We start from the raw sequence: 371871 nt of genomic DNA, 5'->3' as shown, positions 1-371871 counted from the left end.
GATGAGATTTCCCAATTAGTAAGACCCCTTGAAGACGACGAGGTTGATAGGTTCGGGGTGGAAGCACAGTAATGTGTGGAGCTGACGAATACTAATAGGTCGAGGGCTTATCCTAATGAATATTGAAGAAGCGTTTTAATCACTTTGCGAATCAGTTTTCAGGGTGCAAAACTTCTGAAGTTGTCAAGTACAATGAATGAAGTGCACATAGCACTTGGCGGTGCTAGCCTGATTATAAGCTTAAGGTACATTGATGCCGATAAGCCTAGAGTTTGGTAACGATGGCGGAGGGGTTCCACGCGTACCCATCCCGAACACGAACGTTAAGTCCTCCAGCGCCGATGGTACTTGGACCGCAGGGTCCCGGGAGAGTAGGACGTTGCCAAGCTCCCTGAACTTCAGGTTGAGGTGTCATATCATCTAAATAAATTCTATGAACTTATTATTCCCTGATAGCTCAGTTGGTAGAGCACTCGACTGTTAATCGAGTTGTCACAGGTTCGAGTCCTGTTCGGGGAGCCATTATGGAGAGATGTCCGAGTTGGTCGAAGGAGCACGATTGGAAATCGTGTAGGCGTCACAAGCGTCTCGAGGGTTCGAATCCCTCTTTCTCCGCCAGCATGGAATTTATAATATGGAACAAAATGTGTTTTATGTAATAGTTTCATATTAGAGATATGATGACGCGGGGTGGAGCAGTCCGGTAGCTCGTCGGGCTCATAACCCGAAGGTCGTAGGTTCAAATCCTGCCCCCGCAACCAAATAAAATTATCATTATCGTGGAGCTGTGGTGTAGAGGCCTAACATGCCTGCCTGTCACGCAGGAGACCGCGGGTTCGAATCCCGTCAGCTCCGCCATTCATCTTCAATTTTAATATGTGGCCCGTTGGTCAAGGGGTTAAGACACCTCCCTTTCACGGAGGTAACAGGGGTTCGAATCCCCTACGGGTCACCACATTTGGACACTTAGCTCAGCTGGGAGAGCACTATCTTGACAGGGTAGGGGTCAGCGGTTCAAACCCGTTAGTGTCCACCATAGAAGCTGAAAACAAAGTAATAAATAATATGGACGCTTAGCTCAGCTGGGAGAGCATCTGCCTTACAAGCAGAGGGTCGGCGGTTCGATCCCGTCAGCGTCCACCATAAATACCGCGGGGTGGAGCAGTCCGGTAGCTCGTCGGGCTCATAACCCGAAGGTCGTAGGTTCAAATCCTGCCCCCGCAACCAAATAAAATTATCATTATCGTGGAGCTGTGGTGTAGAGGCCTAACATGCCTGCCTGTCACGCAGGAGACCGCGGGTTCGAATCCCGTCAGCTCCGCCATTCATCTTCAATTTTAATATGCGGCCCGTTGGTCAAGGGGTTAAGACACCTCCCTTTCACGGAGGTAACAGGGGTTCGAATCCCCTACGGGTCACCATATTAGAGCCATTAGCTCAGTTGGTAGAGCACCTGACTTTTAATCAGGGTGTCGTAGGTTCGAGTCCTACATGGCTCACCAGTTTCTTACATGATAGTCTGTACATCTGTGCAGGCTTTTTTTGTTTAATATTAGTGAAATTGTAAACAGAGTTATTAATAATAATCACATATCAATTCCATATGTGGAATTTAAGTATATAAAATAAGGATATGAGTATAGAATAGCTTTCTCTAATTATTCGAAGCCGAGTTTGTCGTTCTCAATTTTATTTCATTAATTTTGAGTTAACCATAATGTTGTTAAAGAGGAACGGTGCCTGACTAAGCGGCACTAAGTAGCTCCAATAGCTCCAATACACTTCAGAACAGTTAGTATGTTGAAGATAGTTATGCATTAATATGTTTGCAAACTTTCAGAATATTTTACCACTATATTTATTTTAAAAAAAGTTTGCAATTCAATATTGAACATGATATATTAATAAATGTCCTCGCAAGACGACATCGGCGAAAGAAAGAGCATGATGAAGAATGCGAGAGATATTTGAAGATATGCGGACATAGCTCAGTGGTAGAGTATCGCCTTGCCAAGGCGAGGGTCGCGGGTTCGAATCCCGTTGTCCGCTCCAGAATATGCGCCCTTAGCTCAGCTGGATAGAGCGTTTGACTACGAATCAAAAGGTCAGGAGTTCGAATCTCTTAGGGCGCGCCATTTATTTTTAAGCCGGTGTGGCGGAATTGGCAGACGCGCGCGACTCAAAATCGTGAGGGAAACCGTGAAGGTTCGAGTCCTTTCACCGGCACCACTAATATGTTCGGGATGTAGCTCAGCTTGGTAGAGCACTTGGTTTGGGACCAAGGGGTCGCATGTTCAAATCGTGTCATCCCGACCAGTATTATGAGAAACCGTTGGTTAATAGCCAGCGGTTTTTGTTATTTTACTTATAATTATATTGAAATCGTATAGATTTCCCCTTTCTTTGGAAACACTAGATAAAAAGAAGCATGAAGGGGATTTAGCTATGGCTGATGGAGATCGCATTGTTTCCCGGTTTTCATTTCGCATGAGACAGTTGAAGAAGAAGTTAAAGCGATGGAGAAGGCCGTTGTGGGCATTAGGGGCGATTCTATTCGTTGTTGGGTTATTGACAATAGGTACGATGTTGAGCGAAAAAGTGAAACAGTGGAGCCTATTATCAGGTGAATCTGTTTCTACACTCGGATCGCTAGCAGATACAAATATAAACAATACTGTGGTTGGTTCCAGTAGTTCCTCTACGACTGATTTACGCAAAGAGCAAATAGCTCAGCTTTTTGGAACATCGAAAAGCAAGCTTACTGTCATTCATCGGAAACAGTATATATGCGGTACTGAAGATAAGTACCTAGGCCAGCAGTCTCGTGAGGCTGTTGTTCAACTGTTAGATAAGAACAGCCATTGGGAACCGACGATTGACAAGGAAAAGCAAGTTATTTTAATTGAGCGAATTGATGATTTGTCTGAAACATGTAAACGTTCGGCTCAAATGGGAATGGATACGGAAGGTAACTTGTCATTATATGATGGTGCTCCAAGTGATGAACGCGTCATCAGAACCTTTTTCCAAATTGATATCGAGTCCATGGAGAGCTCTTTACCTCCCCAGGTGCTGCAGCAGATTAAAAATGGGATTCGCATTAGTGATAGGGAAGAATACATTAGTGTCTTATCTACATTTAGCGACTTTGCGGTAGAAGATACCAGGAAAGTAATGAAACCAACCTTATCGCCCTAACGTATTAAATGAATATGGTAGTATAAGTAGGACGCCGTAACCGACGTCCTTCTTTTTTTGGCGTAAACAATCCTCGAGGGTATTTTAGATAATAAAGAAAACGGATAATGCCTGAGAAGTTAACAAACGATAAAGAAAAGACGTCGGTTATGGATCACATATATAGAAAGGGGTATGGTATGCCATGGAACTTTTACTTATGTTACTTATCATCTTGGTATCCACCAAGCTGGCTGGCGACTTAACTGTACGTTTGGGACAACCAAGTGTACTTGGTAAATTGCTTGTCGGTATTCTTATTGGTCCAGCCGTTCTTGGATGGGTTACTAATGGCGATCTTATTAAGCAAATGGCCGAGATCGGCGTTATTTTGCTGATGTTTATCGCGGGATTGGAAACAGATCTGGAGCAATTAAAACGCAACTGGAAATCAGCGTTTGCTGTAGCGATTGGCGGCGTTATTTTGCCGTTTATTGGAGGTTATTTAGGAGCGATATCGTTTGGTTTGGATAATACGCAAGCGATGTTTATCGGTCTATTGCTTTGTGCGACGTCCGTTAGTATTTCCGTTCAAACATTGAAGGATATGAATAAACTTAGCTCACGTGAAGGTACGACCATATTAGGTGCTGCAGTGGTTGACGACGTACTTGTCGTTGTTCTGCTTGCCTTTATGCTCAGCTTCTTGGGTGAAGGTACAGATACTTCCCTAGGTTTGATGATCGGTAAAAAGGTACTATTCTTCGTAGGTGCTTTTGTTCTAGGTGTGTTTGCAGTACCGAAAGTTATGAAGTGGCTATCGCCGCTTAGGGTATCAGAAGCCGTCATTAGTGCAGCACTTATTATTTGCTTCTTCTTCTCATACATGGCAGATTTCTTAGGAGTTGCTAATATTATCGGGGCGTTTGCAGCTGGTATTGCAATTTCTCAAACGAAATTCAAGCATGAAGTTGAGCATCGCTTGGAGCCGATTGCATATGCAATTTTCGTTCCAATATTCTTTGTAAGCGTAGGTTTGAATGTTACATTTGAAGGCCTAGGCGAGCATATGTGGTTTATTATTGTCTTTACTATTATTGCAATCATTACGAAATTGGTTGGCTGCGGACTTGGTGCTCGCTTGACAGGATTTGATCGTAAAGGGGCCATCGGAATTGGTGCCGGAATGATTTCTCGTGGTGAAGTAGCCCTTATTATTGCAACGACGGGGCTGGCAGGTAACTTGTTTGATATTGAATATTTCACACCAATTGTCATTGTTGTTATTTTGACAACGTTGGTAACTCCACCATTCTTGAAGATAGCATTTAAAGACAAGCCTTCTAAGCATGAAGATGTGGTGGAAGTTTCCTAGTTCTTATCTCATTTTAACTTCCGTTTCAGCAATAATTGCATAACGACTTAAGGTGCATTCTCTCCCTTACGATCTGTGTTATAATAGGTTGAACACATATGTTCGCTATATGATACAGATGTCGATAAGGGAGAGATTTTTTTGCGTATTTTAGGGATTGACCCCGGTATCGCCATCGTTGGATTCGGATTCATAGATAAGATCGGAAGCCGTCTAACGCCGGTGCAATATGGCTCTATCCAGACAGAGTCCACAACTGCTCCAGAAATACGGCTCCTTCAAGTATACGAAGCGACAGAGAAGCTCCTTGATCAGTACAAGCCTGATGCTATGGGGATCGAGAAGTTGTTCTTTAATCGCAATGTAACGACCGCATTTACAGTTGGCCAAGCTCGAGGGGTTATTATACTAGCGGCTGCCAAGCGAGGGATCCCAATTGCAGAATATACACCTATGCAGGTGAAGCAGGCTGTAGTTGGTTATGGTGGAGCTGAGAAGAAGCAGGTACAGGAGATGGTGCGGCTGCTACTCAAGCTAAAGACGGTACCGAAGCCTGACGATGTGGCGGATGCTCTAGCGGTGGCTATTTGCCATGCTCACTCTAGCGGTCTCTATCAACAATTGAATGGAGCAGGATTGAAATGATAGATTATGTGCGCGGCCCAGTGGCCCATATGGAATCAGATTATGTAGTTATCGATGTAAACGGTATTGGCTATCGTGTACTGTGCCCGAATCCCTATTTATTTGGGAAAACGGATGGCGAAGTAACGGTTTACACACATCATCATGTACGTGAAGATGCTATGCTTCTATTTGGTTTCTCGTCTAGGGAAGAACAGCGTTTGTTCCGTAAGTTAATTGAAGTAAATGGTGTAGGCCCCAAAGTAGCAATAGGCATATTGGCAGGCAGTCGTCCTGAGGCACTTGTAATGGCTATTCAACAAGAAAATGTAACTTTCTTGACGAAGCTGCCGGGCATAGGGAAGAAGACGGCTCAACGAATTGTGCTTGACTTGAAGGACAAACTTGATCATATTGGTCTAGACTTTACGTCTGGGCAAGGACTATTTGAGGATGCGCCAGTTATCATGGATGGAGATGTGCATCCATCATGGGGCGAGGCTCGTGAGGCATTAAAAGCACTAGGATATAGAGACGTAGAGCTTGATCGAGCATGGGAGCAGCTGAAGCATCGAATTCATGCTGATGAAGCGGTAGATGCGTTAATGAAAAAAGCACTTAAAGAATTGTTAGTTATGTAATAAAGCTGGTTAATGGCAGGAAAGGCGGTACATGATGGACGATCGTATTATTTCGGCCAACTTTATGATGGAAGATCAAGCGGTTGAGCTTAGCCTTAGACCGCGATATTTAGCAGAATATATCGGACAGAGCCAAGTAAAGGAAAATCTTAAAATATATATCGAAGCAGCTAAAATGCGCAAGGAAGCTTTGGATCATGTATTGCTGTATGGACCTCCTGGACTTGGTAAGACGACGCTGTCAACGATTATTGCAAATGAGCTTGGTGTGAACATACGAACGACTTCAGGACCAGCGATTGAACGCCCAGGAGACTTGGCGGCTATTCTCACGAATTTGCAAGAAGGCGACGTACTCTTTATTGACGAAATTCATCGTCTGCATCGCACGGTTGAAGAGGTTCTCTATCCCGCGATGGAAGATTACGCACTTGATATTATTATAGGCAAAGGACCTAGCGCGCGTTCGGTTCGCTTGGATTTGCCGAAGTTTACACTTATCGGTGCCACTACCCGCGCTGGTTTATTGTCAGCGCCACTGCGTGATCGGTTTGGTGTCGTAAGTCGACTAGAGTATTACACGAAAGATGAACTTAGCTTCATTATCTCAAGAGCCGCAGATATTCTTGGTGTTGATATCGTGGGACAAGCTGCTGATGAGCTTGCTGTCCGTTCTAGGGGGACACCGCGTATTGCGAATCGTTTATTGAAGCGGGTACGAGATTTCGCTCAGGTAAAAGGTGATGGCATGATCACCGAGTCACTTGCTTGCGAGGCGTTAGAAATGATTCAGGTAGATCCAGTAGGCTTGGATCAGATTGATCATAAGATGCTGCGTTCCATGATTATGCAGTTCCGTGGTGGACCTGTGGGTCTGGATACAATCGCAGCAACGATTGGGGAAGAAAGTCAAACGATCGAAGATGTATATGAGCCTTATTTGCTTCAGATCGGATTTTTGCAGCGGACACCAAGAGGGCGAATAGCGACGCCACAGGCGTATGCGCACCTTGGTATACCAATGCCGGACAATCGATCTTAATCGATTAGAAGGACTGTAATAGTAAGATTGAAATAAAAAGTTAAAAGTCATGGGAGACTTGGGGAAGGATGATTAGCTAGCATGAAAGTACGGAAGAAGCTTGCACGTACTGCTGTAGCGGCAGTTGTTGCAAGTGCATTGCTATGGAATGGAGTGGCTGTCCCTGGGTTAGAGACAGGGGCTAGCTATGCAGCAGGAGCAAAAGCAACGGATAGAAACAAGGTGGCAGTTGAGCAACCTGTTCTAGATGATAAGAAGCAGCAGGATGAAACCATTCGTGTAGCACTGTTTGCGAACTTGGGAAGCAAGTCTCCTGGCAGGACAGATGCTGTGACATTAACAACGACGACCAACTTAACCGCGTCCGTACGTGGTGCGGCATCAACAAGCAGCCTAAATACGTCATCAGCAAAATTTGCACTGGATCAGTATCGAGTCAAAGTGATGGAGACGAAAGATCTCGGGGCAGCAGAACGTGCGCTGGCCAAAGTTAAGCAAAGCAACAAGGCCTATATGCTAGAGTTTAAACGCCAAGGCGTCAATCATTACGCTGTATATGCTGGCGAGTATGCTTCTGAAGCAGAGGCTGCTAAAGCGACTGCTCGTTTGCAAGCGGATGCAAGCCTTAAGGCATTGCTGCAAGGAAATGTTCCTAGTACAGTTGGTCCTAACTATGTACAAACGGGTACGTATGCTACGCTTGAACAAGCAGCAGCGGTACAGCAAAAGCTGCTGGATCAGCAAATCGATGCTTACGTAACGACCATTCAAAGTGCAGGTACCATGCATACTGCTGTATGGGCGGGACAAACGGCAACAGAAGCTCAATTATCCAGCATCAAGGCTAAAATAGAACAGCAGCTTTCTATAAAAGCAACGATTGCTCAGTCCAATGCTGCACTTATTCACGCAACTGAGGTTAATGGGAAACAATCGATACAACGTTCCCATGTATACGGGGATGGCAAATGGATCATCAAGCCTGCTAACGGAGGCACAACCAAAGTTACAGAGCGTTACGGACGTACATACCGCGGGCTAATGGAAATTAGCAAGCATAAAAACGAACTTGCATTGGTAAATGAGCTACCGTTAGAGCAATATCTTGTATCGGTGGTAGGTGGTGAAGTATATCACACTTGGCCAGCCGAGGCTTTGAAGGCACAAGCTGTAGCAGCACGTACTTTTGCGCTCTATCAGAATGGCAAGTTCGAAATTGCGAACGTGGTAGATACTACTTTAAGCCAAGCTTACTATGGCATTGATAAAGAAAAGCCATCGATTCAGGCAGCAGTAGAAGCAACTGCAGGAGAAGTGCTTATGCACAATGGCAAGCTGATTGAAGCAATCTTCAATTCTAATGCAGGTGGAATGACTGCCCATCCATCCGAAGTATGGGGCGGCAGCTACGGTTATTTCCATGCAGTAGAGAGTCCCGACCATGTTGCGCAAAAGGGCTTGAAGTCATGGTACTACGTAGCAATGCCAGATGGAAAAGTTGGTTATGTACGAGAAGATACCGTGAGCAAGCTTCCACAGAAGGATCTAGGCAGCTTAGAAGTAGCAGTAGCAGTGGAGAATGGGACGAATGTTCGTCCGAACCCAACGATTCAATCTAGTGTGAAGCCAGTTGCTACGATTAATAAAGGAACCCAACTTGTTATATTGGATACGGTTGCTGAGTCCAACGAATATACTTGGGTACGAGGTCCATATACGAGCGCTCAACTTACAGAGATGATTCGTAAAGTTTCTAAGGTTACTTGGAAAGGTCCTTTAACTGAATTAGAAGTCGTGAAGCGGGGGCCATCAGGACGAGCTGTAGAAGTTCATGCTAATGGTGTTCCGATTGAAGTGAAGTATCCTGATCAATTCCGTACTGTGTTCGGCGGGCTTCCGAGTACACTCTTCGATATTGAAATGACTAGTGTGTTTAAAGTAGCGGGAGCTGACGGCAAAGCTTCAACTGTACATGGAATCAATGGCCAATACGCAGTGAGTGGAACGGGAGAAGGGGCTATGCCTTTATCCAAGAACACAATCGTATTGGATGGTGGCGGTAAAGCATCGGTTATTTCTGAAGAACCGTTGTTCTTCTTCCATGGAAAAGGTTTTGGTCATGGTGTAGGAATGTCCCAATGGGGTTCTAAAGGGCTTGCCGATAAAGGGTATGACTATGAGCAAATTCTGAAATACTACTATAATAATGTTGAGTTAGTGACACGATAGGACGGACAATTATGAATGTGGACTTATTTGATTTTCATTTGCCAGAACATTTAATCGCACAAACGCCGCTGCTTGATCGTACAGCTTCTAGGCTCCTAACATTGAATCGCAATGGCTGTGAGTTGGAGCATCATTCATTTTCAGAGATTACACAGTATTTGAAGCCAGGTGATTTGTTTGTGCTTAATAATACGCGTGTTATCCCTGCTCGCTTATTTGGAGTAAAGCCAGATACGGGCGCTAAGGTTGAAGTGCTGCTTTTGAAGCAAGAGCAAGATAACTGCTGGGAAGCGCTTGTAAAGCCTGCGAAGCGAATGAAGCTGGGTGCGGTGGTACAATTCGGTGATGAACTGAAAGCTGTCGTTACTGAAGAGCGTGACATGGGAGCGCGTGTACTGCGTTTTGAGTTTGAAGGTATTTTCCAAGAAATTTTAGATCGGTTGGGGGAAATGCCCCTGCCACCATATATTAAAGAGCAGCTCTCAGACAGAGAGCGATATCAGACGGTATATGCCAAGCACGAAGGTTCGGCAGCAGCACCAACAGCAGGACTTCATTTTACAACGGATTTGTTAAATGAGATCCAGAAGCAAGGTGTGCGAATTGCTTATGTCACGCTTCATGTAGGGCTAGGTACATTCCGTCCAATGTCTGCTGAACGTACAGAAGATCACGTGATGCATGCAGAATATTATGAGCTCTCCGAAGAAACAGCTGCGCTCATACGTGAAACGAAGCAGCAAGGTGGACGTGTTGTAGCTGTAGGTACGACATCAGCTCGTACATTGGAGACAGCTGCACAGCAGCATTTGAATCAAGAGCTGCAAGCTTGCAGCGGGTGGACCGACATTTTCATTTATCCAGGATATGAGTTCCAATTCGTTGATGCATTATTAACAAACTTCCATTTGCCGAAGTCTACACTTGTTATGTTGGTAAGTGCCTTGGCAGGAAGAGAATGCATTCTAAAAGCTTATGAGGAAGCGGTTAAAGAGGAATATCGATTCTTCAGCTTTGGCGACGCAATGTTCATTTATAAGTAAGTTAGAATCGTTGAAATTTGATAATAGTTAGGATGATCAAAGCTAATGGCAGCTGTTACTTATGAATTAATAAAAACATGTAAGCAAACTGGGGCGCGTCTTGGGCGTGTTCATACGCCTCACGGTTCATTCGAGACGCCGATATTTATGCCAGTAGGAACACTTGCAACGGTAAAAACAATGAGCCCAGAGGAATTAAAAGAGATGGAGGCGCGTATTATTTTAAGTAATACGTACCATCTATGGTTGCGACCGGGTCATGAGATTATTCGTGAGGCAGGCGGTCTGCACAAGTTTATGAACTGGGATCGTGCGATCTTAACGGACAGCGGCGGCTTCCAAGTATTTAGTTTGAGTGATATGCGTAAAATTGAAGAAGAGGGAGTGCATTTCCGTTCTCACTTGAACGGGGACAAGCTGTTCCTTTCTCCAGAAAAGGCAATGGAAATTCAAAATGCGCTTGGTCCAGATATCATGATGGCATTCGACGAGTGTGCACCATATCCAGCGGATCATGCTTATGTTAAACATTCATTGGAGCGTACGACTCGTTGGGCAGAGCGTTGTCTTGAAAGTCATGCTAGACCTCATGATCAAGCCTTGTTTGCTATTGTTCAAGGTGGTATGTATGCGGACTTGCGTAAGCAGAGCGCGTTGGATTTGACTTCTATGGATTTCCCGGGGTATGCTATTGGTGGACTGAGTGTTGGGGAGCCTAAACATTTGATGTATGAGGCGCTTGATACGACAATGCCATTGCTGCCAACGAACAAGCCTCGCTATTTGATGGGGGTAGGCTCACCAGATGCGCTTATTGAAGGTGCGATGCGTGGAGTAGATATGTTTGACTGCGTATTGCCTACTCGTATTGCGCGTAATGGTACAACCATGACAAGTCAAGGAAGACTCGTTGTTCGTAATGCGAAGTATCAGCGCGACTTCGGACCACTTGATCCGAATTGCAGCTGCTATACGTGTAAGAACTATTCAAGAGCATATTTGCGTCACTTGATTAAGTCTGATGAGACATTTGGTCTTCGCTTGACGACTTATCACAATTTGCATTTCCTATTGAATATGATGGCTCAAGTAAGAGAAGCAATTCGCGAAGATCGACTAAGAGATTTCCGTGATGAGTTCTTTGAAAATTATGGCATGGCCAATAATGAGAGCGGCTTCTAATTGATTGCGTGGAAGGTCCTGGTTGCTGATGCAGTGATCAGGGGTCCGTACATAGATTTAAAATGAAAAGGGGATTTTATCATGAATGAACTTCTTTTAGCTGCAGCTCCTGCTGCTGGCGGTTCTATTTGGGGAATGGTGCTTTCATTCGGTGCTATGTTCGCAGTGTTTTATTTCTTGTTGATTCGTCCGCAACAGAAAAAGCAAAAAACGCGTAATGCGATGCTTGGCGCATTGAAAAAAGGCGATAAAATTGTAACAATCGGTGGCCTTCACGGACATATCCTCGAAATCACTGACGATATTGTTGTGATTCGTGTAAATGATGTTACGAAGATGACATTTGATCGCAATGCAATCAGCCATATTATCTCTACTGGTTCTACTGAAGAAGCTGCTAAAGCTTAGTAGATGAAAAAAAGAACCTTCTAACCACTAAACAGTGGAATAGAAGGTTCTTTTTATTATTATAATTAATCAGCGAATGAGCGACTAGTTTGTTGCTCCACGCTTATCGTAGCTTTGGAGCGGAATGTGGAAATACCCGCGAGCTTTAATCCAATCCAGCTGCACGCTGCTGCAAGTGCAATACCTGCGAACATGTCCGATACCCAGTGGATACCGAGATAGAAAATGGAGAAAATAATAATAATTGCACTTGGACAAGCAATCCATATCCACCTGCGAAGACCTGAGCGCCATGCTATCATTGCAACTGTAGCCGAGATTGAAGTGTGCAGACTCGGGAAGCAGTTATCCAGCCCTGAAAATGCTCGATAGTTCTCCTCGAACGTCGGGAAAGTATCCAGCATAAGAAAAGACACGCCCGAAGGTGCATAAGACCATACTTCATCAACTGGAACCCAAAAATAAAAAGGCAATGCAATAATATAGTTAAATGTGATGGCGTAACAAATAGCGACCGCGAACGAAGTAAGTCCATTAGCGGCATATACCCCGATAGAAGCGATGATGATCGCTTGGAATATGACCAAATAGAAAAAAGCAAATATAGGTGTAAGCGCCGGGTGTGCTACCAACTGCTGCAAATGATAGACCAACTGGCCCTCTATTTGATAAATAAAGGGGGTGAAGTCCCACGAAATAGACATCATTGCTTCTAGATCTAACTGATACTTATTAACGACAAGAAGGAGCATAAATGAAACAAAGGCGATAAGAAATGGCTTAGAATGAATGATAAGTTTAATAAATGAACGAATGATGTAGAGCGGCTGCTTGCCAGATCCAATCCAAGCAAGCAATAGAATGAATACAACGGACCAGATAGCGACCGTCTGCATCGATTCAAAAAGTACCATAGTATCCCCCTAATTCTAGTACGAAATAATGTATGAGCCTCCCATAGTATATCATACCGAGAATAGGAACACACCAAGTACAAAACCCATTACTTGGATTTACTTCCTTTGCTTACATTAACCCCGAATATACCACCAAGAGCGGATAAACCAAAAGCTGCTGCTAACGCAATCCATTTGATAGCATCCCATTGCATATCCAAGGCCAAAAAACCAATGACAAATACGAGCAGCGCGTACAGTATGCCTGTAAGTCCACCGTAGTACCAGCCTTTTCTTCCACTGCGTTTTCCAGACGTCCAACCACCTATAAGTAACGCAAAGCCGTGTACGAAGTAACTGTACTTGGTAAGATTATCTTCTTGAGTTGAAGTGGCCACTAACAAAATTGAAAGGGCTAACGCCCCAATGGCCAGCCATAGAAATGCATAGCCAATCCCAGCCATTAACGGATGGCTTAACTTACCTGAGCTAAAGCGCTGCATAGCATTCATAAAAATCCTCCCTCTGACATTCTGTTTGTATCATCGTATGGGCAAGCTATAGGAAATAGTACAAAGATATAGCCATCACATCGGATGAATTACTACTACATAGAAATGGGGAATGCTTGGATGGAAAATATGGAGGGAACTTGGCAGGTGACAGCTGCGGTAATCGTATTTTTGTTAACCTACTCTATTATCATTACGGAAAAGATGAACCGCGCCGTCATTGCATTATTAGGTGCAGTTGTGATGATGATTTTACAAATTGTTCCGCCTCAGCTTGCCTTTACGAAGCATGTAGAATGGAACACCATATTCTTGCTTATCGGTATGATGATTCTCGTAAGCATTGCGAACAAGAGCGGAATATTTCAATATGTAGCCGTGAAGGCAGCGCAGCAAGCAAAAGGTAGACCTATGCGTATTCTAATCATTATGTCTTCGTTAACGGCATTAGGGTCGGCATTCTTAGATAATGTAACGACGGTTCTGTTAATGGTACCTATTACATTTTCTATCACACGTATTTTGCAAATCAACCCGGTTCCTTATCTAATAGCCGAAATTATTAGTGCCAATATTGGCGGAACAGCAACAATGATTGGAGATCCACCCAACATTATGATTGGATCAGCTAATAAACATTTAACATTTAATATGTTTTTGCAATATTTAGCACCTGTCACGTTGGTCATTATGGTGGTCGTTCTGCTCGCGCTTGTATTCATTTATCGCAAGCAGTTGCAAGTGGGTTCGAAGCAGCAGGAAGCGCTGATGGAACTATCCGCAGAGGATTATATTACCGATAAACGGCTCGTTATTAAATCTGTGGCTGTTCTTATCATGACCATCATCGGATTTGCCTTGCATGCAGTTGTACACATTGAGCCATCTGTCATTGCTTTAGCTGGGGCAGCCATATTGCTAAGTACGCAAACGGAACGGGAAATTGAAGAAGCATTCCGTCATGTGGAATGGGTGACGATATTTTTCTTTATTGGCTTATTTATTCTTGTTGGAGGTTTGGTGGAAGTCGGTATCATTGAACAGCTTGCGAGGCTTACTTTGGATGTAACGAAAGGAGATATGTTGAACACAACGATGTTTGTGTTATGGGTATCAGGAATTGCTTCAGCCACGATTGATAATATCCCGTTTGTAGCTACGATGATCCCTCTGATTCAAGATGTCGGTGTACAAATGGGAGTGACTGACCCAAATGAAACGAATGTATTGTGGTGGGCATTGGCATTAGGTGCTTGTTTAGGCGGGAATGGAACGGTGCTAGGTGCATCTGCAAACGTAATTGTGTCAGGTATGGCGAAGCGGGAGGGCAGAGGATTTAGTTATTGGGAGTTTTTAAAAATAGGAGCGCCGATTACTTTGTTGTCTCTTCTCATTGCAACCATGTATTTGCTTCTGCTTGTCGGCTAGAACATGTGCCAAAATGGATTGGTAAACTTCTCAAGAACTTGATTCGTATGTTAAGGGGGGGCTACGGTGAGAATACCAGTTGAAGCAGCTCTCTCCTTTCTGGACATCGGATTAAGGCTGTGAGGAGGTCATCGCAGTGGTATTTGGTACACTTGTTTTCCGTACGATATTGATGTATTTTGCTGTGTTTAGTGTTATGCGATTAATGGGGAAGCGGGAAATTGGAAAGCTGTCTATTTTCGACTTAGTTATCTCGATTATGATTGCTGAAATTGCTGTATTCGGTATTGAGGATGCCCATAAACCATTATGGGAGTGTTTAGTACCAATGGCTGTGCTTGTCTTGATCCAAATCGCATTAGCGATACTGGCTATGAAAAACAGACGGATACGTCGCTTCTTTGATGGGAATCCAAGCTTTATTATTAATCAAGGGCAGCTTAATCGCGAGGAAATGCGCAAACAGCGCTATAATTTGGACGATTTAATGCTTCAACTCAGAGAGCAGGGGATAGACAGTGTGCAAGAAGTGCAGTTTGCCATTTTGGAGCCAACAGGTAAATTAACCGTATTCTTAAAAGAACATGCTGGAAATAGCGACGGTGAGCAAATTGTAAGCTCTACAGAGGATGCAGAGAGCGCCGCTCATTCGACTACGCAGCCAAGTACCAGCATGTCTCAAAAAAATACGGACAATGAAATGAGCACTGAAATTGCATATAACACCAATACAAGTAATGGTAGCCGTATGGCTAAGGAAGATCTTCCTGTGCTGGAACATCCAGATCGTATTAAATTTACATCGCTTCCTTTACCGCTTATTATGGATGGGCGTGTTATGGACTCCAATCTGGAAAAGATCGAGAAGACACGATTCTGGTTAAAAAATCAAATCCAGCAAAAAGGAGCTCATGAATTTAAAGATGTATTCTTTTGTTCCATCGATCATCGTGGGCGCATTTTTGTGGACAAAATGGACCCAAAACCTTCTCGTTAAAGTAACTCATACAAGACCCGTCACCGTTAGGTACGGCTGGATAGAAAGCGTCCAATAAGGGGGAGACGGGTTATATCGTTTCGATCGATTAGTTTCATCATAATAAGTAGTACAACGTATAGGCATAGCCCTACAAGGCACGCTGCACTTAAGCGAACAAACACAGAGTTAGTTAATGGGAAATGCTGATACGTTGCTTGAATTGCGCCGGCGATAATGATCATGGCAATTCCGACTTTTGCAAAGTCAATCCACGGAATTTTTATTTTAAACGTTCGGATAAGGCTCCATCCGTGGAGCAAGGTAACGATCATAATATTAACATTAATAGCGATGACAGCGCCCTGAATTCCAAGGTGGGGCATTGAAGCGAGCTGGATAATGAGCCCTAACTTCACAATCGCACCTATAAATGTGTTCATCAATGCCGTTCCAGGGCGATCAAGCGCTTGTAATGCAGCCTGCAGCGGGGCCTGTAAGTATATAAAAATGGCTACTGGAGCCATCCACTGCAGCATGGGAGCTATTGAGATGTCATCATAGAGCACACTGCAAAGCGGCAATGCCAGTATATACATAACAACGGCAAAGGGAGCTCCGCTCACTAAAGCTAAGCGGATAGCTTGATGCATACGCATATGAATGGTGGCCATATCTTTTCGCCCATAAGCCTCGGATAAAGAGGGGACCAATGAAACGGATAAAGAATAGGTCAATGCGCCTGGCAGCAGCAAAATAGGAATGATCATCCCTTGTAATGCGCCATATTGGGCCGTAGCCACCGCTGTTACGATGCCGGCAGCAGCAAGACTGCGTGCTATCGTAATGGATTCCAGCAAGTAGGATAAAGAACCAATCAGCTTTCCTCCTGTTACAGGAAGGGCAATTCGTAATAGGCTGCGCCAAGCGGGACGTTCTTGTTCTATAAGTTCTGAAGCGGGAACGTTGTTAGCCATAGCGTCGATATGTTCGTCCTTTTTCTTATGGTGACGTCTCCACTGCAGGATTAGTACTAACAAGCCACTCAGTTCGCCTACAACGACTCCAAGCATGGCACCAGCAGCAGCCCACTCTAATCCATATGGCATGAGTAAATAAGCACCACCAATAACCGTAACAATGCGAACAACGGTTTCGGTTACTTGAGAAGCAGCCGTCGGTATCATATTCTGTTTGCCCTGGAAGTAGCCTCTCAGTACAGAGGCAACAGCAATAATGATAATATTTGGTGTCATAAAGAGGAAGGTGTAATAGACTCGATCATCTGTCAGCACATTTGTTGTAATCCACGACGCTAGCAGCAAACAGGTGACAGTTAAGACGACTGCAACAGAGCTTGTCATCCATAATGCTGCACGTACAATGCTGCGGACACGCTGTTGATTCCCTACTGAATCTGCTTCAGCTACCAATTTTGCAACCGCAAGTGGAACACCACCTGTTATAATGGTTAACATAACGAGGAGAAATGGGTACCCAAGCTGATAGAGGCCAACCCCCTCTGCCCCAATAATACGTGGTAGTGTAATGCGGGGGATAAAGCCAAATATTCGATTTAATAAACCTGCTGCAAATAAGATGAGTGTTCCTTGTATGAAGGTTTGCTTTTTCATTTACGATCCCTCGCTTAAGGGCAGACTTGTACAACACATTCGTTGTATTCATGTGTATGCAGTTGTCCGATTGGACATGTACAGGCTTTTTTGTTTCAATTAACGATGGCAAGCAGGAACATGACAGGTTTAGCGCGAATTTACAATGACAGTGGCGAATTGGAGAAGGAAAAGGAGAGGCTTTCGTTATGGATCAAGTTTTGGAAGGGCGGATCAGTAGCATCTTGGATCAAGATATCGAGCTTCTCTGTCAGAGCAAAGCAGAAGAATTTCATTTGCTAGGCTATGAGTATGTGACTGATAAGGACATATGGGAATGTGTGAGCGCGCGATACAAGAAAGAAGCATCAGAGCCTGCGCTTCATCGTATTGTGAACGATATATTGTCGCTTAGGACGACACAGTTTATGAACTATGTGACGATGGCTGCCTATAAAGGGTCTCCCTTTTAATAAGGTGAGGCTTTTTTTGCGGCGACTAAGGCGATGAAGGAAAAATTGACTCGTTTTTTGACCGTCGATATAATAGGAATATTGAACATGAAAGGGGAATGGGGACGATATGAAAAGGGTGATGACGTTCTTGTTCATCGTGGTCGTATCGCTTGGTGTTATTATTTGGACGAGCCCTACGATCCTCAACAAGATTCACCTTGGTCTAGATTTGAAGGGCGGCTTCGAAATTCTATATGAAGCTTCACCTCTTGAACCAGGTGGGAAGGTAACTCCAGATGCGCTCGTACAGACCGCTAAAAGTTTGGAGAAACGTATTAATTCAACAGGAACAAGTGAGCCTGAGATAACAACGGAAGGCTCAAACCGAATTCGCGTTAAATTGGCAGACGTTCAGGACGAGGAAACCGTTCGTAAGAAACTGAAAAGTCCAGCTGTCCTTACGTTCCGCAGCTCCGATGGATGTAAAAGCCCAACGGATTTTTGTAAAGTTGAATTAAAGGGAACGGACTTTGTTGAAGGCGGCGCTTCGGTCATTTCTGATGATTTGAGAAGACCTGTTGTCGCAATTAAACTAAAAGATGGTCAGAAGTTCGGAGAAATTACGACAAGACTGTCTAAGCTAAATAATCCTGATCCGGCTCAAGCACGTAATCATTTAGCTATCTTCATGGATGACAAAATGATCTCTGCACCAAGAGTGGATTTCCCAATTACGGGAACAGAAGCTACGATTACTGGACAGGGTAGCCAAGAAGAAGCAAGTGAGCTTAAAGACACGATTAACCTAGGCTCCTTGCCGCTTAAGCTGACAGAGAAGTACACGCAGAGTGTATCAGCTTCCCTAGGCCAGCTTTCACTGAATCAAACGATTAAAGCCGGAGTCATTGGTACCGTATTGGTATTGGTCTTTATGTTAATTTACTACCGTATGCCTGGTATTATTGCTAGCTTCTCCTTGATTCTATTTATTTGGCTTCATTTCGTTGTATTTTGGCTGTCAGACACGACGCTTACCTTGCCAGGTATTGCGGCGTTTGTACTAGGTCTTGGTATGGCTGTGGATGCGAATATTATTACGTACGAGCGTATTCGGGAAGAAATGCGTGCAGGGAAATCCGTTTCTTCTGCAGTAAAAGCGGGTTCCAAGAGCTCGTTCCGTACGATTCTTGACGCTAACGTCACAACGATCATCGCTGGTGGTGTTATGTACGCTTTGGGCGAAAGCCAAGTTAAAGGCTTCGCATTCATCATGATGCTCACGGTCGTTATTAGTATTTTCACAAACGTATTCCTCTCTCGCATATTCTTGCAACTGCTTGTGAGAAGCAATAAGCTCAACAAGCCGTCTTACTTTGGTGTGAAGGAGAGTGAAATCCGTGAACTTTAAGACTAATTACAATTTCGATTTTATGAAGGTAAGTAAGTTCTTCTTCATTTTTTCGATCGTCATTACACTTCTTGGTGTTGGAACATTAGCGTTCCGCGGATTGAACTACGGGGTTGACTTTAGCTCTGGTACAAATGTCGACATCACCTTGAAGAAACCAATAAGTAAGCAGCAAATGGAACAAGCTTTAGCCGGTTATAAACTCGAGAAGCCTCCTGTAATTACAGAGGGCAGTGAGCGTATGGCAATCCGATTCACAGAGGTACTTACAGACACAGAGGAATCACAACTGAAGAAAGATATTGAGAAACTCTCTCCTGGATCCTCGATTGAAGTGAATATCGTAGATGTAGAAATTGCTCGTGAACTTCAGCGAAATGCGATTTACTCCGTACTGATTGCTTCTATCGGTATTATCATTTACGTGAGTATTCGCTTTGAATGGAGATTCGCGATTGCGGCGATCGTTGCTTTGTTGCACGACGCGTTTATGGTTATCAGTGTGTTCTCCATTTTCAATTTGGAGGTTAACCTTCCGTTTATTATTGCGGTATTAACGATTATCGGTTTCTCGATCAATGATACTATCGTTATCTTTGACCGTATCCGGGAGAACCTTCGTTTTGCGAAGCTTCGTAATCGCAGTGATCTAGATAAATTGGTTAATTCAAGTGTTAACCAGACGCTTACACGAACGATTAACACCATGCTTACCGTTCTAGTCACGGCATTATGTCTACTCATCTTTGGTAGTGAGTCTATCCGTATGTTCTCGTTGGCAATCGTAATCGGTTTGGCATTCGGTGCATACTCTTCGATCTTTATTGCTAGCCCTTTGTGGGTCGTGCTTCGCGAACGTGCAGGCGATAAAAAGCCTAACAATCGCAAGCCGCAAGAAGTATAATCAACATATGTGTAGTATTGGTGCTTGATGCACACACTGAGCACAGGTAAGATGTTGTGTCGGTATGTTCATTATAGCTTCCATCTGTAGCTGAGCCGCGTCTTCCTAGACGCGGCTCAGATGTGTTAAATGAGGAGCGTGTTAGCTTCAAAGTTAACGCCAAATGAATGTTAAAGGAGAATGGTATGCTTCAATCACGAACTCGTTGGCGCTGTGCAGAAGTGTCAGAACATAAAGCGGAACAGCTAGCTGCAGAAGCAGGTATTTCTCCGCTTCTAGCCAAGCTGCTAATCGTTCGAGGCATCGAAGATGGAGACGGTGTTCAACGTTTCCTATATGACGATTTGGAGGCTGTTCATGATCCTTATCTGTTAGCCGGAATGAAGGAAGCTGTAGAGCGTATTCATCGAGCGGTAGAACAGAAGGAGCATATTCGAATATACGGGGACTATGATGCAGATGGTGTTTCCAGTACATCGCTAATGGTTTTCGTTATGAGAGAGTTAGGGGCTCATTTTGATTATTATATCCCGCATCGGGCGAATGAAGGCTATGGTTTGAACAATGCTGCACTTGATCTAGCTAAAGATCAAGGTGTTAGCTTAATCATAACAGTCGATACTGGGATCAGTGCTGTTGAACAGATTGCTTATGCGAAGCAGCTTGGGATTGATGTCGTTGTCACCGATCATCATGAACCGCCAGCTTTATTGCCAGAAGCCTATACATTAGTCAATCCGAAGCTTCCAACTTGTTCGTATCCATTCAAAGGATTGGCGGGTGTCGGCGTTGCATTTAAGCTTGCGCATGCTTTATTAGGCAAAGTGCCAGCGCATTTGCTCGAAATTGCTGCCATTGGTACAGTTGCAGACTTGATGCCATTGGTAGGAGAAAACCGTGTAATCGTCCGTGAAGCTTTAAAACGAATGAAACGAACAAGCTACCCAGGCATCCAAGCGTTGTTGGACATTGGAGGCGTAGATTGCAATCAGCTTGTGGCTACCAATATTGCGTTCTCGATGGCGCCGCGCATTAATGCTAGCGGACGTTTAGCGCATGCTGAGTTGGCAGTTAAACTGCTCATTGCGGATGATTTGGCGGAAGCCAAAATATTGGCAGAAGAGCTAGACAGTCTGAACAAGGAACGTCAAAAGATTGTTGACTTAACTGTCAAAGAAGCTGAAAAACAAATGGCCGCTAAAATGGAGGCAAATGGGGGGGAAGTTCCTTCTGTCATCGTATTGGCTAACGAAGAATGGAATGTCGGTGTTATTGGGATCGTAGCATCTAAACTGGTAGATCGTTATTATCGCCCTACTTTTATTTTAGGGATTGATTCCGAAAAAGGACTCTGTAAAGGTTCAGCCCGTTCCATTGACGGTTTTGATTTGTATGGAGCAATGACAGCCTGTGCGGATCTCTTTGAACATTATGGCGGGCATCATGCAGCTGCAGGAATGACGATTGCGTTTGATAAGCTTGAAGAGCTGGAACAAAAAATGCAGCTCATTGCGGAATCACAGCTAACACCTGAACATTTTGTGCCTTGTACGGATGTTGATGCGGTATGTACGCTGAAAGAGGTACCGCTTCAGGTTATAGATGAACTAAGCCATTTAGAGCCATTTGGTATGGGAAACCCGCAGCCTCGAATCGTTATTCGCGATGCTTCTATACAAGATAAGCGAACAATGGGAAAAGAAGGCCAACATTTGAAGTTGATGTTATCGCAAGACCGTGCTACATTGGATGCGGTGGCTTTTCAGCGGGGAGAGCTAGCAGATATCATCTCACCGCTTGCTCAAGTGGATGTTTTGGGTGAGTTGTCAGTTAATGAGTGGAACGGTTCGCGCCGCCCACAGTTAATGCTTAAAGATATTCGTATTAATCATGTCCAGCTTATTGATCTTCGAGGTACAAAGGAGTCTGTCGTGGCAGCGGTTGAACTGGCGCGCAAGCTTGAATCTTTAGGGCGAGGCCCTGTTGCATGGTTGACCACTCCTGAAGAGGCGACGGTGTATGCAGGTGAGACCTTTGTAAGATGGACTAGCATGGCAGATGGGCAACCTACTGATGATGCAAAAATACAAGATCTTATTATTAGCTCGATACCTGATCATCCATCGGTTTGGGAACAATGGGCAAATCGTTTCTCGCATGTGGAACGAATTCATGTTATATTGAATCGTCGACCTAGTGAAAAGGAAGTCAGACCACCTGCTCGTGAACGGATTATTCCTGCCTTTGCAGCATGCAAACAGTTGGGAACATGGCTTAATGATGATGGAACACGAGTTTCGTTAGCTCGCAAGTCAGGACTATCTCCACGTGAGTGGGAATACTTGATGGACGTATTCGCAGAATTAGGTTTCGTTACGTTTAGTGAGCATGCAGCTGGCGGCACTTATGAAATTGTGGAGAAGCCGCAGAAGGCGTCATTGGAATCATCCGAGCATTACAAGCGATGGGATACGATAAGTCGCTGGGAGTCATTGTGGAATGAAGCAGCCTCTGAGCAGTTGGCAGAACGGCTTTTGTCACTTTGGGACAACAAGAAGTCTCAACAGGTGTCAACTGCGTGAAATAGATAGGGTTATATGAAATCCCTCTTCGATAGCTGAGGTTATTGCTATTATGATTATGAACATTTGTTAATCAGCTTGCTGATTAATCGTCAAGGAGGAACTCTCGTGGATTTCAAAGAGTATATTCGTGTTATTCCGGACTTTCCAGAGCCGGGCATTCGCTTCAAAGACATTACAACATTGCTAAAAGACGGTGATGTTTATCGTGAGGCGATTGAATCCATTCAAAAAATGGTAGAAGATAAAGAGATCGATTTGATCGCTGGTCCAGAAGCTCGCGGTTTCGTAATCGGTGCTCCACTTGCTCTAATGATGGGTAAAGGCTTCGTACCGATCCGTAAAAGCGGCAAACTTCCAGGTAACACGGTGGAAGCGGACTATGGCAAGGAATACGGAAAAGACAAGCTTGCGATTCACCGCGACTCGATTCAACCAGGTCAAAAAGTATTGATTGCTGATGACCTATTGGCGACAGGCGGAACAATTGCGGCTACAATCGAAATGATTGAGCAATTGGGCGGAGTAGTTGTTGGTGCAGCATTCCTTATCGAGCTTGGCTATTTGGATGGCCGTGAAAAGCTTAAAGGTGTAGATGTACACTCTCTTGTTACTTATTAATCGTAATCAACGTTTGGCTTCGCCTTACGTCATATGATGTGTAATAAACAAAAGAACCTTCAATCCACGAAGAAGTGGGTCGAAGGTTCTTTTGGATTTCGTAAAGATTAATGTGAAGCTGGCTCCTTGTCGTTCGAAAGTCCAAGCTTTTCAATAATGATGAAGAATAGGTTCAACACGATTGCGAGTACAGTCGCCAACGCCATTCCTTTAAGCTCCACAGCTCCAATTTTCAATGATACATGGCTAATTCCGATGACAATAACAAGCGTTGTGAGCAGCATGTCTTTTGGATTACCGAGGTTTACTTTGGATTCAATCAAAATTCGGAAGCCAGATGCAGCAATGATACCGAACAATAGCAGTGATACACCGCCCATAACTGCGGGTGGAATGTTGGCGATGACTGCTGATACTTTTCCGAAGAATGACATTACTATCGCAATAATGGCCGCGCCCCCAATAACATAGACAGAATATACACGTGTCAAGGCCATTACGCCGATATTTTCACCGTAAGTCGTATTTGGTGTTGACCCCAAAAATCCAGAAAAAATAGTGGAGATACCGTTACCAAGTAAAGAGCGATGAAGTCCTGGCTTCTTGGATAGGTCACTGCCGACAATGTTGCTTGTAACCATAAGGTGACCGACATGTTCTACGATGACGACAAGTGCCGCAGGCAATACGATAAGGATTGCTGTCATATTAAATTCAGGGTACGTAAATGTTGGCATTTTGAAGAAGGGTGCATTTGCAACACTATCCATATTTACTACGCCCATAAAGTAAGCAGCCACATAACCAGTAACAATTCCGATTAGAACTGGAATAATTTTTAGGAAGCCGCGAAACATTACTGTTCCAATTACCGTAACACCTAACGTAAGAAGTGCTAGTTGCACGTTCGCAGGATTAATGACTCCGTCTTGGCCAGGAATGAAGTCAGCCATATCTGCTGCAACAGGGATAAGTTCCAAACCAATAACCGCTACGATAGCTCCCATGGCTGCGGGTGGGAATAATACATCCAGCCAGCGTGTGCCGATCCATTTTACAATTAGAGCGACAACAACGAATACAAGGCCGCATACGATAAAGGCACCAAGTGCTTGTGGGTAGTTCTCAGCTTTTCCAGCTAATACAACGGTTACTGGAGAAATAAAGGCAAAGCTAGAGCCAAGATAAGCGGGAATAAGTCCTCGGCATAGAATAAGGTAAAGCAATGTGCCCAGACCGTTCATAAGTAAAACAATACCTGGATCAACTTTGAAAATGTTTGGAACGAGTACGGTCGATCCGAACATGGCGAACAAATGCTGTAAACTAAGCATAAGTCCCGGTAATAATGGTGGTTTATCCAACACTTGGATTTCGCGTTGCAATGCCTATGCACTCCTTTAATATCGTTCATTTCTTGATAAATTCTAACTATATAATTTACATCGCAGTGGGCGTAGAAAGCAAGTATATTTTGCAAGTTCATGTCAAAAAATATAACACCCACTTCTATTTTTCCATATACTAACTCAGATTTCGACATTGTTTGACAAAAAGGATGATTTTCAACTGTGGTTGACCATTGACGCCACTACGGTTCAAAGGCATAATTATAGGATAATCTGTAAACAGGGCTGGGTTAACCAAGTTTTCCCGGATAGAAAGGAATCGAGACGAGTCCTATGGGCATCGACCATTTAATTAATAAGGCTTCTGCCTATATGAAAGAACCGGATTTGAAACGGATTCGTGAAGCGTATGAATTTGCGGATCAGGCACATTACGGGCAGGTGCGTAAATCAGGAGAACCTTATATTTTACATCCGATAGCTGTAGCGGAAATTGTCGTAGGCATGCAGATGGATCCTACCTCTGTTGTGGCTGCGCTGCTTCATGATGTCGTTGAGGATACTTCTGTATCCCTTGATGAAATACGCGAACAGTTTGGCGAGACTTGTGCGATGCTCGTTGATGGTCTGACAAAGTTAGAGCGGATCCAATTCCGTTCTAAAGAAGAGCAGCAAAACGAGAATTATCGCAAAATGTTCGTCGCGATGGCCAATGACATCCGAGTGATTGTAATTAAACTAGCAGACCGTCTTCATAATATGCGAACGTTGAAGTTCCAATCTGAAGAGAGTCAGCGACGTATTGCTTATGAGACCATGGAGATTTTTTGCCCGATTGCACATCGTCTTGGTATTTCCGCTATTAAGTGGGAGATGGAGGACATTGCTCTTCGCTACTTAAATCCGCAGCAGTATTATCGCATTGCTAACCTAATGCATAAGAAGCGTGCTGAACGCGAGCAGTACATCGAAGATGTTATCGTGCGGATTAATGAAAAGCTGAATGAGATGGGAATCGAAGCGGATCTGTCTGGACGACCGAAGCACATATATAGTGTGTATAAGAAAATGTCGATGAGAAACAAGCAATTCAATGAAATTTATGATTTGCTTGCGATTCGAATCTTAGTTGACAATATTAAGGATTGCTACGCGACACTGGGCATTATCCATACTCTATGGAAGCCTATGCCTGGCAGGTTCAAAGATTATATTGCTATGCCGAAGGCGAATATGTATCAATCCCTGCATACAACGGTAGTTGGCCCAACTGGGGAGCCGACTGAAGTTCAAATCCGTACATGGGACATGCATCGTACAGCTGAATACGGTATCGCTGCTCACTGGGCTTATAAAGAAGGAAGCGGAAGCAATGCTGCACTTTCTGTCGGGGGCAGCTTTGAGGAGAAGATGACGTTCCTGCGTGAAATCCTCGATCTCCAACAGGAGACAAAGGATGCAAGCGAATTTGTGGAAACATTGAAGATGGACTTCTTCTCTGACCTAGTATTCGTATTCACGCCTAAAGGCGAAGTCATTGAGCTGCCTAGTGGTTCTGTACCGCTTGATTTTGCTTACCGCATTCATACGGAGGTAGGTAACCGTACGATTGGTGCTAAGGTAAATGGGCGTATCGTTCCACTTGACCATCAGCTGAAGACGGGCGATATTATTGAAATTTTGACTTCCAAACACTCTTATGGACCAAGTGCGGACTGGATTAAGATTGCACAATCGTCTCATGCACGGACGAAGATTAAGCAATGGTTCAAGAAAGAGAAGCGGGAAGAAAATGTACAAAAGGGCCGCGATCTCATTGAGCGTGAGCTGAAGCGAATGTCATTGGATTCCCAAGTGTGGATGAGCGAAGATAAGTTGTTGGAAGCAGCTAAAAAGTTTAATTTCAACGACACGGAAGATATGTTGTCTGCTGTAGGCTTTAGCGGCTTGACGGCTGCACAAGTATGTACGAAGATCACTGAGAAGCTGCGTAAAGAAGCAGAAGAAGCAGCCCAAATTGAATTGGGCAAAGACGTGAAAGAAGTGAGGCGGGAATCCGAGCGGAAGCCGAGACCGACGAACGGGGTTCGCGTCAAAGGCGTTGACAATATGTTGATTCGCTTTGCACGCTGCTGCAATCCTGTTCCTGGAGATGACATCGTCGGCTATGTTACACGTGGTCGTGGCGTATCGGTTCACCGAACAGACTGTTTAAACCTTCGCAAAGAGATGGAAGGGGAAGAAGCAGCTCGTATTATCGCAGTGGAATGGGAAGAATCCATTGAGGCGAATTACAGCGTCGATATCGAAATTACCGGTATGGATCGTCGTGGCTTCTTGAACGAAGTGCTGCAAATCGTTTCTGAAAGCAAGACAAACATTGCAGCTGTATCGGGTCGTTCGGATAAGAACAAGCTGGCTATGATTCATATGACGGTATTGATTCGCAACACGGAGCATTTACAGTCCGTTGTAGAGAAGATTAAGCGTGTAAAAGACGTCTATACCGTGCAGCGGATCATGAACTAGAACGAGTCTGTTACGCTCAGTCGAACGCTTGATTCATATAAGAAAGTTACGTTCATTCAAATTATTGAGCTGGGCCGCCCCAATTGGGGTGGCTCTATCTATATATACGGAGGGATAAGGCTGATGAGAGTTGTTGTACAGCGTTCGAAGGAAGCGAAAGTAGTGGTGGACGAGCAGGTGGTTGGCCAAATTGACCGTGGACTGATGCTACTAGTAGGAGTAACCCATGAGGATACAGAGCAGGATGTGAATTGGTTGGCTGATAAAATAGCAGGACTGCGAATTTTTGAAGATGAAGCGGAAAAAATGAATTTATCTGTGCAGGATATTCAAGGTTCTATATTGTCTGTGTCACAGTTTACCTTATATGGAGATTGCCGCAGCGGTAAGCGTCCGAGTTTTACTTCGGCAGCGCGTCCTGAAAAGGCAGAGTTATTGTATGAACAGTTCAATCAGCGGCTGCGCAGCCATGGGCTCCAAGTAGAAACCGGAGTATTTGGTGCCAATATGGATGTAACGTTTACGAACTGGGGGCCAGTCACTCTTCTACTTGATAGCCCAACTCGTTCCTAAGCATGTATAGCAGAGTCGTTCAATTACGCATACTAACTTCTAGTTACATCATAAATATAGGAGCGGATTGGATGCGACACTCATTACAGCAATTAGCGATTCAGTATAGTCAGGCAATGACTGCAGGCGGGCTGCTTAAAGAGCAGGTCAATCAATTAGTAGATGCTGATCCGATGGCGGTTCAATCTAGAAGGGAACAGCCTAATCATCGGCGTTAACAAATAAGTAGCAGTCAAAGTGAAAAGTGATAAGCTTGATTTGATTGTGTTATATCGTCGTTTCAGCTTTGTTATCTTATGGGTATTAGAGAATAAGCAACGTGCAGAAATATTGCCCGCTATTCGAATACAAAGAGGTGACAGAAGATGAAACATATACAAGCTTATACGCGAACAGAGAATGAAGCAGAATCGCTGCGTATTCCTCTCATAAGTTTAGGGATACAACAACAGCACATTGAGATTGGTCGCCTTGAAGAGCCATTTGGACAAGGACAGCTGCTGTTGGCACCTATTTCTTCTAATCCGGGTGGAGTCAACTATGCAGGAGGCAATGCGATGCATCCTGCAGGATCGGGTGTAGGTGTTGTTATCAACAAGGATGATGGGGCTGAACAAGCTGAACAGAGTGATGGACAGGTGCCTGGAATTGTTGAGGATGAACGTTTTTCAGAAGAACGTGAGCAAGCACCTAATGATTTAAGCTATGTCATTTCCATCAAGCTGGATTCAAACCATTATATCGAAGCGCTCAAGCTTCTTCGTCGTCAAGGTGCATATGTGGAGTAGCATTTCTTAGTAGAGGGCTCGATTATCATTACTACTTGTGATACAATACGGTTCGAATATAAAATACGCGCTCATTTGATGAGCGCGTATTTTATTGTGCATTATTGTTATTAATAGTAGTCAGAGTTGAGCTTCTGCCCTACAGACTGCTTACCTTTTATTTTTGCAAAAGTTACATCTTTTGTACAGGCAACAACAATCAGGAGGATTACATGCGCGTATGGTTAAGTGCGAACGAGGCGGCTTTTGAGCGCTCGCTCGTCCATCTAATACAGTTATATGTGGAGCAGCCGCAAGTGGATTATTCGCTGTCTGCAGATGAGGAGCAACTTGTCGGCATCGTAGAGAAGGACGCTTATGAAATGGGTATTATGCTATCCATACATGATGATGCAGGTGAGTTAGAAATTGGCGAATCGATTAAGGAGACTCGTTATCTGCAGTTGAAGGGGAAAATGGTCACCCGAGATGCAGATGGGCAGCTTCAAATTTATACGACGAATCATGAACGTTGTGTCGAAGCAGGTTCAAGCTATGAGCAATATCGCAAACAGGTGAAAAACGGTTTAAGTCACGCCATGCTTGCATTGATGACAGAGTGGAGCGGTTTGGAGCAGCCGTGGGGTATATTGACGGGTGTTCGCCCAACAAAGCTGAGACATGATGCTCGTCGCCGTGGTCTTTCTAGTGAGGAAGCACGGCAGATGCTTAAGGAAGACTATTTAATTACAGATGAAAAAATTGCACTGATGGAACGAATTGTTGACCGTCAGTTAACAGCGTTGCCTGATCTGGATCAATTGCAAAAGGAATTGAGCATTTACATCGGCATTCCTTTTTGCCCAACAAAATGTGCTTATTGTACGTTCCCTGCTTATGACATTAATGGACGTCAAGGCTCTGTTGATTCTTTTCTTGGCGGCTTGCATTACGAGATTCGAGAGGTCGGCCGTTTCCTGAAAGAGCGAGGCGTCCGGATTACAACGATTTATTTTGGCGGGGGCACACCAACCAGCATTACTGCTGAAGAGATGGATATGCTCTACGAAGAAGTGTATGAGTCGTTCCCTAATGTGGGGCAAGTTCGTGAAATTACGGTGGAGGCAGGCCGTCCAGATACGATTACGCCAGAGAAGCTGTCTGTACTTGATAAATGGGGCATTGATCGGATTAGCATCAATCCACAGTCCTACACACAGGAGACGCTCGATATTATAGGCCGTCATCACAGTGTCGAAGAGACAATTGATAAATATCAGCTTGCTAGGGAAATGGGCATGAATAACATCAATATGGATCTCATTATCGGTTTGCCTGGTGAAGGGCTGCCTGAATTCCAACATACGTTAAGTGAAACGCAGAAGCTTATGCCAGAATCACTTACCGTGCATACATTGTCGTTCAAGCGCGCGTCTGAGATGACAAAGCATCGCGGTGAGGAGAAATTCAAAGTAGCAGGACGGGAAGAGATCGGTGCAATGATGCAGGCGGCGAGCGACTGGACAGATGATCACGGCTACGAGCCTTATTACTTGTATCGACAAAAAAATATTTTGGGGAATCTCGAAAACGTCGGTTATGCTTTACCTGGAATGGAGAGTTTGTATAACATTTTGATTATCGAAGAAATTCAATCGATAGTAGGCTTAGGCTGCGGAGCAACAACAAAGTGGGTACATCCTGTTACTGGGGAGATTACACGTTATGCGAACCCGAAAGAGCCGAAAGTGTACAATGATAACTATATAGAAGTTACTCAGAAGAAGATCGACATGATGAAAGATATGTTCTAAAAGCGCTTTCTAAATTGTAATATGTTTGTAATCATTGTTTCATGTTCCTTTAATGTAGCGGGCCTATACTAAACACATGACCCCCTTTTAAGAATATATCTTATTGATAACCTGCACATTGGTGCAGGTTTTTTTCTTGTTCCTTTATTTCCACGCTCAGAAGCTTGACTTTCATCGTATCGGTTATTACAATGTTCTTTATATATCGAAGTGTAGTGCATCTGTGTAATACACTTATAGTTGAGATTCAATGACGGGAACAAGTAATTCGGCACCCTCGTTATCAGAGAGAGACCCCTTGGCTGGAAGGGTCTTGGCGCAGGACGAATGAATGACACCCCCGAGAACCGACGGCGAAACGCATTTCTGTTATGAGTATGTTGCTCGTAGTAGGTGATGTCAGCGGTAGCCGTTAGGCGTGGAGCGGACGTTATACGCGAATGAAGCGGAATTAGCTGACAGGATCATGGTTCAGAACATGATCAAGCTTTCCGGAATGTGGGTGGCACCACGGGTGAATGGACACAACCAATCTCTCGTCCCTATGCGTTGTTTTGATGCAGCGCGGGACGGGAGTTTTTTTATGCATATAGGAGGGTGAGAAGTATGGCATTCCAGAAGCCGACAGGTACACAGGACTTACTTCCTGGTACGGTAGAGATTTGGCAAAGTGTCGAAGAAACGGTTCGTGACTTGTGCCGTCGCTTCAATTACAAAGAGATTCGTACACCGATTTTTGAGCAAACAGAATTGTTTAAACGCGGAGTTGGTGATACGACAGACATCGTAGAAAAAGAGATGTACACATTTGTAGACAAGGGCAATCGCAGCATGACGCTCCGTCCAGAAAATACAGCAGGTGTCGTTCGTGCTTATGTAGAGAACAAATTGTATGGTGAGCCAGACCTAACGAAGCTTTACTACATTGCACCAATGTTCCGTTATGAGCGTCCGCAAGCAGGACGTTATCGTCAATTTCATCAGTTCGGTGTAGAGGCGTTCGGTGCTGTAGATTCTAGCTTGGATGCTGAAATTATTGCACTTGGCTACCAGTTTATGAAAGAAGTCGGCTTGAGCGGTGTAAAAGTAGAAATCAACTCGGTCGGTAATGCAGCAAGCCGTGCTGCTTATCGTCAAAAATTACTTGATTTCTTGATGCCAATGAAAGAAACATTGTGTAAAGACTGCCAGTCCCGTATGGAGCGTAATCCGCTGCGGGTACTTGACTGCAAAGTTGACCAAGACAAGTTCAAAGGTGCTCCATCTATTCTTGACAGTTTGGATGAAGAATGTGCGACACACTTCACGAAAGTGAAGGGGCACTTGGATGCAATGGGCATTGATTATGAAGTGAATCATCGTATGGTGCGTGGACTCGACTACTACACGCACACAGCGTTCGAATATAAGGCGCAAGGTATCGGTGCAATCGATACGGTTGGTGGCGGTGGGCGCTACAACGGTCTAGTTGCAGATATTGGCGGACCTGAACAGCCTGGTATCGGCTTCGGTATTGGAATGGAGCGTATCGTCTTATTGCTGGAGAAGCAAGAAGTAGCGATTAAGCAAGCTCCTCCACTAGATGTGTATTTGGTTGCTTTAGGTGAAAAGGCAGAGCAGGAGACGACGAAGCTGCTTCATACTTTGCGTGTCAATGGCTTGTCTGGTGAAAAAGACTATCAAGGCCGTAAGATGAAGGCGATGATGAAGTCTGCTGACCGAATGAAGGCGCGTTATGCTGCTATTTTGGGCGATGACGAGCTTGAGCGCGGTGAAATTGCATTAAAAGATTTGCAAACTGGCGAGCAGCAGTTCGTGAAGATTGAACAGCTAGTCGACGTACTGAAATCAACGAAGTAATGAAGGGCATGAAAGTACATGAAGTACTGAAGTATGCGCTATAACAAGTGATATCAACAGCTTTACATTATATAATTTGAGGTGGCTATTATGTTAGGTAAAACGCATCAATGCGGTACATTAACAACTGCAAACATTGGTGAAACAGTTACATTGAACGGTTGGGTACAACGCCGTCGTGACTTGGGTGGAGTATTGTTCGTAGATTTGCGTGACCGCAGCGGTCTTGTACAAATCGTATTTAACCCAGATTTCTCTAAAGAAGCGCTTGAGATCGGTGATAAAGTGCGTAACGAGTACGTTCTTGCTGTTCGCGGTGAAGTCGTTCAACGTGATGCAGAAACGGTAAACTCGAACTTGCCTACAGGTCAAGTAGAAGTACGTGTTACAGAGATTGAAGTATTGAACGCAGCGAAAAATCCTCCATTCTTTATTGAAGATGGGATTGAGATCGATGAGTCTTTGCGCTTGAAGTATCGTTATTTGGATCTTCGCCGTCCGGAGATGCAGAAGACGCTTAAGATGCGTTCTAAAGCAGCTAAGATTTTCCGTGATTTCCTTGACGAGCAAGAGTTCATCGAAGTTGAGACACCAATCTTAACGAAGAGTACGCCAGAAGGTGCGCGTGACTACTTGGTACCAAGCCGTGTGCATCCAGGTGAATTCTATGCTTTGCCGCAATCGCCGCAAATTTTTAAACAGCTATTGATGGTATCTGGACTTGAGCGTTACTACCAAATTGCACGTTGCTTCCGCGACGAAGACTTGCGTGCTGACCGTCAGCCAGAGTTCACGCAAGTGGATATCGAGACTTCGTTCTTGACGCAAGATCAGCTTCTTGAAATGATGGAGAACCTTATGGTTCGCTTGTTCAAAGAAACAGTTGGTGCGGACATCCCAACACCATTCCAGCGTATTACGTATAAGGATGCTATGGATAAGTACGGCTCTGACAAGCCAGACCTTCGTTTTGGCCTAGAGTTGGTTGATGTAGCGGATATCGTTGCTGAGTCCGGTGTTAAAGTATTTGCTTCCGTCATTGAAAAGGGTGGCGCAGTGAAATGTTTGAACGCGAAAGGCTGCGGCACATGGAGCCGTAAAGAGATCGACGATCTTGGACCATACGCAGCACGCTACGGAGCGAAAGGTTTGGCTTGGATTCAAGTGAAAGACGGAGAATTCAAAGGACCAATCGTGAAATTCTTCAACGAGCAGGAAATCGAAGCGCTTCGCGAGCGTCTTGGAGCAGAAGAAGGCGACTTGTTGCTCTTCTCTGCAGATACGAAGAAAGTAGTAGCTGACGTGCTTGGCAACTTGCGTCTGCATATCGGTCGTCGTCTTGGTCTTATCGACGACAGCAAATACAAGTTTGCTTGGGTTGTGGACTTCCCATTGCTTGGCTACGATGAAGAAGCGAAACGCTATGTAGCAGAGCATCATCCATTCACACGTCCAATCGAAGAAGACGTTCCATTCTTCGATACAGACCCAGGTCAAATTCGTGCACAAGCTTATGACCTTGTATTGAACGGGTACGAAGTTGGTGGCGGTTCGATGCGTATTTACAAGCGTGAAGTGCAAGAGAAGATGTTCCAAGCACTTGGATTCTCTCCTGAAGAGGCACAAGAGCAATTCGGCTTCTTGCTGAACGCGTTCGAATATGGTACACCTCCACATGGCGGTGTTGCATTCGGCTTCGACCGTCTTGTTATGCTATTGGCTGGCGCTACGAACTTGCGTGAGACGATTGCATTCCCTAAAACGGCAAGTGCAACTGACTTGATGGTTAATGCACCGAGCGAAGTTGACTTTGCGCAATTGCACCAGTTGAGCATCAAGACTACAGTGAAGAAGAAAGAAAAGGCAGCCGAAGAGCAAGCTGCAGCTGCTTCTGAAACGGAGTAGTTTTAAAAAATTGCTATTGTAATGAATTGCATCGGTGTGAGCTAGTGATAATCTAAGCTAGTACGATTAACAAAGCTTCGCACCATGTATACAGATATAACTCAATCTCCCTCTATGCGGCCTTATGGTTTGGCTGTTTGAGGGAGATTGTTATGTGTTTAAAGCGAATGAAAACATGTGAATGATGAGTAGATAGAGGAGGTATTTCTTATGCTGAATGCTTTTTCACGTACGGAATTGGCTATCGGTCCTGAAGGTATCGAAAAGATGAAGAACAGCACGGTAGCTGTTCTAGGTATTGGCGGCGTAGGTTCCATTGCTGCGGAAGCGCTAGCGCGTACAGGGGTTGGCCGCATTATTATGATCGATAAAGATGTTGTAGATATTACGAACCTGAATCGCCAAATTCATGCTTTAACGACGACTGTAGGTCAGAAAAAAGCTGAGCTCATGCGCGACCGCATTAAACTGATTAATCCAGACTGTGACGCAATTGCATTGAACATGTTCTATACGGAAGAGACGTATGAGGAGCTGTTTAAATACGAGTTGGATTATGTTGTTGATGCATCTGATACGATTGTATACAAAATTCACTTGATCAAAGAATGCTTGCAACGTAAAATCCCACTTATTTCAAGCATGGGTGCTGCGAATAAGATGGATCCATCACGCTTCCAAGTTACGGATATCTCCAAGACGACGGTTGATCCAATTGCACGTGTTATTCGTCAGAAACTTCGCAAAGAAGGAATCAAAAAAGGGGTGAAGGTCGTCTTCTCAACGGAAGAGCCAATGAAACCTCGTGTAGATGTTACGGAGAAAATTGTTCCTGAAAACGCACCTGACCGTCGTAAAGTAAAACAGCCACCGGCAAGCAATGCGTTTGTACCTCCTGTAGCAGGATTAATTATGGTAAGTGAAGTTATTAAGGATTTGCTAAAAACAGTAGAGTATCCTTCATAGATGTAAGCATTTATAAAAGTTCGAAGATTCCCTTTCTGGTACTCGGTGTTGTCCATTTTGGTCAATGCTTAACAGAAAGGGATTTTTATTTAATAATTACAAAAATAAGAACATGCATTCTTATTGAGTAGAGTACATGATATATCTATGATAAAATACAAGTTAAGAATTTGAAACGGAGAAGAGGGACAACGTGGATTTATTCAGCATGCATGAAGAACAACAACCGACTATGCGCCTATTAGCGGATAGGATGCGGCCGCGGACGCTGGATGAATACGTAGGACAGGAACATATTATCGGCCCTAATCGCTTGCTGCGACGCGCGATTGAAGCGGATCGAGTTTCGTCCATCCTATTGTATGGACCGCCGGGATGCGGTAAGACGACACTTGCCAACATTATAGCAGAGAGGACGCAAGGTGAATTTGTGCGTTTGAATGCGGTAGATGCTTCGGTTAAAGATGTTCGAGCAGTTATTGAGAAGGCAGAGAGCAACAAAACGTTATACGGTACAAAGACGACTTTATTTTTAGATGAAGTGCATCGCTTTAATCGTTCTCAACAAGATGCATTGCTTCCCGCCGTGGAGAAGGGAACGATTATTTTTATTGGGGCGACAACAGAGAATCCATTTCATCATGTGAATGGAGCTTTAATCAGCCGATCTACGCTGTTCCAGCTTCGACCGCTGCAAGCGGAGCACTGTATTATTGCCATGAAGCACGCGATGCAGGATCGTGAACGCGGTCTAGGCTTTATGCCCTTGGAAGTCGATGCGGATGCGCTTCAGCATATTGCCTCTATGGCGAATGGTGACATTCGTCGCGCATTGAATGCTCTGGATCTGGCAGCAATGACGACGACACCGCAGTCAGATGGGACTGTTCACGTTGATTTGCAAGTGGCAGAGGAGTCTGTCCGCCAACCGATCGTGCAAGCAGATGAATCTACGCAGTATGATGTATTGTCGGCTTTTCATAAAAGCATACGTGGTTCAAGTGATGCAGCATTGTTCTGGTTCATGTACGCAGTAGATAAGCTTGGTATGGACCCGATGACGTTTCTAAGAAGACTAACTGTGGCTTGCAGTGAGGATATTGGCTTGGCCAATCCGCAAGCAATGGTTCAGGCAGTAAGTGCGTTGGAGGCTTATCATCGTATTGGTTGGCCGGAATCGAAGTATATTATTGCCCAGGCAATATTATTTGCTGTCGAAAGTCCGAAGTCGAACTCGATACCTGTCGCCCTGCAGCGAATTAGCATGGCAATGGACGAAGTAAAGTCAGCCGATGTGCCCCTTCATTTGCGAGATACTCATTACAAAGGTGCAGACAAATTAGGGCACAAAGGTTATATGTATCCGCATGATTACCCTGGGCATTACGTAGAACAGCAATATTTGCCTGACTCGATTCGAAATCGTATCTTTTTCAGTGCTACTGAGCAAGGTACAGAAGCGAAGATGAAAATAAACCAGCAGCTGCGCAGAAATAAGTAATTTAATAAGTAATAATAAATCTAGATGAATCGCAGGTCACAAGTTGATAATTGGATTACTTATACCTTGATATGTAATTTATTCAATGAGGCTGTAAATATAAATTAATCTGCAGTAGCATCTAACCAAGGAGCGTTGTTCGGATGATAAAGGCAATGGGGATAGCAGCGGCAGTTGGAGGCATGATTGGTGCATTGCTGCGGTATGGCATAAGTTTGCTCCATCCATTTGATAGCACGATCAGTTTTCCATATGCCACATTATTTATTAACGTCATCGGGGCAGCGTTTCTTGGTTGGTTCACTGCTAATGTAGGATGCAAGCAGAAACTGTCTCCATATTGGAGAACATTTATTGGTCCTGGATTAACAGGGGCGTTCACGACATACTCCACATTCGCGCTCGAAACGGTCCAACTCATTCAAATGAATCGGTTGCTTACAGCTGTAATCTATCAGGTGCTGACGATTGTGCTTGGAATTGGAGCCGCAGCAGCAGGATATCGTTATGGAATGCAGAATAGATCAGGGGAGGTACAAGAATGAGTTTGCTATGGGTAGCCTTTGGCGGGGCAGCAGGCGCATGGCTGCGGTATACGGTCGGTGCTTGGCTTGGACAGCGCTTCTCCCAGGCAATATCTTGGCCTACATGGATTATTAACGTGACAGGTTCATTTTTGTTAGGATTCATTATGGGCTGCGCATCGATATTACCTGGATTTCTGGTTCAACTATTGGCGATAGGATTCTGTGGAGCATTCACAACCTTTTCTACTTTCGGAGTAGAAGCGCTTACACTATGGCTTAATCGAAATTACTTTAATTTCTTGATGTATATCCTTATTACAGCAATAGCAACAACTGTTGTTGCTGCAATAGGGCTTGCTGCTGGGAAAGCAATATTGTAGTGTACTGTACTTGAATAAATCACGGATAGGGATTGTTTCTTACTTGCCGAATGGGTTTATTTTATTTACTTAAAAGGGCAGATAAAACTTTTTCTGTTGTAATTGAATAAATGAACAGATGATTGTTTAACTTATATTTATAAATGTATAAATTTTCGTTGTCCAAGTATGCGGATATGTTCAGACAACATCGGACACCCTATAAATAAACCTGCTGTATCTATAAGTCGTTGTCGTAGTTTGCAGTTGGGGATCAATTGAGGCACAATACATATATGATCAGAATAGGAGTCGTGAACGATGGAACTATTGCAGGAGAAGGCCTGGGGGCCTGAAGTGTTGGAACGTGTGTCACAAACGTTTAAAGCGTTGGGTGACCCAACTAGAATTCGTATTCTTACGCTGCTCGCAAACGAAGAGTGTGCGGTCAATCAAATTGCGGATGCTTTACAATTATCTCAATCAGCGGTGTCTCACCAACTTAAAACGCTGCGTGCTTACCGCTTCGTGAGATATCGGAGAGAAGGACAAAATATGCTTTATTCCTGTGATGATGAACATATTATCGGGCTATTGCAGGAAGCAATTCGTTACGCTTCAGAAGAGTAACAGTCTTAGGTACGAGTCATCACAATTTATTGGGATAGGACGCGGCGTAAAGTGAATATATATGTGTTAATTCACTTGCAGGAGGTGTTGCGAGCCTACTTTTTGAATGGTAAAGCTTGTGTAATTCGATTTGACGCTTGTGCCAGATGATTTATAATGTTAGGTGCGATGCAGTGTTCATTTCAATTTAGAGGAGGTGCACCTGTCCACGTCATGGGAGGTGGATAGGAAAGTCTATTGAGTAGTGACCCGTTACCCATAATATGGGGTTTGTTGTTAGTCATGTTGCTGGTATTGTTGAACGGCTTCTTCGTTGCTGCGGAATTTGCGATGGTTAAAGTACGGGGAAGTCGGATCGATGCGCTCGCGCAGGGAGGAAATGCAAGGGCGAAACTTGCCCGGCATTTGACTGACAACCTGAATGCGTATTTATCGGCTTGTCAGTTAGGCATTACGATTGCTTCGCTTGGTCTAGGTTGGATTGGGGAGCATACAGTAGCAAGATTGCTGTATGAGCCGCTAAGTTCAATCGGAGCAACTCCATTTGTCATACACGCGATTGCGACGGCGATTGCCTTTATGCTTATTACGATTGTTCATATCGTATTGGGTGAGGTGGCGCCGAAGTCCCTCGCTGTTCGTAATGCGGAGAAGGTGACTTTATGGGCTGCAATGCCGCTAACGGTATTCTATAAGTTGATGTACCCCTTCATCTGGATGTTAAATGGAATCTCGAGCCGTCTGCTTCGTCTTGTTGGGGTAGAGCTTGCATCCGAGCATAATTCCGCTCATACGGAGGAGGAAATACGCATTTTAGTCAAAGAGAGTCATAAGAGTGGGCTTATTGACAATACAGAGCTTGCTTTAATGGACAATATCTTTGAATTCTCCGAGACGCACGCACGGGAAATTATGATTCCGAGAACGGATATGGTCTGTTTGTATACAGGTGATTCGTTCGAGCAGAATAAAGACACAGCCTTCCAAGAAATGCATACCCGGTATCCAGTATGCGATCCTGATAAGGATAACATTATAGGTTTTGTTCATTTAAAGGACTTGGTCAAAGTTTCGGATGATGTTGATGATATCCATCAAGTGATTCGCCCCATATTAAGTGTTCCTGAGTCGATGTCAATTAGTGCGCTTATGAAGATGATGCAGAAGAACCGCATGCAAATTGCTGTCTTAATTGATGAGTATGGCGGTACCGCGGGACTAGTTACGCTTGAAGACATTATGGAGGAGATTGTAGGCGAAATTCAAGATGAGTTCGACGAAGAATTACCTCAAATTGTGAAGCGTGATGAGCATGTATTTTCGGTTGACGGCATGATGTTGATTGATGCTGTGAAAGCTTACTTCAATGTCGACATTGCCTCAGATGATTTTGATACAATCGGAGGCTGGGCTTATGCTCAAGTAGATGCCCCGAAAAAAGGTCAGGTTATTATGTCAGATGGGGGATGGGAGTTTGTTATTGAGGAAACGTACCATCTCCGTATTACGAGGCTTCTCATAAGGAGGGTGATAGCACCCGAACAATCTTTGGAGTCCGTTTCAACAGCATGATGATAGATTTGTTTGAAATGAAGATAGATGAATAGTGAACTTATAATAATTATTAGCACTATTAGCATTGGTTTATACGATAGGAAAGCGGCATTCTCCTCTGCGTTATGCAGAAAAGAATGCCGCTTTTTTATTTTGTTTCTAGCTATGCTATTAAATAAGGCATCAACGATACAGCTACCGTTAATATGCTTTTATGCTTGTGCTTGAGAAGCTTCCAACTTGTGAATGCGGTCAATCGTACCGCCGCCTAAACAAGTCTCGCCATCATAGAAGACAACAGCTTGTCCAGGTGTAATAGCGCGCTGGTGTACAGCAAACTCAATATGGACACTGCCGTTTGCTTGCTTGGTCAAGGTAACCTCTTGATCAGGCTGACGGTAGCGGAATTTAGCTGTGCAGCGTACAGGGTGTTCAGGTATGTCGCCTGCAATCCAATTGACGCCAGTTGCAACTAATCCAGTGGAATACAAGCTATGGTGGTTGTCCCCTTGAATGACATAAAGAATATTTTTCTCAAGATCCTTATCTGCTACGAACCAAGGCTCTCCATTCCCAGAACCGCCAATTCCTAGTCCTTGTCGCTGTCCGAGTGTGTAGTACATAAGGCCATCATGGCGACCTTTCACTTCACCGCTGCGAATATCGACCATATTGCCTGGCTGTGCCGGCAAGAACTGGCTTAAGAACTGCTTGAAGTTACGTTCGCCGATGAAGCATACGCCAGTACTATCTTTTTTCTTTGCCGTAGCAAGGCCGTGTTCTTCAGCAATGCGACGAACTTCTGGCTTAGGCAGATGTCCGATAGGGAACATAGCACGGGCCAATTGCGATTGGTTCAGCGCATTTAAGAAATACGTTTGATCTTTGTTATTGTCTACTCCGCGCAGCAATTTGTATTGGCCATCTTCCTGTACAACGCGAGCATAGTGACCTGTCGCAACATAATCTGCGCCAAGATCAAGCGCTTTTTGTAGGAACTCTCCGAATTTGATTTCACGGTTGCACATTACATCTGGGTTAGGCGTGCGACCGCGGCGGTACTCATCTAAGAAATAGGAGAATACTTTATCGTAATATTCTTTCTCAAAGTTAACCGTATAGTATGGAATGCCAATATGGTCACAGACGCGACGAACGTCCTCTGCATCATCTTCTGCTGTACAATTTCCGAACTCGTCTGTGTCGTCCCAGTTTTTCATAAATATACCGATGACATCATAACCTTGCTGCTTCAGGAGCAAGGCGGTCACCGATGAATCAACGCCGCCGGACATCCCGACGACGACACGTGTAGAAGCATTAGCTGCATCCATCGAACAATCACCGTCTTTGCTTTCAATTTGTAAGTAAAAAATATATACACGTATTGTAACACATTGTCCTTTTATCGCGAAATGGTGCTGATTAGCGGCATTTCTAAAAAAATAGTCGTTTCATACACATTTTCTGTATATGTAAAATTTTTTCATAATAGCTTGTATATATTTGACCACAGCACACCCAGTTGTGTTACCATATACATGGTGACGTTATAGGAATACAATGATTTAAACGTCATGAAATGGTCAATGAATAAGTATATGAATAGTTACAAATCCAGTGATGGGGTGCTACGATGAAAATTTCTACCAAAGGCCGCTATGGCTTAACAATTATGATGGAATTGGCTAAAAGCTATGGCGAAGGGCCAACATCCTTGAAAAGTATAGCTGACAAAAATCAACTATCTGAACATTATTTAGAGCAATTAATTGCTCCACTGCGCAACGCAGGATTGGTCAAAAGTATTCGTGGTGCGTATGGAGGATACATACTTGCACGAGAGCCTGAAACATTGAGTGCAGGCGAGATCATTCGTGTGTTGGAAGGTCCAATTTCACCAGTGGACTTTACGGAAGAAGACGATCCAGCAAAACGTGATTTATGGATGCGAATTCGAGACAGTATTGCACAAGTGATGGATACGACGATGCTGGCTGACTTGATTAACTTCAAAGGTGAAGGTAATCAAGACAACTATATGTTCTATATTTAAGGGACATTTGGAGTGAACGAACAAATGGAGCGAATCTATTTAGATCATGCAGCTACGACACCGCTGCATCCTGATGCAAGTGATGTGATGATGCGCTTGGCGCATATTTATGGAAACCCTTCCAGTGTACATGCATCAGGAAGAGAAGCAAGAGCAATTATTAATCAAGCTCGGGATCGGTTTGCGGCTATGCTTGGCTGCTCGGCTCAAGAGCTTATTTTTACGAGTGGCGGCAGCGAGAGCAACAATACAGCTATATTTGGCGCTGCATGGGCGGCATGGTTCAAAGCCAAACGTGACGGTAGTTCAATTATGCCGCATATTATTACGACGACGATTGAGCATCATGCTGTGCTGCATCCGATCGAACAGCTGGAGCGTCTAGGCTTCTCGGTTACTAGAGTAGAGCCCGATCATGAAGGCCAAATCAGCAGAGATGCGGTTGCTGCCGCGATTGAACCGCATACTTGCTTAATAAGCGTTATGCTCGGAAATAATGAAGTTGGCACGCTTCAGCCTATCGGAGCCATTGGTCAACTTGCACGTGAGCGTGGCATTGTCATGCATACAGATGCGGTGCAGGCGCTGGGGACTATGGAGCTTAACTTGCATGAGCTGCCAATAGACTTCGCTAGCTTTTCTGCACATAAGGTAAATGGTCCAAAAGGGATTGGGTTGTTGTACGCTCGTCAAGGCGTCCAGTGGGAGCCGTTAATTCATGGAGGAAGCCAGGAACGTAAACGTCGTGCAGGAACTGAAAATGTAGCTGCCATTGCAGGGTTTGTTGAAGCTGTTCAGCGTTCATACAGTCAATTGTCGGACAAGCGTGAAGAACTTATTGCGATCCGGGATATGTTTTGGGAGGAGCTTAAACAGTACTTCCAAGATCGAGTCGTGTTAAATGGTCATCCTACAGAACGTTTGCCTCATGTTCTAAATGTAAGTTTGTTGGATATCCCTACTGAGACGATGTTAATGAATTTGGACATGGCAGGCGTAATGGCTGCCAGCGGCTCAGCTTGTACATCTGGCTCCTTGGAAGTATCACATGTGCTGCAAGCAATGAAACTTGAGCCTGAGCGAATGAAGACGGCTGTGCGGTTTAGCTTTGGATTGGGCAATACTAAAGAGCAAGCGCACGAAGCCGTTGAGCGAATAAAGGGAATTGCGGAACGTCTGCGCAGCAGAACGAACCGATAAGCTGTTCCTCAAGCGGATGTGTGTTTCAAGTTCACACGCGAGTTTGTCAAGCACGGCATCTCGCTGGAGGAGGAGCATTGTGAAGTTGCTGGAGCTCATTGGCTTGCCGATCTATGATATTACGACAGGACAAAGAGTATCTAAAGTCAAAGATATATGGATATCGGCACAATGGAAGCTGACTCATCTGGAATTGGAAGAGGGCGGCATGTTCCGCCGTCATGCTGCTGTTATTCATTGGGAGCAGCTTGCGGCTTGTGGTGAAGATGCCGTGTTTATTCCGAGTGCATCTGTCATTGAGCGTGGAGAAGAGATAGTGGAGCAGCAAGAGTGGTCATTTTTATACGGTTCAAGGCGATTGAAGGACATTCCATTGCTAACGCTAGAGGGAACGCAGATAGGCTGGGTTGCTGATGTTTATTTTCAGGCAGATATGGGCAATACGATAATAGGACTGGAAATTACAGACGGATTAATATCCGACCTTCTGGAAGGAAGGCAGCGCATTGATGGAACAAGCCGGATGCAGATAGGAGAACATGCGATTCTGCTTCATGACCTCAAGCCAGAGCACCAATAGAGTGGCTGTAATCCCTAATGCGCAATATTATAGGGACGGAATGGTGAACATATGCTGCAATGCCCGAACTGCAACTCGAAAGACATCGGCAAAATAGGTGCTCACCAATTTTACTGCTGGGGATGCTTTATTGAACTAACAGTGAATGGTGAGAAAATGTCGGTCTATCAAGTAGAGGAAGATGGAACACTCAGCTCACTGGATGATCTCTTTTTCGGTGATGAATGGACAGATAATGCGTATACAGGGGCACCAGCCTCTACATAAGCTAACAAGCAAGACCTGATTGCTCTTATGCAGTCAGGTCTTTTGTTGTTTAATTTTGTAATTTCAGGTGTGACATAATACATATTGTGATCTTCATTATGCATGCATACTATATATAGTGTGCATAAGAAGGGGCGGGATATAGATGACCACTTTATTTACTTCTAAAAAAGAGTCGTTTTCAGCGGGAACTGTACACCAATCTAAGTCAGTTCATCGCTTTCAGACAGCTCATAAAATAGCAAACCAGCAACAACTAGATCAGAAAAAGTTGATTACAGCCTTGGATGATATCGTAGATGGTTCTGATCAAGACTTGATGCAAGAAAATGCGAACGTCGACGGACGCTCACCAATGGGGATTATGGGGAAAATGGCCAGTGAAAGCGCGCGTTGGTATGCGATGCATCACCTGCTTACGGCTGAGACCAGAGAAGCAATGGAAAGTAATCTGCTGTATCCACATGATCTAGATTATTATGCAACAGGAACGACGACCTGCTGTCAAATTCCGCTCGGACAAATGCTGCGTGGTGGATTTAACACAGGACATGGACATATGCGTGAACCTAAGGATATTAAAAGCGCGATGGCACTGGCTTCCATCATTATGCAGGCGAATCAGAATCAGCAGCATGGCGGTCAAGCTTATCCGATGTTCGATTATGATTTGGCTCCTTATGTAGAGAAGACCTATAATCGTCATGTCATTTTGCTAGAACAGTTACCTCTTACTGATCCGGGGCAAGTTGGGTCGCTTGCGTGGCAGTGGACAGAACGAGATGTTTACCAAGCTTGTGAAGCCTTCATTCACAATTCAAACTCGATGCATTCACGCGGCGGCGGACAAGTTCCTTTCATTTCAATTAATTACGGAACGGACACGTCTGCCTTTGGACGATTGCTAGTCAAGCAGTTGCTGCTGGCTACTCAGGCAGGTCTTGGCAATGGAGAGACGCCAATTTTCCCAATTCAAATATTTAAGTTAAAGTCCGGAATCAGTTTCGACGTTGGTGATCCGAATCGGGATTTGTATGAATTAGCACTGGAGACAACGGCTAAGCGACTGTTTCCGAACTTTGCATTTTTAGATTCACCATTTAACGCTCAATATGATGACGGTACACCAGAATCTGAAGCTTGCTATATGGGATGTCGAACTAGGGTAATGGGAAATGTGAACGGAAAAGAGACTGCATTAGGCCGTGGTAACTTATCTTTTACTTCGTTAAATCTCGTTCGGCTTAGTTTGCTTTCGGATAATGTGGAGCACTTTTTCTCGATGCTGGACAAGTTGATAGGTATCGCGGAGCGGCAGCTGATAGAGCGTCTTCAATTCCAAAGTAAGAAGCGTGCTAAAGATTTTAGCTTTCTTATGCGACAGGGAGTTTGGCGCGGAAGTGAGCAGTTAGCGCCAGAGGATGAATTGGTGGATGTGTTGAAGCAAGGAACGCTGGGCGTTGGCTTTATTGGTCTTGCAGAGGCATTGACGCAATTAGTAGGCAGTCATCATGGTCAGTCGGAATCATCTCATGAGCTGGGGCTGCAAATTATTCGCCATATGCGTAAGCGGATGGATGAGACGGCAGAGCGAACGGGCTTGAATTTTTCTCTTATTGCTACTCCAGCAGAAGGTCTCTCAGGAAAGTTTGTGAAGAAAGACCGTATTGATTTTGGGATTATCCCTGGAGTGACAGATAGACAGTACTATACAAATTCGTATCATGTACCCGTTTATTACAACTTGAAGGCATTTGATAAAATTCGCATAGAGGGACCTTTCCATGAATTGTGCAATGGCGGACATATTACCTATGTCGAGTTGGATGGTGCGGTAGCGGGCAATATAATGGCGCTCGACCGGCTTGTGCGGGCGATGGCAGAGCACCATATCGGCTATGGCTCTATTAATCATCCTGTGGATCGCTGTCGCAGTTGCGGATATCAAGCGATCATTCATAGTGAATGTCCGGTTTGTGGAGCGCCAGAGGCAAATATCGAGCGAATACGGCGGATTACAGGCTATTTGGTTGGGAATATGAGCAAATGGAATCGGGCGAAGCAAGCGGAGGAGCAGGAGCGGGTGAAGCATCAATGAGCTTGCGCGTATTGTCATTTGTACATGATAGTGTTGTAGACGGTGAAGGATTACGCTCGGTTATCTTTTTGAGTGGATGTCCACATCGCTGTGTTGGATGCCATAATCCGCAGTCATGGAATATGCAGGCTGGCGAAGTGCTTAGTGTAGAGGAAGCAGCAGCTGAACTCCTGTCCAATCCGCTTAGCGATATCACTTTATCTGGCGGAGAGCCGTTTCTGCAGGCGCGTGAAGTAAAAAGATTAGCACGAATTCTCCGTGAGGCGGGACGTAACATTTGGGCGTATACGGGATATACGTTGGAATATATAAAGCAAAGTGGAACCAAAGATATGAATGAGCTGTTGACCTATATCGATGTGCTGGTAGATGGGCAGTTCTTACAAGAGCGAAGACGACCGGAATTGCGTTTTCGCGGCAGCGACAATCAACGAATTTGGAAGTTGTCCAATGGAAATCCTGACGGATTATTTTTGGTGTAGTTGACATATACTCTACTGTGAATGCATGTCCCGATGGAGTGTGAGAAGCAGTGGAGCGTTTGTTAAAAAATAAATTGTTCGTATACGGCATTTATATGCTTCTCGGTTTGCTTATTTTGTATATGCTGTATTTGCTACGACCAGTTATAGGACATTTGTATACGTTTTTTAAGGCAATCTTTGCTCCTTTCTTTATTGCTATGATCATTGCTTATGTACTTAATCCGATCGTTTCGTTGTTAAATGATCGCAAAGTACCGCGTACGATTGCGGTGCTGCTCATCTATGCGGTATTTATTTTCTCTGTTGTCGTTATTCTTATGAATGCAATTCCGATGTTGTTGGCGCAGCTTGAAGGGCTGAATCAGCAGATGCCGCAGTTAAATGCGAAGGCAGAGCGATTTATGAGTGGACTTAGTCAGTCTTCCTTAATGCCTCCAACGCTGAGGACGGGTATGAATGAATGGATGTTTATGCTGGAACAGCGGATGAGCAAAGGCATTACTCATTTTATAGACAATATTGGTGCAACGATTAATATGCTGTTTGTTGCATTAATCGTCCCGTTCCTTATTTTTTACATTTTGAAAGACTTCGAGGTGTTCGAACGAACGGTAGTGGCTTATGTGCCTAGAAGCCATCGCAAGCATTTTGTCATGATGTTCAAAGATATTGATGCTGCACTCGGAAGCTATATTCGTGGTCAATTTCTCGTGTGTGTCATAATCGGGATGCTGGCCTATATCGGCTATTGGATGATTGGTATGCCTTATGCGCTGCTTTTGGCTTTAATGGTGGCGATATTTAATATTATTCCGTATTTAGGTCCTTATTTTGGAGCGGCTCCTGCTCTGATTGTTGCCTCAACTATTTCATTTAAGATGATGCTGATGGTTATTGTCGTAAATACGGCTTGTCAAATATTAGAGGGAAACGTGATCTCTCCACAGGTCGTAGGCAGAACGCTGCATATGCATCCGTTGTCCATCATTTTCGCTTTGCTCGTAGGTGGCGAAATCGCTGGGGTCGTCGGTTTAATATTGGCAGTACCTGTCTTCGCAGCGTTGAAGGTTGTGCTCCAACATGTATTTACTTATTTCGTAAGGCGTAGGACGTTGTAACGCTCAATTACTACTTCTTACTACTTGCATAGCGTACAGGCTTCAAATATGAAGGGGAAAAAGCTGTTCGTATTGTCGAGCAGCTTTTTTTGCTGTGAGTTGCCGATCATTCATTTTGATTGCTTTTGGGTGGGTAAGGGGATAGAAATGCTCGTCCTGACAGCGATGTGACAAATTGACACCAATTTTTTGATGAAAAAGCACAACAAAATGAAATTTAATTCGTCTATATAAGTTACAAGAAATATTTGTAAATGTGCGAGGAGTGAAATATGTAGTGAAATTATTAAGATCATGCTTCGTGTACGCAGTATCTGCTTTGATGGTATTGCAGCCACTTGCTGCTTCTGCCGCATCAAATGAGCAGACAAACGCCAATGCGGAACAGCTGCCGTCCAATAATTCCTCTATGAATACATCCCCAGAAATTGCTTCAGTAGGACCAGTGGCAAATAGTTGGAAGGCGGTACGTTTAGTCAACATGGCTCCAGCGAGAGCTGCACAACAGGTGAGTACGCGGCCAGTACTTCAGCTTACTTTCGATCAGGCGATTGTAAAGGGGAATGGCGAGCTGGCGATTCGAACTTTGATGGGAGATGATGTAGAAAGAATTCCTGTCAGTGATGCTCGCGTTAAAATAACGAACAACAATCGATCTGTCGAATGGCATGTGGGGACAACATTAAATCCAGATACAGAATATACAGTATGGATGGATTATGGTACTTTCCGCAGCAACGTCGGTGACTTTGTAGGAATCTATGATCGAGATTGGGTGTTTAGGACACAAGCTGGCAGTGATACTTCTCCGCCTGTACTTAGCCAAGCTGCAATGAGAGACAATGTCGTAACTCTCGTCTTTTCAGAAAGGCTTAAGCCTGTAACTTTAGCAGCCTTACAGCAATTCCATGTATATCGTAATAATCAACCTCTAGGTTTAAGCAGCCTCTCTTCCAATTCTAACATCGTGACCATCCAACTTAAGCAGCAAGCACATTATAATGATAGCATTACGTTAAGTTATAATTCTGGCCAAGCGCCGTTAGAGGATATAGTAGGAAATCGCCTCGCGCCATTAGTAAACGTACCTGTTTTGTATGGTGCGCATACACCTGGGCAGCCTGGCAAGCCTGATGCCCCTGGCAAGCCAGGAGTACCGGGAACACCAGAGCAGCCCGGTAAGCCAGGGAATCCGGGTCAACCCGGGAAGCCCGGTGTCCCAGGCGGGCCGACTGTTCCAGGCAAACCACCCGCTAATCCAGGAAGTCCAGGTGGGCCAGGCGGAGTACCGGGTACGCCAAGTAACCCGGGTAACCCAAGTACACCTGGTCAGCCAAACACACCAGGGGCAGGTAATCGTCCAGCGCATATTACGGATACACCCTACGAGTGGTTGCTGGAACATGGTATTTATACGCTGAATCAGAACTCAGCCGCTAAACAACCGGCACAGTCTCCGTCTCATATTAGTGTAATGCCGAGCAACCGCTATGCACTCAACAAGGATCATTTCGCTTCCGCATTTGATTATGCAGCAAAGAACAGCGCTGCTAAACACGTTATATATGAAGTCCCAGTTACAGAGAACAGTGGACTCATCGTCATTCCGCTGCAAGTTCTAGAAACGTCAGCCAAGCAAGCTAGCGGGGTAAAGTTTTCACTTAAATACAAAGATACGGTTTATACACTTCCGCTAAATAATCTGAATTACACTGGTATTCGAACTGAATGGGCAAATGACTCTTCGATATGGGTGGCTATTCATGTGGAAGAAGACCCAACTTTAACTAAGTTGACTCAGAAGCTTAGTCAGCTCAGTGCACGCCAGCTTATCAGTCCTCATAAGTTTTCATTGTACTCCTTTGTAGATGGAAAGGCGCCGCGTAATATTGCAGCAGATGTGCAGCATGCGTACCGACTAACATCTGTCTACCATCCCAAATATTTATCCGCGATCCAGTACGACTCCAGTGTTGATCGCATTTTATATACAGCAAATACAATCAAAGTAGAGCGTGGAATTACAATGGTGAAGTTCGCTGGTAAGTCCAATATTAGCGCTGCATTAGCAGAGCGCAATAAGTCCTTCCATGATGCGCGCTCACATTGGGCGCGTGCGTCCATTGAGACACTTGCCTCGAAGTTTATCATTGAAGGAACATCAAATGACCGCTTCTCTCCAGAGCAAAAGCTGACACGCGCACAATTTGCCGTGCTGCTCGCTCGTTCTTTTGGATTGAAGCCTGATCATTCTGGGGCAACGCAATTCCGTGATATTAGTGATTCACATCCGATGGCAGGCATGATAGGGGCAGCTTCTAGAGCAGGCATTATTAGCGGCTATAGCGATGGCACGTTCCGTCCAAGTCAGACGATTACTCGTGAACAAATGGCGATGATGCTTGTGCGTGTCATGAATGCCGCCGGACAACCGCTGACAGAAGGCGGTACAGCTGTTGAGAAGTTCTCGGATCGGAACCATATAAGCTCCTATGCGAAGCGGGATGTGGCCAAGGCGGTTGATGCGGGACTGATATCGGGGCTTAACGCTAAAACATTTGCACCGCAAGGTCATGCTACTCGTGCGCAAGGTGCGGTTATGCTGCAACGCGTGCTTCAAGAGGTCGGTTATTTAACGAGTTCTTCTCCTGGAGGAAGTCGCTAATAACGGGGTTTGACAACGTTCCTTTAGCTAATTATACTAAATAATTAACAATACTTTTATTGGTCAAAATATTGGTCAAAACGTAGATGAAACCGAGTAAGCTGCAGCCCTTGGTCCAGAGAGAAGATTCCTTATATGGCAAAGTACGCTGTATAGAGGCTGTAAGAATCTTCACCATGAAGTGCCGCTGAACGCTAGTTACGGAGTGTGAATGAACTTCACCGGGTCGAACCCGTTATCAACGACGAGGAGATCGCTTTATGTTTAGTCTTGCATCGTGCTTATTCTATGCAGCTTTAGCTGTGTGTCTAGCATGCAAGCCAAGCGATAACCAGGGTGGTACCGCGATATTTAATCGTCCCTGCATGTCAGGGGCGATTTTTATTTTTTTACACAACTATATGGAACATAACGTCATAGGAGGAATCCTTCATGAAAGCAAGTGACATTCGTGCTAAATGGCTTCAATTTTTCGAGAGTAAAGGACATCACATCGAACCGAGCGCATCGCTCGTACCGCATAACGATCCATCCTTATTGTGGATTAATGCGGGTATGGCACCGCTTAAGCCGTATTTCGACGGACGTGTCATTCCTGACAATCCACGTATTACGAACTCGCAAAAGTGTATTCGTACAAATGACATCGAAAACGTAGGTAAAACACGTCGTCACCATACGTTTTTTGAAATGCTCGGCAACTTCTCTATCGGAGACTACTTCAAGGAAGAAGCAATCGAGTGGGCTTGGGAGTTCTTGACTGATAAGAAATGGATTGGACTTGAAGCTGAGCGTCTATATGTCACCGTATATCCGGAAGACGAGGAAGCATACAAGCTATGGAACGAGAAGATTGGTGTTCCAGCTGATCACATTATCAAAACAGAAGATAACTTCTGGGATATCGGCGAAGGGCCTTGCGGACCATGTACGGAAATTTTCTATGACCGTGGCGAGAAGTACGGAGATCCTAACGATCCAGAAAACTACCCGAGTGGTGAAAATGAACGCTATCTAGAAGTATGGAATGTGGTGTTCACTCAATTCAACCATAACAAGGATGGCAGCTACACGCCGCTTCCGAATAAAAATATCGATACAGGCGCAGGTTTGGAGCGATTCGCTTCCATTTTGCAAGATGTAGATTCGAACTTCGATACGGATTTGTTCATGCCAATTATTGAAGAGACGAGCCGTATTGCAGGCGTGAAATATAAAGAAAATCCAGAATTGGATGTTGCGTTCAAAGTAATTGCTGACCACATTCGTACTGTTGTATTTACAGCTGGTGATGGCGTATTGCCATCTAATGAAGGCCGCGGCTATGTTGTTCGTCGTTTGCTTCGCCGTGCTGTACGCTACGGGAAAATGCTCGGTATGGACCGTCCGTTCATGGTCGAGCTTGTTAAGACGGTTGGCGATGTAATGGGCACTTACTACCCAGAAGTAGTAGAAAAGCGCGAGTTCATTGAGAAGGTAATCAAGAATGAAGAAGAGCGTTTCCATGAAACGCTTGCTGACGGTCTTGCGATTCTTTCTGAAATGGCAGCAACTGCGAAGAAAGAAGGCCATACGCAAATTAGCGGACCTGATGCGTTCAAATTGTATGACACATATGGATTCCCGTTTGATTTGACGGAAGAATATGCGGCAGAGCATGGCTTGACTGTTGATCGTGAAGGATTCGATACAGCGATGGAAGAGCAGCGTGAACGCGCACGTTCCACACGTCAAGTGGCAGAGAGCATGAATGTACAGGGCGGGCCGCTCGCTGACCTTACGACTAAAAGCGAATTCGTTGGTTATGATGAGTATGTAACATCTTCCACGGTGTTAGCGATTATCGCTGATAGTGAGCTAGTTAAGGAAGCGGCTGCAGGTCAAACTTGCCAAGTTATCCTTGATCGTACTCCGTTCTATGCGGAGAGCGGTGGACAAGTAAGTGATACGGGCGTACTGACAGGTTCAGGTCTCGTTGCGCGTGTTGAAAATATGAAAAAAGCACCGCATGGCCAGCATGTTCATATCGTAACAGTAGAAGAAGGCGTGCTCCGTGAGGGGATGACGATTGAAGCGGCTGTAGCTCGTGCAGAACGCGAAGACATCATCAAGAACCATACAGCTACACACTTGCTTCATCAAGCGTTGAAGGACGTACTTGGCGAGCATGTTAACCAAGCAGGTTCTTTGGTGCAAACAGAGCGTCTTCGTTTCGACTTCACGAACTTGGGCAGCATCAAGCCTGAAGAGTTGGCAGATATCGAACGCCGTGTGAACGAACAGATTTGGAAGGGTACTGCGCTTAAGATTGAGTTGAAATCGATTGATGAAGCGAAAGCAATGGGCGCTATGGCGCTGTTCGGCGAGAAATACGGTGACGTTGTTCGCGTCGTACAAGTTGGTCAATACAGCATTGAGCTGTGTGGTGGCTGTCACGTAAACAATACGTCTGAGATTGGCTTGTTCAAAATCGTAAGCGAGAGCGGAATTGGATCTGGCGTACGAAGAATTGAAGCCGTTACGGGTCGTAATGCGTATCAATATATGGAGGCGCAATTGGATGTGTTGAAGCAAGCGGCGAGCCTGCTCAAGTCCAATGTTTCAGATGTGCCTAAACGTGTAGAAGCGATGTTCGTACGCGAAAAAGAATTAGCACGTGAAAATGAATCGCTACTAGCGAAGCTCTCCAGTATGGAAGCAGGGCAATTGACTGATCAAGTACGCACAGTTGCAGGGGTACAAGTGTTAACGGCACAAGTGAATGCTGGAAGCATGGATGCATTGCGTACGACAGCTGATGAGCTGAAAACGAAGTTGGATCAAGCGGTTATCGTACTTGGTGCTGCAAGTGAAGGCAAAGTTAACTTTGTTGTATCCGTTGCTCCTGAACTAGTTAAACAGGGCTTCCACGCGGGTAAAATGATTAAAGAGATTGCTGCTGCAGCTGGCGGCGGCGGCGGCGGTCGTCCAGATATGGCACAGGCCGGAGGCAAGAATGCCGAGAAGCTGAGCGAAGCGCTTGCGCTCGTTGAGCAGTTGGTAAATCAGCAGGCAGGTGCTTAACGCACCTGTCTGAAATGATGGAAAAGGTATAATTTCTTGTTTTGCCGGGTATGTGTTATGATAAGAATAAAGCGAGGTGTCGACGATGAATTCTATGGATAAGACAATGAAGTTCAATGTGAAGCCAGAAGAGCAAGAGGCATCTAGTCAGGAAATTTTGTTGTCAGTGTATGATGCATTGATTGAAAAAGAATACAATCCAATCAATCAAATCGTCGGTTACCTGCTCTCGGGAGACCCCGCTTACATTCCGCGTCATAACAACGCTCGAAGCATGGTGGGTAAGAAAGAACGCGATGAACTTATCGAAGAGTTAGTTCGTTTCTACCTGAAACACCATCGCTAATTTATCGTGTGTTGGATATACGGCGCACGAACTTGCCATAAGCGGCGGTAGGAGAAGACGATGAAACTGATTGGATTGGATTATGGGGACCGCAAGATCGGTGTCGCAGTGAGCGATGCAATGGGCTGGACCGCACAAGGTGTCGAAGTTATTGTACGCCGCGGCCCAGAGGATGACTTGCGTCGTTTGGAAGCACTCGTGCGTGAGCACGGGGTTGAAGAAATTGTTCTCGGACTTCCGAAGAACATGAACGGCACGATCGGCCCACGCGGCGAAATCAGTATTGCTTTCGCCGAGACATTGAAAGAATCGTTGGGACTGCCCGTTCACCTGTGGGATGAGCGCTTGAGCACCGTTTCTGCTGAGCGGACATTGCTTGAGGCTGACGTTAGTCGCAAGAAACGAAGACAGGTCGTTGACAAAATAGCGGCCACTATAATTTTGCAGAATTATCTCGACTATCAATCTAGAAGGTGAGGGGTTTGAACATGACGAACGATAAACAACAACATGAAGAGCCAGAAATTATCTACATTCCTGATGATGAGGGTAATGAAGAAGAGTTCGAAGTCATCATGAAGTTTGAAGTAGATGGGTCCGACAATAAATACATGATGGTCGTTCCTGTTGAACCTAGTGATGAAGAGGATTCTGAAGAAGTATACGCATTCCGCTATGAAGAAGACGGAGACGACCTGAAGCTGTTCGTTATCGAAGATGAAGAAGAGTGGAATATCGTTGAAGAGACATTCAATACGCTAGTGGATTCAGAGGAGATTTAAGACGTGAGTGAACAGAAACTTCAATTTATCGATCGTATTTCATCGACGTTCGGTACGTCGTTGGAAATGACAGATGAACAAGGTACAAGTCGCATCTTCGACTTGCTTGCGGAATTTCAAATAGAAGCTAAGGCTTATGCTGTCGTTGTTCAAGAAGAAGACGGCGAAATAGATGTACTTCGCATCACGGATAACGCTCAAGGTGTACCTCAGCTTGAGACGATTGAAGAAGATGAAGAGTGGGAGAATGTAATGGAGCTTTACGATGAAGTTGCATTCTCAGATGAGCTTGAAGACGAGAAGTAAGCCTTGATTGTAGATAGTAATCGCACATTGTAATAGTTTGAAAAAGGGCGGGCATACCGCTCTTTTTTCCATGTGGGAGAGTGAAGATATGAAATCAGGACTGAAAATAGTATCTATTCTTTTTCTAGCTGTATTGATTTTAGCGGCTGGCGGAGGTTGGTATGTATGGAGCAGTCTACAGCCAGTGTCGGCGAAAAACGAAGAAGTGCATGTGAAGATTGAAAGTGGCACTGGGCCGTCTACAATTGCACAGCAATTAGAAGAGCAAGGACTTATTAAAAATGCTACCTTTTTTAAAACGTATTTGAAATGGAACGGAGAAGGCAGCAAATTTAAGGCAGGAGAATATGCGTTTAAACCTGGAATGACGTATGAAGAAATTATTGCGAAGCTGAATGGTGGAGAAGTCGTTAAGCAGGAAGGTGTACGCTTTACGATTCCCGAAGGCTTCACAATTGAACAAATGGCGGACAAGCTAGCGAAAGAAGGCATCGTTAAGAAGGACGAATTTTTAACGGCGGCTGCAGAGACAGCGAAGCTGCTGCAAAAAGAAAATTCCACTCCATTCCTCATCCCGCAGGATACGAGCCTTAAACATCCGTTGGAAGGTTATTTATTCCCAGAGACATATGAATTGAAAATTGGCAGCACAGCTCAAGATATCGTCAATCGTATGTTGTTGGAGACGGAGAATCGCTTAACGCAAATTCCGAACTGGGAGCAGCAGTTAAAGGAGCGCGGATTAACGGTTCATGAGTTGTTCACAGTAGCCTCATTAGTAGAGCGTGAAGTTGTTGTTGATGAGGAACGTGCCTTAGTTGCTGGTGTTATCTATAACCGAATTGATGATAAAATGCGTCTTCAAATTGATGCGACCGTCCAATATGCATTGGATAAGCCTAAAGAACGCTTACTCTATAAAGACTTAGAAATCGATAGTCCTTACAACACGTACAAAGTGGACAAGCTTCCACCAGGTCCGATCGCAAGCCCGAGCCTTGCGTCGCTTACTGCGGCATTGGCGCCAGAAGCTTCGGAGTATTTGTTCTATGTGACGAAAAAAGATGGAACTTCGACTCATCTATTTGCCAAAACGTATGAGGATCATCAGAAAAACATTGAAAAAAGTAAAAAGCAATGATCGATAGAAAGCTACCAACCACTGCAATGATTTAGAAAGAATCAAACGTTAAGTATCTAATCGGCTCCCCATTTTAAAAATGCAATGCTATTATGCATGGAATGAGGGGCCGAATTACGGTTATATAGAGAGACATGCTTATGTAATGAGAGGAAAGTGGTGTGAGGATGAGTAAGAAGCCGGAGCTGCTTGTAACAGCAGGCAGTATTACTGAAGTGCAACGTTTACTCCAAGCCGGGGCTAGTGCGGTTCTCGTAGGAGAACCCAAATATGGCCTGCGATTACCAGGGACGATGACCGTTGAGCTTATTGAGGAAGCAATGCCAATCGTGCGCGAGCATCATGCGAAGCTCTATGTGGCAGTTAATCAACTGTTACATAATGATACGATGAAAGAACTGCCTAACTACTTGGCACAATTGGAATGTGCTGGTGTAGATGCAATCGTGTATGGAGATCCTGCGATACTGATGATCGCTAAGGACTCTGCGCCGAATACAAAGCTGTTCTGGAACGCCGAGATGACGTCGACGAACTTTGTAACAGCTCGCTACTGGCAAAAACGCGGCGCAAGTCGCATGGTATTGGCGCGCGAGTTAAATATGGAGCAAGTGCAAGAGATGAAGCGTGAGCTTCCAGATATGGAAGTGGAAGTGCAAGTGCATGGGATGACGAATATATATCATTCCAAGCGTCATCTTCTTCAGCACTACATGCGTCATATTGGCAAAGAGGCTCACCTTGAAGAAGTCGGCATTGAACGAAAGTTATTTTTAATCGAACAGGAACGTCAGGATGAGAAATACCCTGTTTATGAGGATGAACATGGTACTTATGTAATGAGCTCAGATGACGTATGTATTATAGAGGACTTGAAGCTGTTGCTTGAAGCAGGGCTCGATTCATTCAAGATTGAAACACTATTGAAGCCGCTGCATTACAATGAAACGGTCGTTCGTGTATATCGCGAAGCGATTGATAGATATGCAGAGGATCCACAAAGCTACCAATTCAACGAGCAGTGGCTGGAGCGTATCCGAGAGGTGCAAGACCCTGAACGTGAACTATCATTCGGATTTTTCTATAAAGAGCAAATGTACTAAGGAAGGGAGAGCTAAAGGGTATGACAACTACAATGAAGCATGAGCGGAAATACTTTGGCAAGCGTAACCGGCTGGATAAGCCGGAATTGCTAGCTCCCGCAGGCAACCTTGAGAAGCTTAAGTTTGCGATTCATTATGGAGCGGATGCGGTTTACATCGGAGGTCAAAAATATGGTTTGCGTTCAAACGCAGACAATTTTAGCTTCGAGGAAATGCGTGAAGGTGTAGAATTTGCCAATAAATATGGGGCGAAAGTATTCGTTGCGACAAATATTTACGCGCACAATGAGGATATTGAAGGCTTGGAGGACTATCTCCGCAAGCTGGAGGAAGTCGGAATCAGTGCCATTATCGTAGCTGACCCGGCTATTATTGAAACGTCTCAACGCGTAGCGCCTAAGCTTGAGGTGCATGTGTCTACACAGCAATCCGTATCCAACTGGCAAACGGTACAATTCTGGAAAAATGAAGGGGCTCCTCGCGTAGTACTTGCTCGTGAGACGAGCATGGAAGAGATTGCAGAAATTAAGCAGCATGTGGATGTGGAGATCGAGGCGTTTATTCACGGCGCAATGTGTTCCTCCTATTCGGGTCGCTGCGTTTTGTCTAATCACTTTACCGACCGTGATTCCAACCGAGGTGGATGCTGTCAATCTTGTCGCTGGAGGTATGACCTATTCGAGGATGATCGTGCTGATGCAGAGGATATGGAACAGAAGCCTGCATTGGAACCATTCAAGGTAGGAATTACGCAGCTACCATTGTTCCAAGAGGAGCAAAATCCGTTTACGATGAGCTCTAAGGATTTGTGCATGATTGATCATTTGCCTGATCTTGTAGACTCCGGTGTTGATAGCTTCAAGGTCGAAGGACGAATGAAGTCCATTCACTATGTGGCAACGGTTACTAACGTTTATCGTCAAGCAATCGATTCCTATATGGCGGACCCTGAACAGTATCAGTTGAAGCCAGAATGGGTTGAAGAGATGAATAAGGCGGCGAACCGTCCAGTCAATACAGGCTTCTTCTACGAAGAGCCTGATCATGAAGATCATATTTATGAGCCCGAAGAGAAGGCTGTGCCGTATGACTTTGCAGGACTTGTAATCGACTATGATCCCGAGACTCAGCTGGCTACTGTTCAGCAGCGCAATCACTTTAAGCCAGGTACAGAAGTAGAGTTCTTTGGTCCTAAAGGATTCTTCTTCAAGCAGACGATTGAGGCGATCTACGATGAAAAAGGAAATTCACTGGATGCAGCTCGTCATCCATTGCAATATGTCAAAGTGAAGGTCGATCAACCAGTGAAGTACTTTGATATGATGCGCAAAAAGAATCGTTAACAACAAACTGCTGACAGCTCTGCAATAAACTGTTGAACAGAATGATTGAGTTATCAGTAACCATATATTTTTCACCCTTAATCACAGGAATAGGCCCTTGCTTACGAGCAAGGGTTTATTTATTTTTAGGTAAGAAACGACTTTGTGGTGCTGTTTCGGAATGAATTGACATCATTTTTATTAAAAGATCGATTTACTATGAAGGATTTACCAAGCCGGACAACGAACTACATACGACATACGACTTAATACCTAGATTTGCCTATCTGCTTAGGAAGAGGAAGGGGTATAGCGATGCGCTTGAAACGAAAAAAAGATACGAGTCCGTCGTTAATCATGCAGAATAAGGGGGATATTCTGAAATTGAAAGCGCTTAGCTCTGTGGGGATCAAGTTATTCATTATCTTTTTAGTAAGTGTAACGCTGTTAGTAGTGAGTATAGGGTTATTTTCTTATGATCGCTCAAGAACGATTGTAGAGGAACAGTTGTCGTTGTCTCAGCAGCAAACGTTGATTCAAGCGGGGGAAAAGCTTGATTTATTGTTCAACAACAGTGTAAAGCTGTCGAATCAGGTACTCTTTGATAAGCAGCTGCATACGAACTTGTCGAATGTGTATCGTGGAGATAAGAGCAATTCATTCGAACTCTTTGAGCAAACGAAACAAATTGAATCCGAGCTGAAAGGCTACGTATTTGGGAATAACACGCTATTTTCGATGTTCTTTATTCCGCTCGAGAATAACGGTACTCCTATATTTACATCAGGCACACCTTCCGATGCCTTATCTACAGCAAGGGAAAAGGATTGGTTTAAGGAAGCAGTTAACAAGAAGGGTCAGCCGGTATGGATTCCGTCGAGTGCCAAAGGAGTTGCTGAACAAAGTCCGAAGCCTATCTTTTCGATGGCTCGCCTTGTAAATGATTTGAAAACAAATGAACCACAATTTGTTATGGTAATGGAAATATACGTACAATCTTTGGCTGATCATTTGAAGTGGGACCAGAGCCAAGGCGGGTTTATCCAAATTGTAGACACAAAGGGTAAGCTTGTGCTGGATAATGATTTAAGCAAATTAGGACAAGCTCCTGCTATCCAGCTGACACCACAAGATCAAGCGAACTCAGGGAAACAGATTGTGGACAGTGCTGAGCAGGGGGAACTGTTAGGGTCTTATTTTGTTTCACGTGAGACAGGATGGATATTAAATGGATTTACCCCTGTACAATCGATTGTGAAAGAGACCAATTCGATTCGTAATGTTACGTGGATCTCAGTTGGAGTTGGAATCATTGTTGCAGCTTTACTGGGATATTACGTAATGAGAATGGTAGGTAAGCCGCTCAAGCGTCTGCGCGATCTGATGATGGAAGGTGCTGAGGGCAAGCTAGGTCTTCATATGGAGCATCGCTCCAGTGACGAGATCGGACAGCTAAGCACAAGCTTCAATACGATGATGGAGCGCATCAAGGATCTCGTTCAACGTACGGATGAGTCTGCTCAAGCTGTGCTGCTTACTGCCGGGCAGTTGAGTGAAGCTTCGCGCAGTACTGCATCTTCTGCTAAGGAAATTGCGCTGGCTACTGAGGAAATAGCAAAAGGAGCAGCGAGTCTGGCTGTGGAAGCTGAGCGTAGCAATGACTGCAGTGAGCAAACGACGAACAAAATGCAGCAAGTCGTTGAAATGAACGTAGAAATGTTTCATGCGGCGACTGAAGTACAGCAGCAGAGTCAGAGGGGTACTAGCTATATGAATGAATTGAGTACAAAAACCGCTGCTACCGAGCAAATCGTTCGTTCCTTAGTAGCAAAGGTTGATGCACTCAAAGACAGTACACAGTCTGTTCGTCAAATTCTTGATCTGCTCAATCAAATGACGAAACAAACCAACATACTGTCGCTTAATGCAGCGATTGAAGCTGCAAGAGCTGGTGCGGCAGGGAAGGGCTTTATGGTCGTAGCAGATGAGATACGCAATCTTGCGGATCAATCCAAGCAATCCATTGAAGTTGTTGGTCAGATTACAGCAAGCATTCAACGTGAAGTGGATGAAACGGTAACGATGTTAGGAGAGGCTTACCCGATATTCCGTGAGCAGCTTGGGGCAGTGAAGGAAGCGGATATGATCTTCCATGGGGTAGAATCTCAAATGATTGCCCTATTTGAAAGACTAGATTCTGCAACTTCGGCTGTGAATGAGTTGGATGAATCTCAGCGGATAATGACGGAGGCAATGTCTAATGTCAGTGCGGTAGCGGAACAGTCTTCGGCGACGTCCGAAGAGGTGGCTTCACTTAGCAATGAACAGATGCTTGTATCCAACCGTTTGGTGGAGCTTTCAACTGAATTGGAGCAAGTGTCCAATGATTTGCAGGAGAGATTGAAGCAGTTTAGTATCGTTCAACAGTAACATGCTACACTTTGTACCGATTTGAATGAATCGAACTTATAGAGACTGTCCAAAGTCATTGAGAAATGGCAGATGGGCAGTCTCTTTTTGATGGGAGTGTCGTGAAGTAACGAAAATAGGCAGCAAGGATGAAGCCGGGCTGTTTGAGAAGTATTTTAGTAAGAAATACTAGTTACTAGTGAATAAATAAGCCGGTAGTTGCTTGATTGGAATAATGGGATTGAACCCATATTATTTAACCTGCATTATAAGGGTGAAAAAAATGGATCAGATGGTCGTATGAAAAAGCAAACGGAAAGTCAGCTGCACAGGGAAAGATGGAGCCGTATTCAAATAACGGGACTGGTACTTAGCTGTATCTTGTTGTTGTATGGAGTACGATTAGCCTACCTCCAGTTAATAGGGGGGAAGATGGATAGTCGTGAACGATCTGTTGTGAGTCGTTCTATCGTTCAACGGGAAAAAGGCATCGCACTGGATGATGGTCGTGGTCGAATTGTAGACAGCAAAGGTCGGATGTTGACAGGGAAACATGAAGATGTGTTAGTGCTCTTTCCTGTTAATCGTCAATCACTTGATCGTAAAGCAATCCGAACCATATCTGTTTGGTTGAATATGAAGGAAGAGAAGCTTGTTGAACAATGGACACAGGCAAAGGAGCCGTTTATTGCAAGTGTTAGCAATCCGAACAAGGTAGGCAGTGATTCAAACAAGGTGGAAACACCATTGTTATTGAGTTCCTCACAGATAAAAGATGTACAGCTGCAAAAATGGAATGGTGTTCGAATTCTCCCTTATGCGGAGCCTTATCCATATCGAACGGCGACTCCTCATTGGATCGGTTACACGAGCCTGCTGACTTCGGATGAGCATGTAAAGTCAGTAAATAGTACTGAAACAATGAGAACTGGGGCCGCTGGATTGGAACAGTCATTTCAACCGTTATTGAAAAGTATTGGTGCACACACCTATGTACATTATACGGATGCTTTGCAAACCCCATTGAAAGGGCTTGATGTTAGGCTGAGCCGTCCGCATAATCCGTATTATCCGCTAATGCTGCATACGACAGCTGATATGAAGCTTCATACTGCAATCGATGGGATTATGCGTGAAAAAGGAATTCATCGTGGAGCGGTCGTTGTATTGGATGTGCAAGCGCGTGATATTGTAGCGATGGTCTCTTTGCCACGATACGATCCACAGCATATTGAACCGGAGCACACGGATTGGAACAATCAGGCGGTAACTGCGCTGCCCCCAGGTTCCGTGTTTAAGCTTGTTACCGCAGCTGCTGCGATTGAAACGGGCAAGGTATCTCCAAAAGAGAAGTTTCTATGTACAGGACAATATGGGCGTTATGGTTTATCTTGTTGGCACAAAGAAGGGCATGGCGAATTAACATTAGAGCAGGCTTTTGAACAGTCATGTAATGTCGTATTTGCTCAATTAGGGGAACGGCTCAGCGCTGTACAGATTCAGCAATATGCTGACAAGCTTGGCTTTACAGGCAAGGCAGGGTTAATATCTTCGGATGGGCTAGGCCATAAAGCACTTGCGCATGCTCCACAGGAGCAGGAAGGGCGTGTATTCAGTTATACAAATGGTGATGAACAGCGTACTGGAGCTGCAACTATAGATGGTGGTGTACGAGCGCAAAGTGCTATCGGGCAGCGTGATGTGAGAGTTACTCCACTTGCTGCAGCGAATGCAATCGTTACCCTGCTTCAGCATGGTCGAACAGGTCATCCTCGTCTTGTTGCAAAAGCAACAGATGCCAGAGGTCATACAATAATGGAATTTAAGGCTGAAGCTAAAGGTGAGCAAATGTTGCTGCCTAGAACGACGAGGTTGTTACAGCAATGGATGAGAGGAACTGTTGAAGATGGAACAGGTCAGCAACTGCTTAACCGTATGTGGAAGCTGGCGGGGAAGAGCGGTACAGCTCAAAGCGAAGCATATGGAACGAACAAGCTGCATAGTTGGTTTGTCGGTTACGGCCCGATTCATAAACCTCGATATGCGGTAGCGGTTGTGTCCGAAAATGAAATCAGTAAAGCCTCACAACCACATATTGCGACTTCTGTATTTGGTGAAGTGATGGATTTACTGGCTGCTTATGAATCGGTAAATCAGAAATAAAGGCGTATCCTTAAAGGGTACGCCTCTTTGAGATGCTGCATAGTTTCGATGTTATCCTAGCATGAGAGTTGGAAATTGACTTGATTTAAAGGGCTGCCATAATGACCACGAGTCAGTATCTGGATGTAACTAGAGTGATTGCAAAATGGAGCAATTTCATTAAACCATATACTGGAAGATATAAATAGCTTGCCTAAAAAGTAGTTTTAGCATATATTAATACCTAGAAAACCGATGTATAGATTTTCGATGTATAGAAACTCGATGCATATGGAGGGATATAGGATGAAAATTAAGAAAGAGCTAATGAAAGGGAGTACGGTCATTCTTATAATGACCTTGCTTAATCGTAAGGACATGTATGGGTATGAAATGACGAAGGAGATCGAACTGCGTTCAGAGGGAGTCTTCACGTTTAAGGAAGGTACGTTGTATCCTATTTTACATACGCTTGAGGTTGACCGATTAGTGGAGTCTTATTGGAGTGAAGAGGGCGGGCGCAAGCGCAAGTACTACAAGTTAACAGAGGAAGGACGATTACAACTTGTCGATAAGAAGCAGGAGTGGAAGCTGTTCCGTTCGACGGTCGACCGTGTAATTGGGGAGGGCAGTTTATGAATGGCGGAGTTAAGGGCTTTGCTGAGCATCCAGATATCGTTCAGTATTTAGATCGTGTGTGTGGACAAGTGAAGGCAAAAGCTATGCATGAAGACATACGAAATGAATTATTAGGTCATCTGGAAGATTTAGCAGAAGAACGAAAATACCATGATAACACATCTCTAGAAGAAACCGTATCGGACGTTCTCAAGCAGATGGGTAGTCCTGAGGAAGTAGGTAAAGGCCTACATACTGCACATAAGCCTAAGCCGGAATGGAGCGTTATTGCACTGGTAGCAGGTATGGTCGGTATCGCACTGATTATCCTTTTAAATCTATCCGTAGACTTTCCAATTAAAGAAGACTTACTATACGGATTCATAGGAATCTCTGTTATGATCGCGGTATATTTTGCCGATTATCGAAAGTTACTGCGTTTCTCGTGGCAGCTATATGTTATAACATTAGCCTTATTGGTCGTGGCTCATCTTATTAGTCTATATTTGGGATATATAGCGCCGGATTATGCCACAACTGAGTCTCAAATGAACGATTTCAACAGGATTTACGCTCAATTATTTTATTTATCGCCGTACTTATTCCTTATTTCTTTTGCTGGTATTTTTCAGTTAAAGAGGCATGATATGCAGGTTAAAGGAATGGAGATTCGTTCTACGAATGTAAAGATGATAGTAAGCATCTTATTGCCTATAATTGTGTACTCTCACTACGCTTCATTGATCACTTTCTTTAGCTACTGTATAGGATTGGTTGTTCTGTTGTTGATAGCAGGATATAGAAAACTGCTTCTTTCTGTTAGCTTGTCTGGGGCGTTGTTAATGGGACTAATCTTATATATTGGAAGTACACCAAAAGGTTCCCATTGGATAGGGATACAAGGTATGTTACAACACAATTTATATTACTTTACAGACGGTTTAAATCGAGGTGCTGGTTCCATCAGTGAACGTTCATTCCGATTGCTTGAATCAGCCGGGATGTGGGGTCAAGGATTTGGATTAAATGATATCAATACAATGATGTATCCTCATAATATCGAGTTTCAATTTACTTATGCAGTCCACAGCCTTGGTTGGGTGTTTGGTATTATTTCCATTCTATTCGTACTATTTTTTATAAAAAGAGTATTGCGTATGGGGATCATGCTTAAGGATGGATATGCTAGAGGGTTAGTTATTGGGTTGACCACAGTGCTAGTTTTGCAATATGTATGGAATATATTGATGTGTCTAAACATATTTCCAGAAGGTGCACCTCAATTGCCATTAATGAATTGGAGCTCATTGACTGTCATCTTTGATTTTGCTGTGGTCGGGCTTATGCTAAGCGCATATCGGAGAAAAGATATGTATAGTCATCGTCAACTGTCAGGGTCGATTGAATAGATAAATAGTTGATTGAACAGATGTCACAAATTATAGCGCATTTCAATTTCCGAATATGCTGATTCTGTTATGTATGAGCTTGTATGGAAGGTGTAAGGAGCGAACATATAGTATGACTAGAAAAGTAAAATTATCAGCAGCAACAGCACTTATTATGGTTGTAATTGCTATCATTGCATTTAGCATCATGAACGTAAAAGGTAGTCAAAGTAAGCCGCTTGAACCGTTCGAGTGGACGGAGAAACCTATCGTGGGTAAAGCACTTTTTAAAAATAACATCAAGGTTATAAATGATGGGGTGACCAAAAAGGTGTATTTCACCGCCCCGAAAGATGTAACTGCAACACTTCATAACGGTGATTTCAACTTTACATTGAAGCCGGGATTCGATAGCATCTATCGGGTGGGGTCGAGAGAAGGCGAGGAAGATATATTTATTACTTTTAAGCCCAATAATCAAGTTCTTGTTGAGGAGTACACGATCTTTTTGAATTCTAAGTCTGAATCCTTAGGAGGACAGTTCGAGACAGTCATTGATGATGCGGTCATCAAGCATAGTTTTATGAAAAATAATGAATTAATCCATACGGCAGGAACACTTACAGAAGTTATGGCAGCTGCCAAGTCCCTGTAATTGCATAAACATAAAGAACCCCTGTATTTTCTATAATACAGGGGTTCACGATACTTGAACCACACACCTGTGTGGTTCTTTTTAGTTATACGATGGTAAAAGCGATGCTAAACAAACTACTTATCACTTTATTACTGTTATTCAACCTACGGCAGCAATCTTATTCCTTATGCTTTATAATGCTCATCTGCAGTTGCATTTGTATGACTTGGAGTGCTCGATTCGGCACTAGGCTCTACGTTAGGAACGAGAGGATTCGAATCGAATTCATCGACAGGCATGCGAATCCATCGTTGGAAGTATCCTTGATCATATAGAGCTTTGAGCAAGATGAGTAGAATCGGCGCCAGGATTAACCCAGCAATACCAAATAGAGACAACGATACAATCATAAACGATAGCATTGTGAATGCAGATACACCGAGTGTATTTCCCGTAATTTTTGGTTCAAGGAACTGTCGTGTAGCCATCGTAACAACGAGCACCACAGTTAGCCATATTGCCATTGTCGTATTGCCAACAATGAACATATAAATAATCCAAGGAACGAAGATGACAGGTACACCTAGTAAAGGCAAAATATCAAATAATGCGGATAACAAGGCAATAGTGAATGCGTGCCCTACATCGAGTAATGTTAATGAAATGAAAACGAGTGTAAATGTAATCGATATAAGTTTGAGTTGGGCTTTGAGATAAGCTCCGATACCGCGAAATACATTTTCTTTAAGGAACACAAATGCTTTTTTGAACGTTCTAGGTGTTTTATCTTGCGTAATTTTTCTCCAAGATTCAATTTCGGTACTTAGGAAATAGGCAAGAACGACGGCGATTCCAAAGTTCATCACAAATGTAGAGAAGGAAGCCACGTGGGTAACAAGCCAATTTAGGAAGCTCGTCATCCATTTTGCTGCTTTGGAAGCAAAGTCTTGGAAATACGTATTCATTTTTGTTGCGACATCACCAGGAAGATCCTTATATTTATCCTGCAAAAATTCCGAAATCCCAGCGATTTGTTTGACTATAGCCTCTTGATGAGTCGGTATGGAGCTGACGATGTCGCCAACCTGCTGAGTAAATATAATTCCTGCTCCAATAAGTGAACCAAGAATGACAAGCACGAACAACATGACAGATAAAGCGGAGGCAATAGATTTCGGTATTCCTCTGCGTGCTAATTTTCGAGCAAGCGGCTCGATGATCCAGAAAATAATAAGCGCTAAAAATATTGGTGCTGCAATCGCGTATAATTGACTGAATGCAAACATAATTAAATAGACAGTTAGAACTACTAGGGCAATATCAAAAACGGTCTTCCAATATTTACGATAAAATGCCAACATGGCTGGATTGGTCTCCTCCTTAATGACTTGCTTGAAATATTGCTTACAGTCCCATCTAAGAACAGGCCTTGCTGTTATGATTCTATGTTCTCATTCTACACGAAAATGAAATCATCTGCCTATTTTTTTAGCTGATATGATACAATGAATGGAAGCCATAATGACATGTAGAAACGGGGAAGCACGAATATGGAAGTCATATTATTGTGGTCTTTTTATATCCTAACGTTTTACGCATTTATTCCAGGTGTCATCAGTCGTTTTTTTGGATTTAGAGTGTTCAAGAAAGGGAAATCAGAGAGAGATCTTGCTTTAACGTTCGATGATGGGCCTCATCCTGAATATACCGTTCAACTTCTTGATTTACTGAAAACATATAATGCCAAGGCTACTTTTTTCGTTCTAGGTATTCAAGCTGAGAAATGCCCAGAGCTGTTAAAGCGCATGCATGAAGAAGGTCACCTCATAGGCATTCACAATTATGTTCATAAGACAAACTGGTTTATGCGTCCCAAAACAGTAAGACAGCATATAGAAAAGACATCTAACATTATCGAGTCGATAACAGGAAAACGCCCCATTTATTATCGTCCTCCATGGGGAATTGTAAACTTATTTGATTTCAACAACCTAGGTCACATCCAAATTATACTTTGGTCGGCCATGTTCAATGATTGGCGTAAAAAGGTTGGAGCAGAGCGCTTATACAAGCGTATGTCCAAATGCTGCCGCGGTGGAGAAGTGCTCCTGCTGCATGATTGCGGCTTAACACTTGGAGCAGACGCGGATGCACCAGCAAATATGCTGATTGCGTTAGAGCGGTTCCTTCAGGATGCGAAGCAGAAAGATTTGCGCTGTGTACGCGTAGATGAATTGATGCGTGCTACAGATGCTAATAAAGTTCGTAATCCATCTTGGTTAAAGCGTATAGTCGTGAAATCATGGCTTGGCTATGAGCGAGTGTTCCACATTCTGTTCGGTATGAAAACAACGAATCCAGAGCAACCAATTTTCCACTTTAGAATGCGTCCTTATCATGGAGATCCAGTTACGATGGATGATGGAACGGTTCTGAAGCAAGATGATAAAGTGCTGGAAATTCATTTTGATAATCGCAGATTGTATGAGATCGGAACGCGTTCCCGTAATATGATGCAAATCGCTATTCACATGATACGAGATGTAGAGCGCACGTTGCCGGAGTTGGCAGATTACGTTCAATCCCACCCAGAGGTGAATGCAGAGTTCAAAGCGCTCTACGGGGTCAGTATGATTAATAGAGGCCCTGAGCAGTTTGGATTTGTGGTTAAAGATTTACCGAAAAGTATATTCGCATGGGCAAGTAAGCATTATTTGCGGCTTATTATGCGTATTATTCATCCTTCTGGGAGTAACCGAGTCCGTAACCATACGGAGCAGCTTGTTCCCAAGCTGATTATTATGTCGCGTCACACGTTACTTTCAAGATATGGAAAATCATTTGCATATGAAGCGAATAAGCAGGAGCAAACACTGCTCACATCAGAGCATGTGGTTAAAAAAGCACCTAGTGCTACTTAGTAAAACAGGATATTTTTTCTATCACCAAACCTTGGGTTTCTAGCATTTAGAACCCAAGGTTTTTTTATGTAAATACATTATGCAAAAAGTATGCAAACTTTTTGCAAATAGAAAAATGCACTTTCGAAGAGGACATGGGAATAACACTGTCTCTTCACAATGGACAAATGTCCATATGATTTACTTTCATTAATAACATTACATATTTTTAACATTGAGTGGCTTTGAGATCGATAAAAAAATGTTATCAAAAAGTGGTGCTAGAATTGCAAAATAAAGCTTACATGGGGATTTACAAAAGCCTAATTATCAAGTAGTATTATGAAAAATATTCGTTTCCTGCTTATGGAACTAGGGTTCCGATACGATTTGACCGATGTTCGAAACCGTAGTGGGAGAGGCAGAAAACGGCAGATTCTATAATTCTATTAGGTTATAGATATGCAATTCGATGATTATTTATTATTTACATTGATTAGGGGGATAAGGTCATGAAAAAGAAACTATTAATTTTGCTTAGTGCAGTAATGGCATTTTCTTTAATCCTTTCTGCTTGCGGTGGCGGAGATGCTGCTAAACCAGCTGACCCAGGTACAAAAGTAGAGACACCTGCAGAGGGCGAAAAGCCAGCTGAAGGCGATAGCGGGCTAAATACAGAAGGTTTGAACAAAGCAACGGATCCTAGCAAAGCGCCTGCAACAGCAGCAGCTCGTAAAGATACAGTTATTTTGGGCGTACCTGCACCATCTGGTGTGTTCCACCCGGCATATGAAGAGTCTAGCTATGATGTATGGGTTAACGATCTTCTATTTACTACACTATTGGAAATTCAAAAAGACGGTTCCTATGCACCGCATCTCGGTGACTATAAGGTATCTGATGATAACAAAACAATTACATTTACGTTGAAAGATGCGAAATTCAGCGATGGCAAGCCAGTTACAGCTGATGATGTTGTATTCACATTAACATTGCTCTATGACAAATCTTATGATGGTCCGAGTGATGCATTTGCTTACGCGCCAGTCGTAGGTGCAAAAGACTATAAAGAAGGCAAAGCACAATCCATCTCTGGATTGAAAGTAGTTGATCCGAAAACGGTTGAAATTACATTAGAGAAACCTTCTGTGTTGTCTCTAGACGTATTCGGTGCAACTGGGATTTTGCCTAAGCACGTATATGAATCTGCATACAAGCCAGGTGACTTGAGCAAGATGAAGGACACGTTCTTGAATCCAGTCGGTTCTGGTCCATATACATTAGAGAAATTTGTTCCGAAGCAAGAAGTTGTATTTAAAGCAAACCCGAATTACTTCTTGGGAGCGCCGAAAGTACCTAACTTGATCTACAAAGCTACGACAGAAGAAACAAACTTGCAATTGGTTCAAACAGGTGAAACAGACGGAGATACATTCATCTCTGCAACGCTTGACAACGTTGAAGCTATCCGAGAGTTTGGTTTCGCCGACTTGATGTTGAACCCAACAAATGGATACGGATTTATCGGTTTGAACCACAAAGACGAGAAGTTCAGTGATAAGCGTGTACGCCAAGCATTGGTATACGGGTTGAACCGTCAAGATGTCGTTGATGGTGTATACCAAGGTCTTGCAGATGTCATTAACATTCCTCAGTCCAAAGTATCTTGGGCTTATACGGATGAAGTGAATAAATACGAATACGATCTTGAAAAAGCAAAAGCGTTGCTTGATGAAGCAGGTTGGAAAGTAGGCGCTGACGGTATTCGTGAGAAGGATGGTAAGAAGTTCACAATTACATTTACAGCTTCTACACCGAATACAGTTAATGAAGTGTTGATTCCAATCGCAAAAGAAAACTATGCACAGCTCGGAATCGATTTCGTACCAGATCAAATGGACTTCAATGCATTGTTGGATAAAGTGGAAAAAGGAAACTTCGAGATGGTATTCTTAGCATCTGCTTTGACACCAAATCCTCAAATATCACAAGGTACGTTCCGTACAGGCGGTAACCAAAATAAATACTTCTTCTCCAACCCTCGTGTAGATGAGTTGTATAAGCTTGCGAACGAAGAGTTCGATCTTGAGAAACGCAAAGCTTACTACAAAGAAATTTATCAAATCACGAATGAAGAAGTAGCACAAATTTTCTTGTACCAACGTCGTGATACGCTGACAACGAACTCTCGTATACAAGGATTCGATACATCCCCGTACAAAGACTTTACTGCGGATGCAGCAGCGATCCAAATTCAATAATGTAGCACAGTGCAGAATGCCCGATGCTCAGCCGATTTTTTGGCTGAGCATTTAGGTTTATTAGAAGCTAGGAGGAAAATTTTATGACAACACAGGTCATTCGGCGCCTCTTGCAGACGATCCCGACTTTGATCGGGGTATCGATCGTATTGGTTCTTATCTTTCATCTCATACCAGGTAACTTTGTAGATTCGAATCCAACTATATCGAAAGAGCGTGCCACAGAATTGAAAGAAATGTACGGATTGAATGATCCGGTTCATATTAAATATATAAAGTGGACACAAGGTGTTTTGAAGGGAGATCTTGGTTATTCCATTTCTCACAAGCAGCCTGTAACTACAATTATTGATCGCTATGTATGGAACTCTGTGCTCATTGCAGGTGCTGTAATGGTGTTGAGCTGGATTATAGCCATAATTGTAGGTGTGTTCTCTGCCGTACGTCAGCATTCTTTCTTCGATGGAGTAATTACATTCTTAGTCTTTGCGGTTATGTCTTTGCCGTCATTCTTCCTCGGGCTTCTAGCTATTAAATTGTTCGCGGTAGATATGCGAATTTTCCCAATTGGTGGAATGACTACAACAGGTGCAAATTACGAAGGTTGGGCTCATGTATGGGATGTACTTGAACATATGATCTTGCCTGTAATCGTTCTCACTGCGTTGAACGTTGGTGGATTAACTCGTTACTTCCGTACTAGTATGCTCGATGTCATTAAGCAGGACTTCATTCGTACAGCACGTGCTAAAGGCTTGAAGGAACGTACGGTTATATTTAAGCATGCACTGCGCAATGCGATGATTCCGGCAATTACGTTACTAGGATTTGAGATTCCGTCTCTCTTCGCAGGAGCTATGATTACGGAGAGTATATTCAACTGGCCTGGTATCGGGGGCGTTTTCTTGGATGCGATTACAGCCCGTGACTATTTCTTAATGCTAGGATATACGTTCTTCATTGCATTCTTGACTATTATTGGAAACGTTGTCGCGGACTTAATGTATCGTGTTGTAGATCCACGTGTTCGTATGAAATAGAAAGGGGAATTGCTAGTGTCTGAAGCAGTCGTTCATTCCAACTCGGTAAATGCGAAGCCACCTACTAAGAAGCCAGCTTCTCCAATGAGATTGGCGCTTCGTGAAATGAGAAAAAATAAATTTGCGATGGCAGGTTTAATTGTACTTGTATTAATGTTCCTATTTTGTTTTATCGGTCCGATGTTCTCGCCGTATTCTATGGATGATGCGATGAATATTCGTAATGCCAATAAAGCACCTAGTGCAGATCATTGGATGGGAACAGATAAGGTTGGACGTGACGTTCTGTTGCGCGTAATGGTAGCAGGACAAACATCCCTAATGGTTGGTATCGTTGCGATGTTGGTAACGGTAGCAATCGGTAGTACATTAGGGGCTATTTCAGGTTATTATCGCGGATGGGTCGATACGATTATTATGAGATTGGCAGACATTATTATGTCTATACCATCGCTGCCCGTTCTTATTATCTTGGGAGCGGCGCTGTCTGAGTTAAAGATGGACCCTGCTAATCGTATTTATCTCGTTATGTTTCTTATCGGATTTTTAAGTTGGCCAAGCTTGGCACGTTTAGTTCGTGGTCAAATTTTGATGTTGCGTGAACAAGAGTTTATGCAAGCAGCAGAAGTGCTTGGATTGCGTGACCGCCGAAAAATTTTCCGTCATTTATTGCCAAATACAGTGCCGATTATTATCGTAGTTGGTACATTGGCAGTAGCTGGTGGTATTCTGATGGAGTCTGTACTAAGCTTCTTAGGACTAGGTGTTGTTCCACCGACTCCGTCTTGGGGGAATATGATTTCTGCTGCGAACTCCATGATTGAGTTCCAAAAGCGTCCGTGGTTATGGATTCCGCCAGGCGTATGTATTTTTATTACCGTTGTCTCTATTAATATTATGGGCGATGGCTTGCGTGATGCACTTGATCCGAAATCGAAGAGGTAGGGGAACGTTATGGCAAATAATTTAATTGAATTCCGTAATTTGCGGACCAACTTCTATACAAGTTCAGGTGTAGTCAAAGCGGTTAATGACGTAAGCTTTTCTATTAAAGAAGGAGAAACGTTGTGTGTCGTAGGCGAATCCGGCTGTGGCAAAAGTGTTACGGCGATGTCTCTCATGCGTCTCGTATCTCCACCTGGCAAAACAGAAGGCGGGCAAATATTATATAAAGGTCAAGATTTGCTAACTTTGAAAGAGCGCGATATGCGCCATATTCGCGGTAACGAAATCGCAATGATTTTCCAAGAGCCGATGACGTCATTGAACCCAGTATTAACAATTGGGGATCAGATTACAGAGCCTTTGTTGCTTCATAAAGGTATGACTCGCAGAGATGCAAAAAAGCGTGCAATTGAATTGATCGAATTGGTTGGTATTCCACGTGCTGCGAAAATCTTTGATTCTTATCCACATGAGCTATCCGGTGGTATGCGTCAACGTATTATGATCGCGATTGCGTTAAGCTGTGATCCGAAGCTTCTAATCGCTGATGAGCCGACAACAGCATTGGATGTTACGATTCAAGCGCAAATTCTTGACTTAATGCGTAATATTAAGAGCGAGTTTAATACAGCTATTATGATGATTACGCATGATTTGGGTGTCGTAGCTGAGATGGCTGACCATGTAGTCGTTATGTATGCAGGTAAAGTTATCGAGGAAGCACCTGTTCATGAATTGTTCGCGAACCCGAAGCATCCATATACGCAGGGATTAATGCGTGCGAAGCCGATTCTTAATCAGCGTCAAGATCGTCTGTATACGATTCCAGGACAAGTACCGAACCCTGTAGAATTGGGCAATAACTGTTACTTTAACGATCGTTGTGAGCATTGCATGTCCGTGTGTGTGGATAAGCAGCCTGTGTTGACAACATATGAGAATAAGCATAAAGCAGCTTGCTGGTTGTATGAAAAAGGAGGGGAAGTTTCATGACAACACCATTGTTGGAAGTAAACAATTTGAAGAAATACTTCCCTATCCAAGGCGGTATTTTCGGCAAAACAGTAGGGCATGTACGCGCAGTTGACGATGTGTCCTTTACGTTAAACAAAGGTGAGGCACTTGGTCTGGTGGGTGAATCTGGCTGTGGTAAATCTACGACTGGACGTACTATTCTACGCTTGTTGGAGAAAACAGAAGGTCAAGTTTTATTCAACGGCACAGATATTCATGCATTGAAGAAGGCTGAGCTGCGTAAGCTTCGTCCAGAAATGCAGCTTGTATTCCAAGATCCGTACAGTTCTTTGAACCCGCGTATTAAGGTAGGCGAAGCAATCGGTGAGGCGCTCGTTGATCACGCGATTATGTCAAAAAATGATGTGCGTGATTATGTAAAGGAAATTTTGACTCTTTGCGGTTTGGCACCTTACCATATTGATCGTTACCCGCACGAGTTCTCAGGTGGTCAGCGTCAACGTATTGGTATCGCTCGTGCGTTAGCGTTGAACCCTCAATTTATCGTTGCGGATGAGCCGGTATCAGCATTGGACGTATCCATTCAAGCGCAAATCATTAACTTGCTTAGTGACTTGCAGGAACAGAAGAACTTGACATACTTGTTCATTTCTCACGACTTGTCTGTTGTAGAACATTTGTGCAACCGTGTCGGCGTAATGTACTTGGGCTCCATGGTGGAATTGGCACCGCGTGAGGAATTGTTTAAGCGTCCATTACATCCGTATACGCAAGCGTTGATGTCTGCGATTCCTGTGCCAGACCCAACTCGTAAATCGGAGCGTATTGTTCTCCAAGGCGATATTCCGAGCCCATCGAATCCGCCAAGCGGCTGTAAGTTCCATACACGCTGCCCATATGCGGTGGATAAATGTAAATCGGAAATTCCGAAGTTCCAAGACGTAGGCGGCGGACATTTTGTAGCTTGTCATCTTGTAGCTAACTAAATCACTTTGTGTGAATAACTGGTTATGCACTCGGTTGGATAATGTAGCAATTGTAGTGTGAACCTATGTAAATGATAAATATGACTATAGTTATTGTGTAAAGGCTTTCCTATTAAGTAGACTATTACTTGTAGGAAAGCCTTTTTATTTTTATTCAAGGAGGAACAATAGATGATTAGAGTTGCAGTACTAAGCTTTTGGCATGTGCATGCTGAGGAATATACAGAGGCATTTCGCAATCATCCTGAGACAGAAGTAGCAGCTGTGTGGGATGAAGATGTAGAACGCGGTGCTGCCTATGGTGAGCGATATGGCGTACCATTTATTTCATCTCTAGATGAGCTGCTGGCTCGTGAGGATATTGAGGCGGTCGTCGTCACAACTCCTACAGTGATGCACGATGATATTATTAAACGCGCTATTCAAGCGAAGAAGCATGTATTTACAGAAAAAGTCCTTTCCATAACTGGTGTGGGTGCTGCTGAATTGGCCGATCAAGCACAGCTCCACAATGTTATTTTAACAGTTGCGCTTAAACGGCGATATGAGCATGAAGGGATTTCGTTGGAACATTTTGTGAAATCTGGTGTGGTCGGAAGACTAACCACGATTCGTGTTCGCCTCGCTCATAATGGAGCGATAGCAGGATGGCTGCCTGAGCACTTTTACAGCATGAAAGAATGCGGAGGCGGGGCGATGATTGATCTTGGCTGCCATCCGATGTATCTTATTCGACTTTTGGCAGGGTTACCTAAGAGTATTTCTGCTGCTTATGGATATGTTACCGACCGCGAAGTAGAAGATCATGCAGCAGCGCTGCTTCACTATGATAACGGTGTTATCGGTATTGCAGAGACTGGCTTCGTAACAGGTGGCTCACCATATACGATTGAAATCCATGGGACAGAGGCGAGCTTACTTTATACAATGGAAAATAACGTAGGTAAGCTAATGCTTCGTGGTGCGGATGGTACATCTAAGCAACTGGATTTGCTTAAGCCGAACGGTTCTATGTTCGATGAATGGATCTATCGTATTCTAGGTACGAAGCAAGAAGGAGACAATATGGCGTTGGCGATTGATCTAAGCCGAATGATGGAGGCGGCGAATGAGTCTGCTAGAACAGGAAATATAATTCGTATTGGGTAAAAATATTTTAAAGTGATAGCTTTCTGGATAATTGAAAGCGTTGTTATTTATTCGAAGACTTAACTGCTATGCCGTGGGAGAGCTTACGAATGACTACGATAAATTTCCAGAAACTACAAGAAAGCATGATATGCCACTATTGTGTTGTGGTGTTACACTAACGAACGCTATTGAGGCTATTATTACAAAATCGTGTATATTTGATTTCTAACGGTTGTGGTAGAGCTTATTTTAGTAATTTTGGCGATAAAGACGGTTCAATCAGGTAAATAAGCTAGCTGGCACCCATTATATTTTAAAATAACTAAAAATAAGCAGAATAGCCTCTGTGGCAACCGTTAAAGCAACCAATCCTACTGACAAGTGCCGCTGCCTATTGATTGGACTAACGAATATTAGATATCTAATATCTATTACCGAAACGACCCTGAAAATGGGTCGTTTTTTGTTTGATATGAATGGGGATCTAATACGTAATACGTAATGAAAGAATCAAAGGAATTAAAGTAATTAAAATGGGCGAAGTAGCTATGTTATTGAAGCAAATGGAGAAGTTGAAGTAAGGTTGGAGAACAAGAACAAGAACAAGAACAAGGGACTTGCCCGACAAGTAGAATATTTCTACAAGATGGCAAGTCCCTTCTATTATATATAAGTGCTGTACAATTCGTTAAATTTTGAGTATGGCACCTTGGCTCGCATTTGTTACGAGCTTAGAGTAGCGAGCTAGATAGCCAGTCTTAACCTTAGGCTCAAATGGCTTCCAGTTCGCACGGCGAGCTTCTAATTCTTCATCAGAGACTTGCAGCTCGATCTTGCGGTTATGAAGGTCGAGGTCGATAATATCTCCGTCATGAACGAAAGCAATCGGTCCACCTTCTGCTGCTTCAGGAGAAATGTGGCCGATACTAATTCCACGAGATGCCCCTGAGAAGCGCCCATCTGTGATTAGACCGACTTTGGCTCCTAGGCCCATACCTACGATTTGCGATGTAGGTGCAAGCATTTCCGGCATACCTGGGCCGCCCTTAGGACCTTCGTAGCGAATGACAACGACATGTCCTTCTTTAACGAGGCCGTTTGCGATACCAGCTAGCGCTTCATCTTGAGAATCGAAGCAGATGGCTGGGCCAACATGGCGTCCACCAACAGATGCGTCAACTGCTCCAACCTTGATAATCGCGCCTTCAGGAGCTAAATTACCGAAGAGGACAGCCAAGCCGCCACGCTCTGAATGCGGATTATCCAGCGTATGGATAACATCTGTATCTTGAATAGGTGAGTCTTGCACGTTTTCGCGTAATGTTTTGCCTGTTACCGTTATGCAATCGCCGTGCAGAGCCCCTTCTTTTTTGAGCAGCTCGTTAAGTACAGCGCTGACACCGCCAGCCAAATGAACATCTTCAATATGATAGTCAGAAGCTGGAGCAATCTTCGCCAAATGAGGGACACGCTGTGCCACTTCATTAATACGAGCGATTGGATAGTCAATGCCTGCTTCGATCGCGATAGCAAGCGTATGCAACACCGTATTCGTAGATCCACCCATCGCCATATCAACTGCAAATGCGTTGTCGATCGCTTCTTTTGTCACGATATCGCGTGGTTTCAAATCAGACTTAATAAGTTCCATAAGCTGCTTCGCGGATTTCTTAACGAACTCGCGGCGCTCTGGAGATACGGCTAGTATCGTACCATTACCTGGTAGAGCAATACCCATTGCTTCTGCTAAACAGTTCATAGAGTTGGCTGTGAACATACCAGAGCAGGAGCCACAAGTAGGACAACCGTATTGTTCAAGCTCTGTTAGACTTGCCTCGTCTATTTTACCTGCTTGAAAAGCCCCTACGCCTTCAAATACACTCGACAAGGAGATCGAGCGGCCATTGGAGTCTTTACCTGCTTTCATTGGCCCACCGCTTACAAATACAGTAGGGATATTGACACGCAATGCTCCCATAATCATGCCCGGTGTAATCTTGTCGCAGTTAGGAATGCACACCATACCGTCAAACCAGTGTGCGGATACTACCGTTTCTAGCGAGTCTGCAATAATTTCTCGGCTAGGGAGGGAATAGCGCATACCGATATGGCCCATCGCAATTCCGTCGTCAACACCAATCGTGTTAAATTCGAACGGAACACCGCCAGCTTCACGAATTGCTTCTTTTACGATCTTACCGAATTCCTGCAAATGAACATGGCCAGGAACGATGTCTATGTACGAGTTACATACAGCAATAAACGGCTTATCAAAGTCTTCTTCCTTCACGCCTGCAGCGCGCAGCAAGCTGCGGTGAGGGGCGCGATCGAAACCTTTCTTGATCATGTCTGAACGCATCTTAGGGGCTTTCATATCCAATATCCTCCACTTCTTCGCGTTATTGCATTGGTGTGTGTATATTTCTATTGAGTCTATCACAACTAATGAGTAATTTCTACCAAGAAACAGCTAGAAAAACGCGATAGAAACGCAAAAATCAGTTAAAACGATTTCGTTATGCACATTGTGTATGAAGAAGTCTATTTCATTTTAAATAAATAGGAGTAATAGGTGTAGGTGTTAGTCTTGCTAAATGCTCGATAGGGGGCGAATGGAATATTGGGAAATGTATTTGTCATGATATTAGGATACATTTGACACCATTGTTGCTAGTTGATACCATAATTATGTAATAAAATCGAATAGTTGAGTCCTTTTGTTAGTTAAATGCCTTGTCAGTGTTAGGTCGAGAGTTCAAAATCCAAATAGAGAGGACCGTGATTAGCATTGGATAAGCAAGCTGCGCAAACTAAAAATCAAGTATGGGAATGGGCTAAAGCCATTTTGTTGGCCGTTATCATTTTCTTTGTACTGCGGTCGTTTATAGCTTCGCCTTCTGTCGTAAGCGGGTATTCTATGGAACCTAGGCTTTATACTGGTGAAAGAGTAATTGTGAATAAACTACTTTATCAGTTTGCTGAACCAAAAAGAGGAGAAATTATTGTCTTTCAATCCAAAAAAGGGCCAGATCATATAAAGCGAGTCATTGCACTCCCTGGTGAAAAAGTAAGAGTAGAAGGAGATCAAGTTTATATAAATGGCAAGCTATTTGATGAGCCTTATTTAAAAGAAGCCGTAGAACAAGCGAAAAAGGCAGGGACTTCGTACAATTTCATCGATTTTGCAGAGCAAACTGTGCCAGAAAATACGTTATTCGTAATGGGAGATAATCGATCCAAGAGCCGTGACAGCCGTGATCCTTCGGAAGGATTTGTCGGCTTTGATGCAATTGTAGGTCGGGCAGAGCTGGTCTTTTGGCCGCTCAATGATATTGAACTTATTAAATAACCTCATAATTACATAAGCTGAGATATTCAGTAGAAATCAAAGAAGACACGGAGCAATCCGTGTCTTCTTTGCAGGAGTGAAGCGTGTGAATTATATATGAAGCATCTGACTGGTACAACTTGCAGCGCATTGAGGGAAAGCGTTAGCGGGGGGAGGCTAACTATGCTTCATGCGCCGTCGCCTTGGTTGAAGGCGGATCCAGCCAAATACAGCTTCTCCATCTGGTTCGATCAATGGGTGACAAACGTTTTTTACGAATCTATGGGTAAGAATGACCGTACAACCTACAGATACTAGTATGAGACAGATTGCCAATATACTCGAATCAATGTACGTATAGAGGCCAAAATATTCAGCAAATCGAATGAGCAGCCCGTGTATAAGAAATACATACAAAGTTCGTCGTCCGCAATCGGTAATCGCACATATTCGCGTAGGAACCCATGCTAGAAATGCTGCCGATGCCAGTAGTTCCAGTGCATAAATGGATAATCGCATCATAATTGCAAGTGTATTGATTTCCCATCCTAATTGTTCATACGTAAAGCTGTTCATAAGCCATGCAGGATCAATATAGGGATGTAGTTGAAACAGTGCAACAAGCAGAATTCCAGATATGCCTGCAGCTATAAAACGTATAGGCGTAGCGAACCATCGAGCTAGAGTGCTGAAAGGGAAATAGTAGCCGATAATGAAAAATGGCAAGTACACGAATGTACGAGAAAGTCCAAGCCAATCTCCTTCAATAGGAATGAATCCTATAAATACACCTAACGCTACAGCTACCCAAATGGGATAACGTACATTCCATCGAATAAAGCTTCGCAGCACGAGTCTCCATATCGCATGACCGACAAGGAACCATAGCAATAAATAAGGAATAAAAAAGGAATGTGTAATACCAGGTAACTGAAACATCGTCATATCCAGTACAGAGTAAATAGATTGAAATAGAACATACTGCAAGGCGATTTGCTTCAAGATTCGATTGCCATTCGGTCCAAAAAGATTCGTTCGTGCAAAATAGCCCGTAACACCGACAAAGAGTGGCATATGGAAAGTAAATATCCATAAGAACAAGGCTTTCATCTCAGGCATTGTGTTAATTAACGGTTCAATTGCATTAGCGATAAAGACGGTGACAATAAGCAAGAATCGTAAGTTGAGGCCGAATGTCTCTCCACTCCCATGTGAGATTATCGGCGCTTTACTTCGCGTGCGATGAGGCACAAGGCGAAGCCACATGGTTAAATCCTCCTCTAGGATGCGGCCTATTTCACGCGTGATGCTGCATTCGTTTATCTATATCCACAAGATATCATACGATGGAGCAATAGATTGTGATCGATGTCACAAACATATAAATAGATCGTTTTACCTTATGACATTTTTTTGAACGAGGAATGATGATGGCTCTATTTAGAGCGATGAAATCTACTAACCTTTTGAAACTATAGCGGCGAGATTCTATATACCCGACAAGGATAAAGATTGACGGTAACTTTTGGTAGATATACACTTAAGTTATATCCAAGACGTGGAAGGAGCGGTTGTCTCTCATGAATGAAACGTTGTCTCATCGTGATCAGCTAGAGTTAGTCACGTTAGGTGAATCGATGGCACTGCTGCATGCGGCTGATTCACGGGGATTGGAATATGCTTCTACCGTTCAGAAATCATTTGGCGGCGCTGAAAGCAATGTAGCCATCGGACTGTCTAGATTAGGACATCGTTCTGCATGGATGAGCTTGCTCGGTGATGATCCATATGGACATTATGTTGTAAAAGCCATTCGTGGCGAAGGCGTAGATGTTTCGCGTGTTCAACATATTGAGACTTCACCAACTGGCATTATGCTGCGAGAATCGGTAGGCGGGCGTTCATCTGTCTATTACTATAGGAAGCATTCTGCCGCAAGCACGATGCAGCCTGACATGCTGGATACAGCATTTATTAAGTCGGCACGTATGCTTCATGTGACAGGGATTACATGCGCTTTGAATGATAACTGTGCCAATACGGTTGAGGCGGCCGTCCGGATCTCTAAAGACGCGGGACGCAAAGTCAGCTTTGATCCGAATTTGCGCTTAAAGCTCTGGTCTATTGAAGAAGCGAGAGCACGACTGCTGCCGTTGGCTCATGAGTGTGATTATTTTTTACCTGGGCTCGATGAGTTAAAGCTGCTCTACAATACGGATGATGAGCGTCATATTTTCAAGCAGCTGGCTATGATCCCTGCGGTGTGCATTGTTAAAGGCGGCATCGAGCAGGGGCGCGGTGTGAACTATGTCGTTCGCGGTTCTCAAGTGGACGAGGTACCGTATAAACCTGTCGAGCATGTGTTGGATACTGTAGGCGCTGGAGATGCTTTCTGTGCAGGTGTATTGTCAGGGCTATTGCGAGGCTATGAGCCTGTTGAAGCGGTACAGCTAGGAAATGTATCGGGGGCTATGGTCGTTCAAGCAGTAGGTGATTGGGAAGCGCTTCCCACATGGAAGCAAGTGCAGGCTAGTTTGACGAATTCGATACATATTGAGAGATAAATGGATAAGGGAGAGTGCTTAACTGATGAACAAGATTAGACTTCTACAGGCGATTCACGCCGAAGGTGTTGTTGCTGTCCTTCGTGCTGACAGTTACGAGCAAGTTGTTGAAATGGCAGAGCAAGCGATAGCAGGCGGCATTCGAGTCATCGAAATTACATTGACGGTTCCACATGCTTTGCGTGCGATTGAACAGCTTAGTATGAAGTATTCATCTGATCCGCAGTCGGATCGCCCTTATGCGATTATTGGAGCGGGTACCGTATTGGATCCCGCTACTGCCCGTGCTGCTATGCTGGCAGGTTCCGATTTCATCGTTAGTCCATCACTAGATCCCGAGACCGTTAAAATATGCAATTTGTATCAAGTACCGATGATGCCAGGCACGATGACAATTAAGGATGTGCAGCATGCGTTGGAGCTTGGTGTTGACATTGTAAAACTGTTCCCTGGAAATATGTTTGCGCCGTCCATCATTCAAACACTGAAAGGGCCGCTTCCGCAAGCGAACTTCATGCCGACAGGCGGAGTGAATGTTAGTAATATTGGCGAATGGCTGCGTTCAGGGGCTGTGGCAGTTGGAATCGGTTCTGATCTTACAAAGGAAGCCGTTGCTACTGGTGATATGAGCCATGTACGCAAGCAAGCCGAGCGCTATAGACAAGCTTATGATCAGGCAAAAGCTGAGTTATCAGCCAAAGTTGAGGTTGCGGTACGTTCTTAATCAGTCATTTATATATACAGACATAATGGTGCCGTTTGAGGTCTTTTACAGCAATTTGACCTTGATCGGCATCTTTTTGTAGTTTTTTGTTTTGCATCGGTTCGATGTATAATGATACGAGTAAAATGAAGTGATAAAGGAGATGCGTGTAGGAATGCCAAGCCGAACCTACTCATTTGATGAAGCTGCTGATAAGCTTGCCCAGTATATAAGCGAACACAGTCGAATCGTATTTTTTGGAGGGGCGGGTACTTCTACCGAAAGTGGTATCCCTGACTTCCGCTCACAAGATGGGGTTTTTGCCAAACAACAAGTATACCCGCATGCTCCAGAAATAATGGTGAGCCGACCTTTTTATGATAGAGATCCAGAAATGTTCTATACGTTCTATCGTGATAAGCTGATTCATCCTGAAGCGAAGCCGAATGTAGGACATCAAGTATTAGCTCAATTGGAGCAGCAAGGGAAGCTCCAAGCCGTAATTACTCAAAATATTGATGGACTGCATCAGGCCGCAGGTAGTAAAGAAGTGATTGAGCTTCACGGTTCCGTGCATCGCAATGATTGTCTATCATGCAAAAAGCGTTACCCACTAGCAACGGTACTGGAAAGTGTGAGCGTTATTCCGTATTGCCCAGCGTGTGGCGGAGTGCTGAAGCCTGATGTTGTGCTGTATGGTGAAACACTAAATGAGCAAGTAATTGCGGATGCCGTTCGTAATGTTGAGCATACCGACCTGCTTATTATTGCAGGGACATCTTTATCCGTGCAGCCAGCTGCAAGCTTTGCGCAAATGGGGAGTCAAGCTGCTACTGTCATCATTAATCGAACAAGTACACCGTTTGACAATGCAGCAGATGCTGTATTTAATCATTCATCTGGGCTTCTATTGGAAGCAGCATTTAAGCGACTGTAAATGGGCCAAAAGAAGAAATTATGCAAATCAAAATCATAGAGAAGGCAACAACTAGGGAGTGGACAAGATGATGAGAATGCTAGGTATTGATCTTGGAACAACGAATCGAAAAGTCGGTTTGTTCGAAGAGAACGGAGAGGTTGTGGGTATCGTTAGCCGACCTACGCTGACTCAGGATACTGGGGAAGGGTACGTCGTCTATGATGCCGAGCAGTTATGGACCGATGTCGTCGAGATGATTCGAGAATTGACCGAGCAGCATGGGGGAGCAAATATTGCTGCGATTGGAATCGCCAGCATGGCGGAAAGCGGACTTCTATTACATAAAGACAGCGGTGCGATACAATCTCCTTTACTGCCATGGTTTGATACGAGTTCAACACCGCAAGCAGAGCGAGTGCGAGCAGCAGATGAACGCTTGAAGCTATTTCAACGCAGTGGATTGCATTTGTCTTTCAAGCACGGTTTGCCAAAGTTGTTATGGCTGCATGACCGAGATCCAGACATGTTCCGAGATGCAAGATGGGTATCTGTGTCAGGGTTTATTGCTTACCGTCTTAGCGGCGTGATGGCATTTGATCCTTCACTGGCCACACGAACGTTCGTCTATGACATGCGCACGAACGATTGGGATCGCGAATGGATCCAGAACTTTGGCTTATCGCCAGATTTGTTCCCGGGTGTATATCCGAGCGGTGCTCCGCTTGGTCCGGTGAAGGCAGAGCTAGTGCAAGCGCTTGGATTAAATTCAGCACCTGCTGTTGCTGTCAGCGGACATGATCATGTATGTGCTTCCTTAGCGGTTGGAGCTGTCTCTCCAGGGGATGTGTTTGCATCGATGGGGACTGCTGAGACATTGGTTGGACTGATGCATCCAACTCAGCTTGGGGAAGAAGATTTCCAAACGGGACTGTCCTATGGTTATCATGTTATTCCGGGATTGCGTTTCTGGATGGGAGGAAATCCTTCGTCGGGTGGATCTTTGGAATGGATCAGACGCCAGCTTGGGGATGATGCTCTCTCCTACGATGAAGTAAGAGCCTTATTAACACAAGAAGATCGATATCCTTGTGATGTTATGTTCTTCCCTTACTTAAGCGGAAGTGGGGCACCACACCCGAATTCCAATACTCGTGGAGCATTTATCGGCTTGAGCAATAAGCACGGCAAGGCAGAACTTCTTCAAGCCGTATGCGAAGGGACGTCATATCAACTAGAGATGATCCGTCGCAGCGGAGAACGAGTATGTGGACAATCGATAACGGAAATGCGCGCTGTAGGCGGCGGAACACGAGCGGAGCCATGGTTGCAAATGAAAGCGGATGTAACAGGCGCAACGATGATCGTCCCAACGGTAGATGAAGCTACGCTGCTTGGAGCTGCGTTTACAGCCATGCTGGGCACGGGACATATTGCAGATGGTGCAGCTATTCAGCGTCTCATCGAACAGCGAGGTACGAAGCGGGTTGAGACGAGAGCGGAACTGCATGATCGTTATCAACGTGCCTATGAACAGCGATATGAGCCAACGGCTGCATTTTTGAGACAACTGCCCATTATAGAGTAATTGTATGTACAGATAGCAACGGAAGGGCGTCTCCAGGGAGATGCCTTTTTGTTTACGTAAATGAACGAATGAACGACATCTGCGATAAGAATAATACATTCTGTAGGTTGGCACACTCGGAGGAGCGCTATGTTTACAAATACCAAGTTTACAATTGGCGAAATGGCTAGAATGCACCGGATACCCGAATCAACGCTGCGTTATTATGATGAAAAAGGGATTTTTCATCCTTCCATTGTTGATCCGAAGACACAGTATCGATACTATACGGTGGATCAGTTTTTTATGTTAGACATGATTAAGTTTCTGCGTCATTTGGGTATTTCATTGAAGCAGATTAAACAATATATGGATGAGAGAAGTCCAGCAAAAACATTAGATATTTTGACACAGCAAAAAAAGCTCATGGAACAAAAGCAGCAAGAAATAGAGCTTATGATTGCGAAAATGGATCATAACATAAGAGTAATGAATCAAGCGATGACAGGTACGAAAAATACGGTAGAGTTCAAACGAATCCCCAAAAGAATGATCACATCGGTAGCGGTAGAGGCGGATGCAACGGATGAAATGATGGAATATTACATACACTCGCTGCAAAATAATGCTCATTTGCATGATATGAGCTTATTTGTTGGGGCCATTGGGGTTACAGTATCCAAAGAAGATTTTTTACAGGGCAATTACCGTGCCTACAAGTATTTGTACATTAATGTGAATCCCATGTCTTCCTTAATCGAGAATCATCAAGTCATTGAAGAGGGCTTGTTCGCCTGTGCCTATCATCATGGGCGCTATGAACAAACGAAAGAAACATATGAAATTTTACTGCTTGAGATCGAAGCACACAATTACGAAGTGATCGGGGATTCGATTGAGGCAGGAATCGTTGATCTTTCAATGACTAGCAATCCAGAAGCATACATATCTGAGATCCAAATACCTGTAAGGAAACGGTAGAAGAAATGATTCTTATCCGCTTGACCTTCAAGTTACTTGAAGGTTTACACTGTCATATGTCAACAAGAGGTAAAGGAGATTTAGCGTAATGGCAGGAGCAGGAGCATTTGCACATGAAGATTTAAGAACGAAAAGCATTAATAAATTGTTCGTCAGTTATTTAATACCGACGGTACTTGGTATGGTATTGATGTCCATCAATATTATTATTGACGGTGTCATGGTCAGTCGCGGTGTAGGTGCAAACGCACTGGCAGGTGTAAATATTGCGTTGCCGGCGTTCTCGATCATTTTCTCGATTTCATTGTGGATTGGTATGGGGGGAGCTACGCTGTATTCAATCGCGATGGGGGAAAATAATATCGAACGTGCACGATCGATATTTTCACAATCGATAACGTTAGCTATTGTCATTGTGGGTATACTTATGGCGCTATGCTTATGGCAAATCGAAGATTTGGCTCGCTTATTTGGTGCTAATGATGTTATTTTACCGTATACGGTTGAGTATTTAGAGGTGTTACTGACGTTTGGAGTCATTTATGTATTAGAAAATGTGCTGAGCATCTTTATTCGTAATGATGGTAATCCGCGGCTAGCAACGATGGGACTCGTTACAACAGCTGTGTTGAATATTGGACTAAATTACATTTTTATTTTCGTGAATGGCTGGGGTGTAAAAGGTTCAGCATTAGCGACGATATTATCAGCAGCAATTGGTTTTGGCGTGTTGTTGACACATTTTTTACGGAAGAAAAGTGTTCTGAAGTGGACAAAGCTTCATTTTGAATGGAACGTGGTCAAAGATATTCTTATGATCGGATTCCCAAGCTTCGTGACGGAAATGTCCGTTGCAATCATTACAATTGGTTTTAATATTGCTTTTATTGCATTTGCAGGAGAAACGGGAGTAGCGGCGTTTGCCGTCGTAAACAGTATCCATTCGATGACCTTATTATTGTTCTTTGGAGTCGGAGCGGCGTTACAGCCGTTAGTTAGCTTCCATTATGGGGCGCAGCTGTACGATCGATTAAAAGCCGCCCTACGTATTGCTGTGAAAACAGCTTTGCTATTTGGGGTGATAGCTATTATCGTCGGATTTTTCTTTGGCGAATATATCGTCATGCTATTTGATATTCAGTCTGAGCAATTGCTCGCGCTTACGATTACAGGAATAAGTCTCTTCTTCTTGCAGTACTTGTTCTTAGGCTTTAATATCGTGTACGCTGAATACTATCAATCAATCCGGCAGACGGGTAAAGCAACGGTGATCATTTTAAGTCGGGGGCTGATACTTGTAATCCCTTTGTTGTGGATCATGCCTAATTTGTTAGGAGTTAACGGGATTTGGCTTGTTCCAGTAGCAGCCGAGGCTCTTACGATGGTATGGGTTGTCATTATGAATCGTCGAGTCGGAGTGGGATTGAGCATGCAAAAATCCTAATTAAGGATGGGCATAGGAAAGGTGGAGGCGTTGTTGTTTACAGAAGCTGTGTATGAAGACGAGCAATTTCGAGAACTTGAATATCAACAGCAGGAACTGCGTTCCGTCAAATTTTACGACTGCACCTTTACGAAATGTGATTTTAGTGAAACGGTGTTTATCGATTGTAAGTTTTCAGGCTGTGTGTTTGAAAACTGTAATTTGAATATGATCAGGATGACCGACTGTGAATTCACGGATGCCCATTTCACGAATTCCAAGCTCGTTGGCTTGAATTGGACGGAGGCGTCTTGGCCAAAGTTAGTTAGACAAGGTATGCTGCGATTTGAGCAATGTGTGCTAAGTCACTCTACTTTTATAGGGCTTTCTTTACAGAAGTGTCTTATAAAAAACTGTTTAGCCAAAGATGTGGATTTCCGGGAAGCTGATCTGAGCAAAGCAGATTTGAGCTACACGGATTTCTCTGAAAGCTTATTCGGTAATACGAATGTAACGGGTGCTGATTTCCGTCATGCTCTGAATTATTCAATCGATCCAGGTTCCAATCGGATTAGTAAAGCTAAGTTTATGATGCCAGAAGCGACTTCGCTGCTCTATAGTATGGATATACAACTAGTAGAGGAATAATCGGTTACATTGAAACGACGGATAAAGTGGGTTACGTGTGCGGAGAAATGCTCTAATTGCTATGAGGAGGCGCTTCAAAAATAGATATTACTATCATGATATCATTCCTATTAGTACTGTTCTGCCTTCTCTCTCTGCTTTCTATCGTATGGACAAGCTGGAGAAATGGAATTTCTCCTATGCCCTCGTCAGCGCCTTTACGTCGAGCCGTTGCTAACGAAGTGAACCGACTTCGTGGGAGTGGACTTATCGTGGAAGCAGGTTCTGGCTGGGGGACGTTGGGGATACATTTGGCGAAATATTGTAAAGACTGGCGGGTTATCGGGATTGAGAATTCGCCTATTCCTTTGCGTGTGTCGCAACTGCAGGCAAGGTTTAGCTTAGGGAGGAGCTCGAAGAGTAGAGCTGCTTTTCAAAAAGGAAATATCTATACGTGGTCGTACGCGGATGCAGATATCGTTGTCTGCTATTTGTATCCTGGTGCAATGCAGCAGTTAGGCTCGATTCTCCATCGTGGACTGAGACCAGGTACATGTGTAATCAGTGTATGTTTTGCAATTCCAAACTGGACGCCGGAGAAAGTGGTAGTATGTCGAGATCTTTATCGTACGAAGGTTTATGTATATAAAGTAGAATAAACGGCTAGTTCCTTTGATTATAAAGGAGCTAGCTTTTTTGTTTACAGAGAAAAACTAATCAAGCAGGCAGCCGCAGCGCAGGCGTAGTTTCGAAAAATGGGAGAAATAGAATTATTTTTTTCGTTGACAATAAAAGTCTTTCTTTCTCTTTATTGTTCATGCCATAATGTTCGGTGTAAGGTTATTTTTGATAAACCTACATCGGGGGAGGAGAAAGTTTATGCGAATGCGTAAAAGTTTACTGCTATTATTGGCTACACTTCTAATCGTATTGACAGGATGTCAAGCGGTAGGAGGAGTAGAGGTTGGAACAGCTCTCAAACAACTTGCAACAGTGAAGTCACTAGAGAGCAAAGGTTCGTTCGCTATTAAAATTAATGTAGCGCCGAATGCGAAGTTGGACAAGGAACAACGCGAAATTGTTGATGTAATTAACAGTACACGCATCGAAACAGTAACAAAAGTTCAGGACAGCAATAACGTTTCTGTTAAAGGGACAGCATACATAAAGGATAAGAAACTAGGGTTCCATATGCTAGTTGACAGCAAGCAAATGGCGGTTCATGTTGATGGCGCGAAAGCTCCGATCGTTGTGCCATTTGCGCCTGAAGGAATGGAAGGGTTCGATATGGAGGACTTGCCTATTTTGAGTCCAGCCGTTCAAAATCAATTCCAAGAAAAATTCGTTTCGTTCTTTGTCAAGCATGCACCTAATCCAACTGTGATAGATGTAAAGGCGACTGAGGAAACGGTATTTGATCAGAAGTTGAATGTGAATCGTATCCATGCAGAGTTTGGTGCGAACGAGACATTTGACTGGACACGTGGATTGATCAAATCGGTAATAGCTGATGAAGCAGGCACGAAAGCATGGCTGAAAGATGTCATCACGACATTTGGCGAAGTTATGAAGACGATGGACGATAGTGCAGAGGTACAATTACTTTTTAATAACAGCGAAACTTCTGCTAATCTTGCATACAGCTGGTTGAAGGACAATGGAGTAAAGGCTGTAGATGAAGTAGAACAAGAGTGGAAGAAATTATTGAAAGACCTGCCTAATTTCGCGCCTTTGATGAGCAAAGACACGAACATTAAGATGGATTGGTTCGTTGATTCACAATTGACTACACACAAAATGTTGAGCGAATTCAATCTTGCACTCCCGCAAGACAGTGATTTCCCGTTCACAAGTGTTCAAATTAAGCAATCAGCGGAATACCGTAATGTGAATAACCCAGTGTCTGTTGATAATTTGGATACGTCCAAAGCTTTGAAAGCAACAGATTCTACGCTTACGACTGGGGATTGGCTGCGTCATTTTGACTCCAACTCCGACATTCACAAGTTCATGTTGGAAACAGGATTCACGAGCAAACATCTAACTTTGCCACTACTTGAGGAAGATGGATACGAAGATTGGGGATATGAGCATCCACGTCCGATCGTAGAGAAAGGCAAAACATTCGTCCCTCTTCGATACGTAGCAGAAGCGTTTGATGCAGATGTGAAATGGGATAAGAGCAAGAAACAAATTCGTATCGTTGATGATATCACACAAAAAGTAATAATTTTGAACGTTGACAGTAAATCCGCGAAAGTGGATGGCAAGGCTGTAGCGTTGAAAAACGCACCTAAGCTGGTTAAAGGTACGGTATACGTTCCTTTAGTTGAGGTTGCTAATTTCCTAAATGTCAAAGCTAAATTCGAGAATCATGAATATGGAAAATGGATTTCTCTAGATCGTAATTAATTGACCATAGCAAAATTGTGACATGAACGGCTATTAGTCATTTGGCCAGCCCAATCAAAAAATGCAATTATATGAAAGCTCAAGTTGACCAACCTGTAGAGGTGGAACGACTTGAGCTTTTTTTATTGTGATAGAAATATTATTTCGCTATTCTAATACATTTATTTACATAAATATCAAACTATTGTCTTGACTTGGTATAAATGATAGATAAAATAATTCAATAATACTACAAAGCGTTACAGGTTTTATGCTTTATTGCGAAGAAGCGAGAGGGGATCGGATCGGATGAAAAATAAGCGATTAACAGGCTGGGCAGTATGTGCAGCAATTCTATTGTTGCTAACAACAGCGTGCGGTGAAAAGGGGAAGGATGCAGCAAGTGGACAACAACAGAGTGGTGCGAAAAACTCGGATAAAGTATCCATCGGTATTACGCAAATTGTTCAGCATACTTCTTTGGATGAGGCGAGAAAAGGATTTGTGCAAGCGTTGAAAGATAACGGCTATGAAGAAGGCGTTAATTTGGAGATCGACTATAAGGACGCGCAGAACGATATTAACAATACGAGCACGATTGCACAGAAATTTGCTAGTGATAACAAGGATCTTGTATTAGCGATTTCTACACCGTCTGCACAGGCGGCAGCTCAGCAAATTAAAGATGTTCCTATTTTATTTACGGCGGTAACCGACCCTGTTGGCGGTCAACTGGTCAGCAGTATGGAGCAGCCAGGTGGCAATGTAACAGGTACGACCGATTTGCATCCAGAAGCAATATCTACATTAATGGAGTTTGTTAAGACTTCGATTCCTGATGCGAAAGCGGTTGGCATTATTGCGAATGAAGGAGAGCAAAACACGGTTACAAATATTACACAGGCAAAAGAAGCTTTAGAGAAGCAAGGACTTGAAGTAGTGGTTGCTCCAATTACGAATAGCTCAGAAGTAAAGCAAGCAGCTGAATCGTTGATTGGTAAAGTACAAGCGGTTTATGTTCCATCGGACAATACGGTTGTTAGCTCGCTAAGCACAGTCGTTGCGGTTGCTAATGAACATGATATTCCTTTGTTTGTGGCCGAGAAAGATTCTGTAAAAAATGGCGGGGTTGCCTCGTTTGGCTTTGAATACTATGACATCGGCTATGCAACGGGAGAGATGGCCGTAGATATTTTGAAAAACGGGAAGAAACCTGCTGATATTCCGGTACAAGTACCAAAAGAATTGGATCTAGCGTTGAATATGAAATCAGCTGCTGAACAAGGATTTACAGTGACTGATGATATGAAGAAAAGTGTTAAGGAAGGCAACTTATTTGAATAATGAAACGGCCCGCTTAATTGTAATTGTTAGGCGGGCTTGTACGTTGACATAACAGATAACAGCGTCGGGAGGTAGCAGATATGTTTGGTTCAGGGTTTTGGACGGCTATGTATAAGTCATTCGAGTTAGGCATGTTGTATGCCATTATGGCACTTGGCGTTTATGTAACGTTTCGAGTGTTAGATTTCCCGGATCTTACAGTTGATGGAAGCTTTACAACAGGAGCAGGCATTGCCGCGATCGGAATTAGCTCTGGACTGCATCCACTGGCAGCGACTTTGTTGGCTGTTGCAGGCGGTGCGCTTGCAGGTATGATGACAGGACTCATTCATACGAAGGGGAAAATTAATCCCTTACTGTCAGGTATTTTAATGATGATCGCGCTTCACTCCATTAATTTGCGCATAATGGGCAAGCCCAATATCGGATTATTGAATCAAGAGACTTTGTTTACCTCGCTCGAAAAGGGCTTCATGTTCATCGCAATCGTTGGTGGTTTGGTGCTAATTATCAAATTTATTATCGATTGGTTCCTGAAAACGGATATCGGATTAGCGTTAAGAGCTACAGGTGATAATGCACGGATGATTCGCAGCTTTGGCGTTAAGACGGATTCCACTATTATTGTCGGTGTAAGCTTATCCAATGCGCTAGTCGCTTTATCGGGTGCATTAGTAGCACAGTATCAAGGATATGCGGATCTTCAATCTGGAGTGGGAATGATTGTCATCGGTCTTGCTTCTGTTATTATCGGAGAGGCGATTTTCGGTAAGCGTACAATAGCCCGAGTCACAATGGCTGTCTTGCTAGGAGCCATACTGTATCGATTAATATTGGCTGTAGCCTTGCAGATGGAAGTAGACTCTACGGACTTGAAGCTATTAACGGCGTTGATCGTTGTTTTCGCTCTAACGTTGCCTAGAATAAGAGGCAATATGAAGCAGAAGGCTGTTAGCCGCAAGCGAGCTGTTGAGATGATGAAAGTAGGAGGGGAAGGTTAATGCTTCATATTGAACAAGTGTGCAAAGTATTTAACCCAGGCTCCCCTGATGAGAAGCTCGCTTTATCTCATATTAACCTACAGCTGCGAGCAGGTGATTTTGTTACCATTATCGGCAGTAATGGGGCTGGAAAATCAACATTGATGAACTTGATTTCCGGAGTATTATTTCCCGACATCGGCTCCATATCAATTGGTAGTCAGCCAGTTACTACCATGCCTGAACACGCGCGCAGTCGCTTTATCGGACGTGTATTTCAGGACCCGATGGCTGGAACAGCACCTGCGATGACGATTGAAGAAAACTTAGCGATAGCGAAGCGTCGAGGTAAGCGACGCGGGCTTGGTATCGGTGTTAACCGTAAGGATCGGCAGTGGTTCAAGGAGCAGCTTGCTACATTAGGCATTGGCCTAGAAGATCGTCTTTATGCGAAGGCTGGGTTGCTCTCAGGCGGAGAACGCCAGGCGCTGAGCTTACTGATGGCTACTTTTATGAAGCCGGAGCTGTTGTTATTGGATGAGCATACTGCTGCACTTGATCCTGCTCGAGCTGAGTTGATTACAACGCTGACAGAGAAGATTGTTCAGGAGCATCAATTAACAACATTGATGGTTACTCATAATATGGAGCAGGCTATCCGACTTGGCAATCGACTTATTATGATGGACAAAGGACGAATTATTTTAGATATCGGAGCTGAGCAAAAAAGGAAGCTAACGGTAGATAAGCTGCTTTATGAATTTGAACGAATTCGCGGCACTAAGTTCGCAGATGATAGAGTTGTACTTGGTGGATAATCGCTTTGAATGAATAGGTCCTGATGCTTATGTTGCCCCCTAGTGGTTATGCAATATAAGCATCAGGACCTGTTTGCGTAAACGCTCTCTTGTATTGGAGGTTAAATATGGTACAATACTTGCAATATGTGACATTTTGTCGCATTTTGTCCGCTGCATGTGAGCAGGGGGAAACTGGACCATTTTTAGCCGGATGAAAAGGGGAAGAATGAACATGAGAAGTAGAAGAAAAGGGAGTATTATGCTTAGAATGATTATCGTAGTAACCGTTACGATGATTGCTTTATGCTCTACTATGTTAATCAGAGAGCTGAATTTTCAACGAAGCATGTATGTTGGCTCACTTGAACAGCGGTTAAAAGTAATGGTAGATCTAGAACTGCAAGAATTAAATTCCTCAATTAGACAAGCCTCTTATACATTGTCAGATAACAACAATAGTACTGACTTCAAAACAAATACGACATTTATTATGATCCGCGAAAAATTAAATTTCTTAACGAAAGATGATGTAATCAGTACATACGTTTTACTCCCCGATCCGATAAAGACAGATAACGGAACCGGATTTAAAATTGTACAAGGCAGCAACTCATTTGAAAAACGGGGTCTTACCCCAGGAAAAACATTCGAGGCTGATCCAGAAATCGTAGCTGTGTTAGATAAGCTAAAGACGAAGGGGATTGCAACATCATCAGACCACCGAATTGGCGACAGTCATGTAATGACTGTACTTCATGATATTAAAAATGAACAGGGTCATTTGCTTGGTATTTTAGGAATGGAGTTTAATTACGATATTATTGAAGCGGAGCTTAATGCAATATTGGTAGAAACACTCGGAATAACGGCTGCTATCGGTATTGTAAGCTTACTTCTTCTTGCGGCTTATATTCGAGTGAGCCTCAAGCCGCTTCAGCATATGAGCGAGCTTGCTGAGAAAGCAGCAGAAGGGGATTTGACGGTTCGCTTGCAAGTTAATAGATTAGATGAAGTAGGTCGGGTATCTGAATCCTTTAACAGGATGATTGAACGGCTAAGCTTGCTTATTCATGATGTTCGACATATGTCATCAGATGTGGCACTTGCTTCTACGAAGCTTGAGCTTGCAGCGGATGATACATCGATGTCCGCAGCAGAGGTTAATGCAGCCATGCAGCAGGTCGCTTCTGGGGTAGCTATGCAGCAAACCAATGTATATGAGACCAAGCAAGCGATGACCGAAATAGCAGCAGGTGTGACACAGATGGCGGAAACATCTTCTACGGTTGCTGATCAGATGATTGCTTCCTCTCAGCAGACGAAAGAAGGCCGCCAAGTTATTATCCGAACAGTTAATCAAATGGAGCGGATAGGTGAAGCCTCACAGCAAACATTTACTGCTTTAAACGAATTGACCGAACATGTAACTGAGATAAGCGAAGCAGTTGTGTTTATCCAAGGCATTGTGAAGCAAACAGAACTGCTTGCGTTAAATGCATCGATTGAAGCAGCGCGTGCTGGAGAGCACGGCAAAGGATTCCAAGTCGTTGCCGTAGAGGTACGTAAGCTTGCGGAGCACTCTAAAAACTCATTAGAGCATATTATGACGTTAATCAGCGGCATTCATGCACGCAATGTACAGACGACAACGGCTGCTGATCATCAACGGCGAGCGGTTACGGATGGGCTTGCAGTCGTGAAATCGGCGGATGAAGCTTTTGTACAAATTGCAGAGGCTATTCAACACATTACAAGCCTGGTCCAAGAAACAAGCCAAGTTTCTGCAGAAATGTCTGCTGCTTCGGAGGAAGTAATGGCTACGTTGGACCAATTGAACGATATTGCACTGCAAAGTACGGATTATACCAATTCGGTAGCTGCTTCGACGGAACAGCAGACAACGATGGTGGAGCAAATGAAGAGTGAGGTTGCTCGACTTCACACCATTAGTAAAGATCTTGAGCATCAACTGTCTCAATTCCGACTGTCTGAAGAAAAGTAAATCTAAATGGTGCCTGAACTACTTTTACAAGTAGCCTCAGGCATTTTTTGTTGCCATAGAGTTGTATCAACATATATCACTTTGCACGGCGCCTTGCTTAGAAATTGTCGGCAGTAACCACAGCTTCCTCCTCTGATATTCATAATAGTTCTGGACAGCCTATGTGATGGGGGTGAAGCTAATGCCGTACAATCGAGCAGAGCGAATTCATCAGTTACAGAACAAATCACGTTTCACTGAGAAAAGTATTACGCTCAAGTCTAATAAGGCCGCCCGTCGAGCCCCAAGTTTAAACAACATTCCAAAGCAGGAAGTCTAGAGGCTCTCTAGCTATTAAGGAGGATGATGCGTCATGGCGAACAAACAACAAGGTCACGCAAATCAGAATACAACGACTCGTACGTCAGACAGTAATAATGCCAAAGGCAAAAAATAGGAGCTGCGATGACAGAGAACTTCTCATCTCAATTTGATTTAAATAGTGATTATGACTGCTCACAGGCGAATCATGATGTGCCGCAATTAAAGGAGCAGTTGGCTTCCTTGAAGTCACAATATCCTGATCCAGCGGCATCTTCGCAGCCTATACAAGATCAGCTTAATCACGTAGAGAACCAACTGCATTTTATTAAAAATAAATGCAGATTGAATTAATGTTATGATTGTTAGCACTTTTTAACTTTTCATTTATGAAGAAATACAAAAGAGCAGCAGGGCGACCGTAAGGCCAGCTCTGCTGCTCTATTTCGTAACTTCGTTATTTCATGTAGTCTTGCTTACTGATGATAATGATAATAGGATCTGAAGCAAGACTAATGCGCAGCCATCTAAATGTAGATTGTGGATTAGCTTAATAATAGCTGACTGTTAGTTGTTACACTGGTGATACTGGCGTAGTAACGGTTGTCGTAACTGGGCTGCTGCTTCCTTGTGCTGCGGACGAGTCAGCAGTCACACTGCCGCCTTGTTGCAGCTGATACATTCGGAAATAGCGTCCACCAAGTGCAATAAGTTCATCATGCGTACCTTGCTCAACAATTTCTCCACGGTTCAATACGAGAATAAGATCAGCACTGCGAATGGTAGATAGGCGATGGGCAATTATAAACGTTGTTCTTCCACGTTTCAACACCTCAAGTGCGTCTTGAATAATTGCCTCTGTTTCTGTATCAATATTGGCTGTCGCCTCATCGAGAATAAGAATGGCTGGCTCATAAGCAAGTGCACGAGCAAAGGAGATAAGCTGGCGTTGTCCAGCAGACAGCGTGCTTCCTTTCTCGATAACTGGCTCATCAATGCCTTTTGGAAGCTGCTTCAATACGCGATCTGCGCCTACAGCTTGCAAACAAGCCTCAACCTTTTCACGCGAAATGGATGGGTCGTTTAAGCTAACATTGGATGCAATTGTTCCTGTAAACAAATAAGGATCTTGCAGCACGATACCCATATGCTGACGCAGCCATTGTTTTGGTACATCGGTAATATCTTGATCGTCGATCCGAATTTGTCCTTTTTGTGGATCGTAGAAACGGAACAGCAAGTTCATTATCGAACTTTTACCCGATCCAGTATGACCGACAAGCGCAACGGTTTGGCCGGGTTTCGCCTCAAAGTTCAAATTCTTTAATACATACTCATCCTTTTTATAGGCAAATGATACTTGGTCAAACACAACATGACCTTTGTAGCGCGGCATGGAGCCATCGCTGTGCGGTTCAACTGGCTCATCCATAAGCTCGAATACGCGTCCTGCAGATACAATGGACTGATCCAGATTTGCAAGTTGGTTCACCATACCCGTAAGTGGGTGGAACATACGGCCAAGCAAATCCGTAAATGCATAGAGCACACCAAGTGTAATTACTCCACTTTCATTAAGTGCGGCCCCACCGAAGAACCATAGCACGGCAATAAATGCGATATTACGCAGCACGTTAACTAAGTTATGAGACGTAAGTGCGTTTAGATTGAGCATCTTGTTTTGGTGTTTCATGTAATCACTGTTCAAATTCTCGAATTCGTCCATCGTATGTTTCTCACGACGGAAAGCGCGGATGACAGGCATCCCTTGAATCGATTCGTTAATAATTGCATTTATTTCACTAAGACGTGAACGGATAATCGTATTGTAGCCTGTTGCAAATTTGCGATAGAGCACAATCCACAAAATAATCATCGGAACTAACAATAAGCTGATTAACGCTAATTGTGCATCCAAGATGAACAAGGCTACATATATACCTGTAATCATAATAATGCCAGATGTAAAGTTTGATAGCACCGCAACGAATAAGTCTTTGACTGCTTCTGTGTCGTTCGTAATACGCGATACTACTTTCCCTGCTGGGAGATTATCGAAGTAAGGAATCGGCAACCGCTGCACATGTACATATACATCACCGCGAAGTTTGCGAATGACTTTGTTAGCGGCTGTCTGAAGCCCAAGTATTTTACCGAAGCTCATAAAAATGCTTAAAAATAGCAGCAATCCGTAAATTGCCATCCAATATAAAATACCGCGAACTTCGGGTTCATAAAATACGAGCATTTGTTGCAGGGAGAGTGAGGAGGCAGCGCCTTCCCAAACACCATTCTTCGTCGTAATCTTCAACACTCCATCGTTGAATGCCCGCTCTCCTTTTGGATTGGGTACTTCTTCATTTACGAGTACGAAGCTGTAGCCGACTTGTAAAATATGAAGCGCGTCTCCTTTAACTTCACCTGGCTCAAAACGATCCGATCGCTTGTAAGTGCTGCCGTTAAAGGTGACATTATCGCTAGATGAAGTTGTTGTCTTATAGTAAGGGTGCTCAATGCCAAGGATGTGACGATCGATAATCGTCTTGGCAATGAACGGCCCGCTTAATTCTGCTGCTACCGCAAGGGTAAGCATGATGAGGGACAATATAAATGTCCCTTTGTAGTGCATCGCATAGTTCCACAATCGTTTGCCGACTTGCTTCGGCTTAGCGGATTGTTCCGAATCGAGTTGCATAAAAGGTAGTACCTCCTGTCGCTTACAAATTGGAAATGCTGCTTACAGATTCGGGCAGATGCCCAATGAACCAGCGCAGCTGATGCATGTTTGATCAGCAGCATTTTTTCTGTTTCATACGATGCTGCTGTGGGTATAAAAAACGTATAGCTCGTATTGTCTTTTATAAGGAAGACTCTATTTGCTGACGCTCAAATTGCTCTTTATACCAGCCGTTTTGTTGAATTAACTCTTCGTGCGTTCCTTGTTCAACGATACGGCCGTCATCGAGCACAATAATCTGGTCAGCGTGTTCAACTGCAGAAAGGCGATGGGTCGTAATTAATGTTGTCTTACCCGCGCGCAAATTCCGAAGGTTCGTAATAATATTCGCTTCTGTACGAGCATCAACTGCGGATAAAGCATCATCCAAAATGAGCACTTCCGCATCGGAGATGAAGGAACGGGCGAGTGACACACGCTGCTTCTGTCCGCCAGATAACGCGACTCCTTTTTCACCGACAATCGTCTGCGTACCTTGAGACAAGGTAGGAAGATCATGCGTGAACGAAGCCATATCAATGCTTTGCATAATATCTTGCTCTGTTGCGTCTTGATTACCGTAACGAATATTTTGTTCCACGGTTTTGGAAAATAAAATTTGCTCCTGCGGCACATAACCAATCCAGCTGCGAATTTGATCGAGTGGGATTGTATCCAGCGGAACGCCGTTGACTAGCATATTTCCATTTCCGAGCGGGTATTCACGCAACAGTTGTTTGACGAAAGTTGACTTGCCGCTTCCTGTCCGGCCAACAATGCCCAGCGTCTGTCCTTTTAACAAGGTCAATGTGACTTCTTCCAAATTGTTCACTGTAGAAGATGGGTAGCGGAATTGATACTGCTTCCACTCAAACTTCTCAGGGACAATTACATCTTGCGTAGTTGCTGCATCTGCAACGTCTGGCTTGTAATACAACGTGTCATTAATTCGATCAAGGGAGGCGTTACCGCGCTGCATGACATTAATTAAGTCGCCAATCGCGAACATCGGCCAGATGAGCATCCCTAAGTACATATTAAACACAAGCAGTTCGCCGATCGTTAGTTCATTGTGAATGATCAAGTAGGCACCATACCCTAAACCGATCATATAGCTTAGACCAATTGCAAATCGAATGGTCGGATCAAATAAGGCGTCAACTTTGGCAACTGCGACATTTTTCTTATACACGTCTTGTGTAATATCGCGGAAGCGTGCCTCATCATTGCGCTCCTGTACATAAGCACGCAATACACGTACTCCTCCAACCGACTCAAGCACTTGGTCATTCATAACTCCGAATGCATCTTGTGCAGTAGTGTAGCGCTCATGAATCATCTTACCGAATACTTTCATCGCAATCGCGATAATCGGAAGAGGAAGAAGAGCCGCTAGCGTAAGCTTCCAATGGATGAGCACACTCATGGCTACAAGCACCGTTAACAGAAACACCGTTGAGTCGGTAATAAGAAGCATGCCGTAACCCGTCGTTTGAGATACGGAGCGCATGTCGTTGGTTGCTTTAGCCATCAAGTCCCCTGTACGGTTCTTCTCGTAGAAGGTAGGCGTCATTTTAAGCAGATGACGCATAAAGCGACTGCGGAGTTTCCGTTCCACAATGAAAGAAGCTCCAAATAAAGAGTACATCCATCCGTAGGTTATAATATAAATAACGACCATCCATACAATATTGAGCACAATATAGCGACTGAGGGATTCCCATGTTATGGAACCGTACACAATCTCATCAATCGCTTGCCCGAGCAGTCTTGGAGGAATCAGCTCAAGGATGCCGACGACGACTAGCAGTGTAACGCCAAATATATAGCGCCACTTATGTTCTTTGAAAAACCAACTGAGCTTGGATAATACCGAAAGCATAGATTCCCACATCCTTTTTTGTTTGAGGATTGGAACATAATCCTCGTTCGTTAGGTTAAGCGCACATGTAAATAAATATAAAAAAGGTATACCGTCGCAGACGATATACCTAGTGCGTATTAGATATAGACGTACGGGTCTGATAAGCCCCGAACCGATAAATGACTTGACACAACTGGATTAAAAAGGTAATGTCAAAGTTCAATCGTTCTTGTTCAACGTAACGAACAATTGAAAGAAGATTACCTATTTAGAAAGTGATGTATCATTTATATGCAGGGCTTCCTGTATGCAGTTAACGTTATAGTTGGCGTCGAACGCCATATGATTCAGTAACAACATGGATAGCACCTGCCTTTCGTTATGTAGTAGTTGGATTAAAAATTAGAAATAAGTTTGCTTTAGCTGACTTGTTGATTCTAGCACTGCATGTAAACATTGTCAATCCGTTTTTCGGAACATTTTTCCACGATTAGGTTTCGAAAGTCATATTGAGCATGGTTATCAGCCTTTGCTAATAAATAAGGAAAGAATACCGGCGGCAATGAGCGGCCCGACTGGCACACCGCGAAATAGGGCAACACCGATGATTGTGCCAACGAGAAGACCGGCGACAATCGTAGGTGAGGTGGACATTAAACCGACGCCTCTACCGCCAAGATAGCTGACAAAGATGCCGACTGCGATGGCAAGCAGTGACTTCCAGTTCATGAAGGACGCTGTTAGTGTCGCCAGATCGTATTTGCCGCTTGCAATCGGAGCCATTACACCGATCGTCAAGACGATGATTCCTATCGTGAGTCCGTATTTCTCGATCCATGGAAATAGGGTGTGTGCTTGCGTAACTCGCAATAGCAGCAGGATAACCATCGCAATGGTCACCGTGGAATTGCCGCTTAGCAAGCCCAGTCCAGCTAGGATGAGCAGGATAAGCGCAGGTGTATCGATTTGTGTCATGTTGTCGTACAACTCCTTTCTAGCTAGCACTTACGATAGCATAATCGTTATTGATTGCAAAATTGTTGCTTGCGAAATATCACTGTGAGATGATCAAGGATATACAATGTCTAATCTTATATAACGGGATTACATAGAGGAGGACTACGGATGAAAAAGCTGCTAATTACTGGATTCGATCCATTCAATGGAGAAGCGATTAATCCTTCATGGGAAGCTGTTCGTACACTAGATGGTCAACAAATCGGTGCCTATGAAGTGAAAGCGCTGCTGCTGCCAACTACATTCCAGCGCTCTGGGGAATTGTTGAAAGAAGTCGCATTGAATGGTACACCTGATGTTATTTGGTCTGTCGGTCAAGCCGGCGGACGCCCAGACATTACATTGGAGCGGGTAGCTATTAATGGAATGGATGCCGTAATCCCTGATAATGATGGGGCACAGCCAATGGACGAGCCAGTAGCAGTCGATGGTCCAGCAGCATACTGGACGACACTGCCGCTCAAGGCAATGAAAGAAGCGATTCAGCAGGCGGGGGTTCCTTGCTCTGTTTCTTATACAGCAGGAACGTATGTGTGCAACTCTACCTTTTATAAGATCATGCACATGATTGAAACGGAGCCGTTATTAAAAGGCTGTCGTGGTGGATTTGTACATATTCCATTTATTCCAGAGCAAGCGGTACGTCATCCAGGCAAGCCCAGCATGTCGCTCGAATATATTCGCCGCGCGTTGACGGCGGGCATTGAGGCTATAGATGAGAAAGAATTGAGTACGGTGAGCGCAGGTATTTTGCATGGTGAATCTTAAGCATTGTTCCGCAGTCGTATTAGGTTAAATAATTGAAAGACAGGCAAGAGGAAGGGGCTGCAGTGTGAGCGATCATATAACAGCATTGGAATACGACCAAGAAGAACATAAATTAGCGCATATCGTCCGGGTTATGGACAAGCAGATGGAATCACTTCACTCGACAATTGGGGATCAGCAACAAGAAATTGTAGAGATGAAACGTCATTTTTGGGATGAAGTGTCCGTTGATAAAGAACAGTTGTTTGAAACGTACGTAAGCATTATGCAGCAAGCTAAAGACTTGGCCAATTATGAGCGTGTTCAAGATCACGCTCGTCGTCTCTTAACGAAGTTGGGTAAGCATATCGGCAGCCCGTACTTTGGCCGAATCGACTTCCGTGAGGAATACGAGGTGGATAAACTACCTGTTACGATCGGATTGATGTCGGTTACGGATGAAAATGGCGAACATCTCGTCTATGACTGGAGAACACCAATCGCCAGTTTGTTCTATGATTATGCGCCAGGCCCCGTGCGGTATCGTACGCCGATGGGTATCATTACAGGCGAGATGACCTTGAAGCGTCAATATTTAATTCGCAGCAGCAAGTTGGAAGCAGTCTTCGATACAGGGATTCAAATCGGAGACGACATGCTTCAAGATATGTTGAAGCGCAGCGCGGATACGAAAATGAAGACCATTGTAAGCACGATCCAGCGAGAGCAGAATGCGATTATTCGTGACGATGCTCATGAAGTGCTCATCGTACAAGGAGCGGCTGGAAGTGGAAAGACGTCAGCTGCCATGCAGCGAATTGCTTATTTGTTGTATAAGTACCGCGACAGTATGCATTCGGAGCAGGTGGTTCTTTTTTCACCGAATGATCTGTTCAACGATTATGTGTCCAACATTTTACCGGAGCTTGGCGAATCCAATATGACACAGACGACGTTTCAGCAATATGTGGATTATCGTTTGCGGACAACGAGACAAATTGAAGACGTCTATGATCAAGCAGAGCGGTTGATGAATCCATCAAGTGAAGAAGTTGGTCAGTTGGAACGGGCTTCGGCACGCTGGAAAGCCTCCGAATCATTTATGGCAGTTGCAGATGCCTTTGTGACAAGCCTGATGAATGAAGGAATTGCCTTTGAATCTTTGGGTACGCCTAAACGAACGGTTATTACAGAAGAGATGCTGAGGGAGCATTTCTATGTTACGTTAGCGGATTGGTCGCTGCCAGCTCGTATGGATAAGACAAGAGAGTGGATTAAAGGCTACTTGAAGGATTGGGCTGCGAGGGAAGTTAAACGGGTGTATCAACGATTCCTGAAACAACCGAATTATATCGGATCAGAAGAAGAAATGATGCAAATGAGCAAAAAGCATGTAAGCAAATGGGTAAGAGAAATGCGACGTAAGGCGCATACCTATGGATTTATCAAATGGGATGCTCTCTATGAGCAGTTCAACGCTCATTTGCCTCGCTGGTGTGAGAACGCATTGGCAGCTGCATCTACTCATGACGCAAGCAAGCAAACAAATACGAGTGCGGAGAAAGTTGCTGTGGCTGGGTTGACTGGTATCGCAGCTTCACATGTTGATCCTGATATAATGCCTACCGCTTCATTGGTAGCAAATATGGGGGAACACACACTTGCTCGGATGAATGAGGGTATCATCCCTTACGAAGATGCTTCTGTCTTCTTGTACATTATGGAGAGCATAGAGGGCTTCAATACGTTTAACCATATCCGGCAAGTTGTTATAGATGAAGCGCAGGATTACTCTGCCTTCCAGTACGCACTGTTGTCTCGCTTGTTCCCGCGGAGCAAATTCACGATATTAGGGGATTGGAACCAAGCGATTTATGAATCCAATCGGGTTGGCCGTGTCGAAATGGTGCAGCGTATGTTCCCAGAGCGTAAATCTACGGTCATTAGACTGAAGAAGAGCTACCGCTCGACAAAGCCGATTTCAGAATTCGCTCATGCCATCCTGCCAAATGGCGAGCCAGCAGAGCCGTTTCATCGTGATGGCAAGCCACCGGTTGTTCATGTTGTTACAGAAGCAGAACGGCCTCAGCTTGTATTCGAACGGTTGCAGCAATTGCGGGAAGCGGGCTGTCAATCGATCGCCGTATTAGCGAAAGATGAAGCTTCCAGTGCACAGGTATATCAGTTGCTCAGTCAGCAGGTGGAAGGACTGAAACGTGTGACGAAGCATACACAGCAGTTTTCTGTAGGCTGCTGGGTTATTCCGTCTTATTTGGCAAAAGGGCTCGAGTTCGATGGCGTTATTATTTGGGATGCGGATCAGGAGCATTATGGCCATGAACGGGATCGCAAGCTATTGTATACCGTTTGCACACGAGCCCTTCATGAGCTGCATTTATATGCTGTAGGGCAACCATCGCCGTTATTACCTGTTGCTGAAATGAAATAAAAGTACGTTAAATTAAGCAGATAAGCGCCTTTTGCAAGCAGAATGATTGCGATGCAGAAAGGCGCTTTTTATGTTGTTTGTATTGGAATGTTATTCCTCGATTGTGAAGGTTAAGGAGAAATGATATATTGGTCATAATAAATGCCTATCATTTCCTATCGTTATCATTGTTCAATCTAGGCTTAAAGTTACGATAGTCATGCGTGTTAGTAATGGGTAAATATCATTTATAATCATATCGAATAAGGAGAGCGAGATACGAGTGAGTCTATTTGGGTTGGTATGCTGCTCCATAGACATCAATCACGTGTCTCCACTACGTAATGATGAATTATGATTCGCGCTCCCCACTTTATATGCAGGTCCAGCAATATATTCAGCGTCGAATTGAGCAAGGAGAACTAACAGCACATGATCGAATTCCGACAGAGAAAGAGCTGATGGCTCAGTTTGAAGTGAGTCGCATCACTGTTGTGAATGCGCTTGCATCGCTTGTGAAGGAAGGTTTCATTTATCGAGTTCCTGGTCGGGGAAGTTTTGTAGCAGAAGCGGCTCCGCGTGTAGGATCGACCCATTCAGTTAACGACTCAAGTGGAAAGTCGGACTCCATATATAAGCACGTAACTATGGAAAAGAGCCGTCTTGTCGGCCTTGTTATGCCTTCTTTGAATGACTTATTTGCGATGCGGCTGCTAGCTGCAATAAGAGAAACTTTGCAAGCACGGGGACTCACCTTAATGGTTGCGTTCAGTGATGGGAACAAAGCAGAGGAAGAACGGCTTATTCGACAATTTGTCCAGTTAGGTGCGGAAGGGCTGCTTATTTTTCCTGTAGATAAGGACACATATAATGAGGAAATATTATCTTTGAAGGTGAATCATTTCCCGTTTGTGCTGATCGATCGTTATTTGCCTGGCGTAGAGACAGACTATGTGTGTTCGGATAATCGCCTTGGTGCGCAAATGGCGGTTGAGCATTTGTTTCAATTCGGACATCGTCGAATCGTCATTTGCACGGATGCCTATCGGGAATGTGTGAGTGTAAAAGATAGAATTGCAGGTTATATGAACGCTTATGAAGGGAACGGGCATATGATTGATCCTGCCCTTATTTTGACCGATTTCCCAATGCCTTCTGAACATGAAGCGGTTGATTCAAATCTACTAGCTGAATGTATGCGCAATCGAACAGCTACCGCCTATGTGGCACTGAGCGGCAGGATTGGCATTCAGCTGCTCCAGCTAGCGAAACGACTGCAATTACGAGTGCCCGAAGACATTTCAATTGTAACCTTCGATAATCCAGAAAGCTCAACGGAGCATGAAACATTCTTTGATCACATTTATCAAAATGAGGATGAAATCGGTAGAAGAGCTGCTTCGATCTTGATAAGAAGGCTGGATAAAGACGATGCGTCGGCTGATCCTGTGAACAAATACGAGAAAGTGATACTAGCGCCGCAGCTTGTCATCAAGCGTTCATCCGCACCCGTGCAAGTTTATGCGAAGCTTCCGTAATATTGGCTAGGAGAATTTCGGTGTGAACCATCTTCATGTGCAGCCTAAAAAAAGCTGTCTGCAACCCAAGGGAAGGGTTGCGGACAGCTTTTTTTGTATCATACTTACGCACTCTGTTAACGATGAATTTGCAGCAGCGTAAGTACAGATAAAAAGTGGGTTACAGAACCCGCTAATACGAATAAATGCCATACCATATGATGATAGGGAAATGCACGCCATACATAAAAAATGGTCCCTAACGTATACAGGATGCCGCCAGCTATAAGTAGATTCAAACCATATCCAGACATAATTTGAACAAGAGGTTCCCAGGCGAAGACAATAATCCAGCCCATAACGACGTAGAGTGCAGTAGAGGCAAATAAAAATTGCTTCGTATAGAAGGCTTTGAACACGACACCGCCGATGGCAATCGTCCATACCACTGCGAATAACGTCCAGCCAAGCTTGGCTGGCAGAGCAATAAGCACGAATGGTGTGTACGTCCCAGCAATGAATAAATAGATGGAGGCATGGTCGAATGTCTCAAATAAATCTTTCACTTTACCTTCAGGAAAACTGTGCACAAGTGTCGAGGAAGTATAGAGCAGCAGCATAGATATGCCGTATATGGTGAAGCTGACAACATGCAGCGGTTCTCCATAAATAGCCGCAAACACGATAAGCAGGGTAAGAGCAGCAATACTTAGTAAAGCTCCAATACCATGCGTAATCGCATTTGCGATTTCTTCTCCCTTTGAATATGTGTGGGTGACGGCCATGTAAATCACTCCTCTTTAGCCGAACATGATCAAGATAGATTGCCTATTAAGATGTTAATTTAATTGTATCGAACTGTGATTGGTCCTGCAAATAGCAAACGTCATAGTGAAAATGAGTCTATCATTCATTCCTAAAATGAATGAATCTGTAAATTATGGATCGAACTATATTTTAGTTCATATTGTTTCTTCTTTCATCGTTCGCTTTTCCTTGTTTAGATGCAAATAGATGCGATATAAGTAAAAGGATGACATAAAATATAGGACTAAAGGCATAGAAATTAGGTTCATTGGATCATCATGGGGGGCATAGAAAAATGAAACAGAAGATCGAAGTGGGAGTTATTCTACGATTACTCAGAAAAGTTTTTGGTTCTTTACGTGTAAAAATGATTGTTCCGATCCTGGCGGTGACGCTTATTCCTCTACTCGTGACAACTACGTTATTGATTACGAATTATTCGGCACTGCTGACGAAGACGACGCGTCAAGATCAGCAAAGGATTGCGCATATAAGTGCTAGCTTCTTGGATCAATGGTTCGCTAGTAAGAAAGCAGCTCTCGTGAACATTGATGATAATCACCCTGAGCTGGGGGCGAATGATCTGTCGGCGTTGATCCCGACGTTGAAGGCAGCGGGCAGCAGTGATGAAGAGGTTGTATATTATGGGTATGTGGATAGCAATGGGTTACTGTACAAACCTGATGGCAGCAAGAAAAGTATTGAGGATCTAGAGCTATTCAAGCAGATGCAGCAGTCGAAAGAAGCGTTTGTGTCTGATATTGAGAAAAAACTAGATGACAAGCAGCCGGTCGTTGCTGTTTCCCATCCTATTTTATCAGAGGCGGGAGAGTTTACTGGCGGTTTGGTTGCTGTACTTGAACTTCAAGATGTAAACGCTTTAATCAAGAAAGTGACATACGGAGAGAATAGCTACACCTTTATTCTTTCGCCGAAGCTGAATATTGTTGTGCATAAAGATCCGGAGCGCTGGGCACAGCCATTTGCTAGTTATTCTACGCAAGGTAAAGTGGTCATGTTCCAAGAAGAAGTCATGGCGAAGCATGAAGGCTACATTAACTATCAAGAAACGAATGGGGAAAATAAGTCGGCAGCTTATGCAGAAATTGCGGAAGCCAGTGGTTGGCGTCTCGTTATAACAGCTTCGGAAGATTCTTTATTAAAAACAATCGAAGACTCAAAGGTGTTGGCATGGTGCTTAATAGGTATTACTGCCTTGCTTGTGGGAGTGGTTGCTTATTTAGTGGCCAATATGATTATAGGACCGATCCGAAATATTTCAAATCTTATGAAGCGGGTTGCACGTGGAGAGGTGTCCTCACGCTTGCATGTTAAAGGCAATCATGAGATGTCTTTGCTGCAGCGCAATATTAATGAAATGCTCGACTCCATTGTAGAGATGATGCTGAAAATGAAGGAAGCGACTCAGCAGCTTACGCGTTCTTCCAAGCAGTTGAGCGGTGTTGCAGAAGTGACAACATCTGCTGCTCATAAAGTATCTGAGTCCGTACATACGGTTGTGCAAGGATCAGATGCACAATATGATGGCGCCAATCAAACGCGCAATGCGATGGAAGAAATGGCTGGAGGCATTCAACGAATAGCCGAGTCGGCATCAGTCGTGTCAGATACGACGCAGCAAGGACTTTCTTTAGTCAACCGTGGTCATCAAGAGATTCAATCTACAATGATGCAAATGAATCGCCTTAAGCAGTCCATGGCTGTAACGGCTAGCACGGTGAGTACATTGGAAGAGAAGTCAAACGATATTGAAAAAATCGTCACGATGATATTGGAGATTGCAAGTCAGACGAATTTATTGTCTCTTAACGCATCGATTGAAGCAGCCAGAGCAGGTGAGCATGGTCGCGGCTTTGCAGTTGTTGCTCAGGAAGTGAAGAAGCTGGCAGAACAGACGGCAGAAGCGTCCAATACAATTCGCGGCATGGTAGCTGATATCGCAGCAGCAACGCAAGAAGCTGCGGCATCCATAGCCAAAGGTATGCAGGAGATGGATAAAGGTGTGAAGATTGCTGGCGCTACGGGAACTACCTTCCAATCGATATTGAGCTCTATTGAGCGGATTTATCAGCAGACGCTTGAAGTTTCAGCAACGTCTGAGGAAATGTCCGCAAGTACAGAACAAGTGACGGCCTCTATGCAAGAAATCGTGACGATTGCTCGTGATTCACTTGAGCGTTTAAATATCATTTCTCTGTCGGCAGATGAACAAAAAAAGTCGATTGGTAATCTTTCTGCTTCAGCAGATCATTTAAATCAATTATCTAGTGAATTAGAAGTCCTAGTGGATAAATATCAAATCTAATAGTATAAGCTTGCTAGGCAAAGTGAGGGATTTTGAGATATAATGGATTATATTGGATGAAATATACAAAATGAATGAATAAGAAATGTGGTTATTGCAACTAGATTGGGGGATTCTTCATTCGTACATATACAAAGATCTGAGCTGTTAGATTGTATCCATTTCATAGCGAATGAAAAGGAAAGACAACAGCGAATTCGAGCTAGATTAGGTGAACTTGATGAACATATGGTTGCAAGCCATTTTAAACTGTTGCAGTTATGTGATGACATTTCTTTATATGTTTGCATGAATGAACCCGGGGTGTCTAAAGTGAATGAGCATCCGTGGTACAAGGAAGGATTCGAAACGATTATTAAGGGGCAGAAAATAAATGCGCGTTGGATTAGCGCTAACGAAATTAAGATCGATCCTTGTGTGTTTGACAGTGAGTTTACAGCCACGATGAAGTCCAAATACGTCGCAAAAGATGTCATAAGCCGTATTGGAATTCATGCTGCCTATAAAGAAACGAAATGGTCAGAACTCACAGTGACATTTAAAAACTAAGTGGAGGTTGGGCGAATGATTAACAATTTGTATGAAACGCATATCCAAGTAACTAATTTGGAACAATCCATCACATTTTACAAAAAACTAGGGCTAGAACTAGCTCACTTTATCGAAGAAAGAAGAGTCGCCTTCTTTTATATGGGAACGGATAGACAAATGCTAGGGATATGGGAAGTGCCACATGGAGCAGCAGTTAGTAAGAGGCATTTTGCATTTGGTGTTGATTTAGAAGACTTATTAAACTCGATAGAATGGTTGAAGGAAAAAGGAATACAGCCTATAGAGTCATTCGGTAAACAACCGATTGAACCTTTAGTACATACATGGATGCCGGCAGCTGCGGTCTATTTTGAAGATCCAGATGGAAATGAACTGGAATTTATCTCGTGGCTGCAAGAAGAGCCAAAAGATATTGGCTATGTACCTTATTTAAGTGAATGGGTCGAGCTGCATCGCCGTTAGGAGAGGAGATAAAAAAATGATTGAATTACGAAAAATAACTGGAGATAACATAGATGAAGTAATAGAACTTGAAGTTGGAGAACACCAGAAAGACTTTATACAAACGACTAACCTCAGAAGCATTGCAGACGCTTATGTGCTGAACGCAGACGGGATACCAGCGACTCCCTTTGCCATTTATGCCGATGAAGTTGTAGTTGGATTTTTGATGTATGATTATGATACGTTGGACCACGAATCATTTGAAAATGAAGTTTTTTACGAGAAAAAGAGCTATTTTATTTGGCATATTATGATTGATAAGAGTTATCAGGGGAAAGGATATGGCAGACTTGCCTTGGAAAAAATGTTGACGGATATTGAAACGATGCCATATGGGGAAGCAGAATATGTAGCCCTCTTTTATCGAACAAGTAATGTCAAAGCTAAAACATTATACGCTTCATTTGGTTTTGTAGATACAGGCATCATTCAAGATGATAATTCGATGTTTGCGATTAAAAGTCTAGATACGTTCCACTCAGTCTAATACTTTATTTTCTCTGTACAAATATCATTTCTTATCTAATAGCAAACAAGGGTTGCCCGTTATGTTTATAGCAGCGGGTCAGCCCTTGTTTGCTATCTTATCGGATTTCCATTCATAGAAAATTAAAATTAGTTTCACATTGAAATGTAAGTTGAGGTACAGGTGTTCGTAAGCGTATAATAGGTAAGTGATGTCCAAATTTAGCCATATGAAAGTCAGGGGAACCAACTAGCAGAATACAGGTTGAACCATAACGGAAGAGGAGATGAAGATAATATGACTCGCTTGCAAACGATCAATATTGTTTTTCCAAATTCGAATGAAAATGAAAAAGACTGGATAAATCTGTTCGGTGATCTGTTCCTTGATTTAGCTAATAAAGAAAACACTGCAGTTTGCTTCACCTTGATGCCAGAACAATATTTACCTTCAACTGTAATTCGAGGGGATGACGTAACATTTCCGGTCATTACGTTTGATGATGTGAAGAGCAAGCGCCAACTGGCGATTGATTTGGAAACGATTGCAGCAAAGGCAGTTGTAACGTCTAATCACGAACTTAACCATGCTCACTATCTCCCTATCGATAAGCTGCATGCGCTGTTAAAAGGAAGAATCGTCGGTGTCGATCATACGGGGGTCAATCTGCCCACTTCCATTATCTCTCGTCCCGAATGGGAGCGGGTGTTGAATGTACTTGCATCACACAGTAATGTCTATCATTATCCAGAAGAAGATTGGCCATTTATTATTCCTGCTGATGAAACGGAGTTCGCTGAAGATATTACGAGCTTTGATCGTAAGCGAACACCTAAGTTTGAGCTTGTTTATGATAAGTATGCAAATAAACCTATGTTGCAATTTGCGCTGGAAACGAATATTCCAAGATCAGAGATGGAAGCGCTGTTCCCTGGACCTTCTGGATTTGCGATTCCGGGTTTGGATGAAATATTCCGTTCTGTGTTAATTCAGTCTCCATGGAATGAGCTGCTGACCATTCGTATCGATCTATATTACCTGGCACAAGATGCTGAAGTAGAACTTAATGATTGGGCAACAGGAGAGTGGCTCATTCGAGAAGGCGGTCGAGTCAAGGCAGGAGTAGTAAAATGATAAGAGAAGCGGAAGCAAGAGACGCCGAAGAGATCGAGCGTTTATACAAAGAACTGCTTCCCACCAACGCTAATGTTAAGGTGCTGGGAGAACGCTTAGAATACATTAAGCTTAGTACTAATAGTTATTTGTTTGTCTATGAGGACGAAGATAGAATTATTGGTACCGCCCATGTACATTTATGTGCAGACGCTTTAAGTGGCCATCAGCCATTTGCTGTTGTTGAACGAGTGATCGTATCGGGGGAATACCAAGGTAGAGGTTATGGCGCGAAGCTCATGAATCATATTGAGCAGCTATGCAAAGAGCTTCATTGTGTAAAGATTATGCTGACAAGCCAATCACAGCGCGAACAAGCACATGAATTCTATACTCGATTAGGGTATGATGGTACTGGAAGTAAAGCATTTAAAAAATATGTTTAGCTATCTTAGGAAGACTTAGGATAAATACGATAATGAGGTTGCACAATGACTAGAATAGGAATTATACGACACGGAAGTACGGAATGGAACAAGGAAGGAAGAGCACAAGGAAGTTCTGACATTCCTCTTAATGAGAGCGGCTTGTTGGAGGCGCAGCAGCTGGCAAATCGATTGAGCAAGGAACAATGGGATGTTATTTATACAAGCCCATTATCCCGCGCTAAGACAACAGCTGAGGCGATTGCCAGTGAAATGAGCGATGTGGAAGTATTGTTGGACGACAGATTGCGTGAAGTAAATGGCGGTCTCATCGAAGGCACGACCGAAGAAGAGCGTGTGGCCAAGTGGGGAGAAAATTGGCGCGAGCTGGATTTAGGTATGGAGTCTAAGGATCAAGTGTTTGCGAGGATTTTGTCATTGGTTCAAGATGTGACGGACAAGCATGCTGGACAAAATGTATTACTTGTAGGCCACGGCGCATTTATTAGACATTTGTTTGAAGTATTGCTGCCTACTTATAAGGCTGAGACTCGCTTGAAAAATACTTCTGTGTCCAACATTGTCCAGTCCGACAATACTTGGCAGTGTGAGCTTTACAATTGTACGGCACATGTAGATAAGCAATAATATAGAATATAGGACGACCCGGTATTGGATACACGTTGCACTTGCGATAAACGTGATCTGGTACCGGGTCGCTTTATATCATACCGGTTACTTATTTCTCAGGTCCATTTAGTAGCAAAAATCGTTCATAGTATCTTCTAGATAACGGAGGATGGAAGGCAGATTCGTGTAGCAGGATCGAATAGTTCCCTGGTATGAGCATATCCGGCAGTATTTTTTGAATATGGAGCTTGTTAACTAAATAGCTGCGGTGAGATTGAAATAAATCTTTGGCTTGTGTGTAAATCTCTTTCAAGGTAGATAAGGTGCGAATGCGAGAGGAGTCCGTAAGAACAATGTCGGAATATAAGCGGCTGATCTTTTCTACAAATAGAATGGTATCTTCCCGAATGGAAAATGAATGGTCTTTCAGTTTGCATACGATAAGATGGGGCTTTAGCTGATTCGTACGAACTTTGGCGGGCAGCAGTCGACGAATTCCTTGTTCGATATGTTCTGCGGACAGCTGCTTCAAGACGGCAATTTTGTCTGTTACGAAGTGTTGAGGAAGAGGTTGAGATGTAGCATCTTCTTGTAAAAATAAAAAAGGCGGGTCAACACCTCGAAGATGGATTTCATGGCAAGCCATAATCATGCTTTCTTCTTTTAGAAGTGTACTGGTAAGGACGAGATCAGGCTCCAAATCCATGCATAGCTGAATGAGTCTGTTCTTCGAACGAGCGATGTGGATGCTTGCACTGCCTAAAGAAGTTACACAGGCCATAACCTTTTCTCTCGTTTCTTCATTGTTAATGGCAACAACAGTAGTAAATTCTTGCATGGTTCAATCCTCCCACTCTATCTATTTTGACAAATTTCGCGCCATTTACTACCGAATTGTTTACCGCATACTACTGAGCTATATCCTAAATGGTTTTTATAGTATACAATAAATTCACTTCTAGCAAATGGTAATGCTTCATACGTAACTTATGTCTTGGATGTTGCGGTATTATTCCTCTTGCATCAATCGTTTTGTCACCTCCTTCATATGTGACTGCTCTATTTTTAAATCCACTTCAGCAATCCACTTTCTGCTATTTCAACGTTAATCAGACCATTCAATTATTCTACCATTGTTTTAATTGCAGCCTCTATTTCACAGATTTTGAAAGATGAAGTGGAGCAAGCGTAGCATACGTTTCATTCTTCATCTCATGATTAAGGTTAAACAAACTACTAATTCCGATTTAACACATGGGACAAGTAGTATTATATCAATGATATGCTCAAGTTCAAATGATAAGGAGGAACTAATTCGTGTTTATGTTGGATGAAATTTTAGAAAACAAGCATAAGGAAGTAGCAGAAAAAATTCGGCTCAAGCCATTGCAAGAAATACAAGCAAAGCTGGCAGAGGTGCGCCGTCCGCGGCCATTCTATGAGGCTCTTAATCAGCCGGGAATATCGCTAATCGCGGAAGTGAAAGAGAAATCCCCTTCTAAAGGGACGTTCCGGGAAAAATATAATCCATTAGAGTTGGCTCGCATTTATTCCGAACATGGTGCACGCGCAATATCTGTCTTAGCTGACAAAATGTTTTTTGGCGGCGGAGCTGAAATTGTGGAGTTAATCGCGAATGATGAGCATGTTCACATTCCTGTTATGTATAAGGAATTTATTATTGACCCTTATCAAATCTATGAAGCTCGATCGGTCGGGGCGGATGCTGTGTTGATGATTGTACGAGCCATTGACCCTAGCCAATTGAAAGAAATGATAGTCCTTGCCCATGAGCTTGGTATGCAGGCGCTCGTAGAGTGCTTTACAGAAGGGGAAACCCAGCGGGCTGTTGAAGCGGGGGCGGCTATTATCGGCATTAACAATCGGGATTTGCAATCCTTTGATGTTGATTTACAGCGTTCAGAACGTATGCGTTCTGGATTGCCAGCTGCAACGCTGACGGTCAGCGAAAGCGGCTTGTCGACCCCGGATGATGCTAGGAAAGCGGAGCAATTAGGCTTCGATGCGATGCTAGTCGGGGAAGCGCTGCTTAAAGCGCCAGATGTGGTGAGTAAAGTTCGTCAATTTGCAGGTGTTGCGAATGAAGTTAAATCGAACCCGTAAGCAGGTTCGTTGAGCAAATAGCAGAGGAGGAAAAAGAAGAAATGAATGGATTTTTTGGACAATTCGGCGGTGCGTTCGTTGCGGAAACGTTAATTCGAAACTTAGAAGAACTAGAGCATGAATACGAAAGAATTAAGGAAGATGCTGCTTTCAGAAATGAAGTGGCGGCTATATTGAAGCATTTTGTGGGGAGACCTACACCGCTTACTCCGCTGCATCGAATTCCATCCAAATTAGGTGGGGCCAAGCTCTATCTCAAGCGGGAGGATTTGACGCACACGGGTGCCCATAAGATTAATAATGCACTCGCACAAGCATTGTTAGCTCGAAAAATTGGCAAGCGGCGAATCGTTGCTGAGACGGGAGCGGGCCAACATGGCGTAGCGGTTGCGACCGTGTGCAGCTTGCTCGGAATCGAGTGCGTTGTGTATATGGGTGCTGTCGATGCAGCACGTCAAGCACCGAATGTACAACGCATGAAATTGCTTGGCGCAGATTTGCGACTCGTTCACGCTGGCCAACAAACGTTGAAGGATGCGATCGGTGAAGCGATTCGTGACTGGATTACGAATGTGCATGATACGCACTATTTGCTAGGCTCAGCAGTTGGTCCTCATCCCTTCCCCAAAATAGTGGCTGATTTTCAATCCATTATCGGCGAGGAAGCAAGAGAGCAAATATGGGAAGCCGAAGGTAGGTCACCTGACTACGTCGTTGCTTGTGTAGGGGGAGGCAGCAATGCTATTGGCATATTTAACGGATTCATCGACGATCCAGATGTGAAGCTGATCGGTGTACAGGCTGCAGGCGAAGGGATTGAGAGCAGCAAACATGCCGCCCCACTCGTAAAAGGCTCGCTCGGTATCGTTCAAGGCAGCTTTACGTATATGCTGCAAGATGCGTACGGTCAAATTCTTGAAACACACAGCATCGCCCCTGGCTTGGATTATCCAGGTGTAGGTCCGCAGCACAGCTATTTGAAAGATAGCGGCCGTGTAGAGTACACCTCGATTAATGATCGTGAGGCACTTAAAGCATTTGAATATTTGTGCCGTACAGAAGGAATACTCCCAGCGCTTGAGTCGTCTCATGCCGTTGCCTATGCTTTGAAGCTGGCCCCAACTCTTTCAGAAGACAAGATTGTACTAGTTAATTTGTCTGGACGTGGAGACAAGGACATGAATCAGGCGATGGAAGGCTTGGAGCGATTAGCACAATTAGAACAGTTGGAACTGGAAGGGGTGACGGTATGAGTCGTATCGAAAAGACGTTTGCCCAGCTTCGTGAAAAGGAAGAAGGCGCTTTGATTATGTATATTCCAGTCGGCTATCCGAACTTGGAAATTTCAGAGTCGTTAATTCGAGCGATTGCGGAATCTGGAGCGGACATTATCGAGCTAGGCGTCCCTTATGCGGACCCGCTAGCAGACGGTCCTACCATTCAGGAAGCTTGTTTGCAGGCTGTGAACAATGGTACCAACTTGGACATTTGTCTAGAGACCGTCAGCAAGCTGCGCGCGTCAGGCATAGACACTCCCATTGTATTTATGGGTTATTGCAATTCATTTCTTGCTTATGGCTTGGAGCGCTTGGCAGTCCAAGCAGTGGAAGCAGGCGTCGACGGCTTCATTATTCCAGACTTGCCTTCTACGATGGCACAGCCATGGGTACAGAAGTTTGAGCCGCATGGGCTCGATTTGATTTTCTTCCTTGCACCTACGACGAGTGAAGAGCGGGCTGCTGCTGTTGTGAAGCAGGGCAGTGGATTTTTATACTGCATTTCTGTTGCAGGTGTCACAGGCGTACGGCAGTCACTGCCTGATGAGCTGCCGGGCTTTATTCAACAAATTCGCAAGCAGTCGACTTTGCCGCTAGCTGTTGGCTTCGGTATATCCAATGAGCAGCATGTGAAGGAAGTAAGTGGTTATGCAGATGGAGCAATTGTAGGAAGCGCGCTTATTCAGATCATTAAGCAAGCTTCACCGGAGACAGTTGAGCAAGATGTACGTGCCTTTGTTCATCAGTTGAAAAATGCGACAAGGTCAGTTGCTGCGGAGCGAGTGTAGGATGGATAGCAGCTTCGGATAGCTTCGTAAAGAAGTTGTTCCATACAACTACGATGTCAGTAGGATCTTCGTATTGTGGTAATTTGTCATAGCTAAGATGTCGGGAGGTGTACATGATCGTTAGAGTGAAAATTTGCGGATTGACTACGATTGAAGCTGCGCTAGCTGCTGTCGATGCAGGTGCAGACTCGATTGGCTTTGTCTTTACGAGCAGCAAGCGAGAAATGACGCCAGAGAACGCGAAACGGATCATTCAATTGCTGCCACCTTACGTTACAACGACGGGTGTCTTCGTTAATGAAGAGCTCCATATCGTAAACGATATTGCTGCATACTGCCACTTGGATCTCGTGCAATTGCACGGACAAGAATCTCCCCAATATTGCGAGCAGGTGATACGACCTGTCGTCAAAACCATTTCCATTCGCAGCGAGGATGATTTAAGTCAGATAGATGCGTACACACATGAAAATAACGTGCGAGCCATTTTGCTGGATACGCATGTTGATGGAGCAACAGGCGGGACAGGTCAGCCATTTCCATGGAAATTTGCTGTCGGGGCTAGTGAAAAGCGAGCAATTATTTTAGCGGGCGGTTTGCATGTAGGGAATGTCGCGAGGGCTATAGAGCAAGTACGCCCGTACGCAGTTGATGTAAGCAGCGGTGTAGAAACAGAAGGAGTGAAAGACCGCTATAAAATGCGGAAATTCGTGCAAGAGGTGCATTCTGCCAACTTGGAAGCACATCTTGTGAGCGATTAAAGAGGAGCTGTATCCATGAAAAAATCGTTGATTTTTGGATTTGGAAGAGCTGGCCGCGGCTTGCATTTGCATTGTTTACGCAAGCTTCATACCGATCAACGGCACTCAGGCCTTTTTGATACAAAAGTCGGCGTTGTTGATCCTTATGCGAGCCATATACAAGAGCCTTCCCTTGCTTTTTTTCGAAATGTAAAGGATGTGGAGGGCTTCGCGCCAGAAGATACAGTCGTTCACATATGTACTTCTCCAGAACTGCATGCTGAAACGCTGCGGCAAGCGGCTGAGTATGGATATACAAACTTCATGATCGAGAAGCCGCTAGCTTCCACTTTGGCTGAGCTGGAGATGATACAGCAATTAGAACGGCAGTATGGATTGGACGTCCTTGTTGTAGCGAACTGGCTATCTAGTTCTTTAACAGGCAAGATTCGAGAAATTGTTCGTTCGAATCGATATGGACAGCTTACGCTTATTGTTGCGGAGCAGGACAAAGCCAGGCTGACTCGCACCTTGTCCAACATGAGTCATGACAGCGCATTAGATGTAGAAATTCCACATCTGGCTGCATTGGCTCTAAGTCTTGGCGGCGTGAAAGCGGACGTTGTACAAGCTTCTGTTACAGATATGCATGTGGAAGGTGCGGTCGTACCGAATTTGGGAACCGCTCATATTTCACTGCTGCATGCAGGTGGTCTGACCTCTCGTCTTAACTCGAATCTCGCATCTCCGGTCCGTAAGCGAACGATTCGCTTATATTTTGCGAACCATCAAGTCGTGGGTTATTATCCTTGCGCCCAAGATGACAGCTATTCTTGGCTGCAAATCTACGACAAAGACGGAGTGCTTATCGAACAGCAAGTGATGTACGATGATCCACTATCGGCGATGTTTGTGGAGTATTATCGATACTTTGATGGGCTGTGTGCGAAGCCTGAAAGTGACTTGGCCTTTAACGCGCAAGTTGTTGCTACGTTATGTGAGGCTAAGATGAAATGTGGACTTATGTTGTCTAAAGAAGAACAGGGATTATATGCAAGTGCAGGTTTGCACTATGAAACAGTAAAAACGGGGTGATCGAAATGGCAATTTCATTTTTCTCAGGTGCGGCTTCTTTTAAGCGTCAATGGGCGTTAATCGAAGAAGAGTTGGATAAGATTTTTGAATCAGGACAATTTACAAACGGACCGACTGTGAAAAAGTTTGAACAGGCGATGGAAGCTTATACAGGAGCGAAACATTGTATTGCGGTCGGCAATGCGACAGATGCGCTTATTATTATGCTGAAGGCGGCAGGAATCGGTCCAGGTGATGAAGTAATCGTTCCATGCTTTACGTTCTTTGCCTCTGCCTCAAGTGTCGGGCATGTAGGGGCTACACCTGTATTTTGCGATATCGATCCAGTGACATACAGCATCTCAATTGAGGATATTGAACGCAAAATTACTGAACGTACAAAGGCGATTATGCCGGTGCATTTATTTACACAGCTCGCCGATATGAAGGAAATTCAGCGTATTGCTGACAAGCATGGGTTGTTGGTATTGGAAGATAGCGCCGAGGCGATTGGTATGTTTCATGATGGTGTGCATGCTGGTTTAATTGGTCACGCTGGTGTTATTTCCTTTTTTCCGACTAAAACACTGGGCGCAATTGGTGATGCTGGCCTCATTGTTACGAATGATGATCTGCTTGCACAGCGGGTACGCAGATTGCGCATTCATGGTCAGGATGAAGGAGTTCCCTATGTATATCATGAAGTTGGGTACAACAGTCGGATGGATGATATTCAGGCAGCTGTATTATTATCGCGATTGCCTTATTTATCGCAGGAAATCGCCAAGCGTGCTCATTTAGCAGCACTATATAGTAAACATCTTGCAGCGAATCAACATGTTCAAACGCCTGCCATTAAAGAGCGGCAAGATACAACGAATCCCGTCTATTATGTGTATTTAATCGAGTGTGATCGCCGTAATGAACTTGTACAGTATTTGACGGATAACGGAATTGGTACAGAGGTGTATTACCCGCTGACTTTGCATACACAGCCTTGCTTCGAATCCCTTGGCTATCAAGAAGGAAGCATGCCGCATGCGGAACTGGCTTGTACAAGAACGGTTGGGCTGCCGCTATATCCTGACTTATCGGAGGAAGACGTCGCAGCGGTTAGTGAGGCTATTAACAAATTTTACGAAGGAGGGGTGTAAGGATGAGTGTTCCGTTTTTCAACTACGGTGCCAGATATGCGGAAGATCGTGATGTAATCAAAGATATCGTGTTCCAGGTAGGTGTCTCCGACAACTTTATTTTGAAGGAGGGGGTAGCTGACTTTGAGCAAGCGATTCGTGCCTATACAGGGGCGAAGCATGCGATAGCTGTGTCTAATGGAACGACAGCATTGAGCGTTATATTGCGGGCATTAGGAGTTGGCCCAGGTGTAGATGTGCTCACTCCTGCATTCTCCTTTATTTCTACGGCTAGTACAATTGCGCTGCTGCAAGCTCGTCCTGTATTTGTCGATGTGGATCCGGTGACAGGCATGCTGGACCCTGCTGATTTGGAAGCGAAAATTACACCGAACAGCCGTGTCGTCATTCCAACGCATCTGTTCTCCGTGATGGCTAATATGTCTGCAATTAGAGAGATCGCGGATCGGCATCAGCTGCATGTGCTGGAGGATAGCGCTGTAGCGTTAGGAGCCAGTATGAACGGTACGAAAGCTGGTTTGCTAGGCGACAGCGGGTTGTATTCGTTCTTTCCAGCTAAGCCGCTTGGTGGGATAGGCGATGGAGGAATTATCGTGACCAATGATGACGAGCTGGGACAGCGCTGCCGGATGCTGCGCAACCACGGGCAGGACGGCATTACTCGCTTCCTCCATCATCATCTTGGCTACAACCATCGCATGGATGAAGTGGTAGCGCGATATTTGCAGCATAAGCTCCTGAGGTTTGATCAGTTGATAGAGCGCCGTGCTCAGATAGCTGCTCGTTATAACGAGGCATTCGCAAGCTTAGCACCAGACATTCGCGTTGTAACTGACGATCATTATGACCGCGTGTACTATACGTATGTGCTGCAAAGCGAGCGCCGTGATGAATTGCAGCAGTTCTTGCAAGCACGGGGCATTGAGACCCAAATTTATTATCCGCTTGCTCTACCGCTGCAGCCCGCCTTTGCTTACTTAGGGCACAAGGAAGGTGATTTCCCGCATGCGGAAGCGTTGACGAAGAGGTCGCTTGCATTGCCGCTGTATGCGGAAATGCCTGATGAACATGTTGATCTCGTCATTGAGGCGGTTCTCGCCCATTCCCATCAGGTAGCCGTCCATGTTTAAGGGATATGGCGGTGACAGGGATGAGCAGGGTATCGCTTTGTCAGGACTACGTGCTGAAAAACGTATTGTGTTGTCGGGATTAAGCGATGAAGCGGGTTCTTCGCTTCGTGAACAAATCCAAGCCCATGAAGAATTAGGCTGGCGTGAGCTGGAAATTCGTACGGTGAACGGAAGCTCGATCGCAGATATCGAGGAAACGGACTTTCAAGCGATTAGGCGTGATATTGAGGCGGCTCATATGCGGGTCACCGTTGTATCCTCACGTATCGCCAATTGGGAACGGCCGATTACGGCACCTTTTGAATGGGATGCCGAGGAGTTGAAGCGGCTGGCAGCTAGAGTGCCAGCGCTTGGTACGAAATATATCCGCATTATGTCTTATCCGAATGATGGCTTGCCTGAGTCGGTGTGGAGGGGGAACGTTATCGAACGTATACGCCGCCTAACTGAAATAGCAGCGGATGCGGGTCTCATTCTGCTTCATGAGAACTGTGCAGGATGGGCAGGAGCTTCGGCAGACCATGCCTTGGATTTGGTAAAGTCGATCGATCTTCCTAACTTGCGCCTTCTATTTGATACAGGCAACGGCATTGCATATCGCTACGATACTCATGAGTATTTGAAAAAGGTGCTCCCATATGTGTCCCATGTTCATATTAAGGATGGCATTTGGGAGAATGAGCAGGCTGTCTACTCTCTGCCAGGAGAGGGACAATCCCGTGTGAGGGAATCGATTCGGTTACTATTTGAACATCATTATTCAGGAATCTTCGCTATTGAACCGCATTTGCATCTTATTCCACATTTGAAACAGCAGAGCCAGACAGATGGAGGCAGCTTGAAGCAATCGTATATTGCTTATGGCCGTCGCTTAGAAAGCCTACTGAATGAACTCCAAGAAACGGAAACGCAATCAGGAGGTGTATTTGTATAGTGGACACCGCTTTTACATCTCGATTATTCACTTCTAATCATGAAGAACTCCTTCTTGAACTGCTTAAATATGATACCGTTTCGCCTATGGAAACGGGGCAACCATCCTTAATAGCGGAGGCGCAGCAGCGATATGCCTTGTTTGCAGCAGTACGAACAGGTGCCCAAATCGTTGTACATGAGCCACCCGATCCTGCTTTATTAACAGGGGAAGAAGTTCCTTTATCCGTGAAAGAGCGGGCGTCACTCATGGAGCATGTATTTTGGGCATCTCAGCCGAATCTCGTCCTTCGCATCGGACCGCCGCGTCCACCAGCGCAGACGCTCGTCTTCAACTTTCATATGGACACGGTCGATGGCTCGTTCCCTGTTACGTATGATGGGGAAACGTTTGTTGGACGCGGAGCGGTAGATATGAAAGGCCCTGGTGTTGCGTTGTTGGCTGGTATTGAGGCTGCTTTGCAGAGTAAACCAGACCTGCTTGATTCATACAGCATCGTCATCCAATGTGTATCGGGTGAAGAAGGCGGCGCCATGGGCGTGTATGGCACAAAGGTACTTATTGATCAAGGCTGGTACGGTCATTTGAATATATTTGCCGAGCCTTCGAATGGCGTCTATTTTGATAAGTCGACGACATCGATGACAGCAAGGGTTGTTGTGGAGGGGAAAGACGCAACGGATGATGCACCCCACAGCGGACATAATGCTACTTTGCTGCTTGGTTATATCGCTCAACAATTGTTCACAGCTTTATCCGTACCAATTACAGAAGCAGGCGGAAAAATGTGTTTGGCAGGTGTTCATACCGGACAGATGCACAACAAGGTGTATGGAAGTGGACAGCTGCTTATGAACTTTGCTTATTTGTCAACGGAAGCAGGGCAGCAGTTCCGATTATGGATCGAAGAGGCGTTTGCTGATGCGGTACGACAATTTTCGGAGACGTTCAGCACGATTGCTGGCTCGGCTTTAACAGCAAGTGAGGCAAAGCAAATATGTCGCTTGGAATGGGTTAAGCAGGGCTTGCCCGTGCTCAATAACCGAGATGTTTCGCTTGAACGTTTCTTGACAGAGCTAGGCTTGGAACGAAGTCCGGATGATCACTTGCATGAAACCTTTACCTGCGATGCAATGTGGGCGCAGCGTGAAGGCAGCTATACGATCGTATATGGACCTGGAAGCTTAGAGAAAAATTTGGCCCATGCAGATGGTGAATGGATAACTAGAGAACAGTTGGAGGAGTATGCGATCTCCATTCGTCACTTGCTCCTATCATATGTAACGATCGCTCAAGACCAATCTGTAAAGGAGACGATTGCATGACTGGATCGCAAATTACGCAGCAGCAAGCAGAAGTTGTGTATGTACAATCGGAGCCCTTGCATCAGTTTGTCACCCAAGTGTTTCAAGCTTGTGGGGTATCGGAAAGCTACAGCCATACGGCGGCAGATGTATTGTGCTATGCGGATGAGAAAGGTTTTGATACGCATGGTATTACGAATTTGGATCGCATTTATGTGGCTCGGCTGCAGGATGGCCGCATTAATCCACAGGCAGAGTTCGCGATTGAAACAGAGACGCTAGGAACAGCTACGCTGGATGCTAAGCAGGGCTTAGGGCTTGTGGCAGGGGCACGCGCGATGGAGCTAGCGATTGAGAAAGCGCGCGCGACGGGCATTGGCTGTGTCGTCGTACGCAATTCCTCCCACTTTGGCAGTGCTGGCTATTATACAGCTCAGGCGCTTGATGCCGGTATGATAGGCATCGCGATGACGAATCTTGGCTCGCAGACGATTGCGCGTCCCTTGAATGGGACGGTCAATATGTTAGGGACGAATCCAATTGCCGTTAGCGCGCCGGCCCAGCATCTGCCTCCATTTGTGCTAGATATGAGCACAACCGTTGTGGCAACAGGCAAGATTCGGGCTGCAAAGCTTCGCGGCGAATCGATTCCAGAAGGATGGCTCATCGACGATGCAGGCAATCCCGTTATAGACCCGCAAGCTTATGAAGATGGCACGGGGCATTTGCAAATGCTCGGTGGTTCGCTTGCGACAGGCGGGGCAAAAGGCTATGGTCTTGCACTCGTCGTTGATATTTTATGCGGTATCTTGTCAGGTTCACAGGTAGGTCCTAGCCCGCAGTTGTTGGAGAAGGATGGCGTCTCTCATGCTAAAGAAGATCAAAATATTGGTCATTTTTTCCTTGCTATTCAAATAGATGCGTTTCGACCGCTCCTGGAATTCGGCACGCACATGGACAGCATGCTGCAAACCCTGCTGGATTGCCCAACCCCATCCCCAGAGAAGAAAGTCGTTTATCCAGGCTACTTGGAAGCGCAAAGAAGTAGTTCCCCTGTAGGAATTCCGCTGGATGTACATGTGTATGAGCAGCTGTTGGACTTGGCAAATAAGCTTAACATTGCAGCTCCAGAGCGCGAAGCAATCATACCTAACGTTTGAGGTAATAGAGGAGGATATAAGATGCAGCTTAACATAGGCATGATCGGAATGGGCGTTATTTCAAAATACTATGTAAATGCACTAACGAATCGTTTGACGAATCCGGTTCTGACGGCTGTATGTGATTTGAACGAGAGCAGACTTCAGCCGTTTCGTGAAAAAGGGATCAGCAGTTATCTGGATTATAAGGAGCTGCTGAAGCGAGATGATATTCATGCGGTTGTTATTAATGTGCCGAACGATAAGCATTTTGAAATATGCAAGCAGGCGCTGTTGGCAGGCAAGCACGTATGCTGCGAGAAGCCGATGACGCTTAAGTTGGAGGAAGCGAGACAGCTCGTAGAACTTTCGCGTGCGGCGAAGTTGACGATGTTTACTGCTTTTCATAGGCGGTACAATGTGCATTTCGAGAAAGCGCTGCAAAAACTGACTTCTTTGGATGAGGTGTCTTTTGTAACTGCCAGCTACTTGGAGAAAATTGAAGAGCATGCCGGAGATGATCAGTGGTATTTGCAGCCTGAACGGTGCGGAGGTGGATGCGTAGCGGATAATGGCCCGAATGTCTATGACACGTTGGCATTCTTCCTTGGACATATGAAAGTCCAATCCGTGGATATTACAAGGGATGAGCGCAATATTGATATGGAGGCGCGTGTGGAGCTGGTGACGGAAGAGGGCATTCCTGTCACGGTTGATCTGGATTGGGCTTATCCGAATGGAGAGCAGAAGGATGTACGGATCGTTTTCAAAAATGGCAGCGAAATTTATATCGATATGTTAGAAGGTTTCCAACAATTTAAATCGTCCTTGTTCCATGAGTATGAGGCGATTCTAGTGGATTTCGTTGCGAAAATTGAAGAGGGCAATTGCCATGGTGAAGACGGCTTTGATGCAGTTCGTCTTGTTCATGAAACTTATGAGGCAGAGGCGCTGCGTGTATGACCCATACGCTTAGTAACAGTATAGCGGCAGTCGTGAAGCGCACAGTCACCGGATCTTTTGTGAAGCTGCTATTCCATAAGCAGGAGCAGCGAGGGATGCAGTTGATTGAGCATGAGACACGCTGCGTGCAAGCGCATGAAATTCATGAAATCGTGACCACCGATCATCATGAAGCGAGAAGTGGTGATCGGATTGATAGAGTAGGGTTTCTCGGATTTGCCGAGCTTCACTGTGGAGGTATTGTAGAGCGTGGTGATCAGGTATGGATTAATGGTGAGCGGATCGGAGAAGTGTTAGGCTTCGACGAGTGCCACTATCCAAACCACTACAACATTATTATTGCGGTCGAAGCGCCTATTACAGCAACGGAGCTTTCGCTAACCGTAGAATCGCAAATTTCTTTCGTAGGACGCACATTCAATTAAACAGAGAACAAACATATGGAGCTATGGAGGTGGCTTATGAAGCTGGAGGAGAAATTGCTTGCTAAGCAAGCGCGAGTTGGAATTATTGGAATGGGCTATGTCGGTCTGCCGTTGGCTGTCGCTTTTGCACAAGAAGGCTATGAAGTAACAGGTGTCGATCTCAGTACCGAAAAAGTAGGAATGCTCAATGAAGGGCGATCCTATATATCTGATGTTGAGGATCGAGACATTTGCAATGTTCTGCTCAGCGGTCGTTTCGTGGCAACAACGGATTTCTCGGCTATTCAGCAGTTTGATGCCTTGTGCATTTGCGTGCCTACTCCGTTAAGCAAGCAGCAGGAGCCCAATCTTACGTACATCGAATCGGTTGTTGCTCAATTGAGTGTGTATTTGAAAAAGGATACTTTGGTCGTATTAGAAAGCACAACGTATCCGGGTACGACAGATGAACGAATTGCTGCTGTGCTTGCAGAAGAAGGGCTGCTTGCTGGAAGTGACTACTATTTATGCTATTCGCCTGAACGCGTTGATCCAGGCAATCAAACGTATTCGATCCGCAACACACCTAAAGTTGTTGGAGGTACTACGCCTACATGCTTGAAGCTGGGAGAGATATTGTACAGTTCCATTTGCGAACGTGTCGTGCCTGTATCTACAACGAAAGCAGCAGAGATGTCCAAGCTGCTGGAAAATACGTTCCGCAGTGTGAACATAGCCTTTATTAACGAAGTGGCCCTCATGTGCGATACGCTGGGCATTAACGTATGGGAAGTCATTCAAGCTGCCTCAACGAAACCATTCGGCTTTATGCCGTTCTATCCGGGGCCTGGCATAGGTGGACACTGCATTCCGCTTGATCCGATGTATTTGTCTTGGAAGGCGAAAGGGGAAAACTTCTTCAGCCGCTTTATCGAGCTGTCGCAGGATTTGAACCGCAATATGCCAAGGTATATTATTCAAAAAGTTGTTGAAGTATTGAATGTGCAGCGTAAAAGCATTAACGGCTCTCGCATCCTTCTTCTCGGGATGGCTTATAAGCCTAACGTCAATGATTTGCGCGAATCACCAAGTTTGGAAATCTATGAACTGTTGAAGGAAAAAGGCGCGGTGTTGACGGTTAATGATCCGGTGTGCGACTCCATGTCTGATAAGCACGGCAACAAGGTGGAAATCGAGCGAACGGTAAATGAAGCGGAGCTTAGCAAATATGACTGCATCGTTTTCTTGACGTCGCATGCTGTATATAACGTGCACGCAATCGCAGATTCTGGTGCGGCCATTTTGGACACACGCAACGCATTTGCAGGCTTGAAAGCACCGAATGTACTGCGAATTGGTGATGAACTGACATTGGAGCAGGATCGTTTGCTTGTGGCGCTGTAACTTCATTTGGATCATTGACTAATATGGATATTAATGGTACTATCCTCTCGCGACCATAGGTAATTCGACAGCAAATAGCTTAGTTGGTATCAGGAGGATTTATGGATGTATAGTGTTATACCGATGTCTGATCGTGTGCAGCAGCATTTGAATGATGTGAACGTGTACGGCTGCCTCTTGCAGCTTTCGCCTAAGCAGGATGATGTGTTACATGAACTGAATCTGACAGAAGATTGGCATCATATTCACGAGCAGTGGAGAGGAATGGCCAAGTCAACCGTCGGAGAACAACCTCGTATTGCTGCCTATCAGCAGCTGTATACTCAAATTGGATTAAATCCGAAGAAAACCCCACCATCTGTGCAAAATTTACTCCAGCGCTTCTTCATTAAGGACGAGCTCGACAAAATTCCAACCATTCATCCCATTGTAGATGCGGTAAACGTTGCGGCTATTCAGCATCTGATCCCATTAGGCGTATTCGATGCCCACGCAGTAGAAGGCAAGCTTCGCCTTGCTTTTACAGAAGGGGGCGAACCGTTTCAAGGTCTTGGTGAAAGTGAAGCAGCAGCTTTGCCAGCGGATGTATTGGTGTTGGCTGATGATGCGAAAGTGTTGTCTCGCTTCTGTTACCGTGATGGAGAATCACAAAAAGTAACTGCGAATACAGCTACCATTTGGCTGCTGGGCTGCCAAGTTCCAGGGATTGAAGAGTATGATATAACCGAATCGCTCGACAAGGCCATTCAGATTCTTGGCCGCGCCTATCGTATCGAACGCTTAGATCAAGCTGAGAACTAATTCGTTGTCATTTGTGATGAATAAATGTATTGAATCGCACCATTGCGATGGCGTTCCACTTCCTAGTTCAACTAGGGGGAGCGCCTTATTTTCGTCTGGAGGGGACCTAAATTGACTACAAATGCAAAAGCGTACTGGGCGATGAGTATTGCGATGATTACGGTAGGCAGCTCTTTCGTCATTGGCAAACAGGTGTCGGCTGTCTTTCCCGTATATTTGGCTTCTGCAATACGCTGTGGGATTGCAGCGGCTATTTTGCTTTTACTGTTATATGTACGAGAGGGCATTCCAAAGATTATTCCGAAAGATCGCTTCTGGCTATTCGTTCAATCGTTGACGGGTGTGTTTGGATTCGGCATTTGTTTACTGTATGGATTGAAATATACATCGGCTGGCGAGAGCGGCATTATTATGAGTACGACGCCGATGATTATCGCGCTCATCTCCTTTTTATTTTTAAGAGAACGCTTATCTCTATACAAATGGTTTAGTGTTGCACTTGCGGTGATCGGAATAGCCGTGTTGAAGCTGAGTCATTTGGATGTGGATACAAGCGCAGTTGCAGGTTCAGAATCACTTGTTTGGCTAGGTAATCTGCTCGTATTTTTCGCTGTCATTGGCGAGGCCTTGTTTACGATTTTCGGCAAAGTGCTTTCTGCTAGACTATCTCCGCTTGCGATTGCTACGTTCGTGACGCTGCTTGGATTTTTGATGTTTCTTCCGTTCGGTATCTATGAAGCATTTACGTTTGATTTTGCACAGCCGACTATTTTGGATTGGACCTACATTTTGTATTATGCGGTGGTTGTGACCGTGCTTGGCTTTATTTTGTGGTATTACGGTGTTTCTCTTGTACCGACAGGTACGTCAGCTGTGTTTACAGGTTTGATTGCGGTATCCTCTCTCGTATTCTCGTATATTTTTCTGCGAGAGCCATTCCACTGGAGTCATTTAGCTGGTATAATCTGTGTCCTGGCTGCGATTGTAATCTCTTCGATACCTTCGAAGGCAGAAGAGAATCAAGCTGCAATTGGAGCGTAAACCTAGCTTAGAGATTTAGGCTGGTAAACAACAGTTGATGCAACACGGAGGACTAGAAACCGATGAGACGAGTGGATGTAGCTTATAGTTTAATTACGGATGAAACGAAATCCAAAGTATTAATGGTACAAAATCACGATCATGATGGTCGCTGGTCTTTACCTGGCGGAGCGGTTGAGGCAGGGGAAACGTTGGAGCAAGCTGTGATTCGTGAGGCGCAAGAGGAAACCGGATATATGGTAAAAGTATTTGGGTTAGTAGCTGTGAATGAGTGTATGTTTGAAGATATTCAGGAGCATGCTGTATTTTTCACTTTTAGGGCGAGTATCGTTGATGGACAGGAGCAGTTGAGCAGACCTGACGAAATTAGTCAGATTGCATGGGTGGATTTGCAGGAAGCCGATGAGCGCATGCCATACATCAAGGATGGCGTAAGCCGTCTTATTGAACGAGCACAAGAAATTCCTTATCATGATCAAGGGAGAAGAGGACTCGGCTCCTAGCGAGTGGTATGTTAAAAAAGTGAACAAAGACAGAGATTGTTTTTGCGTGGATTCTCATGAATACTCATGAACTCGCGCTAGAAGCAGTCTCTTTTTTATTGACTTTGTAGTTTGTGTTATATATTTCCACTGCAAGGTTGATCGGCTATGATTAGGAGAGAAATATTTGACCGTTTACTAGCCTTTTAGAACAAAAATTGATATACGAGGTGAACGTTATGATTCGTGCATTCCGGGATCAGGATAAAGATTATGTGATTGAAGCACATGGCCGTATTTACAAGGAAGAATATCAGTTTGATCATACATTCGCAGCATATATCAATGATTCGGTGCACGACTTTGTTAGCCAAGCAAATCGGGAGAAAGAATATATTTGGATAGCTGAAGTGGACGGTAATCCGAAAGGGATGATAGGTATCGCACGAGTGGACAATGATACCGCTCGACTGCGTTGGTTTTTAGTAGAGCCTGATGCGAGAGCGCAAGGTCTTGGCAAACAGTTGATGAAACAAGCTGTTACATTTAGCGAACAGCAGCAATATAAGCGGATTATCCTTTGGACTCATTCTGATCTCTTTCAAGCAAGAAAGCTTTACGCACGCTATGGATTCAGACCGGTCGAGACGACTTCCAAACAGTTATCCGGACAAGAGCTGATCGAAGAGAAGTGGGAGCTAGATTTAGTTGAATGAAGTGTTAATACGCTGTGATAGGTGTATAAGATATGCCGATATGATGATAAATAGGAGAATGGCTAATGACTATGGGGAGAATCATAGGACAAGGGAGAACGGCAGATGTATATGAATTTGCAGATGGAAATGTGCTGAAATGGTATCATGAATCCATGCCTAGAGCTGCCGTTGTAGAGGAGTATCGTGTGAGTCAAGCTGTCTCTGCTACAGGAGTCTTAACGCCAAAGCCGTTGGAAATGATAGAAGTAGAAGGCAGGATCGGTATCGTATTTCAAAAAGTCGAGGGAGATACGCTGCTTAAGCAATTGGCATCACATCCGTGGCGTATTGGAACGCTGACGAGACAGTTGGCTGAGCTGCATGTTAGCATCCATCAGCAAAAGGCCCCTGATGCGCTGCGGCAGCAGAAAGTGGTGCTGCGCGATAGTATTTCGCATGCTCCGTATCTTACTGATGATGAGAAAGAGCAAGTGCTGTTGGAGTTGGATGCTTTGCCCGCAGGGGACAGTCTCTGTCATGGAGATTTTCATCCGGATAATGTGCTTGTTGGCAGAGAAACCTGGATCATCGATTGGATGACCGGAATGTCCGGCAGCCCAGCGGTAGATACGGCGAGAACCGTGTTGTTACTGCGATTGGGCACATTGCCAGAGGGAATGCCGGCTTGGACACGGGCAGCTATACAAGTGTTAAGAAAAGTTATGCTGTACATTTATTTGAAACAGTATCTTCTTCGTTCACGTATGAAATGAGAAGAAATAGAACGTTGGATACTGCCTGTTGCAGCCGCCAGATTGACGGACTCGATTCCAGAAGCAGAGAAAATGGCGCTTGTGCAGCTGATAAGGAAGAAGGGGAATTGGCGATAGTGATTTTGGATAAGGAAGCTTCTATCCGTGCGTGTAAGTGCGGGGATACAGAATGAATGTGAACGCTATCGTTTGTTTGCTCACCGTAAAGTATCATGGCAGTTTCATCGTTCTCATCAATATATAGAAAAAGAGGTTATTGTTTACCTATGATCATTCGAGTAGAGACACCGCAAGACTATGCACAAGTATATGCATTACATGATATGGCTTTCAACAACAAAGATAACGAATCTGCGCTAGTGGAGCGAATCCGTAAGTCGGATACGTTCGTACCAGAGCTTTCCTTAGTTGCTGTAGAAGGCGAAGAAATTATTGGACACGTGCTGCTTAGCAAGGCGCATGTTGTAACTCCTTCTGGTAGCAAACAGGAGGTGCTTGCATTGGCGCCAATTGGCGTGAAGCCATCTCATCAGAAGTATGGAGTAGGTTCGAAGCTAATCGTCGAAGGAATGAAGCGAGCAGCAGAGCTAGCCTATCCGTTAGTGCTGTTAATTGGCCATCCTGATTACTATCCGAAGTTCGGATTTGTACCAGCACGTTCGTATGGATTGGATCTGAAGCAGTTCCTTGTACCTGATAATGTGTTTATGGTGCGTGAGCTGCAAGAGGGACAATTAGGCACGATTCAAGGTGAGCTTCAATATCCCGCATGCTTTATGGGATAGGTGAGTGGAGGCAAGCTTGGCTTGTTTCCTGCTCCCAGTTCCCTACTCCTAGCGGGAGTCTGTGTATTTTGATCATTATCCGCAAACGTAGATAGGACGTACCTTCGTTAATCAGTATAGCTGGAGGGGATTATTATCGGTGCTTTACTGGAGTTGCTGGCTGGTTTGTTGGAAGTGTTTGTAAGTAGCAGAGAGGACGCGGAGGGTAGGGAGCGTCGTATTGATCGACGGATTAAGAAGCTGGTGAAGGAGCAGGAATGGTTTGAACTTTTGTATCAGGAGGAACGATACCGGAGTTTATTTCATTCGAATTCGCAAGTTAGAGAAAAATTGTTGGATCGAAAGTATATGAGAGCATTGGAACAGAGTGTGCATGAGCGTCAATTGTTTCAACGTGAGCTGGATGAGTTGGCTTTGTTGGTAAGCCAAGTTCCTAACCAATAGCCGAAATCTTCTGTTATCGTAGATAAACCATGAAGATTTGGACAAAAGTGCAGCTATTTTAAGTAGAAAACGTCATTTTGAGCGAGATCAGGACAAATATGCATTAATTTTCCTCGATTTGCACTTGAAAGTGGAAAAGCTGATAAAATAAATGCATTTTTGCGGATAATCTCTCCTGATAAGCACATTTTCGGGTAAATTAACTGCATTTTTGTCCTAACTTAAATCAGGAGCAATCTAGCCATTCACTAGTTTGATTCTTTTTCGAAAATGGATTGATGAAATGTATGTATGTGTGTATGTATGTTATGTATTGTTAAGTGATTTCCCAAACTTTCCTCAGACATAAATAATTGAAATATTCCGAAGTGCAGATAGCTAAATCATGAGTAGGCAGCTTGGCAGCTTGGTATATCAATAGAGTGTGATATTTTTCATTGGAAGTAGATGAGGAATTGAAGTAATACATAGTTATAGGTAAATGATTGATCACGGTATACCTATACATAATTGTATCGCTCCATACATCGTGAAGGAGATGAATCATGTGAAGCAGAGCAGTATCGTTGCGGATCAGGACTTTGTCATTGAGCATGTGAAGGAAAAATTCAGCTGCACCGTACTAAGTTGTGAAGGCCGTCCGTGCTTGGAGTATAAGACAGAGGAAGAGCTTATGCAAATTTCAGAATATGTACAGGCTTTGTTTCAAAGAGAAGTGACTGACGTGTTCTTTGCTGCAGTTCCATCTGTAGACATGGATTAACCTGTGAGGGATATGGGAGATGTGGCTATCTCTTGCGTTTGCTAAAAAAGATAATAAGCCTTTAAACGAACCAGTTGTCTATGTTTCATCGTCAGCTGGTTTTTACTATTTGATGAAAAGTACGAATCAAGAGATGCTGCGTGCAATATTGCGTACGACCAATCAAAAAGGTATGTCATTTCCATTCATAGTTTGTCATGTGTATAATTATGGATATGAAAATTATTATTTAGCCCCAGCCCTTTAAATAGAAAAGCTATTTAGGGCTCTTTTCGTAGAGGAGGCATGTAGTTATGGAACCTACATCAAGGATAACAATTGATCTTGTATTACCTGATGATTTAGAAGCATTAATAGAGTTATATAAAGAACTGGTCGACAATGAGCTGCACATGGAACAAATAAAGACACAATTTTTACGGCTGCAGCAGAACGAGGATTATTACATTATTGGTGCTAAAAATGAGGCTGGTCAGTTAATGGGCACCGTTATGGGGATTGTATGCCATGATCTGTTGCTAAACTGCCGCTCGTTTATGGTGGTTGAAAATGTAATCGTCTCCAGTAACTATCGAGGTCTTGGCATAGGGAAGCTTTTGATGGAGAGGATCGAAGGAATTGCAATCGAACGGAATTGTTATCGTACAGAGCTGTTTTCGAGTGCGGCAAGACAAGCCGCGCATCAATTCTATGAATCGATTGGCTATGATCGTGAATCATCTATTGGATTCGTAAAATATTTATAAAAGGAGCTGTTTAAATGAGATCACACGGATGGACTATCTATCTCCCGGAACATATTGTGAACCGAAAAGGTGCTGTTCGTGCCGCTGACATTCCTGAAGATGTGAAACAATGGCTCAATGAAGGCGTTCTGACAAGTGTTAATTTGATGGAATGGCTTGCCGTTGATCATAGAGTACTTGTGCAGCACGTACTGCCTCGGTTAGAGTTGGGCCATCTTGTGCAACCCATTTTACAGCAAATCGATCAGTTGAAAGAGCAGAAAGTCATGAAGGTGACGTCTCTAATTGGGAAGCTATTGTATGAAGCGCTTCGTGAGGTGGAGGATGTGCAGCAACGTGCGATGCTGATGGAGTCTATTATGGAATATGGATCTGACAGTGTGCGGTGCTGGGGATGTTATATGGTGAGCTCGGACATTGATTTAACTTTGCAGCAGAAGTTGGAGAAAATGAAGAGATTTGCGGCGGATCAGCATTTTGGCGTGAGGGAGATTGCTTGGATGGCTGTCCGCGATGACATTGCTCGGAATTTGACCGCTGCTATTGAAATATTATCTGCTTGGACGATGGAAGAAGATGCTAATATTCGTCGATTCGCGGTGGAAGCGACGAGACCATGCGGGGTATGGACAAACCATATTCAAACGCTGAAGCTTCAGCCAGAACTGGCACTACCCTTGTTGGAGCAGGTAAAGTCAGACTCATCCAAGTATGTGCAGGACTCTGTAGGCAATTGGTTGAATGATGCCAGCAAGTCTAGCCCGAAGTGGGTGCGTGAAGTCTGTGAGCAATGGACAGAAGCATCTACCTCTAAAGAAACGGCCAAGATCGTTAAGCGGGCGTCTCGAACGTTACTAAAGAAATAAGGAGTAGTTTCGTCGTTTATCCGCCTTTATAAATTTTTGTATGGAACAAGTCCAAGCGATCAGTTGAATATTTCAAATCTAACTTAACTTCTAGGGGAGCTGAACTAGATGAAGCAAATTCGTGTTGGGATTATTGGTACTGGCTTTGGGGCATCTGTACACGCCCCAATTCTCCAACTACATGAAGGCTTTGACGTGAAGGCTATCGCAAGTATGTACCGAGGGCAAGTTCAGGACGTACAGAACAGTACAGGTATTCAACAGGTATACACGAATTGGCATGATATGCTCAATAATGAGGATCTGGATCTCGTCGTTATTGCATCCGCTCCTCCGAATCATCATGAGATGACGATGACAGCACTTAACAAAGGATTGCATGTGTTGTGTGAGAAGCCAATGGGCATGAATGCGGAAGAGACGAAAGCGATGCTGGAACAACAGCAGCTCTCTAACGTGCGAGGTTTTGTTAATTTCCAATGGCGGCTCACGCCTGTAAGGCAGGAGATTAAACAAATAATCAAAAGTGGCAAGTTAGGACGTATTCAGCATATCAAATATCATGGCAGCTTCTCAGGGTATTCGATGTTAACGAATCATTCACGGGGATGGGAAGGCAGCAAGAGCGCGGGCGGCGGGATGTTGTTTGCGATTGGGTCGCATATGATAGATGCTTTACAATGGTGGATGGATGAGAAAATTAGCGATGTGTATGCTGACTTAAGCACAAAAGTCCCAACGCATAGTAGCGCTAGTGATGAAAGTACGGAGCAGCGGGATGCAGACGATGCCTTCTCGGTTATCGGTCACTTTGAGCAGGAAGCATCATTTGTAATGGACTTATTATTTTCGGGAGTTCGTGGAAATGGATGGTGTTTGGAGGTGTACGGAACCGAAGGCACGCTTCGAATGACCAATGATACGGATGTCGAAGTGAGTGAGGGAGAAGCATTCGAGCAGATTGCTCTGTCAGTATGTGAGCCACCATCGGGATTGGCTGCTTCAGCACTGCCGTATTACAGTGGTTTGTATCCAATGCTGAATGGTGTCTATCAATCCATTGTGGAGGGAAAGACGCCATCCGATATCCCTACTTTCGTTGACGGGCATCGCGTGCAGCTTGTATTGAATGCTATTCAACGGTCAGCTGAGCAGCAGCAAAGAGTCATTATTTCATAGCTTAAGCTTATTCATTTCATAGATAGATTCTGTAAGGCAAGTCAACGCTCGCTAGAGAAGTAGCTAAAGCAACAGGTGCTGTTATTATCGATCATGATATTGTGAAATCTGCTTTATTGGAATCCATGGAAGATCATAATATGGACCCTACGGTGGCAGGCAAGATTTCCTATCATATAGATTGGTCGTTGATCGATTTTCATTTATCACAGGGGCATAATGTCATCTTTGATAGTCCATGTTTATATACGGAAATGGTAGACAAGGGTTCGAATGCAGCCAAGAAGTACAATGCAACGTATAAATACGTGGAATGTTATTTAAATAATAGGGAACAAATCGAACATAGATTAACTAATCGCAAGCGAATGATCAGCCAGATTCAGCATGCAGCATCAGAAGATGCGTTTGAAGCGACCGTTAACGGGGCAAAGCGCCCTGCTCATATGAAATGTTTGGTGATCGATTCTTCGCAGCCATTAGAGAGCTATTTGAATAGAGTAATAGAATATGTTGTAGAGTAAAGACGTAACTGTGAACAAATAGAGCGGATCGTGCACACTCAGTAAAGATAACTTAGCGTCAGTTTCAAGATGCACGATCCTTACTTCATCATCTACTTAAAATGGATATTCACGCGGCTCATTTTGCGTAGAAATCCACTGTAAAGTCGTAAACTCCTCTAGAGACCATTTGCCGCCAAAACGGCCTAATCCAGACATTTTTTCTCCGCCAAAAGCAATGAGTGGCTCATCATTCACACTCTGGTCATTGACGTGAACCATGCCAGATACAATCTGTTTGGCCACCTGAACTCCTTTTTCAATAGAACCTGCATGCACGGCAGCACTCAACCCATAAGGACTATCGTTAGCAATAGCAATACCTTCTTGCTCCGTTTTAAAAGGAATGATCGTCACAACGGGCCCAAACATTTCGTGTTGAGCGGTTGCAACGTCATTGGTATTGGAAGTTAAAATGAATGGAGACATGACGTTTCCATCAACGTGGCCTTCTAACACTACTTGTGCGCCTTCTTCTTTCGCCTTTGTAATCGTTGCCGTAATCCGTTCGACCGCTTTTCGGTTAATGAGTGGACCGATCATATTGGCATGATCGCGAGGGTCCCCAACCTTAATTTTTTTAGCTGCTTCAACGAGTTTATCTACGAATGTTTGATAAATACGTTCATGGACAAGGATGCGATTGATGGCCATACAGATCTGACCGTTATGAAAGAACTTTCCGTAAATAGCTGATCGAACGGCTCGTTCTACATCTGCATCTTCTAGAACGAGTAAGGGATTGTTGCCTCCTAGCTCTAGAGCTGCTTTTTTCATCGTTCTGGCACAAATTTGAGCAATATGAAGTCCTGCTGGAGTGGAACCGGTAAATGAAATGACTCGTGGAATTGGGTTTTCTGTGAAGCTGTCCTCAATTTCACTTATCGATGCGACTGTCACATGTAGAAGTCCTTTTGGAAGGCCTGCTTCTTCGAAAATTTTTGCTAGTAATAGGCCTCCGCTAATACAGGTTTGTTCATCAGGTTTCAGGACGACACTATTTCCTGCTGCAAGTGCAGGTGCAACTGAGCGCATAGATAAGTACATGGGGAAGTTAAATGGGCTAATGACGCCAACAACACCGACAGGGCGACGGTAAACTCGATTTTCTTTACCAGGAAAAAGGGAGGGAACCATTTCTGCACTCATTTGCATGGGGAAATTAGCTGCTTCTCTCGTAATGGAAATACAAAAATCTAATTCAACGCTGGCTTTGGCATAGGTAGAACCCGTTTCTTTAATAAGGAGCTCACATATTTCTTCACGACGTGCCTTCATAATAGCAACGGCATTTTCAAACACTTCTGCTTTATGAAAAGCATTTACAGATTCCCATGCAGGCTGTGCTTTTTGTGCGGCAGCGTAAGCTTCTTGAACATCAATTTTGTTAGCCAGTTTGATCGTTGAGACGATTTCATCGTTATACGGATTTCTATTTTCATAAATAGTAGTACTGTTCCCTTCGCGCCATTCGCCATCTATGTATTGCAGACTCCAATTGCTATATGTATTCATGTGATTCCATCCCTTTCTATGATGAGAGTAGATATTAGATTTTAAGATTAGTAAAATCAACTGTGAATGCTAGTCTAATTATGAGTATGCAGAGAAAGAGCCTTATAACATTTTTTAAACGGGATTAAAGTGGATGAATCCAAAACTTGTGCAGGGGTTAATTGCATCCTAAAGTGAAGGATTTGTTGTAATATGGCTGGAATGCAATTTTACTATACTATAAGAGCGAATTGATTGGGTATGGACTAAATCAAAGACGTAAAAATAATTTTGATTCGACTAAGCGCCGAGTAATTTTTTACATACAAATAAGAGGTTGAAGGGATAAACTTCTCGTTCACTGGTTATTTTTAGTTTATAATAATGCCATTCATAGAGATAGAAGGGGTGTCAAAATGAACGGTATTGTATCACCAGAGCATCATCGAAAATTATTTAAACGTACCTTAATCGTTATCGTTATCTCGCAAATGTTCGGAGGAGCTGGATTAGCAGCAGGAATTACGGTTGGGGCATTGCTAGCTCAGGAAATGCTTGGGACAGATAGTTATGCGGGAGTTCCAGTTGCCTTGTTTACACTTGGGTCCGCAGTAGCAGCACTTATGGTCGGTCGACTCTCACAACGTTACAGTCGACGAGCAGGCCTAGTAACTGGATTTATGACTGGTGGTATCGGTGCGATCGGTATTGTGTTTGCTGCTATATATAGCAATATTGTATTGTTGTTCGCTTCATTACTCGTGTATGGCGTGGGCACTGCTACCAACTTGCAGGCGCGATATGCGGGAACAGACTTGGCATTGCCGCATCAGCGAGCTACTGCGATTAGTATAGCGATGGTGTCAACGACTTTTGGCGCTGTAGCGGGACCTAACTTGGTAGAGGTGATGGGGGAATTCGCTGTTTCCATTGGCGTGCCTGCACTGGCTGGGCCATTTATACTTGGTGCAGTAGCATACATACTTGCAGGTCTTGTGCTGTTCCTGTTCCTACGTCCTGATCCATTGGTGCTGGCAAAAGAAATCGCAGCTGCAAGCCAGCAGGCTATTAATCGCGATAACGCTCAGGTACACACGCACGCAGCTGGTATAAACAAAAGGGCTGTTGCTATTGGCGCAACGGTTATGGTAGTAACACAACTGACGATGGTCGCGATTATGACGATGACGCCGATTCATATGATGCATCATGGGCATGGATTGAGTGACGTCGGACTTGTAATAGGCATTCATGTCGGAGCCATGTATCTTCCTTCGCTCATTACAGGTATTTTAGTAGATAGGCTAGGACGAACGGCTATTATTGTCGCGGCAGGTATAACCCTTCTAACTTCAGGTGTACTGGCAGCGTTGGCTCCTCCCGATTCACTGCCTTTGCTGATCGCAGCGCTGGCACTGCTTGGACTCGGTTGGAACTTTGGACTTATTAGTGGTACGGCTCTTATTGTTGATGGAACGGAAACGAGTACACGTGCGAAGACACAAGGATCAGTCGATGTGTTAGTTGCATTGGCAGGTGCATCGGGCGGGGTTGTGTCGGGTGTTGTTGCGGCACATTACAGCTTCGGTACGCTTTCGTTTATAGGGGGATTACTTTCGTTAGTACTCATTCCTGCTGTGATAGGGTTGAAGAGGAAACGAAACAATTTCAATAATGGATTGTAGATAAATAAGGCAGAAATGAAAAACTGCAAGTAGGAAATTATCGGTTTCACCATTTAGCTAATTGAAGACCCAAGAGTGTTTGCTTAAATAAGTGAATGCTCTGGGTCTTTTTGATTTCTTTTTTCATAGTAAAGATGTAAGTAGAAAGTTGAATTGCGCCCTTGTGGGTAAATTTGGTACGATAATTTTATAATCTAGTAAAAATTAACTGCAATATATGAATTCTACGTCTTACTTTTCAGAGGAGGCACTACCTTATGAAATATAGTTGGCTGGGCAAAGACGAGCTTTATTTGAATGAGGTGCATGTGAGCTCCATTGGGCAAGTGACGATTGGTTGCTATGGCGGGCATACAGGAGCGGGTTCATGTAAAAATGAAGACGGTGTATTGGTACTCGTTGATCCACAGGGAGAGTGGGTATTCACGATGCTGTTGGACGCTCATTATAGCGCAGAAAGTGCTGAATGGTTGATGGAGGCTGTGGAGCAGAAGCGGGAACAGTTGTTGGTTCTATTACGTAGTGACGATGCTTTTACAAAATTAGAATCTTTCTTTGTCCACCTCTTTCAAAATGAATCATCGATAGAGGCTTACCGCAGTATGAAAGGCGAAACTGCCTGTATGCTCGTCTATCAACGTGGGCCGTATGTGTGGTGGTTATCGGTGGGAGATTGTGCTGCCTATGTGCTTCATCCTGACTTGAAGCGACTAGGTCAAGCTGCGCTTAACCAAAGGCAGTTTTTTGAATGGGTAGGCCATGTGAACAGCTTTGCATTACCAGTCCCGTGCTATACGGTGGGAAGAAGGCAGCTAAGGAAGGGACGTAATGAAATCGTTGTGCTGACAGATGGTGTGCTGGATACGGATGATAACTATTTTGACAATTCCAATCACTTGTATGAAGCGCTGTATAAGGACCGGCCAGCTTCAGTGTGTGTGGATGAAGTTCTCCAACATGTGTATCGTATGGCTGGCAAGGATAGCGCAACCATTGTTTGTTGGAGCTACCACAGTGAGGAAGAGGGGTTAATTCCATCTGATCTTATACAAAAGTAAACCATAATTTATAGAAAGAAGGAACAAATATGACAACACTTACTGAATCCAAACTTAAAGAGATGGGAATTGTACTGCCGGAAGTAAGTAACCCTGCTGGAAGCTATGCGAATTACGTCATTGTAAACGGATTGATGTTTATTTCAGGAAAAGGGCCGTCAGGCAAGCCGAAAGGAAAACTAGGTAGAGAATATACCGCTGAAGAAGGCTACCAATTTGCGCGGGAAGCAGCGATTGAAGTGCTCGCTGTGGTCAAGGATGCGCTAGGTACGTTAGATCGAGTAAAAAGAGTCGTCAAAGTGCAGGGATTTATTAATGCAGTGCCTGAATTTGAAGAGCATGCAAAGGTTCTGAATGGATATTCCGATCTCATGTACGAGGTGTTTGCGGAAAAAGGTGTACATGCAAGATCGGTACTTGGGGCTGTATCGGTTAGAGACAATCTTCCGATTATCGTCGATTCTATTTTCTTGGTAGAAGAATAAATAGAAGGAAAGATAGATTCACAATCTTCATAGGAGGCGATCATGGTGGAACAGCAAGTCTATTTGGATAGTATCAAGAAGCAGTTTCTTTACTATAAAATGCTTGGCGAAAAAGCGATGGAGCAAGTAGAACCAGAGCAATTATTTATGGCTGTGCATGAGGACTCCAATAGCATCGCCACGATTGTGAAGCACCTTTGGGGCAATATGCTTTCAAGATGGACGGATTTCCTAACAACAGATGGAGAAAAAACTTGGCGTGACAGAGATTCAGAATTTGAAAATGATATTCAGACGAAAGAGAAGCTTCTTCAGAAATGGAACGAAGGTTGGACATGTTTGTTTAATGCTCTTGAATCTATTGCGCCAGATCAACTATTGCATATCATTTATATTCGAAATGAAGGACATACCGTCATGGAGGCTATCAATCGGCAGTTGGCACACTACCCGTATCACGTTGGGCAAATTGTGTATGCAGCAAAGCTGCTGAAAAAGGGCAGTTGGGACAGCTTATCCATTCCACGGAATCGTTCGCACGAATATAACGCTAACAAATTTGCTAAAGAAAGCTAAGGGAGTTGGAGGAAATGTTCGATAAGAGCGCACAATTGTACGATGTTATTTACAGTTTTAAAGATTATGAGCAAGAAGCGGAGCAGATTCGCGATTATATTCACAGTCGTCATTCTGGTGTAAGGACGGTATTAGACGTAGCTTGCGGAACAGGCAGGCATGTTGAATATTTGAATCGAGCTTACAGAGTGGATGGAATTGATCTGAATAAGGAGTTTGTAGCGCTTGCGCAGCATAGAAATCCAGATTCAAGCTTCTGGTGTGAAGATATGACTCAGTTTGATGTAGGACGTAAATATGATGTGGTAATGTGCTTCTTTAGCTCGATAGCATATGCGAAAACATTGGATGCTGTTGTACGTACGGTGCAGCAGTTCAGCAATCATTTAGAGGATGGTGGCCTGATTTTAATTGAACCATGGTTTACTCCTGAGGTGTGGCAGCCAGGATTCGTATCGATGATTCAGCATCAAACGGAGGAGTATCAAATTTGCCGAATGACTCATGCGGATACGGAACATGGCTTATCGATCCTGAACTTTGAATATTTGATCGGTTCGAAGACAGGTATTGAGCATAGGAAGGAACGACATGAGTTAGGGTTGTTTGGACAAGAGGAACTAACACAAGCCTTTGAAGCGTTAGGGATGAAAGTGGAATATGATCCAGTTGGGCTGATCGGCAGAGGTATGTATGTGCTGCGTTTAGCGAGGTAATGGTTTGAACGTAAAAGAAAAATAAAGGCTAGTACATTGCTATGATTGGAATTGGAACATAGATGGCTAGCCTTATTGGAATAGAGGGGAGAAAATAAGATGGGGTGCTATCAACAGCTAATCGTAAAACCGTTAACGGGAGATTTACGTCATGATACATACCAGTTTCTTGTGGACAATGGTCGTCCAGATACTGCACAGCATTGCTTAGATGTAGGGGATGAAACTCGTAAAATTGCTCTGCAATATGGTGTTGATCCTAATGCGGCTGCATGCAGCGGCTATTTGCATGATATTAGCGCGGTTATTCCGAATGAAGAACGTATTGCTGCTGCAAAGGAACTCGGCATTGAGGTGCTTCCAGAGGAAGAGGCTTTTCCGATGATTATTCATCAGAAGCTGTCCAGACAAATGGCGATTAACCTTTTTAAAGTGGATGACCATCAAATTGTAAATGCCGCAGGATGCCATACGACTTTGCGAGCTAATCCGACGGAGCTAGATAAAGTATTATTTGTAGCGGATAAGATTGCTTGGGATCAACCAGGAAATCCACCTTATTTGAATGAGATTAAACAGGCACTGGAACGATCGCTAGATCATGCTTGTTTTAGCTATATCGACTATTTATGGCAGCGACGACAGCAGTTGAAGGTGGTTCATCCGTGGCTGCGAGATGCATATTATGAGTTAAGGAATAAGGTGTAAGAGTTATTGTTCATGCGATAACTCATCATTTTTCTAGGAGGAAAATATGAACGTATTTATCAGAGTAGCTAGTTCATTTCTTTCTTCACTCCTAATTAGTTTCACATTAGCCTATATAAATACGGTTCCTGAATCCGAGCGTGTTCCTAATACGTACTACATTTCATTTTCAGATAATTTTATAGCCCCATTTATATTTTTATTATTGATTTATATCGTAGTGGCCGTTCTGTATTCAATAGAAGTTGATAATAAACTAAGAACAATGAAAGTAAGTGCTTTTATAAGAGAAATGATTGCCGCACTGTTATACATTGCCGGGGGATTTATAACGGTATTTATCTTCTTTGGTTTATTAACCGGGTTGTCTTATAAGGGATTCGAAATCGGGACCATTCTGTATGGAGGAGCATTTGCACTCGTATATTATGTGGTTATTAGAATGTTGCAATTCGTTTGCTATACGTATATTCAAAAGCAGAGGAAGTAGGCAAGCGTTTTAGATAATAGGGATATAACGTTATTATTCTAAAGAAAAAAGATAAGCATTCCTGCAAAGCAGCTAATCAACAAGCAGTCCATGAATAGAAAAAGAGCTATAAAATGATTGGTTACCAATCATTTTATAGCTCTTTTTACTGTAATACCGATGGCCGGACTCGAACCGGCAAGCCTTGCGGCACCGCATTTTGAGTGCGGCGTGTCTGCCAATTCCACCACATCGGCAAATCGTATGGGGCGACCGAGGGGAATTGAACCCCCGAATGCCGGATCCACAAACCGGTGCGTTAACCACTTCGCCACGATCGCCATAACGTTTGCCTTACAAGAATATAATTTATCATATTCATCAAGTGAAGGCAATGTGAAAATTATGGTAAATGTAACCCGGGTCAACAGATTTGGTGAAAGCACATCGGCTTCTCTTCGATATATGTTCTATACCGGTTAAAAGAATATACTTTATTTTTTCTTAAACGGATCTTTATTTTATCTTTATTTATCGACTGTAGACTAAGGGCATCATAAAAATTACACACGTCGTACACACGCTGGTCACATGTACTCATTATAGTAAGACCACACCCACAGTTTTATAGCCGCACAGGAAGCTATTCACCTCTGATAATTCTTGTTTTGAGTTTTTTACAACTTCAATAAAAGTCTATCTAATTCCTCATATATCTCCACATTATACTGATGGTGCAACGCTACGGGATAATCGCGGAAAGATAGATCATAGGGAGGAAAAAACAATGAAAAATGCTGTTAGACCTGTTCATGTTTATCTTGGTCATCGTTTTTACTTGAAGCACCGCTACTGGCGGCAATGCAGGAGGAACACAGACATTAGACGTAGGGCAGACAACCACCAAGCAGCATTGTGCAAGAAGGTGGATAATTAAATGGAAAAGAAACTAATTCTCGTTGAAGGCTGTCCAAAGTGGGGGGAACGTATTCGTAACCAGCTAGAGTGTGATAGGGAAAACTGGATTGTTCAATGTCATATAAATAGGCTAGAAAATTTTCAAGAATGTATCTCTAATTGTTCAGATTGTATTGATGCTGCTGTAGTAGATGTGCATGAAGAGGGTCATTTCTCGGGGCTAGAGCTCTTACGGAAAATCAAGGAGGAGTTTAATTGTCCTATTGTTGTGTTGTCATCTCATGTCGATCTAGAATGGATGATTGAAGCCAATCAAGCAGGTATGAACAACTTTTTGGGTAAAAGTTACCTTCATGAACTGCCCAGCATTATAAGACATACAATGAAGTGTAACCCTCTATGGTCAAATTCTTCCGTACAGCTCCTAATAGAAAACCACTCCCGCTTACTATATGAATCCCGCTCAAAAGTATTAACTCACATGGAAAAAGAAATACTTCGTTTAGTTTATAAAGGATATACGTTGTCGCGAGTACAAGAAGAGCTCTGCATTGCTGAGAGAACCGTCAAAAATCATATCAATCGAATTCTAAAAAAGCTTCAAGTTAATTCTAGCAAGGAAGCGGCACAACTTGCTCATCATAAAAAAATGTTACATACATAAATGGGAGAAGCACATTTACGGTTCCTGCTCTAGTAAAGTCCTTGGAGAGTGTTATTTACTACCATTATTTTGGGTATTTCACAAAAGGGTACCTAAAAAAGTTAGTACTTATATCAATTTCCAAATGAAACTATTATGGATGTAACAGAGCTAACCTACTTAGGGGGGGATGAAATTGAACCTAGCAGCATTTATACAAATCTTTCTCTCAATTATTTTTCTGGCGAGTGCAGCTTCTAAGTTTATGAATCCGTTACCATTCCGAAGAACGCTTGAACAACTTGGTGTGGCTAGGAAGTTGGTGCTCTTAGGTAACCGAGTAGTTCCCGCTACTGAATTCATCGTTGCGATTCTGATAATAGTAGAGGAAACACGTATAGTGGGTCAAATCGGTATCGGAGCACTATTGCTAAGCTTTAGCTGGTCAGTGTGGCGAGCGAGAGGCAAAGAACTAGACTGTAATTGTTTTGGAAATCTTCTGCCTGAACAATTTGGAGTGAAGACGATGGCTAGAATCCTATTGCTTGCAGCAATGGTTATCTACTTATTTGTTTACTCGCAGCCGACAGGGCTTCAAGCTGCACAAATGCAAGAATGGCTAGCTGCCTTATTTATCACATTATCGATAGTGACAGGATACGGGTTGCTTAGCGCGATGCATCAGTTTCGCAAGACAATGCTCAAAAAGTGAGGTGACGTAATGAATATCATGCAATGGGCCCAACTTGTTATGTTTGTGATGCTAATTGTGGTCACGATCTCTTTGACACAAGTCTACCAACGTTCTATTAAAAGGGAGCTTTATAACACGGATAAGGGTTTTTCGAAAGGGGAAGATTTTCCTTTACTAAGTTTGCCAAGTATGTCGGGAGAAATGATATCTTTAGTTCGTCCAAGTACAGAAGGCACGATCGTAACGTTCACCTCTACAAGCTGTGCATATTGTGCATCACTATACCCAACGTTAACTCCATTTCAAGAAAAACAACCTCAGCTAAAAGTCGTCAGTCTTATGGTAGGAGATATGGAAACGATTACGGAGAAAGTTAACGAATTTAAGATAAAAACACCTATTTCTCAAATTGAGGATGAAGATTTGCCTAACTTTAATGTGAATGTGCTTCCTTTTGCCTACTTTTTAAACAAAGAGGGGAAAGTGGTAGCTAAAGGATCGGTAAGCTCGGAAGATGATTTGAAAATACTGTTACAAATGGCACGATCCGCTTAAATAAATTCGAAGTTGACGGAGGGGAGTTCACTGGAGGATAGTAGTCAGCGCTCCGCTTGGAAGGCAGCCGTAGTTATCGTCGGTATGTTGTGGAAATTTGAGCGAGGAATGTTCGTGTTCACAGTGGCGTTATTTACTATCGTGGCGATAATTCCAGCCATACAGATATATGTGACAGAAGGTGTTATCAATGCGTTAGCTCAAATTACCACATCGGAAGGACAGAAAGGAAATGCTGTTTATGAAACCTTCGTTTGGATTACCCTACAATCCGTACTGCTTATTGGTCTACTAGCTATTACTTTTCTAACTGATCGAATTTCTTTACGTCTAAGAATGAAGATGGCGTATCACATTGAAGCACAAATAGCAGATAAAGCAGTCAAACTCCCATTGATAACCTACGATCAACCAGACTATTATGACCGATTACAAAGAGTCTCTAACGGGATAAGCAATCGTGCCATGACCGTTATTCAGGAGTTATTTTCACTAGGTAGAGATTGCTTTTCATTTGTCGCCATATTCCTTGTACTTATCGGGTTCCACTGGTCCATGGCAATAGCGCTTCTCCTTATTGTAATTCCTTCTTTTATCATCAATATTCGCATCGGACAAGCCCATTTTTGGCAAATGATTAGCCAAACCACGGTACTTCGTAAATCCCGTTATATGTTCTCGTTGTTGACTGGGCGAGATTCTGCTAAAGAAATTCGTATTTATGGGATAGCTTCTTATCTGCGTCAAGTATGGGCTAAGCTCTATTGGAAAAATGCAGAAGAGCAAATTGAGTTACAGACGAGGGGCATGAGGTTTAATGCGGTTCAAGAGGGTGTCGTTGAGGGGGCTTTATACGCAGTAAGTATGTTATTAGTATGGTTATGTGCAGGTGGAGCTTTATCTATCGGGTCATTTGTCTCCATTACTCAAGCGATTCGTGGATCACAACAAAACTCTGAAGTGATGGCACGTAATTTATCTCATTTTTATCAAGATGCCCTACACGTAGGCGAATGGATTTTGTTTATGAAGATGAAAGAGGAGGAAATACCGGAGAATTCTCTGATGTTGACTTGGCCCTTGCACAAGGGCATTGAAGCTCAAGAGATAACATTTCAATACCCGAATTCAACAAAACCAATTTTAAAAGAGATATCCGTACAAATTAGACCGGGGCAGCGAGTAGCCATTGTTGGTCACAATGGAGCGGGGAAAAGTACATTAGTGAAATGTTTAATTGGATTATACACACCTCAGGAAGGAACAATCATGTATGATGGAGTGCCGCTAAATAGACTTGATCCGGATAGGTATCGTCAGCGAATTACAGCTGTTTTTCAGGATTATATGCAATATCAATTGTCTGTGCGTGAAAATATTGGATTCGGTCAGTTGAATCATATTGAAAACGAGGAAGAATTGATAGAAGCAGCGCGTAAAAGTGGTCTGGGAGGATGGGTCCTTGAGCAATCACAGGGTGTAGATACACCGCTCGGAGTTATGTTTGAAGGAGGACAAGAGCTGTCTCAAGGACAATGGCAAAAGATTGCACTTAGTCGAGCTTTTTTCAGAGATGCCGAAATTGTTGTATTAGATGAGCCTACAGCCTCTATGGATCCGATGGCGGAAGCTGAGTTATATCGCTTATTCTCATCCTTAACCGAAAATAAGATTTCTTTGATGGTTTCTCATCGGCTTGGTAGCTGTAAGCATGCGGATCTTATTCTCGTTCTAGATCAAGGTCGCATTATTGAACAAGGAAATCATAGAGAGCTCATGCAAATGGGCGGTCTATATGCAACGATGTTTCATGCTCAAGCTGAATTATACTATGACAAGGAGGTGATATCATGATATTTACGCCATCTAGTTGCTATTGTACTACTATTAAATGTACAAACAAGAGACAGTACAGAATAAGAGATTGTGGAGATAATATTTATTGCGACTGTTAGTAAGTCCGAAGTAGCTGGTTAGGGGATTTACAGGGGTAGATGCGCCGCTTGATAGTTGTAAGCATGTGGGTCTTACTCTCGTGCTGGATCAAGCGTATCCTTGAACAAGGAATCATAGAGAGCTCATGCAAATGGGCGGTCTATATGCAATGATGTTTCATACTCAAGCTGAATGATACTATGACAAGGAGCTGATATCATGATTTTTACGCCATCTAATTGCATCTGTACTACGGTTAAATGTGTCGCAAAGGGAAATAAAGTGTACAAAATTAGAGATTGTGGCTATCCGATTACTTGTGACTGTTAGTAATTCTGAAGCAGCTGGTTAGGGTTTGTTCCTAGCCAGCTGTTTTCCTGTTTAAAGGGTTATTTTCTATACGGCGTACTATACACTGAAGTACTTGTTAGTTAAACTATTGTAAAGATATTACAAATTTGATTTAATAAATAATAGTGGGTGGTGAGCATAATGGAAATTAAAATGATATCGGATACAGACTACGCGGTATCAGGTGTAGCGATACATAATTTTAGAGCACAGCGGTACTGTGTATTTGATTTTGAATCAACAGGAATTAACCATGAGACGGAACATATTACACAGATTGGCGCGATTATAATTGAAAATAATCGTATTCAAACGACCAGAACATTTAATTCGTATGTACAATCGCCAAAGCCGATTCCAGAGGCGGTTGAACAATTTACGGGTGTATACAATACCTATCTGGAAGGCGCTCCTGTGCTGAAAGATATTTATCGTGAATTTGCGGCATTTACAGAAGGGTGTGTGCTGATTACGCACGCTGGTTATGAATTTGATCTTCCTTTGCTGCGTTATGAATGTGCGAGAAATCATTTGCCGATGCTCACGAATCCGTGCATAGATACTAAAGCGTTATTCTCTTATCTTCATCCAGATGTAGACGATATTATTTGGATGGATTATTTGATTAAGCGTTACGAGATTTACACCGAAGATTGCCGGAGACATGATGCATTGGGCGAATCTTTTTGAGGCTGTTAGAAGAATTAGAATCTAGAAAGATTCAAAATATCGAATTTATTGACCCTGTTGTCGTGAAGCGATTTCAGATTATCCCTCTAGCATAATTGAATTTGATTTCAATCAATTCTAGCTTTGTGAAAAGGAGTATTATATATGAACCCTTATAAAGAAGATGATAGAGCAATTGAGATTGTAGAAGTACAGGAAGAGGAAAAATCCATTCTTAGGCAATTGCTTGAGCTGTATGAGTATGATTTCAGTGAATTTAATGATCGGGATGTCAATAAGCTAGGTTTGTATGGATATACCTACTTCGACCATTATTGGACGGATGATGATCGAGATGCCTATTTTATTAAAGTAAACGGTAATTTAGCCGGATTTATTATGATTAATGAGCATTGTTGTCTATATCCAAATGAAACAGCCAAGTCGATAGCCGAGTTTTTTGTTATGCGCAAATATCGAAAGTCGGGAGTTGGCATAGAAGCGGCAATGCATATTTTTGATAAGTATACAGGAAATTGGGAAGTTCTGCAGCACGGAAAGAACGATGTATCCAAGTTATTTTGGGAAAAAGTTATTCATGCGTATACGGATGGAAAATTTGAGTTGAAAGAGGTTGTTACGGAAGATTGGACGGGTCAAGGTATCGTATTTAATAATGCTGCTCGATAGTTGTCGCGGCAAGGCAGGTATCCATAAGTAACAACATGCGTTGATCCAAGATGATGAACATTAACGTGAAAATGCTTAGCATTTTGTCCATTTTGATAAGGGGATGAGATTACTGCAAGAACAATTAATCACCATTATGCGAGCTAACAATCACTTGCTAAGAGACCTTGCCCTGGTTAAACAACTAAACTTACCTCATTGGTGTATTGCTGCTGGATACGTCAGAAATGCGGTATGGGATTACATGCATGGATACGTTGCTCCTACTTTATTGAATGATGTGGATATTCTTTATTATGATCCAAATCATCTGTGTGAGGATACAGAGAAGCAGTATGAGGCTGTATTAAGAGAGCAGGTGGGGGACTATAATTGGTCGATCAAAAATCAAGCGAGAATGCATCTCAGAAATAATGCAAGTCCTTATGCATCCGTGGTTGACGCGATGAAAAGATGGCCTGAGACGGCCACAGCTACAGGAATCTATTTGGACGATGAGAATCAGATACAGATAGTTGCGCCGCATGGTTTGGATGATTTGTTTGGCCTAGTGATTCGTCGGAGCCCTTATTTTCAAGATAGGGACTATTTCCATGCTAGAATACATCAGAAAAAATGGCTTGGCACGTATCCGAAATTACGTGTTATAGAGTGAGGGGGAACAAGTCGTAGAGAAGTTAAGCGAAAAGTTAGTACATAGTAAGGTGCTTATCGCGTTCGCATTTGTGCTGTCTGTTATTGTTGTACAAATTACTCCACTGTACGTAGGCGCATGCTTAGCATTACTGCTGCTTGTCGTGAGCATGTTTGCCACACGTGATTATAAATGTATATGGTTAACATCGTTTGTGTATATCGTGGGGTATTGGTTATCGTTTTATTTAAAATACTATATTCTTGCTCTATTCGCTGGATCGAGTGAAGCCGAAATTGTATGGTCGCGACTAAGTCTACTAGGATTTATTATTCCGTATTTTCTACTTTGGAAATGGTATAAGCCTCAAACGAATTACTTATCTATCGGTAACTTTAGCAATACGATCCGTACTCCGTTCATTTGGCGTGGTATACAGGACCCGATTTGGAGATTTCTTTTGATTGCTACCACGATTATTTTGATTTCTTTTAGCTTTATTATCGATTATGGGCAGGAAGAGTTTTATCGGATACTTCTTTTTGGATGTTTGTTTGCCCTAGTTAATGCTGTGCTGGAAGAGCTATTGTGGCGCGGTTTGATACTGCCTAGATTTGTTGATTTTGCAGGGGAAAAAGTAGGGCTTATCGTTGCAAGTATTGGATTTGGATTTTATCACTATTCGATTGGTTTTCCTTGGGTAGTTTGTGCTCTGTTTTCATTGTTCGGCATGTTAATGGGAGGCGTCGCTATTCGTTCGCGAGGATTGCTTCCCGTTACTATTTTGCATTTTATTATGAACGTTTGTTTTGCCATGATCGGGGTCATTTTCAAGTGAGAACGGTGTAGCTAGTATTGCTTAATTAAGCGCTGGTACAACCGTTAAAACTCTAATACAGACGATTTCGTGAATATAACGCCAATGGCGACCGTTAAATGCGGCGCTACAGTATAACGCAACCCGAATGCCAACAACAGTACGAGCTGTATATAGCCACTTACTTGGATGGCTCTAGGCTTCCGATGATTAAGGAGGAGAAAGATGTATACTTACAAATCGATGCAAAAAGAAGATGCACATCAGTTAGTACAGATTGATCGCTCAGAGGAGATTAATTATGTGTATGAAATGCAAGATGGCAAGTTGATCGAACGAAATGCGGGTCATGAATGTCCAAGTTGGGATGATACTTTGATGATTGAATTGCAGGAGCGATTCGTCTATGAATTGAGCCATGGAGGAACAGCTCTGGGGGCTTATGATGGAGACCTGCTTATCGGATTTGGTGTACTTGGTCATGAATTTCGCGGTGAGCAGCAAGATCGACTCGTCATCGATTTGATGTATGTATCTAGAAATTATCGCAGACAGGGAATAGGCACAAAAATCATGGATGAACTTAGTAATGAAGCGCGTAAAAGAGGAGCGAAATATTTATACGTGTCCTCGACGGAGACGCGATCTGCGGTTTATTTTTACAAGCATCAAGGCTGTGATCTAACGAATGAAGTTGATTCGGAGTTGTTCGCCAAAGAACCGCTCGACATTCATATGCTCAAACCATTATAATTGGTATAATATTGAAACTAAATAATAGGGAATGAGGATGTTTCATTCCTTTCTATGACCGAGCCGAGTGTTTGCCGCACTCGGCTTCTTTATACGCAAGATTGCAATTCTCCAGCCATTGTAGGTGTAGGTTATGTTGCACATCTCTTCATCTGCTCTATTGGTGAACAAGGTATCTAGTATGAGCTTCCATTTTTATATGGAGAAGGAGTGAATGACGTATGAATGAATCTATCATTCTAGAAGGAGAGGGAGTACGTTTAGTGCCGCTGGAACAACATCATGCTGAGGAGTTGTACGAAGCGGGTTGCTATAAAGAGATTTGGACGTACTTACCGATTGTCGTGAACTCATTGGATGATATGCGTAGCTGGATCGAAGCAGCTCTGTCTAGAAAGAAACAAGGCTTTGAGTATCCGTTTGCTGTGCTCAATAAAGAAACGAATGTGTGCATAGGTAGTACGCGTTTTATGAATATGGATTTGCAAAATAAAGGACTGGAAATTGGCTGGACGTGGTACACACCAGCATTGTGGCGCTCAAGGGTAAATACGGAGTGCAAATATTTGCTGCTGCAATATGCTTTTGAGCAGTTACAACTAATCAGAGTTCAGCTTAAAGCGGATACGAGGAATGAACGCTCTAATCAAGCTATCGCTCGATTAGGTGCGGTCAGAGAAGGCATACTGCGCCAAGATCGTGTTCTTCCAGATGGATATATTCGCAATGCTTACATCTACAGCATTTTGGACAAAGAATGGCCTGAAGTTAAGCAGCGGCTGGAACAATATTTGGAACGGATTGTTCAGAACGAATCGAACTAGTAGTCTAAGGACAGAAGCTGGAGTGGCACATCGCATATGGCAGATTTAAATCAATGCGACTTTATACATTTTGATTATTTACTGCAAGGCAATGAAACACAGCACGAGGCTTATTCTGTATTGCATCGCTTAAACATAATGGAACTGCTTCGCCCCTACAATCCGATTCTTGTGGGTACAATTCCAATCGATATTCATATATCGAACAGTGATTTGGATATTATTTGTGAAGTACATGATTTGGACGCTTTCGTGGAGTATATAACAGCCTCATTTCAGTGTGAAGAACAATACAGGTACACGGTCTACTCCAATTTGGTAAATCCTTATGCAGTGGTTAACTTTCGCTTTCAAAGTTGGGAGATTGAGATTTTTGCTCAGCCGATACCGACAACACGGCAAAATGGATACCGTCATATGCTCGTGGAGCATCGAATTTTGCAGCTGTTGGGTAGCGGTGGCTATCATGCAATTAGACATCTTAAGGAGACGGGTTATAAGACGGAACCAGCATTCGCGAAGCTTCTGCAGCTTGAAGGAGATCCATATGAAAGGCTGTTAGAGCTAGCCGAGTGGGATGAGGAAGCGTTGAGCCAGTTTATTATGCAGTATCGGAGTTTCAACTGATCTGATCATATAAAGTTGGAGTGATCGCATGAGTACATTCAAGCAAGCACGTACAGCCGAAATAGAGTATCATGAACAGTTTTATAAACAAGCGGAATTGTTTGTGCCTGGATCATGGCTGTCCAAGCCTGTTCAAGTTGTGTTGGATTGCCTAGAGAAGCTGCTAGAAGAGAATTCGAATAAGGGTAGTGCAATTCGGATATTGGATCTTGCTTGTGGGGTTGGTAGAAACAGTATCCCAATGGCACAGCGAGTTCGCGAGCAAGATGGCACCGTCGTATGTGTAGACCTTATTCCGTCTGCAATTGATAAATTAACGGACAATGCCAAGACGTACGGAGTGGGTAGTCAAATAGAAGGAATTGTGGCGGATGTAGAATACTACTTGATTCAGCCTATTTCGTTTGATTTTATCGTTTCTTGCTCTTGCTTGGAGCATATGTCTTCGGAAGAGGCGTTGCGTACTGCGGTGGGCAGGATGATTGATGGTACCAAAGCAGGCGGGATGAACTGTATTTTAATGAGCACAGAAATAACAGAAGTTGATCAAGCTACTGGGGCATCGATTGCTGGCGTAATTGAGCTCAATCTGCGAACAGAAGAAGCTTTCAGCATATTGCAGAAGCTATATGAAGATTGGGATATTCAGTTGGAAAGAAGTATCCCTCAGTGTATACAAGAGCATAAAGAGGGACGAAATATTGAGTTTAAGAGCAACTGGTTGACGTTTGTTGCTTGGAAAAGGGAGGTGAATTGAGATGATCAACATAAGAGAAGTCGTAGCAAGCGATGTGGAGAAGCTTCTAGATCTACACCATACGGGGGCAATTTTCGGCGGACACATCATGCAGGCTATATCGTTATTGGCATACGACAGCGCTTTACCGGCCAAGGTCTTGGCACTAGATTATTTCAATCTATGGAGCAATGGAGAGCGAATTCTCCTCTGACGAGGCTGGAGCTGACGGTAATGGCTAACAACGAGCGTGGGCTTGCATTGTATAAAAAAGCTGGTTTTGAAGTGGAAGGGCGTAAGAAGAATGCATTGCTTATTCGTGGAACTTACGTGGATGAAATTTGTATGGGTAAACTCTATGTGTAATTGATTTATATAGATACATAGGTAGTCAGGCAGATTTACGAGCAAAAATGATATGAATGGTTCAGATAAAAACAAAGGATTCGTCAATCAAGGGAGAATGTAAATATGGAGAGGATACCTATGAGCACAATTCGATTGGAGTATGTTACACCGCATCACCCAGATGTACAGCCTACTGTTGCTAAACTGGATGAAGACTTACTGCAGCGGTATCGTCCTGAAGATATTTTTGGAATGGACTTTAATGACCCGGATATTGATGAAGTTCAATTTGTGTTGGCTTATGACGGTGAAACTCCTGTTGGTTGCGGAGCCATTCGACCGTTAAATGAAGAAATGACGGAGCTTAAACGGTTTTTCGTAGATGCGGCCTATCGTAAGAAAGGAGTCGCTGCACAAATGCTTGTGAAGCTGGAGATTCTGGCTAAAGAGCAAAATTATACAACGATTCGCTTGGAGACGGGAGACAAACAGCCGGAATCTATTCATTTTTACAAAAAGTACGGTTTCTATGAAATTGAACGATTCGGTCAATACGCAGATAGTGAAGGCAGTCTTTGTTTTGAGAAGATACTGTAAAAGCAATGTTCATAGTTCATGGTGTAGAATTGAATAGAGTACAATTTTGTAAAAATATGCTGGGGGTCGATGATATGGGACGTGTTGTATTATTCGAGCTAAATAGTCAGCATCCAGAACAAGCAGCAGCGTTTTATTCAAGTGTGTTCGGTTGGAAAGTAGCAGCTCAAGATTGGGGCTATCATTCAGTCGCTACAGGTGTGGACAATAATACAGGTATAGATGGCGGCATCGTTGAAGGGCCTGCTGATTATCCACATGGCACTCGGGTAACCATTGAAGTGGATTGTATCGATACTGCCATTACTCGGTCTGTGGAACAGGGCGCGAAAGTTCTCCGCGACAAAATGGAGTTTGATGATTTCTATCTCGCATATCTCGTTGATCCTACGGGTATAAGTTTCGGACTTATACAATATACGAATAAAAGCTAAAGATGACGGCGTAATCACATAGGGATTGGAAGTAAATAGAGCAGCTGGCCTGCTCTATTTTTTTATATCTTTACATAAATAAAGGTGTTTTTTTCGACCTACATTCAAATTAGTATTGGAATAGAATAGCAATCGTTTAGTATAATAGTTGAGAGGATTGTAAAAGGGGAGGCTATGTCTATGAAATTCGCTGAGTTTCGCTATGAGCGACCGGATATGCAAGCTGTAGGAGAACAATTTAAACAGTTGATTAGTGCTTTTCATGCCGCAAATAGTCTTGAAGAGCAAGAACAAGTAATTACAGATATTAACAAAATACGCAATGAAATTGGTACTCTTGGTCAATTGGCTGTCGTACGTCATTCCATTGATACAACAGATGAGTTCTATAAGGCAGAGCAGGACTTTGTTGATGAGGCGATGCCTATTTTTGAAGAATACATCAGTGAGTACTACAAGGCGCTTGTACAGTCCAAATTCCGTGTAGAGTTGGAACAGAAATGGGGCAGTCAGCTATTTCAATTAGCTGAGTTGTCAGTGAAGACGTTCAGTCCAGAAATTATCGAAGATCTTCAATTAGAAAATAAGTTGTCTACGGAGTACGATCAACTTATCGCATCCGCGAAAATACCATTTGAGGGTGAAGAGCGCACGTTGGCACAGCTCGTTCCGTTTGAGATGTCTACAGATCGTGAGCTTAGAAAACGTGCTGCTGAAGCAAGATATCAATTTATGGCGGACAATGAAGCTGCGCTTGATCGTATTTATGATGATCTAGTCAAAGTACGTACGAAAATCGCGAAGAAGCTTGGTTTTGAGAATTTCGTCGAGCTAGGCTATGCGCGCATGAGCCGTACTGACTACAACGCGGATATGGTTGCGAAATTCAGACAGCAGGTTGTAGATGGGATCGTTCCCGTGGCTTCGAAGCTTAAGGAGCGTCAACGTAACCGGATTGGCGTAGAGCAACTGAACTACTATGATGAAAACTTCACCTTTAAGTCTGGTAATGCAACACCGAAAGGTAATCCAGACTGGATCGAGAACAATGGCGCGAAAATGTATGAGGAGCTTTCACCTGAAACGCATGAGTTTTTCACATTTATGCAAGAACATGGCCTCATGGATCTTGTAAGTAAAAAAGGCAAACAAAGTGGTGGCTATTGTACGTACTTTAACGATTACAAGGCTCCATTTATTTTCTCCAACTTTAATGGTACATCGGATGATATCGATGTCCTTACGCATGAGGTTGGCCATGCCTTCCAAGTGTATGAAAGCCGACATTTTGAAGTGCCTGAATACTTGTGGCCAACGATGGAATCTGCTGAGATTCACTCAATGAGCATGGAGTTCTTTGCATGGCCTTGGATGGAAAATTTCTTTGAGGAAGATGCAGATAAGTATAAATTCAATCATCTTGCTTCCTCATTGAGCTTCATTCCGTATGGCGTAGCGGTTGATGCATACCAGCACTTTGTATACGGTAATCCAGAAGCAACGCCTGCTGAGCGTAAGCAAGCGTGGCGTGATCTGGAGAAGAAGTATTTGCCGCATCGAAATTATGCAGGCAATGATTACTTAGAGCAAGGTGGCTTCTGGCATAGACAGAGTCATATTTTCACGGCTCCATTCTATTATATCGATTATACATTAGCTCAAATTTGTGCATTCCAATTCTGGAAGCGTGCGAACGAGGATCGGAAGGCAGCTTGGGCTGACTACTTAAGCCTATGTAAAGAAGGTGGAAGCAAGTCTTTCACGGGCTTGGTGAAAGTGGCAGGATTGTTGTCTCCATTTGAAGATGGCTGTGTGGAGTCTGTAATTGGTAACATTGAAAGCTATTTGAATGGAATTGATGACACGGTATTGTAAAATTAGTGAGCGTTCCATACTTATGGAATAATAGTAACGAAGCCATACGCTATGCGTATGGCTTTTTTATATAAATGTATATGAAAAATGTGTTTTTATAAGGGATAATATGGTATCATTAATGTGGTTAAATTTTCCCAAATAAACCCCGCGATTAGAAAAAGTGACTCGAAAATATGGTGATTTCTTGATAAAAGGAGGCACGCGACATGTGCAACTAAGAGGAGGTAACGACCAATGTGCAAGTATGAACAGCTAGAAGTAATGAACTTGGATCAGATTAGCAGCAGTATCCAAGATACGTATACGAACTTCGTGTTGAACAAAGTCAATGAAAGCTGTCTTCGAATCGCTGTCATCACGGGAGAATACCGATGGCACTATCATGAGACATGTGATGAAATGTTCATCGTACTTGAAGGTGAGTTATTCATTGATTTTCAGGATAGGCCAACCATTGCTTTGAAGCCACATGATGTGATTACGATTCCTAAGGGAGTTGTCCATCGGACTCGTGCTTTACAGCGAACCGTGAATCTATGTTTTGAACACTTGGACGGAGACACCGTATTCATAGACGAGTCAGCACACTAATTCTATGAATTCGTGGGGTGTTATATATGAGTAACAAACATAAGCAGAGCGTGATAAACAACCTAGATCTTATTATTAATGATTTTGTCGTAAAAGAATCGGTGCCAGGTTTAGCGATAGGCGTGGTATATAACAAGGAAACCATTTATACCAAGGGCTTTGGTGTTAAAAATGTGGATACGAAGGAGCCTGTGAATGAGCGCTCTTTATTCCATATGGCCTCGGTTTCGAAAACGTTTGTATCGACTGGCATTATGCAATTAGTAGAGCAAGGAAAGCTAGACTTGGACGCTGCTGTTATAGAGTATATTCCTTATTTCCAGGTTCAAGACGACCGGTATGACCGCATTACGATTAGGCAAATGTTAAGTCATGTATCAGGTATACCAGATGAAGATGAGTTTAACTGGGATAAGCCTCAGTTTGATGAAGAAGCGCTAGAACGGTATGTAAAGAGCGTCGGCGATCGCTCATTGATGTGGGAACCTGGTACCAAGTATGCTTACAGCAATATGGCGTATGAAGTATTAGGCGATGTTATTCATAAAGTATCGGGCAAGTCTTTCGAGCAGTATATGAAGGATCATATCCTTGATGTTCTCGGCATGGATGACAGCCACTTTTTAAAATCATCTGTATCGGAAGAGATGCTTGTTACGCCGCATGTTCTAGGTATTGATGAAGGATATACATCCAAAGTTAGTGATATATTCCCTTACAACCGTTCACATGGTCCAAGCTCTACCCTCATCTCTAATCCAATAGAGATGTGTCGATATGCATTGGCTCATTTGCATAATGGTAATTTGAATGGAGCTCGTATTTTGGAAGCGGCAAGCTATCCTACGATGTGGCAGAGTCATGTGACAACAGGCATGGGTGGAATATTCAATGAAATGTGCCTAGGCTGGTATTTTGGCGAGTATAAAGGTCATCGCGTGTTTACCCATAGCGGTCTGGATACAGGGTTTAGAAGCAACTTCATTGTTATGCCTGATCTTGGCGCAGCAGTTGTTCTTATGATAAATTCGGATTATATTGGCACGCAAATTATGTGCACAAGTATTATGGACGTGCTGCTAGGGGAAGAAGTTCCATATACGAAGCAGTCCTTGGCTCGCTTCATGGCTAAGACAATCATCAACGATGGGATAGCTAAGGCATGGGAAAGCTATCACGCGATCCAATCGGAAGGGCTGGAGCCGTATTTGCTCATCGAAGGTGAATTCAACTATGTAGCGTATGAACTTATGGAAGCAGGGCGGTTGAATGATGCGATCGATATGTTGAGCATCTCGCTTGCTCAGTATCCGGCTTCTTCTAACTTGCATGACAGCATGGGAGAAATGCTCTTGATGCGAGGGAATAAGCAGCTTGCATTAGAGCATTATAAGCGCTCTGTTGAATTAGACCCTTCACATGAAGAAGGGGTACGAATGATAGAGAAGCTATTAAGTGAACGATAGTAAATAGTTATTATCTAATACCCTGTGAGGCGGGGGTGATGGGTATACCGTCATTTCTTGCCCCTCACAGGGCTTTGTTATATGGGGAGAAAGCAGCTGAACAAGTCTAACTGGAGGCTCACATTTCCTAGAAGTGGAGTCTGTTAGAGATTCATTGCTGCTTATGAACGATATTGTCGCTGTATACGAAAAGTTCTTTCAAGAGCTGAAGCGGCATGTGTAGTGTTATAAGGACGATGTAAGAGCAAAATGTGAAATGAAATTGCCCGATAGTTGGTTTGCATACCAGCTATCGGGCGATTTTGATTTTAGCAAAATACTGCTCATATTAATGAAATGATGACTAGTTATGTGAAGGGAGCTTAAAGGGGCATCTCACGGGCAAGTTCTGCAATGCGTCGGTTAGCAGCTCCTGTATACATGCCGCCGTGATAGCATATGACGGTATCGATATCATATTGTGTAAGTTGGTGTAGGGAGTTATAGGCTGTACGTAAATCCAGCGTATGCATCTCATCTGGACCGAATAATTGTCCCTCAGTTACGACCATTGCGTCACCTGCGATAAGTGTTTTGCTAGGTTGATGATATAAGCTGATATGTCCTGGTGTGTGTCCTGGTGTAGGTATAACCGTAATTCCTCCACAACAAGGTAGTTGTTCACCGTCTTGCAATGTTCGGTGAACCTGTGCACGTGGAGGGTTTTTAAGCATGAAGATAAAGGCGGATCGCCATTGCTCAGGCAACTGTGGAGGAAGTGAGGCTTGGGCCTGTTTAATCGCTTCGGGTGTAAGTTTTAATAACGGTTTATCTCCCTGTATGTAAGGTTGCTCGAAGGGGCTGGATAACACTTCTATGTTCTGTTCGGATTCCTTGATTATATCCGGCAAACTGCCGATATGATCCAAGTCTTGGTGGGTCATAATAATGCTTGTAATCTCCTTAGTAGACTTTCCTAATTTACAAAAAGCCTCTTCAAGCAATGGTAATTGCCCAGGATATCCTGTATCCACGAGCAACAAATCCTTTTCGTCCCACAGTAATGTCGGGTAGATGGTTTCGACTTTACCCATCATAGAAGCGGAGAGAGTGAGCATTTCGATTTCAACGTTCTTTGCTACCTTCATGTTATCATATCCCCTTTCAATAGTTGCTCTATACAAGATGATATTATACACAAAAGGTATTTATATTGTAAAATAAAATTTTAATTATAACATAAATTATGATAAAAGTCAATGAGTAATTAGGTTTATTTATATTTGATGATAGAATTGCTGCTCATGTTCTGCATCGTAGTAAAGTGTTGTAGTAATAAAGTATTTGTTTCATTTTGGGAATATGAATATTTTCCTATTTCATATAGGTCTTTAGATTCTGTTTTTTTCTGTCAATTGTACAAAAAGGGTTACTCATTTTGTCGAAAATATGCGAGAATAAAAGGTGATGCTATTCTAGTTCGTAGCATGAAAATAGTTGGAAGGTGAGTAACGGTAAAATTAACATGAATACATGTTCTTATGAAATTGTATACATACCTGTACACTTGATAGAGAAGAGGGGAATGGATGGAACATCATCATATGCACGGTACCTATGACACGATGCTTGTCATTTTATCATTGATAATAGCGGTTGCTGCTTCCTATACTACATTGGATTTAGCTGGTCGTGTCGCAATGACAAGTGGGAAAAATCGTACAAGATGGCTCATACTTGGTGCTGCTTCTATGGGGATGGGGATATGGTCGATGCATTTTGTCGGCATGTTGGCTTTTTCACTTCCGGTGCCAGTTTCCTATGATTTATTCATTGTCATTCTTTCTGTTATTATTGCAATCGCGGCTTCGTTTGTTGCGCTGTATGTGGTAGGACGCAAGCAGCTTAAGCTCCAACAACTATTAGTAGGATCTTCATTGTTGGCGACTGGCATATCTGCGATGCATTATGTTGGTATGGAAGCGATGCTCATTGATATAACCTATGAACCTATTATGTTCTCGATATCGATATTAATTGCAATTGTGGCTTCTATTGCCGCGTTATGGTTAGCTTTTTATTTTCGTAAAGAAAATGAAAAGTATGCTGTAAGTAAAAAGCTCGCCAGTGGGGTCATTATGGGCGCGGCTATTGTAGGTATGCACTATACGGGGATGGAAGCGGCGCAATTCCATATGGTCGATGAAAAGGTAACGGTCGCAGGGATGTCACTCGATCAACGATTGCTCGGTTATGTCATTACGGCTGGAACGATGTTGACATTAGGGCTGTCCTTAATTGGCATTTTTGTGGATAAGCGGCTGTCTCGAAAGGATTCACACATTAAGAAAAATGAGAAATGGTATCGGTCTCTGTATGAGAATAATCGTGATGGCATACTCTCTGTTAGTCTTAGTGGTCGAATTATTGGCTTTAATCCTGCTGCTATCACAATTACAGGTATAGATGGAGACTATTTTCATAATCGTTCGATTATAGATATTGCTCCTATTATTGTAGAAGAAGAGCGAAAACGTACGAAACGACTGTTTTTGCGTTCGTTCCGAGGCAAAACGATTAGTTATGAGACAGCTATCACGCACCAAAATGGTAGCCTTGTTCATTTGAGTGTCATTAATGTGCCTGTTCATGTTGAAGGTAAGATTGTAGGACATTATGTGATTGCCAAAGATATTACGAGAGAGAAGAAAGCAGAACAGAAAATTCGTCATATGGCGTTCCATGATGAACTGACTGGTCTGCCGAATCGCCGGAAATTTGATCAGGTGGTCGTACAAGCGATTGAAAAGTACAAAAGTTCCGAGCACACTTTCTCTGTGATGGTAATGGACATTGATAGGTTTAAAATGATTAATGATTCTTTAGGCCATGCTTATGGGGATCGTCTGCTCCAAATGGTCACGAATCGTCTGCATGAAGCAATTAGTGGGTATGAGGCAACGATTGCTAGGATGGGGGGGGACGAGTTCACGGTGGTGTGCTTCGGCAGTAAAGCAGAAATTGAACCTATCTCATCGGAGATTGCAAGCCGCATGCTGAAGGAAGCCCAACTTCCGTATCATTTGAAGGATAATGATTTTTATATAAGCGCTTCTATTGGAATAGCTATCTACCCAGAACACGGAACAGAGTCTGCAGAATTGATGAAGAATGCGGATACGGCCATGTACGAAGTGAAGAAAAATGGCAAGAACGGCTACCAATATTATTCCGATCACTTAGATGCTCACTTGCTGGAGCGAATTGAATTGGAGGCAGATCTGCGCAAAGCAATACAGCGCAATGAATTAATCATTTATTATCAGCCCCAAATTCATGCACATAATAGTTCATTGATTGGTATCGAAGCATTGCTTCGCTGGAATCATCCGATTAGAGGTATTATTTCACCATCTATTTTTATCCCTATTGCTGAGGAATCGGGTCTTATTGTTGAAATTAGCGAATGGGTTATGCGTCAAGCATGTCTACAAATGCGGAAATGGCAGCAGGAGTGGGAACTGTATATTCCCGTATCTGTTAACTTATCTACGCAGCAGTTTCATCAAAACAATCTCGCTCAAAAGGTAGAGCAGATCTTGCTGGAAGTTGGCTTGGAAGCGAAGTATTTAGAGCTGGAAATTACAGAAAGCATGATGATGGATATTTGCCGATCTACGTCCACATTGCAGGAGCTTAAAGAACTTGGAGTTCGCATAAGTATGGATGACTTCGGCACAGGATATAGTTCATTGAACTACTTGAAGATGTTCCCGATCGGCAAGCTAAAAATCGATCAATCTTTCATACGAGATTTAACGAATAGTGAGAGTGATAAAGCGATTGTGGCGACGATTATTTCGATGGCCCATCATCTGAAAATGAACGTCATCGCAGAAGGTGTAGAGACAGCAGAACAGCTTGCTTTTCTAAAGGAGAGCGGCTGTGATGATATTCAAGGCTATTATTTCAGCCGTCCATTGCCTGCGAAAGAGCTGCAGCGGGTGTTTTTGGGTAAGTGTAAACAAGATGGAAAGGTCGGAGCTGCTAAGTATTAAGTATTTGCTATAGAAGAATTGGGGTTAATAGCTTAGTAGTTCCATCGTTAAGATTTGACATGCTAGAAATGATAGTAGCACTCTTTTTCTGTGTGCGGCAGGAAAAGGGTGCTTTTTGCTATAGGGAGTTGCAGGGAAAGAGCTGTTGTCACTATAATTGGTAGGAATAGCCTGTTTTGCGGGAGTTATTACGTTATAACCAATCTTGAGAATATGTTTTGCTTTAAGGATTGTACCGTTTAAAGGAAGAAAGGAGCTGCTTTCGTGAGCGAATATTGGATTTTTACAGGTACTTACGGTTCGGCCGATCAGGAAGGTATTCATATATTGTCCTTAAACAGTGAGAGGAGCAGTTTGGAGAAGATGGTGGGTGTGACGGGTATCGATAGTCCGTCTTTCTTGGCACTTGATGCGAAGCGTAATCTATTGTTTGCAGCTAGTGAAACGATGGATGGAGAAGTTGTTTCTTATCGACTCGATCCGCAATCGCTTGCATTGAAGGAGTTGAGCAGGCAGAAGACGAACGGCGATCATCCTTGCCATATTAGTGTGGATGCGACAGGCGCTTGGTTGCTAGCAGTGAATTATACAAGTGGAAATGTATCTGTATTTCCCATTGATGAGAACGGGGCTATAGGGGAGATGAGCGATCATCTGCACCATGAGGGCAGTAGTGTACGTCAAGATAGGCAAGAGGCACCGCATCCGCATTCTATTTTTAATATGCCGAATACTCCATTTTGGGTTGTGCCCGACTTAGGTTGCGATCGGTTATTTATATACAAGCTGGACACGGTTAATGGCAAACTGTTGCCGCAGAATGTCATACCCACAAGCCCAGGCGCTGGACCTCGCCATGCCGTATTTCATCCGCATCAGCCGTGGCTGTACATTATAGAAGAATTAAGCTCTACGATCACAGCGTATCATTATGATCGTGAAAATGGATCTTTGCGAGAGATTCAACAGGTTACCACTCTTCCTGAAGGATACGATAAGCCTACGATCAGCGCAGATATTCATATTGATGCTGCGGGGGCTTATTTATATGGTTCTAATCGTGGGCATGATAGTTTGGCAGTGTACCGGATTCAGCACGATGGAACGTTGATTCAGGCGGGGCTTGTCTCTGTAGAGGGAGTGATGCCGCGCAACTTTGTCATCACGCCAGATGATCGCTGCTTGCTGGTTGCGAATCAGGATTCTGACTCGGTAACGCTCTTTGAATTGAAGGATGGTATTCCTGTGTATACAGGCGAGAAGCTGGAGCTGTACAAACCGGTGTGTGTGAAGGTGTGGGAAGTGAAATAGTACGACTTACCCGTTGATGAATAAGCATGAAAAATTTAGGCCTGTGTGTGGGCACTGCATCAATGGAATTTTTAAAAAAAGTATGTGAAAAGCAGAAAAAGCATCTCTACGCTATATCAAATAGATAGCAGTAAGAGATGCTTTTATTATTTGTATGTCATCTTTAATCTCTGAGTTTTCTTTGTCCTTATCTACATCGATATCGATAAGTGTTATCTCAATCCCTTCTTTATTGGTGTAGACAGGATATAAATCAATTGCAAACTAAAACGGCTGCATACCCAGCGTATCGACTTTCTCGGCAGAAACATCAATACCCATTCTGCTCGTTATATCTCGATAATGCCCTGCACGCCGCTTAATGGCGCCGTTTGTTTCATCGAGATTGGCTTCTAACCCGTTAAGTACCATAATGCTAACGCCGAATCCAGCGGGATGCAGCCCCCTGGCAATCTCATCAGCTGAAGGCTTCCATCTGCCGACCATAACGTCATGCGCAGAAGGTTTTGGCGCTTGTGGAGTCATCCAGAACAGAATCGCGGTTGCAAATCCAAGCTTGCCATCAGCGACGACAGACTCGGGATTTTTTAGGAGTACATTTTTATCCCCATATATGATTGCGCTCATCAGTCCATAGTTGAAGTTCCAACTTAGCATGATTGGGCCACGGCCGTAGTATCGCTTATCTGGGAAGCCAGGGAACTCTTTGCTGCTGGCAGGGTCTACGAAACTTGATTTGTTTTGTCCTGTTCTGCCCGCGATATTTTCATTCCAATATAGTCCCCAACGGAGCTCGCCGCCTGGCGCTTTGTCCCAACCACCGCCTGTTTCATGAGAGAGATTAGCTAACAGCGCAGCTAAATCGCGTTTGCGATCTTTCTCTAATCCTTCATTTAAGAAACTGCCAAAGTCGACAATTCGAGAAACGATAGGTTTGTTTTTATGTTCGACCGAATTGTAGTCAGCAGAACGAACGATAAGAGTCTCCGTCTTTCCTTTTTTATCGAGTCGAAAAATTTCTTGAGCAGAGGGGTTTCCTTCTCGATAATTGACTTTGTATTTAATATTGGCTACTAGCCGTACAGCGCCGATTAAATTTTCATACGAATAGTAGTCGCCTTGTTGGTCGTTATAATCTTTCTTACTTTTGTTAAAATGATGCCATTGTTGCGAGCCTAGCCTCATCGGGAATAACGTTTCATATTCCTTTTTAGGAAGTGCTGCTTGGACGGCATCAACTGCATTGGCTGGAGAAAAGTCCTCATCGATTCCTTCCCATAACATTTGAATTTGCTGTTTGCTTAAGATTCTGTTCTCTCCAACGGCTAGCTTGCTGCTTAGTGACTGTTCATGTTGGATTGTTTTTTCACTTGTGCAGAGGCAACTTCCTTGAGCAGATACTGTTGTTGCTCCCAGTGGGGCAGCAAGCAGGCTAGTGAGCAGTGCCATCGTGACAGCCTGTTGGCAACCTTTTTTTGTAAGCGGATACACAATAGTGCGCATCATCATGTCCCCTTTATTAAACAACTCATGTTCCTTGTTGTTGTTCATTTATATGGAGGGGGAAATGATTTATGACAGGGTATCTATATCTCCTTAAAAGTGAGCGGCTGTCACTGTCCAGTAATGCTTGTTTGAAAATTTTGAAAATAGTAACAGCTGAACAAATGAAGGGAAGAAATGGAGAATTAATCAATATGTAAAAATAGATATATGTGATATGATATGTCTGTTTCTAAATTTACATAATAGGGGGAATTAGGTTTGAAAAAGCATACTGTACTTATTCTGCTTGTCGTTCTTTCTGTATTATTTGTTGGTTGTTCTTCTAAGGAGACGAAAGAAAGTAATGTAACAATGGATGATTTCATTAAAGCGTATACGGATCAAGGTATAGAGGTTAACAAAGAGGATAAACCAATATTCTCATTGATCCAAGCCAAGGATGGGGTCATTTTTTATGTTGAAAATTCAAAAACGGCCATTTATGAGTACGCTTCTGAAGATGAATTGAATGAAGCAACTAAGGATAATGCTCTTACGAAAGATTGGGCAAAGAACGGCAGGTTTTTGTTGGAATCCAAGAATGAAAAAGCAAATGAAATATTTAAAAATGTAAAATAAATTCAAGTTAATTGTGAGCTCTGACCTGCCGGAGGGGAACTTTGAAAGAGTAAACCATCTGCAGGTCATCTTTTTTATAGGGCTTTGTGATGAACGCTTGAGTACTTTTCAGACTTCTCATTATCATTTTCTAACGTGAATCGAACCGTACATGCACGACTGGGCGGTCGCCTACATACAATGTATCACTGCGCTGCGAACAGCAGGTTGTGAAAGGCCAGATGTAGCGCAACATGCAGAATACAACGTCGTCAGACTTCTGGAGGTGGCCGGCATGGCGGGCTTATTTACAGCAATTGCACTCTTTATTAAGCAAATTTCTATGCTCGTGTCCTATGTGAAAAACAATGCATTTCCCCAACCGTTGACCGAAGAGGATGAGATGAAGCATCTGTTGCAGATGGCCGAAGGCAATGCACACTCACGCAATATGCTGATTGAACACAATCTCCGGCTGGTGGCGCATATCGTGAAGAAGTTCGACAATACGGGCGATGATTTGGAGGACCTGATTTCAATCGGAACGATTGGATTAATTAAGGCAATCGAGAGCTTCCAGCCGAACAAAGGGACGAAGCTCGCTACTTTCGCTGCACGTTGTATTGAGAACGAAATTCTAATGCATTTACGTTCATTAAAGAAGACGCGTAAAGATGTATCGTTACATGATCCGATTGGTACTGATAAGGAAGGGAACGAAATTACACTTATCGATATTCTTGGCACGGATGGTGACGATGTCGTTGACAAAGTACAGCTGAAGATAGAAAAGAGCAAAATTTATCGCAATCTTGATATTTTGGATGAACGGGAACAAGAAGTCATTCGCGGTAGATTTGGCTTGGATGGCGGAGGGGACGAACGGACACAGCGGGAGATCGCGCGTGAATTGGGGATTTCACGGAGTTATGTATCTCGGATTGAGAAGCGGGCTTTGATGAAGCTGTATCACGAATTTTATAAGAAAAAATAATATCCAACACACAAAGGCCGTACTTCCATCTGGAAATCGGTCTTTTCGTGTGAGGAAAGATATGACAATAAACTATCACTTGTCTTTCTCCATCTTCATATGTTGATGTAATCAATGTATAAGGGGTGGAGGTATGTCTAACAAACTTAGTATCCGGTCGAAGAAGATCGAGCTAAGGCGCAATCAACATGGAAAACATAAAAGAGGAGCAATTAAATTTGTCCAAAATCCAGGATTCACAGGGCCAAGTTTTTCTCCATGGGTAGATGTCGGAGAAGTATATTTATCCACTATCCGTCCGAATGTAGGTGATCAATCTGCATTTTTTGCCGTTCAGCCTGGAAGGTCGGCTTCTCTCCGTCAACGTGTGACTTTAGAAGCGCCAGGAACGTTGGGATATCGTTTAATTTACAGTATTTTAGCAGATCGGTACAACAACAGAGGGGCTTTCCAAGTTAGCTTTTTGAATACAGGCATAGGAAGAACGTTTCAATTGGCTGATGTTGGTTTTAGAAATTATCAAACCTTTCAAATTGACTTTACAAGTGCAGCTATAAACAATCGTTCTTTCGTTGACTTGGAGTTTCGAGTGAATGGCGCGGGTAATCGACCGTCCTTTTTATTTCTTGATACAGTAGTCATTGTTCCACGATCAAGTTGACGGATTAAATAATTTTTGTGGATAACGAGATATTAGCCGGGTGCTACTAACCCGGTTTTTGCACTTTATTTACTTTGCAAGACAATATGAATTTGATTGCAGAGACATGGTGCTCGGTGTAACCTAGTTGTATACATTCCCTGAACGTATGGCTCTCATGTACGATCAGGTTGATTTATCGCACATTTTATCACAGAAATGGAGTTATCAAATATGACTGTTATAGAGTATGGCGCAGTGTCTAATGGATCAGGGAGCATAGATGAAATGGCAGCAAGCACGAGCACAGTACCAGTCTATTTTTGTAGACATGTTGATCATGTGCCGACAGATAGTGACTGGCAGGAAATGCAGTTGGCCAAGTTGGTCGATGTAGCAACAGGGGAGACACCAAGACTCCAAACTACCGTTCAAGCATGCTGGACAGATAAAGCGCTGCATATGAGATTCACTTGCGAAGATGATTATATACATAGCCCTTATCACGAAAGAGATGATCTATTATTTCATGCGGATGTCATGGAATGGTTTATTGATGTAGAGGGAACGGGATTACAGTATTATGAATTTAATCTTAGTCCTAACAATATTGTGTTTGATGCGCTTATTATAAATGAACCTGACAAGCCGCGAGAGTACTTGCTGGAGTGGAATGCAGATGGCTTGAAGACAAGCGTTACTGAGCTAGAATCGTCGTCAGAGACTAATCAGCACACCATACAGCAATCGATACAAGAACAGGTGAGTGTTTATGCATACGTCATTGAACTTCCATTCACAGATTTGAACACGACTCCACAAGATGGAATTGAGTGGAGAATAAATTGCTATCGTATTGATGAGGATCCAAGCAAGAACCGTTCTTATTGGGCCTGGTCCCCTACAGGGGAAATAAATTTCCATGTGCCTGAACGATTTGGTCGCTTGCAATTTGTTCGATAAGTGTAAAAATATAATCGTTCCGAAGCCTTCTAACCACTGCAAAAAGTGGGGAGAAGGTTTCTTTTTATTATTGGGAATGTCGCCAAAAGGCGAATGCCACATACAATGAAATATTTACGTTAGGCAAAGGAGCGATAATTATGGTTTCTTCCAGTAAAAATAAATCTAAGTCATCCAAATCATTCGATATAGACGCGAATCAACAATTATATACGTTTTTGTTTGATATCCTTGCGTTGCTGCTGTTTGTTTTGCTTGCTTTTCTATTGTTGCAGGCAGCGCAAATGTGAATAATCAACCTTCTCTCCTCTGAAATAATTTGATCGGTGACCTCTTACGCTCTGAGCTCCCCATAATCTAACAATAATCTTTATTGTCATGGTTAACATATTCCCGCTTCATTGGACAAATACTGTAACAGACATCTGCCTGACAGATGCGATTAAGATGGCAGGAGGGTTGCCCGTGGCGACTTCGACGAAATCTAAATCCCCATTGTGGAAAGACGGAAAATGGAATATGTCCGAGCAGCAATATCAGCAAATTGCAAAGAAGCGGGAGCCAGCACGTTCGGTTTTCACCAACTGTATACGAGCTTTTTTAGTTGGCGGTACGATTTGCATTATTGGACAAGCCATTTCCCAAGCATTAGTGAAATGGGCTCATATGACGAAGGAAGAGGCGAGTGGCCCTACCGTTTGCATATTAATATTCATTTCCGTTGTTTTAACCAGCTTCGGGGTATATGACAAATTAGCACAGTGGGCAGGCGCTGGCTCAGCAGTGCCTGTAACAGGGTTTGCCAACTCCATGTCTTCCGCAGCAATGGAGCATCGATCTGAAGGTTTGGTTCTTGGAGTAGGGGCGAACATGTTCAAGCTGGCGGGATCGGTTATCGTTTTTGGAACGGTGGCGGCCTTTTTTGTAGCGTTGGTGTATCTCATATTTGGCTTAAAGCATTAATGAGACGGCTTCCTTACATGTAAAAACACAAAAAGAAGAACAATGCGCTCGAAAGGAGGATCACGTATGCATATTGGCCGCCAAACGTGGCTGTTCAAGAACAAACCGGTCATTATAAGTACGGGAACAGTTGTTGGCCCGGATGAAGGCGAAGGGCCGCTAGCATCGACCTTTGATTTTATCCATGATGATTTGGATATGCAGGAAAAGAGTTGGGAAAAAGCAGAGCGTAAGCTGTTAGAACAAGCAACCGAACTTGCAGTGCTGAATGCCAAGCTCAAAGACGACGATATTAACTACTTTGTTGGCGGGGACTTATTGAACCAAATTATTAGCAACAGCTTTGCTGCACGCAAGCTCGGGATACCGTATTTGGGCGTGTTCGGCGCGTGTTCTACAGCTATGGAATCATTAGCGGTTGCTTCTCTGCTTGTGGATACGGGCAATGCTAAGTATGCGATGGCTGGAACATGCAGCCATAACTGTACAGCGGAGAAACAGTTCCGATATCCAACCGAATATGGATCGCAGAAGCCACCAACTGCACAATATACCGTTACAGGTGCGGGTGCAGCAGTCGTTGCTCAGCAGGGGGAAGGCCCCAGAGTCATCGCTGCTACGATTGGCAAAGTTATCGATTTTGGTATTACTGATCCATTCAATATGGGTGCGGCAATGGCTCCTGCTGCTGTTGATACGATTCAAACTCATATTCAAGATTTGAAGCGCAAAGCTTCAGATTATGATCTTATCGTTACAGGTGATTTGGCGAAGGTAGGTCATGCAATTGCTAAAGATTTATTTGCACAGAACAACTTTTCATTGGAAGGTACTGTGTTCAATGATTGCGGCCTAATGGTGTTTGATACGGAGAAGCAGGCTGTACAAGCTGGGGGCAGTGGTTGTGGCTGCTCAGCCGTAGTAACGTATGGACATATTTTGCAACGGATGAAAAAAGGAGAACTAAAAAGGGTGCTAATCGCTGCTACGGGTGCCTTGTTGTCTCCGCTATCGTACCAGCAAGGAGAAACGATTCCGAGTATTTCGCATGCGGTTACGCTTGAGATGGAGGATGCAACATGACCTTTCTATGGGCTTTTATTGTGGGTGGATTGATATGTGTAATCGGGCAGCTAATGTTTGATGTTGCTAAGCTGACTCCAGCACATACGATGGCTATTCTCGTTGTAGCGGGGGCTATTATTGACGGTATTGGTTGGTATGATCCGCTTATCGAATTTGCAGGAGCAGGCGCAACGGTCCCGATTACAAGCTTCGGCAACTCGCTTGTTCATGGAGCCTTGACTCAACTTGGTGAAGACGGCTGGGTCGGTGCTGTCAGCGGTATTTTTAAGACGACAAGTGCTGGTATTTCAGCTGCGATTGTGTTCTCATTTTTAGCCGCTCTGTTCGTTCGACCGAAAGGCTAGAGATTCAGAAAGCTTGTTGTAAAAAGTGCATTCATATAGGATCAGTCACACTAGAAGAAACCGTCTCTTGTTAAATGGGGTTCCAAACCATTTACTAGGAGACGGTTTTTGTATGTATAAAAACCCAAGTCTATCTGTTTGGACAAAATAAAAATATTATTTGGGTCAAATGAGACGGTTAAATAAGTACTTAAGGTGACCTGATATAAATGTGAGTGAATAAGTATAAATACTCGTTGTTTTTGACACGTGTACGTTCGTCCTCGTATAGTGTAAAATAATAGGATGTAATCTTTATTATACAATTTTATACATCTATATTCATAAGTTGCCTGAGGAGGTTTCAGCATGAAGACATCCCCATTGCACGCTAGTATGTTGCATCTTCAATCTACATTAGAGAAATACATACTAGGGAAACATCAAGAAATTGAACTATTATTAACAGCGGTTATCGCTGGCGGACATATTCTCATTGAGGATGTACCTGGTACAGGTAAGACACAGCTTATCAAATCGCTAGCGCGATCTTTGGATGGACAGTTTCGCAGGGTGCAGTGCAATCCTGATTTACTGCCAACAGATATAACGGGTATGTTTATTTTTCATCCTAAAGATCAAGCGTTTATATTCCGCCAAGGTCCGATCATGACGAATTTTTTACTCGTAGATGAAATTAACCGAGCTACGACGAAGACGCAGTCGGCACTTCTTGAAGCGATGGAAGAGCATCGAGTAACGATTGACGGTCAAACCTTTGACCTGCCGCAGCCATTTGTCATGTTTGCTACGCAAAATCCGATTGAATTCGAAGGCACCTATGCGCTACCTGAGGCGCAGCTCGATCGTTTTATGATGAAGATTCATTTAGGTTACCCTGATGAAGCAACAGAAAAGATGATGTTGTTCCGTCATGTATTAGGTCAGCCGTCTGAGCGAGTAGAGACAATTGCTGATATCGATCTTATACATAAAGTTCAAGAGGAAGCGAAACATGTGCATGTCGATGATGCGATCGGCGGTTATATTATCGATATTGTGCGTGCGACACGCAAGCATCGTCTTATATTGCTCGGAGCTAGTCCGCGTGCATCGCTTGCGCTTATGCAGGCTTCTAAGGCGTATGCATGGCTTAAAGGCCGCTCTTATGTTACACCAGATGATATTAAAGAGATGGCACCACATGTGCTGGGCCATCGTCTTATGCTAAGTATGGACGCTAAAATAGAAGGTGTTAATGCCAAGTCTATTTTGGAGCAAATTCTTAAACAGGTGCCAGTGCCAATTCGATTGGAGATGTAGAACTATGACAGAGCACCAGCCGTTATTTTTTCGTCGTCGAAATCGTTATGTGCCTGTTTACGCTGCCTGTCTCATATATGCCTCATTGATCTTATACTTTTTATTTCAAGGTGGCAAAACTTCATTTATGCTGCTCGTGATGGCAACGATCCTTGGCTGCTACTGGATACTTGGCTCTAGAAATGGTATTAGAAAAGTGATAGGTACCCGTACTTTTGGCAGTGGGGTTGGCCAATCTTTTTCTGTAGGCTCATCTATCCCTGTACACTTAGAAATCCGTGTTCCTGGTTGGTTCCCAATTCCATATATCGTGGTAAGAGATGGAGTCAGTCGTTTTGGCAAACCGATACGGATTCACGAGTCAGTCGTTTCCCTAGATGCGAAACGACGTGCTACCGTTGAATATCGGATTGCTTTACACCAGCGGGGCAGTTATCAATTTATAGAAACTAGCTGCCAGACTAGGGATCTATTTGGCCTATTTATGCAGGAAGCGCGTTTTTTAGAGAAACAAGAGATTCATGTTCTTCCGCAAACGATAACGATAGCATCTTGGCCAACTTCTCCTTACTGGCGCAATATGCATCACCATGATCAAGTCAAATCCATTCATCGCAGAGAATCCATTCAGATGAGTGGTATACGAGAATATGTGCCTGGAGATCGCTTATCGAGAATTCATTGGAATGCTACCGCTAGAACAGGGGAATTAAAATCAAAACAATATGAGTTTGAAGGCATTCCACGTCTTATCATTGCATTGGATTGTACTGCTGAGGCTTATGCATCTGAAGAGCAATTCGAATTAGCTGTTTCAGTTGCTGCCTCCCTCGCAGAGTATGGACGGAGAAATAAACGACAAGTGAATGTTGTGGGTATTCATTCCGGATTGACAATATGGTCATCGGATGACGTACGTACGGAGACTCGCTCCTACCGTCAGTGGCTGGCTTCGGTACATCTTCATTCTACCAAGAGAAATAAGTCGGATGAGTCTGCTTGGATGAGTAGTTGGATGAGCCATTCTGAACTTCGGAGAGGCGGTATTGTAGCCTGGGTAGGCGGGGAGGAGAATTCTCGCCAGCTATCGGCTGCAACGCTGCTTAGTCAGTATAGTTTGTTCGGTAACTGCTTTGGAATAGGTCGTCACACATCTGATGATCAAAAAACAAATAACCAGGCCCAATTGGCACATCTAGGCTTCGATTATATTTTTGTTCCAGAGCTGAATCAGCTCCCGGTTCGATTGGGGGGACAGAAGTAATGGGGCTTGTTCGTTCAAAGGAAAGTCGTGAGAGCTTCGATCGTTCGCAACACCAGGCGCAGCAGGAAATGCATAAGGTGAAGCACCAAGTGAATTCTGAGGAGGCCCGGTATAACAAGCAGGCGAACGAGTATAGCGCTGAACGTAAAAAGAGTTGGAAACATGCGTTTTTTGCTCTTCATTGGGAGAAGCGTCTTATTGCCGTATGTATATACCTGATCATGTCTCAATGGACGACGGCACTTATTCCTTATTGGTATGAAGAGACGATTGAGATGACCAGAAAGATGCTGGACGGGGTTCTCGTACTGACCCTGTTGTTCCCAGCTGTTGCCTGGGTACGATTGTTAGCAGGAATATTTGTTGTCATATGGTCCGTAAGAGCAGGTGGACACGCTTATGAATTATGGGATTCTGTAGCAAGTTACGAAGGAGTCAGAAATTCTTTTTCTGACTATCATCCGTATGTTTGGCTAGTTGGCCTTATCTGGTGCACGTATGAAATATTTAATCAAACGGTACGCTGGACATGGCATGTCATGATATTGCTCGTTATTCAGTTTATTGTGTTTGGTGCGCTTGATTCCTTTACAGCAGATGAGCTGTGGGATCAGGTTGCGTGGCTGACAGGAGCATCGCTAGTATGGTTGATTGCCGTTCATTTTAGATCGATCAGTCGTCGGTTCCCTCATATGTGGCGAGGTTCTGTTCGATACCCGATTCAGATGCTAATCAGTGCTGTTGTATTAATCTCCTTGATTGTTACTTCCGGCGTCAGTATGCCGAGAGTACAGCCTATATTGCAGGATCCCTATACCACATGGGTAAACGGTGGGTATGGTGATGGCATAGGAGGGGGGACTTCACAAGCGAATGCTACTTCCGGATACAGCCGCACGGATCAAGAATTGGGTGGGGGATTCACCCTTGATTTTACGCCTGTAATGAATGTAACTTCGGATGTACGTGGTTATTGGCGCGGTGAGACTAAGTTTACTTACAATGGTGATGGTTGGGAAGATTCGGTCTCTCAACTAGATGAGCCATTGCCGAATGAACAGCTTTCTCTAGATATGCGTCCCGATGAATTGTTACCGAAACGTAGAATAGAGCAAAAAATTGAAATGCTGAATGAAGAGACGTATCAAGTATTGTTCGGTATGGGTACGATAACTTCTTACGAAATCATTTCATCTGAACAGCAGGGCACAGTACGATGGGGAGCTAGGGATGCGGAGCTATGGTATTATTCCAAGCCGGAATCGTATCCAAAAGCTTATAATATTGTCTCCGAGTCCGTCATACTAGAGCCGGATTTGGCTATACAAGCTACTAAGGATGGCAGCACTCCAGAGTATGGTCTAGATCAAAATTGGGACCCTTATTTGCAGTTGCCTGATACTGTTTCTGCAAGGGTGAAAAATTTAGCCTATGATCTTACTCGTGATGTAGAAAATGATTATGAGCGTGCTGTTCTTATTGAGAAGTATTTGCGAGAGGAATTTTTCTATACGACGAAGCCGGATTTAAGTAAGAAGAAGAGTGAGGATTTCGTCGATTCCTTCCTATTTGAAATGCGTGAAGGATATTGTGACTACTACTCTTCCTCGATGGCGGTAATGCTTCGTTCATTGGGTGTACCCACACGTTGGGTAAAAGGATATGCTCCTGGTACGAACACGTATATGATGGATGGGGGCCGTCCTGATCAGATGAACAGTCCTGCGGATGATCTTGGCAGTGCAACGTATCGTGTGACAAATGCTGACGCTCATTCTTGGGTGGAAGTGTGGTTGGATGAGTATGGATGGGTTGCATTCGAGCCGACACCAGGGTTCAATTTGCCGATTATTTCCGAAGATACAGACTCGGAGAAAGAACAAGCTCAAGAGCCTGAATTGAAGCAGGAAGAGAGCAAGCCAGATGAACAGAAAAAAGAAGAGTCTGAGGCTTCATTGCCAGCATGGGTAGAGAAAGCAGCACAAATTATTATTATGTTGAGTGCCGCAGCAGCACTTGCCTATATGCTGTTCCGTTGGTCTCAAGTTGGGTTCTCCCTGCGTTGGTTCCGCCTTCTCAGTAAGAAACTTTCCATGCGCGAGCGCATTATACTTGAAACCGAAATGTGGCTTAGTTATTGCCGTATGAAGGGGTGGCGGCGTGCGAAAGGCGAGACTGTTCGTGAAATGGTTGCGCGTTCATTTACGCAAGATGATAATCGCAGACATGCTGCGGAGCAGATAGTTGCTGCCTTTGAAGAGGCAAAATACAGTGGACGTGAACTGAACGAAGAGGACTGGCAACAATTGAAAAATGCGGTTCGCCGATTTAAACACCCTCGCTCGACGGTTTTATGATAAGATGAACAAAGATAGCCGTATTCGGTACGTGAGCTAAGCGACGAATACGGCATTTTTTTGCATGAAAAACGAACAATATGGTATAGTTTTTCGTATGAAAAAGAGGTGACAGCGTTGTTAGAGGGGCTTATTCCACGTTTGCGTGTAGGTACGGTTTATGATATCGACTTGGACTTGCTTCAAGATAAAGGATATAAAGGCATTATTACAGATTTGGACAATACGCTAGTTGGGGCCAAAGACCCTCTCGCGAACCCGAAGCTGGAAGCTTGGTTGGAAGAAGTGAAACGCAGGGGCTTTAAGTTGGTCATCGTATCGAACAATAACGAGCATCGCGTGGCGCATTTTGCGACTCCATTGGATATTCAATACGTGCATGCGGCACGTAAACCAGCGCTAAAGGCTTTTCATAAGGCACTCCGACTTATGGAATTGAAGCCAGAGGAAACGATTGTTGTCGGTGACCAGATGCTAACTGACGTATTAGGCGGAAATCGAATGGGAATGTTTACGATTCTCGTACAGCCGATTGCGATTCAGGATGAAGGCTGGACAACACGAATTAATCGAAGAATAGAACGGATTGTCACTGCTCGCTTACGGAGAACAGGCAAGTGGCATGAGGAGGACTAACATCAATGGGTAACGAAACTATACAGCAGTGTAGCGGCTGCGGGGTTAAGCTGCAAACGGACAAGCCAGCGGAGCTAGGCTATTTGCCACAGCAAGCATTGGAGCGGACGCCAGTTATTTGCCAGCGCTGTTTCCGTATCAAAAACTATAATGAAGCAATGAGCGTAACGATGAATAATGATGATTTCCTTCGTATGCTGGGCCGAATTGGGCAAGAGGATGCAGTTGTCATCCATATCGTCGATCTATTCGATTTCGACGGAAGCTTAATTTCGGGTTTGCAGCGATTCGTAGGGAACAATCCTGTTTTGCTCGTTGTTAACAAGATTGATTTGCTGCCTAAGTCAACGAACTGGAACCGTTTGACGAACTGGGTACAGCGTCAGGCGAAAGAGCATGGCATTCGTATTGTGGATGTCCTTTTAGTAAGTGCGAAGCGCAATCTAGGTTTTGAACGCCTGTTGGATCAGGTAGGTAACTACCGTGGTAATCGTGACGTTTATGTGGTTGGTGCAACGAATGTAGGTAAGTCTACACTAATTAACCGCCTTATTAACGATTACAGCGATATGGAACGAGAATTGACCACTTCCCGTTATCCAGGAACGACGTTGGATATGGTGAACATCCCATTGGATGATGGCAAGCATATCGTGGATACACCAGGTATCGTTTATACGCACCGTTTGACAGAGCTAGTGGCTAGAGAAGACCTTGGAACGTTGCTGCCGGACAAGGAGCTTAAGCCGAAAGTGTATCAATTGAATGATGGCCAAACCTTATTCTTCGGTGCTTTTGCTCGTATGGACTTTGTGGAAGGGGAACGTCAATCCTTCACGTGCTACGTATCCAATGCAATGCCAATCCATCGTACAAAGCTGGATCGTGCAGATGAATTGTACGAGCAGCACGCTGGTGACATGCTTGCTCCGCCAACGAAGGAACGTCTTGCTGATATTCCGGCATGGACTAAGCATCAGCTTCGTATTAATCGTGGCAGTGCGACAGACGTATTTGTATCTGGCTTAGGCTGGATCCGCTGCAACGGCAAAGAAGGTGCGATTATTAACATCCACGTACCTAAAGGAGTTAAGGTCATTACACGACCTGCATTAATCTAAAAATAATACTCCCGATATCGCAACCAGACACACGATTCAATTCGGGTGAAGGAGTTGGAGATAAAGATGGTAACGCCGACAGTGGTGAACGCTGCTAGCAAATCCCTTATATCCAGCAGCACGCAGCTGCTTGCCGTTATAGGAGATCCAATAAGACAGTCCAAATCACCGCTTATGCACAATGCTGCTTTGCAGGCTTGCCATTGGGATGGTGTTTATACTGCTTTTCAAGTGTCTTCGGAGCAATTGGAGCAGGCCATTGAAGGCATGCGTGCTTTGGGATTTAGGGGAATGAACGTTACGATTCCTCACAAAGAGCAAGTGATACACTATTTGGACCAACTGGATGAGAGTGCAAGCGCAAGCGGCGCGGTTAATACGATTGTGAATGACAACGGGACATTAATCGGTTACAATACGGACGGACTTGGATATGTACGTTCCTTAAAGGAAGAGTCTGGTGTCGATGTATCTTCTGCCTCGATCCTCATAATCGGTGCAGGGGGAGCGGCGCGCGGAATCGCCTACGCGCTGTTGAGGGAAGGCTGTCGCAAGTTGTATGTTGCTAACCGTACGAAGGAGCGAGCGTTTCAACTTGCTGAGGACTTAGCGGAGTTTGGGGCAGTAATCCCAATTGGCATCGATGAAGGGATTCCGGATTTGAATCCAGACGAAGTAAACGTGGTCATTCAGACAACTTCTGTTGGGATGCATCCCAATGTGGATGATTCCCCCGTTGCGTCCTCATGGCTGAGACAGCCTATGGTTGTGAGTGATATTATCTATAATCCACTTCGTACAAAGCTGCTTCAATCAGCTGAGCAGCTAGGAGCGACGGTTCATGAAGGTCTAGGCATGTTTGTGTATCAGGGAGCCATTGCATTTGAGCTGTGGACTCAGCAACCAGCTCCGACGGTATTGATGAGACAGACCGTCTATGATACGCTGGGCAAATGATTTGACTCAATTCTAAATAGGGTATAAAGAAGAAGGTTGTCCCATTCAGGACAGCCTTCTTACAGTGAGTATACTCAATATAGCATACTGTTCAACGTCTTCATTCCATGGATAAATTTCTTACCTAATGAAGGTATAGCTTATCCAAGTTTGCAGGACAAGTATATTAGGCAGTGACAACAGGAAGGATGAATAACATTCATGTTAACAGGTAAACAAAAACGCTATTTGCGTTCTCTAGCTCATAATCTACAACCTATTTTCCAAGTAGGTAAAGGCGGCGTAAACGATCAGCTTATTCGCCACATTGAAGAAGCGATTGAAACACGTGAACTTATTAAAATTTCGATCTTGAACAACTGTTTGGAAGACCGCTTTGAGATCGGTGACGAGTTGTCTCAACAATCTGGTGCAGAGCTTGTACAAGTTATCGGCAAGACGATTGTGCTGTACAAGGAATCTAAGGACAAGAAGCAGATTGTTTTGCCTAAGTCCAAATAAATAGACGAAACACGCTAATCGTGTGAAATAGAATGAGAATGGCTAGGGGGCTCGGTGATGCAGGTTGCCGCAAAGCGTATTGGAATCATGGGAGGAACATTTGACCCGATTCATCTCGGTCATTTGCTGGCGGCGGAGGCGGCCTACGAAGCAGCGGAGCTGGATGAAGTATGGTTCATGCCAACGCATGTTCCGCCTCACAAGACGAAGCAGCCTGAGGCGGGCCAAGAGTATCGCTGGCAGATGGTAGAGCTCGCCGTTGCCCCTGTAGATTATTTTCATGCTAGTAAATGGGAATTAGAACAAGGTGGCATTTCGTATACATGGGATACGGTGCAAGGGCTGCAGGCCCAATATCCAAATGTAAACTGGTACTGGATCATTGGCGGCGACATGGTAGCGTATTTGCCTCAATGGCATGCCATTGAGGAATTGATGAGTGCGATTCACTTCATTGGCTTGCAAAGGCCAGGATCGTCGTGGACAGTTGAAGCGCTGCCGCCAGCATGGCAGCAGCGAATTATTGAAGTAGCTATGCCCCAGCTTGATATTTCCTCAACGAATATTCGTAAACGTCGTAAAGATGGAAGATCTATTCGCTTCCTCGTACCGGATACGGTGGAGCAATACGTGAAGAGGTGGGAATTGTATGAAACTGACTCGCGATGAGCTTATGGAAGCGGTACGTTCCCAGATGCCAGCTTCCAGATGGAATCATACAGCTGGTGTTATGACGACTGCTGTTCAGCTTGCTGAACAATACGGAGTAGATCCGGCTAAGGCGGATTTGGCAGCGCTTCTGCATGATGTAGCTAAATACTGGCCTACGTCCAAAATGGAAGAGATCATTCGTGAGCAGCAGTTGTCGGGCGATCTCCTGCAACACGATAAAGTGCTATGGCATGCTCCAGTTGGAGCGGTTGTTGCAGAGCGTGATTACGGTGTGACCGATGTGGAAATATTGGATGCGATCCGATACCATACTTCAGGGCGTATGCAGATGACGATGCTGGACAAAGTAATTTGCCTAGCTGACTACATGGAGCCAGGACGTGATTTCCCAGGTGTGAATCGGATTCGTGAGCTATCAAACCAAAGCTTGGAGAAGGCGCTGCTTGCTGGATTGGACAGCACGATTTCGTTCCTAATCGAGAAAGGTGCACGCATTTATCCGTTAACTATAGATGCACGTAATGCCTTAATAGAAGAGATACAAGCAGGCGCTGCCGGGAATGAATAATGCTCAAGGTGTTTAGACACAGAGGGCAGGCGTAAAAGTGTTTGTACGGAAAATATAGAATGATAGTGATTACCAGGAGGCTAACTAATGAATTTGACAATTGAACAATTGCTTGAAAAAACAGTACATGCTGCAGAAGATAAGAAAGCGATGGATATCGTTGCGCTTGATTTGAAAGGTATTTCTTTGATCGCGGATTATTTCGTGATTTGTCATGGTAACTCCGATACGCAAGTACAAGCGATTACGAACGAAATTCGTAAAACGGCACATGAAGCAGGCGTAGCAGTACGTGGTACAGAAGGACTTAATTCTGCTCGTTGGGTGCTTGTTGATCTTGGGGATATCGTTGTACACGTATTCCACCGTGAGGAACGCGAATTCTACAACTTGGAGAAGTTGTGGTCTGATGCGAAAGTTGTGGATCTAGCATGACATTAACAGCTGGTACGATTCAACGCTTGCGAGTGGCACGTGAAGTGTCGCCGTTCGGTTATTTTCTAACGGATGAAGAGCATGACGTTATTTTGCACTATACCGAATTAACGCGCGAGATTCATATTGATGAAGAGCTAGATGTGTTCCTTTTCTTTGATACTGAAGATCGTCTTGCATCAACGATGAAGCGCCCTGCGTTGACTTTGAACGAAGTTGGCTTGGTGAAAGTCGCTGATCATACTCGTTATGGGTATTTCCTAGAGATCGGCATCGGTAGACAATTGTTGCTGCCTAAGTTTGAGCTTCCTGATTTTGAGCCACTTTATCCTGAAGTGGGCGATTCGGTTTATGTGAAGATGATTCACGATAAATATGGCCGCTTAATGGCAAAGCTTGCTACTGAGGAAGATTTAGCTCCATTGGTGTTCCATGCGCCCACAACTTGGATGAATACATGGCAGGATGCGATTGTGTATCGTGCTTTGAAAATGGGAACATTTTTCGTCGTTCAAGGTGGCTTGCTTGGATTCGGTGCTATTGGACTTCTCCATCAATCACAGCGTCCAACCCCGCTACGAATCGGAGAACGTGTCCGCGTCCGTATTTCTCATGTACGTGAGGACGGACGTGTAAACGTAACGTTGTCAGAGCGTAAAGAAGTTGGTATGGATCAAGATGCGGAGAAGCTGTACAAGCTGATCAAAGAACGCTCGAATGGGGCAATGCCCTATTCTGACGAGACTCCAGCAGATGTCGTCAAGCAGCGCTTCAATACGAGTAAGTCATCTTTTAAACGTGCCATGGGCCGTTTGATGAAGGCTGGACTTATCGTACAAGAAGGCAGCTGGACGAAGCTGACAGAGAGCGGAGAAGCTACAAGCATTGAAGATGCGATGCATATGCTGAGCATGATTCCGTCGCAGCCGAAGCGTCCTGAAGCTGCTTCGCAAGCCCCTCGTGGCAAGGCAGGTCAAGGCGGCGCTGCACGTAAGCCGTTTGGTTCAGAACGTACACAGCATGGTGAGCGTGGTCAGCGTAGTGCGAAGCCAGGCGACAAGCAGCATCGTACAGGAGCGGGAACTGGTACTGGAACGAGAGCGAAATCTTCGTTCGGTGAACAGCGCTCTGCTTCTAGACCTGCTCCGTCTACCAATCGTCCGGCATGGGCGGATCAAAATAAGCCTAAGTCGGATCGTTAAGGACGAGGCTAGAGCTAACCGCTAACGATTGGAGGGGGAAGCGGCATGAACGCTTACGAATCATTTGCACTCGTCTACGATCGGCTGATGGCCGATATGCCGTATGATGAGTGGGAGCGAATGGCGAAGGAAGCGCTTGAGCGCTATCGAATCAATCCAACGAGAATCGTGGATCTAGGCTGCGGGACAGGCTCGCTTACTCTACCGCTTGCTAAGGAAGCGGCGGAAGTTATCGGGATCGATCTTTCGGAGACGATGCTAACGATGGCCCGTGAAAAGTCGGATGGGTACGGACGTGCAGGGGATAAGATTCAATGGGTATGCCAAGATATGCGTTCATGGTCTATTCCTGAGCCTGCTGATGCTGTTTTCTCATTTTGCGACTGCATCAACTATATTACAGAGCTTGACGATGTGAGAGCGGTGTTTGAGCACACTGCAAGGAATCTTCGTTCTGGTGGATTGTTTATGTTTGATATGCATCATGCACGTCAATTTGAACAATATGAGCAGGAACAGCCGTTTACACTCGATGAGCAGGATATTGCTTATATGTGGCACTGTGATTATGACCGAGAACAGCAGCAGATCGAGCATGACCTAGCGATTTTTGTTCAGGATGCGAAAAGTGACCGTTATCATCGGATTGATGAGGTTCACGTTCAGCGTGCTTATGAAACAGAAACGATTATCGAAATGCTAAAGGAAGCTGGCTTCGAGCAAATTGAAGTGTTTGCAGACTTTGCATGGCAATCGGCTAATGAAGAGAGTATGAGGTTGTTCTTTACAGCTGTACGTCAGTAATGTGGTCTATAATGTTGGATGGCTTATATGCCTCTAGCAAGTAATAGAGAAAAGCCTAACCATGTCATACATTGACAATGTTCGCTTTTTTTCATATGATAAATTTAATTATCGAACAACGGCTGAACAATGGAATACATGGATGACGGTGAAGAGGAATAGTAGCTAGCTGAGAGTACTTCAGAGAGCCGGCGGAAGGTGCGAGCCGGTGTGCACAGTAGGGAACTCACCTCGGAGTCATGCGACTGACAGATTGACAGTATTTTGCGTACGCAGAGCTGGCAGCTAGGTTGCAACGTGATGCTCGCGTTAAGAGCATACAAGTGAGCAGAAGACAAAGCATGTCTGACGCTAACTAGGGTGGTACCGCGGGAATATATAACCTCTCGTCCCTAGCGATTGACGCTAGGGATGGGAGGTTTTTTTGCTGGTCTGAACTATAATCCAGCCGATTCATTCATGTGAAACCTTACAAGACCGTTGGAGGAGGCAAAGTATCAATGAGTACAGAACAACAGAAGGTTGGCTATCAACCGCAGCAACTTGAGCCGAAGTGGCAGAAATATTGGGACGAGAACAAGACTTTCGCTACATTGGATAACGATGATTTGCCGAAGTTTTATGCACTAGACATGTTCCCTTACCCTTCTGGCTCAGGCCTCCATGTAGGTCACCCAGAAGGCTACACAGCTACAGATATCATTTCTCGCTTCAAACGTATGCGTGGATACAATGTCCTTCACCCAATGGGATGGGATGCATTTGGTCTTCCAGCTGAGCAGCATGCTTTGGACACAGGTGAGCATCCACGTGATATTACGGTAAAGAACATTAACAACTTCCGCCGTCAGATCAAGTCCCTTGGTTTCTCTTACGATTGGGACCGTGAGATTAGCACGACAGATCCGGAATACTACAAGTGGACGCAATGGATTTTCATCCAATTGTACAAAAAAGGTCTTGCTTATGTAGACGAAGTAGCAGTTAACTGGTGTCCTGCATTGGGTACGGTACTTGCGAACGAGGAAGTTATCGATGGCTTGTCCGAGCGCGGCAATCACCCGGTTGTTCGTAAACCGATGCGTCAATGGGTATTGAAAATTACCGAATACGCAGAGCGTTTGCTTGAAGATTTGGAAGAGTTGGATTGGCCAGAAAGCATCAAAGATATGCAGCGTCACTGGGTAGGTAAGTCAACAGGAGCGGAAGTTCGCTTCGCAATTGACGGACACCAGGATGAAGCGCTTGTTGTGTTTACAACTCGTCCAGATACACTGTTCGGTGCGACATACTGCGTATTGGCTCCTGAACATGCATTGGTGGAGAAGATTACAACAGACGCACAGCGTGAAGCAGTGAAAGCTTATCAAGAGCAAGCTGCTCGTAAGAGCGATCTTGAGCGTACAGATTTGGCGAAGGAAAAGTCCGGCGTATTTACAGGTGCATATGCGATTAACCCTGTGAACGGAGCTCAAGCACCTATTTGGATTGCTGACTATGTATTGGCTGGTTATGGTACGGGTGCGATTATGGCTGTTCCAGGTCATGATGAGCGTGACTGGGAATTCGCGAAGCAATTCGACTTGCCGATCATCGAAGTTGTATCCGGCGGCGATGTAACGAAAGAAGCATACTCAGGTGATGGCGCTCATGTGAACTCTGACTTCTTGAACGGTCTTGAGAATGAAGCGGCAATCGCACGCATGATCGAATGGCTGCAAGAAAAAGGTGTAGGTCAAGGTAAAGTAACATACCGTTTACGCGACTGGTTGTTCAGTCGTCAGCGCTATTGGGGAGAGCCGATTCCGATCATCCACTTGGAAGATGGCACAATGAAGACAGTTCCTGAATCTGAGCTTCCGCTTATGCTGCCTGATGTAGACCAAATTCGTCCTTCTGGAACAGGTGAGTCTCCGCTTGCAAATGTAACGGATTGGGTAGAGACGATCGATCCTGAGACAGGCATGAAAGCACGTCGTGAGACAAATACGATGCCGCAATGGGCAGGCAGCTGCTGGTACTACTTGCGCTTCATCGATCCGAAGAACAATGATGAGATTTGTTCCAAAGAAAAACAAAGCAAATGGTTGCCTGTAGACTTGTACATTGGTGGAGCTGAGCACGCGGTACTTCACTTGCTCTATGCTCGCTTCTGGCACAAAGTATTGTACGATATCGGTGTAGTTGATACGAAAGAGCCATTCTACAAGCTTGTTAACCAAGGTATGATTCTTGGTACGAACGGTGAGAAGATGTCCAAGTCTCGCGGCAATGTCATCAATCCTGATGAAATTGTGAACGAGTATGGCGCGGATACACTTCGCATGTATGAAATGTTCATGGGTCCTTTGGAAGCGACGAAGCCTTGGAATACAAACGGTGTTGAAGGTATGTACCGCTTCTTGAGCCGCATTTGGCGTTTGTTCATTACAGATGATAATCAATTGAATCCGAAAATTGTAGATGAGCAAGGTGACGATGCGTTCGTTCGCATATGGCACAAAACGGTTAAAAAAGTAACGGAAGATACAGATGCTTTGCGTTTCAATACAGCCATTAGCCAATTAATGATCTTCATCAATGATGCATATAAGCAAGAAACATTGCCACGCAAAGCAATGGAGAACTTTGTTCAATTGTTGTCTCCATTGGCTCCGCATATCGCGGAAGAGCTATGGGAGCGTATGGGCTTCACTGGTACGATCTCGTACGTGGCATGGCCAACGTATGATGAGCGTCTAACGGTTGATGCAGAAGTAGAGATCGTTGTACAAGTGAACGGCAAGATCGTTGAGCGTCTAAAAGTAGCTGCAGACGCGGATGAAGCTGTTACACAAGAAACAGCGATGCAGTCTGCGAATGTCCAAGCCGCAATTGCGGGCAAGACGGTGCGCAAAGTGATCGCTGTTAAAGGTCGCCTAGTTAATATCGTAGTTGGCTAGTGTTAGGTCTAGGTCTCTGACCATAACTTCTTTACTTTCTCCAAGTCCTCTTGGAATTTGCCATGCGTAACATCAATAAGTTGATGGAATACACCATCTAACTTATGCTGTAGCAAGTGCAGTGCTTCGGCGGTGATCCCGCCGGGTACTGCAACTCGCTGCTGCAGCTGTTCAGGCGTCAATTTCCCTTCGGTTAAAAGCTTGCCGGTACCAAGTACCATTTCGCAAGCCAACCTCGTAGCCTCAGAATAATCAATTCCTGTACGTTCTACCGCTGCATCAATCCATTTCTGTACAAATAACGCTAAAAATGCGGGCCCACAACTACAAATATCACTTGTAATTCGGGTATGCTGCTCCGATATGACAATCGGTTGGCTAATCGATATCATTAATTGCTCCAGCAGCAACCGATCTTCGGTTCCGATACGGGAACCGTACATACATATGGAAGCACCACTCTGTACATAATTTGCAATACTCGGAATAATTTTTGCTACTTTGCAAGGAAGGCTGTTCTCTAGCTGTTCGATAAGTATCGGGCTAGTGATGGAAACAACCAGTTGATCTGGTGTTACGACAGTGGCAATCTCGTTTACCACGCGCTTGAACTCATGCGGCTTCACACATATAAATACGATATGACTAAGTCGCGTCGTTTCTGCTACGGAAGCGGCGACATGCAGTCCAGGATGTTGTTCGGCTAATCGCTGAGCCTTCGCGATTGTGCGATTCGTTACGACGATTTGCTTCGACTCTAATACGCCCGATTGTATAAAGGCTTCGATCAATATTGATCCCATGCTGCCCGTTCCTATGAATCCGACCTTCACGTGGACGTCCTCCTTTCTTTCGACCGTACACGGGCCGTTATGCAACGCTTTAAATCACTATATGAACGACTAGTTGACCACTATACCGCATCAATAATATTGGGGGAATGTTTATGTCTGCTAATCGCAAGCAGGCTTCACTTTTATCTTGGATTGTTGTCGTAATGGTTGCTGTTATTGGTATCATTTTATTTGCCCTCATGTGGCTTCGTCCTCGGCTGGGAGATACGACAGAGGGATGGAAGCCACTGAATGATCAGGTGTCTCAGCTGCTGGGGACAGAGAGTAGCACTTCATCTAACAGTGAGCCTAACAAAAGAGACGTTGATCTTCCTACTAGCGATCCGACTAAAGCTGAGCAAGTAGATGAGAACAGAAACATCTCGAAGGGGCTGGGAGGGGAACAGCAGCAAGGCGATAAACTCAATGAACAAACAGACTCGAATAATCAAGCTCAAGTAACCGACACGTTAACAACGAAGCAACAGCACAATCAGCATGGAACAAGTGAAAGACATATCAATGAAAATAAACAAACAGCTGCAGCGGCCGAGAATGCCAACAACGCTTCTTCTAATGCGGCTGAGATAGCTACAGGACAACAGAGCCAGCTTATTTCGTTAAATCGTGCAGATGAGCAGCAGCTTGATGAGCTGCCAGGTGTTGGCCCATCAAGAGCTAAGGCAATTGTCGCTTATCGCGAGAAGCATGGAAAGTTTAGTACAATTGATGAGGTAATGAAGGTAAAAGGAATCGGTCCTAAAATGTTTAAGAAAATGAAAGACAAGCTTACCGTAGACTAAAGTGCAAGGTGGGTCTGACTGTAAACGTTGCAAGCCGATTTCTCGTATATGACGGAAGAGGTTGCATCTCTTAATCTGCCATTTTAAAATAGTATGTAATTCAAAATGAACTTTTCAACAGACAGCTTATATGGCTGTATGATTGTCATACGGTTATATTCGACGCTGTGATGTGGAAGATAGAGTGGGTAGAGAAGGGGTATACATCATGACGGCAACGATACGTAAAGATTGGGACACGTATTTTATGGATATCGCATACATGGTTTCTACAAGATCTCGCTGCCCGCGCAGGCATGTTGGGGCTGTGCTCGTACAAGGCAAGAAGTTGCTTGGGACGGCATACAATGGGGCGCCTATGGGCGTGCCGGATTGTAGTGAAGAAGGGTGCATGATTGTAGAGCAGTATGAGGTTGTACATCAAGCGGATGGCAGTGAGGAAATGGTGAAGAAGCAGCGCTGTATTCGTACGATCCACGCTGAGCAAAATTTGCTATTGTTTACTGACCGAATTGATCGTGAAGGCTCTACTGTCTATGTAACAGATCAACCGTGCTGGACATGTGCGAATATGCTAACCAACAGCGGTGTGACGGAGATTGTGTTCCATCGTCCCTATTTAAAAGATACGGAGAAAGTAACACGGATGATGGAGCAAAGAGGAATTGTATTCCGTCAGCTGCTGCAGTATGAACCTCCGCAGCAAGCTGTTGAGGAAATACAAAAAGAACATATGTAGGTTATATGATGAGGAAGAACCTTGATGCCACTCGTAAATCATTGCATTTACGAGGTTGGCCGCAAGGTTTTTTTGTTTTTTCGCAATTGTGATGAAGTTTATGAAGTTGTTATGAAGGGATGGGAGAGATGGCTATCGAACGGCGACCTATCGTTACAGCAGCTTGCTGTTGGGTATTTGGCATATACTTTGCGATTACGATGGCTTTTGAGGATATCGTGTGGAGTTTAGTTGGATTAAGTCTGCTGCTGCCGCTGCTGGACCGTTTACGGTGGCTAAACTGGAGAATTGGCTGCTTATGTCTCTTGGTAGTGTTAGTATCCACTAGTTATTATTGTTGGTACGACAACAGGCAGCACTCAGACCTTCCGATGTTAGTTGATGGTGTAGGTGGTCTGCATGGTGAAAGGCAGAAGGAAGAAGAAGCATGGAGCGGGACAATGGAGGGTACGATCGCTTCAGGGGTTGAGAGAGACGGAGATCGTGTGCAATTTCGACTTAGAGTAAGCTCCTTTGTTCATAATCACAATCGGATAGAGCCTGCTTCAGAGTTTGTATTCGTGCAAGTAAAGCTCTTAGAAGAGGTAGAATTGCAAAGCGCTGCCAAATGGAAGCGGGGCGTAAATATAAGCTTGGACGGAGAGCTCAAGCTTCCTTCAGATGCAGACAATTTTGGAGTGTTTGACTATCGGAGCTATTTGAAGCACCAGCATATGTACGGCGTTTTTCATGTCAAAGGAGCGCAGTCTGTACAAATGAATGAGTTAGCAGGAAGGCTGGATTGGCAGCGGTGGATGGGAGTAGTCGAACAACTTCGACTACACAGTGCTTCTCAGTTTGATGCATTGTTTCCTGTGGAACAGAGCAGTTATTTGCAAGGATTAATATTAGGACTACGCAGTGATCTTGACCTAGAGTTGGAGCGTTCCTTTTCCCAACTAGGCTTGACTCACGTACTGGCAATTTCAGGGCTGCATGTTGCTGTATTCGTTGGGGGCTGCTTGTATGTACTTCGTTTGTTTAGACTTCCTAAGGAATCGGCATTAACGGCGGTTATTTGTCTCGTTCCTCTTTATGTTTTATTTACAGGAGCTTCTCCATCTATTCTTCGAGCAGGATTTATGTCGATCCTTGTGCTTATTGGACTTCGACAAGGCTGGCTGCGTGATGGCCTTCATATTTTGTCTGCGGTATTGCTGTTGATGTTGCTGTGGAACCCGTATTATGCAGTAGATGTTAGTTTTCAGCTATCCTTTGCTGTAACATGCGGCCTTATCATTGGTGTACCTTTATTTACGAAGCTCCTTCCAACTAGTTGGCCATTATGGCTGACCTCTTCTTTGGCTGTATCCATTGTAGCTCAAGCCGTGTCTTTCCCTTTAACTATTTACTATTTCAATCAAGTGTCACTTCTGTCGCTAGGCGTGAATTTGCTGTTAGTTCCTTTTATAAGCTTAGTAATTCTTCCGCTTGGCACAATTGTTTTATTGTCGAGTTATTTGTATATGCCGTTAGCTGAAGGGCTGTCGGTATTGGTGCGAATCGGAAATGAATGGACATTTGCGCTTGTGCATGCTCTGGCACAGTGGGAGGGGACAAGTGTCATTTGGCCGAAGCTATCAGCAGCTTGGATACTCGGATATTATATATTATTATTTGTGATGCTAAAATTAGGTGTGAGCCTAGTGCGAAGCAATTATCCTGTTCAAATTGGGACAGTGGAAAATGAAGACTTTATACCTGATACGATGCCGTTGGCGGAATTTGTTGTACTGCAGCCCATTTCTCGTCGTCCCATTTATGTTGGGCTTGTGTGCAGTGTAAGTTTGCTTTCTTATTTGCTATATGCTGGCTACCATGCAGGTAGGCCCGATGAGACAGTAGTATCTTTTCTGAATGTGGGACAAGGGGACAGTATCTTGGTACGCACAGCTTCTGGTCGCAATATCCTCATTGATGGAGGCGGAGAAGTGAAGTTCGGCAAGGCAAAGGAAGCTTGGAAGCAACGGCGTGATCCTTATGAGGTAGGTGAGAAGCGGATTGTCCCTTTGTTGAAGCAGCGGGGAGTTCGGCACTTGGACGCGGTTGTGGTTACACATGGCGATGCCGACCATGCAGGTGGCCTGCGAGCGGTTCTCAAGCATATACCGACAGATCGGCTTGTCATGAATGGAACGTGGAAATCTTCTTCTGTCGTGCGTGAATTGTATAGTATTGCTCTTGACCGTCATATATCTATAATTGGATGGAAAACGGGAACAAGCTGGCAAGTGGATCAGGATACACGTATTGATGTATGGCATCCATCGAACTCAGCTACGGTATCCAATCTGCAGCTTATGGCTGAAGATGAGCAAAATGAATTCTCGCTAGTGCTGCTGCTAACGTTAGAGGAAGGGACGAGTAAGAGCACCTTTTTGCTGACCGGTGATATTGGTGCTGATGAAGAGATGATGTTATTAATGAGTGAAAAGGAGAAGGAACAGAGGGGGATTCCATATCCTGAGCGGATCGATGTGTTGAAAGTCGCGCATCATGGCAGTCGGTCTTCTACAATACCAGAATGGGTAGATCGATGGAAGCCCAAAACATCTGTCATTTCTGCAGGGAAGAACAATCTATACGGTCATCCTCACCCGCAGGTGTTACGAGAATTAGAGCGTGTGAGCAGTGCTATATTTCGTACTGACCTTCATGGTGAGGTTCAATATAAGTCTACGAAGGTAGGTTTGAAGATGAGAATGAAACGTGATAGGATTGCACAATAGAGACATTCATTTACAATAGAAGCTTAGCGGACTCATACATATTTTAACTTAGATTTGCTTTATATTTAGTGCTGCTTCTATTCAACCCCATTTATTGGGTGGCAAAAAAATAAAATCTGACTGCAACCATTTTCGCTTACGCTGCGTCAATGGATATGCAAGAGAGGGGGGGCAAAGTGATAGAGCAAGGTCTCATACGAGCCGCTCAATCCGGTGATCGCGAGGCTCTAATCACCCTTTTGCGAGAAATAGAACCGTATGTGTATCGAACGGCTTATTACGTGCTGAATCACAACGAGCAAGATGCCATGGACGCGTCCCAAGAGGCATTGATTCGTATATACTCGAAGATTAACTCTTATGAAGAGAAAGCTCAGTTTAAGACATGGGTACAACGAATTGTAACGAATATTTGTATTGATAAATTCCGACGTGCCCGTCCCACCGTCTCCATTGATGAGCATAATTTGGTGTTTCTCGGGGATCAAAGTGTGGAAAAAGAAGTGTTATCCGCCTATGCGGCTCAAGATATACGTGAGGCCATCGACCGCCTGCCTGAGCACCATAGAACAGTCGTCGTTTTGCGGTACTTACAAGATTTTTCTTACAACGAGATTGCGGATAGCTTAGACATTCCATTGAACACAGTGAAGTCTTATCTATTCCGTGCGCGTCAACAATTGCAAACGATGCTACAAGATTATGAGAAAGGTGGTGTGCGAGGGTGAACTGTACAGAGGTGATGGAATTGATACAACTAAAGCTGGATGATATGGAATATGACCATAACCTGCTGACAGAACATATGCGCCGTTGTCCCGCCTGTGCCGAGATGTTTGAACGCTTGTCACGTCTACATCAACAATTAGTAGAGCTTCCTAAAGTGCAACCAGCTTATAGCTTGGTTGATGCCATATTGCCTCAACTAGATGAACTTGATCGAGTAAAAGCACCTCAAGCGGAAGAAAATACGATAATATCAGCACCTGTGCCTTTGATGCAATCGAATTCGAAATCGCAAGAGGAAACATTAAGCAGGCCTAAGAACGTACATGGAAGCACAAGTCCAGCAGTACGTATGAACAAGTGGTTCAAATGGAAAGCAGTCAGCGGCGTTATCGCAGCAGGGTTAGTAGTAGGGTTGTTTGTTATTAATTATCAACCGGTTTCGCAAGAGAGCGCAGACTTTAGTGAACTTTCTGTCAACAAGAGTGAAGAAAAGGTTGCGAAGTCTACCGATCCATCTACGGAGCAAGGATCGACAGAGGTTGGTGGTAAAGCTGTTGCTAATGAATCCACACAAACGGATCCAGACCATAATGGGAATGGGGATAGTCCAGGCCAAGGCTATGCACAAGATAACACTGATCCAGAACAGGTGAGCCGTGAATCTAATCGTGAGCAGCCAGAGCAGCCAACAGCAGAAGAAGGTGCATCTAAGCCGCTAACTACGAGCAGGATAGCTCCTGTTAAGCCCAAAGACAGCGGAAGTGAACAACCTTCTAGTAAGGGCGGTGGAAATAAAGGGGATAAGCCAAAGCCAAACCCTGAAACGGTAAAACCTGCAGGTCATCAGACGCCGGACACTAAACCTAAAGGTGATAAAGAGCAGCAGCCTCCAGTAGGAGGGCAAGGAGTTACAGATGGTGCTGGTGAATCCACAGGAAGGGATAAGAAAGGCATTGTCCCTGATGGTAAAGAAGCATCTCTGTTTACTGCATCTATTGATTCTCATTCGCCAGATAAAAGTTACACGGTACGTTGGATCAACGGACAGCTTATGTTGTACCGGTATGAGAACAACAGTCCGATAATCGTTCAGATTTTGGATTTCACTGATACTCCAGAGCAAATAAATTGGAGTGAAGATAACAAGCAGATCACTGTTACGGTTGGCGCGTCAGATGGGAAGACAAAAGATGTTGTGTATCAGGTAGATAACAAAGGTCTTCACAAAGTTACTGCTCCAGCTAAGCCAAGTGAGGAGAATGCCAAATCTCCAGCTTTGCCTCCAGCGGAGCCAGAGCCAGAAGCTCCAACTCATGATACTCCCTCGCCCGTGAATGGAGACAATCCAGTGAACGAACCAGGGGAAGATCCAACAATAAGTCCTGCTCCTGATACAGGTACAGAGTCCAACCCATAAATAACTTCATTAGTTATGCTCTATTAAGAAGCAGTCTACCTTATCACAGTAGGCTGTTTCTTTATATATAAGCCATTTCCCATTTACATTAGGTTAGGCAATTGAATTATTAGAAGTAGAAATTGAAACGAACATATCGCTTTGCCGTATGAAATGATAAATCAACGGATTAGGGGGCGATAGTGTGTTAATTGTTACAACTGAGCGTGTTCCAAATTATGAGGTGAAAGAAGTAATTGGTCCTGTATTTGGTTTAACTGTACGCGCAAGAGGGCTCGGCAAAGATATCATGGCAGCGTTCAAGGGTCTTGTTGGCGGTGAGATTACGCAATACACAGAAATGCTGGAAGATGCTCGTAAGCAAGCTATGGATCGTATGGTGCAAAATGCTCAAGCGATGGGTGCAAATGCGATTGTTATGGTTCGTTTTGATTCTGGCGAAGCGGGTAATAATATGACGGAAATCGTAGCTTATGGCACTGCCGTTATAATTGAGAAAGAAAGAGCGTAATGGACAAATTTCTGTGGATTTATTTTGGTGTTCAGGCGCTGCTGCTCCTTGTTTTGCTTGTTGTTGCACGATTCAAAGATCGCAGATATCGAAAGGAATCAGATACGGATGTACCTGATGGCTATGAACGTACATCTGAAGTCAGTATTGATCCGCGAACAGGGCAAAAGATAAGAGTGTATTACAATTCACGTACAGGCGAGCGGTTTTATAAAGCCGAATGAGTTCATACGGAAAGTTCAAAATAAAATTGCACAGGATGCTGCACACTTGAAGCATGACTTGCGTATAGTATTAGCAGAAAGAAACAACACATAACTAGTAACGGACCCGTCGTCGTGTAACCGTCTGCGAGAAGGACCTAGGCCTTCTCCAAACAGGCGTTTATCATAGATGTTGGGGACAAAGGGATTGATCGGGTTGCCGTTCAATCCCTTTGTTTTTCTTCTTAAGTCTGCTATGATCGGTACAGATGTTAAGGAGGAATGGTACGTGGATTTGAAGACGGCTGTGAAGCAAATTAAGAAGGGTCAAGCACAACCGTTCTATGTGTTATATGGTTCAGAAAAATATCGAATGGATGAGTTTGTTCAGCTTATGTTGGAGCAGCTCGTACCGGAAGATAATCGCGAATTGGCGATTATGAAGATGGATACATCGGAAATGCCGGTTGAGCTAGTAGTAGAAGAAGCAGAAACACCACCGTTTCTTGTTGAGCGCAAAGTGATTCTTGTGAAGGACCAGTCGATTTTTGGGACTGGCAAGGATGGTAAGATTGAGCATCGCACCGATCGTTTGCTGCAATATATGGCGGAACCGATGGACACCACCATCATTATTTTCATGGTACAGGCTGACAAGCTTGACGAGCGTAAGAAGACGACGAAGGCTGCCAAATCAGCTGATGCTGTATTAGCGTTTAATCCATTCAGTGCGGAAGAGCTGGTGCAATGGGTAATAAAGCAAGTTGAACAGCGCCAGTGCACCATAGAAGAGCAAGCGGTAGATGTGCTCATTAAAAGTGCAGGAACGAAGCTGCAAGCCCTATCGAGTGAAATCGAAAAGCTGTGTCTATTTGTAGGCCAGAGTCAGCGTATTGATGCTAACGCAGTTGAAAGTCTTGTTCCTAAAAATACAGAACAAAATGTGTTTCAACTTGTTGAAGATATAATAGGGAAACGCACGGATCGAGCATTATCAACGCTGCATGAATTGTTAAAGCAGAAGGAAGAACCAATTAAGATCGTAGCGCTTATCGTTCGTCAGCTGCGTATTATGCTGCAAGTGAAGGAACTGACAGGCCAGAGCTTTAGTCAGCAGCAGGCAGCATCGCAGCTGGGATTGCATCCTTATGCCGTTAAGATGGCAGCAGAGCAGGCACGCTCACATCCTGCCAGTGCGCTGGCAGCGTGGCTCACAGAGGCGGCTGAGTTGGATTATGAAATGAAGAGCGGGCGAGTAGAGAAGACATTGGGGCTAGAGCTGTTCATTATGAGACTTAGCAGCGGTGTGCCTCGTCATAAGATTCGCTAGATCCTTATGTTAAATGCAAAGTGATGAGGAGCAAAACGTGGAGAATACGGAGAAGTTGGATTGAGTTGAGTTTACTAGAGAAGATTAGACAAGACTAGACAAGATTTCTCCAATATATTCGCAGTATTAAGAAAATAAATAGTAAGCATGCAAATAAAAAAAGCTGTCCTGCTGGACAGCCTTTTTTTGCGCTTTAAGCTAAGTATGAAAGGCTTTGATTATGCTTGTGCAGTCAAAGCGTTCAATTTTTGTGCTAAGCGAGATTTTTTGCGGGCAGCCGCATTTTTGTGGATCAAACCTTTAGTCACAGCTTTGTCCAATTTCTTGGAAGCCAAAGCTACAGCTGCTTTAGCTGTTTCCACTTCAGTAGTTGTCAAAGCGACATCAGCAGCTTTAACTGCTGTACGAAGTGCCGATTTTTGGGAAGCGTTCAACATACGACGTTTGTCGTTTGTTTTTACGCGTTTAACAGCGGATTTAATGTTTGGCATTGCTTTCACCTCCGTTGCATCGTAGTGCGACAATAGAATCAATTTCACAGAACCAAGTCTGAATGAAATGATTCACAACTTAAAGTATTCTATCATGATGTATAGTAAAAAGCAACACACAACCCATACTGGGAGCACCTCCCATTACGTGGAAATCCCGTGATTTGACGCGAGTTTATCGAAGAATTTACGTAAGCATACGCATAATGGAACGAACAACTTGCGCATAATAGCGAGAGCACACGATGATTTGACGGGAGGAAGACGATGACGGCAGATTTGAACAAGTATTCGGTACGAACGGACCTAGCACTTGAAGCGCGTGAAATGGCGCAGCCTGATATCCATGTGCCGCTGCCTGGTGTGGAAGAGCATGTCGAGAATGCGGCAGGAATTAGAGTAACGAACCTAAACGTATATAATGAAGAAGGATCTCGTGCAATGGGGCGCGTACAAGGGCGCTATTTGACATTAGAGGTGCCAGGATTACGTAAAAAAGACTCCGACCTGCAGGATCGGGTAGCGACGAAGTTTGCTCAATTATTTGAAAAGTATTTAATAGAATCAGGAGTAAAGTCGACTGATAAGGTATTGATCGTTGGTTTGGGCAACTGGAATGTAACACCGGATGCGCTTGGCCCGATGGTTGTAGAAAATATATTGGTAACAAGGCATTACTTTGAACTCGTACCTGAGCAAGTAAGCCCTGGTTATAGGCAAGTTAGTGCTGTAGCCCCCGGAGTACTTGGAACAACAGGCATCGAATCTAGCGAAATTGTGCATGCCATTGTGGAGAAAACGCGCCCTGATGTTATTATTGCAATCGATGCATTGGCTTCCAAGGCTTTGGAAAGAGTCAATACAACCATTCAAGTTGCAGATATTGGTATTCATCCAGGCTCTGGGATTGGCAACAAGCGCAAAGGATTGACGAAAGAAATACTTGGAATACCTTGTATTGCAGTAGGCGTGCCGACCGTATGTTATGCCTCAACGATTGTGAATAATGCAATTGAGTTAATGAAAGAGCATTTTAAACATGAGAACGTAAAATCGAGAGACGTTATAGGTCTGTTAGACGAAGTGTCAGAGCAGGAACGATTACAGCTCGTAAAGGAAGTGCTGGAACCGCTTGGACATGATGTCATAGTAACGCCTAAAGAGGTCGATGAATTTATTGAGGATATGGCTAATATAATAGCCAGCGGCTTAAATGCGGCTCTTCATGAAGCGGTGGATACGAATAATGTAGCTGCTTATACGCATTAATCACAAAAAAGCCTTTCCTGGTGAGTAGAGAGACATTAGCAATCTCTCACTTACAGGAAAGGTTTTTTTCATACAAAGCTTTATTTGTTTGTTGGTGATTGTCCTTTTAGTGTCTGACCTTGTACAGGGAAAATTCCTTTTGCGAAACGCGGAGGCAATGAACGACCATGCTCCAAACTTGGTTTGTCACTTACTTGATAGTGGATGTGCGCCTCGCTTGAGTTGCCCGAATTACCGCAGTCTCCTAAATAGTCTCCAGTTTTAACCTTATCGCCCTTTTTCACTTTAATTGTATTTTGCTTGAAGTGAGCTAATAAACTATATTCATTGTTGCCGTGATCAATAATGACATAGTTGCCAGCTGTCTGATCTGGGTTCATCTTTCCCGGAACGTTGTCTGGGATGTCAGTTACCACATCAACGACGGTTCCGCCCGCAGGGGACAATACTTTTTTGCCGAATGCGTAATAGTCCTCATTTTTCTTGCCATCGCCCTTAAAGCTTTTCCCTTTCTTCGTCACAACAAGGTCAAGCGCATAGCGCTGTGTCTCATAAGCGTAGTGATAATTTTCGATTACATTATGACCGCCCCAACCAACGAACCATTCGCCATCAAATGGAAGCTGGAAAGTCGTTTTTGTTTGATAGGAATCTGTCTCTGGAAATTTAAGAGGCGGCGGCATGAGTAAATATTGTATTTTTCCATTTTTAATGATAGCTAAAATCAGTTTGCTTTTATCTTTGTTTGTCCAAGATTCAACAATGTACCCTTCAGGCGAAAATCGTTGCCCCACATAACGAGGCTTCTCCCCTTTCGTCCAGAAAGATTCTAAATGCTGCTGAATATCATTTTGACTTACTTTTTTCTGAAAGCTTGCTTCTAATGCTGCGTGTAAAGAGCGGCCATCATGTGCTGCTATCCACTTTTCGAGATTTACTTTTGTTGCAATGATAGGTTTCTTTTTCTCCACAGTTACGGTCCCTTCATTTTCTTTAGCAGCATTTTTCGGCGCTGCCGCCACTTCTTGATCTGCACATCCGCCTATTAGAAGAGAGGAAACAAGTAGAGTTGCAAGGATAGCTGCTGTTGAACGTGATAGATTCTTTTTATTTGTACTATTACGTTTTGAGTGGTTTGTAACATCTTCGATCTTTTTCATGATTCAATCTCCTTCGTGAGCGAATTTGTTTTGTTTGTTTCCGTTTCTAATATGAATAATAAAGGTTCACTTTTAAGCGCAGTGAAACAGAATGTAAATAATTCCTGTAATATATTGGTTATAAAACTAGTTTGTTAAGGTTCCGTTAAGAAAGCGTTAGAGGAAAGGTAAGCATACCGTGATATTGTTTAGCCTATAACGTGCCTAGTTTACAGGTTAGAGCCATATGATATGATGATTTTACTTATCTGGAGCATGTTAATAATTAGAAGAAATTTTATGGTTATAAACAGGAAATCGTGAGGTAATTGGAGAGAAGAGAGTACAAAAATAGGGGGAAATACATAATGAATGACTTGCAACAAGCACATATCCTTATCGTTGAAGATGAGTTAGCTTTACAGAAGCTCGTTGTAACCGTACTGAACAAGGAAGGGTTTACAAATATACATACAGCATCGAATGCGGAAGAAGCCCTGCAAATTAATGAACAATTTCAACTGGATTGCATCATATTAGATGTGATGCTGCCAGGAAGAAGTGGATTCGAGATAGCTCCTCTTCTTAGACTCAAAACTGAAGCACCTATACTGTTCGTTACCGCTCGCACGACGGATTTGGATAAGCTGACAGGCTTTGCCCTTGGTGGAGATGATTATATGACGAAGCCGTTCAACCCTCTAGAGCTAGCTGCCAGAGTGAAAGTGCAACTGAAGCGGCATTTATCTTATAAGCAGGCCATTCACCACGCTCAAGGGGGGCGAGATTCGGTTTCCAAACAACAGGTATCGATATCTGAAACTACTAATTATCGTTCATCCTCTTTAACGCCTCAATCTAATACTAATAGAGGTATTTATGATTTTGGTAGATTCCAAATTGATGAGCAAGCGGGTGAATTAATGGTAGGTGGGGAATCCGTTGATTGTCCGGCTATGGTGTTCCAACTGCTGCTATATTTGTGCAAGCATCCGAATCGAATATTTTCCAAAGGTGAACTATACGAGCAAGTATGGGGCTTGGATGCAGTTAAAGATGACAACACAGTCATGGTGCATATTCATCGAATTAGGGAGCGTATCGAAGAAAAGCCGAGTGAACCAACTTATCTCGTTACGGTACGAGGAATGGGCTATAAGCTGCTTTCACGTCCAAAACGCAAGGAGGTTTAATCGTGAAGGCTACTCAAAGACTGGCTTGGCATTATATTCGACAGTGGTTATTTATTTCGATCGCTTTACTTATTAGCGTTGTTGTGGCGTTCTCATGGATCGTAGACCGAATAATGGCTTTGGATATGAACCGGAATTTTGTAAATCATGGGTTTGAAAATTTGGTGGATTCGATATCGATTAGAAACGGACAGTTGCAATGGGACGAACAGTTGATGATGCAAGTGAAGGCCAGCGGAGGGTGGTTGCAAATTGCAGATTCAAGCGGACGTGTGCTGCATGAATTTTTCGTTCCGGAAGATGTACCTAAAAAGTATAAAGTAGGAGAACTTGTATCTTATATGCAGCGCAAGGTTCCCTTTACATATGACGTATATGCTTATTTGAGAGCTATAGGCGATTATGAAATCATGCTCATTTATGGTGTGAAGCCAGAAGAAGAGCAATTGCTGGACGCATGGCTAGAAGATTCTGAGCAGGCAAAGCCGATGTTAAAACAAGCCAACGCTTGGGTACAACTGATGGGTGCGGAAGGAGAGGAATTGAAAAGTTGGAATAAGCCAAAAGGTGTAGAAGCTAATATGAGCCCGTACGAGTTGGTTCTGCGAGCTGGCTATGAGGATCGGTATGGTGAGAGAGTTGATTTAAAATACATTGCGAACTCAGGAAATACATGGATTCTTCGTATGCCTTATACAGCGTTAGATGCAGAGCCCTATGTGATAATGGCAGGCTTGCACTTATATAGCGAAACGCAAATATGGATGGTAGGAATCGGGGCTGCGGTACTTTCTATGTTAGTTCTATTTGTCATCATGGCGTGGTGGGAGAGTAGTCGGATTGGTCGCCCACTTGCTCATTTTATGAGATGGGCAGAAGCGATGTCCAATCATCAATACGAGGAGCCGCGGAACATAGCTGGAAAGTATCCTTCACTTAACCGCAAGGGAAGGTTGAAACGAAACTATCGGATATATAGCGATGTTTGGCAGGCGCTGCGTACGCTTTCTGAGAGATTGCAGCAATCTGAAAATGAGCGAGAAAAGCATGAGCGGTTACGGGAGCAATGGTTGACTGGTTTGACTCATGATCTGAAGACTCCGTTATCCTCCATCATTGGTTATGCTCATTTGCTGAATGCCAGCGAATATAAATGGAACGAAGCAGAACGGCTAGAATTTACAACGTTTATCCAGCAGAAAGCGGAACGGATGGATGAGCTTATTCAAGATTTGAATTTAACCTATCAATTAAAGAGCAATGCTTTGCCGATGGATCGAATGGAAATTGAAATGAATGAATGGCTTTCTAGTATCGTTCATGAACTGCTGCCTGTACCTGCGGATGTAGAAAATGCAGGAGCAAAGCTCGTTTTCAACCCTCATACGCAGCCCATTATGCTGAACATTGATGTTCGATATTTTGTTAGGGCAATTGAAAATGTGTGTATGAATGCTTGGATTCACAACGAACCAGGCACGACCGTGACAGTATCTATCCAGCAAGATGAAGCAGGCACGACTATTTTAGTTAAGGATGATGGTCGGGGAATGGATGAACAGGCGCAGCATAATTTGTTCCAAAGATATTACCGAGGCACATCTACAGATACGACGGATCGAGGCAGCGGTCTTGGCATGGCCATTACGAAGCAATTAATAGAAGCGCATGAAGGTGAAGTTTCGGTGCAGAGCTGTGTAGGATTAGGTACGACAATTCGCTTTTATTTCCCAAGAAATTAGTTCTAGTATTTTGTTTGTCCTCATAGAGTCTACTATTAGCAATCTTTCATTTCGAGCACTTGCTTGCAAACCTATGAAATATTGAGAGATTACGAGAATGAAGATGGGATACGAGATGATACTCTAATCACTTGGTCCTTCATTTTCGATGTTACTCCATATTTATGGTTTGTTGCAAAGTTGACTTGTCCTAATGAAAGACGGTGACAGCAGGCAAGGAGGCGAGCAAATCAATGAAATGGGATGACGAAAGTAATAATAATCGTTGGAATAAACGGGTCCTGAAGAAATGGGAGCCTATCATTTTATCCGGTCGGATGTTTATGCTGATGGCGGTAGCTTCGGCTGCTTTTTTTATCGTAATAGGCATAGGAGTTATTGCAGAGCAGAAGGCGCAGTCTACTCCCTTGGCTGGTATGAAAGGGATAGCGGCTCAAATGCCAACACAGCTGTTTATGAATGCGATTGCTATGGAAATGTCAGGCGTGCCAGCTTCTGCACAGCAATTGCAATGGGATAGCAAGGATGCAGCAAGACTGCTTGTCCGTCTAATGACGAATATGAATCCGCTTGATCCGAAAACATTGCTAGCAGGAGAATTGCCGCGCGCCAATCGTGAACAGACTGTTCCACTACGACTTCCAGAGGGCAATCAGTATGCGAAAGGGCCTGCTGATTATATGCCTTTGCCTGATCAACTTACGCAAGGTGAAGAAGAGCCGCGTTCATCACAGAATGATAAGTTTAAGCCACTGCCAGGAAGTTCGGGCAAAGATGGTTCTGGCACGAAGCAACCTTCATCACAGTTAAACAATAAAGTTGTGTTCATTTACCATTCACATAATCGGGAGTCGTGGAATCCGGTATTAAAAAGTAAAAGTTCCAATCCAAACGATTCTGAATTGAACATAACACTTGTCGGTAAACGACTTCAGGATCAATTAGAGAAGCGAGGAGTAGGAGCTGCGCATTCCGATAAAGATTATGCCTCCAGTGTGGAAGGATACAAGTGGAATCAGTCCTATAAATATTCTCATAGCACGATTAAAGAAGCGATGTCACAGCACCAAGATCTGCAGTTCTTTTTTGATATTCATCGTGATGCACTTGGTCGTGAAGATTCAACGGTAACGATTAATAATAAATCATATGCTCAAGTATACTTTATTATTGGACATCGCAATCCGAACTGGAAGAAGAACGAGAAATTCGCCTCAGAGATTCATAGTAGGTTGGAAAAAGATTATCCAGGTATATCCCGCGGCATCTGGGGAAAATCTGCTGCGCAGGGGAATGGTGAGTACAATCAATCTTTATCTCCAAACAGTGTCATTGTTGAAATAGGGGGTATCGACAATACGTTGGAGGAAAGCTACCGTACCGTAGATTTACTGGCAGATTTAATTGCTGATATCGTGCATGAGCAGCAAGGAGACAAGCCGGTAACGAAGCCAGTGAATGCGGACAGCAATAAAGGAAAGAAGGCATATTCCGCCTACTCTCCAGAACAATTGCGTGACGATACGAATGCTACTACCTCTATTGGCTAGGTTAAGACAGAACATTTTGGGAGACACCTTCTATTGTACTTTCGATACCTATTGAAACGGAGGCTAGAAGATGAAACGTATTGTGCCGCGGGTTACAGTTTTGCTTCTATTTACCATTATTGGTGTCTTAGTTGGTATGGAATGGACGCGCTTAGGTATCGAGAGGGTGTATGGCCCTATGCCGCAAACCGCTGCGACTGAGGCTCCAAGCAAGTTATCTGACAGTGGGCAGCAGGTTTTAGAAAAGCAGCAATGGAATGTACAAGGAGATTCAACAGAACCGGCTTCACGTTGGGAAACGGAATGGAATCAGCAAATGCGGCCTGTATCTGAAGCGGATCATCCTAACGAGCAGCAGACAGCTGAAGAGTGGGAGGAGCAAATGCCTGAGCATCTGGGATTGCCTCCAATTGAAGAGCCTCCAGTTAACCAATTAGCAGATAAAACAGCAGGTTTCTTATCTAGATTGTCTGAGGCTGGAATCCAAGCTGTAGTAGGTATATTCGATAGATTGTTCTAAATATTACGGCGCCATTGATGCCGACGTCGTTATTCGGTATAATAAAACAATTGAAACTTGGCACAGTGGTGGGGGTATTAGATCGAATGACGGAATTGCTGTCACGACAGAAGAAAATTCGCAATTTTTGTATTATTGCACATATTGACCACGGAAAGTCCACGCTTGCCGATCGCATTCTGGAGTATACGGGAGCATTGACTTCCCGCGAAATGCAAGCACAGGTGCTTGACCAGATGGATCTGGAGCGCGAACGTGGTATTACAATTAAATTGCAAGCGGTTCGTCTTACGTATAAGGCGGACGATGGAGAAGAATACATTTTAAACCTGATCGATACGCCAGGACACGTCGACTTCACGTATGAAGTTTCCCGCAGTTTGGCAGCTTGTGAAGGGGCATTGCTAGTTGTTGATGCTGCTCAAGGTATCGAAGCGCAGACCTTGGCTAATGTATATTTGGCACTTGATAACAACCTGGAGATTATTCCGGTTATCAACAAGATTGACTTGCCAAGTGCAGATCCTGAGCGCGTAAAGCAAGAAGTAGAAGACGTTATCGGCTTGGATTGCTCGGATGCAGTGCATGCATCTGCTAAGGCAGGTATCGGTATTCGTGAAATACTAGAGCAAGTTGTTACGAAGATTCCAGCTCCTACAGGAGATCCGGAAGAGCCATTGAAGGCGCTTATTTTTGACTCCCATTATGACCCTTACAAAGGTGTAATTGTCTATGTTCGTGTTGTTAATGGTGCGATTCGCGCGGGCAGCAAGATTAAAATGATGGCTACGGGCAAAACGTTCGAAGTTATCGAAGTTGGTGCATTCAAGCCGCGTATGTCAAGCGTGGATGAGTTGAATGTAGGCGATGTAGGATTCGTTGTAGCTGGTATTAAAAACGTTGGCGACACTCGTGTCGGTGATACGATTACAGACATGAAAAATCCTACAGCAGAGCCATTGCCGGGTTACCGTAAAATTAACCCAATGGTATTCTGTGGATTGTATCCGATTGAGACTACGGACTATAACGACCTGCGCGAGGCGTTGGAGAAGTTGCAGTTGAACGATGCATCCTTGACGTTCGAGCCTGAAACATCCACAGCTTTAGGATTTGGTTTCCGCTGCGGATTCTTGGGACTATTGCATATGGAAATTATCCAAGAGCGTATTGAGCGTGAGTTCAACATTCCGTTGATTACAACAGCGCCAAGCGTTATTTATAGTGTCACGTTGACAGACGGCGAAGTACTTCGTATTGATAATCCATCCAACTATCCGGAACAACAAAAGATCGACTTTGTTGAAGAACCATTCGTCAAAGCTTCGATTATTGTTCCTAACGATTATGTTGGAGCGATTATGGAACTTTGCCAAGGCAAGCGTGGAGAGTTCGTCGATATGCAATACCTAGACACGACTCGTGTTACAATTACGTATCATATTCCATTGTCTGAAGTGGTGTACGATTTCTTCGACCAGTTGAAATCTAACACAAGAGGTTATGCATCATTCGATTATGAGCTATCCGGCTACCGTCGTTCGAACCTTGTGAAAATGGATATTATGCTTAATGGTGAGCAAGTGGATGCCTTGTCCATCATCGTTCACAAAGATCGTGCTTACTCACGTGGTAAAGTCGTTTGTGAGAAGATGCGCGAATTGATTCCTCGTCAAATGTTCGAGGTACCGATTCAAGCTTCGATCGGGACGAAGGTTATTGCTCGTGAAACCGTTAAAGCAATGCGTAAAAACGTATTGGCGAAATGTTACGGTGGTGACATCTCCCGTAAACGTAAGTTGCTGGAGAAGCAGAAGGAAGGTAAGAAGCGTATGAAGCAAGTCGGTTCCGTTGAGGTTCCGCAGGAAGCGTTCATGGCGGTTCTTAAGATTGACGATAGCAAGTAAGCAGATCGCATACTTGTCTAGATATAAGTGTTTTGAACAGAGAACCGTGCCTATTAAGGTACGGTTCTTTGTGTTTGTTTTGAAATCTTATGTACGCGTGGATATTGTGGAAATAAGAAACGACGCTGCCTGCAAGTAAAGTGTGACGATATTTTTGAAAGTGATGTGGTTGTCCAAGCCAAACTCCATGACAAGCCATATTTTATATAATAAGGAAAGGAGGAAGGACGATGGACGAAGTTAATATCTCACAAGTGGTATATCCGAGGTTGACACTTTATTCCGAGGAAAATTATCGAGGTAGGACACGTATTCTTAACGGGAATTTAGGATTAACGAACACGGACGAAGTAGAGAGCTTGCGATTCTTCTCTACAAGCGCAAATGCAACCTTGGTACTGTTTACTCGAATTAATTTCAAAGGAAATTTCCGTATATATAGAGGGAGTCGAAACATTCCTGATCTAGATGACCTGATCGCTGGCAATGATGTTGAATCTCTTATTTCATCAAATATTCGCCTGACTGAAGCGCAAGTAAGAGAAATCCGAAGAACAGGAACGCTGCCGCAAGGCTTTAGAAGAATATGATCGATTGAACAAGAGAGATGTCCTATTCTGCAGTTTAGATATACCAACTAAAGGGCGTGTCTCTTTTATATACACATGGCTTATCTTTCCTACATAGTATGCAATCCTGCAGCATGGACGCTTTGGGCATATAGAAACACTGGAGTATGCACGCGATTAAGGTCGAAGAAGATTGAGAACCGTATAGGAGTGTGCTATTCTGTACTAAATAAAAGAAAGCAACGAGGAGGAAGTTATGACGGCTTCAGCGGAGTCATCCATTCAACAGCAAGTACAGGCAAGCCATTCGCCGCGGGCTGTCTATATTCATATACCGTTTTGTACAAATAAATGCTTTTATTGCGATTTCAACTCTTACGTTCTGAAAGATCAACCTGTGATGGAGCATTTGCAGGCGATGGATCGTGAGATGGCATATACGGTGCAGCAACAACCTGCTGGGACGATCGATACAATTTTTGTAGGTGGAGGAACGCCTACTGTATTGAATCCAGTAGAGATGGAGTTTTTCCTCAAGTCTGTACGTACTCATTTCCCACACTGGAATGACAATATTGAGTTCAGTATGGAGGCTAACCCAGGGACGACCGATGAGGAAAAGCTTCGTGTCATGATGGCTGGCGGTGTGAACCGGATTAGCTTTGGCGTGCAGTCCTTTAATAACACATTATTGAAAGATATCGGACGTATTCACCATACAGATGACGTATACCGCAGCATTGAAGCGGCGAGACGAGTTGGATATGAGAACATGTCGATCGACTTGATGTTCGGTTTGCCGAATCAGACGTTGGAAATGATGTCTCACAGCTTGGATCGTGCGCTTGAGCTAGATCTACCGCACTTGTCGATTTACAGCTTAAAGGTAGAGGAGAATACGTTATTCCATACGATGTTCCGCCGCAACGAGCTGCCGCTGCCAAGTGAAGAAGCAGAGCTAGCGATGTATTTGCTTATTATGGAACGAATGAAGGCCGCAGGTTACGTGCAGTATGAGATCAGTAATTTTGCCAAGCCAGGATATGAGAGTCGCCACAATCAGACGTATTGGCGCAATGAAGACTATTATGGTATTGGTGCTGGTGCCCATGGTTATGTACAAGGTCAGCGTCATATTAATATAAAGGGCGTTAATTCATATAATGAAGCTTGTAAGAGCGGCTTGCCTCGTCTTGATTCGTTTGAAGTGGATGAGCAGGAAGCGATGGAAGACTTTATGATGGTTGGTCTGCGCATGCATGAAGGGGTCAATCGTTCTCGCTTCCAGACTCAGTTTGGCGGCCGTGACTTTGATGATATTTTTGGAGCTCAATTGAAGAAATTGCTTGCTTCGGAATTGATAGAAGTAACGGAGATCGGGTATCGATTGACGGATCGCGGAGTGCTGTTTGGCAACGATGTTTTTGGTACATTTGTTGGTGCGCTTACAGAGGAATAATTCGTTTTTTTTGGAAATGCACCATTATGGGCAACAAACATGCAACAAATGTATGACGACGGTTATACAGTAAAAAGAATAAATCTACATTTGTATATAGAGAGGCGCCATTATGGTGCCTCTTTTTTTGTTGTTAATGTAAGCCGGGGTAAGGACTCGTGCTGCTTATAAAAAACAGGCTATAGTTGAATATATTTTTTCCTATACAGGATTGAAATATTATGCATATTGATGTATATTAATTCGTATTCATATTTGCAATCACGATCCAGAGGTGAAGTTGCGATGACCACAACGTTAGTTTGCCGTTCGGCGACAGAGAGCGATATAGAGGCGCTCTTTCAATTGATACAAGGTTATGCAGTTCAAGGTATTATGTTACCGCGTACGCGTGAAATGCTGGCTACTCTCATTCCGGACTTTGTTGTCGTTGAAACAGAAGGGGAATTAGTTGGGTGCGGATCGTTATGTCAGCTTGGCCAAGATCTCGTTGAAGTGCGGTCGTTAGGGATATCCCCTGGTTATCAAGGAAGAGGGATTGGTAGTATGATTATGGACTCCTTGATGCAGATGGCTAAGGAAAGAGAATTGACTAAGGTAATGGCATTAACTTATGAAGTTCGCTTTTTTGAGAAGAATGGATTTACGGTTGTGGAGAAAGAGATTTTTCCCGAAAAAGTATGGAAGGATTGTATCCATTGCAGCAAACAACATTGTTGTGATGAAATAGCAGTGCTTAAAGTACTGAACTGACTTGACAATCGTCTTGTCCGTTTGGTATTTTTGTTATATCGGTTAGCACTCGACGACGATGAGTGCTAACGAAGAGGAAGTTCGGATGGGCACAAAGCTGCCTATACTTATATTTGGAGGGATGCGTATGTTGACGGAACGCCAGCGACTTATATTAACAGCGATAGTAGATGATTACATTAGCTCGGCTGAACCGGTCGGTTCGCGCAGCATTTCGAAGCGTGGCGACGTTGGATACAGTCCGGCGACGATACGGAACGAGATGGCGGATCTTGAGGAGCTTGGATTTCTAGAACAGCCTCATACGTCAGCAGGACGCATTCCTTCTCACAAGGGATATCGTTATTATGTCGATCATCTTGTTCGTCTGGACAATTTGTCCAAAGAAGAAGTGCATCGATTGAAATCGATGTTTGCGGAAAAAATAACAGCGATGGAACAAGTTGTTCAGCATACAGCTTCTACATTAGCTCAGTTAACGAATTATACGTCGATCGCGCTTGGACCGGGCATGTTCGATACGACACTTAGACATTTTCAACTGCTGCCGCTGAATGATGATACGGCAGTTGCAATCATTGTGACAAATACAGGTCATGTTGAAAATAAAACAGTAGCGATTCCGCCGGGCATCTCCACTTCGGAGTTGGAGAAGGTTGTAAACTTGCTTAATACGAAGTTGACGGGTGTTCCGCTCATTAAGTTGAGATCACAGTTGTACAAAGAAATTGGCGATGAGATGAGCAAATATGTATCTCATGCTCAAGAAATGATTTCGATGGTAGAAACTGTCCTTAGCGGTGATGAAGCACAGCGAGAAGTGTACTTGAGTGGAACGACGAACATGCTGAATCAGCCGGAATTTCAAGATGTGGATCGGATAAAGACGATCTGGGAACTGCTTGAAGAAACGCCTGCTTTAATTAAAGTAATTGGAGCGCCAGGTGCAGCGGATCAAGGTACTGGTATTCAAGTTCGGATTGGTCAGGAAAACACACATGCCGCTATTTCTAATTGCAGTTTAATTACAGCAACCTACTCGGTTCACGGTCAAAACCTAGGGACGATTGGACTTCTTGGTCCGACTCGAATGGAATATGCAAAAGTAATTAATCTGATGCAGCAAGTATCTCAGCAGCTAGCTGTATTTATGGAACGATATCATAAGTAATGGTATGAAGTAACCGTGAGTAATCAGAAAGAGGCAGAGAGGAGGGGTTCGATGGCGCAGCATCCATCTTCAAGGCAGGAAAGTGATGAGCGTTATGCGACGCTCCTCAACAATGCCCAAGCTGTTCGCACTTTGTGCTCAGCGGTAGAAGGAACATTAGGTCCGAAAGGGCTGGATGTAATGCTAGTCGGGGCACAGGGAGACATCATATTAACGAATGATGGAGTCACCATTCTTGATCGAATGGATGTAACTCATCCCGTTGCTAAACTTGTTATTCAAGTAGCTTGGGCCCAGCAGCAGGAAGTTGGAGACGGAACGACGACAGCGACCGTGCTCGCTGGAGCGTTGGTTGAAGCGGGTGTTCAGCAAGTTATGCGCGGCGTTCCTGCAGCGAAGGTTGTAGCTGGCATTCAGCAGGGCATTGCATATGCTTCACAATTGTTAGCGGAGCGAGCGATTGCATTGCAAGGCTGGGACGACTCTCTGCTGCGCCAAGCCGTATATGTCGCAGGGCGTGAGCAAGAAGATATTGTTGAGCTTGTGCTGGAAGCAGGTAAGCTGATTGGTTGGGACACGCTAAAGAGCCGAACCTTCCGATTGGCAGACGCAGTTGAAGCTCATGAGCTGGCTGAAAATGAATCCTTCGAAGGATTGCTGCTGAAACAGAAGCCGCTTCACTATGAATGGCTGTCTGAGCAAAGGGACTGCCGAGTGCTCGTCTTGCAAGACGGACTCGTGCCAGAGGAGCTTGATGAGCAATTGCTCTCTACAGAGGCTGGCTTCCAGCAGTATATGCAGCTGCAGCGTGCTTTTATGCTACAGCTGGAGCAGCTGAAGCAGCTTGGGGTAGGCCTCATCGTGCTAGAGCGCAGCATTCACCCGGAGGCCGAGCAGTTCTGCTTCGACCACGAGATTATGGTCGTGCAGCGTGTGAGCCGCGAGCAGGTGAAGCGTGTGGCGCAGCTCACGGGAGCGAAGCCGCTCAAGCGAACGGCCTTAAGTAAGGCCGGCAACGAGCTCGAAGCGATGCTCGGGCGGACGCCAGCCGTTCGCTATGACGAGCGGCTGGAGCGCGTGCGGCTGTATGCAGCGCCACAGCCGTCGCTATCCGCATGGTCACCTGCGGCAGGCGCTGCGAAGCAGGTGACCATGCTCGTCGGTGCGAGCACGCGCGAGATTGTCGGCGAGCGGGCACGTATCGCCGCCGACGCAGCCTCCGCGCTGCAGGCCGCCATTCAAGGCGGCGTCCTGCCGGGCGGAGGCACCGCCGAATTGGCGGTGTCCTACGCGCTGGAGCGCTATCGCGAAACGGTGCGCGGTATGGAGGCGTTCGGCATTGCCGCAGTCGCTGAAGCGCTGCGTAAGCCGATGGCGCAAGTGGTGCTCAATGCCGGCTACAATCCGCTGGAGAAGCTCGAGGAAGCGCGTGCGGCGCAAACGGCCGCAGGCAATGATGCCATCGGCATCGACTGCGATACAGGCGCCTTGCTGCCTGTCATGGAAGCAGGCATCGTCGATCCAGCGCGCGTGAAGCTGTACGCATTGCGTGCGGCGGGAGAAGTCGCCGCAGCAGTCCTTCGCATTCATACGGTAATCAAGATGCGTGATAGTGCTTCAAGCAGAGAGTAACGATGGCATACAATCAATGAGTTTCATGAAATCATCATTGAGATCAATGACGAAAGTCATCAGGATAGATAAGTTTACTACATAGGGGAGGTGAAGGAGTTGAAACAAGAACAAGATGCGAACCTGCAAGAGCAGGAGGCAACTGCTTTCGAGCAAGAACAAACAGAAACTGCTGCTGAGGTTGGCGGCGAAGAGTCAAACGACCTTCAAGCAGTATTGGAGCAAGCGAAAGCAGAAGCGGAAGAAAACTATCAACGTATGCTGCGTGTACAAGCAGATTATGATAATTTCCGCCGCCGTACGCTGAAAGAGAAGGAAGACTTGGCGAAATACGCATCTTCTAAGCTCGTTACGGACCTTGTTCCGATTTTGGATAATTTTGAGCGCGCACTTTCTACGAATCCATCTAGCGATAACGATTCGTTCTCGAAAGGTATCGATATGATATTCCGTCAGTTCCAGCAAGTGTTGGAACAAGAGGGTGTAACTGCAATTAAAGCGGTAGGCGAGCCGTTCAATCCGGAATTCCATCAAGCGATTATGCAAGTGGAGACGGATGAATACGAAGAAGGCATCGTCGTAGAAGAGCTGCAAAAGGGCTACATGCTGAAAGACCGCGTTGTGCGTCCAGCAATGGTTAAAGTAAGCTCTTAATCTTGTACATCAGAGCAAATTCAATTTATTTAATAATAACTACAAAACATTCTACGCAGTAGTAGCAAAGCCAATTTGTGAAGCTGCAAACCTTGAAGGAGGTCACTTTTCATGAGTAAAGTAATCGGTATTGACTTGGGAACAACAAACTCTTGTGTGGCAGTAATGGAAGGCGGCGAGGCTGTCGTAATTCCAAATCCAGAAGGCGCTCGCACGACGCCATCCGTTGTAGGCTTCAAAAAAGACGGTGAGCGTGTTGTTGGTGAAACAGCGAAACGTCAAGCGATCACAAATCCGGATCGTACAGTAATGTCTATTAAGCGTCATATGGGTACAAACTTCCCAACGAAAATTGACGACAAGAGCTATTCTCCACAAGAAGTATCTGCAATGATTCTTCAAAAGTTGAAAGCAGATGCAGAAGCTTACTTGGGTCAGCCAGTAACGCAAGCTGTTATTACGGTTCCAGCTTACTTCAATGACTCCCAGCGTCAAGCGACGAAGGATGCAGGTAAAATTGCAGGTCTAGAAGTATTGCGTATCGTCAACGAGCCGACAGCGGCTGCATTGGCGTACGGTGCAGATAAAGAAAACGATCAAACGATCCTTGTCTATGACTTGGGCGGCGGTACATTCGACGTATCGATCCTTGAGCTTGGCGATGGCTTCTTCGAAGTTAAAGCAACAAGCGGTGACAACAGCTTGGGCGGCGACGACTTTGACCAAGTAATCATCGACCACTTGGTTGCAGAATTCAAGAAAGAGAACGGCATTGACCTGGGTAAGGACAAAGCAGCTGTTCAACGTCTTAAAGATGCTGCTGAGAAAGCGAAGAAAGAATTGTCTGGTGTGATGACGACAACAATCAGCTTGCCGTTCATTACAGTTGTTGATGGCGTTCCACAACACTTGGAGCTTAACTTGACTCGTGCGAAGTTCGAAGAGTTGTCTGAGAACTTGGTAGAGCGTACGCTTGCTCCTACACGTCAAGCGATGCAAGATGCTGGCTTGACTCCAGCTGACATCCACAAGATCGTACTTGTTGGTGGATCTACACGTATCCCGGCTGTTCAAGAAGCAATCAAGAAATTGACAGGTAAAGAGCCATATAAAGGCGTTAACCCGGACGAAGTTGTTGCACTTGGTGCAGCTGTTCAAGCAGGTGTCTTGACTGGTGACGTTAAAGACGTTGTATTGCTAGACGTAACTCCATTGTCTCTAGGTATCGAGACAGCTGGCGGCGTATTTACGAAGATGATCGAGCGCAACACAACAATTCCTACGCAAAAGGCTCAAGTATACTCCACGTATGCTGACAACCAAACAAGCGTAGAAATCCACGTGCTTCAAGGTGAGCGCTCTATGGCAGGAGACAACAAAACACTTGGACGCTTCATCTTGTCTGACATTCCACCAGCACCACGTGGCGTTCCACAAATCGAAGTTACATTTGATATTGATGCGAACGGTATCGTTAAAGTATCTGCACAAGATAAAGGTACTGGTAAAATTCAAAACATCACGATTACTTCTTCCAGCGGTTTGTCTGATGATGAAATCGACCGCATGATGAAAGAAGCAGAGCTTCATGCTGAAGAAGACAAGAAGCGTAAAGAGATGGTTGAAGTAAGAAACAATGCTGACCAACTCGTTTACACAACTGAGAAAACAATCAAAGATCTTGGCGACAAAGCAGATCAAGCTGACGTTGACAAGGCTAATGAAGCAAAAGAAAAAGTGAAAAAAGCGCTAGAAGGCGACAACCTGGATGAGATCAAAGCAGCGACAGAAGAACTTACAGAAATAGTTCAACAGTTGTCTGTGAAGCTTTACGAGCAAGCTCAAGCAGCTCAACAGGGTGCTGAAGGTCAAGGCGCTCAAGATAGCGGTGCGGCACAAAGAGACAACGTCGTAGATGCGGATTATGAAGTTGTTGACGAAGACAAGAAGTAATCGTCTTCGCTAGGAAGTCAAAGCTGAGCTGCGCTCGGCTTTGACTTTCCTTTTGTCAGCGGTGATAGACTTGAATGGGAGAGCCATCGCTGATAAGATTAAAATTTGTAAGGTAATGGGGGTGGAACAATGGCAGATAAACGCGATTATTATGAGGTGCTTGGAGTCAACAAAGGCTCTGGCGATGATGAGATCAAGAAAGCATACCGCAAATTGGCACGTCAGTATCACCCTGACGTGAACAAGGCTGCAGATGCAGAAGATAAGTTCAAAGAAGTGAAAGAAGCATATGACGTATTGAGCGACACGCAAAAGCGTGCGGTGTATGATCAGTACGGTCACGTTGATCCGAACCAAGGTATGGGCGGCGGAGGCTTCTCAGGCGACTTTGGTGGCTTCGGCGATATTTTCGACATGTTCTTCGGTGGCGGAGGCAATCGTCGTGATCCGAACGCACCACAGCGTGGGGGCGACCTTCAATATACGATGCAAGTGGAATTTAAAGAAGCGGCATTCGGCGTAGAGAAGGAAATTACGATTCCGCGTACCGAGCAATGTGATCCGTGCTTCGGCACAGGTGCGAAGCCAGGTACGAAGCCAGAAAAATGTTCTACTTGTGGTGGAACAGGTCAGCAGGAAGTTGTACAGAACACGCCGTTCGGCCGTATGGTGAACCGTCGTGCTTGCTCCACTTGCCAAGGAAAAGGTAAAGTGATCAAGGAGAAGTGCAGCAGCTGTCATGGAAACGGAACAGTGAAGAAGCAGCGTAAGATTAACGTTCGCATCCCAGCTGGTGCTTATGACGGAGCACAGCTTCGCATGACCGGTGAAGGTGAGAGCGGTCTGCGCGGTGGACCGGCAGGCGACCTGTATATCGTTATCCGCGTGAAGCAGCATGAATTCTTCCAACGTGAAGATGATGACATTTACTGCGAAGTACCATTGACGTTCGCGCAAGCGGCGTTAGGTGACGAGATTGAGATTCCGACGCTTCATGATAAAGTGAAGTTGAAGATTCCGGCGGGTACACAAACAGGTACGTATTTCCGTTTGCGCGGCAAAGGTGTTCCTCATCTGCGCGGCAACGGCAATGGCGATCAGCATGTGAAAGTTATCGTTGTGACGCCAACGAAGATGAACGACGAGCAGAAAGATTTGCTTCGTCAGCTCGCTTCTATTAGCGGAGAGCATCCAAAGGGCAGTCATGAAGAGACATTTTTTGATCGTATGAAGCGTGCATTCCGTGGAGAATAACCAATAATGCTTGCTATATAGTTGTGCAAATGTTTATTGAGTTAACTGATAAGAAAACATAGGCAAACGATACTGCAAACCTTAGCTGAGTGCTGCTCGGCTAAGGTTTGTTTTTTAGACTATGCTTCGACTTTTAAACGATAGAAACAAACAAATGCAAATAGCAGAGCTACGATAGGGATTCCTGCGAGCATAAGACGTATTCCCATTATCGCTAACTCAGGCTGCTGTGCAGCGTCTCGGACGTATCCGGTATTTTCAAGCAGGAAGCTCATAATTAACGCTTGAAGAGAAACACCCCAACGAATAATGAAGCCATTCATGCCAAAGTACATCCCTTCTCGTCTAGCCCCGCTTTTCACCTCATCTTGATCAATAACCTCTGCAAGCAGTATTTCCAGCAGTACCATCAATCCAGCGAGGCTGAATCCGATAAACAGACTGGTCACATAAGTAGCTGCGCTTGTTGAAATAAAGAGTAGTGGCAGCAAAGAGAGCATATACAGTACAATCGCTGCTAAAATGGCCCGCCTAGGACCATATTTTGTTGTCCAGCGTGCCCACACGTAAACACTTGGAATAGCCGTTAGGAACACGATGCCTAACATATACGTATTTGCTAGCTCAGGGGCGTTTAACACATATTTGCTGAAGAAAGGGATAGCGGCAGGTAGCAGCGCGAACGTAAATTGAACGAGGAATCCTCCAGTGACATAAATAACAAACATGCGATTGCGCAGCGTAAGGCGAAGGGCCTTGACTAAATCGATTGGTTTGGTTGCGTTTACATTTGATCGTTCTTTGGCGCCAGCAGCTGTAACGAGAAGAAAGACGGCTGAACAAAGGCCGAATACTAAGCCCATAGACTCCCATCCGTATTCACTATAAATAAGCGGAGGGAGCGCTACGCCGACGAGCATGCCGACAATGCCGAACATTTGCTTCCAAGATGCCGCAGCTGCTCGTTCACGTATCGTAATAAACATTTCAGGAAACAGCGCAGAGTAGTTCAGAATAACAAGTACGTATAAAATATCAAATAAAATGACGATTCCGAAAAAATAATAGATGATGCTTTCCTGTGGCGCTAGGGGAAACCATACAAGGGTGAACACAGCAGCTAATGGGATGGAGCCAAATGCAATATAAGGGATGCGTCTTCCCCAACGCGTTCGATATCGATCTGAGACATATCCGAACAAAGGATTAAGAATAGCACCGATGATCCCGTGCATGACCATAACAATGCCGACATGGGATGGTCGTGCACCTAAAATGTCTACATAGTAGTACACGATATAGGCAGCGAACATTTGCGCCATAACATTAGCTGAAAAGTTGCCGGTAGCATAGAAAATCGTTCGTTTCCTTGCTAGTGGCTGTTCACCCATAAGTGATCTCCTCCTCCATCGATTTATGGGGCAGAGCGGCGTTGAGCATCACGAACTTCGGACCATTTTATAAGCTGAATCCCTTCTTCGTGAATGACTTGCTGTACGTCTGGATCACGGAATAGCTCGAACTCCATGCCGCGTCTTTCCCAATGCGGGGTAATGGATTTGAGTTCATCTGTGACGATAGCAGGATGGAGGATCATTTCAGTTAATCCTGCAGTAATGCTGCGCAGCAGGGCAATCATCTGTGCTTTGACTCCGTCATACGTATCTCCATGCTGGCCTGTGTAGGGAAGCCCTATGAGATCATCGAGAATATATACACCTTTAGACAATCCGAGCTCGGCACGCTCTTGAGCCAAGGGCTGTAAAATAGGCGGGATTGCTGTCCCATGCTGGGGCATACGGAAGGGCAGCTGATATTGTACGCATACATCAAATACGATATTTAGGAAGTCCTGGCCTGATGCCAATCCGTATACGCTGCCCATATGGTTATCCAAATGTGAAGGCACAAGGCCTGCTCGAATAGCCATTTCAATTTGGCTGATCATTTCAGCGCGCAGCTCTTCAGGATTCGCCCGTTCTTCTACAGCTAAGCAATGCTCAGGAAAATGCCCGAGATCATCCACTAATGACAGGGTAGTGCCGCTTCGGTTCACAGGTCCCCATTTGTACGAATCCCATTCACTAGTAAAGGTGAGATGAACACCTACATCATAGCTTGGGTGACTTGCAGCCCAGCTAACCGCATCTTTTGCCCATGGACATGGCATCATCACTGTAGCAGAGCTTATTACTTGCTCCGTTAATAACTGCTTAATGGCTGCGTTAACAGAATGACACATGCCGAAATCATCAGCATTAATAATAAGCAGTCTGTCATGTGGGGAATAGCCTAATCGTTCAGCACCATTCATGATGCAACCTCCTTTTTAAAGTCAAATCGTTAACCATGTTATCGCTTACTTTTTCGTTACTCTAACATATTCATCTTTTGTATAAATTGAACGTGGAACGTATGCAGCAAACGCATATGTTTCAAACAGACGACGTTTACATCTCTCATTAAAATAGATAAAATAACATCGATCATCTTCAATTACGATAAATATCATTTAATCATGATGAGGTGAGCTTGAACTAGTTCTGTAAATATTTATAACGGAGGTGCTGTATGAGCAATATTGCACAAACGCCACAGCCGCCATATTATGCGGTAATTTTTACTTCTGAACGAACTGAAGGAGATCACGGTTATGCTGATATGGCAAATGAAATGGTAGAGCTTGCATCTCTTCAACCAGGATTTTTAGGTGTGGAAAGTGCCCGTGAAGGTGTAGGTATCACGGTATCCTATTGGGATTCTCTCGAAGCTATACATAAGTGGAAACAGAATGAGCGACATTTACTTGCTCAACGAAAAGGCATGTCAAAATGGTATCTCCAATATAAAACGAGAATTTGCAAAGTCGAGCGAGATTACGGATATGAAGCAGCAAGCATGGGTACATAGAGCAGTAAAAGAGGGGCCTTCTGTTAGAAGTGCCCCTCTTTGCTGTATTAAGGTTGGTTAGCACGCAGTAATTTCTCAAGCTGCTTTCGCTTTTGTTTTTCAAGTAAGCGGCGCTCCCGATCTTCTGCCTTCAACGCTCGATTCAATGACATGACCATGCCAAGCAACACAAAGGTAAATGGTAAAGCGGTCATGATTGATGCGCTTTGCAAAGAACTCAAACCTCCGCTCATAAGCAAAACAGCAGCGATTAATGCGGTAAATACACCCCAAGCAAATTTCACTTTTTTGTTCGGATTAGGATTTCCGTCCGTAGACATCATCCCCAGTACGAACGTTGCTGAGTCTGCAGATGTAATGAAGAAGGTGACGATTAGTATAATAGCTATCACGGCGAGTATAATGCCGCCAGGTAAGCTTTCTAACGTAATGAATAGGGCAGATGTCAAATCGGCCTTTACGGCTTCGACGATTGGCTTGCCTTGGAACATATCAAGATGTAAGGCTGTCGAGCCAAATGTAGCAAACCAAATGAAGCTGAATCCACTTGGCAGCAGCAGTGTCCCTAATACGAACTCTTTAATCGTGCGGCCTTTGGATACCCGAGCAATAAAGGAACCGACGAATGGAGCCCATGCGATCCACCATGCCCAATAGAATAAGGTCCAGCTCGCCACCCAAGAGTCTTCTGTAAATGGCGTCATTCGCAAACTCATCTGTATAATATTTTGGAAGTAGCTTCCTAACGTTGTTGTGAATGTATCAAAAATAAACGACGTCGGTCCAATTAACAAAATGATGATCAGCAGACCGATTGCGATGATCAAGTTCGTATTGCTCAATAATTTCATGCCTTTATCCAATCCTGACATGGTGGAGCCCAAGAACATGATGGATACGATGACGATAATAATAATTTGCATCGTTGTCGTATTCGGTAGACCAAATACGTGAGATAAACCACCATTGATTTGCATCGCACCAAGACCAAGTGAAGTAGCAACCCCAAAGGCAGTAGCGATAACTGCTAAAATATCAATTGTTTTTCCAATCGGTCCGTTTACTTTATCTCCTAGCAGCGGGTGAAACGTCCAACTAATAAGCCCTTTGTAGCCTTTACGGAACATAAAGTAAGCAAGTCCAAGTGAGACAAGCGTGTATATTCCCCAAGGGTGAAGCCCCCAGTGAAAGAACGAGTAGCGCAGAGCGGTACGAGCAGCCTCTACAGTCATGGGATCACCTTCTGGTGGTACCATGTAATGGCTTATCGGCTCAGCAACTCCCCAAAATACGAGACCAATCCCCATGCCTGCACTGAACAACATAGCGAACCAGGACATATTTGAATACTCAGGCTCATCATCTTCATCGCCAAGTGTAATATTGGCGTACTTACTGAAAGCCAGGTACAGCGTGTAGACGAGAATAATCAACGCTGCGATCAAATAAAACCATCCAAATCTATTCGTGGCGAACGATAGGGCTTCATTAGTGAAGGCTCCTAAATGCTCAGGGGCGAACAACCCCCATAACACAAAAATCATAATGACAATAAGAGAAATGACAAATACCATTGCTTCACTCCTGTTCTAATCTCAGGATTTTGGAAAATTCCACTTCTGACACAGCATTTTTCAACATATACACGAATATCGTCTCTTTTGAGCGGCTATCTGCCGGTAATGATCGACTGTGTGGAATTTTGCAAAACCCTAAATATGATAAGTACGACATATTAATTACCCATTTTGGATGGTATTGAAACAGGGACACCAACATTCTCCGCTTTTTCTTTTAACATGTACGATTTCCTCATCTTCCATCCATCGTGTTTTTCAAAATTGCTATCACCTAGTTTCTTTATCATTTCATGAGTTTGGTTATTCGCTTTTACTTATGAGTCTTTCTTTAAGGGGGTGATAGGGCTAATACGAGCGGGCGCTTTTATGTAAGCGTTATGAATATGTGAACACAAACAGAGGAGGTATGTATTAATGGATGTATGGTTGGAAAAGGTTCGTTGTAAGGCTGCTGTTATCGTATTGATTACTGTGCTTATTTGTACTCTTTTACCTATATCAGTCGTTAATGGAGGTGTTGGAAGCAGTACCAATTCACAAGACTCTGCAATCGCATCGCTCCCTTCTACCAACAAGCTAATCGTTGGCTACTGGCACAACTTCGATAACGGATCGGGCTATGTAAGGCTAAGAGATGTATCCACGAAATTTGACGTTATTAACGTTGCGTTTGCTGAGCCGACAAATGGCCCGCGCGGTGGGACTATTGGATTTACCCCGTATCAAATTACTCCAGCTGAACTAAAAGCAGACGTGCAATATTTGCAGAGCTTAGGTAAAAAAGTAATCATCTCCATCGGCGGTGCAAATGGTCAAGTTCAGTTAGAGACGGCACAAGCACGCGATCAATTTGTCAGCTCAATGAAATCGATTATTACGACCTATGGATTTGATGGCTTGGACATAGACTTTGAAGGACATTCCCTCTACTTAAACAATGGCGATTCAGATTTCCGCACCCCAACTACTCCTGTTATAACTAATCTCATCTCAGCGATAAGAGAGCTCCATACTCACTTCGGCGATTCCTTTATGATTACGATGGCTCCAGAAACTTTCTTTGTACAGGTTGGATACAGCTTCTATGGCGGAACGGGCACTGGTGCAGATCCACGGGCAGGGGCCTATTTGCCTGTTATTCATGCGGTGCGTGATATTCTCGATTGGCTGCAAGTGCAGCATTATAATTCAGGACCGATTACAGCACTAGATGGCACGTACTATACGATGGGAAATGCAGACTTTCACGTAGCGATGGCAGATATGGTTCTTACAGGCTTCCCAGTCGCAAGAAACAATGAGCGATTTTTCGCTCCGCTTCGGCCTGACCAGGTTGTGGTCGGATTGCCTGCTAACGTGAACGCAGGAGGTGGATTTACAACCGTAACAGAAGTGCATAAAGCATTGGATTATTTATATAAAGGGCAGACGTTTGGCGGTAGGTATGTCCTGAGAAATCCGGCTGGGTATGCCAATATGCGCGGACTGATGACATGGTCGATTAACTGGGATCGCTACAATAATTTTGAATTTTCAACAAGACATCGTGCTTATCTTGATGCGCTGAACGTAGTGCCTGATACTCAAGCTCCTTCTGTTCCAAGTCAAGTACGGACAACAGCTGTAGGTACAAATAACGTGAGTCTAGCTTGGCAAGCGTCTACAGATAATGTGGGCGTGACGGAGTACGATATTTTTGAGGGCGTTAATAAAGTGGGTAGTACAGCTGGTACATCATTTGCCGTTCAAGGGCTTGCCCCTGATACAACGTATTCTTTTACTGTAAAAGCAAGAGATAGAGCAGGGAATGTATCTGCAGCCAGCACGGCGCTAGCGGTCAAGACAGGAGTTGTCGTGCCAGATCCAACACCGCCAACCGCTCCAACGAATGCTGTCGTCAGCAGCACAACTGCAACTTCTATTGCTCTTACATGGACGCCTTCAACAGATAATATAGGTGTCACCGGCTACACCGTTAGCTATGGCACTTCGCAAGTGAACGTTGCAGCGGCTAATGCAACGATTACCGAATTAGCAGCCAATACCACGTATACCTTTACAATCGTGGCTAAGGATGCAGCAGGGAATCAATCGACAGGTACGACGATTCAAGCCACGACTAGCCAAGCACCGAGTGCGAGCGATTGGAAGGCAGGCGTCAGTTATAAAGTAAATGATGAGGCGACCTTTGCTGGAAAGGTGTATGTATGCCGTCAACCTCACACATCGCTGTTAGGGTGGGAGCCTCCGAATGTGCCTGCGCTATGGCGCTTGAAATAAAGATCGCTGTAGGGCGCAGCCCGATGGAGGATGAAGGATAGATGAAGCAAGGATAAATAATGGCTCCTTCAGTCATGTTAAAGAAGGAATGACGTCTATCGCCTTACTCAGTGAACGGTGTAGACAATCGTTCTATTTTGTGACGGGAGGGATTACGATGACGCAGTATGATGAGAACAAACAATCGAGCCTTTATGATCAAGGAGCTCAAAGCGGCAAGCTGCCAGTAGCTAAAGCCGAGGATGTTGAATTTTCTGAGGAATTGGCAGACGAGGCGGATCGCATCGCAGCGGAGCGTGCACGTCAAGCTGATGCGCGCGCAGAACAGCAGTAGGCTTGGGGATTAGTATTTCCATCAGGAATAGTATTTAGATTCGAGTAAAGTGACAATCTGGTTAGTGCAACAAAAAGGAACCCCTTAACAACAGATGCTAGTGGCTTTGCTGCTATTGGTCTGTCATTGTAAGGGGTTCTATTTTTGTGTACAATAGTAAGGATGTAGACCTTTTTCTACATGCAATATGAGAGTTTAAGGGAGGCACCATACGTGTATTGGCATGAATTAACGATACATACAACGGAAGAGTCGCAGGAGATGATTTCTAATTTCTTGCATGATGCTGGAGCTGGCGGAGTTGCAATTGAAGAATCCGGTACTTTGAATAAACAACGTGATACGAGCTATGGACAATGGTACGAGCACGATTTGAACGATATCCCTGAAGGCCAAGCTGTTATTCAAGGCTACTTTGCAGATGGTACAGATTTGCAGGCTGTTGGGGCAGAAGTGAAGTCTCGCATCGATGAACTGAGCAGCTTTAACATCGATACAGGGGATGTGAAGATGAGCTGGCGCCGCGTTCATGAAGACGATTGGGCAAATGCGTGGAAGCAATATTTCAAGCCGATTCGTGTTTCGGAACGCTTAACGATCAAGCCAACATGGGAAGATTACACTCCTGAATCAGAAATCGAGAAAATTATTGAGCTTGACCCTGGTATGGCGTTCGGAACAGGAACGCATCCGACGACTTCTCTTTGTTTGCGTACGTTGGAAACAGTAATCAAAGGCGGGGAAGAAGTTATCGATGTAGGTACAGGTTCCGGTATTTTAGCTATCGGCGCGATGAAGCTTGGGGCTCGTCATGTACTTGCAATCGATCTTGATCCAGTAGCGGTAGCAAGTGCTACGGAAAATGTCAGCCTTAACGGATTGTCCGATCAAGTAACGGTACGAGAAGGCGATCTCTTGAAAATTATCGATACGCAAAATGGCGACAAGGACACTGGATTAGGTGTAACTTTGCCTGTCCCTGTTGTAGTCGCAAACATTTTGGCAGAGATTATCGTTCTGTTTATCGATGATGTGTACAAGGCGCTTCAACCGAACGGTATTTATATCGCTTCTGGTATTTATAAGAACAAAGAAGATCTTGTTGAGCAGGAGCTTATTAAAGGCGGTTTTGTTATTGAAGCGAAGCATCGTGATGAGGACTGGATCGCGATAGTTGCTCGCAAAGTGTAGGTTAACGTCATTCCAATTTCTATGGGTATCATGAACATGAGGTCATGATATCTGAACAAGAAAGGCGTGGGAGAGTATGGATTGGAGTAACTTTTTTCGTGTGCCTCTTGATCACCTGCCGTTCGTAGTACTAGTCTTATTGATCGCATTTGCAGTTCATGAGTTTGCACATGCGTATGCTGCCTATAAGTTTGGTGATCCAACGGCTAAAATGCTTGGTCGTGTGACGTTAAATCCGGCCAAGCATATCGATATTTTCGGCTTGCTGCTATTCGTCATTGTAGGGTTCGGATGGGCGAAGCCTGTACCTGTGAACCGTGCGAATTTTAACAAGCCTCGCATGATGAGTATTATCGTGACTGCGGTAGGGCCGTTAAGCAATCTACTGCTTGCCTTTTTCGGTATGCTTATCTATTATTTGCTTATTTTTAGTCTTGGGCTTGATTTAGGGACAGGCAATCCACGTGTTGGAGAAGCGTTGTCTATCTTCTTCGGTTACTTCTTACAATTCAATATTGTCATGTTCGTATTTAACTTGATCCCGTTGCCACCGCTTGATGGTTACCGCATTGTAGAGGAGCTTGCTCCCCTTCCGGTTCGTCGCAAGCTGGCACAGTTTGAACAGTGGTCGGTCTTTATCTTTTTGCTAATCGTGTTCATTCCGCCGTTAAGAGCTGTAACGATTGAACCATTGTTTAGTCTTGTGGAACCAATGATGACAGGTATCATGGAATTCTGGCTGCGCTTCTTTGTTTGATAAGTCAGCCAGATTGGTAGCGTTTGAGTGAATAAAGTTGTATGATGAGGAATGTTGATAACGATGCAAAAATATTTTGTAGAACCTGAGCAATTCGGCGATGAAGAAGTCATTATTACGGGACAGGATGCACATCATCTTGTACGTGTTATGCGTTCAAAGCCAGGTGCAAAGTTCATCGTCAGTGATGGAGAAGCTAGAGAAGCTTTGGTAGAACTTGTAGAAGCTGATAGCGAGCAAGTGAAAGCACGTATCCTTGAGCATCGGGCAACGACGGCGGAAGCGGCATGTCGAGTAACGATTGCACAAAGCTTGCCAAAGGGCGACAAGATGGAGCTTATTATTCAGAAATGCACGGAAATCGGTGCGGTTTCTTTCATTCCGTTCCAATCGGATCGGACAGTCGTGCAATACGATAGTAAGAAAGAAGCGAAGCGGCTGGAGCGCTGGAGCAAGATAGCGAAGGAAGCCGCCGAGCAAAGCCACCGCAACCGTGTTCCTGATATGAAACCAAGTATGAGCGTTAAACAACTCGTACAGGCAATGGAGCAATACGATCTGGTACTTCTATGCTATGAAGATGAACGCGGCACTCAAATTCGCGACGTTGTGCAGCCTTATGCAACGAAGGTTGCTAGCGTTGTGGACAAGGGTGAAGTTCTTATTATTGTAGGACCTGAAGGCGGATTTACCGCACAGGAAGTAGAAACATTTGTGAATGCGGGTGCTGTAAGCGTAGGCTTGGGGCGCCGCATATTGCGAGCAGAGACAGCAGGCATGTTGGCATTAACGTGCGTGCTGTACGAAACAGGTGAAATGGGAGGAGTGTGAACAATGCCATCGGTAGCTTTTTACACCTTGGGCTGTAAAGTTAACTTTTACGATACCGAAGCCATTTGGCAGCTGTTCAAACAGGAAGGTTACGACCAAGTCGAATTCGAGGAAACAGCAGACGTCTACCTAATTAATACATGTACGGTGACTAATACGGGAGATAAAAAGAGCCGTCAAATTATTCGCCGTGCCGTGCGCCGCAATCCAGACGCAATTATTGCAGTAACGGGTTGCTACGCACAAACATCGCCAGCAGAAATTATGGATATTCCAGGCGTGGACTTGGTTATTGGTACACAAGACCGCGAGAAACTCATGGATTTTGTTGGTCAAATTCATGCGGAACGCAAGCCTATCAATGCGGTTCGCAACATTATGAAGACAAGAGCGTTTGAAGAATTGGACGTTCCTGACTTTGCAGAGCGCACACGTGCGTTCCTCAAAATCCAAGAAGGCTGCAACAACTTCTGCACATTCTGTATTATTCCATGGTCCCGCGGTTTGTCCCGCAGCCGTGAATCCGAGAGTGTACTAAACCAAGCGCGTCAGCTTGTTGCTGCGGGCTACAAGGAAATAGTCCTGACAGGTATCCATACTGGGGGGTATGGAGATGATCTGGAAAATTACGATTTGACAGATTTACTGTGGGATTTGGACAAAGTTGACGGTTTAGAACGCATTCGCATCAGTTCTATCGAGGCGAGCCAGATTGACGATCGGATGATTGAGGTGTTGAAGCACTCGAAGAAAATGTGCCGTCACCTTCATATTCCGCTGCAAGCTGGTAACACAGATGTATTGAAGCGCATGCGTCGTAAATATACGACAGAAGAATTCGGTACGAAGATTGCTCGCATTCGTGAAGCGATGCCAGATGTAGCGATTACGACGGACGTTATCGTTGGTTTCCCTGGTGAAACGGATGAGCAGTTCCGTGAAGGCTATGAGTTCATGAAGCAGGTTGGCTTCTCTGAGATGCACGTATTCCCTTACTCGAAGCGTACGGGAACACCTGCTGCTCGTATGGAAGACCAAGTGGATGAAGAGGTTAAAAATGACCGCGTTCATCAGCTGATTGACTTGTCTGAGCAAATGCAGCTGCAATATGCAGAGCAGTTCGTTGGAGAAGTATTGGATATCATTCCAGAACGCGACTATAAGGGAGCGCCTGGAACAGGTCACGTCATGGGTTACTCCGATAACTATTTGCAAGTTATTTTCGAAGGCGATGAATCTTTGATTGGACAATTGTGCCGTGTTAAAGTGACTGAAGCTGGCGTGAATGAGTGCAAAGGTGTGCTTGTGCGTGTACTTGATGAGAAGGTACTAAATCAAGCAGCGAACATGTAATAATTGTTCGTTATAGAAGTTCAACTCACAGTTATAGATGGGAGGATTTTGCTTGCTGCCACGGCAGAGGTGAAATCCTCCCTCTTTTGGGATAGGATATAGATAAACATAGAAGGAGGAGCGGGGATGAAGGAAATATCTGCAGGCGGGGTCGTATTCCGCAAACGTGAAGGAGAATTGGAAATTCAGCTTATTCAAGACCGTTATGGCAAAGTTTCGTTGGCGAAAGGAAAAATGGAGCCGGGCGAAACGATCGAAGAAACGGCATTGCGTGAGGTCGTGGAGGAGACGGGCATTCATGGCCGTATCATTGAGCCGATTGATATGATTAAGTATCAGTACAACCATCCTGAACATGGTCTAGTGGATAAAGAAGTCCATTATTACTTGATCGAGGAAGAGAGCGGAAGCTTGCAGGCGCAAGTCGAAGAGATTCGCGGTGTGAGCTGGTTCTCGCCTGAGGCTGCGTGGCAGCAGCAGAAGCAATCTGGGTATGATAACAATGACATCATTGTAAGTAAGGCATTTCAAAAACTTGGTCTACGCATAGGAGGATAATCGTCATGACAACTGTGAATCTTGCTTCATATATCGATCACACGTTTCTTAAGGCGGATACCAATTCGAAACAAATCGAGCAATTATGCAAAGAAGCGCTTGAGCATCAGTTCTATAGTGTTTGCGTAAATGGAGTATGGGTTCCTGCTTGTCGTGAATTACTGTCAGGTTCCTCTGTGAATATAGCGGCTGTAGTGGGGTTTCCATTAGGTGCTAGCGCGCCATCTGCAAAGGCGTTTGAAGCTGCTCGTGCTGTCGAAGATGGCGCGAAAGAAATTGATATGGTGCTGCAAATTGGCCAATTGATCGAAGGCAATCATCGTGCGGTGGAGGCCGATATTGCTGCTGTTGTGCGCATGGTTGAAGGTAAGGCGATCGTCAAAGTTATTTTTGAGACTGGGTTGTTGAACGACGAACAGAAAATAACGGCATGCAAATTGTCCGAGCAGGCAGGAGCGCATTTCGTCAAAACATCAACAGGCTTTGGTGTTGGTGGTGCGAAAGTGGAAGATATTCGCTTGATGCGCGCTAATGTGTCTCCTGCTATTGGCGTCAAAGCATCAGGTGCCGTTCGTGATCGTGCGACTGCGCTCGCAATGATTGAAGCGGGAGCGAATCGAATTGGTACGAGTTCAGGTATCGCAATCGTTAGCGGAGGCGATTCCACAGCGGCAAATAGCACAGCGGGAGCGCCAGAAGCGAACTCGCAATATTAAATATCGTTTGGGCGTGAGCAATTTGAGCAGATTCGGTGCCTGAAATCATCGCGGAGATATCATGCAGCAGGTGTATGAGCGGATAAAATAGCAGTGCTCCACCTACGTTTAAAGCAACATGGCTCCAAGCGACGAATTGTCCGCTGCGGCTGCCGCCAAGTGAAGCGATTAAGGCTGTAAAGCAGGTCCCTACATTGGAGCCGATGACAATTGCGATGCCGACTTCAACGGGCAGTGCTCCAGTTGCAGACAAGCCCATTGCCATGGCGATAATTGCTGCGCTGCTGTGTACGAGCGCTGTGATGATCATGCCGGCTAGCAGTGCCCATAGAAGACTATCTTGGGAACGTTCAAGGAACCACGTAAACAAGCCGCGCTGCTGCAAGGGCTCACTAATAGCCTTCATCCATTCGATACCGAATAGAATGAACGAAAAACCAGCCGTTGCAATGGCAGCATATTGCAGCGGCTTCCACCATGAATGCAGGCGTGGCAGCATATCCGGGAGTATATCGTTGGCAATCACACCCCAGATCCATGCGGTTACGGCAATTAGCAATAGGGGCAATGCGTAATGATTAATATTTAGACCTATTAACTCTGTCGTCAATGTCGTTCCTATATTTGTGCCTAAAATGATGCCGAGAGATCGTTGAAAGGTCATCAGACCGGCGTTGACTAAGCCGATAGAAATAACGGTAATCGCGGTACTGCTTTGCATAATTGCTGTCATAACCGAACTAAGCAGCATGCCGTGGATCGGTGTGCTTGTTGAACGGTGCAGCAGTCGTTTTAAGTGAGGGCCGGCCCATAAGTGGAGAGCAAACTCCATCGTTTTCATGCCGAACATAAATAGTGCGAATCCCCCAATGAGCGGAAAAATAATCGATTGCATCATAGGTCGGCTCCTTTTCGAACCTTTATAAATAAAGGTGCTCATAAGTCTGTCTGCTTGTACTACCATTAGGACATATGTATGCATGAAAAGGGACAACCATGACTATGATGGATAGGCGAAATCTGTTCAGGGATCGGTGTAAAGACAAGCGCAAAATGCTGCATTATAGCCTTCGTATTAGGGTTTTATAGCATCTATTTTGTAGATACGGTATAACGCATTTTTCATATATTACATTCAATGAAAATCTCTAGCATGTATTTGGACATGAACTTGAGAAGATAAGCTATCAGTAGAGGAGAATTATAATTAACATGCAGCAACAGCGTCCATATGTTCAATTAAAGCGTGCACGAAAGAAGCGTATCGAACGTTCGCATCCTTGGGTATTCCAATCCGAGGTCGAACTTGTATCAGGGGATCCTAAGCCGGGATCATTAGTCGATGTATGGAATGAAAAGGGGAAATACATCGCGACGGGCTATTACAATCCAGAGTCACAAATTATCGTTCGTATAGTGAGCTATGAACCGATTGACGTGATGGACACGGCTTTCTTCGTTGCTAGATTCGAAGCTTGCTTGGAGCATCGAGATCGCTTCCTACAAGGGGGGACGGCTTATCGTCTTGTATACGGTGAAGCAGATTTTCTACCTGGTCTAGTTGTGGACCGTTTTGACGATGTGCTCGTTATTCAAATCGTAACATTGGGTATGGATGTGTGTCGCGATGCTATTATCGAAGCTTTGGTTCAAGTCATGAAGCCGCAAGGCATCTATGAGCGCAGTGATGTGCCGATCCGTGAAAAAGAAGGCTTGGAACAGCGCACTGGCTTGTTGTACGGAGAATGCCCGCGCCACGTACAAGTAAAGGAAAACGACCTCATCATCGAAGTAGACATCGTAGAAGGTCAAAAAACAGGATATTTCTTCGATCAACGTGAAAACCGCGCTTCTATCGCACCATTGATGAAAGGCTGGGGCAAGCGCAGTGGAATCGCTTTGCAAACGGTTGAAACAGAAGAGGGAACTCAGAAGCTTCCAGTCAATGCGAATGGAAACGTAGTTAGTTTCCCTTGGTGGGATGGCGCAACAGTACTAGAGTGCTTCGCTCATACGGGCAGCTTTACGCTGCACGCTTGTAAGTATGGCGCAAAAAAGGTGACTTGCCTCGATATCTCCGATCACGCCATTCAGAGCGCGAAGCGCAATGTGGAACTAAATGATTTCACAGATCGTGTGGAATTTGTGGTTGCCGATGCATTCGATTATTTGCGTGATCAAGTTCGCGGTCGCGATGAGCGCAGCGAGCGTAATGAAGCGGGCAGCACTGCTAAAAAGGTAGATACATCGAAGAAGATGACTGCTGGCGGCGGGCGTACATGGGATGTTGTTATTCTTGATCCGCCTGCATTTGCAAAAACACGCCATGCGGTTGAAGGCGCATATCGCGGCTATAAGGATATCAATTTGCAAGGCATGAAGCTGGTGAACGAAGGCGGATACCTCGTAACGGCGAGCTGTTCCTTCCATATGAGACCAGACCAGTTTATGCAATCGATTCTTGATGCGGCGCAGGATGCTGGTAAAGTGCTTCGCCTTATTGAATGGCGTGCTGCTGGCAAAGATCATCCGCAAATCGCAGGTGTCGATGAAGGACATTATTTGAAATTCGCGATCTTTGAAGTGCGCTCCAAATAAAGCTATTTCATACGGTTTCATCAGATAACAAAGTCGGAAACTCTTTTTTAATAAGAGATGTCCGGCTTTTTGTCATTTGACGGAAATGACAGGGTGGTTATAGGTTCAGCACCATAATATACAAACGAGTGTTCTAGAAATAGACATGTTATAATCATAATCAAAGCTTGTTAAGAAGAAGGGCATCAAATTGTTCGAATAGTAAGTAATGAAGAAATACGAGATACCAGACATTCAATAGATGAGGTTTCCAACGTGGCAAAGAGCTATTTATAGAGCTGCACAAAAGGAGCCTTGAAATATAGATGAGTTAGCAATGAGTCATCACATGATCGGAATTTTCATGACATCACAAGACATAAGGATGGTGAGAAAAAGTGGCTTTGACATTTATAATAGGTCGTTCGGGAAGCGGGAAGACGACTCATATATTGGATCAAATTCGGGAACAGGTCATTCAGCAACCAGAAGGACCTCCTATTATATTGCTTGTGCCGGAACAAGGGACGTTCCAATTGGAGCATGAGCTGGTTAAGACGGAAGGGCTTCACGGTTTGCTGCGTGCGCAAGTATTAAGCTTCCGTCGTTTGGCATATCGGGTTATGCAGGAGACTGGCGGTACAGCATTGACTCCTATTAATGAAGAAGGGAAGAAGATGCTGCTGTATCGCATTATGCAGCAAAAGAAGAGCAATCTTTCTCTTTTCTCTGGCACAGCAGAGCAATTCGGTTTTATTGAGAAATTGAATTCCTTGTTCGATGAGATGAAACGTTACCGGATTCAGTCCTCTGACGTTGAGGAGCAGCTTAGCTGGCTGACGGGAGGGTCAGGGCATCCGCTTCTGGCTGCAAAGCTGCGCGATATTACAGAAGTCATGCGGGAATTCGAAATCGAATTGTCCCAGCATTATTTAGATGGCGAAGATGTGTTGATGCGTTTGGCGGAAAGCGTACCGCAATCTTCCTATGTGCGTGATGCTCAAATATGGATCGACGGCTTCCATGGCTTTACGCCACAAGAACTATCCGTATTAGCTGCACTAATGCTGCAATCGAAAGATGTGCGAATTGCGCTTACCTTGGATCGACCATATGAGCAAGGTCAAACGCCGCATGAGCTGAACCTATTTCATCCTACTGCAACTACGTATATTCAGCTGAGAGAAATTGCTGACACGCTGCAAGTGCCAATTGGAGACTTGGTTCAATTGGATGGGCGAGCAATAGGCAGCTTGCTTCGGTTTAAGGAGTCACCTTTGCTGTCCCACCTTGAGAAGCATTATGAGCGGCGTACAGCTTGGCAGGATTCGACGGTTACACAGAAAGAGCAGCAAGCCGTTACTGTGCACGCAGCTGTCAATCGTCGAGTAGAGGTTGAGGCGGCCGTAAGAGATATGCTGTCTCGTGTGCGCAATGGTGAGGCACGTTGGCGTGACATGGCAGTCGTAGTCCGCAATATTGGAGATTACAGCGCCCTTATTGATACGGTGTTTACAGATTTCGATATTCCTTATTTTAAAGATCAGAAGTCAGGTGTGCTTCATCATCCGTTTGTCGAGATGACAAGAGCAGCGCTTGATATTTGGATTGGATTCTGGAAGCCGGATGCAGTGTTTCGCTTTATTAAAACAGACTTCGTACTGCCGGAAGATGGATCGATTACACGATTGGATATGGACAGGTTTGAGAATTATGTATTGGCGGCTGGAATTGAGGGCAGGCGTTGGGTGAGCAAACGCCCTTGGCCGAAAGTTCCTTCCTTGTCACTTGACGCAGACAATTCCTCAGAAGAAGAAACAGGGGCTCCAGCCTTAATCGAGCAGTGTCGACAGCTCATTGCTGTACCGCTTATGGCGTTGGAGCGAGGATTGTCTCGTGCAAGCGATGTTCGCGATATGTGCGAAGCGTTGTATCGCTTCTGGATGGATTTGGGCGTACCGCATCGTTTAGAGCGCATGAGCGCTGAGGCGATGCTGAATGGCGATGTACAGCGTTCGCGTGAGCATCGTCAAATATGGGATGCGGTGCTGAGTATCCTCGATCAGCTAGTTGAGATGGCTGGAAATGAGACGATTACGCTGGAATTATTCGCAGGTATGCTGGAGACAGGCTTTGAGAGCGTCAAGCTGGCGCTAGTTCCTCCTGCGCTTGATCAAGTGCTAATCGCATCGATGGATCGGACGAGAACGGGTCAGATTAAACATGCCTATTTGCTAGGTGCGAACGATGGCATTATTCCGGCTCGACCTATCGAGGATGGTGTACTCACGGAGAACGAGCGTGACGTCTTGCTCGACACAGGTATGCAATTGGCGCCTGGTGTTCGTCGTCAGCTATTGGATGAGCGCTTTCTCATTTACAATGCATTGACGGCAGCTAGTCATACACTATGGGTGAGTTATGCGCTTGCTGATGAGGAAGGAAAGTCTTTGCTTCCTTCCGAAGTCATTCGTCAAATCCGCCAGCTCTTCCCGCATGTAGAAGAGCAATTGGAGTTAGCTGAGCCAAATGAATTCATGGATGATCTAGAGCAGCTGCGTTATGTGGCACATCCAGAAATGGCTTTGCGTCATCTTATTTCGCAGCTGCGAGAGTGGCGCCGTGGAGTGGCGATCTCGCCTGTATGGTGGGATGTGTATCATTGGCTGCGCGCTCAGCCAAGCTGGCAGCACCGACTACGTACCTTAACAGGCTCGCTGTTGTATCGCAACCAAGTGCAGCCTTTAGATAAAAATACGAGCCGCAAGCTTTATGGCAGCAAGCTTCGAACGAGTGTATCGCGTATGGAGCGATTTGTCGCTTGTCCGTTTTCTCATTTTGCTTCACACGGGCTTAAACTAAGACAGCGTCAATTGTATCGCTTAGAAGCGCCAGACATAGGTCAGCTATTCCATGCGGCTTTAAGTCAATTCGCGAATGATTTAAAGTCTAATCAACGTTCTTGGGCAGCATTGACAGCTGATGAAAGCCGGGCAGAAGCAGATCGCATCGTTGATTTGCTGTCGCCTCGGCTACAAGGCGAAATACTGATGAGTACTAATCGTTATAAGCATATCTCACGCAAGTTGAAGCAGATTGTAGCAAAGGCTGCGGACATCATCGGTCAACATGCGAAGCGGGGAGAATTTGAACCGCTGGCGCTTGAAATCGATTTTGGACCGGACAAGCCGCTGCCGCCGCTTCAATTTACATTGGACAACGGCTGCACGATGGAGATTATCGGTAGGATTGATCGGGTTGATTGCGCAGATAGTGAGCAAGGTATTTTGCTGCGAGTCATTGATTATAAGTCTAGCTCTACGGATTTAAAGCTTCATGAAGTTTATTACGGCTTATCTCTGCAAATGCTGACGTATTTAGATGTGCTGCTGACTCATGCGGAAGAATGGATCGGACAAACCGCATTGCCAGCAGGGGCGCTTTATTTCCATGTGCATAATCCATTGCTTGCTGCTACGAACGGAATGGCGCCAGATTTGGCAAATGAACAGCTAATGAAGAAGTTTAAAATGAAGGGTCTTGTATTGGCGGATCGCGAAGTAGTGGCCAAGATGGATGCACCATTGGAGAAAGGCTACTCAGACATATTGCCTGTAGCGGTGAAGCAAGATGGATCGTTCTACAGCAATGCGAGTGTGGCTACAACTGAACAGTGGGATGTTTTACGTGATAATGTGCGAAATGTTATTCAACGTATAGGCACGCACATTACAGATGGTGAAGTTCAAATTGAGCCTTATCGAATGGGACCTAGCAAAGCTTGTGACTATTGTGACTACAAGCCTGTATGTCAATTCGATGAGCTGTTGGAAGGCAATCAATATCGAATGCTGCCTCGGATGAGTAAAGACGACGTATGGATGCAACTGCAGGGAGGAGGCGAGTCATCTCATGGATCAAACAAATAAGCGAACGAAAGTCAAAGCCGAGCAACCATTGCAGCAAGAAGTAGAACAGATAGCTATCGATCTTTTTGACATGCTGGAGATCTCAGATAAAGAAGAGCTTTTGTTTTCAGAAGAGGGGGCATCGGATCTCTCGGATTTATCTGTACCTGTGCCGACTACATCATCACTTCCACCCAAGCCACAAGATGCTACTTGGACGGACGAGCAGTGGCAAGCGATTGTTGATGGTGGACGCAATATCCTTGTAGCGGCTGCAGCGGGATCAGGCAAGACGGCGGTACTTGTTGAGCGGATTATCCGCAAGGTGATAGATGAGCACCAGCCCGTTCATGTCGATGAGCTGTTGGTTGCAACGTTTACGAAGGCAGCGGCAGCAGAAATGCGCGAACGTATTCGTCTTGCTCTTGAGGCGAAGCTCGCTGAGTCTCCTGATTCGGAGCATATTCATCGTCAGTTGGCCTTGTTGAATCGTGCTTCGATAACTACTTTGCACTCCTTCTGTCTAGAGGTCATTCAACGCTACTTCCAAATGATCGGATTGGATCCTTCTTTCCGAATTGCGAATGAAACAGAGACGCAAGTGATGCGTCAGGATGTGCTGGAAGAGTTGTTTGAAGAGCACTATGAGCAAGAGGATGAGGGGTTCCGACGCTTTGTTGACTGGTTCAGTGGAGAGAGAAATGATGAAGCTGCGTTCCGGCTTGTACAGCGTTTATATGATTTCTCACGCAGTCATCCGTGGCCGGATGCATGGCTTCAGCAAATGGCAGCATCTTTCGGAGCTGGCTCTGTAGAGGAGCTTTCTGCTTCGCCTTGGGCGACAAGTATTATGGCGGATACCCGATTGACGCTAAATGCAATTGTAGAGCTATTGCGGCAAGCAACCCAGTTGAGTGGAGCACCTGGAGGTCCTGAGCCTTATCAGATTGTATTAACTGAGGAATGGCAGATGGCCGCTCAATTGTACAGCAGAGCACTGCAGCATTCCTGGCATGAAATGGGCGCATTTATGGAGCAGCTTGAATTTGGCAGGTTACCTGCATGCCGTGGCGATCGTTACGAGAAGTCATTGCAAGAGCAAGTAAAGAGGCTGAGAGATCAAGCAAAGGCTCGCTTCACGCAGCTGCGTGAAGAGTTGTATAGACGTGCACCAGAACAATTTTTAATCGAAATGAACAATATGGCGCCGCTTATGAATACGCTCGTCCATGTTATTCAGCAGTTCGGTGAACGTTATGAGCATGCCAAGCGAGGAAAAGGTTGGCTGGATTTTTCGGACTTGGAGCATTATTGCCTTCGTATTTTGCGTGCACCTAATAGCACACCAGAACGTACGGAGCCTTCGGATGCAGCGCAGCAATACCGAGCGCAATTCGCTGAAATTTTGCTGGATGAATATCAGGATACAAACATGGTGCAAGAGGCAATCGTGAACTTAATTTCACGTCAAGATAAAGGCAATCGCTTTATGGTCGGTGATGTAAAGCAGAGCATTTATCGATTCCGCTTGGCAGATCCAACGTTGTTTATGAATAAATACGATCATTATGTACGTTATGATCACAGTGATGATGAGTTGGATATGCATAGTGATCGAGAAGGAATGCAAGATGAAGCTGTGTTAGAAAATACCGAGTCGAATGATTTCGGGGGCCATGATGAGCGTGCACCAAAGGGTGCTCGCATTGATCTGGCACGCAATTTCCGAAGTCGGATCGAGGTTGTTGATGCAGTTAATATGCTTTTCCGTCAGCTTATGAATCGGCAAGTGGCCGAGCTTAGCTATGATCGTGATGCGGAGCTTGTATGCGGTGCGATGTATTACCCAGAATTGGATGCTCAAGGGGATACAGCATCTGGCGACTACGACTATCATGTTCGACCAGAGTTTGTCCTAATTGAAAAAGGTGGAGCAGCGGAGTCTCAAGCTGGGGATGAAGAAGATGTCCTTGAGGCTGAACAGCCGCCGACACAGGAAGTCGATCCATCGGAGCTGGAGACCGCAAGAATTGAAGCAAGAGCCATCGCTTCTCGAATACGAATGATGATGGGTGATGGGCGTAAGCAACCTGCTCAGGTGTACGACAAACAATTAAAACGAATGCGGGCAATCAGCTACCGAGATATCGTCATTTTGCTGCGTGCGACGCAATCATGGGCCCCATTAATGGTTGAGGAGCTTCGATTGGAAGGTATCCCGGCCTATGCGGAGTTTAATACGGGATATTTTCAGGCGACGGAAGTGGAAATTATCGTGTCGCTGCTGCGCGTCATAGACAACCCTTATCAGGACATTCCACTCGCGGGTGTGCTTCGCTCTCCTATTGTAGGGCTTTCCGCAGAATCATTGGCACAAATTCGCTTGTATGCGAAAAATAAGCCGTATTTTGATGCATTAACACTAGCAGCCGAAACCGGAACAGCTAGTGCGGTGCAAATGGAGTTTGATGGTGAAGCGCTGCTTAGTCAGGAAGATGTACATCGCGTCCAGCATTTCATGTCCTTATGGGAGCGTTGGCGTGAGGAAGCGCGTCAAGGCAGCTTATCCGAGCTTATTTGGCGCATCTATCGTGAGACGGGTTACTACGAATGGGTTGGAGGATTAGCAGGCGGTACACAGCGTCAGGCTAACTTGCGGGCCTTGTACGATCGTGCTCGTCAATACGAGGGTTCTTCTGTTCGAGGGCTATACGCGTTCCTCCGTTTCATTGATAGGATGAAAGAAACGGGCGGCGATTTGGGAACAGCTCGAGCATTGGGAGAGCAGGAAGATGTCGTGCGTCTGATGACGATTCATAAAAGTAAAGGGCTTGAGTTCCCTGTTGTGTTTATTGCAGGTATGGGGAAAATGTTCAATCAGCAAGATTTGAATGCCGCCTTCCTCGTGCACAAGCAAATGGGCTTCGGACCGAAGTATGTAGATGAATCAACACGTGTTACTTATCCAACGTTGGCCAATTTGGCCATTCGTCGCCAGATGAAGCTGGAGCTATTGGCGGAGGAGCTGCGTGTGTTGTATGTTGCCTTGACCCGTCCAAAAGAAAAGATGATCCTTATCGGTACGGTAAACGATGCAGCTAAAGTGATTTCACAGTGGGGAGAAGCTCTTGATGTAGAATCATTACTGCTGCCTGATTACTTGATTGCTCGTGCGCGCAGTTATATCGATTGGATCGGCCCAGCGTTAATTCGCCATCAAGCCGCGTCTGAGTGGCGTACGTTGGCAGGTTTGCCGAATCGCAATGGCAGCTGCATGATCAACGAGCCATCGGACTGGAAGCTAACGCTTATTCCTGTCTCGATGCTTGCGCTGACTTCCAGCTTAGAGACGGATGATTCCTCTATAAGTGATAAGCTCGCATTGTTGGAGCGAATTGCTGCATTGGATGAGCATGTCGAGGCAGAACGCTCAGAACATGAGCAGACGATAGCGGAACGCCTCAGTTGGAGGGATCCTTATCGACTCGCAGAAATGCTCCCGGCGAAGACATCGGTTACAGAGATGAAGCGTCTGTTTGCACAGGATGATTTGCCTTCCTCTACTTGGGTTCATAGCAGTGAAGTCGAAGAGGATATGAATGCTTCGGATGGAGATAGCTTGCCTGTTGAGAAAAAGCTATTTGAGAACAAGGTTGAACATGAGAAGCTGCAATTGGAGCAGCAGGTTCTATCTGTACCAGTATCATCCGCGATAGAAGAGAAAGGAAATGAGAAGCAGCCTAGCTCAGTATCAGGATTGGAAGATGGATCTGACTTTACGTACACGCTGCATTTGCGTCGTCCTCGCTTTATGGAGCAGAAACGGCTGACTCCAGCAGAACGGGGAACTGCGTATCATTTGCTAATGCAGCATTTGCCGCTTAATGGAAGCATGAGTACGGATATTATTACACAAACGCTAATCGGCATGCAGGAGCGTCAGATTATGACAGCTGCACAAGCAGAGGCGATTGAGGTTGATAGTGTATATGCCTTCTTTGATAGTGACATTGGCCAGCGCTTACTACATGCAGATTGGGTGCAGCGGGAGCTTCCGTTCTCTTATGGGCTTACGGCCGCAGAAGCTTATGCGATAGAACTTTCTACATCTGGAGACAATGGCGAAAGACTTCGCTATGTAGCGACTTCCACATTCGCAGCGAAGGATAATTCGGATCTATTGGATGGGGAAACGGTGCTTGTTCAAGGTGTTATTGATTGTATTTTTCAATCTAATGATGAGTTGATATTGCTTGATTACAAGACAGACCGGGTGAGAAGTCAACACGGTGGTGTAGAGGGTCTTGCAGAGCATTATCGCTTCCAGCTTGATCTATATGCACGTGCAATTGAGCAAATATGGAAACGTCCTGTTCATAAGCAAGCCTTGTATTTCTTCGAAGCTAAAGAAGTGAGATTACTATAGCCTACAGTAAAGCAATCCTGAGTACTGACGATATGATTAGATGATGTTTAGCTGAAATAATCACTATAGCTAAGCAAGTAACATGTGAAGAGAGGAGGATGTACATGCGGGTGTTGCATACGGCGGACTGGCATTTTGGCCGGACCCTTGAGGGACGCAGTCGGATGGAGGAGCAAGAAGCTTTCGTAGATGAGCTCGTACAGATCGTCAACGAAGAAGCGATCGACGTTATTTTATTGGCTGGGGATGTATATGATACCGTCAATCCTCCAGCGGCAGCGGAGCAATTGTTCTATGAAGCAATGGAACGTTTGTCGGATCAAGGCCGACGCTCCATTGTTATTATATCGGGTAACCATGATCATCCTGATCGATTGGCTGCGGCTTCTTCACTGCTGCGACGTCAAGGGATTACGCTGATTGGCCAGCCCTCTGAGGAAGCGGTGCGTATTCAGCTTGCACGTACGAACGAAGAAGCAATTATCGCAGCGCTTCCTTATCCATCGGAAGCGAGATTGAAGCAATTGCTTACACAAAATAATGAGGAAGAGGCTATTCGCTCTGCTTATAGCGATAAGGTAGCCCAATTGTTTGCAAAGCAGACAGCAGCTTTTCGTGCTGATACGGTTAATTTGATGATGAGTCATCTGTATGTGCTTGGAGGCAAAGAAACGGAGTCGGAACGTCCTATTCAAGTTGGAGGAGCTTATACGGTACATCCAGATGCCTTTTACCCAGTGCTTGGGCAACAATTGCTGCATGCTCAATATGTTGCATTAGGGCATCTTCATCGACCACAGATGGTTAAAGGAAAAGGAGTTATCCGCTACAGCGGGTCTCCCATTGCCTATAGCTTCTCAGAAGCAGGACAAACGAAGTCTGTCACGGTATTCGATGCTGCTCCAGGTTCACTAATTGCACCTGAAGAGAAGTATTTAACTTCGGGTAAAGTGTTGTCTACTTGGCAGGCCAAAGGTGGCTATGCAGAGCTGTGCAACTGGCTTGACGAAGGGCGTGATGCTGCAGCGTGGCTGGATGTTAGCGTCCATTTAACTGAGGCTTTAACGATGGAACAAATTCAACATATTCGTCGTGCTCATGCTGGCATCGTGCATATTCGTCCTATTTATCCGGAAATGGAAGCAATCGCTGAAGAGGAAGGTCAGCGTGCGGCTATGCCTGTTCATGAATTGTTCCGCAGATTCTATGAGCGACAGACAGGAGGGGCATCTCCTGATGATGCTCTCGTCGATCTGTTCCTTGAATTGATCGGTGAAGAAGAACCTGTAGAGGAGGAGGCTGCTGGATGAAGCCATTAACTTTGAAATTAAGTGGTCTCCAGAGCTATCGGGAGGAGCAGGTTATCGACTTTGAAACACTGTGCGAAAGTGGCTTGTTCGGTATTTTCGGTCCAACAGGCAGTGGTAAATCGACGATTTTAGATGCGATAACACTTGCATTGTATGGCAAAGTAGAACGTGCGACGAACGGAACTCAAGGCATTATGAACCAAGCTGAGAATCAATTGATGGTTTCTTTTGCTTTCCAATTAAGCAGTGCGGAAGAGACAAAGACTTTTCGAGTAGAGCGAAGATTTAAGCGTTCCAATGAGATTAGTATAAGCAATTCCGTTAGCCGATTTGTTGAAGTTACAGCCGAAGGTGATGTTGTGTTAGCAGACAAGCTTGCTGATGTTACCCGACTCGTTGAAGAACATATCGGATTGAAGATGGATGACTTTACGCGTGCAGTTGTACTGCCGCAGGGCAAGTTTGCTGAATTCCTCTCCCTTAAGGGCAGTGAGCGTCGTCAAATGCTTCAACGTTTGTTTTCTTTGGAACGTTATGGCGATGTGTTGGCAGGCAAGCTGTCACGTTCACTGAAGGATACGGAAAGTGAAATACGTACCAGTTTGGCGGAGCAGCAAGGGCTGGGAGATGCGTCTGCTGCAGCTTTGGAGACGGCAGAAGCAGTAATGAAGGAGACGGCACAGGCAGCTGAGGCAGCTAAGGCTGAACGACAGCAGACAGAGGAACGCTACCAAGCTTGGAATGAGCTTCGCAAATTGCAAGCTGAGCGTGATCAGCTAGAAGAACGTCGTAAGCTTGGGGAGCAGCAATCCGAGCGGATGCAGCATCAACAGCAGCGTTTGCAGCGTGCGCTGGAGGCAGAGCAAGTGATGCCTTCTATTGATGAAACGGCGCGAGCGCAATCAGAGCGTGATCGTAGTATACAGGTGCTCAGCAATGCTGAATTGCAAGCTAAGACAGATCAAGCTGCACTACAGTTAGCAGAGCAAGCATGGAACGAAGCGAAGTTCCAACGTGAGCAGCAGGAGCCTGAGCTTCATCAACGGATTGATCAATTGAAACAGGCTGCGCAGGTCAATCATGAATTGGAGCAATTGACGGTCGAGTTGGCAGAACATGAGACAAAGGGCCTCGCTTCTACTGATAAGGCTGTCCACGCTCAAACAGAAATAACTCGTATCAGCCAGCTGCTGCAGCGAGCAGCTGTGCGGCAGGGTGAGTTAAAACAACGGATGCGTGAGCTGGATTGTCCAGCTGCACTTAGAGAGCGTATGCAAGAGGCACGTCTTGCGAAGACGACGTTAACAGAAGCAGAACGTCGTGTGGCTGAGTTGGATAACCAATTGGAACAGACGAAGCAGCAGCTTGAACGTTCGAATGCAGCGATGCGTGAGCAAATGGAGCATACTGTTGCATGGAGCGAGCAAATGCCAGCTTGGCTGACTTCTGTGGGTGAAGTGCAGCGTGAGTTGATGACAGCAAAGCAGCGGGCTGAACAGTGTGCAGCACAGGTTCGCATCGAGCTGGAACAGGCACGAATCGAAGCGCGGGATGCTTCAAAGGCTGTGTTGGCCGCTGAGTTGGCCGAAACACTGAAAGCTGGTGAATCTTGTCCAGTTTGTGGATCGAAGGAACATGAGTTGTTGACTCATAACTATTCAGAGCAGCAGGAGATATATCTCAGGGCGGAAAAGCAAGTTGAGGACTATGACCAATGGCTTGAGGAACTGCGGACAACAGTCGTTTCGGTGGAAAATGCGCTCGAACGTTGTTATTCATTGCGAACAGAGCTGCGCGATCGTTTAGCAGATGCAAATAAGCGTGCTGCATCTTGGTTGCCGCATTCAGGTGCAGAGGAAGAGGGAGCAGCTGCTGTACAGGCGAAGCTAATGTTTGAGGAAATGGCAGTGAACGATGAGTCGAATTCTCTTGTAGCTCTTGCAGCGTCACAGGCCGAAAATATCCAGACACAGCAAACAAACAGCACTAGTTTAGATGAAATATTTGAAATGAAGCAGCGTGCCGTTCAGGCAGTTTCACGGGTTGATCATCTAGTACAAGAAAAAGAAAGCCTACTTCGTTCCATTGATGAGCAGCTATGGAGTTTGCAGCAGGCGGTTTCAAGTTTGAATATTTCACAGCAAGCGTATCATGAAGCAGCTGCACAAAACGCTGCGGTCAACCAGGTATTAAAGGACAAGTGCCAGTCTTGGCAGGAGTTGTATCCTGAATGGGAGCCCCAAACACTAGATGCGCATTGGCAGGCACGTCAAGAAGCGGATCGTGAGCTTGAAGATAGTCGTCAGCGCTATGAGAAAAGCGTAGCGTACATCGAGGAAATGGAAGGCCAACTTAAGCAGCAGCAGCAATTGCATCGTGAGGCAGAGCTTGTAGTCGTACAAAGTGAAACAGCCAAACAAGGCTTATTGCGAATAAAGGCAGAGTACGATGCGAGACTTGCTCCTTGGCTGGAGTTTGGACCAATACCGACGCAACTTCATTCCAATGAGCAGCAGTTGCTTGCCATTCGTCAACGTGAAGAACACACGCAGCAGCATGCTGAATTAGCAAGACGTCGTGAGGCAGAAGCAGCGCAGCAGCTTGCCTTAGCACAGCAATCTACGAACAGTGCAGAGGTTCGACTCCGTGATGCCCAACAGCAGCTTCATCAAAAGCTAGAGCAAGCCAGATTTACGAATCCAGATGAGGTTGTTGTTTGTCGTTTAGCAGAGACGGAACGTCAGCAGATAGCCGAGGAGTATGCGGCTTATGAAGAAGAGCAGCGTACCATTCAAATTCGTATGAATCGAATCGTGGAGCAGCTTCAAAGTCGAGAGATAGGTGATGAAGATTGGTCCGCATGTGTTCAGCAGTGGCAGTCGGCGGCAGAACGTGACGAAGCAGCTTTTGCATTGCGTGTGAAGGCGGAGCGCGATGTGGAACAACTGCGTGTGAAGCATGCACGTTGGATGGAATTAGAGGAGCAAATGAGCGGCGGTCGTGAACGCCATAGCCGCTTGCAACAGCTTCAAACGGTATTCCGTGGTAATGCATTCGTTGAGTTTGTCGCTGAGGAGCAGCTTATGCAAGTTAGCCGTGCTGCATCTGAACGTTTAAAGCTGCTAACGAAGCAGCGATACGCGTTGGAAGTTGACTCAGGCGGAGGATTTGTTATCCGGGATGATGTAAATGGGGGAATTCGAAGACCTGTATCTACCTTGTCTGGTGGAGAAACATTCCTGACTTCTCTTGCCTTAGCGCTGGCTCTATCTGCACAAATTCAGCTTAGAGGCATGTATCCTTTGCAATTCTTTTTCCTTGATGAAGGCTTCGGTACGCTGGATCCAGAACTGCTGGACACGGTTATTACTGCACTTGAGAAATTGCATCATGATAAGCTTTCTGTAGGGGTCATTAGCCACGTGCCTGAACTTCGTGCTCGTTTGCCGCGAAAGATTGTAGTGATACCAGCTGAACAGGCGGGCAGAGGCTCACGGATTGGGGTAGAGACGTTGTAAGGATTAAGATGATAGCGGGATAGCTCTTTTCTTATTTTGGAACTAAAACTTTCGGATTAGACACATTGTGAAGCAAATCACAGTAACAGATTTTAACGACTGTTATAATACAGTTACCGACATTTTTACTTTGGATGACACCTCGGTAAACCTGTTGTTTCTACATTACACATGTACGTATAAGACAGACACCATTTGTAGAAACAACATGTTTACAGCGTTTATGCGCAGCCTGCAATTGCAGGATGAGGTGTCTTTTTGTTGTTCAATTATTGCAAGTGTACGTGATTTATATATAAATATTTGCTTGTTGTTTTGGTAATTTGCTCACCTCCTTGGGCGTAGGCGAATATCATGGAGCATTACATGATTGTGCTAGTCAATAAGGAGGTTACTATGGATAATCACAAGCAAGGTAGCCAGGTTGAACCACAAGTTAAACAAGGTGCTCAAGCGGAAAAGAGATTTGACGGAAACAATGCTCCTAACTTTGGCGCATCGTTTGTACCACAAAATATGCAGCCTAATATCGTTCCTATGCAGACCATGCCAAATATGCAATCAGTACCGAATATGCAATCGATGATGCAAGCCATGTCCAATATGCCGCCGATGCCAATGCCGAATATGCAGGCCACGATGCAGTCAATTCCTAACATACAGCCAATGCCCAATATGCAGGCAGTTACGCAGCAGGCTGTGCCTAATCAACAACCATATCCCGTAGCGCCGCAAGGAACTGTTGTACAACAAGCAGCGGGAGGAAACGCGTGGAAGCCAAATGACGAATACGGCGGATTGGCTGTCAATGGTGAGTTGAAGGATATGTGTAAGAAATATATGCACCACCATGTCCAACTAAAAACAAACGAGAATCAAATTTATCAAGGTGTGATTACTCACGTCGATGATACGCATGTGCATTTGTCCCCAACGTCTTCAGGCGGAGAAAATAGTCAGTATGGTGAACAAATGACATCATATCCATATGCCATGTCACAGGACTATTCGGCTTATTCTACACCTTATTATTGTGAGTCATGTTACCGTGGGATGGCTGCTCATCATGGGTTTGGAGGTGGAGGTCCTGGGTACCATGGTGGAGGCCACGGATATCACGGCGGACATGGCGGATATTATCCCAGGCCACGGCCGCCCTTTTATCCCTACTATGGTGGCTACTACCCCTACTATCCCTATAACTATGGATATGGCTACAATCCGATCATTTTGCCTCTTGCAACGCTAGCTGCTCTATCTCTTCTCTAGTGTGATGTGCGATCTAAGCACCTCTATGCTGCGGCTGTGGGGTGCTTTCATTTCTCTCTTAAAGACATTTGTCAGCCCTAAAGATAGTGCAATGTGCTAGCATCATCGATTTTTAATAGATTAATAGCAGGAAATAGGGATACATATTGTAACAAAGAGGATGGACTGAACATTGGACGTGGGCTTCATTTTTAGATATGATATTCGTATAGACTAGGTTGATCATTATTACCGAAGATGATGCTGAAGCAACATGGGCTGTATATGTGAATACACATTTCTAGGAGGAAGATTAGGATGGATTGCATTTTTTGCAAAATAATCGAAGGTACGCTGCCTTCTAAAAAAGTATACGAAACGGAACAAGTGGTTGCTTTTCATGACATCCAGCCTAAAGCACCTGTACATATCGTAATTATCCCCAAAAAACACATTCCGACTATGAATGATCTGCAAAAAGAAGATTATGCGCTGTTAGGAGATATCCATGAGGCGGCACAACACATCGCGAAAGATTTAGGTGTAGAGCAGTCTGGCTACCGCTTAGTTAACAATTGCAACAAAGACAGCGGCCAGATTGTGTTCCATATTCACTACCATCTATTAGGTGGCGAACCGTTAGGAGATATTGTTGGTTCTAGGTAATGATTTCAGTAATTATTTACAGTTCGCAAGTGCGAGGTTGACACTGTATTTCACCATCACATATAATGTAATTTGATGAACCGTGATTTGTTCTTGGACGGTCTGGTCGGAGGGAGGGATAACTGGTGTCTGAAACGAAAGTTCGCAAAAACGAGACGATCGATGCTGCACTTCGACGCTTTAAGCGCTCCATCGCAAAAGATGGCGTATTGGCTGAAGTTAAAAAGCGTAAGCACTATGAGAAGCCAAGCGTCAAGCGTAAGAAGAAGTCCGAGGCTGCTCGCAAGAGAAAGTTTTAGGAGGATATAGCACCAATGGATCTAAGCCTACGATTGAGCGAAGATATGAAGCAAGCGATGAAGAGTAAAGACAAGTTCAAACTCTCCACCATCCGCATGGTTCGTTCGGCAATCCAGAATGTTGAGATAAATTCGAAACGAACTTTGAATGACGATGAAGTGCTTGAAATTCTAGGTCGTGAAATCAAACAGCGGAAAGATGCCCTCCATGAGTTCGAGAAAGCTAGCCGATTCGACCTTGTAGATAACTTGAAACTAGAGCTTGACATTTTGTTGGAATACCTTCCAGCACAGCTTTCTGAAGAAGAAATTAAAGCCATTGTACGAGAGACCATCCAAGAGACCGGTGCTACTTCGAAAGCAGACATGGGTAAGCTTATGGCTGCCCTAATGCCAAAGGTCAAAGGACGTTCCGACGGTAAACTTGTCAATGTAATTGTTCAACAGCATCTGCAATAAGCGAATCTTTATAACTGATCGAATACAAAAACACTCCTTGTTTCAAGGAGTGTTTTTTATTATGTCTTCTTTTTGCAAATGAGCATGTGGAGTGATTGTGTTGATGGTTATAAATGGATTATTTTTGTGTGTTGCTTGCAGTTATACGTTGTTGACTTTGACGATTTTGTTAGATTATTGAAACGTAATTGATGAAATTACGTATTACCGCATATATGGAATCAAGAAAGTAAGAACAGTTGACATACTAAACAGAGAAGGGGGTAGTGGATTGAATTCACGTTCTGTAACGTTAAAGAGATGGCTCATTTTAACGACGCTTACTGTTTTTGCTCTGACAGGCTTGTTAGGTGTAATCAGCAGTGTTGGTGTAAAGCCAGCATATGCCGAGCCCGTTCCAGGGACTGTGAATGATGGCGTAGTTGCCGTCATAAAGCTAGAAGGTGCTGTAGATCCAGTTATGGAGTCATATGTTCGTCGGGCGATTGAAGAAGCGAAGCAATCAAAGGCGGAGCTTATCGTGTTTGAAATGAACACACCTGGTGGAAGGTTAGACAGTGCTGAAGCATTAGGACTCCTCATATCGGAGAGCCCTATTCCAACCGTTGTTTATGTAAATGGTAAAGCAGCTTCTGCTGGTAGTTATATAGCACTCAGCGCGGATAAGATCGCGATGACACCTACGAGCATGATCGGCTCAGCCGCGATCGTGGATGTGAATGCCGAACTGGTTGACAATCCAAAAGTCGTTGCTGCATGGTCGAGCATGATGAAGGGTGCTGCTGAGGCCAATGGCCGTGATGGCACTTATGCAGTCGCTATGGTTGATGTGAAGAATGAAATAAAACTTCCTAAACTCGACCGTACCAAGAAGACGGGAGAAGTGCTTGCCTTGGATACAAAGGAAGCGGTCAAAGTTGGTTATGCGGATTTCGAAGCAGCTTCCCTTCAAGAATTGCTTACTCAAATGAAGCGCAGCAATCCGCTTGTACTAACGATCGAGGTCGCTGCATCGGAACGAATAGCTTCGTTCCTTATGAATCCAATTGTCGCTACTATGCTGTTGTTCATCGGTATTGCAGGTATTGCTATTGAACTAATTGTACCAGGGTTCGGTGTGCCAGGTATTTTGGGTGTTCTTAGTTTCGGTCTATACTTCTTCGGCGCTTATGTCGCTGGATTAGCAGGGATGGAGGCATTTGTCCTCTTTGTTCTAGGTCTTGTACTGCTCGTGTTGGAACTGTTTGTACCGAGCTTTGGCATATTGGGAATACTAGGTTCTGCCAGTCTTATTACAAGTGTCGTGAGAGCTGCATATGACACATCTGATGCGCTGTTGTCTTTGGGGATTGCATTCATCGCCGCTACCATAGTCGTTGTCATCATTGCACGCATATTTAAGCATCGCGGAGTATGGAATCGATTCATTCTGCGAGAGCAATTGACAACGGAAGATGGTTTCGTGTCCGTGCGAAATGCATCCGAGCTCATCGGAGAAGTTGGTATTGCATTAACTACGCTTCGACCATCCGGTACCGCATCGTTCAACGAACGAAAAGTTGATGTTGTTACCGATGGAGGATTTATTAGCGCTGGTAAGCGTGTAAAGGTAATTCATGTAGAAGGAGTTCGTGTCGTTGTGCGCGAACACGCAGAAGACTAGGGGTCGCGGTTTCATGTAAACCTGCCTATATAGAAAAATGAATCGGAGGTTGTGCTTTTATGGAATTGAATATTAGCTTATTGCTGACGGTCGCGGTTATTATTATCGCCGTGAGTGTATTCCTCAGCTTCTTCCCGGTAATGCTCTGGATTTCTGCTATTGCATCCGGTGTGAAAATTAGTATTATTACGTTGGTAGCAATGCGTCTACGTCGTGTTACCCCGAGCCGTATCGTTAATCCGATGATCAAGGCGACTAAAGCTGGATTAGGGCTATCCATTAATCAATTGGAAAGTCACTATTTGGCGGGCGGTAATGTAGATAGAGTTGTAAATGCACTAATTGCTGCACAGCGCGCAAATATTAGCTTGGAATTTGAGCGTGCAGCTGCTATTGATCTTGCAGGACGTGATGTATTGCAAGCTGTACAAATGAGCGTTAATCCTCGTGTTATTGAAACACCAATCGTTGCCGCTATGGCGAAAGACGGAATTGAAGTAAAAGTTCGTGCTCGTGTAACGGTCCGTGCGAACATTGAACGTCTCGTTGGTGGTGCGGGTGAAGAAACAATCATTGCCCGTGTTGGTGAAGGTATTGTTACTACGGTAGGTTCTAGTGCTACTCATAAAGATGTATTGGAAAATCCAGATTTGATTTCTCGTACAGTACTTGGCAAAGGTTTGGATGCGGGTACAGCGTTCGAAATCTTGTCCATTGATGTGGCTGACGTGGATGTAGGTAAAAATATCGGTGCGCATCTTCAGACGGAGCAAGCTGAAGCTGATAAGCGTATCGCTCAAGCAAAGGCAGAAGAGCGTCGTGCAATGGCCGTTGCACAAGAGCAAGAGATGAAGGCTCGCGTCGTAGAGATGCGCGCGCGTGTAGTTGAGTCTGAGTCTCAAGTTCCGTTGGCAATGGCTGAAGCGCTCAAGAGCGGTAAGTTAGGTGTTATGGATTACATGAACCTCCAAAATATTGAGGCGGATACGCAAATGCGCGGCTCGATTGGCAAGAATACAGACGCAGGACGTTCTGACCACAATTCGGAAAGCTAGGCGATAAGCCATGGAAAAACTATTTGATTTCATTTTTTCGAATATTTTTGTAGTCGTTGCTGTTGTGGGCTTCTTAATTTCGCTAATGGGCAATAAAAAGAAGTCAGTCAGTCAAATGCCAAGCTTTGGTGGTGATACGCAAAGTACGGCTAGCCAGAGTCAATCTAATCACGATCAAGATAAGGGCGACTATGATGATTATGAAGACGATGAGGAAGAGTATGAGCATCAGCAGCCTCTATTAGAGGATGTGCGAACGACTCCTGTGTTCTCGAATGCTTATAACCATGATCGAGAAGAGAATGCAGTTGGTTATACTTCATCAAGACTATCCGATACAACTTATCGTGCTCAAACTGCGGCAGCTGGAGAGGGTTTCTCGTCTAGATATTCGCGAAACGGTCATGGAGGGCAGCATCAGCGTGACAAGGCCGATTCCAATCAAACCTTAGCTGAGCAGGCGCGTCAAGGTGTGATATGGGCCGAAATACTAGGTCCGCCTCGCGCAAAGCGTCCGTTCCGCAATCGATAATGTAAAAAGTCCTAGCCTTTGTTCCTTCTAAGGAACGGGTTAGGACTTTTTTGTCTTTTCATCCTATTGCTATTTCTCATATTCATTGCTGATGGAGCATAAGTTGTAAAGTACAGGAAGGGGGCCTCACACGTATGAGCCGTATCATGCGCAAGTTGAATCAGTGGACGGCGCATTTGTTTGATTTGCCGCAGGATATCGTATCTGATGTGCCCCGAGTATCCTTAATAGGCAATCGCAAGCTGTTCGTAGAGAATCATCGTGGAATTGTTCATTTTTCCAATGAAAATATGAGATTATCGCTGGCAAAAGGGGAACTGGAAGTAACGGGAACTGAACTTGTCATTCGCGGGATTTGGACAGAGGAAATATGTATCGAAGGCTACATAGCTGAAGTAAAGGTTCACGGAATGGAGGATGCAAAGCCATGAAACCACCGTTAATGGGCAAAATACGTGGATATGTCAAAGTTCAAATTCGAGGACAGCATTCCGAACAGCTGCTTAATCTCCTTTTAGCAAAACGGATAACGATATGGGATGTGAGGCGCACAGAGGATCATCAGGTGAGCCTCTTTATTATAGTACCTGACTTTTTTCGTTTACGTCCGTATTTAAAAAAGACAGGCTGCCGTGTTCATGTAATGGAGCGTCATGGACTTCCTTTTTCGGTTGGACAAGTGCGCCGACGTTCTTTTTTTGTAACAGGTGCATTTTTATTTTTGCTCGGATTGTACATGCTGTCATCCCTAGTGTGGACGATAGAAGTGAAGGGGAATGAGTCGATCTCAACCGAGCAAGTGCTGGCGGCTGCGCATCAGGAGGGTATATATCCATTTCAGTGGACATTCAGGCTTAAAGATACAGAAGATCTGTCAAAAGCGCTGCACGCGAAGCTGTCTTCTTCATCCTGGGTCGGCGTGACAAGGCAAGGTACTAAAATTGTCATTCATATTGTGGAATCCACTGTGCCCAAAGCGAGAAAGCTTAATAATCCACGTAACATAGTAGCAAGGACAGATGCTATCATTACAAGTATTATTGCCGAGGAAGGCAAAGCAGTCGTGAAACCGAATGATCGAGTGAGAAAGGGACAGCTCCTTATTAGTGGCGGTCTAGGTTCTCCTGAGTCTCCTTTGACTGTTGTGGCTAAAGGTAGCATACGAGGTCTTGTTTGGTATGAATATTCGATACAATCACCTCTTATAAGCAAGCAAAAAGTCATGACTGGCCAAAGCGTAGAGAAATCTTATGTACAGCTGGGTCAACGACGTCTGCAGGTAAGTGGTTATGGAGAAATTCCTTATTACCATTATGAAGTGAAGACCGAATTCAGTGATGTAAATGTAGGAATGTTAACTTTGCCGCTAAAATGGGTAAAAGAAAAGATAATGGAAGTACAGATTGTTGAAGAGGCTCAAGAACAGCAAGAGGCTGTTCAAATTGGATTGCAGCATGCAAGATCGGATATTATGGCGAAATATGGACCGAATGCTCGTGTCGTGACGGAAAAGATTTTGCATCAGAAGACGGAGAATGGTAAAGTGAAACTTAAGGTTATGTTTGAAGTAGAGCAATCGATTGCAGAAGAGCAGCCTATAATCGGCACTTCATAAAGACTAAATCATATGACTAAGGCAAGGAGACTGAGATTTTGTCGCAACAACAAACCGTGAAACTTTCATTAGAGAATGCAGCTGAAGGTCTGGCGCTTTTTGGACCACAAGACAAGTATTTTAAGCTTATCCAATCTCATACCGAAGTCGAAATATCGTCACGTGAAGCAGAGATTGTCCTGACAGGTGATTCCGAAGAAGTGGAAAAGTTCAAACAGTTGTTTGAAGTGCTGCTCGAACTTATTCGCAACAATATTGGGTTGTCTGAACGGGATATTATGTACGCACTTGAATTGGCAGAGCAATGGAAAGTCCATGAGCTGTTGGATTTGTTCAAGGGAGAAGTGGCTCATACATACCGTGGCAAGCCGATTCGTGTGAAGACAATCGGTCAACGTCACTACGTTTCTATGATCAAGAAGCTGGATGTTGTATTTGGAATTGGACCTGCGGGTACAGGTAAGACGTACCTTGCTGTAGTTTTAGCAGTGACTGCTTTGAAGGAAGGGGCAGTTAAGCGGATCATCTTAACACGTCCGGCTGTGGAGGCGGGAGAGAATCTAGGCTTCCTGCCAGGAGATTTGCAAGAGAAGGTAGATCCATACTTGCGTCCTTTGTATGATGCTTTGCATGATGTTATGGGTCCTGATCAAGTCGCTAAGGCATTAGAGCGAGGATTGATCGAAATTGCACCACTGGCATATATGCGTGGTCGAACATTAGATGATGCATTCATCATCTTGGATGAGGCGCAAAATACGACTCCTGAACAGATGAAAATGTTCCTAACGCGCCTTGGTTTTGGCTCAAAAATGGTCATTACAGGCGACGTTACGCAAATTGATTTGCCTAGGGGCAAAAATTCAGGACTTGTCGAAGCTCATAAAGTGCTTCGAGATATTAAGGAGATTGGCTTTATGCATTTTGCTGAACAAGATGTCGTTCGTCATTCCTTAGTACAAAAAATTATTATAGCTTACCAGAAGGAAAGCGAAAACCAAGGATAGAGAGGGTTGTTCTCTATGCTACAAGCTAAAAATAACGGTAGCAATCGAAGAATACGTCCAGTGAAAACGGGAGGATGGAAATATAGTTTAGGTATGCGTATTGTATTATTCGTAGTCCTAACGATATTTATTTATTTTTCCCTTGCACCTAAAATGCTGCCGGAAAAGTTTGATATTCAAATTGGAAATCCGGTAGAAAAAAATATTGTCGCTCCAATGCAAATTAAGGACAAGCAGGCAACGCTGAATGCTCAAGAAGAGGCAGCTGAAGGCGCGCCACCTGTTTATCCAATTGTGTCGATCAAAAATGACCGGCTAATTGATAGTATTTTTAATCGTATCGAACTGTTGAATCAAGATGATCAGCTGTCTTTCTCGGAGAAAGTAGATTTGTATCGCCGCGTAATTCCACAAATGTTCGATGATTACATTCGCACGTTTATTTTGACGAGCCGCAACGCGAATACGTATTCTGCACAGTTACTGGAAGAAGTAACGAAGCGAATCGAAGAGCAGAAATATCGTGTGCCTGAAGAAACTTACATCAAGATGGCACGACTCTCAAAAGAAGACATTGCTGAAATGAAGGTCGTATCTCATGAAATTGTAAGTACATTAATGAGTGATTCGATCGCAGATGCAGCAGTAGCCAGAGCCAAAGTTGCGGAGTCCGTGAATACAAGCTCATTGGATAAGCGTGCAGAACGTGAAGTTGTTCAGGAGCTTGTTAGGCTAGCCATTACGCCAAACAAGTTCTATGACGAAGAAGCCACGAAGCAAGCGAAGGTACAGGCTCGTGAAAATACGCAAGAAGTATTTATTAAGCAAGGTGAACTTATCGTTCAAAAGGGCGAGATCATTACAAAGGATATGTATGATCTCCTCAAAGAAAATGGTTTGTTGAAGACAGAAGTAAACTTGTGGCCTCAGTTTGGGCTGCTGCTTCTTTCAACATTATTTACCTTGCTGTTGGTTATGTTTATGCGTCAGGGAAGCCATACTCATTTTAAGTACAACAACTCACAGCTGCTTATGTTGTTGTTAATTTTCGTCATTAATATAATTATGATGGAAATTGTATCGTTTGCACAAACCGAGACAACTGCTTATATCGGATACGTTGCTCCTGTCGCGCTTGGTGTTATGCTCATAACGCTGCTGCTCGATGTCTCATTAGCCTACGTATCGGCTGTATTGTTCAGTATCATTGCGAGTGCATTGTTAAATACTCATCAAAATATGCTGTTTGATTTCAACTATGGCTTGTTTGCGCTCGTTGTTTCTTACGCATCGATTTTCGCCATACATCGAGCAAGTCAACGATCGACCATACTAAAGGCTGGAATTATGATATGTATCTTCGGTGGATTAACCGTATTAACTGTAGCGATGCTTAATGGTCTACCGTTGAACAGCAAAGAAACATCTTTAGCGGCGGTGTTCGCATTTAGCAGTGGTTTAGTTACGGCTGTTTTGGTCATTGGGCTTATGCCGTTTTTCGAGGTTACATTCGGCATATTGTCAGCATTGAAGTTGGTCGAGCTATCTAATCCGAACCATCCTTTGCTGAGGAAGCTATTGACAGAGACACCAGGAACATATCATCACAGTGTTATGGTTGGTAATTTAGCGGAGCAGGCAGCAGAGTCAATTGGAGCAAATGGTCTATTGTGCCGGGTCGGCGCATTTTACCATGATATAGGCAAGACTAAGCGTCCAAGCTACTTTATAGAGAATCAAACCAATATTGATAATCCACATGATTATATTGATCCGAAGCTAAGCACTTCGATTATTGTTGCTCACGCTAGTGATGGTGCTGAAATGCTGAAGGAATATAAGCTGCCTAAGCCAATTCGAGATATTGCAGAACAGCATCATGGAACAACATTCCTGAAGTATTTTTACCATAAAGCATTGAAGCAGGCAGAGGAACAAGGTGAGGAGGCGGATTTCACAGAGGATGATTTCCGTTATCCTGGACCGAAGGCACAGTCGAAGGAAGCGGCGGTAGTCGGAATTGCGGATTGTGTTGAGGCAGCGGTTCGCTCGCTTCGTCATCCGACAATGGAACAGATTGAGAATATGATCCACAAAATCATTAAGGATCGACTCGATGATAACCAGTTCAATGAATGCGACTTAACGATGCGCGAATTAGATATGGTTGCTCATTCTCTTAAAGAAACGGTTATGGGTATTTTCCATTCTCGAATTGAATACCCAGATGCTGCAAAGAAGCAACCCGAAATAGCTAAAGGTGATTCCAAGGCAGATGATCAGCCTAATGCTGATAGCTTGTCTGCACAGGAAGAACCTGTTGTAACAAAGAACACATTGAAGCAATGAAATAAGCAATGGCAAGAAGGAGAGTTTAATTGATGAACATCAAGTTGGAATGGAGCGACGAACAGTCCATTTACCCTATTAGCGAAGCATTGATACAAAAGTTGGAGCTTTTGCTTGTGGAAGCAGCTCAGATGGAAGGGATCGTGGAAGGTGAAGTAGCGCTTACATTCGTCGATGATGAACGCATCCATGAACTCAATCGTGATTATCGCCAAATTGACCGTCCGACAGATGTACTTTCGTTTGCATTGAATGAGTCGGTTGATGAGGAAATGGATATCTTGTACGAGGTGGAAGACGAGCAAGAGTTAGCCTCTTTGGGAGATATGCTTGGAGATATTATTATCTCGACGGAACGTGCGCAAGCTCAAGCTGATGAATATGGTCATTCACTGGAAAGAGAAATTGGCTTTTTGTTCGTGCACGGATTCCTTCACCTAATTGGCTATGATCATCAAGATGATGAGAGTGAACGTGTGATGATGGACAAGCAGGAAGCGGTTCTATCCAAGATCGGGTTGACACGATAATGGACTGGCGTCATAATTGGCGTCGAACGTTTCAAGCAGCCATAGACGGTATAAAGTATGCTTATACAACGCAGCGTAATATGCGAGTGCATGTATATGCTTCATTGATTGTCATACTGTTTGGAATACTGTTAGGGGTTGATACGAGCGAGTGGCTATGGCTCTTGCTTTGTATTACCGTTGTGATCGCAGCGGAGTTAATGAACACTGCGATTGAAGCTGTAGTAGATATGGTCATGCCGGATCAGCATCCGCTGGCTAAGATAGCGAAAGATACCGCCGCCGGAGCCGTTTTGGTAACGGCGGCGTTCGCCGTTATAACCGGGGCAATTATATTTGGCGGACGATTCGTAACTTTGATTGGTACACTGTAAAATTTGTTGTAATATGAAGATGTGAGGATTTATACCCAATCCTGAATATAAGGAGTTGACATCATGGATAAACAACAATTGATGGAATTGGCAAGACAGGCGAGGGAGCGTGCTTACACTCCTTATTCACACTTTAAGGTAGGAGCTGCCTTGTTGGACAGCGAAGGAAACGTTCATATGGGCTGCAATGTAGAGAATGCTGCTTACGGTCCTACCAACTGTGCGGAGCGAACTGCATTATTCCGTGCAATCGCGGATGGCTGCAGCGCGAAGTCTTTCCAAGCTATCGCAGTCATTGGGGATACAACTGCTCCGATAACTCCATGTGGGGTATGTCGTCAAGTTCTAGTCGAATTATGTGCTGCTGAGATGCCTGTTTATATGGGCAACTTGAACGGAGATTTAGTGGAAACTACGATTGGTGAATTACTCCCTGGTGCATTTGATGTATCCAGTCTAGATAGTTCAGCATCACGCACTGAAGGATTGGCAAACAGCTAATAGACGAGTCACCGAATTAAACCCTTAAAGTAAAGTTATAAAGAAGATTAGGAGTACAACATGAACAATAAATCATCTTACAAATCCGGATTCGTCGCAATCGTTGGTCGTCCCAATGTGGGGAAATCAACACTCATGAACCATGTTATCGGCCAAAAGATTGCGATTATGTCGGATAAACCACAAACGACACGTAACAAAATTCATGGTGTGTATACGCAAGAATCATCGCAAATCGTATTTTTGGACACGCCAGGTATTCATAAACGCACATCAAAGCTTGGCGACTATATGAATCAAGTGGCTCTCAACACGTTAAATGAAGTTGAGGCAGTGCTGTTCTTGGTGGATGTTGCCGCTGGTTTAGGTGGAGGCGACCGCTTCGTTATTGAACAATTAAAGCTGGTTAAAACACCTGTTATTCTTGTCATGAACAAGATTGACCAAGTTCGCCCTGATGAAGTACCTGCGATGATTCAGCAGTACAATGAATTGCATGAGTTTGCGGCCATTGTTCCGATATCTGCCTTGCAAGGAAACAACGTAGATCGATTGCTTCAAGTGCTGCACGGCTATTTGCCAGAAGGACCGCAATACTATCCAGATGATCAGATCACGGACCATCCTGAGCAATTCGTTGTTGCAGAACTTATTCGTGAAAAAATATTGCATGCAACACGTGAAGAAATCCCGCACTCTATCGCTGTAACAATCGAAGATATGCGTGTGCAGGAAAATGGTGTAGTCTACATTTCAGCAGTCATTTTTGTTGAACGTGACTCGCAAAAAGGAATCATTATCGGTAAGCAAGGTGCGTTGCTTAAACAAGTAGGTAAACAAGCGCGAAGAGACATTGAGACACTGCTAGGATCCCGTACATTTATTGAGCTGTGGGTTAAAGTAAAGAAAGACTGGCGTAACCATGAACGTGTGCTCAAGGATCTAGGTTTCCGTCACGACGTGTAGCAGACAACAAATTACTTATACATCCAGCACATGACCATTTTTTGCAAAGGATAATCCCCATCTGCTAGCACATGCTAGTCTTGAAGACAACGTCATGTCCGACGAAAGGGGATAACACAATGCGTGATTTCTCATGGAATGTGTTCGCAATGACTGGTGATGTAGATGCATATTTGTTGTATAAGCATATTGCTCAGATTCGAGATACTGTTCCTATGGATGGTGAATCTTTGCAACCGTCAGAGCATGCGGAATAAGTGATCGCTTGTCACATGGGAGGGACAAGGTGTTATATCGCATTGAAGGCATTGTCATCCGCAGTATGGATTATGGGGAAGGCAACAAGATTATAACGCTGTGTACGAAGTCTCACGGCAAAGTAGGAGTACTCGTTCGCGGTGCCAAAAAAGTACGCAGCCGCCACGGTGCCGCCACGCAGCTATTTACATTTGGTGAGTACGTGTTCTTTCGCGGCATGGGCTCAATTGGTACCTTGAACGCGTGCGAAATTACCGAGCCGAATCATACGCTACGAGAACAGCTCCATCTGGCGGCGTACGCGTCGTACGTGGTGGAGCTTGTTGATCGTGCACTGCAAGATGAAGAATCCGGAGGCGCAATGTTTGATCAATTGCTTGCATATATGCGAGCAATTCGTGAAGGCAAAGATGCTCAGGTGACCACTCATATATTTGAAATGAAACTGTGCCAAGCAGTAGGGGTTGCTCCATCTGTTGACAGTTGTGTCGTTTGTGGTCGGACAGATGAATTAACGGGATTTGGATGGAGGCTTGGAGGAGCGATTTGCTCGCGATGTCGTCCTCGTGAACATGGCCGTTATGTTTGTTCCGGCAACATATTGAAGCTAATGCAAGTTTTTATTAAGACAGACTTACGAAGACTTGGGGACATTACACTCAAACAAGAAACGAAACTGCAACTTCGAGACTGCATGCGTGGTTATATGGATACCCACATAGGAGTACGCTGCAAATCGTTACAATTCCTTGAGCAAATGGAGAAGTATGATCTTGCTCCACTTCCCTCTATGACTGAAAAAGAAGCAGAGGAGCAGGAAGGTAACGGCGGCGATTAGTTGGGTCAAGCCATCAGCCACCGCGCTGCTTGACGAAAGTTGTGTCATTCGATATGATATAATTTATTAATTAATTTAATAACATGCAGTGATGAAGTAAGTAGTTCGATCCGCAATTCGAGGATAGCGATTCAGGGATGGTGAGAGCCTGAACGAATGGATGAATGAAACGGCACTTCGGAGCATGTATAACTTTAAAGTGGATAATTGTGAATTCGTGAAATCACGTTGGAATCGCGATTATCAAGTAGGGTGGAACCGCGGGATAACAACTCTCGTCCCTATGTCTGGCAGCAGACGTAGGGGCGGGAGTTTTTTTGTATAGTCACACTCGTGCTCATAACGTCAGAGCTGAACCTATCCGTGTAAGGAGTGAACAGTCGCATGAATTTTCAACAAATCATTTTGACTTTGCAAAATTTCTGGGCAAAGCAAAACTGTATCATCGTGCAGCCGTATGATGTCGAAAAGGGTGCTGGTACGATGAACCCAATGACTTTCCTTCGCTCTATTGGACCTGAGCCTTGGAATGTTGCTTATGTAGAGCCTTCTCGTCGACCAGGAGACGGTCGTTATGGAGAAAATCCAAACCGTTTGTATCAGCATCATCAGTTTCAAGTGATCATGAAGCCTTCTCCAGACAACATTCAAGAGTTGTACTTGGAAAGCTTGAAGCAGCTTGGGATTGATCCGCTGAAACATGATATCCGCTTTGTAGAGGATAACTGGGAATCACCGACACTAGGTGCATGGGGATTAGGCTGGGAAGTATGGCTTGATGGCATGGAGATTACACAGTTCACTTACTTCCAGCAAGTAGGTGGAATCGATGCAAATCCAGTAGCGGTAGAAATTACGTACGGGCTAGAGCGTCTAGCATCCTATATTCAAGAAAAAGAAAATGTATTTGATCTAGAGTGGGTTGAAGGAATCACTTATGGTGATGTATTCTTGCAGCCTGAATACGAGCATTCCAAATATACGTTTGAAGTAAGTGACACAGCGATGCTGTTCAATTTGTTCAACACGTATGAGCAAGAAGCAAAACGTGCAATGGATGAGCACTTGGTATTCCCAGCTTATGATTATGTGCTGAAATGCTCGCATACGTTCAACTTGCTGGATGCACGTGGTGCAATCAGTGTAACAGAGCGCACAGGATTTATTACACGAGTGCGTAACTTGGCTCGCCAAGTAGCAGCTACTTACTACGAAGAGCGCGAGAAGCTTGGCTTCCCGTTGTTGAAGAAGGGAGAGAACCAAGATGCCTAAACATTTGCTCTTAGAACTAGGACTTGAAGAAGTGCCCGCACGTTTCGTACGTGGAGCTATAGATCAATTGCAAGAGCGTGTAGAGCGTTGGTTGGAGCAATCCCGTATTGCCCATGAAGGCGTAAAAGCGTATGCAACGCCGCGTCGTCTTGCTATCGTTGTGCATAATGCAGCTGACAAGCAGACAGATGTTCACGAGGAAGTGAAAGGACCAGCACGTAAGATTGCTGTAGATGAACAAGGGCAATGGTCTAAGGCTACACTTGGTTTTGCTCGCTCTCAAGGTGTAGATCCTGAGCAGCTGTTCTTCAAAGAATTGAACGGTGTTGAGTACATTTACGCGAATAAGAGCAGCATTGGAACGGACACGGCTGACGTATTGGCAGAAGGCTTGAGCAGCATTGTTCACGCAATGACATTCCCTAAAAACATGAGATGGGGAAGCTATGAAATGCGCTTCGTTCGTCCGATTCGTTGGGTTGTTGCGTTATTTGGCAGTGACATCATTCCTATCGAATTTACCGGCGTCAAAGCAGGTAATGTATCACGCGGACATCGCTTCTTAGGCGAAGAGACTGTTATTACAAGTGCTGAACAATACGTAGAGCGTCTTCGTGAGCAGCATGTTATCGTTGATGTGGAAGAGCGTAAGGCACTTATCGTCAGCCAGTTGGAGAAGCTAGCTGCTGAGAAGCAATGGAATATTTCCATCAAGGAAGACTTGTTGGAAGAGGTATTGTTCCTTGTTGAGTATCCGACTGCGTTGTTCGGTACATTTGATGAGTCATTCCTTCACATTCCACAAGATGTACTCATTACTTCGATGCGTGAGCACCAGCGCTATTTCCCAGTACTTGATGCGCAAAATCAATTGCTGCCTTATTTCGTAACGGTACGCAACGGTGATGATAAAGGTCTTGATATTGTTGCAAAAGGTAATGAAAAAGTACTTCGTGCTCGTTTGTCCGATGCGAAATTCTTCTATCAGGAAGATCAGAAGCTTCGCATTGAAGATTGTGTTAAGAAACTAGATTCCATCGTGTTCCATGAAGAGCTAGGTACGCTTGGAGACAAAGTACGTCGTATTCGTGCGATTGCAGATAAATTGGCAGCAGTCGTTAAGGCTGATGAGCAGGTAGCTGTAAAAGTAAGCCGTGCAGCTGATATTTGCAAATTCGATTTGGTTACGCAAATGGTATATGAATTCCCAGAGCTGCAAGGTCAAATGGGTGAGGACTACGCGTTGAAATTGAACGAAGACGCGGAAGTTGCGCGTGCCATTAACGAGCACTATAAGCCTCGTTTTGCAGGTGATACGGCGCCAGCTACACTTGTCGGCCAGCTTGTAAGCTTGGCAGATAAAATGGATACGCTGGTAGGCTGCTTTGCTATCGGAATTATCCCGACTGGTTCCCAAGACCCATATGCATTGCGTCGTCAAGCAACAGGTATCGTACAAATGATCGTGGAACAAAATGTACCGCTTTCCTTGTCTCAATTGTTCGATGTTGCACTGGATGTGCAAGAACAAGCACAATTATTGAAACGTAACCGTGTTGAAGTACGTAATGATTTGTATGACTTCTTCGGACTGCGTGTCAAAAATGTGTTGTCTGAGGAAGTTCGCTATGACGTTGTAGACGCTGCGTTGGCAGCTGGCTACGATGATGTGAAGCTTACGATTGCACGTGGTAAGTCCTTGATGACTGCTGTTCAGCAGGAGGCATTCAAGACAACGGTAGAATCCTTCAATCGTGTTGCTAACTTAGCAGCTAAGGCTGAGCATGCAGATGTGAATGAAGAGTTGTTTGAGCAAGATCAAGAACGTGAGCTGTATGCAAGTTGGAAATTGGCACATGAGCAAATCGAACGTTCGATTCAACAGCCTGAACAAGTTCTAATCGAGCTTGGCAAGCTGGAGCAGCCGATTACTGCATTCTTTGACGATGTCATGGTTATGGCCAAGGATGAGGCAGTGAAAAATAATCGTCTAGCTCTGTTGAAGCTGATTGCGAATGATCTTTATCGCTATGCTGATTTCTCTAAGTTAGTATGGGCGTCTGTCTAAAGTAAACCTGATTGCAGAATGCGGAATGTGCAGAACAGGCTAATGTTCAGCTCATTCCGCACTTTTTTCTGTGTGTTCGACAAAATTCTACAATAATTTATAGAGTTCACTTCTTACAAGCAGGATTTTTCATGTTGGCAGCGTATATAATATAGACGATACTGAATCGTTGCATAGTTGTGTCCTTAACAACTTGCCATTATTTGTATCCCAATTATGACTAGCAGGCGGATTAAGCATGGAGAAAAGGATGTCCTTACATCGCATTATTGTCGATGCTGATGCTTGTCCAGTAAAAGTCGAAATTATGACGATTGCTGAACAGTATCACGTTCACGCTTTATTTATAGCTTCTTACGCCGCATATCAGAATAACTCACTATCATCCAGCTACGTCCGCAGTATTTATGTGGATCAAGGCTTTCAAGCAGCAGATATGTATATTGCAAACGAAGCGCGGTCAGGTGACATAGTCGTGACGAATGACTATGGATTGGCCGCGCTATGTTTGCCCCGGGGATGCATCGTATTGACGCCTCGAGGAAAAGAGTTACATATCGGCAATGTGGATGAACTGCTTGAACAACGCCATTTTTCTGCTAAGGCACGGCGAGCAGGCCAGCGTACGAAGGGACCAAAAGCAATGACGCTCGAGGATCGAGAGAAATTCCAACATGAACTGACAAAAGTTTTGCTCAGGCAGCAGGAGAACCACTCCCTTTAGCGAATTAGTATTACGTGTTTCTATGAAGGTGATAATATGGTGAATGGAAATGGACCAATCCCTGAGCATTTTATTGATGAAGTGCTCACTCGAAATGATATTGTGGACGTTGTCTCCAAGTACGTTCATCTTTCGAAACATGGTAAGTATTTAAAAGGACTTTGTCCTTTTCACTCGGAGAAGACCCCGTCTTTCACCGTTACGCCTGACAGACAGATATACCATTGTTATGGTTGCAATGCTGGCGGCACAGTTATTAAGTTCCTTATGGGAGTCGAAGGGTTTACCTTTCCAGAAGCAGTCAAACAGTTAGCTGAACAAGCGAACTTGAACTTTCAATGGGGAGATATTTCCTTTGAACGCAGCCCGCAAAGCGAGCTGAAGGACAAGATGATTGAAGCTCACGAGCTTGCGGCCAAGCTGTATCATTATATTTTGATGAATACGGCCCATGGTCAAGAAGCCCTAAGTTATCTGCGAGATCGGGGTATCAACGATAAACTGATTGAGCAGTTTCAGATTGGCTATGCACCAACACAATGGGATACGCTCGTACAATTGCTGGAGAAGCGCGGCTTCTCGCTAGAAGCAATGGAGCAGGCGGGACTCTTGTCTGCGAAGCACCAGCAACCAGGCTATGTCGATCGCTTCCGGGATCGAATTATGTTTCCGATATGGGATCGAAATGGGAAGGTTATTGGCTTCGGAGGTCGAATATTGGGAGAGGGACAACCCAAATATTTAAATTCACCTGAAACGTTGCTTTTTAATAAGTCTAAGCTTATCTACAATCAGCATTTGGCACGGCCGCATATGAAGCGCACAGGACAGCTTGTTTTGTTTGAAGGCTATGCGGATGTCATTCAGGCATGGGATGCTGAAGTATTCAATGGTATAGCTACGATGGGAACCGCTCTTACTTCAGAACATGTCAAGCTTATGAAGCGGATGGTCGAACGCGTTATTATCTGTTATGACGGAGATAATGCGGGACGAGCCGCTGCAAGCAAAGCAATCCCATTGCTGGAGCAAGAGGGATTGGATGTATCTGTAGCGATGCTTCCTAACAATATGGACCCGGATGATTATATTCGAGCCAATGGAGCAGAGCGATTCAGACATGCCATCTTATCTGCAGCAGTGTCACCTGTTAAGTTTCAGCTACTATCTTTACGTGGTGATCATATACTGCTAGAAGATGATGGTAAGCGCAGATTCTTAAAAGAGGCATTGAAGCTGATTGCGCCAATCGAATCACCGACTGAGCGCGAAATGCATCTGGCGGAACTGTCCAAGCAGATTGGAGTGACCATTGAGAGTCTGAAGCAAGAGTGCTTCGATCTAAGGCAGAAGCTGTTGCCAGGAGGCCGAGGGGATAATTCGGACGATTGGTGGAATAATGTTAGGAATGTTAAGAGAAGTATGGCTCCCCCAGCATTATTGCCAGCGTATGTCTATGCCGAGCGTACTTTACTCGGACTTATGTTTCAAGATGTAGAAGTAGCTGATTATGTTGAACAGCATCTTGGTGAAGGATTTAATACGGATGATCATGCGGCTTTAGCCGCTTATCTATATGCTTACTATGCGCAAGGGAAAGAACCGGACTTTAGCCGCTTTCTCGCAGCGCTGCATGACGATCGGTTAGAGCAGGTTGCGGCCTCGATATCATTGTCGGAAGTGCCACTGCGTTATGATCATAGTGTGTTGGATGATTATATTTCCATTATACAAAAGGTTCCTCTCCAACGCGAGATTGAACGTTTACATGAGGAAATGATCCAAGCCGAGCGTGCGGGCGATTGGATGCGTGCTGCACAGATTGGTAAAGAAAAAGTGACCCTAGAGCAACAACTGAAGCGATAGCAACAGGAGAGCGATATCTAGGGAGGAGGGAGTCGGAACATGGCGAAAGATCAACATACTGGACTTGAAGCCGAAGCTGCTTTGGACCAAGTGAAGGATCAGTTGATTGAACTCGGCAAAAAGCGGGGGGCGCTCACATACAAAGAAATTACCGAGAAGTTGGCCAATTTTGATCAAGATTCTGATCAAATGGACGAGTTCTATGAGCAGTTGAGTGACCTTGGAATTGAAATTAATGAGAACGACGATGAAATGGGCGGTCGACCTAGAGGAGAGCGCGATGAGGAGCAAGACGACTTCCATTATGAAGATGACTTGTCTCTTCCTCCAGGAATAAAGATTAACGACCCTGTTCGTATGTATCTCAAAGAAATTGGCCGTGTTCCTCTTCTCTCTGCTGAGGATGAGATTGACTTGGCGAAACGCATTGATCTAGGTGACGAGGAAGCTAAGAAGCGCCTTGCGGAGGCGAACTTGCGTCTCGTTGTCAGCATTGCAAAACGCTATGTCGGTCGTGGTATGCTATTCTTGGATCTTATCCAAGAAGGCAACATGGGTCTTATTAAAGCAGTTGAGAAATTCGATCACGATAAAGGCTTCAAATTCAGTACGTATGCGACATGGTGGATTCGTCAAGCGATAACGCGGGCGATTGCAGACCAAGCGCGTACAATCCGAATTCCGGTTCACATGGTGGAGACGATCAATAAGCTGATCCGTGTCTCCCGTCAACTCTTGCAAGAGCTAGGGCGTGAACCGACACCAGAAGAAATTGCTGCTGAGATGGAACTCAGTGTGGAAAAAGTACGTGAGATCATGAAGATTGCACAGGAACCTGTATCGTTGGAGACACCTATCGGGGAAGAAGACGATTCACACTTGGGCGACTTCATTGAGGATCAAGAAGCTTTGGCACCAGCAGATGCGGCAGCATATGAATTGTTGAAGGAGCAGCTAGAAGATGTTCTTGATACGTTAACAGAACGTGAAGAGAATGTACTTCGTTTGCGTTTCGGACTCGACGATGGTCGTACACGTACACTAGAAGAGGTCGGTAAAGTATTCGGCGTTACTCGTGAGCGTATTCGTCAGATCGAAGCTAAAGCATTGCGTAAGCTCCGTCACCCAAGCCGCAGTAAGCGCTTGAAAGATTTCTTAGAATAGACACAGGATGCATAGACCTTCTGTTGCGCTCTGCAGCGCGCAGTAAGGTCTTTTCTTCCATATTGGCAGTGTTCAAGCGCAATAGGATTGTAAATTCGCATAGGTATATGCTAAATGAGATATCATATTGCTAGTACTTACATTAACATAGAAACTAACTTTATTTTTCAGATCTTCCTTCATTTATGCTGTTGGGGATTATTTTACCTTTTTTAATTCTCAAATGCAAATGTGCGGTAAGATGAGTTCGACTTCATTAATAGTACAGTAGGTGAAATAAACACGTGATCATAAAGTTATCGAAAAGGCTTCAGCAAATTGCTGATTGGGTTCCAATGAATAGTCGTCTTGCTGACATAGGCTCTGATCATGCCTTGCTGCCAACCTATTTGGCTAAAGAGAACCGTATTGCTAAGGCCATTGCCGGAGAAGTTAATCCAGGTCCTTTTGATGCGGCAGTACGGCAAGTTAAAGGTTCGCGTCTAGAGTCAATTATAGAAGTGCGTCGAGGTGACGGACTTGCTGTTGTTCAGGCAGGCGAAGTGGATTGTATTACGATAGCAGGAATGGGTGGCGGATTAATTGTCTCCATTCTGCAGGCAGGCGTAGATAAGCTGAAAGGTGTTCAGAGGCTTGTCCTGCAGCCGAATGTCGGTGAAGATCTTGTCAGACAATGGCTGCGTGAGGAGCAATGGCTGCTTAAAGCAGAACATATTCTTGAAGAAGACGGCAAGATTTATGAGGTGTTGCTGGCGGAAAGGCCAATTGAGGGCTGGAATGCCGATGAGTTCGTGCAAGCAGACAAAACGATGTATGCATCGAGACAATTGAATTGCGGTTTCGTTCTTGATGAGCAGTGGCTGCTTAAGCTAGGGCCTTATTTGTCTGAAGAAACAGTAAGCGATGTATTCATTGCAAAGTGGCAGCACGAAGTGAATAAGCAAGAGCGAATTCTAAATACTATGGCTAAATCTGATGCCGAAGAAACAGCTGAACGCAGAGAACAGTTTGTTGCCTACAAATCAGAATTGGAGGAGTTGATCGCATGTTGGCAAAAGGGCAAACAATAGCACAGTGGATTGAGCAGCTTGCTCCCAAATCTCTCGCTGTACCTGATGATCGCATTGGTTTGCAATTAGGAACGCTGCGTAAGGAAGTAGCGAACGTGCTTGTCTCGCTTGATGTAACGGAAGCAGTCGTTGATGAAGCGATACGATTGAATGCCGGGCTCATTATTGCTCACCATGCAATTATTTTCCGACCTCTCAAAGATTTGCAGACGGATACACCTGCTGGTCGCTTGTATGAAAAGCTAATCAAGCATGATATTGCGGTGTACATCAGCCATACGAACTATGATATTGTTGACGGCGGCATGAATGATCTGATGGCACAGGCGCTTGAGCTGGATCAGCTTAAAGTGTTGGAGAAGGTGCATGAGGATCGTTTAGAGAAGCTCGTTGTATTTGTTCCCAAAACGCATTTGGAACCGGTGAGACAAGCCATTCTTGACGTCGGTGCAGGCTGGATAGGGGAATACAGCCATTGCAGCTTCTACAGTGAGGGCACAGGCTCATTTAAGCCTTTGGAAGGCACGAATCCTTATATCGGGTCTACAGGTAAAATGGAAGAAGTCGAGGAAGTGCGTTTGGAAACTGTTGTGCCTCGCTCTATAAAGAGCCGCGTTCTTCGGACGATGCTGAAGGCTCATCCTTATGAAGAGGTAGCATACGATATTTACCCATTGCAATTGGAAGGCAAGCCATCGGGCCTCGGACGCGTAGGGAAATTAAAGGATTCGATGAGCCTGTCTGCTTTGGCAGAGCAGGTTAAGTCACGCTTTAACGTTCCGCATGTACGTGTTGTAGGGTCAATGGATCGTGAAGTCCGTAAAGTAGCTGTACTTGGCGGTTCGGGAGCCAGATATGTGAAACACGCGCTTTTCCATGGTGCAGATGTGCTCGTAACGGGCGATGTAGATTTCCATACGGCACAGGATGCGCTTGCTGCGGGTCTATGTATTATTGACCCTGGCCATCATGCGGAGAAGATGTTTATTCCCGATGTAACAACGCGTTTGCAGCAGCTTGCAGAGCAAAATAGCTCGAAGACGATTTTCCATGCTTCGGGCGTTCATACCGAACCTTTTCATTTTATGTAAAAGTTGAGTGTTGAGTTTCTTGTGAGAAGCTAGTATACTTACGAAGTTGTCGGAAAGTTTGACAGACAATCGCTGGTGGTGCAAACCACGAGAGGAAAGTCCGGGCTCCACAAGGCAGGATGCTGGATAACGTCCAGTCAGCGCGAGTTGAAGGATAGTGCCACAGAAATGGACCGCCGATGGCCGCTTATGCGGCACAGGTAAGGGTGGAACCGTGGTGTAAGAGACCACGAGGAACGCTGGTGACTTCGTTCCTGGTAAACCCCATCTGGAGCAAGACCTAATGGGACGCAAGCCCTGCAAAGGGCTAACCTTAGCCTGAGGTGCGTCTGGGTTGGTCGCTGGAGCTGCTTAGTAATAGGCAGCCTAGATAGATGATTGTCACTCCGTAGTGGGAGGGTTGTTCCCGTAATACCACGATCAGTACAGAACCCGGCTTATGGCAAGCTTTCCATCGCACAACACATTTATTATGAAGCTAATTCATATGAAACACATAAGAAGCCCGTATCGAATATTCGATACGGGCTTCGTGTATATTAGCGGACTATTACTCATTACTCATACATTAACGATCAAACTCAGCAGCAGTTCGCTTCAGTTCACGTTGAACATTTTGAGGGTACAATGACAAGGACTGCGTACTTTGCGTTGCAAGGTGAAGTGCGCGTTCCACATCAATTTGTCCGTAGCCGTAGTAGCTATCTTTCCCTTTTGTACCCAAGTCGTTTACCGTTTGGCGCATAATGTCATAGACTTCAGTATTTTTCAGGCTAGGATTAACAGAACGTATCAAGGCAGCCAGTGCAGATACATGAGGACTGGCCATCGACGTTCCTGACAAGGCAGCGTATTGGTTATTCGTATAGGCGCTCGCAATAGATGTACCTGGTGCTACAACATCGACATAGTTACCATAGTTGGAATACGATGCCTTGGCAGTGTTGGAATCCGTAGCGGATACAGCGAACACTTCAGGGTAGGCTGCAGGATAACCTGGCTGACTCGTATTGTCATTGCCTGTTGCTGCAATAAGGACAACATCTCTTTCATGAGCGTAGCGCACAGCATCATGAAGCAAAGCTCCATCTACATAATTGCCAAGACTGAGGTTAATTACTTTTGCCCCATTATCCGTTGCCCAAATAATCCCTTCAGCTACCGAATACGATGTGCCGGAGCCTGAACTATCAAGTACTTTGACAGGCAATATTTTATTGTACCATGTCATACCGGCGATACCTTCCTCATTGTTAACAGAGGCACCAATAATGCCTGCCACATGACTTCCATGTCCGACATCATCTTGCGGCTTTGCATCGCGATTAATCGCATTATAGCCAGGAAGAAGCTTGTCTTTCAAATCACTGTGCTTCAGATCCACGCCAGTATCAACTACAGCAACAATAACATCTTCGCGCCCTTTTGTTAGCGACCAGCCATTGTTTGTCTTAATTAATGGTAAATTCCACTGATATGGTCGATATAGCACGTCATTCGGGTCGGCTTCTGCTGTGTTATTTGCTCTAGGTACCCGATTATCTCTGCCCAAACGATCGCGTAATGGCGTTGCATGTAGGCTAGTCGGTGTCCCATCACTACGCTTTAAATCGTTCGTCATATATAAATAATGAGGCTCAACATAGAGCGGGTTATATGAAGCAAAATATTGCTGCAATCGCTCGGTTTCCATCCATTTGGATTGGAAGACATAGGCATTGCCTACTTTTTTAACGGCCGTTGCACGAATATCATCACGCATACGCTTCAATTGCTGTTCGGTGGGCTGCTGTTTAAAACGTACGACGATCTCGTCTGTGTAATAGTGACTGGTACCCTGGTTGTCCTCCCCATCTGCTACTGTCACATCTTTTTTCGTATTCGTATCTATGGATTTGACCCGATATTTATGCTCAGGCGGGTAAGGGACTACTCGCAGATTGCGCTGCTGATGATTATTAACTTGATAAACAACATGCTGGCTAACAACGGTTACTATGCCACCGTTTGTCGTGGAACTTGGATAGCCTTGCACGACATATTGCTTGCCATTGAGCACGACTTCCGGTGAACGATAAGACTGCTTGTTTGTCACAGAGGTTTCTGCTTTGCGCACGTAGCTTGCAAGTTGTTCTTTCGTTGATTGTGCGTCATGTTGGCTTGCTTCAGGTATAGAACCGCTGCGTACATGAGCTCCGGCTGTTTGATTAACCCAACTCGTGTATACGAAGTGCGGATTTTTTTCTCGGAAACTGTCCATTTTCTTTTTTATATGATTTTTATCTTTGGACGGCCATTGGCTAAGTGCTCGATTCATGTCTTGTTTCGTATCTGTTGACAGCAATCGTTCTGTTACTTTCATGTCTTGATGTACGGTGTTGAGTTTATAATGCTTCTCTTGTGAAGCAGATTGATATCGGGCTGGCTGCTGATTGCTAGACATGCCGTTCCAAAGTAAAGGAACGACGACAATGGTTGCTCCCAATAGAGACAAGCCGATCGCTGTGCCACGACGCATGGTAATCCCTCCATAAATAATTCAAGTTGTCCGTTGACGTTGTTGCAACTGTCATAGCTTGAGAGTTGTTGGGTCTTTTTATTCTTCTTGCCTAAAAAGGTGGAAAGGAGTACCTTTTCCTTTTGGAATGTGGTAGGATGTGGGTAGTGTGGTTCATTATAAATAGTACCTAATATCGTCTAAGTGATAGGGCCAAGTTAAGGGGGAGCATTCCATGCCAGCTAATGTTAAGCAGCTGTGTGAAGCGTCTAGAGAAAAACTGAAGTCCGTTATCGATCAATTGGAGCCATTTTTAAATACGTACAGTTTGCAGGAGCTGGTAGGCAGCGAGCAAGATGAAGAAGTCGTTAGTTTCTACCGCGGATTTTTGTCTGATCTACGCCATTTGCTCGTGTTCTCAGAAGTAAGCTATGAGAAGTTGGGTGTTACTCTTCGTCGTGCGAACTTTGATGCGAACTTTGCAGAACGTTCCTTGTACGAGGTATACCACCATGTTGTGAACGCATTCTTTTATCCGAAAAATGAATGCTACTCCGAAGATGGTCGTTATGCGTATACAGGGCAGGAGGCGATTCGTTTCCGTAAGAAGCCGATTCGTGTAGCACGTGATATTATTTTGAATATTACGAAACTGTTCGAAGAACTGCGCGATGAGCTAGCTTATTATGAGAATGATTATTTGACACAACGTAAAATGCAAAGCAACAAATAATATAGATGTAAGATGTAACCAAGAACGTCCGAACTTTATGTCTCGGCACGTTCTTTTTTTATGCCCGATAACAACTACCAACTCGTTGTGCGAGTATGCCTACCCAGTGACGGACAACCTGTTAGTGGAGGTGAAGTTACATGTCAATTCAACCAACGGTTAGATGTACAGTAGCTAACTGCTCGTTCTGGGGTGATGGGAATATGTGTAGGGCTGATTCCATTCAGATTGATATTGATGCGCATAGTCACAAAAGCTCCAAAGAGGAGTATGCAGACGAATTAGGTGTTTTGCATCAAGATCACGCCTCAGAGTCTTCGGTGACTTGCTGCCTGACGTTCAAGCCGAGAACTTCCTAATTGAAAAGGGGAGCTAATTATGTCTCATAAAAAGCATGATCGTCGTTTGAAACGGAATCGTAATCGGAACCATCTACAGGATCAGCGGGAGTACCACATTGAGAGCGCTTATGAGCTAATGGGAAATGAAGCTCAAGATTTTGGGACTGTTAATGAGAAGCGGGAAGTCGATGTACCGAGTGGACTTGGATACACGGCGATTGGCTTTGCGATAGCTTCATTATTCATGTTTCCATACATTTTAGGCTTAACTAGTATTGCACTCGGATTTATGTCCATATATCAAGGAAGTCGCTCTGCAGGGGCTACTGCTATGATTATTGGCGCAGCGGCAATTTTGATCCATTTTTTATTTTTAACTTGAAAAATGATTACTTACGAGGGAATTAACTTAATTTCAATTTCTTTGAATTTGGACTTGAGGATTTCATATTCAATTTCTACCATACAAGGTAGCGATGGCTGAAGGAGCAAGCAGGAGTGTACTGCTGCTCCTTTTGTCGTAGGTACAGGGTATAAAAAGATGGTGAAATAGCGTGAATACGTGTACAATAAGTACTGTTCCAAGGAACGTATTTTGGGTTGGGATCAACAACGGTAGTTGAATAAGCCGTTTTGATCTTTTTTGTTGTGAAAAGGAGGAGCCAGGAGGATATGAAAGCAAACGACATCATTTATGCGGATTATAGCGCATCAACCCCTCCTCATCCTGAAGTCATTCGTACGATGACAGAAGTGATGGAGCGTATTTATGCGAATCCATCTTCTATACATGAGTTAGGCGGACAAGCTGATCAATTAGTACTTCGTGCACGCAGTGTCGTTGCACAGGCTCTACATGTTCAGCCACAGGAAGTAATATTCACCTCAGGGGCGACAGAGAGCAATAACATGGCTATTTTCGGTGTCGTTCGTGAGGCGATGCGGCTAGCAGCGGCTGGCAATCCTGTTCATGCGATTGTATCTGCGGTAGAACATCCATCCGTGTATGCTTGTTATGAACAGTTGAAGCTCGAAGGTGTAGAAGTGAGTATTGCACCTGTTGATAACAATGGTCGGGTCGATTTGAAGCAGCTAGAACAGCTGATTAAGCCTCATACGGTGATTCTCAGTGTTATGCATGTGAATAACGAAACGGGAGCCGTGCAGCCATTGCGCGAAATTGGTCAATTGGTTGCTCGCTATCCTAAGCTTGTATTTCATGTAGATGGGGTACAAGGGCTAGGGAAGCTGCCTGTAGAACTAGCAGATTGGAATGCCCATCTTTATAGCTTGTCAGGGCATAAGATCCACGGTCCTAAAGGGATGGGGATACTTGTTAAGCGCGGCAACTTGAAGCTGACACCGCTTATCCATGGAGGCGTACAGGAGTTTGGCTTGCGAGCAGGCACTTCTAATGTTCCTGGCATATTGGCCATGTCCAAGGCGGTACGTATGGCGGTAGAAGCTCAAGCTAAAGATGAAGAGAAGCTGCTACTACTAAATGAACGTATGTTGAAGCACATTCATGAAATACCTGAGCTAGTGCTTAACAGTCCTATATGTCCGCTTGGGGCACCACATATTTTAAATGCTTCATTTCCAGGGATGAAGGCAGAAGTGGCCGTACATGCGATGGAGGAGCAAGGCGTTATATTGTCCACGCAGTCAGCTTGTTCTTCTAAGCTTCATAAGCCAAGCCGAGTGCTGTTGGCACAGACACATAATGAACGCGTCGCTGCGAGCGGCCTGCGAATTAGTATGGATGCATCTATGACGATAGAGCAGATTGATCGGATAGGAAGTGCGTTAAAGGAAACAGTTGAGCGGTTAAAACCGCTTGTACAGCGAGAAAGGTAGGTTATAAGTAATGATTTATGATATGTTACTGCTTCGTTTCGGAGAAATTACGATTAAGGGGCGCAATCGAAGTAAATTTGAAAAAGCTGCATACCGGCATGTAAAAGAAGTGTTGAAGCCATTTGAGAAAGCTAAGCTTATTAAAGAATATGGCAGACTTTACGTTGAGCTAAATGGTGAGGAAGTTGAGCCACTTATCGCAGTATTGCGACATGTGTTTGGCATCGTATCTATTAGTCCAGTAAAGGTGGCGCCATCAGAGCTTGAACCGATTATCGAAACAGCTTTAACGATGGTGCGTGAGTATGATCCGCAACCGGGTACAAAATTTAAAGTGGTCGGTCGCAGAGCTTGGAAAGGGTTCCCCCATACTTCTCAAGAGTTGAATCATTTAGTCGGAGCTCCTTTGTTGCGTGAATTTGAGCAGTTATCGGTAGATGTGCGTAATCCAGAATTTAAGGTTACCGTTGAAGTGCGCGAAGAGAATACGTATATCTATTCCAACGTAGTTCCAGCGGTAGGCGGATTCCCATATGGCACGAACGGCAAAGCAATGCTGCTGCTCTCTGGCGGTATCGACAGCCCTGTAGCGGGATATATGGCGTTGCGCAGAGGATTGGAAATTGAAGCGGTTCACTTCCATAGCTATCCGTTCACAAGTGAACGTGCCCAACAAAAGGTGCTTGATTTGGCACAAGTGTTGGCTAACTATGCGGGCAGAGTAAAGGTTCATATGGTGCCTTTTACAGATATTCAAACACGCTTACATCAAGCGAATGCTGAAAATGTACTTATTACGTTAATGCGTCGTGCGTTCTTGCGCATTACAACGAAGCTGGCCGACAAGCATAAGGCGCTTGCTATTGTGTCTGGCGACAGCTTGGGACAAGTAGCAAGCCAAACGTTGGGAAGCATGAACGTTATCGGACGAGCGACGGATTTGCCGCTGCTTCGCCCGCTTGTAACGATGGATAAAGAAGAGATTGTGCGAATTGCACAAGGGATTGGCACATTCGAGCTTTCTATTTTGCCATATGAAGATTGCTGTACGCTCTTCGTCCCGAAGTCTCCAGCTACAAATCCGAATCTGAAAGTGTTGGAGCGAGTTGAGGCGTCGATACCAGAACTGGACGAGTTGATTGATAAAGCAGTGGAAGGGACAGATACGGTATTACTTCGCGCTAATCGCGGTGGTATGGCACCAGAGACAACACCAGAGAACGATGCAGAGCATGAGCTTGAAGCTTCATCTGTACCTGCTGAATTGAACGTTAACAAGAGCAAAAATGATCAATCGGTTGGAGATTGGTTCTAATAATGGCTATATAGTGTCATACCTCCTGCTTGTACAACATACAACTGTACAACAAGGGAGGGGACCACATTGGACTCATTATGGATTCTAATCGAAATCTTATTAATTAATATGGTACTTAGTGGAGATAATGCAGTTGTAATTGCGATGTCGACGCAGCATCTCCCTGAGGCGCAGCGCAAAGTAGCGATCTGGTGGGGGGCTGCAGGTGCAGTCATTCTCCGAATTGTATTGACAGTGGTTGCACTTTGGTTGATGGACATTCCTTTGCTGCAAGCGGTAGGAGGAATTTTATTATTCGTCATTGCCATTCAATTGCTCGGGGATGGAAATAGTCATGCTGTTTCTGAACAAAATACAACCAGCTTAAGGAGTGCTGTTGGCACTATCTTAACCGCAGATGTAATTATGAGTCTGGATAATGTGCTGGCGATTGCGGCTATATCGGAGGGGCATTTTCCATATCTAGTCATCGGGATTGCATTAAGTATCCCCATCGTCGTATGGGGTAGTACGCTTGTCAGCCGTTGGTTGGAGAAGTTTCCGTTTCTCGTGTATGCAGGTGCTGGGATATTAGGCTATACAGCTGGTAAAATGATGGCATCTGACGAAAGATTGCTGCTGTGGCTGCCGGCTTGGGATGGGATTAGAGGAACGCTTCCGTGGGCGCTGGCGTTATTAGTATTGGCTCTTGGGATTTGGTTCCGAGCCCATCCGAAACCGTCGATGTAACAGGAGAAGGCGTCTGCATCCTGAATATATAAGAAATGCTACTTCCTCCCGATTATCTAAGCATTTTAGATAACGGAGGAAGTTTTTTTATGAGGTGAGGTAGTATTTTTTGTACGTTTCATATAAACTAGTAAGGATAAATGGGCGCGAATATCGTCGTACCGTGTCCGCCATCCTAAAGATGGTTGATTAATGGTCGTCAGAGGTGAATGCTATGTCCAGAAAAGAACCCGTTATCGGTATTTTCATACTAGCTGCGGGGTTATTCATCCTGCTTGGCAAATGGGGCTTTTTTAATTTTGTAGGCGGGACGTTGTGGCCGTTATTCTTATTCTTGGTGGGAGCAGGCCTTGTCTGGCTCATTAGGAGTAGAATACTTCCTCCAATCGCTTTTGTGCCTGGTGGAACATTGCTCGTATACGGGCTATTGTTCATGGTTTGCCATTGGATTTCATGGGAATTATTCCGTTACTTATGGCCGTTTATCCTAATTGGATTAGCTCTAGGGCTATACGGTTATAGCAGACTGGAATCTTATCCATCGCCAAGGGCATGGCAGGCCGCTGTTGTTTTAGGAGGGGCAGGAATATTGCTGCTCGTGCTTACGCTAATTGTGAATATTAGTGTATACTTGATCGCATTCGGACTAATCGTTGTAGGGGCATTGCTCATATTCGGCGGTATGTCACGAATACGTCGATAAAGGCGGCAAGGCAGCAGCACTTCGTTCTGAATGATCTATTTCACATGAACGGCGCCGCTTGACGGCGCCTTCTTCACGCAATTATTGTGATAACGGACTGATGTGGACCGTACAGAGCCAACCGATAAGACGACCCATTTTATAAATGTGCTACTATAGAAAGGAAAGATCGAACGTATGCAAGAACGTAATAAGATCAGAAATATCGCAATTATCGCCCACGTTGACCACGGTAAAACAACGTTGGTTGACAAGCTGCTACAACAATCCGGAACTTTCCGCAACAATGAAGTGGTGCACGAGCGCGCCATGGACTCGAATGACTTGGAACGAGAGCGCGGTATTACGATTCTAGCGAAAAATACGGCGATTACGTATAAAGATCATTTGATCAACATTGTAGATACGCCTGGCCACGCTGACTTCGGTGGTGAAGTTGAGCGTATTATGAAAATGGTTGACGGCGTACTTCTTGTCGTTGATGCATTTGAAGGCTGCATGCCGCAAACGAAATTCGTATTGCGCAAAGCATTGGCTCATAACTTGACGCCAATCGTAGTTGTGAACAAAATTGACCGTCCAAATGCTCGTCCGAACGAAGTTATTGACGAAGTATTGGATCTGTTTATTGAGTTGGAAGCGAACGATGAGCAGCTTGAGTTCCCTGTCGTGTATGCATCTGCATTGAACGGTACAGCGAGCTTGAATCCTGAGAAGCAAGATGATCACATGGAAGCATTGTTCGAGACAGTAATTGAACATATTCCATCCCCGCAAGAGAATCCAGAAGAGCCGTTGCAGTTCCTTGTAACGTTGCTTGACTATAACGAATACTTGGGCCGTATCGCTATCGGTCGTGTAAACCGTGGTACGATTCGTGCAGGTCAACCGGTTGCGGTTATTAACCGTGAAGGTCAAGTGAAGCAAGCACGCATCGAGAAGCTGTTTGGTTTCCAAGGCTTGAAGCGTATTGAGCGCGAAGAAGCAGCAGCGGGAGATATCGTTGCAATTGCTGGTATTCGTGAAATCAACATCGGTGAAACGATTGCAGATATGGCGAACCCTGAAGCACTTCCAGTATTGCACATTGATGAGCCTACATTGCAAATGACATTCCTAGTTAACAACAGTCCTTTCGCTGGCCGTGAAGGTAAATGGGTAACGTCCCGTAAGCTTCGTGAGCGTTTGATGAAAGAGTTGGAGACAGACGTTTCCCTTCGTGTAGAGGAAACAGAAAGCCCAGACGCATTTATTGTTGCTGGTCGTGGTGAGCTTCACCTAGGTATTCTTATTGAGAATATGCGTCGTGAAGGCTACGAGCTTCAAGTATCCAAGCCTGAAGTAATCATTAAGGAAATCGATGGCCAAAAAATGGAGCCAATGGAGCGTCTCCTTATCGACATCCCAGAAGATTCGATGGGTGCTGTTATGGAGAGCCTTGGAACACGTAAAGCTGAAATGGTCAATATGATCAACCATGGTAATGGACAAGTACGTTTGGAATTTATCATTCCTGCACGTGGTCTTATCGGTTACCGTACTTCTTATCTGACACTAACTCGCGGTTACGGTATTATGAACCATGCGTTTGATCATTACGGTCCTTATGCGGGCAGCCAAGTAGGCGGTCGTCATCAAGGCGTATTGGTATCGATGGAGAACGGTACATCAACAATGTACGGTATGTTGTCTGTAGAAGACCGTGGTATTTTGTTCCTTAACCCAGGTACTGAAGTATATGAAGGTATGATTGTCGGTGAACATACTCGCGATAATGATATCGTTGTTAACATCTGTAAAGAAAAAGCACTATCCAACGTGCGTTCTTCTGGTAAAGATGACACAGTTAGATTGAAGACACCTCGTGCTTACTCTTTGGAGCAGGCGCTTGAATACTTGAACGATGATGAGTATTGCGAAATTACGCCAGAATCGATTCGCTTGCGTAAAAAAATACTCAACAAAAATGAACGTGAACGTGCGGAGAAGCAACGTAAAGTTCAGTCATAGACCTTAAACGGGGAATTCGTATTTTTCGTTGATGAGCAGAGCTTGTGTAAAGACAAATCTTATCTTTGCTGAAAGGATGGAGTCGTTATGCAGCAATGGTTTGCCGACCACATGTTAATCAGCTACTTGCTTATTTTTGCATTTGTAGCTTTTATATTTAACCAGGTGTTTCGGGTCCAGAAGCTACCCCTTCTAAAGGAGATTATTATTCATATTGTGATGGCGCTAGGTTGTCTTATTCTGCTTGTATTGCAGATTGACAAGCTTCCTATCATACAGTGTTTGTTTGTAGCTGTAGTGCTTATGTTTATGGTTCGTATTCGCTATTTCGTAGAGGGACGCCAGAAGAAGAAGCATCAAAATATGTCGTAATCGTATCCTCATCGACTGGAGGGGTTAACTTGAAGTTGCATGACGCTCTGTTCAATTGGCTGCAAATGGTTATTGTCGTTCGGCATCGTCCGGACGACGGTGCAGCCAAGCAGACGCTTGATTTCTTCGCTCAAATCCTGCATGAAGATCACATGTTGACCAGCGTAGCCGATCAAGTCAATGAAAATACGTATACCGTCACTTATGAGCGTGAAGGACAAATCAATCAAGCTGAGTTCGACATAATCTTGTGTGAGCAGCTGTGGCATGATATTGAATCCAACCCGAAATACAATGAATAAGTGAGGTCAGTTATGAAAGTGAACACACCTTTGCCGCCAAGACAGTCACAACATTCTAAGTCAAGACCAAAGTCAAGTTCAAAGCCTAATCCAAGAGCTCGTTCTAAATCTACAAAAAAGAAAATGCCCACATGGTTAAAAGCTATGCTGACAGGTATTATTCTACTTGTTCTTACAGGTATAGGAATAGCATCCTATCTCGTTCTATATGCTAACAACAAGCTGCCGACTATATCAACCTTGGAGAAGGGTGGAGTGGGTAACCAAGTGGTTGTACCTACACTAGCACCTCAAACCGAGCCATTTTCCTTTGTGCTAATGGGGGTTGACTATCGTGAAGAACTGCCGGGTATGCGTACGGACGTTGTCATGGTAGGAGCTATGCATCCTGAGACGAAGGAAGCTGTGCTCGTATCTTTACCGCGTGATACGTACTTCTCGATCCCAGGATACGGTCCTGACAAGCTCAATCATTTCTATCCTAACTTCCATAGCTTGCACAAAAAAGGCAAGCTGGATAGTCCTACACCGATGGAAGAAATGAAGGTCATGCTAGGTAAGTATATGGATCTAGATATCGACCATGCGATGGAGATTAACTTCCAGGGCTTTGTGCAGGTCGTTGATGCGCTTGGTGGTGTAAGTATGAACGTGGATCAGGATATGTGCTATCGAGATCGAGCGGACGGAACGAATATCAAACTTAAAGCAGGGCAGCAAGACCTAAGTGGTCAAGAGGCGTTGGATTTGGTGCGATACCGGAAGTCCAACTGTAGTCCGAGAACGCCGGAGACAACTGATGAAGACCGTAACGTTCGTCAAAATGCGGTGTTGCAGGAGCTTGTAGGCAACATGCAATCTTTAGGCGGATTCTCCAAAGTTACAGATATTATCGACGCTTTGGCTGATAATTTTAAGATTGATATGACAAGCACCCAGATTCGCGATTCCTTTACTACATATATTGATATTAATCGCAACAATATTCACTATGTTTCAGTCGGTGGCGATTGGAAGAGTCCTTATATTTATATTAATGAAGAGAAGCTCGCACTGGCTAAACAATTGCTTAAAGATGTGATGGATGGCAAATCGATCACACCTGAACAAGCAGCTGGTGAAAATGTTGCGAATAGTAGTGAGTCAACACCAAGTTCGGCTCCATCACGCTAATTAGCAGAACACTCGATTTCAACGAAGTAAAGCTCGGTCAAAAGCATAAGCAAGTTCTGCCTTCCACGCTAATACAATGTATAGAAATGGTGTATTGACTAGGAGGTTTGAATATGTCCGATTATACAATGATTGAGATCGATAATATGCACTTATATACAAAAAGCCTAGCGGTTAACCGTTAGGCTTTTTGTGCTTATTGGAAGCATGTCCGCATATTACTTGTTAGGAGCCGGTGAACGCTGCTCTACGGTTTGCTTCATTTGTTTCACTCTCTTCGGCATCTGTGGGACGATGCGACCCACAATATCCGCTAATTCATTGCTGAAGCCATGAATAGGGTATCCATTCCGAATATCATTTCCAATCTCCCGAAGACGCTGATTGATATCCACGTCAGCCGTTACGATGCTTTGCGCACCGTATGGATCTTTGCTCAATGCTTCAGCCACTGAATATTTGATTGTTCCTACACGAGAGCGGTCTAAATCAGCGGCTACATCAACCCCAACGATTGCAGTGTTCCCGAATACAACACAATTTACGTTCTGTACGCCTGGAACTCGTTTGGCGATGTTTGTTACATGGTTGCGTAATCCCTCTCGATCCATAGGTGCTGCTGGCTGTGTGGGAGAAGCAGTGTGATATTGCGATTGCTGCTGCGGTGAAGGAGCTGCCTGCTGCTTGGGGCCACAGCCTCCCAATACGCTGATAAGAACGACAGCCAAAATTAGTTTCCGCATCCTGATCTTCCTTTCGTCTGTATCATCGATGTTGCATGAAATGGTAACAGGTAATCGCTCTTAATAGTGTGAGCGGCGGTGCAATGAATTATGTATATGGACACCTTGCCCTCATACTGGATAAAGCGCTGAACAAACCAATCGGAGGGGATTTTATGACCAAAATATTTGTATTGGATACGAATGTTCTATTGCATGACCCGAATGCTTTATTTGCATTCGAGCAGCATGAGGTTGTTATCCCAGCAACTGTCCTTGAAGAAATTGATTCTAAAAAACGCCTCGCCGATGAAATTGGACGCAATGCCAGAACGGTTTCAAGGCTTCTAGATGGATTGAGGACATCGGGGAGTCTGCATAAAGGTGTCCCTTTACCGAATGGAGGGTCCCTAATCGTAGAGCTTAATCATCGGAGCTTCGTGAAAGTGCAGGAGCTGTTTGGTGAAATGACAAATGATAATCGAATCCTGGCAGTCGCTTTGAATTACAGTATTGAACAGCAGCAGCTAGAACAGCCAAAAAGCGTTGTGCTCGTTAGTAAAGACGTGCTTGTACGTGTCAAGGGCGATGTGCTCGGCTTGCAGACAGAAGACTATTTATCAGATCGCAGTGTGTCTTCAAACGACGATCTATACACAGGGCATCGAGTATTACATGTGCACCCATCTGTAATCGATCAATTTTACAGCTACCGCTTCTTGTCAGTGAATAGCTTGAATGTTGTATTAAAGCTTCATCCGCATGAGTTTGTTATTTTAAAAGACGAGATGGGAACGAGCAAGTCGGCGATATTAAAGGTAAATGTTGATTGTACACGACTAGAGCCGCTATATCTTAGTAATGATCAGGTGTGGGGGATTACGGTGCGCAATGCGCAGCAGCGGATGGCAATCGAATTGCTGCTTAATGACGATATACCGTTAGTAACATTGGCAGGGAAAGCAGGTACGGGGAAGACGTTGCTTACACTTGCAGCAGGATTACTGAAGGTAGAGGATGAGCGCAAATACAAGAAGCTGCTTATTGGTCGCCCTGTAGTGCCAATGGGCAAAGATATCGGTTTTTTACCAGGGGAGAAAGAAGAGAAGCTGCGTCCATGGATGCAGCCTATATACGATAATTTAGAGTTCTTGTTTGATACGAAAAAGGCTGGCGACATCGACAAAATTTTAGTTGGCTTAAGCAACATTCAAGTGGAAGCACTGACGTATATCCGGGGCAGATCGATCCCAGGACAATTTATTATTATTGATGAAGCGCAAAATTTATCCAAGCACGAGGTAAAAACGATTGTTTCTCGTGTAGGCGAGGGGAGTAAAATTGTACTGGTGGGGGACCCGGCCCAAATTGATCATCCTTATTTAGACTCAGCAAGCAACGGTTTGACCTATTTGATAGAGCGATTTAAATCAGAAGGTTTAAGTGGCCACGTTACTTTAGAAAAAGGCGAGCGCTCGCAGTTGGCCCAAATTGCTGCTGATTTATTGTAAATAACTCGTGTACTCATTTTAATCAAGACTTATGCGAAAATGTACGGAGTGTCCTCGGTCTTTTAGACTTGGGGCACTTTTTTTGTTGAGTGTTACTGATGAAATGAGCAAAATTTTGAAGAGGAGATAGTTTGTCCACACCAATTGCTTTTATTTTCATAAACTTAATAGTGGAGGTGGTACTATGGGAAGATTTCTAGATGCACAGGGTTCACAAAATGCAAGTTATACGACGTCTATTTCAATTCCAGTTACTACGACACCTACTGTTTTTGGTTCATTAGGACTTGATATATCGGGAGCTGCAGGAGGGACAGTAGGTGTGAATTTGCAAGCTACCGTTACATTAGCTTCTATAACTGCAGTTTCTGGAATCGTTAATTTATCTATCATACGAAATGGCAGCACGCTTGTTTACTCATCGGCGATAACGACACCTGGCACGCTATTTGCGACATTTGATGCCAAACTTACTGCGTTCGATCATAATATACCAACTACACCTAATTTTTTGACATACGAGGTTCGTATTAGGGCTGTCGATGCGGATGGTAGCTCAGGTGTAAACCTACAGCGAGTGGGTCCTGAAAGCTTTACGGCAATTGCTTATGTTTCACCGTAACTTGTAAATCGCAAAACGCATTGTCACATCAAAAAGTTAACATGTAAGGACATCCTAGAGGATGTCTTTTTTAGGTTAAATCTTACATTCATGAATGTGAAAAAATGGTACAATAGACATGCGCCGTACTAGGTAGGCGTCGTTCAATGTAAAGAAAGTGAGATATTTAATAACGTTTTATCGGTAATTCGTCACACTAAGCCCAGAAGGGAGTATGGAATGCCGAAGTCGAAAAGAACGATCATTATTGGAATCATGGTACTTATTATGTTGGTTTTGCTTACTCAGTTTGGAAGCGGGTTGAAGCAGTTAATGAACCAGCCGCGACCTGAAGAAGACGAAGGAGACTACAATGAGCCTGTATTTGCAATAGATAAAGCAGGACTTTCGCTCAAAATAGATGTCAGTCTGCCGCAAGAGGTGTTTAAGGAATTAATTCAGGTAAGCGGACAGTTCGAGCGACAGTATGGTATTGTCGTTGAATTGCGCAACAGGACGGAACACGAGATAAGCGAAGGTTTGAAGCAGTCATTTGCCCTTCAAGAAAGTGCTGATGTGATTATGATTCGAAGTGAACGAGTCAGACAATATGCTTTGGCTGGGAAGCTTCTGCCGCTAGAACCGTCTGTAGAAACATGGGCTTATTCTCCAGAATGGTTGAAAGAGATTGTAAGCTGGAATGGACATGTATGGGGGATGCCTTATTACATGGATCCTTATGTGCTGGTATGGAACCCTGTAGCTCTAAAAGCGCAAGCAGGGATAGAACAGCCTCCGATTTCCATGAGGGAATGGCATGCTGCTATGCGTGGTCCACAAGAGCTCATGTTTGGCCAAATGCAATCCATTCGTCCTCAGCTGAGTTCGACCTTATCTATGATAGAACAATCTAATAAGGAGGACGAGAGGCGAGTATCAATGCCTTGGTTTGTATGGGACGAGCAGGATCCATATGCACTTCTTGCGCTGATGTGGCGCTTAGGGATTATCCAGATGTCTGATGTGTCTGCTGACAGTCGTGCCAAACATAATGGTTCGTCAGACTCGGTAGTGTCGAGCTTGCCGAATAATCAATCGCTGGATCGATCGATTGTGTCTCCGTGGCAGGAGACGTTGAAGGAATGGGAAAATTATCGGGCGTTATTTGAGTCGGTACCACCTAAAAATGAGAAAAGTATTTGGGAAATGGTGAATCAAGGGGATGTACGATTTGCGATAGTACCTTATTCAGAGGCTGCTCCTAGGCTAGGTGAAATGCTCGCTTTTGAAATGCCACGCGATATAACTCCGCCTTATGGAACTATGGTGAAAAGTATGAGTTACATCGTGCCGGCTCATACCGAGCTGGAGGAGGAGGCGAAAATTTGGATACAATTCGTCACAGATGCAAAACAGCAGCAAAATGTACTAGAGAATTCGTCATTCCTATTGCCTGCAAGTCGTACTGCGCAAATTAAAATATGGGAGTTGTGGAATCGTTATTTGCCAGCTGTGTATATTCATTCAGATATACGTCTCAAAGAGGTGTTACGTCATGCTTCTGAGTTGGAAAGCTGGCATAGTAACGTGCGGGAATGGATGAAGGGCAAATTAAACTCTGACATATTGGCTAAGGAGTTTAAAGGCTTGTGGAGGCTGCGACCAGCTTCGTGAACAATCAGCATACGGCCCCAATGTCTATCGTTTGAATGACAGACTTTGGGGCCGTAGCCTAGTAATGCTGTATGGAAGTAAAATGAATTATAGCGAAACTTTTAAGACGACGACCATTTCATTTTTGTCGATTGTAATCTCTGTTGCTTGAATGAATGAGACAAGTTGCTGTGGATAGAAGCTAAGGTCAAACTGCTCCTCTAGTTGTTTACGTGTTGATTCAGCAAGCTCGAGTCCATTGAATTGAAGATGATCGACATGGAATCTTAGTGCATTTTCTGGCTCTTGCTCAAGCGTATAGCTGCCTTGAACGACTACACGAAGCCCTTCCCGGTCACCGATAGCTGTGACAATACCTTTATCGAATACAAATTCAAAATCATCAAACATCGAATCTTGTTGGCGCAGAAACTCATTCAGCTCGCTGTCTTTGATGCGGAGCGTATATTGAAGACCATTTGACTTCATATTTCCATTTTCTTTAACGAATTCAGGTAGCTTCTGCATCGCATCGGCCATAGCTCTGAAATAATGCCGTACTTCAAACAGCCCTACACTTTGCCAATACTTCGTAAATTCTTCAACTAGTTTCTTCATTGCTTCCGGATCCGAGCTAGAAGTGATTTGTGTATCGAGTTTATGTTGTAGTTCAATAACGCGTTTCCGTTGATTTTCAAGATTGATACGAACTTGCGATAGTTCCTTCTCTAATAGGGCTTGGTCATTCCTAAGCTGATCAATACGTTGTACGTTAGCTTGATAGCCCGATAATATACGATGATCAGAATCCATTAAGTAGGAATAGTAATTCAGCAGTAGAAATAGATCAGAGATCTCACCAGAGGATAAAATAGCCTCCAAAATCAGATCGCGTTCACCTACATAATAGGAACGAAGCACACGCCCTGCATCTTTTTGTTTTAGTAGAAGCTGTTCCTGTTGTTTTTGCAAATCTGCTTCTAGCAGCTGCCTTTGTTTGCTTGCCTCATTCTCTCTCGCCGTTACACGTGCTATCTCTGCATCCAGTTCTTGAATCGATAAGCTTTGCTGCAAAATATGTTTCATTTCGGATGATTGATTAGCAGTATCCCATGGAATCGGCTCAGTCGGTTGTGCATGAGACGAGAAGGGAATTGCTGAAGCAATGAGAACAAAGATAAGTATTCGCATACAAGCGCTCGTTGCGCGTTTCCCTAGTCGCATTGAGGGCCCCCTTATGTACACCGTACATCTGTATCGCTAGTAGACCTAGTTAGGATTCATGCTGCTCCAAACAAGGACAAATACGAAAGGATGAACAGTATGTTGTCGTCTGGTCAATCGTCTAGTCTCATTCATCGAATTCAACAAAGATTGTCACAATTTCCCGACTATCGTATGCCCTTTTCTATATATATGTCAAGTTGTATGTATGATCAAGAGGGTGGGTATTACACGAAATCGAGTGAAAAAGTAGGTCCTGCTGGTGACTTCTATACGAGTGCATATATCGGTGATGCAATGGCTCTTATTATTGAGCGCTACCTTCAGTTGCGGTGCTCGATACGAGAATGGACAGATAAATCCTATCGAATTGTTGAATGGGGAGCGGGAACTGGAAAGCTAGCAGAGCAGTTGTTGAATGTCCTAGAGCATTCTGATTGCCGTCCAATGGAATATGTTATTGTCGAATCGAGTCCCTATCATCGGAGTAAGATTCAGGAGCGATTTGCTAATAATGCATGTCCTATTCCAGTAGTATGCTGGGACGAGCAAAATTATTTCGAGCAAGCTGAAGAAATGCCTATTTTTCTCGTTGCTAACGAGTTGCTGGATGCTTTTCCAGTGGAACGGATACGACAGAGGAACAGTAAGTTGGAACAAGCATACGTAATTTGGAACCGTGACAAGTCTATCTTTGAATATGAGTGGGCTGAAGTTGAGGCTCATGTTTCTCAGTGGGCCGTGCAGCATGATATAAGTTTGCATGAGGGGCAGATTTATGATGCAGGCATGGCTGCTTCGGAGTGGCTTGGTCTCGTGTTACAAGCTCTAGGTGATTGTGAAGGGTTATTTATTGACTATGGGGACGGTACGAGACAGCTTACGGCGGAGCATCGCATGAATGGAAGTTTGCTTTGCTATCGTAATCATCAGGCGTACGATGATCCATTTGCTGCTCCTGGAGATCAGGATATGACGGCTGATGTTGACTTCGATATCGCTGAACGGATTGCCTTTTTATCAGACTGTGAGGTCCTCCCTCGAATGGACCAGAAGCAATTTCTTGTAGAGAATGGTGTGCTGGATTTGCTGCAAAATCATTCAGATGCAGATCCTTTTAGTGAAAAGGCAAGAAGTAACCGTAACATTAGGCAGCTTCTCTTGTCCGACCAGATGAGTGAACGGTTTAAAGTAATGGCAATTAGTAAGGGAACGGGGAACGGACAGGATAAGCAATAATGAACTATAATCCGTTGAAATAGCAATAAGCCCGGAGCGGGTAGCTCCGGGCTTATTGCTGTCATTCCTAGTCATGATAGTAAAGAGGCTAAGTTAGAATGGGTTGCTCATCTCGAATATAGTCCAATAAGAGAAGCCCGTAAAGCAGACTAACATATACCCCCAGAATGACAAGATGTATGTACGTTCAGTGAGTTTTAAATAGCCAAGCAACACAAAGAAGGCGGTCTGCATGAAGAATAACAACGCCATTTCAACCATGTGGCCAGCATAGGCCATTAGACCAATGACAAGTGTCCAAAATCCAAGTACGCGAAACATTCGTGCCACGATTAATCCCCCTCTCCATACAAAAGCTGCCAACTTTTCTATTGACATTATATCGTTCGACGCAATTGGTGTAAACTGCCAAGTGTGATGAATTGAAGATTTTTTCATATTCTTAAAGCTTTATGTGTATATGCGTGTACATTTCACGTATGTTTCCTAGAAAAAGTGGATATACATTTTAGTATCCGATAGATTCTATGAACTCTATTATGTGCATAGAGATGAAATGAAGCGGTGCTTACTATGAGCAATAATGATGTGTTGTTAGGAGGTTGTGGCATGACAGCCATTAGACAAGATGCATGGACAGCGGATGATGATTTGATTTTAGCAGAGGTAACGTTAAGGCATATACGAGAAGGAAGTACACAACTAGCTGCTTTTGAAGAAGTAGGAGAGCGTATTGGCAGGACTTCTGCAGCTTGTGGATTCAGATGGAACAGTTTTGTCCGCAAAAAATATGAGACTGCTATCCAATTGGCCAAATCTCAGCGCCAAAAGCGTAATTATGTTAAGAAGCATCCTATTGGGGTACAGGTGGCTTCCATTGCTTTGGAAGACACAGAACTGTTGTCTGGGAAAAATGAAACTTTCACAGAAGAGTCCTTGTCCATTGATTCGGTTATACGATTTTTGCGTCAGTGGCGCAGCAATTACCAAGATCTTGCTCGTCAAGTGAAACAGTTAGAACGCGAGCTGTATGACAAAGAAGAGAAACTTGCAAAGATCAGTAAAGAAAAAGAGTACTTGTCTAAGCAAGTAAACGAAGTTCAGACAGATTATCGTACGGTTAATGATGACTATAAAGCTCTTATTCAAATTATGGATCGAGCGCGTCGTCTAGCAATTTTGTCCGATGATGATGATGATAACAAGACAAGATTCCGCATGGATGCAAATGGTAATTTAGAGCGTATAGAATAGAAGGGTTAAGAATAGCTAGTACGCTAGAAGAAGTGGATGAACTTCCAACGATCAGGTTGGATGACATTCACTTCTTTTGTGTTTTAGAAACAGGTCTGTTATAACTAACATATGAAATAGGCTGAAAGTTGTAGGTGGTAGAAAATGAAATGGGATCTTATTGGCGGTGGAGCGCTTGGTCTGATGTTCACGGCACGTTTGCTGCAAGATGGCCAACAAGTACGACTATGGACACGTACGTCAGAACAGGCGGAACAACTTCGTCAAAAGGGTTTATTCCTAATAGATAGAAAGGGGACTCGACAGCATTATACAGGCATTCATGCTTATGCCTTTCATGAAGCTGAGGACGTGATGAAACGGTTAGATGAACCTATTGAGCGTCTTGCGCTGTTCATCAAGCAAACAAGCTTTAATGATACATTTATGAAGCAATTGGCAGCACTGCCGGTCGATACCGTGAGCAGCGTACTTTGCTTTCAAAATGGGATTGGGCACGATGAGAAGCTTAAGCAGCTATTTTCTGAAAAAGTGCTTGCTATGGCCGTGACGACTGAAGCTGCGAAACGAACATCACATTCTGAAGTTATCCATACCGGTGAAGGTGAGACATGGCTTGGTAACCCGATTGATCCTAACGATCATGCAGTGCGTGAATGGTGTAATTTGTTTCAAGAGGCAGGATTTCAGGCTTTTGTGTCGAACAACATCGAAGATAACATTTATCGCAAATTGATAGTCAATGCGGTAATCAATCCTTTAACGGCGCTGCTTCGGCTGCGTAATGGAGAGCTGCTTCAGAGTGAGAAGCGTTTGCAGCTTATGCGCGAAGTGTTTGAGGAAGTAATTGCAATTTATCGATTGCAGGGCATACCTGTACACGCCGATGAAGCGTGGGACAATCTCATTCGTGTATGCCGCGCTACTGCTAGCAATACATCATCGATGCTTGCAGATGTATTGGCTGAACGCACGACAGAGATCGATGCGATTACAGGCCAACTGCTGCGGATTGCAGATGCGCACCAATACGATTCCCCGGTACAAAGATATCTTTATCGTAGTATTCAGGCATTAGATCCGGCATTCTTATCGTAGGAAAGGAGTGAATCTTGTCCAAGATGTGGAATTGGATCTCTCAATCATTCATATCATTGACCATACTTCCGTTTATTCCATTTATAGCGATATGGTTCATTTCAGCATTTTGGGTAAAGGACAAGAAGAAATCGTTCCTTCTAGCTGTAGACATCACGAATGTATTCCTAATCGCTTCTGTAGCAGGATTGTATAATGTGGTGTTTCAATCTAGTACAGGCCTATATGGCATTATACTTATTATGCTCTTGGCTGCTGGATTGTTAGGTGGAGCTATGCACCGCAAACGTGGAACGGTTAACGTGAAGCGGCTTGTGCGGGCAATATGGCGCATTTCGTTTTTAGTGCTTGCTATTTTTTACTTCTTCTTGTTCTTTATGGGAATGTTCGTATATTTGAAGGATGTATAGATGAAACAATAAGGCGAGGACAAAACAACAAATATTTTATAACATACATAATACAACTGAAATCATCACATATATCATATGTAAATCTTTAATGAGTTGCTGCGCATTTTGCTTTATTTAAGTGTGTCTAGGAATTAGATGGATCTGGCATGTTTTGTTTTGACGGGTCAAGCAGCGATGTGTAAAATCAAGGTTGTAGAGGAGGCGGCTTATAATGACAACTTGGGATACGTTGCCGGTTCCCGTATCACAACAATTATCGAGACTTTACATAGAGCGAGATCCGGTTGTTGTGGAACAGTTTTATGAATTTCATCCGGATGAGGATTGGCATAAGCGCGTCTCATGGATTGATGAAGCCGCACATATGCGAGCAGACCGTTTCGAACTAGTAAAGGTTCTTAAGCAGTATCAACAGAAGGTCAACAACCATCCAGAAGCGATGCGTTCTTTAGAGCGTCTTCAAGATAGTCAGGCACTTGTTGTTGTAGGTGGACAGCAAGGAGGGCTGCTTGCAGGCCCGCTGCTGGTTGTATACAAGGCCATATCGATCATCCGAATGGCGCAGGAGGCAGAGCGTCGCTTAGAGCGTCCCGTTATTCCTGTATTTTGGCTTGCGGGTGAGGATCATGATTTTGATGAAGTGAATCATACCTATATGCTTTCCTCACAATCTGGGATTCAGCGCATTCGTTTGGAGCAATCACCTTCAGGAAGGCAGCCAGTCAGTCACTATCATGTAGATGAGAGTGAATGGGATGCAGTTGTGGGACAGTTGGAAGAACTGCTTCCTGCTACTGAATTCAAGGCGCCTATGCTGGAGCGTTATCGGATGATTATGCAGGAGAGTTCATCACTGACTGAGGCGTGCGCAAGGCTGCTTGGTGATATGTTTGGTGAAATGGGTCTTGTCTTGCTTGATTCTGCTGATGAGAATATGCGGGCTCTGGAAGGGCCGATGTTCAAGTCTATCATTCAGCAGCAAGATGCTCTTCAAAAAGCCTATGCACATAGTGAACAAAGGATGAAAGCCGCGGGATATCCTATTCAGGCGGAGCATGCTGAAGAAAGTGCTAATTTATTCGTACTAGAACAAGGTGAGCGTGTCCTTCTTATGCATCAAGATGGTGTGTTTGCAGACAGAAAGCAAACCATTCAATATTCACAAGCTCAACTGGAGCAGCTTGCAGAGCAGCATCCTGAGCGATTTAGCAACAATGTAATGACCAGACCACTTATGCAAGAGTATTTATTCCCGGTGCTTGCTACTGTACTAGGGGCGGGTGAAATTGCGTATTGGGCACAAACGAAAGAAGCATTCCACGCACTTGCTATGAAAATGCCGATCATTTGGCCGCGTATGGCGTTTACTTGTGTAGAGGGAACCTTGCAGAAATTGCTGAATAAGTACGAGCTGCAAGTTGAACATATTTGTAACCAATATGAAGCTAAGCGTGATGAATGGCTTACATCCCAAGATGAGCTGAAGCTGGATGATCGCTTTGGTCAGCTGCGAGGAGATGTGGAGCATCAGTATGCAGAATTGTTAAGCGTATTGAATCAATCCCTCCCTACTCTTGGCAAGCTAGGGGATATGAACCGTGATAAGGTGCTGGAGCAGATCGATTATTTGCATAATCGAGCACAGGATGCTTTGAAGAAACAGCATGAATCCGGACTCAGACAGTGGGAGCGCCTAAAACTTGCTTTGTGGCCGTTGGATCGTCCGCAAGAGCGAGTATTCAATATGGCGCTTTACGAGAATCGCTACGGGGCTGATTGGTACAAAGTTATTATGGATGCGCCTGTTGTATGGCAAGGGGAACATCGACTTGTATCTATGTAACAACTAGAGCAGAATACAACTTGAGAGAAAAAGTCCGTGGTCATTAGGAAGCTATGTTCTTTGTTTTTAGATCATAGATGTTATGGTGTTAGCAGCTAGAGGCAAGTCAGACGACGTTTATTTTAAACATGTGGAGGGGTAACGTATGTCGACATCTACGAAAGCTTTGCAAAACAGCATTATTACAGATATCCAATTAGCACCAGAAGGACACTTGAAAATTGACTGGGTACGCGCTCATATGCCAGTTCTCAACCGCATTCGCGAACAATTTGAGGCGGAGCAACCTTTTAAAGGTTTGAAAGTAACAATATCATTGCACTTGGAAGCGAAGACAGCTTACTTGGCAAAAGTCGTTCAAGCAGGTGGTGCTGAGGTAACGATTACCGGCAGCAATCCACTTTCTACTCAAGATGATGTATGTGCTGCACTAGTTGAAGATGGGATTACGGTGTTTGCAAAATACAATCCAGATCCAGTGGAGTACAAGCAATTGCTTATTCACGCACTTGAGACAAAGCCTGATTTGATTATTGATGATGGCGGGGATCTGATCACCATTCTTCATTCTGAACGTCCGGATTTGCGACCACAAGTTCGTGGTGGCGCTGAAGAAACAACAACAGGTATTTTACGATTGAAGTCGCTGGAGAAGGATGGCCAATTGGCTTTCCCGATGGTAGCGGTTAATGATGCGTTCTGTAAATACTTGTTCGATAACCGTTATGGAACAGGTCAATCGGTATTCGATGGTATTAATCGTACGACGAATCTAGTCGTAGCGGGTAAAACAGTTGTCGTTGCTGGATATGGCTGGTGCGGTAAAGGTGTTGCGATGCGTGCAAAAGGTCTCGGAGCTCAAGTTATCGTCACGGAAATTGACAGCATCAAAGCCGTAGAAGCTTACATGGACGGATTTAGTGTCATGACTATGGAAGAGGCTGCAAAGCTAGGAGATATTTTCGTAACGGTTACAGGTAATCGTGATATCATCCGCGGCGAGCATTATGATGTGATGAAGGATGGAGCAATTCTGTCCAACGCCGGACATTTTGATATTGAGGTTAACAAGCCTGAATTGGCAGTTCGCTCTTCTAATATTCGCACCGTTCGTCGTAATATTGAAGAATACAAGTTAAATGATGGACGCAGCATTTATGTGCTGGCTGAGGGTCGTCTTGTTAACTTGGCAGCTGGTGATGGACATCCAGCAGAAATTATGGATATGACGTTTGCTCTTCAAGCGATGTCCTTGAAATATGTCAATGACCGCTACCAAGAGCTTGGACAACACGTCATTAACGTACCTTATGAGCTTGATGAGCAAGTAGCGCGTTTGAAGCTGGAATCGCTCGGTATGCGAATTGATACGTTAACGGATGAACAGAAAAAATATTTAGATAGCTGGCAAGAGCATTAATTCGCTCTTTTTCAAAAATAAGGATTATAATCTTGTTCACCATAGAAGGCATCGTGATGCAACATCACGGTGTCTTTTTGCGTCTAGAGATAGATTCATAGGTAAAATAATCCATTTAAATGAAAGGGGGAGATGTGGTGTGTAGATCTGAAGAGAGGAAGAAGAGAAATCAGAGAAAGCTAGGGAACAGATTAGCACCGCATTTATGTGTAATTTTACTTATTCTCGTGTCGATGTTGGTAGGTTGCGGCAGCTCAACAAGTTTAACAAGTTCAGTAAGTCCAGAAGCGAAAACAGAATCGCTGGGGACTCAAGTCGATAGGGATAATCAGCAGAATGTTCAAGAGATGGCTAAAAATGAAATACAGACAGAGACTTCAAATTCAGATACTAATCGAACAGCTGATCAAGAGCCAGTCACACACCCAGCTGCTGCACAAGACCGCAAGCTTGTCTACAAAGCCGAAATTACGATGGAAGTAAAGGAGTATGATGCAGTTAAGTTGTCTATCAACGACCTAATTCATCGTACAGGAGGGTACATTACGGATTATTCAGATACGCAAAATGACCATGAGCACGGTGGTGTATATACGGTTCGGGTGCCGGCTGAAAAGTTTCAAGCTACTATAACCATGTTGGAACAATTGGATGTGGAACGTTTTGAAAGAAGTTACACGACGCAAGATGTGACTGAGGAATACGTTGATCTGGAGTCTAGACTTAAGGCGAAGAGACTGGTTGAAGCGAGATTGCTTGGCTATATGGAGAAAGCTACGAAAGCGGAAGACCTGCTCAGTTTCTCGGATACCTTGGCCACAACGCAGGAGGAAATTGAACGGATTGTGGGGCGTCAAAAATATTTGAATAATCTCGTTTCGATGTCCACGATTCAGCTTCGTGTCTACGAGTCGGTGGAGAACATTGCTGCGAAGAAACTAGAAGAGGCATTTGGAGAGCGGATTGGACGCACACTTAATAGCAGTTTGGAGGCGCTCGTAGGGCTTGGAAAAGGGATTTTACTTACTGCAGTAGCGCTGCTGCCATTTGTTATTGTCTTTTCAATTCTCGTCTTTCCGATCGTGTATATAGTACGGCGCAGAAGGCGATCTCGCGGCGCGTCAAAACAGAAAGAATAGACAAGTGATAGGCATAATATAAAAGTTAGCATAAATAGGAATAACAAAAATCCTGCTTGCCAAGCAGGATTTTTTAATTTTATAGCGAATAAGTATTGCGTTGTGGTGGAAAGTGGGGACATGTGGTGATTAATAGGGGAGGATGTGGTAGCCGATGTTTATGGGCGAATATCAGCACAGTATCGATGACAAAGGCCGCCTTATCATTCCTGCTAAGCTGCGTGATAACCTAGGAACCACATTTGTATTGACTAGAGGATTGGACCAATGCTTGTTTGTTTATCCTATGGATCAGTGGAAGCAGCTGGAGCATAAGCTGCAGGCGTTGCCGCTTATGAAAGCTGACGCTCGCGCATTCACTCGGTTCTTTTTTTCAGGTGCTTCTGAGTGTGAGTGGGATAAACAAGGCCGCGTTAACATTCCGAATCATCTACGTGAATATGCCAAGCTGGAGAAAGAATGTATGGTTATTGGCGTGCAAAATCGAGTAGAAGTGTGGAGCAAGGAAGCTTGGGAACACTATGTCAATGAGTCTGCTGCTGCCTTTAATGAAATTGCGGAAACATTGGTCGATTTTAACTTCTAACAAGAAGCATCACCCAGCTATACTTCAACAAGGCAACAGCTAGAAGGAAACGGAATGTAGGAGGAGTTTACTTGTTTCATCATGTCACGGTTCTAAGAGAAGAGTCGGTGGATGGGTTAGCCATTCGACCTGACGGTATATATGTAGATTGTACTTTAGGGGGAGCTGGGCATAGTGAGCTAATTGTCTCTAAGCTATCGCCAGCAGGAAGATTAATCGGGCTCGATCAAGATGATTGGGCACATGACAACGCAAAAGAGCGACTTGCAGCCTATTGGGATCGAGTTACGCTCGTGCGGACGAACTTCCGTCATTTAGAGCAAGCATTGAAACAAGCTGGGGTGCCTGAAGTAGACGGTGTACCTCAAGTTGACGGCATATTATTCGATCTTGGCGTATCATCTCCGCAGCTCGATGAGGGTGAGCGTGGATTCAGTTATAATCACGATGCTCCGTTGGATATGCGAATGGACCAACAGGGGCTGTTAACGGCATATGATATCGTAAATACGTGGTCCGAAGCTGAAATAGCCAAAATTTTATTCGTGTACGGCGAAGAGAAGTTCTCACGTCGTATTGCGCGTGTCATCATCGAAGAGAGAGAGAATCAGCCTATTGAAACAACAGGTCAATTGGCTGAGCTTGTGAAGAAGGGAATTCCTGCCGCGGCACGACGTACTGGCGGACACCCGGCAAAGAAGAGTTTCCAAGCGCTGCGAATCGCTGTAAATGATGAGCTCGCTGCTTTTGAGGATGCTTTACAGCAAGCGATCCGCTGTCTGAAGCCTGACGGACGAGTTGCGGTGATTACGTTCCATTCGTTAGAGGATCGTATTTGTAAGCAGACGTTCCAATCTTATTTAGGGACGTGTGAATGCCCACCGGATCTTCCAATGTGCGCATGTGGAGCTAAAGCTGTGCTGAAGCTCGTAAATCGTAAACCGATCGTTCCGAGTCAATCGGAGCTTGAGCATAATCCAAGATCGCGATCATCTAAGCTGCGGGTCGCGGAGAAGTTAGATTGAAAGGAGTAATGGTATGGCATATGTAAGAGGCAACTTGGCTGTTAAGCCGAAGTACAAGCCACCTGTACGACAACGTGAGCGTCAATCGCATAAGAAGCAACAGGCTCCGCGCAAGTCGACGTTGTCGGCAAAGGAGAAGTTGCTGTATTTGTTCACGATTGTGTTCTGTGTCATGATCGCAAGCGTGCTCATTTATCGTTATGCCATTATCTACGAGACTAATAAAAATGTGCAGACGCTCAAACGCCAGACAGAGACTCTGCACGCTGAATCGAATGTGCTTAAAGTAGAGAAAGAGAAAAAGTCAGATTGGGCAAGAATTGAGCAGTTCGCTAAAGACAAAGGTCTAGAAATGTCAGACAAGCCAAATGACATCATTGCACCTAAAGTTACACGTTAATGGAATAGGTAAGATGCTTGCCATTAACAACAAGTGCAGACAATAAGGAGTACAGTATGGTTAAGCGCATTAAATTACGAACGATCTTTATTGGAGGGATATTCTCCCTCTTTTTTGTTATTTTAATTAGTCGGTTATTTTGGTACCAGGTATGGAATGTGGACTTTTGGATGGAGGAAGCTAAGGCATCATGGTCTGCTAATAAAGTGCTTGATTCAAAGCGGGGTACGATCTACGACCAACAAGGCAATGTGTTGGCAATGGATGCTCCTGCATATACAGTAGCTGTTAATCCTAAAGTCATTCAGACGCTGCGGACAGACAGCAAGTTAATCGAAAAAAATATCGATGTTGAAAAGCTTATCGTAGAGCAGCTCCATCAAGCGCTCGGCAAGCCCCAAGACGAGCTCTATGAGTTAACACGAAAAAAGAGTACGGATGGAGAGTACGCGATTCATCGCGAAGTCAGAAATGAAGGATGGAAAATTGATCAAGAACCTGCTGATAAGCTGAGTACGTTCATTTCCGACTTGAAAAAGAAAACCGGAAAGGCGGACATCGGCTTATATTTAATGCCTGACAGCAAACGCTTCTATGCAAAAGGAAATATGGCAGCTCATGTGCTTGGTTATTTGGACAAGGAGGAGAAGCCGGTCGGTGGCGTAGAAGTTATGTTTGACGATGTATTGAGTGGGCAAGATGGCAGTGTCTATTTTGAGAAAGACCGACTTGGTAATAAGCTGCCGTCTGCTTCGGAAATGTATAAGCCTGCAAAGGATGGAAAGAACGTCTACTTGACGATTGACCAGACGATACAGCAATATATTGAAAGCTCGATGCAAAAAGTATACAACCAGTATCGACCGCAAAGTATTACCGCAATTGCAGCCGATCCGAAGACTGGCAATATTTTAGGAATGGCGAATATGCCGACTTTTGATCCGAATGAATATTGGGAGGCAGAAAGCTTATCCGCTTTCTATAACCATGCTGTTCAATCTCGTTACGAGCCAGGTTCCACGTTCAAAATTGTAACTTTGGCTGCAGCGGTGCAAGAAAATATATTTAATCCGAATGCATATTTCCAATCCGGATCTATTCGAGCGGGAGGCCGTCGAATTAGCGACCACAACAATATCGGTTGGGGAACGATTAATTACTTGGAAGGTTTGAAGCGTTCAAGTAACGTTGCCTTCGTTAAGCTCGGGTACGAGCAGATGGAAAAAGAAACGTTTAAATCTTATATCGAATTGTTTGGCTTTGGTGTACCGACAGGTATTGAACTGCCTGGGGAGAATAAGGGATACCTTGGATTCCAGTACCCAGCAGATTACGCTGCTGCAACTTATGGTCACGGCCAAGTAACGGTTACACCCATTCAGCAAATTATGGCTGTTTCCGCTGTTGCGAATGGTGGTAAATTGATGAAGCCGAATATCGTCCAGAAGATCGAGGATCCGGTTAGCGGTACTGTCGAGCAGCGTAAGCCAGAAATGGTTAGGCAAGTAATCGATGAGTCGACTGCGAAACAAGTTAGTGAGTATTTGGAACAAGTAATTTCCGACCAAAAGATCGGTACAGGTAAGAACGCCTATATGGAAAGCTACCGTGCTGCTGGAAAGACAGGTACAGCCCTCAAAGTTGTTGATGGGAAATATGACAGAGAACGGGCGGTTGTGTCCTTTATCGGTTATGCGCCTGTTGAGGACCCTCAAATTGTCGTTCTTATCGTTGTAGACGATCCGAAGGATTATATCTATGCAGGCGGGGGGATGGTAGCGGCTCCTATGTTCAAGGACATTGTATACAAGTCCCTCCGTTATATGGGAGTTCCTACGACGCAGGAAAGAAACAAAGTAAGTTCTAAGAGCAACGAGAGCAATTTCGTCAAAGCTCCAGATGTAAAAGGGTTAAAACCTGCTGAAGCGAAGAAGAAGCTTGCTGAACAAGGTATTTTGTATGAAATGATAGGAAACGGTTCTACGATTAAAGACCAAGTCCCTAAAGCAGGCGAATGGGTTGCAACTGATCAACATCTGTATTTGCTAACGGGTGAGGCTGGAAAAATGTCTTTGCCGGATCTAAAAGGAAAATCATTGCGAGATGTAATGGAGATCTGTTCTTTGCTTGATAGGAAAGTGCATGTCGAAGGAGAAGGTTATGTTACTTCCTATGAAGAGAAAAATGAAGGCGGACAGCGTACCGTATATGTAAAATTGGCACCGAAGAGCAAGTAGCTTGTTCTATCCCTCCGTTGATTCGAATAGGTTGATTATGAACCAATGTCGGACAAAGGAGGGGTAGGCGTGAAAGTGTCAGCAACGACGGTGCGCAATCGTCTCGTGATCGGCATTGCGCTTATGACAGTTGGATTTATGGCTCTTATTATTCGACTTGCTATTGTACAATTGTGGCAAGGGGATGAGATAAGCGCGAAGGCGGAGGAATCATGGAGACGCAACATTCCAGTAACAGCGAAACGCGGTGAGATTGTAGATCGGGATGGTGATCGTCTTGCCTATAATGTCAGTTCTCCCAGTGTTATTGCCGTTCCTGCTCAGATTAAAGATGCGGAGTCAACAGCGGCTAAGCTGTCTCCGCTTCTCGGCATGCCAGCAGAAGAGATTAAGCGCGTCATTACTACGCGCCAATTGACGATGAAGCTTAAACCTGGCGGGCGAAAGATTTCAGTTGAAAAGGCAAAGCAAATTCGGGAGCTGCGCTTACCAGGAATTGTCGTATCTGAGGATAACAAGCGATATTATCCCTATACGGATTTAGCAAGTCATGTACTTGGATTTACAGGTATAGACAATCAAGGATTATCCGGACTGGAAGAGCGCTATAATTCAGCCTTAAGCGGCAAGAATGGCAATGTATCTTTTCTTACCGATGCAGCTGGACGAATGATGCCAAATTCAAGTGAAAAGTATATGCAGCCACGAGATGGTTTGAATTTACAATTGACGATTGACAAAGATATACAGACAATAATGGAGCGGGAGTTAGATCAAGCAATGTTGGATCTGAACCCTAAGCATATTGTCTCGATTGCGATGGATCCGAACACAGGTGAAGTATTGGCGATGGCTAGTCGTCCTAATTATTCACCTGAACGTTTCAATGAATACCCAGCGGATGTTTACAATCGCAATTTACCTGTATGGATGACATTTGAGCCTGGTTCAACTTTCAAAATTATTACTTTGGCTGCTGCACTAGAAGAAGGCAAAGTGGATTTGAAAAATGAGCATTTTTTCGATCCTGGTCGTGTTGAGATTGGGGGAGCGCGCCTGCGCTGCTGGAAGAAAGGCGGACATGGCAGTCAAACCTTTCTAGAAGTTGTTGAGAATTCCTGTAACCCTGGGTTTGTTGCCTTAGGCAATCGGCTAGGGAAAGAAAAGCTGTTTGAATACATACGCAATTTTGGATTCGGACAGAAGACAGGTATTGACGTAAGTGGTGAGGCAAGCGGTATACTTTTTAAGTTGGATCGTGTAGGTCCTGTCGAGCTTGCGACGACTGCATTCGGACAAGGCGTATCTGTTACTCCAATTCAGCAGATTGCGGCAGTATCTGCCGCCATTAATGGCGGCAAATGGTATAAGCCGCATATAGCGAAGCGATTTATCCATCCTGAGACTGGGATGGTGGTAGATGACATTGAACCAGAAATGGTAAGGCAAGTGATTTCACCTGAAACATCTGCTAAAGTGCGTGATGCACTGGAGCATGTCGTAGCACAGGGGACTGGTCGTAATGCATTTATCGATGGCTATCGTGTTGGCGGCAAGACAGGAACAGCTCAAAAGGTTATTAATGGTAAATATTCTCCTGATGAGCATATCGTTTCTTTTATCGGATTTGCGCCTGCAGATGATCCCAAAATTGTAATTTATACAGCGGTTGATGATCCGCAAGGCATTCAATTTGGTGGACTTATTGCGGCCCCGATTGTGAAGCGGATTATGGCCGATTCATTAGAAGTTCTTGGCGTTAAGCCGCGTGAGAAGCAAGTGCCAAGAGAGTACCGCTATGATGAACAGCCTCTTGTAACGGTACCGAATCTTGTAGGTAAAACGTTGACAGATTTATACGAAGATATGAACACGAACTTTTTATTATCCAAATCCGGCTCTGGACAAACGGTCATACACCAAGCACCGAAGCCGGGAACCCGTGTAGAGAAAGGTTCTACGATACGTATTTACATGGGAGAAGAGATGGAGGAATGATAGATGACAACGACAAATATGAATCTTACTGAAGCAGCTTCCACACTACTAACCTCCATGTTAATTGGAGACAAAACGACAACGGTTACAGGTATTGCAATTGATTCGCGCCTTGTTCAAGCAGGCGACTTGTTCTTCTGTATTTCAGGAACCGCACAAGACGGTCATCAATATGCACCTAAAGCTGTTGAGCAAGGTGCAGCAGCGCTTGTCGTAGAGCGCCAATTGGAGCTCGATATCCCGCAATTGATTGTAAAGGATGCTCGTCATGCCTTGGCTGTAATCTCGAATGCATTCTACCGTTATCCGAGCCAAGAAGTGAAGATGATTGGGGTAACCGGAACGAATGGTAAAACGACTACGACATATTTGATTGAACGTATCTTGCAAGATGCAGCAATCTCAACAGGCGTAGTTGGTACAATTGAAATGCGCTATGCTGGTCAAGTATTCCCGATGTCTGGAACAACACCTAGCTCCTACGAGCTTCAACGCTCTTTGCGTGATATGGCAGATCAAGGCGTGCAAGCATGTGCGGTCGAAGTATCATCTCATGCGCTTGAGCAGCTTCGAGTAGCTGGCAGCCGATTCCGTGTGGCTGTATTTACAAATCTTACGCAGGACCATCTCGACTATCATGGCTCAATGGAAGCATATCGTGATGCGAAAGGACTGTTCTTCTCTCGTCTTGGCAACACGTATTCTGCTAATGAGCCAGAACGCTCTTATGCAGTACTGAATGCTGACGATGAAGCTAGTGCTGTATTTAAGCACATGACAACTGCCGAAACAATTATGTATGGATTGAATGATGGTGCAGACGTAAGAGCAACGGATATTCGCATTACAGCTCAAGGAACGAAGTTCCATGTGCATACATTTAAAGGGAATGCAGACATTCAACTTCGTATGGTTGGTAAGTTCAATGTGTACAATGCGCTTGCTGCGATCTCTGTTGGTCTTATTGAAGGGATTGAACTGTCTGCTATTGTGAAGAGCTTAGAGTCCCTGCACGGTGTTGCAGGTCGCGTAGAGGCTGTTCAAGCCGGCCAAGAGTTCTCTGTCATTGTTGACTATGCGCATACGCCTGATGGCCTTGAAAATGTATTGCAGACGGTGAAAGAATTTGCGGAAGGCCGAATCTTCTGTGTGTTTGGCTGCGGTGGAGACCGTGATCGCAAGAAGCGTCCAATTATGGGACAGATTGCTGCTCGTTATGCAGATTATCTATTGGTCACTTCAGATAATCCAAGAACAGAGGTTCCGGACCTGATCTTGGTAGACATTGAAGAAGGTCTTAAGGCTGATGGGGTAAACAAAGAACGATACGAGCTTATCGTTGATCGTAAAGCAGCGATCACAAAAGCTATTGAAATGGCAAGCCCTAACGATGTAGTATTGATTGCGGGGAAAGGGCATGAAACTTACCAAATCATTGGAACGGAAATACTTGACTTCGATGACCGTAAGGTTGCCGAAGAAGCGATAAGGGGAACGGGTTTGTGAATGAACGGAGTTTAGCAGCCATCGCTGCGATGTGCGGCGGTAAGTTGGTCCATCCAGCTCACGCTGACATCGCGGTTAAAGGTGTATATACAGACTCACGACAAAAAAATATAGGTGCGCTATTCGTTCCGCTGTCAGGGGAACGCTTTGATGGGCATGTTTACGTCGAACAAGCTATTCGACATGGCGCAGCAGCTGCCCTATGGCAGAACGACCATCCGCACCCAAGTGTGGAGCTTCCTCTTATTCTAGTAGAGGATACGTTAGCTGCATTGCAGCAATTAGCTCAGTCCTATATTCAAGAGCTTCCTGTACAGATTGTTGCTGTGACAGGCAGTAACGGTAAGACGACGACGAAGGATCTTGTCGCGTCTGTGTTGTCTGCGCGGTATCGTGTGCATAAGACAGAAGGAAACTTCAATAATCACATTGGGCTTCCGCTCACGGTGCTTAATATGGCTGAGGATACGCAAATTGCGGTTCTGGAAATGGGCATGAGTGGACGTGGGGAGATTGAGCTGCTTACTAAGCTCGTCAATCCGCATGTCACGATTGTGACCAATGTGGGAGACGCTCATTTGCTGCAGCTTGGATCCCGCAAGGAAATTGCTAGAGCCAAGCTTGAGATTATTAGTGGACTTCGTGAAGGCGGGTTGTTTATCTGTCATGGAGATGAACCACTAATAACTGAAGTGTTGGAGGAATCAGAGACCGTTCAACCTGCGTCTATGAAGACGGTTAAATTTGGTTTGCAAGCTTATTGTGACTATAAGCCTGATGCCATTATGCAATCGGAAGAAGGAATCAGCTTTACATTATCATCAGAAGCGTTCGGGCCAATGATGTATCGATTGCCGATTCTTGGTCAGCACAATGTGATGAATGCGTTGGCCGCGATTGCAGTTGCACAGCATTTCGGAGTACCGCAGCCACTCATTGCGGAGGGGCTTGAACGAGCTAGAATATCTGGTATGCGTATCGAAAAGACCGTGACGCGTGATGGTTGGATATTGTTGAATGATGCATATAACGCGAGTCCAACGGCTACCAAAGCCGCGATTCAAGTGTTGGCAGCGATGCCGAAGGATGATGCGGCGAAGCGAATTGCAATTTTAGGAGATATGCTGGAGCTTGGTGAAACTGAGGAACAGCTGCACTTTGAGGTAGGTACTGCGATTACGCCAGAGATGGCGGATGTTGTACTTACGTATGGCAGACTCGGTAGATGTATCGCAAAAGGTGCGGTAACGCAGTTGTCGGCAGACGCTGTTCGGGCATTTGATAGCAAGGATGAGCTGCAACATTACTTTGCTGCAATCGTCAAAGAAGGAGATGTCGTGCTATTGAAGGCGTCTCGGGGAATGAAACTTGAGGAAGTTGTGAAAGACTGGATACATGCTCAGCATTAAACCGGTCAGGCGTAGCGGGAGGTGTAAGGATTGGATTTCAAATTAATCATGATGACAGTCGGAGTATCGTTTATCCTAGCCGTTATATTAGGCCCGTTATGCATTCCGTTGCTGCGTAGGTTAAAATTCGGTCAGCAAGTGCGTGATGACGGGCCACAGGCTCATTTGAAAAAAGCAGGGACACCAACGATGGGCGGCTTCATTATTTTGCTTGCTTTTACGTTGGCATTCTTGAAATTCTCGGTTATTAATACAGATTTCTATGTACTGCTAGTAGCAACGCTAGGATACGGCCTTATTGGCTTTTTAGATGATTACATTAAGATTGTGTTTCGTCGCTCACTAGGATTAACGGCGATGCAGAAACTATTCGGACAGCTGTTGTTTGCTGGAATTGTGTGTGCATTGCTCATCAAGATGAATCACAGTACGTTTGTTGGTATTCCAGGCACAAGTGTAGGTCTTGATTTGGGTTGGTTCTATTATATTTTTGTTGTCTTAATGCTTATGGCGATCAGTAATGCCGTTAACTTTACAGATGGAGTGGACGGTTTATTGTCCGGTTCTAGTGCAATTGCGTTTGCTGCATTTGCTATTATAGCTTTACAAGCATCTGAGATTAGCGCAGCTGTTTGTGCGGCTGCTATGGTAGGTGCAGTACTAGGATTTTTGGTATTCAATGCGCATCCAGCTAAAGTGTTTATGGGAGATATCGGTTCATTAGGTATTGGTGGAGCGATGGCAGCAGTAGCCATTCTTACGAAAACAGAGCTTCTCTTTATTATTATCGGAGGAGTATTCGTAGTGGAAATGCTATCCGTTATTATCCAAGTTATCTCTTTCAAAACTCGTGGCAAGCGCGTATTCAAAATGAGTCCTATCCATCATCACTTTGAATTGTCAGGTTGGTCTGAATGGCGCGTAGTCATTACGTTCTGGGCGGCTGGCATTGTGTTGGCTGGACTCGGACTATGGATAAACAAGGGGTTGTAATCGATGAATCAACCAGACACGTATCACGGTAAATCAATCGTTGTCCTTGGGATGGCGAAGAGTGGTTCTGAGGTAGCGAAGCGTTTTCATGCGCTTGGTGCAAATGTCACGGTTAATGATAAGAAAGAACGACACCTATGTCCCGAAGCTTCTGAATTAGAAGCTTTGGGCATTTGTGTTGTATTGGGAGGGCATCCTGCTAGTCTTATTCATGACGAAGTATCCCTCGTTGTGAAAAATCCAGGGATTCCCTATGCAGCAGAACCTGTTCAGCAGGCGCTGGCTCTTGGAATCGAGGTCGTAACCGAAATTGAGGTTGGCTATCATTTATGTCAGGCTCCGATTATCGGTATAACGGGCAGTAACGGCAAGACAACAACAACAACATGGGTAGGAAAAATGCTTGAGTCGGCTGAGTTGAAGCCGCTCGTTGCCGGCAATATTGGGACTCCATTCAGTGGAGTGGCACCATCGGTAGCAGCGGATCAGACGGTTGTACTAGAGTTAAGCAGCTTCCAGCTAAAAGGGACAACCTCCTTCCGCCCGCGTGTAGCGGCGTTGTTGAATGTAGTAGAGACCCATCTTGACTATCATGGGTCGATGGAAGATTATGTAGACTCAAAGCTTAAATTGTTTGCCAATATGACAGCTGATGACATTGCGGTCTTGAATGCAGAAGATGCGATGTGTAAATTGGCAGCATTGCGTATCCAGGCTCGTGTATGGAAGTTTTCTTCATCCAACGAGGTAGCAGTGGGTACATATGTGGAGCCAGCCTATGGAGCTGAGGGGACGACGGATCTTACCCCTCGACACGTAATGTTCCGTGATGAAGCAGGAGTGTCACATCGTATTGTCGATGTAGCTGAAATTGGGCTGGCTGGGCGTTTTAACGTGGATAACGCGTTGGCGGCGTGTGCCATTGCTTTGGCAGCTGGAGCACGTCCTGAGCAGCTCGCAGAGCCTTTGCGACAGTTCAAAGGAGTCGAACATCGTTTGGAGTGGGTACGAGAGCTCAATGGAGTAAGGTACTTCAATAACTCCAAAGCGACGAATACGATTGCGACACAAATGGCACTGGAAGCTTTCCCAGGCTCTATTATTCTTATTGCAGGCGGCTTAGACCGTGGACTAGATTTCAAAGAACTTATTCCTTATTTTTCAGAGCGAGTCAAAGCGATTGTAACGATGGGTCAGACACGAGACATTATGCGCAGCGTAGCTGAGCAGGCAGGTCTGAAAATGATTCATGTCGTCGACACTGTGGATGATGCAGCGCTTGCTATTCAAGAGGCCGTTCGTGAAGCGGAGAAATTTGCACAGCCAGGTGATCTTGTTCTACTATCTCCAGCATGTGCAAGTTGGGATATGTTCCCTTCGTATGAAGAGCGTGGACGAATGTTTAAAGAAGCGGTGCATACTCTTAAGTAGAGGGGTGTTCAAGCCTCTACATTGTCCAATGAGGTGTACCGCATGGTCAAAGCTAAAACCGCGCCCGATTGGTGGCTCATCGTTGCCGTTGTATCGCTTCTCGCGATCGGTATCGTCATGGTGTACAGTGCAGGCTCAGTTCTTGCTTTTCACGATTATGGAGACTCGTATTATTTTGTGAAGCGTCAGCTGTTATTCGCTGTGTTGGGGCTAGCGGCGATGTTTGTCACGATGAACGTAGACTATCACGTCTGGAAACGTTATGCTAAAGTCGGAATGGTTATCTGTTTTGCCTTGTTAATCATCGTATTAATTCCGGGATTAGGAGTTGTACGTGGTGGTGCACGAAGTTGGCTTGGAATCGGATCGTTTGGTATACAGCCTTCAGAGTTTATGAAGCTTGCTATGGTTGTTTATTTATCCTATCGCTTATCCGAATCTCAGCATACGATAACGAATTTTCTCAAAGGGTTAATGCCTGCACTGCTCATTATGGGGACGGCTTTTGGGCTTATTATGCTGCAGCCAGACCTTGGTACAGGCACTGTTATGGTAGGAGCTTCGTTATTAGTCATATACATATCAGGAGCCCGTATTCAGCACTTGATGTCTCTGGCCTTAGTGGGGGTTGCAGGATTTGTTGCTCTCATACTGGCTGCACCGTATCGATTGCTGCGCATTACCGCTTTTCTCGATCCATGGAAAGATCCCCTTGGTTCGGGCTATCAAATTATCCAGTCGCTTTATGCGATCGGTCCAGGCGGCTTGACAGGATTAGGATTTGGAGCAAGCCGCCAAAAATATAGTTATATGCCAGAACCACAGACAGACTTTATATTCGCTATCCTAGCAGAAGAGCTTGGTTTCATTGGTTGTACAGCAGTTATAATTCTATTTATGATTGTAGTATGGCGGGGAATGCGGGCAGCGCTCGCGGCACCAGATATGTTTGGAAGCTTGCTTGCTGTAGGTATCGTAGGAATTGTTGCGGTACAAGTCTTAATCAATGTGGGTGTCGTTATCGGTTTGATGCCTGTTACGGGCATTACGCTGCCGTTGATCAGCTACGGAGGATCATCGCTCACTTTGATGCTGACGGCTCTTGGCATATTGCTTAACATATCACGTTATGCGAGGTGAATCACATGCGCGTCGTCCTTAGCGGCGGAGGAACAGGGGGGCATATATACCCTGCACTGGCCATCGCGCGGGAATGCGAAAAACGCGATCCCAGCAGCACTTTTTTATATATTGGAACAGAACGAGGTTTGGAAAGCAAGCTTGTTCCAGAACAGGGAATTCCATTTGCCTCGATTGATATTACTGGCTTCAGACGAAAACTATCCTTTGAAAATGTGAAGACGGTGCTTCGATTCATTCAAGGTGTTCGTCGTGCGAAACAACTGCTGAAGGAATTTAAGCCAGATGTTGTTATTGGAACGGGTGGTTATGTATGCGGACCTGTTGTATACGCTGCAGCTAAGCTGGGTATCCCAACTATCGTTCATGAGCAAAATGTCATTCCAGGCTTGACGAATAAGTTTTTGAGCCGTTATGTAGATACGGTTGCGGTAAGTTTTGAAGATTCAAACTCGTATTTTGCAAAAGCTAAACATGTGTTATTCACGGGTAACCCGCGTGCTACCGAAGTCGTAGAAGCAAGTCGTGAGCGTGGTTATGCTTCACTTGGCTTGCCTAGTGGCAGTTCTATTGTCATGGTGGTAGGAGGAAGCCGCGGTGCAAAGGCAATTAATGACGTAATGATAGGTATGCTTCCTCACTTGAAGCGTTTGCCTGATGTTCATGTTGTCTATGTTACAGGGCAAAATTATTATGAAGAGACGCGCAAGGCAGTTCTAGCAGGCAGTGAAAGCATTCGCAATCGCTTGCATGTTCTTCCTTACATTGCTAACATGCCTGAAGTACTGGCTGCAACAACGGTTGTTATCAGCCGTGCAGGCGCATCTTCTTTGGCTGAATTAACTGCTCTGGGCATCCCTTCTATTTTGATTCCGTCACCCAATGTGACGAACAATCACCAAGAAGCGAATGCACGTTCATTGGAGCAGGCAGGCGCTGCCATTATGGTGAAAGAATCTCAGCTCAATGCGGCTGCACTATTTGGCCAAATTGAACAGTTATTGAACCATGACGACAAGCGTAAGCAAATGTCTGAGCAGGCTAAAGCATTTGGACAACCTGATTCAGCAACTCGAATCGTAAATGAAATGCTAAGACTAAAGGGCAAATGATATTTGCCCTTTTTTCTATTTCCGGGCATATCGCTCGCTAGGCGTCTGTCACACAACATAATCCGCTGACATACTATGGTTTATAAATCGTGACAACATCCTACATGACCTAATTGGCTATGTGTCCAGACTGCTACTATTTTTATCTAGCAGTGCGGAAAGGTGTACGCATTAGGGCTTCGGATATGGTTAGGGCATCTCCAATAAGATTGGCGGGCCATTAATAGGTATGTCGATGCACATGGATATGAGGAGTCACGAATCTCACAATCAGCTGAGGTTGTACTGGAGACAGGGAAATTGGCGGTGAGGGGATCGTCGTCGGGGCGCAGCTTCTACTTCCACGCAGCAGGCCAATTTCATTGTAAACACCGGGCAAGCAACAGCGTCTGACGTGCTCACCCTAATAGTATGAGTTCAGCAGGTAATTCGGTGAATGGCTGGGAAAGTCTGTGAAAGCCTAAGAAGGCCTATGATGGCTGAAGTCAAACCTGTTGGTGGTGGGTGAGCGGTAATCTCGGAGGTGATACATTGGACAAATTGGTGATAGAGGGTGGAAGGCCCCTTTCTGGAACCATTCGTATCCAAGGAGCGAAAAATGCCGCATTGCCTATTATGGCAGCTGCCATCTTAACTGACGGTGTTATCCAGTTGGATCGGATTCCTAAGCTGCTGGATATTGACGTGATGCTTAACATCCTCAGGCGTTTAGGATGTAGAGCGACGCAAGAAGGTCATACCGTCATTCTGGACAATAATCATATTCATGGTTCTCATGTTCCAGAAGAACTGATGCGGCAAATGCGGTCTTCCATCTTCTTAATGGGGTCGCTGTTAGCTAGGTTCAAAGAGGTGCATATTTATCAGCCCGGTGGTTGCGCGATTGGCGAACGGAAGATTGATCTGCATCTGAGGGGTTTGCAAAGTCTAGGTGCCAAGCTTGAGATTGTCGGCAATCGTATTTCGTGCACGGCAGAACGATTAATCGGTAATGATATCCATCTTGATTTTCCAAGTGTCGGTGCGACGGAGAACATTATGATGGCAGCTGTTCTTGCAGAGGGCAGAACCGTGATTACGAATGCTGCACGCGAGCCTGAAATTACGGATCTGCAAAATTTTCTGAATGCGATGGGCGCAAACGTTTCCGGTGCAGGCAGCGATACAATCATCATTGAAGGTGTAGAGAAGCTGCACGGTTGTCGTTATGAAATTATTCCTGACCGAATTGTAACGGGGACGATTATGATCGCAGCTGCAGCTACTAGAGGGGCAGTTACACTTATGAACGCAGATGCTACTCATCTTACTTCATTGATTCATATTCTCAGGCGTGCTGGTGTTCAGATAGCCATTAGTAATGATATAATTAATGTAACGAGCTTTGGACGTGCGAAGGCGGTTGAGCGAATTGTAACTTCTCCGTATCCTGCATTTCCAACAGACCTTCAATCTCAGTTAATGGTACTGCTGTCGCTGGCCGACGGAGTGAGTACGATGAAAGAGACCGTGTTTGAAGGAAGATTTAAGCATGTAGATGAACTGACTCGTATGGGGGCAGACATTCGTGTAGATTTGAGCAGTGCTTTTGTTAAAGGCACTCCGCGTCTGTACGGTGCTACGGTTGAAGCGACCGATCTTCGTGCAGGTGCAGCTTTGGTCATTGCTGGCCTGGCAGCACAGGGTAGGACGGTTGTGGAGCATGTGCATCATATTGATCGCGGATATGAGCGCATTGAGCAGCTCTTTAACAAGCTGGGAGCTAATATCAAGCGTAGTTCTGCAGTAGCTAAGTTGGATTTTGCTAATGGCGGTTAAGAAATAATCTATGCATCCCCTCCGTTCTTGGAGGGGAGAGTAATTCCGTGCAATTGTACATGTCTACCATTTGTGTTGGACAAGTATTATTGTTACTATGGAAGGGAATGGAATTTTTGCAGGCAAGAACAATTCCAGCGCTGCCTAATAAGCCTGAGCGCAAGCGGAAAAGTAAACGTATATTGTGGCTAGTCATTCTTTTGTGCATTGTACTTCTAGCCGTATTATTCTTTCGATCTCCGATAAGTAAAATAGATAAGGTCACTTTTATTGGGCAAAGTTTTGTTACTTCAGAACGGTTAGGAGAAGCAACTGGCTTAGTAGCTGGAGCTCCTTTTTTCATGGTCTCTGAAAATGAGGTGATTGCCAATATTAAGTCTGCATTTCCGTTTGTGAAGTCTGTTAAAGTAAACAAGCATTTCCCAGGAAAAATAGAAGTGTTTGTAGAAGAGTATGAGTCGGTTGCCTATGAGCTAGATGCTGAAGGTGAAGTGTTGGCAAGTCTAGTGAATGGAAGCAGTGTCTCATTATCTGAGATGAAGGCAGTCGTACTGGAAAAGCCGCTTTTAACGGGCTGGAAAGACAAACAAGCGCTTGAATTAAAAGCAAAGTTGACGAAACAATTGATCCAAATTCCTGACAGTTTGCTTGCAGATATTTCAGAAATCGTGTATGATCCATCTGCTTCTTTTTCGGATCGAATCAGGATGTATACGCGCTCTGGATTTGAAGTCATTACAACAGTAGATTTATTGCCGACTAAACTTGCTTATTTGAGCGGCGTTGTAGAAACACAAGAGCCAGGACGTATTACGATGTTGAAAGCAGACTCTTATATCTCGTATACTAACCTTGCAAAGAATGATCATGATGTACTAGACGAACAAAAAAACTCTACTCAATAAACCAATTAAATGATAGAATAAACGTTATGGTATTTCCCATCCGTTCCTTCTTTTTTCTTCAAGGTTTTGTCATAAATTGACGCTATATCATAGTGTTCATGATGATTTCGGGACAAAATTGTAGAAAAAAGAGGGAATGACTTGTTGGCGTTGAATAGAGTGTATAATAATCTGGGAAATACAACAATTGACTTGAAATGGGAGGTGCCACGGCTTGAGCAGCAATGACATCATTGTGAGTTTGGACATCGGTACATCCAAAGTACGCGCTATCATCGGCGAAATTAACAACGGAACGCTGCAAATCATTGGCGTCGGTTCAGCTGAATCTGAGGGAATTCGCAAAGGTGCGATTGTAGATATTGATCAAACTGTGCACTCGATTCGCAATGCGATCGAACATGCAGAGCGCATGGTCGGTATTGAAATATCGGAAGTGTATGTTGGAATAACTGGTAATCATATCGGGCTGCAATCTAGTCACGGTGTAGTGGCGGTGTCCAATGAAGATCGTGAAATAGGTGAAGAAGATATAGTACGTGTTCTGAAGGCTGCAGAAGTAATTGCATTGCCTCCAGAGCGGGAAATTATTGACGTAGTTGCTAAGCAGTATGTTGTAGATGGGCTCCATGATATCCACGATCCTCGTGGTATGATTGGCGTTCGCCTTGAAGTAGATGCTACGATTGTAACCGGTGCAAAGACCGCGATACATAACCTGCTGAGATGTGTGGAAAAAGCGGGCTTGCATGTTAAAGATTTAGTGTTAATGCCATTGTCCGGCGGACAGTTGGCATTATCCAAGGACGAAAAGGTTATGGGCTCTGTACTTGTGGATGTAGGTGCTGGAGCAACGACTATTTCTGTATTCCAGGAAGGTACGTTGACTGCGACATCTACGCTTCCAATTGGTGGAGACTTTGTAACGAATGACATTGCTTACGGATTGCGTACGATGTCTGACCAAGCCGAGAAGGTGAAGTTGAAATTCGGTTGCGCTTGGATTGACGAAGCGTTGGAAGAAACGACTTTCAAAGTAACACGTATCGGTAGCAACGTGGAGAAAGAATTTAACCAAGTATTTTTGGCGAATATCATCGAACCGCGTGTGCAGGAAATTTTCCATTTGGTCAAGAATGAAGTGAAAAGATTAGGATTCGATGACCTCCCGGGTGGGTATATCTTATCGGGCGGTACGGTTTCGATGCCTGGTGTACTGAAGGCTGCGCAAGCAGAGCTTCAAACATCGGTACGTATCGCGATACCTGACTTTATCGGAGTAAGAGATCCTGGATTCGTAAGTGGTGTAGGTGTCCTGCATCATGTAATGCGCTCGATTCGCCCGCGCAGCAACAATAGTGGGGGAGCTAAGAAACCATCCCCGCGCAAGGCGGCTCCTGCGGAGACGGCAAGTAAACCAGGATTTATCGAACGAATGAAAAATATGTTCAGCGAATTTATCTAATTAAAATAATCCTAAGTAATTGACTTCATGCCGTCCATGCACAATGAAGGGGAGATGGAGGACTCATGTTGGAATTTGAATTTGAAATGGAACATCTAGCCCAAATTAAAGTTATCGGTGTTGGGGGAGGCGGCAGCAATGCTGTGAACCGAATGATCGACAACGGTGTAAAGGGCGTTGAATTTATTACCGTAAATACGGATGCACAGGCTCTTCACTATGCAAAGTCTGAGCACAAGCTTCAGATCGGGGACAAGCTTACTCGTGGATTAGGTGCAGGTGCTAATCCTGAAGTAGGAAAGAAAGCGGCGGAAGAATCCCGCGAGCTTATCATGAACACGCTAAAAGGCGCTGACATGGTATTTGTCACGGCTGGAATGGGCGGCGGTACAGGTACGGGTGCTGCGCCAGTTATTGCTGAGATCGCTAAAGAGTGCGGTGCACTTACTGTTGGTGTCGTAACTCGTCCATTTACTTTTGAAGGACGCAAGCGTTCTACGCATGCTGATCTTGGTATCGAAGCTCTTAAAGAAAAAGTAGATACACTTATCGTTATTCCAAATGATCGTTTGCTAGAGATCGTTGACAAGAAGACGCCGATGATGGAAGCATTCCGTCAAGCAGACAACGTTCTACTTCAAGCGGTACAAGGTATTTCTGATTTGATCGCTGTACCTGGTCTTATCAACCTTGACTTTGCTGACGTAAAAACGATTATGACTGAGCGTGGTTCCGCACTTATGGGTATCGGAATTGCAAACGGTGAAAACCGTGCTACAGAAGCAGCTCGTAAAGCAATCATGAGCCCGTTGCTTGAAACTTCAATCGATGGTGCTCGTGGCGTCATTATGAATATTACGGGTGGTGCGAATCTATCTTTGTACGAAGTGAATGAAGCTGCAGAGATCGTTACAGAAGCATCTGACCCAGAAGTGAATATGATTTTCGGTGCGATCATCGATGAGAATATGAAGGACGATATCAAAGTTACGGTTATTGCGACAGGATTTGAGCATAGACCAACTCCTACAGCAGCGCCTATTCGTCGACCTTCTACACCAACAGCTCAAGATCCACAGGAAAACCGTTCTGCTTCCTTGCGTCCGTTTGGTAATCAACCGACGGGAGATCAACTTGATATCCCGACTTTCTTGCGTAATCGCTCGCGTAACAACAACGAATAATTGCCTTTTACAACGCTATAAGGTAATGATAGGCAGATAGGAAGAAGCCCAGTGTATCCAGACACTGGGCTTCTTTGTTATTTAAGCTAATCGATCCATTCTCAATATGTACTCGAAGCGTTGTTCCCCCAATAATTACACCTGAAGCTCGACAAAAAAAGTGGCTTTCCCACAACCAACATTAGACAGACTTCGGATAACCCTGTATTTATACTTAAACTAACCTACTTGACTGATGGCGGGACAGTAAGGAGGGAGTGCGTTGACCGTCATATATGCTGACATTATTTTTGTCACGAATTTCATATTGGATTGGACATTGCTGGCGCTGACGGCCCGCATGCGCAGCATACGAGCCTCTACGTTTCGTATGTTGGGGGCGGCTGCACTTGGAACGGTCTATGCAGGAGTATTATTTTTTCCGACGGTACCGTTCCTCGTAACGATAGGTGGAAAAGTGCTTTTATCTATATGTATGCTCGTTACTGCATTTGGATATCAATCTTTTGGCAATTTGGTACGAAATTTAGGCGCATTCTATTTTCATGCTTTTGTCATCGCTGGTGGCGCATTTGGCGTCCAATACTTATGGAAAGATGTCTCCAGTTGGACGATGTTTGCTGCTGCCTCGGATTGGGCTTCTAGACAAGAATTGCCTAATGGAGGAGCGATCATTGTGTTTGGGCTCGTATTTGCCTTGCTTATTTATAAACTGGCTTGGGGAGAGCGTAAGCAGCAAGTTCATCACGAATCGTACAGTGTGGAATTGGAAGTCGTTATTGGTCCAATTACCCGTACATGTACGGGACTTATTGATACGGGCAATGGATTGAAAGAGCCGCTGTCAGGGACCCCTGTTATCGTAATGGATGTATCACTATGGGAGGATGTTCTACCACTTCATTGGAAGGAAATTGTGAAGAGTGGAAGTGTTATGGAAAAGATGGGCGGATTTGCTGATACGGAACGGGTCAATGAAAGTATATTTGATGAGAGTCGGATGAGGCTGCTTCCCTATCGTGCAGTAAACCAGTCCAATAGTTGGATGCTTGGTTTCCGTCCAGACCATATTCGATTGAAACATGGTGAGCGTTGTTATGCGACGAAGAAAGTCGTAATTGGATTAGAGGGAGAAAATCTCTCTCAGGAACGTCGGTTTCAAGCTATTATTCATCCGGAGTTATTGGAAGAATCATTACTTCAGCCAGCTGCGAGTAAGAGTGAAATTGAATCAGCTCATAAGGCTTCCTAGCTGTAAGCTGCATTCTAGATGGGCGTATGTTTTACATCCTATGAGGATAAAGGGGGAAAAGCAATGCAATTGAAGTGGAAAATGATCGTCAAAATCAATATGTACCGACTATTATTATTTTTAGGTCTCAAACGAGCTGATGTTTATTATATTGGTGGCAGTGAAGCACTTCCCCCGCCGTTAACGCGTGAAGAGGAAGAATATTTGTTGGGACGGCTGTCCAGTGGTGATTCGGCTATTCGAGCTATGCTCATTGAGCGTAACTTGCGCCTTGTTGTCTACATTGCCCGTAAATTTGAGAATACAGGGATTCATATTGAAGATCTTGTATCTATAGGCGCAATCGGGTTAATTAAAGCGGTAAACACATTTGATCCTGAGAAAAAAATAAAGCTGGCCACGTATGCTTCACGTTGTATTGAAAATGAAATATTAATGTACTTGCGTCGAAATAGCAAGACGCGAACAGAAGTATCTTTCGATGAGCCGCTGAATATTGATTGGGATGGCAATGAGTTATTATTGTCTGATGTTCTTGGGACGGAGAACGATACGATATATAAAAATATTGAGGATCAAGTAGACCGAAAATTGCTGCATAAAGCGTTGGACAAACTTAGTGATCGTGAGCGTCTCATTATGGAATTGAGATTCGGATTGTCAGACGGAGAAGAGAAGACACAAAAAGATGTTGCAGATCTTCTCGGCATTTCACAGTCCTACATATCGCGCTTAGAAAAGCGGATAATAAAGCGTTTACGTAAAGAATTCAACAAAATGGTATAAAATTCGAATGAGCTGACTTGGATGATGAGATACATTTTCAGGAATAAAAAAGCACCTCAAGGAGATAATGTACATTAATGTTTCTCCTTGGGAGGTAGTCGCGAATGACCCGTAACAAAGTCGAAATTTGCGGTGTAGATACATCTAAGTTGCCCGTGCTTACGAATGCCGAAATGAGAGAATTGTTCGTGGCCCTGCAACAGCGTAATGAGCTATCCGCTCGAGAAAAGCTGGTCAACGGTAACTTACGATTGGTATTGAGCGTGATACAACGCTTTAACAATCGGGGTGAGTTTGTTGATGATTTGTTCCAAGTGGGATGCATCGGCCTCATGAAAGCCATCGATAACTTTGATCTCGGTCAAAATGTAAAGTTCTCCACTTATGCCGTACCGATGATAATTGGAGAAATTAGGCGTTATTTGCGTGACAACAATCCGATTCGGGTATCCAGAAGCTTGCGGGATATCGCCTACAAGGCACTGCAAGTCCGCGACTCGTTAACGAATATGAATGCACGTGAACCGACGATCAATGAAATATCAGAGGCCCTTAATGTCCCTAAAGAAGATGTCGTATTTGCATTGGATGCGATTCAAGATCCAGTCTCTTTATTCGAGCCGATCTATCACGATGGTGGCGATCCTATTTATGTGATGGATCAAATCAGTGATGATAAAAATAAAGATGTATCCTGGATTGAAGAAATAGCACTGAGAGAAGCGATGCGCAAGTTGAATGAACGAGAGAAAATGATTCTCTCCATGCGCTTCTTTGAAGGAAAGACGCAAATGGAAGTAGCAGATGAAATCGGTATTTCACAAGCGCAAGTATCTCGACTTGAGAAATCTGCTATTAATCAAATGCAGAAGCACGTCCGTACGTAATCCATAATTGAATAGCGCTGTAAGATCCATAAAAGCTGCTTCGGTCTATAAAGGACTGGAGCGGCTTTTTCTAATTTCATTTTGATGGGGGGAGTCTTAATCCCTGTTTCTAATCATCTACACAAGTTATATGCGAACAATAGGGCATTTTGCTCATATGGCACATATACTAGCATAACGGAACTTTACAGATGGGATGTGACAATAATGAAAATTTCAGACTTCCAAACAAAGGATGTTATCAATATTGTAGATGGCAAGAAACTTGGACAAATTAGCGATCTGGAGCTTGATCTGAAGCAAGGGCGAATTGATGCCATCGTTGTGCCGAATTATAGCAAGTTGTTCGGATTGTTTGGCAGTGGAAATGAGTTAGTTATTCCATGGCGCAACATTGTAAAAATAGGTGCGGATGTTGTACTAGTAAAATTAGAGCAGCATCAGCTGCAAAAAGCGGATGAGTCTGAAAGTCAGGCAGTAACTTTCCGAACTTAGGCATGTAGGGAATGCATATCTTGATATGAGACGCAGCCCTTCATAGTGTGTTACACTGTATCGAAGAGGTGAGATGATGGAACCTTTTCAGTTCAAACATAAGCAACGTACAGAAGAGATAATAGATAGTAAAACTAATCATGATTTAGATGCTGGAGAACCTGCAGTTCTAGAGTTGAAAAAATGGACGTCTGACATGCCTGAGTTGACAGCAGGCTTTACGACCAGACGTGGCGGAGTGAGCCAGGGCGGCCGGGATTCATTAAATTGTGCCCTACACGTTCAGGATGATCCTAGTCATGTTGTGGAAAATAGAAAGAGGCTGGCATCAGTTGTAAATATGCCATTTAATGCTTGGACATGTGCGGAGCAAGTACATGGGCAAGATGTATATGTAGTGAAGGCAGCGGATAAGGGAAGGGGAAGGCTTGAGCGTGAAGATGCGATACCGGATTCGGATGCACTTATAACGAACGAAACTGGTATCTGGCTTACGTCTTTCTATGCTGATTGTGTGCCGCTGCTATTTGTCGATCCAATCACTCGTGCAATTGGTGTTGCGCATGCTGGGTGGAAAGGGACAGTAGGCAAAATTGCTGAACGTACCGTAGAAGCAATGCAGCGTACATATGGTTCAGAGCTAAGTAATATTCGAGCTGCAATTGGCCCATCCATTGGTGCATGTTGTTATGAAGTCGATGAAAGGGTAATACATCCTATACAGCAAATGCTGCGTAGTTTGCCGGAAGAGGCAAATGCTGCACTAAAGCCGACAAATGAAGGACGAGCTATGCTGGATTTGCGTGAAATCAATCGACAATTGTTGATTCAAGCAGGAATTTTGAGCAGTCATATCGAATGTACTACATGGTGTACCGGTTGTCATACGCAATGGTTTTATTCTCACCGTATAGAAGGTGGAGGAACGGGACGCATGGCAAGTTGGATTGGCTGGAAGAAGGGATGAAACTATGACATTACTGCAGCGCATGGAAGAAGTAGAGCGTCGTATTGTAGCTGCTTGTGAGCGCAGCGGGAGACGGCGTGAGGATGTTCATGTTGTAGCGGTGACGAAGTACGTATCGCTGGACATGACAGGTCGTGTTATCCATGCCGGATTAAAACATATTGGTGAGAACCGCTGGCATCATGCTGAAGCGAAATGGAATGAGTTTCGTGAAGAGGCTTGCTGGCACTTTATAGGAAGCTTGCAATCGAAAAAAGCAAAGGATATTGTGGGGAAGTTTGATTATATCCATTCGTTGGATCGTGTGTCCTTGGCGGAAGCGATAGAGAAGCAGGCACAAGCACTGGATATAACGGTACGTTGCTTTATACAAGTTAATGTATCGGGAGAAGTATCCAAGCATGGTCTAGCTCCGGATGAGGTCAAACCATTTCTGGATAAGCTAAGTCAGTATCCGCATATTGAACCGATCGGCTTAATGACGATGGCTCCGTATGAAGCAGAACCAGAAGAGACACGCCCTGTATTTCGCAGCTTGCGCCAATTGCGCAACGAATTAAATGAGACACGCAGTATACCATTACAGCATTTGTCCATGGGGATGTCTAACGATTTCGAGGTTGCTATCGAAGAAGGTGCATCATGGGTTCGACTCGGTTCCATCCTAGTTGGGCAGGAAGGGGATTAGTATGGGAGTTATGAACCGGATATTAAATATGTTCAGTGTGCAGGACGAAGAATACGATTATGCAGATCGCGATCGTGATCGAGAGAGGGAAGAGCACGCTGAGGAATATGAGCAGGAAATAGAGGCTCCGACATTTGAACCTAGAAAAGCCAAGGCATCAAATGTTGTAAGCATTCATACTCAAAAAGGTTCCAAGGTAGTATTGTGTGAACCGCGTTCGTATGATGAAGCTCAAGAAATTGCGGATCATCTTCGCTCAAGACGCTCTGTTGTCATTAATTTACAGAGGGTTCGGACGGATCAGGCGCTTCGAATTATCGATTTTTTGAGCGGAACAGTGTATGCTTTAAGTGGGAACATTTCTAAGCTGGGGAGCAATATCTTTCTCTGTGTGCCTGAAAATGTAGAGATCCAAGGCTCCATCGCAGAAATGTTCGCTGAAGATATGGAATACAAGCAATCGAGGTGAGCTTAATTTGTCGTCATTAGAAGTAACTATAGTAGAGTACGTTCAATATTTATTCCAGATTTACTGGTGGCTCGTTATTATTTACGTTCTTATGTCTTGGGTACCGAATGTAAGATCTAGCTTCATCGGTGAAATTATAGGTAAGATTGTTGAGCCTTATCTATCTATTTTCCGTCGCATTATTCCGCCGATTGGTGGAGTGCTCGATATTACACCAATTGTGGCTTTGTTCGTATTGGAATTTGTACGAATTGGCTTAATTACAGTAATCACATATATTTTGTAGGACAACGATAATATGAGTGAGCAGATTAAAGTTCATTTCCATCCTGATGAGCGACCATTCGTAGATCGCGCATCAGAATGGATTATACGAGCAGTAGAGCGTCATGAAGTCCGCTTAACGGACTTTCTAGATCCGAGACAGGCATACATTGTCCGTACGTTAGTTAATCGTAGAAATGACGTAGCGCTGCGTATTGATGGTGGTCATGAAGGTGCTGAACGATGCCGAGCAATCATAGCTCCTGAATATGTTTATGTAGAGGCAGAGCCCATGGACATGACTGTGCTTTCTATCTCCTCATCCGATCAACGGATGAGTGAGTTGGAGCATGGTGACTATTTGGGAGCATTGCTTGGACTCGGTATTAAGCGAGATAAAATTGGTGATATTCATACGAGTGATGCTGGTGCTCATGTATTGGTAACGGAGGATATTGCTTCATTTCTAGACACTCACTTGAGACAGGTACATCGTGTGCCGGTATTAACGGATTTAGTTCCTTTGACCGAACTACGTGTCACCGGGCAAGAGTGGAAGCCATTTACGATATCGGTTGCATCGATGCGACTTGATGGAATTGCGAGCGACGTATTCCGGTTGAGTCGTGCGAAGATAACAGCTCCGATTAAAAATGGTCGTTGTAAAGTCAATTGGAAAGTAGAAGAAAATCCTTCTGTTCCGTTGACGGCGGGAGATGTTGTTTCTTTACAAGGCTTTGGTCGATTCAAAGTGCTTGAAATAGAAGGGGTATCGAAAAAGGGGCGTATGCGCGTGATGGTGGGAACGTATCAGTAAGCGTACAATGTGATCTTCACATCATCGGAGTGTATAGCTCCTTCCCTTTTCCAATAAAACAACATTAAATAATGACTTTCTGCCATTCGACGCAGCTGTCGGGCGTATATTTCATAACATCAATAAGATAGGTTCGACATTTATAAGGAGGTGCATGCAATGCCTTTGACGCCATTGGATATACATAATAAAGAGTTTCCGCGTAAGCTTCGCGGTTACGATGAGGATGCAGTAAACGAATTTTTAGATCAGATTATTAAAGATTATGAAGCACTTATTAAAGAAAATAAGGAAATTCATAACCATGCTCAAAGCTTGCAAGACAAGCTTAATCATTTCTCGAATCTTGAAGAAACGTTGAGTAAAACGATCATTGTTGCTCAGGAAGCAGCGGATGATGTAAAAAGCAATGCGAAGAAAGAGTCTCAGCTCATTGTTAAGGAAGCTGAGAAAAACGCAGATCGCATTGTAAATGATGCACTTGCCAAGTCACGCAAAATCGCATTGGAAGTAGAAGAGCTGAAGAAGCAGGCTTCTATTTACCGTGCTCGTTTCCGTACTTTGGTCGAAGCTCAGCTTGAGCTGCTCAGCCAAGACGGCTGGGAAGCACTGGAGCGCGCAGAAGTGAACAGAGAAGAGTATTAATTTGAGCAAAGTAGACGGGCGGATTGCTATGTTAAGCTAGCAAGTAAGCTGCATTGACTTTTTGTTCAAAACACGATATAACATAGTAATAATCTAAATATGATGATTAACAATCAGCGACGGGAACGCACCAATGCATCCGTTTATTCAATCAGAGAGTCGGGGTAGCTGAGAACCGATGAATGAACCGCATGTGGACATCATCCCTGAGATATTAAGCTGAATGTACGTAGAGTAAGCTTAATCGGCTGTCGGCCGTTATCCGACTGTATCTTTGCACTAGGCGAAGATACTTCAGAGTGCTATCCGGGCAATATTGCCGATGACTAATATGTCGTCTGTACACGGATAGAACAAGGGTGGTAACGCGAGTCAACCTCGTCCCTTTATGGGACGGGGTTTTTTGGTGTTTTTGGCCTTGGCTTTGGATGAATCGGCTGTCGACAGTGATTCTGTATAGAGAAGAAAGGATGAGGAAGATGAAGAAAGTTGACGTCAAAGAACGAGCTAGAGAACGTGAACTCCGCATTTTGGAGAAGTGGAATCGCGAAGATACATTTAAAAAGACGATTGAAAACCGTCAAGGCAAGCCGAGCTTTGTATTTTATGAAGGGCCTCCTACAGCGAATGGTGCACCTCATATTGGGCATGTGCTTGGACGTGTTATTAAGGACTTCATTTGTCGTTATAAGACGATGTCAGGCTACAATGTTCAACGTAAAGCAGGTTGGGACACGCATGGTCTTCCTGTAGAGTTGGGTGTAGAGAAGCAGCTAGGCATTTCCGGCAAACAAGAAATTGAAAATTACGGTGTGGAAGCATTTATTCAAAAATGTAAAGACAGCGTATTTGAATATGAGCATAAATGGCGTGAATTGACAGAAGCAATCGCTTATTGGACTGACTTGGACAATCCGTACATTACGCTTGATAACAAATATATCGAGAGTGTATGGCACATTCTATCTACGATTCATAAGAAGGGCTTGCTGTACCGTGGTCACCGTGTAAGCCCGTACTGTCCTTGCTGTCAAACGACGTTGAGTTCGCATGAAGTGGCACAAGGTTATGAAACGGTAAAAGACTTGTCTGCTACTGTGAAGTTCAAGCTTGATGATTCAGGCGACTATGTACTTGCATGGACAACAACGCCATGGACACTTCCTGCCCATGCTGCGCTCGCAATGAATCCAGCTATGGATTATGTGCGTGTGAAGCAAGATGGCGAAGTGTACATCATGGCGAAAAACCTCGTTGAGAATGTAATGTCTGGCGAGTATGAGATCGTATCCGAGCATAAAGGCTCTGAGTTTATCAATAAGACGTATCAACCGCCATTTGGTTATGTGAAGCCTGCTAAAGGTCATTTCATTGTCGGTGCTGACTTTGTTACAGATGCAAGCGGTACGGGTATCGTTCATATGGCTCCTGCTCATGGTGAAGACGATAACCGTGCATGCCGTGAGAACGGAATCACTTTCTTCAGCGTTGTTGATTCACATGGCCGTTATACGGAAGAAGTAACCGACATGGCAGGTCGTTTCGTTAAAGATTGCGATATTGATATCGTGAAAATGTTGTCTGAAAAAGGTCTTCTGTTCAGCAAAGAGAAATACGAGCACAGCTATCCATTCTGCTGGCGTTGTAAATCGCCGTTGCTCTACTATGCGACAGAATCTTGGTTCATTCAGACGACAGCGGTTAAAGACTTATTAATTGAAAATAACAGCAAGGTCGACTGGTACCCTGGTCATATTCGTGAAGGCCGCTTCGGAAACTTCTTGGAAGATTTGGTGGATTGGAACATTAGCCGTAATCGTTACTGGGGAACTCCGCTTAACGTGTGGGTGTGTTCATCTTGTGATGAGCAATATGCACCTGAGAGCCATGCTGACTTGCGTGCTCGTTCTGTTGACCCAATTGCAGAGGACTTGGAGCTGCACAAGCCGTATGTAGATGCAGTGAAATTGCACTGCCCTCATTGTGAAGGCGGTACAATGGAGCGTACATCTGAAGTTATCGACGTTTGGTTCGATAGCGGTTCAATGCCATTTGCCCAGCATCATCATCCGTTCGGTGATGAGCAGAAGTTCGAGCAGCAATTCCCAGCAGATATTATCTGTGAAGGAATCGATCAGACGCGTGGCTGGTTCTACAGCTTGCTAGCAGTTGCGACGTTGTACAAAGGCGTTGCTCCGTACAAAGCAGTTATCGCTACAGGACATATCTTGGATGAGAACGGACAAAAGATGTCCAAATCCAAAGGTAACGTTATCGATCCTTGGGAAATCATTAATGAGTTCGGTACAGACGCATTCCGTTGGGCGCTATTGTCTGACAGTGCACCGTGGAACTCGAAGCGCTTCTCGAAGCAGATCGTTGCAGAAGCGAAGTCTAAAGTAATTGATACGCTAGTGAACACGCATGCTTTCTATGCGTTGTATGCGACAATCGATAACTACGATCCACAGGCATATGCAGCTCGTACTTCCGAGAATAAGCTTGACCGTTGGATTTTGTCCCGTTTACAGACGCTCGTTACTTCTGTAGCGAAAGGCTTGGAAGCGAACGACTTCCTTAACCCGGCTAAAGCGATTGAAAGCTATGTTGATGAGCTTAGCAACTGGTACATTCGCCGTTCTCGTGACCGCTTCTGGGGCAGTGAGATGACAGATGACAAATTGTCTGCTTATCAAACGCTTCGTGAAGTGCTCTTGACGCTATCCCGTCTCATTGCACCTTACGCTCCTATGGTTGCTGAAGATATTTACGGCAATCTTGGCGGAGCAGAAGAAAGTGTTCACTTGGCTGGATATCCAGCAGCTGATGCATCTATTATTGATGCAGAGCTTGAGCGCGATATGGAAACAGCTCGTCAAATCGTTGAGTTGGCTCGTAACGTGCGTAATGAAACGAGCATCAAGACGCGTCAACCGCTTTCTGAGCTAATCGTATCGATGGATCGCGAGTTCGATCTAGCTGGCTACGAAGAAGTAATCAAAGATGAGATCAATGTGAAGCAAATTCGCATTGAAAACAGCGATAACGGATTTGTAGATTTCAGCTTGAAATTGAACTTGAAAGTAGCGGGCAAGAAGTACGGCAAGCATGTTGGTCCGTTGCAAAATGAGCTTCGTTCCATGGGCGCAGAGCAAGCTCGTCAAGTGGTTCAAAGTGGTCAGTTCCAATTCACAACAGCAGAAGGCGAAGTTCTTGAGCTGACAGAAGAGGAACTTCTTATTGAGAAGAAGGCTAAAGAAGGTTTCGCTGCTGCTTCTGGATACAAAATGACGGTAGCATTGAACACGGATATTACACCAGAGCTTGAGCAAGAAGGCTGGGTTCGTGAAGTTGTTCGTGCGATTCAAGATACGCGTAAAAAGCTCGATTTGCCAATCGAGAAACGCGTAAACATCGTTCTTCATGTCGATGAGGAATTGCAAGCTGCTATCGTTGCCTTTGAAGGTACGTTGCGTGACAATGTACTCGTGGCAGAGCTTTCGTTTGGTCAGAATGAACAAATGGAATCCGTAGACCTCGGAACGAAGACGATTGGTGTTCACATTCAGTAATAGGCATAAGTTAGGTTCGAGTGAGCAACACTAGTGGTGCGAGCGGAAGCCTTACGTTTTACGGATAAAGGAGAGCGTCGACCGTGCGAATAATCTCGCAATTGTCGACGCTCTTTTGTTTGAAAAAGGGACCTGTTGACGTATCTGTTTGAGTAGGAGGCCTAATCCATCATGAAGAAAAGAAAACGTACAGTTGAGCGTGTTGAAGTTGATATGGAACAATTGAAAGAATGCTTGGACGACAAAAATAAATCGGATCGTGAAATTATTGAAGGTATGCATGCATTGCTGCAGAAAATAACTTTACAATTTGAGCGCTCTAGAATGCTTGAATATACAGAGTTAATGTTGAGTATGCCCCGTTTGCTATGGGTTAATTTTGTTGCAGGTGTAGCACGCGGTGTAGGTGTTGTTATCGGAATCACGTTCGTTACGGTATTGCTGCTTTATGTTCTTCAATGGCTTGGTGCACTGAATCTCCCTCTTATCGGGGACTTTATTGCTGATATCGTTCGTATTGTTCAATCCCAACTGGATTCGAAAATGTATTGATTATAAATTGGGGTGTTTAATCTTAATCATAGTAACGGTCAGGCTCTAAAAGTGGCTCGCCTTCGCCTGTATCCATATAGCGAGCGTATTGACGGTTGCGAACAACGGAAACAAATTTACCTGTTATATCGGTTGCGACAAAGCTTTCAAAAGATTCGACACAGCCATCAATTTCTTCGGATGCTTCAATCATGATACGGTCATAACTGTCCAGATCAGTTTCTTCATGCATGGCTGGGCTGTCGGAAGTGCCCCATGCTTCTACGATTTGCCAAGCATCTTCACCGTCGAATCCATTCTGTTCCTCGCGCTCGTCTAAGCTTGTGCGACCAAATGGAGGAGTGAGAAATTCCTCTTCTACGGGACGATTTTGGGAAATGACTTGCTCAGGGCAGTCTTTGACACAGTACATCGTTGAAGGTATGGCTTCTAATCGCTCGTAAGGTATAGGTTGACCGCATACAACACAGGTACCGTATGTGCCTTTTTCCATTAGTTTCAATGCCGTTTCAATACGTTCTAGCTGAATTTCATGATGCTCTAATAAAGAGATATCTTTCTCACGTTCATAAATTTCGGATGCAACATCGGCTGGGTGATTATCGATCGTAGAAAGTTCACCTGTTGTTTCCTTAAGAGAATCTGCCAAATTATATTGATCATTTTGATGCAGTCTTCGTTCCAGATCAGCTTGTTCTGACGTAAGTTCACGTTTCAGGTGCTGTAATTGTTCTGACGTTAGATGTGACACGAGCATTCTCCTTCCTGTCTGGACATCCTACTTATAGAATGCACGGAATGCCGTGAGTTGCCCCATGGAAAATGAATCACTGACTGGTTCGTATTGGACGGTCTATGGGCGGTATGTTAAAATGAACGAGTCAAACAGTTTTCAACATTGATTATGCTAATCGAGGTGACGGGTTTCAGTGTGGTATTATATACTGGCAATTATCGTTCTAGCTCTTGACCAAGGAACAAAGTGGCTCGTTGCTACGCGAATGGAGCTTTATGAAGAGATCCCAATTATTGATGGATTCTTTTCATTGCTGTCGCATCGTAATCGCGGAGCGGCCTTTAGTATTTTGGAAGACCAGCGTTGGTTCCTTATCACTGTGACGATTGTTGTATTGATCGGGATCATCTGGTATTTGGAGAAATTGAAGCATGAGCATAGTTCGATTTTACAGCTTGGCTTAGGACTTATATTAGGTGGAGCAGTTGGAAACTTTATTGATCGGGTTATATCGGGTGAAGTTGTGGACTTCTTTAAGTTCGATTTTGGTTCCTATACATTCCCGATCTTTAACATTGCAGATATTGGTATATGCGTAGGTGTTGGCTTTGTCATGCTGGACGCATTCTTGTCCGTAAAACATGAGAAGAAGTTGCTGGAACAACAAGAAGGATCTGAAGGATCAGTTGAGAAAGGGTAATATCTAAATGAATGAACACTATGAACTAGATGATACTACGATAGCTTCGTCCAATCACTCCTCGAACTCGCCAGTAGAAGGCAAGGGCGAGGAGTTTCATTCGTATACATGGACGATAACACCAGAGCAAGCTAAGGAACGACTTGATAAGCGAGTGCATGAATCGCTGAGTATGGATATTTCACGCACTCAAATTCAAATGTGGATTAAAGATGGGCATGTGCTTGTAAATGGAGCTGCAGTAAAGTCGAATTATAAATGTGCAGCAGGCGATATTGTAGAGCTTACTATGCCAGAGCCTGAGTCTGTTGATATTGTAGCTGAGAATATCCCACTTGATGTTTATTACGAAGATAGCGATGTTATTGTTATTAACAAACCTCGCGGTTTAGTTGTGCACCCGGCGCCAGGTCATACATCTGGAACTGTTGTAAATGCATTAATGTATCATTGTAAAGATTTGTCCGGTATTAACGGCGAGCTGCGTCCTGGTATCGTTCATCGTATTGATAAGGATACTTCAGGGTTGTTGATGGCAGCTAAAAATGATAAAGCGCATGTGTCACTTGCAGAGCAATTAAAAGCCCATACGGTGCTGCGTAAATATATAGCGCTTGTACATGGAAACATTCCTCATGATCAAGGAACGATTGAAGCGCCTATCGGTCGTGACGAGCAAGATCGCAAAATGTATACGGTCACTGAACGTAACAGTAAGCATGCGGTCACTCATTTCAAAGTGTTGGAGCGATTCGGCGATGCAACATTGGTGGAGCTGCAGCTTGAGACAGGGCGTACGCACCAGATCCGGGTTCATATGAAATATATCGGTCATCCATTAGTAGGTGATCCAATGTACAGTCGCGGTACTCGTGGGCTTAAAATGAATGGACAAGCACTTCACGCACAGACACTAGGATTTGTCCATCCGACATCGGGTGAAACTTTGCAATTCCAGGCACCTTTACCAAATGATATGGAAGAACTTTTGAAATCGATTCGGAATAGGTAAGAACTGTAACACTGCCAATGATTTCTCTGTACAAGAAGTACAAATGTTTGCGTGAATCATCCATGGTGTTTCAGGCATGCTTCCTTCATAGTAAGGATGCAATACATTCGTGCTTTAACAGGCGAGTTTTATGGTAAAGGAGAGATCAGTTATGTCTATTCAACACTATCAAGAAACCTATATTCAGGGCCAATTTGCCAATCGTATTGGTGGCGAGAATTATGGAAAAGATACAAACATTTATAAGTTTGAAAAAATCAAACGTGCTAAAATAGCAGCAAAGAAAGTTCATCCTGATGTTGAACTTATCGATATGGGTGTAGGTGAGCCGGATGAGATGGCTGATGCAGGCATCGTAGCAAAGCTTGCTGAAGAAGCTGCGAAGCCTGAGAACCGTGGTTATGCGGACAACGGTATCGTAGAATTCAAAGCAGCAGCAGCAAAATATCTCAAAGAGGTATTCCAAGTTGATGGCATTGACCCTGAAACAGAGGTTGTACACTCTATCGGTACGAAGCCCGCACTTGCTATGCTTCCTACTTGCTTCATCAACCCTGGTGATGTCACGATTATGACTGTGCCGGGCTACCCTGTTCTTGGTACGCATACAAAATATTTGGGCGGAGAAGTATTCAATGTACAGTTAACGAAGGAAAATAACTTCCTTCCTAACTTGGATGCTATTCCTGCTGATATTTGCAAGCGTGCGAAGTTGTTGTATTTGAACTACCCGAACAATCCAACTGGCGCAGCAGCAACGGTTGAATTCTTCGAAAAAGTTGTTGCATGGGCGAAGCAGCATGAAGTCATCGTTGTTCACGATGCTCCGTACTCTGCATTGACTTATGATGGCGTGAAGCCGCTCAGCTTCTTGAGTGTTCCTGGCGCGAAGGATGTTGGTGTAGAACTACATTCCTTGTCCAAGTCCTACAACATGACAGGATGGCGTATTGGCTTTGTCGCAGGTAACCCGCTTATCGTTAAAGCTTTCTCTGATGTGAAGGACAACAACGATTCTGGTCAATTTATTGCGATCCAAAAAGCAGCTGCATACGGTCTTGCACATCCAGAGATTACAGAGGCAATTTCCGAGAAATATTCTCGTCGTCACAACTTGCTCGTTGCTGCTTTGAATGAGATCGGCTTCTATGCTGAAAAGCCAAAAGGTTCTTTCTTCTTGTATGTTGAAGCGCCTAAAGGTGTTAAGGACGGTCTGACATTTGCAACGGGTGAAGATTTCTCTCAATATTTGATTCGTGAAAAGCTTATTTCCACAGTACCATGGGATGATGCTGGTCGCTTTATTCGCTTCTCTGTTACGTTCCAAGCTAACGGTGAGGAAGAGGAAAAACGCGTTATTTCTGAATTGAAGCGCCGCTTAACTGATGTAGAGTTTGTATTTTAATGGAAGTAAATGTGACCTTGACAATTGCGAAATAGGATGGCATAATCCTAGTAATCGCATATTGAACCTTTAATTCAGTCCCGTGAGACTGGCAAGGTCACGCTCGTAACGAGAATGAGCTGATGTAAGATGAAGGCGTAGGTGTCCAGAGAGACACGGTCCCATCATTGCAACAGCTAGAAGCCGCGCACCGAACGAAGCATACACACTGTAGTATGTCGCGCACAACTTCTTCAGCGTTTTGGATAGTCGAGTGATTGGTGTGATGCACCACTCATCGATGACTAGCACTGTATTTAGATGTGCAGTCTTTTTCCAGCGCTATCATTCTAACACTATGGTTGATACGAACTCCTTGCCTGTGGGCAAGGAGTTTTTTTGTACCTTCTTCACAGACCTAATAATCAATCGGTAAGAAGTTAAGCAAGCATAGAGGTTTATTACAGCGGAGCAAGCTATATACACAGGATGAAAATGAAGGAGGACGTATGGTGAGTACGAAGGAATACAACGTTATTATGGATGATGCCGCCATCCGACGTGCATTGACACGAATTGCGCACGAAATATTGGAGCGAAATAAGGGGATCGACAACTGCGTACTGGTAGGTATTAAAACGAGAGGGATTTACCTTGCTAACCGAATTGCAGAGCGTATTTTCTCAATTGAGAATGAGAGCATACCAGTTGCAGAGCTAGACATTTCCGGATATCGCGATGATCGCAAAGATGCAGGTAAAGAGATGGGTAGTTTGACAACAAACGACGGCTTCCAAATCGAAGATAAAAAAATTATTTTGTGTGATGACGTCTTATACACAGGCAGAACGATTCGCGCTGCGATGGACGCACTTATTGATAAAGGAAGACCACAAATGATTCAGCTGGCAGTACTGGCTGACCGAGGTCATCGGGAACTTCCAATTAGACCAGACTATGTAGGGAAAAATGTACCGACTTCACGTTCTGAGGAAATTGAAGTAGCACTCAGCGAAATAGACGGCATGGATGAAGTCAAAATTGTTCACAACAGGGGGCTATAACAAATGACTACCGCTCAAATGGAGAGCAGAACGAAGGAACGAAGTCTACTTGGGTTGAAAGACCTGAGTCGCGAAGAGATTCAATCGATTCTGGACCGCGCGTTGTACTGGGAAAATCATGTGCTGAAGGTGAACCAAACATTCGCTCACAAAATTGTGACGAATATGTTCTTCGAAAGCAGTACTCGCACGCGCTGCTCCTTTGAAGTTGCTCAGCGTCGTCTAGGTGCTGAAGTCATTAACTTCAGTGCATCAGCTTCAAGTGTTGAAAAGGGCGAATCGATTTATGATACGGTTCGTACCTTGGAGTCAATGGGACTTGATGCAGGAGTTATTCGACTGAAGCCGGTCGGCATGCTGGCTGAGTTGGCTGAGCGGGTCAAGATGCCTCTTATCAATGCGGGAGATGGCAACAACGAGCATCCGACGCAAGCTTTGCTGGACATGTACACGATGCGCAAGCATTTCGGTGACTTGTCTGGATTGAATGTAACGATAGTCGGAGATATTGAGCATAGTCGTGTAGCTCGCTCCAATTACTGGGCGCTTCGCAAGTTTGGTGCAAATGTACGATTCTGTGCGCCAGAAAGTATGAAGGCAACGGATATGGATGCGCCTTACATTACAATAGAAGAAGCTCTTCAATCGGATGTTGTCATGATGCTGCGCGTGCAGTTCGAGCGACATGAATCAAATGTATTTTCTACAGCAGCACAGTATCGAGATGCTTATGGAATGACAGCTGAGCGAGTTAGCAAGCTGCAGCCGCACGCGATTGTAATGCACCCTGCGCCAGTAAATCGCAACGTTGAAATTGATGACGATGTGGTTGAATGTCCACAGGCAAGAATTTTTGACCAAATGTCGAACGGAGTCCCGATTCGAATGGCAGTTATGGAGCGGGCATTGCGATAAACGCAACAGGCATGATACCAGAAAGTATTAAGTATTCAGAGCTTAAATGCTCTTAATATATGCAAGTAAGAACGGATCGCTAGTATAGGTTACAGAACGAAAAACGATACAAGATGCGGGAGAGGGGATAACACAATGTATATTTTAGCAAATGCACAGATGTTCAATAATCAAGGTGAGCTGGTAAACCGGCACATTTGGATCGAAGATGGCATTATCTCGCGCATTACAGACGTAGAAGTGGAACTGCCAGAACAGGTGGAAATCGTGGATGCAGCAGGTAAGTTCGTATCCCCAGGATTTATCGATATGCATGTCCATTTGCGCGAACCGGGATTTGAGCATAAAGAAACAATTGCTACAGGTACTCGTTCCGCAGCTAAAGGAGGCTTCACGACGATAGCGTGTATGCCGAATACGAAGCCTGTTATTGACACACCGGAAACGGTTCAGTTTATCCACGACAAGACGAAGTCGGAAGGTATCGTTAAAGTTCTGCCTTATGGGGCGATTACGAAAAATGAGCTCGGACGTGAATTAACAGATTTTGAAGGCTTGAAAGAGGCTGGAGTCATCGGCTTCACAGATGATGGAGTGGGTGTGCAGTCAGCACAAATGATGAAAGATGCAATGGCTCGCGCTCATGCACTCGATATGCCGGTAATTGCACACTGCGAGGATGACACCCTAGTAAAGGGAGCCGCAGTAACAGATGGAGCATTCGCTCGCAAGTATGGATTGAAAGGCATTCCAAATGAGTCGGAAGCGATTCATGTAGGCCGAGACATCTTGCTATCGGAAGCGACTGGCGTTCACTACCATGTGTGTCACGTGAGTACAGAACAGTCCATTCGCCTCATCCGTCAAGCGAAGCAAATAGGTATTCGTGTAACTGCAGAAGTATGCCCGCATCATCTCATCTTATCCGATGAGGATATTCCAGGGCTTGATGCAAATTGGAAGATGAATCCGCCGCTTCGCTCTCCTCGTGATGTTGAAGCGTGCATTGAAGCGATAGAAGATGGCACGATTGATATTTTGGTAACGGACCACGCTCCTCATAGTGCGGAAGAGAAAGCTCGTGGCATGGAGCTGGCGCCATTCGGTATCGTAGGCTTGGAAACAGCCTTCCCGCTTATGTACACGAAATTTGTCTCTACAGGGAAATGGTCGCTGGAATTGCTAGTGAAGCGCATGACAGCTGACCCGGCACGAGTATTCCGCTTAAACACAGGGCGCTTGGAAGAAGGGGCGCCTGCAGATATCGCAGTGATTGACTTGGAGACAGAACGCGAAGTGAATCCAGAAACGTTTGCTTCTAAAGGAAGAAACACACCATTCACAGATTGGAAGCTGAAGGGCTGGCCAGTAATGACGATTGTAGATGGTCGTATCGTATGGAGTGAACAGGTTTAGAACGTAGTTTGGAAATAGCTTGGCAGTGAGAGAAGAAAAGCCGATCGATGCGGTTGATTCGATAAGAGTGGAGAGCGAGGAGTGACGAGCATGCAAGCAAAACTATTATTGGAAGATGGTACTCTATTTACGGGTCCGGCGTTCGGAGCAGAAGGTGAGTCCGTTGGTGAGGTTGTATTTAATACAGGAATGACAGGATATCAGGAGCTGTTGTCTGACCCGTCTTACTGCGGTCAAATCGTAACGATGACTTACCCGCTCATCGGTAACTATGGGATTACAAGAGATGACTTCGAATCGATTCGCCCTTATGTGCACGGATTTGTTGTTCGTCGTCATGAATCCATCCCTAGTAACTGGAGAGCTGAATATACGGTAGACCGCTTGTTGAAAGAATACGGTATCGTTGGTATTAGTGGAGTGGATACGCGCATGCTTACGCGCAAGCTGCGTCACTATGGAACGATGAAGGGTATTCTAGCAACAGGCAGCAAGTCTGTGGAAGAATTGCAAGAAATGCTTGGCGTAACACCATTGCTGCGCAACCAAGTGGCACGTACTTCAACAAAGAATCAATTTACAAGCCCAGGACTAGGGGAGCGTATCGTGTTGGTCGACTTTGGTGCGAAGAGCGGGATTTTGCGTGAACTAACACAGCGTGGATGCGATGTTATCGTCGTACCTCATGATACAACTGCTGATGAAATTCGCCGTCTGCGTCCAGATGGGATTCAACTATCAAATGGGCCAGGGGACCCGAAAGATGTGCCGCATGCCGTGAAAATGATTCAAGACTTGCTCGGTGAAATCCCAATCTTCGGCATTTGCCTTGGACATCAGCTGCTAGCCTTGGCTGGTGGAGCAGATACGGGCAGATTGAAATTCGGACATCGCGGAGGAAATCATCCGGTTAAAGAGCTTGCAACGAATCGCTGCTTCATCACTTCTCAGAACCATGGCTACACCGTAGTAGATGAAACGATTGCTAACACGGAGCTTGAAGTTACTCATATCAACAATAACGACAAGACGATCGAAGGCTTGAAGCATAAACGCTTCCCAGCATTTTCTGTACAATACCATCCAGAAGCAGCACCAGGACCGCATGATAGCAGCTACTTGTTCGATGAATTCCTGGAGATGGTTCGTGAACATAAACGCAATTTGCCAGCTGTACCGCGCCAAGCGGAGCTCGTGGCTCAGTTGAAAGGAGAACTATAATTATGCCGAAGAATCAAGAACTTAAGAAAATACTCGTCATCGGCTCCGGCCCAATCGTCATCGGTCAAGCAGCCGAGTTCGACTATGCTGGAACACAAGCTTGCCAAGCATTGAAAGAAGAGGGCTTGGAAGTCGTTCTCATCAACAGTAACCCAGCTACGATTATGACAGATACAAATATGGCAGATAAAGTATACATCGAGCCAATTACGCTGGAATTTGTTAGACAAATTATCCGCCAAGAGCGTCCAGATGGTTTGCTTCCAACATTGGGCGGTCAAACGGGATTGAATATGGCTGTAGAACTAGCTCGCGCTGGTGTTCTAGAGCAAGAAAATGTTCGCTTGCTAGGTACGCAGCTTGATGCAATCGAGCGTGCAGAAGACCGCGACTTGTTCCGCGAACTCATGCGTGAACTAGAGCAGCCAGTACCTGAAAGTGAAATTATAACAACGGTTGAAGGTGCAGTAGACTTCGCAAATACAATTGGCTACCCAATTATCGTCCGTCCTGCATATACACTCGGGGGAACAGGCGGCGGAATTTGCGACAACGAAGAGCAGCTTCGTGACATCGTAGCTTCTGGTATTCGCTACAGCCCAATTGGACAGTGTTTGGTTGAGAAAAGCATCGCGGGTATGAAAGAAGTAGAGTATGAGGTTATGCGTGATGCAAATGACAACTGTATCGTTGTCTGCAACATGGAGAACTTCGACCCTGTAGGTGTGCATACGGGAGACAGTATCGTAGTAGCACCGAGCCAGACACTATCTGACCGTGAATATCAAATGCTGCGTTCAGCATCCTTGAAAATTATTCGTGCCTTGAACATCGAAGGCGGCTGTAACGTACAGTTTGCACTCGATCCGCACAGCTACCAATACTATGTTATCGAGGTAAACCCACGTGTGAGCCGTTCATCTGCACTAGCTTCTAAAGCAACGGGCTATCCGATTGCGAAAATGGCGGCTAAAATCGCGGTTGGCTACACGCTTGATGAAATCGTTAACCCGGTAACAGGGCAAACGTATGCTTGCTTCGAGCCTACGCTGGATTATATCGTTTCTAAAATTCCACGTTGGCCATTCGATAAGTTCACACAAGCGAACCGTAAGCTCGGTACGCAAATGAAAGCTACAGGTGAAGTAATGGCAATTGGCCGCACATTCGAGGAATCGATGCATAAGGCGATTCGTTCCTTGGAAATCGGCGTGCACCGTCTCTATCTGAAAGGCACGGATGCGCTTGATAAAGAAACGCTTGAAGCACGTCTAAACAAGCCTGATGATGAGCGCATGTTCCTGATTGCAGAAGCTTTCCGTCGCGGTTATACGCTGCAGCAGCTGCAAGACCTTACGAAGATTGACTGGTGGTTCCTTGATAAGCTGGAAGGCATGATTCGTTTCGAGGATCGCATTCGTGGGGAAGAAGAATTGTCTGCTGAGACGTTGTATGAAGCGAAGCGTAACGGCTTCACTGACCGTGCTATTGCAGAAATTCGCAATGAAGTGTTCGTAGGTGGAAGCTGCACAAGCGAGGCAGAGGTGCGCGACCTTCGCAAAGCTCACAATCTAGCTCCAGTATTCAAAATGGTAGATACTTGTGCAGCTGAGTTCGAAGCGACGACACCTTACTATTACTCTACGTATGAAGTGGAGAATGAAGTCGTTCCGTCAACGAAAGAGAAAGTGCTTGTGCTAGGTTCAGGCCCAATCCGGATCGGGCAAGGAATTGAGTTCGACTACTCTACCGTACACGCAGTGTGGGCGATTCAAGATGCTGGCTACGAAGCGGTTATTATTAATAACAACCCTGAAACTGTTTCTACAGATTTCTCGACATCAGACAGATTGTACTTCGAACCGCTCTTCTTCGAAGACGTTATGAACGTTATCGAGCAGGAGAAACCAGTAGGTGTTATCGTCCAATTCGGTGGACAGACGGCAATCAACTTGGCTGCACCGTTGGCGAAAGCTGGAGTACGAATTATCGGTACAAGTCTAGAGAGTATTGACGAAGCAGAGGATCGTAAGAAGTTTGAGGCATTACTCTCTCGTTTGAATATCGCACAGCCTAAAGGTAAGACAGTAATTTCTGTAGATGAAGCTGTAGGTACAGCGCAAAGCTTGGGCTACCCAGTACTTGTGCGTCCATCATACGTACTAGGCGGTCGTGCAATGGAAATTGTCTACTCCGACGAAGAGCTGCTGAACTACATGGAGCATGCGGTGCAAATTAATCCGGAGCATCCGGTACTTATTGACCGCTACATGCTGGGTAAAGAAGTAGAAGTAGACGCAATTTGTGATGGCGATACGGTATTAATTCCAGGAATTATGGAACATGTTGAGCGTGCAGGCGTTCACTCGGGTGACTCGATTGCGGTATATCCACCGCAGCATCTTAAGCCAGAATTGAAGCAAAAGGTTGTCGATATTACCATCCGCATTGCGAAGGAACTCAAGACTATCGGTCTTGTGAACATTCAGTTCGTCATCTTCCAAGACGAAGTGTATGTCATTGAGGTAAATCCTCGCTCCTCGCGTACGGTGCCATTCTTGAGCAAAGTAACGAACATTCCGATGGCGAATGTGGCAACGAAACTCATCCTTGGCAGCAAATTGACAGACCTTGGCTATCAAGAAGGATTGTGGCCAGAAGATGACCATGTATCTGTAAAAGTACCGGTGTTCTCCTTTGCGAAGCTGCGCCGCGTAGAGCCGACACTTGGCCCTGAAATGAAATCTACGGGTGAAGTTATGGGACGCGATGTTGAATATGCGAAGGCGCTCTATAAGGGATTGATCGGTTCTGGGATGAAAATTCCAACAACAGGTGCTATCATCTGCACTATCGCTGACAAAGACAAGGATGAAGCTGCGAAATTGATGCAAGGCTTCAGTCGCCTTGGATACAAGCTGATTGCAACGGGTGGTACAGCAACTGCACTTGAGAATGCAGGCTTGCTCGTAACACGTGTACAGAAGCTGACAGAAGGCTCACCGAACATTCTTGATTTGATTCGCAACGGTGAAGCGCACTTTGTCGTCAACACATTGACGAAGGGCAAGACACCAGAGCGCGATGGCTTCCGTATCCGTCGTGAAGCAGTTGAGAACGGGGTCGTATGTATGACTTCTCTAGATACAGTACGCGCATTGCTTGAAATGTTGGAGCGCATAAACTTCTCCTCACGCCCAATGCCAGTGCTATAAGCTAAATAGGAAACTTCAGACGAGGAGGCCGACAGGCCTCCTCGGACTGTGTGCTGATAGTTTGTGATTGATTTTAATGAATAAGTACTGCAATAACTAACGAGTAATGAGTGGTGCGAACGGAACAAGCGAGACAAGGATAATAGGGGGAGCATAACGGATGACAAATCGAATGACGATCGAACAGGCAGCAGGCCGGGTGATGGTAGCACTAGACTATCCTAATGTTGAAGCAGCTAAGCAGCTAATGACGCAGCTTGAAGGTATACCTTGTTATATGAAGGTAGGTATGCAGCTGTTGTACGCATCGGGTTCAGACTTCATTCGCGAGCTCAAAGCTAGAGGCTATCGGGTGTTCCTTGATGTAAAGATGCATGATATTCCGAATACAGTCAAAGGCGGCTCACACAGCGTGACGAAGCTCGGTGTGGACATGTTTAATGTACATGCAGCTGGCGGCGTAATGATGATGAAAGCGGCTGTAGAAGGGGTTGAACAGGCGTTAGAGGAAGATAGCAGCTTAACTCGACCGACTGTTATCGCTGTGACTCAATTGACCAGCACCAATCAGCAAGTTATGAATGAGGAGATTGGCGTTGCAGGTGAAGTTCCTGATGCTGTTACCAAGTATGCGAAACTTGCGCAAACAGCAGGATTGAATGGAGTTGTTGCTTCGCCACAGGAAGTGCAGCTTATTAAAGCGGCATGCGGCACATCCTTCCAGACGATTACTCCTGGTATTCGACCTGCAGGCAGTGCTGCCGGTGACCAATCTCGAATTATGACACCAGCTATGGCTATTCAGCAGGGTACAGACTATCTAGTTATCGGCCGTCCTATAACAGCTGCAGCAAATCCGCGCGAAGCGCTGGAACAAATCTTGAAGGAGATGATTTAATATGACAACAACATCGAAATCTTTAGCGTCTACAATAGCGAATCATTTACTTACGATTCAAGCAGTGGCACTTCGCCCGAACGATCCATTCACATGGACGTCCGGCATTCGTTCTCCCATATATTGCGATAACCGCTTGACGATGGGGTATCCAGAGATTCGCAATGCAATTGCAGAAGGATTTGCACAGCTTGTACGTGAGCACGCACCAGATGCGGAAGTGATTGCTGGTACCGCTACAGCGGGAATTCCGCATGCGGCATGGGTAGCAGACAAACTTGGACTGCCTATGGCCTATGTACGCGACAAAGCAAAAGGGCATGGCAAGCAAAATCAAATCGAAGGTTCGATTAAGCCAGGTCAAAAGGTTGTTGTTATCGAGGATCTTATCTCGACAGGCGGAAGCTCCATTAAGGCAGCTGAAGCTATCCGTGAAGTAGGAGCGGAGCCTATGGCAGTAATGGCTATTTTCAGCTACGAGTTCGATAAGGCGACAGCAGGCTTTGCGGAGGCGAATGTACCGCTCTATACTTTGTCTAACTATACAGCTCTTATTGAAGCAGCAGTAGAGATGAATGTCATCGAAGAGAAAGATGTAGACATGCTGCAAGCGTGGAGACGTGACCCGGCAACTTGGGGTGTGTAGGATTACGCGTAGGCTGCTAGGCGCGGGGAACAACCTTTTTAAAGACTGATCAATGAATGGGATAAATAGATAGAAAAAGCACCTCGACTTTTTTAAAAGTTGGAGGTGCTTTTTTAGTAGGATAATCATGCAGTTATTGCACAGTTAGTTTGTTAAAAGGGGATTCATATAATATGACCAGTTAGTCGTCCCATTTCACTTTCAGTACTTTTCCATCTGTTGCGGAAACATATACTTTTGCATCGTCATCGTCGTTGTTTTTCTTTTTCGCTTTAATTTCGACTTCATAGACGAGTTTGTTGTTTTCTTTTTCAAGCTCAACTTCTTCTACTTTACCAGGCACTTTTGTTAATGCAATTTTAATTGCTTGTTCTTTAGTAATTTTCGTACTTGGTTTGCTTGGCTTGTTGTTTTGCTTTGGTTTAGTTGGCTTTTTATTATCGTCATCGTCTTTATCATCATTATCATCGTCGTCGTTCTTTTTTGTGTTTGGTTTGTTATTTTTACTGTCCTTGCTGCTTGTATTGTTATTCTTGTCTTGTTTTTGTTTGTTGTCATCATCATCGTCATTGAAATCTTTTTCCCACGTCACTTTACCTGTGTAGGCGTCGATATAGACTTCATCTTCTTTGTCTTTGCGATTCTCGAATTCTACGTGGTAAACGAGGAGGCCATTTTTCTTCTCAAGCTCAATTTCCTCAATTTTAGCGTTTTTGAACAAACCAGTTGCAATTTTTTTTGCGCTATCCAATGAAATTTTCGCTTTGCTATTGTTGTTAGTCGTTTGTGCCGCTGGAGCAGGTTTACTCGTACCGTCGTTTTCTTTAGCCATTACGTTATTTCCCAATCCGATTCCGCTCAGTACAAGTGCGCCTGCTAGTGTAGTTGCTGCCCATTTTTTCATAGTAAATCCTCCTAATGTTAGATATTCCCTTGAAGTTCTATTGTTTATATCGTAATAATAACTTTCATTTATTAGAGTATAAAGGCAATTAGATGAGAATTTGATGAGAAATTGCTTTAATTTTTGAATATTTGATTTTTAGAATTCTTTACATAGAAAAACCGCCAGTTGTTGAAGCTGGCGGCTTGTAGGCTGAGAAGCATGTTTATATTAGAAATCATCGTCATCATCTGTGCTGTTACTGCTATTGTTACTGCTGTTATTGCTGGTATTGTTACTGTCATTATTGCTAACATCATCATCGTCGTTGTCGTCATCGTCATTATTGTCGCTCGGTTGGTTGCCTACTTGATCATCATCATTGCTGACAGGTACGTTGGTGTCCGGAGAACTGCCGTTATTGTTTGAGTTGTTATTGCTCGAATTATTCGAATTGTTTGAATTATTTGTGTTGTTAGGCTTGCCGCTGGTAGGCTTACTAGGCTGATTGATAACAGACCCACCGCTGTTGTTTTTGTTCGTATTCTTGTTGTTTAGATTACTGTTGTTTTTATTATCGGTACTAATGCCCTTGACCTGTTTTTTACTTTCGCTATCATCGTCGTCAGAATCGTCGTCGTCATCATCATCTGTGACAACGTTGATAAATGCTCCAGAATAGGCATTAATGTAAACTTTCTTTGTGCCTGTTGCTGTCTTTATCTCTACTTCATATACAGGTACTCCATTTTCATCTTCTAGATCAATAGATTTAAATGTCCCTTTTACATGTTTAAGTGCAATTGACTTTGCTTCAGACTCCGTGATCGGCATAGTATTGTTGTTTGTTGGTTTTTTATCGGTTTTGGAGGTGATCTCTTTTTTGACCACTTCGCCGTCAGCTTCATTAATATACATAATGATTGACTCTTTATTATTTTCTAGTTTAGCTTCATAATAACGGCTGCCGTCCGGTTGAATTTTCAATTCCAGTGAACTGAGTTTTCCTTTAAATTGTGTTTTTGCGATCAGCTTCGCATCTTCTTTTGTAATAGGATTTTGTCCGGATGTTGAGCCATTGCCAGGTTTATTAGGATTTGTTGGCTGACCAGTACCTGTACCAGGTTTCTCCTTGCCGGGTTCATTAGGACTAGTTGGAACACCTGCTTCATTTATTAGTTTTAGATGAAGGATATCGCCATTGTATCCGCCAACATGCAGCTCGTACCATCTGTCTCCATTTTTGAGCTTGGCCACATATTGAGGCGGATTGCTATTTTCATTGAGTTGTATGCTCTCCACCATGCCAGCATAGGAGTTGCTAATAATTTGTTTCACTTCTTGCTCAGAAAGGAGCGGATTTGTTTGCTGTGCCCATATTTGTCGTACTCCAAATAACAGGAAGGCTAGCAACAATGCGCTGCTTACAGCGTAGACCCATTTATTTTTAAGTCGTTTCATTGTATATTCACCTCTATTCGAGAAAGAATCTGTGCGTTGTTTTAAAAGTAACAGATATACCTTAGTTTGCAATGATAAAATAATGAGAAATTGATGAGAGTGGCTACGCTTTTACTTGCCAAGTAAGTGGAAAATGAATAATGAAGCTTGTTCCCACGCCTTCTTGGCTTTCTACTTCGATCGTACCGTCATGGGCATCCACGATTTGCTTGGCAATGGAAAGTCCTAATCCAGTTCCGCCTGTTTCCCGATGTCGAGCTTTATCTACGCGATAGAATCGTTCGAAGAGATGTGGGATATCCTCTTCAGGAATGCCGACTCCACAATCTTTGACCACAATGTGAGCATGAGATTGGTCAGCAGAGACGTGGACGTCGATATCGCCTGAGCTGTATTTGACAGCATTGTTTAATAAAATGAACAGCAGCTGCTTGTATTTCGCCTCATCTGCAATTACTTCAAGTGAATTCAAATCCTGATGCAGCGTAATTTCTCGATGGAAGGCTTGTTTCGTTAATTTGACAGCTTGAGCAGTAGCGTCGATCAGTTCGAACGGATTGGCCTCTATATGCATGCCCGCATCATGACGAGCTAAGTCCAGCATTTGATGCGTCATTTCTTTCATGCGCACGGCTTCAGAATATATGGCTTCCACAGACTCTTTAAGTACTTCAGGATCATTCATGCCCCAGCGCTTTAGCATCTCGGCATAGCTTTCAATGACCGTCAATGGTGTCTTCAGTTCATGAGAAGCATCGGATACGAATTGCTGCTGCTGATCGAAGTGAAGCTTTAATCGTTCTATCATTTTATTAAATGTATTGCCGAGTTTATACAGCTCGTCTTGGGATTTACCTTTTACGTCAAGTTTTTTGAACGTGTTCTTACGCTGGATTTCCTCCATCGTTGCGATGAGCGCGTTGATAGGACGCAAAATCAGATTTGTTAAAAATCTTCCAGCCAAGAAGGATGGGATCAATACGGCAATTGTCGCGATCGTTAATACCCATCTTAATTGCGATAAGTTTTTTTGCGTCGATTGTATGTTCTCTGTCACTTCAAGCATTGCTATTCGACCATCTTCATAAATAATGGGGAGGTAACTGCGTGCGAACATAGTATCTTGATAAAACAGCAGCTCGTTTTTTTGTTCCTGATAGTATTTTGCGGGCATTTCTTGATACTCTACATGGCGGGCTGGATCATGCTTTACTTTTCCGTCTTTAAATATAATTCGAATCATTCCGTCTTCAGGTAAATAGCCGCCGCGAAGAAAATCATTAATATCGCCCCCAGTAAATTCTTGAAGGGGTTTAGATATTTGTTGAGCCTGCAGCTGAACACTGCTTAATGCATCTCTGGTCGTCATATTATAGAACAAAGCGTAAATTGACATGTTGATAATGAGAATAACGAGCAGCAGCCAGACGGATGACAGCAAATAAATTTTCGTGCGCATGTTCATAGCGATCTACTCCTTCATCACGTACCCCACACCACGAATCGTGTGTATAAGCTGTTTGTCGAACTGATGGTCGATTTTTTTGCGCAAATAACGAATATAGACATCGACAACATTGGTATCTCCAAAGTAATCAAAGCCCCATACATTCGTTAGTATTTGTTCGCGGTTCATCACTTGATTCGGATGCTTTAACATGAACACGAGCAAATCATATTCACGCGGTGTCAGCTCGATATCAGTTTCTCCTCGCTTTACTGCTCTTGACTTGTCATGGACGCTTAAATCAGCCATTGTCCAAACATCACCGTTGTCTACTGGAGCAGCAGGTGCAGGTTGAAGTTGGGCTCTCATGCGCAAACATGTGCGGATACGTGCCAACAGCTCTTCAATTTGGAATGGCTTTGTAACGTAGTCATTGGCACCTAGATCAAGTCCGCTTACCTTATCATGCACAGAGTCCCGTGCCGTCAGCAAAATAACTGGCGTCATATTGCCGGAAGTTCGAATACGTCGTAATACCTCCAAGCCGCTTAATCCTGGCAGCATCACATCAAGTAGAATCAAGTCCCAATTCTGCTCCTGACATAATTGATAGCCGTCTAAACCATTATCTATTGTTTCTGATTCATAACCTTCATGCTTTAATTCGAGTTGTATAACTCGCGCAATTTTTACTTCATCTTCAATAATAAGAATACGTGGCTTCTCCATAATTGCACTCCTGTTCGTTAATCATGTAGAATCGATTGCTTTATAACAGCATATCTGCAACTGCATTGTATTTCAACAAATTATCATTCCAGAGAAGGAGTTCAAATACATACAGAGTTCGTGTTGGCGCTAACCAAAAATCGTTATATTCATGAAAGTGAGACTGGAAACATTTTGTGGATTCTAATTAATTTAAGGTGGAGGGAATGAGAATGAGTGTTATCGCTGTAAGCAATTTGCATAAGTCATTCGGCCCCGTGCATGCGGTAAAAGGCATCTCTTTTACGGTGAAAGCAGGTGAAATATTTACGATCATTGGTCCAAATGGTGCTGGGAAGACAACTACGTTGGAGATGATAGAAGGATTGCTGCAACCTGATCAAGGAAATGTGCAACTGCTGGGGCTGTCTTGGTCCTCGCATGCTGAGAAATTGAAAGAGAGAATTGGCGTACAATTGCAAACGAGCGCAATGTTCGACTTGCTAACGGTAGAAGAGCATTTGGATGTATTCCGCAGTTTTTATAAAAGGAAGCGTCCCGTTTCTGACATTATGAAACTTGTAAATTTGCAAGAGCAAAGGAAACAGCGGGTAAAAGGTTTGTCAGGGGGACAGAAGCAGCGGCTTGCTATAGGACTTGCACTGATCAATGATCCCGAGGTCATTTTTCTGGATGAACCTACAACAGGATTAGATCCACAGGCGCGCCGCAACATTTGGGAGATCATACTTAATTTGAAGGAACTCGGCAAGACGGTTATTTTGACTACGCATTATATGGAAGAGGCGGAGCGACTAAGCAGCCGTGTATGCATCGTTGATCAGGGGCAGGTTGTTGCATTGGATACTGCAAAGGCGCTCATTCAACAAATTTCTACCGAAAGAGAAATTAGTATACAGGGAAGCATTGTGGAGCACGTTCAGGATATGGCTGTATTCGCAAATAAAATTAATTCCGTGAAGCGAGTGGAGACAGATGGCATCGAAATGCAACTGTTATCTACTTCTCCTGAACAGACATTATTGGAGTTATTTCATTACACGACAGAATGCGGATATAAGGTGGAGCAAATCAACATTCGAGATTGGAGTCTTGAAGATGTATTTATCGCTTTGACAGGGAAGGAGTGGCGTGACTAATGAGTCAATTATGTAAATTGTTTGGCACGCATCTTAAGCTAGCCTTCCGAGAGAAGCAGGTATGGTTTTGGTCGATATTTTATCCGGTCATTCTCCTCGTTATTTTTGGTTTTATTTTTGGAAAAGTGAATGATGGCAGCAGTTTTGAAGCAAAAGTAGCGATTGTTCAAGCTGCACCTAACCAAGTGTCCAAGCAATTGCTGCAAACTCTTTCTCGTATTCCGCAGCTTGAGTTGGATGGAGATGCTTCAATTTCACAGGCCAATGCGATGGAAAAATTAAAACAGAAAAAGGTAGATGCTGTTATCACGCTGCCGCAGCAAGCAAGTTCTGGCACGATTCAAATCTGGTTGCATCAAGAGAAAATACAAACGACTACTTCTCAAGCGATTAAAGGGATTGTCGAAAGTGTTGCACAGCATTTGAATTGGAGTATAGCTGAAGTTCAGCCTGCTATAAAAGTGCAATCGAATACAGTCTCTGTTGGCAAGGATGATTTGAAGTACTCTGCCTTTCTACTAACAGGTCTTATTGCCTTATCTATTTCGCAATCTGGATTATTCAATATGGTACAGCATATTGAACTTCAACGAACAGGCTTGCTGCGTCGCTTGCGTATGACACCAATGTCCATGATGACATTTAGTTTGGCATCTATTTTAGTCAAATGGGTACTAGCGACGATACAGATTGTGCTCTTAACATTCGCTGGTATCTGGTTGTTCGGTGCAACATTGCACATTGACTTGTTGGGCTTGCTGCTTATTTTTACAGTAGGTACACTTTCTTTCGCAGCTATGGGATATTTTCTCGTGTCCCTGAGTAAATCGATGGAGATGTATGTAGGTTTAGCGAATCTTGCAAGCTTTTTGATGATGTTTATAAGTGGCATTTTCTTTGACGTTAATATGCTCCCAGCGTTTATGCAGTCCTTATCACATTTCGTGCCGTTGACTTATTTCGCAAATGGAATTAGAGATACGATGCTTTATGAGATGAGTTTGAGTAGTGGTGCTCTATGGAATAATGTCTTTATTTTGGTGCTGTGGGGAGCGGGAGCTGTAATAGCTGCATCACTTATTATGAAGCGGAAAAAATTGAAGTAGTGTATGTGAGAATACGCATAATATAGTAATTATAAACATGCAGCAGACCTGTTCTTGTAGGTAGATTCCTATAAGGGTGGGTCTGTTATTTTTTCCAAATAATTTTAAAAACGTGTAGGATTATGTTAATCAGTCTGTAACTTTTCCAGTCATTTCTTCGTTTATACTTGAGAAGAATTTTTATTACGGGGAGAGGGGGCCAAGTCATTGCTGAAGAAGCTTCGGCTCAAGAGAAAGCAGCAACAGAAGCCGGATGTCTCAAGTGCTGATACGGAGAAGCAACCCACGATAGAAGCGGAAGCAACAGTAGACATCAAGAGCAAAGTTTCAACCGCAGAGTGGCCGCAACGCAAGGTGACATTAGCACCTGATCAGCCGCTGCTTGAAGTACGCAGTGTAGAGCGAATATTTGACGTGGGCAGTCAAAAGCTGCATGTCTTGAAAGGCATAAATATGCAGGTTATGCAAAACCAGCTTGTTATGTTAAAAGGCCGTTCAGGATCGGGTAAGACGACGCTGCTTAACATGTTGGGTGGATTGGATTTACCTACTAGCGGTGAAATATGGTTCCGTGGTGAACAGTTGTCTGCTTGGAGTGATGATAAGCGTACACGTGCCCGCAGGGATGATGTCGGATTTATTTTTCAGGCGTTTGCTCTTATGCCGCTATTATCCGCGTATGAGAATGTAGAATTATCATTGCGGATGGCTAACATTCCTCGACATTTGTGGAAGGCAAGAGCGCAGCATTGCCTTGAACTTGTAGGCCTTGGTAAACGCATGTATCATCGTCCATTTGAGATGTCGGGCGGTGAGCAGCAGCGTGTTGCGATAGCAAAGGCAATTGCGCATAAGCCCCTGCTGCTGTTGGCAGATGAGCCTACAGCTGAACTTGATACGCAAATGGTTGCTCAGGTCATGGGTGTTTTTCAGCAAATTATTCGCACTGAGAACATTTCCATATGTATGACAACCCACGATCCAACAATAATGGAGGTAGCCGATCATGTATACGAAATGGTTGACGGAAAGTTCGTCTCCTAATTCACAACGATCTCGCAGCAGACGTCTACAGCGCTGGATGCTAATTGCGATGTCAAGTACATTGCTGTTCACTTCTGCTTGCTCGCTTTTGCCTGCTGAAGAGGAAGAAGAAATATTGCCGGTAATTACACCGCCAACGATTTCGAAGAAGCCAGAGCATGAAGTTACGACGGAAACGTTAGTAGATCAGTTCAGCGCAAGCGGTAAAATTATGTCGCAGCAGGAGGAACACGTGTATTTCTCTGTAGACGGCAAGCGAATTAAAGATGTGCTTGTGAAAAATGGTGACAAAGTTAAAGCTGGACAAGTTATCGCAGTCTTTGAAACTGAGGAAACTGAGAAAAGCATTCGCGACAAAAAATTCGAGATTCGTAAAGAAGAATATACGATGAAGGAAAATTTGCGCAAACGGGATGAAATGGATGAGCTTGAGTTTGAGCAAATGCAGCTTAACTATGAGCAGAAGAAACAAGATCTCGCTGACTTGGAAAAAGATTTAAGCAAAGCTACGCTTCGTGCTCCCTTCTCAGGATCTGTCGTTGCTTTGTATGGGCAGAAGGGGAATCAGACCAAAGCTTATGATCCCATTGCGACTATAGCCAACACATCCAAGTTGACGATAGCTGTCAAACTGTCCAAAGATGAACTTGAAGATGTCGCGATAGGCATGGAAGTTGAAGTCAAAATCAATGGACATGACAAGCCCATCAAGGGAAAAATCAAAGCACTTCCGAATCCAAACAGCTCTAGCAGCTCCAATCAGCCGAATCAACCAGATGGAGGACAAGGCGGCAATACTGCACAGCAAGAGAAGCTTGAGGATTTTGTTATCGTACAGGTCGATAAGCTTCCAGCTAATGTTCAACGTGGTACGAGTCTTGGTGTCAACATCATTAAGAGCCGTAAAGAAAACGCGATTGTCATTCCGAACTCAGCTCTTCGTAAGATTGGTTCACGTAAATATGTGCAAGTCGTAGAGCCAGATGGTACGAAGCGTGAAGTGGATGTCGAGGTTGGACAAGAAGACTCGACCGTTGTTGAGATTTTGAGAGGCTTGGAGCCTGGTCAGAAAGTGGTAGGTAATTAATGGGGATTCCATTATTTAGATTCCTGTTCCGCAAAATGTGGAATACACGCTGGATGACACTCAGCACGTTGCTTGGTTTGCTCGTTGCAATTTCCTTTACGGTTAGTATCCCGATGTATTCGGATGGCGCGTTAAAACGGGTTGTCAGCAAGTCAATTGCAGACAACAGTCAGACGCTTCCAGCCGGTTCACTACTCATGCGTTATCAAGTGAGCGGTGCCGATAAGACTGACTTAAATGCGCTGCAGTCTGTTGATCAATACATCAAAAATGATGTGAAAGAGAAAATAGGCTTTCCATCTCAAGTGTTTGTCAGGACACAGTCGCTGAGAGCGACAGAAGTTTATCCGGAAGATCCAACAAAGGTAGATGCCAGTCGTATTCGGACGATGACTCTTGCCTCCATGGATGGATTAAAGGATAAAATTGAGTGGACGAACGGACGTACATACAAAGAAGCGGCTCCTGGTGGTCCGTTAGAAGTAGTGATGTTGGAAGAGGCGATGTATCGCAATGACCTGCATGTTGGTGCTGTTTTGGAATATCCGGTTTCCGGTGGTACGGAATCTTTCATCAAGGTGAAAATAGTAGGTACCTTTAAACCGTTGAAAGATACGGATCCATACTGGTATCAAGGTTTCGACAATATGTTTAACATGTTGTACGTAGATCCAGACACCTTCCACAACAAACTATTAAAGGAAATGCAAATTCCGATTAATCAATCAAGCTGGTACTATGCGTTTGATCTGCGTGATATCCAGACGAGTCAGATTACTGATTTGAGTCGTACCTTAGATCGCTTGAAAATTGATTTGAATCAGAAGCTTAAAGATACGAAAGTAGAGCTTTCCTTTGAGAAGCTGCTGGAGGAATTCCGCAGTCAAAGTGTTCAACTTCAAATGATGCTGCTTACACTGGCTGCGCCGATGATTGCAATGGTATTTTACTTTATCGCGATGAATGCCAACCAATCCTTGCAAAAGCAGCAAAGTGATATTGCGGTGCTGCGAAGTCGTGGCGCAAGTACACGCCAAATTATTATGCTTTATTTAATAGAAGGAATTATCCTTGGCGGAGTTGCGCTTGCGATTGCTCCATTTGTAGGTTGGTTCATGGCCAAGTCAATTGGTTCGGCAGATGGATTCCTTGAATTCGTCAATCGTAAATCTATACCGGTCGGTTTTACAACAGATGCGGTTATTTTCGGAATTGTAGCTGTCATTATTGCATTATTAGCGAGTATTATTCCTGCTATTATTTTTGCACGCTCGTCGATCGTTAACTTGAAGCAGAAGTTGGCAAGTTCAGACAGAAAGCCTTTCTGGCAGCGTTGGTTCCTAGATATATTACTGCTCGGTCTAGCAGGATATGGCTACTATTTATCTAGTCAGCAGCAAATGCTGTCATTCCAGACAGGTATGAGCGCTGATCAATTACAAGTACAGCCATTCTTATTCTTTGTACCCGCAATTGCGATATTTGCATCAGGTTTGTTTTTCCTGCGTTTATTCCCTTGGATATTAAAGCTTATCCAATGGATTGGCGGGAAGCTGCTCCCTGTGCCGTTGTATTTGACATTGACTCAACTTTCACGCTCGGCTACAGCTTATTATCCGCTGATGATATTGCTTATTTTGACGCTCGGGCTGGGAGTATATAATTCATCAGCCGCTCGTACAATCGATGTGAATTCAACAGAGCAAATATTGTACAAATATGCTGCTGATGTCGTCATTACCCCGGTATTCGAAAGTTATCAAGAACGGGATCCTGATTCTAAAAAAGGAAACCAAGGCGGCGATGGCGGTCAAGGTGGTGGAGCGGGCAGACCTCCGGGAGGTGGCGGAGGAGGCCAAGAACAGCAGCCACAGGGCAAAATTATTTATAACGAGCCGCCATTCGAAGTATTTAAGCGTTTGCCAGGGGTCGAGGCAGCAACGAGAGTGATGCAGGTGAAAGCTAATGTTCTGTCAGCTGGCAGCTCACTCGGTTCTGGTAATTTGGTCGGTATCGACAATGTCGACTTTGCTAAAGTCGCTTGGTTCCGCGAAGATATGTACCCATTGCATCCGAATCTTTATCTAGATGCGCTCGGCAAGTATATGGAATCAGCTGTTATTATTCCAACGAGTATTGCGAAACAACACCAAATTAACCCAGGAGATCCACTCACCTTAACGGTGAATGGTCAAGAGTTGGAGTTGGTTGTTGTCGCTACATTGCCATATTGGCCAGGGCAGTATCCTGCGAAAATGCCATTTTATATCGTAAATTTGGATTATGTATATGATCAGCTTGGTACGATTCCTTACGATGTTCTAGTGAAGACGAAGGATGGGGCCAAACTTAAACCGATTGTGGATGCGCTGCAAAAAGAACAAATTGATCTTGTATCTATAACAGATGCGAATCGTGAATTGATTAATCAAAGCAAGCATCCAACAAGAGGCGGAGTGTTCGGTATTTTGAGTATGGGCTTCCTTATCTCTATTATCGTTTCACTTATTGGCTATATTTTGTACTGGTTCTTTAATTTGTCGGGCAGGGTTGTGCAGTTCGGGGTACTACGAGCAATGGGACTATCCCGTCGCCAGCTTACAGGTATGCTCCTGCTGGAGCAAATCTTTACGGCAGGACTATCGATTGGTCTAGGTATCCTAATAGGCAAGCTCACGAGTATTCTGTTCCTTCCATTCTTGCAGAGCACGACAGATGCAAGAATGCAGGTGCCGCCGTTCCGGATTATATTTGATTCGAAAGATACGACGCAATTGTATGTGGTTGTCGGTGTCATGATGCTATTGGGCGCCTCCCTTCTCTTTGTTCATATTCGTCGTCTGCGCGTGCATCAAGCCGTGAAGATGGGAGAGGAGCGTTAAACGATGATACATTGCGAAGGTCTCGTAAAAATATACAAATCGAACGATTTAGAAGTTGTTGCCCTGCAAGGTCTTAACTTGACCGTTAAAGAAGGCGAAATGATGGCCATTATCGGAAACAGTGGTAGTGGTAAGTCTACATTTCTAAACATTCTAGGTGGCTTGGATCGTCCCTCTGCGGGGACGATTCAGGTTGGGGAATGGAATTTGTTGAAAATAACGGATGATCAACTTGTCAAATACAAACGAGACACAGTCGGGTTTATTTGGCAGAACAATGCACGTAATCTATTGCCTTACTTAACCGCTTTGGAAAACGTAGAAATGCCTATGATGCTGTCAGGGCGATTGGACCGAGCTTATGCGAAGCAATTGCTAGAATGGGTAGGCCTCGGCCATCGCTTAAATAACAAACTGCAGCAGCTATCAGGTGGTGAGCAGCAGCGTGTTGCGATTGCGATTTCCCTTGCCAACAAACCAAAGTTGCTGCTCGCAGACGAACCGACTGGATCGGTGGATACGCAAACTTCTGATCTGATTATGGACATCTTCCGTAAAATGAATAAAGAATTGGGAGTTACGGTCGTTATCGTAACGCACGACTTGTCTATAGCTGGAAAAGTCGATCGTGTGGTAGCTATTCGTGACGGTTTAACTAGTACAGAGTTCATTAAGCGAAATCCAGGATTAGATGAGGCAGGTAAAGGTTTGCAAGAGATTCATGAAGCCTATGTAGTCGTGGATCGCGTTGGTCGTTTACAAGTACCAAAGGATTACTTAGACGCGTTGAGCATTAACGATAAAGCATCTATGGAGTTGGATGGCGATAAGATTATTATTCGCACACCTAAACAATTGGAGGAGTAAAAAGATGAAGAAATCATGGGTGAAGAAGGCATTAATGCTGACAGTAGCATTGACGATGATCGTACCGATGCTGGCTGCATGTACGAAGAAAGAGGAAGCGGTTCCTCCAGGTCAGGAACGTGTATTACGTATTGCTGTTCCTTATGGCGGTGGAGATGATAGTTGGTTTAGACAACAGTATGTAGAAGCGTTCGAAATGTCGAATCCGAATGTTCGTATCGAGCTTGTTCCTGCGGTTAACTATGAGGATCGTAGATTTGAAAATAATGATGATCCGAAAAAGAAAGAGCCTTCTATGAAAGAATCTTGGAAAAAAGTATTGGAAGGTGCTAATGCTGTTGATGTTGTTATTTCCGATTCACAAAGCTTCCGTCAACTAGCTAAAGATGGTATGTTGGCGAAGTTGGATGAGCGCATTGTGCAAGATAAGTTTGATACTTCTGATATTGTGCCTGCTGTTCAGGATGGAATTAAGGCTATGGGAGAAGGAAGCCTTTATGGCTTGGCACCTACCTTTAATTCTAGCGCTCTGCTCTACAATAAAAAGTTGTTCCAAGATGCTGGGGTAGAATTGCCTAAGGATGGAATGACTTGGGATGAAGTGTTTTCATTAGCGCAGCGCGTAAGTAAAGGTGAAGGCAAGAATCGAACGTATGGCTTCGCATTTGATCGTTACACAGGTGATCCGTATTATTCCATGACCTATGCGTATATGAGCCCACTTCAGTTGCAATCGTTTGATAACAAAGCTGAAAAAATGCTTGTCAACTCGCCTAAGTGGGAGCAAGCATGGGATAAAGTAGCCAAATTATACAAAGATAAAGTAATCCCTACTCAAGATGCAATGATGATGGATGGTCCGCAGCAGGAGGATAATCCTTTTGCTCATGATCAATTTTTATCTGGAAAAGTTGCAATGATGCTTACAGATATGTATTACATGAATGGCGATCTTGCAAGTGCTGCTCGTAATGCAGGGAAGATTAAAAACTTCAAACCGTTTGAATGGGATGTTGTAACTGTTCCGCATCATTCTGAGGTACCTGGTGTTTCAAGTATGATTGGTATTAACAACATTTTCTCCATTAATGCAAAAGCACCAAATGCTGATGATGCATGGAACTTTATTCAATATGTAAATGGTGAACAGTGGGCTAAAGTTCGCAGCCGCAGCACGAACTATGAAATGGTTACACGTAAATCGTACATCAAGCCTAAAGAAGGTTTGAATTACAATATTGCAGCGTTCTATAATGTAAAGCCTGCAATGCCTTCTATGGGCAATCAGGAACTGTATGAAACGAAGTCGGATTTGCACCATGTAGATTCAATTGCTCAGCAATTGTTCAATGAAGTAGTTACTGGTAAGAAAACGACGAAGGATGCATTAAAAGAATGGGAAACAAAAGGTAACGAAATGCTGCAAAAAATTAAAAATGGGGTTCCTATCCAACCAGAAGGAGTTCCAGGTGGGGTATATCGCTAAAGATAAGAGAGGCGTGCCAATCATGGCATGCCTTTTTTTTATTATGCTCCTATCGAGATTGAATTTGGATAGCTAAAATTGGTGTCTTTACTCATGAAATTGGATGAAATGGGTTACATTACTTCTATTAAAGAACATGCGATATGAGTAAGGAAAGGATGGATGAAAATGCAATGGATCTATTGGGGGCAGCTCTATGATACGAAGTTTCAAGCTCGAGTGCTTCAGCAGCGTCTGGAGCATGATGCGTGGCTATATGGATATAGTACACCTCAAGATATAGAGGTTTATCGCTCTCGTCGTGGGAAATATGGGGTAAGATTTGTCTTGTAATGCGGTTGTATCGCGTTAGATTTTCAATTTTATTTTAATAATAAAAAAATATTAAATAAATGGTTGACTGAACATGTGTGATGTAGTATAGTATTACTTGTCGCTGATGAACGACGCGATGAAATAAATGATGACGCGGGGTGGAGCAGTTCGGTAGCTCGTCGGGCTCATAACCCGAAGGTCGTAGGTTCAAATCCTGCCCCCGCAACCAAAGCAATCATATACCCTTGTGGCAATCAGGGGCCCTTAGCTCAGTTGGTTAGAGCGGTCGGCTCATAACCGATTGGTCGGGGGTTCGAGTCCCTCAGGGCCCACCATAATTCATATATATTTAAGAAGTTAGTGCTTATTATATGCCGGGATGGCGGAATTGGCAGACGCACAGGACTTAAAATCCTGCGGTAGGTGACTACCGTACCGGTTCGACCCCGGTTCTCGGCACCATTACATAACTTTTTAGCGCTACTTACGAATATAGCATTGAATATGGAACGGCTAAACTCCTTTCGCGAAGCGGAAGGGGTTTTTTAGTTCATTGACATGTGCTTTGGATAGGTGCGATTTTTATGTATAGACGTTACAATCGAATTAACGAGAGAGGGAGGAATAGAAGTGACTATGAAAGTTGATAATGATTGGTCGGAAAAATTGCATGATGAAGTGCGCATGCCTTATTTTAAACAACTGTGGTCGTGGTTAAAGGGAGAATACGAGCGTGAGGAAATATATCCCCCTTATGATCAATTGTTCACAGCATTTAGACTGACTTCATATGAAGATACGAAAGTTGTGATTGTTGGACAAGATCCCTATCATGGTCCAGGGCAGGCGCATGGCTTAAGTTTTTCTGTACGTCCTGGTGTTCGGATTCCGCCTTCATTATTGAATATGCTTAAGGAAGGTGCTTCGGATGTAGGTATAACGATGCCGAATCATGGTTCGTTGACTTCTTGGGCTGAACAAGGGGTGCTGCTGTTGAACACGGTTCTAACCGTGCGTGCTGGACAAGCAGCTTCACATAAAGGAATGGGATGGGAACAGTTCACAGATCGTGTGATTGAACTGTTGAATGAGCGTGAAAAGCCAATTATTTTCGTCCTATGGGGTAGTCATGCACAAGCGAAGGCGAAGATGATAGATCAGAAGAAACATTTTATCGTTCAATCTCCGCATCCTAGTCCATTGTCAGCTCATCGTGGATTTATGGGGAGCAAGCCGTATTCCAAAATCAATGCAAAGCTTCGCGAATGGGAAGAGACGGAGATTGATTGGCAGCTGCCGCAGCTATAGTTTGGATGAACTGTAGAAGTTAGTGTGCGTCTGTTATACACGTTGACATTAGCGGTGTAGCTTGTTATATTATTGGTAAGTATTTCATGCTATTGATGATATTCAACGATCTGATAGCTCAGCTGGGAGAGCACTATCTTGACAGGGTAGGGGTCGGCGGTTCGAACCCGTCTCAGATCACCATATTTATATGTCTAAACCCTTGTTGAAACAAGGGTTTTTTCTTTATTATCTCAAGGTAACAGATTGGGCCTTTATCTAGATCTTAACATTTAGGTGGTCAACTCAGGGGTTGTTATTACTCGAACTTATTTGGGAGAGGTTTATGAACATGCGGAGGCGGGTACACTGTCGGTAGATTTATCGAGGAGGTTAGCTTGATGAATGTACTGAATGCGTGGAGACGAGTTATCACATATATGCTAGTGGGTATGCTTGTTGCTGTATTGTCTGGTTGCACGAGTTTTCTTATGGTTGAACCAGAGCTCAAAGAAGAAGTTTGGGATGTGCACGAGCCTAAAGCTCCTATATACGAAGAGGTGTATGGGAAGATAGTCATTCCAGATGATGTCTATCAACCGTAGTTCATATAAGATGTAAGCATATATCAGAAATTAACCTCGAAGACCGTCGTCTTGCTTTGCGATCTTCGAGGTTATTTGTTTTACCTAGATAATTAGTTGTGATAGTGAATAGCAGGTTTGAAGCAACTGTGAGCAAGCAACAAAGCTGTGTTTAAGAATGTTGGTTATGCTGAGAAGGGGCTTGAGCTTTATCCGATTGCTCTGCTTGGTCACTTGTCGTTGGAGAGATTGAAGTATTAAAAGTATCTGGATTGAACTTATCCCAGCTTCTCGAATAGGCTTTGCGTGTAACGACTAGCAGTAGAGTAATCATGCCGATTACCATTATAATGACGGCAACTATGGTAGCGGTAATTGGATCCATCTTCTAACCTCCGGGATGATTTGGTAACGAACATATCAGTATAACTATACATGAGATCCAATTTTTTGTATAATAATGTTTCTTGATTAACGGAGGTGCTGAATGATGACATCAGAACTATTAGAAGTAAAGACACAAGAGCAACTGGATGCTTGTATTGCGATAAGACTCGAAGTATTCGTAGAAGAGCAACAAGTACCCGCTGAGGAAGAGTGTGACGAGTATGATAAATTGGATGCCCCTGCCTATCATGTGCTTTTGCAACAGCAAGGGGAATACATAGCTACCGGTCGTATTAAGTTATTGGATGAGCTTACAGCTAAAATGCAGCGTATCGCAGTTCGTAAGTCATACCGTGGTCAAGGTATCGGGCGTGTACTCGTATTAGGGATGGAGCAAATTGCTCGTGTACATGGGGTAGAGCGGAGTGTGTTGGATGCTCAATGCCAAGCGGAAGGGTTTTATCAGTCGCTTGGTTATGTAACCATTTCGGAAGAGCCTTTTTATGATGCGGGTATTTTACATGTTCGTATGGAGAAGAAGTTATAGATTTGAATAAGTGCATATGAGATTCATCCTAAAGGCATGCTAACCACATGTGAATGATTGGCTGCTTGATATAGGATGATGAGCAATAGCAGGAGAGTGGTTGATCGTTCATCATTACAGAAACGAAAGGACTGCATAGAATGAATGAACGAGAGTCTTTTATTGCTGTTCAGAAAAATGGTGATGGTGATTTAACTGCTTTCCAGACAGATAGCGGCCGAGTGCTTGGTTATGAGCAAGCTTTACAGGCGGTTCAAAGTGGTGAAATAGCAGGTGCTAATGTCTTTAAAGGAAGGAATGGCAGACTGTATATTCGCGGTGATGCTGATGGAGATCCGACCAATAACTTGGACAGCTTGCCTCTTTTTTAGTGCTATGTGTTGTATTTGAAAATGAAAGGCAGCAGCTATCCTGATGTTGGGCACTTGGCTAATGGAGGGGTAGCTTTTTTTGTTTGTACGAATAAGAGCATCAAAAAAGCGAAGACACTATGTCTCCGCTGTTAGTTGTTGAATAATGATATGAAAAATGTAGAAATCCAGTCAAATGGATTGAATGAAACTATAGGTTATGGTAAGATAATTCTACTCATTGCTTAACGAAAAGAATGTAATCATTTTTATCCTAATTATATCTTATCATGTTCATTTCTTGTTGTCAACACAATTTGATTATATTTATATAAGGAGTGGTGGAATGTCAACCAATCATGACCAATTTGAGGCAGAACAATTGCGAGTTGTGCGTGTGCTTGAATGTATAAACGACCGTCTAGATAATTTGCAGGATGAGCTTCAATACGTAAAAGGAGACGTTGTTAGCATCCGCCAAACATTCTGGGACGACGTGACGGTGAATGTGGAAGATGCAAGCGAAGAGGCAGAAACGGCAGCGAGTATTAAGCAGCAGGCTGAGCTATTGTCAGAGCGTGAACGAAGCTATAGACGCGCACATAAGCAAGCGAAGATATTGCAAAGATTACAGCACTCTCCTTACTTCGGTCGGATCGACTTTCAAGAGAAGGGTGAGCTGAAGGCAGATCAGGTATATCTCGGGACGGGATCTTTGTTGGATGACGATGGAATGGAGTTTGTAATCTATGATTGGAGGGCTCCTATTTCTAGTCTGTACTATGATTTCCCGCCAGGGGAAGCTGAATATAAGACGCCGGATGGCACAATCAGTGGCGAACTGGAGCTAAAACGTCAGTTCATTATTCGTGGTGCACAAATTAAAAGTATGTTTGATACTGGAGTTACGATCGGTGATGAACTGTTAAAAGAAGTGCTGGGTAAACAGGCAGACTCCCAAATGCGCAGCATTGTCGCTACCATTCAGCGGGAACAGAACCGTATTATCCGCAACGAACATAGCCGATTGCTTGTTGTACAGGGAGCTGCAGGTAGTGGGAAGACATCGGCTGCACTTCAGCGTGTTGCCTACTTGCTCTATCGTTACCGGGGGACGTTACAGGCAGAGCAGATCGTACTATTTTCACCGAATCCGATGTTTAATCATTACGTTTCGACTGTACTGCCTGAGCTTGGCGAGGAAAATATGCAGCAGGTAACGTATCAGGAATTTTTAGAGAATCGTCTACAAAAGGAATTTGTGGTAGAAGATCCGTTTACGCTGCTGGAATATGAGTACTCTTCGATGAATGAGCCTGAATATACGATTCGCTTGCAGGGTATCCAGTACAAATCTTCAGCGTCATTTTTAGCTGTTATCGAGCGATATGTTCATTACCTTAGTCAGCAAGGGCTGAAATTTAAGGATTTGACATTCCACGATAAAGTTATCGTTACAGGAGAGGAGATAGGTGAACACTTTTATTCACTAGCAAGTTCTTACTCCATACCTAATCGAATCGAGATGGTGAAGGATTGGCTGCTTAAGCGATTATCGGATATTTCCAAGCAGGAAAGGAACAAAGCCTGGGTTGAAGATGCCATAGAGCTGTTAGATAAAGAAGACTATTTGTGGGCACATCAAGAGCTGAAACGTAGACGCGGCAAGCAAGAAGATGATGAAGCATTTGATGACTTTGACGCCGAAAGGAATTTGCTGGTTGGTAAGCTTGTGCAGGAGCATTTCAAGCCTTTACGCAAAATGGTTAAGCAGCTAGAGTTCATTCATTTATCACGTATTTATGCACAATTATTTGAAGATGAGGCAATTATGGAAAAGTTGTGCTCAGAAGAAGAGCGACATGCCGATTGGGAGCGAATTGCAAGCGATACGGTAATGCGGTTAAAGGATAAGATTATGCCGTATGAGGATGCCACACCGTTTCTTGATTTGCAAGGCAGGTTGGAAGGAGTGCAGGTTAATACGAATATACGCCATGTGTTCATTGATGAAGGGCAAGATTACTCGCCGTATCAATATTTTTACATTCGTCGTATGTTTCCTCGGAGCAAAATAACAGTGCTTGGCGATTTCAATCAAGCAATCTTCACACATACAGGTATGAACAATGGGCTGGAGGCACTGTTGGCGCATTATGATACAAATGAGACGGAGATGATTATTTTAGCTCGCAGCTACCGATCTACAAAGCCGATTATTGAATTTACGCGTCAGTTTATAGAAGGTGGGCAAGAGATTGAACCGTTCAATCGCGATGGCAGTAAGCCGACTGTAACGTATATATCAGATGAAGCAGAGCTGTCTACTCGTATCGCAGCACATATAAGTCATTTGCAGCAAGAAGGTTACGAGTCTATAGCTGTTATATGTAAAACAACAGAGGAAAGCAAACAGGCGCACAAATTGCTGGCATCTCACTTGTCCATTCGGTTAGTTCATAAAGAAACGTCCGTATTTGAAGGCGGTGCAATCGTAATTCCTGCTTATTTGGCCAAAGGTGTAGAATTTGATGCAGTTATCATTTTTGATGCTTCGGCAGATCGATACAGCAAAAATAATGAGCGGAAATTGTTCTACACAGCGTGTACGCGCGCTATGCATGAATTGCATCTCTATTACACGAATATGCTCAGTCCATTCGTAACGGAGGCTTCGGACGATAGTTATACATGGATAAAGTAGGATAATAACGTCAAGGGGATACCCGCCGTCATCTGTTGATGATGGTAGGTATCCCCTTGTTTTATTGCACAGCAAAGTTGTGCAAGGGCATGTTGGATCTGTTGCAAATTAAGAATCAATCGTATACACGTGATGAGGCTCTATGAATGGCATTAATCCGGTTCTTCCTTCCCACTCGGATCGTTCATCTCCATAATGCATTAATGAGACACGCGATTGAATAGACGGAGGGAGGGATAGTAATTCGGTTATGGTTGCATGTACCTCGCCTGCTCCAACTAGTTGACAGTCATGCCAGATGGAGGTAACCCCCTGTTGTACGAGTTGTTCTAGCAGCTGTGGTTGGAATCGCATGTCCGCGCTGTAGAAAAAAGTCTCATTTACAAGCAAAGAATAACTGGACTTATCCGGAATATGCGGTGTTTGGATAAGACGAATAGATAATTCATCGTCAATGGCATAGTTGGTATCTGGTTCAAGCGGATGTACGTCAAATACATCTTCTAGGCATTCAAGACCAGGCTGACTCATGCCGCCTTTTAATGTATTTTCCCACAATGGTTCAACGAGCGTAGTTGCTATATACAGCTTGGGTTTGCGTTTATATCTAAACATCATTTGAAACCCGTATTCTTCAAGTCCTCCAACATGATCTCCATGGAGATGCGTAATGATGACCCCATCTAGTTGATCAAAGGTGAGTCCTAGCTGATGCAGGGCAAGCGGAGCTGTTATTCCACAATCTATGAAGAGCTTCGTATTGGACGTGCTGATGATTCCATTATTGTTCGCATATCGCTTAGCGAAAGCACTTCCAGTTCCGAGCATTTGCAGCTTTACAGTCATATATAGTCCTCCTATGTACAAGCCATGTCAAGAATATTTCTAATGTAACATGGGCTAGGTCAGCACACAAGCGAGCGTACTCTACCATGAATATGATAGTTCATAGAGAAGTTGATAGGGCTTACTTTAAGAGGAATAGCAGCACGAAAGAGAGGGGGATAAGCATCGAAGGATATGCAGGTTAGGAAGGAAAGGAGGGACAACGCGCATGAAAATGGTGTGGAAAGGTAATGAGTACACCAACAGTAGCTCTCGCAAGGGACAAGTTCCTTCAGTCATTGTTGATCATATATCAGCTGGCACGATGTCCAGTATGGATTCATGGTTTACAAGTCCGAACAATAAAGTATCTTCTGCACATTTTGGTATTTCCAAGCGTGGAGAGATTCATCAATATGTAGCGATTGAACAGGCGGCTTGGGCACAAGGGATTACTTTGGATAAGATTCCAAACGCATTATCACCTATTGTACGAAGTAAGCCTTACAATCCTAATCAATATGCGGTTTCCATTGAGCATGAGGGGATGGATGGGGACCTTACAGAAGAGCAGTTTCAGGCTTCTGTGCAGTTGCATCGCTATATTCGGGATTATGTGAAGCGGGTATGGGGGCATGAAATACTTTTAAATCGTAATTATGTCATTGGTCATTTTCAAGTAGATCCGGTTCGTAAAGCGAACTGCCCCGGACCAAAATTTCCATGGGTACGACTATATGAGCAGTTAGCGATATCAGCAGAGGAGGAGAAGGAAATGCAAGAGCTGCGAAATGAGGTGAATGAATTAAAAAGCAAATTAACATTAGCAGAACAGCGTATCAAGCAACTGGAACAAGCAAATAGTCTTGCAGAAATACCAGCTTGGGCAAAGGCAAGTGTGGACAAGGCTGTGCGCAGTGGGACTGTTCGTGATCCTGAGCACGCATCTTTAGATATGTATCGGTTGATCGTCATTCTCGATCGTCTGAATTTGATTAAATAGTTATACCATTGTAAAATGAAAAGTTACAATTCTGTTATTATTTCTAGCGCAACTCTCCTGTAAAACTAGAGTATACATTTACATCAAAGCAGTTGGGGGTTAACAGAAATGAAATGCAGGAGAATTGCTGCACTTGTACTGGCAGGAATGATGTTCGCGGGAACACTTTCCACAGTACCTGCGCACGCTGAAGCTGATAACATGCGTGTTACTTTAAATGGCGAGGCGTTAGCTGACGGAGGATACATCATTGACGGCAAGACTTATGTCTCTGTGCGTCAACTGCAGGATGCTTTACAAGCATTCGTACATTTCGATGAAAAAACTAAAAAACTATATGTGGAGAAGCCTAATGTCCACATGCTTCTTTTCCAAGGGAAAAATCCTTTCGGCAAAGTTGAGACAGGCCGTACTTCTTTCTCTGTACTCGTTCAAGTTGACAGCTTGAAGACAGAGGTTGACTCCATTCGTTTGACAATTACCGATCCGAAAGGGAACACGTCAACGATTCAGGAAAAAGAAGACAAAGGACTTAAAGGGAAAGATAACTTTTGGTTCCGCTCTGAGGAATACAAATATGATTTCAAGTCCCAAGGTGTATATACAATCAATTGCTATATGAGACAGAAGAATGGTGACTACACACTCTTATCTCAGCTAAAAGTTGAAGCTGTGAAATAATATACACAATCATTTTTTTCTATTTACATATTGCAGCACATGCTCACTGCGCGTTGACCTGTCGTCTATAACATGATACGATACTGTAGTATTACACTACTTGTACTAAAGGAGACCCGCATAATGAGCGAACATAAACATGACTGCGGCTGTGGTCACGACCATGACCACGATCATTCTCATGAAGAGATTATTGTAACGTTAATTGATGACGAAGGCAAAGAAGTAGAAATGGTTCTTGTCGAGACATTTAACGTAGAAGATCAACTATATGCGTTGCTTCTTGAGCGCAACAACCTTGAAGCTGACGGGGCTATCTTCCGTATGGACGAAGATGAAGAGGGTATGGCTCTTAACCCGATTGAAGATGATGCTGAATGGGATCGTGTTCAACAGGCATATCAAGAGTTGCTAATTGACGAAGATCAAATGTAATATTTGATGAACAAAGCTCCAAGGTGACTTGGGGCTTTGTTGCGTATTTGGGCTGAAATGGTAGGTGTATATGAATATGCTATCGCTAACATCTTTTAAAATGAAAATCAATAAAAAATAGTACTTTACTTAAATGGAAATTATAGTATATCATGATGTTGTACAAGCCTACATATGAACATCTCCGAATTATATGTATACGTTTAGTCGTTATAAAATCTCCGCTTCCTCATTGCAAACCCAAGCCAGTGCACAAAAAATAATTTGTATGAATTCGATATCAAAAAAAAGCAACAAAGAGGGTATAGGATGAAGCAAAAATCAAGAATTGTTACCATTGTGGCAGTGTTGATGTTGTTTCTGTTATCCATCAATCACATTTTTTATTATTATAAAGCAAAAAATGCACTGCTTTATAGTAATCAAGAACGGATGGAACTTGTGTCACGTAATATTCAATATATGATCGAATATTCACAACGAGTAGCTGACCATTCCGAGAAATTGATGGCCGACAGTCTTCGAATGGCTGCCATCGCAGCAAAACTCATGCTACCTTCTAGGCTTGAGGATGTTACAAATGAGCAGCTTATTGAGCTTACCCGTGAAATAGGTGTTTCCCATTTAACGCTGTTCAAGCGGGTCGGTGATGAAATCATAGGCTTACGCTCTTCTAATCCCCTAGAAAGAAATTTGTCCACAGAAAATTTTGTGTTCTGGTTAACGGCCTTCCAGCAGCTTTTAGATACCCATAACGTCACGATTGAAAAAGGCTATAGTAAGCCGAATTATTGGTCAGGCCCTCTCGATGTTACTTCCTCTGATCCGTCAAAACTGAACAAATTAGGGTACTATTATGACGGGACAACGGACTATATGATAAACGCTTATTATCGAGATAGTTATTTAGCTCCTCATCAAGAAATTATTAAAAATGATGCGTACTTACAACGCATTCGTAAAGACAATCCGTTTTTGTTAGAAATAACGGGATTCAATCCAAAACGGTTTGGAGAAGCGCCTGTTGTGCTGCGGCAAAACAACCGAGATATCAACCCTTACCCTGAGCGGCCCATTTATTTTGGCGAACATGAATTTGCTGTGGAAGATGATGAACGATATGTAAGACAAGCCTATGTTGATCAGAAAATAATCAATGTGCAATTGAAAAGGAACGACCAGACGGTTATGAAAAGCTTTATCCCTATAGAAACGAGTTTTCCGCTCGTTATCGGTGTCGTTTCTGACTATGATGTCATTCAAAATAAACTAGACGAGGAAATCCGTAAAATTATTACGGATATAGCGATTTCAGCTTTAATCAGTTTCATTTTTGTTCTGCTGGTGTATCGAAAAGTCGTCAAATCAAAGCTTTTAGCGGTAGCATCTGCTGAAAAAGTTTATTTAGATAATCTGAATAGTTTATATACAACCATTCATGGATTGAAACATGATTTTCTCAATATTGTTAATGTGATTCACTCTTATGTCAAACATAGGCGCTACGAAGAATTAGAAAAGGTATCAGAGGCATTGGTCGGTGAGGTCATTGAAATACAGGAAATGATTAAAACTGGTGATCCTACGTTAGCTGCAATCGTACAGTTTGCTTTAAGTCAATCCATTGCCAGGAAAGTTAAATTTGAACATGACATTGCTCCGATTCAATTGCTTAAGCAGGATGGTGAGAAATCACTTGATCTAATTCGAATCACAACGAATTTGCTTACGAATGCTTTCGATGAAGCGATTCAAATTCCTGCAGAACAACGTAATGTCAGGATGAGTATCTGGGTCAATGAGAGCTGGCTGTACTTTAAGGTATTTAATACAGGCAGAATGCTGGAAGTGGAAGAACTGCCTGAATTGATGCGTGAAGGGTTCACAAGCAAGCCGTCACGTCAAGGATTAGGACTACATGTTGTCAGTCAATTGCTTGAGAAGTACAAAGGAAAGCTTTGGATCGAAAAAACTAGTACTGAGGGGATGAATGGGACAACCTTTGCCTTCAAAATGAAATTTTTATCACAAAATGGGGAGACATGATGTTAGCAAAATCAAGTACCAATACGATATTTACGGCTATCATTGCGGAAGATCATATGGCACAAACGGAAATACTTATTCGGCTCGCCGAAAGGAACGGAATCGCTGTTGTAGATACCGTTTCATCGGGAGAAAAGCTGATCCAATCTTATTTAAGCCATGTTCCGGATGTCATTATTACAGATATCGGGTTGAAGCAATCCTCAGGGCTTGATGCATGTCGAGAATTAAAGCGTCAAGGCTACGATCCATTCATAATCGTCGTAACAGGGATCATGGATGTACGCATGGCGGAGCAAAGTTCAGAATTAGATTCGCTATCTTACTTGGTCAAGCCCATAACAGAAGATCGTTTTAAAAGAAGCATTCAAAAAATTATCGAGCGTATCGATAATCGCATGCGATTATCGTCTCCGTACACGTCTAAGGGATATTTAATTACTTGTAGACAAAAAATTCGGGATGTAGATGGAGGCGTCATTTATCGTGATCTCCATGTCAATGAGGAGCACATTGTGTACATAACGAAATACGGAAAAGAAACGACCATTACACTAATGTACAATCATGTCGAACATAAAATAAGGACGACATTATCATTAAAGCAATTGAATGAGCTGACAACGAAACAAATTTTTCAAGCGAACAAAAGTCAGCTTGTGAACGTAAAGTTTATACACCAAGTATGTGCTGACCTAATTACGTACGGAAATTATGAGATTATATTGCACGGTGTTTCAGAAACGGTAACGTTAAGCCGCAACTGCTATATTCATTTTGAGCGAGCAAGTACAACTATAAAATGAAAGGTTATGCGTGTCATTTTGTCATTAGGGCAGGGCTGTGATAGAGAACCGAAAAGGGTGTACCTTAAAGTGATGTTCATGACTTAAGGTACACCCTTTTATCGTTGTTATAGTAATATCTCAACCTATTTAGTTCATAGATAGACTTCTATCTTAATTGCAGCTTTCCATTTCTCAGCGGTCAGTTATACCTATTGGTTAAGACAAATAAATCAATGATTTTACATTTGTCGCGCAGGAAAATCCACTATTTTAGCCACATTAGCCTGTAATACAAATTTACCGTCAAATTGTTATAAAGTAATGTTACTTCCACTGGACATTGTGTGGGAAGCCTAATTTGTCCAGTGGAATTATCAAATTGATTCTGGTGAAAAGAGGAGATGTGTCATGAAAAAGAAGTTTAGCATGTTAAGTTTGGTTTTTGTACTTTGTTTCATGGTGTTTGGACAAGTTGCTTCGGCGAATACTACTGTTGCAACTTGGAACACAAATTTGTACCCAGGTGAAAGTATTCAAACAGCATCATTCTATGTTACGGGAAACTACATTAATGTTACCTTCGAAGCACAACATTATTATTCATCTAGCAATGCGAAGAAAATCCCAGATGTTAATTACACCTTGTATAAAAAAGGTGCAACACCTGCTCAAGATAAGAAAGTGGGTTCCTCTTATAGCTTCCATTGGTACCAACTCGAAAGTCATGAGCCACACCATACTACCTTTAGAAATTTAGAGCCAAACCAGACCTATTATCTTGTAGTTGCCAAAAGAACGACTGCTCTTGATGATGGTGCACATGTGAAAGGGAAGGTTTCGTTTTAATATCATTTAATCATTTTCAAAGTGGGACTGGCTCAAAAGTCATGAAAATTGAATTTGAGCAGAGACGTAAAAAAGGTTGAGTTCGGGGTTGGTTTCATCCCCTTACTCAACCTTTTTGCATCTAATGGTTATCTTACGAATTATAGAACCTATTTATGGGACAGACCCAAATTTTAGAATCTACTCGAAAATAGCTTCTTCTTCACGAATGACTTTTACGTATTGTATATAACGGTCTTCTGGTCCTTTGACAGGTAGACCGATATCGACATGATCGCGAATATAATCAATATTTTGCTGCGATATAACTTCACCAGGCAGCAAAATAGGAATACCTGGAGGGTAGACATATATAAACTCCGCAATAATGCGTCCAGCCGAGTGTTCAAATGGAACAACTTCTGTATCCCCGTAGAACGCGTCGCGTGGTATGAGCGATAATTGAGGGATTTCTGGAATTTTCACAACAAGTTCTTTTACTTCATTCCGCTCAAAATGTTCTTGTGATAGAACTTTAAGAGCATGGAGCAGAATGCCTATAGATTCCTCTGAGTCTCCAGGTGTGACAAGACATAAAATGTTGTACATGTCACTCAGCTCAACTTCGAGATTAAAGCGATCACGTAGCCAATTCTCGGCCTCATATCCTGTAATGCCTAGATGGCGTACGTGGATGGTCAGCTTCGTTGCATCATAGCTATGTGTAGCTTCTCCGCCTAATATATCATCTCCGAAGCAATATAGCCCCGGTAGCTCATTAATTGCTTGTCTCGCTCCTTGTGCCAACTTAATTACAGTTTCGGCGATTTGGTGCCCGTTCAACGCAAGGTTTCGACGTGATGTGTCTAACGAAGCAAGCAAAATATAGGACGTTGAAGTAGTAGTTAACATGCTAATAATCGTTTGTACACGATGCATATGGACAAGACCATTTTTCGTGTTCACGTTTAATATGGAGCTCTGTGTCATAGAGCCCCCCAGCTTATGGACGCTTGTTGCTGCCATATCGGCACCAGCTTCCATGGCTGACATCGGCAAATCCTCATGGAAATGAATGAGTACCCCATGTGCTTCATCGACAAGTACAGGTACATCATAGGAATGTGCGAGATCAACAATCTCTTTTAAATTGGCACATATACCGAAATAAGTTGGATTGATGACAAGCACTGCCTTGGCATCAGGATGCTTTTCCAAGGCGCGTCTCACGGAACGCGTTGTAATACCGTGATCGATCCCAAGGTTGGAGTCTCGTGCCGGAGATACGAATACCGGCTTAGCCCCAGCGAAAATGATCGCTGACATGATCGATTTATGCACATTGCGCGGAACAATAATTTTGTCTCCAGGAGCGCATACGGACATAATCATCGTCATGATAGCTCCACTTGTGCCTTGTACGCTGAAAAGCGTATAGTCGGCACCAAAGGCGTCAGCTGCTAGTTGCTGCGCTTCTGCAATTACACCAGTAGGCTGGTGCAAATCATCGAGGGGAGCAATGTTGATCAAGTCTATTGAAAATGCTTGCTCACCGATGAAATTACGGAATTGTTCGTCTGCTCCTGCGCCTTTTTTGTGTCCAGGTATATGGAACTGAACAGGGTTGCGGGATGCATGATTCGTCAATGCTGTAAATAGTGGAGTTCGATGATGGTCCATCGCGGTCTCACAACCTTTCATATGGAAATGCCGGTTACCCTGAATCGGGATCGGCTAAAAGAAACAAGGATTAGTTTAACAAAAACCCCCCGGAATGCAAGAACAAATTACAACAGCAGTCGACGACATGCTGGAAAAGCATCCGGTATATTCGAAGTTTGTTCATTTTGTTGCCATGAAAATTGTGGTACGATGGGATTTACGGAGGGAAAGTGTATGAATAAACAACTAACTGTCGTCATGCTTATGCTAATGATGGTATTTATTGGGTTTGGAATCGTTATCCCAGTACTGCCTATGACAATAACGGATACTGGGGCTAATGAAATGCATCTAGGATGGATGCTATCGATTTATTCGCTTGTGGCTTTTATCGTGTCGCCGATCTGGGGGGCTTGGTCGGAACGCGTTGGACGGAGACCCATTATTTTAATTGGTATCAGTGGATTTAGTGTAAGTTATTTACTATTTGCGATTGGCACGGATATGCTGTGGCTTATGTATGTGTCTCGGATATTAGGTGGTTTGTTCTCCGGGGCTGTCACGGCAGTAATTGTAGCTTATGTGGCAGACATTACGACGGATGAACAACGTACAAAAGGAATGGCTTTTGTTGGGATGTCCATTGGCTTAGGTTTTACCTTTGGTCCAGCATTCGGTGGTATCATAAGCGAATTTGGCGGATCAGCAGCTCCGTTCTATGCAGCAGCACTACTCACGTTTGTAACGGCTGTGCTGGGTGCGCTAGTGTTAAAGGAATCATTGCCTTTAGACAAGCGTATGCCGCGTACGGCAGCTTCACCATCTAGGTGGACTGCTTTTACAGGACGAATGAAGTATTTATATGTGCTTTCCTTTTTTGTCACATTTACGTTGGCGGGTCTTGAAGCTACCTTGATGTACTTTCAAATGCTGCGCATTCCAGGAACGACAGCATGGGATATTGGCTGGATGTTCTTCTTCTGCGGATTGGCAGGAGCTCTAGTGCAAGGCGGAATTGTGCGTCGCTATATTAAAAAGGGGAAAGAAAAGTATGGCATTATGGCTGGTCTTGTCATTTCAGCGCTAGGCTTTGTGCTTATACTCTTCTCAACTACGCTAGTGAATGCAACGATTTTTCTATGCATCTTTGGAATCGGGAATGCTTTGATCCGTCCTTGTGTCACGTCGTTGATTACGCAGAAGACAACAGTCAGCCAAGGTGTTGCATCGGGACTTAATTCATCGATGGATAGTTTCGGGCGTATTGCAGGACCTGCACTAGCAACTGCTGTTTTTAACTGGAATGCGAATATGCCATTTATTATCGGAGCGGTACTATCCATTGCAGCAGTAGCATTAGTCATTCGCTTTAATACGCTTGACCAATCGTCTTCACTGAACACGACGATATCGTGATGATGGTAAGTTAATTATTTGATGAATAGGATATACAAGAAGGGCTGTCCCTGCAGGCGTTAATTACCTGCTAGGACAGCCCTTTTATGTGGTACCCATGTTAGATGTATTTGTAGATGGATTACTCGCAGCAAAGATGTTACGTAGTTGCTGCCTTATATATCGGCATTAAAGTGTGAATCGTGTCCGATGCGAGCTTTAAGAATGCTTGTCCATCCTGCAAGATAGGATCATTAGGCTTCAGGTGGAGGCCTACTAGCCATTCTGAAGACTTGATATCGCGGAAGCGGGTTAGCGTCAAGCTCAATTGCTCATCGGTTAATTCTGTAATTTTAGCTGCATCTTTTTTCATATGGTCCATGGACAAGACATAATCATTAGGGAGGGCATTTATTAGTTCATCAGATTGGGCTAAGAGCCGCTCAGCGATTTGTTTTTTATTTTCAACTTCATAGATGAAGGCGAGCCAAATAAATAAATGATCGTCGAACAATCCGACTTGGAAATGCGGCAAAGATTTATAGCCTCGTTTGTTAGGGCCTATAGCCATCCATGTATCTTTTGGTGCATTAACTTTGCGGCGAGCATGCTGAGCGATGTGCAAGTACATTTCCTGTCCAGCAAATACAGCCGCATCTGCGACGAGCTGTTCACCGATTGCACGAAATTTTGGTTGAATGCGAGTGCGAATAGCCTCCATTCGCTGCTCTAATCCTTCAATGTGAAATGTTTCAAAATCTGATGATTCAAAACCGTTAAACGTCATGTTCTAGTCTCCTTCGTATTTCTTTTGCGCTTGCAGTAGCTAGGTATATAAACAACCCATAGTGCTGTTATTTGAATAGGAATTCCTTTATTTTATCACATTTTTAAAATCGAAGGGACATGCGAGCGAGCAATAAGGTGGAGTAGGAAAGTTCATTTTTCATTGGATCCGCTTAAATTTCCAGTCAATAATCCAAGTTGCACCGTCATATGATGAACTACAGTCGAAGTTAGCAAGGAGGTATTTGCCGTGAATCGCAGCGATGAAGTGGAATATTGTAATCTGGAGTTACGCTTTGACCGGCGGCAAATCCAGGACCTGATCCGCGATCTTATCCGAGAAGGATATTCGCTGTACTGGAGTGAGAATGAGTCATTGTTCATCATCTCCATTCGAACAGGCAGAAAGCTCGTGAAGCTTCGTTTTCAGCGTATCCAGCAAAGATATAAAATTGTAGGTGACTATACGCTGCGTGACGAGCGATTGTCTGGATTTATGGAGAAGCTCATTGGAGATGCACGTGGTCACGCAGTAGTTAAGCGCTTTAAAGATCGTCATATATTTGTCGAAAATATTATGTTTGGGGAGCGTATTCGCCTAGTGGAGATATGCGGATTGGAACAGAAGGTCATATTTCAGAAGCGTCCTATTGTTTCGGCAGAAGAAATGATACAAACCTTTCAATCCACGAGAGCAGAAGAGCGAATGGATATGATGCGAATCGAGATTGATGATACATTGACAGAACTGTCAGAAGCGATGAAGGTAGAAGACGTCGAACAGATGGAACACTGCAAAGTAAGGCTAAGTCGACTTCGCTGTGAGATGATTCAATTGGAATGGTAAACATTATTCTCTTCACCCTGCCTGACGCGTTGCTGAAAAGTGGTGCGTAAAGGTTAGGGTGATTTATTGTGTGCAGGACGTTTGGACAACAGTCTAACGTGATTAACTTGAAGATATTCATTCTCTTATGATCTTGACGAGGGGTTCACTTCTACTTGTAAAAAGGGTACAATAACAATGATATACAGCAATTTATCTAAATACAGAACAAAGGGTGGAAGAACCAATATGGCAAAAACACAAATCGGTGTCATCGGACTTGCAGTCATGGGCAAGAATTTGGCTCTGAACATTGAGAGCCGCGGCTATTCGGTATCGGTATTCAACCGTTCCAGCGAAAAGACAGATGCGCTTATGAGTGAAGCGCCAGGCAAACAGCTTACGCCTACATATACAATCGAGGAGTTTGTTCAATCGCTTGAAACACCAAGAAAGATCCTCATTATGGTTCAAGCTGGTAAAGCAACAGATGCAACAATCGAATCTCTCCTCCCACATCTAGATCAAGGCGATATCATTATCGATGGAGGCAATGCTTACTTCCCAGATACAGTGCGTCGCAGCACATATTTGGAGGAGAAAGGCTTCCGCTTTATCGGTTCTGGTGTATCCGGCGGGGAAGAAGGAGCTCTTATTGGCCCTGCGATTATGCCAGGTGGACAAGAGAGTGCATATAAGCTAGTTGAACCAATATTAACGGCTATCTCTGCTAAAGTTGGCGATGAGCCGTGTTGTACGTATATCGGTCCAGATGGAGCAGGTCACTATGTGAAGATGGTTCACAACGGCATCGAATATGGAGATATGCAGCTTATTTGCGAAGCATATCACCTTCTTAAGACAGTTGTAGGTGTAGATGAGAAGGAACTTCACTCGATCTTTACAGAGTGGAACAAAGGCGAGCTGGATAGCTACCTAATCGAAATTACAGCTGATATCTTCTCCAAGTATGATGACGAAACAGGCAAGCCAATGGTAGATGTTATCTTGGATGAAGCTGGTCAAAAAGGTACAGGAAAATGGACAAGCCAGAGCGCACTTGATCTTGGCGTTCCGTTGACGATGATTACAGAGTCTGTATTTGCTCGTTTCTTGTCTGCAATGAAGGCAGAACGTGTTGCAGCAAGCCAAGTCTTGTCTGGTCCAGCACATAAGCCATTCACAGGCGACAAAGCGGAATTCGTAGAGAAGGTTCGCAAAGCACTATTTGCTAGTAAAATTATCTCTTACGCTCAAGGCTGGGCTCAAATGAGAGCAGCATCTGAAGAGTATAACTGGAATTTGAACTATGGCAACATCGCGAAGATTTTCCGTGGCGGTTGCATCATTCGTTCTCAGTTCCTTAACAATATTAAAGAGGCGTATGATACGAATCCTGAATTGAAGAACTTGTTGTTGGACGAGTACTTCAAAGATATCGTTGAGAAGTATCAAGACGCATGGCGTGAAGTAATTGGAACTGCAATTACTTACGGTGTTCCAGTACCTAGCTTCTCAGCTGCATTGGCATACTATGATAGCTACCGTACAGAGCGTTTGCCAGCTAACTTGCTGCAAGCACAGCGCGATTACTTCGGTGCTCACACGTTCAAGCGTGTAGATCGCGAAGGTTCGTTCCATTACAACTGGCTCACTAACGAATAATAGACAACAACGCCGAGCCCTAGGGCTCGGCGTTGTTTAATCATAATGTTATTTACTATACACACGGTGTACTGTTCTGGAAGTTATTCCAATAGGAGTGTTGCAGTACTATTCATGACTGTGTATCTTCATTGACAGATGATGTCGTGTTCCAAAGTCCGTGTGCTGCTTCGGACAAATAATATCGCAAGCGCTCGCTTTCTTGTCCGTATTTTCCGTTGCGTTTGAGCATCAAAGTAGATATTTCTGCAAAGTATCGAAAGTTACGGCGAAGTCGTTCAGGCTCTAGAGCATCGACATGTTCATCTGGCTGTGCAAGCTTTTGCTTGACCATATTTAAAGCCCACAAAATATCGTCTTTACACAATGGATGTGAAGAATCTAGAATTTGTGCCATTCGGCTGGCAGTGGAAAGCGCTCGTCCATTGGATGAAGGCAGTTGGGATGGAGACATCGTCTGTTCACTCCTATTAATAGGCTGATACGATACAAGTTGTATGAATGATTGATTGTTAAATAACAATGGATGTAGGAATGATATGAGTATTACTATGTTTACGTAGAAAAGTTATGTTTTATACGTATCCATTGTCTAACTGTTTCATGCTATGTTATCATATGGGCAGTTTATGTGGAGTAGGAGATATAGGATGCATATACACGATAAGAGAAATCACCTGATCTTAATCGGCTTTATGGGTACGGGCAAGTCTACGGTAGCGCAATATTTGGCTGAGCAGCTTGCATATCCTTATGTAGACCTTGATCAAGAAATTATTAACTTAGCTGCTCGATCGATTCCGGATATCTTTGCAGAAGAAGGAGAAGATGCGTTCAGAAACTATGAGTCTGAAGCTCTGAGCAAAGTATCGGAGTTCACTTCTCCAGTCGTGTTAGCAACTGGTGGCGGAGCAGTACTGCGTGAAGGGAATTGCCGAGCAATGCTGGATAGCGGTTGTGTGATCGCATTAACAGCTGAAGAGCACACAATCGTATCGCGTGTGCAAAATGATCGCAATCGTCCGCTTTTACAAGGTGAAGCGTCGAAGAGAGTCAGTGAACTTATGGAACAACGTAGAGGGAAGTATGATTTTGCCCATCTGAGTGTGAAAACGGACGACCGTGATGTGCAGCAATTGGCGGAAGAGATTGTAGCCTTCTACCGCCAGTATTCGCGATATGAGAAGAGTGGCCGAGGCTAGACTACGCTATTGGACCTTCAATTTCAGCCCACGCCAACATGCCGCCTTCTAAGTTGATGCCGCACTCGATTCCGACTTGCTGTAAATATTCACACACACGTTCACTGCGATATCCGCTTCGACAGATGAATATAGTCTCTGCATTAGGATCAATTTCATCGATGCGATTCGGAATATCGTTCATCGGGATATGCTTGGCACCAGGTATAATGCCATGTGCGACTTCTTCATGCTCTCGCACATCGATTAACTGGATAGCTTCACCGTTATTTAATCTAGCTTTGAGCGTATCAACTGTCATTTGAGGGACTGGTTGCATTATATTTTGCCTCCCATGTTATTACATCGTTCAACTAGACCAATGCCTATAGTATACTTTCCCCGTTATCATATTCATCCTTTATAAATTTGTCAAATCAAACTTGCCTTTG

The 371871-nt window shown here is 44.2% G+C and carries 335 protein-coding genes, 21 tRNA genes, 2 rRNA genes, 1 other RNA gene, 3 pseudogenes and 2 other annotated features; of the genes and pseudogenes, 322 read left to right on the top strand and 40 right to left on the bottom strand.

Annotated features, from left to right (window positions below; all coding sequences use genetic code 11):
• From FPZ44_RS16510 to yajC, 26 genes are all read left to right on the top strand, one after another.
• Nucleotides 1-115: ribosomal RNA gene (locus FPZ44_RS16510) — 23S ribosomal RNA — on the top strand; the annotation flags it as partial.
• Between the two features lie 156 nt (nt 116-271).
• Nucleotides 272-388 (top strand): 5S ribosomal RNA (rrf, locus tag FPZ44_RS16505).
• 58 nt (nt 389-446) lie between these two features.
• A tRNA-Asn gene (locus tag FPZ44_RS16500) sits at nt 447-522 on the top strand.
• Nucleotides 523-526: 4 nt separating this feature from the next.
• Nucleotides 527-618 (top strand) — tRNA-Ser (locus FPZ44_RS16495).
• A 66-nt stretch (nt 619-684) separates the two neighbouring features.
• Nucleotides 685-761: transfer RNA gene (locus FPZ44_RS16490), tRNA-Met, on the top strand.
• A gap of 20 nt (nt 762-781) precedes the next feature.
• Nucleotides 782-858 (top strand) — tRNA-Asp (locus FPZ44_RS16485).
• 22 nt (nt 859-880) lie between these two features.
• A tRNA-Glu gene (locus tag FPZ44_RS16480) sits at nt 881-955 on the top strand.
• 5 nt (nt 956-960) lie between these two features.
• Nucleotides 961-1036: transfer RNA gene (locus FPZ44_RS16475), tRNA-Val, on the top strand.
• Nucleotides 1037-1067: 31 nt separating this feature from the next.
• Nucleotides 1068-1143 (top strand) — tRNA-Val (locus FPZ44_RS16470).
• 7 nt (nt 1144-1150) lie between these two features.
• Nucleotides 1151-1227, top strand: a tRNA-Met gene (locus tag FPZ44_RS16465).
• Nucleotides 1228-1247: 20 nt separating this feature from the next.
• Nucleotides 1248-1324: transfer RNA gene (locus tag FPZ44_RS16460), tRNA-Asp, on the top strand.
• Between the two features lie 22 nt (nt 1325-1346).
• Nucleotides 1347-1421: transfer RNA gene (locus FPZ44_RS16455), tRNA-Glu, on the top strand.
• A 5-nt stretch (nt 1422-1426) separates the two neighbouring features.
• A tRNA-Lys gene (locus tag FPZ44_RS16450) sits at nt 1427-1502 on the top strand.
• A gap of 475 nt (nt 1503-1977) precedes the next feature.
• Nucleotides 1978-2052 (top strand) — tRNA-Gly (locus tag FPZ44_RS16445).
• Between the two features lie 6 nt (nt 2053-2058).
• Nucleotides 2059-2135 (top strand) — tRNA-Arg (locus FPZ44_RS16440).
• Nucleotides 2136-2146: 11 nt separating this feature from the next.
• Nucleotides 2147-2229: transfer RNA gene (locus FPZ44_RS16435), tRNA-Leu, on the top strand.
• Between the two features lie 10 nt (nt 2230-2239).
• Nucleotides 2240-2316 (top strand) — tRNA-Pro (locus FPZ44_RS16430).
• A gap of 129 nt (nt 2317-2445) precedes the next feature.
• The gene (locus tag FPZ44_RS16425) at nt 2446-3198 is read left to right on the top strand and encodes a BofC C-terminal domain-containing protein (protein ID WP_144991601.1); all 753 of its coding nucleotides are present in this window, start codon (nt 2446-2448) and stop codon (nt 3196-3198) included.
• 184 nt (nt 3199-3382) lie between these two features.
• Nucleotides 3383-4552, top strand: coding sequence for a cation:proton antiporter (locus FPZ44_RS16420; RefSeq protein ID WP_144991600.1), 1170 nt, complete (start codon nt 3383-3385; stop codon nt 4550-4552).
• A gap of 141 nt (nt 4553-4693) precedes the next feature.
• Entirely contained in the window at nt 4694-5197 is a 504-nt protein-coding gene (gene ruvC / locus FPZ44_RS16415; RefSeq protein WP_144991599.1) for a crossover junction endodeoxyribonuclease RuvC, read from the top strand.
• Complete coding sequence (gene ruvA, locus FPZ44_RS16410) at nt 5194-5817, top strand: Holliday junction branch migration protein RuvA (RefSeq protein ID WP_144991598.1); 624 nt, start codon at nt 5194-5196, stop codon at nt 5815-5817. The genes ruvC and ruvA overlap by 4 nt, the downstream gene beginning before the upstream one ends.
• 34 nt (nt 5818-5851) lie before the next feature.
• Complete coding sequence (ruvB, locus tag FPZ44_RS16405) at nt 5852-6859, top strand: Holliday junction branch migration DNA helicase RuvB (protein WP_144991891.1); 1008 nt, start codon at nt 5852-5854, stop codon at nt 6857-6859.
• Between the two features lie 81 nt (nt 6860-6940).
• The gene (locus FPZ44_RS16400) at nt 6941-9088 is read left to right on the top strand and encodes a SpoIID/LytB domain-containing protein (RefSeq protein WP_144991597.1); all 2148 of its coding nucleotides are present in this window, start codon (nt 6941-6943) and stop codon (nt 9086-9088) included.
• 11 nt (nt 9089-9099) lie between these two features.
• A complete protein-coding gene (queA, locus tag FPZ44_RS16395; protein WP_144991596.1) occupies nt 9100-10131 on the top strand; it encodes a tRNA preQ1(34) S-adenosylmethionine ribosyltransferase-isomerase QueA in 1032 nt (343 codons plus the stop codon).
• Between the two features lie 45 nt (nt 10132-10176).
• Complete coding sequence (gene tgt, locus FPZ44_RS16390) at nt 10177-11313, top strand: tRNA guanosine(34) transglycosylase Tgt (RefSeq protein WP_144991595.1); 1137 nt, start codon at nt 10177-10179, stop codon at nt 11311-11313.
• Nucleotides 11314-11394: 81 nt separating this feature from the next.
• The gene (yajC, locus tag FPZ44_RS16385; RefSeq protein ID WP_144991594.1) at nt 11395-11721 is read left to right on the top strand and encodes a preprotein translocase subunit YajC; all 327 of its coding nucleotides are present in this window, start codon (nt 11395-11397) and stop codon (nt 11719-11721) included.
• Between the two features lie 65 nt (nt 11722-11786).
• Here yajC and FPZ44_RS16380 read toward each other — a convergent pair whose 3' ends face one another.
• Both FPZ44_RS16380 and FPZ44_RS16375 read right to left on the bottom strand, forming a co-directional pair.
• Nucleotides 11787-12635, bottom strand: coding sequence for a phosphatase PAP2 family protein (locus tag FPZ44_RS16380; protein WP_144991593.1), 849 nt, complete (start codon nt 12633-12635; stop codon nt 11787-11789).
• 89 nt (nt 12636-12724) lie between these two features.
• Nucleotides 12725-13129: a TIGR04086 family membrane protein gene (locus tag FPZ44_RS16375; protein ID WP_144991592.1), complete on the bottom strand. Its 405-nt coding sequence runs from the start codon at nt 13127-13129 to the stop codon at nt 12725-12727.
• 120 nt (nt 13130-13249) lie between these two features.
• On the opposite strand from FPZ44_RS16375, the gene FPZ44_RS16370 reads away from it, so the two are divergent.
• The gene (locus FPZ44_RS16370) at nt 13250-14557 is read left to right on the top strand and encodes an ArsB/NhaD family transporter (protein WP_144991591.1); all 1308 of its coding nucleotides are present in this window, start codon (nt 13250-13252) and stop codon (nt 14555-14557) included.
• Nucleotides 14558-14693: 136 nt separating this feature from the next.
• The gene (locus FPZ44_RS16365; protein WP_261378351.1) at nt 14694-15554 is read left to right on the top strand and encodes a YetF domain-containing protein; all 861 of its coding nucleotides are present in this window, start codon (nt 14694-14696) and stop codon (nt 15552-15554) included.
• A gap of 26 nt (nt 15555-15580) precedes the next feature.
• Here FPZ44_RS16365 and spoVB read toward each other — a convergent pair whose 3' ends face one another.
• Nucleotides 15581-17167: a stage V sporulation protein B gene (gene spoVB, locus FPZ44_RS16360; protein ID WP_144991590.1), complete on the bottom strand. Its 1587-nt coding sequence runs from the start codon at nt 17165-17167 to the stop codon at nt 15581-15583.
• Between the two features lie 188 nt (nt 17168-17355).
• Between spoVB and FPZ44_RS16355 the strand changes: the two genes are divergently transcribed.
• The 5 genes from FPZ44_RS16355 (at nt 17356) to FPZ44_RS16335 (ending at nt 23116) form a co-directional block, all read left to right on the top strand.
• Nucleotides 17356-17619: a post-transcriptional regulator gene (locus tag FPZ44_RS16355; RefSeq protein ID WP_144991589.1), complete on the top strand. Its 264-nt coding sequence runs from the start codon at nt 17356-17358 to the stop codon at nt 17617-17619.
• A gap of 109 nt (nt 17620-17728) precedes the next feature.
• A complete protein-coding gene (secD, locus tag FPZ44_RS16350; RefSeq protein WP_144991588.1) occupies nt 17729-19009 on the top strand; it encodes a protein translocase subunit SecD in 1281 nt (426 codons plus the stop codon).
• On the top strand, nt 18999-19913 hold the full coding sequence (gene secF, locus FPZ44_RS16345; RefSeq protein WP_144991587.1) for a protein translocase subunit SecF: 915 nt from the start codon (nt 18999-19001) through the stop codon (nt 19911-19913). The genes secD and secF overlap by 11 nt, the downstream gene beginning before the upstream one ends.
• Nucleotides 19914-20098: 185 nt before the next feature.
• The gene (gene recJ / locus FPZ44_RS16340; protein ID WP_144991586.1) at nt 20099-22495 is read left to right on the top strand and encodes a single-stranded-DNA-specific exonuclease RecJ; all 2397 of its coding nucleotides are present in this window, start codon (nt 20099-20101) and stop codon (nt 22493-22495) included.
• Between the two features lie 108 nt (nt 22496-22603).
• Nucleotides 22604-23116 carry an adenine phosphoribosyltransferase gene (locus FPZ44_RS16335; RefSeq protein ID WP_144991585.1) on the top strand — a complete coding sequence of 171 codons (513 nt, stop codon included), beginning with the start codon at nt 22604-22606 and terminating at the stop codon, nt 23114-23116.
• A 107-nt stretch (nt 23117-23223) separates the two neighbouring features.
• Here FPZ44_RS16335 and uraA read toward each other — a convergent pair whose 3' ends face one another.
• Complete coding sequence (uraA, locus tag FPZ44_RS16330) at nt 23224-24501, bottom strand: uracil permease (RefSeq protein WP_144991584.1); 1278 nt, start codon at nt 24499-24501, stop codon at nt 23224-23226.
• 297 nt (nt 24502-24798) lie between these two features.
• On the opposite strand from uraA, the gene FPZ44_RS16325 reads away from it, so the two are divergent.
• From FPZ44_RS16325 to FPZ44_RS16270, 13 genes are all read left to right on the top strand, one after another.
• The gene (locus FPZ44_RS16325) at nt 24799-26994 is read left to right on the top strand and encodes a RelA/SpoT family protein (RefSeq protein ID WP_144991583.1); all 2196 of its coding nucleotides are present in this window, start codon (nt 24799-24801) and stop codon (nt 26992-26994) included.
• 123 nt (nt 26995-27117) lie between these two features.
• Nucleotides 27118-27567, top strand: coding sequence for a D-aminoacyl-tRNA deacylase (gene dtd / locus FPZ44_RS16320; RefSeq protein ID WP_144991582.1), 450 nt, complete (start codon nt 27118-27120; stop codon nt 27565-27567).
• Between the two features lie 71 nt (nt 27568-27638).
• Nucleotides 27639-27785, top strand: a complete 147-nt coding sequence (locus tag FPZ44_RS26510) for a hypothetical protein (RefSeq protein WP_186786078.1) — start codon at nt 27639-27641, stop codon at nt 27783-27785.
• 147 nt (nt 27786-27932) lie between these two features.
• The gene (locus FPZ44_RS16315) at nt 27933-28355 is read left to right on the top strand and encodes a flagellar basal body rod protein (protein WP_144991581.1); all 423 of its coding nucleotides are present in this window, start codon (nt 27933-27935) and stop codon (nt 28353-28355) included.
• Nucleotides 28356-28717: 362 nt separating this feature from the next.
• Nucleotides 28718-30148, top strand: a complete 1431-nt coding sequence (locus FPZ44_RS16310; protein ID WP_418789182.1) for a coproporphyrinogen III oxidase — start codon at nt 28718-28720, stop codon at nt 30146-30148.
• 606 nt (nt 30149-30754) lie between these two features.
• Nucleotides 30755-32008 carry a histidine--tRNA ligase gene (gene hisS / locus FPZ44_RS16305; RefSeq protein ID WP_144991579.1) on the top strand — a complete coding sequence of 418 codons (1254 nt, stop codon included), beginning with the start codon at nt 30755-30757 and terminating at the stop codon, nt 32006-32008.
• A gap of 90 nt (nt 32009-32098) precedes the next feature.
• Entirely contained in the window at nt 32099-33913 is a 1815-nt protein-coding gene (gene aspS / locus FPZ44_RS16300) for an aspartate--tRNA ligase (RefSeq protein ID WP_144991578.1), read from the top strand.
• A gap of 210 nt (nt 33914-34123) precedes the next feature.
• Nucleotides 34124-34879 (top strand): tRNA threonylcarbamoyladenosine dehydratase, encoded by a 756-nt coding sequence (locus FPZ44_RS16295; protein WP_144991577.1) that lies wholly within the window; start codon nt 34124-34126, stop codon nt 34877-34879.
• A gap of 193 nt (nt 34880-35072) precedes the next feature.
• The gene (locus tag FPZ44_RS16290) at nt 35073-36380 is read left to right on the top strand and encodes a replication-associated recombination protein A (RefSeq protein ID WP_472795714.1); all 1308 of its coding nucleotides are present in this window, start codon (nt 35073-35075) and stop codon (nt 36378-36380) included.
• A 143-nt stretch (nt 36381-36523) separates the two neighbouring features.
• A complete protein-coding gene (crcB, locus tag FPZ44_RS16285) occupies nt 36524-36925 on the top strand; it encodes a fluoride efflux transporter CrcB (RefSeq protein ID WP_144991576.1) in 402 nt (133 codons plus the stop codon).
• Nucleotides 36922-37287 (top strand): fluoride efflux transporter FluC, encoded by a 366-nt coding sequence (locus FPZ44_RS16280; RefSeq protein ID WP_144991575.1) that lies wholly within the window; start codon nt 36922-36924, stop codon nt 37285-37287. The genes crcB and FPZ44_RS16280 overlap by 4 nt, the downstream gene beginning before the upstream one ends.
• A gap of 300 nt (nt 37288-37587) precedes the next feature.
• Entirely contained in the window at nt 37588-37896 is a 309-nt protein-coding gene (locus FPZ44_RS16275) for an ArsR/SmtB family transcription factor (RefSeq protein ID WP_028596051.1), read from the top strand.
• Nucleotides 37897-38178: 282 nt separating this feature from the next.
• Nucleotides 38179-39468 carry a hemolysin family protein gene (locus FPZ44_RS16270; RefSeq protein WP_144991574.1) on the top strand — a complete coding sequence of 430 codons (1290 nt, stop codon included), beginning with the start codon at nt 38179-38181 and terminating at the stop codon, nt 39466-39468.
• A 194-nt stretch (nt 39469-39662) separates the two neighbouring features.
• Here the strand turns inward: FPZ44_RS16270 and mnmA are convergent, their stop codons facing one another.
• The gene (mnmA, locus tag FPZ44_RS16265; RefSeq protein WP_144991573.1) at nt 39663-40784 is read right to left on the bottom strand and encodes a tRNA 2-thiouridine(34) synthase MnmA; all 1122 of its coding nucleotides are present in this window, start codon (nt 40782-40784) and stop codon (nt 39663-39665) included.
• 302 nt (nt 40785-41086) lie between these two features.
• On the opposite strand from mnmA, the gene cymR reads away from it, so the two are divergent.
• The 21 genes from cymR to FPZ44_RS16160 all read left to right on the top strand — a co-directional run bounded on the left by cymR (nt 41087) and on the right by FPZ44_RS16160 (nt 65194).
• Nucleotides 41087-41506: a cysteine metabolism transcriptional regulator CymR gene (gene cymR, locus FPZ44_RS16260; RefSeq protein ID WP_144991572.1), complete on the top strand. Its 420-nt coding sequence runs from the start codon at nt 41087-41089 to the stop codon at nt 41504-41506.
• Between the two features lie 12 nt (nt 41507-41518).
• Nucleotides 41519-42706 carry a cysteine desulfurase family protein gene (locus FPZ44_RS16255; RefSeq protein WP_335926129.1) on the top strand — a complete coding sequence of 396 codons (1188 nt, stop codon included), beginning with the start codon at nt 41519-41521 and terminating at the stop codon, nt 42704-42706.
• 79 nt (nt 42707-42785) lie between these two features.
• The gene (locus FPZ44_RS16250; RefSeq protein WP_144991571.1) at nt 42786-43286 is read left to right on the top strand and encodes a PRC-barrel domain-containing protein; all 501 of its coding nucleotides are present in this window, start codon (nt 42786-42788) and stop codon (nt 43284-43286) included.
• 51 nt (nt 43287-43337) lie between these two features.
• Nucleotides 43338-43553, top strand: coding sequence for a hypothetical protein (locus FPZ44_RS16245; protein ID WP_144991570.1), 216 nt, complete (start codon nt 43338-43340; stop codon nt 43551-43553).
• Nucleotides 43554-43698: 145 nt separating this feature from the next.
• Nucleotides 43699-45651, top strand: a complete 1953-nt coding sequence (locus FPZ44_RS16240; protein ID WP_144991569.1) for an anaerobic ribonucleoside triphosphate reductase — start codon at nt 43699-43701, stop codon at nt 45649-45651.
• Nucleotides 45648-46133, top strand: coding sequence for an anaerobic ribonucleoside-triphosphate reductase activating protein (gene nrdG / locus FPZ44_RS16235; RefSeq protein WP_261378394.1), 486 nt, complete (start codon nt 45648-45650; stop codon nt 46131-46133). Before FPZ44_RS16240 ends, nrdG begins: the two co-directional genes overlap by 4 nt.
• Before the next feature lie 50 nt (nt 46134-46183).
• A complete protein-coding gene (locus FPZ44_RS16230) occupies nt 46184-47254 on the top strand; it encodes an AI-2E family transporter (protein WP_144991568.1) in 1071 nt (356 codons plus the stop codon).
• A 277-nt stretch (nt 47255-47531) separates the two neighbouring features.
• Entirely contained in the window at nt 47532-49919 is a 2388-nt protein-coding gene (locus FPZ44_RS16225) for an S-layer homology domain-containing protein (RefSeq protein WP_144991567.1), read from the top strand.
• A 432-nt stretch (nt 49920-50351) separates the two neighbouring features.
• Entirely contained in the window at nt 50352-52982 is a 2631-nt protein-coding gene (alaS, locus tag FPZ44_RS16220; RefSeq protein WP_144991566.1) for an alanine--tRNA ligase, read from the top strand.
• Nucleotides 52983-53067: 85 nt separating this feature from the next.
• Complete coding sequence (locus tag FPZ44_RS16215; RefSeq protein ID WP_144991565.1) at nt 53068-53328, top strand: IreB family regulatory phosphoprotein; 261 nt, start codon at nt 53068-53070, stop codon at nt 53326-53328.
• Nucleotides 53329-53388: 60 nt separating this feature from the next.
• Nucleotides 53389-53805: a Holliday junction resolvase RuvX gene (gene ruvX, locus FPZ44_RS16210; protein ID WP_144991564.1), complete on the top strand. Its 417-nt coding sequence runs from the start codon at nt 53389-53391 to the stop codon at nt 53803-53805.
• A gap of 11 nt (nt 53806-53816) precedes the next feature.
• A complete protein-coding gene (locus FPZ44_RS16205) occupies nt 53817-54110 on the top strand; it encodes a DUF1292 domain-containing protein (protein WP_144991563.1) in 294 nt (97 codons plus the stop codon).
• A 3-nt stretch (nt 54111-54113) separates the two neighbouring features.
• Nucleotides 54114-54416 carry a DUF1292 domain-containing protein gene (locus FPZ44_RS16200; RefSeq protein WP_261378350.1) on the top strand — a complete coding sequence of 101 codons (303 nt, stop codon included), beginning with the start codon at nt 54114-54116 and terminating at the stop codon, nt 54414-54416.
• An 88-nt stretch (nt 54417-54504) separates the two neighbouring features.
• Nucleotides 54505-55557: an endolytic transglycosylase MltG gene (mltG, locus tag FPZ44_RS16195; RefSeq protein WP_144991562.1), complete on the top strand. Its 1053-nt coding sequence runs from the start codon at nt 54505-54507 to the stop codon at nt 55555-55557.
• Nucleotides 55558-55724: 167 nt separating this feature from the next.
• Nucleotides 55725-56660, top strand: a complete 936-nt coding sequence (locus tag FPZ44_RS16190; RefSeq protein ID WP_144991561.1) for a peptidase U32 family protein — start codon at nt 55725-55727, stop codon at nt 56658-56660.
• 20 nt (nt 56661-56680) lie between these two features.
• On the top strand, nt 56681-58003 hold the full coding sequence (locus tag FPZ44_RS16185; protein ID WP_186786076.1) for a peptidase U32 family protein: 1323 nt from the start codon (nt 56681-56683) through the stop codon (nt 58001-58003).
• A gap of 294 nt (nt 58004-58297) precedes the next feature.
• Nucleotides 58298-60412 (top strand): methyl-accepting chemotaxis protein, encoded by a 2115-nt coding sequence (locus FPZ44_RS16180; RefSeq protein WP_261378349.1) that lies wholly within the window; start codon nt 58298-58300, stop codon nt 60410-60412.
• Nucleotides 60413-60691: 279 nt separating this feature from the next.
• A complete protein-coding gene (locus FPZ44_RS16175) occupies nt 60692-62554 on the top strand; it encodes a peptidoglycan D,D-transpeptidase FtsI family protein (RefSeq protein ID WP_144991560.1) in 1863 nt (620 codons plus the stop codon).
• 285 nt (nt 62555-62839) lie between these two features.
• Nucleotides 62840-63172, top strand: a complete 333-nt coding sequence (locus FPZ44_RS16170; protein ID WP_144991559.1) for a PadR family transcriptional regulator — start codon at nt 62840-62842, stop codon at nt 63170-63172.
• Nucleotides 63169-64560 carry a permease prefix domain 1-containing protein gene (locus FPZ44_RS16165; protein WP_144991558.1) on the top strand — a complete coding sequence of 464 codons (1392 nt, stop codon included), beginning with the start codon at nt 63169-63171 and terminating at the stop codon, nt 64558-64560. The genes FPZ44_RS16170 and FPZ44_RS16165 overlap by 4 nt, the downstream gene beginning before the upstream one ends.
• A 112-nt stretch (nt 64561-64672) precedes the next feature.
• Complete coding sequence (locus FPZ44_RS16160) at nt 64673-65194, top strand: hypothetical protein (protein WP_144991557.1); 522 nt, start codon at nt 64673-64675, stop codon at nt 65192-65194.
• A 167-nt stretch (nt 65195-65361) separates the two neighbouring features.
• Here FPZ44_RS16160 and FPZ44_RS16155 read toward each other — a convergent pair whose 3' ends face one another.
• Nucleotides 65362-66537: an AI-2E family transporter gene (locus FPZ44_RS16155; protein ID WP_144991556.1), complete on the bottom strand. Its 1176-nt coding sequence runs from the start codon at nt 66535-66537 to the stop codon at nt 65362-65364.
• Nucleotides 66538-66726: 189 nt separating this feature from the next.
• Between FPZ44_RS16155 and FPZ44_RS16150 the strand changes: the two genes are divergently transcribed.
• From FPZ44_RS16150 to FPZ44_RS16120, 7 genes are all read left to right on the top strand, one after another.
• The gene (locus tag FPZ44_RS16150) at nt 66727-68097 is read left to right on the top strand and encodes a polysaccharide deacetylase family protein (protein ID WP_144991555.1); all 1371 of its coding nucleotides are present in this window, start codon (nt 66727-66729) and stop codon (nt 68095-68097) included.
• A gap of 491 nt (nt 68098-68588) precedes the next feature.
• The gene (locus FPZ44_RS16145; protein ID WP_144991554.1) at nt 68589-70337 is read left to right on the top strand and encodes an ABC transporter substrate-binding protein; all 1749 of its coding nucleotides are present in this window, start codon (nt 68589-68591) and stop codon (nt 70335-70337) included.
• Nucleotides 70338-70420: 83 nt separating this feature from the next.
• Complete coding sequence (locus FPZ44_RS16140) at nt 70421-71377, top strand: ABC transporter permease (RefSeq protein ID WP_144991553.1); 957 nt, start codon at nt 70421-70423, stop codon at nt 71375-71377.
• 84 nt (nt 71378-71461) lie between these two features.
• Nucleotides 71462-72322 carry an oligopeptide ABC transporter permease gene (gene opp4C / locus FPZ44_RS16135; RefSeq protein WP_144991883.1) on the top strand — a complete coding sequence of 287 codons (861 nt, stop codon included), beginning with the start codon at nt 71462-71464 and terminating at the stop codon, nt 72320-72322.
• A 9-nt stretch (nt 72323-72331) separates the two neighbouring features.
• Nucleotides 72332-73315: an ABC transporter ATP-binding protein gene (locus FPZ44_RS16130; RefSeq protein WP_144991552.1), complete on the top strand. Its 984-nt coding sequence runs from the start codon at nt 72332-72334 to the stop codon at nt 73313-73315.
• A complete protein-coding gene (locus FPZ44_RS16125; RefSeq protein ID WP_144991551.1) occupies nt 73312-74283 on the top strand; it encodes an ABC transporter ATP-binding protein in 972 nt (323 codons plus the stop codon). Before FPZ44_RS16130 ends, FPZ44_RS16125 begins: the two co-directional genes overlap by 4 nt.
• Nucleotides 74284-74454: 171 nt before the next feature.
• Complete coding sequence (locus tag FPZ44_RS16120) at nt 74455-75432, top strand: Gfo/Idh/MocA family protein (protein ID WP_144991550.1); 978 nt, start codon at nt 74455-74457, stop codon at nt 75430-75432.
• 670 nt (nt 75433-76102) lie between these two features.
• Here the strand turns inward: FPZ44_RS16120 and ilvD are convergent.
• Nucleotides 76103-77788 carry a dihydroxy-acid dehydratase gene (ilvD, locus tag FPZ44_RS16115; RefSeq protein ID WP_144991549.1) on the bottom strand — a complete coding sequence of 562 codons (1686 nt, stop codon included), beginning with the start codon at nt 77786-77788 and terminating at the stop codon, nt 76103-76105.
• A 414-nt stretch (nt 77789-78202) separates the two neighbouring features.
• Between ilvD and lepB the strand changes: the two genes are divergently transcribed.
• Nucleotides 78203-78763 (top strand): signal peptidase I, encoded by a 561-nt coding sequence (lepB, locus tag FPZ44_RS16110; protein ID WP_144991548.1) that lies wholly within the window; start codon nt 78203-78205, stop codon nt 78761-78763.
• A gap of 156 nt (nt 78764-78919) precedes the next feature.
• Here lepB and FPZ44_RS16105 read toward each other — a convergent pair whose 3' ends face one another.
• Entirely contained in the window at nt 78920-80008 is a 1089-nt protein-coding gene (locus FPZ44_RS16105; protein ID WP_144991547.1) for an acyltransferase family protein, read from the bottom strand.
• 314 nt (nt 80009-80322) lie between these two features.
• Here FPZ44_RS16105 and FPZ44_RS16100 point away from each other — a divergent pair, with 314 nt between their 5' ends.
• The 14 genes from FPZ44_RS16100 to FPZ44_RS16035 all read left to right on the top strand — a co-directional run bounded on the left by FPZ44_RS16100 (nt 80323) and on the right by FPZ44_RS16035 (nt 95694).
• Nucleotides 80323-81306 (top strand): sugar kinase, encoded by a 984-nt coding sequence (locus tag FPZ44_RS16100; protein ID WP_186786075.1) that lies wholly within the window; start codon nt 80323-80325, stop codon nt 81304-81306.
• A gap of 25 nt (nt 81307-81331) precedes the next feature.
• Nucleotides 81332-82030 (top strand): bifunctional 2-keto-4-hydroxyglutarate aldolase/2-keto-3-deoxy-6-phosphogluconate aldolase, encoded by a 699-nt coding sequence (locus FPZ44_RS16095; protein WP_144991545.1) that lies wholly within the window; start codon nt 81332-81334, stop codon nt 82028-82030.
• Between the two features lie 154 nt (nt 82031-82184).
• Nucleotides 82185-82946, top strand: coding sequence for an NAD-dependent protein deacylase (locus tag FPZ44_RS16090; RefSeq protein ID WP_144991544.1), 762 nt, complete (start codon nt 82185-82187; stop codon nt 82944-82946).
• Between the two features lie 67 nt (nt 82947-83013).
• The gene (locus tag FPZ44_RS16085; RefSeq protein WP_261378348.1) at nt 83014-84513 is read left to right on the top strand and encodes an FGGY-family carbohydrate kinase; all 1500 of its coding nucleotides are present in this window, start codon (nt 83014-83016) and stop codon (nt 84511-84513) included.
• Nucleotides 84514-84642: 129 nt separating this feature from the next.
• Nucleotides 84643-85473, top strand: a complete 831-nt coding sequence (locus tag FPZ44_RS16080; RefSeq protein ID WP_144991543.1) for a MerR family transcriptional regulator — start codon at nt 84643-84645, stop codon at nt 85471-85473.
• A gap of 88 nt (nt 85474-85561) precedes the next feature.
• A complete protein-coding gene (locus FPZ44_RS16075) occupies nt 85562-86917 on the top strand; it encodes an MATE family efflux transporter (RefSeq protein ID WP_144991542.1) in 1356 nt (451 codons plus the stop codon).
• A gap of 33 nt (nt 86918-86950) precedes the next feature.
• Complete coding sequence (locus tag FPZ44_RS16070) at nt 86951-87544, top strand: pentapeptide repeat-containing protein (RefSeq protein ID WP_186786074.1); 594 nt, start codon at nt 86951-86953, stop codon at nt 87542-87544.
• Between the two features lie 179 nt (nt 87545-87723).
• A complete protein-coding gene (locus FPZ44_RS16065; RefSeq protein WP_261378347.1) occupies nt 87724-88182 on the top strand; it encodes a class I SAM-dependent methyltransferase in 459 nt (152 codons plus the stop codon).
• 220 nt (nt 88183-88402) lie between these two features.
• The gene (locus FPZ44_RS16060; RefSeq protein WP_186786073.1) at nt 88403-89935 is read left to right on the top strand and encodes a copper amine oxidase N-terminal domain-containing protein; all 1533 of its coding nucleotides are present in this window, start codon (nt 88403-88405) and stop codon (nt 89933-89935) included.
• Nucleotides 89936-90223: 288 nt separating this feature from the next.
• On the top strand, nt 90224-91258 hold the full coding sequence (locus FPZ44_RS16055; protein WP_144991538.1) for an ABC transporter substrate-binding protein: 1035 nt from the start codon (nt 90224-90226) through the stop codon (nt 91256-91258).
• Nucleotides 91259-91338: 80 nt separating this feature from the next.
• Nucleotides 91339-92259: an ABC transporter permease gene (locus tag FPZ44_RS16050; protein ID WP_144991537.1), complete on the top strand. Its 921-nt coding sequence runs from the start codon at nt 91339-91341 to the stop codon at nt 92257-92259.
• The gene (locus tag FPZ44_RS16045) at nt 92259-93056 is read left to right on the top strand and encodes an ABC transporter ATP-binding protein (protein WP_144991536.1); all 798 of its coding nucleotides are present in this window, start codon (nt 92259-92261) and stop codon (nt 93054-93056) included. Before FPZ44_RS16050 ends, FPZ44_RS16045 begins: the two co-directional genes overlap by 1 nt.
• 214 nt (nt 93057-93270) lie before the next feature.
• Entirely contained in the window at nt 93271-95040 is a 1770-nt protein-coding gene (locus tag FPZ44_RS16040; protein ID WP_186786072.1) for a methyl-accepting chemotaxis protein, read from the top strand.
• Nucleotides 95041-95484: 444 nt separating this feature from the next.
• Nucleotides 95485-95694 carry a DUF2524 domain-containing protein gene (locus tag FPZ44_RS16035; RefSeq protein WP_144991534.1) on the top strand — a complete coding sequence of 70 codons (210 nt, stop codon included), beginning with the start codon at nt 95485-95487 and terminating at the stop codon, nt 95692-95694.
• Nucleotides 95695-95914: 220 nt separating this feature from the next.
• Here the strand turns inward: FPZ44_RS16035 and FPZ44_RS16030 are convergent, their stop codons facing one another.
• The 3 genes from FPZ44_RS16030 to FPZ44_RS16020 form a co-directional block, all read right to left on the bottom strand.
• Entirely contained in the window at nt 95915-98035 is a 2121-nt protein-coding gene (locus tag FPZ44_RS16030) for an ABC transporter ATP-binding protein (RefSeq protein ID WP_144991533.1), read from the bottom strand.
• A 163-nt stretch (nt 98036-98198) separates the two neighbouring features.
• Nucleotides 98199-99938, bottom strand: a complete 1740-nt coding sequence (locus tag FPZ44_RS16025) for an ABC transporter ATP-binding protein (protein WP_144991532.1) — start codon at nt 99936-99938, stop codon at nt 98199-98201.
• Between the two features lie 504 nt (nt 99939-100442).
• Nucleotides 100443-100886, bottom strand: a complete 444-nt coding sequence (locus tag FPZ44_RS16020) for a DUF441 domain-containing protein (protein WP_144991881.1) — start codon at nt 100884-100886, stop codon at nt 100443-100445.
• Nucleotides 100887-101045: 159 nt separating this feature from the next.
• Between FPZ44_RS16020 and pcp the strand changes: the two genes are divergently transcribed.
• The 3 genes from pcp to FPZ44_RS16005 all read left to right on the top strand — a co-directional run bounded on the left by pcp (nt 101046) and on the right by FPZ44_RS16005 (nt 105650).
• Nucleotides 101046-101705, top strand: coding sequence for a pyroglutamyl-peptidase I (gene pcp / locus FPZ44_RS16015; protein ID WP_144991531.1), 660 nt, complete (start codon nt 101046-101048; stop codon nt 101703-101705).
• 64 nt (nt 101706-101769) lie between these two features.
• Nucleotides 101770-104133 (top strand): RNA polymerase recycling motor HelD, encoded by a 2364-nt coding sequence (helD, locus tag FPZ44_RS16010; protein WP_261378346.1) that lies wholly within the window; start codon nt 101770-101772, stop codon nt 104131-104133.
• A gap of 323 nt (nt 104134-104456) precedes the next feature.
• Nucleotides 104457-105650, top strand: coding sequence for a GntR family transcriptional regulator (locus FPZ44_RS16005; RefSeq protein ID WP_261378345.1), 1194 nt, complete (start codon nt 104457-104459; stop codon nt 105648-105650).
• Nucleotides 105651-105766: 116 nt separating this feature from the next.
• Here FPZ44_RS16005 and trhA read toward each other — a convergent pair whose 3' ends face one another.
• Nucleotides 105767-106414 (bottom strand): PAQR family membrane homeostasis protein TrhA, encoded by a 648-nt coding sequence (gene trhA / locus FPZ44_RS16000; RefSeq protein WP_144991530.1) that lies wholly within the window; start codon nt 106412-106414, stop codon nt 105767-105769.
• A gap of 317 nt (nt 106415-106731) precedes the next feature.
• On the opposite strand from trhA, the gene FPZ44_RS15995 reads away from it, so the two are divergent.
• The 7 genes from FPZ44_RS15995 to FPZ44_RS15965 all read left to right on the top strand — a co-directional run bounded on the left by FPZ44_RS15995 (nt 106732) and on the right by FPZ44_RS15965 (nt 112470).
• Nucleotides 106732-108762 (top strand): methyl-accepting chemotaxis protein, encoded by a 2031-nt coding sequence (locus FPZ44_RS15995; RefSeq protein ID WP_144991529.1) that lies wholly within the window; start codon nt 106732-106734, stop codon nt 108760-108762.
• 87 nt (nt 108763-108849) lie between these two features.
• Entirely contained in the window at nt 108850-109311 is a 462-nt protein-coding gene (locus tag FPZ44_RS15990; protein ID WP_261378344.1) for a DUF3891 family protein, read from the top strand.
• A 15-nt stretch (nt 109312-109326) separates the two neighbouring features.
• Nucleotides 109327-109776, top strand: a complete 450-nt coding sequence (locus tag FPZ44_RS15985; protein WP_144991527.1) for a VOC family protein — start codon at nt 109327-109329, stop codon at nt 109774-109776.
• A 16-nt stretch (nt 109777-109792) separates the two neighbouring features.
• Nucleotides 109793-110305 carry a GNAT family N-acetyltransferase gene (locus FPZ44_RS15980; protein ID WP_144991526.1) on the top strand — a complete coding sequence of 171 codons (513 nt, stop codon included), beginning with the start codon at nt 109793-109795 and terminating at the stop codon, nt 110303-110305.
• A 276-nt stretch (nt 110306-110581) separates the two neighbouring features.
• Nucleotides 110582-111418 carry a hypothetical protein gene (locus FPZ44_RS15975; protein ID WP_144991525.1) on the top strand — a complete coding sequence of 279 codons (837 nt, stop codon included), beginning with the start codon at nt 110582-110584 and terminating at the stop codon, nt 111416-111418.
• Complete coding sequence (locus tag FPZ44_RS15970; RefSeq protein ID WP_144991524.1) at nt 111415-111843, top strand: GNAT family N-acetyltransferase; 429 nt, start codon at nt 111415-111417, stop codon at nt 111841-111843. The genes FPZ44_RS15975 and FPZ44_RS15970 overlap by 4 nt, the downstream gene beginning before the upstream one ends.
• Before the next feature lie 45 nt (nt 111844-111888).
• A complete protein-coding gene (locus tag FPZ44_RS15965) occupies nt 111889-112470 on the top strand; it encodes a histidine phosphatase family protein (RefSeq protein ID WP_144991523.1) in 582 nt (193 codons plus the stop codon).
• Nucleotides 112471-112561: 91 nt separating this feature from the next.
• Here the strand turns inward: FPZ44_RS15965 and FPZ44_RS15960 are convergent, their stop codons facing one another.
• Nucleotides 112562-113290 (bottom strand): LytTR family transcriptional regulator DNA-binding domain-containing protein, encoded by a 729-nt coding sequence (locus FPZ44_RS15960; RefSeq protein WP_144991522.1) that lies wholly within the window; start codon nt 113288-113290, stop codon nt 112562-112564.
• Between the two features lie 485 nt (nt 113291-113775).
• Here FPZ44_RS15960 and trpC point away from each other — a divergent pair, with 485 nt between their 5' ends.
• The 25 genes and pseudogenes from trpC to FPZ44_RS15835 form a co-directional block, all read left to right on the top strand.
• Entirely contained in the window at nt 113776-114576 is an 801-nt protein-coding gene (trpC, locus tag FPZ44_RS15955; protein ID WP_261378393.1) for an indole-3-glycerol phosphate synthase TrpC, read from the top strand.
• A gap of 41 nt (nt 114577-114617) precedes the next feature.
• Nucleotides 114618-115829, top strand: a complete 1212-nt coding sequence (trpB, locus tag FPZ44_RS15950; RefSeq protein WP_144991520.1) for a tryptophan synthase subunit beta — start codon at nt 114618-114620, stop codon at nt 115827-115829.
• Complete coding sequence (trpA, locus tag FPZ44_RS15945) at nt 115826-116641, top strand: tryptophan synthase subunit alpha (RefSeq protein ID WP_144991519.1); 816 nt, start codon at nt 115826-115828, stop codon at nt 116639-116641. Before trpB ends, trpA begins: the two co-directional genes overlap by 4 nt.
• A gap of 113 nt (nt 116642-116754) precedes the next feature.
• A complete protein-coding gene (locus tag FPZ44_RS15940) occupies nt 116755-117402 on the top strand; it encodes a phosphoribosylanthranilate isomerase (protein ID WP_222429805.1) in 648 nt (215 codons plus the stop codon).
• A 15-nt stretch (nt 117403-117417) separates the two neighbouring features.
• The gene (locus FPZ44_RS15935) at nt 117418-118476 is read left to right on the top strand and encodes a Gfo/Idh/MocA family protein (RefSeq protein WP_144991518.1); all 1059 of its coding nucleotides are present in this window, start codon (nt 117418-117420) and stop codon (nt 118474-118476) included.
• 5 nt (nt 118477-118481) lie between these two features.
• Nucleotides 118482-119609: a DegT/DnrJ/EryC1/StrS family aminotransferase gene (locus FPZ44_RS15930; protein WP_144991517.1), complete on the top strand. Its 1128-nt coding sequence runs from the start codon at nt 118482-118484 to the stop codon at nt 119607-119609.
• A gap of 2 nt (nt 119610-119611) precedes the next feature.
• Nucleotides 119612-120739, top strand: coding sequence for a DegT/DnrJ/EryC1/StrS family aminotransferase (locus FPZ44_RS15925; protein WP_144991516.1), 1128 nt, complete (start codon nt 119612-119614; stop codon nt 120737-120739).
• Nucleotides 120732-121673 carry a sugar phosphate isomerase/epimerase family protein gene (locus FPZ44_RS15920; RefSeq protein ID WP_144991515.1) on the top strand — a complete coding sequence of 314 codons (942 nt, stop codon included), beginning with the start codon at nt 120732-120734 and terminating at the stop codon, nt 121671-121673. The genes FPZ44_RS15925 and FPZ44_RS15920 overlap by 8 nt, the downstream gene beginning before the upstream one ends.
• Nucleotides 121673-122998: a M20/M25/M40 family metallo-hydrolase gene (locus tag FPZ44_RS15915; protein WP_144991514.1), complete on the top strand. Its 1326-nt coding sequence runs from the start codon at nt 121673-121675 to the stop codon at nt 122996-122998. Before FPZ44_RS15920 ends, FPZ44_RS15915 begins: the two co-directional genes overlap by 1 nt.
• Nucleotides 122995-124137: an Ldh family oxidoreductase gene (locus FPZ44_RS15910; protein ID WP_144991513.1), complete on the top strand. Its 1143-nt coding sequence runs from the start codon at nt 122995-122997 to the stop codon at nt 124135-124137. The genes FPZ44_RS15915 and FPZ44_RS15910 overlap by 4 nt, the downstream gene beginning before the upstream one ends.
• A 21-nt stretch (nt 124138-124158) precedes the next feature.
• Nucleotides 124159-125079, top strand: a complete 921-nt coding sequence (locus FPZ44_RS15905) for a Gfo/Idh/MocA family protein (RefSeq protein ID WP_144991512.1) — start codon at nt 124159-124161, stop codon at nt 125077-125079.
• Entirely contained in the window at nt 125076-125504 is a 429-nt protein-coding gene (locus tag FPZ44_RS15900; RefSeq protein WP_144991511.1) for a DUF6917 domain-containing protein, read from the top strand. Before FPZ44_RS15905 ends, FPZ44_RS15900 begins: the two co-directional genes overlap by 4 nt.
• Nucleotides 125505-125540: 36 nt before the next feature.
• Nucleotides 125541-126887: a nucleotide sugar dehydrogenase gene (locus FPZ44_RS15895; protein WP_144991510.1), complete on the top strand. Its 1347-nt coding sequence runs from the start codon at nt 125541-125543 to the stop codon at nt 126885-126887.
• Between the two features lie 105 nt (nt 126888-126992).
• Nucleotides 126993-127688, top strand: a complete 696-nt coding sequence (locus FPZ44_RS15890; protein WP_144991509.1) for a B3/B4 domain-containing protein — start codon at nt 126993-126995, stop codon at nt 127686-127688.
• Nucleotides 127689-127799: 111 nt separating this feature from the next.
• Entirely contained in the window at nt 127800-128729 is a 930-nt protein-coding gene (locus tag FPZ44_RS15885) for a DMT family transporter (RefSeq protein ID WP_144991508.1), read from the top strand.
• Between the two features lie 62 nt (nt 128730-128791).
• On the top strand, nt 128792-129232 hold the full coding sequence (locus tag FPZ44_RS15880) for an NUDIX hydrolase (protein WP_144991507.1): 441 nt from the start codon (nt 128792-128794) through the stop codon (nt 129230-129232).
• A gap of 218 nt (nt 129233-129450) precedes the next feature.
• Nucleotides 129451-129927: a GNAT family N-acetyltransferase gene (locus FPZ44_RS15875; protein WP_144991506.1), complete on the top strand. Its 477-nt coding sequence runs from the start codon at nt 129451-129453 to the stop codon at nt 129925-129927.
• A 65-nt stretch (nt 129928-129992) separates the two neighbouring features.
• A complete protein-coding gene (locus FPZ44_RS15870; protein ID WP_144991505.1) occupies nt 129993-130682 on the top strand; it encodes a phosphotransferase family protein in 690 nt (229 codons plus the stop codon).
• A 266-nt stretch (nt 130683-130948) separates the two neighbouring features.
• Complete coding sequence (locus FPZ44_RS15865) at nt 130949-131467, top strand: GNAT family N-acetyltransferase (protein ID WP_144991504.1); 519 nt, start codon at nt 130949-130951, stop codon at nt 131465-131467.
• 165 nt (nt 131468-131632) lie between these two features.
• A complete protein-coding gene (locus FPZ44_RS15860; protein ID WP_144991503.1) occupies nt 131633-131911 on the top strand; it encodes a hypothetical protein in 279 nt (92 codons plus the stop codon).
• Nucleotides 131912-132458: 547 nt separating this feature from the next.
• Entirely contained in the window at nt 132459-132674 is a 216-nt protein-coding gene (locus tag FPZ44_RS15855) for a hypothetical protein (RefSeq protein WP_418789155.1), read from the top strand.
• Nucleotides 132675-132967: 293 nt separating this feature from the next.
• The gene (locus FPZ44_RS15850; RefSeq protein WP_144991501.1) at nt 132968-133420 is read left to right on the top strand and encodes a GNAT family N-acetyltransferase; all 453 of its coding nucleotides are present in this window, start codon (nt 132968-132970) and stop codon (nt 133418-133420) included.
• A gap of 14 nt (nt 133421-133434) precedes the next feature.
• The gene (locus FPZ44_RS15845) at nt 133435-134286 is read left to right on the top strand and encodes a DNA alkylation repair protein (RefSeq protein WP_144991500.1); all 852 of its coding nucleotides are present in this window, start codon (nt 133435-133437) and stop codon (nt 134284-134286) included.
• A gap of 108 nt (nt 134287-134394) precedes the next feature.
• Entirely contained in the window at nt 134395-135465 is a 1071-nt protein-coding gene (locus FPZ44_RS15840; RefSeq protein WP_144991499.1) for a Gfo/Idh/MocA family protein, read from the top strand.
• 35 nt (nt 135466-135500) lie between these two features.
• Nucleotides 135501-135989, top strand: a pseudogene (locus tag FPZ44_RS15835) (P-loop nucleotide/nucleoside kinase family protein); the annotation flags it as partial.
• 96 nt (nt 135990-136085) lie between these two features.
• Here the strand turns inward: FPZ44_RS15835 and FPZ44_RS15830 are convergent.
• Entirely contained in the window at nt 136086-137543 is a 1458-nt protein-coding gene (locus tag FPZ44_RS15830; protein ID WP_144991497.1) for an aldehyde dehydrogenase family protein, read from the bottom strand.
• A 395-nt stretch (nt 137544-137938) separates the two neighbouring features.
• Between FPZ44_RS15830 and FPZ44_RS15825 the strand changes: the two genes are divergently transcribed.
• The 7 genes from FPZ44_RS15825 (at nt 137939) to FPZ44_RS15795 (ending at nt 143240) form a co-directional block, all read left to right on the top strand.
• A complete protein-coding gene (locus FPZ44_RS15825) occupies nt 137939-139207 on the top strand; it encodes an MFS transporter (RefSeq protein ID WP_144991496.1) in 1269 nt (422 codons plus the stop codon).
• Between the two features lie 257 nt (nt 139208-139464).
• Complete coding sequence (locus tag FPZ44_RS15820) at nt 139465-140265, top strand: PP2C family serine/threonine-protein phosphatase (RefSeq protein ID WP_144991495.1); 801 nt, start codon at nt 139465-139467, stop codon at nt 140263-140265.
• A gap of 29 nt (nt 140266-140294) precedes the next feature.
• Nucleotides 140295-140750 (top strand): RidA family protein, encoded by a 456-nt coding sequence (locus tag FPZ44_RS15815; RefSeq protein WP_144991494.1) that lies wholly within the window; start codon nt 140295-140297, stop codon nt 140748-140750.
• A 42-nt stretch (nt 140751-140792) separates the two neighbouring features.
• Nucleotides 140793-141326, top strand: coding sequence for a DUF1572 family protein (locus tag FPZ44_RS15810; protein WP_144991493.1), 534 nt, complete (start codon nt 140793-140795; stop codon nt 141324-141326).
• A gap of 14 nt (nt 141327-141340) precedes the next feature.
• Nucleotides 141341-142042 carry a class I SAM-dependent methyltransferase gene (locus FPZ44_RS15805; RefSeq protein WP_144991492.1) on the top strand — a complete coding sequence of 234 codons (702 nt, stop codon included), beginning with the start codon at nt 141341-141343 and terminating at the stop codon, nt 142040-142042.
• A 99-nt stretch (nt 142043-142141) separates the two neighbouring features.
• Nucleotides 142142-142750, top strand: a complete 609-nt coding sequence (locus FPZ44_RS15800) for an HD domain-containing protein (protein ID WP_144991491.1) — start codon at nt 142142-142144, stop codon at nt 142748-142750.
• A gap of 46 nt (nt 142751-142796) precedes the next feature.
• Nucleotides 142797-143240: a hypothetical protein gene (locus FPZ44_RS15795; RefSeq protein WP_144991490.1), complete on the top strand. Its 444-nt coding sequence runs from the start codon at nt 142797-142799 to the stop codon at nt 143238-143240.
• Between the two features lie 154 nt (nt 143241-143394).
• Here FPZ44_RS15795 and FPZ44_RS15790 read toward each other — a convergent pair.
• Together FPZ44_RS15790 and FPZ44_RS15785 are read right to left on the bottom strand one after the other, a co-directional pair.
• Nucleotides 143395-143476, bottom strand: a tRNA-Leu gene (locus FPZ44_RS15790).
• 8 nt (nt 143477-143484) lie between these two features.
• A tRNA-His gene (locus tag FPZ44_RS15785) sits at nt 143485-143560 on the bottom strand.
• 446 nt (nt 143561-144006) lie between these two features.
• On the opposite strand from FPZ44_RS15785, the gene FPZ44_RS26505 reads away from it, so the two are divergent.
• The 20 genes from FPZ44_RS26505 to FPZ44_RS15690 all read left to right on the top strand — a co-directional run bounded on the left by FPZ44_RS26505 (nt 144007) and on the right by FPZ44_RS15690 (nt 159379).
• Nucleotides 144007-144156, top strand: a complete 150-nt coding sequence (locus FPZ44_RS26505; RefSeq protein ID WP_186786071.1) for a hypothetical protein — start codon at nt 144007-144009, stop codon at nt 144154-144156.
• Complete coding sequence (locus FPZ44_RS15780) at nt 144157-144801, top strand: response regulator transcription factor (protein WP_144991489.1); 645 nt, start codon at nt 144157-144159, stop codon at nt 144799-144801. It abuts the gene before it with no gap.
• Nucleotides 144802-144976: 175 nt separating this feature from the next.
• A complete protein-coding gene (locus tag FPZ44_RS15775; RefSeq protein WP_222429804.1) occupies nt 144977-145492 on the top strand; it encodes a MauE/DoxX family redox-associated membrane protein in 516 nt (171 codons plus the stop codon).
• Nucleotides 145493-145501: 9 nt separating this feature from the next.
• Nucleotides 145502-146029 (top strand): TlpA family protein disulfide reductase, encoded by a 528-nt coding sequence (locus FPZ44_RS15770; protein ID WP_144991487.1) that lies wholly within the window; start codon nt 145502-145504, stop codon nt 146027-146029.
• A gap of 114 nt (nt 146030-146143) precedes the next feature.
• Nucleotides 146144-147883, top strand: a complete 1740-nt coding sequence (locus FPZ44_RS15765; RefSeq protein WP_186786070.1) for an ABC transporter ATP-binding protein — start codon at nt 146144-146146, stop codon at nt 147881-147883.
• A gap of 573 nt (nt 147884-148456) precedes the next feature.
• A complete protein-coding gene (locus FPZ44_RS15760) occupies nt 148457-149005 on the top strand; it encodes a 3'-5' exonuclease (RefSeq protein WP_144991485.1) in 549 nt (182 codons plus the stop codon).
• A gap of 144 nt (nt 149006-149149) precedes the next feature.
• On the top strand, nt 149150-149674 hold the full coding sequence (locus tag FPZ44_RS15755; protein WP_144991484.1) for a GNAT family N-acetyltransferase: 525 nt from the start codon (nt 149150-149152) through the stop codon (nt 149672-149674).
• A 103-nt stretch (nt 149675-149777) separates the two neighbouring features.
• Nucleotides 149778-150329, top strand: a complete 552-nt coding sequence (locus FPZ44_RS15750) for a nucleotidyltransferase family protein (protein ID WP_144991483.1) — start codon at nt 149778-149780, stop codon at nt 150327-150329.
• A gap of 49 nt (nt 150330-150378) precedes the next feature.
• Entirely contained in the window at nt 150379-151146 is a 768-nt protein-coding gene (locus tag FPZ44_RS15745; protein WP_261378343.1) for a CPBP family intramembrane glutamic endopeptidase, read from the top strand.
• A 204-nt stretch (nt 151147-151350) separates the two neighbouring features.
• Complete coding sequence (locus FPZ44_RS15740) at nt 151351-151878, top strand: GNAT family N-acetyltransferase (RefSeq protein ID WP_144991482.1); 528 nt, start codon at nt 151351-151353, stop codon at nt 151876-151878.
• 221 nt (nt 151879-152099) lie between these two features.
• Complete coding sequence (locus FPZ44_RS15735; RefSeq protein WP_144991481.1) at nt 152100-152702, top strand: GNAT family N-acetyltransferase; 603 nt, start codon at nt 152100-152102, stop codon at nt 152700-152702.
• Between the two features lie 36 nt (nt 152703-152738).
• Nucleotides 152739-153329, top strand: coding sequence for a DUF4269 domain-containing protein (locus tag FPZ44_RS15730; RefSeq protein ID WP_144991480.1), 591 nt, complete (start codon nt 152739-152741; stop codon nt 153327-153329).
• Between the two features lie 28 nt (nt 153330-153357).
• Nucleotides 153358-154086, top strand: coding sequence for a class I SAM-dependent methyltransferase (locus tag FPZ44_RS15725; protein WP_144991479.1), 729 nt, complete (start codon nt 153358-153360; stop codon nt 154084-154086).
• Between the two features lies 1 nt (nt 154087).
• Complete coding sequence (locus FPZ44_RS15720; protein ID WP_144991478.1) at nt 154088-154279, top strand: hypothetical protein; 192 nt, start codon at nt 154088-154090, stop codon at nt 154277-154279.
• Nucleotides 154192-154431 carry a GNAT family N-acetyltransferase gene (locus tag FPZ44_RS15715; protein ID WP_335926131.1) on the top strand — a complete coding sequence of 80 codons (240 nt, stop codon included), beginning with the start codon at nt 154192-154194 and terminating at the stop codon, nt 154429-154431. The genes FPZ44_RS15720 and FPZ44_RS15715 overlap by 88 nt, the downstream gene beginning before the upstream one ends.
• Before the next feature lie 120 nt (nt 154432-154551).
• Entirely contained in the window at nt 154552-155010 is a 459-nt protein-coding gene (locus tag FPZ44_RS15710) for a GNAT family N-acetyltransferase (RefSeq protein ID WP_144991476.1), read from the top strand.
• Nucleotides 155011-155084: 74 nt separating this feature from the next.
• Nucleotides 155085-155444, top strand: coding sequence for a VOC family protein (locus tag FPZ44_RS15705; RefSeq protein WP_144991475.1), 360 nt, complete (start codon nt 155085-155087; stop codon nt 155442-155444).
• A gap of 180 nt (nt 155445-155624) precedes the next feature.
• Nucleotides 155625-157319, top strand: coding sequence for a M3 family oligoendopeptidase (locus FPZ44_RS15700; protein ID WP_144991474.1), 1695 nt, complete (start codon nt 155625-155627; stop codon nt 157317-157319).
• Between the two features lie 237 nt (nt 157320-157556).
• Nucleotides 157557-157913 (top strand): cupin domain-containing protein, encoded by a 357-nt coding sequence (locus tag FPZ44_RS15695; protein ID WP_144991473.1) that lies wholly within the window; start codon nt 157557-157559, stop codon nt 157911-157913.
• Nucleotides 157914-157939: 26 nt separating this feature from the next.
• Nucleotides 157940-159379: a serine hydrolase gene (locus FPZ44_RS15690; protein WP_144991472.1), complete on the top strand. Its 1440-nt coding sequence runs from the start codon at nt 157940-157942 to the stop codon at nt 159377-159379.
• 362 nt (nt 159380-159741) lie between these two features.
• On the opposite strand, the gene FPZ44_RS15685 is transcribed toward FPZ44_RS15690, so the two are convergent.
• Nucleotides 159742-160506: an MBL fold metallo-hydrolase gene (locus tag FPZ44_RS15685; protein ID WP_144991471.1), complete on the bottom strand. Its 765-nt coding sequence runs from the start codon at nt 160504-160506 to the stop codon at nt 159742-159744.
• Between the two features lie 441 nt (nt 160507-160947).
• Here FPZ44_RS15685 and FPZ44_RS15680 point away from each other — a divergent pair, with 441 nt between their 5' ends.
• Together FPZ44_RS15680 and FPZ44_RS15675 are read left to right on the top strand one after the other, a co-directional pair.
• The gene (locus FPZ44_RS15680) at nt 160948-163416 is read left to right on the top strand and encodes an EAL domain-containing protein (protein WP_144991470.1); all 2469 of its coding nucleotides are present in this window, start codon (nt 160948-160950) and stop codon (nt 163414-163416) included.
• Nucleotides 163417-163680: 264 nt separating this feature from the next.
• Complete coding sequence (locus FPZ44_RS15675) at nt 163681-164727, top strand: lactonase family protein (protein WP_144991469.1); 1047 nt, start codon at nt 163681-163683, stop codon at nt 164725-164727.
• A gap of 264 nt (nt 164728-164991) precedes the next feature.
• Here FPZ44_RS15675 and FPZ44_RS15670 read toward each other — a convergent pair whose 3' ends face one another.
• The gene (locus FPZ44_RS15670; RefSeq protein WP_261378341.1) at nt 164992-166236 is read right to left on the bottom strand and encodes a chitinase; all 1245 of its coding nucleotides are present in this window, start codon (nt 166234-166236) and stop codon (nt 164992-164994) included.
• Between the two features lie 65 nt (nt 166237-166301).
• On the opposite strand from FPZ44_RS15670, the gene FPZ44_RS26900 reads away from it, so the two are divergent.
• From FPZ44_RS26900 to leuS, 22 genes and pseudogenes are all read left to right on the top strand, one after another.
• Nucleotides 166302-166430, top strand: coding sequence for a hypothetical protein (locus FPZ44_RS26900; protein ID WP_261378340.1), 129 nt, complete (start codon nt 166302-166304; stop codon nt 166428-166430).
• 61 nt (nt 166431-166491) lie between these two features.
• Nucleotides 166492-166851: a hypothetical protein gene (locus FPZ44_RS15665; protein WP_144991468.1), complete on the top strand. Its 360-nt coding sequence runs from the start codon at nt 166492-166494 to the stop codon at nt 166849-166851.
• Nucleotides 166852-167125: 274 nt separating this feature from the next.
• Nucleotides 167126-167824: an RNA polymerase sporulation sigma factor SigK gene (gene sigK / locus FPZ44_RS15660; protein WP_028595930.1), complete on the top strand. Its 699-nt coding sequence runs from the start codon at nt 167126-167128 to the stop codon at nt 167822-167824.
• Nucleotides 167825-167957: 133 nt separating this feature from the next.
• Nucleotides 167958-168485 (top strand): hypothetical protein, encoded by a 528-nt coding sequence (locus FPZ44_RS15655; protein WP_144991467.1) that lies wholly within the window; start codon nt 167958-167960, stop codon nt 168483-168485.
• 213 nt (nt 168486-168698) lie between these two features.
• Nucleotides 168699-169427, top strand: coding sequence for a carbohydrate-binding family 9-like protein (locus FPZ44_RS15650; protein ID WP_186786069.1), 729 nt, complete (start codon nt 168699-168701; stop codon nt 169425-169427).
• Nucleotides 169428-169567: 140 nt separating this feature from the next.
• Nucleotides 169568-169717 (top strand): hypothetical protein, encoded by a 150-nt coding sequence (locus FPZ44_RS26500; RefSeq protein WP_186786068.1) that lies wholly within the window; start codon nt 169568-169570, stop codon nt 169715-169717.
• A gap of 229 nt (nt 169718-169946) precedes the next feature.
• Complete coding sequence (gene spoVAC, locus FPZ44_RS15645; protein ID WP_261378391.1) at nt 169947-170390, top strand: stage V sporulation protein AC; 444 nt, start codon at nt 169947-169949, stop codon at nt 170388-170390.
• Nucleotides 170391-170456: 66 nt separating this feature from the next.
• Nucleotides 170457-171473 carry a stage V sporulation protein AD gene (gene spoVAD, locus FPZ44_RS15640; RefSeq protein WP_144991464.1) on the top strand — a complete coding sequence of 339 codons (1017 nt, stop codon included), beginning with the start codon at nt 170457-170459 and terminating at the stop codon, nt 171471-171473.
• Nucleotides 171470-171820 (top strand): stage V sporulation protein AE, encoded by a 351-nt coding sequence (spoVAE, locus tag FPZ44_RS15635; protein WP_144991463.1) that lies wholly within the window; start codon nt 171470-171472, stop codon nt 171818-171820. The genes spoVAD and spoVAE overlap by 4 nt, the downstream gene beginning before the upstream one ends.
• A 348-nt stretch (nt 171821-172168) precedes the next feature.
• Nucleotides 172169-173122, top strand: coding sequence for an AAA family ATPase (locus FPZ44_RS15630; RefSeq protein ID WP_144991462.1), 954 nt, complete (start codon nt 172169-172171; stop codon nt 173120-173122).
• A gap of 4 nt (nt 173123-173126) precedes the next feature.
• Nucleotides 173127-174386, top strand: coding sequence for a DUF58 domain-containing protein (locus tag FPZ44_RS15625; RefSeq protein ID WP_186786067.1), 1260 nt, complete (start codon nt 173127-173129; stop codon nt 174384-174386).
• Nucleotides 174386-176743: a transglutaminase TgpA family protein gene (locus FPZ44_RS15620; protein WP_144991460.1), complete on the top strand. Its 2358-nt coding sequence runs from the start codon at nt 174386-174388 to the stop codon at nt 176741-176743. The genes FPZ44_RS15625 and FPZ44_RS15620 overlap by 1 nt, the downstream gene beginning before the upstream one ends.
• A 117-nt stretch (nt 176744-176860) precedes the next feature.
• Nucleotides 176861-177379, top strand: coding sequence for a YqeG family HAD IIIA-type phosphatase (locus FPZ44_RS15615; RefSeq protein WP_144991459.1), 519 nt, complete (start codon nt 176861-176863; stop codon nt 177377-177379).
• 5 nt (nt 177380-177384) lie between these two features.
• A complete protein-coding gene (yqeH, locus tag FPZ44_RS15610; RefSeq protein WP_144991458.1) occupies nt 177385-178500 on the top strand; it encodes a ribosome biogenesis GTPase YqeH in 1116 nt (371 codons plus the stop codon).
• 66 nt (nt 178501-178566) lie between these two features.
• Nucleotides 178567-179457 carry a shikimate dehydrogenase gene (gene aroE, locus FPZ44_RS15605; RefSeq protein WP_144991457.1) on the top strand — a complete coding sequence of 297 codons (891 nt, stop codon included), beginning with the start codon at nt 178567-178569 and terminating at the stop codon, nt 179455-179457.
• A 201-nt stretch (nt 179458-179658) separates the two neighbouring features.
• Nucleotides 179659-179958 carry a ribosome assembly RNA-binding protein YhbY gene (yhbY, locus tag FPZ44_RS15600; RefSeq protein ID WP_144991456.1) on the top strand — a complete coding sequence of 100 codons (300 nt, stop codon included), beginning with the start codon at nt 179659-179661 and terminating at the stop codon, nt 179956-179958.
• Nucleotides 179959-180015: 57 nt separating this feature from the next.
• Nucleotides 180016-180627, top strand: a complete 612-nt coding sequence (locus FPZ44_RS15595) for a nicotinate-nucleotide adenylyltransferase (RefSeq protein ID WP_144991455.1) — start codon at nt 180016-180018, stop codon at nt 180625-180627.
• The gene (gene yqeK / locus FPZ44_RS15590; RefSeq protein WP_144991454.1) at nt 180608-181198 is read left to right on the top strand and encodes a bis(5'-nucleosyl)-tetraphosphatase (symmetrical) YqeK; all 591 of its coding nucleotides are present in this window, start codon (nt 180608-180610) and stop codon (nt 181196-181198) included. The genes FPZ44_RS15595 and yqeK overlap by 20 nt, the downstream gene beginning before the upstream one ends.
• An 87-nt stretch (nt 181199-181285) precedes the next feature.
• On the top strand, nt 181286-181633 hold the full coding sequence (gene rsfS / locus FPZ44_RS15585) for a ribosome silencing factor (RefSeq protein ID WP_144991453.1): 348 nt from the start codon (nt 181286-181288) through the stop codon (nt 181631-181633).
• Nucleotides 181630-182499, top strand: a pseudogene (locus tag FPZ44_RS15580) (CvfB family protein); the annotation flags it as partial. The gene rsfS and the pseudogene FPZ44_RS15580, both read left to right, overlap by 4 nt.
• Before the next feature lie 381 nt (nt 182500-182880).
• Nucleotides 182881-183639, top strand: coding sequence for a class I SAM-dependent DNA methyltransferase (locus FPZ44_RS15575; RefSeq protein ID WP_144991451.1), 759 nt, complete (start codon nt 182881-182883; stop codon nt 183637-183639).
• Between the two features lie 139 nt (nt 183640-183778).
• Nucleotides 183779-184036, top strand: a binding site (T-box leader).
• A 103-nt stretch (nt 184037-184139) separates the two neighbouring features.
• Nucleotides 184140-186581, top strand: a complete 2442-nt coding sequence (gene leuS, locus FPZ44_RS15570; protein ID WP_144991450.1) for a leucine--tRNA ligase — start codon at nt 184140-184142, stop codon at nt 186579-186581.
• A gap of 8 nt (nt 186582-186589) precedes the next feature.
• Here leuS and comER read toward each other — a convergent pair whose 3' ends face one another.
• Nucleotides 186590-187414: a late competence protein ComER gene (gene comER, locus FPZ44_RS15565; RefSeq protein WP_144991449.1), complete on the bottom strand. Its 825-nt coding sequence runs from the start codon at nt 187412-187414 to the stop codon at nt 186590-186592.
• A 113-nt stretch (nt 187415-187527) separates the two neighbouring features.
• On the opposite strand from comER, the gene FPZ44_RS15560 reads away from it, so the two are divergent.
• The 8 genes from FPZ44_RS15560 to holA all read left to right on the top strand — a co-directional run bounded on the left by FPZ44_RS15560 (nt 187528) and on the right by holA (nt 195914).
• The gene (locus FPZ44_RS15560; protein ID WP_186786066.1) at nt 187528-188217 is read left to right on the top strand and encodes a ComEA family DNA-binding protein; all 690 of its coding nucleotides are present in this window, start codon (nt 187528-187530) and stop codon (nt 188215-188217) included.
• A gap of 208 nt (nt 188218-188425) precedes the next feature.
• Nucleotides 188426-188956 carry a deoxycytidylate deaminase gene (locus tag FPZ44_RS15555; protein WP_144991447.1) on the top strand — a complete coding sequence of 177 codons (531 nt, stop codon included), beginning with the start codon at nt 188426-188428 and terminating at the stop codon, nt 188954-188956.
• Between the two features lie 128 nt (nt 188957-189084).
• Entirely contained in the window at nt 189085-191724 is a 2640-nt protein-coding gene (locus FPZ44_RS15550) for a DNA internalization-related competence protein ComEC/Rec2 (RefSeq protein WP_144991446.1), read from the top strand.
• Nucleotides 191725-191900: 176 nt separating this feature from the next.
• Nucleotides 191901-192452: an RNA polymerase sigma factor gene (locus FPZ44_RS15545; RefSeq protein WP_028595909.1), complete on the top strand. Its 552-nt coding sequence runs from the start codon at nt 191901-191903 to the stop codon at nt 192450-192452.
• Nucleotides 192449-193870, top strand: a complete 1422-nt coding sequence (locus tag FPZ44_RS15540; RefSeq protein ID WP_144991445.1) for a hypothetical protein — start codon at nt 192449-192451, stop codon at nt 193868-193870. Before FPZ44_RS15545 ends, FPZ44_RS15540 begins: the two co-directional genes overlap by 4 nt.
• A gap of 184 nt (nt 193871-194054) precedes the next feature.
• On the top strand, nt 194055-194381 hold the full coding sequence (locus FPZ44_RS15535) for a YbjQ family protein (RefSeq protein WP_144991444.1): 327 nt from the start codon (nt 194055-194057) through the stop codon (nt 194379-194381).
• Entirely contained in the window at nt 194381-194605 is a 225-nt protein-coding gene (locus FPZ44_RS15530; protein WP_144991443.1) for a hypothetical protein, read from the top strand. The genes FPZ44_RS15535 and FPZ44_RS15530 overlap by 1 nt, the downstream gene beginning before the upstream one ends.
• Nucleotides 194606-194873: 268 nt before the next feature.
• Entirely contained in the window at nt 194874-195914 is a 1041-nt protein-coding gene (gene holA / locus FPZ44_RS15525) for a DNA polymerase III subunit delta (RefSeq protein ID WP_144991875.1), read from the top strand.
• A gap of 218 nt (nt 195915-196132) precedes the next feature.
• On the opposite strand, the gene rpsT is transcribed toward holA, so the two are convergent.
• Nucleotides 196133-196405: a 30S ribosomal protein S20 gene (rpsT, locus tag FPZ44_RS15520; protein WP_028595904.1), complete on the bottom strand. Its 273-nt coding sequence runs from the start codon at nt 196403-196405 to the stop codon at nt 196133-196135.
• 267 nt (nt 196406-196672) lie between these two features.
• On the opposite strand from rpsT, the gene gpr reads away from it, so the two are divergent.
• Nucleotides 196673-197674 carry a GPR endopeptidase gene (gene gpr, locus FPZ44_RS15515; protein ID WP_144991442.1) on the top strand — a complete coding sequence of 334 codons (1002 nt, stop codon included), beginning with the start codon at nt 196673-196675 and terminating at the stop codon, nt 197672-197674.
• An 80-nt stretch (nt 197675-197754) separates the two neighbouring features.
• On the opposite strand, the gene FPZ44_RS15510 is transcribed toward gpr, so the two are convergent.
• Nucleotides 197755-198834 (bottom strand): M23 family metallopeptidase, encoded by a 1080-nt coding sequence (locus FPZ44_RS15510; protein ID WP_144991441.1) that lies wholly within the window; start codon nt 198832-198834, stop codon nt 197755-197757.
• A gap of 356 nt (nt 198835-199190) precedes the next feature.
• Between FPZ44_RS15510 and FPZ44_RS15505 the strand changes: the two genes are divergently transcribed.
• From FPZ44_RS15505 to dnaJ, 13 genes are all read left to right on the top strand, one after another.
• A complete protein-coding gene (locus FPZ44_RS15505; protein ID WP_144991874.1) occupies nt 199191-200006 on the top strand; it encodes a response regulator transcription factor in 816 nt (271 codons plus the stop codon).
• 2 nt (nt 200007-200008) lie between these two features.
• Entirely contained in the window at nt 200009-201748 is a 1740-nt protein-coding gene (locus FPZ44_RS15500; protein WP_144991440.1) for a HAMP domain-containing sensor histidine kinase, read from the top strand.
• Nucleotides 201749-201981: 233 nt separating this feature from the next.
• Nucleotides 201982-203298, top strand: a complete 1317-nt coding sequence (locus FPZ44_RS15495; protein ID WP_144991439.1) for a stage II sporulation protein P — start codon at nt 201982-201984, stop codon at nt 203296-203298.
• Nucleotides 203299-203368: 70 nt separating this feature from the next.
• On the top strand, nt 203369-203818 hold the full coding sequence (locus FPZ44_RS15490; RefSeq protein WP_144991438.1) for a hypothetical protein: 450 nt from the start codon (nt 203369-203371) through the stop codon (nt 203816-203818).
• 86 nt (nt 203819-203904) lie between these two features.
• Nucleotides 203905-205725: a translation elongation factor 4 gene (gene lepA / locus FPZ44_RS15485; protein ID WP_144991437.1), complete on the top strand. Its 1821-nt coding sequence runs from the start codon at nt 203905-203907 to the stop codon at nt 205723-205725.
• 230 nt (nt 205726-205955) lie between these two features.
• A complete protein-coding gene (locus FPZ44_RS15480) occupies nt 205956-206315 on the top strand; it encodes a hypothetical protein (RefSeq protein WP_144991436.1) in 360 nt (119 codons plus the stop codon).
• 235 nt (nt 206316-206550) lie between these two features.
• Nucleotides 206551-207753: a radical SAM family heme chaperone HemW gene (gene hemW, locus FPZ44_RS15475; RefSeq protein ID WP_144991435.1), complete on the top strand. Its 1203-nt coding sequence runs from the start codon at nt 206551-206553 to the stop codon at nt 207751-207753.
• Between the two features lie 285 nt (nt 207754-208038).
• A complete protein-coding gene (locus FPZ44_RS15470) occupies nt 208039-208506 on the top strand; it encodes an N-acetyltransferase (protein WP_144991434.1) in 468 nt (155 codons plus the stop codon).
• A 127-nt stretch (nt 208507-208633) separates the two neighbouring features.
• A complete protein-coding gene (hrcA, locus tag FPZ44_RS15465) occupies nt 208634-209677 on the top strand; it encodes a heat-inducible transcriptional repressor HrcA (protein WP_144991433.1) in 1044 nt (347 codons plus the stop codon).
• A 51-nt stretch (nt 209678-209728) separates the two neighbouring features.
• A complete protein-coding gene (locus FPZ44_RS15460) occupies nt 209729-211309 on the top strand; it encodes a TCP-1/cpn60 chaperonin family protein (protein WP_144991432.1) in 1581 nt (526 codons plus the stop codon).
• Between the two features lie 99 nt (nt 211310-211408).
• On the top strand, nt 211409-211963 hold the full coding sequence (gene grpE, locus FPZ44_RS15455) for a nucleotide exchange factor GrpE (protein ID WP_144991431.1): 555 nt from the start codon (nt 211409-211411) through the stop codon (nt 211961-211963).
• Between the two features lie 111 nt (nt 211964-212074).
• Nucleotides 212075-213916: a molecular chaperone DnaK gene (gene dnaK, locus FPZ44_RS15450; protein ID WP_144991430.1), complete on the top strand. Its 1842-nt coding sequence runs from the start codon at nt 212075-212077 to the stop codon at nt 213914-213916.
• Nucleotides 213917-214045: 129 nt separating this feature from the next.
• A complete protein-coding gene (gene dnaJ, locus FPZ44_RS15445) occupies nt 214046-215170 on the top strand; it encodes a molecular chaperone DnaJ (protein ID WP_144991429.1) in 1125 nt (374 codons plus the stop codon).
• Nucleotides 215171-215289: 119 nt separating this feature from the next.
• Here the strand turns inward: dnaJ and FPZ44_RS15440 are convergent, their stop codons facing one another.
• Nucleotides 215290-216561, bottom strand: a complete 1272-nt coding sequence (locus FPZ44_RS15440; RefSeq protein WP_144991428.1) for an MFS transporter — start codon at nt 216559-216561, stop codon at nt 215290-215292.
• A 23-nt stretch (nt 216562-216584) separates the two neighbouring features.
• Nucleotides 216585-217484 (bottom strand): polysaccharide deacetylase family protein, encoded by a 900-nt coding sequence (locus FPZ44_RS15435; RefSeq protein WP_144991427.1) that lies wholly within the window; start codon nt 217482-217484, stop codon nt 216585-216587.
• Between the two features lie 257 nt (nt 217485-217741).
• On the opposite strand from FPZ44_RS15435, the gene FPZ44_RS15430 reads away from it, so the two are divergent.
• Nucleotides 217742-218080, top strand: a complete 339-nt coding sequence (locus tag FPZ44_RS15430; protein WP_144991426.1) for an antibiotic biosynthesis monooxygenase family protein — start codon at nt 217742-217744, stop codon at nt 218078-218080.
• 47 nt (nt 218081-218127) lie between these two features.
• On the opposite strand, the gene FPZ44_RS15425 is transcribed toward FPZ44_RS15430, so the two are convergent.
• Nucleotides 218128-219654 (bottom strand): glycine betaine uptake BCCT transporter, encoded by a 1527-nt coding sequence (locus tag FPZ44_RS15425; RefSeq protein WP_144991425.1) that lies wholly within the window; start codon nt 219652-219654, stop codon nt 218128-218130.
• A gap of 420 nt (nt 219655-220074) precedes the next feature.
• Here FPZ44_RS15425 and FPZ44_RS15420 point away from each other — a divergent pair, with 420 nt between their 5' ends.
• From FPZ44_RS15420 to deoC, 8 genes are all read left to right on the top strand, one after another.
• Complete coding sequence (locus FPZ44_RS15420) at nt 220075-221940, top strand: fibronectin type III domain-containing protein (protein ID WP_144991424.1); 1866 nt, start codon at nt 220075-220077, stop codon at nt 221938-221940.
• A 157-nt stretch (nt 221941-222097) separates the two neighbouring features.
• Complete coding sequence (locus FPZ44_RS15415; protein WP_144991423.1) at nt 222098-222274, top strand: YfhD family protein; 177 nt, start codon at nt 222098-222100, stop codon at nt 222272-222274.
• 213 nt (nt 222275-222487) lie between these two features.
• A complete protein-coding gene (gene prmA / locus FPZ44_RS15410; protein WP_144991422.1) occupies nt 222488-223465 on the top strand; it encodes a 50S ribosomal protein L11 methyltransferase in 978 nt (325 codons plus the stop codon).
• 76 nt (nt 223466-223541) lie between these two features.
• Complete coding sequence (locus FPZ44_RS15405; RefSeq protein ID WP_144991421.1) at nt 223542-224222, top strand: site-2 protease family protein; 681 nt, start codon at nt 223542-223544, stop codon at nt 224220-224222.
• Between the two features lie 63 nt (nt 224223-224285).
• A complete protein-coding gene (locus FPZ44_RS15400) occupies nt 224286-225053 on the top strand; it encodes a 16S rRNA (uracil(1498)-N(3))-methyltransferase (RefSeq protein WP_144991420.1) in 768 nt (255 codons plus the stop codon).
• 3 nt (nt 225054-225056) lie between these two features.
• Nucleotides 225057-226406: a tRNA (N(6)-L-threonylcarbamoyladenosine(37)-C(2))-methylthiotransferase MtaB gene (gene mtaB / locus FPZ44_RS15395; RefSeq protein ID WP_144991419.1), complete on the top strand. Its 1350-nt coding sequence runs from the start codon at nt 225057-225059 to the stop codon at nt 226404-226406.
• Between the two features lie 126 nt (nt 226407-226532).
• On the top strand, nt 226533-226964 hold the full coding sequence (locus tag FPZ44_RS15390) for an NUDIX hydrolase (RefSeq protein WP_144991418.1): 432 nt from the start codon (nt 226533-226535) through the stop codon (nt 226962-226964).
• 5 nt (nt 226965-226969) lie between these two features.
• Complete coding sequence (gene deoC, locus FPZ44_RS15385) at nt 226970-227680, top strand: deoxyribose-phosphate aldolase (protein ID WP_144991417.1); 711 nt, start codon at nt 226970-226972, stop codon at nt 227678-227680.
• Here deoC and FPZ44_RS15380 read toward each other — a convergent pair.
• Nucleotides 227613-228578: a Na/Pi cotransporter family protein gene (locus FPZ44_RS15380; RefSeq protein ID WP_144991416.1), complete on the bottom strand. Its 966-nt coding sequence runs from the start codon at nt 228576-228578 to the stop codon at nt 227613-227615. The genes deoC and FPZ44_RS15380 overlap by 68 nt on opposite strands.
• Before the next feature lie 314 nt (nt 228579-228892).
• Between FPZ44_RS15380 and FPZ44_RS15375 the strand changes: the two genes are divergently transcribed.
• From FPZ44_RS15375 to rnpB, 30 genes are all read left to right on the top strand, one after another.
• Nucleotides 228893-230278 carry a class I SAM-dependent rRNA methyltransferase gene (locus tag FPZ44_RS15375; RefSeq protein WP_144991415.1) on the top strand — a complete coding sequence of 462 codons (1386 nt, stop codon included), beginning with the start codon at nt 228893-228895 and terminating at the stop codon, nt 230276-230278.
• 377 nt (nt 230279-230655) lie between these two features.
• Entirely contained in the window at nt 230656-234186 is a 3531-nt protein-coding gene (gene addB / locus FPZ44_RS15370) for a helicase-exonuclease AddAB subunit AddB (RefSeq protein WP_144991414.1), read from the top strand.
• Nucleotides 234170-238591: a helicase-exonuclease AddAB subunit AddA gene (gene addA, locus FPZ44_RS15365; RefSeq protein ID WP_261378339.1), complete on the top strand. Its 4422-nt coding sequence runs from the start codon at nt 234170-234172 to the stop codon at nt 238589-238591. The genes addB and addA overlap by 17 nt, the downstream gene beginning before the upstream one ends.
• A gap of 104 nt (nt 238592-238695) precedes the next feature.
• Nucleotides 238696-239901 carry an exonuclease SbcCD subunit D gene (locus FPZ44_RS15360; RefSeq protein WP_144991413.1) on the top strand — a complete coding sequence of 402 codons (1206 nt, stop codon included), beginning with the start codon at nt 238696-238698 and terminating at the stop codon, nt 239899-239901.
• Nucleotides 239898-243419: an SbcC/MukB-like Walker B domain-containing protein gene (locus tag FPZ44_RS15355; protein WP_144991412.1), complete on the top strand. Its 3522-nt coding sequence runs from the start codon at nt 239898-239900 to the stop codon at nt 243417-243419. Before FPZ44_RS15360 ends, FPZ44_RS15355 begins: the two co-directional genes overlap by 4 nt.
• Nucleotides 243420-243815: 396 nt before the next feature.
• On the top strand, nt 243816-244688 hold the full coding sequence (locus FPZ44_RS15350; protein WP_144991411.1) for a hypothetical protein: 873 nt from the start codon (nt 243816-243818) through the stop codon (nt 244686-244688).
• A gap of 297 nt (nt 244689-244985) precedes the next feature.
• Nucleotides 244986-245333: a histidine triad nucleotide-binding protein gene (locus FPZ44_RS15345; protein ID WP_144991410.1), complete on the top strand. Its 348-nt coding sequence runs from the start codon at nt 244986-244988 to the stop codon at nt 245331-245333.
• Between the two features lie 125 nt (nt 245334-245458).
• Nucleotides 245459-245632, top strand: coding sequence for a 30S ribosomal protein S21 (gene rpsU / locus FPZ44_RS15340; RefSeq protein WP_005547957.1), 174 nt, complete (start codon nt 245459-245461; stop codon nt 245630-245632).
• Between the two features lie 15 nt (nt 245633-245647).
• Nucleotides 245648-246091, top strand: a complete 444-nt coding sequence (locus FPZ44_RS15335) for a GatB/YqeY domain-containing protein (RefSeq protein WP_144991409.1) — start codon at nt 245648-245650, stop codon at nt 246089-246091.
• Nucleotides 246092-246362: 271 nt separating this feature from the next.
• Nucleotides 246363-247754 carry an NfeD family protein gene (locus FPZ44_RS15330; RefSeq protein ID WP_261378337.1) on the top strand — a complete coding sequence of 464 codons (1392 nt, stop codon included), beginning with the start codon at nt 246363-246365 and terminating at the stop codon, nt 247752-247754.
• A gap of 59 nt (nt 247755-247813) precedes the next feature.
• Nucleotides 247814-248809, top strand: coding sequence for a flotillin-like protein FloA (gene floA, locus FPZ44_RS15325; protein WP_144991408.1), 996 nt, complete (start codon nt 247814-247816; stop codon nt 248807-248809).
• Nucleotides 248810-248819: 10 nt separating this feature from the next.
• Complete coding sequence (locus tag FPZ44_RS15320; RefSeq protein ID WP_144991407.1) at nt 248820-249341, top strand: hypothetical protein; 522 nt, start codon at nt 248820-248822, stop codon at nt 249339-249341.
• Nucleotides 249342-249475: 134 nt separating this feature from the next.
• Entirely contained in the window at nt 249476-249772 is a 297-nt protein-coding gene (yqfC, locus tag FPZ44_RS15315) for a sporulation protein YqfC (protein WP_144991406.1), read from the top strand.
• Entirely contained in the window at nt 249769-250956 is a 1188-nt protein-coding gene (gene yqfD / locus FPZ44_RS15310; RefSeq protein WP_261378336.1) for a sporulation protein YqfD, read from the top strand. The genes yqfC and yqfD overlap by 4 nt, the downstream gene beginning before the upstream one ends.
• 38 nt (nt 250957-250994) lie before the next feature.
• Nucleotides 250995-251963 (top strand): PhoH family protein, encoded by a 969-nt coding sequence (locus tag FPZ44_RS15305; protein ID WP_144991405.1) that lies wholly within the window; start codon nt 250995-250997, stop codon nt 251961-251963.
• 15 nt (nt 251964-251978) lie between these two features.
• Entirely contained in the window at nt 251979-254312 is a 2334-nt protein-coding gene (locus tag FPZ44_RS15300) for an HD family phosphohydrolase (RefSeq protein WP_144991404.1), read from the top strand.
• Between the two features lie 32 nt (nt 254313-254344).
• The gene (gene ybeY / locus FPZ44_RS15295) at nt 254345-254842 is read left to right on the top strand and encodes an rRNA maturation RNase YbeY (protein ID WP_144991403.1); all 498 of its coding nucleotides are present in this window, start codon (nt 254345-254347) and stop codon (nt 254840-254842) included.
• Complete coding sequence (locus FPZ44_RS15290) at nt 254842-255216, top strand: diacylglycerol kinase family protein (RefSeq protein WP_144991402.1); 375 nt, start codon at nt 254842-254844, stop codon at nt 255214-255216. Before ybeY ends, FPZ44_RS15290 begins: the two co-directional genes overlap by 1 nt.
• Nucleotides 255217-255279: 63 nt before the next feature.
• A complete protein-coding gene (cdd, locus tag FPZ44_RS15285; RefSeq protein WP_144991401.1) occupies nt 255280-255717 on the top strand; it encodes a cytidine deaminase in 438 nt (145 codons plus the stop codon).
• A gap of 60 nt (nt 255718-255777) precedes the next feature.
• Nucleotides 255778-256683, top strand: coding sequence for a GTPase Era (gene era / locus FPZ44_RS15280; RefSeq protein ID WP_144991400.1), 906 nt, complete (start codon nt 255778-255780; stop codon nt 256681-256683).
• A gap of 119 nt (nt 256684-256802) precedes the next feature.
• Nucleotides 256803-256940, top strand: coding sequence for a YqzL family protein (locus tag FPZ44_RS15275; RefSeq protein WP_144991399.1), 138 nt, complete (start codon nt 256803-256805; stop codon nt 256938-256940).
• 29 nt (nt 256941-256969) lie between these two features.
• Entirely contained in the window at nt 256970-257779 is an 810-nt protein-coding gene (gene recO, locus FPZ44_RS15270; RefSeq protein ID WP_144991398.1) for a DNA repair protein RecO, read from the top strand.
• A 384-nt stretch (nt 257780-258163) separates the two neighbouring features.
• Nucleotides 258164-259051 carry a glycine--tRNA ligase subunit alpha gene (gene glyQ, locus FPZ44_RS15265; RefSeq protein ID WP_144991397.1) on the top strand — a complete coding sequence of 296 codons (888 nt, stop codon included), beginning with the start codon at nt 258164-258166 and terminating at the stop codon, nt 259049-259051.
• Nucleotides 259044-261119, top strand: coding sequence for a glycine--tRNA ligase subunit beta (glyS, locus tag FPZ44_RS15260; RefSeq protein WP_144991396.1), 2076 nt, complete (start codon nt 259044-259046; stop codon nt 261117-261119). Before glyQ ends, glyS begins: the two co-directional genes overlap by 8 nt.
• A gap of 238 nt (nt 261120-261357) precedes the next feature.
• Complete coding sequence (locus FPZ44_RS15255) at nt 261358-261843, top strand: YaiI/YqxD family protein (RefSeq protein ID WP_144991395.1); 486 nt, start codon at nt 261358-261360, stop codon at nt 261841-261843.
• Between the two features lie 36 nt (nt 261844-261879).
• On the top strand, nt 261880-263709 hold the full coding sequence (gene dnaG / locus FPZ44_RS15250) for a DNA primase (RefSeq protein ID WP_186786065.1): 1830 nt from the start codon (nt 261880-261882) through the stop codon (nt 263707-263709).
• A 39-nt stretch (nt 263710-263748) separates the two neighbouring features.
• Entirely contained in the window at nt 263749-264873 is a 1125-nt protein-coding gene (gene rpoD, locus FPZ44_RS15245; RefSeq protein ID WP_028595855.1) for an RNA polymerase sigma factor RpoD, read from the top strand.
• 284 nt (nt 264874-265157) lie between these two features.
• Complete coding sequence (locus FPZ44_RS15240) at nt 265158-265943, top strand: tRNA (adenine(22)-N(1))-methyltransferase (protein ID WP_144991394.1); 786 nt, start codon at nt 265158-265160, stop codon at nt 265941-265943.
• Nucleotides 265919-267034, top strand: a complete 1116-nt coding sequence (locus tag FPZ44_RS15235) for a Nif3-like dinuclear metal center hexameric protein (protein ID WP_144991393.1) — start codon at nt 265919-265921, stop codon at nt 267032-267034. The genes FPZ44_RS15240 and FPZ44_RS15235 overlap by 25 nt, the downstream gene beginning before the upstream one ends.
• 53 nt (nt 267035-267087) lie before the next feature.
• Nucleotides 267088-267489, top strand: an RNA gene (gene rnpB, locus FPZ44_RS15230) — RNase P RNA component class A.
• 113 nt (nt 267490-267602) lie between these two features.
• Here the strand turns inward: rnpB and FPZ44_RS15225 are convergent.
• Complete coding sequence (locus FPZ44_RS15225; RefSeq protein ID WP_144991392.1) at nt 267603-269552, bottom strand: S8 family peptidase; 1950 nt, start codon at nt 269550-269552, stop codon at nt 267603-267605.
• A 214-nt stretch (nt 269553-269766) separates the two neighbouring features.
• Between FPZ44_RS15225 and FPZ44_RS15220 the strand changes: the two genes are divergently transcribed.
• From FPZ44_RS15220 to FPZ44_RS15170, 11 genes are all read left to right on the top strand, one after another.
• On the top strand, nt 269767-270264 hold the full coding sequence (locus FPZ44_RS15220; protein ID WP_144991391.1) for a DUF3907 family protein: 498 nt from the start codon (nt 269767-269769) through the stop codon (nt 270262-270264).
• 140 nt (nt 270265-270404) lie between these two features.
• Entirely contained in the window at nt 270405-270623 is a 219-nt protein-coding gene (locus tag FPZ44_RS15215) for a DUF1540 domain-containing protein (protein ID WP_144991390.1), read from the top strand.
• A gap of 19 nt (nt 270624-270642) precedes the next feature.
• Nucleotides 270643-270987 carry a hypothetical protein gene (locus tag FPZ44_RS15210; RefSeq protein ID WP_144991389.1) on the top strand — a complete coding sequence of 115 codons (345 nt, stop codon included), beginning with the start codon at nt 270643-270645 and terminating at the stop codon, nt 270985-270987.
• A 290-nt stretch (nt 270988-271277) separates the two neighbouring features.
• Entirely contained in the window at nt 271278-272462 is a 1185-nt protein-coding gene (locus FPZ44_RS15205) for a cysteine desulfurase family protein (RefSeq protein WP_144991388.1), read from the top strand.
• 10 nt (nt 272463-272472) lie between these two features.
• The gene (gene thiI / locus FPZ44_RS15200; protein WP_144991387.1) at nt 272473-273777 is read left to right on the top strand and encodes a tRNA uracil 4-sulfurtransferase ThiI; all 1305 of its coding nucleotides are present in this window, start codon (nt 272473-272475) and stop codon (nt 273775-273777) included.
• A gap of 69 nt (nt 273778-273846) precedes the next feature.
• Nucleotides 273847-274509, top strand: coding sequence for a TerC family protein (locus tag FPZ44_RS15195; protein WP_144991386.1), 663 nt, complete (start codon nt 273847-273849; stop codon nt 274507-274509).
• A 214-nt stretch (nt 274510-274723) separates the two neighbouring features.
• The gene (locus FPZ44_RS15190; protein WP_144991385.1) at nt 274724-275212 is read left to right on the top strand and encodes a glutamate synthase; all 489 of its coding nucleotides are present in this window, start codon (nt 274724-274726) and stop codon (nt 275210-275212) included.
• 177 nt (nt 275213-275389) lie between these two features.
• Nucleotides 275390-277222 (top strand): translational GTPase TypA, encoded by a 1833-nt coding sequence (gene typA, locus FPZ44_RS15185; protein ID WP_144991384.1) that lies wholly within the window; start codon nt 275390-275392, stop codon nt 277220-277222.
• Between the two features lie 87 nt (nt 277223-277309).
• Nucleotides 277310-277594: a YlaH-like family protein gene (locus FPZ44_RS15180; protein WP_028595843.1), complete on the top strand. Its 285-nt coding sequence runs from the start codon at nt 277310-277312 to the stop codon at nt 277592-277594.
• A gap of 29 nt (nt 277595-277623) precedes the next feature.
• Nucleotides 277624-277896, top strand: coding sequence for a hypothetical protein (locus tag FPZ44_RS15175; protein ID WP_186786064.1), 273 nt, complete (start codon nt 277624-277626; stop codon nt 277894-277896).
• A gap of 12 nt (nt 277897-277908) precedes the next feature.
• Nucleotides 277909-279069 carry an LCP family protein gene (locus FPZ44_RS15170; RefSeq protein ID WP_144991383.1) on the top strand — a complete coding sequence of 387 codons (1161 nt, stop codon included), beginning with the start codon at nt 277909-277911 and terminating at the stop codon, nt 279067-279069.
• Between the two features lie 218 nt (nt 279070-279287).
• Here the strand turns inward: FPZ44_RS15170 and FPZ44_RS15165 are convergent, their stop codons facing one another.
• On the bottom strand, nt 279288-279812 hold the full coding sequence (locus FPZ44_RS15165) for a YhcN/YlaJ family sporulation lipoprotein (protein WP_144991382.1): 525 nt from the start codon (nt 279810-279812) through the stop codon (nt 279288-279290).
• A gap of 155 nt (nt 279813-279967) precedes the next feature.
• Between FPZ44_RS15165 and FPZ44_RS15160 the strand changes: the two genes are divergently transcribed.
• The 3 genes from FPZ44_RS15160 to FPZ44_RS15150 all read left to right on the top strand — a co-directional run bounded on the left by FPZ44_RS15160 (nt 279968) and on the right by FPZ44_RS15150 (nt 283577).
• On the top strand, nt 279968-281302 hold the full coding sequence (locus tag FPZ44_RS15160) for a PhoH family protein (protein WP_144991381.1): 1335 nt from the start codon (nt 279968-279970) through the stop codon (nt 281300-281302).
• 184 nt (nt 281303-281486) lie between these two features.
• Entirely contained in the window at nt 281487-281924 is a 438-nt protein-coding gene (locus FPZ44_RS15155; protein ID WP_144991380.1) for a hypothetical protein, read from the top strand.
• Between the two features lie 219 nt (nt 281925-282143).
• Nucleotides 282144-283577 carry an ABC transporter substrate-binding protein gene (locus tag FPZ44_RS15150; RefSeq protein ID WP_144991379.1) on the top strand — a complete coding sequence of 478 codons (1434 nt, stop codon included), beginning with the start codon at nt 282144-282146 and terminating at the stop codon, nt 283575-283577.
• 87 nt (nt 283578-283664) lie between these two features.
• Here FPZ44_RS15150 and FPZ44_RS15145 read toward each other — a convergent pair whose 3' ends face one another.
• Nucleotides 283665-284780 (bottom strand): hypothetical protein, encoded by a 1116-nt coding sequence (locus FPZ44_RS15145; protein ID WP_144991378.1) that lies wholly within the window; start codon nt 284778-284780, stop codon nt 283665-283667.
• A gap of 99 nt (nt 284781-284879) precedes the next feature.
• On the opposite strand from FPZ44_RS15145, the gene FPZ44_RS15140 reads away from it, so the two are divergent.
• Complete coding sequence (locus tag FPZ44_RS15140; RefSeq protein ID WP_186786063.1) at nt 284880-286019, top strand: SAM-dependent methyltransferase; 1140 nt, start codon at nt 284880-284882, stop codon at nt 286017-286019.
• A gap of 93 nt (nt 286020-286112) precedes the next feature.
• On the opposite strand, the gene FPZ44_RS15135 is transcribed toward FPZ44_RS15140, so the two are convergent.
• Complete coding sequence (locus FPZ44_RS15135) at nt 286113-286349, bottom strand: DUF2626 domain-containing protein (RefSeq protein ID WP_144991376.1); 237 nt, start codon at nt 286347-286349, stop codon at nt 286113-286115.
• 279 nt (nt 286350-286628) lie between these two features.
• Between FPZ44_RS15135 and FPZ44_RS15130 the strand changes: the two genes are divergently transcribed.
• The 34 genes and pseudogenes from FPZ44_RS15130 to FPZ44_RS14965 all read left to right on the top strand — a co-directional run bounded on the left by FPZ44_RS15130 (nt 286629) and on the right by FPZ44_RS14965 (nt 323789).
• Nucleotides 286629-287273 (top strand): RsfA family transcriptional regulator, encoded by a 645-nt coding sequence (locus tag FPZ44_RS15130; RefSeq protein ID WP_144991375.1) that lies wholly within the window; start codon nt 286629-286631, stop codon nt 287271-287273.
• Between the two features lie 144 nt (nt 287274-287417).
• Nucleotides 287418-288371: a ketopantoate reductase family protein gene (locus FPZ44_RS15125; RefSeq protein ID WP_144991374.1), complete on the top strand. Its 954-nt coding sequence runs from the start codon at nt 287418-287420 to the stop codon at nt 288369-288371.
• A 23-nt stretch (nt 288372-288394) separates the two neighbouring features.
• Entirely contained in the window at nt 288395-288781 is a 387-nt protein-coding gene (locus FPZ44_RS15120; RefSeq protein ID WP_144991868.1) for a DUF3397 domain-containing protein, read from the top strand.
• Between the two features lie 214 nt (nt 288782-288995).
• On the top strand, nt 288996-290627 hold the full coding sequence (gene bshC, locus FPZ44_RS15115) for a bacillithiol biosynthesis cysteine-adding enzyme BshC (RefSeq protein ID WP_144991373.1): 1632 nt from the start codon (nt 288996-288998) through the stop codon (nt 290625-290627).
• Nucleotides 290628-290772: 145 nt separating this feature from the next.
• Nucleotides 290773-292047, top strand: a complete 1275-nt coding sequence (locus FPZ44_RS15110; protein WP_144991372.1) for an adenosylhomocysteinase — start codon at nt 290773-290775, stop codon at nt 292045-292047.
• 137 nt (nt 292048-292184) lie between these two features.
• Nucleotides 292185-293186, top strand: coding sequence for a DUF4349 domain-containing protein (locus tag FPZ44_RS15105; protein WP_186786062.1), 1002 nt, complete (start codon nt 292185-292187; stop codon nt 293184-293186).
• Nucleotides 293187-293340: 154 nt separating this feature from the next.
• On the top strand, nt 293341-293772 hold the full coding sequence (gene mraZ, locus FPZ44_RS15100; RefSeq protein ID WP_144991370.1) for a division/cell wall cluster transcriptional repressor MraZ: 432 nt from the start codon (nt 293341-293343) through the stop codon (nt 293770-293772).
• 71 nt (nt 293773-293843) lie between these two features.
• Nucleotides 293844-294797, top strand: coding sequence for a 16S rRNA (cytosine(1402)-N(4))-methyltransferase RsmH (rsmH, locus tag FPZ44_RS15095; protein ID WP_144991369.1), 954 nt, complete (start codon nt 293844-293846; stop codon nt 294795-294797).
• Between the two features lie 13 nt (nt 294798-294810).
• Complete coding sequence (gene ftsL, locus FPZ44_RS15090; protein WP_144991368.1) at nt 294811-295197, top strand: cell division protein FtsL; 387 nt, start codon at nt 294811-294813, stop codon at nt 295195-295197.
• A gap of 56 nt (nt 295198-295253) precedes the next feature.
• Nucleotides 295254-297434, top strand: a complete 2181-nt coding sequence (locus FPZ44_RS15085; protein WP_144991367.1) for a penicillin-binding transpeptidase domain-containing protein — start codon at nt 295254-295256, stop codon at nt 297432-297434.
• Nucleotides 297435-297503: 69 nt separating this feature from the next.
• Nucleotides 297504-299432: a stage V sporulation protein D gene (locus FPZ44_RS15080; RefSeq protein WP_144991366.1), complete on the top strand. Its 1929-nt coding sequence runs from the start codon at nt 297504-297506 to the stop codon at nt 299430-299432.
• Nucleotides 299433-299450: 18 nt separating this feature from the next.
• Nucleotides 299451-300938: a UDP-N-acetylmuramoyl-L-alanyl-D-glutamate--2,6-diaminopimelate ligase gene (locus FPZ44_RS15075; protein ID WP_144991867.1), complete on the top strand. Its 1488-nt coding sequence runs from the start codon at nt 299451-299453 to the stop codon at nt 300936-300938.
• Nucleotides 300935-302347: a UDP-N-acetylmuramoyl-tripeptide--D-alanyl-D-alanine ligase gene (locus FPZ44_RS15070; protein WP_144991365.1), complete on the top strand. Its 1413-nt coding sequence runs from the start codon at nt 300935-300937 to the stop codon at nt 302345-302347. The genes FPZ44_RS15075 and FPZ44_RS15070 overlap by 4 nt, the downstream gene beginning before the upstream one ends.
• A 48-nt stretch (nt 302348-302395) precedes the next feature.
• A complete protein-coding gene (gene mraY / locus FPZ44_RS15065; RefSeq protein WP_418789181.1) occupies nt 302396-303340 on the top strand; it encodes a phospho-N-acetylmuramoyl-pentapeptide-transferase in 945 nt (314 codons plus the stop codon).
• A gap of 3 nt (nt 303341-303343) precedes the next feature.
• Nucleotides 303344-304771, top strand: a complete 1428-nt coding sequence (murD, locus tag FPZ44_RS15060; RefSeq protein WP_144991363.1) for a UDP-N-acetylmuramoyl-L-alanine--D-glutamate ligase — start codon at nt 303344-303346, stop codon at nt 304769-304771.
• Nucleotides 304772-304813: 42 nt separating this feature from the next.
• Complete coding sequence (spoVE, locus tag FPZ44_RS15055; protein ID WP_144991362.1) at nt 304814-305911, top strand: stage V sporulation protein E; 1098 nt, start codon at nt 304814-304816, stop codon at nt 305909-305911.
• Nucleotides 305912-305916: 5 nt separating this feature from the next.
• Complete coding sequence (murG, locus tag FPZ44_RS15050) at nt 305917-307023, top strand: undecaprenyldiphospho-muramoylpentapeptide beta-N-acetylglucosaminyltransferase (RefSeq protein ID WP_144991361.1); 1107 nt, start codon at nt 305917-305919, stop codon at nt 307021-307023.
• A 331-nt stretch (nt 307024-307354) separates the two neighbouring features.
• Nucleotides 307355-307432: pseudogene (locus FPZ44_RS15045) on the top strand (hypothetical protein); the annotation flags it as partial.
• A gap of 122 nt (nt 307433-307554) precedes the next feature.
• On the top strand, nt 307555-308841 hold the full coding sequence (murA, locus tag FPZ44_RS15040) for a UDP-N-acetylglucosamine 1-carboxyvinyltransferase (protein ID WP_144991360.1): 1287 nt from the start codon (nt 307555-307557) through the stop codon (nt 308839-308841).
• A gap of 47 nt (nt 308842-308888) precedes the next feature.
• Entirely contained in the window at nt 308889-309746 is an 858-nt protein-coding gene (locus FPZ44_RS15035; RefSeq protein WP_261378335.1) for a cell division protein FtsQ/DivIB, read from the top strand.
• A 214-nt stretch (nt 309747-309960) separates the two neighbouring features.
• A complete protein-coding gene (ftsA, locus tag FPZ44_RS15030; RefSeq protein ID WP_144991359.1) occupies nt 309961-311211 on the top strand; it encodes a cell division protein FtsA in 1251 nt (416 codons plus the stop codon).
• 65 nt (nt 311212-311276) lie between these two features.
• A complete protein-coding gene (gene ftsZ, locus FPZ44_RS15025; RefSeq protein WP_144991358.1) occupies nt 311277-312395 on the top strand; it encodes a cell division protein FtsZ in 1119 nt (372 codons plus the stop codon).
• Between the two features lie 262 nt (nt 312396-312657).
• Entirely contained in the window at nt 312658-313647 is a 990-nt protein-coding gene (gene spoIIGA, locus FPZ44_RS15020) for a sigma-E processing peptidase SpoIIGA (RefSeq protein ID WP_144991357.1), read from the top strand.
• Nucleotides 313648-313710: 63 nt separating this feature from the next.
• The gene (gene sigE, locus FPZ44_RS15015; protein WP_144991356.1) at nt 313711-314433 is read left to right on the top strand and encodes an RNA polymerase sporulation sigma factor SigE; all 723 of its coding nucleotides are present in this window, start codon (nt 313711-313713) and stop codon (nt 314431-314433) included.
• 104 nt (nt 314434-314537) lie between these two features.
• Nucleotides 314538-315320: an RNA polymerase sporulation sigma factor SigG gene (sigG, locus tag FPZ44_RS15010; protein WP_144991355.1), complete on the top strand. Its 783-nt coding sequence runs from the start codon at nt 314538-314540 to the stop codon at nt 315318-315320.
• 207 nt (nt 315321-315527) lie between these two features.
• Nucleotides 315528-315815, top strand: coding sequence for a YlmC/YmxH family sporulation protein (locus FPZ44_RS15005; RefSeq protein ID WP_144991354.1), 288 nt, complete (start codon nt 315528-315530; stop codon nt 315813-315815).
• Nucleotides 315816-315891: 76 nt separating this feature from the next.
• Nucleotides 315892-316782: a peptidoglycan editing factor PgeF gene (gene pgeF / locus FPZ44_RS15000; RefSeq protein WP_418789180.1), complete on the top strand. Its 891-nt coding sequence runs from the start codon at nt 315892-315894 to the stop codon at nt 316780-316782.
• A gap of 4 nt (nt 316783-316786) precedes the next feature.
• Complete coding sequence (locus FPZ44_RS14995; RefSeq protein WP_144991352.1) at nt 316787-317470, top strand: YggS family pyridoxal phosphate-dependent enzyme; 684 nt, start codon at nt 316787-316789, stop codon at nt 317468-317470.
• A 1-nt stretch (nt 317471) separates the two neighbouring features.
• Complete coding sequence (locus tag FPZ44_RS14990) at nt 317472-317939, top strand: cell division protein SepF (RefSeq protein ID WP_144991351.1); 468 nt, start codon at nt 317472-317474, stop codon at nt 317937-317939.
• 7 nt (nt 317940-317946) lie between these two features.
• Nucleotides 317947-318225 carry a YggT family protein gene (locus FPZ44_RS14985; RefSeq protein WP_144991350.1) on the top strand — a complete coding sequence of 93 codons (279 nt, stop codon included), beginning with the start codon at nt 317947-317949 and terminating at the stop codon, nt 318223-318225.
• Nucleotides 318226-318237: 12 nt separating this feature from the next.
• Complete coding sequence (locus FPZ44_RS14980) at nt 318238-319020, top strand: YlmH family RNA-binding protein (protein ID WP_144991349.1); 783 nt, start codon at nt 318238-318240, stop codon at nt 319018-319020.
• 159 nt (nt 319021-319179) lie between these two features.
• Nucleotides 319180-319665 (top strand): DivIVA domain-containing protein, encoded by a 486-nt coding sequence (locus tag FPZ44_RS14975; RefSeq protein WP_144991348.1) that lies wholly within the window; start codon nt 319180-319182, stop codon nt 319663-319665.
• Between the two features lie 107 nt (nt 319666-319772).
• Nucleotides 319773-320054, top strand: a binding site (T-box leader).
• Between the two features lie 90 nt (nt 320055-320144).
• Nucleotides 320145-323237: an isoleucine--tRNA ligase gene (ileS, locus tag FPZ44_RS14970; protein ID WP_144991347.1), complete on the top strand. Its 3093-nt coding sequence runs from the start codon at nt 320145-320147 to the stop codon at nt 323235-323237.
• Nucleotides 323238-323408: 171 nt separating this feature from the next.
• Nucleotides 323409-323789: a DUF5665 domain-containing protein gene (locus FPZ44_RS14965; RefSeq protein ID WP_261378334.1), complete on the top strand. Its 381-nt coding sequence runs from the start codon at nt 323409-323411 to the stop codon at nt 323787-323789.
• Nucleotides 323790-323811: 22 nt separating this feature from the next.
• Here FPZ44_RS14965 and FPZ44_RS14960 read toward each other — a convergent pair whose 3' ends face one another.
• Complete coding sequence (locus tag FPZ44_RS14960; protein ID WP_144991346.1) at nt 323812-324540, bottom strand: TraR/DksA C4-type zinc finger protein; 729 nt, start codon at nt 324538-324540, stop codon at nt 323812-323814.
• A 178-nt stretch (nt 324541-324718) separates the two neighbouring features.
• Between FPZ44_RS14960 and lspA the strand changes: the two genes are divergently transcribed.
• From lspA to pyrE, 10 genes are all read left to right on the top strand, one after another.
• Nucleotides 324719-325225 carry a signal peptidase II gene (gene lspA / locus FPZ44_RS14955; RefSeq protein WP_144991345.1) on the top strand — a complete coding sequence of 169 codons (507 nt, stop codon included), beginning with the start codon at nt 324719-324721 and terminating at the stop codon, nt 325223-325225.
• Nucleotides 325226-325232: 7 nt separating this feature from the next.
• The gene (locus tag FPZ44_RS14950) at nt 325233-326237 is read left to right on the top strand and encodes an RluA family pseudouridine synthase (RefSeq protein ID WP_144991344.1); all 1005 of its coding nucleotides are present in this window, start codon (nt 325233-325235) and stop codon (nt 326235-326237) included.
• Between the two features lie 151 nt (nt 326238-326388).
• Nucleotides 326389-327642, top strand: a complete 1254-nt coding sequence (locus FPZ44_RS14945; protein ID WP_144991343.1) for an LL-diaminopimelate aminotransferase — start codon at nt 326389-326391, stop codon at nt 327640-327642.
• 488 nt (nt 327643-328130) lie between these two features.
• Nucleotides 328131-328685 (top strand): bifunctional pyr operon transcriptional regulator/uracil phosphoribosyltransferase PyrR, encoded by a 555-nt coding sequence (pyrR, locus tag FPZ44_RS14940; RefSeq protein WP_144991342.1) that lies wholly within the window; start codon nt 328131-328133, stop codon nt 328683-328685.
• Nucleotides 328686-328688: 3 nt separating this feature from the next.
• The gene (locus FPZ44_RS14935; protein WP_144991341.1) at nt 328689-329600 is read left to right on the top strand and encodes an aspartate carbamoyltransferase catalytic subunit; all 912 of its coding nucleotides are present in this window, start codon (nt 328689-328691) and stop codon (nt 329598-329600) included.
• Nucleotides 329601-329735: 135 nt separating this feature from the next.
• On the top strand, nt 329736-331016 hold the full coding sequence (locus FPZ44_RS14930; RefSeq protein WP_144991340.1) for a dihydroorotase: 1281 nt from the start codon (nt 329736-329738) through the stop codon (nt 331014-331016).
• 90 nt (nt 331017-331106) lie between these two features.
• The gene (carA, locus tag FPZ44_RS14925; RefSeq protein WP_144991339.1) at nt 331107-332237 is read left to right on the top strand and encodes a glutamine-hydrolyzing carbamoyl-phosphate synthase small subunit; all 1131 of its coding nucleotides are present in this window, start codon (nt 331107-331109) and stop codon (nt 332235-332237) included.
• 2 nt (nt 332238-332239) lie between these two features.
• Nucleotides 332240-335452, top strand: coding sequence for a carbamoyl-phosphate synthase large subunit (gene carB / locus FPZ44_RS14920; protein ID WP_144991338.1), 3213 nt, complete (start codon nt 332240-332242; stop codon nt 335450-335452).
• Nucleotides 335453-335612: 160 nt separating this feature from the next.
• Entirely contained in the window at nt 335613-336350 is a 738-nt protein-coding gene (pyrF, locus tag FPZ44_RS14915) for an orotidine-5'-phosphate decarboxylase (protein WP_144991337.1), read from the top strand.
• Between the two features lies 1 nt (nt 336351).
• Entirely contained in the window at nt 336352-336996 is a 645-nt protein-coding gene (gene pyrE / locus FPZ44_RS14910) for an orotate phosphoribosyltransferase (protein WP_144991336.1), read from the top strand.
• Nucleotides 336997-337177: 181 nt separating this feature from the next.
• Here pyrE and FPZ44_RS14905 read toward each other — a convergent pair whose 3' ends face one another.
• The 4 genes from FPZ44_RS14905 to FPZ44_RS14890 all read right to left on the bottom strand — a co-directional run bounded on the left by FPZ44_RS14905 (nt 337178) and on the right by FPZ44_RS14890 (nt 341516).
• A complete protein-coding gene (locus FPZ44_RS14905; protein WP_144991335.1) occupies nt 337178-337900 on the bottom strand; it encodes a PepSY domain-containing protein in 723 nt (240 codons plus the stop codon).
• 210 nt (nt 337901-338110) lie between these two features.
• Entirely contained in the window at nt 338111-339340 is a 1230-nt protein-coding gene (locus FPZ44_RS14900) for a PepSY domain-containing protein (RefSeq protein ID WP_144991334.1), read from the bottom strand.
• Between the two features lie 103 nt (nt 339341-339443).
• Nucleotides 339444-340805 carry a sensor histidine kinase gene (locus FPZ44_RS14895; RefSeq protein ID WP_144991333.1) on the bottom strand — a complete coding sequence of 454 codons (1362 nt, stop codon included), beginning with the start codon at nt 340803-340805 and terminating at the stop codon, nt 339444-339446.
• 6 nt (nt 340806-340811) lie between these two features.
• Nucleotides 340812-341516: a response regulator transcription factor gene (locus tag FPZ44_RS14890; RefSeq protein WP_144991332.1), complete on the bottom strand. Its 705-nt coding sequence runs from the start codon at nt 341514-341516 to the stop codon at nt 340812-340814.
• A gap of 212 nt (nt 341517-341728) precedes the next feature.
• On the opposite strand from FPZ44_RS14890, the gene FPZ44_RS14885 reads away from it, so the two are divergent.
• The 14 genes from FPZ44_RS14885 (at nt 341729) to FPZ44_RS14825 (ending at nt 353334) form a co-directional block, all read left to right on the top strand.
• Nucleotides 341729-342655 (top strand): ABC transporter ATP-binding protein, encoded by a 927-nt coding sequence (locus FPZ44_RS14885; protein WP_144991331.1) that lies wholly within the window; start codon nt 341729-341731, stop codon nt 342653-342655.
• Nucleotides 342655-343761, top strand: coding sequence for an ABC transporter permease (locus FPZ44_RS14880; RefSeq protein WP_144991330.1), 1107 nt, complete (start codon nt 342655-342657; stop codon nt 343759-343761). Before FPZ44_RS14885 ends, FPZ44_RS14880 begins: the two co-directional genes overlap by 1 nt.
• Nucleotides 343762-343968: 207 nt before the next feature.
• On the top strand, nt 343969-344805 hold the full coding sequence (locus tag FPZ44_RS14875) for an ABC transporter ATP-binding protein (RefSeq protein WP_418789154.1): 837 nt from the start codon (nt 343969-343971) through the stop codon (nt 344803-344805).
• Complete coding sequence (locus FPZ44_RS14870; protein WP_144991329.1) at nt 344768-345892, top strand: efflux RND transporter periplasmic adaptor subunit; 1125 nt, start codon at nt 344768-344770, stop codon at nt 345890-345892. The genes FPZ44_RS14875 and FPZ44_RS14870 overlap by 38 nt, the downstream gene beginning before the upstream one ends.
• The gene (locus FPZ44_RS14865; protein WP_144991328.1) at nt 345892-348774 is read left to right on the top strand and encodes an ABC transporter permease; all 2883 of its coding nucleotides are present in this window, start codon (nt 345892-345894) and stop codon (nt 348772-348774) included. The genes FPZ44_RS14870 and FPZ44_RS14865 overlap by 1 nt, the downstream gene beginning before the upstream one ends.
• 3 nt (nt 348775-348777) lie before the next feature.
• A complete protein-coding gene (locus FPZ44_RS14860; protein WP_144991327.1) occupies nt 348778-349641 on the top strand; it encodes an ABC transporter ATP-binding protein in 864 nt (287 codons plus the stop codon).
• Nucleotides 349642-349645: 4 nt separating this feature from the next.
• Nucleotides 349646-351127, top strand: coding sequence for an ABC transporter substrate-binding protein (locus tag FPZ44_RS14855; protein ID WP_144991326.1), 1482 nt, complete (start codon nt 349646-349648; stop codon nt 351125-351127).
• 168 nt (nt 351128-351295) lie between these two features.
• On the top strand, nt 351296-351460 hold the full coding sequence (locus tag FPZ44_RS26495; protein WP_186786061.1) for a hypothetical protein: 165 nt from the start codon (nt 351296-351298) through the stop codon (nt 351458-351460).
• Nucleotides 351461-351594: 134 nt separating this feature from the next.
• Nucleotides 351595-351671, top strand: a tRNA-Met gene (locus FPZ44_RS14850).
• Between the two features lie 29 nt (nt 351672-351700).
• Nucleotides 351701-351777: transfer RNA gene (locus FPZ44_RS14845), tRNA-Ile, on the top strand.
• A gap of 38 nt (nt 351778-351815) precedes the next feature.
• Nucleotides 351816-351904: transfer RNA gene (locus tag FPZ44_RS14840), tRNA-Leu, on the top strand.
• A gap of 174 nt (nt 351905-352078) precedes the next feature.
• Nucleotides 352079-352750: a uracil-DNA glycosylase gene (locus FPZ44_RS14835; RefSeq protein WP_186786104.1), complete on the top strand. Its 672-nt coding sequence runs from the start codon at nt 352079-352081 to the stop codon at nt 352748-352750.
• A gap of 107 nt (nt 352751-352857) precedes the next feature.
• Nucleotides 352858-352933 (top strand) — tRNA-Val (locus FPZ44_RS14830).
• A 197-nt stretch (nt 352934-353130) separates the two neighbouring features.
• Nucleotides 353131-353334 carry a hypothetical protein gene (locus FPZ44_RS14825; RefSeq protein ID WP_144991324.1) on the top strand — a complete coding sequence of 68 codons (204 nt, stop codon included), beginning with the start codon at nt 353131-353133 and terminating at the stop codon, nt 353332-353334.
• 151 nt (nt 353335-353485) lie between these two features.
• On the opposite strand, the gene FPZ44_RS14820 is transcribed toward FPZ44_RS14825, so the two are convergent.
• Nucleotides 353486-353698: a hypothetical protein gene (locus FPZ44_RS14820; RefSeq protein ID WP_144991323.1), complete on the bottom strand. Its 213-nt coding sequence runs from the start codon at nt 353696-353698 to the stop codon at nt 353486-353488.
• 105 nt (nt 353699-353803) lie between these two features.
• Here FPZ44_RS14820 and FPZ44_RS14815 point away from each other — a divergent pair, with 105 nt between their 5' ends.
• From FPZ44_RS14815 to helD (FPZ44_RS14805), 3 genes are all read left to right on the top strand, one after another.
• A complete protein-coding gene (locus FPZ44_RS14815; protein ID WP_144991863.1) occupies nt 353804-354247 on the top strand; it encodes a GNAT family N-acetyltransferase in 444 nt (147 codons plus the stop codon).
• A 140-nt stretch (nt 354248-354387) separates the two neighbouring features.
• Nucleotides 354388-354618, top strand: a complete 231-nt coding sequence (locus FPZ44_RS14810; protein ID WP_144991322.1) for a DUF3892 domain-containing protein — start codon at nt 354388-354390, stop codon at nt 354616-354618.
• A gap of 325 nt (nt 354619-354943) precedes the next feature.
• Nucleotides 354944-357301, top strand: a complete 2358-nt coding sequence (helD, locus tag FPZ44_RS14805; RefSeq protein ID WP_144991321.1) for an RNA polymerase recycling motor HelD — start codon at nt 354944-354946, stop codon at nt 357299-357301.
• A 108-nt stretch (nt 357302-357409) separates the two neighbouring features.
• On the opposite strand, the gene FPZ44_RS14800 is transcribed toward helD (FPZ44_RS14805), so the two are convergent.
• Nucleotides 357410-358147: an MBL fold metallo-hydrolase gene (locus FPZ44_RS14800; RefSeq protein ID WP_144991320.1), complete on the bottom strand. Its 738-nt coding sequence runs from the start codon at nt 358145-358147 to the stop codon at nt 357410-357412.
• A 208-nt stretch (nt 358148-358355) separates the two neighbouring features.
• Here FPZ44_RS14800 and FPZ44_RS14795 point away from each other — a divergent pair, with 208 nt between their 5' ends.
• From FPZ44_RS14795 to FPZ44_RS14770, 6 genes are all read left to right on the top strand, one after another.
• On the top strand, nt 358356-359129 hold the full coding sequence (locus FPZ44_RS14795) for an N-acetylmuramoyl-L-alanine amidase (RefSeq protein WP_144991319.1): 774 nt from the start codon (nt 358356-358358) through the stop codon (nt 359127-359129).
• A gap of 108 nt (nt 359130-359237) precedes the next feature.
• A complete protein-coding gene (locus FPZ44_RS14790; protein WP_144991318.1) occupies nt 359238-359810 on the top strand; it encodes a stalk domain-containing protein in 573 nt (190 codons plus the stop codon).
• Between the two features lie 123 nt (nt 359811-359933).
• The gene (locus FPZ44_RS14785; RefSeq protein ID WP_028595777.1) at nt 359934-360245 is read left to right on the top strand and encodes a DUF1292 domain-containing protein; all 312 of its coding nucleotides are present in this window, start codon (nt 359934-359936) and stop codon (nt 360243-360245) included.
• Between the two features lie 309 nt (nt 360246-360554).
• The gene (locus tag FPZ44_RS14780) at nt 360555-362291 is read left to right on the top strand and encodes a sensor histidine kinase (RefSeq protein WP_144991317.1); all 1737 of its coding nucleotides are present in this window, start codon (nt 360555-360557) and stop codon (nt 362289-362291) included.
• Complete coding sequence (locus FPZ44_RS14775; protein ID WP_144991316.1) at nt 362288-363097, top strand: LytR/AlgR family response regulator transcription factor; 810 nt, start codon at nt 362288-362290, stop codon at nt 363095-363097. The genes FPZ44_RS14780 and FPZ44_RS14775 overlap by 4 nt, the downstream gene beginning before the upstream one ends.
• Before the next feature lie 390 nt (nt 363098-363487).
• Entirely contained in the window at nt 363488-363925 is a 438-nt protein-coding gene (locus FPZ44_RS14770; protein ID WP_144991315.1) for a hypothetical protein, read from the top strand.
• A 180-nt stretch (nt 363926-364105) separates the two neighbouring features.
• Here the strand turns inward: FPZ44_RS14770 and FPZ44_RS14765 are convergent, their stop codons facing one another.
• The gene (locus tag FPZ44_RS14765; RefSeq protein WP_144991314.1) at nt 364106-365584 is read right to left on the bottom strand and encodes an aminotransferase class I/II-fold pyridoxal phosphate-dependent enzyme; all 1479 of its coding nucleotides are present in this window, start codon (nt 365582-365584) and stop codon (nt 364106-364108) included.
• A gap of 216 nt (nt 365585-365800) precedes the next feature.
• Between FPZ44_RS14765 and FPZ44_RS14760 the strand changes: the two genes are divergently transcribed.
• Nucleotides 365801-366982, top strand: coding sequence for an MFS transporter (locus FPZ44_RS14760; RefSeq protein WP_144991313.1), 1182 nt, complete (start codon nt 365801-365803; stop codon nt 366980-366982).
• A gap of 139 nt (nt 366983-367121) precedes the next feature.
• On the opposite strand, the gene FPZ44_RS14755 is transcribed toward FPZ44_RS14760, so the two are convergent.
• Nucleotides 367122-367748: a YktB family protein gene (locus tag FPZ44_RS14755; protein ID WP_144991312.1), complete on the bottom strand. Its 627-nt coding sequence runs from the start codon at nt 367746-367748 to the stop codon at nt 367122-367124.
• A 249-nt stretch (nt 367749-367997) separates the two neighbouring features.
• Between FPZ44_RS14755 and FPZ44_RS14750 the strand changes: the two genes are divergently transcribed.
• Both FPZ44_RS14750 and gndA read left to right on the top strand, forming a co-directional pair.
• Nucleotides 367998-368594, top strand: coding sequence for a hypothetical protein (locus FPZ44_RS14750; RefSeq protein WP_144991311.1), 597 nt, complete (start codon nt 367998-368000; stop codon nt 368592-368594).
• Between the two features lie 228 nt (nt 368595-368822).
• Nucleotides 368823-370238, top strand: coding sequence for an NADP-dependent phosphogluconate dehydrogenase (gndA, locus tag FPZ44_RS14745; protein ID WP_144991310.1), 1416 nt, complete (start codon nt 368823-368825; stop codon nt 370236-370238).
• Between the two features lie 112 nt (nt 370239-370350).
• On the opposite strand, the gene FPZ44_RS14740 is transcribed toward gndA, so the two are convergent.
• The gene (locus FPZ44_RS14740; RefSeq protein WP_144991309.1) at nt 370351-370692 is read right to left on the bottom strand and encodes a methyltransferase; all 342 of its coding nucleotides are present in this window, start codon (nt 370690-370692) and stop codon (nt 370351-370353) included.
• Nucleotides 370693-370888: 196 nt separating this feature from the next.
• Here FPZ44_RS14740 and FPZ44_RS14735 point away from each other — a divergent pair, with 196 nt between their 5' ends.
• Entirely contained in the window at nt 370889-371440 is a 552-nt protein-coding gene (locus FPZ44_RS14735; RefSeq protein WP_261378333.1) for a shikimate kinase, read from the top strand.
• 1 nt (nt 371441) lies between these two features.
• Here the strand turns inward: FPZ44_RS14735 and FPZ44_RS14730 are convergent, their stop codons facing one another.
• Nucleotides 371442-371759 carry a rhodanese-like domain-containing protein gene (locus FPZ44_RS14730; RefSeq protein ID WP_144991308.1) on the bottom strand — a complete coding sequence of 106 codons (318 nt, stop codon included), beginning with the start codon at nt 371757-371759 and terminating at the stop codon, nt 371442-371444.
• Nucleotides 371760-371871: the final 112 nt, after the last annotated feature.

The organism is Paenibacillus agilis (assembly GCF_007786455.1).
Lineage (GTDB): Bacteria > Bacillota > Bacilli > Paenibacillales > Paenibacillaceae > Paenibacillus_B > Paenibacillus_B agilis.
The sequence above is the reverse complement of the archived record's forward strand: the minus strand, read 5'-3'. Positions and strand labels throughout refer to the sequence as shown.

Coding starts and splice junctions, on each gene's coding strand:
- FPZ44_RS16425 (WP_144991601.1), top strand. CDS start 2,446: ATGGCTGATGGAGATCGCATTGTTTCCCGGTTTTCATTTCGCATGAGA.
- FPZ44_RS16420 (WP_144991600.1), top strand. CDS start 3,383: ATGGAACTTTTACTTATGTTACTTATCATCTTGGTATCCACCAAGCTG.
- ruvA (WP_144991598.1), top strand. CDS start 5,194: ATGATAGATTATGTGCGCGGCCCAGTGGCCCATATGGAATCAGATTAT.
- ruvB (WP_144991891.1), top strand. CDS start 5,852: ATGGACGATCGTATTATTTCGGCCAACTTTATGATGGAAGATCAAGCG.
- FPZ44_RS16400 (WP_144991597.1), top strand. CDS start 6,941: ATGAAAGTACGGAAGAAGCTTGCACGTACTGCTGTAGCGGCAGTTGTT.
- queA (WP_144991596.1), top strand. CDS start 9,100: ATGAATGTGGACTTATTTGATTTTCATTTGCCAGAACATTTAATCGCA.
- tgt (WP_144991595.1), top strand. CDS start 10,177: ATGGCAGCTGTTACTTATGAATTAATAAAAACATGTAAGCAAACTGGG.
- yajC (WP_144991594.1), top strand. CDS start 11,395: ATGAATGAACTTCTTTTAGCTGCAGCTCCTGCTGCTGGCGGTTCTATT.
- FPZ44_RS16380 (WP_144991593.1), bottom strand. CDS start 12,635: ATGGTACTTTTTGAATCGATGCAGACGGTCGCTATCTGGTCCGTTGTA.
- FPZ44_RS16375 (WP_144991592.1), bottom strand. CDS start 13,129: ATGAATGCTATGCAGCGCTTTAGCTCAGGTAAGTTAAGCCATCCGTTA.
- FPZ44_RS16370 (WP_144991591.1), top strand. CDS start 13,250: ATGGAAAATATGGAGGGAACTTGGCAGGTGACAGCTGCGGTAATCGTA.
- spoVB (WP_144991590.1), bottom strand. CDS start 17,167: ATGAAAAAGCAAACCTTCATACAAGGAACACTCATCTTATTTGCAGCA.
- FPZ44_RS16355 (WP_144991589.1), top strand. CDS start 17,356: ATGGATCAAGTTTTGGAAGGGCGGATCAGTAGCATCTTGGATCAAGAT.
- secD (WP_144991588.1), top strand. CDS start 17,729: ATGAAAAGGGTGATGACGTTCTTGTTCATCGTGGTCGTATCGCTTGGT.
- recJ (WP_144991586.1), top strand. CDS start 20,099: ATGCTTCAATCACGAACTCGTTGGCGCTGTGCAGAAGTGTCAGAACAT.
- FPZ44_RS16325 (WP_144991583.1), top strand. CDS start 24,799: ATGGGCATCGACCATTTAATTAATAAGGCTTCTGCCTATATGAAAGAA.
- dtd (WP_144991582.1), top strand. CDS start 27,118: ATGAGAGTTGTTGTACAGCGTTCGAAGGAAGCGAAAGTAGTGGTGGAC.
- FPZ44_RS26510 (WP_186786078.1), top strand. CDS start 27,639: ATGCGACACTCATTACAGCAATTAGCGATTCAGTATAGTCAGGCAATG.
- FPZ44_RS16315 (WP_144991581.1), top strand. CDS start 27,933: ATGAAACATATACAAGCTTATACGCGAACAGAGAATGAAGCAGAATCG.
- FPZ44_RS16310 (WP_418789182.1), top strand. CDS start 28,718: ATGGGTATTATGCTATCCATACATGATGATGCAGGTGAGTTAGAAATT.
- hisS (WP_144991579.1), top strand. CDS start 30,755: ATGGCATTCCAGAAGCCGACAGGTACACAGGACTTACTTCCTGGTACG.
- aspS (WP_144991578.1), top strand. CDS start 32,099: ATGTTAGGTAAAACGCATCAATGCGGTACATTAACAACTGCAAACATT.
- FPZ44_RS16295 (WP_144991577.1), top strand. CDS start 34,124: ATGCTGAATGCTTTTTCACGTACGGAATTGGCTATCGGTCCTGAAGGT.
- crcB (WP_144991576.1), top strand. CDS start 36,524: ATGATAAAGGCAATGGGGATAGCAGCGGCAGTTGGAGGCATGATTGGT.
- FPZ44_RS16280 (WP_144991575.1), top strand. CDS start 36,922: ATGAGTTTGCTATGGGTAGCCTTTGGCGGGGCAGCAGGCGCATGGCTG.
- FPZ44_RS16275 (WP_028596051.1), top strand. CDS start 37,588: ATGGAACTATTGCAGGAGAAGGCCTGGGGGCCTGAAGTGTTGGAACGT.
- FPZ44_RS16270 (WP_144991574.1), top strand. CDS start 38,179: ATGTTGCTGGTATTGTTGAACGGCTTCTTCGTTGCTGCGGAATTTGCG.
- mnmA (WP_144991573.1), bottom strand. CDS start 40,784: ATGGATGCAGCTAATGCTTCTACACGTGTCGTCGTCGGGATGTCCGGC.
- cymR (WP_144991572.1), top strand. CDS start 41,087: ATGAAAATTTCTACCAAAGGCCGCTATGGCTTAACAATTATGATGGAA.
- FPZ44_RS16245 (WP_144991570.1), top strand. CDS start 43,338: ATGCTGCAATGCCCGAACTGCAACTCGAAAGACATCGGCAAAATAGGT.
- FPZ44_RS16240 (WP_144991569.1), top strand. CDS start 43,699: ATGACCACTTTATTTACTTCTAAAAAAGAGTCGTTTTCAGCGGGAACT.
- nrdG (WP_261378394.1), top strand. CDS start 45,648: ATGAGCTTGCGCGTATTGTCATTTGTACATGATAGTGTTGTAGACGGT.
- alaS (WP_144991566.1), top strand. CDS start 50,352: ATGAAAGCAAGTGACATTCGTGCTAAATGGCTTCAATTTTTCGAGAGT.
- FPZ44_RS16215 (WP_144991565.1), top strand. CDS start 53,068: ATGAATTCTATGGATAAGACAATGAAGTTCAATGTGAAGCCAGAAGAG.
- ruvX (WP_144991564.1), top strand. CDS start 53,389: ATGAAACTGATTGGATTGGATTATGGGGACCGCAAGATCGGTGTCGCA.
- FPZ44_RS16205 (WP_144991563.1), top strand. CDS start 53,817: ATGACGAACGATAAACAACAACATGAAGAGCCAGAAATTATCTACATT.
- mltG (WP_144991562.1), top strand. CDS start 54,505: ATGAAATCAGGACTGAAAATAGTATCTATTCTTTTTCTAGCTGTATTG.
- FPZ44_RS16190 (WP_144991561.1), top strand. CDS start 55,725: ATGAGTAAGAAGCCGGAGCTGCTTGTAACAGCAGGCAGTATTACTGAA.
- FPZ44_RS16185 (WP_186786076.1), top strand. CDS start 56,681: ATGACAACTACAATGAAGCATGAGCGGAAATACTTTGGCAAGCGTAAC.
- FPZ44_RS16180 (WP_261378349.1), top strand. CDS start 58,298: ATGCGCTTGAAACGAAAAAAAGATACGAGTCCGTCGTTAATCATGCAG.
- FPZ44_RS16175 (WP_144991560.1), top strand. CDS start 60,692: ATGAAAAAGCAAACGGAAAGTCAGCTGCACAGGGAAAGATGGAGCCGT.
- FPZ44_RS16170 (WP_144991559.1), top strand. CDS start 62,840: ATGAAAATTAAGAAAGAGCTAATGAAAGGGAGTACGGTCATTCTTATA.
- FPZ44_RS16165 (WP_144991558.1), top strand. CDS start 63,169: ATGAATGGCGGAGTTAAGGGCTTTGCTGAGCATCCAGATATCGTTCAG.
- FPZ44_RS16160 (WP_144991557.1), top strand. CDS start 64,673: ATGACTAGAAAAGTAAAATTATCAGCAGCAACAGCACTTATTATGGTT.
- FPZ44_RS16155 (WP_144991556.1), bottom strand. CDS start 66,537: ATGTTGGCATTTTATCGTAAATATTGGAAGACCGTTTTTGATATTGCC.
- FPZ44_RS16150 (WP_144991555.1), top strand. CDS start 66,727: ATGGAAGTCATATTATTGTGGTCTTTTTATATCCTAACGTTTTACGCA.
- FPZ44_RS16145 (WP_144991554.1), top strand. CDS start 68,589: ATGAAAAAGAAACTATTAATTTTGCTTAGTGCAGTAATGGCATTTTCT.
- FPZ44_RS16140 (WP_144991553.1), top strand. CDS start 70,421: ATGACAACACAGGTCATTCGGCGCCTCTTGCAGACGATCCCGACTTTG.
- opp4C (WP_144991883.1), top strand. CDS start 71,462: ATGAGATTGGCGCTTCGTGAAATGAGAAAAAATAAATTTGCGATGGCA.
- FPZ44_RS16130 (WP_144991552.1), top strand. CDS start 72,332: ATGGCAAATAATTTAATTGAATTCCGTAATTTGCGGACCAACTTCTAT.
- FPZ44_RS16125 (WP_144991551.1), top strand. CDS start 73,312: ATGACAACACCATTGTTGGAAGTAAACAATTTGAAGAAATACTTCCCT.
- FPZ44_RS16120 (WP_144991550.1), top strand. CDS start 74,455: ATGATTAGAGTTGCAGTACTAAGCTTTTGGCATGTGCATGCTGAGGAA.
- ilvD (WP_144991549.1), bottom strand. CDS start 77,788: ATGAAAGCCCCTAAGATGCGTTCAGACATGATCAAGAAAGGTTTCGAT.
- FPZ44_RS16105 (WP_144991547.1), bottom strand. CDS start 80,008: ATGTGGCTTCGCCTTGTGCCTCATCGCACGCGAAGTAAAGCGCCGATA.
- FPZ44_RS16100 (WP_186786075.1), top strand. CDS start 80,323: ATGAATGAAACGTTGTCTCATCGTGATCAGCTAGAGTTAGTCACGTTA.
- FPZ44_RS16095 (WP_144991545.1), top strand. CDS start 81,332: ATGAACAAGATTAGACTTCTACAGGCGATTCACGCCGAAGGTGTTGTT.
- FPZ44_RS16090 (WP_144991544.1), top strand. CDS start 82,185: ATGCCAAGCCGAACCTACTCATTTGATGAAGCTGCTGATAAGCTTGCC.
- FPZ44_RS16085 (WP_261378348.1), top strand. CDS start 83,014: ATGATGAGAATGCTAGGTATTGATCTTGGAACAACGAATCGAAAAGTC.
- FPZ44_RS16080 (WP_144991543.1), top strand. CDS start 84,643: ATGTTTACAAATACCAAGTTTACAATTGGCGAAATGGCTAGAATGCAC.
- FPZ44_RS16075 (WP_144991542.1), top strand. CDS start 85,562: ATGGCAGGAGCAGGAGCATTTGCACATGAAGATTTAAGAACGAAAAGC.
- FPZ44_RS16065 (WP_261378347.1), top strand. CDS start 87,724: ATGCCCTCGTCAGCGCCTTTACGTCGAGCCGTTGCTAACGAAGTGAAC.
- FPZ44_RS16060 (WP_186786073.1), top strand. CDS start 88,403: ATGCGAATGCGTAAAAGTTTACTGCTATTATTGGCTACACTTCTAATC.
- FPZ44_RS16055 (WP_144991538.1), top strand. CDS start 90,224: ATGAAAAATAAGCGATTAACAGGCTGGGCAGTATGTGCAGCAATTCTA.
- FPZ44_RS16050 (WP_144991537.1), top strand. CDS start 91,339: ATGTTTGGTTCAGGGTTTTGGACGGCTATGTATAAGTCATTCGAGTTA.
- FPZ44_RS16045 (WP_144991536.1), top strand. CDS start 92,259: ATGCTTCATATTGAACAAGTGTGCAAAGTATTTAACCCAGGCTCCCCT.
- FPZ44_RS16040 (WP_186786072.1), top strand. CDS start 93,271: ATGAGAAGTAGAAGAAAAGGGAGTATTATGCTTAGAATGATTATCGTA.
- FPZ44_RS16035 (WP_144991534.1), top strand. CDS start 95,485: ATGACAGAGAACTTCTCATCTCAATTTGATTTAAATAGTGATTATGAC.
- FPZ44_RS16030 (WP_144991533.1), bottom strand. CDS start 98,035: ATGCAACTCGATTCGGAACAATCCGCTAAGCCGAAGCAAGTCGGCAAA.
- FPZ44_RS16025 (WP_144991532.1), bottom strand. CDS start 99,938: ATGCTTTCGGTATTATCCAAGCTCAGTTGGTTTTTCAAAGAACATAAG.
- pcp (WP_144991531.1), top strand. CDS start 101,046: ATGAAAAAGCTGCTAATTACTGGATTCGATCCATTCAATGGAGAAGCG.
- FPZ44_RS16005 (WP_261378345.1), top strand. CDS start 104,457: ATGATGAATTATGATTCGCGCTCCCCACTTTATATGCAGGTCCAGCAA.
- trhA (WP_144991530.1), bottom strand. CDS start 106,414: ATGGCCGTCACCCACACATATTCAAAGGGAGAAGAAATCGCAAATGCG.
- FPZ44_RS15995 (WP_144991529.1), top strand. CDS start 106,732: ATGAAACAGAAGATCGAAGTGGGAGTTATTCTACGATTACTCAGAAAA.
- FPZ44_RS15985 (WP_144991527.1), top strand. CDS start 109,327: ATGATTAACAATTTGTATGAAACGCATATCCAAGTAACTAATTTGGAA.
- FPZ44_RS15980 (WP_144991526.1), top strand. CDS start 109,793: ATGATTGAATTACGAAAAATAACTGGAGATAACATAGATGAAGTAATA.
- FPZ44_RS15975 (WP_144991525.1), top strand. CDS start 110,582: ATGACTCGCTTGCAAACGATCAATATTGTTTTTCCAAATTCGAATGAA.
- FPZ44_RS15970 (WP_144991524.1), top strand. CDS start 111,415: ATGATAAGAGAAGCGGAAGCAAGAGACGCCGAAGAGATCGAGCGTTTA.
- FPZ44_RS15965 (WP_144991523.1), top strand. CDS start 111,889: ATGACTAGAATAGGAATTATACGACACGGAAGTACGGAATGGAACAAG.
- FPZ44_RS15960 (WP_144991522.1), bottom strand. CDS start 113,290: ATGCAAGAATTTACTACTGTTGTTGCCATTAACAATGAAGAAACGAGA.
- trpC (WP_261378393.1), top strand. CDS start 113,776: ATGTTGGATGAAATTTTAGAAAACAAGCATAAGGAAGTAGCAGAAAAA.
- trpB (WP_144991520.1), top strand. CDS start 114,618: ATGAATGGATTTTTTGGACAATTCGGCGGTGCGTTCGTTGCGGAAACG.
- trpA (WP_144991519.1), top strand. CDS start 115,826: ATGAGTCGTATCGAAAAGACGTTTGCCCAGCTTCGTGAAAAGGAAGAA.
- FPZ44_RS15940 (WP_222429805.1), top strand. CDS start 116,755: ATGATCGTTAGAGTGAAAATTTGCGGATTGACTACGATTGAAGCTGCG.
- FPZ44_RS15935 (WP_144991518.1), top strand. CDS start 117,418: ATGAAAAAATCGTTGATTTTTGGATTTGGAAGAGCTGGCCGCGGCTTG.
- FPZ44_RS15930 (WP_144991517.1), top strand. CDS start 118,482: ATGGCAATTTCATTTTTCTCAGGTGCGGCTTCTTTTAAGCGTCAATGG.
- FPZ44_RS15925 (WP_144991516.1), top strand. CDS start 119,612: ATGAGTGTTCCGTTTTTCAACTACGGTGCCAGATATGCGGAAGATCGT.
- FPZ44_RS15920 (WP_144991515.1), top strand. CDS start 120,732: ATGTTTAAGGGATATGGCGGTGACAGGGATGAGCAGGGTATCGCTTTG.
- FPZ44_RS15910 (WP_144991513.1), top strand. CDS start 122,995: ATGACTGGATCGCAAATTACGCAGCAGCAAGCAGAAGTTGTGTATGTA.
- FPZ44_RS15905 (WP_144991512.1), top strand. CDS start 124,159: ATGCAGCTTAACATAGGCATGATCGGAATGGGCGTTATTTCAAAATAC.
- FPZ44_RS15900 (WP_144991511.1), top strand. CDS start 125,076: ATGACCCATACGCTTAGTAACAGTATAGCGGCAGTCGTGAAGCGCACA.
- FPZ44_RS15895 (WP_144991510.1), top strand. CDS start 125,541: ATGAAGCTGGAGGAGAAATTGCTTGCTAAGCAAGCGCGAGTTGGAATT.
- FPZ44_RS15890 (WP_144991509.1), top strand. CDS start 126,993: ATGTATAGTGTTATACCGATGTCTGATCGTGTGCAGCAGCATTTGAAT.
- FPZ44_RS15880 (WP_144991507.1), top strand. CDS start 128,792: ATGAGACGAGTGGATGTAGCTTATAGTTTAATTACGGATGAAACGAAA.
- FPZ44_RS15875 (WP_144991506.1), top strand. CDS start 129,451: ATGATTCGTGCATTCCGGGATCAGGATAAAGATTATGTGATTGAAGCA.
- FPZ44_RS15870 (WP_144991505.1), top strand. CDS start 129,993: ATGACTATGGGGAGAATCATAGGACAAGGGAGAACGGCAGATGTATAT.
- FPZ44_RS15865 (WP_144991504.1), top strand. CDS start 130,949: ATGATCATTCGAGTAGAGACACCGCAAGACTATGCACAAGTATATGCA.
- FPZ44_RS15850 (WP_144991501.1), top strand. CDS start 132,968: ATGGAACCTACATCAAGGATAACAATTGATCTTGTATTACCTGATGAT.
- FPZ44_RS15845 (WP_144991500.1), top strand. CDS start 133,435: ATGAGATCACACGGATGGACTATCTATCTCCCGGAACATATTGTGAAC.
- FPZ44_RS15840 (WP_144991499.1), top strand. CDS start 134,395: ATGAAGCAAATTCGTGTTGGGATTATTGGTACTGGCTTTGGGGCATCT.
- FPZ44_RS15830 (WP_144991497.1), bottom strand. CDS start 137,543: ATGAATACATATAGCAATTGGAGTCTGCAATACATAGATGGCGAATGG.
- FPZ44_RS15825 (WP_144991496.1), top strand. CDS start 137,939: ATGAACGGTATTGTATCACCAGAGCATCATCGAAAATTATTTAAACGT.
- FPZ44_RS15820 (WP_144991495.1), top strand. CDS start 139,465: ATGAAATATAGTTGGCTGGGCAAAGACGAGCTTTATTTGAATGAGGTG.
- FPZ44_RS15815 (WP_144991494.1), top strand. CDS start 140,295: ATGACAACACTTACTGAATCCAAACTTAAAGAGATGGGAATTGTACTG.
- FPZ44_RS15810 (WP_144991493.1), top strand. CDS start 140,793: ATGGTGGAACAGCAAGTCTATTTGGATAGTATCAAGAAGCAGTTTCTT.
- FPZ44_RS15805 (WP_144991492.1), top strand. CDS start 141,341: ATGTTCGATAAGAGCGCACAATTGTACGATGTTATTTACAGTTTTAAA.
- FPZ44_RS15800 (WP_144991491.1), top strand. CDS start 142,142: ATGGGGTGCTATCAACAGCTAATCGTAAAACCGTTAACGGGAGATTTA.
- FPZ44_RS15795 (WP_144991490.1), top strand. CDS start 142,797: ATGAACGTATTTATCAGAGTAGCTAGTTCATTTCTTTCTTCACTCCTA.
- FPZ44_RS26505 (WP_186786071.1), top strand. CDS start 144,007: ATGAAAAATGCTGTTAGACCTGTTCATGTTTATCTTGGTCATCGTTTT.
- FPZ44_RS15780 (WP_144991489.1), top strand. CDS start 144,157: ATGGAAAAGAAACTAATTCTCGTTGAAGGCTGTCCAAAGTGGGGGGAA.
- FPZ44_RS15770 (WP_144991487.1), top strand. CDS start 145,502: ATGAATATCATGCAATGGGCCCAACTTGTTATGTTTGTGATGCTAATT.
- FPZ44_RS15760 (WP_144991485.1), top strand. CDS start 148,457: ATGGAAATTAAAATGATATCGGATACAGACTACGCGGTATCAGGTGTA.
- FPZ44_RS15755 (WP_144991484.1), top strand. CDS start 149,150: ATGAACCCTTATAAAGAAGATGATAGAGCAATTGAGATTGTAGAAGTA.
- FPZ44_RS15750 (WP_144991483.1), top strand. CDS start 149,778: ATGAGATTACTGCAAGAACAATTAATCACCATTATGCGAGCTAACAAT.
- FPZ44_RS15740 (WP_144991482.1), top strand. CDS start 151,351: ATGTATACTTACAAATCGATGCAAAAAGAAGATGCACATCAGTTAGTA.
- FPZ44_RS15735 (WP_144991481.1), top strand. CDS start 152,100: ATGAATGAATCTATCATTCTAGAAGGAGAGGGAGTACGTTTAGTGCCG.
- FPZ44_RS15730 (WP_144991480.1), top strand. CDS start 152,739: ATGGCAGATTTAAATCAATGCGACTTTATACATTTTGATTATTTACTG.
- FPZ44_RS15725 (WP_144991479.1), top strand. CDS start 153,358: ATGAGTACATTCAAGCAAGCACGTACAGCCGAAATAGAGTATCATGAA.
- FPZ44_RS15720 (WP_144991478.1), top strand. CDS start 154,088: ATGATCAACATAAGAGAAGTCGTAGCAAGCGATGTGGAGAAGCTTCTA.
- FPZ44_RS15710 (WP_144991476.1), top strand. CDS start 154,552: ATGAGCACAATTCGATTGGAGTATGTTACACCGCATCACCCAGATGTA.
- FPZ44_RS15705 (WP_144991475.1), top strand. CDS start 155,085: ATGGGACGTGTTGTATTATTCGAGCTAAATAGTCAGCATCCAGAACAA.
- FPZ44_RS15700 (WP_144991474.1), top strand. CDS start 155,625: ATGAAATTCGCTGAGTTTCGCTATGAGCGACCGGATATGCAAGCTGTA.
- FPZ44_RS15695 (WP_144991473.1), top strand. CDS start 157,557: ATGTGCAAGTATGAACAGCTAGAAGTAATGAACTTGGATCAGATTAGC.
- FPZ44_RS15690 (WP_144991472.1), top strand. CDS start 157,940: ATGAGTAACAAACATAAGCAGAGCGTGATAAACAACCTAGATCTTATT.
- FPZ44_RS15685 (WP_144991471.1), bottom strand. CDS start 160,506: ATGAAGGTAGCAAAGAACGTTGAAATCGAAATGCTCACTCTCTCCGCT.
- FPZ44_RS15680 (WP_144991470.1), top strand. CDS start 160,948: ATGGAACATCATCATATGCACGGTACCTATGACACGATGCTTGTCATT.
- FPZ44_RS15670 (WP_261378341.1), bottom strand. CDS start 166,236: ATGATGATGCGCACTATTGTGTATCCGCTTACAAAAAAAGGTTGCCAA.
- FPZ44_RS26900 (WP_261378340.1), top strand. CDS start 166,302: ATGACAGGGTATCTATATCTCCTTAAAAGTGAGCGGCTGTCACTGTCC.
- sigK (WP_028595930.1), top strand. CDS start 167,126: ATGGCGGGCTTATTTACAGCAATTGCACTCTTTATTAAGCAAATTTCT.
- FPZ44_RS15655 (WP_144991467.1), top strand. CDS start 167,958: ATGTCTAACAAACTTAGTATCCGGTCGAAGAAGATCGAGCTAAGGCGC.
- FPZ44_RS15650 (WP_186786069.1), top strand. CDS start 168,699: ATGACTGTTATAGAGTATGGCGCAGTGTCTAATGGATCAGGGAGCATA.
- FPZ44_RS26500 (WP_186786068.1), top strand. CDS start 169,568: ATGGTTTCTTCCAGTAAAAATAAATCTAAGTCATCCAAATCATTCGAT.
- spoVAC (WP_261378391.1), top strand. CDS start 169,947: ATGTCCGAGCAGCAATATCAGCAAATTGCAAAGAAGCGGGAGCCAGCA.
- spoVAD (WP_144991464.1), top strand. CDS start 170,457: ATGCATATTGGCCGCCAAACGTGGCTGTTCAAGAACAAACCGGTCATT.
- spoVAE (WP_144991463.1), top strand. CDS start 171,470: ATGACCTTTCTATGGGCTTTTATTGTGGGTGGATTGATATGTGTAATC.
- FPZ44_RS15630 (WP_144991462.1), top strand. CDS start 172,169: ATGAAGACATCCCCATTGCACGCTAGTATGTTGCATCTTCAATCTACA.
- FPZ44_RS15625 (WP_186786067.1), top strand. CDS start 173,127: ATGACAGAGCACCAGCCGTTATTTTTTCGTCGTCGAAATCGTTATGTG.
- FPZ44_RS15620 (WP_144991460.1), top strand. CDS start 174,386: ATGGGGCTTGTTCGTTCAAAGGAAAGTCGTGAGAGCTTCGATCGTTCG.
- yqeH (WP_144991458.1), top strand. CDS start 177,385: ATGGGTAACGAAACTATACAGCAGTGTAGCGGCTGCGGGGTTAAGCTG.
- aroE (WP_144991457.1), top strand. CDS start 178,567: ATGGTAACGCCGACAGTGGTGAACGCTGCTAGCAAATCCCTTATATCC.
- yhbY (WP_144991456.1), top strand. CDS start 179,659: ATGTTAACAGGTAAACAAAAACGCTATTTGCGTTCTCTAGCTCATAAT.
- FPZ44_RS15595 (WP_144991455.1), top strand. CDS start 180,016: ATGCAGGTTGCCGCAAAGCGTATTGGAATCATGGGAGGAACATTTGAC.
- yqeK (WP_144991454.1), top strand. CDS start 180,608: ATGAAACTGACTCGCGATGAGCTTATGGAAGCGGTACGTTCCCAGATG.
- rsfS (WP_144991453.1), top strand. CDS start 181,286: ATGAATTTGACAATTGAACAATTGCTTGAAAAAACAGTACATGCTGCA.
- FPZ44_RS15575 (WP_144991451.1), top strand. CDS start 182,881: ATGAACGCTTACGAATCATTTGCACTCGTCTACGATCGGCTGATGGCC.
- leuS (WP_144991450.1), top strand. CDS start 184,140: ATGAGTACAGAACAACAGAAGGTTGGCTATCAACCGCAGCAACTTGAG.
- FPZ44_RS15560 (WP_186786066.1), top strand. CDS start 187,528: ATGTCTGCTAATCGCAAGCAGGCTTCACTTTTATCTTGGATTGTTGTC.
- FPZ44_RS15555 (WP_144991447.1), top strand. CDS start 188,426: ATGACGGCAACGATACGTAAAGATTGGGACACGTATTTTATGGATATC.
- FPZ44_RS15550 (WP_144991446.1), top strand. CDS start 189,085: ATGGCTATCGAACGGCGACCTATCGTTACAGCAGCTTGCTGTTGGGTA.
- FPZ44_RS15530 (WP_144991443.1), top strand. CDS start 194,381: ATGGACAAATTTCTGTGGATTTATTTTGGTGTTCAGGCGCTGCTGCTC.
- rpsT (WP_028595904.1), bottom strand. CDS start 196,405: ATGCCAAACATTAAATCCGCTGTTAAACGCGTAAAAACAAACGACAAA.
- gpr (WP_144991442.1), top strand. CDS start 196,673: ATGACGGCAGATTTGAACAAGTATTCGGTACGAACGGACCTAGCACTT.
- FPZ44_RS15510 (WP_144991441.1), bottom strand. CDS start 198,834: ATGAAAAAGATCGAAGATGTTACAAACCACTCAAAACGTAATAGTACA.
- FPZ44_RS15495 (WP_144991439.1), top strand. CDS start 201,982: ATGAAATGGGATGACGAAAGTAATAATAATCGTTGGAATAAACGGGTC.
- FPZ44_RS15490 (WP_144991438.1), top strand. CDS start 203,369: ATGAAACGTATTGTGCCGCGGGTTACAGTTTTGCTTCTATTTACCATT.
- lepA (WP_144991437.1), top strand. CDS start 203,905: ATGACGGAATTGCTGTCACGACAGAAGAAAATTCGCAATTTTTGTATT.
- FPZ44_RS15480 (WP_144991436.1), top strand. CDS start 205,956: ATGGACGAAGTTAATATCTCACAAGTGGTATATCCGAGGTTGACACTT.
- hemW (WP_144991435.1), top strand. CDS start 206,551: ATGACGGCTTCAGCGGAGTCATCCATTCAACAGCAAGTACAGGCAAGC.
- FPZ44_RS15470 (WP_144991434.1), top strand. CDS start 208,039: ATGACCACAACGTTAGTTTGCCGTTCGGCGACAGAGAGCGATATAGAG.
- hrcA (WP_144991433.1), top strand. CDS start 208,634: ATGTTGACGGAACGCCAGCGACTTATATTAACAGCGATAGTAGATGAT.
- FPZ44_RS15460 (WP_144991432.1), top strand. CDS start 209,729: ATGGCGCAGCATCCATCTTCAAGGCAGGAAAGTGATGAGCGTTATGCG.
- dnaK (WP_144991430.1), top strand. CDS start 212,075: ATGAGTAAAGTAATCGGTATTGACTTGGGAACAACAAACTCTTGTGTG.
- dnaJ (WP_144991429.1), top strand. CDS start 214,046: ATGGCAGATAAACGCGATTATTATGAGGTGCTTGGAGTCAACAAAGGC.
- FPZ44_RS15440 (WP_144991428.1), bottom strand. CDS start 216,561: ATGGGTGAACAGCCACTAGCAAGGAAACGAACGATTTTCTATGCTACC.
- FPZ44_RS15435 (WP_144991427.1), bottom strand. CDS start 217,484: ATGAATGGTGCTGAACGATTAGGCTATTCCCCACATGACAGACTGCTT.
- FPZ44_RS15430 (WP_144991426.1), top strand. CDS start 217,742: ATGAGCAATATTGCACAAACGCCACAGCCGCCATATTATGCGGTAATT.
- FPZ44_RS15425 (WP_144991425.1), bottom strand. CDS start 219,654: ATGGTATTTGTCATTTCTCTTATTGTCATTATGATTTTTGTGTTATGG.
- FPZ44_RS15420 (WP_144991424.1), top strand. CDS start 220,075: ATGGATGTATGGTTGGAAAAGGTTCGTTGTAAGGCTGCTGTTATCGTA.
- FPZ44_RS15415 (WP_144991423.1), top strand. CDS start 222,098: ATGACGCAGTATGATGAGAACAAACAATCGAGCCTTTATGATCAAGGA.
- FPZ44_RS15405 (WP_144991421.1), top strand. CDS start 223,542: ATGGATTGGAGTAACTTTTTTCGTGTGCCTCTTGATCACCTGCCGTTC.
- FPZ44_RS15400 (WP_144991420.1), top strand. CDS start 224,286: ATGCAAAAATATTTTGTAGAACCTGAGCAATTCGGCGATGAAGAAGTC.
- mtaB (WP_144991419.1), top strand. CDS start 225,057: ATGCCATCGGTAGCTTTTTACACCTTGGGCTGTAAAGTTAACTTTTAC.
- FPZ44_RS15390 (WP_144991418.1), top strand. CDS start 226,533: ATGAAGGAAATATCTGCAGGCGGGGTCGTATTCCGCAAACGTGAAGGA.
- deoC (WP_144991417.1), top strand. CDS start 226,970: ATGACAACTGTGAATCTTGCTTCATATATCGATCACACGTTTCTTAAG.
- FPZ44_RS15380 (WP_144991416.1), bottom strand. CDS start 228,578: ATGATGCAATCGATTATTTTTCCGCTCATTGGGGGATTCGCACTATTT.
- FPZ44_RS15375 (WP_144991415.1), top strand. CDS start 228,893: ATGCAGCAACAGCGTCCATATGTTCAATTAAAGCGTGCACGAAAGAAG.
- addA (WP_261378339.1), top strand. CDS start 234,170: ATGGATCAAACAAATAAGCGAACGAAAGTCAAAGCCGAGCAACCATTG.
- FPZ44_RS15360 (WP_144991413.1), top strand. CDS start 238,696: ATGCGGGTGTTGCATACGGCGGACTGGCATTTTGGCCGGACCCTTGAG.
- FPZ44_RS15355 (WP_144991412.1), top strand. CDS start 239,898: ATGAAGCCATTAACTTTGAAATTAAGTGGTCTCCAGAGCTATCGGGAG.
- FPZ44_RS15350 (WP_144991411.1), top strand. CDS start 243,816: ATGGATAATCACAAGCAAGGTAGCCAGGTTGAACCACAAGTTAAACAA.
- FPZ44_RS15345 (WP_144991410.1), top strand. CDS start 244,986: ATGGATTGCATTTTTTGCAAAATAATCGAAGGTACGCTGCCTTCTAAA.
- FPZ44_RS15335 (WP_144991409.1), top strand. CDS start 245,648: ATGGATCTAAGCCTACGATTGAGCGAAGATATGAAGCAAGCGATGAAG.
- floA (WP_144991408.1), top strand. CDS start 247,814: ATGGAATTGAATATTAGCTTATTGCTGACGGTCGCGGTTATTATTATC.
- FPZ44_RS15320 (WP_144991407.1), top strand. CDS start 248,820: ATGGAAAAACTATTTGATTTCATTTTTTCGAATATTTTTGTAGTCGTT.
- yqfC (WP_144991406.1), top strand. CDS start 249,476: ATGAGCCGTATCATGCGCAAGTTGAATCAGTGGACGGCGCATTTGTTT.
- yqfD (WP_261378336.1), top strand. CDS start 249,769: ATGAAACCACCGTTAATGGGCAAAATACGTGGATATGTCAAAGTTCAA.
- FPZ44_RS15300 (WP_144991404.1), top strand. CDS start 251,979: ATGCTACAAGCTAAAAATAACGGTAGCAATCGAAGAATACGTCCAGTG.
- ybeY (WP_144991403.1), top strand. CDS start 254,345: ATGAACATCAAGTTGGAATGGAGCGACGAACAGTCCATTTACCCTATT.
- FPZ44_RS15290 (WP_144991402.1), top strand. CDS start 254,842: ATGGACTGGCGTCATAATTGGCGTCGAACGTTTCAAGCAGCCATAGAC.
- cdd (WP_144991401.1), top strand. CDS start 255,280: ATGGATAAACAACAATTGATGGAATTGGCAAGACAGGCGAGGGAGCGT.
- era (WP_144991400.1), top strand. CDS start 255,778: ATGAACAATAAATCATCTTACAAATCCGGATTCGTCGCAATCGTTGGT.
- FPZ44_RS15275 (WP_144991399.1), top strand. CDS start 256,803: ATGCGTGATTTCTCATGGAATGTGTTCGCAATGACTGGTGATGTAGAT.
- glyQ (WP_144991397.1), top strand. CDS start 258,164: ATGAATTTTCAACAAATCATTTTGACTTTGCAAAATTTCTGGGCAAAG.
- glyS (WP_144991396.1), top strand. CDS start 259,044: ATGCCTAAACATTTGCTCTTAGAACTAGGACTTGAAGAAGTGCCCGCA.
- FPZ44_RS15255 (WP_144991395.1), top strand. CDS start 261,358: ATGGAGAAAAGGATGTCCTTACATCGCATTATTGTCGATGCTGATGCT.
- dnaG (WP_186786065.1), top strand. CDS start 261,880: ATGGTGAATGGAAATGGACCAATCCCTGAGCATTTTATTGATGAAGTG.
- rpoD (WP_028595855.1), top strand. CDS start 263,749: ATGGCGAAAGATCAACATACTGGACTTGAAGCCGAAGCTGCTTTGGAC.
- FPZ44_RS15235 (WP_144991393.1), top strand. CDS start 265,919: ATGTTGGCAAAAGGGCAAACAATAGCACAGTGGATTGAGCAGCTTGCT.
- FPZ44_RS15225 (WP_144991392.1), bottom strand. CDS start 269,552: ATGCGTCGTGGCACAGCGATCGGCTTGTCTCTATTGGGAGCAACCATT.
- FPZ44_RS15220 (WP_144991391.1), top strand. CDS start 269,767: ATGCCAGCTAATGTTAAGCAGCTGTGTGAAGCGTCTAGAGAAAAACTG.
- FPZ44_RS15215 (WP_144991390.1), top strand. CDS start 270,405: ATGTCAATTCAACCAACGGTTAGATGTACAGTAGCTAACTGCTCGTTC.
- FPZ44_RS15210 (WP_144991389.1), top strand. CDS start 270,643: ATGTCTCATAAAAAGCATGATCGTCGTTTGAAACGGAATCGTAATCGG.
- FPZ44_RS15205 (WP_144991388.1), top strand. CDS start 271,278: ATGAAAGCAAACGACATCATTTATGCGGATTATAGCGCATCAACCCCT.
- thiI (WP_144991387.1), top strand. CDS start 272,473: ATGATTTATGATATGTTACTGCTTCGTTTCGGAGAAATTACGATTAAG.
- FPZ44_RS15190 (WP_144991385.1), top strand. CDS start 274,724: ATGTCCAGAAAAGAACCCGTTATCGGTATTTTCATACTAGCTGCGGGG.
- typA (WP_144991384.1), top strand. CDS start 275,390: ATGCAAGAACGTAATAAGATCAGAAATATCGCAATTATCGCCCACGTT.
- FPZ44_RS15180 (WP_028595843.1), top strand. CDS start 277,310: ATGCAGCAATGGTTTGCCGACCACATGTTAATCAGCTACTTGCTTATT.
- FPZ44_RS15170 (WP_144991383.1), top strand. CDS start 277,909: ATGAAAGTGAACACACCTTTGCCGCCAAGACAGTCACAACATTCTAAG.
- FPZ44_RS15165 (WP_144991382.1), bottom strand. CDS start 279,812: ATGCGGAAACTAATTTTGGCTGTCGTTCTTATCAGCGTATTGGGAGGC.
- FPZ44_RS15160 (WP_144991381.1), top strand. CDS start 279,968: ATGACCAAAATATTTGTATTGGATACGAATGTTCTATTGCATGACCCG.
- FPZ44_RS15155 (WP_144991380.1), top strand. CDS start 281,487: ATGGGAAGATTTCTAGATGCACAGGGTTCACAAAATGCAAGTTATACG.
- FPZ44_RS15150 (WP_144991379.1), top strand. CDS start 282,144: ATGCCGAAGTCGAAAAGAACGATCATTATTGGAATCATGGTACTTATT.
- FPZ44_RS15145 (WP_144991378.1), bottom strand. CDS start 284,780: ATGCGACTAGGGAAACGCGCAACGAGCGCTTGTATGCGAATACTTATC.
- FPZ44_RS15140 (WP_186786063.1), top strand. CDS start 284,880: ATGTTGTCGTCTGGTCAATCGTCTAGTCTCATTCATCGAATTCAACAA.
- FPZ44_RS15130 (WP_144991375.1), top strand. CDS start 286,629: ATGACAGCCATTAGACAAGATGCATGGACAGCGGATGATGATTTGATT.
- FPZ44_RS15125 (WP_144991374.1), top strand. CDS start 287,418: ATGAAATGGGATCTTATTGGCGGTGGAGCGCTTGGTCTGATGTTCACG.
- FPZ44_RS15120 (WP_144991868.1), top strand. CDS start 288,395: ATGTGGAATTGGATCTCTCAATCATTCATATCATTGACCATACTTCCG.
- bshC (WP_144991373.1), top strand. CDS start 288,996: ATGACAACTTGGGATACGTTGCCGGTTCCCGTATCACAACAATTATCG.
- FPZ44_RS15110 (WP_144991372.1), top strand. CDS start 290,773: ATGTCGACATCTACGAAAGCTTTGCAAAACAGCATTATTACAGATATC.
- mraZ (WP_144991370.1), top strand. CDS start 293,341: ATGTTTATGGGCGAATATCAGCACAGTATCGATGACAAAGGCCGCCTT.
- ftsL (WP_144991368.1), top strand. CDS start 294,811: ATGGCATATGTAAGAGGCAACTTGGCTGTTAAGCCGAAGTACAAGCCA.
- FPZ44_RS15085 (WP_144991367.1), top strand. CDS start 295,254: ATGGTTAAGCGCATTAAATTACGAACGATCTTTATTGGAGGGATATTC.
- FPZ44_RS15075 (WP_144991867.1), top strand. CDS start 299,451: ATGAATCTTACTGAAGCAGCTTCCACACTACTAACCTCCATGTTAATT.
- mraY (WP_418789181.1), top strand. CDS start 302,396: ATGATGACAGTCGGAGTATCGTTTATCCTAGCCGTTATATTAGGCCCG.
- murD (WP_144991363.1), top strand. CDS start 303,344: ATGAATCAACCAGACACGTATCACGGTAAATCAATCGTTGTCCTTGGG.
- spoVE (WP_144991362.1), top strand. CDS start 304,814: ATGGTCAAAGCTAAAACCGCGCCCGATTGGTGGCTCATCGTTGCCGTT.
- murG (WP_144991361.1), top strand. CDS start 305,917: ATGCGCGTCGTCCTTAGCGGCGGAGGAACAGGGGGGCATATATACCCT.
- ftsZ (WP_144991358.1), top strand. CDS start 311,277: ATGTTGGAATTTGAATTTGAAATGGAACATCTAGCCCAAATTAAAGTT.
- sigE (WP_144991356.1), top strand. CDS start 313,711: ATGCAATTGAAGTGGAAAATGATCGTCAAAATCAATATGTACCGACTA.
- sigG (WP_144991355.1), top strand. CDS start 314,538: ATGACCCGTAACAAAGTCGAAATTTGCGGTGTAGATACATCTAAGTTG.
- FPZ44_RS15005 (WP_144991354.1), top strand. CDS start 315,528: ATGAAAATTTCAGACTTCCAAACAAAGGATGTTATCAATATTGTAGAT.
- pgeF (WP_418789180.1), top strand. CDS start 315,892: ATGGAACCTTTTCAGTTCAAACATAAGCAACGTACAGAAGAGATAATA.
- FPZ44_RS14995 (WP_144991352.1), top strand. CDS start 316,787: ATGACATTACTGCAGCGCATGGAAGAAGTAGAGCGTCGTATTGTAGCT.
- FPZ44_RS14990 (WP_144991351.1), top strand. CDS start 317,472: ATGGGAGTTATGAACCGGATATTAAATATGTTCAGTGTGCAGGACGAA.
- FPZ44_RS14980 (WP_144991349.1), top strand. CDS start 318,238: ATGAGTGAGCAGATTAAAGTTCATTTCCATCCTGATGAGCGACCATTC.
- FPZ44_RS14975 (WP_144991348.1), top strand. CDS start 319,180: ATGCCTTTGACGCCATTGGATATACATAATAAAGAGTTTCCGCGTAAG.
- ileS (WP_144991347.1), top strand. CDS start 320,145: ATGAAGAAAGTTGACGTCAAAGAACGAGCTAGAGAACGTGAACTCCGC.
- FPZ44_RS14965 (WP_261378334.1), top strand. CDS start 323,409: ATGAAGAAAAGAAAACGTACAGTTGAGCGTGTTGAAGTTGATATGGAA.
- FPZ44_RS14950 (WP_144991344.1), top strand. CDS start 325,233: ATGAATGAACACTATGAACTAGATGATACTACGATAGCTTCGTCCAAT.
- FPZ44_RS14945 (WP_144991343.1), top strand. CDS start 326,389: ATGTCTATTCAACACTATCAAGAAACCTATATTCAGGGCCAATTTGCC.
- pyrR (WP_144991342.1), top strand. CDS start 328,131: ATGGTGAGTACGAAGGAATACAACGTTATTATGGATGATGCCGCCATC.
- FPZ44_RS14935 (WP_144991341.1), top strand. CDS start 328,689: ATGACTACCGCTCAAATGGAGAGCAGAACGAAGGAACGAAGTCTACTT.
- FPZ44_RS14930 (WP_144991340.1), top strand. CDS start 329,736: ATGTATATTTTAGCAAATGCACAGATGTTCAATAATCAAGGTGAGCTG.
- carA (WP_144991339.1), top strand. CDS start 331,107: ATGCAAGCAAAACTATTATTGGAAGATGGTACTCTATTTACGGGTCCG.
- carB (WP_144991338.1), top strand. CDS start 332,240: ATGCCGAAGAATCAAGAACTTAAGAAAATACTCGTCATCGGCTCCGGC.
- pyrF (WP_144991337.1), top strand. CDS start 335,613: ATGACAAATCGAATGACGATCGAACAGGCAGCAGGCCGGGTGATGGTA.
- pyrE (WP_144991336.1), top strand. CDS start 336,352: ATGACAACAACATCGAAATCTTTAGCGTCTACAATAGCGAATCATTTA.
- FPZ44_RS14905 (WP_144991335.1), bottom strand. CDS start 337,900: ATGAAAAAATGGGCAGCAACTACACTAGCAGGCGCACTTGTACTGAGC.
- FPZ44_RS14900 (WP_144991334.1), bottom strand. CDS start 339,340: ATGAAACGACTTAAAAATAAATGGGTCTACGCTGTAAGCAGCGCATTG.
- FPZ44_RS14895 (WP_144991333.1), bottom strand. CDS start 340,805: ATGAACATGCGCACGAAAATTTATTTGCTGTCATCCGTCTGGCTGCTG.
- FPZ44_RS14890 (WP_144991332.1), bottom strand. CDS start 341,516: ATGGAGAAGCCACGTATTCTTATTATTGAAGATGAAGTAAAAATTGCG.
- FPZ44_RS14885 (WP_144991331.1), top strand. CDS start 341,729: ATGAGTGTTATCGCTGTAAGCAATTTGCATAAGTCATTCGGCCCCGTG.
- FPZ44_RS14880 (WP_144991330.1), top strand. CDS start 342,655: ATGAGTCAATTATGTAAATTGTTTGGCACGCATCTTAAGCTAGCCTTC.
- FPZ44_RS14870 (WP_144991329.1), top strand. CDS start 344,768: ATGTATACGAAATGGTTGACGGAAAGTTCGTCTCCTAATTCACAACGA.
- FPZ44_RS14865 (WP_144991328.1), top strand. CDS start 345,892: ATGGGGATTCCATTATTTAGATTCCTGTTCCGCAAAATGTGGAATACA.
- FPZ44_RS14860 (WP_144991327.1), top strand. CDS start 348,778: ATGATACATTGCGAAGGTCTCGTAAAAATATACAAATCGAACGATTTA.
- FPZ44_RS14855 (WP_144991326.1), top strand. CDS start 349,646: ATGAAGAAATCATGGGTGAAGAAGGCATTAATGCTGACAGTAGCATTG.
- FPZ44_RS26495 (WP_186786061.1), top strand. CDS start 351,296: ATGCAATGGATCTATTGGGGGCAGCTCTATGATACGAAGTTTCAAGCT.
- FPZ44_RS14835 (WP_186786104.1), top strand. CDS start 352,079: ATGAAAGTTGATAATGATTGGTCGGAAAAATTGCATGATGAAGTGCGC.
- FPZ44_RS14825 (WP_144991324.1), top strand. CDS start 353,131: ATGAATGTACTGAATGCGTGGAGACGAGTTATCACATATATGCTAGTG.
- FPZ44_RS14820 (WP_144991323.1), bottom strand. CDS start 353,698: ATGGATCCAATTACCGCTACCATAGTTGCCGTCATTATAATGGTAATC.
- FPZ44_RS14815 (WP_144991863.1), top strand. CDS start 353,804: ATGACATCAGAACTATTAGAAGTAAAGACACAAGAGCAACTGGATGCT.
- FPZ44_RS14810 (WP_144991322.1), top strand. CDS start 354,388: ATGAATGAACGAGAGTCTTTTATTGCTGTTCAGAAAAATGGTGATGGT.
- helD (WP_144991321.1), top strand. CDS start 354,944: ATGTCAACCAATCATGACCAATTTGAGGCAGAACAATTGCGAGTTGTG.
- FPZ44_RS14800 (WP_144991320.1), bottom strand. CDS start 358,147: ATGACTGTAAAGCTGCAAATGCTCGGAACTGGAAGTGCTTTCGCTAAG.
- FPZ44_RS14795 (WP_144991319.1), top strand. CDS start 358,356: ATGAAAATGGTGTGGAAAGGTAATGAGTACACCAACAGTAGCTCTCGC.
- FPZ44_RS14790 (WP_144991318.1), top strand. CDS start 359,238: ATGAAATGCAGGAGAATTGCTGCACTTGTACTGGCAGGAATGATGTTC.
- FPZ44_RS14785 (WP_028595777.1), top strand. CDS start 359,934: ATGAGCGAACATAAACATGACTGCGGCTGTGGTCACGACCATGACCAC.
- FPZ44_RS14780 (WP_144991317.1), top strand. CDS start 360,555: ATGAAGCAAAAATCAAGAATTGTTACCATTGTGGCAGTGTTGATGTTG.
- FPZ44_RS14775 (WP_144991316.1), top strand. CDS start 362,288: ATGATGTTAGCAAAATCAAGTACCAATACGATATTTACGGCTATCATT.
- FPZ44_RS14770 (WP_144991315.1), top strand. CDS start 363,488: ATGAAAAAGAAGTTTAGCATGTTAAGTTTGGTTTTTGTACTTTGTTTC.
- FPZ44_RS14765 (WP_144991314.1), bottom strand. CDS start 365,584: ATGGACCATCATCGAACTCCACTATTTACAGCATTGACGAATCATGCA.
- FPZ44_RS14760 (WP_144991313.1), top strand. CDS start 365,801: ATGAATAAACAACTAACTGTCGTCATGCTTATGCTAATGATGGTATTT.
- FPZ44_RS14755 (WP_144991312.1), bottom strand. CDS start 367,748: ATGACGTTTAACGGTTTTGAATCATCAGATTTTGAAACATTTCACATT.
- gndA (WP_144991310.1), top strand. CDS start 368,823: ATGGCAAAAACACAAATCGGTGTCATCGGACTTGCAGTCATGGGCAAG.
- FPZ44_RS14740 (WP_144991309.1), bottom strand. CDS start 370,692: ATGTCTCCATCCCAACTGCCTTCATCCAATGGACGAGCGCTTTCCACT.
- FPZ44_RS14735 (WP_261378333.1), top strand. CDS start 370,889: ATGCATATACACGATAAGAGAAATCACCTGATCTTAATCGGCTTTATG.
- FPZ44_RS14730 (WP_144991308.1), bottom strand. CDS start 371,759: ATGCAACCAGTCCCTCAAATGACAGTTGATACGCTCAAAGCTAGATTA.